Annotated in this window: 407 protein-coding genes, 4 tRNA genes, 10 pseudogenes and 1 riboswitch (2 of these 422 running past the window's edge); of the genes and pseudogenes, 190 read left to right on the forward strand and 231 right to left on the reverse strand. The window is 68.2% G+C overall.

The features are described from left to right. Positions 1-739: the 3' portion of an MFS transporter gene (locus G6N37_RS12540; RefSeq protein WP_163680664.1), read on the forward strand. It extends 515 nt beyond the left edge of the window; 739 of the gene's 1,254 nt are visible here — the last part of the coding sequence; its start codon lies off the left edge, out of view; the stop codon is at positions 737-739. Position 740: 1 nt separating this feature from the next. On the opposite strand, the gene G6N37_RS26010 is transcribed toward G6N37_RS12540, so the two are convergent. Further along, positions 741-1,337: an SHOCT domain-containing protein gene (locus G6N37_RS26010; protein ID WP_232075531.1), complete on the reverse strand. Its 597-nt coding sequence runs from the start codon at positions 1,335-1,337 to the stop codon at positions 741-743. A gap of 70 nt (positions 1,338-1,407) precedes the next feature. Here G6N37_RS26010 and G6N37_RS12550 point away from each other — a divergent pair, with 70 nt between their 5' ends. The 3 genes from G6N37_RS12550 (at position 1,408) to G6N37_RS12560 (ending at position 4,664) form a co-directional block, all read left to right on the forward strand. Further along, positions 1,408-2,775, forward strand: a complete 1,368-nt coding sequence (locus G6N37_RS12550; RefSeq protein WP_163680667.1) for an FAD-binding oxidoreductase — start codon at positions 1,408-1,410, stop codon at positions 2,773-2,775. 69 nt (positions 2,776-2,844) lie between these two features. Beyond that, a complete protein-coding gene (locus tag G6N37_RS12555) occupies positions 2,845-4,086 on the forward strand; it encodes a cytochrome P450 (RefSeq protein WP_163680670.1) in 1,242 nt (413 codons plus the stop codon). Continuing rightward, on the forward strand, positions 4,086-4,664 hold the full coding sequence (locus G6N37_RS12560) for a TetR/AcrR family transcriptional regulator (protein ID WP_163680674.1): 579 nt from the start codon (positions 4,086-4,088) through the stop codon (positions 4,662-4,664). Before G6N37_RS12555 ends, G6N37_RS12560 begins: the two co-directional genes overlap by 1 nt. A gap of 188 nt (positions 4,665-4,852) precedes the next feature. Here G6N37_RS12560 and G6N37_RS12565 read toward each other — a convergent pair whose 3' ends face one another. Beyond that, positions 4,853-5,992, reverse strand: a complete 1,140-nt coding sequence (locus G6N37_RS12565) for an acyltransferase family protein (protein WP_163680676.1) — start codon at positions 5,990-5,992, stop codon at positions 4,853-4,855. After that, positions 5,989-7,689, reverse strand: a complete 1,701-nt coding sequence (locus G6N37_RS12570; protein WP_163680679.1) for a DEAD/DEAH box helicase — start codon at positions 7,687-7,689, stop codon at positions 5,989-5,991. Before G6N37_RS12570 ends, G6N37_RS12565 begins: the two co-directional genes overlap by 4 nt. A 253-nt stretch (positions 7,690-7,942) precedes the next feature. Between G6N37_RS12570 and G6N37_RS12575 the strand changes: the two genes are divergently transcribed. Beyond that, positions 7,943-8,539, forward strand: a complete 597-nt coding sequence (locus G6N37_RS12575) for an LppP/LprE family lipoprotein (protein WP_163680682.1) — start codon at positions 7,943-7,945, stop codon at positions 8,537-8,539. Between the two features lie 52 nt (positions 8,540-8,591). Continuing rightward, on the forward strand, positions 8,592-11,999 hold the full coding sequence (locus tag G6N37_RS12580) for a TM0106 family RecB-like putative nuclease (protein ID WP_163680686.1): 3,408 nt from the start codon (positions 8,592-8,594) through the stop codon (positions 11,997-11,999). Between the two features lie 19 nt (positions 12,000-12,018). Here the strand turns inward: G6N37_RS12580 and G6N37_RS12585 are convergent, their stop codons facing one another. Continuing rightward, entirely contained in the window at positions 12,019-14,007 is a 1,989-nt protein-coding gene (locus G6N37_RS12585; protein WP_163680689.1) for an MFS transporter, read from the reverse strand. 220 nt (positions 14,008-14,227) lie between these two features. Here G6N37_RS12585 and G6N37_RS12590 point away from each other — a divergent pair, with 220 nt between their 5' ends. From G6N37_RS12590 to G6N37_RS12605, 4 genes are all read left to right on the forward strand, one after another. Then, the gene (locus G6N37_RS12590) at positions 14,228-15,004 is read left to right on the forward strand and encodes a hypothetical protein (RefSeq protein ID WP_174813824.1); all 777 of its coding nucleotides are present in this window, start codon (positions 14,228-14,230) and stop codon (positions 15,002-15,004) included. 192 nt (positions 15,005-15,196) lie between these two features. After that, positions 15,197-18,910, forward strand: coding sequence for a multifunctional oxoglutarate decarboxylase/oxoglutarate dehydrogenase thiamine pyrophosphate-binding subunit/dihydrolipoyllysine-residue succinyltransferase subunit (locus G6N37_RS12595; RefSeq protein WP_163680695.1), 3,714 nt, complete (start codon positions 15,197-15,199; stop codon positions 18,908-18,910). A gap of 83 nt (positions 18,911-18,993) precedes the next feature. Next, a complete protein-coding gene (locus G6N37_RS12600) occupies positions 18,994-19,821 on the forward strand; it encodes an SDR family NAD(P)-dependent oxidoreductase (RefSeq protein WP_163680697.1) in 828 nt (275 codons plus the stop codon). Between the two features lie 69 nt (positions 19,822-19,890). After that, positions 19,891-20,742, forward strand: a complete 852-nt coding sequence (locus G6N37_RS12605; RefSeq protein WP_163680701.1) for an SDR family NAD(P)-dependent oxidoreductase — start codon at positions 19,891-19,893, stop codon at positions 20,740-20,742. 4 nt (positions 20,743-20,746) lie between these two features. Here the strand turns inward: G6N37_RS12605 and G6N37_RS12610 are convergent, their stop codons facing one another. The 3 genes from G6N37_RS12610 to G6N37_RS12620 form a co-directional block, all read right to left on the reverse strand. Further along, entirely contained in the window at positions 20,747-21,616 is an 870-nt protein-coding gene (locus G6N37_RS12610; protein ID WP_163680705.1) for a glycine betaine ABC transporter substrate-binding protein, read from the reverse strand. Next, on the reverse strand, positions 21,613-22,812 hold the full coding sequence (locus G6N37_RS12615; RefSeq protein ID WP_163680708.1) for an NAD(P)-dependent malic enzyme: 1,200 nt from the start codon (positions 22,810-22,812) through the stop codon (positions 21,613-21,615). Before G6N37_RS12615 ends, G6N37_RS12610 begins: the two co-directional genes overlap by 4 nt. A 73-nt stretch (positions 22,813-22,885) precedes the next feature. Then, a complete protein-coding gene (locus tag G6N37_RS12620; protein WP_163680711.1) occupies positions 22,886-23,875 on the reverse strand; it encodes a malate dehydrogenase in 990 nt (329 codons plus the stop codon). Between the two features lie 192 nt (positions 23,876-24,067). Between G6N37_RS12620 and corA the strand changes: the two genes are divergently transcribed. Next, complete coding sequence (corA, locus tag G6N37_RS12625) at positions 24,068-25,171, forward strand: magnesium/cobalt transporter CorA (protein ID WP_163684977.1); 1,104 nt, start codon at positions 24,068-24,070, stop codon at positions 25,169-25,171. 17 nt (positions 25,172-25,188) lie between these two features. Here the strand turns inward: corA and G6N37_RS12630 are convergent, their stop codons facing one another. The 6 genes from G6N37_RS12630 to G6N37_RS12655 form a co-directional block, all read right to left on the reverse strand. Continuing rightward, a complete protein-coding gene (locus G6N37_RS12630; protein WP_163680714.1) occupies positions 25,189-25,782 on the reverse strand; it encodes a suppressor of fused domain protein in 594 nt (197 codons plus the stop codon). Beyond that, on the reverse strand, positions 25,779-26,951 hold the full coding sequence (locus G6N37_RS12635; RefSeq protein ID WP_163680716.1) for an ABC transporter ATP-binding protein: 1,173 nt from the start codon (positions 26,949-26,951) through the stop codon (positions 25,779-25,781). The genes G6N37_RS12630 and G6N37_RS12635 overlap by 4 nt, the downstream gene beginning before the upstream one ends. Before the next feature lie 4 nt (positions 26,952-26,955). Further along, a complete protein-coding gene (locus tag G6N37_RS12640) occupies positions 26,956-27,780 on the reverse strand; it encodes a carbohydrate ABC transporter permease (protein ID WP_163684982.1) in 825 nt (274 codons plus the stop codon). A gap of 4 nt (positions 27,781-27,784) precedes the next feature. Beyond that, positions 27,785-28,696, reverse strand: a complete 912-nt coding sequence (locus tag G6N37_RS12645) for a carbohydrate ABC transporter permease (RefSeq protein WP_163680719.1) — start codon at positions 28,694-28,696, stop codon at positions 27,785-27,787. Then, the gene (locus G6N37_RS12650) at positions 28,693-30,051 is read right to left on the reverse strand and encodes an extracellular solute-binding protein (protein WP_163684979.1); all 1,359 of its coding nucleotides are present in this window, start codon (positions 30,049-30,051) and stop codon (positions 28,693-28,695) included. The genes G6N37_RS12645 and G6N37_RS12650 overlap by 4 nt, the downstream gene beginning before the upstream one ends. An 80-nt stretch (positions 30,052-30,131) precedes the next feature. Beyond that, positions 30,132-30,659 carry an iron ABC transporter permease gene (locus G6N37_RS12655; protein WP_163680722.1) on the reverse strand — a complete coding sequence of 176 codons (528 nt, stop codon included), beginning with the start codon at positions 30,657-30,659 and terminating at the stop codon, positions 30,132-30,134. Positions 30,660-30,830: 171 nt separating this feature from the next. On the opposite strand from G6N37_RS12655, the gene G6N37_RS12660 reads away from it, so the two are divergent. The 5 genes from G6N37_RS12660 to G6N37_RS12680 all read left to right on the forward strand — a co-directional run bounded on the left by G6N37_RS12660 (position 30,831) and on the right by G6N37_RS12680 (position 36,012). Further along, positions 30,831-31,445 (forward strand): DUF4190 domain-containing protein, encoded by a 615-nt coding sequence (locus G6N37_RS12660; protein ID WP_167527379.1) that lies wholly within the window; start codon positions 30,831-30,833, stop codon positions 31,443-31,445. Positions 31,446-31,515: 70 nt separating this feature from the next. Next, positions 31,516-32,823, forward strand: coding sequence for a magnesium transporter MgtE N-terminal domain-containing protein (locus G6N37_RS12665; protein WP_163680729.1), 1,308 nt, complete (start codon positions 31,516-31,518; stop codon positions 32,821-32,823). Continuing rightward, a complete protein-coding gene (locus tag G6N37_RS12670; RefSeq protein WP_163680732.1) occupies positions 32,820-33,362 on the forward strand; it encodes a DUF1003 domain-containing protein in 543 nt (180 codons plus the stop codon). Before G6N37_RS12665 ends, G6N37_RS12670 begins: the two co-directional genes overlap by 4 nt. Positions 33,363-33,468: 106 nt before the next feature. Next, positions 33,469-34,764, forward strand: a complete 1,296-nt coding sequence (locus G6N37_RS12675) for a lytic transglycosylase domain-containing protein (protein WP_163680735.1) — start codon at positions 33,469-33,471, stop codon at positions 34,762-34,764. 102 nt (positions 34,765-34,866) lie between these two features. Continuing rightward, positions 34,867-36,012, forward strand: a complete 1,146-nt coding sequence (locus G6N37_RS12680; RefSeq protein WP_163680737.1) for an Mrp/NBP35 family ATP-binding protein — start codon at positions 34,867-34,869, stop codon at positions 36,010-36,012. Positions 36,013-36,182: 170 nt separating this feature from the next. On the opposite strand, the gene tatB is transcribed toward G6N37_RS12680, so the two are convergent. From tatB to sigE, 4 genes are all read right to left on the reverse strand, one after another. Beyond that, positions 36,183-36,599, reverse strand: a complete 417-nt coding sequence (gene tatB, locus G6N37_RS12685; RefSeq protein ID WP_163680741.1) for a Sec-independent protein translocase protein TatB — start codon at positions 36,597-36,599, stop codon at positions 36,183-36,185. After that, positions 36,600-38,126: a serine protease HtrA gene (gene htrA, locus G6N37_RS12690; protein ID WP_163680744.1), complete on the reverse strand. Its 1,527-nt coding sequence runs from the start codon at positions 38,124-38,126 to the stop codon at positions 36,600-36,602. Positions 38,127-38,313: 187 nt separating this feature from the next. Further along, positions 38,314-38,706 (reverse strand): anti-sigma E factor RseA, encoded by a 393-nt coding sequence (rseA, locus tag G6N37_RS12695; RefSeq protein ID WP_163680747.1) that lies wholly within the window; start codon positions 38,704-38,706, stop codon positions 38,314-38,316. A gap of 135 nt (positions 38,707-38,841) precedes the next feature. Further along, entirely contained in the window at positions 38,842-39,609 is a 768-nt protein-coding gene (sigE, locus tag G6N37_RS12700; protein ID WP_163680750.1) for an RNA polymerase sigma factor SigE, read from the reverse strand. 202 nt (positions 39,610-39,811) lie between these two features. Here sigE and G6N37_RS12705 point away from each other — a divergent pair, with 202 nt between their 5' ends. The 6 genes and pseudogenes from G6N37_RS12705 to G6N37_RS12735 all read left to right on the forward strand — a co-directional run. Then, a complete protein-coding gene (locus G6N37_RS12705) occupies positions 39,812-40,480 on the forward strand; it encodes an O-methyltransferase (RefSeq protein WP_163680753.1) in 669 nt (222 codons plus the stop codon). Positions 40,481-40,712: 232 nt separating this feature from the next. Next, positions 40,713-41,363: a TetR/AcrR family transcriptional regulator gene (locus tag G6N37_RS12715; protein WP_163680756.1), complete on the forward strand. Its 651-nt coding sequence runs from the start codon at positions 40,713-40,715 to the stop codon at positions 41,361-41,363. Continuing rightward, a complete protein-coding gene (locus G6N37_RS12720; RefSeq protein ID WP_163680759.1) occupies positions 41,353-42,267 on the forward strand; it encodes an ABC transporter ATP-binding protein in 915 nt (304 codons plus the stop codon). The genes G6N37_RS12715 and G6N37_RS12720 overlap by 11 nt, the downstream gene beginning before the upstream one ends. Further along, entirely contained in the window at positions 42,264-43,907 is a 1,644-nt protein-coding gene (locus G6N37_RS12725; RefSeq protein ID WP_163680761.1) for an ABC transporter permease, read from the forward strand. The genes G6N37_RS12720 and G6N37_RS12725 overlap by 4 nt, the downstream gene beginning before the upstream one ends. 7 nt (positions 43,908-43,914) lie before the next feature. After that, complete coding sequence (locus G6N37_RS12730) at positions 43,915-44,589, forward strand: methyltransferase family protein (RefSeq protein WP_163680764.1); 675 nt, start codon at positions 43,915-43,917, stop codon at positions 44,587-44,589. Next, positions 44,583-44,817, forward strand: a pseudogene (locus G6N37_RS12735) (CocE/NonD family hydrolase); the annotation flags it as partial. The gene G6N37_RS12730 and the pseudogene G6N37_RS12735, both read left to right, overlap by 7 nt. 82 nt (positions 44,818-44,899) lie before the next feature. On the opposite strand, the gene glgC reads toward G6N37_RS12735, so the two are convergent. Beyond that, entirely contained in the window at positions 44,900-46,114 is a 1,215-nt protein-coding gene (glgC, locus tag G6N37_RS12740; protein ID WP_083176638.1) for a glucose-1-phosphate adenylyltransferase, read from the reverse strand. Between the two features lie 215 nt (positions 46,115-46,329). Here glgC and glgA point away from each other — a divergent pair, with 215 nt between their 5' ends. Further along, positions 46,330-47,493 (forward strand): glycogen synthase, encoded by a 1,164-nt coding sequence (gene glgA / locus G6N37_RS12745; RefSeq protein WP_163680766.1) that lies wholly within the window; start codon positions 46,330-46,332, stop codon positions 47,491-47,493. A gap of 30 nt (positions 47,494-47,523) precedes the next feature. Here glgA and G6N37_RS12750 read toward each other — a convergent pair whose 3' ends face one another. The 7 genes from G6N37_RS12750 to G6N37_RS12780 all read right to left on the reverse strand — a co-directional run bounded on the left by G6N37_RS12750 (position 47,524) and on the right by G6N37_RS12780 (position 53,381). Continuing rightward, a complete protein-coding gene (locus G6N37_RS12750) occupies positions 47,524-47,697 on the reverse strand; it encodes a DUF3117 domain-containing protein (protein ID WP_003878471.1) in 174 nt (57 codons plus the stop codon). A 319-nt stretch (positions 47,698-48,016) separates the two neighbouring features. Next, positions 48,017-48,595 carry a DNA-3-methyladenine glycosylase I gene (locus G6N37_RS12755; protein WP_163680772.1) on the reverse strand — a complete coding sequence of 193 codons (579 nt, stop codon included), beginning with the start codon at positions 48,593-48,595 and terminating at the stop codon, positions 48,017-48,019. Between the two features lie 2 nt (positions 48,596-48,597). Then, positions 48,598-48,945, reverse strand: coding sequence for a DivIVA domain-containing protein (locus G6N37_RS12760; protein ID WP_163680775.1), 348 nt, complete (start codon positions 48,943-48,945; stop codon positions 48,598-48,600). A 50-nt stretch (positions 48,946-48,995) separates the two neighbouring features. Next, positions 48,996-49,994 (reverse strand): glucosyl-3-phosphoglycerate synthase, encoded by a 999-nt coding sequence (locus G6N37_RS12765; RefSeq protein WP_163680777.1) that lies wholly within the window; start codon positions 49,992-49,994, stop codon positions 48,996-48,998. Continuing rightward, positions 49,991-50,866 (reverse strand): dihydropteroate synthase, encoded by an 876-nt coding sequence (folP, locus tag G6N37_RS12770; protein ID WP_163680781.1) that lies wholly within the window; start codon positions 50,864-50,866, stop codon positions 49,991-49,993. The genes G6N37_RS12765 and folP overlap by 4 nt, the downstream gene beginning before the upstream one ends. Positions 50,867-50,963: 97 nt before the next feature. After that, a complete protein-coding gene (fadD6, locus tag G6N37_RS12775; RefSeq protein ID WP_163680784.1) occupies positions 50,964-52,748 on the reverse strand; it encodes a long-chain-acyl-CoA synthetase FadD6 in 1,785 nt (594 codons plus the stop codon). Positions 52,749-52,817: 69 nt separating this feature from the next. After that, a complete protein-coding gene (locus tag G6N37_RS12780) occupies positions 52,818-53,381 on the reverse strand; it encodes an LOG family protein (RefSeq protein WP_163680788.1) in 564 nt (187 codons plus the stop codon). 60 nt (positions 53,382-53,441) lie between these two features. Between G6N37_RS12780 and G6N37_RS12785 the strand changes: the two genes are divergently transcribed. Continuing rightward, the gene (locus G6N37_RS12785; protein WP_167527380.1) at positions 53,442-55,553 is read left to right on the forward strand and encodes an AAA family ATPase; all 2,112 of its coding nucleotides are present in this window, start codon (positions 53,442-53,444) and stop codon (positions 55,551-55,553) included. A 10-nt stretch (positions 55,554-55,563) separates the two neighbouring features. On the opposite strand, the gene dapE is transcribed toward G6N37_RS12785, so the two are convergent. Continuing rightward, on the reverse strand, positions 55,564-56,628 hold the full coding sequence (dapE, locus tag G6N37_RS12790; RefSeq protein ID WP_163680790.1) for a succinyl-diaminopimelate desuccinylase: 1,065 nt from the start codon (positions 56,626-56,628) through the stop codon (positions 55,564-55,566). Positions 56,629-56,664: 36 nt separating this feature from the next. On the opposite strand from dapE, the gene dapD reads away from it, so the two are divergent. Further along, the gene (gene dapD / locus G6N37_RS12795) at positions 56,665-57,618 is read left to right on the forward strand and encodes a 2,3,4,5-tetrahydropyridine-2,6-dicarboxylate N-succinyltransferase (RefSeq protein WP_163684986.1); all 954 of its coding nucleotides are present in this window, start codon (positions 56,665-56,667) and stop codon (positions 57,616-57,618) included. 6 nt (positions 57,619-57,624) lie between these two features. On the opposite strand, the gene G6N37_RS12800 is transcribed toward dapD, so the two are convergent. From G6N37_RS12800 to G6N37_RS12820, 5 genes are all read right to left on the reverse strand, one after another. After that, the gene (locus tag G6N37_RS12800; RefSeq protein ID WP_167527430.1) at positions 57,625-58,920 is read right to left on the reverse strand and encodes an MFS transporter; all 1,296 of its coding nucleotides are present in this window, start codon (positions 58,918-58,920) and stop codon (positions 57,625-57,627) included. A 153-nt stretch (positions 58,921-59,073) separates the two neighbouring features. Continuing rightward, positions 59,074-60,495, reverse strand: a complete 1,422-nt coding sequence (locus G6N37_RS12805; RefSeq protein WP_163680796.1) for an acyl-CoA synthetase — start codon at positions 60,493-60,495, stop codon at positions 59,074-59,076. Between the two features lie 28 nt (positions 60,496-60,523). Then, a complete protein-coding gene (locus tag G6N37_RS12810) occupies positions 60,524-61,432 on the reverse strand; it encodes an alpha/beta fold hydrolase (protein ID WP_163680799.1) in 909 nt (302 codons plus the stop codon). Between the two features lie 46 nt (positions 61,433-61,478). Continuing rightward, positions 61,479-63,785: a CaiB/BaiF CoA transferase family protein gene (locus tag G6N37_RS12815; RefSeq protein WP_163680802.1), complete on the reverse strand. Its 2,307-nt coding sequence runs from the start codon at positions 63,783-63,785 to the stop codon at positions 61,479-61,481. After that, the gene (locus G6N37_RS12820; protein ID WP_163680804.1) at positions 63,782-65,251 is read right to left on the reverse strand and encodes an aldehyde dehydrogenase family protein; all 1,470 of its coding nucleotides are present in this window, start codon (positions 65,249-65,251) and stop codon (positions 63,782-63,784) included. Before G6N37_RS12820 ends, G6N37_RS12815 begins: the two co-directional genes overlap by 4 nt. A 227-nt stretch (positions 65,252-65,478) precedes the next feature. Between G6N37_RS12820 and G6N37_RS12825 the strand changes: the two genes are divergently transcribed. The 9 genes from G6N37_RS12825 to G6N37_RS12865 are packed head-to-tail and all read left to right on the forward strand — an operon-like array spanning position 65,479 to position 72,440. After that, complete coding sequence (locus tag G6N37_RS12825; protein ID WP_163684988.1) at positions 65,479-66,636, forward strand: cytochrome P450; 1,158 nt, start codon at positions 65,479-65,481, stop codon at positions 66,634-66,636. A gap of 4 nt (positions 66,637-66,640) precedes the next feature. After that, positions 66,641-67,828: an acyl-CoA dehydrogenase family protein gene (locus G6N37_RS12830; protein ID WP_163680806.1), complete on the forward strand. Its 1,188-nt coding sequence runs from the start codon at positions 66,641-66,643 to the stop codon at positions 67,826-67,828. Between the two features lie 15 nt (positions 67,829-67,843). Beyond that, positions 67,844-68,389 (forward strand): FAS1-like dehydratase domain-containing protein, encoded by a 546-nt coding sequence (locus tag G6N37_RS12835; RefSeq protein WP_163680809.1) that lies wholly within the window; start codon positions 67,844-67,846, stop codon positions 68,387-68,389. Continuing rightward, positions 68,389-68,787 carry a Zn-ribbon domain-containing OB-fold protein gene (locus tag G6N37_RS12840; RefSeq protein WP_163680812.1) on the forward strand — a complete coding sequence of 133 codons (399 nt, stop codon included), beginning with the start codon at positions 68,389-68,391 and terminating at the stop codon, positions 68,785-68,787. Before G6N37_RS12835 ends, G6N37_RS12840 begins: the two co-directional genes overlap by 1 nt. Before the next feature lie 9 nt (positions 68,788-68,796). Then, complete coding sequence (locus G6N37_RS12845) at positions 68,797-69,909, forward strand: acyl-CoA dehydrogenase family protein (protein WP_163680814.1); 1,113 nt, start codon at positions 68,797-68,799, stop codon at positions 69,907-69,909. Next, on the forward strand, positions 69,906-70,361 hold the full coding sequence (locus tag G6N37_RS12850) for a MaoC family dehydratase (protein WP_163680817.1): 456 nt from the start codon (positions 69,906-69,908) through the stop codon (positions 70,359-70,361). Before G6N37_RS12845 ends, G6N37_RS12850 begins: the two co-directional genes overlap by 4 nt. Continuing rightward, positions 70,358-71,527, forward strand: a complete 1,170-nt coding sequence (locus G6N37_RS12855; protein ID WP_163680822.1) for a lipid-transfer protein — start codon at positions 70,358-70,360, stop codon at positions 71,525-71,527. The genes G6N37_RS12850 and G6N37_RS12855 overlap by 4 nt, the downstream gene beginning before the upstream one ends. A 14-nt stretch (positions 71,528-71,541) precedes the next feature. Continuing rightward, entirely contained in the window at positions 71,542-71,835 is a 294-nt protein-coding gene (locus tag G6N37_RS12860) for an MDR/zinc-dependent alcohol dehydrogenase-like family protein (protein WP_232074966.1), read from the forward strand. Next, positions 71,835-72,440, forward strand: coding sequence for a TetR/AcrR family transcriptional regulator (locus G6N37_RS12865; RefSeq protein ID WP_276066145.1), 606 nt, complete (start codon positions 71,835-71,837; stop codon positions 72,438-72,440). Before G6N37_RS12860 ends, G6N37_RS12865 begins: the two co-directional genes overlap by 1 nt. 124 nt (positions 72,441-72,564) lie before the next feature. On the opposite strand, the gene G6N37_RS12870 is transcribed toward G6N37_RS12865, so the two are convergent. Further along, the gene (locus G6N37_RS12870) at positions 72,565-73,527 is read right to left on the reverse strand and encodes a proline dehydrogenase family protein (RefSeq protein WP_163680827.1); all 963 of its coding nucleotides are present in this window, start codon (positions 73,525-73,527) and stop codon (positions 72,565-72,567) included. Beyond that, on the reverse strand, positions 73,527-75,158 hold the full coding sequence (gene pruA / locus G6N37_RS12875; RefSeq protein ID WP_163680830.1) for an L-glutamate gamma-semialdehyde dehydrogenase: 1,632 nt from the start codon (positions 75,156-75,158) through the stop codon (positions 73,527-73,529). The genes G6N37_RS12870 and pruA overlap by 1 nt, the downstream gene beginning before the upstream one ends. A gap of 81 nt (positions 75,159-75,239) precedes the next feature. Between pruA and G6N37_RS12880 the strand changes: the two genes are divergently transcribed. Continuing rightward, positions 75,240-76,853 (forward strand): PucR family transcriptional regulator, encoded by a 1,614-nt coding sequence (locus tag G6N37_RS12880; protein WP_163680832.1) that lies wholly within the window; start codon positions 75,240-75,242, stop codon positions 76,851-76,853. A gap of 5 nt (positions 76,854-76,858) precedes the next feature. Further along, positions 76,859-78,598, forward strand: a complete 1,740-nt coding sequence (gene fadD21 / locus G6N37_RS12885; RefSeq protein ID WP_163680835.1) for a fatty-acid--AMP ligase FAAL21/FadD21 — start codon at positions 76,859-76,861, stop codon at positions 78,596-78,598. A gap of 4 nt (positions 78,599-78,602) precedes the next feature. Here fadD21 and G6N37_RS12890 read toward each other — a convergent pair whose 3' ends face one another. The 8 genes from G6N37_RS12890 to G6N37_RS12925 form a co-directional block, all read right to left on the reverse strand. Then, the gene (locus G6N37_RS12890) at positions 78,603-79,931 is read right to left on the reverse strand and encodes a cation:proton antiporter (protein ID WP_163680838.1); all 1,329 of its coding nucleotides are present in this window, start codon (positions 79,929-79,931) and stop codon (positions 78,603-78,605) included. Further along, entirely contained in the window at positions 79,931-80,911 is a 981-nt protein-coding gene (locus G6N37_RS12895; RefSeq protein ID WP_163680841.1) for a hypothetical protein, read from the reverse strand. The genes G6N37_RS12890 and G6N37_RS12895 overlap by 1 nt, the downstream gene beginning before the upstream one ends. 82 nt (positions 80,912-80,993) lie before the next feature. Next, positions 80,994-81,929, reverse strand: coding sequence for a sulfotransferase domain-containing protein (locus G6N37_RS12900; protein ID WP_163680844.1), 936 nt, complete (start codon positions 81,927-81,929; stop codon positions 80,994-80,996). A gap of 561 nt (positions 81,930-82,490) precedes the next feature. Next, entirely contained in the window at positions 82,491-82,808 is a 318-nt protein-coding gene (locus G6N37_RS12905) for a DUF6955 family protein (RefSeq protein WP_163680847.1), read from the reverse strand. Further along, complete coding sequence (sat, locus tag G6N37_RS12910) at positions 82,805-84,064, reverse strand: sulfate adenylyltransferase (protein WP_163680850.1); 1,260 nt, start codon at positions 84,062-84,064, stop codon at positions 82,805-82,807. Before sat ends, G6N37_RS12905 begins: the two co-directional genes overlap by 4 nt. An 80-nt stretch (positions 84,065-84,144) precedes the next feature. Continuing rightward, entirely contained in the window at positions 84,145-84,837 is a 693-nt protein-coding gene (gene cysC, locus G6N37_RS12915; protein WP_163680853.1) for an adenylyl-sulfate kinase, read from the reverse strand. Positions 84,838-84,887: 50 nt separating this feature from the next. Then, positions 84,888-86,315, reverse strand: a complete 1,428-nt coding sequence (locus G6N37_RS12920; RefSeq protein WP_163680856.1) for an MFS transporter — start codon at positions 86,313-86,315, stop codon at positions 84,888-84,890. Between the two features lie 426 nt (positions 86,316-86,741). Continuing rightward, positions 86,742-88,190 (reverse strand): MFS transporter, encoded by a 1,449-nt coding sequence (locus G6N37_RS12925; RefSeq protein ID WP_163680859.1) that lies wholly within the window; start codon positions 88,188-88,190, stop codon positions 86,742-86,744. 1,163 nt (positions 88,191-89,353) lie between these two features. Between G6N37_RS12925 and G6N37_RS12930 the strand changes: the two genes are divergently transcribed. Together G6N37_RS12930 and G6N37_RS12935 are read left to right on the forward strand one after the other, a co-directional pair. Beyond that, entirely contained in the window at positions 89,354-90,559 is a 1,206-nt protein-coding gene (locus G6N37_RS12930) for a PPE family protein (RefSeq protein ID WP_163680862.1), read from the forward strand. A 97-nt stretch (positions 90,560-90,656) separates the two neighbouring features. Next, positions 90,657-91,820: a PPE family protein gene (locus tag G6N37_RS12935; RefSeq protein ID WP_163680865.1), complete on the forward strand. Its 1,164-nt coding sequence runs from the start codon at positions 90,657-90,659 to the stop codon at positions 91,818-91,820. 14 nt (positions 91,821-91,834) lie between these two features. Here G6N37_RS12935 and pks2 read toward each other — a convergent pair whose 3' ends face one another. The 4 genes from pks2 to fdxA form a co-directional block, all read right to left on the reverse strand. After that, positions 91,835-98,182: a sulfolipid-1 biosynthesis phthioceranic/hydroxyphthioceranic acid synthase gene (gene pks2, locus G6N37_RS12940; protein WP_163680868.1), complete on the reverse strand. Its 6,348-nt coding sequence runs from the start codon at positions 98,180-98,182 to the stop codon at positions 91,835-91,837. Between the two features lie 271 nt (positions 98,183-98,453). Next, on the reverse strand, positions 98,454-100,817 hold the full coding sequence (locus G6N37_RS12945; protein ID WP_163680871.1) for an APC family permease: 2,364 nt from the start codon (positions 100,815-100,817) through the stop codon (positions 98,454-98,456). 88 nt (positions 100,818-100,905) lie between these two features. Further along, the gene (dapC, locus tag G6N37_RS12950; RefSeq protein ID WP_163684990.1) at positions 100,906-101,991 is read right to left on the reverse strand and encodes a succinyldiaminopimelate transaminase; all 1,086 of its coding nucleotides are present in this window, start codon (positions 101,989-101,991) and stop codon (positions 100,906-100,908) included. 38 nt (positions 101,992-102,029) lie between these two features. Then, complete coding sequence (fdxA, locus tag G6N37_RS12955) at positions 102,030-102,356, reverse strand: ferredoxin (protein ID WP_068096492.1); 327 nt, start codon at positions 102,354-102,356, stop codon at positions 102,030-102,032. A 376-nt stretch (positions 102,357-102,732) separates the two neighbouring features. Between fdxA and G6N37_RS12960 the strand changes: the two genes are divergently transcribed. Continuing rightward, a complete protein-coding gene (locus G6N37_RS12960; RefSeq protein ID WP_163684992.1) occupies positions 102,733-103,068 on the forward strand; it encodes a hemophore-related protein in 336 nt (111 codons plus the stop codon). Between the two features lie 15 nt (positions 103,069-103,083). On the opposite strand, the gene G6N37_RS12965 is transcribed toward G6N37_RS12960, so the two are convergent. The 4 genes from G6N37_RS12965 to mshB all read right to left on the reverse strand — a co-directional run bounded on the left by G6N37_RS12965 (position 103,084) and on the right by mshB (position 108,064). Then, positions 103,084-103,848, reverse strand: a complete 765-nt coding sequence (locus G6N37_RS12965) for a maleylpyruvate isomerase N-terminal domain-containing protein (protein ID WP_163680874.1) — start codon at positions 103,846-103,848, stop codon at positions 103,084-103,086. Positions 103,849-103,878: 30 nt separating this feature from the next. Further along, positions 103,879-106,497 (reverse strand): bifunctional FO biosynthesis protein CofGH, encoded by a 2,619-nt coding sequence (locus tag G6N37_RS12970; protein ID WP_232074970.1) that lies wholly within the window; start codon positions 106,495-106,497, stop codon positions 103,879-103,881. Between the two features lie 109 nt (positions 106,498-106,606). After that, a complete protein-coding gene (locus G6N37_RS12975) occupies positions 106,607-107,068 on the reverse strand; it encodes a hypothetical protein (protein ID WP_163680879.1) in 462 nt (153 codons plus the stop codon). A gap of 93 nt (positions 107,069-107,161) precedes the next feature. Next, positions 107,162-108,064, reverse strand: a complete 903-nt coding sequence (gene mshB, locus G6N37_RS12980) for an N-acetyl-1-D-myo-inositol-2-amino-2-deoxy-alpha-D-glucopyranoside deacetylase (RefSeq protein ID WP_163680882.1) — start codon at positions 108,062-108,064, stop codon at positions 107,162-107,164. Between the two features lie 79 nt (positions 108,065-108,143). On the opposite strand from mshB, the gene G6N37_RS12985 reads away from it, so the two are divergent. Beyond that, complete coding sequence (locus tag G6N37_RS12985) at positions 108,144-108,758, forward strand: TetR/AcrR family transcriptional regulator (protein ID WP_163680886.1); 615 nt, start codon at positions 108,144-108,146, stop codon at positions 108,756-108,758. Positions 108,759-108,780: 22 nt separating this feature from the next. Here G6N37_RS12985 and G6N37_RS12990 read toward each other — a convergent pair whose 3' ends face one another. From G6N37_RS12990 to G6N37_RS13020, 7 genes are all read right to left on the reverse strand, one after another. Next, positions 108,781-110,661: an ABC transporter family substrate-binding protein gene (locus G6N37_RS12990; protein ID WP_163684994.1), complete on the reverse strand. Its 1,881-nt coding sequence runs from the start codon at positions 110,659-110,661 to the stop codon at positions 108,781-108,783. A gap of 45 nt (positions 110,662-110,706) precedes the next feature. After that, positions 110,707-112,596, reverse strand: coding sequence for a translational GTPase TypA (gene typA, locus G6N37_RS12995; RefSeq protein WP_163680889.1), 1,890 nt, complete (start codon positions 112,594-112,596; stop codon positions 110,707-110,709). Positions 112,597-112,748: 152 nt separating this feature from the next. Next, positions 112,749-113,480, reverse strand: a complete 732-nt coding sequence (narI, locus tag G6N37_RS13000) for a respiratory nitrate reductase subunit gamma (RefSeq protein WP_163680891.1) — start codon at positions 113,478-113,480, stop codon at positions 112,749-112,751. Next, positions 113,473-114,141 (reverse strand): nitrate reductase molybdenum cofactor assembly chaperone, encoded by a 669-nt coding sequence (narJ, locus tag G6N37_RS13005; RefSeq protein ID WP_174813825.1) that lies wholly within the window; start codon positions 114,139-114,141, stop codon positions 113,473-113,475. The genes narI and narJ overlap by 8 nt, the downstream gene beginning before the upstream one ends. Beyond that, the gene (narH, locus tag G6N37_RS13010) at positions 114,138-115,754 is read right to left on the reverse strand and encodes a nitrate reductase subunit beta (RefSeq protein WP_163680894.1); all 1,617 of its coding nucleotides are present in this window, start codon (positions 115,752-115,754) and stop codon (positions 114,138-114,140) included. Before narH ends, narJ begins: the two co-directional genes overlap by 4 nt. Next, complete coding sequence (locus G6N37_RS13015; protein WP_163680897.1) at positions 115,755-119,453, reverse strand: nitrate reductase subunit alpha; 3,699 nt, start codon at positions 119,451-119,453, stop codon at positions 115,755-115,757. A 427-nt stretch (positions 119,454-119,880) separates the two neighbouring features. Continuing rightward, entirely contained in the window at positions 119,881-120,285 is a 405-nt protein-coding gene (locus tag G6N37_RS13020) for a (deoxy)nucleoside triphosphate pyrophosphohydrolase (protein ID WP_163680899.1), read from the reverse strand. A gap of 24 nt (positions 120,286-120,309) precedes the next feature. On the opposite strand from G6N37_RS13020, the gene G6N37_RS13025 reads away from it, so the two are divergent. Then, positions 120,310-120,594 carry a 4a-hydroxytetrahydrobiopterin dehydratase gene (locus tag G6N37_RS13025; RefSeq protein WP_163680901.1) on the forward strand — a complete coding sequence of 95 codons (285 nt, stop codon included), beginning with the start codon at positions 120,310-120,312 and terminating at the stop codon, positions 120,592-120,594. Here G6N37_RS13025 and G6N37_RS13030 read toward each other — a convergent pair. Next, on the reverse strand, positions 120,591-121,856 hold the full coding sequence (locus tag G6N37_RS13030) for a mannosyltransferase (RefSeq protein ID WP_163680903.1): 1,266 nt from the start codon (positions 121,854-121,856) through the stop codon (positions 120,591-120,593). The two genes, G6N37_RS13025 and G6N37_RS13030, sit on opposite strands and share 4 nt — an antisense overlap. A gap of 148 nt (positions 121,857-122,004) precedes the next feature. On the opposite strand from G6N37_RS13030, the gene G6N37_RS13035 reads away from it, so the two are divergent. Then, on the forward strand, positions 122,005-122,679 hold the full coding sequence (locus G6N37_RS13035) for a hypothetical protein (RefSeq protein WP_083172125.1): 675 nt from the start codon (positions 122,005-122,007) through the stop codon (positions 122,677-122,679). A 35-nt stretch (positions 122,680-122,714) separates the two neighbouring features. Next, complete coding sequence (locus G6N37_RS13040) at positions 122,715-123,848, forward strand: Rv1157c family protein (protein WP_163680904.1); 1,134 nt, start codon at positions 122,715-122,717, stop codon at positions 123,846-123,848. A gap of 72 nt (positions 123,849-123,920) precedes the next feature. Here G6N37_RS13040 and G6N37_RS13045 read toward each other — a convergent pair whose 3' ends face one another. Beyond that, positions 123,921-124,067 (reverse strand): DUF1059 domain-containing protein, encoded by a 147-nt coding sequence (locus G6N37_RS13045; protein ID WP_067277197.1) that lies wholly within the window; start codon positions 124,065-124,067, stop codon positions 123,921-123,923. Between the two features lie 29 nt (positions 124,068-124,096). After that, complete coding sequence (locus G6N37_RS13050) at positions 124,097-124,669, reverse strand: HhH-GPD-type base excision DNA repair protein (RefSeq protein WP_163684998.1); 573 nt, start codon at positions 124,667-124,669, stop codon at positions 124,097-124,099. A 113-nt stretch (positions 124,670-124,782) separates the two neighbouring features. On the opposite strand from G6N37_RS13050, the gene G6N37_RS13055 reads away from it, so the two are divergent. Continuing rightward, positions 124,783-125,316, forward strand: a complete 534-nt coding sequence (locus G6N37_RS13055; protein ID WP_163685000.1) for a nuclear transport factor 2 family protein — start codon at positions 124,783-124,785, stop codon at positions 125,314-125,316. A 47-nt stretch (positions 125,317-125,363) separates the two neighbouring features. Here G6N37_RS13055 and G6N37_RS13060 read toward each other — a convergent pair whose 3' ends face one another. Beyond that, positions 125,364-125,552 (reverse strand): DUF5302 domain-containing protein, encoded by a 189-nt coding sequence (locus tag G6N37_RS13060; RefSeq protein ID WP_163680906.1) that lies wholly within the window; start codon positions 125,550-125,552, stop codon positions 125,364-125,366. Positions 125,553-125,589: 37 nt separating this feature from the next. Beyond that, complete coding sequence (locus G6N37_RS13065) at positions 125,590-126,033, reverse strand: PPOX class F420-dependent oxidoreductase (protein WP_163680908.1); 444 nt, start codon at positions 126,031-126,033, stop codon at positions 125,590-125,592. A gap of 76 nt (positions 126,034-126,109) precedes the next feature. On the opposite strand from G6N37_RS13065, the gene G6N37_RS13070 reads away from it, so the two are divergent. After that, positions 126,110-126,631 carry a DUF1697 domain-containing protein gene (locus G6N37_RS13070; protein ID WP_163680910.1) on the forward strand — a complete coding sequence of 174 codons (522 nt, stop codon included), beginning with the start codon at positions 126,110-126,112 and terminating at the stop codon, positions 126,629-126,631. A 21-nt stretch (positions 126,632-126,652) separates the two neighbouring features. Here G6N37_RS13070 and G6N37_RS13075 read toward each other — a convergent pair whose 3' ends face one another. Further along, positions 126,653-127,018 (reverse strand): GntR family transcriptional regulator, encoded by a 366-nt coding sequence (locus G6N37_RS13075; protein ID WP_163680912.1) that lies wholly within the window; start codon positions 127,016-127,018, stop codon positions 126,653-126,655. Positions 127,019-127,055: 37 nt separating this feature from the next. Here G6N37_RS13075 and G6N37_RS13080 point away from each other — a divergent pair, with 37 nt between their 5' ends. Continuing rightward, complete coding sequence (locus tag G6N37_RS13080; RefSeq protein WP_163680914.1) at positions 127,056-127,769, forward strand: NAD-dependent deacylase; 714 nt, start codon at positions 127,056-127,058, stop codon at positions 127,767-127,769. Positions 127,770-127,777: 8 nt separating this feature from the next. Here G6N37_RS13080 and G6N37_RS13085 read toward each other — a convergent pair whose 3' ends face one another. Both G6N37_RS13085 and G6N37_RS13090 read right to left on the reverse strand, forming a co-directional pair. After that, complete coding sequence (locus G6N37_RS13085; RefSeq protein ID WP_163680916.1) at positions 127,778-128,407, reverse strand: class I SAM-dependent methyltransferase; 630 nt, start codon at positions 128,405-128,407, stop codon at positions 127,778-127,780. Between the two features lie 62 nt (positions 128,408-128,469). Further along, complete coding sequence (locus G6N37_RS13090) at positions 128,470-130,785, reverse strand: MMPL family transporter (RefSeq protein ID WP_163680918.1); 2,316 nt, start codon at positions 130,783-130,785, stop codon at positions 128,470-128,472. A 312-nt stretch (positions 130,786-131,097) separates the two neighbouring features. Here G6N37_RS13090 and G6N37_RS26455 point away from each other — a divergent pair, with 312 nt between their 5' ends. After that, positions 131,098-131,220, forward strand: coding sequence for a hypothetical protein (locus G6N37_RS26455; RefSeq protein WP_085981634.1), 123 nt, complete (start codon positions 131,098-131,100; stop codon positions 131,218-131,220). A gap of 124 nt (positions 131,221-131,344) precedes the next feature. Here G6N37_RS26455 and G6N37_RS13095 read toward each other — a convergent pair whose 3' ends face one another. Further along, entirely contained in the window at positions 131,345-132,097 is a 753-nt protein-coding gene (locus G6N37_RS13095; protein WP_068053923.1) for a 3-hydroxyacyl-CoA dehydrogenase, read from the reverse strand. Between the two features lie 65 nt (positions 132,098-132,162). Next, positions 132,163-133,248 (reverse strand): CaiB/BaiF CoA transferase family protein, encoded by a 1,086-nt coding sequence (locus G6N37_RS13100; protein ID WP_163680921.1) that lies wholly within the window; start codon positions 133,246-133,248, stop codon positions 132,163-132,165. A gap of 97 nt (positions 133,249-133,345) precedes the next feature. Here G6N37_RS13100 and G6N37_RS13105 point away from each other — a divergent pair, with 97 nt between their 5' ends. Both G6N37_RS13105 and G6N37_RS13110 read left to right on the forward strand, forming a co-directional pair. Continuing rightward, positions 133,346-134,155 (forward strand): enoyl-CoA hydratase, encoded by an 810-nt coding sequence (locus tag G6N37_RS13105; RefSeq protein WP_163680923.1) that lies wholly within the window; start codon positions 133,346-133,348, stop codon positions 134,153-134,155. An 84-nt stretch (positions 134,156-134,239) separates the two neighbouring features. Further along, positions 134,240-135,589 carry a DUF2867 domain-containing protein gene (locus G6N37_RS13110; protein ID WP_163680925.1) on the forward strand — a complete coding sequence of 450 codons (1,350 nt, stop codon included), beginning with the start codon at positions 134,240-134,242 and terminating at the stop codon, positions 135,587-135,589. A 5-nt stretch (positions 135,590-135,594) separates the two neighbouring features. Here G6N37_RS13110 and G6N37_RS13115 read toward each other — a convergent pair whose 3' ends face one another. Then, positions 135,595-136,317: a CPBP family intramembrane glutamic endopeptidase gene (locus G6N37_RS13115; protein WP_163680926.1), complete on the reverse strand. Its 723-nt coding sequence runs from the start codon at positions 136,315-136,317 to the stop codon at positions 135,595-135,597. After that, complete coding sequence (locus G6N37_RS13120) at positions 136,314-137,459, reverse strand: NAD(P)H-binding protein (protein ID WP_163680928.1); 1,146 nt, start codon at positions 137,457-137,459, stop codon at positions 136,314-136,316. Before G6N37_RS13120 ends, G6N37_RS13115 begins: the two co-directional genes overlap by 4 nt. A gap of 185 nt (positions 137,460-137,644) precedes the next feature. Here G6N37_RS13120 and G6N37_RS13125 point away from each other — a divergent pair, with 185 nt between their 5' ends. Continuing rightward, positions 137,645-138,145 (forward strand): isoprenylcysteine carboxyl methyltransferase family protein, encoded by a 501-nt coding sequence (locus G6N37_RS13125; protein ID WP_163685002.1) that lies wholly within the window; start codon positions 137,645-137,647, stop codon positions 138,143-138,145. Continuing rightward, positions 138,142-139,158: an NAD(P)/FAD-dependent oxidoreductase gene (locus G6N37_RS13130; RefSeq protein WP_163680930.1), complete on the forward strand. Its 1,017-nt coding sequence runs from the start codon at positions 138,142-138,144 to the stop codon at positions 139,156-139,158. The genes G6N37_RS13125 and G6N37_RS13130 overlap by 4 nt, the downstream gene beginning before the upstream one ends. Positions 139,159-139,219: 61 nt before the next feature. Here the strand turns inward: G6N37_RS13130 and G6N37_RS13135 are convergent, their stop codons facing one another. The 3 genes from G6N37_RS13135 to G6N37_RS13145 all read right to left on the reverse strand — a co-directional run bounded on the left by G6N37_RS13135 (position 139,220) and on the right by G6N37_RS13145 (position 141,961). Next, the gene (locus tag G6N37_RS13135) at positions 139,220-139,966 is read right to left on the reverse strand and encodes an enoyl-CoA hydratase-related protein (protein ID WP_232075534.1); all 747 of its coding nucleotides are present in this window, start codon (positions 139,964-139,966) and stop codon (positions 139,220-139,222) included. A 53-nt stretch (positions 139,967-140,019) separates the two neighbouring features. Further along, on the reverse strand, positions 140,020-141,165 hold the full coding sequence (locus tag G6N37_RS13140) for a thiolase family protein (protein ID WP_163680935.1): 1,146 nt from the start codon (positions 141,163-141,165) through the stop codon (positions 140,020-140,022). 145 nt (positions 141,166-141,310) lie between these two features. After that, the gene (locus tag G6N37_RS13145; protein ID WP_174813826.1) at positions 141,311-141,961 is read right to left on the reverse strand and encodes a maleylpyruvate isomerase family mycothiol-dependent enzyme; all 651 of its coding nucleotides are present in this window, start codon (positions 141,959-141,961) and stop codon (positions 141,311-141,313) included. A gap of 113 nt (positions 141,962-142,074) precedes the next feature. Between G6N37_RS13145 and G6N37_RS13150 the strand changes: the two genes are divergently transcribed. Then, on the forward strand, positions 142,075-143,466 hold the full coding sequence (locus G6N37_RS13150) for a WS/DGAT/MGAT family O-acyltransferase (RefSeq protein WP_163680939.1): 1,392 nt from the start codon (positions 142,075-142,077) through the stop codon (positions 143,464-143,466). Between the two features lie 15 nt (positions 143,467-143,481). Here the strand turns inward: G6N37_RS13150 and G6N37_RS13155 are convergent, their stop codons facing one another. Both G6N37_RS13155 and G6N37_RS13160 read right to left on the reverse strand, forming a co-directional pair. After that, a complete protein-coding gene (locus G6N37_RS13155; RefSeq protein ID WP_163680941.1) occupies positions 143,482-144,273 on the reverse strand; it encodes a lysophospholipid acyltransferase family protein in 792 nt (263 codons plus the stop codon). Next, a complete protein-coding gene (locus G6N37_RS13160; protein ID WP_163680943.1) occupies positions 144,270-145,538 on the reverse strand; it encodes a cytochrome P450 in 1,269 nt (422 codons plus the stop codon). Before G6N37_RS13160 ends, G6N37_RS13155 begins: the two co-directional genes overlap by 4 nt. A 230-nt stretch (positions 145,539-145,768) precedes the next feature. On the opposite strand from G6N37_RS13160, the gene G6N37_RS13165 reads away from it, so the two are divergent. Beyond that, entirely contained in the window at positions 145,769-146,059 is a 291-nt protein-coding gene (locus G6N37_RS13165) for a hypothetical protein (protein ID WP_163680945.1), read from the forward strand. A gap of 83 nt (positions 146,060-146,142) precedes the next feature. On the opposite strand, the gene G6N37_RS13170 is transcribed toward G6N37_RS13165, so the two are convergent. The 7 genes from G6N37_RS13170 to G6N37_RS13200 all read right to left on the reverse strand — a co-directional run bounded on the left by G6N37_RS13170 (position 146,143) and on the right by G6N37_RS13200 (position 154,868). Continuing rightward, complete coding sequence (locus tag G6N37_RS13170; RefSeq protein WP_163680948.1) at positions 146,143-147,627, reverse strand: aldehyde dehydrogenase family protein; 1,485 nt, start codon at positions 147,625-147,627, stop codon at positions 146,143-146,145. A gap of 90 nt (positions 147,628-147,717) precedes the next feature. Further along, positions 147,718-148,932 (reverse strand): cytochrome P450, encoded by a 1,215-nt coding sequence (locus G6N37_RS13175; protein ID WP_163680950.1) that lies wholly within the window; start codon positions 148,930-148,932, stop codon positions 147,718-147,720. A 2-nt stretch (positions 148,933-148,934) separates the two neighbouring features. After that, the gene (locus tag G6N37_RS13180) at positions 148,935-149,924 is read right to left on the reverse strand and encodes an SDR family oxidoreductase (RefSeq protein WP_163680952.1); all 990 of its coding nucleotides are present in this window, start codon (positions 149,922-149,924) and stop codon (positions 148,935-148,937) included. Further along, positions 149,917-151,059: a spirocyclase AveC family protein gene (locus G6N37_RS13185; protein ID WP_163680955.1), complete on the reverse strand. Its 1,143-nt coding sequence runs from the start codon at positions 151,057-151,059 to the stop codon at positions 149,917-149,919. Before G6N37_RS13185 ends, G6N37_RS13180 begins: the two co-directional genes overlap by 8 nt. 7 nt (positions 151,060-151,066) lie before the next feature. After that, entirely contained in the window at positions 151,067-152,179 is a 1,113-nt protein-coding gene (locus tag G6N37_RS13190) for an ABC transporter substrate-binding protein (protein WP_163680956.1), read from the reverse strand. Positions 152,180-152,267: 88 nt separating this feature from the next. Beyond that, entirely contained in the window at positions 152,268-153,110 is an 843-nt protein-coding gene (locus G6N37_RS13195; RefSeq protein WP_163680959.1) for a CbbQ/NirQ/NorQ/GpvN family protein, read from the reverse strand. Positions 153,111-153,218: 108 nt separating this feature from the next. Further along, positions 153,219-154,868 carry a nitric oxide reductase activation protein NorD gene (locus tag G6N37_RS13200; RefSeq protein WP_163685004.1) on the reverse strand — a complete coding sequence of 550 codons (1,650 nt, stop codon included), beginning with the start codon at positions 154,866-154,868 and terminating at the stop codon, positions 153,219-153,221. Positions 154,869-155,005: 137 nt separating this feature from the next. On the opposite strand from G6N37_RS13200, the gene G6N37_RS13205 reads away from it, so the two are divergent. The 8 genes from G6N37_RS13205 to metE all read left to right on the forward strand — a co-directional run bounded on the left by G6N37_RS13205 (position 155,006) and on the right by metE (position 164,698). Then, a complete protein-coding gene (locus tag G6N37_RS13205; RefSeq protein ID WP_163685006.1) occupies positions 155,006-155,980 on the forward strand; it encodes an SDR family NAD(P)-dependent oxidoreductase in 975 nt (324 codons plus the stop codon). Between the two features lie 90 nt (positions 155,981-156,070). Further along, positions 156,071-157,216, forward strand: coding sequence for an acyl-CoA dehydrogenase family protein (locus tag G6N37_RS13210; RefSeq protein WP_163680963.1), 1,146 nt, complete (start codon positions 156,071-156,073; stop codon positions 157,214-157,216). After that, the gene (locus tag G6N37_RS13215) at positions 157,213-158,316 is read left to right on the forward strand and encodes an acyl-CoA dehydrogenase family protein (RefSeq protein WP_163680966.1); all 1,104 of its coding nucleotides are present in this window, start codon (positions 157,213-157,215) and stop codon (positions 158,314-158,316) included. The genes G6N37_RS13210 and G6N37_RS13215 overlap by 4 nt, the downstream gene beginning before the upstream one ends. Continuing rightward, on the forward strand, positions 158,316-158,963 hold the full coding sequence (locus G6N37_RS13220) for a nitroreductase family protein (RefSeq protein WP_163680968.1): 648 nt from the start codon (positions 158,316-158,318) through the stop codon (positions 158,961-158,963). The genes G6N37_RS13215 and G6N37_RS13220 overlap by 1 nt, the downstream gene beginning before the upstream one ends. A gap of 139 nt (positions 158,964-159,102) precedes the next feature. Continuing rightward, a complete protein-coding gene (locus G6N37_RS13225) occupies positions 159,103-160,383 on the forward strand; it encodes a TetR/AcrR family transcriptional regulator (RefSeq protein ID WP_163685008.1) in 1,281 nt (426 codons plus the stop codon). A gap of 77 nt (positions 160,384-160,460) precedes the next feature. Continuing rightward, positions 160,461-161,303: an SDR family oxidoreductase gene (locus tag G6N37_RS13230; RefSeq protein ID WP_163680971.1), complete on the forward strand. Its 843-nt coding sequence runs from the start codon at positions 160,461-160,463 to the stop codon at positions 161,301-161,303. A gap of 91 nt (positions 161,304-161,394) precedes the next feature. Continuing rightward, on the forward strand, positions 161,395-162,054 hold the full coding sequence (locus G6N37_RS13235) for an SDR family oxidoreductase (RefSeq protein ID WP_163680975.1): 660 nt from the start codon (positions 161,395-161,397) through the stop codon (positions 162,052-162,054). Positions 162,055-162,110: 56 nt separating this feature from the next. Beyond that, a riboswitch (cobalamin riboswitch) is annotated at positions 162,111-162,274 on the forward strand. A gap of 153 nt (positions 162,275-162,427) precedes the next feature. After that, positions 162,428-164,698 carry a 5-methyltetrahydropteroyltriglutamate--homocysteine S-methyltransferase gene (metE, locus tag G6N37_RS13240; protein WP_163680977.1) on the forward strand — a complete coding sequence of 757 codons (2,271 nt, stop codon included), beginning with the start codon at positions 162,428-162,430 and terminating at the stop codon, positions 164,696-164,698. A gap of 90 nt (positions 164,699-164,788) precedes the next feature. Here metE and G6N37_RS13245 read toward each other — a convergent pair whose 3' ends face one another. Beyond that, positions 164,789-166,513 (reverse strand): DUF3556 domain-containing protein, encoded by a 1,725-nt coding sequence (locus G6N37_RS13245; protein WP_163680979.1) that lies wholly within the window; start codon positions 166,511-166,513, stop codon positions 164,789-164,791. Positions 166,514-166,635: 122 nt separating this feature from the next. Between G6N37_RS13245 and G6N37_RS13250 the strand changes: the two genes are divergently transcribed. Further along, positions 166,636-166,845 (forward strand): hypothetical protein, encoded by a 210-nt coding sequence (locus G6N37_RS13250; protein ID WP_163680981.1) that lies wholly within the window; start codon positions 166,636-166,638, stop codon positions 166,843-166,845. A 117-nt stretch (positions 166,846-166,962) separates the two neighbouring features. Here the strand turns inward: G6N37_RS13250 and prpD are convergent, their stop codons facing one another. Beyond that, entirely contained in the window at positions 166,963-168,471 is a 1,509-nt protein-coding gene (gene prpD, locus G6N37_RS13255) for a 2-methylcitrate dehydratase PrpD (RefSeq protein WP_163680983.1), read from the reverse strand. Positions 168,472-168,589: 118 nt separating this feature from the next. Between prpD and G6N37_RS13260 the strand changes: the two genes are divergently transcribed. Together G6N37_RS13260 and G6N37_RS13265 are read left to right on the forward strand one after the other, a co-directional pair. Next, positions 168,590-169,954, forward strand: coding sequence for a flavin monoamine oxidase family protein (locus G6N37_RS13260; RefSeq protein ID WP_163680985.1), 1,365 nt, complete (start codon positions 168,590-168,592; stop codon positions 169,952-169,954). A 144-nt stretch (positions 169,955-170,098) separates the two neighbouring features. After that, entirely contained in the window at positions 170,099-170,596 is a 498-nt protein-coding gene (locus G6N37_RS13265) for a hypothetical protein (protein WP_232074972.1), read from the forward strand. Here G6N37_RS13265 and G6N37_RS13270 read toward each other — a convergent pair. Next, positions 170,593-171,102, reverse strand: coding sequence for a DoxX family protein (locus G6N37_RS13270; RefSeq protein ID WP_163680990.1), 510 nt, complete (start codon positions 171,100-171,102; stop codon positions 170,593-170,595). The genes G6N37_RS13265 and G6N37_RS13270 overlap by 4 nt on opposite strands. A gap of 140 nt (positions 171,103-171,242) precedes the next feature. Between G6N37_RS13270 and G6N37_RS13275 the strand changes: the two genes are divergently transcribed. Together G6N37_RS13275 and G6N37_RS13280 are read left to right on the forward strand one after the other, a co-directional pair. Further along, positions 171,243-172,880 carry a pyruvate, phosphate dikinase gene (locus G6N37_RS13275; protein WP_232075536.1) on the forward strand — a complete coding sequence of 546 codons (1,638 nt, stop codon included), beginning with the start codon at positions 171,243-171,245 and terminating at the stop codon, positions 172,878-172,880. Continuing rightward, entirely contained in the window at positions 172,877-173,491 is a 615-nt protein-coding gene (locus tag G6N37_RS13280; RefSeq protein ID WP_163680996.1) for a MarR family transcriptional regulator, read from the forward strand. Before G6N37_RS13275 ends, G6N37_RS13280 begins: the two co-directional genes overlap by 4 nt. On the opposite strand, the gene G6N37_RS13285 is transcribed toward G6N37_RS13280, so the two are convergent. The 3 genes from G6N37_RS13285 to G6N37_RS13295 form a co-directional block, all read right to left on the reverse strand. Next, complete coding sequence (locus tag G6N37_RS13285; RefSeq protein WP_174813827.1) at positions 173,492-174,733, reverse strand: WS/DGAT domain-containing protein; 1,242 nt, start codon at positions 174,731-174,733, stop codon at positions 173,492-173,494. After that, entirely contained in the window at positions 174,734-175,639 is a 906-nt protein-coding gene (locus G6N37_RS13290) for an alpha/beta fold hydrolase (protein ID WP_163680998.1), read from the reverse strand. It abuts the gene before it with no gap. A gap of 111 nt (positions 175,640-175,750) precedes the next feature. Continuing rightward, positions 175,751-176,224 carry a VOC family protein gene (locus G6N37_RS13295; protein ID WP_163681001.1) on the reverse strand — a complete coding sequence of 158 codons (474 nt, stop codon included), beginning with the start codon at positions 176,222-176,224 and terminating at the stop codon, positions 175,751-175,753. A 123-nt stretch (positions 176,225-176,347) separates the two neighbouring features. On the opposite strand from G6N37_RS13295, the gene G6N37_RS13300 reads away from it, so the two are divergent. After that, complete coding sequence (locus G6N37_RS13300) at positions 176,348-177,211, forward strand: alpha/beta fold hydrolase (protein ID WP_163681003.1); 864 nt, start codon at positions 176,348-176,350, stop codon at positions 177,209-177,211. Between the two features lie 125 nt (positions 177,212-177,336). Here G6N37_RS13300 and gnd read toward each other — a convergent pair whose 3' ends face one another. Both gnd and G6N37_RS13310 read right to left on the reverse strand, forming a co-directional pair. Further along, the gene (gene gnd / locus G6N37_RS13305; RefSeq protein WP_163681007.1) at positions 177,337-178,359 is read right to left on the reverse strand and encodes a phosphogluconate dehydrogenase (NAD(+)-dependent, decarboxylating); all 1,023 of its coding nucleotides are present in this window, start codon (positions 178,357-178,359) and stop codon (positions 177,337-177,339) included. Between the two features lie 14 nt (positions 178,360-178,373). Continuing rightward, positions 178,374-179,780 carry a glucose-6-phosphate dehydrogenase gene (locus G6N37_RS13310; RefSeq protein ID WP_163681010.1) on the reverse strand — a complete coding sequence of 469 codons (1,407 nt, stop codon included), beginning with the start codon at positions 179,778-179,780 and terminating at the stop codon, positions 178,374-178,376. A 123-nt stretch (positions 179,781-179,903) separates the two neighbouring features. Between G6N37_RS13310 and G6N37_RS13315 the strand changes: the two genes are divergently transcribed. Then, a complete protein-coding gene (locus G6N37_RS13315; RefSeq protein WP_163681013.1) occupies positions 179,904-180,728 on the forward strand; it encodes an adenylate/guanylate cyclase domain-containing protein in 825 nt (274 codons plus the stop codon). Here G6N37_RS13315 and G6N37_RS13320 read toward each other — a convergent pair. Beyond that, positions 180,680-180,889, reverse strand: a complete 210-nt coding sequence (locus tag G6N37_RS13320) for a hypothetical protein (protein WP_163681016.1) — start codon at positions 180,887-180,889, stop codon at positions 180,680-180,682. The genes G6N37_RS13315 and G6N37_RS13320 overlap by 49 nt on opposite strands. 77 nt (positions 180,890-180,966) lie before the next feature. Here G6N37_RS13320 and G6N37_RS13325 point away from each other — a divergent pair, with 77 nt between their 5' ends. The 3 genes from G6N37_RS13325 to G6N37_RS13335 are packed head-to-tail and all read left to right on the forward strand — an operon-like array spanning position 180,967 to position 182,840. Continuing rightward, positions 180,967-181,767 carry an SDR family oxidoreductase gene (locus G6N37_RS13325; RefSeq protein ID WP_163681019.1) on the forward strand — a complete coding sequence of 267 codons (801 nt, stop codon included), beginning with the start codon at positions 180,967-180,969 and terminating at the stop codon, positions 181,765-181,767. A gap of 12 nt (positions 181,768-181,779) precedes the next feature. Beyond that, positions 181,780-182,151 carry a carboxymuconolactone decarboxylase family protein gene (locus G6N37_RS13330; RefSeq protein ID WP_163681021.1) on the forward strand — a complete coding sequence of 124 codons (372 nt, stop codon included), beginning with the start codon at positions 181,780-181,782 and terminating at the stop codon, positions 182,149-182,151. Continuing rightward, positions 182,151-182,840, forward strand: coding sequence for a guanylate cyclase (locus G6N37_RS13335; RefSeq protein WP_163685012.1), 690 nt, complete (start codon positions 182,151-182,153; stop codon positions 182,838-182,840). Before G6N37_RS13330 ends, G6N37_RS13335 begins: the two co-directional genes overlap by 1 nt. On the opposite strand, the pseudogene G6N37_RS13340 reads toward G6N37_RS13335, so the two are convergent. The 7 genes and pseudogenes from G6N37_RS13340 to ychF form a co-directional block, all read right to left on the reverse strand. Then, positions 182,837-183,064, reverse strand: a pseudogene (locus tag G6N37_RS13340) (putative quinol monooxygenase); the annotation flags it as partial. The gene G6N37_RS13335 and the pseudogene G6N37_RS13340 sit on opposite strands and share 4 nt — an antisense overlap. 310 nt (positions 183,065-183,374) lie before the next feature. Further along, positions 183,375-183,929, reverse strand: coding sequence for a C40 family peptidase (locus G6N37_RS13345; RefSeq protein WP_163681024.1), 555 nt, complete (start codon positions 183,927-183,929; stop codon positions 183,375-183,377). A gap of 188 nt (positions 183,930-184,117) precedes the next feature. Beyond that, entirely contained in the window at positions 184,118-184,516 is a 399-nt protein-coding gene (locus G6N37_RS13350) for a VOC family protein (RefSeq protein WP_163681026.1), read from the reverse strand. 1,059 nt (positions 184,517-185,575) lie between these two features. Beyond that, on the reverse strand, positions 185,576-186,103 hold the full coding sequence (locus G6N37_RS13360; protein WP_163681033.1) for a monooxygenase family protein: 528 nt from the start codon (positions 186,101-186,103) through the stop codon (positions 185,576-185,578). 80 nt (positions 186,104-186,183) lie between these two features. Further along, positions 186,184-186,666, reverse strand: coding sequence for an SRPBCC family protein (locus G6N37_RS13365; protein WP_163681036.1), 483 nt, complete (start codon positions 186,664-186,666; stop codon positions 186,184-186,186). Positions 186,667-186,722: 56 nt separating this feature from the next. Further along, positions 186,723-187,367, reverse strand: coding sequence for a class I SAM-dependent methyltransferase (locus G6N37_RS13370; RefSeq protein WP_163681038.1), 645 nt, complete (start codon positions 187,365-187,367; stop codon positions 186,723-186,725). A gap of 79 nt (positions 187,368-187,446) precedes the next feature. Continuing rightward, the gene (gene ychF, locus G6N37_RS13375) at positions 187,447-188,520 is read right to left on the reverse strand and encodes a redox-regulated ATPase YchF (RefSeq protein WP_163681040.1); all 1,074 of its coding nucleotides are present in this window, start codon (positions 188,518-188,520) and stop codon (positions 187,447-187,449) included. A 212-nt stretch (positions 188,521-188,732) separates the two neighbouring features. Here ychF and G6N37_RS13380 point away from each other — a divergent pair, with 212 nt between their 5' ends. Then, positions 188,733-189,833, forward strand: a complete 1,101-nt coding sequence (locus G6N37_RS13380) for a DUF6542 domain-containing protein (protein ID WP_372514674.1) — start codon at positions 188,733-188,735, stop codon at positions 189,831-189,833. Between the two features lie 37 nt (positions 189,834-189,870). Here the strand turns inward: G6N37_RS13380 and G6N37_RS13385 are convergent, their stop codons facing one another. Beyond that, the gene (locus G6N37_RS13385) at positions 189,871-190,869 is read right to left on the reverse strand and encodes a 4-hydroxy-3-methylbut-2-enyl diphosphate reductase (protein WP_083172180.1); all 999 of its coding nucleotides are present in this window, start codon (positions 190,867-190,869) and stop codon (positions 189,871-189,873) included. Positions 190,870-190,958: 89 nt separating this feature from the next. Between G6N37_RS13385 and G6N37_RS13390 the strand changes: the two genes are divergently transcribed. The 4 genes from G6N37_RS13390 to G6N37_RS13405 all read left to right on the forward strand — a co-directional run bounded on the left by G6N37_RS13390 (position 190,959) and on the right by G6N37_RS13405 (position 194,181). Further along, complete coding sequence (locus tag G6N37_RS13390; RefSeq protein WP_163681043.1) at positions 190,959-191,546, forward strand: lipid droplet-associated protein; 588 nt, start codon at positions 190,959-190,961, stop codon at positions 191,544-191,546. Beyond that, positions 191,543-192,793: an exodeoxyribonuclease VII large subunit gene (gene xseA / locus G6N37_RS13395; protein ID WP_163681046.1), complete on the forward strand. Its 1,251-nt coding sequence runs from the start codon at positions 191,543-191,545 to the stop codon at positions 192,791-192,793. Before G6N37_RS13390 ends, xseA begins: the two co-directional genes overlap by 4 nt. Beyond that, complete coding sequence (locus G6N37_RS13400) at positions 192,783-193,019, forward strand: exodeoxyribonuclease VII small subunit (RefSeq protein WP_163681050.1); 237 nt, start codon at positions 192,783-192,785, stop codon at positions 193,017-193,019. Before xseA ends, G6N37_RS13400 begins: the two co-directional genes overlap by 11 nt. A 61-nt stretch (positions 193,020-193,080) precedes the next feature. Further along, a complete protein-coding gene (locus G6N37_RS13405; protein WP_163681053.1) occupies positions 193,081-194,181 on the forward strand; it encodes a 3-beta-hydroxysteroid dehydrogenase in 1,101 nt (366 codons plus the stop codon). A gap of 6 nt (positions 194,182-194,187) precedes the next feature. On the opposite strand, the gene G6N37_RS13410 is transcribed toward G6N37_RS13405, so the two are convergent. From G6N37_RS13410 to G6N37_RS13420, 3 genes are read right to left on the reverse strand one after another with little or no spacing between them, the layout of a single operon-like run. Continuing rightward, positions 194,188-195,723, reverse strand: a complete 1,536-nt coding sequence (locus G6N37_RS13410; protein WP_163681055.1) for a carboxylesterase/lipase family protein — start codon at positions 195,721-195,723, stop codon at positions 194,188-194,190. A 7-nt stretch (positions 195,724-195,730) separates the two neighbouring features. After that, on the reverse strand, positions 195,731-196,528 hold the full coding sequence (locus G6N37_RS13415) for a dienelactone hydrolase family protein (RefSeq protein WP_163681058.1): 798 nt from the start codon (positions 196,526-196,528) through the stop codon (positions 195,731-195,733). 12 nt (positions 196,529-196,540) lie between these two features. Continuing rightward, positions 196,541-197,239: a DUF4245 domain-containing protein gene (locus tag G6N37_RS13420; RefSeq protein WP_174813828.1), complete on the reverse strand. Its 699-nt coding sequence runs from the start codon at positions 197,237-197,239 to the stop codon at positions 196,541-196,543. 55 nt (positions 197,240-197,294) lie between these two features. Here G6N37_RS13420 and glpX point away from each other — a divergent pair, with 55 nt between their 5' ends. From glpX to G6N37_RS13435, 3 genes are read left to right on the forward strand one after another with little or no spacing between them, the layout of a single operon-like run. Continuing rightward, the gene (gene glpX, locus G6N37_RS13425) at positions 197,295-198,347 is read left to right on the forward strand and encodes a class II fructose-bisphosphatase (protein WP_163681063.1); all 1,053 of its coding nucleotides are present in this window, start codon (positions 197,295-197,297) and stop codon (positions 198,345-198,347) included. A 25-nt stretch (positions 198,348-198,372) separates the two neighbouring features. Beyond that, positions 198,373-199,785: a class II fumarate hydratase gene (locus G6N37_RS13430; protein ID WP_163681066.1), complete on the forward strand. Its 1,413-nt coding sequence runs from the start codon at positions 198,373-198,375 to the stop codon at positions 199,783-199,785. A gap of 16 nt (positions 199,786-199,801) precedes the next feature. Beyond that, positions 199,802-200,752 carry a hypothetical protein gene (locus G6N37_RS13435; RefSeq protein ID WP_163681071.1) on the forward strand — a complete coding sequence of 317 codons (951 nt, stop codon included), beginning with the start codon at positions 199,802-199,804 and terminating at the stop codon, positions 200,750-200,752. Positions 200,753-200,768: 16 nt separating this feature from the next. Here the strand turns inward: G6N37_RS13435 and G6N37_RS13440 are convergent, their stop codons facing one another. The 5 genes from G6N37_RS13440 to glyA form a co-directional block, all read right to left on the reverse strand. Beyond that, complete coding sequence (locus tag G6N37_RS13440) at positions 200,769-202,235, reverse strand: adenylate/guanylate cyclase domain-containing protein (RefSeq protein WP_174813829.1); 1,467 nt, start codon at positions 202,233-202,235, stop codon at positions 200,769-200,771. 85 nt (positions 202,236-202,320) lie between these two features. Next, entirely contained in the window at positions 202,321-203,196 is an 876-nt protein-coding gene (locus G6N37_RS13445) for a polysaccharide deacetylase family protein (protein WP_163681075.1), read from the reverse strand. A 41-nt stretch (positions 203,197-203,237) separates the two neighbouring features. Next, a complete protein-coding gene (locus G6N37_RS13450; RefSeq protein WP_055404939.1) occupies positions 203,238-204,539 on the reverse strand; it encodes a PhoH family protein in 1,302 nt (433 codons plus the stop codon). Positions 204,540-204,756: 217 nt separating this feature from the next. After that, complete coding sequence (locus tag G6N37_RS13455; RefSeq protein WP_163681078.1) at positions 204,757-205,584, reverse strand: acyl-ACP desaturase; 828 nt, start codon at positions 205,582-205,584, stop codon at positions 204,757-204,759. A gap of 97 nt (positions 205,585-205,681) precedes the next feature. Then, complete coding sequence (gene glyA, locus G6N37_RS13460) at positions 205,682-206,962, reverse strand: serine hydroxymethyltransferase (RefSeq protein ID WP_163685021.1); 1,281 nt, start codon at positions 206,960-206,962, stop codon at positions 205,682-205,684. Between the two features lie 114 nt (positions 206,963-207,076). On the opposite strand from glyA, the gene coaA reads away from it, so the two are divergent. Next, complete coding sequence (coaA, locus tag G6N37_RS13465; RefSeq protein ID WP_066915136.1) at positions 207,077-208,015, forward strand: type I pantothenate kinase; 939 nt, start codon at positions 207,077-207,079, stop codon at positions 208,013-208,015. Between the two features lie 16 nt (positions 208,016-208,031). On the opposite strand, the gene G6N37_RS13470 is transcribed toward coaA, so the two are convergent. From G6N37_RS13470 to G6N37_RS13480, 3 genes are all read right to left on the reverse strand, one after another. Beyond that, positions 208,032-208,457 carry a hypothetical protein gene (locus tag G6N37_RS13470; protein WP_163681081.1) on the reverse strand — a complete coding sequence of 142 codons (426 nt, stop codon included), beginning with the start codon at positions 208,455-208,457 and terminating at the stop codon, positions 208,032-208,034. A 249-nt stretch (positions 208,458-208,706) separates the two neighbouring features. Beyond that, positions 208,707-210,077, reverse strand: a complete 1,371-nt coding sequence (locus tag G6N37_RS13475) for a hypothetical protein (RefSeq protein WP_163681084.1) — start codon at positions 210,075-210,077, stop codon at positions 208,707-208,709. A gap of 118 nt (positions 210,078-210,195) precedes the next feature. Then, entirely contained in the window at positions 210,196-210,984 is a 789-nt protein-coding gene (locus G6N37_RS13480) for a (2Z,6E)-farnesyl diphosphate synthase (RefSeq protein ID WP_163681087.1), read from the reverse strand. A 166-nt stretch (positions 210,985-211,150) separates the two neighbouring features. Here G6N37_RS13480 and trhA point away from each other — a divergent pair, with 166 nt between their 5' ends. Next, complete coding sequence (gene trhA, locus G6N37_RS13485) at positions 211,151-211,930, forward strand: PAQR family membrane homeostasis protein TrhA (RefSeq protein WP_163681090.1); 780 nt, start codon at positions 211,151-211,153, stop codon at positions 211,928-211,930. A 4-nt stretch (positions 211,931-211,934) separates the two neighbouring features. On the opposite strand, the gene G6N37_RS13490 is transcribed toward trhA, so the two are convergent. The 4 genes from G6N37_RS13490 to mca are packed head-to-tail and all read right to left on the reverse strand — an operon-like array spanning position 211,935 to position 215,503. After that, positions 211,935-212,306: a nuclear transport factor 2 family protein gene (locus G6N37_RS13490; RefSeq protein WP_083172197.1), complete on the reverse strand. Its 372-nt coding sequence runs from the start codon at positions 212,304-212,306 to the stop codon at positions 211,935-211,937. An 11-nt stretch (positions 212,307-212,317) separates the two neighbouring features. Next, complete coding sequence (locus G6N37_RS13495) at positions 212,318-214,330, reverse strand: thioredoxin domain-containing protein (RefSeq protein ID WP_163681093.1); 2,013 nt, start codon at positions 214,328-214,330, stop codon at positions 212,318-212,320. Beyond that, positions 214,317-214,634 carry a hypothetical protein gene (locus G6N37_RS13500; protein WP_163681096.1) on the reverse strand — a complete coding sequence of 106 codons (318 nt, stop codon included), beginning with the start codon at positions 214,632-214,634 and terminating at the stop codon, positions 214,317-214,319. The genes G6N37_RS13495 and G6N37_RS13500 overlap by 14 nt, the downstream gene beginning before the upstream one ends. Then, entirely contained in the window at positions 214,631-215,503 is an 873-nt protein-coding gene (gene mca, locus G6N37_RS13505; RefSeq protein WP_163681099.1) for a mycothiol conjugate amidase Mca, read from the reverse strand. Before mca ends, G6N37_RS13500 begins: the two co-directional genes overlap by 4 nt. Before the next feature lie 114 nt (positions 215,504-215,617). Between mca and G6N37_RS13510 the strand changes: the two genes are divergently transcribed. Then, entirely contained in the window at positions 215,618-216,043 is a 426-nt protein-coding gene (locus tag G6N37_RS13510) for a DUF4307 domain-containing protein (RefSeq protein ID WP_163681102.1), read from the forward strand. A gap of 220 nt (positions 216,044-216,263) precedes the next feature. Continuing rightward, positions 216,264-216,758 (forward strand): transcription elongation factor GreA, encoded by a 495-nt coding sequence (greA, locus tag G6N37_RS13515; RefSeq protein ID WP_007168983.1) that lies wholly within the window; start codon positions 216,264-216,266, stop codon positions 216,756-216,758. Between the two features lie 22 nt (positions 216,759-216,780). On the opposite strand, the gene G6N37_RS13520 is transcribed toward greA, so the two are convergent. From G6N37_RS13520 to G6N37_RS13535, 4 genes are all read right to left on the reverse strand, one after another. Then, positions 216,781-217,941: a cystathionine gamma-synthase gene (locus G6N37_RS13520; protein ID WP_163681105.1), complete on the reverse strand. Its 1,161-nt coding sequence runs from the start codon at positions 217,939-217,941 to the stop codon at positions 216,781-216,783. Positions 217,942-217,989: 48 nt separating this feature from the next. Further along, entirely contained in the window at positions 217,990-218,703 is a 714-nt protein-coding gene (locus tag G6N37_RS13525) for an RDD family protein (RefSeq protein WP_163681108.1), read from the reverse strand. 78 nt (positions 218,704-218,781) lie between these two features. Next, entirely contained in the window at positions 218,782-220,176 is a 1,395-nt protein-coding gene (locus G6N37_RS13530; protein ID WP_163681111.1) for a cystathionine beta-synthase, read from the reverse strand. A gap of 70 nt (positions 220,177-220,246) precedes the next feature. Next, positions 220,247-221,314 (reverse strand): alpha/beta hydrolase fold domain-containing protein, encoded by a 1,068-nt coding sequence (locus G6N37_RS13535; RefSeq protein WP_163681114.1) that lies wholly within the window; start codon positions 221,312-221,314, stop codon positions 220,247-220,249. 230 nt (positions 221,315-221,544) lie between these two features. On the opposite strand from G6N37_RS13535, the gene G6N37_RS13540 reads away from it, so the two are divergent. Then, positions 221,545-222,519 carry an SGNH/GDSL hydrolase family protein gene (locus tag G6N37_RS13540; RefSeq protein ID WP_163681117.1) on the forward strand — a complete coding sequence of 325 codons (975 nt, stop codon included), beginning with the start codon at positions 221,545-221,547 and terminating at the stop codon, positions 222,517-222,519. Between the two features lie 83 nt (positions 222,520-222,602). Beyond that, the gene (locus tag G6N37_RS13545) at positions 222,603-223,820 is read left to right on the forward strand and encodes an acetyl-CoA C-acetyltransferase (RefSeq protein WP_163681120.1); all 1,218 of its coding nucleotides are present in this window, start codon (positions 222,603-222,605) and stop codon (positions 223,818-223,820) included. Positions 223,821-224,013: 193 nt separating this feature from the next. Here the strand turns inward: G6N37_RS13545 and G6N37_RS13550 are convergent, their stop codons facing one another. After that, positions 224,014-224,865 carry a Bax inhibitor-1/YccA family protein gene (locus tag G6N37_RS13550; protein ID WP_163681124.1) on the reverse strand — a complete coding sequence of 284 codons (852 nt, stop codon included), beginning with the start codon at positions 224,863-224,865 and terminating at the stop codon, positions 224,014-224,016. 212 nt (positions 224,866-225,077) lie between these two features. Here G6N37_RS13550 and G6N37_RS13555 point away from each other — a divergent pair, with 212 nt between their 5' ends. From G6N37_RS13555 to G6N37_RS13565, 3 genes are read left to right on the forward strand one after another with little or no spacing between them, the layout of a single operon-like run. After that, the gene (locus G6N37_RS13555; RefSeq protein ID WP_163685023.1) at positions 225,078-226,115 is read left to right on the forward strand and encodes an enoyl-CoA hydratase/isomerase family protein; all 1,038 of its coding nucleotides are present in this window, start codon (positions 225,078-225,080) and stop codon (positions 226,113-226,115) included. A gap of 12 nt (positions 226,116-226,127) precedes the next feature. After that, the gene (locus tag G6N37_RS13560; RefSeq protein WP_163681127.1) at positions 226,128-226,919 is read left to right on the forward strand and encodes an enoyl-CoA hydratase; all 792 of its coding nucleotides are present in this window, start codon (positions 226,128-226,130) and stop codon (positions 226,917-226,919) included. A gap of 7 nt (positions 226,920-226,926) precedes the next feature. Further along, positions 226,927-228,687, forward strand: a complete 1,761-nt coding sequence (locus G6N37_RS13565; RefSeq protein WP_163681130.1) for an alpha/beta hydrolase — start codon at positions 226,927-226,929, stop codon at positions 228,685-228,687. Here G6N37_RS13565 and G6N37_RS13570 read toward each other — a convergent pair whose 3' ends face one another. Then, positions 228,688-229,128 carry a rhodanese-like domain-containing protein gene (locus G6N37_RS13570; protein ID WP_163681133.1) on the reverse strand — a complete coding sequence of 147 codons (441 nt, stop codon included), beginning with the start codon at positions 229,126-229,128 and terminating at the stop codon, positions 228,688-228,690. After that, positions 229,128-229,703 carry a cysteine dioxygenase gene (locus tag G6N37_RS13575; RefSeq protein WP_163681136.1) on the reverse strand — a complete coding sequence of 192 codons (576 nt, stop codon included), beginning with the start codon at positions 229,701-229,703 and terminating at the stop codon, positions 229,128-229,130. The genes G6N37_RS13570 and G6N37_RS13575 overlap by 1 nt, the downstream gene beginning before the upstream one ends. Positions 229,704-229,817: 114 nt before the next feature. Here G6N37_RS13575 and G6N37_RS13580 point away from each other — a divergent pair, with 114 nt between their 5' ends. After that, the gene (locus G6N37_RS13580) at positions 229,818-230,261 is read left to right on the forward strand and encodes a lipoprotein LpqV (RefSeq protein ID WP_308205471.1); all 444 of its coding nucleotides are present in this window, start codon (positions 229,818-229,820) and stop codon (positions 230,259-230,261) included. Between the two features lie 91 nt (positions 230,262-230,352). Further along, a complete protein-coding gene (locus tag G6N37_RS13585) occupies positions 230,353-231,453 on the forward strand; it encodes a patatin-like phospholipase family protein (protein WP_163681139.1) in 1,101 nt (366 codons plus the stop codon). Positions 231,454-231,465: 12 nt separating this feature from the next. Here G6N37_RS13585 and G6N37_RS13590 read toward each other — a convergent pair whose 3' ends face one another. The 7 genes from G6N37_RS13590 to G6N37_RS13620 all read right to left on the reverse strand — a co-directional run bounded on the left by G6N37_RS13590 (position 231,466) and on the right by G6N37_RS13620 (position 238,324). Further along, entirely contained in the window at positions 231,466-232,335 is an 870-nt protein-coding gene (locus tag G6N37_RS13590) for a patatin-like phospholipase family protein (protein WP_163681142.1), read from the reverse strand. 29 nt (positions 232,336-232,364) lie between these two features. After that, a complete protein-coding gene (locus tag G6N37_RS13595; protein WP_163681145.1) occupies positions 232,365-233,249 on the reverse strand; it encodes a class II glutamine amidotransferase in 885 nt (294 codons plus the stop codon). 20 nt (positions 233,250-233,269) lie between these two features. Continuing rightward, positions 233,270-234,901 (reverse strand): long-chain fatty acid--CoA ligase, encoded by a 1,632-nt coding sequence (locus tag G6N37_RS13600; RefSeq protein ID WP_163681148.1) that lies wholly within the window; start codon positions 234,899-234,901, stop codon positions 233,270-233,272. A 145-nt stretch (positions 234,902-235,046) separates the two neighbouring features. Further along, the gene (locus G6N37_RS13605; RefSeq protein WP_163681151.1) at positions 235,047-236,138 is read right to left on the reverse strand and encodes a WD40 repeat domain-containing protein; all 1,092 of its coding nucleotides are present in this window, start codon (positions 236,136-236,138) and stop codon (positions 235,047-235,049) included. 373 nt (positions 236,139-236,511) lie between these two features. Beyond that, a complete protein-coding gene (locus G6N37_RS13610) occupies positions 236,512-237,285 on the reverse strand; it encodes a DUF427 domain-containing protein (protein ID WP_163681154.1) in 774 nt (257 codons plus the stop codon). Further along, positions 237,282-237,557, reverse strand: coding sequence for a DUF6295 family protein (locus G6N37_RS13615; RefSeq protein WP_163681157.1), 276 nt, complete (start codon positions 237,555-237,557; stop codon positions 237,282-237,284). The genes G6N37_RS13610 and G6N37_RS13615 overlap by 4 nt, the downstream gene beginning before the upstream one ends. 11 nt (positions 237,558-237,568) lie before the next feature. Beyond that, on the reverse strand, positions 237,569-238,324 hold the full coding sequence (locus G6N37_RS13620) for a dienelactone hydrolase family protein (RefSeq protein WP_163681159.1): 756 nt from the start codon (positions 238,322-238,324) through the stop codon (positions 237,569-237,571). A 299-nt stretch (positions 238,325-238,623) separates the two neighbouring features. Here G6N37_RS13620 and G6N37_RS13625 point away from each other — a divergent pair, with 299 nt between their 5' ends. Then, positions 238,624-239,748 carry an AI-2E family transporter gene (locus tag G6N37_RS13625; protein WP_163681163.1) on the forward strand — a complete coding sequence of 375 codons (1,125 nt, stop codon included), beginning with the start codon at positions 238,624-238,626 and terminating at the stop codon, positions 239,746-239,748. A 34-nt stretch (positions 239,749-239,782) separates the two neighbouring features. Here G6N37_RS13625 and dmpG read toward each other — a convergent pair whose 3' ends face one another. The 4 genes from dmpG to G6N37_RS13645 are packed head-to-tail and all read right to left on the reverse strand — an operon-like array spanning position 239,783 to position 243,226. Continuing rightward, positions 239,783-240,808: a 4-hydroxy-2-oxovalerate aldolase gene (gene dmpG / locus G6N37_RS13630; protein ID WP_163681166.1), complete on the reverse strand. Its 1,026-nt coding sequence runs from the start codon at positions 240,806-240,808 to the stop codon at positions 239,783-239,785. A gap of 2 nt (positions 240,809-240,810) precedes the next feature. Further along, entirely contained in the window at positions 240,811-241,758 is a 948-nt protein-coding gene (locus tag G6N37_RS13635; protein ID WP_167527382.1) for an acetaldehyde dehydrogenase (acetylating), read from the reverse strand. 17 nt (positions 241,759-241,775) lie between these two features. Then, positions 241,776-242,564: a 2-keto-4-pentenoate hydratase gene (locus tag G6N37_RS13640; RefSeq protein WP_163681170.1), complete on the reverse strand. Its 789-nt coding sequence runs from the start codon at positions 242,562-242,564 to the stop codon at positions 241,776-241,778. A 5-nt stretch (positions 242,565-242,569) separates the two neighbouring features. Then, positions 242,570-243,226, reverse strand: a complete 657-nt coding sequence (locus tag G6N37_RS13645; protein ID WP_163681173.1) for a TetR/AcrR family transcriptional regulator — start codon at positions 243,224-243,226, stop codon at positions 242,570-242,572. Between the two features lie 86 nt (positions 243,227-243,312). Between G6N37_RS13645 and G6N37_RS13650 the strand changes: the two genes are divergently transcribed. The 3 genes from G6N37_RS13650 to G6N37_RS13660 are packed head-to-tail and all read left to right on the forward strand — an operon-like array spanning position 243,313 to position 246,758. Beyond that, the gene (locus tag G6N37_RS13650; protein ID WP_163681176.1) at positions 243,313-244,860 is read left to right on the forward strand and encodes a bifunctional 3-(3-hydroxy-phenyl)propionate/3-hydroxycinnamic acid hydroxylase; all 1,548 of its coding nucleotides are present in this window, start codon (positions 243,313-243,315) and stop codon (positions 244,858-244,860) included. A gap of 10 nt (positions 244,861-244,870) precedes the next feature. Continuing rightward, complete coding sequence (locus G6N37_RS13655; protein WP_163681179.1) at positions 244,871-245,716, forward strand: alpha/beta fold hydrolase; 846 nt, start codon at positions 244,871-244,873, stop codon at positions 245,714-245,716. Between the two features lie 28 nt (positions 245,717-245,744). After that, positions 245,745-246,758, forward strand: a complete 1,014-nt coding sequence (locus tag G6N37_RS13660; RefSeq protein ID WP_163681182.1) for a VOC family protein — start codon at positions 245,745-245,747, stop codon at positions 246,756-246,758. 15 nt (positions 246,759-246,773) lie between these two features. On the opposite strand, the gene G6N37_RS13665 is transcribed toward G6N37_RS13660, so the two are convergent. Continuing rightward, on the reverse strand, positions 246,774-247,556 hold the full coding sequence (locus tag G6N37_RS13665; protein ID WP_163681186.1) for a hypothetical protein: 783 nt from the start codon (positions 247,554-247,556) through the stop codon (positions 246,774-246,776). A 353-nt stretch (positions 247,557-247,909) separates the two neighbouring features. Here G6N37_RS13665 and G6N37_RS26625 point away from each other — a divergent pair. After that, a pseudogene (locus G6N37_RS26625) lies at positions 247,910-248,160 on the forward strand (chemotaxis protein CheB); the annotation flags it as partial. A gap of 76 nt (positions 248,161-248,236) precedes the next feature. On the opposite strand, the gene G6N37_RS13675 reads toward G6N37_RS26625, so the two are convergent. The 5 genes from G6N37_RS13675 to G6N37_RS13695 form a co-directional block, all read right to left on the reverse strand. After that, positions 248,237-249,463 carry a class I SAM-dependent methyltransferase gene (locus tag G6N37_RS13675; RefSeq protein ID WP_163681187.1) on the reverse strand — a complete coding sequence of 409 codons (1,227 nt, stop codon included), beginning with the start codon at positions 249,461-249,463 and terminating at the stop codon, positions 248,237-248,239. Between the two features lie 97 nt (positions 249,464-249,560). After that, entirely contained in the window at positions 249,561-249,926 is a 366-nt protein-coding gene (locus tag G6N37_RS13680; RefSeq protein ID WP_163681190.1) for a DUF732 domain-containing protein, read from the reverse strand. 9 nt (positions 249,927-249,935) lie between these two features. After that, the gene (locus tag G6N37_RS13685) at positions 249,936-250,238 is read right to left on the reverse strand and encodes a hypothetical protein (protein ID WP_232074974.1); all 303 of its coding nucleotides are present in this window, start codon (positions 250,236-250,238) and stop codon (positions 249,936-249,938) included. 72 nt (positions 250,239-250,310) lie between these two features. Then, positions 250,311-250,787: a hypothetical protein gene (locus G6N37_RS13690; protein ID WP_163681194.1), complete on the reverse strand. Its 477-nt coding sequence runs from the start codon at positions 250,785-250,787 to the stop codon at positions 250,311-250,313. A 373-nt stretch (positions 250,788-251,160) separates the two neighbouring features. Further along, positions 251,161-251,922 (reverse strand): hypothetical protein, encoded by a 762-nt coding sequence (locus G6N37_RS13695; protein WP_163681196.1) that lies wholly within the window; start codon positions 251,920-251,922, stop codon positions 251,161-251,163. A gap of 188 nt (positions 251,923-252,110) precedes the next feature. Between G6N37_RS13695 and G6N37_RS26630 the strand changes: the two are divergent. Both G6N37_RS26630 and G6N37_RS13700 read left to right on the forward strand, forming a co-directional pair. Beyond that, a pseudogene (locus G6N37_RS26630) lies at positions 252,111-252,269 on the forward strand (TetR/AcrR family transcriptional regulator); the annotation flags it as partial. Beyond that, positions 252,270-252,713, forward strand: coding sequence for a TetR/AcrR family transcriptional regulator (locus G6N37_RS13700; protein WP_232074976.1), 444 nt, complete (start codon positions 252,270-252,272; stop codon positions 252,711-252,713). A gap of 234 nt (positions 252,714-252,947) precedes the next feature. Here the strand turns inward: G6N37_RS13700 and G6N37_RS13705 are convergent. Next, positions 252,948-253,024 (reverse strand) — tRNA-Leu (locus G6N37_RS13705). A gap of 358 nt (positions 253,025-253,382) precedes the next feature. On the opposite strand from G6N37_RS13705, the gene G6N37_RS13710 reads away from it, so the two are divergent. From G6N37_RS13710 to G6N37_RS13725, 4 genes are all read left to right on the forward strand, one after another. Beyond that, positions 253,383-254,291, forward strand: a complete 909-nt coding sequence (locus G6N37_RS13710; RefSeq protein WP_163681214.1) for a PPE family protein, SVP subgroup — start codon at positions 253,383-253,385, stop codon at positions 254,289-254,291. 59 nt (positions 254,292-254,350) lie between these two features. Continuing rightward, a complete protein-coding gene (locus G6N37_RS13715; protein WP_163681217.1) occupies positions 254,351-255,508 on the forward strand; it encodes a PPE family protein in 1,158 nt (385 codons plus the stop codon). A gap of 161 nt (positions 255,509-255,669) precedes the next feature. Further along, positions 255,670-255,966: a WXG100 family type VII secretion target gene (locus tag G6N37_RS13720; protein WP_007771418.1), complete on the forward strand. Its 297-nt coding sequence runs from the start codon at positions 255,670-255,672 to the stop codon at positions 255,964-255,966. 41 nt (positions 255,967-256,007) lie between these two features. Then, on the forward strand, positions 256,008-256,292 hold the full coding sequence (locus tag G6N37_RS13725) for a WXG100 family type VII secretion target (RefSeq protein ID WP_046182844.1): 285 nt from the start codon (positions 256,008-256,010) through the stop codon (positions 256,290-256,292). 76 nt (positions 256,293-256,368) lie between these two features. On the opposite strand, the gene G6N37_RS13730 is transcribed toward G6N37_RS13725, so the two are convergent. Continuing rightward, positions 256,369-257,727, reverse strand: coding sequence for a PPE family protein (locus G6N37_RS13730; protein ID WP_163681220.1), 1,359 nt, complete (start codon positions 257,725-257,727; stop codon positions 256,369-256,371). A 494-nt stretch (positions 257,728-258,221) separates the two neighbouring features. Here G6N37_RS13730 and G6N37_RS13735 point away from each other — a divergent pair, with 494 nt between their 5' ends. From G6N37_RS13735 to G6N37_RS13780, 9 genes are all read left to right on the forward strand, one after another. After that, the gene (locus tag G6N37_RS13735; RefSeq protein WP_163681223.1) at positions 258,222-258,995 is read left to right on the forward strand and encodes a response regulator transcription factor; all 774 of its coding nucleotides are present in this window, start codon (positions 258,222-258,224) and stop codon (positions 258,993-258,995) included. Beyond that, entirely contained in the window at positions 258,992-260,503 is a 1,512-nt protein-coding gene (locus tag G6N37_RS13740) for a sensor histidine kinase (protein ID WP_163681226.1), read from the forward strand. Before G6N37_RS13735 ends, G6N37_RS13740 begins: the two co-directional genes overlap by 4 nt. After that, positions 260,500-261,381, forward strand: a complete 882-nt coding sequence (locus G6N37_RS13745; protein ID WP_163681229.1) for an alpha/beta fold hydrolase — start codon at positions 260,500-260,502, stop codon at positions 261,379-261,381. Before G6N37_RS13740 ends, G6N37_RS13745 begins: the two co-directional genes overlap by 4 nt. Before the next feature lie 140 nt (positions 261,382-261,521). Beyond that, positions 261,522-261,674, forward strand: coding sequence for a hypothetical protein (locus tag G6N37_RS26020; protein WP_197745703.1), 153 nt, complete (start codon positions 261,522-261,524; stop codon positions 261,672-261,674). An 85-nt stretch (positions 261,675-261,759) separates the two neighbouring features. Further along, entirely contained in the window at positions 261,760-263,430 is a 1,671-nt protein-coding gene (gene kdpA, locus G6N37_RS13760) for a potassium-transporting ATPase subunit KdpA (RefSeq protein ID WP_163681231.1), read from the forward strand. Continuing rightward, a complete protein-coding gene (gene kdpB, locus G6N37_RS13765; RefSeq protein ID WP_163681234.1) occupies positions 263,430-265,580 on the forward strand; it encodes a potassium-transporting ATPase subunit KdpB in 2,151 nt (716 codons plus the stop codon). The genes kdpA and kdpB overlap by 1 nt, the downstream gene beginning before the upstream one ends. Position 265,581: 1 nt before the next feature. Next, on the forward strand, positions 265,582-266,505 hold the full coding sequence (locus tag G6N37_RS13770) for a potassium-transporting ATPase subunit C (protein WP_163681236.1): 924 nt from the start codon (positions 265,582-265,584) through the stop codon (positions 266,503-266,505). A gap of 12 nt (positions 266,506-266,517) precedes the next feature. Next, the gene (locus tag G6N37_RS13775; RefSeq protein WP_163681241.1) at positions 266,518-269,082 is read left to right on the forward strand and encodes a sensor histidine kinase; all 2,565 of its coding nucleotides are present in this window, start codon (positions 266,518-266,520) and stop codon (positions 269,080-269,082) included. Then, on the forward strand, positions 269,082-269,762 hold the full coding sequence (locus G6N37_RS13780; RefSeq protein ID WP_163681244.1) for a response regulator: 681 nt from the start codon (positions 269,082-269,084) through the stop codon (positions 269,760-269,762). The genes G6N37_RS13775 and G6N37_RS13780 overlap by 1 nt, the downstream gene beginning before the upstream one ends. Positions 269,763-269,840: 78 nt before the next feature. Here G6N37_RS13780 and G6N37_RS13785 read toward each other — a convergent pair whose 3' ends face one another. The 8 genes from G6N37_RS13785 to mfd form a co-directional block, all read right to left on the reverse strand. After that, positions 269,841-270,128, reverse strand: coding sequence for a hypothetical protein (locus G6N37_RS13785; RefSeq protein ID WP_163681246.1), 288 nt, complete (start codon positions 270,126-270,128; stop codon positions 269,841-269,843). Positions 270,129-270,228: 100 nt separating this feature from the next. After that, positions 270,229-271,173: a Ppx/GppA phosphatase family protein gene (locus tag G6N37_RS13790; protein ID WP_163681248.1), complete on the reverse strand. Its 945-nt coding sequence runs from the start codon at positions 271,171-271,173 to the stop codon at positions 270,229-270,231. Continuing rightward, the gene (locus tag G6N37_RS13795; protein WP_163681250.1) at positions 271,167-271,655 is read right to left on the reverse strand and encodes a DUF501 domain-containing protein; all 489 of its coding nucleotides are present in this window, start codon (positions 271,653-271,655) and stop codon (positions 271,167-271,169) included. The genes G6N37_RS13790 and G6N37_RS13795 overlap by 7 nt, the downstream gene beginning before the upstream one ends. After that, positions 271,648-272,316 carry an FtsB family cell division protein gene (locus G6N37_RS13800; RefSeq protein WP_163681252.1) on the reverse strand — a complete coding sequence of 223 codons (669 nt, stop codon included), beginning with the start codon at positions 272,314-272,316 and terminating at the stop codon, positions 271,648-271,650. Before G6N37_RS13800 ends, G6N37_RS13795 begins: the two co-directional genes overlap by 8 nt. A 1-nt stretch (position 272,317) precedes the next feature. Continuing rightward, complete coding sequence (eno, locus tag G6N37_RS13805) at positions 272,318-273,607, reverse strand: phosphopyruvate hydratase (RefSeq protein ID WP_163681254.1); 1,290 nt, start codon at positions 273,605-273,607, stop codon at positions 272,318-272,320. A 70-nt stretch (positions 273,608-273,677) separates the two neighbouring features. Continuing rightward, positions 273,678-274,406, reverse strand: coding sequence for a lytic transglycosylase domain-containing protein (locus tag G6N37_RS13810; RefSeq protein WP_163685029.1), 729 nt, complete (start codon positions 274,404-274,406; stop codon positions 273,678-273,680). 104 nt (positions 274,407-274,510) lie between these two features. Beyond that, on the reverse strand, positions 274,511-275,521 hold the full coding sequence (locus G6N37_RS13815) for a nucleoside triphosphate pyrophosphohydrolase (RefSeq protein WP_163681256.1): 1,011 nt from the start codon (positions 275,519-275,521) through the stop codon (positions 274,511-274,513). Between the two features lie 49 nt (positions 275,522-275,570). Continuing rightward, entirely contained in the window at positions 275,571-279,230 is a 3,660-nt protein-coding gene (gene mfd / locus G6N37_RS13820; protein ID WP_163681258.1) for a transcription-repair coupling factor, read from the reverse strand. Positions 279,231-279,337: 107 nt separating this feature from the next. Between mfd and lysA the strand changes: the two genes are divergently transcribed. Then, on the forward strand, positions 279,338-280,678 hold the full coding sequence (gene lysA / locus G6N37_RS13825; protein ID WP_163681260.1) for a diaminopimelate decarboxylase: 1,341 nt from the start codon (positions 279,338-279,340) through the stop codon (positions 280,676-280,678). Between the two features lie 15 nt (positions 280,679-280,693). Here lysA and G6N37_RS13830 read toward each other — a convergent pair whose 3' ends face one another. Beyond that, the gene (locus G6N37_RS13830) at positions 280,694-281,287 is read right to left on the reverse strand and encodes a TetR/AcrR family transcriptional regulator (protein WP_141659210.1); all 594 of its coding nucleotides are present in this window, start codon (positions 281,285-281,287) and stop codon (positions 280,694-280,696) included. Positions 281,288-281,455: 168 nt separating this feature from the next. Here G6N37_RS13830 and G6N37_RS13835 point away from each other — a divergent pair. From G6N37_RS13835 to G6N37_RS13855, 5 genes are all read left to right on the forward strand, one after another. After that, positions 281,456-281,527, forward strand: a tRNA-Gln gene (locus G6N37_RS13835). 99 nt (positions 281,528-281,626) lie between these two features. Next, the gene (gene glmU / locus G6N37_RS13840) at positions 281,627-283,102 is read left to right on the forward strand and encodes a bifunctional UDP-N-acetylglucosamine diphosphorylase/glucosamine-1-phosphate N-acetyltransferase GlmU (protein ID WP_163681262.1); all 1,476 of its coding nucleotides are present in this window, start codon (positions 281,627-281,629) and stop codon (positions 283,100-283,102) included. Positions 283,103-283,190: 88 nt separating this feature from the next. Continuing rightward, positions 283,191-284,171: a ribose-phosphate diphosphokinase gene (locus G6N37_RS13845; RefSeq protein WP_163681264.1), complete on the forward strand. Its 981-nt coding sequence runs from the start codon at positions 283,191-283,193 to the stop codon at positions 284,169-284,171. Further along, positions 284,172-284,528, forward strand: coding sequence for an arsenate reductase (glutaredoxin) (arsC, locus tag G6N37_RS13850; RefSeq protein ID WP_163681295.1), 357 nt, complete (start codon positions 284,172-284,174; stop codon positions 284,526-284,528). A 23-nt stretch (positions 284,529-284,551) separates the two neighbouring features. Next, positions 284,552-285,172: an LpqN/LpqT family lipoprotein gene (locus tag G6N37_RS13855; protein WP_163685031.1), complete on the forward strand. Its 621-nt coding sequence runs from the start codon at positions 284,552-284,554 to the stop codon at positions 285,170-285,172. 81 nt (positions 285,173-285,253) lie between these two features. Here the strand turns inward: G6N37_RS13855 and G6N37_RS13860 are convergent, their stop codons facing one another. Together G6N37_RS13860 and G6N37_RS13865 are read right to left on the reverse strand one after the other, a co-directional pair. Then, on the reverse strand, positions 285,254-288,550 hold the full coding sequence (locus G6N37_RS13860; protein WP_163681297.1) for a helix-turn-helix transcriptional regulator: 3,297 nt from the start codon (positions 288,548-288,550) through the stop codon (positions 285,254-285,256). A gap of 67 nt (positions 288,551-288,617) precedes the next feature. Continuing rightward, complete coding sequence (locus tag G6N37_RS13865) at positions 288,618-291,914, reverse strand: helix-turn-helix transcriptional regulator (protein ID WP_142274806.1); 3,297 nt, start codon at positions 291,912-291,914, stop codon at positions 288,618-288,620. 171 nt (positions 291,915-292,085) lie between these two features. Between G6N37_RS13865 and G6N37_RS13870 the strand changes: the two genes are divergently transcribed. The 4 genes from G6N37_RS13870 (at position 292,086) to pth (ending at position 295,827) form a co-directional block, all read left to right on the forward strand. Next, positions 292,086-293,321 carry a cytochrome P450 gene (locus G6N37_RS13870; protein WP_163681299.1) on the forward strand — a complete coding sequence of 412 codons (1,236 nt, stop codon included), beginning with the start codon at positions 292,086-292,088 and terminating at the stop codon, positions 293,319-293,321. A gap of 25 nt (positions 293,322-293,346) precedes the next feature. After that, the gene (locus G6N37_RS13875) at positions 293,347-294,228 is read left to right on the forward strand and encodes an oxidoreductase (RefSeq protein ID WP_163681301.1); all 882 of its coding nucleotides are present in this window, start codon (positions 293,347-293,349) and stop codon (positions 294,226-294,228) included. Positions 294,229-294,579: 351 nt separating this feature from the next. Further along, positions 294,580-295,239, forward strand: coding sequence for a 50S ribosomal protein L25/general stress protein Ctc (locus G6N37_RS13880; protein ID WP_163681303.1), 660 nt, complete (start codon positions 294,580-294,582; stop codon positions 295,237-295,239). Between the two features lie 12 nt (positions 295,240-295,251). Then, positions 295,252-295,827, forward strand: coding sequence for an aminoacyl-tRNA hydrolase (pth, locus tag G6N37_RS13885; RefSeq protein ID WP_163681304.1), 576 nt, complete (start codon positions 295,252-295,254; stop codon positions 295,825-295,827). Between the two features lie 30 nt (positions 295,828-295,857). Here the strand turns inward: pth and G6N37_RS13890 are convergent, their stop codons facing one another. The 5 genes from G6N37_RS13890 to G6N37_RS13910 all read right to left on the reverse strand — a co-directional run bounded on the left by G6N37_RS13890 (position 295,858) and on the right by G6N37_RS13910 (position 301,892). Then, a complete protein-coding gene (locus tag G6N37_RS13890; RefSeq protein WP_163681306.1) occupies positions 295,858-297,492 on the reverse strand; it encodes a fatty acyl-AMP ligase in 1,635 nt (544 codons plus the stop codon). A gap of 323 nt (positions 297,493-297,815) precedes the next feature. Next, positions 297,816-298,772, reverse strand: a complete 957-nt coding sequence (locus G6N37_RS13895) for a 4-(cytidine 5'-diphospho)-2-C-methyl-D-erythritol kinase (protein WP_179961849.1) — start codon at positions 298,770-298,772, stop codon at positions 297,816-297,818. 54 nt (positions 298,773-298,826) lie between these two features. Beyond that, positions 298,827-299,780: a 16S rRNA (adenine(1518)-N(6)/adenine(1519)-N(6))-dimethyltransferase RsmA gene (gene rsmA / locus G6N37_RS13900; protein WP_163685035.1), complete on the reverse strand. Its 954-nt coding sequence runs from the start codon at positions 299,778-299,780 to the stop codon at positions 298,827-298,829. Further along, positions 299,744-300,871: a resuscitation-promoting factor gene (locus G6N37_RS13905; RefSeq protein ID WP_197745704.1), complete on the reverse strand. Its 1,128-nt coding sequence runs from the start codon at positions 300,869-300,871 to the stop codon at positions 299,744-299,746. Before G6N37_RS13905 ends, rsmA begins: the two co-directional genes overlap by 37 nt. Positions 300,872-301,037: 166 nt before the next feature. Next, positions 301,038-301,892 (reverse strand): TatD family hydrolase, encoded by an 855-nt coding sequence (locus G6N37_RS13910; RefSeq protein ID WP_174813830.1) that lies wholly within the window; start codon positions 301,890-301,892, stop codon positions 301,038-301,040. A gap of 19 nt (positions 301,893-301,911) precedes the next feature. Here G6N37_RS13910 and metG point away from each other — a divergent pair, with 19 nt between their 5' ends. Beyond that, complete coding sequence (metG, locus tag G6N37_RS13915; RefSeq protein WP_163681312.1) at positions 301,912-303,462, forward strand: methionine--tRNA ligase; 1,551 nt, start codon at positions 301,912-301,914, stop codon at positions 303,460-303,462. A gap of 154 nt (positions 303,463-303,616) precedes the next feature. After that, positions 303,617-303,979, forward strand: a complete 363-nt coding sequence (locus tag G6N37_RS13920) for a PAS domain-containing protein (RefSeq protein ID WP_163685037.1) — start codon at positions 303,617-303,619, stop codon at positions 303,977-303,979. A gap of 109 nt (positions 303,980-304,088) precedes the next feature. Here G6N37_RS13920 and G6N37_RS13925 read toward each other — a convergent pair whose 3' ends face one another. From G6N37_RS13925 to G6N37_RS13935, 3 genes are all read right to left on the reverse strand, one after another. Then, complete coding sequence (locus G6N37_RS13925) at positions 304,089-306,086, reverse strand: hypothetical protein (protein ID WP_163681314.1); 1,998 nt, start codon at positions 306,084-306,086, stop codon at positions 304,089-304,091. A gap of 95 nt (positions 306,087-306,181) precedes the next feature. Beyond that, positions 306,182-306,892 carry a TetR/AcrR family transcriptional regulator gene (locus G6N37_RS13930; RefSeq protein WP_163681316.1) on the reverse strand — a complete coding sequence of 237 codons (711 nt, stop codon included), beginning with the start codon at positions 306,890-306,892 and terminating at the stop codon, positions 306,182-306,184. A gap of 129 nt (positions 306,893-307,021) precedes the next feature. Beyond that, the gene (locus tag G6N37_RS13935) at positions 307,022-307,699 is read right to left on the reverse strand and encodes a TetR/AcrR family transcriptional regulator (protein WP_163681318.1); all 678 of its coding nucleotides are present in this window, start codon (positions 307,697-307,699) and stop codon (positions 307,022-307,024) included. A gap of 699 nt (positions 307,700-308,398) precedes the next feature. On the opposite strand from G6N37_RS13935, the gene G6N37_RS13940 reads away from it, so the two are divergent. The 7 genes from G6N37_RS13940 (at position 308,399) to G6N37_RS13970 (ending at position 316,541) form a co-directional block, all read left to right on the forward strand. Further along, the gene (locus G6N37_RS13940; protein WP_163681319.1) at positions 308,399-309,604 is read left to right on the forward strand and encodes a PPE family protein; all 1,206 of its coding nucleotides are present in this window, start codon (positions 308,399-308,401) and stop codon (positions 309,602-309,604) included. Positions 309,605-309,662: 58 nt separating this feature from the next. Next, positions 309,663-310,235 carry a dTDP-4-dehydrorhamnose 3,5-epimerase family protein gene (locus tag G6N37_RS13945; protein ID WP_163681322.1) on the forward strand — a complete coding sequence of 191 codons (573 nt, stop codon included), beginning with the start codon at positions 309,663-309,665 and terminating at the stop codon, positions 310,233-310,235. 62 nt (positions 310,236-310,297) lie between these two features. Next, positions 310,298-311,803, forward strand: a complete 1,506-nt coding sequence (locus G6N37_RS13950) for a sugar transferase (RefSeq protein WP_372514686.1) — start codon at positions 310,298-310,300, stop codon at positions 311,801-311,803. Between the two features lie 6 nt (positions 311,804-311,809). Next, positions 311,810-313,270, forward strand: a complete 1,461-nt coding sequence (locus tag G6N37_RS13955) for an oligosaccharide flippase family protein (RefSeq protein ID WP_163681324.1) — start codon at positions 311,810-311,812, stop codon at positions 313,268-313,270. A 13-nt stretch (positions 313,271-313,283) separates the two neighbouring features. After that, the gene (locus G6N37_RS13960) at positions 313,284-314,342 is read left to right on the forward strand and encodes a glycosyltransferase (RefSeq protein ID WP_163681326.1); all 1,059 of its coding nucleotides are present in this window, start codon (positions 313,284-313,286) and stop codon (positions 314,340-314,342) included. A 53-nt stretch (positions 314,343-314,395) separates the two neighbouring features. After that, positions 314,396-315,349, forward strand: a complete 954-nt coding sequence (locus G6N37_RS13965; protein ID WP_163681328.1) for an NAD-dependent epimerase/dehydratase family protein — start codon at positions 314,396-314,398, stop codon at positions 315,347-315,349. Between the two features lie 4 nt (positions 315,350-315,353). Beyond that, a complete protein-coding gene (locus G6N37_RS13970; RefSeq protein ID WP_163681330.1) occupies positions 315,354-316,541 on the forward strand; it encodes a glycosyltransferase family 4 protein in 1,188 nt (395 codons plus the stop codon). Here G6N37_RS13970 and G6N37_RS13975 read toward each other — a convergent pair. Beyond that, a complete protein-coding gene (locus tag G6N37_RS13975; protein ID WP_163681332.1) occupies positions 316,516-317,469 on the reverse strand; it encodes a UDP-glucuronic acid decarboxylase family protein in 954 nt (317 codons plus the stop codon). The two genes, G6N37_RS13970 and G6N37_RS13975, sit on opposite strands and share 26 nt — an antisense overlap. Positions 317,470-317,478: 9 nt before the next feature. Continuing rightward, the gene (locus G6N37_RS13980) at positions 317,479-318,795 is read right to left on the reverse strand and encodes a UDP-glucose dehydrogenase family protein (RefSeq protein ID WP_163681333.1); all 1,317 of its coding nucleotides are present in this window, start codon (positions 318,793-318,795) and stop codon (positions 317,479-317,481) included. Positions 318,796-319,018: 223 nt separating this feature from the next. On the opposite strand from G6N37_RS13980, the gene G6N37_RS13985 reads away from it, so the two are divergent. Further along, positions 319,019-319,795, forward strand: a complete 777-nt coding sequence (locus G6N37_RS13985; RefSeq protein ID WP_163681336.1) for a class I SAM-dependent methyltransferase — start codon at positions 319,019-319,021, stop codon at positions 319,793-319,795. Positions 319,796-319,869: 74 nt separating this feature from the next. On the opposite strand, the gene G6N37_RS13990 is transcribed toward G6N37_RS13985, so the two are convergent. From G6N37_RS13990 to G6N37_RS14015, 6 genes are all read right to left on the reverse strand, one after another. Next, positions 319,870-321,597, reverse strand: a complete 1,728-nt coding sequence (locus G6N37_RS13990; protein ID WP_163681338.1) for an FAD-dependent oxidoreductase — start codon at positions 321,595-321,597, stop codon at positions 319,870-319,872. Next, the gene (locus G6N37_RS13995) at positions 321,594-322,520 is read right to left on the reverse strand and encodes an aldo/keto reductase (RefSeq protein ID WP_163685041.1); all 927 of its coding nucleotides are present in this window, start codon (positions 322,518-322,520) and stop codon (positions 321,594-321,596) included. Before G6N37_RS13995 ends, G6N37_RS13990 begins: the two co-directional genes overlap by 4 nt. Before the next feature lie 16 nt (positions 322,521-322,536). Then, entirely contained in the window at positions 322,537-323,550 is a 1,014-nt protein-coding gene (locus G6N37_RS14000) for a glycosyltransferase family 4 protein (RefSeq protein WP_163681340.1), read from the reverse strand. A 136-nt stretch (positions 323,551-323,686) separates the two neighbouring features. Next, positions 323,687-325,159, reverse strand: a complete 1,473-nt coding sequence (locus G6N37_RS14005) for an O-antigen ligase family protein (RefSeq protein WP_174813944.1) — start codon at positions 325,157-325,159, stop codon at positions 323,687-323,689. Further along, on the reverse strand, positions 325,159-326,610 hold the full coding sequence (locus G6N37_RS14010; protein WP_163681344.1) for a polysaccharide biosynthesis tyrosine autokinase: 1,452 nt from the start codon (positions 326,608-326,610) through the stop codon (positions 325,159-325,161). Before G6N37_RS14010 ends, G6N37_RS14005 begins: the two co-directional genes overlap by 1 nt. 175 nt (positions 326,611-326,785) lie before the next feature. Beyond that, complete coding sequence (locus tag G6N37_RS14015; RefSeq protein WP_232075537.1) at positions 326,786-328,477, reverse strand: hypothetical protein; 1,692 nt, start codon at positions 328,475-328,477, stop codon at positions 326,786-326,788. A gap of 275 nt (positions 328,478-328,752) precedes the next feature. On the opposite strand from G6N37_RS14015, the gene G6N37_RS14020 reads away from it, so the two are divergent. After that, positions 328,753-329,544 carry an FkbM family methyltransferase gene (locus tag G6N37_RS14020; protein ID WP_163681346.1) on the forward strand — a complete coding sequence of 264 codons (792 nt, stop codon included), beginning with the start codon at positions 328,753-328,755 and terminating at the stop codon, positions 329,542-329,544. Positions 329,545-329,599: 55 nt separating this feature from the next. Here the strand turns inward: G6N37_RS14020 and G6N37_RS14025 are convergent, their stop codons facing one another. Together G6N37_RS14025 and G6N37_RS14030 are read right to left on the reverse strand one after the other, a co-directional pair. After that, positions 329,600-331,462 (reverse strand): putative bifunctional diguanylate cyclase/phosphodiesterase, encoded by a 1,863-nt coding sequence (locus tag G6N37_RS14025; protein WP_163685045.1) that lies wholly within the window; start codon positions 331,460-331,462, stop codon positions 329,600-329,602. A gap of 297 nt (positions 331,463-331,759) precedes the next feature. Then, positions 331,760-333,379: a hypothetical protein gene (locus G6N37_RS14030; protein WP_232075538.1), complete on the reverse strand. Its 1,620-nt coding sequence runs from the start codon at positions 333,377-333,379 to the stop codon at positions 331,760-331,762. 312 nt (positions 333,380-333,691) lie between these two features. On the opposite strand from G6N37_RS14030, the gene G6N37_RS14035 reads away from it, so the two are divergent. From G6N37_RS14035 to G6N37_RS14045, 3 genes are read left to right on the forward strand one after another with little or no spacing between them, the layout of a single operon-like run. Further along, positions 333,692-334,876 (forward strand): NAD(P)/FAD-dependent oxidoreductase, encoded by a 1,185-nt coding sequence (locus G6N37_RS14035; protein WP_163681349.1) that lies wholly within the window; start codon positions 333,692-333,694, stop codon positions 334,874-334,876. Beyond that, positions 334,873-335,784, forward strand: a complete 912-nt coding sequence (locus G6N37_RS14040; protein ID WP_163681351.1) for an RNA polymerase sigma-70 factor — start codon at positions 334,873-334,875, stop codon at positions 335,782-335,784. Before G6N37_RS14035 ends, G6N37_RS14040 begins: the two co-directional genes overlap by 4 nt. A 28-nt stretch (positions 335,785-335,812) precedes the next feature. After that, on the forward strand, positions 335,813-337,066 hold the full coding sequence (locus G6N37_RS14045; RefSeq protein WP_163681353.1) for an aminodeoxychorismate synthase component I: 1,254 nt from the start codon (positions 335,813-335,815) through the stop codon (positions 337,064-337,066). A gap of 3 nt (positions 337,067-337,069) precedes the next feature. Here the strand turns inward: G6N37_RS14045 and rsmI are convergent, their stop codons facing one another. Further along, positions 337,070-337,906, reverse strand: a complete 837-nt coding sequence (gene rsmI / locus G6N37_RS14050) for a 16S rRNA (cytidine(1402)-2'-O)-methyltransferase (RefSeq protein WP_163681356.1) — start codon at positions 337,904-337,906, stop codon at positions 337,070-337,072. 25 nt (positions 337,907-337,931) lie between these two features. Here rsmI and G6N37_RS14055 point away from each other — a divergent pair, with 25 nt between their 5' ends. Further along, positions 337,932-339,500, forward strand: a complete 1,569-nt coding sequence (locus G6N37_RS14055; protein WP_163681358.1) for a dolichyl-phosphate-mannose--protein mannosyltransferase — start codon at positions 337,932-337,934, stop codon at positions 339,498-339,500. A 154-nt stretch (positions 339,501-339,654) separates the two neighbouring features. After that, positions 339,655-340,503: a hypothetical protein gene (locus tag G6N37_RS14060; protein WP_167527383.1), complete on the forward strand. Its 849-nt coding sequence runs from the start codon at positions 339,655-339,657 to the stop codon at positions 340,501-340,503. Positions 340,504-340,551: 48 nt separating this feature from the next. Here G6N37_RS14060 and arcA read toward each other — a convergent pair whose 3' ends face one another. Continuing rightward, positions 340,552-341,766 (reverse strand): arginine deiminase, encoded by a 1,215-nt coding sequence (gene arcA / locus G6N37_RS14065; RefSeq protein ID WP_163681360.1) that lies wholly within the window; start codon positions 341,764-341,766, stop codon positions 340,552-340,554. 70 nt (positions 341,767-341,836) lie between these two features. Between arcA and G6N37_RS14070 the strand changes: the two are divergent. After that, positions 341,837-342,432, forward strand: a pseudogene (locus G6N37_RS14070) (alpha-ketoglutarate-dependent dioxygenase AlkB). Between the two features lie 32 nt (positions 342,433-342,464). On the opposite strand, the gene G6N37_RS14075 reads toward G6N37_RS14070, so the two are convergent. From G6N37_RS14075 to G6N37_RS14085, 3 genes are read right to left on the reverse strand one after another with little or no spacing between them, the layout of a single operon-like run. Beyond that, the gene (locus tag G6N37_RS14075; RefSeq protein WP_163681362.1) at positions 342,465-343,118 is read right to left on the reverse strand and encodes a DUF5642 family protein; all 654 of its coding nucleotides are present in this window, start codon (positions 343,116-343,118) and stop codon (positions 342,465-342,467) included. Positions 343,119-343,146: 28 nt separating this feature from the next. Further along, complete coding sequence (locus G6N37_RS14080; protein WP_163681364.1) at positions 343,147-343,839, reverse strand: DUF5642 family protein; 693 nt, start codon at positions 343,837-343,839, stop codon at positions 343,147-343,149. Between the two features lie 26 nt (positions 343,840-343,865). Then, positions 343,866-344,816, reverse strand: a complete 951-nt coding sequence (locus G6N37_RS14085) for a GNAT family N-acetyltransferase (protein WP_163685050.1) — start codon at positions 344,814-344,816, stop codon at positions 343,866-343,868. A 255-nt stretch (positions 344,817-345,071) separates the two neighbouring features. Here G6N37_RS14085 and G6N37_RS14090 point away from each other — a divergent pair, with 255 nt between their 5' ends. After that, entirely contained in the window at positions 345,072-345,899 is an 828-nt protein-coding gene (locus tag G6N37_RS14090) for a WecB/TagA/CpsF family glycosyltransferase (RefSeq protein ID WP_232074982.1), read from the forward strand. On the opposite strand, the gene G6N37_RS14095 is transcribed toward G6N37_RS14090, so the two are convergent. The 3 genes from G6N37_RS14095 to G6N37_RS14105 are packed head-to-tail and all read right to left on the reverse strand — an operon-like array spanning position 345,865 to position 348,057. Beyond that, a complete protein-coding gene (locus tag G6N37_RS14095) occupies positions 345,865-346,419 on the reverse strand; it encodes a D-glycero-alpha-D-manno-heptose-1,7-bisphosphate 7-phosphatase (RefSeq protein ID WP_163681366.1) in 555 nt (184 codons plus the stop codon). The genes G6N37_RS14090 and G6N37_RS14095 overlap by 35 nt on opposite strands. A gap of 13 nt (positions 346,420-346,432) precedes the next feature. Further along, positions 346,433-347,050: a D-sedoheptulose-7-phosphate isomerase gene (locus G6N37_RS14100; protein ID WP_174813831.1), complete on the reverse strand. Its 618-nt coding sequence runs from the start codon at positions 347,048-347,050 to the stop codon at positions 346,433-346,435. Beyond that, a complete protein-coding gene (locus tag G6N37_RS14105; protein WP_163681368.1) occupies positions 347,038-348,057 on the reverse strand; it encodes a GHMP family kinase ATP-binding protein in 1,020 nt (339 codons plus the stop codon). The genes G6N37_RS14100 and G6N37_RS14105 overlap by 13 nt, the downstream gene beginning before the upstream one ends. A 208-nt stretch (positions 348,058-348,265) precedes the next feature. On the opposite strand from G6N37_RS14105, the gene G6N37_RS14110 reads away from it, so the two are divergent. After that, the gene (locus tag G6N37_RS14110) at positions 348,266-349,006 is read left to right on the forward strand and encodes a class I SAM-dependent methyltransferase (RefSeq protein WP_163681370.1); all 741 of its coding nucleotides are present in this window, start codon (positions 348,266-348,268) and stop codon (positions 349,004-349,006) included. A 13-nt stretch (positions 349,007-349,019) separates the two neighbouring features. On the opposite strand, the gene G6N37_RS14115 is transcribed toward G6N37_RS14110, so the two are convergent. From G6N37_RS14115 to G6N37_RS14125, 3 genes are all read right to left on the reverse strand, one after another. After that, a complete protein-coding gene (locus G6N37_RS14115) occupies positions 349,020-349,271 on the reverse strand; it encodes a hypothetical protein (protein WP_163681372.1) in 252 nt (83 codons plus the stop codon). Between the two features lie 85 nt (positions 349,272-349,356). Continuing rightward, complete coding sequence (locus G6N37_RS14120; RefSeq protein WP_163681374.1) at positions 349,357-350,499, reverse strand: peptidase M42; 1,143 nt, start codon at positions 350,497-350,499, stop codon at positions 349,357-349,359. An 84-nt stretch (positions 350,500-350,583) separates the two neighbouring features. Continuing rightward, positions 350,584-351,804 carry a cytochrome P450 gene (locus tag G6N37_RS14125; protein ID WP_163681376.1) on the reverse strand — a complete coding sequence of 407 codons (1,221 nt, stop codon included), beginning with the start codon at positions 351,802-351,804 and terminating at the stop codon, positions 350,584-350,586. 188 nt (positions 351,805-351,992) lie between these two features. On the opposite strand from G6N37_RS14125, the gene G6N37_RS14130 reads away from it, so the two are divergent. The 5 genes from G6N37_RS14130 to G6N37_RS14150 all read left to right on the forward strand — a co-directional run bounded on the left by G6N37_RS14130 (position 351,993) and on the right by G6N37_RS14150 (position 356,649). Next, the gene (locus G6N37_RS14130) at positions 351,993-352,538 is read left to right on the forward strand and encodes a TetR/AcrR family transcriptional regulator (RefSeq protein ID WP_163681377.1); all 546 of its coding nucleotides are present in this window, start codon (positions 351,993-351,995) and stop codon (positions 352,536-352,538) included. A gap of 80 nt (positions 352,539-352,618) precedes the next feature. Then, positions 352,619-353,227, forward strand: a complete 609-nt coding sequence (locus G6N37_RS14135) for a TetR family transcriptional regulator (RefSeq protein WP_163681380.1) — start codon at positions 352,619-352,621, stop codon at positions 353,225-353,227. Next, positions 353,224-354,048, forward strand: a complete 825-nt coding sequence (locus G6N37_RS14140; RefSeq protein ID WP_163681382.1) for a hypothetical protein — start codon at positions 353,224-353,226, stop codon at positions 354,046-354,048. Before G6N37_RS14135 ends, G6N37_RS14140 begins: the two co-directional genes overlap by 4 nt. A gap of 91 nt (positions 354,049-354,139) precedes the next feature. Further along, positions 354,140-356,080, forward strand: a complete 1,941-nt coding sequence (locus G6N37_RS14145; RefSeq protein WP_163681384.1) for a putative alpha/beta hydrolase — start codon at positions 354,140-354,142, stop codon at positions 356,078-356,080. 95 nt (positions 356,081-356,175) lie between these two features. Continuing rightward, complete coding sequence (locus G6N37_RS14150; protein WP_163681386.1) at positions 356,176-356,649, forward strand: LppA family lipoprotein; 474 nt, start codon at positions 356,176-356,178, stop codon at positions 356,647-356,649. 423 nt (positions 356,650-357,072) lie between these two features. Here the strand turns inward: G6N37_RS14150 and G6N37_RS26245 are convergent, their stop codons facing one another. The 10 genes from G6N37_RS26245 to G6N37_RS14200 all read right to left on the reverse strand — a co-directional run bounded on the left by G6N37_RS26245 (position 357,073) and on the right by G6N37_RS14200 (position 365,983). After that, positions 357,073-357,489 (reverse strand): hypothetical protein, encoded by a 417-nt coding sequence (locus tag G6N37_RS26245; RefSeq protein ID WP_232074983.1) that lies wholly within the window; start codon positions 357,487-357,489, stop codon positions 357,073-357,075. A gap of 16 nt (positions 357,490-357,505) precedes the next feature. Next, on the reverse strand, positions 357,506-359,002 hold the full coding sequence (locus G6N37_RS14160) for a glycoside hydrolase family 130 protein (protein WP_163681388.1): 1,497 nt from the start codon (positions 359,000-359,002) through the stop codon (positions 357,506-357,508). Continuing rightward, entirely contained in the window at positions 358,999-360,021 is a 1,023-nt protein-coding gene (locus G6N37_RS14165; RefSeq protein ID WP_163681390.1) for a glycosyltransferase, read from the reverse strand. Before G6N37_RS14165 ends, G6N37_RS14160 begins: the two co-directional genes overlap by 4 nt. Further along, positions 360,018-361,151, reverse strand: a complete 1,134-nt coding sequence (locus G6N37_RS14170; protein WP_163681393.1) for a glycosyltransferase — start codon at positions 361,149-361,151, stop codon at positions 360,018-360,020. Before G6N37_RS14170 ends, G6N37_RS14165 begins: the two co-directional genes overlap by 4 nt. A gap of 172 nt (positions 361,152-361,323) precedes the next feature. After that, complete coding sequence (locus G6N37_RS14175) at positions 361,324-361,476, reverse strand: hypothetical protein (RefSeq protein WP_163681395.1); 153 nt, start codon at positions 361,474-361,476, stop codon at positions 361,324-361,326. A gap of 223 nt (positions 361,477-361,699) precedes the next feature. Continuing rightward, positions 361,700-361,772: transfer RNA gene (locus G6N37_RS14180), tRNA-Ala, on the reverse strand. A 46-nt stretch (positions 361,773-361,818) separates the two neighbouring features. Continuing rightward, the gene (gene sepX, locus G6N37_RS14185; RefSeq protein ID WP_163681397.1) at positions 361,819-362,865 is read right to left on the reverse strand and encodes a divisome protein SepX/GlpR; all 1,047 of its coding nucleotides are present in this window, start codon (positions 362,863-362,865) and stop codon (positions 361,819-361,821) included. A 164-nt stretch (positions 362,866-363,029) separates the two neighbouring features. Next, positions 363,030-363,683 (reverse strand): GNAT family N-acetyltransferase, encoded by a 654-nt coding sequence (locus G6N37_RS14190; RefSeq protein ID WP_167527433.1) that lies wholly within the window; start codon positions 363,681-363,683, stop codon positions 363,030-363,032. Between the two features lie 21 nt (positions 363,684-363,704). After that, the gene (gene glp / locus G6N37_RS14195; protein WP_163681399.1) at positions 363,705-364,994 is read right to left on the reverse strand and encodes a molybdotransferase-like divisome protein Glp; all 1,290 of its coding nucleotides are present in this window, start codon (positions 364,992-364,994) and stop codon (positions 363,705-363,707) included. A gap of 77 nt (positions 364,995-365,071) precedes the next feature. Beyond that, entirely contained in the window at positions 365,072-365,983 is a 912-nt protein-coding gene (locus G6N37_RS14200; protein ID WP_083166907.1) for a UTP--glucose-1-phosphate uridylyltransferase, read from the reverse strand. Positions 365,984-366,059: 76 nt separating this feature from the next. Here G6N37_RS14200 and G6N37_RS14205 point away from each other — a divergent pair, with 76 nt between their 5' ends. The 4 genes from G6N37_RS14205 (at position 366,060) to mscL (ending at position 368,335) form a co-directional block, all read left to right on the forward strand. Further along, complete coding sequence (locus G6N37_RS14205) at positions 366,060-366,653, forward strand: 5-formyltetrahydrofolate cyclo-ligase (RefSeq protein WP_163681401.1); 594 nt, start codon at positions 366,060-366,062, stop codon at positions 366,651-366,653. An 89-nt stretch (positions 366,654-366,742) separates the two neighbouring features. Next, complete coding sequence (locus tag G6N37_RS14210) at positions 366,743-367,075, forward strand: FmdB family zinc ribbon protein (protein ID WP_163681403.1); 333 nt, start codon at positions 366,743-366,745, stop codon at positions 367,073-367,075. A gap of 66 nt (positions 367,076-367,141) precedes the next feature. Next, positions 367,142-367,810, forward strand: a complete 669-nt coding sequence (locus G6N37_RS14215; protein WP_163681405.1) for an SAF domain-containing protein — start codon at positions 367,142-367,144, stop codon at positions 367,808-367,810. Positions 367,811-367,876: 66 nt separating this feature from the next. Continuing rightward, complete coding sequence (mscL, locus tag G6N37_RS14220) at positions 367,877-368,335, forward strand: large-conductance mechanosensitive channel protein MscL (RefSeq protein ID WP_163681407.1); 459 nt, start codon at positions 367,877-367,879, stop codon at positions 368,333-368,335. Positions 368,336-368,361: 26 nt separating this feature from the next. Here the strand turns inward: mscL and G6N37_RS14225 are convergent, their stop codons facing one another. The 5 genes from G6N37_RS14225 to rpmF form a co-directional block, all read right to left on the reverse strand. Next, positions 368,362-368,919: a MogA/MoaB family molybdenum cofactor biosynthesis protein gene (locus tag G6N37_RS14225; protein WP_067921405.1), complete on the reverse strand. Its 558-nt coding sequence runs from the start codon at positions 368,917-368,919 to the stop codon at positions 368,362-368,364. After that, entirely contained in the window at positions 368,919-370,394 is a 1,476-nt protein-coding gene (locus G6N37_RS14230) for a S1C family serine protease (RefSeq protein WP_163681409.1), read from the reverse strand. The genes G6N37_RS14225 and G6N37_RS14230 overlap by 1 nt, the downstream gene beginning before the upstream one ends. Before the next feature lie 73 nt (positions 370,395-370,467). Next, positions 370,468-372,018: a HAMP domain-containing sensor histidine kinase gene (locus tag G6N37_RS14240; RefSeq protein ID WP_163681411.1), complete on the reverse strand. Its 1,551-nt coding sequence runs from the start codon at positions 372,016-372,018 to the stop codon at positions 370,468-370,470. 16 nt (positions 372,019-372,034) lie between these two features. Continuing rightward, on the reverse strand, positions 372,035-372,721 hold the full coding sequence (mprA, locus tag G6N37_RS14245; RefSeq protein WP_163681413.1) for a two-component system response regulator MprA: 687 nt from the start codon (positions 372,719-372,721) through the stop codon (positions 372,035-372,037). Positions 372,722-372,787: 66 nt separating this feature from the next. Further along, positions 372,788-372,961, reverse strand: coding sequence for a 50S ribosomal protein L32 (gene rpmF / locus G6N37_RS14250; protein ID WP_007168835.1), 174 nt, complete (start codon positions 372,959-372,961; stop codon positions 372,788-372,790). A gap of 221 nt (positions 372,962-373,182) precedes the next feature. Here rpmF and G6N37_RS14255 point away from each other — a divergent pair, with 221 nt between their 5' ends. The 7 genes from G6N37_RS14255 (at position 373,183) to G6N37_RS14285 (ending at position 382,329) form a co-directional block, all read left to right on the forward strand. Then, positions 373,183-374,892: an acyclic terpene utilization AtuA family protein gene (locus tag G6N37_RS14255; RefSeq protein ID WP_163681415.1), complete on the forward strand. Its 1,710-nt coding sequence runs from the start codon at positions 373,183-373,185 to the stop codon at positions 374,890-374,892. After that, entirely contained in the window at positions 374,889-376,037 is a 1,149-nt protein-coding gene (locus tag G6N37_RS14260; RefSeq protein WP_163681417.1) for an acyl-CoA dehydrogenase family protein, read from the forward strand. Before G6N37_RS14255 ends, G6N37_RS14260 begins: the two co-directional genes overlap by 4 nt. Further along, complete coding sequence (locus G6N37_RS14265; protein ID WP_163681419.1) at positions 376,034-377,629, forward strand: acyl-CoA carboxylase subunit beta; 1,596 nt, start codon at positions 376,034-376,036, stop codon at positions 377,627-377,629. The genes G6N37_RS14260 and G6N37_RS14265 overlap by 4 nt, the downstream gene beginning before the upstream one ends. Positions 377,630-377,634: 5 nt before the next feature. Further along, on the forward strand, positions 377,635-379,671 hold the full coding sequence (locus G6N37_RS14270; RefSeq protein WP_232074989.1) for an acetyl/propionyl/methylcrotonyl-CoA carboxylase subunit alpha: 2,037 nt from the start codon (positions 377,635-377,637) through the stop codon (positions 379,669-379,671). Next, positions 379,672-380,838: an acyl-CoA dehydrogenase family protein gene (locus G6N37_RS14275; protein WP_163681421.1), complete on the forward strand. Its 1,167-nt coding sequence runs from the start codon at positions 379,672-379,674 to the stop codon at positions 380,836-380,838. It begins immediately after the preceding gene. Continuing rightward, positions 380,838-381,620, forward strand: coding sequence for an enoyl-CoA hydratase family protein (locus G6N37_RS14280; protein ID WP_163681423.1), 783 nt, complete (start codon positions 380,838-380,840; stop codon positions 381,618-381,620). Before G6N37_RS14275 ends, G6N37_RS14280 begins: the two co-directional genes overlap by 1 nt. Positions 381,621-381,726: 106 nt before the next feature. Further along, the gene (locus G6N37_RS14285; protein WP_163681425.1) at positions 381,727-382,329 is read left to right on the forward strand and encodes a DUF1707 SHOCT-like domain-containing protein; all 603 of its coding nucleotides are present in this window, start codon (positions 381,727-381,729) and stop codon (positions 382,327-382,329) included. Here the strand turns inward: G6N37_RS14285 and G6N37_RS14290 are convergent. The 7 genes from G6N37_RS14290 to G6N37_RS14320 form a co-directional block, all read right to left on the reverse strand. After that, on the reverse strand, positions 382,326-383,174 hold the full coding sequence (locus G6N37_RS14290) for an aldo/keto reductase (RefSeq protein WP_163681427.1): 849 nt from the start codon (positions 383,172-383,174) through the stop codon (positions 382,326-382,328). The genes G6N37_RS14285 and G6N37_RS14290 overlap by 4 nt on opposite strands. A gap of 66 nt (positions 383,175-383,240) precedes the next feature. Next, on the reverse strand, positions 383,241-385,229 hold the full coding sequence (locus tag G6N37_RS14295; protein WP_163681429.1) for a vWA domain-containing protein: 1,989 nt from the start codon (positions 385,227-385,229) through the stop codon (positions 383,241-383,243). After that, a complete protein-coding gene (locus tag G6N37_RS14300; protein ID WP_083166955.1) occupies positions 385,222-386,607 on the reverse strand; it encodes an ATP-binding protein in 1,386 nt (461 codons plus the stop codon). The genes G6N37_RS14295 and G6N37_RS14300 overlap by 8 nt, the downstream gene beginning before the upstream one ends. 41 nt (positions 386,608-386,648) lie before the next feature. Further along, positions 386,649-388,232 carry a bifunctional phosphoribosylaminoimidazolecarboxamide formyltransferase/IMP cyclohydrolase gene (gene purH, locus G6N37_RS14305; RefSeq protein WP_163681430.1) on the reverse strand — a complete coding sequence of 528 codons (1,584 nt, stop codon included), beginning with the start codon at positions 388,230-388,232 and terminating at the stop codon, positions 386,649-386,651. Beyond that, on the reverse strand, positions 388,229-388,876 hold the full coding sequence (gene purN, locus G6N37_RS14310) for a phosphoribosylglycinamide formyltransferase (RefSeq protein WP_163681431.1): 648 nt from the start codon (positions 388,874-388,876) through the stop codon (positions 388,229-388,231). Before purN ends, purH begins: the two co-directional genes overlap by 4 nt. Before the next feature lie 21 nt (positions 388,877-388,897). Beyond that, positions 388,898-390,301, reverse strand: a complete 1,404-nt coding sequence (locus G6N37_RS14315; RefSeq protein ID WP_163681432.1) for a cell division protein PerM — start codon at positions 390,299-390,301, stop codon at positions 388,898-388,900. Between the two features lie 39 nt (positions 390,302-390,340). Then, positions 390,341-391,231, reverse strand: a complete 891-nt coding sequence (locus G6N37_RS14320) for a DUF5336 domain-containing protein (protein WP_163681433.1) — start codon at positions 391,229-391,231, stop codon at positions 390,341-390,343. A 277-nt stretch (positions 391,232-391,508) separates the two neighbouring features. Between G6N37_RS14320 and G6N37_RS14325 the strand changes: the two genes are divergently transcribed. Further along, positions 391,509-392,357: an LLM class F420-dependent oxidoreductase gene (locus G6N37_RS14325; protein WP_163681434.1), complete on the forward strand. Its 849-nt coding sequence runs from the start codon at positions 391,509-391,511 to the stop codon at positions 392,355-392,357. Positions 392,358-392,365: 8 nt separating this feature from the next. Here G6N37_RS14325 and G6N37_RS14330 read toward each other — a convergent pair whose 3' ends face one another. The 3 genes from G6N37_RS14330 to sucC are packed head-to-tail and all read right to left on the reverse strand — an operon-like array spanning position 392,366 to position 396,017. After that, entirely contained in the window at positions 392,366-393,886 is a 1,521-nt protein-coding gene (locus tag G6N37_RS14330) for an acetyl-CoA acetyltransferase (RefSeq protein ID WP_163681435.1), read from the reverse strand. A 52-nt stretch (positions 393,887-393,938) separates the two neighbouring features. Further along, complete coding sequence (gene sucD, locus G6N37_RS14335; RefSeq protein WP_163681436.1) at positions 393,939-394,841, reverse strand: succinate--CoA ligase subunit alpha; 903 nt, start codon at positions 394,839-394,841, stop codon at positions 393,939-393,941. A gap of 12 nt (positions 394,842-394,853) precedes the next feature. Beyond that, positions 394,854-396,017: an ADP-forming succinate--CoA ligase subunit beta gene (gene sucC, locus G6N37_RS14340; RefSeq protein WP_163681437.1), complete on the reverse strand. Its 1,164-nt coding sequence runs from the start codon at positions 396,015-396,017 to the stop codon at positions 394,854-394,856. Between the two features lie 323 nt (positions 396,018-396,340). Here sucC and G6N37_RS14345 point away from each other — a divergent pair, with 323 nt between their 5' ends. Next, the gene (locus tag G6N37_RS14345) at positions 396,341-397,390 is read left to right on the forward strand and encodes a M23 family metallopeptidase (RefSeq protein ID WP_163681439.1); all 1,050 of its coding nucleotides are present in this window, start codon (positions 396,341-396,343) and stop codon (positions 397,388-397,390) included. Position 397,391: 1 nt separating this feature from the next. Next, positions 397,392-397,970, forward strand: coding sequence for a hypothetical protein (locus G6N37_RS14350; RefSeq protein WP_167527384.1), 579 nt, complete (start codon positions 397,392-397,394; stop codon positions 397,968-397,970). A 124-nt stretch (positions 397,971-398,094) separates the two neighbouring features. Here G6N37_RS14350 and pcrA read toward each other — a convergent pair whose 3' ends face one another. After that, the gene (gene pcrA / locus G6N37_RS14355) at positions 398,095-400,428 is read right to left on the reverse strand and encodes a DNA helicase PcrA (protein WP_163681440.1); all 2,334 of its coding nucleotides are present in this window, start codon (positions 400,426-400,428) and stop codon (positions 398,095-398,097) included. Between the two features lie 549 nt (positions 400,429-400,977). Here pcrA and G6N37_RS14360 point away from each other — a divergent pair. Together G6N37_RS14360 and pgi are read left to right on the forward strand one after the other, a co-directional pair. After that, positions 400,978-401,311: pseudogene (locus G6N37_RS14360) on the forward strand (chorismate mutase). Positions 401,312-401,363: 52 nt separating this feature from the next. After that, positions 401,364-403,028, forward strand: a complete 1,665-nt coding sequence (gene pgi, locus G6N37_RS14365; protein WP_163681443.1) for a glucose-6-phosphate isomerase — start codon at positions 401,364-401,366, stop codon at positions 403,026-403,028. A 6-nt stretch (positions 403,029-403,034) separates the two neighbouring features. Here pgi and G6N37_RS14370 read toward each other — a convergent pair whose 3' ends face one another. Further along, complete coding sequence (locus G6N37_RS14370) at positions 403,035-403,610, reverse strand: TetR/AcrR family transcriptional regulator (RefSeq protein WP_167527434.1); 576 nt, start codon at positions 403,608-403,610, stop codon at positions 403,035-403,037. 92 nt (positions 403,611-403,702) lie between these two features. Between G6N37_RS14370 and G6N37_RS14375 the strand changes: the two genes are divergently transcribed. After that, complete coding sequence (locus G6N37_RS14375) at positions 403,703-405,022, forward strand: oxygenase MpaB family protein (RefSeq protein WP_163681447.1); 1,320 nt, start codon at positions 403,703-403,705, stop codon at positions 405,020-405,022. Here the strand turns inward: G6N37_RS14375 and G6N37_RS14380 are convergent, their stop codons facing one another. From G6N37_RS14380 to cobF, 4 genes and pseudogenes are all read right to left on the reverse strand, one after another. Next, entirely contained in the window at positions 405,023-405,772 is a 750-nt protein-coding gene (locus G6N37_RS14380; RefSeq protein ID WP_163681450.1) for an SDR family oxidoreductase, read from the reverse strand. 29 nt (positions 405,773-405,801) lie between these two features. Then, complete coding sequence (locus G6N37_RS26250; RefSeq protein ID WP_232075539.1) at positions 405,802-406,272, reverse strand: zinc finger domain-containing protein; 471 nt, start codon at positions 406,270-406,272, stop codon at positions 405,802-405,804. A 150-nt stretch (positions 406,273-406,422) separates the two neighbouring features. Continuing rightward, positions 406,423-406,665 (reverse strand): annotated as a pseudogene (locus G6N37_RS26255) (DNA-formamidopyrimidine glycosylase family protein); the annotation flags it as partial. A gap of 5 nt (positions 406,666-406,670) precedes the next feature. Further along, positions 406,671-407,423 (reverse strand): precorrin-6A synthase (deacetylating), encoded by a 753-nt coding sequence (cobF, locus tag G6N37_RS14390; RefSeq protein WP_163681454.1) that lies wholly within the window; start codon positions 407,421-407,423, stop codon positions 406,671-406,673. Positions 407,424-407,545: 122 nt separating this feature from the next. On the opposite strand from cobF, the gene G6N37_RS14395 reads away from it, so the two are divergent. The 4 genes from G6N37_RS14395 to G6N37_RS14410 all read left to right on the forward strand — a co-directional run bounded on the left by G6N37_RS14395 (position 407,546) and on the right by G6N37_RS14410 (position 411,843). Further along, positions 407,546-408,451 carry an AurF N-oxygenase family protein gene (locus tag G6N37_RS14395; protein WP_163681465.1) on the forward strand — a complete coding sequence of 302 codons (906 nt, stop codon included), beginning with the start codon at positions 407,546-407,548 and terminating at the stop codon, positions 408,449-408,451. Continuing rightward, entirely contained in the window at positions 408,448-409,680 is a 1,233-nt protein-coding gene (locus tag G6N37_RS14400) for a DUF4873 domain-containing protein (protein WP_232074990.1), read from the forward strand. The genes G6N37_RS14395 and G6N37_RS14400 overlap by 4 nt, the downstream gene beginning before the upstream one ends. Positions 409,681-410,122: 442 nt before the next feature. After that, positions 410,123-410,887, forward strand: a complete 765-nt coding sequence (locus tag G6N37_RS14405) for an STAS domain-containing protein (protein WP_163681468.1) — start codon at positions 410,123-410,125, stop codon at positions 410,885-410,887. Positions 410,888-410,976: 89 nt separating this feature from the next. Further along, positions 410,977-411,843 carry an LLM class flavin-dependent oxidoreductase gene (locus G6N37_RS14410; protein WP_163681470.1) on the forward strand — a complete coding sequence of 289 codons (867 nt, stop codon included), beginning with the start codon at positions 410,977-410,979 and terminating at the stop codon, positions 411,841-411,843. A 58-nt stretch (positions 411,844-411,901) separates the two neighbouring features. Here G6N37_RS14410 and G6N37_RS14415 read toward each other — a convergent pair whose 3' ends face one another. Beyond that, positions 411,902-412,708, reverse strand: coding sequence for an enoyl-CoA hydratase/isomerase family protein (locus G6N37_RS14415; RefSeq protein ID WP_163681472.1), 807 nt, complete (start codon positions 412,706-412,708; stop codon positions 411,902-411,904). A 75-nt stretch (positions 412,709-412,783) separates the two neighbouring features. Between G6N37_RS14415 and G6N37_RS14420 the strand changes: the two genes are divergently transcribed. Next, complete coding sequence (locus tag G6N37_RS14420) at positions 412,784-413,701, forward strand: SAM-dependent methyltransferase (RefSeq protein ID WP_163681474.1); 918 nt, start codon at positions 412,784-412,786, stop codon at positions 413,699-413,701. On the opposite strand, the gene G6N37_RS14425 is transcribed toward G6N37_RS14420, so the two are convergent. Both G6N37_RS14425 and G6N37_RS14430 read right to left on the reverse strand, forming a co-directional pair. Further along, a complete protein-coding gene (locus G6N37_RS14425; protein ID WP_163681477.1) occupies positions 413,698-415,635 on the reverse strand; it encodes a fumarylacetoacetate hydrolase family protein in 1,938 nt (645 codons plus the stop codon). The genes G6N37_RS14420 and G6N37_RS14425 overlap by 4 nt on opposite strands. Next, a complete protein-coding gene (locus tag G6N37_RS14430) occupies positions 415,632-417,890 on the reverse strand; it encodes an ATP-dependent DNA ligase (RefSeq protein WP_163681478.1) in 2,259 nt (752 codons plus the stop codon). Before G6N37_RS14430 ends, G6N37_RS14425 begins: the two co-directional genes overlap by 4 nt. 126 nt (positions 417,891-418,016) lie before the next feature. Here G6N37_RS14430 and G6N37_RS14435 point away from each other — a divergent pair, with 126 nt between their 5' ends. From G6N37_RS14435 to ku, 5 genes are all read left to right on the forward strand, one after another. Further along, the gene (locus G6N37_RS14435; RefSeq protein ID WP_163681480.1) at positions 418,017-419,531 is read left to right on the forward strand and encodes a mannitol dehydrogenase family protein; all 1,515 of its coding nucleotides are present in this window, start codon (positions 418,017-418,019) and stop codon (positions 419,529-419,531) included. Continuing rightward, positions 419,531-420,388, forward strand: coding sequence for an HAD family hydrolase (locus tag G6N37_RS14440; RefSeq protein ID WP_232074991.1), 858 nt, complete (start codon positions 419,531-419,533; stop codon positions 420,386-420,388). The genes G6N37_RS14435 and G6N37_RS14440 overlap by 1 nt, the downstream gene beginning before the upstream one ends. A gap of 61 nt (positions 420,389-420,449) precedes the next feature. Further along, on the forward strand, positions 420,450-421,859 hold the full coding sequence (locus G6N37_RS14445; RefSeq protein ID WP_163681482.1) for a mannitol dehydrogenase family protein: 1,410 nt from the start codon (positions 420,450-420,452) through the stop codon (positions 421,857-421,859). Next, entirely contained in the window at positions 421,856-422,764 is a 909-nt protein-coding gene (locus G6N37_RS14450) for a carbohydrate kinase family protein (RefSeq protein ID WP_163681484.1), read from the forward strand. The genes G6N37_RS14445 and G6N37_RS14450 overlap by 4 nt, the downstream gene beginning before the upstream one ends. A 90-nt stretch (positions 422,765-422,854) precedes the next feature. Then, on the forward strand, positions 422,855-423,763 hold the full coding sequence (gene ku, locus G6N37_RS14455) for a non-homologous end joining protein Ku (protein ID WP_163681486.1): 909 nt from the start codon (positions 422,855-422,857) through the stop codon (positions 423,761-423,763). Between the two features lie 18 nt (positions 423,764-423,781). Here ku and pstA read toward each other — a convergent pair whose 3' ends face one another. The 4 genes from pstA to pstS (G6N37_RS14475) form a co-directional block, all read right to left on the reverse strand. Then, positions 423,782-424,690, reverse strand: a complete 909-nt coding sequence (pstA, locus tag G6N37_RS14460) for a phosphate ABC transporter permease PstA (RefSeq protein WP_163681488.1) — start codon at positions 424,688-424,690, stop codon at positions 423,782-423,784. After that, positions 424,687-425,685, reverse strand: a complete 999-nt coding sequence (gene pstC / locus G6N37_RS14465; RefSeq protein WP_372514676.1) for a phosphate ABC transporter permease subunit PstC — start codon at positions 425,683-425,685, stop codon at positions 424,687-424,689. Before pstC ends, pstA begins: the two co-directional genes overlap by 4 nt. A gap of 6 nt (positions 425,686-425,691) precedes the next feature. After that, positions 425,692-426,804, reverse strand: coding sequence for a phosphate ABC transporter substrate-binding protein PstS (pstS, locus tag G6N37_RS14470; protein ID WP_163681490.1), 1,113 nt, complete (start codon positions 426,802-426,804; stop codon positions 425,692-425,694). A gap of 184 nt (positions 426,805-426,988) precedes the next feature. Further along, entirely contained in the window at positions 426,989-428,101 is a 1,113-nt protein-coding gene (pstS, locus tag G6N37_RS14475) for a phosphate ABC transporter substrate-binding protein PstS (protein WP_163685065.1), read from the reverse strand. Between the two features lie 311 nt (positions 428,102-428,412). On the opposite strand from pstS (G6N37_RS14475), the gene G6N37_RS14480 reads away from it, so the two are divergent. The 5 genes from G6N37_RS14480 (at position 428,413) to G6N37_RS14500 (ending at position 433,556) form a co-directional block, all read left to right on the forward strand. After that, positions 428,413-429,204 carry an SDR family oxidoreductase gene (locus G6N37_RS14480; RefSeq protein WP_083167072.1) on the forward strand — a complete coding sequence of 264 codons (792 nt, stop codon included), beginning with the start codon at positions 428,413-428,415 and terminating at the stop codon, positions 429,202-429,204. A 24-nt stretch (positions 429,205-429,228) separates the two neighbouring features. Beyond that, positions 429,229-430,305 (forward strand): NAD(P)H-dependent amine dehydrogenase family protein, encoded by a 1,077-nt coding sequence (locus G6N37_RS14485; protein WP_163681492.1) that lies wholly within the window; start codon positions 429,229-429,231, stop codon positions 430,303-430,305. A gap of 90 nt (positions 430,306-430,395) precedes the next feature. After that, a complete protein-coding gene (locus G6N37_RS14490; RefSeq protein ID WP_174813947.1) occupies positions 430,396-431,652 on the forward strand; it encodes an Nramp family divalent metal transporter in 1,257 nt (418 codons plus the stop codon). Then, on the forward strand, positions 431,653-432,708 hold the full coding sequence (locus G6N37_RS14495; RefSeq protein ID WP_163681494.1) for a poly-gamma-glutamate hydrolase family protein: 1,056 nt from the start codon (positions 431,653-431,655) through the stop codon (positions 432,706-432,708). It begins immediately after the preceding gene. A gap of 23 nt (positions 432,709-432,731) precedes the next feature. Then, positions 432,732-433,556, forward strand: a complete 825-nt coding sequence (locus G6N37_RS14500; protein ID WP_102420115.1) for an LLM class F420-dependent oxidoreductase — start codon at positions 432,732-432,734, stop codon at positions 433,554-433,556. Here the strand turns inward: G6N37_RS14500 and G6N37_RS14505 are convergent. Next, positions 433,537-434,667, reverse strand: a complete 1,131-nt coding sequence (locus G6N37_RS14505; RefSeq protein ID WP_372514687.1) for a CapA family protein — start codon at positions 434,665-434,667, stop codon at positions 433,537-433,539. The two genes, G6N37_RS14500 and G6N37_RS14505, sit on opposite strands and share 20 nt — an antisense overlap. Positions 434,668-434,817: 150 nt before the next feature. On the opposite strand from G6N37_RS14505, the gene G6N37_RS14510 reads away from it, so the two are divergent. From G6N37_RS14510 to G6N37_RS14540, 7 genes and pseudogenes are all read left to right on the forward strand, one after another. Continuing rightward, complete coding sequence (locus tag G6N37_RS14510) at positions 434,818-436,230, forward strand: phosphoribosyltransferase family protein (RefSeq protein WP_163681496.1); 1,413 nt, start codon at positions 434,818-434,820, stop codon at positions 436,228-436,230. A gap of 10 nt (positions 436,231-436,240) precedes the next feature. Continuing rightward, complete coding sequence (locus tag G6N37_RS14515; RefSeq protein ID WP_142393493.1) at positions 436,241-436,549, forward strand: hypothetical protein; 309 nt, start codon at positions 436,241-436,243, stop codon at positions 436,547-436,549. Between the two features lie 184 nt (positions 436,550-436,733). Further along, positions 436,734-437,159, forward strand: coding sequence for a hypothetical protein (locus G6N37_RS14520; protein WP_067919023.1), 426 nt, complete (start codon positions 436,734-436,736; stop codon positions 437,157-437,159). Between the two features lie 211 nt (positions 437,160-437,370). Further along, positions 437,371-437,823, forward strand: coding sequence for a DUF5709 domain-containing protein (locus G6N37_RS14525; RefSeq protein WP_068062178.1), 453 nt, complete (start codon positions 437,371-437,373; stop codon positions 437,821-437,823). 71 nt (positions 437,824-437,894) lie between these two features. Further along, complete coding sequence (locus G6N37_RS14530) at positions 437,895-438,116, forward strand: hypothetical protein (protein ID WP_067919022.1); 222 nt, start codon at positions 437,895-437,897, stop codon at positions 438,114-438,116. Between the two features lie 75 nt (positions 438,117-438,191). Further along, positions 438,192-439,757, forward strand: a pseudogene (locus G6N37_RS14535) (APC family permease); the annotation flags it as partial. A 260-nt stretch (positions 439,758-440,017) separates the two neighbouring features. Next, a tRNA-Arg gene (locus G6N37_RS14540) sits at positions 440,018-440,090 on the forward strand. 136 nt (positions 440,091-440,226) lie between these two features. Here the strand turns inward: G6N37_RS14540 and G6N37_RS14545 are convergent. Beyond that, positions 440,227-440,337: pseudogene (locus G6N37_RS14545) on the reverse strand (GNAT family N-acetyltransferase); the annotation flags it as partial. A gap of 55 nt (positions 440,338-440,392) precedes the next feature. On the opposite strand from G6N37_RS14545, the gene G6N37_RS14550 reads away from it, so the two are divergent. Together G6N37_RS14550 and G6N37_RS14555 are read left to right on the forward strand one after the other, a co-directional pair. Beyond that, positions 440,393-440,911, forward strand: coding sequence for a helix-turn-helix domain-containing protein (locus G6N37_RS14550; protein WP_232075540.1), 519 nt, complete (start codon positions 440,393-440,395; stop codon positions 440,909-440,911). Next, entirely contained in the window at positions 440,911-441,486 is a 576-nt protein-coding gene (locus G6N37_RS14555) for a DUF6036 family nucleotidyltransferase (protein WP_102419696.1), read from the forward strand. The genes G6N37_RS14550 and G6N37_RS14555 overlap by 1 nt, the downstream gene beginning before the upstream one ends. 1,267 nt (positions 441,487-442,753) lie before the next feature. Here G6N37_RS14555 and G6N37_RS14560 read toward each other — a convergent pair. From G6N37_RS14560 to G6N37_RS14605, 10 genes are all read right to left on the reverse strand, one after another. Further along, the gene (locus G6N37_RS14560) at positions 442,754-443,530 is read right to left on the reverse strand and encodes a hypothetical protein (protein WP_102419695.1); all 777 of its coding nucleotides are present in this window, start codon (positions 443,528-443,530) and stop codon (positions 442,754-442,756) included. 62 nt (positions 443,531-443,592) lie between these two features. Continuing rightward, positions 443,593-444,321 (reverse strand): Mce protein, encoded by a 729-nt coding sequence (locus tag G6N37_RS14565; protein WP_102420114.1) that lies wholly within the window; start codon positions 444,319-444,321, stop codon positions 443,593-443,595. Then, the gene (locus G6N37_RS14570; protein ID WP_167527386.1) at positions 444,285-445,763 is read right to left on the reverse strand and encodes an MCE family protein; all 1,479 of its coding nucleotides are present in this window, start codon (positions 445,761-445,763) and stop codon (positions 444,285-444,287) included. Before G6N37_RS14570 ends, G6N37_RS14565 begins: the two co-directional genes overlap by 37 nt. A 4-nt stretch (positions 445,764-445,767) precedes the next feature. Continuing rightward, the gene (locus G6N37_RS14575) at positions 445,768-446,922 is read right to left on the reverse strand and encodes a virulence factor Mce family protein (protein WP_102419694.1); all 1,155 of its coding nucleotides are present in this window, start codon (positions 446,920-446,922) and stop codon (positions 445,768-445,770) included. Then, positions 446,919-448,247 (reverse strand): virulence factor Mce family protein, encoded by a 1,329-nt coding sequence (locus G6N37_RS14580; RefSeq protein ID WP_142393492.1) that lies wholly within the window; start codon positions 448,245-448,247, stop codon positions 446,919-446,921. Before G6N37_RS14580 ends, G6N37_RS14575 begins: the two co-directional genes overlap by 4 nt. Further along, complete coding sequence (locus G6N37_RS14585) at positions 448,244-449,641, reverse strand: MCE family protein (RefSeq protein WP_102420111.1); 1,398 nt, start codon at positions 449,639-449,641, stop codon at positions 448,244-448,246. Before G6N37_RS14585 ends, G6N37_RS14580 begins: the two co-directional genes overlap by 4 nt. Beyond that, positions 449,638-450,666, reverse strand: a complete 1,029-nt coding sequence (locus G6N37_RS14590; protein WP_102419693.1) for an MCE family protein — start codon at positions 450,664-450,666, stop codon at positions 449,638-449,640. The genes G6N37_RS14585 and G6N37_RS14590 overlap by 4 nt, the downstream gene beginning before the upstream one ends. Positions 450,667-450,706: 40 nt before the next feature. Then, entirely contained in the window at positions 450,707-452,194 is a 1,488-nt protein-coding gene (locus G6N37_RS14595; protein WP_102419692.1) for an MCE family protein, read from the reverse strand. A gap of 5 nt (positions 452,195-452,199) precedes the next feature. Further along, positions 452,200-453,054 (reverse strand): ABC transporter permease, encoded by an 855-nt coding sequence (locus tag G6N37_RS14600; protein WP_102419691.1) that lies wholly within the window; start codon positions 453,052-453,054, stop codon positions 452,200-452,202. Then, complete coding sequence (locus G6N37_RS14605) at positions 453,051-453,845, reverse strand: MlaE family ABC transporter permease (RefSeq protein WP_067919768.1); 795 nt, start codon at positions 453,843-453,845, stop codon at positions 453,051-453,053. The genes G6N37_RS14600 and G6N37_RS14605 overlap by 4 nt, the downstream gene beginning before the upstream one ends. A 1,388-nt stretch (positions 453,846-455,233) precedes the next feature. Here G6N37_RS14605 and G6N37_RS14610 point away from each other — a divergent pair. Both G6N37_RS14610 and G6N37_RS14615 read left to right on the forward strand, forming a co-directional pair. Further along, positions 455,234-455,863 carry a TetR/AcrR family transcriptional regulator gene (locus G6N37_RS14610; RefSeq protein WP_067919769.1) on the forward strand — a complete coding sequence of 210 codons (630 nt, stop codon included), beginning with the start codon at positions 455,234-455,236 and terminating at the stop codon, positions 455,861-455,863. Between the two features lie 400 nt (positions 455,864-456,263). Next, on the forward strand, positions 456,264-456,701 hold the full coding sequence (locus G6N37_RS14615) for a lipoprotein LpqH (protein WP_082962475.1): 438 nt from the start codon (positions 456,264-456,266) through the stop codon (positions 456,699-456,701). Positions 456,702-456,806: 105 nt separating this feature from the next. Here the strand turns inward: G6N37_RS14615 and G6N37_RS14620 are convergent, their stop codons facing one another. Further along, a complete protein-coding gene (locus tag G6N37_RS14620) occupies positions 456,807-457,172 on the reverse strand; it encodes a DUF732 domain-containing protein (RefSeq protein WP_102419690.1) in 366 nt (121 codons plus the stop codon). A gap of 175 nt (positions 457,173-457,347) precedes the next feature. Between G6N37_RS14620 and G6N37_RS14625 the strand changes: the two genes are divergently transcribed. Beyond that, on the forward strand, positions 457,348-457,941 hold the full coding sequence (locus tag G6N37_RS14625; protein ID WP_067919804.1) for a CAP domain-containing protein: 594 nt from the start codon (positions 457,348-457,350) through the stop codon (positions 457,939-457,941). A gap of 124 nt (positions 457,942-458,065) precedes the next feature. Continuing rightward, positions 458,066-458,815 (forward strand): alpha/beta fold hydrolase, encoded by a 750-nt coding sequence (locus tag G6N37_RS14630; protein WP_102419689.1) that lies wholly within the window; start codon positions 458,066-458,068, stop codon positions 458,813-458,815. Between the two features lie 382 nt (positions 458,816-459,197). On the opposite strand, the gene G6N37_RS14635 is transcribed toward G6N37_RS14630, so the two are convergent. Together G6N37_RS14635 and G6N37_RS26260 are read right to left on the reverse strand one after the other, a co-directional pair. Next, a complete protein-coding gene (locus G6N37_RS14635) occupies positions 459,198-460,049 on the reverse strand; it encodes an acyl-CoA thioesterase (RefSeq protein WP_158244000.1) in 852 nt (283 codons plus the stop codon). 522 nt (positions 460,050-460,571) lie between these two features. Then, positions 460,572-460,868 (reverse strand): annotated as a pseudogene (locus G6N37_RS26260) (MaoC/PaaZ C-terminal domain-containing protein); the annotation flags it as partial. A gap of 105 nt (positions 460,869-460,973) precedes the next feature. On the opposite strand from G6N37_RS26260, the gene G6N37_RS14645 reads away from it, so the two are divergent. After that, positions 460,974-461,373: the beginning of a thiolase family protein gene (locus G6N37_RS14645; RefSeq protein WP_163681498.1), read on the forward strand. Its footprint extends 791 nt past the window's final position; 400 of the gene's 1,191 nt are visible here — the first part of the coding sequence; it begins with the start codon at positions 460,974-460,976; its stop codon lies off the right edge, out of view.

Genomic DNA, 461,373 nt, shown 5'->3' on the forward strand with positions numbered 1-461,373 from the left:
CACGATGTGGTTCACGGCGGGTTGTTTCGGGTTGTCCCTCTTGGCCATTGGGGCGCTGCGCCTCGAGGGTGCCGGAAAGCCTCAGCAGGCGGCCCGCCCGGAAGGCCTGGTGTCCGGCGTCGTCGAGGGGCTGCGGTTCGTGTGGAAGCTGCGGGTGCTCCGAACGCTCGGCCTGATCGACCTGGCCGTGACCGCGCTCTACCTGCCGATGGAAAGCGTGCTGTTCCCAAAGTATTTCGCCGACCGGCACCAGCCCGCCGAGCTGGGTTGGGCGTTGATGGCGCTCGCGGTCGGTGGCGTGGCGGGTGCGCTCGGCTACGCGGTGCTCTCGAAACACACCCGGCGGCGTACGGCCGTGCTGACGGCGACCCTCACCTTCGGCGCCGCGACGGTCGGCATCGCCTTCCTGCCGTCGCTGCCGGTGATCCTGCTGCTCTGCGGGGTGACCGGCCTGGTGTACGGGCCGATCCAGCCCATCTACAACTACGTCATGCAGACCCGGGCGCCGCAACATCTGCGCGGCCGCGTGGTCGGGGTGATGGCGGGGCTGACCTACGCCGCGGGGCCGTTGGGCTTGCTGGTGGCCGGTCCGCTCACCGATGCCGCCGGATTGCAGGTCACCTTCCTGGCGTTGGCGGTGCCGATCCTGGTGATCGGGCTGGTTGCCACCAGGTTGCCGTCGCTGCGGGAACTGGACCGCGCGCCGGCGTTCGAGACGAGCCAGGAATCGCCGCTGTGATTCACTCGCCGAGAATCTTGCGCTTTTGCTGCTCGAATTCGTCGTCGGTGAGCAGACCACGGTCCTTCAGTGCGGCCAGCCTCTCGAGCCGATCGACGGGGTCCGCCGCCTGCTGGGTTTGCGCCGCCTGCACCGCACCGAGCGCCTGCTGCTGCATCTCGGCCCCGCGCCGCATCATCTCCTGACGAAATGCGGTGGGATCGGCAATGGCCTGGCGGATGACGTCGGTCATCGGCATGCCCATCACCTGAGCGCCCGCCAGGTCGGGGCGGGCCGCGGTCACGGCGTCGATCGCCGCGTCCGCCGTGGCCGCCGGCCGAGGGTCGATTTGCACGCGGCTGTGGTCCTTCGGGTCGTAGAGCACCGGCAACCGCGTGCCCGGACGCGGTTGGCTCAGCTGAGGGAGCAGCGCGTTGACATTGACCTCGAACGGCGGTTCGGCATCGGGCGTGACGCGCAGCAGCAGCTTCCAGCGAACCTCGGTGTTGTTCACCAGATTCGGGTTGCCGACGCTGACCGAAATCGCCGACTGCTCGGCGGCGAGGACGTCCGCAAACGCGCGGATGCCGACCTTGCTGAGGTCTCTGCGCCCAAACACCCTGCTCAACCCCTTAACCCGTTGAGGATCGCTCAACTGTACAGCGCTGATGGGCCCGTAGGATCGGGTCGTGAATGCTGATGTCCTGGCCGAGCTGGTTGCCGGTCTGCCCGACGGGATGGTCGTCACCGACCCGACCGTGACCGAGGGCTACCGTCAGGACCGCGCCTTCGATCCGTCGGCCGGCAAACCCTTGGCCGTGGTCCGGCCGCGGTGCACCGAAGACGTGCAGACCGTGTTGCGGTGGGCCACCACCCACCGGGTCCCGGTGGTGACCCGGGGAGCCGGTAGCGGCCTGTCCGGCGGGGCGACGGCGCTGGACAACGGCATCGTGCTGTCGACGGAGAAGATGCGTGACATCACCGTCGACCCGGTCACACGCACCGCGGTATGTCAGCCCGGTCTGTTCAACGCCGAGGTCAAGAAGGCGGTCGCCGAGCACGGCCTGTGGTACCCCCCGGATCCGTCGTCGTTCGAGATCTGCAGCATCGGCGGCAACATCGCCACCAATGCCGGCGGCCTCTGTTGCGTCAAGTACGGCGTCACCACCGACTATGTGCTGGGCATGCAGGTGGTGTTGGCCGACGGCACGGCGGTCCGGCTCGGCGGCCCGCGGCTCAAGGACGTCGCGGGGCTGTCGCTGACCAAGCTGTTCGTCGGCAGCGAAGGCACGCTGGGCGTGGTCACCGAGGTCACGCTGCGGCTGGTGCCCAAGCAGAACGCGTCCAGCGTCGTGGTGGCGTCGTTTGCGTCGGTGGAGGCGGCCGTGGACGCGGTGCTCGGGGTTACCGCGCGGCTTCGCCCGTCGATGCTGGAGTTCATGGACTCGGTGGCCATCAACGCCGTCGAGGACACGTTGCGCATGGACCTGGACCGGGGGGCGGCGGCCATGCTGGTGGCCGGCAGCGACGAGCGTGGCCGGGCCGGCAGCGAGGACGCCGAGATCATGGCCGCGGTGTTCGCGGAAAGCGGTGCGACGGAAGTGTTTTCGACCGACGATCCCGACGAGGGCGAGGCGTTCGTCGCCGCCCGCCGGTTCTGCATCCCCGCGGTCGAAGCGAAGGGATCGCTCCTGCTCGAGGACGTCGGGGTGCCGCTGCCGGCGCTGGGCCGGCTCGTCACCGGCATCGCGCACATCGCCGCGGAGCGCGACCTGACGATTTCGGTGATCGCCCACGCCGGTGACGGCAACACCCACCCGTTGATCGTCTACGACCCCGCGGACGCCGCCATGACCGATCGGGCACACCTCGCCTTCGGCGAGATCATGGACCTTGCCGTCGGCCTCGGCGGCACGATCACCGGCGAGCACGGCGTCGGCCGGTTGAAGCGGCCGTGGCTGGCCGGCTACCTCGGACCCGAGGTGATGGATCTCAACAGGCGCATCAAGCAGGCGCTCGACCCGCAGGGCATCCTGAACCCGGGCGCGGGCATCTAGTTTCGCGGCGGTCACGTTTCGCGGCTGAGGCGCGTTGACATTTCATCGTGATTGTCGTACCAATGAGACATGAATGCGGTTATGTCTCACAATCCGCCGGTCGCGTTCGAACTGGCCACCGCTGACACCTGGCCGGATCCGTGGCCGATGTACCGCGCGCTTCGCGACCACGATCCGGTGCACCACGTCGTCCCGCCCAAACGGCCCGAGCACGACTACTACGTGCTGTCTCGGCACGCCGACGTCTGGGCCGCGGCGCGCGACCACGAGACGTTCTCCTCCGCACAGGGGCTCACCGTCAACTACGGTGATTTGGAAATGATTGGGCTGCAAGATAATCCACCGATGGTGATGCAGGACCCGCCGGTGCACACCGAGTTTCGCAAGCTGGTGTCACGCGGCTTCACGCCACGACAGGTGGAGGCGGTGGAACCCAAGGTCCGCGAATTCGTCGTCGAGCGGATCGAGCGGCTGCGTGCCGACGGCGGCGGCGACATCGTCACCGAGCTGTTCAAGCCGCTGCCCTCGATGGTGGTCGCCCACTACCTCGGCGTGCCCGAAGCGGATCGGGCGCAATTCGACGGGTGGACGGACGTCATCGTCGCGGCGAACACCGCCGAGGGCGGTGTTGCCGGGGCGCTGGAAACGGTGGGTGAGGCGGTCGGGTCGATGATGGCCTATTTCACCGGCCTGATCGAGCGCCGCCGAACCGAGCCCGAGGACGACACCATCTCGCATTTGGTGGCCGCGGGGGTGGGCGCCGACGGCGATATCGCCGGCACCCTGTCGGTGCTGGCGTTCACGTTCACCATGGTCACCGGCGGCAACGACACCACCACCGGAATGCTCGGCGGCTCAATGCCTTTGCTGCATCAACGCCCCGACCAGCGGCGGCTGCTGGTCGACGATCCGGGGCTGGTTCCCGACGCGGTCGAGGAGCTGCTCCGGCTGACCTCGCCGGTGCAGGGACTGGCCCGCACGGCCACCCGCGACGTCACGATCGGCGGCACCACCATCCCCGCCGGACGCAAAGTGTTACTCCTGTATGGGTCGGCCAACCGAGACGAGCGCCAATATGGTCCGGACGCCGGTGATCTCGACGTCAACCGCCGCCCGCGCAACATCATGACCTTCAGCCACGGCGCCCACCATTGCCTGGGCGCGGCGGCTGCGCGGATGCAATCCCGTGTCGCCCTGACCGAATTACTCACCCGCTGCCCGGATTTCGAGGTCGACGAGTCCGCGATCGTCTGGTCGGGCGGCAGTTATGTGCGGCGCCCGCTGTCGGTACCTATTCGGGTGAAGTCCTGATGCCGAATGACTGGCTGGCCGCGCACCGCACCGAGGCGGCCGCGGACCGGATCCTCGACGCCGCCGAGCAGCTCTACACCGAGCGCGACCAGGCTTCGATCGGCATGAACGACATCGCCAGGGCCGCAGGGTGTTCCCGCGCGACGCTGTACCGGTACTTCGAGAACCGCGAGGCGTTGCGGACCGCCTACGTGCACCGGGAAGCCCGAAGGCTCGGCCGCGCGATCAAGGAGCAGATCGGCGGCATCGACGATCCCCGGGAACGCCTCGTCGCGAGCATCGCCGCGACGCTGCGGATGGTTCGCGGCAGCCGCGCGTTGGCGTCGTGGTTCGCCGTCACCCGGCCCCCGATCGGCGCCGAGGTGGCCGGGCAGTCCGAGGTGATCACCGCCCTGGCCGCCGCGTTCGTCGGCTCGCTCGGGCCGGAAGACCCCGCCGTCGTCGAGCGCCGGGCGCGCTGGGTGGTGCGAGTGATCACATCGCTGCTGCAGTTCCCCGGTCAAGACGACGCCGACGAGCGGGCGATGGTCGAGGAGTTCGTCGTCCCGATCGTGACGCCGGTGTCCGCCCGCGGCTAGGCGCACCGGGCGATCGTCACACCCGCCACTCTGGTTCCCCGCCGAAACCAATGCCCGAACTGCCCGCCTTAGAGCGACAAACCGGCATCGCCGGGCGGCGCGTCGCAATTGTCGCTGGAAGGCGGGCACTCCGTGGGCCGCCTCCGTGGCGGTACGCGTGGGGCGGACGGGACCGCCAACCCGGGCGCTCAGGTCCGCACGCGGGTGAAGCGGTGCAGCAGCCACGCCAACGGAATGGTCAGCACCATCGTCGCCAGGAACAGGTTCAGCATCGAGCCGGTGTAGACGTGCGCGCGCACGATGTAGACCATGGCGAACTCCATGGTGATCAGGTGGATCAGGAAGATCTCGTAGGAGATCTCGCCGAGCCACACCATCGGCCGGGTCGCCAGCAGTCGCCAATACCAGCCCTGGTCCCCCAGGGCCAGCGGCGCCACCGCGAGCGCGGCGATCACCGCGTAGAAGCAGGTCTTGAACAGGGCCTCGCTCAGCGTCGCCGGCGACGTCGTGGGCGCGCCGGCGATGGGGGTGGACACGATGAAATAGCAGACGATGGCCAGCGGTATGGCCACGAAGGCGTAGCCGCGCACGCCCATCGCCTGCAGGACGGCCAGCAACATCCCGGCGACGAACCAGGCCAGGTAGGTGGGCAGCCACAGCCGCGCGCCGTCGGGAAACCAGTGGTCGGTGTGCACGAGGATCAGCCACGCCGGGCTGATCAAGGTCAATCCGGCCAGCGCTCCCAGCAGCAGCCTCGGCTGCCACCGCCGGCGGCAGACCAGCACCAACAGCACGTATGCCAGCAGCGGGAGCAGCACATAGAACGAGGCTTCCACCGCCAGGCTCCACATCTGGGTCAGGCCCTGATGCAGGTACTTACCCAGGTAGCCGTCGCAGTAGATCTGCGTCAGCGTCAGGTTGCGCACCAGCCCGAGCCACGTGTGCCCGGGATTCGGTCCGGCCTCGCGGAAGTGGTACAGCACGTAGGCGAACAACACGGTGATGACGTAGGCCGGCATGATGCGCCGAACCCGGTGCCACGCATAGCGACTCAGCGACGGAGGCGGCGCGCCGGTGGCGGCGGATTTCAGCCACGGACGGAACAGCAGGAAGCCGGACAGCACGAAGAAGATCGGCACGCCGATCTCCAGCCGCGAGCCGACCAGGCCCCAATAGCCGTGGGTGTACTTACCGGTGGTGTAGGCCGCGTGGGTGCCGACCACGAGGAGGGCGGCGACGGCACGTATTCCGGTCAGCGACGCGACCCGGTCGACGTGGGCGGTCTGTTCCAGTCCGCCCTGGGCGTCCTGTTCTTCGGACAGGGTCATCCGGTGTGTTTCCTGCGCGGCTTCCCGCCGTCACGGCCGCGCGGCTTGGTCCCCGACCGGTCCGGCTGAAGGTTGATCAGTACCCCCGAAATGCGGGTGCGCTCGAGCTTTTTCAAGGTCGACGGGGGCAGCTTGGCGGGCAGCTCGACCAGAGAGAAGTCCGGGCCGATGGCGATGTGGCCGAAATCGCTGCGATGCAGGCCCCCCTCGTTGGCGATGGCACCGACGATCGCGCCCGGGCCAACCTTGTGCCGCTTGCCCACCGCGATGCGGTATGTGGCGAGTGGCCTTGTTTGCCTTGACTTTTCGGAACGCTCGCGCTGCTCGGCGGTCCGCTCGCGGCGTTCGCGCGGCGGCTCGGGCGCCATCAGGAACTCTTCGCCGTCGCGGGACTGCAACGCCACGGCCGCGGCTATGTCGGCCATCGGGACGTCGTGCTCGCGTTCGTAGTCCTCGACCAACTTGCGGAACAACTCGATCCCGGGACGGCCCAGCGCGGCGGTGATGGAGTCGGCGAACTTCGCCACCCGCTGGGCGTTGACGTCCTCGACGGTGGGCAGCTCGGCCTCGGTGAGCGTTTGCCGCGTCGCCTTTTCGATCGCCTTGAGCAGGTGGCGCTCCCGCGGGGAAACGAACAGCAGCGCGGTCCCCGACCGCCCGGCCCGGCCGGTGCGGCCGATGCGATGCACGTAAGACTCGGTGTCGTGCGGAATGTCGTAGTTGAGCACGTGCGAGATCCGCTCCACGTCCAGCCCGCGCGCGGCCACGTCGGTGGCGACCAGGATGTCGATGCCACCGTCCTTGAGCGCGGCGACCGTCCGCTCGCGTTGGGCCTGCGGGATGTCGCCGTTGATGGCGGCCGCGGAAAAACCCCGGGCCCTTAGCTTTTCGGCGACTTCCTCGGTGGCCTGCTTGGTGCGTACGAAGACGATCATCGCCTCGAACCGCTCCACTTCCAGGACTCGGGTCAGCGCGTCCATCTTGCGCGGACCGGCGACCTGGATGTAGCGCTGCGAAATGTTATCCGCCGTGGCGGTTTTGGCCTTGGAGGTGACCTCGAACGGATCGTGCAAGTACTTGGTGGTCAGCTTGCGGATCGCCGGCGGCATGGTCGCCGAGAACAGGGCGACCTGCTTGTACTCGGGGGTGTCGGCCAGGATGCGTTCGACATCTTCGGCGAAGCCCATGGTGAGCATCTCGTCGGCCTCGTCGAGCACCAGGTAGTCCACCCGCGACAGGTCCAGTGTGCCGCGCTCGAGGTGGTCGATGACCCGGCCGGGGGTGCCGACCACCACGTGGGCACCGCGTCTGAGCCCGGCCAGCTGCACGGTGTAGGAGGAACCGCCGTAGATCGGCAGCACGTTGATCTTCGGCAGGTGGGCGCCGTAGCGGCTGAACGCCTCGGCCACCTGCAGGGCCAGCTCCCGGGTGGGCGCCAACACCAGCGCCTGGGTCGCGGTGCTGGTGACGTCGATCTTGGACAGGATCGGGATCGCGAACGCCGCCGTCTTGCCGGTGCCGGTCTGCGCCAGCCCGACGACGTCCGAGCCCGCCATCAGGGCCGGGATCGTCGCGGCCTGGATGCCCGTCGGTGACTCGTAGCCGACGTCGGCGATCGCCCGCAGGACCGAGGGATGGATCTGCAGGTCGGCAAAGGTCGGAGAGGCAGCCTCAGGCGAGCTGTCCGGGAGGTTCATCGCCCAGGAGTCTAGTGGTGATCGCGAGCTCGGCGGAGCCGAGCGCTGCGGGTCAGCACCATCAGGGCCCGTGGTGATCGCGAGCTCGGCGGAGCCGAGCGCTGCGGGTCAGCACCATCAGGGCCCGTGGTGATCGCGAGCTCGGCGGAGCCGAGCGCTGCGGGTCAGCACCATCAGGGCCCGTGGTGATCGCGAGCACAGCTGCGCCAGGCCCGGCCACGCCTCGCACACCCGCGCGCGCGATGACGGTACGGTGCCCGATGTGTCATCGCCACCCCGCCGTACCGAGCCGCTGGCCGGCTCGGCCGCCGTCGCGTTGATCGCCATGACGTTGACCGGCTGTGGGTCGGGAGACTCCACGGTCGCGAAGACGCCGCAGGCTACGACCACTACCGACACCCCGTCCATCACCGCGCCGGCCCAGCCCTCCGCCGCCGCGCCGCCCGGCGGCAGCGCCGCGCCGGCCGACCCGTGCGCGGTCAACCTCGCCTCGCCCACCATCGCGAAGGTGGTCTCCGAGCTGCCGCGCGACCCGCGCAGCCAGCAAGGCTGGAACCCGGAGCCGCTGGCCGGCAACTACAACCAGTGTGCCCAGCTGTCGGCGGTGATCATCAAGGCCAACACCAACGCCGCCAACCCCACCACCCGCGCGGTGCTCTTCCACCTCGGGCAGTTCATTCCGCAGGGGGTTCCCGACACCTATGGGTTCAACGGCGTCGACGCGGCGCAGACCACCGGCGACACCGTGGCGCTGACCTACCCCAGCGGCATCAACGGGTTGACCACCGATGTGCGGTTCCACTGGAACGGCAACGGCGTGGAGCTGATCGGTAACGCCCCGGGCCACTAGGCCCACCGGCGACACCGCCTTTCCGTCGGTCCCCTCCCCTACAGTTGCTGCTGTGTTCGTCACCGGCGACAGCATTGTGTACAGCGCGTCGGATCTGGCCGCGGCGGCCCGGTGCGAGTACGCACTGCTGCGGGATTTCGACGCGAAGCTGGGCTGGGGACCCGCCGCCACGGCCGAAGACGACCTGCTCGCACGGACCGCCGCCCTCGGGAACGAGCACGAGCGACGCGAACTCGGCCGGCTGCGCGACGAGTTCGGCGATGGCGTCGCGGTCATCGGCCGCCCGGCCTACACCCTCGCCGGCCTCGCGGCGGCCGCCGAGGCGACCCGGCGCGCCATCGCCGGCGGCGCGCCCGCGGTGTATCAGGCCGCCATGTTCGACGGCCGCTTCGTCGGCTTCGCCGACTTTCTGGTGCGCGACGGCGACCGGTACCGGGTGATCGACACCAAGCTGGCCCGATCGGCCAACGTGACCGCGCTGTTGCAGCTGGCCGCCTACGCCGACGCGCTGGACGCCTCGGGTGTGCCGGTGGCGCCCGAGGCCGAACTGCACCTGGGCGACGGAACGGCCGCCCGCTACCGCGTCCGCGACCTCGTTCCGGTCTACCGCGCGCAGCGCGCACGGTTGCAGCGGCTCCTCGACGAGCACCACGCCGGCCGCGCCCCGGTCCGCTGGGACGACACGCGCGTAAGCGCCTGTTTCCGTTGTGCGTTGTGCACCGAGCAGGTGCGCGCCACCGACGACCTGCTGCTGGTCGCGGGGATGCGAGTGGGCCAGCGGGACAAGCTGATCGACGCCGGCATCACCACGGTGCCCGAGCTGGCCCGGCATACCGGCCCCGTGCCGGACATTTCGCCCGGAGCTCTCGGCAAGCTGACCGCCCAGGCGAGACTCCAAGTCCGCCAGCGCGAAAGCGGCACGCCACTTTTCGAGATCGTCGATCCGCAGCCGCTGACGCTGCTGCCCGAGCCTGACCCGGGCGATCTGTTCTTCGACTTCGAGGGCGACCCGCTGTGGACGCTCGACGGGCGGGAATGGGGTCTGGAATACCTGTTCGGCGTCCTGGAAGCCGGGCCGTCCGGCACCTTTCGCCCGCTGTGGGCGCACAACCGGGTGGACGAACGTAAGGCCCTGGCCGAATTCCTGGCGATGGTCGCCAAGCGCCGCAGGCGCCGGCCGAACATGCACATCTACCATTACGCGCCCTACGAAAAGACGGCGTTGCTGCGGCTCGCCGGCCGCTACGGAGTCGGCGAGGACCAAGTCGACGAACTGCTGCGCAGCGGAACGCTGGTCGACCTCTACCCCTTGGTGCGCAAGAGCATTCGCGTGGGCGCGGAGTCGTTCAGCCTCAAGGCGCTCGAACCGCTTTACATGGGAGCGCAGCTGCGGGCCGGTGACGTCACGACGGCCACCGGTTCGATCACCTCCTACGCCCGGTACTGCGAACTGCGGGCCGACGGCCGCAGCGACGAGGCCGCGTCGGTGCTCAAGGAGATCGAGGACTACAACCACTACGACTGCCGATCGACCCAGGAGCTACGGAACTGGTTGATGTTGCGCGCCTACGAATCCGGGGTCCTGCCGATCGGCGCCCAGCCCGTGCGGGGCGGCAACACCGTCGAGGACCGTGACCAGCTCGCGACGACGTTGTCGAGGTTCACCGGTGACGCCGCCGCCGGCGGGCGCACGCCCGAGCAGACGGCCGTGGCGCTGCTCGCCGCGGCGCGCGGCTACCACCGGCGCGAGGACAAACCGTTCTGGTGGGCACACTTTGACCGGTTGAACTTCCCCGTCGAGGAGTGGGCGGACGACACCGACGTCTTCATCGCCGAGCACGCGTCGGTCAGCGTCGATTGGAACATCCCGCCCCGCGCACGCAAGGCGCAGCGACGGGTGCGACTGCGCGGCGAGCTGGCACGCGGCGAACTGCTGACCGACGTCTTCGCGCTCTACGACCCCCCGGCCCCACCCGGCATGTCCGACGATCCCGACCGGCGGGCGGCCGGACGCGCCACGGTGATCGAGGCCGACGATCCGGCCCTGCCCACCGAGGTGACCATCGTTGAGCGAGTAGGCAACGACGGCAAGCCATTTCACGAACTCCCGTTCGCCCTCACCCCGGGCCCGCCGATTCCGACGACCGCGCTGCGGGAGTCGATCGAAGCCACGGCCACCGCCGTGGCGGCCGGTCTGCCGCAGCTGCCGCGCAGCGCCGTCGTCGACATCCTGCTGCGCCGGGCGCCCCGCACACGAAGCGGCAACGCGCTGCCGCGTGGCGCCGACACCGCGGCCGACATCACCGCGGCACTGCTGGACCTGGACTCGTCGTACCTGGCGGTGCACGGGCCGCCGGGCACCGGCAAGACGCACACCGCCGCCCGCGTCGTGCAGCGGCTGGCGACCGACCATGGCTGGCGCATCGGCGTGGTGGCGCAATCGCATGCCACCGTGGAGAACCTGTTGGACTGCGTCGTCGACACCGGGCTGGACCCGGCGCGGGTCGCAAAGAAACGCAACGAGCACGGCGCCCCGCGCTGGCAGGAGATCGATGGCAGCGCCTACGCCGCGTTCATCGCCGGCACCGCGGGGTGCGTGGTGGGCGGCACGGCGTGGGATTTCGCCAACACCAACCGGATACCGCCGGACAGCCTCGACCTGTTGGTGATCGACGAGGCGGGCCAGTTCTGCTTGGCCAACACCATCGCGGTCGCCCCGGCGGCCGCCAACCTGTTGTTGCTCGGCGACCCCCAGCAGCTGCCGCAGGTCAGCCAGGGAACCCATCCCGACCCGGTCGACACCTCGGCGCTCGACTGGCTGGTGGACGGTCAGCGCACCCTGCCGGACCAGCGCGGCTACTTCCTGGACCGCTCGTACCGCATGCATCCGGCGGTCTGCGCCGCCGTCTCCGCGCTGTCCTACGAGGGCAGGCTCCATTCCCACGAATGCACCGCCGCCCGAAGGCTTTCCGGATACCCGCCCGGCGTTCGAACGCTCACCGTCGGGCATCACGGCAACTCGACGGAGAGCCCGGAGGAGGCCGAGGCGATCGCCACTGAGATCGATCGGCTGCTGAGCACGCCGTGGACGGACGAACACGGCACGCGGCCCCTGACCGCCTCCGACGTGTTGGTGCTGGCGCCCTACAACGCGCAGGTGGCGCTGCTGCGTCAACGGCTGACCGCCGCCGGGCTCGGCGGAATCCGGGTCGGCACGGTCGACAAGTTCCAGGGCGGGCAGGCGCCGGTGGTGTTCATGTCGATGACGGCCTCCTCCGCGGACGTGGTACCGCGGGGAATCTCGTTCCTGCTCAACAGGAACCGGCTCAATGTGGCCATCAGCCGGGCCCAGTATGCGGCCGTTATCGTGCGCTCGGCGTCACTGACCGAATACCTGCCCACCGCCCCCGCGGGCCTGATCGACTTGGGCGCGTTCCTGGCGCTGACCGAGCCGGTCTGACCGCGGTCCCGGCCCACACCTAGGTGCCGGACGAATGGCGGCCGTAGCCGGTCGGGTTGTCGTCGGGATCGCGGCGGTGACGCTGACCTCGCGTCGAGCCGTTGGGCGGGCGTTCCGCGGGAGGGGCCGCCCCCTCGCGCGGCGCAGACCGGTAGGCGCGTGCCGACAGCTCGGTGACCGGACGGAAGCGCTGACGGGTGTCGACATGAGAGCCGTTGTGCGCGAACCCAATTGGTCCGCTATGCGGAACTGGGTCGCCGCGCGGACTGGTACGCACGTCGGCGGGCGCCCGGCGCGTGCGGGCGGCCCGATCGGCGGCCGGCCCGGACCGGCTTTCGGCCCCGTACGCCGCGCGCGGTGGGGCCTCGGGTTCGGGTTCGGGTTCGGGTTCGCGCACGAGGATGCATTCGACGTAGTCGTCGTCGTCATAGTCGTCGTCGAACATGTCGCCCGCTTCGGGCGGACCGCCGGCCGTGGCCGACGGTGCGAAGCCCACCAGGAAGAGGGCGGCCACGATCCCGAACAGCGCGATGAACGCGGGCAGCAGCACGGATTGCGACATGGCGGCCGCGAACGGGTCGCGCAGGAATTCGGGCAGTTGCAGCGTGGCGGGCTCCTCGCCGCCGGGGCCGGCGGACGGCTGCGGCGGCATCTCGGCGCCGATCCGCGCCGTCATGAACGCGGCCATGCCGGCGCTTCCGAGCACCGCGCCGAGCTGGCGGACGGAGTTGTACACGGCCGAGCCCGCGCCGGCCAGGCGCGGTGGCAGGTTGCGCGTCGCGGTGGCGGTCAGCGGCGACCACACGAACGCCATCCCGACGCCCGTCGCGAAGAACGGCAGCACCAGCCGCCAGATCGGGGTCGCCGGGGACATCTCGAAGGTGAGCCAGGTCAGCGCGATCGCCAGCACCGAGAATCCGAAACCGAGGACCGGCCGGGGGTGGTATTTGTCCACCATCCTGCCGACGAACGGAGCGAACACGCCGTTGGCGACCGCCATCGGCGCTATCAGCAGAGCCGAACGCGTCGGCGACAGCCCGCACACGGCCTGCGCATAGAACGTCAGGGGCAGCATCATCGCCGTCGCCGCGAACGAGACGATGGCCACCCCGACGTTGCACAGGCCGAAGTCGCGGTCGCCGAAGATCGCCAGGGGAATCAGCGGCTCGTCGGTGTTCATCGACTGCCAGAACACGAACACCGTCATGAACCCGATGCCGGCGACGATCATCGCCCAGATCCAGGGTTCCCAGTGCGCGGCCTGGCCCTGTTGCAGCCCGAACACGATCAGGAACATCCCCAGCCCGGACAGCGCGACGCCGACCAGGTCGAACCGGTGCGACTGAGTGGGCAACACCGGGACGAGCCAGTACGCCAGCGCGAGCCCCAGCACGCCGATCGGGACGTTGACGAAGAAGATCCACTGCCACCCCAGCCCGTCGACGAGCACGCCGCCGGCCAGCGGGCCTACCAGGCTGGCCACCCCCGCGGTGGCGCCCCACAGGCTGACCGCGACGCCGCGCCGCTCCGGCGGGAAGATCCGGGTGATGGTCGACAAGGTCTGCGGGGTGAGCACCCCGGCGCCGACACCCTGGACGACTCGGGCGGCGATCAGCATGGCGGCGCTGCCCGACAGCCCGCACCACACCGACGCGACGGTGAACACCACCAGACCGATCAGGTAGAGGTTCTTGGTGCCGAATCGGTCACCGAGTCGCCCGGCCACCAGCAACACGACCGCGTAACCGAGCAGGTAGGCGCTGGTCACCCAGACCACGGTGTCGTAGCCGATGTGCAGCCTGGTCATGATCGTCGGGTTCGCGACGGCGACGATGGTCGAGTCGACCATGATCATGAAGAAGCCGATCATCATCGCCCAGAGCGCGTTCCAGGGCTTCCGGGACTGCGGCGAGTTCTGGGTGAGCAGGTTCCAGCGGTTGGTGACGTGAGCCGGGTCCGGCGCCGCGCGCCGGGTTCCCCCGGACGACGGAGGCGTCGCCGTGGTCATCTACCCACCTCGTTTCCGCTCCCGACGTTGCGTGCCCGCGCGGCGCCTGTCTGGTTGACCGGCCCGCCCGTCACGACGTCCAGCCTGCATTATTGCCGCTGCGGCGATCGGGGGCAGGCACGGACCCGATCCGGGGTACACGAGGCGAAGGTTCGTGTTCGGCCGGTGTTGCGGTGCGGGCAGGTTAGCCTGGTAAGACGCCATTTGCAGGAGAGGCAAGATGCGGGCCCGACGGAAGCGGTCTTCGAACCGGTTTTTCAGCATGTCGCACGCGGATCAGGCGCCGCCCACCGACGGCAGGCCCAAGGCATCCGCGCGGGCATTGGCCCAGGTCATCGAGCGAAGTTCGCGGATCCAGGGCCCGGCGGCCGAGGCGTATGTGGCCCGGCTGCGCAACGCGCACCCGAGCAGCGGCCCGGCCGACGTCCTCGCCAAGCTGCAGAAGCGCTACGTGGGCATGGTGACGGCCAGCGGCATGGCGGTGGGGGCCGCGGCGACCATCCCCGGCATCGGCACGTTGAGCGCGTTGTCGGCCGCCGCGGCGGAGACGGTGACGTTCCTGGAGGCCACCGCGTTCTTCGTGCTGGCGGTCGCCGTGGTGTACGACATCCCCGCCGACCACCGGGAACTGCGCCGGGCCCTGGTGCTGTCCGTGCTGGTCGGCGATAACAGCAAGGACGCGGTCGCCCAGCTGTTCGGCCCGGCCCGCACCAATGGCGGGTGGATTTCCGAAAGCGTGGCCGCCGTGCCGCTGTCCTCGATGTCGCGGCTGAACTCGCGGTTGCTCAAGTCGTGGGTCAGGCGGTACACACTGCGACGCGGTGCCCTGATGTTCGGCAAGCTGCTGCCGGTGGGGATCGGGATCGTCGTCGGGGCGCTGGGCAACTATTTCGCCGGCAAGAAGATCGTCCGCAACGCCGACCGGGCGTTCGGCACCCCGCCGGCGCGCTGGCCACGCGCGCTGCACCTGGTGCCGCCGTTCCCCGAAGCCGGCTGACGGGCGGCTGTCCCTGCCACCCCCGTCTCCCTGGCGAATCGCTGGCGAAAGGTTAGCCTTTATAGGGCGGAAACGTTGAGCACCGACACTGGTGTGAGGTGCTCCACACTCCGGGGTCGACAAATGCACAGGCGCTGCGCACCAGCTGCTTAAAGCGCTTGCAGGACAGAGGAATTGAGGCGAACGGCGGTCGTGAGCAACATAAGTTCACCATTCGGGCAAAACGAGTGGCTGGTCGAGGAGATGTACCGCAAGTTCCGCGATGACCCCTCGTCGGTCGATCCGAGCTGGCATGAGTTCCTGGTCGACTACAACCCCGAGCCGACCGGCGAATCGCCCTCGAGCGCGGCGGGCAGCGGTGACGGCCAGGCCGCGCCCAGCGCCCCGCAAGCACAGCCCGCGCCGTCCACGCAGACCGCGGCGCCGGCCAAGCCCGCCGGCAACGGCGCCACCGGCGCCCCCACGGCAGCCCCGGCCAAACCCAAGGCCCCGACTCCGCCACCGGCCGAAGGCGACGAGCTGCAAACCCTGCGCGGCGCCGCGGCCGCCGTCGTCAAGAACATGTCCGCCTCGCTGGATGTCCCGACCGCCACCAGCGTCCGCGCCGTCCCGGCCAAGCTGCTCATCGACAACCGGATCGTCATCAACAACCAGCTCAAGCGCACCCGTGGCGGCAAGATCTCCTTCACCCATCTGCTGGGCTACGCACTGGTGCAGGCGATCAAGCAGTTCCCGAACATGAATCGGCACTACGCCGAGATCGACGGCAAACCGACCGCGGTCACCCCGGCGCACACCAACCTGGGCCTGGCCATCGACCTACAGGGCAAGGACGGCAAGCGTTCCCTGGTGGTGGCCGGCATCAAGGGCTGCGAAACCATGCGGTTCGCGCAGTTCGTCGCCGCCTACGAGGACATCGTGCGGCGGGCCAGGGACGGCAAGCTGACCGCCGAAGACTTTGCGGGCGTGACGATTTCGCTGACCAACCCCGGTACCATCGGCACGGTGCACTCGGTGCCGCGGCTGATGAGCGGCCAGGGCGCCATCATCGGTGTCGGCGCCATGGAGTACCCCGCCGAGTTCCAGGGCGCCAGTGAGGAACGCATCGCCGAGCTGGGGATCGGCAAGCTGATCACGCTGACCTCGACGTACGACCACCGGATCATCCAGGGCGCGGAATCCGGCGACTTCCTGCGGACCATCCACGAGATGCTGCTGTCGGACACGTTCTGGGACGACATCTTCCGCGAACTGGGCAACCCGTACCTGCCGGTGCGGTGGAGCACCGACAACCCGGACTCGATCGTCGACAAGAACGCCCGGGTGATGGAGTTGATCGCGGCCTACCGCAACCGCGGCCACCTGATGGCTGACATCGACCCGCTGCGGATGGACGGCAGCCGATTCCGCAGCCACCCCGACCTCGAGATCCTCAACCACGGCCTGACGCTGTGGGACCTCGACCGGGTGTTCAAGGTCAACGGCTTCGCCGGTTGCGAGTACAAGAAGCTGCGCGACGTGCTGGGCCTGCTGCGCGACGCCTACTGCCGGCACATCGGCGTGGAATACACCCACATCCTCGAGCCCACACAACAGGAGTGGCTGCAGCAGCGCGTCGAGACCAAACACGTCAAGCCGACGGTGGCCGAGCAGAAGTTCATCCTGAGCAAGCTGAACGCCGCCGAGGCCTTCGAGACCTTCCTGCAGACCAAATACGTTGGCCAAAAACGGTTTTCGCTCGAAGGTGCGGAAAGCGTGATCCCGATGATGGACGCGGCGATCGACCAGTGCGCCGAGCACGGCCTCGACGAGGTGGTCATCGCGATGCCGCACCGCGGGCGCCTCAACGTGCTGGCCAACATCGTCGGCAAACCGTACTCGCAGATCTTCAGCGAGTTCGAGGGCAACCTCAATCCGTCGCAGGCCCATGGTTCCGGTGACGTCAAGTACCACCTCGGCGCCACCGGCGTCTACCTGCAGATGTTCGGCGACAACGACATTCAGGTGTCGTTGACCGCCAACCCGTCGCACCTGGAAGCCGTGGACCCGGTGCTGGAGGGCCTGGTCCGGGCCAAGCAGGACCTGCTCAACCGGGGCGCCCACGACGACGGTGACGAGAAGGCCTTCTCGGTGGTGCCGATGATGCTGCACGGTGACGCCGCCTTCGCCGGTCAGGGCGTGGTCGCCGAGACGCTCAACATGGCGAATCTGCCCGGTTACCGGGTCGGCGGCACCATCCACATCATCGTCAACAATCAGATCGGCTTCACCACCGCGCCGGAGTATTCGCGGTCCAGCGAGTACTGCACCGACGTCGCGAAGATGATCGGGGCGCCGATCTTCCACGTCAACGGCGACGACCCCGAGGCGTGCGTATGGGTGGCGAAGCTGGCGGTGGACTTCCGGCAGAAGTTCAAGAAGGACGTCGTCATCGACATGCTGTGCTACCGCAAGCGCGGCCACAACGAGGGCGACGACCCGTCGATGACCAACCCGGCCATGTACGACGTCGTGGACACCAAGCGCGGGGTCCGCAAGAGCTACACCGAGGCCTTGATCGGCCGCGGCGACATCTCGCTGAAGGAGGCCGAGGACGCGCTGCGCGACTACCAGGGCCAGCTGGAGCGGGTGTTCAACGAGGTCCGGGACCTGGAGAAGCACGGTGTGCAGCCCAGCGCATCGGTCGAGGCCGACCAGATGCTTCCCGCGGGCCTGGCCACGGCGGTGGACAAGGCGTTGCTGTCCCGGATCGGGGACGCGTTCCTCGCCCTGCCCGAGGGCTTCGCCGCGCACCCGCGGGTGCAGCCGGTGCTGGAAAAGCGCCGGGAGATGGCCTACGAAGGCAAGATCGACTGGGCCTTCGGCGAACTGCTGGCCCTGGGGTCGCTGGTGGCCGAGGGCAAGCTGGTCCGGCTGTCGGGCCAGGACACCCGGCGCGGCACCTTCTCCCAGCGGCACTCGGTGATCATCGACCGGCACACCGGCGAAGAGTTCACCCCGCTGCAACTGCTCGCGACGAACCCCGACGGCACGCCCACCGGCGGCAAGTTCCTGGTGTATGACTCACCGCTGTCGGAGTACGCCGCCGTCGGCTTCGAATACGGCTACACCGTGGGCAACCCGGACGCCCTGGTGCTGTGGGAGGCGCAGTTCGGCGACTTCGTCAACGGCGCCCAGTCGATCATCGACGAGTTCATCAGCTCGGGTGAGGCCAAGTGGGGTCAGCTGTCCAACGTGGTGCTGTTGCTGCCGCACGGCCACGAAGGTCAGGGCCCCGACCACACCTCGGGCCGCATCGAACGCTTCCTGCAGCTGTGGGCGGAGGGGTCGATGACGATCGCGATGCCCTCGACGCCGTCCAACTATTTCCACCTGTTGCGCAGGCACGCCCTTGACGGCGTGCAGCGGCCGCTGATCGTCTTCACGCCGAAGTCGATGCTGCGCAACAAGGCCGCCGTCAGCGACGTCAGGGACTTCACCGAGATCAAGTTCCGCTCGGTGCTCGAAGAGCCGACCTACGAAGACGGCATCGGGGACCGGGGCAAGGTCAGGCGGATCCTGCTGACCAGCGGGAAGATCTACTACGAGCTGGTCGCGCGCAAGGCCAAGGACAACCGCGACGACGTCGCGATCGTGCGCATCGAGCAACTCGCCCCGCTGCCCAAGCGCCGGCTCAACGAGACGCTGGACCGCTACCCGAGCGTCGAGGAGTTCTTCTGGGTGCAGGAGGAGCCGGCCAACCAGGGCGCGTGGCCGCGGTTCGGCCTCGAGCTGCCGGAGCTGCTGCCCGACAAGCTGACCGGGCTCAAGCGGATCTCGCGCCGCGCCATGTCCGCCCCGTCGTCCGGCTCGTCGAAGGTGCACGCGGTCGAGCAGCAGGAGATCCTCGACACGGCGTTCCGCTGATCGCATTGCCCCACCCGCCGATATCGGGGACTCCCGGTACCGGCTAGCCTCGACGCAAACGGGGCCGACAAGGAAGGGTGCTCATGCAAGGGTTCGCCGGCAAGGTCGCCGTGGTGACGGGCGCGGGTTCGGGTATCGGGCGAGCGCTGGCCGTCGAGCTGGCCCGCTCGGGCGCCAAGGTTGCCATCAGCGACGTCGACGTCGAGGGCCTGGCCGAGACCGAGGCCCAGCTGAAGGCGATCGGAGCCGAGGTCAAGGCCGACCGTCTCGACGTGACCGAGCGTGAGGCGTTTCTGGCCTACGCCGACGCGGTCCGCGAGCACTTCGGCAAGGTGAACCAGATCTACAACAACGCGGGCATCGCCTTCACCGGCGACGTCGAGGTCAGCCAGTTCAAGGACATCGAACGGGTGATGGACGTCGACTTCTGGGGCGTGGTCAACGGCACCAAGGCGTTCCTCCCCCACCTGATCGCGTCCGGCGACGGGCACGTCATCAACGTCTCCAGCGTGTTCGGGCTTTTCTCCGTGCCCGGGCAGGCGGCCTACAACTCGGCGAAGTTCGCGGTCCGGGGCTTCACCGAGGCGCTGCGACAGGAAATGGCGGCGACCGGCCGCCCGGTCGCGGTGACCACGGTGCACCCCGGCGGCATCAAGACCGCGATCGCCCGCAACGCCACCGCCGCCGAAGGGCTCGACCAGGCCCAGCTGGCCAGCCTGTTCGACAAACGGCTGGCCAAGACCAGCCCCCAACGAGCCGCGCAGATCATCCTGGAGGCGGTGCGCAAGAAGAAGGCCCGGGTGCTGGTCGGCACGGACGCCAAGGTGCTGGACGCCTTGGTGCGGCTGACGGGCCCCGGATACCAGCAGCTGTTCGGCCCCGTCATGGGCCGGTTGATGCCCAAGCAGTGAGGGAATTCATAGCGTTGCTCGCCGGTAGCCGATAGCCTGGCGCAGCACGCCGCCACGAGGGAGTACCGCATGCATGGGTTTGCCGGCAAGGTCGCCGTGGTTACCGGCGCGGGTTCGGGGATCGGCCAGGCGTTGGCCCTCGAACTCGGCCGCGCGGGCGCCAACCTGGCGATCAGCGACGTGGACACCGCGGGGCTGGCGGAAACCGAGGCCCAGCTGAAGGCCATCGGCGCAGCGGTCAAGGCCGACCGCCTCGACGTCACCGAGCGCGAGGAGTTCCTGGCCTACGCCGACGCCGTCCGCGAGCACTTCGGCAAGGTGAACCAGGTCTACAACAACGCCGGCATCACGTTCGTCGGGTCCATCGAAGACAGCCAGTTCAAGGACATCGAACGCGTCATGGACGTGGACTACTGGGGCGTCGTCAACGGCACCAAGGCCTTCCTCCCGCACCTGATCGACTCCGGCGACGGCCACGTCATCAACATCTCGAGCGCGCTCGGCCTGTTCTCGGCGCCCGGGCAGGCGGCGTACGTGTCGGCCAAGTTCGCCGTCCGGGGCTTCACCGAGGCGCTGCGGCTGGAGATGGTGCGGGCCGGCCACCCGGTGCGGGTGACGACGGTCCACCCCGGCGGCGTGAAGACGGGCTTTGCCCGCAACGCCATCTTCGCCGACGGGCTCGACCAGGATGGCCTGGCGGAACTGTTCGAGGAACACCAGGCCAAGACCACACCGCAACGGGCGGCCCAGCTCATCGTCGCGGGCGTGCGCAAGAACAAGGCTCGCGTGCTGGTCGGACCCGACGTCAAGGCCATGGACCTGGTGGTGCGGCTGACGGGTTCGGAACCCGAGCGGCTACTGGGCGGGCCCGTCATGCGCCGGGTGAAGGACGTCGTGACCCGGTTGCTGCCGAAACGCTAGACGCTCACCGGCCCAGCGGGTGCTCCGCCAGCCACCCGCCGGCCACCGCCTGGGGATCGGTTCCCGCGGCCACCTGCCGCCGCATGTCGACCAGGGCCGCGGTGTCCAGCACTCCGGCGACTTCGTTGATGGCCAGCAGTTGACGATCGCTCAGCGCGTTGCGGCGATACAGCGGCACCACGTTCTCGGCCCGGACGAGTGCGGGCTTGCCATCGGCCAGCGCGACCAGATCGGCGGGCAGGCCGGGGTCGGCGGTGGTCGTCCACCCCGCGGTCAGCTGCCCGGCCCGCACCGCGGCGAACATCGTTGTCTCGTCGGGGAATTCGCTCGGGGCGGGAAGCCGGCAGGTGCCGACCGCCGACGGAGCCGGACGCCCAGTGACGGCGCCGACGGCCAAGCCGGCGCAATGCTTGAGCAGCGTGCTCAGGTCCGCGCTGACATCGCTGCCACCCCACGACTTGGCGGTGGAGCCCGTCACCAGCAGCACGGGCTTGTCTTCCGCGGCCGTCGTATAGTCACCCGCGGCGACCCCTTCCGGGAGCGCGGCCACCATCGCGCGATACACCTCCGCGTCCGACATCGCCACCGCGCCGGGCTGCAGGCTCTGCAGCTTGCGGCCGGTCAGGGCGGGCACGACGGTGAACGCGCCCGAGTCCAGGCGCGCCATCGGATCGTCGGCGGTCTCGGCGCGCGCCGCGAAACCGTAGGAGCGCAAGGCGGCCACATAGACACCGGCCAGCAGCGACGACTCGGGATCCGCCGCGGAGCCGACCACCAGTTCCGGACGGGCGCGGTGGTCGCCGCTATCGGTGCCGCAGCCGGCCACAACCAGTAAGGCGGCGAGCAGCGGCACCGCCAGCCAGCCGGTTCTCACCCCGCGATGTCGACGGGGTCCGCGGCCAGGGCCACCGCCGTGGCGACCGCGTCCCCGACGCGCAGGTCCAGCGGGCTGGGCACGATCCGGTCGAACGCCAGGTCATCACTGACGACCGAGAAGATCGCTTCGGCCGCGGCAACCATCATCTTTTCGGTGATCCGGCGCGCCCCCGCGTCGAGCGCCCCGCGGAACACGCCGGGGAAGGCCAGCACGTTGTTGATCTGGTTCGGGAAGTCGCTGCGGCCGGTGGCCACCACCGCCGCGTACCTCGCCGCGACCTGCGGGTGGATCTCCGGGTCGGGGTTGGACAGCGCGAAAACGATCCCATCGGGCGCCATGGTCGCGATCATCTCCTCGGGCACCACACCACCCGACACCCCGAGGAACAGGTCGGCGCCGCGCAGCGCCTCCGCCATGCTGCCCGTGAGACCGTCGGGGTTGGTGCGCTGCGCCAAGACGCTTTTCACGCTGTTCATGTCGTCGCGCCCGGTGTGCAGAATTCCGCGCGAGTCAAGCACGGTGATGTCGGAAACACCCATCGCCAGAAGGAGATTCGTGCACGCCACGCCCGCGGCGCCGGCGCCGGAAACCACCACGCGCAGCGACGTCATGTCCCGGCCGAGCAACTTGGTGGCGCCCATCAGGGCGGCCAGTGCGACGATCGCCGTGCCGTGTTGGTCGTCGTGCATCACCGGGCAGTCCAGCGCTTCGATGACGCGGCGCTCGATCTCGAAGCAGCGGGGCGCGGAAATGTCCTCGAGGTTGACGGCGCCGAACGTCGGGCGCAGACGCACCAGGGTTTCGACGATCTCGTCGGGGTCCTTGGTGTCCAGCACGATCGGGATCGCGTTCAGCCCGCCGTACGCCCGGAACAGGGCGCACTTACCCTCCATCACCGGCAGCGAGGCCGCGGGGCCGATGTCACCCAGGCCCAGCACAGCGCTGCCGTCGCTGACGACGGCGACCAGCCGGTTCGCCCACGTGTAGCGGGCGGCCTGGGTCGGATCGGCGGCGATCGCGCGGCTGACCTGCGCCACGCCCGGGGTATAGGCGATCGACAGGGCGCGCCGGGTGTCGACCGGGGCCGTCGGGCCTACGGAGAGCTTGCCGCCTACGTGTGCCTCGAAGATCTCCGCGTCGGTGATCGCGCTGTGTTCGGCGCGCGTCTGTATCGATTCAACCAATTCGGACACGCGCTTCAGGGTACTGACTACCCATTAGTAGGCCTAATTGGTGACGTGCGTCTCAGTGCACCCCGGCGCCCGATCAGATGAGGCCGAGCTCGGTGACCGCGTTGCGCTCGTCGACCAGCTCGGCGGTCGTCTTGTCGATCCGGCCGCGGGAGAACTCGTCGACCTCCAGACCTTGCACGATCGACCAGTCGCCGTCCTTGGTGGTCACCGGGAACGACGACACGATTCCCTCGGGCACGCCGTAGGAGCCGTCGGAGAAGACCGCCATGGAAACCCAGTCACCGTCCGGGCTGCCCAGCAGCCAGGATCGGGCGGCGTCGATGGTCGCCGACGCGGCGGAGGCGGCCGAGGAGGCGCCGCGCGCGTCGATGATCGCCGCACCGCGCTTGGCCACGGTCGGGATGAAGTCGTTCTCGATCCAGTTCTGGTCGTTGACCACCTCGGCGGCGTTCTTGCCGTTGATCTCGGCGTGGAAGATGTCGGGGTACTGGGTGGCCGAGTGGTTGCCCCAGATGGTCATCTTCTTGATGTCGGTGACCTTGGCGCCGGTCTTCTTGGCCAGCTGCGAGATGGCCCGGTTGTGGTCCAGACGGGTCAGCGCCGAGAACCGCTCCTTCGGGATGTCGGGCGCGTTGCTCAGCGCGATCAGCGCGTTGGTGTTGGCGGGGTTGCCGGTCACGCCGATGCGGACGTCGTCGGCGGCCACCGAGTTCAGTGCCTTGCCCTGCGCGGTGAAGATCGCGCCGTTGGCTTCCAGCAGGTCGCTGCGCTCCATGCCCGGGCCGCGCGGGCGGGCGCCCACGAGCAGGGCCAGGTTCACGCCGTCGAAGATCTTGTTGGGGTCCGCGCCGATTTCGACGCCCGACAGCAGCGGAAACGCGCAGTCGTCGAGTTCCATCACGACGCCCTCCAGCGCCTTGAGCGCCGGCTCGATCTCGAGCAGACGCAGCTCGATCGGGCGGTCGGGGCCCAGCAGTGAACCGCTCGCCAGGCGGAACAACAGGCTGTAGCCGATCTGGCCGGCGGCACCGGTGACGGCAACCTTGAGTGGACTTGCGCTCACGTCGAATTACTCCTTGTGGAGATGGTCATGCAGATTCGGTCTCGGCTCGAAACTAGCGCACCCTTCCCGGCCGCCAACCTCCGGTCCATGGGCCGGGCCCGTCCCACGCGGCCGGATCGCCGCGCCTCGGGCAGCCGGGACGCGTAGCATGGAGCACCGCCGGTCAGACCTGCGCAGCGATCGGAGGTGGATGTGTTCCAGGGTTTCGACGCCTTGCCGGAAGCGCTTCGTCCACTCGCGCACGAGCCCCGTCCGACGCCTCCAGTTCCCCAACCGCCGTCCCCCAACGAGACGTTGGTCGATTGCGCCGTCTACGCCGAAGGTCACAGGCTGCCGGGGACATTCAGCTACGCCGCGGCGCGGGACAAAGTGCACCAGATCGAAATGCTCGGCCACGAGGCGTTCGTGTGGGTCGGCCTGCGCGAACCCGACCACACCGAGATGCAGGAAGTCGCCGACCTTTTCGGGATGCACCCGCTTGCCGTCGAGGACGCCGTGTGCGCACACCAGCGGCCGAAGCTGGAGCGCTATGACGAGACCCTGTTCCTCGTGCTGAAGACGGTCAACTACGTCCCACACGAATCGGTGGCCCAGGCCCGCCAGATCGTCGAAACCGGCGAGGTCATGGTCTTCGTCGGAAAGGATTTCGTGGTCACCGTCCGCCACGGCGAACACGGCGGGCTGTCCGAGGTGCGCAAGCGGATGGAGGCCGACCCCGAGCAACTGCGGCTCGGTCCGTACGCGGTGATGCACGCCATCGCGCACGAGGTGGTGAACCACTACCTCGTGGTCAGTCATCTGGTCGAATCGGACATCGACGCCATCGAGGAGGTGGCGTTCGCGCCGGGCCGCAAGATCGACGTCGAACCGATCTATCTGCTCAAGCGTGAGGTCGTCGAACTTCGCCGGTGCGTCAACCCGTTATCCGGCGCGTTCCACCGCATCCAGGTGGAGAACAAGGACCTCATCGCCAAGGAGGTGCGGCGTTACCTGCGGGACCTCGCCGACCACCATTCCGAGGCCGCCGACCACATCGCCAGCTACGACGACATGCTCAACTCGCTGATCCAGGCGGCACTGGCCCGCGTCGGGATGCAGCAGAACAACGACATGCGCAAGATGGCGGCCTGGGCCGGTATTTTGGCGGTCCCCACCATGGTCGCCGCCATCTACGGCATGAACTTCCATTTCATGCCCGAGTTGAACTGGACGTGGGGATACCCGGGGGTCATGGCGGCGATGACGCTGACCTGTCTCGTGCTTTATTTCCAGTTCCGGCGCAACAACTGGCTCTAGCGCGGCGGGCCTGTTCGTCAATCGGGTTGCGCGGCGGGACGATTCGGGTTCAGCACGTCGACGCCGTCGTTCACCCACGCCTGCCGCATGGCTTCGGCGCCCTTCAACCGCACCCACGCCGCCTCGGTTGCGGTGATGGGCGTGGCCAACAGGAACTGCACCGGATCACGCGGCGGTTCCAGCGGCAGATCCTCGATGTCGCTCGGGCCCAATAACACCGCGGTGAACGGGACCCGCCCACTCGGCCACGCCCACAACGGGGACCCGAGGTCGACCAACGCGTCGGCGGCCAGCACCAGACCCTCGACGGCCGGCGTCGCCGCCAGCACCGCCAGGCTGCGGGCGATACCGGCGACCGGTCCCGGATCGCGCAGGCGCAGAACGACTTCGGCGCGCGGGCCGCGCGTCTGGTCATCGATGATCTGCGCCGGGTCGGTCATCGGATACCGCGAACACCCCAGTGACACGTAATGCATCAACCCGTCGCTCCCGCGGAAACGCAGCACCTCGATCGGTTCGGTGCCCAGGAAGGTGACGCTCGCCGAATCGGGCTGGACGTCGGCGAAGTGGCGGTGCAGGTGAGCGCGCACCTGGTCCAGGATTGGCGTCACCGCTCCGCAGACGCCGTCAGGTTCGCGCCGGAACGGGCGTCGAAGACGGCGAGCTTCGTGGTGTCGAACGCCAGCTCGATAAGCTGCCCGATCGCCGCTTTGGATCCCGCGGGAACCCTTGCCACGAACTGGTTTTCGTGCGCATCGGCCTCGGCGGCCAGCTCGTCGAGCTGGGCCGAGCGCGCCGCCCACCCCGCGGTGGAGAAGTACACGAACTTGTCGGCGCCCAGCGACTCGACCAGGTCGACCTTCACCTCGAAGGTCAGCGCCCTGATGCGCTGATACCCGTCGATCAGCGCGGCGTCCTGCAGGTGCTCGGGCCGCACCCCGACGATGACGTTCTCCGGCGCCGGGTGCTGCGCGATCATCTGCTGGACTTCCGGTGAGAGCATCACTTCCCCGAAGGGCAGGGTCAGGCCTACGGCCGTCATCGTGGCGGGGAAGAAGTTCATGGCCGGCGAGCCGATGAACCCCGCGACGAACAGGTTGGCCGGATGCTCGTAGAGCTCGTCGGGGGTACCGATCTGCTGGGCGACCCCACCGTGCATCACCACCACCCGGTCGCCCAGCGTCATCGCCTCGGTCTGGTCGTGGGTGACGTAGACGGTCGTGGTGCCCAGCCTCTTCTGCAGGCGGGCGATCTCGCCGCGCATCTGGACCCGGAGCTTGGCGTCCAGGTTGGACAGCGGTTCGTCCATCAGGAAGGCCTTGGGGTGGCGCACGATCGCCCGGCCCATCGCGACCCGCTGGCGCTGGCCGCCCGACAACTGGGAGGGCTTGCGGTCGAGCAGTTCCGTCAGGTCAAGGGTTTTGGCGGTCTCCTCCACCTTCTGGGCGATCTCCGCCTTGTTCATCTTCGCCAGCGTCAGCGGGAACGCGATGTTCTGTCGCACGGTCATGTGCGGGTAGAGCGCGTACGACTGGAAGACCATCGCGATGTCGCGGTCCTTGGGCGGCTTCTCGTTCACCCGCTCGCCGCCGATGCGCAGCTCCCCCGACGAGATGTCCTCAAGGCCGGCAATCATGTTCAGTGTCGTCGTCTTGCCGCAGCCCGAGGGCCCGACCAGAATCAGGAATTCGCCGTCGGCGATGGTGACGCTGAGGTCCTGCACCGCCGTGGCGCCGTCCGGGAAGCTCTTGCTGACATGGTCCAGCACAATCTCGGCCATCGCGCTATCCCTTCACCGCGCCAGAGGTCAACCCGGCGATGATTCGTCGTTGGAAGATTAAAACAAAACCGATGATCGGGACCGTGATCACGACGGCACCGGCCGCGATCGATCCGGTGGGCTCCTCGAATTGTGAACTGCCACCGAAGTTCGCGATGGCCACCGGCGCGGTGATCGCGGCCTTGGTGGCGGTGAGCGAGAGGGCCAGCAGCAGGTCGTTCCAGGCGAAGATGAACACCAGGATGGCCGCGGTCACCACCCCGGGTGCCGCCAGCGGGACGATCACTTTGCGGAACGCCTGGGCGGGCGTGGCGCCGTCCATTTTGGCCGCCTTCTCCAGATCCCAGGGAATCTCCCGGAAAAACGCCGACAGCGTGTAGATGGCAAGCGGCAGAGCGAATGTGATGTAAGGCAGGATCAGTCCCGGCCAGCTGTCGAACAGGCCGACGAAGCGTTCGATGTTGAACAGCGGGGTGACCAGCGAGATCGCGGGGAACATCGTGACCAGCAGGGTGGCGCCGATCATCACCCGCTTGCCGGGAAAGCGCAGCCGGGCGATCGCGTAGGCCGCCATCGCGCCGAGCACCACCGCGATCGCGGTGGTGATCAACCCTATGCCGATCGAGTTGACCAGTGCCGAGCTGAACAGGTCGCCGCGGAAGATGCCGCGATAGTTCTCGAAGGACACCGACGACGGAATCAGCCTGCCGTCCTTGACCGTTGACGACGGCTTGAGCGAGAGGCTGAGGATCCACAACACCGGAAGAAGTGCGTACACCACCACCACCGTGTCGATGACCGCCCAGGCGGCGGCGCGCCGCGCGCCCACCGCTCTAGCGGCCATCGACGTCACCACCGGGCGCCGCCGCGCCGAACACCTTGATGTAGACGAGTGCGATGACGCCGGCGCAACCGAAGATCAGCACGCTGATCGCCGAGCCCAACCCGACGTTGAACCCCTTGAACAGGTTGTCATAACCCAGGATTGACACCGAGTCGGTGTTGTTGGCGCCGTCGGTCAGCACGTAGATGTTGTCGAAGATGCGGAAGGCGTCCAGCGTCCGGAACAGCAACGCGACCACCACCGCCGGCTTGATGATCGGCAGGGTGACCCGGATCAGCCGGCGCCACGGCCCCGCGCCGTCCACCTGGGCGGCCTTCAGCAGGTCCTCGGGCACCAGCGCCAAGCCGGCGAGGAGCAGCAGGGCCATGAAGGGCGTCGTCTTCCAGACCTCGGCAAGGACGACGATTCCCAGCGATGGGAGCTGCTGTGTCAGCGGCGCGCCACCGTGCGGTAAAAGGTTGGCCAGGTAGCCGGTTCCCGGCGTCCACGCGTAGTACCAGCTGTACGACGCGACCACGGTGACGATGCCGTACGGGACGAGCACCGCGGTGCGCACCAGGCCCTTGCCGATCAGGGTGCGGTGCATGACCAAGGCCAGCGCCAGACCCAACACGAACTCGAGCGCCACCGAGACCACGGTGATGCCGAGGGTCACGACAAGCGCGGTCCACCAATACCGGTCGGTCAGGATCGTCTGGTAGTTGCTCAATCCGACGAACGCGGTGTCATTGGGGGTGGCGAGGTTGTTGCGCTGCAGGCTCAGCCACACCGCATAGCCGATCGGGTAGGCCGTCACGGCAATCATCAGAATCGCCGCCGGCGCGACGAGCGCGAAGGCAAGGCGCCGTTCCGACAGCCGGTTTCGGCTACGCGGGCGCGGCGCAGCGGCGATTGCGGTCACGGCAGCAAACCCTTGCCGTCGATGGCCTTCTGCGCCTCCGCGGTGAGTTCGTCGGCCGTCCGCTCCGGGTCGATCCCGGTGATGGGGCTCAGTGTCGCCGACAGCCGCAGCGACAACGCCTGATACACCGGCGTTGCCGGCCGCACGGCGGCGTCGGTGAGTTGGCGGCGGATCACGGTGTACATCGGATACTTCGCCTGGAACTGCGGGTCGGAGTACAACGACGTCCGCACCGCGGGCAGGCCGCCCTCCATCGACACGTACTTCTGGCTCGACGGACTGCGCAGGCAGCGCACGGCTTCGAAAGCCTCCGCGCGGTGGCGGGTGGTGCTGGCCACGGCCAGGTTCAGCCCGCCGATCGTGACCTTGGCCGGCCGGCCCGGCGCCACACCCGGATACGGCGCGAACGCGAAGACCTGCTGGCTGGCGTCGTAGGCAATGCGGAATTGTTCGTCGCTCGGCACGAACGTCCCGACGTCGTTGATGCTGCCCGCCATGGCCGGGTTCCGGTTGAGCGGCAGGAACGGGACACCGCCCTTCACCGCGTTCTCCAACATGGAGGCCAACACATACGGCCAGTTGACTTCCAGTGCGGCCCTGCCCTGTTCGACCGCCAGGCGCGCCGTGCCTTCGTCGGTCCGGGTGATCGACGGGTCCGCCCCCGGGGCGGTGCCCACCGACTTGAGGATCCGCAGCGCATTGACGGTCGCCGCCCGATGCGCGGGCGTGTCGGTCAAGGTCACCTGGCGGCCGTCCTCGGAGAGCACCTGACCCCCGCCGCTCGCCAGCAGCGTGTTGAACCACACCACCAGGCCCTCCCCCTCGTTCGCCTGCACCGCGATCCAGGCGGGCCGACCGGCAGCGTGCAACCGGGCGGCCTCGGCCACCATCGCGCCCCAGTCCAGCGGCGGTTGCCTCACCAAATCGGGCCGGTACCAAAGTAATTCCGTATTCGTAATGACGGGCGCGGCATACAACTTGTGCTTCCAGCGGGCTGTCGCCACCGGGCCGGGCAGGGTGTCATCGATGGCGTCGGCGTCGGCCCGCCCTTCGGGGTCGTCGGATAGCGGAAGCGCCCACCCCGCCTCGGCGAACTCCGCGGTCCACACCACGTCCAGCGCCATCACGTCCAGCCCGCGGTCGTGAGCGCTCAGTCGCCGTGCCAGCTGCACACGCTGTTCCCCGGGACCCCTCGGCAGGCTCACGTGCCGGATGGCGAACCGGCCTTCCAATTGCCTGGTGCACTCCTGCGCGACGGCGTTGAACGCGGCCGAATCGGTGGCCGGCGTGAAGAAGGTGATCACCACACCGTTGCCGGCGGACCCGCAGGCCGACAACGCCGCGGCGACGGTCATCGCCGCCAACGCGATGACACCCGTCCGGCGCCGGCGCACGCGACAGTTCACCACCGAGTTCACACCCCTCGCGCGCGTCCTCAAATCGCCAAGCGCGCCAACAGATCCCGTGCCTTCTCCGCATTCTGCGGATCGCAGAGCACGTCGTAACGGCCGGCCACCAGCTGCATGGTCGAACTGAAATCCCTTGTGCCACGGGCCATCGCGTACGGCACGGCGGAGGTGATCAAGCCGAAGAAGACGCCGGCGACCAGGCCGGTCGCCAGCGCGGCCCACGGGCTCGGACTGAAGAAGCCGAGCACCAACCCGATGAACAGCCCCAGCCAGGCCCCGCTGAGCACGCCGCCACCGAGCACCTTGGGCCACGTCAGCCGGCCGGTCACCCGTTCGACCTGCATCAGGTCGACGCCGACGATCATCACCTGCTGAACCGGGAACTGCTGTTCGGAGAGGTAGTCGACGGCCCGCTGCGCCTCGGCGTAGGTGGGATAGGACCCGACCGGCCAGCCCTTGGGCGGTGTCGGCAACCCCGGGGCGCCATGCCGGCGGGCGGCCGCGCCCGGAGGCGTCGCGCCGGGAACTTGACCCGGCTGGAAAGGACTAGTCATCGGTGCTCATTCTCCTCCGCCCAGGCCAACATCACATCTCGGGGCCTCCCAGCCTATCCGGCGACCGCGCGTCAACCTGCGAAAACAGGGCGCACCGCCCGATGTGGCCGGTGCCGATCCGGGGCGGTTCGCCGCCAGTCCGCCACCCGCGCATCGGCTAGGTTGAACACCATGACAGCGCCCGGCGATGGCTTCGGCGAACACGCCCACGATGACCAGGCCAAACCGTCCCCGGCCGGCAGCGGTGCGCCCGAGCAGCCAGAGACGCCGTGGGAACCGCCGGCATCGGCGCCGGCACCCGACTACCCGCCGCCGGCGTATCCGCCGCCGGGCTATCCCGCCGAATACCACCCCGGTTATGCCACCCCGTACCCTCCGCCCGGGTACGGGCCGCCACCCGGGTACGACCAGCCCGCCGCCTACGGCCCCCCGCCGTACCAACAGGGGCAGCCGCAATTCGGTGGGCCGGCCGGCGGCTACGGGCCGCCGCCGCCCTACCCGGGCGGCTACTACCCCGCGCCGGACTACGGGGGCTACGGGCTGCCGAGCGGAGTGAAACCGGGGACGAACAAGCTCGCGATCGCGTCGCTCATCTGTTCGTTTACCGGGGTGTTCTGCTGCTGCCTCGGCTCGATTGTGGCGATCGTGCTCGGCGCGGTCGCTATTAACCAGATCAAGCGCACCCAGCAAGACGGCTACGGTCTCGCGGTCGCCGGCATCGTCATCGGCATCGCCACCCTGGTGGTCACCACGATCATCGTCCTGTTCGCGATGCACTCGCATTAGCAGCAGCCCGTAACGCCGGCCCTCCCCGCCGCCGTCCGCCATCCCGGCGGCGGCTGCCTAGGCTTTCCCCATGGCATCGGTCAACAGGGTCTACATCGCCCGGCTCTCGCGGATGTTGGTGCTAGGCCCGCTCGGCGAGTCCTTCGGCCGGATCCGCGACGTCGTGGTGAGCATCAGCATCGTGCGTCAGCAACCGCGTGTCCTGGGACTGGTCGTCGATCTGGCGACGCGGCGCAGCATCTTCATCCCGATGCTCCGGGTCGCCACGATCGAGCCGGAGGCCGTCACGCTCAACACCGGCAGCGTCTCCCTGCGCCACTTCGAGCAGCGCCCGGGTGAGGTGCTGGCTATCGGTCAGGTGCTCGACACCCAGGTCAGGGTCAACGACCCCGCGCTGCCCGAGCTGGCCGGCCTCGACGTCGTCGTCACCGACCTCGGTATCGAACAGACCCGCACCCGTGACTGGATGGTGAGCCGCGTCGCCGTGCGCAGCCAACGGCGGCTGGGCCGGCGCGGCCCCGTGCACGTCGTGGATTGGCATCACGTGCAGGGCCTGACCCCGTCGGCGCTGGCCATGCCGGGCCAGGCGGTCGCGCAGCTGCTGGACCAGTTCGAGGGCTGGAAGGCGGTCGACGTGGCCGACGCCATCCGCGGCCTGCCGCCCAAGCGGCGCTACGAGGTGCTCAAAGCGCTCGACGACGACCGGCTCGCCGACGTCTTGCAGGAGCTGCCCGAGCTGGACCAGGCCGACGTGCTGTCCGAGCTGGGCACCGAACGCTCGGCCGACGTGCTCGAGGAGATGGATCCAGACGATGCCGCCGACCTGCTCGGCGTGCTCAACCCGACGGACGCGGAGATGCTGCTGACCCGGATGGATCCCGACGATTCGGCCCCGGTGCGGCGGCTGCTGGCACATTCCCCCGACACCGCCGGTGGCCTGATGACCTCTGATCCGGTGGTGCTGACGCCCGACACGTCGGTCGCCGAGGCGCTGGCCCGGGTCCGCGACCCCGACCTCACCCCCGCCCTGTCGTCCATGGTGTTCGTGGCGCGCCCGCCCACGTCCACACCTACCGGCCGGTACCTGGGCTGTGTGCAGCTGCAGCGACTGCTCCGCGAACCGCCGGCCGAACTGGTCGGCGGGATCGTGGACACCGACCTGCTCACGCTGACGCCGGAGACGCCGCTGGCTGCGGTGACCCGCTACCTGGCCGCCTACAACCTGGTGTGCGGACCGGTGCTCGACGACCAGAACCATTTGTTGGGGGCGGTGACGGTGGACGATCTCCTCGATCACCTGTTGCCGCACGACTGGCGGGTGGATGTGCAGGCGCTCGACGCCACGGGCCGGCTCGAAGAACTGGGAGGGCCACGTTGAGCAGGGCGCCGGCGCCGCGTCGGCTCTACACCCCGCGGACGTCGCGCAGGTACTCGCCGCGCCTGGACCCCGAGGCCGTCGGCCAGATCACCGAGTCCATCGCGCGCTTCTTCGGCACCGGCCGCTACCTGCTGGTGCAGACCATCCTCGTGGTGGCGTGGATCGCGGTGAACCTGTTCGCGGTGCGGCTGCGCTGGGACCCGTACCCGTTCATCCTGCTCAACCTGGCGTTCTCCACGCAGGCCGCCTATGCGGCGCCGCTGATTCTGCTCGCCCAGAATCGTCAGGAGAATCGGGACCGCGTCGCGCTGGAACAGGATCGCCATCGCGCGTCCCAGACGAAGGCGGACACCGAGTTTCTGGCCCGCGAACTCGCCGCGGTGCGGCTGGCCGTCGGCGAGGTCGTGACCCGCGAATATCTGCGTCACGAACTCGAAAACCTGCGCACCCTGCTGGCCAATCTGGCGCCCGAATCCGGCGGCCCCGACGCGGTGCAGGGCGGCGACGGCGAGGACCGCAACGTTAAGAAATCGGGCTGAGAACCGGTTCCGACCATTGCGCCACTCTGGTCACAAGAGTTATGTATGGTGATCTAGTTCACGGCTGAGAGAGCAGTTGACCAGCTCACACACCTAGGACGGTCGAGTGCGCATAGGGGGACGCCGGGGTGCACGCCCGGCCGCCGCGGCGGCGCGGCTGCGAGCACTTCAGGTCACACGCTCGCGAGCGTTTGGCGTAGCCACCATCACCCCCCTGGTCTTCGCGGGAGCAGTCAGCGGCGCGGCGCCCTCACTTCCCGAGAAGCTGCCCCCGGTGCACGCCAACATCGCCCCGGTGGCCGCCGTCTCCCCGTCCGTTCCCGACCTCTCGGGACCGGCTGTCGTCCCCGCCGACCGTTCCCCAATCGCCTTCCACGTCGCCGAGCCCGCCTTGTCGGCGCCACCGCCGGCGATGATCGTGAATGCACCTGGGGCGCTTGGCATTCCGAGCATCGCACTGGCTGCCTATCGCAGAGCCGAGCAGAAGATGGCAGTGGCCGCCCCGAACTGCGGCGTGAGCTGGAACTTGCTGGCCGGGATCGGGCGCATCGAGTCGGGGCATGCCGGCGGCGGCGCGGTCGACGCGCGCGGCACCGCCGTCGTCCCGATCTACGGCCCAGCATTGGACGGCACGCTGCCGGGCAACGAGGTCATCCTGCAGAGCAGCACCGGCAATCGCCCCACCTATGCCCGCGCGATGGGACCGATGCAGTTCTTGCCGGGCACCTGGGCGCGGTACGCCTCCGACGGCAAAGGCGACGGTGTTGCCGATCCCCAGAACCTGTTCGACTCCACGCTGGCAGCGGCGCGCTACCTGTGCAGTGGCGGCCTCAACCTCCGCGACCCGTCGCAGGTGATGGCCGCGATCCTTCGCTACAACAACTCGATGGCGTACGCCCAGAACGTGCTCGGCTGGGCCTCGGCCTACGCCACCGGCGTGGTTCCCGTGGACCTGCCTCCGATGACAGGTCCGCCGCCTCCGCTCGGTGACGGGTTCCTCGAGCATCCCGAGGGACTCGGCCCCAACCTGCCGATGAACGTCAACGGGTTGCCGTTGGACGATCCCCTGGCTCGCGTGCCGCTGATCGACCTCGGCCAACCGCAGAGCGTCGGTCCACCGCCGATGTTCCCGTGGATGACTCCCACACAACAGCAGGCCCCAACGCGGATGCCCGGCTGCACGGTGATCTGCGTCGGCCCCCAGAACCCGCCGCCCAACGCCCCGCCGCCGTGGGCGCCGCCGATGGCCCCGCCACCTCCGCCGATGGCCCCGCCGCCACCTCCGGACCCGCAGGCTGCCCCGCCCCCGGCGGCACCCGCCCCGGCATCGCCGGCACCCAAACCGGCCGGCCCGGCGAACGCGGCGCCGCCTAAGCAGCCGGGGGCCGCTGCGGGCGGCTGACGGGCTCGCGGCGATCGCAAGCGCGGCGTAAGCCGGGCGCTGCGGGTCGCCGCCAACGGGCTCGCGGCGATCTGGCATCGCGCACGCCTACACTCGGCGGTGATGTCCCCTCATGACACTGCCGACTTGAGCGCAGCAATCCGCACCGCACTGGGGAAGGTGATCGACCCCGAACTACGGCGCCCCATCACCGAACTCGGGATGGTCAAGAGCATTGACACCGAGCCCGGCGGCGGCGTACACGTGGCGATCTACCTGACCACCGCCGCATGCCCGAAGAAGACCGAGATCACCGAGCGGGTCGCCCAGGCCGTCTCCGACGTGCCGGGCACGGGGACCGTGACGGTCACCCTGGACGTGATGAGCGATGAGCAGCGCACCGAACTGCGCAAGCAGTTGCGCGGCGATGCCCGCGAACCGGTCATCCCCTTCGCCCAGCCGAACTCGCTGACGCGGGTCTACGCCGTCGCGTCCGGCAAGGGCGGGGTGGGAAAGTCCACCGTCACCGTCAACCTCGCCGCCGCGATGGCGGCCCGCGGCCTGTCGGTCGGCGTGCTCGACGCCGATATCCACGGCCACTCCATCCCCCGGATGATGGGCACCACCGACCGGCCCACGCAGGTCGAGTCGATGATCCTGCCGCCCATCGCGCACGAGGTGAAGGTCATCTCCATCGCCCAGTTCACCGAGGGCAACACGCCGGTCGTGTGGCGCGGGCCGATGCTGCACCGGGCATTGCAGCAATTCTTGGCCGACGTCTACTGGGGCGATCTGGACGTGCTGTTGCTGGATCTACCGCCGGGCACCGGCGACATCGCGATCTCGGTGGCTCAGCTGATCCCCAGCGCCGAGATCTTGGTGGTGACCACGCCGCAGCTGGCGGCGGCCGAGGTCGCCGAGCGGGCGGGCAGCATCGCGATGCAAACCCGCCAGCGCATCGCCGGGGTGGTGGAGAACATGTCGGGCCTGACCCTCCCCGACGGCTCGACGATGCAGGTGTTCGGCGAGGGCGGCGGCCGGCAGGTGGCCGAACGCCTGTCCCGCGCGGTCGGCGCGGACGTGCCGCTGCTGGGCCAGATTCCGTTGGACCCCGCGCTGGTGGCCGCCGGCGATTCCGGCACGCCGATCGTGCTCAGCGCCCCCGACTCCCCCGCGGGCAAGGAACTGCGCAGCGTGGCCGACACCCTGTCATCGCGGCGGCGCGGACTGGCGGGCGTCTCGCTCGGGCTCGATCCGACGCGGCGCTAGGTCTGATGGTGGCGACCCGCTTCGCCCGGCGTCGCCGCGCTTGCGATCGCCACGCTAGGCCTGATGGTGGCGACCCGCTTCGCCCGGCTTCGCCGCGCTTGCGATCGCCACGCTAGGCCTGATGGTGGCGACCCGCTTCGCCCGGCTTCGCCGCGCTTGCGATCGCCACGCTAGGTCGCGTCGGCGTCGAAGGGCGTCTGCCCGGGAATGTGCTGTGCGCCGCCCGCGGGCGGCACGCCCAGTTGCGGCGTCGAGGGCTCCGACGCCGTGCCCGCAGTGCCGTTGGCCGGCCTGTCGAAGTTCCCGGTGAGGAAGGAATCGTCGCCGTCCAGTAAGTGCTTGGTCAGGGCGGCGCGCGGAGTCATCCCCCGCAGCTTCTGCAGTTCGCTGAGCGGAACCCGCAGATCGTCGAACTCGGGCCCGAGGTCTTCACGCAGCTGCGTGGTCACCCCGCTGAGGTAGTCGCGCGCCTGCCGCAGCGCGGTCGACGTCCAGCGGATGGCACCGGGAAGCCGCTCGGGGCCGAGCACCACCAACCCGACCACGACGAGGACCAGGATGTGCTCCCAGCTCAGGCTTCCGAACATCTAGCTGCCGTCGGGATCGGGCTTGACGGTCAGGGTGACGTGCCGGCCGTCGCGGACCACCTCGATCGGGGCGTCCTGGCCGATGGTCAGTTGGCGCACGGCGACGACGAACTCGTCGGCGTCGGCGACCGTGCGGTTGCCGACCTTGACGATGACGTCGTTCTCGAGGAGTCCGCCCTTTTGCGCGGGGCTTCCCGCCTTCACATTGGCAACCTGGGCCCCGGAGGCGATGGCGTTGCTCACCGACCGGGTGCTGATCCCCAGCGTCGGGTGCACGATCTTGCCGTCCTTGATCAGCGTCTGCGCGACTTCCTTCGCCTCGTTGATCGGGATCGCGAAGCCGAGCCCACTCGCGCTGTCGGACAAGGACTTACCCGCGGTGTTGATGCCGATCACCTGCGAATCCATATCGATCAGCGGGCCACCGGAGTTGCCGTGGTTGATCGACGCGTCGGTTTGCAGGGCGTCGATCACGGTGTCGGTGTCCGAGCCCTCTCCGGAGAGCGGGACGGGCCGGTGCAGCGCGCTGATGATGCCGTGGGTCACGGTGCTGCGAAGGCCCAGCGGCGCGCCCGCCGCGAGCACCTCGTCGCCCACGCGCACCTTGTCCGAGTCACCGAACCGGGCGACGCTCAAGTTGTCGACGTTGTCGACCTTGAGCACGGCGAGGTCGGTCTTGGGGTCGCGGCCGACCAGATTGGCGGGCACTTCCTTGCCGTCGTTGAACACCACGGTCGTTTTGAACTGGCTGGGGTTGTTGGCCGCCTCGGAGATCACGTGGTTGTTGGTGATGATGTAGCCCCGGCCGTCGACCACCACGCCGGACCCCTGCATGCCCTCTTGGTCGCTCTTGGATTCGATGGTCACCACCGCGTTGGCCGTCGCGGCCGCCACCTTGGCGAAGCGGCCCGCCGGGGTTTCACCGTTGCCGTTGGTCGACAGCGTCACCTTCGAGGTGGTGAACGCCTCGGCGACTTCGGCCGTCTTACGACCGACCACCCCGCCGATCACGCCGACGAACAGCGCGATCAGCAGCAAGACGGCCAGCGCCAGGTAGGACACCTTGCCGCCGAACAGCACATCGCGCACGCCGAGCTTGCCGCCGTAGCCCTGCGGCACCCGCGGGCCCGACGGGGCAACCGCCGGAGTGCCCAACGCGGCCGCCGCCGACGGGTCGCGCCACGGATCGTCCAGTTCCTCCGGCTCGGCACCGTCCTTCTCGGCCGCCAGCGCGCCGGCGTCGACGGGGTGGCGCTGCAGCGAGTCGGGACTGCCGAGCGGCCGGCTGAACGCCTCCTGAAGCACGGGATCGGCCGGCTCGTCGTGCGGCCTGAACTCCGCCTGGTCCCGATACTTCTGCGGGCGGACACGATCGGCCACAAAGGACCCGCGCAACCCGTCGGGACGGCTGAAGAGTTGACGCGACGCGGGGTCGACCGGCGGACGCGAGATGGGACGCGGCGCTAAGCGGTTGCCGCGGTTCTTGCCGCTGTCCTGCTTCTGGTCGAAGCCTTGATCGGAGGTCACGTTACCCCTTTGGATCCTCTTCTTGAGCGCTCGAGACGGGCCCTTCGCCGGGCGATAGATGCGACACCGGAGTGGTTGCGTCCACCCTAGTATCCACGGTTCGGTGCACCTCGCCCATGAGCGCACGGGCGGGGTGCGCAAAATTCGGCCCGGTCAGCCACGGGGATTTCGACGAGAAGGTGTCGAGCTACGGACGCTTGCGCTGCTCACGGGCATCGCGGTCAGCAAAACGGTCCGCCCGGCCGGTCGCGTCGTCGGGCGAATCGTAGGGAATCTCGGCGAGCATCCCGAGCAGCGTGCTCGGGATACGAATCGGGTGCGAGTCGCGCAGCGCCGCCCGGGCCCGGCTCTGATCGTCGACCTCGGCCGCGCACTGCGGGCACAGCGACAGGTGATGCGCCGCACGCAGGTGCGCGTTCATGCGCAGCTCACCGTCGACGAAGGCCGCGATGGCCTCGACGGAAAGGTGCTCGGTGGAGCCGAACTGGCGCGGCGCGCCGACGGGCGCATCGCTCTGAGAGGCGAACTGAGCGGGAAGCCAGGAGAACGCACGTCGGAAGACATGTCCTCGATCGGCCATGACCGGGTCCTTTCGTTGCGCCTACCCCTCGAATGTAGCGCGAGGCAGTGCGCAATACCGCGTCTACAGACGGCAAAGCCGCTGGCTCATCGCGGGCCGCGAACCCGGCTGCGGTGGTGCGAGCGCTCGCCGCGCCTACGCCGACTGGGCGTGCAGCAGGTCCCGGCCGGGCCCCAATTCGGGATGCGCGGCCAGGTAGTCGCGCAGCGCCTGACGTCCACGGTGAATACGGCTGCGCACCGTTCCCAGCTTCACGCCCAGCGTCGCGCCGATCTCCTCGTACGACAGACCCTCGATGTCACACAGCACGACCGCGGCGCGGAACTCCGGCGGCAGCGAATCCAACGCCGCCTGCAGATCGGGCCCGAGCCGCGAATCGTGGTAGATCTCTTCGGGATTGGGCTCGTCGGCGGGCACCCGCTCGTAGTCCTCCGGCAGCGCCTCCATCCGGATGCGGGCGCGACGGCGCACCATGTCCAGGAACAGGTTGGTGGTGATGCGGTGCAGCCAGCCTTCGAACGTTCCCGGCTGGTAGTTCTGCACCGACCGGAAAACCCGGATGAACGTTTCCTGGGTCAGGTCCTCGGCGTCCTGTTGATTACCGGAGAGGCGGTAGGCCAGCCGGTACACCCGGTCGGCGTGCTGACGCACCAGCTCGTCCCACGAGGGCATCGTGGACTTGTCCCCAGTCGCGTCGAATACCGCCGTGCCCTGCAGCCCGTCGGCCGGCTCCACCCACTCGTCGGTGGGGCAGTCCTGGGCGTGCGACATGCTGGTCGGGCCCAAAAGAGTGGTGATGATCAGATCCTCCGAATCCGTCCTGCCAAAAAGCGACAAGTCGTCGCCGACGGCAACACGTGGCCGCCAGTCCGTATTCCCCTGCCTACCCGCTCCGCGATCCATAGGGACACCGTCGCGTATCGGCGTATGTGCGATATATGAACAATCTGAGCTCAGGCTGAGAAACCGGATCGTTACCATCGCTGTGCTGGACATATCCGCAGCCGGGTGAAGTTAAACGCAGCGGCGTCGCCGGGCGTGTCGTGAGGCTGCAGCTTAGGCGCGCCACGCGGGGGTGTGCAACGAAGTGGAATACGCTGCGGGCATGGACGGCACCGACGCAGAAACCCCCGGCCCGCCGGCGCCAAGTCGAGCCGAATCCCTCTTCGCGCACGCCGAGGCGTCGATCTCAGAGGACGCGCTGCTGGCGGCCGCTCGCGAGCGTGCGATGGACATCGGCGCAGGGGCGGTGACACCTGCGGTGGGTGCGCTGCTGAGCCTGCTGACGAAGCTCAGCGGCGGCAAGGCCGTCGCCGAGGTGGGTACCGGCGCCGGGGTCAGCGGGCTATGGCTGTTGTCCGGCATGAGCGACGACGGCGTCTTGACGACGATCGACATCGAGCCGGAGTATCTGCGGCTCGCCAAGCAGGCGTTCTCCGAAGCCGGGATCGGGCCGTCGCGCACCCGGCTGATCAGCGGCCGGGCCCAAGAGGTCCTCACCCGGCTCGCCGACGCGTCCTACGACCTCGTGTTCGTCGACGCCGACCCCGTTGACCAGCCCAACTACGTCGTGGAGGGCGTGCGGCTGCTGCGGCCCGGCGGCGTCATCGTGGTGCACCGGGCCGCCCTCGGCGGCCGCGCCGGTGACCCCGCCGCCCGCGACGCGGAGGTGGTCGCGGTGCGGGAGGCGGCGCGACTCATCGCCGAGGACGAGCGGCTCACCCCGGCGCTGGTGCCGCTCGGCGACGGCATTTTGGCCGCCGTCCGCGACTAGTTCGGACTGGCGGCGACCCGCCGCGCCCGGCCCCGCCGCGCTTGCGATCGCCGCTGGATCGGACTGGCGGCGACCCGCCGCGCCCGGCCCCGCCGCGCTTGCGATCGCCGCTGGATCGGACTGGCGGCGACCCGCCGCGCCCGGCCCCGCCGCGCTTGCGATCGCACCTTTATGAATTCTTGACGCCGCACCTCCTTGACTCGCGATTGAACATGCGTTTAGCGTTCTGAACATGCGTTCAGCCGACCTGACCGCCGCCGCCCGGATCCGGGACGCGGCCATCGAGCAGTTCGGCGAGCAGGGGTTCGGCGTGGGACTGCGCGCGATCGCCGAAGCGGCGGGGGTGAGCGCCGCGCTGGTGATCCACCACTTCGGCTCCAAGGACGGCCTGCGCAAGGCGTGTGACGACTACATCGCCGAAGAGATCCGCACCAGTAAGTCCGAGGCGCTCAAGTCGAATGACCCCGCCACCTGGTTCGCGCAGATGGCCGAGATCGAGTCGTACGCGCCGATGATGGCCTACCTGGTTCGCAGCATGCAGACCGGCGGTGATCTGGCGAACATGTTGTGGCGCAGGATGATCGATAACGCCGAGGATTACCTGGACGAGGGTGTGCGCGCCGGCACGATAAAACCGAGTCAGGACCCGCACGCCCGGGCCCGGTATTTGGGCATCACCGGCGGTGGCGGCTTTCTGCTCTATCTGCAGATGCACGACACGCCAACGGATATCCGGGCGGTCCTGCGCGATTACGCCCGCGAGATGGTGCTGCCCGCGCTGGAGATCTACACCGAAGGACTGCTGGTCGACCGCACCATGTACGACGCATTCGTGGCCGCAGAAGGTGCCGCAGATGATCAAGGAGAAACCCATGCCAGTTGACAGTGCCGCGCCCATCGAAATCCGCGGCTTGACAAAGAACTTCGGTGCGGTCCGTGCGCTGGACGGTCTCGACCTCACCGTGCGCGAAGGTGAAGTGCACGGCTTCCTCGGCCCCAACGGCGCGGGGAAGTCGACGACCATCCGCATCCTGCTGGGCCTGGTCAAGTCGGACGGCGGCAGCGTGCGGTTATTGGGCGGCGACCCGTGGACCGACGCGGTGGAATTACACCGCCAGATCGCCTACGTGCCAGGAGATGTCACACTATGGCCGACGCTGACCGGCGGCGAGACCATCGACATGTTGGCCCGCATGCGCGGTGGCATCGACCTACGGCGTCGCGCCGAGCTGATCGAGCGCTTCGACCTCGACCCGCACAAAAAGGCGCGGACCTACTCCAAGGGCAACCGGCAGAAAGTCTCCCTGATCTCCGCCTTCTCGTCGCAGGCCCGCCTACTGCTCTTAGACGAGCCCAGTAGCGGCCTGGACCCGTTGATGGAGAACGTCTTTCAGCAGTGTGTCGCCGAGGCGCGCGACCGGGGGGCGACGGTCTTGTTGTCCAGTCACATCCTGGCCGAGACCGAAGCGCTGTGCGAAAGGGTGACCATCATAAGGGCCGGCAAGACCGTCGAGAGCGGTTCGCTGAGCTCGATGCGGCATCTCAGCCGCACCTCGATCAAGGCCGAAATGACCGGCGACCCCGGCGATCTCACCCGGATCAAGGGCGTGGAGGACGTCAGCGTGGAGGGCAACACCGTGCGCGCCCAGGTCGACGGCGAAAGCCTCGGGGAACTGATCCGGGCCCTCGGCGACGCCGGCGTGCGCAGCCTCGTCAGCCAGCCCCCGACGCTCGAGGAACTCTTCCTCCGCCACTACGACACGACGGAGAAGGTGTCGGCATCATGAGCACCGCAACCTTGGACCGGTCACACCGCCCGGCCCATCCCGCGCCGCCCCGCCGGCCGAACTTCGCGGGAACGCTCGCGATGTTGCGGCTCTACCTGCGCCGCGACCGGATCTCGTTGCCGCTGTGGGTGTTACTGCTGTCGGTGCCGCTGGCAACGGTGTACGTCGGCAGCATCGAAAAGGTCTACCCCACGCAGGCCGCCCGCGCCGGGTTCGCCGCCTCCATCATGGCGAGCCCCGCGCAGCGCGCGCTCTACGGGCAGGTCTACAACGACAGCCTTGGGGCCGTTGGCATTTGGAAAGCCGGGATGTTCCACTTGCTGATATCGGTCGCCGTCATCCTGACCGTCATCCGCCACACCCGCGCTGACGAGGAGGCCGGGCGGACCGAACTCCTGGATTCGACGGCGGTCGGTCGCTACGCCAGCCTCAGCGCCGCGCTGCTGTTGTCCTTCGGTGCCAGCATCGCTACCGGCGTGATCGGTGCGGCGGGACTGCTCACCACCGACGTCGCCCCGGGCGGGTCGCTCGCCTTCGGCGCCGCGCTCGCCTGCTCCGGCCTGGTGTTCACCGCCGTCGCCGCGGTGACCGCGCAGTTGTCGCCGAGCGCACGATCCGCCCGCGGTGCCGCATTCGCGGTCCTGGCGGCCGCGTTCACGCTGCGCGCCCTCGGTGACGCCGGTTCCGGCGCGCTGTCGTGGCTCTCGCCGCTGGGGTGGTCGCTGCAAGTCCGGCCCTACGCGGGTGACCACTGGGCGGTCCTGGCGCTGCATCTGGCGACGACCGTCGCGCTCACCGCGGTGGCGTATCGGCTGCTCGCCGGCCGCGACGTCGGCGCCGGGCTCTTCGCCGAACGCCCCGGTCCGGGCTCCGCCGCGCCGGCGCTGGGCCACGTGTTCGGGCTGGCGTGGCGGTTGGATCGCGGCGCCCTCCTGCTGTGGACGGTGGGGCTCTGCCTCTATGGCGTTCTGATGGGCAGCGTGGTGCACGGCATCGGCGACGAGCTCGGCAACAGCAACGCCGCGCGCGACATCGTCGTCCGGATGGGCGGCACCAGCGCTTTGGCGGAAGCGTTCATCGCCGTCGCGTTCACCATGCTGGGCATGGCGGCTGCCGCCTTCGCCGTCTCGCTGACACTGCGGTTACACCAGGAGGAAACGGGCCAGCGGGCCGAAACGACCCTGGCCGGCGCGGTCTCGAGAACCCGTTGGCTGGCAAGCCACCTGCTGGCGGCGCTGCTCGGATCCGCGGCGGCGATGCTGGTCAGCGGCCTGGCCGGCGGACTCGTGTACGGCGCCGCCGCCGGCGACGTCGGCGGCAAGGTGGCCGTCGTGGTGGGAAGCGCGGCCGTTCAGCTGCCCGCCGTCTGGCTGCTGTCCGCGGTGACGGTCGCGTTGTTCGGTCTCGCACCGCGGTTCACGCCGGTGGCCTGGGGCGTGCTGGTCGGCTTCATCGCCTTGTACCTGATCGGTTCGCTGGCCGGGTTCCCGCAGTGGGTGCTCGACCTAGAACCGTTCGCGCACATTCCCCGGGTGGGCGCGAGTTTCACCGGTGTGCCGTTGGTTTGGTTGTTGGCCATTGACACCGGACTGATTACGCTCGGTGTCATGGCTTTCCGACGCCGCGATCTGCGCAGCTAGGAGCGTTGTGAAAACCGGTATTCGCGTGGCGGCGACATCTGTCTGGGGGATCCTCTCTTTCGGTGTGATCCTCTTCTTACCGGCCGGCACGTTCCATTATTGGCAGGCATGGGTTTTCATCGCCGTGTTTATGGCCGCGACGCTCGTCCCGGTGATCTACCTGGCGCGCAACAACCCGGCCGCCCTGCAGCGGCGCATGAACGCCGGCCCGCGGGCCGAACCCCGGCCCGCGCAGAAATTCATCATCACTGGCTCATTTCTGACCCTGTTCGCAACGATGGTGGTCAGCGCGCTCGACCACCGGTTCGGCTGGTCGCCGGTGCCGGCGTGGCTGTCCGTGGTCGGCGACGTCCTGATGGCGACGGGGCTCGGGGTCGCCATGCTGGTGATCATCCAAAACGGTTATGCCGCAGCCACCATCACCGTGGAGTCGGGCCAGACGCTGGTGTCCGACGGTCTCTATCGGTTCGTGCGCCACCCCATGTACGTCGGCAACGTGATCATGATGGTCGGCATGCCCTTGGCGCTCGGCTCCTACTGGGGGTTGCTGTTCGTCATTCCCGGTAGCCTCATGCTCGCACTGCGCATCCTAGACGAGGAGCAGCTGCTCACCCAGGAGCTGGCCGGATACCGGGAATATCGGCAACGGGTGCGCTATCGGCTGGTGCCCTACATCTGGTGACGCCGCGGCGGCCCCGCGCGCTTCGGTGTGCGGCGAGCCGGCTGCGCGGCGTCGCCAAGCCCCCCGTCACGGTGACCGATCCGCCGGCCGGCCTGCACATCGAACGCGACGTGGGTGTGCCGACCCGTGACGGAACAGTCCTGCGGCTCAACGTTTTCCGGGAGGCTTAAGGTGCTGGTCCGCCCGGTCATTCTGAGCATCCACCCCTACGGCAAGGATGCTCTGCCGTGGTTGCGCCCCAGATACCCGCTCACCGGTCAGCTCCCCAGCGCCTACGCCGGGTTCCCGGCGCCAGCGGGGAGCCCCCCGGCTAGATCCAGACGCCCTTGCCCACCGCGACCACGCCGCCGGCACTGATGGCGAAGCGCTCCCGGTCCTTCTCCAAGTCCACGCCGACCATCTCGCCGGGGCCCACGACGACGTTCTTGTCCAAGATGGCGTGGCGCACCACCGCGCCCCGACCGACCCGGGCGCCCGGCATGATGACGCTGCCCTCGACGATCGCGCCGTCGTCGACGACGACGTTGGACGACAGCACCGAGTTGCGCACCGAGGCCGCCGAGATGATGCTGCCGGCGCCCACGACCGACTCCTGGGCCGAGCCGCCGTTGACGAACTTGGCCGGTGCCAGGTTCTCCGACTCGCCGCGAATCGGCCAGCGCTTGTTGTAGAGGTTGAACACCGGGTGCACCGAGACCAGGTCCATGTGTGCGTCATAGAACGCGTCCAGCGTCCCCACGTCACGCCAGTAGCCCCGGTCGCGATCGGTGGCGCCCGGTACCTCGTTGTCCTTGAAGTCGTAGACCGCGGCCATACCGTCGCCCACCAGGCGCGGGATGATGTCACCGCCCATGTCGTGGTCGGAGTGGTCGTCGTCGGCGTCGGCACGTATCGCGTCGATGAGCACCTTCGTGGTGAAGATGTAGTTGCCCATCGACACGAACGTCGCCTCGGGGTCATCCGGGGTGCCCGGCGGATCGAGCGGCTTCTCGACGAAATCGCGGATGCGGCCCGAGTCGTCGGCGTCGATGCACCCGAACGCGGTGGCCTCGCTGCGTGGCACCCGGATGCCGGCCACCGTCGCGCCGGCCCCGCTCTCGATGTGGAACTGGACCATCTGCTCGGGGTCCATCCGATACACGTGGTCGGCGCCGAAAACGACTATGTAGTCGGGGTCTTCGTCGTAGATCAGGTTGAGCGACTGATAGATCGCGTCGGCGGAGCCGGTGTACCAGCGCGGGCCCAGCCGCTGCTGCGCCGGCACCGGGGTGATGTACTCGCCGGCCAGGCCGGACAACCGCCAGTTCTGCGAAATGTGACGGTCGAGTGAATGCGACTTGTACTGAGTGAGAACGCAGATCCGCAAATAGCGCGCATTGACGAGGTTGGACAGCACGAAGTCGATCAGTCGGTAGGCGCCGCCGAAGGGAACCGCGGGCTTGGCCCGGTCCGCGGTCAGCGGATACAGCCGCTTGCCCTCACCGCCGGCCAGGACAATGCCCAGCACGTGTGGCGCTTCCCTCATGGTTCAAACCTATCGGCCGTCGGGAAACGCTGCCAGGGGGACGGCGCTATTGGCGGTGTTCTGTGCGGCTGTCCGTCAATGAATTTGGTTCCGCAGCCGGGTCACCGATCGCCCGGCCCGACTCGCGGGCCTCGTCGTCGGCACCCAAGCTCGATGGTTCGACTCCTCCTCGGCCCGACTCGCGGGCCTCGTCGTCGGCGAACTACCGTGCGGGTATGCGGGTGGCGATGATGACGCGGGAGTACCCACCAGAGGTCTACGGGGGAGCCGGTGTACATGTCACGGAACTGGTCGCCCAACTGCGCCGACTGTGCGCGGTCGACGTGCACTGCATGGGCGCCCCGCGCCCGAACGCCTTCGTGCACCAGCCCGATCCGCGCTTGCGCGGAGCCAACGCGGCGTTGTCGACGTTGTCCGCGGACCTGATCATGGCCAACGCCGCGTCGGCGGCCGACGTCGTGCATTCGCACACCTGGTACACCGGCATGGCCGGGCATCTGGCCGCGCTGCTCTACGACATCCCCCATGTGCTGACCGCCCACTCGCTCGAGCCGCTGCGGCCGTGGAAGGCCGAGCAGCTCGGCGGCGGCTACCGCGTGTCGACGTGGGTGGAGCACACCGCGGTGCAGGCCGCGCACGCCGTCATCGCGGTCAGCGCCGCGATGCGCGAAGACATCCTGCGGGTCTACCCCGCCCTCGATCCCAGCCTGGTGCACGTCATCCGCAACGGGGTCGACACCGACGTCTGGCATCCGGCCGGCGCGATGCAAACCGGGTCGGTGCTGGCCGAACTCGGCGTCGACCCGCACCGGCCCATCGTGGCGTTCGTCGGCCGGATCACCCGGCAGAAGGGCGTCGCCCACCTGGTGGCGGCGGCGCACCGGTTCGACCCCGCGGTGCAGGTGGTGCTGTGCGCCGGCGCCCCCGACACCCCGGAGATTGCCGACGAGATGAAGTCCGCGGTGGCGCGGCTGGCCGACAGCCGGCAGGGCGTGTTTTGGATCAGGGAGATGCTGCCTATCGGCGAGCTGCGCGAAATATTATCCGCGGCAACGGTTTTCGTGTGCCCCTCGGTGTATGAGCCGCTGGGCATCGTGAACCTCGAGGCGATGGCGTGCGCGACGGCCGTGGTGGCATCCGACGTCGGGGGGATACCCGAGGTGGTCGTCAACGGGGTGACCGGTTCGCTGGTGCATTACGACGCCGACGACCAGGCCGGATACCGGGCCAGGCTGGCCGAAGCGGTCAACGATCTCGTCGCCGAGCCCGAGAAGGCGAAGCGCTACGGCGAGGCGGGTCGCCAGCGCTGCGTCGAGGAATTCTCCTGGGCCCGCGTCGCCGAGCAGACCCTGGACATCTACCGGAAGGTGTGTGCGTAGCGCCTCCGGCGGTCGGTCCGCCGGCAGGTTTTAGCTAGAGCTCGTGACACCCTTGAGTTCGTCACCGAGTGCGGCAGCTTCGTCGGGCGTCAGCTCAACGACTAGTCGACCGCCTCCCTCAAGTGGTACCCGCATCACGATGCCGCGCCCCTCCTTGGTTGCTTCCAGAGGACCGTCGCCGGTCCGGGGCTTCATCGCCGCCATCGAGTGCTCCCTCCAGGTTCGAGCTGGCCCGCATTTGCGGACCTGGTCGGCGCCGAGCATGCCCCGCCAGCGATTTTCCAGCCATACCCGACATCGAACTGCCAAATCACCCCCCCATTGTTCCCTATCCAGGTCGCGAGTTGTACAAAGACCCGGTTCTCCGGGTTTAGCGGGCCGACGAACCCCGAATACCCCGCCCGCGTCGTCACCGGGCGCGACCTGATTGCCCGCTTCCTCAGCGGGCCGCTCGCGGCCCGCGTCGTCACCGGGCGCGACCTGATTGCCCGCTTCCTCAGCGGGCCGCTCGCGGCCCGCGTCGTCACCGGGCGGAAGGCACCCAACAACCGAGGATATGGTCGTCGACCATGCCGGTCGCCTGCATCAGCGCATAGGCGGTGGTTGGGCCGACGAAGCGGAAACCGCGCCGCTTGAGCTCGCGCGCCATGGCCTTCGATTCGGCACTGGCCGACGGAATTTCGGACCCGTCGGCAGGCCGGGGACGCGGTTCCGGCGCAAACGACCACAACAGCTTCGACAGGTCCGCCGCACTTCCCAGCTCGGCCGCGGCGCGCGCGTTGGCGATGGTCGCCTCGATCTTGGCGCGATTGCGCACGATCCCGGCGTCCGCCATCAACCGCTGCACGTCGGCATCGGTATAGCCGGCGACCCGCTCGAAGTCGAACTCGTCGAAGGCGCGCCGGAAGTTCTCCCGTTTGCGCAGGATGATCAGCCACGACAGCCCGCTCTGGAAGGCCTCCAGGCTCATCCGCTCGAACAGCGCCACCCCGTCGTGTACCGGGCGGCCCCACTCCTGGTCGTGGTAGTCGCGGTACAACTCGAAGTCGGCCCCGGGCCGAATGGCCGCCCACCCACACCGAACCAGTCCGTCGTCGCTCACATCTAGTCCTGACGATCCTCGCCGTCCTCGGGTTCCACGGCTCGGGGCTCCTCCGCGGCGGTCGCGGACGCGTGGACCGCGGCCAGCTGGCCGCGCAGCGCCTCGAGCTCGCGGGCCAGCCGGTCCAGCACCCAGTCCACCTCGCTGGTCTTGTAGCCGCGCAGCACCTGGGTGAACTTGACGGCATCGACGTCCGCGCCGGTCACACCGTAGGCGGGCAACACCGTCGCGGTGGTCCCCCGCGGCAGGGGCGGCAGCTGCTCACCCCGGCCGAACAACAGACTCGCCGCGCCGAACAGCACGATCGCCACCAGCACCAGCACCACCAGGTAGAGCAACACCAACGCCACGTCGTCGATACTGCCCTATGCGGCCGACACCGCGATGAAGCAGCGTGGCCTCAGCGCGGCCGCAGGATTTTCATGGGCGGGCGGTCCGCCAGCGACACCGGCGACGTGTGCTGGGCGTAGCCCTGCCCGTCTTCGCCGTCGGGCCCGACGGCGAAGAACTGCGTCAGCCCGACCCCGGAGTCCGAAACTCCGCAGCGCGAGAGCAGGGTCGCGATGACCTGGCGGCTCATCGCCCCGAGCTCGGCGAGTGGCCGGTTGCGGTGCGCCCGCACGCCCAGGTTGACCTGGGCGATCGCGTCGGCGCCCAGCCGGTCGAAGGTGTCCAGCAGCAGGCCGATCTCCACGCCGTAGCCGGGCGCGAACGGCACCGACGTCAGCAGTTCACGGGTGGCCGCGTACTCCCCGCCAAGGGGCTGCAGGATGCCGCCCAGCTCCGGGCGCAGCGCCGCGAGCAGCGGCCGGGCCACCAGCTCGGTGACCCGCCCGCCCCCGGTGGCGCCCGCGGCGCCGCCCACGTCGCCAACCTTCAGCGGCCGCCGGTAGAAGCTCTTGACCAGGTGAATGCCGTCGCCCGTGAGCAGCGGGCCGACCAGCCACGGCACGAACATCGGGTGCGGGTTGATCAGGTCGGAGTCGACGAAGACGACAATGTCGCCGCTGGTGGCCGCCAGCGAGCGCCACAGCGCCTCCCCTTTGCCGGGCCGGATCGGCACCTCGGGCAGGGCCTGCTCGCGGCTGACGACGCGGGCGCCGGCCGCGACGGCGCGGATCTCGGTGTCGTCGGTCGAGCCGGAGTCCAGCACGATCAGCTCGTCGACAAGGCCGTCAACCAGCGGGGAGATGCTGTCGACCACCGATTCGATGGTCTCTTCCTCGTCGAGCGCAGGCAGCACCACCGAGATGGTTCGCCCCGCCTTCGCGGCCTCGAGTTCGGCGACGGTCCAGCTCGGACGGTTCCAGCTGCGATCGGACAACCATGTGTCACCGGGCCGGGCGGCCAGCACCGCGTCGGTCGTGCGGTCGCCGGCGAACAGGTCAGACGCCGTCATGCCAGCCCCCTGACCGTGCGCGTCGGCGGGCGCACTCCCTGGATGGAGGCCACCATTTCCAGCACCCGCCGGGTCGCGGCGACCTCGTGCACGCGAAACATGCGCGCTCCGGCGGCGGCCGCCAGCGCGGTGGCCGCCAGCGTCCCCTCGAGCCGCTCGGTCAGTTCCACACCCAGAGTCTCCCCGACGAAGTCCTTGTTACTCAAAGCCATGAGCACGGGCCACCCGGTATTAACTAGATCGCCCACGTGACGCAACAACAGCAGCCCGTGGAAGGTGTTCTTGCCGAAATCGTGGGCCGGGTCGATCAGCACGCGATCGCGGGCCACGCCGCGGGCGACCGCGCGCTCGGCGGCCGCCGTGACCTGGCGGATGACGTCGTCGACCACGCCGCGCGTGCTTGTTCCGTAGCTCACCCGGAACGGACGCGTGCGGGGCAGCGCACCGCCGGTGTGCGAGCACACCAGGCCCGCGCCGTACTCGGCGGCGACCTCGGCCAGGGCCGGGTCGATGCCGCCCCAGGTGTCGTTGATCAGGTCCGCCCCGGCCGCGCACGCCACCTTGGCCACCTCGGACCGCCAGGTGTCCACGCTGATCAGCTGGTCCGGATAGGCGCCGCGCAGCCATTCGATGAAGGGGATCAGCCGGGCGACCTCGGTCTGCGCGTCGACCTCCTGGCCGGGGCCGGCTTTGACACCCCCGACGTCGATGACGTCTGCGCCTTCGGCGACGGCCCGGTGCGCGGCGGACCGGGCGGCCTCGTCGCTGAAGGTCGCACCCTTGTCGTAGAACGAGTCGGGGGTGCGGTTGACGATCGCCATGATCAGCGGGCGATCGCCGGCGACCGGGCGGCCGCACCAGGTGGATTTCACACGTCTATGGTGCCCGGTCCCCGCGCCGGGCGCGGGCCGGGGATCCAGTGCCCGGCCAGCCGCACGGTGAACGCGGCAGGTGCGGCTGGGCGGGCGTTCAGCCCCGCGGCCGCTTCCCGTCGGCCACTTCGTCGGGGTATTCGTCGTAATAGGGCACGTAGCCCTCGTCGCGGCCGGCCAGCACGTACAACGGATCCGGCACGTCGGGTCCGTACGCCTGCTCGCGCAGCGACACCTTGCGGCTCTTGAACGTCGTGGTGTGCTCCAGCGACTCGACCACCCGCACGAACAGCGGCAACGCGTAGGCGGGCAGCTGGCCGTACACCGCGCGGGCCAGCGACTTGCCGTCGAACTCCGCCCCGTCGCGCAGCTTGACCGCGGCCATCCCGGCGCGGCCGCCGGTGCGGGGAATCTCGACACCGAAAACCGTGCATTCCTCCACCGAGTCGTCGGACGCCAGCGCCGCCTCCACCTGCGTGGTGGCGACGTTCTCCCCCTTCCACCGGAACGTGTCGCCGAGCCGGTCGACGAACGCGGCGTGGCCCATGCCCTGCGGGCTCATCACGTCACCGGAGTTGAACCAGACGTCGCCCTCGCGGAACGCGTTGCGCACCAACTTCTTTTCGCTCGACTCCTGATCGGTATAGCCGTCGAACGGCTGCAGCCGGTTGACCGGGCTGAGCAGCAGGCCGGGCTCGCCGGGGGGGACCCGGCGCACCCGCCCGTTGTCGTCGCGCAGCGGGGCCCCGGTGTCGGGGTCGTACTCCACGTAGGCCAGCGGCATCGGGAAGACGCCGGTGGTCCTGGGGACGTTGAAGATGTTGATGAACGCGGTGTTGCCCTCGCTGGAGGCGTAGAACTCGCAGACCCGGCCGATGTCGAACCGATTCGTGAACTCGTCCCAGATCTCGGGGCGCAGCCCGTTGCCGGCGATCACCCGCACCCGGTGCGCGCGGTCGGTGGCCTTGCGCGGCTGGTTGAGCAGGTACCGGCAGATCTCGCCGATGTAGATGAACGCCGTGGCTTCGGTGGCGATCACCTCGTCCCAGAACTTCGACGCCGAGAACGACTTGCCCAGCGCCAGCGTCGCCCCGGAGTTGATCACCGACGACAACGCGACGGTCAGCGCGTTGTTGTGGTACAGCGGCAGGCAGCTGTACAGGGTGTCGGAGCTCTTCAGCCGCAGGCCGATACCGCCGAACGCGGCGAGCGCCTTCAACCAGCGCAGGTGGGTCATCACGCTGGCCTTCGGGAATCCCGTTGTGCCGGAAGTGAAGATGTAGAACGCGGTGTCCCTGGCCTGCACGGCCGACACCGACGCCGGGTTGGTGGCCGGGGCGCTGGCGGCGAATCGCTCCAGGTCGTCGACCGTCATGGTCTCGGTGTCGCCCGAGCCGCCGCACTCGGCGACCGCGCTGACCAGGTCGGTCTCCGCGATCAACACCTTGGCCTTCAGCAGGCCCAGGCTGTGCGCCAGGACCTCGCCGCGCTGGTGGTAGTTGAGCATCCCCGCGACCGCGCCGCACTTGACCGCGGCCAGCATGGCCAGCACCGCGTTGGGCGAGTTGCGCAGCATGATCGCGACGACGTCGCCGTGGCCGACACCGTGCGCGGCCAGCACGGCGGCGTACCTGTTGGCGGCGGCGTTGGCCTCGCCGTAGGTCAGTTGCTGGTCGCCGAACCGCAGGAAGATCCGGTCGCCGTAGCGGGCGGCGCGTTCCTGGAACACCGTGCCGATCGACTTCTTCGAACCCGGCTGGGCGAGCAGCCCGGTCATCGCCCCGCGCACGATCACCGGCATATCGGCCAGCAGCCCCGGCGCCCGCGATGCGATATCGGTCAGTTTGACCGCCGTGCGCGCTCCCCCGTCGTGATCGGCCACGTCATCCCTCGATTCTGCGTATACAACTCGGCGGACAGCCTAATAGGGGTGGCGGGACCGCCGGCGCCCTCACTCGGGCGCACACGCCTCCACGGCGGCGCTCACCTTGTCGACCAGCAACAACCGGTCCATCGCGGGCGGCGAGACGTACCCGCTGTCGACCAATCCGCGCAGCCAGGTCCACAGGCCCTCGTAATGCCCCAGCGGATCGAGCATGACGATGGGTTTTCGGTGCAGGCCGAGGTAGCCCGTGGTCCACGAGTCCAGCAACTCGTCCAGGGTGCCGACGCCGCCGGGGAGCACGACGAACGCATCGGCGCGCTCCTCCATGACGTGCTTTCGCTCGTGCATGGTCTCGGTGACGATCAGTTCGTCGGCGTCGATGTCGGCGATCTCGACGCGCATCAGGATCTGGGGGATGACGCCGACGGTCCGGCCGCCGCGGGCGCGCGCCGCGGTCGCGACCGCGCCCATCGCCGAGACCCGGCCGCCGCCCCACACCAGCGTCCAACCGCGCTCGGCGATCGCCTCGCCGAGTTCGGTGGCGACGGCGAGCAATTCGGGATGCTGCGGGCCGGACGCGCAGTACACACACACCGCCCAGTCGCCTGGCGGCTCGCGTTCCGGGCGCATACAACGAAAGGTAGACCAAGCCTGCTGCGGGCGGCGCTCCGCGCGCAATAAACTCCGGCGATGCCGGTTCGATGGAACGTCCCCCAGCACGCGTCGGCTCTCGAGCGGCTGGAGGCGGCGCTGTCGTCGGGCGGCGCCGTCGTGCTCGGACCGGACGGCTGCGGCAAGTCCACGTTGGCTCGGTTGGCCGCCGAGGGCTTCGGTCGCCGGCATCCCGGCACGCGTATCCGCTGGGTCACCGGCACCCCGACCGAACGCGCGGTTCCCTTCGGCGCCTTCAGCCACCTCGTCGAGATCGCCGACGTCGGCAAGCCGGCCGCGCTGTTGCGCGCCGCCCGGTCCTCGCTGGACGGTGACGACCTGCTGCTCGTGGTCGACGACGCCCACGACCTGGACATCTTGTCGGCCACGCTGGTGTACCAGCTGGCCCTGGTCGGTGCGGCCAGGATGATCGTCACCGGCCGCGCCGATTCGGCTCCCGAGGCCATCGCGGCGCTGTGGACCGATCACCTGCTCCCCCGCATCGACATCGAAGCGCCGGGCGGGACGACCACACCGGGCGAAGTCGACGCGTTCCTCGGCGAAATACCCGCCGCGGGGCGTGCGGTGCTGGACTACCTCGCCGTTGCCGAGCCACTGTCGCTCGCCGACCTCGACGCCCTCGCCGGCGCGGATGCGGTCGCGCAGGCGGCGGATTCGGGGGCGGTGGAGACGCGGGCGCGCGGCGGGTCCTCGGACGAACCGGTGGTGTACACGGCCCACCCGCTGTTCGCCGAGCGAGCGCGCGCCGCGCTCGGCGGCGACGGCGCGCGGCAACGTCGCACCGATGTGGTCCGGCTGCTGTCCCGGCGCCCGTCGGAGCACCTCAGCGACCGGCTTCGGTTGGCGGCCCTGTCCCTGGACAGCGACGCCCCGCAGCCGACGGCCGAGGTGGTCGCCGCCGCGCAGCAGGCGCTGCGGCTGGGCGACCTCGCCCTCGGCGAACGGCTGGCCTCCTCCGCGCTGGAGCGATCCGGCGGATTGGCGGCGCGGCTGGCGCTGGCACACGCGCTGGCGTGGCAGGGCCGCGGCCGTGAGGCCGACGCGGTGCTGGCCGGCGTGGACCCCTCGGGGTTGACCGAAGCCGCCCTGATGGACTGGGCGCTGCTGCGCGCCGCCAACCAGTTCTGGATGCTCAGCGAGCCCGAGCGGGCGACCGCGTTCTTGCGCACCATCCGCAGTCGGTTCTCGGATGCGGGCGCGCGCACCACGCTCGACGCGCTGAGCGCCACGTTCGCGATGAACGCCGGCAACGTCGGGCACGCCGTGAAGGTCGCGGGCGAGGTGCTGGCCACGCCGGGCGCCGACGACCAGGCGGTGGCCTGGGCGGCCAGCGCGGCGGCGCTGTGCGCCGCGCGGCAGGGGCGTTTCGACGACGTCGAGCCGCTGGCCCAGCGCGCCCTGGCCGCCGAACATCCGGGATTGCTGCGCTTCACGATCGGGCTGGGGCAGACCACCGCGTTGTTGATGGCGGGCCGGCTCGACGAGGCACGCGAACTCGCGCAGCAGTTCACCGATTTCGCCGAGCTGCAACAGCCGGGTCGCGCGATCGGCGAGGTGCTGCTGGCCCACGTGCTGCTCGCCGACGGTGAATTCGCCAGAGCGGCAGCGCTACTGGGTCCGGCGGCCGCCACGTTGGAGCGCACCGGCTATTCGTGGGGGCCGCTGTCGTTGACGCTACTGGCCAGCGCGCTGGCCCAGCAGGGCGATATCGCCGCCGCGGGAAAAACATTGGGGCGGGCCGAATCCCGGCACGGAACCAAGTCGGCGCTGTTCGCGCCGGAGCTGGGCGTCGCCCGGGCGTGGCGGCTGGCCTCGATGCGCGACGCGCCCGGTGCGGTGGCCGCCGCCCGTGACGCCGCCCGGATGGCCGAGCGTGGCGGCCAGCGGGCGGTGGCGGTGCGGGTGTGGCACGATGCCGTGCGGCTGGGCGACACCCACGCGGCCGACCCGTTGTCCCGGATCACCGCCGAAATCGACTGTGCTGCGGGAAAACTCGCGCTCGCCCATGCGCAGGCGCTGGCGGCCCGCGACGAGGCGGCGTTGCTGGCGGTGTCGGACGACCTGGCGGCGGTGGGGATGCGCGCGGCGGCGGCCGACGCCGCCGCGCAGGCGCAGCGGTGCGGGGCCTGACCAGCCGCCGTCAGCCGGTGAGGTAGCCGCGCAGCATGGCCACCGCGGCGGTGATGTTGGCGACCGGGACGCTCTCGTCGCGCCGGTGCGCCAGGTTGGGGTCGCCCGGGCCGAAGTTGACCGCCGGGATGCCCAGCGCGGCGAACCGCGCGACGTCGGTCCACCCGTACTTCGCGCGCACCCGTCCCCCGGCGGCCTCGACCAGGGCCTTGGCCGCGGGCTGCGACAGCCCGGGCAAGGCCCCCGCGGCGGCGTCGGTCTGCTCGATGCGCACGTCGAGCCCGTCGAACACCTCGTGCACGTGCTCGAGCGCGGCGGTCGCCGACCGGTCGGGGGCAAACCGGAAGTTGACCGTCACCGCCGCCGCGTCGGGGATCACGTTGCCCGCGACGCCGCCGTCGATGCGCACCGCGGACAGGCCCTCGCGATACTCGCAACCGTCGATGTCGACGGCGCGGGCGGAGTACGCGGCCAGCCGGTCCAGCACGGCGCCCAGCTTGTGAATGGCGTTGTCGCCCAGCCACGGCCGCGCCGAGTGGGCGCGCGTCCCGGTGGCCGAGACCACGACGCGCAGCGTGCCCTGGCAGCCGGCTTCGATGTAGCCGCCGGTGGGTTCGCCCAGGATGGCCACGTCGGCGGACAGCCAGTCCGGCAACTCGCGCTCGATGCGGCCCAAACCGTTTGCCGCCGCGTCGATTTCCTCGCAGTCGTAGAACACCAGCGTCAGATCGTGCACCGGCTCGGCCACGGTGGCGGCCAGGTGCAGGAAGACCGCGTCGCCCGATTTCATGTCCGCGGCGCCGCATCCGTACAGGTCGCCGTTCTCCCGGCGGCTGGGCAGGTTGCCCGCGACCGGCACGGTGTCCAGGTGTCCGGCCAGCAGCACCCGCGACGGCCGCCGGTGCCGGGTGCGCGCGAGCACGGCGTTGCCGTTGCGCACGATCTCGAAGCCGGACGTCTGGGCGCGCAGCGCGGACTCCACCTCGTCGGCCAGGCGCGCCTCGTCTCGCGATTCGCTGGGGATGTCGACCAACGCCGCGGTCAGCTCGATCGGGTCCGCGCGCAAGTCCAGCACGGGTCCCAGGTTATCCGCTGCCGAGCGGCAAGTAACCTGACCGCCGTGACTGGAGCTGTAGGCATCGGCCTGGCGACGCTGGCCGCCGACGGATCGATCCTCGACACGTGGTTTCCCGCACCGGAACTGACCGAGTCGGGCACCGGCGGCACGTCGCGCCTCGCCCTGTCGGATGTGCCTCCGGAGCTGGCCGCGCTGGTCGGCCGGGACGACGACCGCGGCACCGAGAGCATCGCCGTGCGCACCGTGATCGGTTCGCTCGAGGACGTGGCCGCCGACGCCTACGACGCCTACCTGCGACTGCATCTGCTGTCGCACCGGTTGGTGGCGCCGCATGGGCTGAACGCCGGCGGCCTGTTCGGGGTATTGACCAATGTCGTGTGGACTAACCGCGGGCCGTGCGCGATCGAGGGGTTCGAGGCGGTCCGCGCGCGGCTGCGCCGGCACGGCCCGGTGACCGTCTACGGCATCGACAAGTTCCCCCGCATGGTCGACTACGTCGTGCCCACCGGGGTGCGCATCGCCGACGCCGACCGGGTGCGCCTCGGCGCCCACCTGGCGCCCGGGACGACGGTGATGCACGAGGGCTTCGTGAACTACAACGCCGGCACGCTGGGCGCGTCGATGGTCGAGGGCCGCATCTCGGCCGGCGTGGTGGTGGGCGACGGGTCGGACATCGGCGGCGGCGCGTCCATCATGGGCACGCTGTCCGGCGGCGGCACGGAGGTCATTTCGATCGGCAAGCGCTGCCTGCTCGGCGCCAACGCGGGGCTGGGCATCTCGCTGGGTGACGACTGCGTCGTCGAGGCCGGCCTGTACGTGACCGCGGGCACCAAGGTCGCCACGCCCGACGGCCAGGTGCTCAAGGCCGCCGAGCTGTCCGGCGGCAACAACCTGCTGTTCCGCCGCAATTCGGTCAGCGGCGCCGTCGAGGTGGTGGCCCGCGGCGGTCAGGGCATCGCCCTCAACGAGGACCTGCACGCCAACTGAGCGCGCCTACCTGTCGGCGGGGACTTCTTCGGCCGCCGGGGCGGCCCGCAGCGCGGTGCCTTTCGTTTCGGGCAGCAGGTAGACGGAGACGAAGCTGGCCCCCGCGAGGGTGGCCATCATGAGCCCGATCGCCCAGCTGCCGTACGTCGCCAGCAACGTGCCGGCGATCAACGGCGGCACGGCGGCGCCGAGGACACCGGCAAGGTTCATCGCCACCGCCGCGCCGCTGTAGCGGTAGCGCGTGGCGAACAGCTCGGGAACGAAGGCCCCGGTGGGCCCGTTGGCCACCGCCGCGGCGGCGAACATGCCGAGGATGGCGACCGCGTACAACACCGGCTTGCCGGTGTCCATCAGCGGGATGACCGCGAACGCCCACGGCAGGCACGCCGCCAGCCCCCATAACATCACCCGGCGCCGCCCGACCCGATCGGACATCCAGGCTCCGAACGACACGCACACCATGCTGGTCAGCCCGCCCAGGGCGCCGACGCCCCAGATGAAGCTCCGCGAGTAACCCAGGTGGTTGTGGGCGTACATGACGAGAAAGGTGTTGCCCAGGTAGACGAAGCCCATGCCGCCCAGGAAGCAGCCCGCGACGAGCACGATCTCACGCCGCTGGAACCGCCAGAGCTCCGCGAGCGGCGCCTTGGGCACCAGCTCTCGGGCCTGTTCCTCCACGAAGAGCGGGGTCTCGTCGATGTTCAGCCGCACATACAGGGCGATGCCGATGAGCCCGCTGCTGATCAGGAACGGCACCCGCCACCCCCACTCCATGAATGCGGGACTGTTCTCGCCCATGGTGAGGTTCACGGCGAGGAAGGTCAGGCTGGCGAGGATGCCGGCGGTGCCGCCGCCGAGCAGGGTGAACATGCCGTACCACCCGCGTTTGCCGGCGGGGGCGTACTCGGCGCTCAGCAACACCGAGCCCGCCCATTCGCCGCCGACCGCGAACCCCTGAAACAGCCGCAGGACGATGAGGATCAACGGCGCCGCGGCGCCGATCGAGGCCGTGCTGGGGACCATGCCCACGCTCACGGTCGACGCGCCCATGATCGTCAGCGTCGCGACCAGGGTCTTCTTGCGGCCCAGCCGGTCCCCGAAGTAGCCGAAGACGGCCGCGCCCAAGGGGCGGGACAGGAACGCCGTCGCGAACGTCGCCATCGAGGCGATGGTGGCCAGCGTCGGGCCCAGGCCCGGGAAGAACACCGTGGGAAAGACCAGCGCGGCCGCGGTCCCGTAGATCAGGAAGTCGTAGAACTCGATGGCCGAGCCGACGAGGCAGGCGGCCGCGATCCGCCGCATGGGGGTGGTGCCAGCGGTGCCCACGGACTGGGTCGCCTCACTCATGGTGGCCGTCGGGTCGATACACGGTTACGACGGTAGGTGAAGCTCCGCGGTCACGCTCGGCCGTGAAGCTGGCAACTTGCTGCGTGTCGTGGCGGCCGGCCGGCCGCCTCAGCCCTCGGCCAGCAGCCGCTTTTTCAGCACCTTGCCCATCGCGTTGCGGGGCAGCGCGTCGACCAGGCGCACCTCGCGTGGCCGCTTGTGCACCGAAAGCTCCTGGGCGACGTGGGCGATCAGGTCGTCGGCCTTCAGGTCGGCCGCGCCGACGACGAACGCGACGATCCGCTGGCCCAGGTCCGGGTCCGGCATCCCGACGACCGCCACCTCGCGCACCCCGGGATGACCGAGCAACGCCGTTTCGATTTCGCCGGCGCCGATCCGGTAGCCGCCGGACTTGATCAGGTCGACCGACTCGCGGCCCACGATGCGGTGCATGCCCCCGCCGTCGATGACCGCGACGTCGCCGGTGCGGTACCAGCCGTCGGCGTCGAACGCCTCGGCGGTGGCCTCCGGACGGTTGAGGTACCCGTCGAACATCGTCGGGCCCCGAACCTCAAGGCGCCCAACGGTTTCCCCGTCGTGCGGCACCTCGGCGCCGGTGTCGTCGAGCAGCCGGGTTTCCACGCCGGTGAGGGGCAGGCCCACCCAGCCCGCACGTCGCTCGCCGTCGGCGCGGGTCGACAGGGTGATCAGCGATTCGGAGGCGCCGTACCGTTCGACCGGCTCGTGCCCGGTGAGGTGGGCCAGCCGCTCGAACACGGGCACCGGCAGCGGCGCGCTGCCCGAAACCAGCAGCCGGGCCGGACGCAGCGCCCGGGCGGCCGCCTCGTCGGCCGCCACCCGTGACCACACGGTGGGTACGCCGAAGTACAGCGTGCCGCCGGCGTCCGCACAAGCCTGCGCGTAGCCCGCCGGCGTCGGTCTTCCCGTGTGCACGAAGCGATTTCCCACCCGCAGCGACCCGAGCAATCCCAGCACCAGCCCGTGCACGTGGAACAGCGGCAGGCCGTGCACCAGCACGTCGTCGGCCGTCCACTGCCAGGCCTGCGCCAGGGCGTCGAGGTCGGCCGCGATCGCGCGCCGGCTCAGCACCACCCCCTTGGGCAGGCCGGTGGTGCCCGAGGTGTAGATGATCATCGCGGTGGTGTCCGGCGACGGCTCGGGGTAGCGGTGCCAGGACCGGGCGTGCAGCCGCACCGGGATGTGCGGCAGCCCCTCCGACTCGTCCGGCACGGGCCCGAGCCAGGCCCGCACCCCCGAGTCGGTGAGCATGTGCCGGCGTTCGGCCGCACCGACGTCCGCGGGCACCGGCACGAACGGGACGCCGGCGATCAGGCAACCGGTCACCGCGAGGACGGTCGCCGCGGTCGGCGTGGCCAGGATCGCCACCCGTTCCGCCCCGGCGACCCGCTCGGCCACCGACGTGGCGGCGCCGACCAGGTCGCTGCGGCTCAGCACGGTGCCGTCGATGCGCACCGCATCGGCGATGTCGGTGGCGGTGACCGCCGCGGGATTCAGGGACGCCAGCAGCACGTGAGCAGGCTACCCGGCGGCCGCGCGGTCAGCCTTGCTCGTCCCAGATCTTCGTCAGCGTGGAGAGGATCTCCTCCCCGCGGCCCAGGCCGCCGAGGTGGCTTTCGCCGGGCAGCACGATCAGCTCGGCGTCGGGCAGCAGGGACACGACGTGCTCGCCGTGCGCGAACGGGACGATGTGGTCGCTGTCGCCGTGCCACCAGCGCACCGGGACCTTGACCTCGTCGAGCCGGAAGCCCCAGTCGCGGGTGAACAGGATGATGTCGTTGAACGGGGCCGCCAGTTGCTTGCGGCTGCCGTTGAGCAGGTCGTCGAGGAACATGGCGCCGAACTCGGGCCGGGTCAGCAGGCGCCGGTCGCCCTCGGGCGATATCGCGGCATACAGATACAGCGCGGGATTGGCGACCGGACGGATCATCCGGACCACCAGGCTCGCGCCGATCCGCAGCGGGTCGCCGCCCAGTCGCAGCAGCGGCGCCACCCGCTTGCCCAGGTTCATCAGGCCACTGGTGATCCCCTCGTCGCCCAGGAAAGGCGCGACGCCGCCGAGCACGCCGGCCGCCACGATGCGGTCGGGCAACACCGCGGCGGACGCGAGCGCGTACGGGCCGCCGCCGGACAGGCCGATGACTGCCAGCTTGTCGATGCCCAGCGTGTCCGCGATCGTCCGCAAGTCGTCGCCGAACGCCCGGATGTTCTCGTACCGATGCGGCGTCGACGAACCGATGCCGGGCCGGTCCAGGCCGATCAGGCGGATCTTGTGGTTTTCGGCGTAGAGGCGCGCCTCGACCGGGATCTGCCGGCGGGCGCCCGGTGTGCCGTGCAACCAGAACATCGCGCGCCCCTGCGGGTCACCGAATTCGGCAAAGCCGATCTGGCGGTCCTCACCGACGGCGATGTTTCCTTCGAGCTTGGGGCGGGCGATCTCGATGACCATGCCAGCAGCCTCGCATGTGACGGGCCGTTTACCAAAGGCTCACGGGTCAGGCGTTGAGCGGTCGCTCCCCGATGACCCGGTCGGCCCGCAGGCTCGCGACCTCGTCGGCGGACAGGCCCAGACCGGCGAGGACTTCGTCGTTGTGTTGGCCCAGCGTCGGCGGGGCGGTCCGGTGGTGGCGGGCCGGCCCGGGCGTGATGCGAAACGGCCAGCCGGGATAGCGGTGCGGCCCGGTGATCGGGTGCACGAACTCCTCGTAGTAACCGCGCGCGTCGAGCTGGCCCCCGATCAGGTCGCCGTCGTACATCTGCTCGCCGGTGATCACCTGCTCGGCCGGGATACCTTGTTCCTGAAGGGCTTTGACGATCGCTGATGCGGTCTGGGTGCGGGTCCACCCCGTGACCAGCTCGTCGAACACGTCGTGGTCAAGGTGCCCGTCGTCGGGCAGCGACAATGCGACCCATCCGCCGTCGTCGGCGGTCGGGTAGACGCCTTGCAGGTAGCCGCGCTGCCGGTTGCCCCGGCGCGGGGGCACGACGCCGGTCATCGAATACTCGATCACCGGTTCGGCGGCCACGCACGCCGCGACCTCGATCTGCGCGATCTCGATCAGCTGGCCCTCCCCCGTTCGGCGTCGGTGCTCGAGGGCGGCCAGCAGCGCCACCGCCGCGTGCACGCCGACGATGGGATCGGCTGGCCCCTGCGGGTTGCACGGCGGGCCGTCGGGGTAGCCGGTGGCCGCCGACATTCCCGAGGTCTGCTCGAAGTTCAGCGCCCAGCCGACGTAGTCGCGCCACGGCCCCTGCAGGCCGTATCCGGGCATCCGCACGGCGATCACGTCGGGGTTGAGCGACGCCAGCGCGTCATAGTCCAGGCCGAACTGCTCGACCACCCGGGGCGAGAAGTTCTCCACGACCACGTCGGCGTCGGCGGCCAACCGCCTGGCGATGTCGAGACCCCGCGGCGAGGTCAGGTCGAGGGTGAGGTCGCGCTTGTTCAGGTTGGTCCCCTGCCAGATGGGGCTGCGTTCATACCAGTCGTCGCCCTCGTAGGCGAAGGCGCCCGAGTAACGGTGCCCGTCCGGCCGCTGGATCGATTCGATCTTCACGATGTCGGCGCCGAACGCGCCCAGGTAGCAAGTCAGGTAGGCGCCGGCCCAGAACGTGGTCAGGTCGAGAACCCGCAAGCCGGCGAAGGGCAGCGGCCCTTCGGTTGTGCAAAGCGGTCGGGCATCGGCCGCCCACGGTCCGGGCGACATACCCAGCGGGGACGCCGGCCCGGGTTGCGGGACAGGCGTTTTCGAGAATCGGAACGGCGGGCCGGGTCGCCGAAACGACCAACCGGGCCCGCCGGATTGCACGAAGAACCCGCGCTCGGCGTACTGCGGGCAGTCGAGCACGGTGGCCCCGTCGTTGACCGGGGCGGCCGGAATGCGCAGCGCCTGAGCCAGTTCCACGATCTCTTCGACGGTCTGCTGGGACAGCACTGGCTCCGCCTTGCCGAAGAACTCGTCGCGCTCGGGGCCGCCCATCATGATCGCGATCTGATGCTCGCCGTACTCGGGCAGTCCGAGCATCGCGCACACGTCCAGCCAGTGCTGGCCTGTCAGGCAGTTGATGCCCACCCAGCCGTCGGCGGCCCGGACGACGCCAAGCATGGGGGCCGAGCGCAGGTTCGCGGGCAGGCCGAGGTGTTGCATCCGGCGCGCCATCAGCATCGGGTAGGGCAGCGTCGACAGCAGCGCCTCCACCTGGGAGACGTCGACCTCTCGGACCCGGCCGGTTGGCGGCATCCGCAACGCGGTCAGCGCGCCCAGGGCTGCGTACCCGCCCGCGACGTATTCGGAGATGCGGGCGCCGACCTGTACCGGCGGGCGGTCCGGATCCCGGGCGCTGATCCAGCCCGATGCCGCCTGCGCGGTCAGGGGGGTGACCGGCCGGTGCCGCCAGGGCCCGCGCTGGCCGAATCCAGAGATGCGGATTAACACCAGATTTGGGTTCAGCCGCCCCAAGTCGTCCGGGCCCAGCGCCCAGCGGTCCAGCGTTCCGGGCACGAAGTCCTCGATGAGCACGTGCGCCGCCGCGATGAGCTCGCGGGCTTCCGTCAGGCCGGCTGGCTGGGTGAGATTGACTGTAACGCAGCGCTTTCCGGCGTTGAGGTACGCGAACAAGCCGCTGCGTTGCGGGTCGGGAACTCCGCCGGGAAACGGGCCCCACCGGCGCAGGGCATCTCCGGCGGGCGGCTCGATCTTGGTGACCTCGGCGCCGAGGTCGACGAAAAGCTTTGCGGCGTAAGAACCTGAGATCTCGTTGGCGATTTCGACGACGTGGAGCCCGGCGAGGGGTCCCGTCATGCCGGGATCCCGATGGCCTTCACCTCCATGTACTGGTACAGGCCACTGATCCCGCCGCTCTCCCGGCCGAACCCGCTCAGCTTGAACCCGCCGAACGGCGCGTCGCCCGGCCCGATGCCGTTGACGGCGACCTGGCCCGTGCGCATCCGCCGCGCGACCGCGAGCGCGCGGTCCACGTCGGCGCCCCACACGGCGCCCGAGAGCCCGTAGCACGAGTTGTTCGCGATCGCGACGGCGTCCTCGTCGTCGCGGTAGCGCAGCACCGACAGCACCGGCCCGAACACTTCCTCCTGCGCGATCGCCGAATCCGGTTGCACACCGGTGAGAATCGTCGGTTCGAAGTAGTAGCCGACGTCCAAGTCGGCCGGGCGGCCGCCGCCCGTTGCCAGCACCGCTCCGTCGTGGACCGCGCCGTCGACGTGTGCCTGCACGCGCTCGCGTTGCGCCGCGCTGATCAGCGGGCCCATTTGCACCGTCGGGTCCGTGGGGTCGCCGACCTTGACGTCGCGGGCCAGCGCGACGAGCCGGTCGACGACGTCGTCGTGCAACGAGTCGGGGAGCAGCAGCCGGCTGTGCAGGATGCAGGCCTGCCCGGCGTGCAACGAGCAGCAGTCGAACAGCATCTGCTGCAGCATGTCGTCGGTCACCTGCGTGTCGTCGAGAATGATGCTTGCCGACTTGCCGCCGCACTCCAGCAACAGCCGCTTCATGGCGTCGCCCGCGGCCCGCATGACCTCACACCCGACGGCGGAACTGCCGGTGAAGCTGATCATGTCGATGCGCGGATCCGTCGTGAGCAGTTTGGCGGCCTCGAGGCCCGAGGGCGTGACGACGTTGACGACGCCCGGCGGGATGTCGGTCTCCTCGTCGATGATGCGCGCGAGGGCCAACCCGGCCAGCGGCGTCAGCGGCGAGGGCTTGAGCACCACGGTGTTGCCCGCAGCCAGCGCGTTGTTCGCCTTCATGACGTTGAGGCAGTGCGGGAAGTTCCACGGCGTCAGGATCGACACGACACCGAGCGGCTCGCGGCGCAGCACAGTCGTTCCGGCACCGATCCCGGTGACCGGCTCCTCGATCAGCTTGGTGGCGAGCTGGGCGGCATGCATGGACATGTACCCGGCGCCGTCGATTTGCATCATCCGCTCGTTGGCGACGCAGCCCCATTCGACCTGTGACAGCGCGAAGATCTCGTCGGCGTGCTTGAGCAGGGCATCACCGAGCTGGTTGAGGCAGCCGGCCCGCTCGTCGGGACCCATGCGGCCCCATGGCCCGGCGTCGAAGGCCCGGCGCGCGGCGTCGATCGCCGCGCCGACCTGGGCGACACTCGCGTCGGGCGCGGTGCCGATGGACTGCTCGGTGGCCGGGTTGATGTCGTCGTAACGACCGTCCTCCGGCTCGACCCACCTGCCATCGATGTAGAGCTCATAGGTGTCGACAAGAGATCCCGGAGTTTGCAGCTCGGTCATGCGCTTCCTCACCCGAACGTCGGTCATACAACCACTTGGTGTACACCCATGCCCCCCTGCCGTCAATCACTAATCGCGCGAATTGCCCGCTATTTTCGCGTTTCGCGCCGGTATTGACAGGGGTGGGGCACGCGGGGTAGACACAAGGCCGCAAGACACATTGCGTCAATGTGTCGGATTGCCTGTCCAGGGAGGCCGCCGTGCGGACCGCTTTGCCCGCTTCTCTGTTGCACTCCCCCGACTTCTATGCGGGCGATCCGTACCCGGTGTACCGCGAGCTGCGCGCGACGGCGCCGGTGTGCTGGAACGAGGTCACCAACTTCTGGGCGCTGCTGAAGTACGAGGACATCCGCTTCGTGTCGAGCAACCCGGCCCAGTTCTCGTCGACCCGGGGCATCACCATCCCCGACCCGCAACAGCCGAGCCCGGTCCAGCCGGGCAGCCTCATCTTCACCGACCCGCCGCGGCACCGGCAGTTGCGCAAGCTGATCAACTCGGGGTTCACCCGGCGGCGGGTGGCCGTCCTCGAACCGAAGATCCGCGAGATCGTGCGGGGAATCCTCGACGGCATCGAACCCGATTCCGTACACGAGTTCGCCGATGAGATCGCCGCTCCGTTGCCCACCCGGATGATCGCCGAGCTCATCGGCGCCCCGCCGGACGACTGGGAGCAGTTCCGGGCGTGGTCGGACGCGGCCACCGGAAGCGCCGACCCGGAGATCGAACTCGACCCGTTGGTCGCCATGGGGCAGCTGTACGAGTATTTCCAGAAGTTGATCGCCGCCAGGCGCGTGGACCCGCGCGACGACCTGTTGTCGGTGCTGGCGGGCGCGGAGATCGACGGTGTCCGGCTGACCGACGAGGACCTGCTCAATTTCGCCTACCTGCTGCTGGTGGCCGGCAACGAAACCACCCGCAACCTGATCGCGCTGGGCACGCTGGCGCTGATCGCCCACCCCGACCAATGCCGCCTGCTGGTCGACGATCCCGCGCTGATCCCGGGCGCCGTCGAGGAAATGTTGCGCTGGAACAGTCCGGTGGTGCACATGGCGCGCACGGCGACGGCCGACGTGGAGATCCGCGGTCAGCGGATCGCCGAGGGGGACGTGGTGGTGATGCTGTACGGATCGGCCAACCGCGACGAAGACATCTTCGGCGCCGACGCCGAGGAGTTCAAGGTGACCCGGCACCCCAACCCGCACATCGCCTTCGGCTGTGGCGAACATTCCTGCGTCGGTGCGCAATTGGCGCGGCTGGAGGCATGCGTGATGTTCGACGAGCTGCTGCGCCGCTTCCCCAGGCTCGAGCTGGTGGGTTCGGTGGACCGGATGCGCGCCACCATGGTGCCCGGGGTCAAGCGCATGCCGGTGCGGCTGGGGGCCTGAGTCGATGGACCTGGAGTACTCACCCGAGCAGCAGCAGCTGCGCGCCGAGATCCGCGCGAGCCTGGAACAGGTGATGACCCCGGAGCGTGTCGCCGCGATCGGCGAGAACATCGAGGGCGGGCCGGCGGTGCGGGATTGCGTGCGCGCCCTGGCCGAGGCCAACCTGCTCGGCGTCGGATGGCCCAAAGAGTATGGGGGGCAAGGATTCTCGGCGATCGAGCAGTTCATCTTCTCCGAGGAGGCGCGGCGCGTCAACGCCCCGATCCCGCTGGTGACGCTCAACACGGTCGGTCCGACACTGATGCAGTGCGGCACCGAGGAACAGAAGCAGAAGTTCCTGCCCGCGATTTTGGACGGCAGCGTCGAATTCGCGATCGGCTACTCCGAACCCGAGGCGGGTAGCGACCTCGCATCGGTGCGTACCACCGCGGTGCGCGACGGCGACGAGTACGTCATCAACGGGCAGAAGATGTTCACCAGCGGGGCGGCATACGCCGATTACATCTGGCTGGCCGCCCGCACCGATCCGAATGCCAAGAAGCACAAGGGCATTTCCATCCTCATCGTGCCCACTTCGTCGCCCGGGTTCTCCTGGCAGCCGCTGCACACCATGCCGGGCATCTCCACCTTCTACACCTTCTACGACAACGTGCGGGTGCCGGCCAGTGCGCTGGTGGGCGGCGAGAACCAGGGCTGGCAGCTGATCACCACCCAGCTGAACTTCGAGCGGGCGGCCCTGGGCAACCTCGGCGCGCTGGAACCGCTGTTCGAGCGCACGCTGCAGTGGGCCACCGGCACCGAACTCGACGGCGGCCGCGTCATCGACCAGCCGTGGGTGCAGCTGGCACTGGCCCGGGTCGAGGCCCAGGTCGCCGCCTACAAACTGGTCAACCTGCGGGTCAACGCCGCGATGACCAAGGGCGCGCTGAACATGGGGGAAGCCTCGGCGGCCAAGGTCTTCGGCACCGAGCTGACCCAGCAGGTCGCCCGCCAACTGCTCGAGGTGCTCGATGGCAACGGCGTGCGCCGCGGCGCCGACGCGCCCCTGCGCGGCGCGCTGGAGACCGCGTACCGCCAGGCGGTCATCAACACCTTCGGTGGCGGCGCCAACGAGATTCAGCGTGACATCATCGCCATGGCCGGATTGGGCATGCCACGGGCTCCCCGCGACCTTCGCGCCACCGCACAATAGGAGGACAGCCTTACCGTGACCGACTCAGAAACCGTCAGCGCCAAGGTGCGCGCCCTCGTCGGCCAGCCGACCGGCGGCACCGGAAAGCCCTCGCTGGCCCCGGATCCGGTGAACCAGCCGATGATCCGGCACTGGGCGTACGCGATGGCCGACATGAACCCCGTCTACCTCGACCCGGAGTTCGCGGAGAAGTCGCGGTTCGGCGGCATCGTGTCGCCGCCGGTGATGCTGCAGACCTGGACGATGCCGTCGCCGATCCTGGAGGGCATCGGCGAGCGCGGTGGCGCGCCCGTCGAAATCAAGAGCAATCCCACGGCATTCCTCGACGAGGCCGGCTACACCAGCACAGTCGCGACCAACTCCGAGTTCGAGATCGAGCGCTACCCACGACTGGGCGACGTCATCAGCGCGACGACGGTGTACGAATCGGTCTCCGAGGAGAAGAAGACGGCGCTGGGCACCGGCTTCTTCCTGACCTGGCTGACGACCTACACCGCCCAGAACGGCGAGGTCCTGGGAAGGCAGCGATTCCGGGTGTTGCGATTCAGGCCGGAGCGCTGATGGCGACCCGGCTGGCGCCTGCCATCACCAAGGACACCGAGTTCTTCTGGAACGGATTGCGGGACAACAAGCTCCTGATCCAGCGCTGCGGTGGATGCGGGCAGCTGCGCCACCCGCCCCGCCCGATGTGCCCGCACTGCCGCTCCCTGGACTGGGACACCGTCGAGTCGTCGGGCCGCGGCACCGTCTACAGCTACGTGATGCCGCACGAGCCGAAGTTTCCGTTCTTCGAGTATCCCTACGTGGTCGTGCTGGTGGAACTCGACGAGGGCGTGCGGCTGGTGTCCAACCTGACCGGCATCGACCCGGCCGACGTGGCCACCGGCATGCCGGTCGAGGTGTACTACCAGCGTTTCGATAACGACCTGGTGCTGCACCAGTTCCGGCCGGGCAGCTAGGCGGGGCTCATGGACTTCAGTTTCAGCGAAGAGCAGGAGACCATCTCCAAGCTCGCCCGCGACCTCCTCGAGCGCCGGGCCACGCGGGAGCGCTTGGCCGAGTTGGAGGCCGGCGACGTTCGCTTCGACGACGCACTGTGGAAAGAGCTGGCGGCCGCCGACCTGCTCGGCACCGCGCTGCCGGAGCCGGTGGGCGGTAACGGCGGTGGTTTCGTCGAGCTCGGGGTGCTGCTGGCCGAGGTGGGCCGGGCGGTCGCACCGGTGCCCGCCTACGCGACGCTGGCCCTGGGCGCCGACCCCATCGCGCGGTACGGCAACGATGAACAGCGGCAACGCTTCCTGCCGGGGGTTGTCGCCGGAAACCGCATACTGACCGCGGGATTGGCCGAGCCGGGCCGCTCCGATGCGACGGCTCCCGCCACCACCGCGCGGCGCGACGGCGGCAGCTGGCGGCTCGACGGCGCCAAGGAGCTGGTTCCGGCCGCCCAGCTCGCCGACACGGTGCTGATCCCGGCGTCGATGGACGACGGGCAGGCCGGCCTGTTCCTGGTGGCGGCCGACGCCCGCGGCATCGAGATCCGTCCCGCGCCGACCACCAACCGCGAACCACACGCCGACGTATACCTCGACGGCGCAACGGTATCCGACGCCGACCGGCTCGTCGGCGCAGACCTGATCGACTCGCTGTACACCCGTGCGCTGGTCGCCCTGTGCGCGGTTCAGCTCGGCGTCGTGGAGCGCGCACTGCGGATCGCGGCCGAATACACCACGGGCCGCGAACAATTCGGCCGGCCCATCGGCAGCTTTCAGGCCGTGCAGCAGCGCATGGCGGACGCGTTCATCGACGTCGAGGCGATCAGGTGGACCACGTGGCACGCGGCGTGGCTGATCGCGCACGGGCGCCCCGCCGAGCGCGCCGCCCGCATCGCGAAGTTCTGGGCCGCCGAGGCCGGCGCCCGCGTCGCCGCCACCGCCCAGCACGTCCACGGCGGCATCGGCATCGACACCACCTATCCCCTGCACCGCTACTTCTTGTGGGCCAAGCACAACGAGCTCACGCTCGGCCCGGCTGCGGCGCAGCTGGCCCGGCTCGGCGCAACGTATTCGGAAGGACAGCAATGACGACCACCGCGAGCCGCAGCACCACCCTGCGCTGGGCCGACATCTCCGTCGGCGACGAGGTGACCCCGCTCGAGATCCCGATCACCACAACGATGATCGTCGCGGGGGCGATCGCCACCCGCGACTTCATGCCCGTGCACCACGACCGCGACTACGCCAACAAGCAGGGCTCTCCGAATCTGTTCATGAACATCCTCACCACCAACGGCTACTGCGTGCGGTTCCTCACCGACTGGGCCGGACCGGAGGCGATGGTCAAGAAGCTGTCGATCCGCCTGGGCGTGCCGTGCTTTCCGGACGATCCGCTGCGGTTCACCGGCAGCGTCACCGGGAAGAGCGCAGGCACCGGGGGGGAGAACTTCGTCGAGGTGACGTTCAAGGGCTCCAACAGCCTGGGCGACCACGTCTCGGGCACCGCGATCCTCAGCCTGCTCGACGGGGCGCGCGCGTGAGCAGCTCGCTGCCCGGCGCCGCGGCCATCGTCGGGATCGGCCAGACCGAGTTCTCCAAGGAATCCGGCCGCAGCGAACTGCAATTGGCGTGCGAGGCGGTGAGCGCCGCGCTCGACGACGCCGGCCTGGCACCCGCCGACGTCGACGGCATGGTCACCTTCACGATGGATGCCAGCGACGAGATCGACATCGCGCGCAACGTGGGCATCGGCGACCTGAGCTTCTTCTCCCGCGTGCACCACGGCGGCGGCGCGGCCGCCGGCACCGTCGTGCACGCCGCGATGGCCGTCGCGACGGGTGTCGCCGACGTGGTGGTGTGCTGGCGGGCCTTCAACGAACGCTCCGGTTTCCGGTTCGGCGGCAGCGGGCGCAGCATGGCCGAAACACCGTTGTTCATGGCGCACTACGCACCGTTCGGCTTGCTCACCCCCGCGGCGTGGGTCGCGATGCACGCGCAGCGCTACATGTCGACGTACGGCGTCACCAACGAGGACTTCGGCCGCATCGCGGTCGTGGACCGCGCGCACGCGGCCCGCAACCCCGATGCGTGGTTCTACCAACGCCCGATCACGCTCGAGGACCACCAGAATTCGCGCTGGATCGTCGAACCCGTGCTGCGCCTGCTGGATTGCTGTCAGGAGAGCGACGGCGGGGTCGCGCTCGTGGTCACCAGCGCCGAGCGGGCACGCGACCTGCGGCAGCCGCCGGCGGTCATCACCGCGGCCGCCCAGGGCGCGGCCTCCAACGGCGAGATGATGACCAGCTACTACCGCGACGACATCACCGGCCTGCCGGAGATGGGTGTGGTCGCCAACAGGCTGTGGCGCGACTCCGGTCTCAAGCCGCAAGACATCCAAACCGCGTTCATCTACGACCATTTCACGCCGTTCGTGTTCACCCAGCTCGAGGAGCTCGGGTTCTGCGGGCGCGGCGAGGCCAAGGACTTCGCCACCGTCGAGCGGCTGTCGCTGGGCGGGGAGCTGCCGATCAACACCAATGGCGGGCTGCTCGGGGAGGCCTACATCCACGGCATGAACGGCATCACCGAGGGGGTGCGCCAGGTGCGCGGCACGTCGTGCAACCAGGTCGACAATGTCGAACACGTGCTGGTCACGTCGGGCACCGGGGTGCCCACCAGCGGGCTCATCCTGGCGCCCGCCGACTAAAGGGGGTTATCACCGTGCCGAAGCTCGCCCTGCTGACCGCCCACGGCGGCACGCTACTCGAGGTCGGCAACGTGGGCGTGGGACGGACGTTCGAACTGGATCCGAGCGCGCTGGTCTACGGCAACAAATCCGTGCGCGGCGTCATGCTCTACGATCCCGTGACGCTGGCCGTCGGGCTATCGTTCTTGCAGCACATCAGCTTTCCGTTCGACCGCCTGATGCCCGACCCATTCCACCTGGCCGACGTCAACGCCGCCTTCGCCTCGGCCGACGCGGGGCTGGTGCCCCGGGGGGCGTTGGTACCGTGATGACTGAAGCGGCCCAGGCCATCGACACCCGCGAACTGATCGTGGAGTCCGCGTACTCCTGCTTCCGCAAGCAGGGACTGCAGAAGGCGACGATCGTCGACATCGCCCGGGCGGCCGGCGTTTCCCGCAGCACCATCTACGAGTACTTTTCCGACAAGGCGGCCATCATCGAGGCGTGCGCCGAGCACGCTTCCGAACGGTTCTACCGGGAGATGTCCACGGCCATGGGCCGGGGCGGCTCGCTCGAGGACAAGCTCAGCCAGGCCGCCGTCTTCGTGACCCAGGCCCGGCGGTCCATCGCGTCGGAGAAGTACTTCGACGAGGATGCGATCAGCCTGCTGCTGACCAAGGATGCCGCCGTGTTGCTGCGCGAGTGCGTCGACTTCTTCGCACCCCACCTGTCGGCCGCCAAGCTCACCGGGGAGGTGCGCAAGGATCTCGACATCGAAGCCGCCGGTGAATGGTTCGCGCGCATCCTGTTCTCACTCTTCAGCACGCCGTCCTCGACGCTGGACATGGACGATCCCGAGGCGGTGGCCGAGTTCGTGCGCGCGTTCGCGGTGCGTGGGTTCGCCAGCGAGCGCGCTCGGCCCCGGCGCGGCTAGGCGGCGCTTGCCGCTGAGGACCTTCTCCCGTCGAGTGTGCATCGTGGGCTTTGAGTGTGCGTTCAGGGCGGGATTCCGGTGAAATTCGCGCCGTGGGCTCACACGCAAAGCCGTGACCGCACACTCAGTGCCCGCGCCGGGCCAGCGCCCGCAGGAAGAACGTCAGGTTGGCGGGCCGCTCGGCCAGCCGGCGCATGAAGTAGCCGTACCACTGGGTGCCGAACGGCACGTAGACCCGGATCCGGTTGCCGGTTGCGGCCAGCCGCCGCTGCTCGTCATCGCGGATGCCGTACAGCATCTGGTACTCGAAATCGGTTGCGGCCCGGCCCGCTTCGCGCGCCAGCGCGGGCACCTGCTCGATGACCGCCGGGTCGTGGGAGGCCACCATCGGATACCCCGAGCCGGCCATCAGCACCCGCAGGCAGCGCAGGTAGGCGTCGGTGACCGCGGCCGGGTCGCGGTAGGCCACCGCCGCCGGTTCGTCGTAGGCGCCCTTGCACAACCGGATCCGCGCCCCGGTCGCCGCGAATTCCCGGCAATCGCCCAGCGTGCGTCGCAGGTAGGCCTGCAATGCCACACCCAGCCAGGGAAAGTCGTGCCGCAGGTCGCGCACGATCGTCAGCGTCGAGTCCGTCGTCGTGTGGTTTTCGGCGTCCACGGTCACCCACACGCCGGCCCGCCGTGCCGCTCCGCAGATCCTAAACGCGTTCTCCCGGGCGATCTTCTCGCCGTCGCGGCCCAGCGACTGCCCCAGGGCCGACAACTTCAGCGACACCTCGAGCGGACGGGCGGCGGCGCGATCCCCGAGCCGGGCCAGGCGGTCGATCAGATCGAGGTAAACCGCCACCGCCGCGTCGGCGGCGCTGGCGTCGGTGACGTCTTCACCGAGGTAGTCGAGGCTGACACATCGACCCGAATCGCGAAGCGCCGCAACGCTGCCCAGTGCGCTGTCGATCGTCTCTCCGGGAACGAAGCGGTGCACCACGCGACGGGTGATCGGCAGGCCTTCGGCGGCCCGCCGCAGTCCCGGCCGCCGGCTGGCGGCCATGATGGCCGGCCGGAGGGTGCTGGCGAACACACCGGTCATCAGTCGGCCGCCATGTGCGGATACGCGTGGTGGGTCGCCGGGACGAACGTCTCCTTGATGGTGCGTGCCGATGTCCAGCGCAACAGGTTCAGCACCGACCCGGCCTTGTCGTTGGTGCCCGAGCCACGCGAACCCCCGAAGGGCTGGCGCCCGACGACCGCGCCGGTGGGTTTGTCGTTGACGTAGAAGTTCCCTGCGGCGAAGCGCAGGCGCTCCTGCGCGGTCAGCACCGCCTCGCGGTCGTCGGCGATGACGGCGCCGGTCAGCGCGTACCGCGAGCCGGTGTCGATCACGCCGAGGATTCGTTCGTAGTCGCCGTCGGGGTACACGTGCACCGACAGCAGCGGACCGAAGTATTCGGTGGCGAACGACTCGTCGGCCGGATCGTCGGACAGCAACACCGTGGGGCGCACGAAATAGCCGACGCTGTCGTCGTATTCGCCGCCGACCGCGATGGTGACGTGGGCGGCGCTCTTCGCCCGCTCGATGGCGTTGACGTTCTTGGCGAACGCCCGCCCGTCGATCAGCGCCCCACCGTAGTTGGTCAGGTCCGTGACGTCGCCGTAGCGCAGCGCGGCGGTCTCGCCCAGGAAGTCGTCGCCGATGCGCCGCCACACCGACTGCGGGATGAAGGCGCGCGACGCCGCCGAGCACTTCTGGCCCTGGTAGTCGAACGCGCCGCGAATCAGCGCGGTGCGCAGCACATCCGGCCGCGCGGACGGGTGCGCCACCACGAAGTCTTTGCCGCCGGTCTCGCCGACCAGCCGCGGATAGCTGTGGTAGCGGCCGATGTTGGCGCCCACCTGCTGCCACAGCCGCTGGAAGGTGGCGGTCGACCCGGTGAAGTGGATGCCGGCCAGCCGCGGATCGGCCAGCGCCACGTCGGAAACCGCGAACCCGTCGCCGGTGACGAGGTTGATCACGCCGGGCGGCAGCCCCGCGGCCTCGAGCAGCCGCATGGTCAGGTAGGCCGACAACGTCTGGGTGATCGACGGTTTCCACACGACGGTGTTGCCCATCAGCGCCGGCGCGGTCGGCAGGTTGCCGGCGATGGAGGTGAAGTTGAACGGCGTGATCGCATAGACGAATCCGTCCAGCGGGCGGTAGTCGCTGCGATTCCACTCCCCGGGCCCGCTGATCGGCTGCTGCGCCAGGATCTGGCGGGCGAACGCCACGTTGAACCGCCAGAAGTCGATCTGCTCGCAGGGCGAGTCGATCTCGGCCTGGTAGGCGGACTTGGATTGGCCGAGCATGGTCGCGGCGGCGATCTTCTCCCGCCACGGCCCGGCCAACAGGTCGGCGGCGCGCAGGAACACCGCCGCGCGCTCGTCGAAAGGCATTGCCGCCCAGGCGCCTTTCGCGGCCATGGCGGCGTCGATGGCCGCCGCCGCGTCGGCGTGCACCGCGTTGGTCAGGGTGCCCAGCGTGGCGGCGTGCCGGTGCGGCTGGACGACGTCGAAGCGGTCGCCGTCGCCCATGCGGTGTCTGCCGCCGATGACATGGGGAAGCTCGATCGGGTGATCGGCCAGGGCGGCCAATTCGGCGCGTAGCCGCTCGCGTTCCGGGGATCGCGGCGCGTAGTCGTGGACCGGCTCGTTGGCCGGCGGCGGCACCTGGGTTATCGCGTCCATCCTGCCAGGATCCTCGCCGCGACGGCCCGCCGACTTAGCCGATCGGACAGCAGTTCGTCCATTCGATAGTACGATCGGACAATGGCCGGTGTGGGGCTGGGTCAACTGTTGCTGGCGCTGGACGCGACCCTGGTCAGCCTGGTGGAAGCGCCGCGGGGCCTGGACCTTCCGGTGGGCTCGGCGGCGCTGATCGACAGCGACGACGTGCGGCTCGGGCTCGCGGCGGCCGCGGGCTCGGCCGATGTGTTCTTCCTGCTGGGGGTGGGCGACGACGAGGCGCTGCGGTGGATGGGCAAGCAGGCGCGCGAGCGCGTTCCGGCGGCGATCTTCGCCAAGGAACCGTCGAGTGCGTTGGTGAGCGCGGCGGTCGGGGCCGGGTCCGCGGTGGTCGCCGTCGAGCCGCGGGCCCGTTGGGAGCGGCTCTACCAGTTGGTCAATCACGTCCTCGAGCATCACGGGGACCGCGCCGACGAGACCGAGGACTCGGGCACCGACCTGTTCGGCCTGGCGCAGTCGCTGGCCGATCGCATCCACGGCATGGTCAGCATCGAGAACGCCCAGTCACACGTGCTGGCCTATTCCGCCTCCGACGACGAAGCCGACGAGCTGCGGCGCCTGTCCATCCTGGGCAGGGCGGGGCCGCCCGAGCATCTGGAATGGATCGGCCAATGGGGCATTTTCGATGCGCTGCGGTCCAGCGATCAGGTGGTGCGCGTGGCAGAGCGTCCCGAGCTGGGCCTGCGGCCACGGCTGGCCGTCGGGATCTACCAGCCCGCGGTGGACGCGCGGCGACCGCCGGCGTTCGCCGGCACCATCTGGGTGCAGCAGGGCGCACAACCGCTGGCCGACGACGCCGAGCAGATGTTGCGCGGCGCCGCGGTGTTGGCCGCGCGCATCATGGCGCGGCTGGCGGCCCGGCCGTCCACACACGCGCGGCGGGTGCAGCAGCTGTTGGGCCTGGTCGACGGCGAGCCCGACGTGGCCGCCGTCGCCCGCGAACTGGGCCTCTCCGCCGACGGCGAGGCGACGCTGGTCGGCTGGGACACCGCGGACGCCGCCGCCGACAGCGCGCCCCGCCAGCCGCGATTGGCCGACGTGATGGCGCTGAGCGCGAGCGCCTTTCGGCGCGATGCCCAGGTGGGCACGCGGGGATCGCGGATCTATGTGCTGCTGCCCCAGACGCAGACCCGCCCGGTCACCTCGTGGGTCCGCGGCACCGTCGCGGCGATGCGCGCCGAACTCGGCGTGCAGCTGCGGGCCGCCGTCGCGGCTCCCGTCGCCGGCCTCGCCGGGATCGCCGCGGCGCGCGCCGAGCTGGACCGCGTGCTGGACAGCGCTGCGCGCCATCCCATTTCGCTTCCGCAGGTGACCTCGCTGGCGGAGGCGCGCACCACCGTCCTGCTCGACGAGATCCTCACGCTGGTCGGCCGCGACGACCGGTTGGTCGATCCGCGGATCGTCGAGCTGCGCGCCCGGGAGCCGGTGCTGGCCGAGACCCTGCGGGTCTATCTGGACGGCTTCGGCGACATCGCGGCCGCCGCGCAGTCGCTGCACGTGCACCCGAACACGGTTCGCTACCGCGTGCGGCGCATCGAGAAATTGTTGTCCACCTCGCTCGCCGATCCCGAGGTGCGGCTGCTGTTTTCGATTGGCTTGCGACTGCCGGGTGGACCCGAGGGGAAGGCGGTAACCTAACGGCCATGCCGCACGCGTCCGTGGTCGCCCTGCTGCGTGAACGCGCCGGGTTGCAGCCCGACGACGTGGCGTTCCGGTACACCGACTACGACCAGGATTGGGCGGGCGTCACCGAGGCGCTGACGTGGGCGCAGCTGTACCGGCGGACCCTGAACGTCGCGCACGAGGTCAGGCGGCACGGCGCCGTCGGGGACCGCGCCGTGATCCTCGCTCCCCAGGGCCTGGCCTACATCGTGGCGTTCCTGGGGGCGATGCAGGCCGGGTTGATCGCGGTGCCGCTGTCGGTGCCGGCGGCCGGCTCGCACGACGAACGGGTCAGCGCCGTGCTGGCCGACACCGCGCCCACCGTCGTCCTCACCACGTCAGCGGCCGCCGGAACCATCACCGAGCACCTGACGCAGCCCGGCTCGCCCACCCTCCCGGCCGTGGTCGCCGTCGACGCGCTGGATTGGGACGACGCGAGCGCGCCCAGCACCCGGGTCAGCGGCGCGCCCGCGACGGCCTACCTGCAGTACACGTCCGGCTCGACGCGGCTTCCCGCCGGGGTGATGATCTCGCACCGCAATCTTCAGGTGAACTTCCAGCAGCTGATGGCCGACTATTTCGCCGAGACCAACGGTGTGCCGCCGCGCGACACGGCCGTGGTGTCGTGGCTGCCGTTCTATCACGACATGGGATTTGTGCTCGGCGTCATCGCGCCGATCCTGGGCGGCTATCGCGGCGACCTGACCAGCCCGGTCGCCTTCCTGCAGCGGCCGGCGCGGTGGATCCACGCGATGGCGAACGGCGGACCGGTGATGTCGGCGGCGCCCAACTTCGCGTTCGAGCTGGCCGCCCGAAAGACGTCGGATGCCGACCTGGAAGGCATCGACCTGGGCAACGTGCTGGGCATCGTCAGCGGCGCCGAGCGCATCCATCCCGCCACGCTGGACCGGTTCTGTAAACGGTTCGCCCCGTACAACTTCCGCGATCACATGATGCGTCCCTCCTACGGCCTGGCGGAGGCGACCGTCTACGTCGCCAGCCGCACCAAGGGCGGCGCCCCGGAGGTCGTTCACTTCGAACCCGAGCGGCTGTCCGAGGGCACCGCGCAACGGTGTTCGACGCAGGCCGGCTCGCCACTGCTGAGCTACGGGATGCCGAGGTCGCCGGCCGTGCGGGTCGTGGACCCGGACACCGCCAGGGAATGCCCGCCGGGAACGGTCGGCGAAATCTGGGTCCACGGCGAGAACGTGGCCGGCGGCTATTGGCAGAAGCCGCAGGAAACCGAGCGCACCTTCGGCGGCGTCGTGACCGACCCGTCGCCGGGTACGCCCGAGGCGCCCTGGCTGCGCACCGGTGATCTCGGCTTCGTCTCCGACGGCGAGATGTTCATCGTGGGACGGATGAAGGACCTGCTGATCGTCTACGGGCGCAACCACTATCCCGAAGACATCGAGTCGACGGTCCACGAGATCACCGGCGGCCGGGTCGCGGCGATCTCCGTCGCGGTGGACGAGTCCGAAAAGCTGGTGACCATCATCGAATTGAAGAAACGCGGCGATTCCGACGAGGAGACCTCGCGCCGGCTCGACGCAGTCAAAAACGATGTCACCGCGGCGATTTCGAGCTCACACGGCTTGAACGTCGCCGATCTCGTGCTGGTGCCGCCCGGGTCGATCCCCACCACCACGAGCGGCAAGATCCGGCGGGCCGCCTGTGTCGAGCAGTACCGCAAGCGGCAGTTCACCCGGTTGGACGCCTGAGCCCCTACGACGCCCGGTCATCGGGCGCGGCGGCGACGGGTTCGGCCGCTGGGGGCTCCTGAGCCGGGACGGGTGAGGCTTCCTCGGGCGCAGCGGTTTTCAGCAACGGCCAGCCTTTACGCAGAACGTAATCGAGCCAGGCGCCCGCCAACTGCGACGTGAGCACGGCCGCGACCACCAGCGTCGTGTAGAACTTCGAGCTGATGATTCCGGCGTCGAAAGCGACACTGGCGAGCACGATTCCGGGGCCGCCCCGGGCGTTCGTGGTGATCCCGAGGTTGATCAACTCCAGGCCCCGGAACCCGGCGAACCGCCCGGCGAGCGCCACCGACAGCATCTTCACCACGCAGGTGCCGACGAGGAAGATGACGATCATCGGCAGTGAGACGCCGCGGACGAGGTCCAGCTTCAAACCCACGATCGCGAAATAGACCGGAATGAAGAAGGCGAACGAGACTTTGCTGATCGCGTCGATCGAGTCCTCGAAGATCGCACGTTCCTTGTCCACCAGGGCGAAGCCCGCGAGGAAGGCCGCGAAGACCAGGTTGACGTCGAGCGCTCCCGCGACGGCGCAGTACGCCAGGAGGATCGCGATGGCGTAACCCGTAGGCGAGTGGTGTGCGAGAACGTTCCAGCGCGCCTTGTTGATTGCCGTGATCACGCGGGGCACGACCGTAAGACCGAGCGCGAAATAGGCCACCGTGACCAGCAGGTGCAATCCCATCTGCCATGGATGCAGGTGGGATTTCGCGGCGATCGAGGTCGCGATCGCCAGCGCCAGCCACAACACGATGTCCTCCAGCACCGCAACCCCGAGGATGAGCCGAGCGAACCGCGTATCCAGGATCTTGAGGTCGGCGAAGATCTTTGACACCACGGGCACGGAGGTGACGGCGACGCCGACCGCCAGGATGATGACGAGGGACACGCGGTTGCCGTGCGGTCCGGCCAGGCTCGGACGAATCAGCTGGGGTCCGAAGGCCAGCCCCAGCAGGAACGGAATGCCGGTGCCCACGATCACCAGCCAACTCACCGTCCGCCGTTCACCCTTGCCGAACAGTTGCTGCACCTCCGCGCCGGACACGAACATCAGCAGCAGCAACCCGAGCCAGTAGACGAAGCTCAGGATGTGGGTGTCGTGCCTGGCGGTCCCGACGAGGTGCTGCACATAGTGGAGCCGGCCGAGCAGTGCCGGACCGAGCACGATACCTGCCAGGATCTCGCCGACCACTTTCGGCTGGCCGAGCTTGAGGAACACATACCCCAGCAACTGGGCTAGCCCGACGAGTGCGAAAAGGACGCAAATGACCGCCGTCAGTTGGGAATTCGACACTATCCACCCCTCATGTTATTGGAAACACTCCGGCCAGCGCGGCCATGGCCGGTGACCCAACGTTGATAAAACTGATAAGCGAGCGTCAGCGCTCCGGTCCCGATGGCCACGGAAATCGGGTATGTGAAACTGGGCGCATTCATCACCAAAGGGAGGAGTCCCACGGCGAGCGCGGGCGGCATGCGCAGCCGCAGGAGACGAAGCGCGAGAATGCCGAACGCCATCGCGCAGGCCGCCGCGACGGCGCCACTGCCGAACAGGCTGACCGCACCCCATCCCGCCACCGCATTGAGGACGCACACGCCCGGCAGGGCAAGCGGCTTCCCGGCCCACGGACACACCGTGGGGTGGGCGAACATTTCGTAGGCGATGACGATGAGCGGAGGAAACAGGACGAGCCGCCAGCCCGTCGCCGCGGCGCACGACGCCAGCACCGTCAGAAACGCGAAGAATGGCAGGAGCCAAGCGTTTCCGGTGGCCGGCGACTCGAGCACGTCGTCGACGCTCGGCGTCGAAATGTCACGCTCCGAATATTTCTGCCGGCAATACCGTTGCCACGGAACGAGAATCGCCACGAGGACGACCAGGCTCAGCGCAATGGACGCCGGATAGAGCCAGCTCGTGATCCCCAGGAAAAGCGGCAGCGCCCCGGCGGCGATCCCCGGGGCGACCGCGGATTTGAGCAGCGCCAGAAGAACCAAGCACGAGGTGACGATCAGCAGAATCGCGATAACTCCGAACGGCAGAACCCGCGTGAGCAGGACACCGATGACGGCCCCCGCCACCGGCGTGACAACAAGCCGCACCGGCTGACTGGCCCATTTTCCCGATGGCCGGGTCAGCACGTCGTAGGAGAGCGCCGCCAACCCTGGGAACAACAGGTAGTGCCAGCCATTGAAGTGCGCCGCCAGCACGATGTAAGCCAGGGCGATTCCCTCCATGAGAAGGCGATTTCGGAGTACCGGGCCTTGATCAGCCATAGACGCTGCGTGTGGTCGTCGCATCGCGGGACTCCGCGCTACGGCGAAGTCCCGCGACACGGTGACGTCGTTTCGCGCTGAATCAGCCGGCCGGGAGGATTTCGCCCTTTTCCAGCCAGTGGGCGCACTCCGGGCCGAGCTTCTCGAGGGCGACGCGGTCGAAGCGCTCCGCCTGGTCCGGCCTCAGCTCGTTGCGGTGGTCACGCGTGAGCCCCTTGTGGAAAAAGGCCTTGGCGCTGGACATGTGCGACCCGCCGAACGGCGCCATCTTCTCCGCGCGCTCGCTCATGTAGTCGAAGGAACAGTGTTCGACGATGACGTCCATTCGCAGCGACGCCGGGTCGACGGAGAAGAATTCCGCGAGCCGGGCGATCTGGCCCCGAAGGTCCCGCTTCAGTTCCCCGTAATGCAGCAGCAGCACGTTCGGCTCGTTCCGCAGCGCCCACCACGACTGCATGATGTCGAGCAGATCGCAGCACTGGTATCCGTTGGTGTCCAGCCAGAGGTCGAAGAATTCCTGCATGTCCTCGGGGATCGCCAAAGGCGTTGGGTCGCCCGACCATTCGGCGTGGATCTGGTTGATCGTCTCCATCGTCTTCGGATTGAAGTTGTAGAGATAGTTGTGGAAGCTGATGCCGAGGTCTTTGCCGTTGCGCCCGACGAAGACATAACGGGCCTCGGGAGCGATCGGCAGGGCGTCGGCGGGCAGATGCGACTTCATCACCCGCCGAATTCCGGCCTCGCGTTGCTCCTTGAGCACCTTGAGCATCGCGGCGTGGTCACCCCAACTCGAGTCGAGCCACGGCGAGGTGTCCGAGAGCCCGCCCTCCGGCTCCTCGCCGTTGTGCAGAATCTGCTGGACAATTCGCTGCGTCCAGGTGGTGCCGGCTTTGAACGGGTCCGCGACGACGATGTCGCTTTCGACGAAGCCGCCCTGGGCCAGGAAGTCCTCCCAGACCCGGGAATCCGAGAGGTAGTCCCGCAGGACTCTGGTCGGAGCGAGAAGTTGGTTTTCCACCGTGAATGTGCCTTCCGTCAGTTTGCGAAAAAGCGTGGGTCGCATGCGCGGGACAGCAACACGTCCTGACGGGTCGGTTTCGGAAAAGACCCCTTCTCCGAAACCCCGCACTCGCGAAACGCACGCTCGACAAGCAGAGCTCTATCCAGTTGGTCAAACGGGTCGTGAGCGGCACCCGTGGAAGGACGGCGCCCCGACCTCGAGTCGGCTAGTCGCATCCGGCGCTGAGTGAGCCTACGTGCCGTCCGCGCCTAGTTAAACTCGCGATGATTCAAATTATGGGGTGGGGAGCTGGCAACTTCCTGTGCTGCGGTTGGACTCTTCCTGTCCTTTTGCCAGCAAAGCGAGGATGACCGCATCGCGGCGTAGGGGTTGCTCCCCTGAATGCTCGACGAAATGCGAAGCCGCCACGACACCCGTTGAACATCACGACCGGAGGCTAGTCCGCCAGCAACGAAGCAAATCGTCACGCGAAAACGCCGACCGGCGACTGGGCCACCCCAGTTGCCGGTCGGCGCTAGTTATCGTCTGGTATTCTGCGTGGCCCGTGCGGCCCCGGGGTCAGGCTCGCGCCTCCTCGAGAAAGCGGCCCATCACGTCGGGACCGGTGGAATGCATGTCGATGGACAGTTCGAGCAGCCTGTCCTTCGCCTTCTTCGGAAGCAGTTCGATCGACTTCGTGGTAGCGGAGTCGTATTTGGCTCCGGGGAAGCGCTGCAGCACCACATCCTTCTGCTCTTCGGTCGTGTGGATTTCCAGCAGCTTCATGCCGGCGAAAGCTTCCTTGGCCACGTCGGCCATTCCGGCCTTTCGCAGCGCCTCGAGCCTCTCGTCGTTGATCCAGACGTTGACCTTGATCATCTTCCCCGCGGTGCTCATGACTCCTCCAATTGCTTGAGCGTGAAGACCGGTCGCCGGGTCTTGAGGTACTCCTCGGTCACGAAGGGTGAACCCTCTCCGTACTTGGCGGCCGATTCCATGACGACTTCGAAAACCTCGTGCCGCATCACCTTCTGCGTGGGCTTAACCTCGTCGGTCAGAATGCTCCTGATCAGGCTGCCGCTGAAGCTTTGGGCCTTTGAGTCGTGGCCGCACAGGGCGGAGTTGGTGACCTCCAAGCATTCCGGGCAGTACCAGTTCTCCCTGAGGAACACCGGTTTGATGCCCAGCTCGGTTCTGTGCTGCTTGAGCAGGTTCTGGGCATCGTAGGGATGGTAGAAGTCCCCCACGCCGGCGTGGTCGCGCCCGAACATGTGATGGGTGCATCCGAGGTTGGTCCGCAGGATCGCGTGGAAGATCGCCTCCCGGGGACCGGCATACCGCATGTCCCACAGCGTGAAGGAGACCATGTGGACGTTGTCGCGAAAATACCCGCTGGTCCTCAGTGCGTTCTGCGCCAACAGGATCGCCTCGTCGATATAGTCGCCCACGCGCTTCTGGCCGATGATGGCGTTCACCAGCACACCGGTGTTGAGCTTGTCGACGGGCATGTCCTCGTTCGCGGCCAGCCAGGCCTGCTTCATCAACGCTTCGTGGCCGGTATGCGGCACGTTCCTGGTCTGATGGGCCACCGCGTGCTTCCAGTCCCGTTCGGCCAACGCTTCCATGTGCTGCTTGGGCGTCAGCCAGAAGCTCTTGAACGGCTCGTTGAAGACGGGCTCGTTGATGAGCGTGATGTCGCCCCCGATGAACCGGTTCTGGTAGGCCAGCGTCTTCTTCACGCCGGGGTGCCGTGGATCCGAAGTGCCGTAGGTCTTCTCGGCCATCCGCGCAAGGTCATACTCGTATATCTCGGAGATATCGAAGATGGCCATGGGAGCGTCGAGGTATTCGAGGACGACGCGGTCGCCCGCCTTGATGTTCAGCTTGGCGATGTCGTCGGCGGACATATCGAAGACGATCGGAATGCTCCACAGCGTTCCGTCCGGAAGCTGCATGTTGTCCAGGGTCCCGTCGACCTCCTGGCGCCCCATGAATCCCGTCAGCGGAGTGAAGAATCCATAGGACAGGCTGATGACTTCGTGCGCGGTGGCCTTCGAGATGGGAATCCGTGGCATGCCTTGGATCTGGCCCGCGGCGTTCTCGGTGGATATGCGTTCCACAATGGGATTTCCATTGTGCCCCTTGTAATTCATGGTGACCTCGTTCTCTCGGCTGAGTAATCGACGATTCGTTGCTTCGGCGCCCTGAGCCGGCGCCGGCTCAGCGCGGCTGGTCAAACTTCAACCATTCGTTCGCGGGGCTTCGGGGTGCGATCAAGCACGGGTATCACGCCCACCTGCTCGAGATGGAGAACAACCTCCTCGGCCAGCGTCTCCGCCGTCTTCTCGCCGCCTTGGAGCCGCAATTCCGGCCGCACCGGCGCCTCGTAGGGATCATCGATCCCGGTGAAGCCCTTGATTTCACCGGCCCGGGCCTTCTTGTAGAGCCCCTTGGGATCGCGCTGTTCACATACCTCGATGGGGGTATCGATGAAGACCTCCAGGAAGTCTCCGTCGTTCAGGGTTGCGCGCACCGCATCGCGGTCGCGGCGGTAGGGACTGATGAACGCCGTCAAGGCGATAACGCCGGCCTCGCAGAACAGTTTCGACACCGCGCCGATTCGCCGGATGTTCTCTTCGCGATCTTGGGCCGAGAAGCCCAGGCCGAACCGCTGGGCGAACTCGACCCCGTGACGCTCTTCGAGGATCCCCGGCCCGGCGTTGAGCCCATAACGGACGTTATCGCCGTCCAGCAGAAAGCTCCGGACCCCACGCTCGTACAGCTTCTGCTCGACAAGGTTCGCGACCGTGCTCTTCCCACTGCCGCTCAACCCGGTGAACCAAATGACGCATCCCCGGTGGCCGTTGAGTTTCTCGCGTTCACCGCGGCTGATGTTGTGTTCGTGCCACGTGATGTTGTCAGACATTTCTAGCTCCTCGTCGGATTTGAACGGACCGTGGATGTCTCATGCTGGCTTCACGTCTTGACCGTCTCCTCCGCCGTTGGCTCCCGCGACACGGCCCGGACCGACGCGTGCCTGCGCTGGGGCCGCACATAGCGCGCCCAGACCAGCACTGCCGCCAAGACGTAACACGCCAGGAAGATGCAGAACGCCGGGGTTTCGGTGCCTTCGGTGTCATAGGACTGCCGTAGCGCCAGGTCTATTCCCACCCCGCCGAGCGCGCCGAAGGCCCCGGCGAATCCGATGAGCGCTCCCGACCGGACCCGGGCCCAGTGGTGGCGTTCGCCGTTGCCGAGGCCCAGCGCAAGCCCGCGCTCCTCGAATACCGACGGGATGAGTTTGTACACTGCCCCTTTGGCCGCTCCACAGAAGATGAACAGCGCGATGAAGCCGGCGATGTAACCCGCCATCGTCAGTCCGGTCACGTCGGCACCGCGGTCCTTTGCGATGTCCGCTTGCAGGCTGACCCCGACCAGGAGCGCACCGGCGGCGATGGCGGCGACGAAGACCGTCAGGGTGACCCGGCCACCGCCGAAGCGGTCACTCACCTTGCCACCGACTATCCGCGCCACCGATCCGAGCAGCGGCCCGATGAATGCGATTTCAGCGGCGTGCAGCGATGCCTGGCCGTGGCTTTCTCCGGCCGCCGTGAAGTTATGCGCCAGCACCTGGCCGAACGCGAACGCGAAACCGAGGAACGACCCGGACGCGCACATGTAGAAGAACGAGATGGCCCACGTGTCGGGCACTGACATGATGGAGCGCACGTTGTGTAGCGACAGCCCGGTGCGGTGTGCCACAACGTTGTCCATGAACAGCGCGGCACCGAGACCACCGGCCGCCAGCAGCACCAGGTAGATCGCGCACACCCAATACGGCGCCTCATGCCCGACGGTGGCCAACACCACTAGGCCGACCGCCTGAATGCTGGCCGACCCGAGGTTGGCCATCCCGCCGATGAGTCCGAGCGTGAATCCCTTGAGCCGCTGGGGGAACAGGCCGTCGACTTTCGCCAGCGACGCCGAGTAGTTGCCGCCGCCCAACCCGGTCAGCGCGGCACACAGCAGGTAGGGCCACAGCGGAAGGCCGGGGTGGGCCAAGAGCACCATCGCGCCCGCGGTGGGGATCAGCAGCACAGCAGCCGAGAACATGGTCCAGTTTCGTCCGCCGAACCAATTCGCAGCCATCGCGTAGGGGATGCGGGCGAGCCCACCGACCAGGGAGGCGACGGCACCGATCAACAGCTTGTCACCGGTCGAGAAGCCGTAGACCGATTGCGGCATGAACAGCACCATGACCGACCACAGGTACCAAATCGAGAAGGCGACATGGACGTTCACAACCTGCCAGAACAGATTCCGGCGAGCGATGGCGCGATTTCCGTTGTCCCAGGCCGCGGCGTCCTCCGGGTCCCAGACCGCGATGCGATGCGAACGCGCCACGCGACATCTACCTTCCGCAGACGATGCTGCCGTGCCCCTTACCAAGCCGTCACCCTGATCGTTCAGGGCGTCCGGACCGGTCGGGCTCGTCAACAAATCAGTGCTTGCCGGTCCGAACACCTCGCAGCCGTTGCGCTTTGGTGACAGGCCGGGCGGCCGATCGCAGGTACCGGCAAACCGCCAACGGCCACTTGTCGCCCTCCACGTCACGTACGGCTGCGCGTCTTGCCAGCCGGCGGTGCTGAACCCTCCGCAGGAGCCGTCGGCCACCGACATCGACAAGCAGTTGCGGCTGATCCCACGCTCCTTCATCGAGTAAAACGCTGGTGCGACCACTTTACAACTTAAGATGGTCAACTTACAGGAGATTTACAGGATAGGGCGGGCCTCGCCTCTTCCACTCAGCTCACGAAGCCGGATGTGGCTTCAAGAACGCACCACAGGCACGTCGGCGGGATGCGCCGGCGAGGTGGGGACCGGCACCTCCTCGATCAAACGCAAGGGCCGTGGTGTGGGCATCACCTGCGGTCGCGCGTAGCGCATCCACGCCAGCACAGCGGCCGCGACGTAGCACGCGAGGAAGATCCAATATGCCGGCGTCTCGGTGCCGGTGCTGGCATAGGACTGCCGCAGCGACAGGTTGATTCCCACGCCGCCGAGTGCCCCGAACGCACCGGCGAATCCGATCAAAGTCCCCGATCTGACACGCGCCCACTGCCGGCGTTCGGTGTCGTCAGCGTTCAGTTCCCTGCTGCGCGCATCGAAGACCGAAGGGATCAGCTTGTACACCGAGCCCTTGGCCGCGCCGGAACATATGAACAGGGCGATGAAGCCGACGATGTAACCCACCATGGTGAACAGCGTCACCGGTTTCCCCGCGCCGCGGGTGAGGTCGTCGTGGGTGCTGACGACGACCAGAAACCCGCCGCCCAAGATCATGCACATCAACAGAGCCACACTGACGCGCCCGCCGCCGAAGCGGTCGCTGAGCTTGCCGCCGACCACCCGCGCCACCGATCCCAGCAGCGGTCCGGTGAAGGCCACCTCGGCGGCGTGCAGCGATGCCTGCGCGTGGCTTTGCCCACCGATGAAAAAGTTGTGTTGGAGCACCTGGCCGAAGGCGAACGCGAACCCGAGAAACGAACCGGAGCAGCACAGGTAGAGGAACGCGATCCCCCAGGCGTCGGGCACCTTCAGGACCTCTTTGAGGTGGCTCATATCGATGCGGTAGTGGAGGTTGTCCATGAACACCGCGGCGCCGACGCCGACGACGGCGAGCAGCACCAGGTAGACCGCGCAGACCCAGTACGGCGCCTCGTGACCCACCGTGGCAAGCACGAACAGGCCGACCGCCTGGATGACCGCCGAGCCGAGGTTCGCGATTCCGCCCGTCAAGCCCAGCGCGAAGCCCTTTAGCCGATGCGGGAAAAACGCCTCCGCGGTGGACAGCGAGGCGGAGTAATTGGCGCCACCCAATCCGGTCAGCGCGGCGCAGACCAGGTACGGCCACAACGGCAGCCCGGGATGATTCAGCAGCACGATGGTGCCGGCGGTGGGAATCAGCAGTATGCCCGACGAGAACATTGCCCAGTTACGTCCACCGAACCTCGCGCCCGCCATCGCGTAGGGGATGCGCGCGACCGCCCCGATCAAAGACGCGGTGGCACCGATCAATAACTTGTCCCCGGTCGAAAATCCGTAGGTCGACACGGGCATGAACAGCACCATCACCGACCACAGATACCAAATGGAGAAGGCGACATGCGCTGTGGCGATCGACCAGATCAGGTTACGCCGGGCGATGGCCCTGTTGCCGACATCCCATGCTGCGACGTCCTCTGGGTCCCAATCTGAGATGCGTTGGCTACGCGTCATGCCTCGTCACCTTTCACCGACTTGGTCGGCAACCGTAGCTCCAGCAGCGCCCGGTTGCGTTGGCGGGGTTGATGATTCAGGGAACAACGGTCACACCCCCTTGCCACCAACTCTTTTCGCAGATGTTCAACTGTGCATGCTGATGTGGCCCTAATCCTGTTGGGGCCCATTTGCATCGGAACATCCGCGATGGCCGGCCACACTCGATCGCTTCCAACGGACCCATTGACCGTCCACGGCGACGGGCAATCGACACCGTCCAGCGCCGGCACGCGCAGCAACCCGTTGGTGCGTGCCGGCGCCAACGCGGTATGGCCGACCGAGAGGTAGTCAAATCCCATTCTGCTCGTTCGACAACTCGAATCACTGGTTTACAGGACATTTCCAGCCGATTTCACCGGTACGTCCAGCTAGCAATTTGGCGGCCGCCCGTTAAGTACAAGAACCCCCGTTAAAAATCCTCGGCCTACCCCATGGCAGGTGGGCGTGGGCGGCAATTCTGCCCAAGTCGGAGCCCGGCAAGATAGGGCGCTCCACCGCGCAAGCATTGGTGTTCGCACCGCGTCGTCCGAGCGCAGGCATGGGACCGCGGCGTGAGCCGCGGTCCCTGTCGCCCCCGCTGCCAGCCGATCTTCGTCACCCGCCGCGGCGATCCCCGAGCGAATGGCGGCGGTAGTGACGTGTGGGCGCCACAATCCGCAGTCGTACAACGCGCGCCACGCCTGACTGGACGTACCGGCGAAGTTAGCTGGAAATGTCCTGTACATCAGCGATTTCACGTTGTCGAATGAGCCCTGTTCGGTTTGACTGTCAAGTAGATAACTGCGCTGCCGATGTGGCATTACCGCAAGTGGCAATGCGCGATGGCGGCGGGGCCCGCCACCATTGCACGTCATCGCCGACGGCCAACGGTCCCTTTAAAAGAGATTGGGTTCGTGGTTGTCCTTTCGTGGGGCGGCCCGCGACACGGAGGAAAAATGCCATTTGTTTTTCGTCCATACCGAGGCGCGTGGCCGCCACTTTGACCTCCTCCGCCGCTGCCCATGACAGGTAGCACACGGCGACCCAACGTTGCCAAGAGAACGGCGGTGGTCTGAGCCGGTTCGCCCGACCGGCATGCCGCGCCAGCTTCGCGCGCGGCCTATAGCCATAAGGGGGAAGACATGCTTGATTTCGGGGCGCTGCCGCCGGAAATCAATTCGGGACGAATGTATTCCGGTGCCGGCGCGGGGCCGATGCTGACGGCTGCCGCGGCGTGGGACGTCTTGGCCAATGGGTTGGAGTCGGCGTCGCGCGATTACGCCTCGGTGGTTTCGCAGCTGCGAGGCGAAAGTTGGTCCGGCAGCGCGTCATCCGCGATGGCCGGCGCCGCCGCACCCTACGTGGCCTGGGTGATCAACGCGGGCGTTTGCGCGGAACAGGCGGCGAGTCAGGCGCGCGCCGCCGCGGCGGCCTACGAGACCGCCTTTGCCGCCACCGTTCCGCCGGCACTCGTGACGGCCAACCGCGCCCAGCTGCAGGGGCTGGTGGCGACCAACGTCTTCGGGCAGAACACCGCGATGATCGGGGCGGCCGAGGCCGAATACGAAGAGATGTGGGCCCAAGATGCCGCTGCGATGTACAGCTACGCCGGGTCCTCGTCGGCCGCTACCAGGATGCAACAGTTCAACCAACCGCCGCAGACCACCAACGCCGGCGGACAATCCGCTCAGGCGGCGGCAGTCGGCCAAGCCACAGGCGCTCCAGCCACCGCGAACTCCCAGAGCACCCTGTCGCGGCTGACATCGGCTGTGCCACAACAGTTGCAAACCCTTGCCTCAGGAGGGGCGTCGGGTTCCTCCGCAAGCTCGGCCTCAGCGGGGTCGTCGGTATTGACCGGGTTCAGTGATTTCAATACGCTCACCGGCCCGGCGGGTTTGGCCTCCAACTTCAGTCGTACCGGCACGTCGGCGATGAGCGGCTACACGGGGATTTTCCGGTCTTCCATCCAGGCGGGCAAAGATGCCGCTAAGGCGGCTATCCCAGCAGTCAGCGGCGAGGCTGCGACGTTAGGTTCAGCAGGCTTACGCGGTCCGGTGCTTGCGACTACGGGCAATGCGACGGCGCTGGGGGGATTGTCCGTCCCGCAGCCTTGGGCGACCACGAATCCGGCGGCCGTCGCGGTCGCCGATCCGCACTGGCTCTCAGACACCGAGCTCGACGGTGGGCCGAGCTGGCACGAAGGCCCAGCAACCGACATGTTCAACGGGGTGCCGGCAACGAGCACGGGATCGTCGTCCTCAGGGCTGTTGTCGCGGCCCTCGGTCAACAACGTATTGCGGGTAACGCCACGCCAATTCAAGATGCCGCGCCCCTCGGTGGGCGGATAACCGGTAATCGCGCCCGTCACCGCGGAGAGAACCGCCGCGACCATCTGTTGCGCGCGACACGCGCCACAGTTGACGTAGGGTCAAGGAAGGAACGCCGATGCTTGATTTCGGGGCTTTACCGCCCGAGATCAACTCGGCCAGAATGTATTTCGGGCCGGGATCGGGACCGATGCTGGCGGCCGCATCGGCGTGGGACGGCCTGGCCGCACAACTCGAGTTGTACGTGGTCGGATACTCCTCGGTGATCGCCGACCTGGGCCGGTGCTGGGCAGGCGGAGCGGCGATGGCGATGGCCGGCGCGGCCGCACCGTATGTGGCGTGGGCTTCGGCGACCATGACGCTGGCTGAGCAGTCCGCAGCCCAGGCCAGGGCGGCCGCGGCCGCCTATGAGGCGGCGTTCGCCGCCACGGTGCCTCCGCCCGTGGTCGCCGCGAATCGCACGCAGCTGGCGGTTTTGGTCGCCACCAACTTCTTCGGCCAGAACACACCGGCGATTGCGGCCACCGAGATTGAATACGCCGAGATGTGGGCGCAGGACGCCGCTACCATGTACGGTTACGCCGCATCCTCTTCGGCCGCAACCGCGCTGGCGCCATTCACTCCGCCACCGCATACTACGAACGCCGCCGGGCAATCCGACCAGGCCGCCGCGGTGGCCCAAGCCACGGGCACCTCAACCGCCGGCCATGCTCAGACCACGGTGTCAGCGCTGGCGCCAACCGTTTCACCACAGCTGCCAACCCCCTCGGCAGGGGGTACCGCGGGCCCGTCTACCTCGTCGGCCTCCAACTCGGCGGAGTCGTCGGTACTCACTGCATTCAGTAACTTCAATACCCTTACGGGACCGGCGAATCTGGGCGCGGCCTTCAGCCGTACAGAAACCTCGGCAACGAGCGGCGGCACCGGACTCTACCGCTCCGACATCCAGTCCGACTCTCCCGTTCCTCGGGCCACCACCGTCGGCGTCGAGACGGCAGGCTCGACGGGCCTGCGCGGTCCGGTGGTTGCCGACATGGGCAAGTCGGTACCGGTCGGCAAACTGTCGGTCCCTCAGAACTGGGTGACGACCAACCCAGTCGGCAGCCCGGGGCCGTTGCGGGAACCTGCTTTTCGGGCGCCACCAGCGGCCGAGGCTCACTCACCCGCGAGCGCTTTGGGCGGAATACCGCCTGCGCGGGCAGGACACGGATCCACCGGTGTGCCCGTCCTGCGCAACGGGCGGCGGGCCTTCACGATGTCCCGTCCAATGTTCGGCGGATAGCGTCCGTGCCGCGGTCAGGACGCCGACGGTGCGGTTTCCGAAGCGGCCAACTCCTCGCACAAATGCTCCGCCAAACCGCGCACCGTGGTGATCTTGGTGGGGCTGATGCGCACGCCCGTTTCGGTTTCGATGCGGGTTCGCAGTTCGAGGTTGCCGAGCGAGTCCAGTCCATAGTCGGACAACGGACGATCGGGATCGATTGTGCGCCGCAGCAATAGGCTGATCTGGCCGGACACGAGTCGACGGATCGCGGTGGGCCATTCATCGCGGGGCAGGTCCCTGAGCTCGGCCAGGAATTTGCCCGTGTCCGGCCTGCCCTGACCCATCGACCGGAACGCCTCGGCGAAGCGGCTGCGTTGCGCGAAGGAGGTCAGCCACGGGGTGCCCATGATCGGCGCGTAGCCGGCGTAGGGGCGGTCGTAGCGCAGCAGGGACTCGAACGCGTGGTAACCCTCCGCCGGCGTGATCGCGATGCCGGCGTCTTGCGCCAGGGCCGTCGCGCGGCCGACCTCGGACCAGGCGCCCCAGGCGATCGCAGTGCCCGGTAACCCCTGGGCGCGTCGCCAGTGCGCGAACGCGTCCAGCCAGCTGTTGGCCGCGGCGTACGCGCCCTGCCCCGGGGAGCCGACCAGGGCGGCCGCCGACGAGAACGCGCAGAACCAGTCCAGCGGCCGGCCGGTCTTTCCCTCTTGCAAGGCGTGATGCAGGTGCCAGGCGCCGTAAACCTTCGGCGCCCAGCACCGGTCGATCAGTTCGTCGGTGACGTTGGTCAGCGTGGCGTCCTCCACGACCGCCGCCGCGTGCAGCACCCCGCGTACCGGCAGTCCCGTCGCACCGGCGCATGCGACCAGCCGCTCGGCCGTGCCCGGCTCGGCGATATCGCCACACTCCACCGCGATGTCGGCCCCACCGGCGCGGAGGTGCTCGATGGCTTGGTGCGCTTGCTCGTTGGGCGCCGAGCGGGAATTGAGCACGATTCGCCCGGCCCCCCGAGACGCCATCTCGCCGGCCAGGAACAGGCCCAGGCCGCCGATACCTCCGGTGACGATGTAGGCGCCGTCGGCGCGGAACGGCCGCACCCGCTCCGGGGGGACCGCGGCCACGCTGCGTCCCGCGCGCGGCACGTCGAGCACCACCTTGCCCGTGTGCCCGGCGGTCGCGACCAGGCGGACCGCGGCGGCCGCGTCGTGAATCGGATAGTGCGTCGTACGCGGCAGCGGCAGTTCGCCGTCGGCGGTGCGTTGGTACACGGTCGTCAACAGGCGACACACCGTCTCGGGGTGGCTGAAGGTCAGCAACGCCAGGTCGACGGCGAACAGGGACAGGTTGCGGCGGAACGGGAACAGCCCGAGGTGGCTGTCGCGGTAGATGTCGCGCTTGCCCAACTCGACGAACCGCCCGCCGAAGGCCAGCAGGTCGATCCCGGCGCGCTGCGCGGCGCCGGGCAGCGAGTTGAGCACCACGTCGACGCCGTATCCGCCGGTGTCCCGGCGGATTTCGTCGGCGAAGGTGGTGCTGCGCGAGTCGTAGACGTGCTCGATCCCCATGTCGCTCAGCAATTGCCGGCGCTGCGGGCTGCCCGCGGTCGCGTAGATCTCGCAACCCGCGGCCCGGGCGATCGCGATGGCCGCCTGTCCGACACCGCCGGTGCCGGAGTGGATGAGCACCTTGTCGGTCGCCGCGATGCGGGCCAGCTCGTGCAGGCCGTACCAGGCGGTCGCCGAGGCGGTGGGCACCGCGGCGGCGTCCTCGAGCGGCATGCCGGGCGGCAGGGCGACCGCGTGCCGGGCGTCGGCGACGACGAAGGTGCCCCAGCATCCGTTGCGGGACAGGCCGCCGACCCGGTCACCGACCTTGTGCTCGGTGACGCCCGGCCCGACGGCGGTCACCACGCCGGCGAAGTCGCCGCCCAGCTGCTGTTGGTAGCCCTCGAAGGTGGGATAGCGACCGAAGGCGACCAGCACGTCGGCGAAGTTGATGGTGGATGCGGCCACCGCGACCTCGATCTCCCCCGGGCCGGGCGGGACGCGGTCGAACGCGACGAACTCCAGCGATTCCAGGTCACCCGGGGTGCGGATCTGCAGGCGCACGCCGTCGCGCTCGTGATCGACGACCGCGGTCCGCCGTTCGTCCGGCCGCAGCGGACCGGGCCGCAGCCGCGCGGTGTACCACTGACCGTCGCGCCAGGCGGTCTCGTCCTCTTCCGAGCCGCTCTTGCACTGCAGCGCAACCTGTTTGGGCTCGGTCGCCGCGTCGACGTCGATCTGGGTGGCGCTCAGATGCGGATGCTCGGAATCGATCACCCGCAGCAGCCCGCGCAGCCCCGTCTGCTCGAGGTTGACCACATCCCCGGCGGCCACGTTCGCGGCGTTGCGGGTCAGCACGAAAAGCCGGGGCGACTCGCCGGGCAGCTCGGAGAGCTCACGCGCGATGGCCACCAGGTGCGAGACGTAGTCCCGGCCGCGGCGGGTCTCGCCGGCGCCGCCGGCCGGCGGCGCGGTCACCACGACGACACCGGTGAGGCCCTTGAGCGGCCCGTGCCCGTTCGATGGGGTCAGGCCGCCGCCGGACAGCAGCGCGCGCAGCCCGGCGGACTCCACCGAGCCGAGCGGCAGGGACACCGTGGTGCATTGGGAGCCATCGGAATTGAACGCCTCGCCCAGCTGAACCGTCAGCGGATCCGTCACGTCGCACGCGCTGAGCAACAGCCACGATCCCGGCTCGCCCCCGGACGGATCCGGGAGTTGCCGCGGCTCCCATTCGATGGTGAGCAACCGCTCGTTGAGCAGCCGGTCCGCCCGCTCGTGTTCGGTGGCCCCGCCCGCCAGCCGCAGTCCCTCGACGGTCAGCAGCACGGTTCCGGCCTGGTCCAGCACGTCGAGGTCCGCTTCGCACTCGCCGGGCCGCGACGACGTCACCCGGGCCAGGCAGTATTGCGCGTTGCGCGTCGAGGCATAGCTGCGCAACCTGCGCACGCCGACCGGCAACAGCAGGCCGCCCGCGCCCGCCTGCTGCACCTCGGGATGGACGACCACCGACTGGAAGCACGCGTCCAGCAGGGCGGGGTGAATGTCGTAGCCCGACTGCTGCGAGCGGATCGCTCCGGGAAGCGCAACCTCGGCGAGCACCGTGCCGGCGTCCCCGTCGCCGACGCGTGCCGCGGCCAGACCCGAGAACGCCGGACCGTACTGAATCCCGATGGTGTCGAAGGCCTTTCGCAATTCGGCGCCGTCCATGGCGGATGGGTGGTTGGCGATCAGGGTGGCCATGTCGTGGGCGGGCGGCTGCGGAAGCCCGGCCCCGTCCGGTGCCTCGAGGCCATGCAGGACCGCACCCGCCCGGCGAACGCGTTCGCCCTCGTCGTGGGTGTCCACGGTGAACTCGAGCACGCCGGGCGCGACGACCGTCGCCGCCGACGACGCCTGCGTCCGGTCGTCCAGCAGCAGCGTCCGCTCGAACGTGATGTCGCGAACCTCGGACCGCTCGCCGAGGGCCGCGCGCGCGGCGGCCAGCGCCAGCTCGCAGTACGCGGCGCCGGGCAGCGCGGGCACGTGGTGGATCCGGTGGTCTCCGAGCCATGGGTGCGCCTCGGTGCCGACGTCGCCCTGCCAGACGTGGCGCTCGGGTTCCTCGTGCAGGTGCACATGGGCGCCGAGCAGCGGATGGACGGCCTGGACCGAGGCGCCGTGCGCCTGCTCGGTCGACTCCCGGCTGAGCATCAGCCTGCGGTGGGTCCACGTCGGGAGCGGGGCGTCCACCAGGCGTCCGGTCGGGTACTGCACCGAGAAATCCACCGCCGCACCGGCGCTGTGCACGTCGGCGACGAAGCCCCGCAAGCCGACCGGCAGCTCCTGCTCCCGGCGCATGGCGGCCAGCGCCGCGATGGGCATGTCGAGGCTGCCGGCGTTCTGCTCGACGGCGTGGGTGAGCAGCGGATGGGGCGCCAGTTCCCCGAAGACGCGGTAGCCGTCCTTGAGCGCGGCCTGCACCGCCGCGGCGAATCGCACCGTGTAGCGCAGGTTTTCGGCCCAGTAGTCGGCGGTGAACGACGGCCGCTCGCGGGGGTTCCACAGCGTCGCCGAGTAGTAGGGAACGCCCGGCTCTCCGGGCTCGAGATCGGCGAGCGCCTCGAGGAGTTCGTCGAGGATCGGCTCCACCTGCGGCGAGTGCGAGGCCACGTCCACCGCCACCTCGCGCGCCATCACGTCCTGCTCTGCCCAGGCCGCGACCAGGTCGCGGATCGCCTGCGCGTCGCCGCCGACGACCGTCGACGTCGGCGACGCCACCACGGAGAGGACGACGTCGGAGATCCCGCGAATGGACAGCTCCGACAACACCTGTTGCCCCGGCAGCTCGACCGACGCCATGGCGCCGCTGCCCGCGATCCGCGCCATCAGTTTCGAGCGGCGACAGATGACGCGCACCCCGTCGCGCAGCGAAAGCCCGCCCGCCACGACCGCCGCCGCCGATTCACCGAGCGAATGCCCGATGACGGCGCCGGGACGCACCCCGTAGGACTTCATCGCCTCGGCCAGCGCGACCTGCATGGCGAAGATCGTCGGCTGCACCCGGTCGATTCCGGTCACCACCTCCGGCGCCGACATGGCCGCGGTGACCGAGAATCCCGACTCCGCGGCGATCAACGGCTCCAGCTCGGCGATCGTGGCGGCGAACACCGGCTCGGTGGCCAGCAGTGCGGCGCCCATCGCCGGCCACTGTGACCCCTGCCCCGAGAACACCCACACCGGCCCGAGGTCGTCCTGCCCGACGGCGGGCTCGTAGGGGATGTCGCTGCCGGCGACGTCACGCAGGGCCGCGCTCAGCTCGCCGATGTCGCTCGCCGAGACCACGGCGCGCACCGGCCGGTGCGCGCGGCGGCGCGCCAGGGTGTAGCCGAGGTCCCGCAGCCCCGCCGTGCCGGCGCCGGCCGCGTGTTCGTCCACCCAGGCCGCGAGGCGGGCGGCCGTGGCGCGCAACTGCTCCGCGGACGTGGCCGACACCGGAAACAGCAACGGCCCGTCGACGGTCGGCGCGGCCGCCGGGCGTTCGGGGGTCGGCGCAGGGGCGTGCCCTGGTGCTTGTTCCAGGACGGCGTGCACGTTGGTGCCCGACATCCCGTAGGACGACACCGCGGCGCGCCGCGGGTGACGGCCGTCGGTGGGCCAGGGCGTGTTGGCCTGCGGCACGAACAGTTCGGTCTTGACCAGGGCCATCTCGTCGGGCAGGCGGGTGAAGTGCAGGTTGCGCGGCACCGTGCCGTGCTGCAGCGCGAGGATCGCCTTCATCAGGCCCAACGGCCCGGAGGTCGACTGCAGGTGGCCGAAGTTCGTCTTCACCGAGCCCAGCGCGCAGGGCCCCTCGGTGCCGTACACGGCCGCCAGGCTCGAGTATTCGATCGGATCCCCGACCGGGGTTCCGGTCCCGTGCGCCTCGACGAAGCCGACCGTCGTGGCGTCGACACCGGCGGTGTCCAGGGCCTTTCGGTAGACGGCCACCTGGGCGGTTTCCGACGGCGCCGCGATGTTCACGGTGCGTCCGTCCTGGTTGGCGGCGGTGCCGCGGACCACCGCCAGGATGCGATCGGAGTCGCGTTGCGCGTCGTCGAGCCGCTTGAGCAGCAGCACGACGCAGCCCTCGCCGGACACGAACCCGTCCGCGTTCGCGTCGAAGGCGTGGCAGCGGCCGGTCGGCGACAACATGCCCTGCAGCGAGCCCGAGACGGACTTCCGCGGCTCCAGCGTCACGACGACGCCGCCGGCCAGGGCGAAGTCGCTTTCGCCGCTGTTCAGGCTGCTGCAGGCCTGGTGGACGGCCATCAGGCCCGACGAGCAGGCGGTGTCCACGGTGACCGCAGGCCCGTGCAGTCCCAGCGTGTACGCGACGCGTCCCGACGCGAAGCTGTTGCTGGTGCCGGTGAATCCGTACGGCCCCTCGGCGGCACCGCAGTCGGCCGACAACAGTTCGTAGTCGCCGTGCGTCAGTCCGACGAAGACGCCGGTCTGCGAGTGCGACAACCGCGCGGGATCGAGGCCGGCGTGCTCGATGGCGTCCCACGACGTCTCCAGCAGCAGGCGGTGTTGCGGGTCGATCGCGGTGGCTTCGCGCTCGGTCATGCCGAAGAAGTCGCAGTCGAAGCCGCCGACGTCGTCCAGGAAGGCCCCCCACCGCGTCACCGAGCGGCCGGGCACGCCGGGTTCGGGGTCGTAGTACAGGTCCGCGTCCCACCGGTCGGCGGGAATCTCGCCCACCAGATCATCGCCGCGCAGCAATGCCTCCCACAGCTGCTGGGGGGAATCGATTCCGCCGGGAAGTCGGCAGGCCATACCGATAACGGCAACGGGTACGGCGGTTGCGGCACGCAATGTGCAGTCCCCTGTTCTCCCCCAACGGCGTTGCGCAGTCGTGCGGGTGCCAGCTTACCGACCCGAACTCCGCCGGCGCGCACCTCATCCCGTTTCCGGCTGAGCCGGGCGCTCGGCCCGTCGATTTCGGGCGCAGGGCGGACCGCGCCTGCACCTAACGAAATCCCATGCCCGCCAGCCCGATTCGTCGACAATCCGGATCCGTTGGGCGGCAGGGCACCGGCGTGGCGACATTTGCCCGCGCACGGCTATGCCGTTGGTCGGCGGAGCATTACGTTTTGCTGGTTTCTTCGGATTCGCCGGAGTCGGCGGACTTCGCGGGGTCCTCGATCACGTGGTAGACCGGATCGACCATCGAGATGGGCCGGTTGCCGGTCTGGCGGGCCTTGCCGGTGAGGCGCAGTAGCTGGCCGGGCTGAATGTCGGCGCCCCCGTGGCCGGGCCGGAAGGTGACCGTCATTTCCCCGCTGTTGTCCCCGACGACGACCTGCCGGAAGGTCCGCCCGCGCTCGGTGACGTCCTCGACTTCGTTGACCCGTCCTTCGACGGTGGCCCGTTGCCCCGAGATCAGCCCGGCCACCAGGATCACCGACGCCGGCCGCTCGGGGTGCTCGTAGGAGTCCACCTTCTCGTCCTCGCCCTTGGACACCCAGGCTTCGAGCTTGTCGATCTCCTGTGCGATCCGCTGTTCGAAGGTGTCGGGGTAGGCCTCGTTGATGCGCGATTCCACGTCGTAGGGCACGATCGTCGCCGCCGCATCCGGGACCACGCTCACCGCGCGGGCGATCTTGTCGGCGGTGCGGTCGTGCAGCAGCCGGCCCAGCAGCCGCGCGAACGTTCGGCGCGGCAGCAGCACCGTCACATTGGTGTGCGGTTGTTCGTCGCGCGCCTTGGCGACCAGTAACTGAGCGGCCCGGCTGACGCGCCGGTCCGGGCAGTCCACCACCCGCAGCGGGGTGTCGAGATCGAAGTGGTCCCAGCGCTTTCGCAGTTGGGCGGCGTGGGCGGGGTCGACCATGAAGTGCACCGCGGTCAACTCGTCGGCCCGTAGCCCCCTGCCGTAGCGCAGCGCCTCGATCACCGCCAGGTCGACGGAATCGACGAGGATGAACACCCGGTGCCGCGCGTACTTCACCAACTCCGGGCGGTCGGTGCGGAACATCTCGAGAATGGCCGCCTCGGCGCGGTATTCGCGGTTGAGCCGCATCAGCATGAACACCAGCAGCGGGAAGACGACGACCACCAGCCACGCGCCCTCGGTGAATTTCGCCACCGCGAAGATGCCCACCACGATCGTCGACAGGATCGCCGCGGAGAGATTGATCGCCAGGCGGCGTCGCCATCCCGGTTCGCGTTGCGTCAGATGGTGTTTGGTCATTCCGTAGCCGGCCATCGAGAAGCCGGTGAACACGCCGATCGCATAGAAGGGAACCAGCGCGTTGACCGAGCCGCCGGTCACCACCAGCAACAGCACCGACAGCGCCGTCAGGGTGATGATGCCGTTCGAAAAGACCAGCCGGTGACCGCGTTTGGTGAGTTGACGCGGCAGAAAGCGGTCCTCGGCAACGAAACTGGCCAGCGCCGGGAATCCGTTGAAACTGGTGTTCGCGCCGGTGAACAGGATCGCGGCGGTCGAAGCCTGAACCAGGATGTAGAAGACTTCGCCGATCACGCCGTTGCCGAAGACGGCGCGGCCGATCTGCGACAGCACCGACGGGTATTCGGTGAGATACGGCGTGGCGTGGGTGACGTGCGCCAGGTAGGCGACGCCGGCCAGCAGCAGGCCGAGGATGGTGGCCATGGCGGTAAGCACGCGGCGCGCGTTGCGGCCCTGGGGCTTTCGGAAGTAGTCGACCGTGTTGGAGATGGCCTCGACCCCCGTCAGCGACGAACCTCCGTTGGCGAACGCGCGCAGCAACACCAGAACGGTGGCGCCCAGCACCAGCCCGTTGCCCTGGTGGACCGGCACGGTTCCGGCCATGCGCGCGGGATCGTAGACCGGCAGGTCCCCGGCGATCGCGCGGATCACACCCACCACGATGGTCAGGCCGACCATGGCGATGAAGGAGTAGGTCGCCACCGCGAACGGCAGGCCCGCCTCCTTCAACCCGCGCAGGTTCGCGTAGCAGATGGCAAGCACCACAGCGACCGTGAGCTCGAGGCTGTAGGGGCCCAGCGCGGGGACCGCCGAGACCACCGCAACCGTCCCGGCCGCCGATTGCACCGCAACGGTGACCACGTAGTCGATCAGCAGCGCCGCGGCGGCGATCTGTGCCACCCGGGGCCCGAAGTTGTCGCGCGCGACGATGTAGGAGCCGCCCGCCCGGGTGTAGGCCATGACGACCTGCCGGTACGAGGCGGCCACCAGCACCAGGATGAGCAGGATGACACCGGTGATGGGAAGCAACAGCAGGAAGGCGGCCAGCCCGGCGTGCGGCAGCAGTTCGATCAGGATCTGCTCCGGACCGTACGCGACGGATGAGACCGCGTCCGGCGAAAGCGCGCCCAGGGCAACCGGATTCGACAGTTTTTCGGAAGCGATGTCCTCGGTGATCAGGGGCTTGCCCAGAAACACTCGCTTGACGACGTCGCCAACCGAAAGGGGGATGCGCACCTTGCCGGCCGAAGTCGTCACGACCACCGTCCTTAACCTGAGCGGGGGAAACACCTCCGATGCATTGTGCACGTTCGCCGCCGCTTCGGCGGCGCGCATCGTCGCCGGGCTAGGCGAGTCGCTGCACGGCGGCGGCGATCCGCTCGTCGGTGGCCGTCAACGCGACGCGCACGTGCTGCGCGCCGCCCGGGCCGTAGAAGTCTCCGGGCGCCACCAGGATGCCGCGTTCGGCCAGCCACGCGACGCTGTCCCCGCAGGGCTCGCCGCGGGTGGCCCACAGATACAGGCCGGCTTCGGAATGGTCGACGGCGAACCCGGCCGAGCGCAGCGCCGGCAGCAGCGCGGCCCGCCGCCGCTCGTACCGCTCCCGCTGCGCCAGCTCGTGGCCGTCGTCGTCCAGGGCGGCGACCATGGCCGCCTGCACCGGCGTCGGCACCATCATCCCGGCGTGTTTGCGCACCGCCAGCAGCTCGGCCACCAGCTCGCGGTCCCCCGCGACGAAGCCGGCCCGGTAACCGGCCAACGACGAGCTCTTCGACAGCGAGTGGATCGCGAGCAGGCCGCGATGGTCGCCGTCGCAGACCGACGGATGCAGGATCGACAGCGGGTGGGCCTCCCAGCCCAGGCCGAGATAGCACTCGTCGGATGCCACGACGCTGCCCCGGTCGCGCGCCCAGCCGACCACTTTGCGCAGGTGGTCGACGCCCAGCACGCGCCCGGTCGGGTTGCTCGGGGAGTTGAGGTAGACCAGCGCCGGGGTTCGCGGGCCCACCTGGGTCAGCGAATCGGCGCGCAGCACCGGCGCCCCGGCCAGCCGGGCCCCGACGTCGTAGGTCGGGTACGCCAGCTCGGGCACGACGATCATGTCGGCCGGCCCCAGCCCCAGCAGCGTCGGCAGCCAGGCGATGAGCTCCTTGCTGCCGATCACCGGCAGCACGTCGGACTCGGCGAGACCGCTGATGCCGAAGCGGCGGGCCAGCGCGGCGACCACCGATTCGCGCAGTCGCGGGGTGCCGGCGGTGGCCGGATACCCGGACGCCGACCCGGCGGCGGCCAGCGCCTCGGAGATCACGGGCGCGACCGGGTCGACCGGGGTGCCGACCGATAGGTCGACGATCCCGTCGGGATGGGCGCCCGCCCGCGCCTTCGCGTCGGCCAGGGTGTCCCAGGGGAATTCCGGCAGGGACGCCGACACCCGCGCCCTCACCCCGGGCTCATGGAGCACCGGCCCGCTCAGTCGCCCTCACCCTGGGGCGGCAGGTCCTTGACCGCCTGCGGGTCGTTCTCGGTCATGCCGACCTTGGCCGCACCGCCCGGCGATCCCAACTCGGTGAAGAAGTCCGCGTTGATCTGCGTGTACTGACTCCACTGTTCGGGCACGTCGTCTTCGTAGTAGATCGCTTCGACGGGACAGACGGGCTCGCAGGCCCCGCAGTCGACGCACTCGTCGGGGTGGATGTACAGCATCCGCGCGCCCTCGTAGATGCAATCGACCGGGCACTCCTCGATACAAGCCTTGTCTTTGATATCGACACAGGGCTCGGCGATCGTGTAGGTCACAGACGTCTCCTCCATGTACTACTTCGGTGGGCTGCTCTTCGGCTCGCGCCCGGTGCACCGGCCGCTCCAGACAAAGCTTTCGGTTACTGATACTAGACGTTGCACATACACGTCAACCACTTGGCACGCCCGTTAAATTGACGATTTAAGACTGCCAGTCTCGGGCGCCGCGACCGGGGTCCGTTTCGCCGACGGCGAACGGCGTCCACGGACGCCTGACCTGCACAAAGTTGCAGTCGAGCGAGCCTCGACGATAGCCGTTGTGGTGGAAGCACGCTCGCGGTGCCTGGTAACCTCGACGCCAGACGGCAGCCGCCGGGCAGATGTCGTCGCCGTGATAGCGGTGCATTAATTCGGGGAAAGGTGTCCACACATGGTGAGGCTGTCGTTGACCAAATTGACCGTTGCGGTTGGCAGCGCGGCGGTGGCGTTGACCGCCGCGGCCGGGATCGCGTCCGCAGACCCCGATTGGGGCCCGGCCATCAGCACGACCTGCAACTACGGCCAGGTGATGGCCGCGCTGAACGCGAACGACCCCGCGGCGGCCGCGCAGTTCAACCAGTCGCCGATGGCGCAGAACTTCCTGCGCAGCTTCCTGGCCTCTCCCCCGCCCAAGCGCCAGCAGATGGCCGACCAGGCCGCGGCGATGCCGGGTGCCGCGAAGTACTTCGGCACCGTCAACGCGGTCATGTCGACCTGCAACAACTTCTGAGTCGCGCGCACGCGTTCAGTAACCGCTGAGCAGGCCGCGCACGCGGCCTAGCGTCTCCGGTCCGACGCGGCTGCAGACGCGCGACGGATCCGCGGGCTTGCGGCCCCAAAGCAGCAGGACGCGGGCGGCCGGATCGGTCTCCAGCGTGGGGGGGCCTTCGGGCTCGGCGAGTGCGATCGTGGTACCGCCGGCTTCCGCGCTGAGAACGACGTCGTCGGTATCGGGAGCCCGCAGCCGCGCCTCGATGCGCTCGCCCTGTCGAAGTTGCTTGGCTCCCTTGGCCAGCAGCGGCTTTCCGACCGCGACGACGCTGTGGGTCGTCATCCACGGCTCGGCCAGCCGCGCCCGGGCCGCCGCGTCGTCCCCGGTGATGTCCCAACCGTGCAGCACGAGTTCTTCGCGCATGTGTTCGGCGAACCAGGGCACCTTCATGGTGCGGCCCGTCCACGCGACATCGGTGTCCTGGGGCACCTCGTCGGCCGCCGCCGCGACGCGGCCGAGGGTGGCCATCCGCTCGAGCAGCGCGTCCCACAGGTCCGCGTCGTTCAGCGCGCGCAGCGGACCCTCGCGCTCCTCGAAGCCCCGGGTGGCGACGGCTTGGCCGTCCAGGTGAGCGGCCAGCACTCGGGCGAGTTCCTCGGCGTTTCCGGCCTGATGGACGACGATGTCGCGCACCGTCCAGGCGTCGCACCAGGTGCCCGCGTCGGGCCGTCGCCGCTGTACCGCGTCCGCGAACGGCCCCCACTCCGGGAACCGGTCGGAGTCGATCTGTCGGTTCACGGCATCGGGTATACCCGCCGCCTCCAGCCGCTAAGCCGCCCGCGGGGCATACGTGGTGGTGCGTTGGCGCGCCGGGCGCCCGATCCCCTCGGCGATCGCGGTCAGCTCCTCGACGGTCTTGGCCGACCCGTGCTCCGACCCGGCCATCCGCGAGATGGTCTCCTCCATCAGCGTGCCGCCCAGATCGTTGGCCCCGCCGTTGAGCATCACCTGTGTGCGCTCGACACCCAACTTGACCCAGCTGGTCTGGATCTGGGATATGCGGCCGTGCAGCATGATTCGCGCCAACGCGTGCACGGCACGGTTGTCGCGATGGGTGGGCCCGGGGCGGGCCGCGCCCGCCAGGTACAGCGGCGAGCTCTGGTGCACGAACGGCAGCGGCACGAACTCGGTGAACCCGCCGGTGCGGTCCTGGATGCCGCGCAGCACGTTGAGGTGGCCGACCCAGTGCCGCGGGCTGTCGACGTGCCCGTACATCATCGTCGACGACGACCGCAGGCCCACCTCGTGCGCGGTGGTCACGATGTCGATCCATTCCGACGTTGGCAGCTTGCCCTTGGTCAGCACCCAGCGCACCTCATCGTCGAGGATCTCGGCGGCCGTGCCCGGGATGGTGTCCAGCCCGGCCTCGCGCAGGCTGATCAGCCACTCGCGAACGCTGAGCCCGCTCTTGGTCACGCCGTTGGCGATCTCCATCGGCGAGAAGGCATGCACGTGCATCGACGGCACCCGCGCCTTGACCGCGCGGACCAGGTCGGCGTAGCCGGTGACCGGCAGCTCCGGGTCGATACCGCCCTGCATGCAGACCTCGGTGGCGCCCTCGACGTGCGCCTCCCAGGCGCGGTCGGCCACCTCATCGGTGGACAGCGAGTACGCGTCGGCGTCGCCCTTGCGCTGCGCGAACGCGCAGAATCGGCACCCGGTGTAGCAGATGTTGGTGAAGTTGATGTTGCGGTTCACCACGAACGTCACGTCGTCACCCACCACGTCGCGGCGCAGCGAGTTCGCCAGCGCGGCAACGGCTTCCAGCGCCGGCCCGTCGGCCGTCGCCAGCGCCAGATACTCGCTGTCGGTGCAGCCGGCGGGATCGCGCTCGGCGGCCCGCAGCGCGGCGAGCACATCGGTGTCGATGCGCTCGGGGGCCCGCGCGGTCAGCTCGTGCACGTGTGCGCGGATCGATTCCCAGTCGCCGAAGGCGCTGTCCAGATCGCTGCGGGCCTCGGTGGCGCGGCCCTCGGTGTCGATCGCCGCGTTGAGGTCGATCCGCCCGGCCGACGCGACGTCGTCGGGCTCCTGCCAGGGCAGCCCCACCGGGTTGACGTCGCGGGCCAGGCCGGTCTCCGGGTCGGCCAGCGCCAGCACGTGTCCGCGCACCCGCGGGTCGATCCACGCGGCCCCCGCCTGCACGTACTTGGGCTGGGCGGTCAAGCGCTGAACCAGTTCGTATCCGGCCCGCGCGGTGATCTCGGCCAGGACGTCGAGGGCGGGCCACGGCCGCTCCGGGTTGACGTGATCGGGCGTCAGCGGCGACACCCCGCCCCAGTCGTCGACCCCGGCACCGACCAGCGCCAGGCACTCGTCGCCCGAGACCAGGTTGGGCGGCGCCTGGATGCGCATGCCGGGACCCAGCACCAACCGCGCGACCGCCACCGTCGCCAGGTAGTCGTCGATCCCCGCGTCGGGGACGGCGGCCATCGCGGTGTGTTCCTTGGCCCGGAAGTTCTGCACAATCACCTCTTGGACGTGCCCGAACTCCTTGTGCGACTTGCGGATCGCGTGCAATGTCTCCGCGCGTTCGGTCAGCGTCTCGCCGATGCCGACCAGCAGGCCGGTCGTGAACGGGATGGACAGCCGGCCCGCGTCGGTCAGCGCGCGCAGCCGTACCGCCGGGTCTTTGTCCGGGCTGCCGTAGTGCGCAAGGCCTTTCGTCTCGAACAGCCGTCGCGACGTCGTCTCGAGCATCATCCCCATCGACGGCGCCACCGGCTTCAGCCGGGCCATCTCCGACCAACTCATCACACCGGGGTTCAGGTGCGGCAGCAGCCCGGTTTCTTCGAGCACCCGGATGGCCATGGCCCGCACGTAGGACAGCGTGGAGTCGTAGCCCCGTTCGCCGAGCCACTGCCCGGCCTCCGGCCATCGATCCTCGGGCCGGTCGCCGAGAGTGAAAAGTGCTTCCTTGCAACCGAGTTCCGCCCCTTGGCGGGCGATGTCGAGGATCTCGTCGGGTTCGAGGTACATGCCCGACCCCTGCGCGCGCAGCTTGCCCGGCACGGTGACGAAGGTGCAGTAATGACAGGTGTCGCGGCACAAATGGGTGACCGGGATGAACACCTTGCGCGAGTAGCTGATCGGCAACCCGCCGCCGGGGCCACGCCGGCCGGCCGACACCAACCCCGCGTCGCGTACCCGCGCGGCGCTGGCGCACAGGTCCACGAGGTCCTCGCCGCGCGCGGTCATCGCGACCGCGGCCTCATCGACGTTGAGCGCAACGCCGTCTCGGGCGCGGCGCAGCACCCGCCGCAGCGCCGAGGCGCTGGTCTTCGGCAAAACCACAGGATTAGGAAGAGCGGTAGGCTCCTCGCCCGGAGTCAGCGGCACCTTCGTGTAACTTCCCCACGATCGAATTTCATCCGCGTGTCCCAACATGTGAAATTTTCTTCCGACCCGTGCGGGCCCCGTCTGCGCAACAGTCAACAGTAGCGGCAGGTCCACCCCGGCGAGCGGGGACATCCCGGCCCCGTGCGGCGCACGAACGTCAGGACGGGTGGCCGCGCCGCCACAGCACCCAAAACGGCGGGGCGACACCCAGCACGATCAGCAGCAGGGCCCCGTAGGCCATCAGCCCGCGACCCCCCAGGATGACGTCGTCGGCCGGGCCGCCCATGCTGATCGCCGCCACCGTGAGCAGCCAGGTCCACAGCGGCAGCGCGGCCAGCCGCGACGACGTCGTCCACCGGCCGGCGGACCAGACCAGTGCGGCATTGACCAGACCGGAAATCAAGCCGCTGATGGGAAACGGAACCGCCCCGATGTAGGAAGGCAGCAGCAGGGCCCCGGCGAGTGCGGAGAGGACCCCGTCGACGGCGAGCAGCGCCAGGACCACGAAACGGATCGCGGGGTCGGTCGCGCCGCCGTCTTCGAGGGACGCGGCGCGCGGCTTGGTTGCGGTCAGGTCGGAACGCTGTCGATGTTGGAGAGAATCGAGCCGATAACCCACTGCAGGCTGTCGAGCCGGTCCTGCCAATGCTGCTGATTAGGGTCCAGGTCGGGGTCCATGCGAAATCCTTCCGTGGCTGCCTGATTGGCAAGCCTACCGCGTGACGACCGCGGTGAAATCAAGCCCCGCAAGCAGATCTGTCTCCCAGCCCCGCCCGTCGCGCTCCCCCGCCGCGCCGGCGGCCAGCACGTAGTGCTCCTCCGCCAGGATCGGCACCGCCATGTTGTTCGACAGGGCGCAGGCCCGGCCGGTGGGCCCGACGACCACTTGCGTGGCGTGGGCGGCCAGCGCGGCCCTCTTCGCCGCCCACGCCTGAAGGCCGGGCTCGACGACGGCGTCGATGTCGGCGTCCGCGTACCCGAAAACGAACTCCTCCTCCGGCGGAATGGTCCACTCGGGCAGCAGATCCTCGCCGGTCAGGGCGCGCAGCCCCGCTGTGAAGGCGTTCGTCGCGAACACCGACCAATAGAACTTCGGCACGGTCCACGGCTCGCCCGGAAAGTCGCCGGAGCCGGCGGCGGCCACGGCGGCCGTCGTGACGGTGTGGGTGTGCACGTGATCGGGGTGGCCGTAGCCGCCGCCGGGGTCGTAGGTCACGACGACGTGCGGGCGCTGCTCGCGAATGACGGCGACCAGCTCGCCGACGGCCTCACGCTCGTCGGCGTCGATGAACCGACGGCGCCGCCGCCCGGGCGTGCCCCGCATGCCCGAGTCGCGCCAGCGCCCCGCGCCGCCCAGGTAGTGGGGTGCGCCGACGCCCAGCGCACGCAGCGCCTCGGTGAGCTCGCCGATCCGGTAGCCCCCCAACTGATCCGCGCGATCGACGGCCAGTTCCGCCCAGCGATCGCCGATCACCTCGCCCTCCTCGCCGAGCGTGCAGGTGACGACGCGGACGTCCGCCCCGCGGGCGGTGTAGTGGGCGATGGTGGCGCCGTTGCTGAGGCTCTCGTCGTCCGGATGCGCATGGACGAACAGCAGCCGTGGCGTCTCGGGCATGGACGCACCCTACCGCGCGGTGCCGGCCGTCAGCGGTCTCGTCGCAGCCGATAGGAACGCATACGGCTACTATCGAGGGATGCCGCAGCTCACCCAGATCGCCCCGGCCGGCGGCCGGAGCCGCCGCCGGGGCGAGGTCCTCGAACGGGCGCTCTACGAGGCCACTTTGGCCGAACTGGCCGAAGTCGGCTACGGCGGGCTGACGATGGAGGGGATCGCGGCGCGCGCCCACACCGGCAAGGCGGCCCTGTACCGGCGCTGGACCACCAAGTGCGAGCTGGTGCACGCCGCCCTGGTCCACACCCTGCCGCCGTTGCCCGAGGCCCGGCCCGGCCGTCCGGCCCGGGAGAACCTGCTGACGGTGTTCACCGCGCACCGCGACGTCTGCGCCGGCAAGACGGCCTTCCCCGGGATGGCCACCGTCAACCAGCTCCTGCATGAACCCGAGATGCGCGCCATCTTCGCCGACGCCGTGGTGGCCCCGCGCCTGCGGATCGTCGAATCGATCCTGCAGGCCGCCGTCGCGGAGGGTGACCTCGATCCGGAGATGATCACCCCGCTGACCGCGCGCATCGGCCCGGCTCTGATCAACCAGCATTTCCTGCTGACCGGATCGCCGCCGAACCGCCGGGAGCTGGCGCTCATCGTCGACGCGGTGATACCGCCGCGAAAGGCGCGGGCGGCCTCCGACTAAGGGAAAGACCGGCGAGGCCCGCTCAGGGCCCGGTCTTGACCCATTGGCCGGCGTCGCCGACGATCCCGACCGGCACCGCACCCGACAGGCTGACGTTCTGCACGCTCGGGCCGGCCGCCACGATCGTGGTGTCCTGCAGGATCGGCAGCACGGTGGACATGTTCCACAGTCGCGGCTCGACCGCGGTGATCACGTCGTTGATGTTCTTGGTGCCGTTGAGCGCGGCGTCGATGTTCGACTGCACGCTGCGATCGCAGATCCCGGTGAGGTTCGACGGCGCCTGCACCAGGGCGTTGGGGTCCGCCGGGCGGCTGGGCGGGGTCGAGGTCGGTGTCGTGGCGGAGGTGCCGGGCGCGGTGGTGGTCGGCGAGGCCGGGGTGGTGGTCGGCCCCGTGGACGTCGGTACCTGCGTCGCCTGCAGCGCCGGGCAGCCATACCGCGACGCCAGGCGCGTCGCCAGATTCCCGCCCGCCTGGTGCCAGCCGATGATCGCGTCCACCTGGTTGTTGTTCAGCGCGTCGCGGTACAGCGTCACCGGGTCCAGCGCCAGCACGCTGGCGGCGATGCCGACGTTGCGCAACTGGTCGGCCGCGGTGTTCGCCACGGCCACCGACGTCGGGTCGTTGGCCGCCACGCCGATGACCAGCGACAGCTGTTGGCCGTCCTTGCTGATCCGGCCGCGGATCACTTCGGGCGGCCCGTTGTTCGCCGGGGTCGGCGCCGGCGACGCCGACGAGTTGCCCTCCACCTTGTAGCCGGACCCCTCCAGCAACCCCAGCGCCGCCGGCGTCGTCATCGCGGGGGGCGCGGTCGGCTCGTAGCCCGGGTCGCTGGGCGCGCGGATCTGGGCCTGGTCCAGCGTGACGGTGTTGTCGCTGCCCGCACCCACCGCCGCCAGCAGGTCGACGTCCAGCAGCCCCAGGATCGCCTTGCGCACCTGCGCGTCGGCCAGCTTGGGCTCGTTGGCCCGCAACGTCAGCTGCATGACCCGGGGCGTCACGATCCGGGCGGTGCGCACGTCGGGGATGGCGGACAGCTGCGCGAACGCCGCCGATCCGCCGTGCACCTGGGCCACCTGGGTGTCGCCGTTGCGGACCGAATCGGCCAGCGCCGCAGGCGCTCCGGCGCGCCGGAACAGGATGAGCGCGGGCTTAGCCGGTGATCCCCAGTAGCGGTCGTTGCGGGCCACCAGGATCTCGTCGCGCTGCGGGTCGATGCTCTCCACGCGGAACTGGCCGCCGGTGACCGGCAGCGCCCGCGCCAGCCCGGACGCGAACCCGCCCGGCACGTCCTTGACGATGTGCGCCGGAAGGATGTTGCTGAACAGCTCTTTCCACGACGGGTACGGCTGGGCGAAGGTGACCACCGCCTGCTTGCCGCCCTCGAGCGACTGCACGCCGGTGATCAGGTCGTAGCCGGCGGGGTCGACGACGCCGGGCTGGCTGACCATCTGCCGCCACAGGTACCAGAAGTCATCGGCGGCGATGGGGGCGTTGTCGGTCCACTGCGCCTCCGGCCGGATCTTGTAGGTCACCGTGAACGGGTTCTGGTTGGTGACCTCGGCGGACTCCAGCAGGGTCGGGTCCATTTCCCAGCGCGAGCCGGTCGGCGTGGCGGGGTCGGGCACCGGCCGGAACGTGCTGGGCAGCACCAGCGCGCTGATCGCCGCGTTCACCGGGGACAGGTCGGACAGCAGGTGCGGGTTGAAGCCGGCGCCGATCGAGTCGATGCCCATGATGATCTGCGTCGGCCGCGGCGGCGGCGGGGGCGAGTTGTGCGGCGTGTCCGTGCTCTGCGGCGCGGGCGGGGGGTTGACCGTGCACGCCTCGAGCGCCAGCCCGGACAGCGAGACGACCACGCCGACCGTCATGAACAAGCGGCGGACTCGTCTCGGCATGCCGATCAGGGTATCGAGCAGCCGCCCGGCGGCCCGCCCGAGCACGCGCGGCTAACCCCGTGCCTTGGCGCGCGACCGGCTGCGCGCCCGGGTCGTGGCGTCCAACTCGACCTTGCGCACCCGGACGATCTCCGGGGTCACCTCCACGCATTCGTCCTGCGCGCAGAACTCCATGGCCTGTTCCAGGTCGAGCTCGAGCGGCTTGGCCAGGGTCTCGATGACGTCCGCCGTCGACGACCGCATGTTGGTGAGCTTCTTCTCCCGGGTGACGTTGATGTCGAGATCCTCGGCGCGCGGGTTGATTCCGACGACCATGCCCTCGTAGGTGTCCTGGCCGGGCTCGACGAAGAACTGGCCCCGGTCGGCGAGCTGAATCAGCGCGAACGGCGTGATGGTGCCGGCGCGGTCGGAGACCAGCGACCCGGTGTGGCGGGCGCGGATCTCCCCGGCCCACGGCCGGTAGCCGTCGAACACGGCGTTGGCGATCCCGGTGCCACGGGTGAGGGTGAGGAAGTCGGTGCGGAAGCCGATCAGGCCGCGGCTGGGCACGATGAAATCCATCCGGACCCAGCCGGCGGCGTGGTTGGTCATCTCCTCCATGCGGCCCTTGCGGGCGGCCATCAGCTGGGTGATCGCGCCGACGAACTCGTCGGGGCAGTCGATCGTCATCGCCTCGAAGGGCTCGTGCAGCTTGCCGTCGATCGTGCGGGTCACCACCTGCGGCTTGCCGACGGTGAGCTCGAAGCCTTCCCGGCGCATCTGCTCGACCAGCACCGCAAGCGCGAGCTCGCCGCGGCCCTGCACCTCCCACGCGTCGGGCCGGCCGATGTCCACGACCCGGATCGACACGTTGCCGACCAGCTCTTGGTCGAGCCGGCCGCGGACCATGCGCGCGGTCAGTTTGTGGCCCGAGACCTTGCCCGCCAGCGGCGAGGTGTTGGTGCCGATCGTCACCGAGATCGCCGGCTCGTCGACGGTGATCCGCGGCAGCGCGTGGGCGTGATCGGGATCGGCCAGCGTGTCGCCGATCATGATCTCGGGCAGGCCGGCCACCGCCACGATGTCACCGGCGATCGCCTCGTCGGTGGGGCTGCGCTCGACGCCTTCGGTCGCGAGCAGCTCGGTGATCTTGGCGCTGGTGATCACGGGCAGCCCGTCGACCTCGCGCATCCAGGCCACCTGCTGGCCCTTGCGCAGCTTGCCGTTGTAGATGCGGACCAGGGCGAGCCGGCCGAGGAAGGCCGACGCGTCGAGGTTGGTCACCAGCGCCTGCAGCGGCGCCTCGGGATCGCCTGCCGGCGCGGGGATGTGCTCCATCAGCACGTCGAACAAGGGGTCCAGGTTGTCGCCGTCGGGCACCTCGCCGTTGGCCGGCTGGGTGGTGCTGGCCACGCCGGCCCGCCCGGACGCGTAGAGCGTCGGCAGGCCCAGCGCGTGCTCGGCGGCCTTGGCCGCCTCGTCGTCGAGGTCCGATGCGACGTCCAGCAGCAGGTCGTGGCTCGCCTCCACCACCTCGGCGATGCGCGCGTCGGGCCGGTCGGTCTTGTTGACGACGAGGATCACCGGCAGGTGCGCGGCCAGCGCCTTGCGCAACACGAACCGCGTCTGCGGCAACGGCCCCTCGGACGCGTCGACCAGCAGCAGCACGCCGTCCACCATCGACAACCCGCGCTCCACCTCACCGCCGAAGTCGGCGTGCCCGGGGGTGTCGATCACATTGATGACCGTCACCGTCCCGTCCGGGTTGTGCCGATGGACGGCGGTGTTCTTGGCCAGGATGGTGATGCCCTTTTCCTTCTCGAGGTCACCGCTGTCCATGATGCGTTCCTGGGTGTCGTCGCCCCGGTGGTGCAGCGCCCCGGACTGCCGCAGCATCGCGTCCACCAGGGTCGTTTTGCCGTGGTCGACGTGGGCGACGATGGCGACGTTGCGGAATGGCACGTCGGTGATTGTGGCAGCGGGGGGCCTTACAAAGCGAACTGGCAGGCGGCCGGGCCCGCCGTCCGGTGTGCGTGCAGGGCGGCCCGCCACGGCGTGTCGGCGCCCTGGCCGCACATCGAAAGCCCTGGGCCGCACATTCGACGGCCGGCCTGCTACCAGCCCCTGCGGCGTGGCGCCGTGCCGACCAATTCGCCCCCGGTCGCCTCTTCGCGGCTGCGGTAGACGATGTAGGGCCGGAACAGGTAGGCGACCGGCGCGCTCAGGATGTGCACCAGCCGGGTGAACGGCAACAGCGTGAACAGCACCATGCCGATCAGGGCGTGCAGTTGATAGTCCAGCGGAGCGTTGATCATCACCTCGCCGTGTGGCTGCAGGATCCAGATCCGGCGGAACCACAGGCCGACCGTGTAGCGGTAGTGGAACTCGCCGCTGTGCGGGCCGGTGCCGATCAGGTCGCAGTACAGGCCCACCACGATGGCCAGCACCAGCACCACGTACATCACCTTGTCGCCGCGGGTGGTCGCCATGGACACCGCCGGACGGGTGAACCGGCGATAGATCAGCAGCCCGATTCCGGCCAGCGTCGCAAAGCCCGCCAACGACCCGGCGATCACGGCCTGCAGATGGTAGAGGTGGTCGCTCAGCTTCAACATCTGCGTCACCCGCGGCGGGATCAACAACCCCATCACGTGGCCGGCGAAGACCGCCAGGATGCCGAAGTGAAACATCGGGCTGGCGATCCGCAGCAGCCGCGACTCGTAGATCTGCGAGGAGCGGGAGGTCCAGCCGAACTTGTCGTAGCGGTAGCGCCACCAGGTGCCGACGATCAACACCGTCAGGGTGACGTACGGCGCGATGTCCCAGAACAGTACGTTGCTAAACACCTGGCGCTCCTCCTTCGCGTCGGGGCGGCACGGTCAAGTTGAAGGGTTGCAGCCCAACGGATTCCGCGGGCGGCCCGGCTTTGGCCAGGCGCTCCGCGCGGCGCACGTCCTGATCCGTCGCGGCGGGCAGCGTCGCACACACCGCCGCCACGGTGGGCTCGTAGGGCGACTTCGCGTCGGCGAGGGCGCCCCGCAGCACGTCGATCGGGACTCGGTGCTCGGTCAGCAGCCGCCGCCCCGCCTCGGGGTCGACCGTGGCGGCGAATTCCAGCACGACGGCCAGGTGATCGGGCGCCTCGGCGCGCGGCGGCGCCACGCCCGCCTCCCGGTAGGCGGTGGCGAACTCCACCATCTCCCGGCCGCGGTTGCGGGTGTCCCCGGCGGTCCAGTACGTCAGGTACATGGTGCAGTGGCGCCGCATGTCGAAGGTCGCGACGTAGTCCGTCGCGGCGGCCATCGGCTCGCGGGCGCGCAGCGCGGCCACCGTTTGTCCGAGCAGCGCCGCCGCGGGCCCGCCGAGGTGGCCGAGCAGCTCGTCGACCGTGTCCAACCGTGCCGGCAGCTCGTCGTCCGGGTAGGCCAGCAGCAGCGACGCCGCCTGCCACACCAGTCGGTCCTGCAGGGTGTGGGTGCGTCCCCCGCGTCCGGACAGCAGCCTCATGGCTTCTGCTCTCCGGGAAACATTCCGGCGGGCACCTGGCGTCCGTCCCAGTTCAGCAGGTTCACCCGCGGCCGTCCGTTGGTGGCGGCCTCGCCGCCGGGCCGCTTGAGCGCGTGGAAGGTCTCCACGGAGACGGGCACCGGTTCACCCGACTCGTACATGCCCGGGCCGCCGTCGCCGGTCAACGAGCAACCCGTCTCCTCGAGGTCGCGGGCCTGCGGGCTGAACGCGGTCGGAATGACATACCGCTCTTCGTATTTCGCGATCGCCAGCAGCCGGTACATCTTGTAGATCTGCTCTTCGGTCATCCCCACCGAATGCGGGATGTGCGGCTGCGTTTCGCGCCCGAGATTGATGTCGCGCATGTAGGAGCGCATCGCCGCCAGCCGCCGCAGCACGCCCTCGACCACGGCGGTGTCGCCGGCGGTGAACAGCTCGGCCAGGTACTGCATGGGGATGCGCAGCGCGTCCAGCGCGCCGAACAGGTTGCCCAGTTCCTCCCCGTCGTGGCCGTCCCGGCTGACCGCGTCGACCACCGGCGACAGCGGCGGGATGTACCAGACCATCGGCATCGTGCGGTATTCGGGATGCAGGGGCAGCGCGACCTTGTAGTCGTTGATCAGCGCGTACACCGGCGAGCGCTGCGCGGCCTCGATCCACTCGTCGGAGATGCCCTCCGCGCGGGCGGCGGTGATCACCTCGGGATCGTTGGGATCCAACAGGATCCGGCATTGCGCCTCGTACAGGTCGGTGTCGTTCTCCACCGAGGCCGCCTCCAGCACCCGGTCGACGTCGTAGAGCACCAGGCCCAGATAGCGCAGCCGTCCCACGCACGTCTCCGAGCAGATGGTCGGCAGGCCGACCTCCATCCGCGGGTAGCACAGCGTGCACTTCTCGGCCTTGCCGGTCTTGTGGTTGAAATAGACCTTCTTGTAGGGGCATCCGGAGACGCACATCCGCCAGCCGCGGCAGCGGTCCTGGTCGACCAGCACGATGCCGTCCTCGCTGCGCTTGTACATCGCGCCCGACGGGCACGACGCCACGCAGGAGGGGTTGAGGCAGTGCTCGCAGATCCGGGGCAGGTAGAACATGAAGGTCTCTTCGAGGGCGAGTTTGACGTCCTCGCTGACCTTTTTGAGGATCGGATCGCCGGCCAGAATCTCCGGTGAGCCGGCCAGGTTGTCGTCCCAGTTCGGGCCCCAGGACACCTTCATCGGTTCGCCGCTGATCAGGCTTTTCGGTGCTGCCGTGGGGAACGTGTCACACGCGGGCGCGCTGGTCAGGTTCTCGTAGTCGTAGGTCCAGGGCTCGTAGTAGTCGTCGATGATCGGCAGCCTGGGGTTGGCGAAGATGCGCAACAGCTTGGCGATGCGGCCACCGTCGCGCAGCCGCAGCCGCCCCTTCTTGTCGCGTATCCAGCCGCCGCGCCACCGCTCCTGATCCTCGTAGGTGCGCGGATAGCCCTGGCCCGGACGGGTTTCGACGTTGTTGAACCACACGTACTCGGTGCCGGACCGGTTGGTCCACGCCTGCTTGCAGGTGACCGAGCAGGTGTGGCAGCCGATGCACTTGTCGAGGTTCATCACCATCGCCAGCTGCGCCATTACCTTCATCTAGTACGTCACCTCCTGGCTGCGGCGGCGCACCACGGTGACCTCGTCGCGCTGGTTGCCGGTCGGTCCCATGTAGTTGAAGGCGAACGCGTGCTGGCCGTAGCCCCCGGCGAGATGGCTGGGCTTGATGCGGACGCGGGTCAGCGCGTTGTGGTTGCCGCCGCGCTTGTTGTTGGTTTCGGTGCGGGGCGTGTCCACCGTGCGCTCCTGCACGTGGTAGACGTACACCACGCCGTCGGGCATCCGGTGGCTGACGATGGCCCGGCACACGTAGATGCCGTTCGCGTTGACCGCCTCGACCCAGTCGTTGTCGCGGACTTCGAGTTTGGCCGCGTCGCCCGGGCTCATCCACATCGTCGGCCCGCCCCGGGACAGCGAGAGCATGTAGAGGTTGTCCTGGTAGGTGGAGTGGAACGACCACTTCGAGTGCGGCGTCAAATACCGCACGGTCAGCCCGATCCCGTCTTCGGTGGGGCCGAGCTCGGGCTGTCCGAACAGGCGCGTCATGTCCAGCGGCGGGCGGAACACCGGCAGGTGTTCGCCGAGTTCCTCGACCCAGTCGTGGGCCAGATAGAAGTGCATCCGCCCGGTGAGCGTGTGGAACGGCTTCAGGTTTTCGATGTTGATGGTGAACGGCGCGTAGCGGCGCCCGCCGGTCTCGCTACCCGACCATTCGGGGCTGGTGATCACCGGGACGGGACGCGCCTGGGTGTCGGCGTAGCTGATGCGCCGCTCCTCGCTGCCCTCGGCCAGGTGCGCCAGCCGCTGGCCCGTCCGCTTTTCCAGCTCGCGGAAGCCCTCGACGGCGAGCCGGCCGTTGGTGGTCCCGGACAGCAGCAGCAGCACGTCGGCCATCCGCGCGGCGGTGGTGATCGCCGGGCGGCCGGCTGCCGCACCGGAATTCATCACCCCGAACTTGGCCGCCAGCTCCTCGACCTCCCGGAACGGGTGCACGGTGACGCCCTTTGTGGTGAGCCCGAACGTGTCGACCAGCGGGCCCAGGGTTTGCCATTTGTCGTAGATCGCGCCGTAATCGCGTTCCACCACGGTGAGTTTGGGCATGGTCCGCCCGGGCACCGGCGTCGCGCCGCTGTGCAGCCAGTCTTCCTCGGTGCCGTCGGGATAGGCCATCGCGTCCGGCGTGTCGTGCTGCAGCGCGGTCAGGACCACGTCGCTGCGGGTGCCCAGGTGCCGCTTGGCCAGCGCGCTGAATGCGCGCGCGATCGCACCGAAAGCCTCGAAATCCGAACGGGTCTCCCAGGGCGGGTCGGTCGCGGCGCTGAACGCGTGCACGTAAGGGTGCATGTCCGTGCTGGAGATGTCGGCTTTCTCGTACCAGGTCGCCGCCGGCAGCACGATGTCCGAGACCAGCGTCGTCGACGTCATCCGGAAGTCGATCGACATCATCAGGTCGAGCTTGCCCTCGGGGATGTCCCCCTCGCACACCACATCGGCGGGCGGCACGCCGTCGGTCGGCGGTTCGGCCTGCACATTGGAATCGGTGCCCAGCAGGTGGCGCAGGAAGTATTCGCCGCCCTTGCCCGACGACCCGATCAGGTTGGCCCGCCACACCGTAAGCACCCGAGGCCAGTTGACCGGATTGTCGGGATCGGTGACGGAAAGCTTGAGTTTGCGGTCGCGAAGTTGCTCGGCGACGTAGTCGGCCACGTCGCGGCCCGCGGCGCGTGCCTCATCGGCGACGTCCAGGCTGGACCGGTCGAACTGGGGGTAGAACGGGCTCCAGCCCATGGCCGCCGCCGAGGCCAGCAGGTCCATCGTGTGCTTGCCGGCGAATCGGCCCCGGCCCAGCGGGCTGGCCAGTTTGTCGGCCCCGTAGCCGTCATAGCGCCACTGGTCGGTGTGCGCGTACCAGTAGGAGGCGCCCGGCACCTGCCGCGGCGGTCGCACCCAGTCCGTGGCCATCGCCATCGTCTGAAACCCGGTGAGCGGGCGCACCTTTTCCTGGCCGACGTAGTGCGCCCAGCCCCCGCCGTTGCGCCCCATCGAGCCGGTCAGCATCAACAGCGCGAGCACCGCCCGATAGATGGCGTCGCCGTGGAACCACTGGCAGATGCCGCTGCCCATGATGATCATGGACCGCCCGCCGGATTCCTCTGCGCTGCGCGCGAATTCCCTGGCGACGCGGATGGCCTGCGCGGCCGACACTCCCGTGATCGCCTCCTGCCACGCGGGGGTGTTCTGCTGGGTCGGGTCGTCGTAGCCGGTCGGCCATTCGCCCGGCAGCCCCGGCCGGGCCACCCCGTATTGGGCGAGCATCAGGTCGAAAACGGTGCACACCCGATGCGTGCCGACACGGCGCACCGGGACGCCGCGCGCCACGGTGGTGCCTTCGCCGTTGACGGTGTCGAAGCTGGCCAGGTGCACCAGCGCGGTGTCGCCACCGCCGTTGGCGCCGTGCGTGTTTCGCACGCTCAGCGCCGGCACCAGGGCGCCCAGGTCCAGGTTCCATTTGCCGACGCCGTCCTCGCCGTAGCGGAATCCCAGCGAGCCGTGGGGCACCACCACCGAGTCGGTGGACTCGTCGAGCACCGCCGGCTTGAGCGCCGCGTTCTCGACAGCCTCACCGAGGTCCGCCGCGGTGAGGTTCTTGCCGGGCACCAGCATGTCGCCGCGCTCTTCCAGCTTGATCAGGAACGGCAGGTCGGTGTAGCGGCGCGCGAAGTCGGCGAAGAACGGAACCTCCTGCCGGACATAGCATTCCGTGAGTATGACGTGACCCATCGCCATGGCCAGCGCGCCGTCGGTGCCGGCCGCGCACGGCATCCACTCGTCGGCGAACTTCGTGTTGTCGGCGTAGTCGGGACTGACCGTCACCACCTTGGTGCCGCGGTAGCGCGCCTCGGCCATCCAGTGCGCGTCGGGGGTGCGGGTGATCGGCACGTTGGAGCCCCACATCATCAGATACGCCGCGTCCCACCAGTCCCCGGATTCGGGCACGTCGGTCTGATCGCCGAACACCTGCGGCGAGGCCACCGGCAGGTCGGCGTACCAGTCGTAGAACGACGTCATCGGGGCGCCGATCAGCTCGAAGAACCGCGATCCGGCGGCGTAGGACACCATGGACATCGCCGGGATGGGCGAGAAGCCGGCGACGCGGTCGGGGCCGTAGGTCTTGATGGTGTGCACGTGAGCGGCGGCGATCAGCTCGGTGGCCTCGGCCCAGGTGATCCGAACCAGTCCGCCCTTGCCGCGGGCGCGCTGGTAGCGGCGCCGGCGTTCGGGGTCGGCCTGGATGTCGGCCCACGCCAGCACGGGATCGCCGAGCCGCGCCTTGGCTTCCCGGTACATCTCGACCAGCACGCCGCGGGCGTACGGGTAGCGCACCCGGGTGGGCGAGTAGCTGTACCAGGAGAACGACGCCCCGCGGGGGCAACCGCGCGGCTCGTATTCCGGCCGGTCCGGGCCGACCGAGGGGTAGTCGGTCTGCTGGGTCTCCCAGGTGATGATCCCGTCCTTGACGTAGATCTTCCAGGAGCACGAACCGGTGCAGTTGACCCCGTGCGTGGAGCGCACCACCTTGTCGTGGCTCCACCTGTCGCGGTAGAACGCGTCGGCCTCGCGGCCGCCCCGACGTGTCACCGTGCGCCGGTCGGCCGAAACCTCGCCCGGCGTGAAGAACCGTCCGCTGCGCTCCAGCAATTCCTCGAGCGCTCCACCAACATGTGGTGTGACCGTCAACAGGTATCCCTCCTACTCCGTAGTGCCTCGAGTCGTAGCCGGGCCGTTGCTTCGACCGCAGATGCGTGGTGGGGCCGTGTCGGCCACGGGCCGCCGGGTCACCGATCCGCGCCGGCCCGGAACGCCGATGCGATCGTGTCGGCGGCACGCGGGCCCGGGAGCGATCGGGCACCGGGATAGGGCGCGGTGGACCCGCCGATCACCTTCGCGGTGCGCGGCCCGTTAACGAAATATTGTCTGGTCAGCATAGGTTTTGCGGACCTAGACGCAGCCCGCGCGGACGCCGTGACGACGTCAAGACGACGGATCGCTTCCGGCGCGCGCTTCTAGGTCAAGTCGTTATTACAAGCTTCGTTGTTATATTCCAAGTTCACCTTCGCGACCTTCTGCGGCGCTGAATGTCAGCTGCGGGAAGGCTGTGGACTTGTTATGAGGCCGCTGCGGCCAGCGTCCGCCGCAGGTCAGGGACCCAGCCGCGGTCGGCGGGCACCCAGTCGACGTCGGGCAGCTCGGCCGCCGTCACCCAACGCACCGCCCCGTGGTCACCCGCCCGCGGTTCGCCGCTGATCAGGTGCACGCGGTACGCCCGCAGCGTCATGCCGTCCAGCGCGACGTCGTCGCCCAGGCGGCCGCCCACCGCGACGTCGCCGACCGCCAGTCCCAGCTCCTCGGCCAACTCGCGGGCCAGCGCGTCGGGCTCGGTCTCCCCCGGAACGACCTTGCCGCCGGGCAGTTCCCAGCGGCCGGCCAGCTCCGGCGGCCGGACGCGCTGCGCCACCAGGACCGTGGCGCCGCGGATGATCGCGCCGGCGACGACGATCTGGGTCGGCATGGCCAGACGGTATACGGTCGGATCATGGCTGTGTTAACGGATGAGCAGGTGGACGCCGCACTGCCCGATCTCAACGGATGGGAGCGCGTCGACGGTGCGCTGCGCCGGTCGATCAAGTTCGACAGTTTCCTCGCCGGCATCGACGCGGTGCGCCGGGTGGGTGAGCACGCGGAGAGCAAGGACCATCACCCGGATATCGACATCCGTTGGCGGACGGTGACTTTCGCTCTGGTGACGCATTCCGCGGGGGGTATCACCGACAAAGACGTCGCCATGGCGCACGACATCGACGAGATCGTCGGCAGCTAGCCCTTGGAGCGGCCGGTGGCGGCGATCCAGGCCAAGGTGGCCACGGCCGCCACGATGTAGACCAGGCCTGCCCAGGCCAGATACCACGGCCGGCTGATCTGCCAGATGCTCGGCTGCGCGAAGAGCAGCAGCCAGGGCAGGCCGACGATGGTGAGCGCCAGCCAGCCCCACCCCACGATGCGCGCGCCGGCACGCTCGCGCAGTGGGCCGTGAATCGCCCAGATCATCAGCGGCACCAGCCACACCCAGTGGTGCGTCCAGGAAATCGGGGACAGCAGGAGCCCGAACAGCTCGACCACCAGCAGCCTGCCCAGCCGATCCGAGGTGTCCAGGGCCCGCCACGCCAGGACGGCCAGCACGGCGGTGACGGCGAGGGCGGCCAGCACCGGCGGGCCGAAACCGGCGTCGTAACCGAGGAGCCGGGAAATGCCGCCGCGCCATGATTGATTGATCGACGTGGCGATGGGCCCCACGCGGTGCGCGTCGCCCAGCAGTTTTGTGAAGTAGTAGCGGGTCTGGTCGCCGACGACCAGGGCGGACACGGCGATGGTGGCGAGGAAGGCCAGCGCGGAGAAGGCCGCCGCGGCCCACCGGCGCACGCCGACCAGGTAGACGCCGGCGATCGCCGGCGTCAGCTTGATGCCGGCCGCCACGCCGACGAGTAGGCCCGACAGCCACCACCGCGTCGTCAGGACCGCCCACAGCACCGCGATCATCAGCAACACGTTGACCTGCCCGTAGTCGAACGTGCTGCGCAGCGGCTCGATCCAGATGGTGACCGCCGTCCACGCCATGGCCAGGCGGCGGCCGTCGGCGCCGGCCGCAACGCCGATCAGGCGCTGACTGATCCGGATCGCGCCGTACAGGGCGGCGATCGTCGCGACCTGCCACAGGAAGGCGACCAGCCCGAACGGCAGCAGGCTCAGCGGATAGAAGACGACCGCCGCGAACGGCGGGTAGGTGAACGGCAGCGGGAAGTCCGGCGTCTGGTCGGCGTAGACGTAGCTGTAGAGGGTGCCGGGGTGGTCGATCGCGGCGGCACCGCCGAGGTAGACGTGCAGGTCGACGAAGTTCGCGCCGTGGGGCGACAGATAGGTCCAGCCGAGTCGCGCCGCGACGCTGGCGATCAGCAGCGCGGGTGCCGCCGCCCGAAGCAGACTCGCGTAGCGCCGGTGCGCGGGTGCCGCCGGGGCGGCCGAGGTGGTGTCTATCCGCCCGACTTTAGCGATGGGCGCGCGCCGGGCGGCGTGGGCGGACCTCACGCACCCTGAACGCCTGGTCGCCCGCCGTTCGGTCACCGCCGTCACTCGTATCAATAACGATCAAATAAATGCCACACGTGTCACTTGAGTCCCACCAGTATCAACGTAACTTCGGCGGCGGACCCGTTTTCCACAACCAGGGAGAGTCATGCCAACCATCTGGACTTACATGCGTGCCGCGGCCGTCGTCGTCGGTTCGTCCGCAGCCCTACTCACGGGCGGTATCGCCCACGCCGACCCCGTGCCGGCTCCACCCATTCCGAACATTCCGCAGCAGCTGATCAGTTCGGCGGCCAACGCGCCGCAGATCCTGCAGAACCTCGCCACCGCCCTCGGTGCGACGCCGCCGGCCGCGCCGGCCGCGCCCGGTATCACGTTCCCGGGAGTTCCGTCGGCGGCCGCAACGTCACCGGCGACGGCAGCCGTGCCCTCGATTCCCGGCCTGGCCCAGGCGCCGACGCCGTCGGCACCTTCCGCCCCGGCGGCGCAGGGTCTGCAGGGGTTGATCCCCGGCCTGACGCAACAGGCTCCCGCGGCGCCCGCCGCCCCCGCCACGTCGTCCATTCCCGGACTGCCGGCCATCCCGGGGCTGTCGACGCCGACCGCCCCCGCCACACCGCCGACCCCGCAGCTCCCGCAGGCCAAGGTCGACATGCCGGCGTTCCTGCCCAACCTGCCGGTCAACATGCCCGCGCAGATGACCCTGCCGCAGGACCTGCCGGCACTGGCCGGGGCCCCCGCCGCGCCGGCCGCACCCGCCGCGCCGGCCGCACCGGCAACCGGGGCCAACCCGGTGGCGCCGCTGCTCGCCGCCCTGCCCTGAGTAGTTAGCCAGACAGCAAAGCCAGCCACCACCTAATGACCGGAGGACGCACCGTGGCAACCACTTGGAATCTGTCCAAAGGATTGGCCGCTGTCGTCACGGCATCGGCTGCCGCGTTCGGGTTCTGCCCGAGCGCGGCAGCCGACCCGGCGGCACCGCAACCGAGCTCGACCCAAGAACTCCCGGGCCTGCCCGCACTGTCGCAGCTGAGCCCGATCATTCAGCAAGCGGCCAGCAATCCTGGGCAGGCGACACAGCTGCTCATGGCCGCAGCGCAAGCTTTCAGTCACAACCAGGGCGCCCCCACCGAGTCCCGGAACGTGGCCGCATCGGTGAACCAGTTCCTGGCCGAGCCCGGCGCGGCCCTGCCGGACGGCTCGCCCGTGCCGCACGTGCCGGCGGCGGGCGTCGAACCGGGCGCCCAGTCGCACCTGCCGACCGGCATCGACCCGGCACACGCCGCCGGTCCCGGACCGGTCGCGGCCCCGCCGGCCGCAGCCGTCGAACCGGGTACGCAGGCGCACCTGCCGAACGGCATCGACCCGGCACACGCCGCCGGTCCGGGACAGTCCGCGGCCCCGCCGGTGGCAGCGCCGCCGGCGTCCGCACCGACGACCGGCACCGTCGCCCCCGTCGCCGCGCCCGCACCGGTGCCCCCGGCGCCGGCCGAAGCCGCACCGGCCGCCATCCCGGCGCCGGCCGCCGCCCCGGCTCCCGCGCCCGCCGCCGCGCCGGCGGCGGCTCCGGGATTCGGCCCCGATGCTCCGCCCACCCAGGACTTCATGTATCCCTCGATCGGCACCAATTGCCTGGCGGACGGCACCAGCGCGATCGCCACCGCGCTGTCGGTGGCGGGACCGGCGAAGATCCCGACTCCCGGGCCGGGCCCCGGGCAGACCGCCTACGTGTTCACCGCCGTCGGCACCCCCGGACCCGCCGAGGTGCAGAAGCTGCCGTTGAACGTCACGTGGGTGAACCTGACGACGGGCAAGTCGGGGACGGTGGCGCTCAAGCCGCGCACCGACATCAACGGCGACGGCCCGACGACGCTGACCGCGATCGCCGACACCGGGTCGGGCAGCATCATGTCGACCATCTTCGGTCAGGTCACCACCAAGGAAAAGCAGTGCCAGTTCATGCCCACGATCGGCTCCACGGTGGTGCCGTAGTCCGGCACTGTTCCCTGCCCTGAGCGCGCGTGTTCCCCACCGGGAGCACGCGCGTTCCCGTCTGACGAACGGCTAGTACGCCATGAACAGGATCGCGTCGCGGTCGTACTCGAGGCCCGGATGATCGCTGGCGAGATGAGCCTGGGTCAGCTCAACCAGCTCGTCCTCATCCTTGCCGACGATGGCTTCCCCGCACGGACACGTCAGGTGTGTCTTCACGTTGCCGCCCTTCCCTTCTGGTCACCCAGCTACTTCGCCGCCTTGGCCGCTGCCTTCATCTGCTTCTTGTAGGACCGGACTTTGCCCATCGATTGGGCGTCGACGATGTCGGCGACGGAGATGTGCGTGCCGTCCTTGCCGAACTGCCCGGCCGCCGCGCGCCAGCCCTTCGGGGTGACGCCGTACTGCTTGCCCAGCAACGCCAGGAAGATCTGCGCCTTGACGTCGCCGAAACCGGGCAGCCCCTTGATGCGCCGCAGCAGCTCGGCGCCATCCGGGTCGCCGGCGGTCCACAGGCCGGCGGCGTCGCCGTCGTAGCGGTCCACGATGATCTGCGCCAGGGCCTGGATCCGCTTGGCCATCGATCCCGGAAAGCGATGTATCGCAGGCTTTTCCGAGCACAGGGCGGCGAACTTGTCGGGGTCGTACTCGGCGATTTCATGAGCGCCGAAGCCGCCCATGCGGTCCGCGATCTTCTTCGGTCCGGCGAAGGCCGTCTCGAAAGGCACCTGCTGGTCCAGAACCATCCCGATGAGCAGGGCCAACGGATCCTCGTCCAGCAGCGCGTCGGCCTCCGGGTCTTGAGCGAGCCAAAGTTTCACCGTCAACGACCAACCTTTCCGCTGAACAGCCTAAGACCGACGCCTCTGTGTTCGACAGACTACTCACCTGGTCGGCGACGACGACCGGCACATAACCACCGCGTTATCGTGACCTGGTGGTGGATGAGGCCCGATTGGCGCTGATGCTGGCCCGCGACGAACTGCATGCGCTCGTCACCGCGTATTGCCGCGCCGTCGACCGCGCCGACTATGCCGCGCTTCGCGACCTGTACCACCCCGAGGCGACCGACTCGCACGGCTCGTTCTCGACGGGCGGCGTCGACCAGTTCATCGCGCAGCTACGGGCCGCCGAACCCTATGTGCGTGTCTCCCAACACAACATCACCACGACGAACTTCGTGATCGAGGACGACACCGCCCGCGGCGAGATCTACTGCCTGGTGTTCCACACGTTCGCAGGTCCCGACCACGACGTGGACGTCATCATCGGCGGCCGATACCTGGACAGCTACGCCAGACACGACGGCCGCTGGAAGTTCCTCGAACGCACCATCGTGGCGGACTGGGCCTACCAGAACGACCCGTCGCAACTGAACTTCGGACACCCCAGCACCCGGGGAAGCCTGCGCGGCACGCCCGGCCAGGCCGACCCGTCCATCAGCCTGTTCACGCCGCCCCGGGCCTGAGCCGGGTCCACGCCGTAAGTCGTTGGCGTGCAACGCCTTACGGAGGGCTACCCGCTCTTGCGGCGGAATTCGCGGCGGCTCTCCACCGGGCCGTGCGCCCGTGACTGCTTGCCGCCACCGTTCTTGTGGTCGGTCGTGCCCGACGACTTGGCCATCTTGCGGTCGAGGGCCTCACGGAACTTGCGCTTGGTGTCGTCGTCCGATTCCGGCGCCTCGGAAGACTTGGGTTCAGCCATACCGGCAGCCTAGCCCGCGGTCGGGGGAATCGGGCGGCTAACGCACCCCGGGCGGCATGCCGTAGACGTGCGCGATCGGCAGCGTCAGCACCACCCGCCGATCGGTGACCATCGCCTGGCGGTATTCGTCCCAATCCGGGTGTTCGCCGGCGATGTTGCGGTACAAGGCAATCAACGCCTCGACGGTGTCGTCGCCGGGGGCGGCCGCGGGCGGCGTCAGGATCGCCGTGCCCTCGGCCACCGCATACGACCACCCGTCGTCGGCGTCGACCAGGATGGACGCCCGCGGATCGCGGCGCAGGTTGCGGGTCTTGGCCCGCGGCTCGGTGATCGACACCCGCACGGCCAGGTCCCGCGGGTCGAAGTGGTAGCTCACGTTCGACAGCTGGGGGCGCCCGTCGCGTTTGATGGTGGCCAGCACTCCCAGGGAGTTTCCACTGATCACGGCCAGTAGCTTGTCGTCGAACACTTGGCGTCCCATGTCGAAAGCCTACGTCGCGGGTCCAGCGACCGGTCCCGGATCGCGGCGGCGCGGACCGTCCTGGTGAAATCGGACCATGACCGAATACGCGGCGTTCCTGCGCGGCGTCAACGTCGGCGGCGTCAACCTCAAGATGGCCGAGGTGGCGCGCGCGTTGACCGGCGCGGGATTCACCAACGTGCGCACCATCCTGGCCAGCGGCAACGTCGTGCTGGAGTCACGCGCGGGTGCCGCGGCGGTGCGCAAGAAGACGGAAGCCACGCTGCGCGAGAAGTTCGGGTACGACGCGTGGGTGCTGGTGTACGACCTCGCAACGGTGCGGGCCGTGGTCGACGCCTACCCGTTCGAACCCGAGGTCGACGGCTACCAGTCCTACGTCACGTTCGTCGCCGACAAAGCGGTGCTCGACGAACTCGCCACGCTGGGCGAGGGCGCGGGCCCGCACGAGAGGATCGGCGTCGGCGCGGGCGTCATCTATTGGCAGGTACCCAAGGGCGGCACCCTGGACAGCACGATCGGCAAGACGATGGGCAAGCCGCGCTACAAGTCTTCGACCACGACGCGCAACCTGCGCACGCTCGCCAAGGTGTTGCGGTAAAGCTCGGCGCGCCAAGCGCGCTCAGTCGTCCGGCACGTTGGTCAGGTAGCGCATCGCGTCGGACTTGCTGAGCCCCAGCGCCCGCGCCACCTCGACGTACTCCTTGGCGGCGGCCGCCATCGCTGCGTCGGTCGGGTCGAAGCGGGAGATGAAAGTGCCGAAGCGCCCACGGGTTTCGACGATCGCCGCCGACTCGAGCTCCCGATAGGCGCGGGCCACGGTGTTCGCCGCGACGCCCAGCTGGCCGGCCAGGTCGCGCACCGTGGGGAGCCGGGACCCGGGCGGCAGCGCGCCGGCGCGAACGCCGTCGATGACCTGGGTCCTGAGCTGGTCGAACAGCGGCTTGCCCGCCTTCACGTCGACCTTCAGCAAATCCCGCAGCTCCACGTCTTCAGTATGTCCCAAGCACGGCTATCTTTGTGGGATGCGGGTAACGGTGCTGAGCGGCGCGGGGATCTCCGCGGAGAGCGGGGTGCCGACCTTCCGCGACGACAAAAACGGACTGTGGGCCCGGTTCGACCCCTACGAGCTGTCCAGCACCCAGGGGTGGCGCGACAATCCCGAGCGGGTCTGGGGTTGGTACCTGTGGCGTCACTATCTGGTGGCCGACGTCGCGCCCAACGTCGGGCACCGCGCCATCGCCGCCTGGCAGGACGGCGCCGAGGTCAGCGTCATCACCCAGAACGTCGACGACCTGCACGAGCGCGCCGGGAGCATGCCGGTGCACCACCTGCACGGCAGCCTGTTCGAATTCCGCTGCGACCGTTGCGGTATGCCCTACACCGGTGCGCTGCCCGAGATGCCCGAACCGATGCTCGAGGTCGAGCCGCCGGTCTGTCACTGCGGCGGTCTGATCCGGCCCGACATCGTGTGGTTCGGTGAGCCGTTGCCCGACGAGGCGTGGCAGAGCGCCGTCGAGGCGACCGAGGCCGCCGATGTGATGGTGGTGGTCGGCACCTCGGCGATCGTCTATCCGGCGGCCGGGCTGGCCGAGCTGGCGCTGTCGCGCGGCGCCGCCGTCATCGAGGTCAATCCCGAGGTCACCCCACTGTCCAGGAACGCCACGATCAGCATCCGCGAGACCGCCGGCCAGGCGTTGCCCGGGTTGCTGCAGCGACTGCCCGCCCTGCTGAGGTAGCCCGCGAGCTACGGCCTGCGGGCGCGGCCCAGCAGCAGTTCCGAAACCGGCATCGGTGCCCACGCCGGCAGCGTGAACTCGCGCCGGGAAACGTCGACCTCGAAGCCGGCCTCGACGATCGCGCGCTCGGTGTCGCGGTGGGTGTGGCAGTTGCCGAACAGTCGGGGCCACACCGTCGCGTCGGCGATCCGTTGCAGGCGGCCCCGCCCGCCGGCGCTCGCCACGTGCTCGAGGTAGCGCAGCTCCCCGCCCGGGCGCAGCAACGAATACAGGCGTCGCAGCACGCCGTCGGGGTCGCGCACCGAGCACAACACCAGCGAGCAGACCACGGCGTCGAACGGCTCGCCGCCGCTGAACCCCTCTGCGGTCTCGCCGGTCACGGTGACGCGGGCGGGCACCACGTCCGCCGCGGCGCGGGCCTGGGCCGCCAGCCGCGGCTCGGGCTCCATCGCCACCACCTCGTGGACCGCCTCGGGGTAGTGGGGAAAGTTCGTACCGATGCCCGCGCCGACTTCCAGCACCCGCCCCGACAACCCGGCCAGATTCTCCCGCCGCAGGGCCCGGATGGCCTCGGTTTCGTGGGTGGCCACGACGGGCCAGATGCGCGCGAAGAACGGGTTGTCCACCGCCGTTGTCATCAAGGTCAACCTTCCGATTCGGATGGGCCCCAGAATAGGGTGTTGCCGACGCGGTCGGCGCGTCAGCCGATGTTGGGTACGGGTTCCCCCAGCCGGACCCCGTCAAGCGGGATCGGCTCAGCGTATCCGTGGGTCCCACCCTCGCTGACGCCGAACCGATCGTGCAGCCAGGCCATCGGCTTGGGCGCCCACCAATTCCACCGGCCCATCACATGCATGAACGCCGGCACCACAACCATCCGCACCAGGGTGGCGTCGGCGAGCACGGCAAGCGTCAGGCCGAGGCCGAACATCCGCATGAAGGACACGTGGGCGGCGATGAGCGCGGCGAACGACATCGACATCACCAGCGCGGCCGCGGTGATCACCCGGCCGGTGCGGGCCACACCGAGCGCCACGCTCTCGTCGTTGGCGGCGTCGGCCGCCTTCGGGTGCGGTTTCGCCGGGCGAGCGGCCCCGGACGCCAGCCAGTACTCGCGGATGCGCGAGAGCAGGAACACCTCGTAGTCCATGGACAACCCGAAGGCGATGCAGAACAGCAGCACGGGCATGTTGGCGACCAGCGTCCCGCTCGGCGTCGTGCCGAGCGCGCCCAGGTGCCCGTCCTGGAAGATCCACACCAGCGCACCGAAGGCCGCGGTGAGCGACAGGATGTTGCAGGCCAGCGCCTTGGCCGGCAGCAGCACGCTGCCGGTGAGCAGGAACAGCAGCGCGAAGGTGATCGCGGCCATCAGCCCGAGGACCAGCGGGAGGCGGTCCGTCACCGCGTCGACGCTGTCGCGGTTGACCTGGGCGACGCCGCCCATCACGACGGATCGCCCGGCCGGCCCTGGCACCTCGTGCAATCGCTTGAGCTGGGCGTCGTTCGCGCCGGAGAACAGCGGCGCCGTGCTGCTGACGGTCAGGAAGGCGCTGCCGTCGGCCAGCCCGGTGGCGCCGGCCGGCGGCCCCGTCCGGTTCCCGCCGACGAACGTCCCGCCGGGCGCCGCCACCGCCGCCACGTCGGGCACCCGCGACAAGTCGGCGGCGTACCTGTCGAGGTCCGCCGGGCTCAGCCCGCGCGCGTCGGGGACGACCACCGGCACGGCCGTCGCGGGGTCGTGCGCGAAGTCGGTGCGCAACTGGTCCCCGACCTGGTGCGACGACGCCGACCGCGGCAACACCCGGTCGTCCGGGAAACCCCATTTGACGCCCATGAAGGGAAGGCCGAGCAGGAGCAACAGCGCCACGACGGTCAGGCCGATCGGGGCCCAGCGGCGCATCACCAGCTTGCTCGACCGGTACCAGAACAGTTGCTCGACGGGCTTGCGCGCCGGTTCCGGCCGGCGGAAGACCCGGCGGATGAGCCGGCGCACGTCCAGTGCGTCGAGCCGGGGGCCCAGCAGCACGATGGCGGCCGGGGTGATCACGATCGAGGCGGTCGCGACGAACGCGACGGTGGCCACGCCGGCGTAGGCGAACGACTTGAGGAAGTACATCGGAAACGCCACGGTCGCCGACATGGACAACGCCACGGTGACCGCGGAGAACAACACCGTGCGACCGGAGGTGGCCATGGTCCGGACCAGCGCCTCGTCTCGGTCGCCGCACTCGGCCAATTCGTCGCGGTACCGGCTCACGATCAGCAGGGTGTAGTCGATGGCCAGCGCCAGCCCCAGCGCGGTGCTCAGGTTGAGCGCGAAGATCGACACTTCGGTGGTGAAGGTGATCAGCCGCAACACCGTCATCGACCCGACGACGGCCAGCGCGCCCAGCGCCATCGGCAACGCCGCGGCCAAAAGGCCGCCGAACACCCAGATCAGGACCAGGAAGCTCAGCGGCAGCGCGATCATCTCCATCAACAGCAGGTCGGCCTGATTCTGGGTGTTGATCTGGGCGTACTGCATGGCAGCGCCGCCGGCGCGAACGGTGACGCCGTCGCGGTCGTGGATGAATTGGTCCGCGACGGTTTGGGCGTTGCTCTGCGCGTAGTTCTCGCCGCCCTTGAGGTTGACCACGACCAGACCCGACTTGCCGTCGCGGCTGACCAGGTCGGCGGCCGCCTGCGGGGGGACCGTCCACGGCGATGACACGTTGTACACCAGCGGTGACTTCTGCAACTGGTTGACGAGGTCGGTGCCCACGATGCGGGCCTGTGCGCCGTCGTTGCCGCCGGGAGCGGTCACCACGATCAGCATCTGCTGACCGCTCTGGCCGAACTTGTCGGTCAACACCTGAATCGCGTGGGCGGACTCCGAGTGGGGATCCTGGAAACCGCCCGGGGACAGGCTCTTGGCGACCGGGACACCGAAGATCGCGGCGGCGATGAAAATCAGGACGCCGATGGCGATGATGCGGCGGGGCGCCGCGATGGCCAGGCGAGCGATCCCCTGCAGCATTTCCCGAGCCCTTCCGCCGCCGGTGCTGATCGCGCTGGCTGCTGGCGTACCGGCGACAAACTAGCAAACGCTAGTTTTCACGCGTCAAACAGATTCCTCCCTAAGCACGCACGGCATGCGCCGCCCGGTTCAACGCGGCGTTTCAAACCGCGGACACAATAAGAGTCCGGCCAGAAAATTGGCCGGCAATTAAGCAGGTCACGGGGCTAAAGGGCGCGCTTGACGGCGCTCAACCTACCCGTCGGTAAATTGCCACCATTTTCCGAATCGTGACTCAAAGATTCCTTAATGGTGGCCCATACGCTCAGTGTCATGTGGATCGACGACACAAGTGCCGACGTCATCAAGGTTGACTTCGAAGCCCTCTACCACGGCGACGTGCTGGTGGAAGGGGAGACCTCGGAGCAGTTCGAAGAACTGCAAGCGGCGAGCTGACCATGAGTATGCTCGCGCGGCTGTTGATGGCCGAACCCGCCGTCAGTCGATGGTTCCGTCGCTAGACGTTCCTCCGTTACGAAAGCCCCCCGCTCATCGCGGGGGGCTTTCGTGTTCACCGAACTCAGCGGGGCGCCATGCGGATGGCGCCATCCAGGCGGATGACCTCGCCGTTGAGCATCGGGTTCTCGATGATGTGCACCGCGAGCGCCCCGTACTCGTCGGGGTCACCGAGCCGGGCCGGGTGCGGGACCTGCTTGCCCAGCGACTTCTGCGCCTCCTCGGGCAGCGAACCCAGCAGCGGGGTCTTGAACAGCCCGGGCGCGATGGTCACCACGCGGATGAGCTCGCGCGACAGGTCGCGTGCGATCGGCAGCGTCATGCCGACCACACCGCCCTTGGACGCCGAGTAGGCGGCCTGGCCGATCTGGCCCTCGAACGCGGCGACCGAGGCGGTGTTGATGATGACGCCGCGCTCCTCGCCGATGGGTTCCGTCTTGGCGATGCGCTCGGCGGCCAGCCGCAGCACGTTGAACGTGCCGATCAGGTTGACCCCGACGACCTTCTTGAACGCGTCCAGCGGGAACGGGCCGTCTTTGGACAGCGTCTTGATGGCGTTGCCGATGCCCGCGCAGTTGACGTTGATGCGCAGCGGGCCCATCGACTCGGCGGTGTCCAGCGCCTTGCCGACGGCGGCCTCGTCGGTGACGTCGGCCTGCACGAATCGGGCGCGTTCGCCCAGCTCCTGGACCGCCTCTTCGCCCCGCAGGTCGATCACCACCACCTGCGCACCGGCGTCCAGCAGCCGCTTGGTGGTGGCCAGGCCCAGCCCTGAGGCGCCCCCGGTGACGACGGCAACGGCGTCTTTGATCTTCATCCAAATCCTTCCTTGCGAATCCCTCGCGAACCCCTTGCGAGTCCAGCCAACCAGTTGGTTGGCGACTATACCCAGTCGGTCAGCACGGCCTCGACGTCGGCCAGCGGCGCGGCCGGCGGTCGGGGGACGTCGGGCGTGGTGCGGGAGAACCGCGGCGCCGGCAGCGGCTGCAGCCCACCGTCCACGTCGTAGAAGGTGTTCCGCTCGGTGATGTGCGGCTCGGTGTGCACCTCGCCGAACGCCAGCACCGGCGTCACGCAGGCGTCGGAGTCGGCGAACACCTTCGCCCAGTGGTCGCGGTCGTGAGCGGCGAAGGCTGCCGTCAGCGCCCCGCGCAACTCGGGCCAGCGGGTCACGTCGTTCTGCGCCGGCAGGCTGGCGGCGTCCAGACCCAGCCCGGCGAGCATGGCCGCGTAGAACTGCGGCTCGATGGCGCCGACGGCGACATAGCGCCCGTCGGCGCACTCGTAGGTGTCGTAGTAGGGCGCGCCGCCGTCGAGCATGTTGGTGCCGCGCACGTCCGACCACATGCCCAGCCCCCGCATCGCCCACATCATCTGGATCAGCACGCTGGAGCCGTCGACCATGGCGGCGTCGATCACCTGCCCCTTGCCGGAGTTCTGCCGCTCCCACAGCGCGGACAGGATTCCGACCAGTAAGAACATCGAGCCGCCGCCGAAATCGCCGACCAGGTTCAGCGGCGGCACCGGCCGCTCGTCGGCGCGCCCGATGGCGTGCAGGATGCCGTTGAGCGAGATGTAGTTGATGTCGTGCCCGGCCTGCTGACTGCGCGGGCCGGTCTGTCCCCAGCCGGTCATGCGGGCGTAGATCAGCCGCTCGTTGACCTCGGCGCACTGCTCGGGCCCGAGGCCGAGCCGCTCGGTGACGCCGGGACGGAATCCCTCGATCAACACGTCGGCCTTGGCGACCAGCCGAAGCACGACGGCTCGCCCTTCGTCGGACTTGAGGTCGACGGTCAGGACGCGCCGGTTGCGCAGCATGGCGTCCTTCGCCACACCGCCGGGACCGCTGGACGGCCGGTCGATGCGCACCACGTCGGCTCCCAGATCCCCCAGGATCATCGCCGCGTGCGGACCCGGCCCGATGCCGGCCAATTCGACGACCCGAAGTCCCTTCAGCGGTCCAGCCACGACCCACCGACCTTTCGTCTGCTCTGACGCCCGTTGTTGTTGGCATCTTCGCAGCCGCCCGCAGCGGGCGCGCAGCCCGGTCACTTAGGGTGAGCCCATGCCGCAATCCGCGATCGACGCCCTCACCCCCGTCGCAGGCCTTTCCGTCACGCTGTCCGACGGCGTGTTGGCGGTGACCATCGACCGTCCCGACAGCCTCAATTCGCTGACCGTGCCGGTGATTACCGGCATCGCCGACGTGATGGAACGCGCCGCGACCGACCCGGAGGTGAAGCTGGTGCGCCTCGGCGGCGCGGGCCGCGGCTTCTGCTCCGGCGCGGGGATCAGCGCCGACGACGTATCCGAGACCGGGCTCTCGCCGGACGAGATCGTCCTGGAGATCAACCGGCTGATCCGGGCGATCGCCGCCGTGCCGCACCCGGTGGTCGCCGTGGTGCAGGGACCGGCGGCCGGCGTCGGCGTCTCCCTGGCGTTGGCGTGCGACATCGTATTGGCTTCGGAGAGCGCCTTTTTCATGCTCGCCTTCACCAAGATCGGCCTGATGCCCGACGGCGGTGCGTCCGCTCTGATCGCCGCCGCCGTCGGCCGCATCCGCGCGATGCACATGGCGTTGCTGCCCGACCGCCTCCCGGCCGCCGAGGCGCTGTCCTGGGGTCTGGTCAGCGCCGTCTACCCCGCCGACGCATTCGAGGCCGAGGTCGACAAGGTGATCACCCGGCTGCTGGCGGGCCCCGTGGCCGCGTTCGGCAAGACCAAGCTCGCGATCAACGCGGCCACGCTCCCCCAGCTGGATCCGGCGCTGCGGCGTGAATACGACGGCCAGGCCGTCCTGCTGCGGTCCCACGACTTCGTCGAGGGCACAAAGGCTTTCCAGCAGCGCCGCGCGCCCGAGTTCACCGATCGCTGACCTGTGGCGCTTACCGGTGGCCCACACCGGTAATCCTCCCCCGCGTCGGGTCCGAATAATTGGAAGACGACGAACGGAGAAGCCATGGCTGGACAGGTTCGCTGTCTCGTGACGGGGGCGACCGGCTACATCGGCGCCCGGCTGGTGCCGCGACTGCTGGACGAAGGCCACGTGGTGCGCGCCCTGGCGCGCAACCCGGCCAAGCTGGCGGACGTGCCGTGGCGGCAGCAGGCGGAGGTCGCGCGCGGCGACCTGGGTGACGTCGATTCCCTCATCGCGGCCTTCGACGGGATCGATGTCGTCTACTACCTGGTTCATTCGATGGGCACGGCGAAGGATTTCGCCGACGAGGAGATGCGCGCGGTCCGCAACGTCGTGACCGCGGCCCGCCGCACCGGGGTGCGGCGCGTCGTGTATCTGAGCGGGCTGCATCCCGAGGGCCGCAAGCTCTCGCCGCACCTCGAGTCGCGGGCGGCCGTCGGCGACGCGCTCATCGCGTCGGGCATCGAAACGATCGTGCTGCAGGCGGGCGTCGTCGTCGGTTCGGGGTCGGCGTCGTTCGAGATGATCCGGCACCTCACCGACCGGTTGCCGGTGATGACCACCCCGAAATGGGTGCACAACAAGATTCAGCCGATCGCGGTGCGCGACGTGCTGTACTACCTGGTCGACGCGGCCACGGCGGCGGTGCCAGAAAAGGACAAGTCGCGCACCTGGGACATCGGCGGACCCGACGTGCTGGAATACGGCGACATGATGCGGGTGTACGCCGACGTCGCGGGCCTGGGCAAGCGCTATCTGATCGTGCTGCCGTTCTTGACACCCACGATCGCCAGCCTCTGGGTCGGCACCGTGACGCCGATCCCGCCCGGTCTGGCGCGCCCGCTGATCGAGTCGCTGGAGTGCGACGCGGTGATGCGCGACCACGAGGTCGACAGCATCATCGAGCCCCCGCCCGCCGGGCTGACCGGCTACCGCCGCGCCGTCGAGTTGGCGCTCGACCGCGCGGCGCACGGCGTCCCGGAGCCCTCCTGGTCATCGTTGCGGTCAGACCCCGCCGAGGCGCTGCCCACAGACCCGGAGTGGGCGGGCGAGATCGTCTACGCCGACGTGCGCACCGAGGACGTCACCGCCGCGCCCGCCGACGTCTGGGCGGCGGCGGAGGACGCCGTGAACGCACGGGCTGGCGGCTGGAAGGTCGAGGAGCGCGAGGCGGGAGCCCTGTTGCGGCTGCGCTCGCCCAGGCGAGCGCCGGGACGGGAATGGCTCGAGATCGCGGTCACGCCGCACGACGGCGGCGGCAGTCGCTACACCCAGCGGTCCATCTTTCTGCCGAGGGGCATCCCGGGGCGGGTGTACTGGTTCTTCGTGCGGCCGTTCCACACCGCCGCGATGCGTGCGCTGGCCCGCGAGGTGGTCGATTCGGCCCGATAACGGCGTCAGACGCCGAACATCGGGGGCAGCGCAAGCACCATGATCAGCCCCCACACCAAGTGGGTGAGCATCGGCGCCAGGACACCGCCGGTTGCCCGGCGTTCGAACGCGCACACCGTCCCCAGGATGACCGCGGCGAAACCGAGCATGGGGTTACCGCTGGCCAGCGTCGCGCAGGCGTAGAGGACGGTCGAAATCATGACGGGGTGATAGCGGCCCAGGGCGGTGTAGAGCGCGCCGCGGAAGAACACTTCCTCGGCGACGCCGTTGACGAGCGTGATCGCCACGATCACCGGATACCAGCCGTGGTGGGCGTATTCCAGCACCCGGGTTATCCACTCCGCCACCGGCGTGATCTCCCGGGCGATCAGCCCGCCGATCACGAAGACCCCACCGAGCAGGAGACCGATTGTCGTCCCGGTGATGACCGGCCGTTGATTGCGGCCGCGCCAGCAGATCCCGCCCAGGTGCAGCGGGCCGGAGACCAACCCGCCGGCGACCCACACGCCCGCCAGCGCCAGGGTCAGCCAGTAGAAGCTCGACTCTCCCGGGTGGCGCCGCAGCGAGAACCCCAGCACCGCCGCGCCGACCAACAGCGTCAGCGTCACGATGACGCGCCGGCGCCGCACGACGGCCGGCGATTCGTGATGGGGCACAGCGACATTGGTGAGCGCGCGCCACCACTCGGACAGCGTGCCGGAGTGGGACCGAGCGGTTGACTGGCTCATGCGGGGTGCACCTTCGGGGTCAGGGCGATCAGGAGGTCAAGGCCGGTGCGAAGCGCGCCGGCGAGCGGACCGGGCACCATGCTCACCAGCCCCAGAACCGGCCGCGCGATGGGCGGGGTGACCCGGCGCGCGACGCGGCGGATGCGCCGCGCGTCTCCGCCGGCCCACGCGGGATCGGTGTCGGCGAGGTGGTGGGGATCGGCCAGCGCGTTGACCGGGGACGGGCGATTCGAGTGATCGGCCAAGGCTAGGGCAATGGCGTCGCCCACGCCGAGCAACCCACCGGGCGGGTCGGGCACCCGATCGCGAAGGTCGCCCTTCGCCGCCACCATCGGATGGTCCAGCGATTCGACCAGGTCCCCCGCCAGGCCCGGCGGCACCGGCAGGGCGACGCCGGTGATCAGCGACGCCAGCCCCGTGGCGACCCTGCCGACCGGCACCCCCGCGTGCCACCTGCCGGAGATGCGCGTGTACGTCTCGAGCAGCTCCCGGTAGGTCGTGGTGTCTGGACCACAGATGTCATACGCCCCGGCCGGCACCCGGCCGGGGTCGGCGGCGGCGACGAGGTAGTGCAGGACATCGCGGATCGAGATCGGGTCGATCGGGTTGTCCATCCAGCTCGGTATGGGCATGAGCGGGAAACGGTCGCCGACGTAGCGCATCATCTCGAACGAGGTCGAGCCGGCCCCGATGATCATCGCCGCGCCCAGCCACACCAGCTCCGGGCCGTTTTGGACCGTCAGGGCCGCGGCGACCTCGGCCCGGCTCGTCAGGTGCTCGGACAGCACCTCGCCGGCGGGCACGAACCCGCCCAGGTAGACGATCCGGCGCACACCGGCGGCCCGGGCCGCCGCGGCCAGGTTCGCAGCCGCGGCCTTGTCGGCGTCGCGGAAGCCGGGCTGACCGATGGCGTGCACCAGGTAATACACCACGTCGACGGGCCCGGAGGCGGCGAAGGCGGCCCGGGTCGAGGCGGGATCCCCGGCATCGAGGGCAACCGGAGTGACGTCGTCGAACCACCCGAACCGCCTGAGGCGCGCGGGCTCTCGGGTGGCGGCCACGATGTGGTGCCGGTCCGCCAGCAGCGCGGTGACCAGCCGCGATCCGACATATCCGGTGGCACCGGTGACGAGGACCCGCATACCTTCCAACCTAGCCCGGCGGCGACGCGCGCAAACCTGGCGGGCACGGGCCGCCGATCGCGAACGTAGCGCCACGGCGCTTTTCGGGCCGGATTTTCGCCACGCCGTTACGCTCGCGGATGTTGAACCCCCGCGCCGGCGACGCCGTGATCGGGTATGAAACATCGGCAACAGATAGCGGAGACATGTACTACCTGCTGGTTTTGGCGGTCGGCATCGAACGCGTGGTGGAGCTGGTGGTGTCCAACCGGAACGCGCAATGGTCTTTTGCCCAGGGCGCCAAGGAGTTTGGCCGACCGCACTACCCCGTGATGGTGTTCGTCCACACCGCGCTGCTGGCCGGCTGCCTCATCGAGCCGTGGGCGCTGCACCGGCCGTTCATCTGGTGGCTGGGCTGGCCGATGCTGGCGGTGGTGGCGCTCAGCCAGGGCCTGCGCTGGTGGTGCATTGCCACGCTCGGCCGGCGCTGGAACACCCGGGTGATCGTGCTGCCGGATGCCCCGCTCGTGCGGCGGGGCCCCTACCGCTGGCTGCACCACCCGAACTATGTTGCAGTGGTGGCCGAGGGGTTGGCGCTGCCGTTGGTGCACACGGCGTGGCTGACCGCGGCCCTTTTCACGCTGGCCAACGCGGCGCTGCTCAGGGTGCGGCTGCGGGTCGAGAACTCGGCTCTGGGCTACGCGTGAGCGGTTACGACACCGACCTGTTGGTCGTCGGCGGCGGGCCGGGAGGCCTGGCCACCGCGTTACACGCTCGCCGGCACGGACTTTCGGTGATCGTCGCCGACCCGCGCGAGGGTCCCATCGACAAGGCCTGCGGCGAGGGCCTGATGCCCGGCGGGTTGGCCGAGCTGATGTCGCTCGGGGTCGACCCGGCCGGCATGCCCTTTCACGGGATCGCCTACGTCAGCGAACACCGCCGGGCGCAGGCCCGGTTTCGCACCGGGCCGGGCCGGGGCGTGCGGCGGACCACTTTGCACGCCGCGCTCGCCGCACGCGCGAAAGAGCAAGACGTCGAACGGCTTCGGGCGCGGGTGACCACCGTGGAGCAGGACGCCCACGGGGTGATGGCCGCCGGTGTGCGCGCGAAATGGATGGTGGCGGCCGACGGGCTGCATTCACAGGTCAGGCGGGCCGCCGGAATCACCGCGACCGCCGGAACACCGCGGCGCTACGGTGTGCGCTGGCATTTCCGGGTGCCGGCATGGTCGGAATTCGTCGAGGTGCACTGGTCGCGGTGGGGTGAGGCGTACGTGACCCCGGTGGAACCGGACCTGGTCGGCGTGGCGGTCCTCTCGCGCGGCAGGCCCGACCTGGCCTGGTTCCCCTCGCTGGCCCCGCAGTTGGCGGGCGCGGCGCCCGGGCCGGCCCGGGGGTGCGGCCCACTGCGGCAGGTGGTGTCCCGGCGGGTCGCGGGGCGGGTGCTGCTGGTGGGCGACGCGGCGGGGTATGAGGACGCGCTCACCGGCGAGGGCATCAGCCTGGCGGTCAAGCAAGCCGCCGCCGCCGTCGCCGCCATCGTCGACGATTCCCCGGCGTCGTATGAGCTTGCGTGGCACCGGATTACCCGCAACTACCGACTACTCACCCGCGCCCTGGTGCTGGCCAGCGCCCCCGCGGCCACCCGCCGTGCCATCGTGCCGGCCTGCGCGCTGCTGCCCGGCGCGTTCCGGCGCGGGGTGAATGTCCTGGCGACCTAGCGGGGTTGGTCCCGATGGTGGCGACCCGCGTCGCCCGGCCGCGCCGCGCTCGCGATGGCGACTAGCGCGCCTTCCAGACCGGCTCCCGCTTCTCGGCGAACGCCAGCGGGCCCTCCCTGGCGTCTTCGGACCTGATCAGCACGCCCATCTCGGCCATCGTGCGCGCCCAGCCCGCCTCTTCGTCGGTGACGACGCCGTCGTCGACCCCATACGCGATGCGCTTGCTCGCCTGCACCGACAGCGGCGCGTTGACGGTCACCCGCGCGGCCAGGGCAAGCGCGGCCTCGAGCACCGTGCCTGCCTTGACGACCTGGTTGATCAGGCCCCATTCGAAGGCGTCGGCGGCGGTGATCGGCTCGCCGGTCAGCAGCAGCTCCATCCCCACCTTGCGCGGCAACTGCTGCACGATCCGGAACACGCCGCCGGCGGCCGCGATCAGCCCGCGTTTGACCTCCGGCAGGCCGAACTTGGCCCGCTCGTCGGCCACCACCAGGTCACTGGCCAGGGCCAGCTCGGTGCCGCCGCCCAGCGCGGTGCCGTTGACCGCCGCGATGGTGGGCTTGTCGATGAAGTGGTGGACGTAGCCGGCGAATCCCCACTCCCCGTGGTCGGGGTGATACAGGTTCTCCCGGCGCGAGATCGCCTTGAGGTCGGCACCGGCGCAAAACGACTTGTCGCCGGCGCCGGTGATGACCACGGCCCGCACCTCGGGGTCGCGTTGCGCCTCGTCGAGCGCGTCCCCCACGCCGATGCTGACGGCGCCGTTGACCGCGTTGCGGGCTTCGGGCCGGTTGATCGTGATCAGCATGACGTTGCCGCGGCGTTCGACCAGCACCGCCGGCCGGTCGACCGGGGCGTCGGTCACAACAGCTCCACGATGGTGGCGTTGGCCTGGCCACCGCCCTCGCACATCGTCTGCAGGCCGTAGCGAATTCCCTTGTCCCGCATGTGATAGAGCAGCGTGGTCATCAACCGCGCACCCGAGCCGCCGAGCGGGTGGCCCAGCGCGATGGCGCCGCCGTTGGGGTTGAGCTTCTTCTCGTCGGCCCCAATGTCCTTCAGCCACGCCAGCGGGACGGGCGCGAACGCCTCGTTGACCTCGTAGGCCCCGATGTCGCCGATGGACAGGCCGGACTTCTTGAGCGCCTTCTGCGTCGCCGGGATGGGCGCCGTCAGCATGATCACCGGGTCGGCGCCGGCCAGTACCGCGGTGTGCACCCTGGCGATCGGCGTGAGGCCCAGTTCCTTGGCCTTCTCTGCCGACATGAACAGCAGTGCGGCCGAACCGTCGGTGATCTGCGAGGAGTTGCCCGCGTGGATCACCCCGTCCTCCTTGAAGGCCGGCTTCAGCGACGCCATCTTCTCCATCGGGGTGCCGCGGCGGATGCCCTCATCCTTCAAGACCACGTTGCCGTCCTGATCCTTGATGCCCACGATCTGGTCGTCGAACGCGCCCGAATCTTGTGCCGCGGCGGCCTTTTCGTGTGATCCCAGCGAAAACTCGTCGAGCGCGGTGCGGTCGAAGCCCCACTGCTCGGCGATCATTTCGGCACCGATGCCCTGGTTCGGCGTCCGGTGGTAGCGGTCCTTGAAAGCCTGGGGGTACGGGTTGCCGCCGTTGGCCAGCGACGATCCCATCGGCGTCCGTGACATCGACTCCACACCGCCGGCGACGACGACGTCGTAGTGGCCCGCGACCACGCCCGCCGCGGCGAAGTGGATGGACTGCTGGCTCGACCCGCACTGGCGGTCGACGGTCACGCCGGGCACGGTCTCGGGCCAGCCGGCGGCCAGCAGCGCGGTGCGGCCGATGTCGAGGGCCTGCTCACCGGCCTGCATCACGCAGCCCCAGATGACGTCGTCAACCATTCCCGGGTCGATGCCGGCCTTGTCGACCAGCCCGTTGAGGACCTGCGCGGACAGGTCGGCCGGGTGCACCCCGGACAGCCCGCCGTTGCGCTTGCCGAGCGGTGAGCGGACGGCCTCGACGATGACGGCTTCAGCCATGGTGGTGTCTCCTTTGACGCTAGAACCTCAGGTATTGGTGAAAGTGAGCCTTGCCGTCGATTGTCAACCAACGCGTTGGGAGGGCGCGGGGCGGGGTCGATTCTCGGCGCCGCACCGCGAGCCGCCGTTCTGCGGGAGCGGTGACCTACTGCTTCCCGGGCAGCAGCCGGCGGCGGAGTAAGGGCAGCCCCGGCCCGTCGAGAAGGTGTAGGAGTGCGGGGCGGCCGCTGACGGCCATCATCAAGGCGGGCGCCGGTCCTCGGACTTCCATTCCCCTCCCCCACGCCCGATCAATGTCGTTGGCATACAAGGAGATGCCCCGGAGTCGACCCAGCGGCACGAATCCGAACGGCCATGGCCCGGTCAAGAAATCCAGCGCCAACGCCGCAAGCCCCCGGTCGGGCTCGAACGGCAGATTGAGCGGAATCCGGATATCACCGCTATGGACCAAGATATCGGCGAGCGGGTCGAGCGGCCCGAAAAGCGGCGGACTCAGGGGATGGTCGGCGCACCCGCGTAGGGTCGCGGCGATGTCGGTCGCCGGCAGCCGGGCGCCACGCCGCGCAAGTTCGTCGATCGCGCGAGCCATGCTGCGGCGGCGCAGAGCCGTTCCCATGAAAACCCAGAAACTGTCGGCGAAGACGCTGATCAGGTGCGCGGCGACCGTCTTGATATCCCAGCCAGCGCACAGGCTTGGCGCCGCCAGTTGGGCGTCGTCCAGCCGGTCGATCAGGGTCGCGACCTGGCGTCGCTCGTCTGCAACAGCGGCGAAGACCTCCTCGCGTTGGGCGCGCACCAGGAGCACTCTAGCTCGGAACAGATATTTGGTTCAATTGCGGATGGGAATTGGCCGGGATGCCAAACGAGTAATTCGTTCTGCGCAAGCCGTGCCGTGGCGATAATGGTCGGGTGAAGCGGCTCAACGGCATGGATGCGATGCTCCTGTACAGCGAGACGCCGAACCTGCACACGCACACGTTGAAGGTGGCGATCGTCGACGCCGCCGACTACCCCGGCGACTTCGATTTCGAGCTGTTCCGCCACACCTTCCTGCGGCGGTTGCACCTCCTGGATCCGTTGCGCTACAAGCTCGTCGACATCCCCTGGCAACTGCATCATCCGATGTGGCTGCAGAACTGCGAGGTCGATCCCGACTATCACCTGCGACGCATCCGGGTGCCCGGCGCCGGTGGTCGCCGGGAGCTCGACGGGGTCATCGGTGACATCGCCACCACCCCGCTGGACCGCGCCCGCCCGCTCTGGGAGTTCTATTTCGCCGAAGGTATGGCCGGCCACAGGTTCGCGATCATCGGAAAGCTGCACCACGCCCTGGCCGACGGGGTGGCGTCGGCGAACCTCTTGGCGAGAATGATGGATACGGCGGGCGCGATGCCCGACGAGCGCGACAGCGAGACGACCTGTGCGCGGCCGACGAGCGGCGAGCTGCTACGCGCGGCGGGACGCGACCATGCCCAACAGTTGGCCGCGCTGCCCCGAGTCGTGGCAGACGCGGTTTCCGGGGCGCGGCGGCTGCGCCGGCGCGCCCGTGAGCGCGGCACGCAGCCCGACCTCGCCCGAATGCTGCACGCGCCGCCGACATTCATCAACCATGTGGTGTCGCCGGTGCGGACTTTTGCGACCGCGACGCTGTCGCTGGCACAAGTGAAGCAGACCGGTAAAGCCCTGGGGATCACGGTCAACGACGTGGTGATGGCGAGCGCCGCGGGTGCGTTGCGGGAGTTGCTGTTGCGCTACGACGGGAGCGCGGACCGACCGCTCGTCGCATCCGTGCCGGCGAGTACGGACAGGTCACCGAACCGGATCAGCGGCAACGAGCTCGGCGGCATGGCGGTGTCGCTGCCGACGCACATCGCCGACCCATTGGAGCGGGTGAAGCTCACAGCTACGAGCACCGCGATCGCCAAGGAAAACAACGAACTGTTCGGCCCCGAGCTGTACGGCAAGTTGATCACCTACCTGCCGCCGTTCGCTGCCCACTCGGCCTTCAAATGGTTGGCCCGGCGGAATGCGCAGACCAGGCTGTTCAACCTCCCCGTGTCCAATGTCGCGGGGCCACGCGAGCAGGGGCGATTCGCCGGCGCTCCGGTCACTGAGATCTATTCGGCCGGTCCGCTGATCGCCGGGTGCGGCGTCAACATCACCGTCTGGAGCTATGTCGACCAGCTCAACATCTCGGTCATCGCCGACGACCGCACCTTTGGCGACACTCATGAGATGACCGACGCCATGGTCTGCTCATTCCGTGAAATCCATTCGGCGGCGGGGTTTTCCACGGGCTAGCGCCGGGCCAGCGGCTCAGCCCAGAATGGGGAACCGCCGCTGGCGGGCCAGTTGGTCGAGCGCGGTCTGCATCCGCGACCGGATTTCCGCGTCGACTTCGGAAACGTCAGGGTCGCAGCCGAATCGGGCTGCCACGTCGATCGGGTGCAGAACCTGGGTGACGATCTTGGTGGGCAACGGGAGGTTGAACGGCACAATGGCGCTGAGCCCGAACGGAAATCCCAGGGTTACCGGCAGAATGTCTGACCGGAATCGGGACAGGCCGAGCCGCCTCGCCAGCCAGGTGCCCCGCGTCAAGAACAGCTGGCTTTCCTGCCCGCCGATGGACACGGCCGGGACGATCGGCGCGCCTGCGTCGATGGCGCACCTGACATACCCGGTACGCCCGTTGAAGTCGATGACGTTTTCGGCCAGCGTCGGCCGGTAGGCATCGTAGATGCCGCCGGGGAAGACCAGCACGACACCGCCCGACCGCAGCGCGTTGGTGGCGTTTTCCGTGCTGGCGTGGATCACGCCGAGGCGGGCCAGCCAGTCGGCCACCGGTCCGGGAAACAGTCCGTCGTGGCCGAGCGTGTAGAGCGGGCGGTCGTAGCCGAACGCGCCGTAGAAGGCCGCTGCGAAGATCAGCACATCGGGTGTCAGCATGCCGCCCGAATGGTTAGCCACCAGCAGGGCGCCGCCCGTGGCGGGGAACGCCTCCAGGCCACGCACCTCGTACCGAAACCAGCGCCGGGCAACGGGTTCGACGGCGCCGACCCACCGCTCGGTGAAGTCAGGATCCCACCCGGCGATCTCGGTGGTGCTCACGCGACCGGTGTGAACCCGAGGTGCAGCTCGGTGAGACCGCGCATCTGCCAGGTCGGTTCGTAGCTGTAGCGGCGCCCATCCGCCGGACCGTGCTGCGCCTCGACAATGCTGATGTCCGACATCCGATCGAGCACCCGGTTGAGCGAAATCCGTCCCTCCGCCCGCGCCAGCGGCGCACCGGGGCAGGAATGGTTGCCTCGCCCGAACGCCACATGCTCGCGGACATTCGGTCGATCGATGCGAAACTCGTTGGGTTGAACAAACTTACGCGAGTCGCGATTGCTCGCGCCGGGCAGCAGCATCACCGTGCTGCCTGCCGGGATTGGAATGTCGCCGATCGATGCCGAGGTGCGGGCCATGCGGAAGTGACACTTGACCGGGCTCTCCATGCGCAGCGTCTCTTCGACGAAAGTCGGAATCTTGCTGCGATCTTCGCGCAGCAAGGCCTGCAATTCGGGGTCCTCGGCGATCATCCGGAGGCCGAAGCTGAGCAGCTTCGTCGTGGTCTCCTGGCCGGCCGCGAAAAGGAAAGTCGCGAGCCGGACGACATCGATGACCTCGGGGGTCGAACCGTCGGGATACTTGGCCTGAGCGAGCTCGGTCAGCACATCGTCCCGGGGTTCACGCCGGCGTTCGGTGATGTGGGCGGTGAACTTTTCGTCGAGGTACTCCAGCGGGTTGTGGGCGCGCGTTATCGAGTCGTCCTCGATTCCGCCCGAGACCTTGCCGGAGAAGGCGACACGGAACTCCTCGTGGTCTTCGGGCGGAACTCCCAGTAGGTCGGCGATCACCAGCCCCGAGAACGGCCGCGCGTAGTCATCGAGGAACTCACACGTGCCGCGGGACACGAATTCGTCGAGCTGCTCATCCGCGAGCCGCCACATGAATTCTTCATTCTCCTTGAGCCGCTTGGGTGTCAGCAGCCGGCCGAGCAGCCCGCGCGTGCGGGCGTGTTCCGGCGGATCTTGGGTGACAATGTGTTCGCTCATTGGAATCTGCGAACGATGCTGTTCGATCAGCGCACCGATGTCGTCACCCTCGGGCTCGAACGGCAATCCGGAGAACGGGCCCGCGACCGAGACACACGACGAGAACGCCGGGTCTTTGTAGACGGCGAGCGCTTCGGCGTGCCCGGTGATCGCCACCACGCCCGCCCCGGGCTGCGGCAGCACGGGGCAACGTTGCCGCAAGTGATCGAAATAGGGGTACGGGTCTGGGACCAGGGTCGGGTCACTGAAGAAATCGACCGACTCGAAATCGCGCAACGGAACTCCTCGGCTTCCAAGCAATCGCCCCCAGCGCAGGCCAACCGGGGCCTCACGAACCTAGACTCCAATGTACGATCTGAACAAATATTAGGTCAAGGCGAGTGGCGCCGCGGTGGCGGGGCAGAGCATTCCCCTACGGTTTGACACCAGCTCTTCGGCGGCGCGTACCGCGGCGGTCATGTTCGGTTCATAGTTCCGGAAGCCTCAGCGACGTAGGGTGCCCCGATGTGAGCACCCCTTCACCCGGCCCCGGCTGGTGGCTGGCATCGGACGGCAAGTGGTATCCCCAGCAATGGGAAAGCACCTTCGTCGCGTACACGAACGAGTCGCTGCAAGCGGTGCTGGAGGAGGCGAACCGGCTGACGCAGGCCTACGGAGAACAGGGCTGGGAGATCGTCGGGTCATCGGTGCAACGCACCCAGGTCGCCCACCGCTTCAAGGACTACGACAAGGGCGGCGACCACTACTTCGAGTGGAGCATCGTCTGCACCCTGAAACGGCCCGTCGCACCGGGCTGACGCCGCCGTCGCCGAGATTGCCGCGATGGTCGTGAAGGGGTCAAAACCACGGCCATAGCGGCAATCTCGTCGACAAATTCCCCCTAGCCGGCGGGGTAGCCGACCGATTTGATCTCGGTGTACTGGTCGAACCCGGCGACCCCGTTCTGCCGGCCCACCCCGCTGTACTTGTAACCGCCGAACGGGGTGTCGGCGCCGTACGGTGCGCCGCCGTTGACGCCCATGAAGCCGGCCCGGATCCGGCGGGCCACCGCCAGCGAGCGCTCCAGCGAGCCCGACATCACGTTGCCGGCCAGGCCGTACTTGCTGTCGTTGGCGATCCGGATCGCGTCCTCCTCGTCCTCGAACGGGATGACGGCGAGCACCGGGCCGAAGATCTCCTCCTGGGCGATGGTCATGGAGTTGTCGACATCGGTGAAAAGCGTTGGCCTGACGTAGAAACCCTTGTCGAAGCCGGTGGGCGCGTCCGGCCCGCCGACGAGCGCGGTCGCGCCCTCTTCGACGCCCTTGCGGATGTAGCCCATCACGCGGTTGCGCTGCACCTCCGAGATCACCGGCCCGCACAGCGTTCCCGGGTCCTGCGGGTCGCCGCACGTGACGTTCTCGTAGATGCTCTTGAGGATTTCCACGCCCTCGTCGTAGCGGGACCGCGGCAACAGCATCCGGGTGGGATTCGCGCAGCCCTGCCCGGCGTGCATGCAGGGTGCGATCCCGATCGCGCACGCCATGCCGAAGTCGGCGTCCTCCAACACGATGGTGGCCGACTTGCCCCCGAGCTCGAGGAACAGCCGCTTCATGGTCGCGGCGCCCTTTTCCATGATCCGCTGCCCCACCACCGTCGACCCGGTGAAGGAGATCAGGTCGACCTTGGGCGAGAGCGTAAGTTCCTCGCCCACAAAGTGATCCGACGCGGTGACGACGTTGACCACGCCCGCGGGGATGTCGGTCTTCTCGGCGATCAACCGGCCCAGCCGGGTCGCGTTGAACGGCGTGTTCGGCGCCGGCTTGAGCACCACGGTGTTGCCGGTGCCCAGCGCCTGCCCGAGCTTGTTGAGGGTCACCTCGAACGGGAAGTTCCACGGCACGATCGCGCCGACGACGCCCACCGGCTCGCGCCACACCTTGCGGGTGGTCAGCGTGCCGGTCAGGCTGATCACCTTGTCACCCAGGTCGGTCTCCCAGGCGTACTCGTCGATCAACCTGGCGGGGTACTTCAGCCCGTCCTCCAGCGGGGCGTCCAGCTGGGGCCCGAAGGTGATGGCCCGCGGCGATCCCACCTCGAGGATCAGCTCCTCGCGCAGCTCTTCCTTCTCCGATTCGATCGCCTCGTGCAGCTGCAGCAGGCAACGCTTGCGCAGCTCCCGGTTGGTCGACCAGTCGCTCTCGTCGAAGGCGCGCCGGGCGGCGTCGATCGCGCGGTGCATGTCCTCCTTGGATGCGTCGGCGACCTCGCCGAGCGGCTCTTCGGTGGCGGGGTTGATGTTGGTGAAGGTGCCGGCTTGGCCGTCGACGAGCTTGCCGTCGATCATCATCTTCGGCTCGAAACGCACCTTTACAGCCTCGGTCATATCTGTCACTCTCTTTTGAATCGCGGAGGGGCTATGGAGAGCCTTACCGGAAACTAGCCGATTGGCAAGCGCCAACGTCTGAGGGCCTGGTCATTGGGGGTCGAACAGCACCGGCACCGACGTGGGCGAGCGGAAGACCTGCCCGCGGATGTGCGGGTCGTCCGCGTCGGGGTCTAGCCGCAGGTTGGGCAGCCGGTCGAGCAAAAGGTTGACGGCGGTGCGCATTTCCAGCCGCGCCAGGTGCATGCCGAGGCAGACGTGCACGCCGTGCCCCCAGCCCAGGTGGGCCCTGGATGAGCGGAAGATGTCGAACCTGTCCGGATCGGGGTAGCGGTCTTCCTGGCGGTTGGCGGAGCCCAGCATCGGCATCACCGTCGAGCCTTCCGGTATCGGCACCCCGCCGAGTTCGGTGTCCCGGGTGGCCACCCGGGTGATGGTCAGCAGGGGCGGCTCCCACCGCACGCCCTCCTCGATGGCCTGCGGCAGCAGCGACCGGTCCGCGCGGATGGCGTCCAGCTGTGTGGGATCCGAAAGCAGGCCCAGCAGCAGGCTGCCCAACGACCGGTACGTCGTCTCCACCCCGGCGGGCAGCAGCAGGCGCAGAAACGAGTAGATCTCCTCGTCCGCGAGCTTCTCCCCGTCGATCTCCGCCTCAGCCAGCGCGCTGATCAGATCGTCCTTGGGTTCGGCGCGGCGGGCCTGCAGGATAGGTGCGAAGTAGTCACAGAGCGCGGCCGAGGCGGCAAGGCCGCGTTCGGGGTTCAGGATCCAACTCAGCAACGAGATCGACCACCGCTGGAACTGCGGATAGTCCTCCTCCGGCAGGCCCAGCAGGCCCGCGATGATCTGGCTCGGGTAGTCGAAGGTGAATTCCTTGACCAGGTCGGCCTTTCCGTTCGCCGCGAACTTGTCGATCAGGCTGTTGCCCACCCGCCCGACAAGCTCGTCCTCCCAGCGCGCCAGGGCCTTCTGCGAGAACGCCTTTGACACCAGTGACCGCAGCCGCCCGTGCACCGGTTCGTCCATGCCCAGCATGACGCGCTCCCCCAGCACCGGGCCGAACGCGGCGATGACGGCCGCAGACGAGAACGTCTCGTTGTCGCGCAGCATCTGCTGGGCTTCTTCGTAGCGGTAGACGATGAAGACCGGTTTGGATTCCTCATGCGGCATCCCGGAAACGTCCAGGCGCTGAACGGGGTCCTCGCGGCGCAGCCGCGCCAGTTCCGTGTACGGGTCGCGCACGTCGCCCGAGACCGCGTCGTCGAAGGCGCCGAAGTCCTCCAGGTCGTCGAAAAGCTGTTCCATTGTTACCCCTCATTTCCCCTGCGGCGCTTCGCCGCCAGCGCGGCCAAGCGTTGCAACACCGGCTGCGGTAGAACGCGCGCCGCGAACACCATCGCCCGTTGGCCCACCGTCAGCGGCCAGGCGCCGTCCCGCATCGAACCCTGCCTGGGTATGCCAAGCACGACCCGCGACATGTGATGCATGCCGGAAGCCGGCAGGATCCTGTTGGCCGCCAACAGCATCGACGCATCCGGTCCGATCCCGCGGCGGCGGAAGGGCACCCGGTCATCCAGCGCCTTGACCAGGCCGTCGGCGAACCGCTCGGGTGGCCTGGCGAGTTTCATCGCGGCCCTGCCCCGGCTGTTCATGGTGTTGTGCAGCCGGGCGTACGGACCGCCGAGGTCGCGATCGTCGGTGGTGCCCGCGTCGGTGATGATCTCGGTGTCGTACGTGCCGGCAACCAGGACGGTGACGCCCAGTCCGAAGGGCGCGATCTCGCACGCCATCGCTTCACCCCACCGCTCCAACGCGCCCTTGGCCGCCGAGTACGGCGCGGTGGCCGGCTGGCCGCGCACCCCGGCCGCACTGGAGACCAGGACGATGCGTCCCTCGCCGGCCGCCCGCATCGATGGCAGCAATGCCTGGGTGAGCGCAACCGGGCCCATGACGTTGGTTTGGAACATCCTGTGCCACAAGGCCATATCGGTCTCTTCCACCATTCCGGCGGCGGAGATCCCGGCGTTGTGCACCAGCGCATAGGGAGCGCCGACGGCTTCCTCGATGGCCTTGGCCGCCGCTGAGATCGACGCGGGATCGAGCAGGTCGAGCTGCACGCCGACCAGCCGGTCGTCGTCGTGCGCGGCCCCGGTGGCCTCCCGCAGCAGCGGGAGCCCGCCGTCGGGTGTGCGCATGGCCGCGACCACGCGCCAGCCTTCGCGGTACAGGCGCACCGCCGACGCGAACCCCAGACCTCGGGACGCGCCGGTGATGACGACGCTGCGCGGCTCAGCCATGCGCGCTCGGGGTTGCGCAGGGGCCCACACCCGGCGGCGGCGGATCGACGTGCGGCCGCCCGTTCGGTTCACCGCTCGCCCACGTCGACCAGATACCGACCGAGTACGGGCCTTTGGCGCCGGCCTTCTCGTAGAACCCTTGCGGGTCATACACTTTGGCTTCCGGATACGGCCACGGGCAGGCGACGGAGGTCGCCGCGTGACTGACCTTGATGGCCCAGAACCACGCCCCGTAGGCGAAGTAGGACACGTTGATGATGGCGAACATCACCAGAAATGTGCCGAGCACCGGACGCGTCGGGAAGATCCTGGCCTTCGCGGCCAGCTTCTCCGCCACCGATTTACCGGTGTCGTCGCGGTAGCAGAGTATCGCCGCCGGAACCATCACGAAGGTCACCGAGAACGACTCCCAGATCAGCGGGAACTGGAACGTCGTGCCGGTGAACACCGAGCCCCACGGGATCACCTGGGAGTAGATGTACATGCCCATGTGGACGAGCTGAATTTCCAGCCAGGCGTCGAAGACGAAGCCGATCGCACAGGTCAGCAGGCCCAGGCTGACCAGCGGGTGGCGCGACACGAACGCCGTCGGCCCGTACTTGGCCTGCAGTTTGCGCAGGATCCAGATCGCCGGGAAGTAGGGCCCGAAATAGAACATCACATAACCGAATACGACGAAGGGCTCGACGGTCGGCGACAGCGAGACCAGCGGCCACGACTCCGGCCAGTGGATCAGGTCGGGGTTGTAGACCGCGAACGGCGACCAGTTCATGATCGGGTCCTGCCACACGATCAGCGTGGTGCACAGGAACATCAGCATCACGGGGCTGCCGGGGTTGCGGCGCCAGCCCCTGATGAACACCGCCAGCAACACGAGCAGCATGACGCAGGTGGCAACGTGCAGGAAGGTGATGTAGTCCAGGCCGAAGATGAACTTCACCGGGCGGGGCCGGCCCTGCACGTTCGGGTTTGCGACGCGTGGGTCCAGGGCGACGCGGCAATTCGCGATGAAGAAGAGCGCGAACGCGGCGAGGGCGGCGCCGGCGATCCAGCCGCCCCAGCCCCGCTGCCCGGCGTGCCGCGGGGACGCGGATTGCTCCTGCGCCACCGGCGATGTGGATTGGCCAGTGCTCATTGCAGCCTCACTCTCCGAAGCGATCGACGAGATGCGAGTTGGTGCCGTCGGCGTCCAGCGTCCGGGCCACCAGATAGCCCGCGCCCATCCACGCGCGGCGAGTCCATTTCCCGAAGGAGACGCGGGTGCCCGGCGCACCTGAGGCGGCCGGCATCATCTTGACCCGCTCCAACGCCTCTTTGACCCCGCGCGGGCTCAGCGGGTGCGCGTCGGCGAACGCGCGGACGAGTGTGGCTGCCACGTCATGGTTCACCACCGATACGCAATATTCGGGCCGGCTGCCGTCGTACTTCTGCGCGTACCGGTCGAGGAAATCCTGACCCAGCCGGTTCTGCTCGTCGTACTGGTCGACCCCGACCCAGCCCATGAACGCGTTCCACATGATCGGGTTGACCCAGGCGTTCTGGAATGCGGTGGTGGTGAATCGCGGCGGATCCCAGTCCACCGCCTCCAGCGCGGGGTTGATGAAGACGATGCCGAAGCCAAACCCCAGATGCACGATCGCCTCGGCCTTGGCCTCGTGCAGCGTGCGGACGGCGTCGTTGATGTCTTGCGCGGTCTGGGCGATGGCCGCTTCCGCGACGATGCGGATGCCCTTGCGGCGGCACGCGCTTCGCAGGTTCTTCAGATAGCTCTCGCCGATCAAATTCTGTTCCACGAGGACCCCGATTTCGGAGAGCCCGCGTTTGGTGACGAGGTCGGCGATGAAGATCGGCTCGTCGGTCATCGAGCCCTGCGGGAACGCGAACGTCCATTCGCCCAGCCAGTCGTCGGTGCCGGTGACGCTGATCGCAGGCACCTTGAACCGCTCTTCGATCGCCTCGCGGGTCGGCACGCAGTTGTCGGTGATGTGCGGCCCGAACACCACCAGGCAGCCCTCGTCGACGAGCTCACCGAACGCGTCGATCACGGCCTTGACCGAACCCTTGGGCAAGCCCTCCACTTCCCGGTAGACCATCTGCACGGGGCGATCGATCAGGCCCTGTCCAAGGGCCTCTTCGAAGATGAGGTCGAAGCACCGCGTGAAACTCGCCATCAGTTCCTCGGGGAATCCCGGCGGCAGCGTGAAGTCCATCAGGTAGCCGACCTTGATCGGCTCAGCGCTGCTTTCGTAGGACATCCGACCTCCCAGGTGACAGCTTCACACGCGGACCCATGGCAAACCTAATATTTGTTCAGACCCTAGCGGTGGCGGTATGCAGCGTCAATCATCCGGCCGCGCCGCCCAGGTAGATCTCGATCATCTCGCCCAGGGCCCTGCCCACCGCCACGTCGTCGGTGAGCGGTCCCGCTATCGCGGCCCGGGCCGCCTCCCGCATGGTGAGCCCCTCCGCCACCAGCCTGCCCGCGGCGATCAGCACGCGGGTCGACGCGACCTCGCGCAGCCCGCCGGTTTCCAGCCGGCGGATGGCCTGCCCTAAACGCACCAGTTCCGCGGCGGTGACACCGTCCACGCCGGCCTCGTGCGCGACGATCCCCTGTTCGACATCGGCTGCGGGGAAATCGAATTCGATGGCGACCATCCGCTGCCGGGTCGAATCCTTGAGGTCTTTCAGCACGCTCTGATAGCCGGGGTTGTAGGACACCACCAGGCCGAACCCGGGCGCCGCGTCCAGCGTGACGCCGAGACGCTCGATCGGCAGCTGCCGCCGGTGATCCGCGAGCGGATGCAGGACCACGGTGGTGTCCTGGCGGGCTTCCACCACCTCGTCGAGGTAGCAGATCGCCCCTTCGCGCACCGCGCGCGTCAGCGGGCCGTCAACCCACACGGTTTCGTCGCCCTGCAGCAGGTACCGGCCGACCAGGTCGGCGGTGGTGAGGTCGTCATGGCAGGCGACCGTGATCAGCGGCCGGCCGAGATCGTGAGCCATGGCCTCGACGAATCGGGTCTTGCCACAACCCGTGGGCCCCTTCAGGACCAGCGCCAGACCCTGGCGGTACGCCGCCTTGAAAATGGCTTCCTCGCCGCCGATCGCCTTGTAGTAGGGGCGCGACCCCTCGGCCTCGGGCATCGCGCCGTTGCGGTGCACCAGCCCGGACTCGTTGGCCATAGCTTCCCCTTTGCTACCCACGGTGAAGCGAGCCTATCGCGGAACAGATGTTTGTTTCAAGCTCCCTGACGAGCCGGTTTAGGCTCGACAACCCAATCCCGTAGCCCGTCATGACACCCTGCGCCGGACCTCGGCCGAGCGCAGCGCGGACCGGAAAAGCGGGCCGATCACGCCCGCGAGTTGGTCCGGGCGCGCGATCGTGGCGTGTGCGGCGCTACCGAACACCCGGCGCAGCGATTGCACGTCGGTGCCCGCGCCGACGGTCAAGCACACGCAGCCGGTGCCGCGGCGGCGGGCCTCGGTCAAGGCGCGGCGGGCATCGGCGGCACCGTAGGCCCGCTCGTAGCCGTGGTCGTAGGCCAGTCCATCGGACAGCACCACCAGCAGCCGTCGCGACGTACCGCCGCGCGCCTCCAGCACCGCCGATCCGTGCCGGATGGCCGCGCCCAGGCGCGAATACGCTCCCGGCTCGAGGCTGTTGAGCCGCCGCATGACTCGGGCGTCGAGGTGGTCGTCGAACCGCTTGACCGGCACCATGTTCACCGCGTGCCGGCCCTGCGAGTAGTAGGCGTAGAGCGCGACCCGGTCACCCAGGTCGTGCAGGGCGACCATGAGGTTGGCGACCGCCGTGCGCTGTTGCTCGTGCACCGTGCGCCCGACCGTGCCGGGCTCCGCGGCCGACCCCGACACATCGAGCAGAAGGAGCACCGACAGATCTCGCCGGCGCCGCAGGCTGTCGAGGTACACCGCCTCGTCGGGCACCGACCCCGCCAGCACCTCGACGCGAGCCTCGACCGCCGCGTCGATGTCGATGTCGTCGCCCTGCGTCTGCCGGTGGCGGCGGTGCAGGCCCATCCCGAGCCTAGACAGCGGGCGGCGCACGCTGACCGCGGCTTCGATCGCATGCGTCGCCGACGTTTTGATCTCGGCCTCGACCTCGCGCACGGTGCACCACGCCGGCCGGTACATCCTTCGCCCGACGTCCCATTCCGGGTAGGTGACACCGTCGGTGGACTTCGGCTGGTCCCCGTCCTCCCCGCTCGACGTGGCGGCCAGCGACGTCACCGCGTGCAATCCGCGCTTGGCGGAGTTGGTCCGATGCGTCGGGGTATCCGCGCCGGGTGGTCCCCCGCCGCTCCCGGTCTTGCGCGCCGACGAGAGCATCTTCTTCAGCCACTTGCCGATGAAACCGCCCCCGCCCACCGGGCTGGTGAACATGTCGGGATCGTCGCAATCGTCGGTCTCGCCGTCGTCGAGTTCCGCCAGTTCGCTGGTGGCGGGGCGCCTCGGTACGTGCTGGGGGTTTTCCTTGTCCCGCCGTTCGGCCGCCCGGGCGCAGGCGGCCAGCACCTTCGCCGCGCGGATGACGCCGAATTCCGGTGCCGCATCGCCGATCGCCATCCGCCCGTTGGCGATCCGCAGCGAAGCCGCGGGCGAATCGCTGCGCCGCGCGGTGTCGGGGTCGCCCAGGGACGCCAGCACACCCGGCAGCAGGTCGGCATTGGCGGCGAGCGCGCGGTGCCCCTCCACCGCCAGGTAGCGCTTGGCCACCCGTGGGCGGCGCAGCAGGCGGCGCATCACGTCCGGATCCAGGCTACCGGCCGCGATCATCGACGCCTGCACGGCAACGGCTTCGAGCTGCCCGCGGGCGCTCGCACCGGCATCGACGTGAATGGTCTGGCCGTGGGTCCATGACGGTTCGCCCGGACCCACTTCGGCGACCGCCACGGCCCGGCCCGCCAGCGCGGACGCGAGCATGCCGAGGCCCGGCAACCGGTCACCCCGAACGTCGGTGGACACGCTCAATCTCCGAACCGCCTGGACTCCGTTGACCAAATATCTGTTCCACCGTAGAGTCCGGTGCCACGGCAGTCAATCAGGGCAAGGAGCACATGGTGATTGACTTCACCGGGCAGGTCGCGGTCGTCACCGGCGCGGGCCGCGGACTGGGTCGGCTGTACGCGTTGGACCTGGCGCGCCGCGGCGCCGCGGTGGTGGTCAATGACATCGGGAGCTCGATGCGCGGCGAGGGCACGGACTCCCGCGTCGCCGACGACGTGGTCAACGAGATCAAGACGGCCGGTGGCACCGCGATCGCCTCCTACGACTCGGTCGACAGCCCCGCGGGCGGCCAGGCGATCATCGACGCGGCCGCCGGTGCGTTCGGGCGGTTGGACGCGGTCATCAGCAACGCCGGCATCTTCGGCACCGTCGCATTCGAGGACCTCTCGCTCGACGACTGGTCCCGGATGCTGCGGGTGCATCTCGACGGCGGCTTCCATCTGTCGCAGCCGGCGTACCGCGTGATGAAGAACAACGGGGGCGGCCGGTTCGTGTTCATCTCGTCGTCCGCCGGGATCTTCGGTCAGCCGATGGAGGCCCACTACGCCGCGGCGAAGGCGGGCCTGGTGGGGTTGACGAACGTGATCGCGATCGAGGGCGAGGCGCACGGCATCGTCGCGAACTCCGTTATGCCGACCGGCTTCTCACGCATGGTGACCGAGACCGTCGGCGACGAGAAGTTCCTCGCCGAATCCGGCTTCATGCAGGCCATCAGACCCGAACTCGTCGTGCCGCTGGTGACCTTCCTCGCCAGCAGCGCGTGCAGGTTCACCCACCGCAATTATTCGGCCGCCGCCGGCCGCTACGCGCGCGTGTTCGTCGGACTGAGCGAGGGATGGCTCGCGGACGCCCAGAGCCAACCGACGGCCGAAGACATCCAGGCGCACCTCGAGGAGATCTCGTCGACGGAGAAGTTCTTCGTGCCCGCGTCGATCGTGGACGAGGTGCTCGAAGTATGTGCGCGACGCGGCGTCAGCGCGATGCCGGGCGGGGCCGACGTCGCCTTCCCCGAACCACCGGGGAGCTAGGGCTACGCGCTGTCGCCGACGTTGTTGACCGGCTATCGGCTCAACCGTAAAGTCCGGCTAGGTCGCAAATTCACCAGAGAACAAGGAAAAGTGGACTTTTCATACCCGGCGGAAGTGGAGCAGTTCCGCATCGAGCTGCGCGACTGGCTATCGGAGAACCTGACCGACGAGCTGGTGGCCGCGCGTCGGCCCTCCGGACGCGATGACGCCGCGTTCGAGATGCTGCGCGCGTGGAGCGCGACGATGGCCGATGCGGGCTGGGCCGCGGTCTCGTGGCCTCGCGAGTACGGCGGCCGCGGCGCGACGGTTCTCGAGCAACTGGTCTACACCGAGGAAACCACGCGGGCCCGAGCCCCCATGCCGCTCAACGTCATTGGGCTCAACAACATCGCGCCGGCCATCATGCAATACGGAACGGAGTCACAGAAGCTCGCGCTGCTCCCCCGCATGATGCGCGCCGACGACATCTGGTGCCAAGGGATGTCGGAACCCGAAGCGGGGTCCGATCTCGCGGCACTGCGCACTCGCGCGGTGCGCGATGGTGACGACTTCGTCGTCAACGGCCAGAAGATCTGGACGTCGCTCGGGCATCGGGCGGACTGGTGCCAGCTATACGTGCGCACTGATCCCGAAGCGCCCAAGCACAAGGGCATCTCCTGCCTGATCGTCGACATGACACTGCCCGGCATCGAAGTGCGTCCGCTGGTGACGCTCAACGGCGACGCCGATTTCGCCGAGGTCTTCTTTCACGACGTGCGCGTGCCGGCGGACGCGTTGCTCGGGCCGCTGAATGGCGGCTGGCGGGTGGCCACCACCACGCTCAGCCACGAGCGCGCCGGCGCTGCCCGGCTGTACGCCGAAATGCAGGTTCGGCTCGAAGAATTGGCCGACGACATCGCCGCGCACACCGACGCGCTCGCAGACCCCGTGACTTTGCGGCGCCTCGGTGAAATCGCGCTTCGCATCAAGTATCTGGAAGTCCTGTGCCAGAGGTCGATCTCGGCCACGCTGCACGGCGGTGACGCGTTCGGGTCGGCCAGCCTCGCCAAGACCGTGTGGGGGGAAATCGGGCAGGACATGGCCGCCCTGGCCTTCGACGTGCTGGGCACCAGCGGCGCCGGCGCGCCGTGGGCGAACTACCGCCTGACGTCGCGCTCGCTCACCATCGCGGGCGGCACCAGTCAGATCAACAAGAACATCACCGCCCAGCGGGTTCTGGGGTTGCCGCGCACATGAACCTCGAACTCACCGACGAACAGGTGGCGCTGCGCGACACCACGCGCCGCTATCTCGCGGAAAAGGCGTCCGTCTCCGATCATGTGCGCCCGCTGCTCGACGGCCCGACCGGCACCACCGAACCTGTGTGGCGCGGCCTGGCCGGGCTCGGGACCACCGGCCTGCTGGTGCCGGAGGACTACGGCGGCGCCGGCATGACGATGGTGGAGGCCGGAATCGTTGCCGAAGAACTCGGTGCCGCCCTGCACCCGGGCCCGTGGTTGTCGACCGCGGTCGCCGCGGCCCGGGCGCTGACGCGGCTCGGCGCCACCGCCGCCGCGGCCGAGCTGCTCACCGGGATCGCCGACGGCACCACGGTCGCCACCGTGTGCTTCCTGAATGCCGACACCGCGTCGGTCGCCGCGAGCCGCCAAGGCGGCGACGTCGTGTTGCGAGGCGAAATCGCCGCCGTACCCGACGCCGCCGCCGCGGACGTGCTGTTGGCCCTCGCCGAGGACGACGGCGGTCCAGGGCTTTTCGCGGTGCGGACCGCGTCGCCGGGTGTCTCGGTCGCCCCCGAGCGCGGTATCGACCAGACCCGCAAGCAGTTCCGGGTGGCGTTCGACTCGGCGCCCGCACAGCGACTCGCCACGGCGTCACCGGCGGATGCCGCGGCGGTGATTGACGACGTGTTGATCGCCACCGCCGCCGACGCGCTCGGTGCCGCGCGAGCCGTCATGACCATGGCCATCGAATACGCCAAAACCAGAACGCAATTCGGGCAGCCGATCGGCTCGTTCCAGGCGGTCCAGCATTTGTGCGTCGACATGTTCGAGACCGTCGAATTGGCCCGCAGCGGTGTGATCCACGCGCTGTGGGCCGCCGACAACGCCGACGCCGACGAGCGGCACCAGTCCGCCATCCGGACGAAGGCGTTCGCCGGGCGCCTCGCCACGGTGGGCGACACGGCCATCCAGGTGTTCGGCGGAATCGGCTACACCTGGGAGCACGACGCGCACCTCTACCTCAAGCGCCTGCTGAGCTGGAGCGCGTTCCTGGCTGGGCCGGACCGATACCTCACCGAACTCGGTGCGCGCCTTGCGAACAGGGGTCATCGGTGATGGATATCGAATACCTCCTCACCGCCACCCGCTCGGCGCGCAAGACGCTCGACGTGGACGCGCCGGTCGACCTCGCGGACATCCGGGAGTGCCTGCGCATCGGTTTGCAAGCGGCCAACGGGTCCAATCAGCAGTCCTGGCGGTGGCTCGTGGTCAGCGACCCGGCTTTGCGCAACGAGATCGCCGAGCTGTACCGCGCGGCGTACCTGCTGCGGGTCGGTGGCCGGCTGATCGCCGACCTGATGCCGGGGGGGACGCCCGAAGGCCGGATCATGTCGTCGACGGAGTGGTTGGTCACCAACATGGCGAGGGTTCCGCTGCTGGTGATTCCCTGCTACCAGCCCTACCTGCCGCGCATCGAGGGCGACGAATCATTTCACCAGGCCACACTCTACGGCTCGATCTTCCCGGCAGTGTGGAACTTTCAGCTGGCGCTGCACACCCGGGGCTACGGCACCTGCATCACCACCCTGCATCTGCATCGCGAGCAGGAGGTGCGGCGGTTGCTCGGGATTCCCGAAACCTATGTCCAGGGATGTCTGCTTCCGGTGGGCCGGCTGCGCGCCGGGCACACGTTCCGGCCCGCCCGGCGACGGCCCGTCGGCGAGGTGGTCGCGAGTGACGGTTGGGACGGGCCCGCGTTCTAGAATGGTCCCCGTCACCGCCGCTATGCAGCGCATTCGTCGCGCCCGGTCTGATAACCTTTAACAAAGATTTGGTTCGGCGAGAGGGACGAATGCGAATGGATGCCAGTCCGCAGTCGTCCGGATGCGCGCACCGCTGATCATGCCGAAAGCGGAGTCATTGCGAGCCGGCGCCACAGCCGATCTGGGTACGCGCCGAACCGAAATCCTGACCACGGCGGCCTCGTTGATCGCGCAATCGGGATTACGCACGTCGTTGCAGGAGATCGCCGACGCGGCCGGCATTCTGCCCGGCAGTCTCTATCACCACTTCGAGTCCAAAGAAGCGATCCTCATCGAGTTGATCCACCGCTATCAGGACGATCTGGACCGGATCGGGCAAGCCGCGCAAGCGAAGTTGGACAAAGCCGACCCGCGCCCCGTCCCCGAGCAGATTGTCGAGCTGGGCTCGGCCATCGCCAACTGCGCCGTGCAGCACCGCGCCGCGTTACAGATGTCGTTCTACGAGGGGCCGAGCACGGACCCGGAGTTGATGAAACTGACGCAGCAGCGGCCCGTGGCCATCCAGGAGGCGATGCTGCAGACGCTGCGCGCCGGCAGGTGGAGCGGCTACATCAAACCCGACATCGACCTGCCCACGTTGGCCGACCGGATCTGCCAGACCATGCTGCAGGTCGGCCTTGACGTCATGCGTCACAAGTCCCCCGCCGACCAGGTGGCCGCGCTGCTTTGCCGAATCATGTTGCAGGGGCTGGCAACCCGGCCGCCCACCGACTCGGCGCTCGACCGGTCCAATGCCTTCGCAGCCGCCAGGGACGTCATCGCAACGTGGTCGGACGACAGCGAGGCCGACCCCAGCGACAAGGCGGCGCACGTCCGCGCGGTGGCGCGAACGGAATTCGGCCGCAAGGGCTACGAGGCCACCACCATCCGGGACATCGCCTCCGCGGCCGGCCTGGGCACCGGAACCGTCTACCGGGTGATCGGATCCAAGGACGAACTTCTCGCGTCGATCATGGAATCGTTCGGCCGCAAGGTCGAGGCAGGCTGGGTCGACGTCCTGCGCGCGGATGCCACGCCCATCGAAAAGCTTGACGCGCTGAGCTGGGTCAACGTCAACGCCCTCGATCGGTTCTCCGACGAATTCCGCATTCAGCTCGCGTGGATGCGGCAATCACCGCCGGACACTCCCAACCCGGGCTGGCTGTACGCGACCCGGCTTCGGCAGATGAAAACGCTTCTTTCCGAAGGCATCCGCTCCGGGGAGATCAGTGTGGACGCGGCATCCACCACGATGCTCGCGCGGTGCGTCATCGGCCTGCAGTGGATACCGGAGAACATTCTTGCCGAGGTCGGCAAACGCGCCGCGCTGGTGCACGTCCGCGACACGGTTTTGCGTGGCGTCGCGGTTCGCGCCGGGTAGGTGTTGAACCAAAAAACTGTTACCCATACAGTTGGGCGATTAGAACCGCGTTGGCAATGAACGAGAAGGGGATTTCCATGACTATTGTCGATCGGTTGCGCTACGACGGCAAGCGGGCTCTTGTCGTAGGCGGCGCCACCGGCATGGGTGCGGCCGCGGCCAAGTCAGCGGCCGAGTTGGGCGCCGAAGTGATCGTGATGGACTACGCGCCGGTGAACTACGACGTCGCCAAGTCCATCCAGGTGGACCTGCGCGATCCCGCATCGATCGACGCCGCACTCGAGCAGTTGGACGGTCCGGTCCACGCCTTGTTCTCGGCCGCCGGCATCGCCGACGGAACAACCGACCTGATGGCGATCAACTTCATCGGCCACCGCCACCTCATCGACCGGCTGCTCGAGAAGAACCAGCTACCCTCGGGCTCGGCGATCTGCTTCATCTCCTCGGTCGCCGGCATGGGCTGGGAGAACGACCTGGAGCTGCTGACGGAGTTCCTCGCCACGCCGGACTTCGCCTCTGCGCAGGAGTGGGTCAAGGCGCACGAAGCCGAAGGCATCATCCACTACGGCTTCTCCAAGAAGGTCGTGAACGCCTACGTCGCGACCCAGGGCTACCCGCTGCTGAAGAAGGGCATCCGGATCAACGCGATCTGCCCCGGCCCCACCGACACCCCCCTCGCCCAGGCCAACGCCGACCTCTGGCTCACCTTCGCCCAGGACTACCGCGAAGAGACCGGTTCGAAGGTGCACACCCCGGAGCAGATGGGTGACGTGATGGCGTTCCTCAACAGCGCCGCCGCCTTCGGCATCAGCGGGATCACGCTGCTGGTGGACTACGGGCACACGATGGCCTCGCTCACCAACGCCTACCCGCCGGGCAAGCCGATCATCGACATCATCATGGGGCGCGTGAAGCTTTAGTAGCAGCCGTCGGGTGCCCGGCCAGCCGGGCGCCGAGCCGCGAGCGCCCGGCTGACCGGGTGCTCGGCGCGCGAACGCTACCGTCGGGGGCATGGCACGGATCATCATCGTCGGCGGCCACGGCAAGGTCGCGCTGCAACTGGCCCGCATCCTGAGCCAACGCGGTGACGAGGTGGGTTCGGTGTTCCGTAACCCCGACCACTCCGACGACGTCGCCGCCACCGGCGCCACGCCGGTGGTGGCCGACATCGAGGCGCTGGACACCGATGCCCTCGCCGGCCTGCTTGCCGGGCACGACGCGGTCGTCTTCTCGGCGGGGGCCGGCGGCGGCGACCCGGCGCGGACCTACGCCGTCGACCGCGACGCCGCCATGCGGGTGATCGACGCCGCCTCGCGGGCCGGCGTCCGGCGATTCGTGATGGTCTCCTACTTAGGGGCGGGGCCGGATCATGGTGTGCCGAGCGAGAATTCGTTCTTTCACTACGCGGAGGCCAAGGCGGCGGCCGATGCCCACCTGCGCGCCAGCGGTCTCGACTGGACCGTTCTGGGACCGGGGCGGCTCACCCTCGAACCGCCCACCGGTCACATCACCCTCGGCCGGGGCAAGGGCGAGGTCTCGCGGGCCGACGTCGCGCTCGTGGTGGCCGCCGCGCTCGCGGACGATTCGACCGTCGGCCGAACGATCGACTTCAACAACGGCGAGACACCGATCGCCGACGCGTTGGCAAGCAGAATCCGAAGGCCGGGGTAGGCTCCGGTACGCAGCTGGTTTGCCGTCGCCGCAACCGTGGCGCCGGCATCGAGCGAGGCACGTTAGACATGCGACGCGAGAGGGAACCCGGTGGAAGTCCGGGACTGTCCCGCAGCGGTGAGCAGGAACGACCGCCGTCACACGCACTGATCGAAAGATTGGGAAGCGACGGCCAGTAGGAGCACCGGTCGGTGCGCGCCTGCGAGTCCGAAGACCTGCCGGCTGTGCCGGGCGCGCCGCGTCCGGCGGTTCATCGCCCCGTGGAATGGGCGTATAGCTGAAGGCGTTGCGGTTGTGCGAAAGGTGCACACCGGAACGGGTCGGCTGCACGTCCTCCGGCGGTGACCACCCCGCTGATTGATAGGACCAGATCGTGACCTCTCAACCATTCACCGCCACCGTCATCGGCTCCCCCCGCATCGGCCCGAAACGCGAACTCAAGCGCGCCACCGAGGGCTACTGGGCCGGACGAACCAGCCGGGCTGAACTCGAAAACGTCGCCGCCACACTGCGCCGCGACACGTGGAAGTCACTCAACGACGCCGGCCTGGACTCGGTTCCGGTGAACACCTTCTCCTATTACGACCAGATGCTGGACACGGCGGTGATGCTCGGCGCCTTGCCCGCCCGCACCGCACAGGTCTCCGACGATCTGGACCGCTACTTCGCCGCGGCGCGGGGCAACTCCGACGTCGCGCCGCTGGAGATGACCAAGTGGTTCGACACGAACTATCACTACCTGGTTCCCGAGATCGAGCCGACGACCACGTTCTCGCTCAACCCCGACAAGGTGCTTTCCGAGCTGAAAGAGGCTCTCGGGCAAGGGATTCCCGCCCGCCCTGTCGTCATCGGGCCGATCACGTTCCTGCTGTTGAGCAAAGCTGTCAACGGCTCAGGCGCTCCCGTCGATCGGCTCGAGGAGCTGGTGGGAATCTACGCGGATCTGCTGTCCTTGCTCGCCGACAACGGCGCGCAGTGGGTGCAGCTCGACGAGCCGGCGCTGGTGACCGACATCTCCCCCGATGCGCCGGCACTGGCCGAGGCCGCGTACAACGCGCTCGGGAAATCGGCCAACCGCCCGGCCATCTTCGTCGCGACCTACTTCGGCGATCCCGGCGCCTCCCTGGCCGGGCTGGCCCGCACCCCGGTCGAGGCGATCGGCGTCGACCTGGTTTACGGAGCCGACGCCGCCGTGGCGGGCATTCCGGAGTTGTCCGGCAAGACCCTGGTGGCCGGCGTCGTCGACGGACGCAACGTCTGGCGCACCGACCTGGAGGCGGCGCTCGGCAAACTGGCCACCCTGCTGGGTTCGGCTGCCACGGTGGCGGTTTCGACCTCCTGCTCCACGATGCACGTCCCGTACTCGCTGGAACCGGAAACCGAACTCGACGACGCGCTCCGCAGCTGGCTAGCGTTCGGGCAGGAGAAGGTGATCGAGGTGGTGACGCTCGCGCGCGCCCTGCGCGACGGGCGCGAGGCCGTCGCCGAGGAGATCGCGGCGTCCAACGCCGCGGTGGCCTCCCGCAAGAGCGATCCGCGGCTGCACAACGACGGGCTGCGAGCCCGCATCGACTCGATCGTCGCCAGCGGCACCCACCGCGGCGACGCGGCACGGCGCCGCGCCAGCCAGGAAGCGCGGCTGCAGCTGCCGCCGCTGCCGACGACGACCATCGGCTCCTACCCGCAGACCTCCGCGATCCGCAAGGCGCGCGCGGCGCTGCGGGCCGGCGAGATCGACCAGGCGGAGTACGAGAAGCGGATGCGCGAGGAGATCGCCGGCGTCATCAAGTTGCAGGAGGAGCTCGGCCTCGACGTGCTGGTGCACGGCGAGCCCGAACGCAACGACATGGTGCAGTACTTCGCCGAGCAGCTGGAGGGGTTCTTCGCGACGCAGAACGGCTGGGTGCAGTCGTACGGCAGCCGCTGCGTGCGGCCGCCGATCCTCTACGGCGACGTGATCCGCGCCCACCCGATGACCGTCGAATGGATCACGTACGCGCAGTCGTTGACCGACAAGCCGGTGAAGGGCATGCTCACCGGTCCGGTCACGATCCTGGCGTGGTCGTTCGTCCGCGACGACCAGCCGCTGGCCGACACCGCCAACCAGGTGGCGCTGGCCATCCGTGACGAGACCGTGGACCTGCAATCCGCCGGCATCGCCGTGATCCAGGTCGACGAGCCGGCGCTGCGGGAGCTGCTTCCCCTGCGCCGCGCCGATCAGGAGGACTACTTGCGTTGGGCCGTAGGGTCTTTCCGCTTGGCCACCTCGGGCGTCGCGGACTCCACGCAGATCCACACCCACCTGTGCTACTCGGAGTTCGGTGAGGTGATCGGGGCCATCGCCGACCTGGACGCCGACGTGACGTCCATCGAGGCGGCACGCTCGCGCATGGAGGTGCTGGACGACCTGAACTCCGTCGGCTTCTCCAACAGCGTCGGCCCGGGCGTCTACGACATCCACTCACCGCGGGTGCCGAGCACGCACGAGATGGCCGAGTCGTTGCGCGCGGCGCTGAGAGCCGTGCCGGCGGAACGGCTGTGGGTGAATCCCGACTGCGGGCTGAAGACCCGCAACCCCGACGAGGTGACCGCGTCGCTGCGGAACATGGTCGCCGCGGCGCGGGAGGTGCGGGCGGGGGCTTGAGGTTTCGTGGTTACGCTCGCGGGCGTAACGCCAGGGCGACTATGGGGCAACAGATTCCGCCCGGGCGTTACGACCGCGGGGCTCGCTCGCCTACTCGGAAACCACCTCGACGGGGACGTCGTCGGCCCACGGCTGCCGGGTCACCATGTCGGCGACGCGGACGATGCCGCGCTCGAACTCGCCCGTCGCCGCGTCCACCAGCCGATAGGCCTGGATCTGCTTGTGGATCGGCTGGGCGTCGAGCAGGACCACCCGCACCTCGCCGGGCTCGAAGTGGCAGCGCTCCTGCAGCGCGGCGATCAGCTGCTCGTTGTGCATGTGGCCGTCACCGAAATTCCAGCCGATGGCGGTGCTGCAAATGCGCTCGCCGTCGATGAGGATGTAGTCGTCCTCGTTCTGGCCCGCCATCGCGCGGTGCGCCAGCGTGAACAGCGCGCGGCCGTGAGTGTTGAACCCGCGGAACGCATATCCCATGTAGAGCGGGATCTGGGCGGCCTCCGGGCTGCCGTAGAACCGCTCCAGCTGAGCCTGCGGCATGCTCGCGATCGCCACGATGCCCCGGGTGATCTTGTCGTTGGCCGAGGGTTTGATGCACCACAGCGTGGTGTCCCAGTTCCCGGCGTAGTACCGCATCCCGGGCAGGAACGAGATTTTGCGTGGAAACAGGTTGCCCAGCAAGACGATTCCCGCGATGACCACGAACAGGATCGCCACCACCACCGGGTGTCTCAGGTCGCGTAGGCCCAGCCTGGCGTGCGCGACGAACAACGCGAGCACGCCGTAGATCATGAAGACGTTCCACTCCAGCGGGACGCCCATCGGGATCGACACGAGAATGCCCAAGTGGAAACAGACCATGACGATGGCCGCCACCGTGATCGGCCAGCCGCTGTGGCAGAAGAACAACGGCAGCGGCACCAGCATCTCGATGGCGGTGCTCACGTGCGCCACCCAGCGCGACAGCCGGCCGGGCCGCAGGTCGTCCGGGAACCTCTCGAAGAACTGCCGCTTCAGCCACCGGGGACGCACCAGCGGGTTGTTGGACATCATCGTGGAGATCACGAACGGGAAGTGCTTGTTGAGCTTCGAGGTGGCGGCGCCCATCCAGATGACCAGGAACACCACCTTGGACGCGACGATCATGTCCACCCCGCCGAAGAGGAACGTCACCGCCATGGTCGCGTAGACCTCGCCACGCGCGGCCAGGAAGATGACCTTGTCGCGCAGGCCGAGCACGCCGAGCAGCAGCAGGATCAGCACGATCTTCCAGGCCGGCAGCAATCCGACCGTCGTCCCGAGCTCGGGCATCGGCCCGGTGCCGTCGGCGAACAACGCGCTCAGCGTCACCAGCAGAAACAGCGCGTACAGCGCGACGTCGATCGGCTTGCGCTTGGTGCCGCCGGTCAGGGGCACTCGGTCCGGCCACGGTGGCAGCCGGATGGTGCCGAATCGCATCCAGTACAGGATCGAGCCCATGGGCGGAAAGAACCGGTTGTTCAGCGGCCCGAACCCGCAACCCAGCCCGATCACCTCGAACAGCATCGTGTAGAGGACGACCTTCTCGAAAGCGATGGGCTCCGACCACCACGACGCGACGTTGGTGAAGCCGCCGAACCCGTTGGTCGCCGAGGCGAACAGCCAGGCGCCGAGGATGTAGAGCAGGATTTTGACGACGTAGAACAGGTGCAGCGCGACCGGCGTGCCGAAGCCGACCTCGGCCCAGTGCTTGGCCATCGGACGGATCTTCTCGCTACGGGTGCCCTTGTTCCACTCGGCCATGTCGAGCTGCGGCAGCTCAGGCTTGAGAAATCCCATGGTGGTCAGATTAGAACGTGTTCTAGGCGCGCGGCACCCGAGCCGGGCAAGAAACCTTTGCCCACGACTTGGGCGACGGATAGCGTTAAGGCGGGTCGGCACGGGCCTTAGGAGACGTCACCATGAGCAGACTTCGAATCCTCAGCTCGGTCGCCGTGTTGGCCGTCGCCACCGCCGTCGCACCGGCCGCCCGGGCCGACGCGCCGGGGCCGGGCGATGCCTGCACGGTGCTGCATGCGACCACCCAGGACGCCAACAACAGGACGATGTGGTGCAACCCGACGATGACCGGCGCCCACGACCTGGTGTGGCAGTACGGCGGGCCGGGCTAAGCCGCGGTCGCACGCGTCGGAGCGTGAGCTGAGGGCTTTCAGTGTGCATCCAGGGCGAGAAACCCGCGGAATCTGCGCCTTGGATGCACACTCAAAGCCGTGAGAGCACACGCGATTTCACTCCCGGAAGATGCCCGGCGCGATCACCGGCGCCCGCTCGAGCGCCCGCCGATCGACCACGACGTTGAGCGCGTCGAGGTCGCCCGCCCGCAGGTCGGCCAGCGCGGCCACAGCGGAGAGAAACCTTTCCCGCTCAGCCGGTTCCACGACGTCTCCAGCGAGCTCGGCGAACTTCTGCACGTACTGGGGCCGCCGGAACGGCCGCGCGCCCAACGGATGGGCGTCCGCCACGGCCAGCTCGTCGACGATCACTTCACCGCTCTTCAGCGTGACCTCGGCGCGCGCCCCGAACGCCCTCTCCGCCGGATCAGCCGCGTGGTAGCGGCGGGTCCACTCCGGATCCTCGACGGTGGAGATCTTGCGCCATAGTTCGACGGTGTCGGGCCGGTGGGCACGCTCGGCGGTGTAGGAGCGTTCGTGGTGCCAGCTGCCGTCCTGCAGCGCGACGGCGAAGATGTACGGCAGCGAGTGGTCGAGCGTCTCCCGTGACGCGTCCGGGTCGAACTTCTGCGGATCCCCCGAGCCCGTTCCGATCACGACATGGGTGTGGTGGCTGGTGTGCAGCACTATCGTGGCCACCTCAGCGAGGTCACCGACGCGTGCCCGCAGCCGCCGCGCCAGGTCGATCGGCGCCTGGCTCTGATACTCCGCCGAGTGCTCCTTGGTATAGCTGTCCAGGATGGCGCGCTTGGGTTCACCGGGCGCGGGCAGCGGCACGTGGTATTCCCGCTCCGGTCCACCCAGCAGCCAGGCGATCACCCCATCCTCCCCCTCCCAGATGGGCGCCGGCGATGTCTCGCCGCGCATCGCGCGGTCCACGGCCTCGATGGCGACCTTGCCCGCGTGCGCAGGGGCGAACGCCTTCCAGCTGGAGATCAGACCCTTGCGGGACTGGCGGGTGCTGGTGGTGAGGTGCAGCGCCTGGCCGACCGCCTGATAGATCGTCTCGGTGTCGAGCCGCAGCATGGTCCCGATGCCGGCGGCCACGGCCGGACCCAGATGGGCGACGTGGTCAATCTTGTGCTCGTGCAAGCAGATTCCACGGCACAGGTCGATCTGGATTTCGTAGGCGGTGGCCAGGCCACGGATCAGGTCGGCACCCCCCAGCCCCAGCTGCTGGGCGACCGCGACCAGCGGGGGGATGTTGTCACCGGGGTGGGAGTATTCGGCGGCCAAAAACGTGTCGTGGTAATCGAGTTCGCGCACCGCGACACCGTTGGCCCAGGCGGCCCACTCGGCCGAATAGGCGCCGTCGACGCCGAAAACCCTGGCCCCGGGCGACGCGGGATGGGCCAGTGCCTGCTGTCGCGCCACGGTGACCGGCCGCCGCAGCACGGCGGCCGCGCTGACCGCCGCGTTGTCGATGATCCGATTCGCCACCATCTCTGCGGTTTCCGGCTCGACGGCGACGGCGTCAACGGCGACTTCGGCGATCTTGGCCGCCAGGTGTTCGGCGCGGGGGAAGTCGTCGGAGCTGCGCCGCGTCCGCACCGTATGGATCAACACAAACCCGCACCCTATGACCGGCAAGAACGCCTGCGGAAATCTCCGTTAACCCACCGCCACCGGGACCGGCCGAGGTGTAGTTTGCTCCTGGGGCGGTGCCTAGGTTGAGGAGCCAGCCGTGTCAGAGGTCGATTATTGCGTGGTCGGAGCGGGATTCGCGGGCTTGACGGCCGCCCTGCGGTTGAAACAGTCAGGCCATTCGGTGGCCTTGCTGGAGGCGCGCGACAGGGTCGGCGGCCGCACCTTCACCGAATACCGTCCCGACGGGACGTGGATCGATCGCGGCGGCGCGTGGATCGGACCGGGCCAGGACCGGATCTACGCGCTGATGGACGAGTTCGGCGTGGCCGAGTACAAGCAGCACAACGACGGCGACGCCATGATGATCATCGACGGCAAGAAGCACCGCTACGGCGGCACCGTCCCCTGGACGATGAGCCCGTGGGCTGTCGCCAACCTCGGCGTCGGCCTGCTGTCGATCGAAAAGATGGCCAAAACGCTTCCACCGGAAGCCCCCTGGGATGCCAAACACGCCGACGAATGGGACCGCATCAGCGTCGGGGAATGGATCGAACAGAACACCATGTCCAGGCAGGCCCGTGAGATGCTGGACATGGCCTTCGCCGGCCTCTACACCTCGGCGGCGTCAGAGACGTCGTTGCTGTGGGGGTTGTTGCAGACGGCGTCGGCGGGCGGACTGACGTTCGCGATTTCGGGCAAGGGCGGCTCCCAGGACGCCCGCCCGGTCGGCGGAATGGGCGCCATCTACGGGCGCGTCACTGCCGAACTCGGCGACTCCGTGCACCTGTCGCAGCCGGTCCGCCAAATCGCCCAGGACGCCGACGGGGTGACGGTGACCGCGGCCGACCTGACCGTGCGGGCCCGGCGGGTCATCGTGGCGATCCCGCTGGCGATCGCCTCGTCGATCGTCTACGAGCCGATGCTTCCGGTGGACCGGGCGATGCTGCACCAACGCATGCCGAGCGGCGCGGTCATCAAGACGTCAATCGTGTACGACGAGCCCTTCTGGCGCGCCGACGGACTGTCCGGCCAGTCGGCCGCACCGGGGACCCCGGCCACCCTGACCATCGACGCCTGCACTGACACCGGCGACCCCGGCGTCATGTGCGTCATCAGCGAGGGGCCCGCGGCGCGGCGGCTGACGAAGCTCAACGAAGCCGAGCGCAAGGCGGCGCTCGTCGGCGAGCTGGTCGACCGATTCGGCGAGAAGGCCAGAACGCCGCAGGAGTACCACGAACAGAACTGGACGATCGAGCGCTACTCCGGCGGCGGGATGATCGGCCACGCCCCGACCGGCGTGCTCACCGAATTCGGTTACACCCTGCGCGAGCCGTGTGGCCGCGTCCACTGGGCCGGGACGGAGAGCTCGGCCGTCATGTGCGGGTGGATCGACGGCGCGATCCGCTCCGGTGAACGCGCCGCCACTGAAGTCCGGGAAGCCGAGACCGCCGCGGTCGCCTGATCAAATCACATGGCCACGTCTTTTCAGTGGCCTGGTTCAATCCCGCGGGCCCGTACATTTGGGTTGCGTTGGCCGAAATCGTTGGCTAGCGAACAAATCGGGAGGGAACGGGTGCGCGCGAAGGCAATCGACATAGTGGCCGTCGTGGCGGCCATCGCATCGGCCGGACTGACTCTCTTGCCATGGATCGATGTGAGCCCGTTGGGCTTGCCCATGCGCTGGAACGGTCTGGGCATCTACATCGGCGAGCATGGCGAACACTATGGTGCTCTGTTCACCGGGCTGGTCAACGGCACGCCGGGCTGGGTCGTGCTGATCGCCTCGATTGCGGCCGGCGGCGCGCTGCTCGGCGCGAGCCGAGTGCGGGTGCTCGGACTCGTCGCGTGTGGATGCGCGGTCGTCGCATTCCTTAGCGCGGTCTTGTGTTTGGTGTATCCGGCGGTACTGGCAGGCGATGCCAAGCCCGAATTGGGCATATCTGTGGTCCCGGACCGGGAGGTGCTGAACTCCTGGGCGCTGATCGCCGAAGCCGCGTCCACTGGCGTGCTGGTGGTGTGCGCCGCGATCACAGCCACGAGAAGCACCTTCCGCCACCCCGAAAAGTCGATGGCGGAGGAGACGACGAGGACGCCCCCTAGCTAACCAGCCTGCTTAGCGGGCGGCCGGTAGAAGATCACCAGCTGGCCGATCGCCCCGGCCAGGCCGAGCACGACCGAGATCAGCAGTCCGCGCCAGCCGTCCATCCAGTTGTGCCCGAACACCACGTAATCCAGGCTGAGCTTTCCGGCGCCCAGGGTGGCGACCGCGACGGCGCTGACCGCCAGGACCAGGTTGTACTCCCAGCCCTCCTTGACGATGAAGAAACCGTTGGCCCGGTGCACGGTCCACGCCGCGACCAGCATCAACGACACGAAGCCCGCCGCGGGGATCGGGGTGAGCAGCCCCGCTGCCAGGCCCAGCCCGGCGGCCATCTCGGTCGTGGCGGCGACGGTGGCGTGGAACGTGCCCGGCTTCATGCCGATGCTCTCGAACCACCGCGCGGTGCCCGGGATGCGGCCGCCGCCGAAGAATTTGTTGTAGCCATGCGCGGCCAACGTCACGCCCAACACCAGCCGCAGGATCAATAACCCGACGTCGTAGGGAGTCATACCTGCAAACCTAGATCATGGGGCGCACCGGAGGACAGGAGCGCCGAGCAGCTAACTCCGGTGACCCGTGTGGGAACATTGCGGTCGTTCCGACGTTGGCCGATCAGCAGCTGACCAGAAGGGGGTGCACCACGGCGCGTATCGCACGAGGCAGCGGCGCCCCCCGTGACGCGTCTGGGGTCGCTTCTGACGGGCAATCCGTGGTGTCACTCGACGGCACAGCAAGTCACCCCCGGGAGTTGCTGGGCAACAAGGGCCACGGCATCGAGGTGATGCGCCGGCACGATCTGCCGGTCCCACCCGCGTTCTGCATCACCACCGAGGTGGGCCTGCGTTACCTCGCCGACCGCCGGGCGGCGATGGACGCGATCTGGGACGACGTGCTCGACCGGATGAGTTGGCTGGAGGCACAGACCTCCCGCACGTTCGGACGGGGTCCGCGTCCCCTGCTGGTCAGCGTGCGCTCGGGAGCCACGCAGTCGATGCCGGGCATGATGGACACGATCCTGGACCTCGGTATGAACGATGACGTCGAGCACGCTCTGGCCGCCGCCGATGCGGCGTTCGCCCGTGACACCCGCCGGCGGTTCGAGGGCATGTACCGGCGCATCGTCGGCGTAGGCGACCGCGAAGCGGTGCCCGCCGACCCTTATGCGCAGCTGCGCACCGGCATCGAGGCGGTGTTCGCCTCGTGGAACTCGCCCCGGGCGGTCGCCTACCGCGCCCACTACGGCGTCGACGATCGCAGCGGCACCGCCATCGTCATCCAGGCGATGGTGTTCGGCAACCGCGGCTCCGATTCCGGTGCGGGCGTTCTCATTTCGCGCAACCCCATCACCGGCGACAACGAGCCGTTCGGCGAGTGGCTGCCCGGTGGGCAGGGTGACGACGTGGTGTCCGGTTCGGTTGACGTTGAACCGATCGCCGCCCTGCGCGACGAACAGCCCGCCGTCTACGACGAGCTGATGGACGCCGCCCGCCGGTTGGAGCGACTCGGGTCCGACGTTCAAGAGATCGAGTTCACCGTCGAAGACGGCAAGCTGTGGCTGCTGCAGACGCGGGGCGCGGAGCGATCGGCGCAGGCCGCGGTGCGGCTGGCGCTGCAGCTACGGCACGAGGGGCTCATCGACGATGCCGAAACGCTGCGTCGGGTGACTCCGGCGCACGTACAGACGCTACTGCGGCCCGCCTTGCAGCCCGAGATACGCTTGGCCGCAAAGCTCTTGGCCAAGGGCCTGCCGGCCTGCCCGGGCGTGGCGTCGGGCAAGGCATACACCGACGTCGATGAGGCACTCGACGCCGTGGAGCGCGGCGAGTCGGTGATCCTGGTCCGCGACCACACCAGGCCCGAAGACGTTTCCGGCATGCTGGCCGCCCAGGGCATCGTCACTGAGGTGGGCGGCGCGGCCAGCCACGCGGCGGTGGTCAGCCGCGAACTCGGACGGGTGGCCGTGGTGGGTTGTGGCCAGGGGGTCGCCGCGTCGCTGGCCGGCAAGTGGATCACCGTCGACGGCGCCGAAGGCGAAGTGCGCGAAGGCAATCTGAGCTTGTCGGCGTGGTCGGAGAGCGACACGCCCGAGCTGCGGGAGCTGGCCGGCATCGCGCGGCGGATCAGCCCGTTGCGCGCCCACAGCTCCGGCGATCACGTGCGGCTGGACGACACCACCCCGGCCGCCATCGCGGCGGCCATGAAGAGCGGGCGCACCGACGTCGTCTCGGCCACGCCGCTGATCGTCATGCTGACCGCGTTGCGCCTGGCGAACGGGACCACCCCATGACCGAATTGGCGGTCCTGCAGGCGGTTCGGCTCAAAGGCCGGGTGCGTCCCACCGACCTGGCCGCGACGTTGCACCAGGATCTTGCCGGCGTGACGGCAGCGATCGAGCAGCTCACCGCGTCAGGTCTGCTGGCCGACGGCGCGACGGTGCGGATCACCGCCGCCGGGCGCGCACGGCTCGCGGCGCTGCTCGACGAGGAACGCAGGCGCGCCGATCATTCCGCGCTGGCCGCCGCCTACGCCGACTTTCGCTCCGTCAACGCCGATTTCAAATCGGTGGTCACGGATTGGCAGCTCAAGGGCGGGTTCGAGGGCACCCCCAACCCCCACGACGACGCGGCATACGACGCCGCGGTGCTGGCCCGCCTCGGCGAGGTGCACGCGCGGGTGCTGCCGATCATCGAGGCGGCCGCGGCCCAGCTGCCGCGGTTGTCCGCTTACTCGGCGAAATTGGTTGCGGCACTGGATAAAGTGCGAGACGGCGACACCGCCTGGGTGACCAGGCCGCTCGTCGACTCCTACCACACCGTGTGGTTCGAGCTGCACGAGGAGCTGATAACCGCCGTCGGCCTGACGCGGGAGGAAGCGGCCAGGTCCGGCGACGCCCACTAGCTACAGCGCCGCGTCGAGCAACCGCAGGTAGGCATCGATGTCGGGAACGGCCGACTCCGCCGCGTGCACGCTGATCGCGATGGTGTCGCCGATGCCGTGCACACCGTGCGTCAGGCCCATCACCGGTGACAGTGCCGGGTAGCCGGCCGTCAGGGCCACCCGGGCGCCCCCGAACGTCAGGTCGGCCGGCCCGCGGTGAACGCTGGACACGACGGTGTTTCCGGACACCTGCACGGGACGGACGTCGGTGTCGAATTGAGCCACGCCCCAACGCAATAGGGGGGCGGGCACCGCCGCGAAAGCGCGGTCGGCGTAGCGCGTCGCCGGATGCGCGAAGCGGCGCCGACCGTCGGCCAGCTCCGCCGCGATCCGCTCGGCGCGCGCCTCCCACCCCAGGTTCGGATACAGCCCCACCACGACGTTGCCGAAGTGGTTGTGAGCATGCGGCACACCGGGCTTGGCCATCGGGACCTCGGCGCCCAGCGTATCGGCGGCGCCGCCGAGCAGGTTGGACAGCGCGGTGGACACCGCGCTCAGCACGCCCACGGTCACCGTGGGACCACGCGCCTGGCTTCGGCGTCGCAGCAGCGTCCGCACCGAGCGGGCCGGTCCGGGACGCGCGTTCGTCGGCAGCAGGGGGCGGGGACCGGCGCTGGGCGCCAGCAACCCCGCGCCGATGTCGCGCTCCAGCCGGCGATGGGCGCGGACCGCCTGGGCCGCTCGCCACGGCAGCAAGCCCGTCCGCAGCCGCCGCACCGCGGGCACCGGATGGGACCGGCCGAACAGCCAGGCGGCCATCGCGGACGCCCGCGCCCCGTCGGCCAGTGCATGCGCGACCTGCATGACCGCCACACTCCCCGGTCCGGTGACGCCCGGGATGTCCAGCACCGGCGTGAAGACGTGCAGCCGCCAGGGCATGCGGCGAACGTCGAGCTGGTCATCGGCCAGCGCGACGACGGCCGCCAGGCAGCCCGCCCAGGTCTGCTCGTCGAGGTCGTGGCGGACCACCCGCTCCGGCGTGACGGTCGCCGGCACCCACTGCGGGTAGGTCAGCGGACTCCCGTCTCGCACCCGCGTCGTCAGCTCCGGGCAGGCGCGCGCCCGTCGGCAAACCTGGTCGACGGCGGCGGGGTAATCCGACGGTTCGCCGTCGAAGGCGTACAGCAGGAACTCGTCGTTGGGGATCTTGGCCGACATCCAATAGAACTGCGCATCGACGGCGGCCATCCGCTGCGCGGCCATTCAGCCGGGTGAGCCGATGAACCCGAGCACCAGGTCGGCGACCTTGTCGGGCTGTTCGAGCTGCAAGAAGTGTCCCGCGTGTTCGACGATGGCCACCTCGCTGCCCGGCGGCAACACCTTCTCGGCCCAGCGGGCGAACGCCGCTGTCATGCAGCCGTCGTCGCGGCCATGCAGGTACAGGCACGGCCACACGGGTTCCTCGGTCCACAGCTTGTTCAATTCGGCGTACCGCGCCGGCGGCGGGGTGTTCCGGATGGTGGCGCGGTAGGGGCCCAGCGCCGCGCGCCAGCTTTCGGGCGTCCCGATCGCCGCGTCGACGTGGCGCAGGTCCTCGTCGGCGTGGTAGCCCGGCGACCACCGCCGCCACAGCAGCGGCAGCACCCAGGAGGCGGAACGCTCAGGCAGCCATGGCAATTGGAAGTACATGATGTACCAGCTGCGCACCAGCTGACGCGCCAGATGCGCGCCCAACCGCGCACGCTCGGCGGCGCCGGCCTTGCGACGGAAGGCCGCCGACGGGGGAACCGACATGATCACGGCCTTGGCGAAGGGGCTGTCGGGCATGGCGGCCAGACCGGTGGTGGCGATCGCACCCCAGTCGTGGCCGATCACCACGTCGTGGGGGGTTCCGCCCGCTGCCGCGCGCGCCCGCAGGGCGTCGTCCATCAGCGCGCCGACGTGATAGCTGCCGTCGGCGGGAATCGACGACGGCGCGTATCCGCGCATGAACGGCGCCACCACCCGCCAGCCCGCCTCGACGAGCCGGGGAGCGATCTTGCGAAATCCGTAGGGGGTGTCGGGGAATCCGTGCAGGCACAGCGCGACGGGGGCGTCGTGCGGCCCCCAAGTGAGCGCCTTGAGGTCCCCAGCGGGGCTGGGCACGTCGATCCAGCCTGGTCCACCCATGTTCACTCCCTGCTCGGCGCGTCCGCAGGGACCAACCTAACGCGTGCGGCCCGAAGACGCACCGACCGCATACCGCGAGCGGTTAAATTGCCGCTGCGACAGGGAGTTTCGCTATACCTGCGCGGCGGCCCTGTCCAGCTCGGCGATGACGATCTTGCGCATGCCATACATCGCTTGGGTGGCCGCCGCGGCGCGGGCCCGATCGGGATCGCCGATCAACTCGTAGAGCCGGTCCGGGACGATCTGCCAGCTCAGGCCGAAGCGGTCCTTGCACCAGCCGCATTGCGACTCCTCGCCGCCGTCGGTCAGCCGCTCCCAGTAGTAGTCGACCTCGTCCTGGTCCTTGCAGTGGACGGTGAAGGACACCGCTTCGTCGAACTGGAAGTGCGGGCCGCCGTTGATGCCGATGAACCGGGTGCCGTCCAGCACGAAGCTGCCGGACAGGACCGAGCCGGGCTCGCCGGGCCCGGCCTCGGTGGTTCGGTTGAAGCCCTCGATGTGCGAGTTGGGGAATACCGAGGTGTAAAACCTCGCGGCCTCCTCCAGATCGTGGTCGAACCATAACGACGGGGTGATCGATGGCATGGGCCGCGGCCTCCTTATCGGCTCGGTGGTGCTGTCTCCAGATAGACCGCCGCGACCGCGGAAATTCATCGCGTCATCGACCCGCGCAACGGTGCTTAAGCCCCCTATGTAACGTCAGGTCGCATGAGCGCGGTCAGCAGCGTCCCCCAGACGGTCGAATTTTCCGGCGTCGGCGGGATCACCCTGGTCGCCGACGAGTGGAATCACGGGACCGACGGGGCGGGCCGGCCGAGTGTCCTGATGCTGCACGGTGGCGGCCAGAACCGGCATTCCTGGAAAAGCACCGGTCAAATCCTCGCCGACGAGGGTCTGCACGTCGTGGCGCTCGACAGCCGCGGGCACGGGGACAGCGATCGCGCACCCAACGCCGACTACGACGTGGAGACTTTGACGGCCGACGTCCTGCAGGTGATCGAGGCGATGGGCCGGCCGGTGATGATCATCGGGGCGAGCATGGGCGGACTCACCGGCATCCTCGCCGCGCACCGGGCGGGGCCGGCGAAGGTGACCCGATTGGTCCTCGTCGATGTGGTGCCCCGATTCGAGAAGGGCGGCAGCGCCCGCATCCGCGATTTCATGATCAGCGGCCTCGACGGTTTCGACTCGCTGGAGCAGGCCGCCGACGCCGTGGCGGCCTATCTGCCGTACCGAGACAAGCCGCGCAGCCCCGAGGGGCTCAAGAAGAACCTGCGCCTGCGGGACGGCCGGTGGTACTGGCACTGGGACCCGGCGTTCATGACCAAGCCCGGCGACGACCCGGAGCTGCGCACGGAGAACTTCGAGCAGGCCGCCAAGAGCCTGTCGATCCCCGTCCTGCTGATCCGTGGGAAGCTGTCCGACGTCGTCAGCCCCGAAGGCGTTCGGCATTTCCTGGCCACCGTCCCCCGCGCGGAGTTCGTCGAGCTGTCCAACGCCGGGCATACCGCGGCCGGCGACGACAACGACGCGTTCAGCGACGCCGTGGTGAAGTTCGTCAAGCGCCACTGAGCCCGCTTCGCCGCTAGTCCTGATGGCGGCGACCCGCTTCGCCCCGCTACGCGGCGCTCGCGATCCCCGCTGGTCCCGATGGCGGCGACCCGCTTCGCCCCGCTACGCGGCGCTCGCGATCCCCGCTAGTTGGCCGGCTTCTCGGCGTGCCCACCGAACTGCTTGCGCATGGCCGACAGCGCCTTATTGGCGAAGTCATCGAGTGACCGCGAGGCGAAGCGGGACTGCAGCGCGGTCGTCAGCACCGGCGACGGCACCCCCTCGTCGATCGCCGCAATGGCCGTCCAGCGGCCCTCCCCGGAGTCCGAGACTCGGCCGGAGAATTCCTTGAGGTCCGGCGAGTCGTGCAGCGCGATGGCGGTCAGGTCGAGCAGCCACGAGCCGATGACGCTGCCGCGCCGCCACACCTCGGCGACGTCGGGGATGTCGAAGTCGTATTGGTAGAACTCCGGGTTCGACAGCGGCGCGGTTTCGGCGTCACCCTCTTGCACCTGCTTGCCGATGTCGGCCCCGCGCAAGATGTTGAGTCCCTCGGCGAGCGAGGCCATCATCCCGTACTCGATGCCGTTGTGCACCATCTTGACGAAGTGCCCGGCGCCGGACGGCCCGCAGTGCAGGTAACCCTTTTCCGCTTGGCCGACCTCGCCGTCGCGACCGGGCGTGCGCGGCGCCGCGTCCACCCCGGGCGCGACGGTGGCGAAGATCGGCTCGGCCTGGGCGAACGCCTCCTCGTGGCCACCGATCATCAGGCAGTAGCCGCGCTCCCGGCCCCACACACCGCCGCTGGTGCCGCAGTCGAGCAGGTGAATTCCCTTGTCGGACAGAGTCTTCGCATGCTTGATGTCGTCGCGGTAGTACGAGTTGCCGCCGTCGATGACGATGTCGCCGGGCTCCAGCGTCTGGGCCAGCTCCTCGATGACCCCCGTCGTGATGGTCCCGGCCGGCACCATCACCCAGACGACCCGCGGAGCGGTCAGCTTCTCGGCGAGCTCCTTCAGGGACGACACCCCGGTAGTCCTGTCGTCCCCCGCCATCGCCTTGACCGCGTCGGGGTTGTGGTCGTAGACCACGCATTCGTGTCCGTCCTTGACGACGCGGCGGACGATGTTCGCGCCCATCCGGCCGAGGCCGATCATGCCGAGCTGCATCTCTTTCCGTCTCCTTACTGTGACGACGTGTTCTTGGGCAGCCACGGCTCTTGCCAGCTGCGATGACCATGCAGCAGCGACTGCGCGGCGTCGGGGCCCCACGAGCCCCGGTCGTAGTGATGGATCCGGCTCGGCTTGTCCAGCACGGGCTGCACGATCCGCCACGTCTCCTCGATGGCGTCCTCCCGGGCGAAGAGCTGGCGGTCCCCGGTGAGCGCGGCGTACAGGAGGCGTTCATAGGGCCGCACCGCTTCCCCGAGGTCCTCGGCGAACGACGAGTCGAGGTGGACGTCGTGCCATCCGTCGCCGACTTGGGCGGACAACTGCAGCCGCATCCCCGGATCGGGATCGATGCGCAGCACGATCTGGTTGGGCTCGGGCGGCCGGCGGTTCGGCAGAAACGAGAATCCCGGCACGTGGTGGAGGAACATCCGCACCTCGGTGACCTTCTCCGGCAGCGCCTTTCCGGCGCGCACGAAAATCGGCACCCCGGCCCAGCGCCAGTTGTCGATCTCGGTCCGCAGCGCGATGTAGGTCTCGGTTTGCGAATCCTCCGCGACCCCGTCGACGTCGGTGTAGCCGCGATACTGGCCGCGCACGCACCGCTCGGGATCCAGCGCCGGCATAGCCCGGAACACCTCGGCCTTCTTGTCGTTCAGGTCGTCGGCGCTGGGACCGACCGGCGGCTCCATCGCGACCAGCGCGAGCACCTGCAGCAGATGGTTTTGCACGACGTCGCGCAGCGTGCCCACCGCGTCGTAGAACTTGCCGCGGTCCTCGATGCCGAAATCCTCGGCCATCGTGATGTGGATTTCGGAGATGCTGTCGCGATCCCACAACTTGGCCAGGGCGTTGTTCGCGAAGCGCAGGTACTGCAGTTCCTCGACGGGCTGCTTGCCCAGGAAGTGGTCCACGCGCAGGATCTGATCCTCGTCGAGCACCGCGCGCAGCCGGGCGTTCAGGTCGCGCGCCGAGGCCAGGTCGTGGCCGAACGGCTTTTCCACCGCGACGCGCGCGCGCTCGAGCAGGTCGGCCTTGGCGAGGTTTTCGACGATCGGCGCGAACAGGGACGGCGGCATTTCCAGGTAGTACAGCGGCCGGCAGTCCGCGCCGATCTCCTTGGCGAGCCGGCCGTACAGCTGTTCGTCGGTGACGTCGCCGTGCAGATAGGACAGCCGGCGCGCGAGCCGGTCGAACACCGCGTCGTCGAACTTCTCACCGGACGCCTTGATCGCCTCGCGAGCCCGCTCGACCAGCTTCTCGAGCGGCATGTCGTCACTGGCCACGCCCACGATCGGGATGTCGAGCAACTTGCGAGCCTCGAGGCGGTACAAAGCGCGGTAGGTCATCTTTCGCGCCAGATCGCCGGTGATGCCGAAGATCACCAGCTTGTTCGAAGAGTTATCACCGCCGTCAGCCAAGCCCGCACCTCCGAAAGTCGTCGGCTCTTCCAGACTCACTACCCGCGGCGGTCCGACCTAACACTAGACACCGCACACAGGCCCGACAACCGCAAGCCGTCGCGCCCTTGGCAGGATGCTTGCGTGGGTGATGCGCTGCATATCACGGTCTACGTCCTGGCCGGCGTCGCCGCGATCGAGGCCGTCGCGCTCGGCGTGCTCTCGTGGTTGCTGGTGCGCAGTCGCCGGGAGATCGAGGAATTGCGGCACCGGACCGACACCCGCGGCTGGCTGCTGTCGGGTGGGCGCGAGGCCCTCAAGACCGTGTGGAACACCGCCAACGTAGTCCGCAGAGAAGGCTTCGGCGCGGCCGTACGTAGTTCTATCGAGGATCTCGCCGACTGGGCGGAGGTGGAACGGCCCGACCTGGCCAGGGTCACCCCCGACGGCCGGGTAGTCATCCTGTTCTCCGACATCGAGGAGTCCACCGCGCTGAACGAGCGCATCGGGGATCGCGCCTGGGTCAAGCTGATTGGTGCACACGACAAGCTGGTGTCCGACCTGGTACAGCGGCGGTCCGGTCACGTGGTGAAGAGCCAGGGCGACGGCTTCATGATCGCCTTCTCGCGCGCCGACCAGGCGGTGCGGTGCGGGATCGACCTGCAGCGTGCGTTGCGCAAGGACGCGAAACGCAAGCGGCACGAGGAGATTCGCGTGCGGATCGGCATCCACATGGGCCGGTCGGTACGCCGCGGCGATGATCTGTTCGGCCGCAACGTCGCGATGGCGGCGCGGGTGGCGGCCCAGGCCGCCGGCGGCGAGATCTTGGTGAGTCAACCTGTGCGGGATGCCCTTTCCGGCTGCGACGACATCCGCTTCGACAATGGCCGCGAGGTCGAACTGAAAGGCTTCTCGGGGACCTATTCGTTGTTCGCCGTGGAGGCCCCCGCCGATCCCGACCTGGACTGAAAGCCCTCCCCGTCGTACTCCGCCAGCCGTTGGTGCAGGCGCGACCGGACCTCGTCCGCCGTGTAGGCGCGTCGCTTGCGTTGATCGCGAGCCACCAGCGCGCCCCCGGCGACGACGCCGGCGACGCCGGCCAGCCCAACCCACTTCCACACTCTGCGCATGGACACAGCGTATTCGCGCTGTGATTAACTTGTGTGCTCTTGCAACAGGTGAAACTGGCTCAAACAGGCGCGGACGCATGGAGACTCTTCACGACAAGGTCGCCGTCATCACTGGGGCGGCCAGCGGCATCGGCCGCGCGATCGCGTGCGCCCTCACCGACCGCGGCACGCACATCGTCGCCGTCGACGTCGACGACGATGGTGTGCGCGCCCTGACCGACGAGCTGAGTAACCGAGGCGGCGCCGCGTTGCCGCAGCACGCCGACGTCTCGAAATCGGGCGCCTTCGAAGGGATTCGCGACGCGGCCCTGCAGCGATTCGGCCACATCGACATCGTCGTCAACAACGTCGGCGTCCTGACGAACGGCCTGCCCGAAGACATTCCGGTGAGCGAGTGGCAACGCATCCTCGACACCAACCTCATGTCGGTGGTGCGCAGCAACGCGGCCTTTTTACCGCTGCTGCTCGGCCAGGGCAGCGGGCACCTGGTCAACACCGCCTCCTTCGCCGGGCTATTCAGCTACTCCTACGACCGGCTGCCGTACGCGGCGACCAAGGCCGCCATCGTGCAGATCAGCGAGGGTCTCGCAATCTATCTGCGCCCCAAGAACATCGGTGTCACGCTCCTGTGCCCGGGACCGGTGTTGACAAACATCGCCGCCGCCGTGCCGAGATTCGGTGGCGGGACACCGCTGCGCATCCCCGGCGAGCAGTTCGAGTTGCTCGACCCCGCGGCCGTCGGCGAGTTGGTCGCCGACGCGATCCTGCGCAACCGGTTCTTCTTGCCCACCCATCCGCATGTCGTCGACGAGCTGCGCCGTCGCGTCCAAGACTGGGACGCCTACATCGACTACCAGATCTCCCGCGAACCCGAATGAAAGGCAACCCGAATGGCTGACCCTCGCACCGAAGGCCTGGACGTGCTCAAGGAGATGCTGCCCGGCCTGATCCCGGACGACGCCACCACGATGCGTGACGGCGGCATCGCCGACGAACTCGGCGACTTGGGTCTCGTGCACGTGTTCGGCGCCCTGTGGAACCGGCCCGGGCTGGATCGGCGCTCGCGCAGCCTGGTGACGCTCGGCGCGCTCATCGCCCTGCGGGCCACCGGCGAGTTGAAGTCTCACTTCCCCATCGCGCTGCGCAACGGGCTGAGCATCGAGGAGATCGAAGAGGTGATCTACCACATGACGGCCTACGCCGGCTATCCCGCCGCCGTCAACGCGCGCAACGTCGCGCGAGAAGTGCTTGCCGGCTCATGATGCTGACCCTCGATCAGGCGCTGAACGAGACGCGCACCGGCGATCTCTGGCTGTTTCGCGGACGCTCGCGGCCCGACCGCGCGATTCAGGCGTTGACCAACGCGCCGGTGAATCACGTCGGCATGACGGTGGCCATCGACGACCTGCCGCCGCTGATCTGGCACGCCGAGTTGGGCGACAAGCTCGTCGACATGTGGACCGGCACCAACCACCGGGGGGTGCAACTCAACGATCTGCACCAGGCGGTCCTGCAGTGGACGCAGCGGTATCAGCAGCGGTGCTGGCTGCGCCAGCTGACGCCCAACCCCACCCGCGAACAGGAGAACAAACTGCTGCGGGTGATCGCGCGGATGGACGGCACCGCGTTTCCCACCACCGCACGGCTGACCGGTCGCTGGTTCCGCGGCCGGCTTCCGACCATCAACGACTGGGTACGGGGAATCCCGGTGGTGGACAGCAAGGTTCGCGAGCAAACCCGGCGCCGACGAGAAGAACGCCGAATGAGCCTTTCCACGGCGTATTGCGCGGAGACCGTGGCGATCACCTATGAGGAAATGGGATTGCTCAACACGGACAAGGACGCGAACTGGTTCGACCCGGGCAAATTTTGGAGCGGTGACACGCTCCCCCTGGCGCCGGGCTACCAACTGGGCAGCGAAATCACCGTGACGGTAGGCGAAGTCGGCTAGCCGACCGACATCTCGCCCAGTTCCGACCACCCGGTCGCGTCGATCCTGGGGTTGATGATCTTCGGGGTGGAGGTGAGGGCCTGCGGCAGCTCGTGCATCGCCCGCTTGAAGTGATCGCTGTTGACGTGGTCGGCGCCCGCCTCATCGTCACGGAACGCCTCCACCAACACGTACTCCGCGGGGTTGTCCAGGCTGAGCGACCACTCGAACCACAGGTTGCCGTCTGCCTAAGCTCGCTGACGGCGTTGTGCCCGCTCGATCGCGGCGAGCACGCCATATCGGCCAACGGACGCCGCCAGCCGGCGTCGGCGCCAGCAAAGTGCGCCCCGGGCGTCTTGACCGACACCCGGGGCGCACTCTCACTCTGATTCCGTAACAATCGCGATCCAAACTTCCGCGGCTCGGAAGTGGTCTGGCTCACAACCCGTCCGCGGCCGGGGCTATTTCACTGCACAGTGGGCCCTGTTATGTTCGCGTGTCATATACGCGCCTAATAGTTGGCCCATAAAGTGACACCTTCGCGAATTCAGTTCGTTAGGGATTCGCAATTACCGGATCGCCCGGCGGCGGCAATTCGGGCGCCGGCGGAGCCGGCGGTGCGGGCGGCGCCGGGGCCAAGGCGTCGACCAACACGGGCGGCGCGTCCGGCGGTGGCGGCGGCGCGTCCGGCGGCGGGGCAGGCGCGTCCGGGGGAGGGGGAAGTGCGCCCTCGCCATCCGGCGGCATCGGAAGGAACATGTGATGCGTGAAGCCGGCCTGGTAGGCGCCTGCACCGCCGATGCGCACGCCACCGCGCTCACCGCTGGCTACCGGCGTCCCGTCCGGCAGGGTGGCGGCCGTGTGGCCGCCGTTCCATCCGATCACGAGGGCGTTGGGGGCGGTTCCGTATTGGAAGCCGCGCGCCAACAGCGCCGCTTCTTCATTCCCGGTGTTGAACCGGTTTCCGAAGATTGGCCTGTCGGACGCCGCGTTGGCAACCCAGGAAACGAGTCCTGAGCAATCCGTCCCGGCGGGAGAATCTCCACCCGGAATATAAGGCGTTCCGGAGACCTGATTGATCAATGACATCAATGTTGCAAGTACTACCATGGCCGGCGACGCTAGCAATACACGTTATTGTTCGCCAAAAATTGTGGCCTACACCATTCATTATGCAGACAGTGGCCTTCGCCGCACTTCCAGCAAAACCTGCAGCGGCGGGATATCAAGCTGCCAGCAAACACGCGGGCCCGCACCCGGCGTGAGTGGCTGCTTCAGCACGCCGCCCTGCGCAACGGTCAGATTCCGAACTTGGCGCGGGCCTCGTCCGTGACTGGCGTGAACAGGTTGACGAGATTTCCGTCCGGATCTCGTAGCAGCAGTGCCCGATTCCCCCATGGCATGGTGGTCGGCGCTGTCACAACCTCTCCGACGCTCTCGCGGAGTCGCTCGTATTGCGCGTCCACGTCGTCGACGATGAACTCCACGATCACGCTGCGGTTGGCGGCCGGCTCGGCGGATCCGGCCGCGAACAACGGCACGGTCTTGTCGCTGCCGATGGCCAGCGTGCCGACCGGCGTCGGGATCTCGGCGAAAAGCTCGTTGCCCCATACCGCCCGAACCCCGGTGACCGCCTCGTAGAACTCGACGAGCCTGTTGACGTCGGCGGTGATGATGCGGGTGGAAACGAACTTCATGGGGCCCCCTGACTACCGTGTCGATGCGTTCGTGCGGCAGTCGCATGCTACGGACCACCCCCGACAAGGCGGCTTGGAGCGGAACTAGGGCAGGTCGCGTTCGGCTAGGCCGGAGTCCATATCCCGTTGTTCCAGAACCCCCAGTTGCCGGCGCCGGTCGGGTTCCACATCAGCTGAGCCCCAGGTGCCCACGGTGGTGGAGGGGGCGCCGGTGGCGCCCAAACCGGCGGGGGACCCCAGGGCCCCGCACCCGCGGGGAAACTCTGACCCGCAGGACCTTGCCAGTCGTGGCACTGGTTCCAGTCCCAGTCGTAGACCCTGCCCCAGCCCGGGTCCCACGAACCGCCGGGGCACCAGTGGGAGGTCGGCGCGGGAGCCGGGGCCGCGTGCGCGAGGCCCCCGGCCGGCCCGAAGCCGGGCAACGCCAACGCGCAACCCACCAGAATGCCCGTAACCCGCCGGACCCACGGTCTGGCCCGCTCGACAGTCGCCATCGCTCAAGCATGGTCGAGCAGCGACTCGGACGCTAGGCGTTGAACCCGAATTCGACCACTTCCGCCGACGGCCTCCCGCCACGATCACCCCACCTTCGCGGCGCTCGGTGGCGGACATCTCACGCCGGATCTCGGCCCGATTGCGCGCTTCTTCGGCCGACGCGAGGCGGTCACGGGCCGCCGAGCGCTCCTCGCGGTCCGCTTCCCGTTGCAGTCGGTCACGCTCGCGCTCGATGGCCGTGCCCTCGCGTTCGTCGGCCCGCTGCTCTCGTTCGTCGGCGATCTGCTCGCGCTCACCGGCGATCCGTTCCCGCTCGTCGGCCAACCGATCCCGCTCGTCAGCGCCACTCGCGCGCCAAGATCTCGGCCTCACGAAACACGAGACGCTGCTCGCGCTCATCGACTTCGGCTGCCCCCGAATCGGACTCACCAGGCGTGGTCGGCATGGCTCCTCTCCTGCCAATAACCTTGCTGTGGTCAACCGTCGCTCCGGCGGAAACAAATTTCAAGTGGTGCGCGTCGTGCGAGAAAACCCACTGTGACCCCGCCCGCCAACCGACCCCGGCTACGAGTTCAACGAATCGTCGTCAGCCGCCGGGTAATAGTCGGCCTCGGAAACAACAGGCGCTGCCACCCGCTTCTCAATCCGGCCCGCCCGCGTCCGAGAAGAGAATCGCGCACCCCGGGCCGGCCGCACAGGAGCGAATCGGGCCATACCGAGCTCGGGCGTATCGTCGTAAATCGCTTCCATGCCACCGCTCATCAGATAAGCCTCGTGCCAGAAGCCGGTGCCACCGGAGTCCTTCAAGAACTGCTGCCACCACTTCCGATGGGGTTCTGAACGAGTCCACGTCTCCAAGCTCTCGAGGTCCCGCCAGTACTGCCGCATTCCGAGATGGGGAGGAAACAACGACCAGATGAGATCCTCGTGCAACAAGAGCCCGTCAGGCTCCTGCCTCCACGATTGTCGGATCTGGGGACCGAGGCCCAACATCCTCAGCAGTCCGCGGGGACGCCGCACCCGCATTCCGAGATACACCACCACCATGTCGGGATACCCGGTGAGATCTACCGTCTGCCGATCGACTGCCATCCCGACCTCCACGTAGGGCCCCCGAGACGCGATACCCGACTGTCGCATCGTCGCTGGGGAATGGCAACAACCCCTCGCCGTCAATCCTCGTCAGCCCGCCGTCCCGCCAGGTACGCCGCGAGATTGCTCAACGACGATCGAAGACCGTCGACGTGATCGTCCGCCGAGATGCCCGGTGGGACGTCATCGGCCCGGATCTCGACACGGGTGGTGTCGGCGCTCACCGCTGCAACCGTCCACGTCATGGTCATCGTTCCGGCGAACGAGGGGTCATCGGATTGAAAGTCGACGGCCTGCACGACCCGATCATCGGGCACGATCTCGACGAACCGAACATCCACGACATCCGAGTCGCCGCTTGACTTCCCACCCGATTCGGGCGGCTCGGCATAGGTCAACCGCATCCGGTAGGACCCTCCGGGGCGGGCGTCGAAATATTCGAACTTCCCGGACATGCCTTGCGGCGGAAGCCATTCGACGAGCGCATGCGGATCCACCAGCGCGGTGTACACCCGACTCAGCGGAGCGGCAATCACCGACGAGGCGGTGTCAGTTCGTCCCATAACGCCAATGTCCCTCAAGCCCCGTTGTGCAGATGGTGCACTAGAGAGTCGCGACGTCAGCCCGGCAAATCGCACACCAGAAGATGGAAGGCGCGTCGGCCATCACCGACGCGCCTGTCTTCAATCCGATCAAATCCCGCCTCGCGGATAACCGGCACGAGTTCGTCGATGGGACGCAACCGAAATCCATGACGGGTGAAGGGCATCTTGGACATCTGATCCGGATCGCCAACCCCGAGCACCAGTCGCCCGCGTGGCCGCAACACCCTGACTAGCTCTTTCAGAGCTGCTGCGAGGTCCGGTACGAAATAGATCGTGTTGGTCGAAATGATCGCGTCTAGTGCGGAATCTTCGAGGGGCAGACTTTCCATCCGACCGGAATGCAGACGTAAGCGCCCACGAGCAATGTGGTCAGGGAACCGGCGCTTCGCTTCAGTGAGCATCGTCTCCGACATCTCGACGCCGTGCACAACCGCACCGTCGCGAGCTAGCAGAAGGTCGAGTCCGACGCCCCCTCCAAATCCGATGTCGGCGACTTCGGCCGTTGGTCCGCAACCCGTGGCGCCGACCGCAGCGACGACAAGTGACCGATTGCCACGGTTGAGCAGGCGTCCGACGACCTTGCCTACGAACCCGGTTGGTTCACCGAGCTGGCGAGCCAGGGCGGCAAGCGCACGTTCAACAGGCGGCATGGCGATCATTAGACCAGCTGCCGAACCCCATGTCGCCGAATCTCGGCTGCGCGCGACGCCTGCTTGCTCACGTCGAACCGGAACTCGACTACACGTTGAACCTGAACTCCACCACGTCGCCGTCGGCCATGACGTAGTCCTTGCCCTCCATCCGGACCTTGCCGGCCGCCTTGGCCGCCGCCATGGAGCCCGCGGCGATCAGGTCGTCGAAGGACACGATCTCGGCCTTGATGAAGCCCTTCTCGAAATCGGTGTGGATCACCCCGGCCGCCTTCGGCGCTGTATCGCCTTGGTGAATCACCCACGCCCGCACCTCTTTTGGGCCCGCGGTCAAAAACGTCTGCAGCTTGAGGGTGTGAAAGCCCGCCCGGGCCAGCGCGTCGAGCCCGCGTTCGCTCTGCCCGATCGACGCCAGCAGTTCGGCCGCCGACTCGTCGTCGAGCTCGTTCAGTTCGGATTCGATGGCCGCGTCCAGGAACACCGCGTCGGCGGGCGCCACCAGCCGGCGCAGCTCGGCGATCCGCGCCTCATCGGTCAGCACCGCCTCGTCGGCGTTGAAGACATACAGAAACGGCTTGGTGGTCAACAAGTTCAGCTCCCGCAGCAGGGCCGCATCCACGCCTGCCCCGAACAGCGTCTTGCCGCCGTCCAGCGTCTCCTGGGCGGCAACCGCCGCGTCGTACACCGGCCTTCGCTCCTTGCTGGTGCGGGCTTCCTTCTCCAGCCGCGGCAGCGCACGCTCCAGGGTCTGCAGGTCGGCCAGGATCAGCTCGGTCTCGACGACCTCGATGTCGGATCGGGGATCCACCTGCCCGGCCACGTGGGTCACGTCGTCGTCGGAGAACACCCGGACCACCTGGCAGATGGCGTCGCACTCGCGGATGTGGGCCAGGAACTTGTTGCCCAGCCCCGCCCCCTCGGACGCGCCCTTGACCAGGCCGGCGATGTCGACGAACGTCACCGGCGCCGGCACGATGCGCTCGGATCCGAAAAGCTCGGCCAGCTTGTCCAGTCGCGGATCGGGCAGCGCAACGACGCCCTCGTTCGGCTCGATCGTCGCGAACGGATAGTTGGCCGCCACCACGTCGTTGCGGGTCAGCGCGTTGAACAGAGTCGACTTACCGACGTTGGGCAGACCCACGATTCCCAGGCTCAGGCTCACAGGGAGCCAAGTCTAGGGGTCGGCCGGCCGCACCGGCCGCCCTGGACCTTTCGTGTGCCCTCTCCGGCGCGCGAGCGTGGCACGCCCGCGATCGCTACGAGGTATTTACGGGGCTTTGGGTCCATTGCCGGTACGGTCTACATGTGTCAGGACAGCGGGCAACATCGACGGTGGAGGCCTCCCACCGCTCGATCCACCCAGGAATCCCAGGCGTGCCGTGGTACGCCGCGCTGCTTCTCGCCGTCACCGCCACCGCCATCGGGTACGGAATCGACGCAGGCCACAAGGAGCTGACCCACGTCTTCGCCGGCTTCTATATAGCCGGCTGTGTGGCGGCAGTGCTGGCGGTGCGCCAGGACGGGCTGTTCACCGCGATCATCCAGCCCCCGCTGATACTTTTCTGCGCGGTGCCCGGCGCGTACTGGTTGTTCCACGACGCCAAAGTCAGCCATCTCAAAGACCTGCTGATCAACTGCGGCTACCCACTCATCGAGCGCTTCCCACTGATGCTGGGAACCGCCGGCATCGTGCTGCTGATCGGGTTGGCGAGGTGGTATTACGGCATGTCGCACCGGACGACCGCGGCGCCGGACACCTCCGAGAACACCGAAGCCACCGAGGCCAAGTCCGTCCTCGGGGGCATCGTCGCCAAACTGCAGGCGATCCTGCGCCCGGAATCAGGCGAGCACGACGGCGACGGGGCGGCCCCCGCCCGGGCGCGGCGCGGCCGCGAGACCAGTTCTTCGCCGCGCGCCCGCCGGACGGCGCGCAGCGACCGGTCTGCCACTCGCTCCGCGCGAGCCCATTCGCGGCGCACCCGGGAACCGCTGGACGACGCGGTCGAACCGGGCGAGCGCCGCGCGAACCGGAGAGGCTCGCCGACCGCCCGGGACTACGACGCGGCGGAACCGCCCCGCCGGCCGCGGCGACGGCCCAGGCCGGACACCGACCCGGAGCCGCGCGGCCAATCGCCCCGGGACGGCCGCCGGGAGCCGCGGACGCGGCGCAGCCCCTACGAGCGGCCCACGCCACGGAGCAGCCGTTTCGACGGGTATGACGCGTATGACCCACCCGGGGCATCGGAGCGCTTGGGCCGCTACGACAGCGACCCCTATGAGCCGACCTACGAGCCGAGGCGCCGCCGCCCCGCCCCCAGCGGCAACAACGGGACGCATCACCCCATCTCGCAGGTGCGCTACCGGGGAGCCGGCACACCCGACGAGCCCGAGCGGCGCCCGGACCGCCGGAACCGGTCACGGACGAATGGCCGGCCGCAGCGGCCCCCGACGGAATCCTGGGAATACGACGCCTGAGCGCCATCCGGGCACCTCGGACGCGGTCCGACCTCGTCTACAGCAGTGACCGGATCTCGCGCGGCAGCGCGAACACCAGGGTTTCCTGGGCCGTGGTGACCGGTTGCACCACGTCGAAGCCGTAATCGGCGAGCCGCTCCAGCACGCCGCGCACCAAGACCTCGGGGACGGACGCCCCTGAGGTCACGCCCACGGTGGTCACCCCTTCCAACCAGGCGGGGTCGATGTCGTCGGCCCAGTCGACCAGGTGGGCGGCCGCGGCGCCGCCGCCCAGCGCGACCTCGACCAGCCGCACCGAGTTCGATGAGTTCCGGGAGCCGACGACGATCACCAGCTGGCATTCCGGTGCCATCGCCTTGACGGCGACCTGGCGGTTCTGGGTCGCATAGCAGATGTCGTCGCTGGGCGGGTCCTGTAGCTTCGGGAACCGTTGCCGCAGCCGGCCGACGATCTCCATGGTCTCGTCGACCGACAGCGTGGTCTGCGACAGCCAGACCACCTTGTTCTCGTCCCGAACGGTCACGTTGTCCACGGCGGCGACCCCGTCCACCAGCTGCACGTGGTCGGGCGCTTCACCGGACGTCCCGATGACCTCCTCATGGCCCTCGTGGCCGATCAGTAGGATGTCGAAGTCGTTGCGCGCGAATCGCCTGGCTTCGTTGTGCACCTTGGTCACCAGCGGGCAGGTGGCGTCGATGGTCTGCAGGTTGCGTTCGGCGGCCGCGGCATAGACCGTCGGCGCCACCCCGTGCGCGGAGAACACCACGATGGACCCCTCGGGCACCTCGTCGGTCTCTTCGACGAACACGGCGCCGGCCTTTTCCAGCGTGTTCACCACGTGCCGGTTGTGCACGATCTCGTGGCGCACGTACACCGGCGGCCCGTGCTTTTCCAGCGCGCGTTCGACCGTTTCCACGGCCCGGTCCACGCCCGCGCAGTAACCACGCGGCTCGGCCAGAAGCACTCGCTTGCGGGCTGGATCGGTGGCTACCGAGCTGGACGCACCGGGAATTCCCATGTCGACAGTCGGCGGCATGACACCCAGGGTACGTTCTGCCGACACGGGCTTGCCAGCTCGCGGCCGCGGGCTTGGCGTTAGCCGCCGCTTAAGGCAATCTTGGACCCATGGCTTCTGCACCGTATGGAGTTCGGCTGTTGGTCGGCGCGGCGACAGTCGCCGTCGAGGAGACCATGAAACTGCCGAAAACCATCCTGATGTACCCCATGACATTGGTCAGTCAGGCGGCGCACATTGTGATGCGATTTCAGCAGAACCTCGCCGAGCTGGCGATCAAGGGCGACAGCACGCTAGAGACCATCTTTCCGCCGAAGGACGAGCAGCCGGAATGGGCGACCTTCGACGAGGATCTGCCCGACGCCGTCGAAGCCCCCGGCACCGCCCCGAACGGCGCCGGCGATGCCGATCGCCGAACCGAGGGACGGTTCGCGTTGTACTCGCTCGCCGACGCCGCCTCCGATGCCGCCCCCCTGAAACAGGGCAGGAAATCCACGGACGCCCCGGCGATTCCGCAGCCGTCGGTGGTGGCCGAGCTGGACTACCCGACGCTGACGCTGGCGCAGCTGCGGGCCCGCCTGCAGTCGCTGCGCGTCGACGAGCTGGAAGCCCTGCTGGCCTACGAGCAGGCCACCAAGGCCCGCGCGCCGTTCCAGACGCTGCTGGCCAACAGGATCACCCGCGCGAACGCGAAGTGACCCCGGCCGCACATTCGGAACCCAACTCCGCCGAGAACCCGTTTCCGGTGCGCGCGGTAGCCATTCGGGTCGCGGGCTGGATCGACAGGCTCGGCACGGTGTGGGTCGAGGGGCAGCTGGCCCAGATCAGCGCGCGGCCCGACTCCAAGACGGTGTTCATGGTGCTGCGCGACCCGGCCGCCGACATGTCGCTGAGCGTCACCTGTTCGCGTGACCTGGTGGCCAACGCGCCGGTGAAGCTGGCCGAGGGCACGCAGGTGGTGGTCTGCGGCAAGCCGTCGTTCTACACCGGCCGGGGCACATTCTCGTTGCGGCTCAGCGAGATACGGGCCGTCGGTGTGGGTGAGCTGCTGGCCCGAATCGATCGGCTGCGCCGGCTGCTGGACGCCGAAGGGCTTTTCGACCCCCGCCTCAAACGACCAATCCCCTTCCTGCCCAACATGATCGGACTGATCACCGGCCGGGCCAGCGCCGCCGAACACGATGTGCGAACGGTGGCGGGCGCGCGCTGGCCGGCGGTGCGCTTCGCGGTGCGCAACACCGCGGTCCAGGGGCCCAACGCGGTGGCGCAGATCGTCGAAGCACTCTACGAACTCGACCGCCACGCCGAGGTCGACGTCATCGTGGTGGCCCGCGGCGGCGGCAGCGTCGAGGACCTGCTGCCGTTCTCCGACGAGACGCTGTGCCGCGCCATCGCGGCGTGCCGCACCCCCGTGATCAGCGCGGTCGGTCACGAACCCGACAACCCGCTGTGCGATTTGGTCGCCGACCTGCGCGCCGCCACCCCGACCGACGCGGCGAAGAAGGTGGTGCCCGATACCGCCGCCGAGCAGCGCCTGATCCAGGACTTGCGCCGGCGAAGCGCGCAGGCCCTGCGCAATTGGGTCTCTCGCGAACAACGCGCGCTGGCCCAGGTCCGCAGCCGACCGGTGCTCGCCGAACCGCTGAGCGCGCTGACGGCGCGCGCCGACGAGGTTCACCGCGCCCGGTCGGCCATCCGCCGCGACATCACCCGCCTGGCCGCCACCGAGGCGGAGCGCGTCGGTCACCTGAGCGCGCGGCTGGCGACGCTGGGACCGGCGGCCACGCTGGCCCGCGGTTACGCCGTCGTGCAGGCGGTGCCGGACTCCGGGGCCCCGGTCGTGCTGCGGTCGGTGGCCGACGCCCCGGCGGGGAGGCGGCTGCGGGTGCGCGTTGCCGACGGCGCCGTCGCCGCGGTGAGCGAGGGGCCGACCGATGGCCGGTAAAGAGGAGCAGCCAATTACGCCCATTAGTAGCCTCGGGTACGAAGCGTGCCGGGACGAACTGATCGAAGTGGTCCGCCTGCTCGAGCAGGGCGGCTTGGATCTGGATGCATCGCTGAAATTATGGGAAAGAGGTGAGGAGCTGGCTAAACGATGCGAGGAGCACTTAGCTGGAGCCCGCAAGCGGATTGAGGATGCGCTGGCGGCCGGCCAGGCGGACGACGCCTGATTTAGCCATTATACGAAAGCTGCGGTCGTGACTTTTTTCCAAATTGGAACACGTTTCAGTTATGCTGCCGCCCATGGCTGATGCATCTCTGACGACCGAACTCGGCCGCGTCCTGGTCACCGGCGGCTCCGGGTTCGTCGGCGCCAACCTGGTCACCACGCTGCTGGACCGCGGGTATCGGGTGCGTTCGTTCGACCGTGCGCCGTCGCCGCTTGCGCAGCACCCGCAGCTGGAGGTGCTCGAGGGTGACATCACCGACACGGCGGTGTGCGCCCGGGCGGTCGACGGCGTCGACACCGTCTTCCACACCGCGGCGATCATCGACTTGATGGGCGGCGCGTCGGTGACCGACGCGTACCGGCAGCGCAGCTTCGCGGTCAACGTCGGCGGTACCGAGAACCTGGTGCACGCGGGTCAGGCGGCAGGGGTGAAGCGATTCGTCTACACGTCGTCCAACAGCGTCGTGATGGGCGGCCAGAACATCCCCGGCGGTGACGAGACCCTGCCCTACACCGACCGGTTCAACGACCTCTACACCGAGACCAAGGTGGTCGCCGAGCGGTTCGTCCTGGCGCAGAACGGTGTTGGCGGGATGCTGACATGCGCGATCCGGCCCAGCGGGATCTGGGGCCGCGGCGATCAGACGATGTTCCGCAAGCTGTTCGAAAGCGTGATCGCCGGCCACGTCAAGGTGTTGATCGGCCGCAAGTCGGCGCGGCTGGATAACTCCTACGTACACAACCTGATTCACGGCTTCATCCTGGCCGCAGAGCACCTCGTCCCCGGGGGCACCGCGCCGGGGCAGGCGTACTTCATCAACGACGACGAACCGATCAACATGTTCGAGTTCGCCCGCCCGGTGGTCGAGGCCTGCGGCGTGAGCTGGCCGCGGGTGCGGATCAACGGCCCGATGGTCCGCGCGGCGATGACGGGCTGGCAGCGGCTGCACTTCCGCTTCGGCATACCCGCGCCGCTGCTCGAGCCGCTCGCCGTCGAGCGGCTTTACCTGGACAACTACTTCTCGATCGCCAAGGCGCGCCGCGACCTCGGCTATGAGCCGCTGTTCACCACCGAGCAGGCGTTGAAGCAGTGCCTGCCCTACTACGTCGACATGTTCCAGCGCATGAAGGCCGAAGCGCTCCAAGCGCCCGTCAGCGGTTAGCCGTCGCTAGCGGAAGCCCACCATCTCACTGCCCCACGCGGCGCGGATGCGCGCGTCGACATCACGCGCGACGGTGTCGCGCCTGTCGATGATCAGGCAGGCGCGCTCGGCCGCCCGGTACGGCGCCCACTCCGGCTCGCCGGGCGGCCCCGCCGGGTCGGCGCGCGCCGCGAAGTTGATCCACCTCGTGCGCACCCTCCGGGAGACCGCCTTGGCGGTCGCGGCACCGCCGAGCTTCAGTGTGGGGTCCTTCGGACCGCCCAGATTGCCCCAGACATAAGGCAATTCGGTCGCGTGAGCGGCGTTGACCAACAGCAGCTTCAGCAGCGGGGTCGCGTAGTCGAACCGGTACAGGTACACCGGCGCGACCCGGGAGTGCCCCTCGGCCAGCCACACCGACGGCATCCGGAACCCGACGTCGGTCGCGATGCTCAAACTCCTTGCCCTGCGCCGCAATCGCGAGTAGGCCGACCCGATCTGCTCCTCGGTGGGCAGTTGCAGGTCGGGTTGTTCGGCGGCGATCTGGTCGAACATCGACGTGATCGCGCGAGGGGTGATCGGCATCAGCCTCGAGCGCATCAACCTGAAGAGCGCGGCCTCGTGCTTGTTGGTACCGATGATCAGCGGGACCGGAAGCGAGCGGCCCTCCTGCACCCGCTTGACCGGGTAGTCGTCCAGCAGCTCGCCGTCGATGATCGGGACGAACGCCAGAATCCCGGGGTTACGCACGGGCACTTCGTCGAAGACCTCTTGGGAGGCGGCCAGCAGCACCGCGGTGGGCACGGTCGGCAGCCGGTCCGCATCGACGTCGAGCCGTTCGAGGACGGTCTCGGCCACGCGCTGCGCCCTGCGCCGGTCGTACACCGACGTGGCCGGTGAGCTCTGGGCGATCGCGCGGGCGAACAAGCCCTCGGCTGCCGGGCAGGCCAGCAGGGTCGTCACGATCCCCGCCCCCGCGGATTCGCCGAACAGGGTGACGTTGCGGGGATCCCCGCCGAATGCGGCGATGTTGTCGCGCACCCAGGCCAGCGCCGCCAGCACGTCGCGCAGTCCGACGTTGGAATCGAACCGCCGCCGCGAGGTGGTGAATGACGACAGGTCCATGAAACCGAGCGCTCCGACCCGGTAGTTGACCGTGACCACGACGACGTCACCGCCGCTGACCAATCGGCGACCGTCGTACAACGCCTGGCTGCCCGAGCCCAGGACGTAGGCCCCGCCATGCAGCCAGACCATCACCGGCTTACGGTCGCCGGCCTGGGTGCCGGACGACGCCCAGACGTTCGTCCGGAGGCAGTCCTCGCCCTGCGGCGCGCCCAGGTCGAGCGGCATGTTGGGAAAGACCGGCTGCGGGCAGGCCGGCCCGTAGCGGGTGGCGTCGGCGACCCGGGTCCACCGCTCGGGCGGCTGCGGTGCCCGGAACCGCAGGGCACCGACGGGCGGGGCGGCGTAGCGGACGCCTTTCCATGCTCGAACGGTGCCGAGGTCGGCGCCCCGGACCGGGCCGTAGACGGTGTCGACTACGAGACTGTCACTGGGCATGCGGTTCCTAGGTGAGCCGCTGGGTGAGGAACTCGACCACCCGCTTGCGGGCCTCGTAAGCCGGCTGGCCGTCGACTTCGCGGACCTCGTCGGTCAGCACCGAATGCGCCATCTTGCCGAAACCGCCCACATTGCCCGGGCTCGAATCGATCTCGATCACCTCGAAGGCGTCACCGAGCCGCTCCTTGAGCGCGGCGAACCGTTCGCGGGGCACGGCGCTGTCCTCGCTGAACCGCAGCCCCATCGCGCACAGGCCGTCGTTGGCGCAGCGATCGGCCACAGTGGCAAGTTCGGCTTCGCTCAGCCCGGGATCGCGGCGCCGCGCCGGGCCCAGCGGCAGCGGCACCGACGGCTGCGAGAGCACCGGGGCCAGGACGGCGTCGTCGACCGCGGCGGCCAGCGCGAAGCCGCCGGTGAAGCATTGGCCGATCACGCCGACACCCTTGCCCGGCGTCGACGCGTTGAGGTCACGCGCCAGCGCCCGCAGGAACAACGACACCGGTCGCTGTTTGTTCGTCGCGAAGGCCGCGAATTCCCTTGCCACACAGGCCCGGCTGATGCTCGCGGCGATGTAGCCGACCGTCTTCGCCTTGCCCGGCTCGCCGAACAGCGACGGGATGGCGACGGTGAAGCCGTTGTCCACCAGGTGATTGCCCAGGGCCAGCACACCGGGATGGATTCCGGGGATCTCGGGAATCAGGACCACTCCGGGGCCGCTGCCCTTGCGGTAGACGTCGTGTGTGTAGCCGCCGCCGGTGAACGGCGCGACCGACCATCCGGACAGATCCGCTTCGGGTGCAGTCACGTCGGCCTTCCTTCAGCGCGCGGGTAACGGCGGTTGCGATTGCGTCGCCGAAGCCAGCGTACGGAACTGATCGGTGCTGCCGGCACCGGTTATCGCGATCTGGGTGGCCCCGGACGGGCCGGTGAGCCTGGTGGTCCACACCGGCTCGGCGTCCGCCCCGCTTTGGCCGGCGCCGTTGTAGACGACCCAGTTGGTCCCCGCGACGTCGACCGTTCCGGCCGGATACGCCGAGGCGTGGATCGAGCCCACCAGTTTGTCCTCGTCGGCGTTGCTCTGGGTCAGGCTCAGGTACATCCCCGTCGGGCTGATGTAGCCGACGACCGAGGTGGCCGCGTTCAGGCGTTGACCGGTCGAGGGGTCGGTGCGCCCGCCCTGGATACCGCCGCGGCTGCCGGAGTTGGCCTGCCAGCCCGCGGGCAGGTTGGGCAACCGGACGGGGAAGCCGACGGCCGCGGCATCGGCCCGCAGGGCCGTCGCGGCGTCGTAGGACGGGACCGCGCCCTGGTGGCTGCCGGGCTGGAACGAGCACATGCCCACCAGGCCCGCCAGCAGGATGCATCCGAGCACCAATGGCATCAGCGACCAGAACATGTCGCGGCCGTCCTGCAGCAACCGCGGTTTCGCGGGCTTGGGAACGGGGCCGGCCGCCGGGGCCGGCTCGCCCGTGACATGGGCGTCCGAGCTGGCATTCAGCGGCGGCTCTTCGGTCATCCCCCGAGTATCCCAGTTCCAGCAGACCGATCCGCTTCTGGGACAATCACCAACCATGACAGTTGAGGGCGACCACCCATCTGGACGGCCACGTGGTGAAGCCCCGGACCGCAACCTGGCCCTGGAGCTCGTCCGGGTCACCGAGGCCGGCGCCATGGCCGCCGGCCGGTGGGTGGGCCGCGGCGACAAGGAGGGCGGCGACGGCGCGGCCGTCGACGCGATGCGCGAGCTGGTCAACACGGTGTCGATGCGCGGTGTGGTGGTCATCGGCGAGGGCGAGAAGGACAACGCGCCGATGCTCTACAACGGCGAGGAGGTCGGCAACGGCGACGGCCCGGAGTGCGACTTCGCCGTCGACCCGATCGACGGCACCACGCTGATGAGCAAGGGCATGCCGAACGCGATCTCGGTGCTCGCGGTGGCCGAGCGCGGGGCGATGTTCGACCCGTCGGCCGTGTTCTACATGAACAAGATCGCCGTCGGGCCCGAGGCCGCCCACGTGCTGGACATCACCCAGCCGATCGCCGAAAACGTGCGCGCGGTCGCCAAGGCGAAGAACCTGTCGGTGCGGGACATGACGGTCTGCATCCTGGACCGGCCGCGGCACGCGCAGCTGATCGAGGACGTCCGGGCGACCGGGGCCCGCATCCGGTTGATCACCGACGGCGACGTCGCCGGGGCGATCTCGGCGTGTCGGTACCTGTCCGGCACCGACATGCTGGCCGGCATCGGCGGCACGCCCGAGGGCATCATCGCCGCCGCCGCCATCCGCTGCATGGGCGGCGCGATCCAGGCGCAGCTGTCCCCGAAGGACGACGAAGAGCGCCAGAAGGCCATCGACGCCGGCCACGACGTCGACCGGGTGCTGACCACCGAGGACCTGGTGTCGGGCGAGAACGTCTTCTTCTGCGCCACCGGGGTCACCAACGGCGACCTCCTCAAGGGCGTGCAGTACTACCCCGGCGGCTGCACCACGCAGTCCATCGTGATGCGGTCGAAGTCGGGCACCGTGCGCATGATCGAGGCCTATCACCGACTCTCGAAGCTCAACGAGTACTCCGCCATCGACTTCACCGGCGACAGCACCGCCGCCTATCCCCTGCCCTGACCGACACCAGCGAGGACTGCTACCTATGGCCGATAGCGCCGCCGATTCCGAATACCGCATCGAACACGACACCATGGGCGAGGTCCGGGTGCCCGCAAAGGCGTTGTGGCGGGCGCAAACCCAGCGTGCGGTGGAGAACTTCCCCATCTCGGGCCGCGGCCTGGAGCGCACCCAGATCCGCGCGCTGGGCCTGTTGAAGGGTGCCTGCGCGCAGGTCAACAAGGACCTGGGGCTGCTGGCGCCGGAGAAGGCCGACGCGATCATCGCCGCGGCCGCCGAGATCGCCGACGGCCTGCACGACGACCAGTTCCCCATCGACGTCTTCCAGACCGGGTCGGGCACCAGCTCCAACATGAACACCAACGAGGTGATCGCGAGCATCGCGGCCAAGGGCGGTGTCACGGTGCACCCCAACGACGACGTCAACATGTCCCAGTCGTCCAACGACACCTTCCCGACCGCCACCCACATCGCGGCGACCGAAGCCGCGGTGCGCCATCTGATCCCGGCGCTCGAGGTGCTGCATGACGCGCTGGCGAGCAAGGCCCGCGAATGGCACACGGTGGTCAAGTCGGGCCGCACCCATCTGATGGACGCCGTTCCGGTCACCCTCGGCCAGGAATTCAGCGGCTACGCCCGCCAGATCGAGGCAGGGATCGAGCGGGTGCGCGCCACGCTGCCGCGGCTGGGTGAGCTGGCGATCGGCGGCACCGCGGTCGGGACCGGCCTCAACGCCCCCGACGGCTTCGGCGCCAGGGTGGTGGAGACGTTGATCGCCTCCACCGGTCTGGTCGAATTGCGGACGGCCGCCAACTCTTTCGAGGCGCAGGCGGCGCGCGACGGACTGGTCGAGGCGTCCGGCGCGCTGCGCACCATCGCGGTGTCGTTGACCAAGATCGCCAACGACATCCGCTGGATGGGATCCGGCCCGCTGACGGGGCTGGCCGAGATCCAGCTGCCGGATCTGCAGCCGGGCAGCTCGATCATGCCGGGCAAGGTGAATCCCGTTCTTCCGGAAGCGGTTACGCAGGTCGCAGCGCAGGTGATCGGCAATGACGCCGCGGTCGCCGTCGGCGGTTTGAGTGGCGCCTTCGAGCTGAACGTGTACATCCCGATGATGGCCCGCAACGTCCTCGAGTCGTTCAAGCTGCTGACCAACGTGTCGCGGTTGTTCGCGGAGCGCTGCATCATCGGGCTGAAGGCCAACGTCGAGCACCTGCGGGAGCTGGCCGAATCGTCGCCGTCGATCGTGACGCCGCTGAACTCGGCGATCGGCTACGAGGAGGCTGCCGCGGTGGCCAAGCAGGCCCTCAAGGAGCGCAAGACGATTCGCCAGACAGTGATCGACCGTGGCCTGATCGGCGACAAGCTGTCGGAAGAAGAACTGGACCGCCGCTTGGACGTCTTGGCGATGGCCAAAGTCGAGCCGGAAGCGTAGGCGGGGTGATTTCGCGATGACGGCTCCTCCGGGCGGCCCGTACGACCAAGGCCCGTACGGCCAGGGGCCATACGGTAACCCCTATGGGCAGCAACCCTATTGGGGCGGCCAGCCCCAGGGCGGCCCGCAACCGTACCCGCCGACCGGTCCGCAACAGTACCCGCCGACCGGCCCCTACCCCTACCAACCCCCGGGGTATCCGCAAGCGGGACAGCAGTTCCCGCCCGGACCTTATCCGCCGGGGCCGCCTCCGGGAGGGCCCGGTTCGAAGTTGCCGTGGTTGATCATCGCGGGTCTGGTCGTCCTGGCCGTCATCGCGCTGGTGGCGACCCTGATGGTGATGCGCGGCGGCAGCCACGGCAAGTCCCCGACCGCCGCACCCTCATCGACCAGCAGCACGACCAGTCAGCCGAAGGGCCAGCAGACGGCCACCGATTGCACCCCGAACGTGTCCGGCGGTGAGATGCCCCGGTCCGCGTCTATCGCGGCCGGCAAGTTGTCGTTCCCGGCCAGCGCGGTGCCGCCCAACTGGACGGTGTACTCCGATGACCAGAGCCCGAACCTGATCGGCGCGGTGGGTGTCGCCCAGGAAGTGCCCGGGGCCAGCCAGTGGATGATGACGGCAGAGGTCGGCGTCACCAACTTCGTCGCCAGCATGGACGTCACCGCGCAGGCGTCGAAGTTGATGCAGTGCGTCGCCAGCGGGCCCGGCTATGCGAACGCCTCGCCCACGCTGGGCCCGACGAAGACATCCTCGATCACCGTCGACGGAACCAAGGCCGCCCGGGCCGACGCCGACGTCACGATCGCCGACCCCACCCGCAACGTCAAGGGCGACTCCGTCACCGTCATCGCCGTCGACACCAAGCCGGTCACCGTCTTCATCGGCAGCACGCCCATCGGTGACGCCGCGTCGGCGGGCATCATCGGCCAGATCATCGCCGCGCTGAAGGTCAACAAGTCCTGACGCGGCCCTCGCCGCGCTAGCCGGCCGGCGACGCCGGCGCCGACACGTGGGTGGCTTCGGACCGTCCCCGCAGGACGGTCGAATAGCATTCGGCCCAGTGCCTGCCCTCGGATTCGCCGGCCCGCTCGATGGCCGCCGCCGCGCACAGAATCCGCCGGTCGGCGGTCTTGGCGAGATCGGCCAGCCGCGCGGCCTCGTTGACGGGGTCGCCGATCACGGTGTACTCATAACGGTTTTCGGCGCCGATGTTGCCGGCGAAGACCCGGCCCGCCGAGACGCCGATGCCGAAATCGACCGGCAGTCGGCGCAATTGGGTGCCCAGGGCGCGGGCGGTCGCCAGCGCCGCCGACGCCGGTTCGCTGGTCGGCAGCGGCACCCCGAAGACGGCCAGCGCGGCGTCGCCGGCGAATTTGTTGATCAGCCCGTGGTGCTCGTCGACCGCTTTGACGACGATGCGAAAGAAATCGTTGAGCACTTCGGCCACCTCTTGCGGGGGACGGCTTTCCGCCAGTTGCGTCGAGCCCACCAGGTCGATGTAGAGGACCGCCGCCTCGACCACGTCGCCCGACAGCGATGCGCCCTCTTTGATGGCGCGCTGGGCGACGTCGGTTCCGACGTGGCGCCCGAACAGGTCGCGCAACCGGTCCCGCTCGGCCAGCCCGGCCACCATGCGGTTGAAACCCGTTTGCAGGCGCCCTATTTGCGAGCGCTCATACGCCCCGACGTAGGTTGCGATGCGGCCGTGTTCGACCTCCGCCATGGCGTCGACGACCTCACCCAGCGGGTCGGAGATGGATCGCGACGTCAAGATCATGGTCGGCAGCCCGAGCACCAGCGCCGCCAGCGACACCACCAGGATGGGCACATCCAGCGACGCGGACTTGTCGATCAGCCATCCGTACGAGCGAAGCACGACAAGTGTCGCGATCACCCCGATCGGGAAGGCGCTGCACAGAAACCACAGCAGGACCAGACGCGCGTACACGCCGGGCACGGCCAGCCGCGGCTCGCACCCGAGCGTGGCGGCGCGCATGATGGGCCGCAGGACGCGCTGCGCCAGCAGCATCGCGGTGCCCGCGGCCGCCGGCCCACCCAGCAGCGCGCCGAGCGCGATGGGCAACAGCACCTGCGCCCCGCCGCCGATATTCAGCAGCATGAAGATGCCGCCGCTGATGGCCCATGCCCCGAACAGGATGACCGACTGGCGCCCGGGTAGCTTCAGCGCGACTTCCCGCTGCGCCTGGTCGGGTTCGGCGCCGGACGCGTACCACCGCAGCGTCGGGGCGATGCTCAGCATGCCGGCCGCCGCGACGCCGGTGATGCCCAAGAGAACGAGCGCCGCCACCGCCGCCGAGTTGGTCTGCGCGAAGTCGGTGTTGGCCCCGACGGAGGTGTGGCCGCGCAGCGGGATCAAGATGGCGGCCGCCTCGATGACGGCCAACACGTACGACAGCGCGAGGTCGGATCCGTATTCAATCGCCAACCGGCGGGCGGACTTTCGTTGCCCCGCCGGCGCTCGCGGGCGCCACTTCCCGAGCAGGATAGCCGCGCGCGCCCGCAAGCTCGTGCTAGGCACCGTTGTTCGGCCCGCCGGAGTTCTGGCCCGGGATGTCGGTGATCGGCAAGTTGGGCATCGGCTTGGGCGAGGACGTGTTGGGCAGCGGCGGGATGTCGCCGGGCGGGATGTCGTGGAGTGCGTTGGCGGGTGGCCCGTTCTCGCGGCTGCCGTAGCTGCTGCCCGGCGCCCGCGGCCCAAGCAGTTCGCTGACCGTCACCATCCGGTAGCCGTTGGCCTTGAGCACCGGCATGAACTGGTAGATCAGGTCGACGGTGCTCGAGTAGGTGTCATGGAAGAGCACCACCGAACCCGGCTTGACGTAGGTCATCAGCATGTACCGCGTCGCGGCCGTGTTCGAGTCGTTCGCCCAGTCGAAAGGTATGACATCCCAAAGGATTTCGGCGAGCCCGAACTTGGCCGCGGTCTGCCGGACCGCGTCGGTGGACAGTCCGCCCGCGGGGCGATACAGCGTAGGCGTCCGCCCGGTGGCGGCGGCGATCGCGTCGTTGGCCTTGGCGAACTGGGGGGCGATGTCCTCGGGCGGGATCGTCGCCATGTTGGGGTGCTCCCAGGTGTGGCTGCCGATCTCCATCCCCGCGTCGGCCACCTGCCTGGCTCCCGCGGGGTTGGCCGCCACCTTGTTGCCGATTTCGAAGAACGTCGCCTTGGCGTCGTTGTCCTTCAGGATCTGCAGCAACCGCGCATCGAAGGGGCTGGGCCCGTCGTCGAACGTCAGCGCCACGCACTTGACCACCGAGCAGCTCAGGTTGTCGGCGCGCGTCACGTGACCGGTCAGCCCGCCGATCACCAACACGGCCGCGGCCGCGACGACACCGACGACCATGCGCCAGTAGCGCCAGGACTGGTTGTCGGGTCTTTTGGGCACGCTGGCAGTTTATCGGAGGTCTGGCCTGCCGAAATGCGCCGTCACTGCGGGCCGGCGATCTCCTCGAGCATTTCGGTGACCAGCGCGGCGATCGGCGACCGCTCACTGCGCAACAGGGTGATGTGGGCGAACAGCGGGTGGCCCTTGAGCTTCTCGATCACCGCGGCGACCCCGTCGTGCCGCCCGACCCGCAGGTTGTCGCGCTGGGCGATGTCGTGCGTCAGCACCACCCGCGACCCGGCGCCCAGCCTGGAGAGCACCGTCAGCAACACGTTGCGCTCCAGGGACTGGGCCTCGTCGACGATGACGAAGGAGTCATGCAGCGACCGGCCCCGGATGTGGGTCAGCGGAAGTACCTCGAGCATGCCCCGGGAGAGCACCTCCTCCAGCACGGCCGGGCTGGCCAGGCCCTCGAGCGTGTCGAAGACCGCCTGCGCCCAGGGCCCCATCTTTTCGCTCTCGCTGCCGGGCAGGTAGCCCAGCTCCTGGCCGCCGACGGCGTACAGCGGGCGGAAGACCACCACCTTGCGCTGGGTCCGCCGTTCCAGGACGGCCTCCAGGCCCGCGCACAACGCCAGCGCCGACTTGCCGGTGCCGGCTTTGCCGCCCAGCGAGACGATGCCCACCGACTCGTCGAGCAGCAGGTCGAGCGCCACCCGCTGCTCGGCGGAACGGCCCCGCAGGCCGAACGCCTCGCGGTCGCCGCGAACCAGCTGTACGCGCTTGTCCGCGTTGACCCGGCCCAGCGCATGCGAGCTACCACCGAGCAGCCGGATACCGGTGTGGCAGGGCAGGTCTCGGGCTTCGGCCAGATCGATCTCGCCCTCGGCGAACAGCGCGTCGATGTCCTCGGTGGCCGTCTCGATCTCGCGCATCCCCGACCACCCGGAGGCCACCACATCTTGCGCGTGATACTCGTCGGCGGCCAGCCCGACCGCGGCGGCCTTGACACGAAGCGGAATGTCCTTGCTGACCAACGTGACTCGCTTGCCCTCGGCGGCGAGGTTGGCGGCGCAGCTCAAGATCCGGCAGTCGTTGTTGTCGCTGCGGAAGCCGGCGGGCAGCACCGCGGGGTCCGTGTGGTTGAGCTCGACGTGAAGCGTACCGCCTTGTGCCCCAACCGGAATGGGCTGATCGAGGCGTCCGTGCACCAGCCGGAGATCGTCGAACAGACGCAACGCCTGACGGGCGAACCACCCCAGCTCGTGATGATGCCGTTTGGCCTCCAGTTCGCTGATCACCACCAGCGGAACCACCACCTCGTGCTCGGCGAACCGGCTGCACGCCCACGGGTCGGACAGCAGCACGGAGGTGTCGATCACGTAGGTCCGGATTTCGGTCACGTAGCGCTCCTCGAGCGGGATGAGCCCGCGCGGACCCGCACAGGCATGTCGGCGGGAACTGCGACACCAGGACCGGGGCCGGTCCTTCCGTTGTGGTGACGGGAGGTGCCGCCCTGGCAGCAGAGCATGACGCTGACCATCGAGATCGACGCTACTCTCGTCGCCGCTTCGCAGCAGCGCAGGCGCGCCGACGACCGAGCGCCGGGCGCAGATCGGCCTAGCCGATGACGAACTGCTTGAGGGCGGGCTCGTCGGCCACGCCCCATGCGGTGATGCGATCCGAGATCGCCTGCCGCAACTGCTGTTGGTCGAAGATGCCCGCGTCGGCGACGTTGCGCAGCTTGTCCCGATAGGAATCGATGTCGGCGCCGGGCACCTGCAGGTCGGCCGCGCGCGCCGCGATCGCCGCGATCGTCTCGTCGCGGGTGTATTCGAGGCAGTGCTCGACCAGGTTGGAGAAGAACAGTTCGTGGCGGCGCTCGTCGCGCGCGATCCGGTCGATGAGGCCGGCCAAGATGGGCTCCTCGAGCTTGGCCGCCAGGTTCTCGCAGAAGACGGCGTGCGTGCGCTCGGTGAACGCCATGTACACCAGGGTCTCGACCTGCGTGTAGGTGTCGGCGCGGTAACCCTTCATGACGTACTGGACCCGGGCCTCCTCGTTGGCGGTCGGGTCGACCTCGCGGGTCACCACCAGGTACTCACGCAGCGCGATGGCGTGCAGGTGCTCCTCCGCGGTCCAGCGGCCCAGCCAGCGGCCCCACCAGTCTTCGAGGATGAAGTGCTCGACGAGCTCGCGGTGATGCCCGGCCAGGTTGTCCTTGAGTAGCAGCAGGATCTCGCAGGCGTCCGTGTACTCCCGGGGCAGCGTCGCGTCGGACGGCTCCCAGTCCCGTCCGCCGAGGAACGCGAAGTTCTCGCCCCGGTCGAACGGCACGAAGTCGTGAGCGAACCAGAGTTCCTCGGTGTTCAGGTGACGGTCCATGTTGGCTTCGCACACCGGCTCGAGTTCCAGGGTCAGCGCGTTAGCGACAGGTTTCTGTGCCATGCGGTTACTGTAACTCGCGTACACAGGTTCGTGAAAATCGCTGCGCCCGTGTCGCGGCAATTGGTGACTTTGGTCCCTACACCGGTCCTCGCCGCAGCTAGCGGTCGACCAGCGTCCACTCCTCGAGACCGTCGTACAGCGGAAAATCGCGGGCCAGCCGCGTCACCCGCTGCCGCAGGGCGGACAGGTCCGCCGCGGCCCCCGCCGCCAGCGCGGTGGCGATGACGTCGGCGACCTCGGTGAACTCCGCATCCCCGAAACCGCGGGTCGCCAGCGCCGGCGTCCCCACCCGCAGGCCGGAGGTCACCATCGGCGGGCGCGGGTCGTTGGGGACCGCGTTGCGGTTGACCGTGATGCCGATCTCGTGCAGCAGGTCCTCGGCGGCCTTCCCGTCCAGCGGGGAGTCGCGCAGGTCCACCAGCACCAGGTGCACGTCGGTGCCGCCGCTGACCACCGACACACCGGCCTCGGCCACGTCGGGGGCGGTCAGCCGGTCGGCGATGATCCGCGCGCCGGACAGGGTGCGCTGCTGCCGGTCGGCGAACTCGGGGGTGCCGGCGATCTTGAGTGCGACGGCCTTGCCCGCGACGACGTGCATCAGCGGGCCGCCCTGCTGGCCGGGGAAGACCGCGGAGTTGATGGACTTGGCGTACTCCTGCTTGCCCAGGATCAGGCCGGAACGCGGCCCGCCGAGCGTTTTGTGCACGGTCGTGGACACCACGTCCGCGTGCGGCACCGGCGAGGGGTGCAGCCCGGCGGCGACCAGGCCCGCGAAGTGCGCCATGTCCACCCACAGCTTGGCGCCGACCTCGTCGGCGATCGACCGGAACGCCGCGAAGTCCAGGATCCGCGGGTAGGCCGACCACCCGGCGATGATGACCTGCGGGCGGAACTCGAGGGCCTTGGCCCGCACGGCGTCCATGTCCACCAGATGCGTCGTGGGATCGACACCGTAGAAGCCGGTCTCGTAGAGCTTGCCGGAGAAGTTCAGCTTCATCCCGTGGGTGAGGTGCCCGCCGTTGGCGAGGTCGAGGCCCAGCAGCCGCTCCCCCGGCGTCATCAGCGCGTGCAGCACGGCGGCGTTGGCCTGCGCGCCCGAATGCGGCTGCACGTTGGCGAAGTCGGCGCCGAAGAGCGCCTTCGCCCGGTCCCGCGCGATGTTCTCGACGACGTCGACGTACTCGCAGCCGCCGTAGTAGCGCCGGCCGGGCAGGCCCTCGGCGTACTTGTTGGTGAGCACGCTGCCCTGGGCCTGCAGCACCGAGCGCGGCACGAAGTTCTCCGAGGCGATCATCTCCAGGGTGTCGCGCTGACGGCCCAGCTCCTTGCCGAGCAGCTCGGCGATGTCGGGGTCGACGTCCGCGAGCGGGGCGGACATCACGGACGTGGAGGGGCGGGCGTCGGGTGCAGCAGTCACGGGCGCCAGTCTATCCAGCGAGGGTTTAGCCAGCCCAGCCGTCGGGCGCGCGTCCGCCCCTGCGACACTTGCACCATGCCGCGGCTTAGCGAGCCGAGCCCCTATGTGGAGTTCGACCGAAAGCAATGGCGCGCGCTTCGCATGTCGACGCCGCTGGCCCTCACCGAAGAGGAACTGGTTGGCCTGCGCGGTCTCGGCGAGCAGATCGACCTGCTCGAAGTCGAAGAGGTCTACCTGCCGCTGGCCCGGCTGATCCACCTGCAGGTCGCCGCCCGCCAGCGGTTGTTCGCCGCCACCGCGGAGTTCCTCGGCGAGCCGCAGCAGAATCCGGACCGGCCGGTGCCGTTCGTGATCGGCGTCGCCGGCAGCGTCGCGGTCGGCAAATCAACCACCGCCCGCGTGCTGCAGGCGCTGCTGGCCCGGTGGGATCCCCACCCCCGGGTGGACCTCGTGACCACCGACGGCTTCCTGTACCCGAACGCCGAACTCGATCGGCGAAACCTCATGCACCGCAAGGGTTTTCCGGAAAGCTATAACCGCCGGGCGCTGATGCGGTTCGTGACGTCGGTCAAATCCGGCGCCGATTACGCCTGCGCGCCGGTCTACTCGCACCTGAAATACGACATCATCCCCGGCGCCAAGCACGTCGTCCGCCATCCCGACATCTTGATCCTGGAGGGCCTCAACGTATTGCAGACCGGCCCGACGCTGATGGTGTCGGACCTGTTCGACTTCTCGCTGTACGTGGACGCCCGGATCGAAGACATCGAGCAGTGGTACGTGTCCCGGTTCCTGTCGCTGCGTGGCACGGCCTTCGCCGACCCCGAATCGCACTTCCACCACTACTCGGCCCTGGGCGACACCAAGGCCGTCGCCGCCGCGAAGGAGATCTGGCGGTCCATCAACCGGCCCAACCTCGTCGAGAACATCCTGCCGACCCGCCCCCGGGCCACCCTGGTGCTGCGCAAGGACGCCGATCATTCCATCAACCGGCTCCGGCTGCGCAAGCTCTAAGCGGTGGGCGCGGCGGTCACGCCGTCTCGAGGCGACGCACCCCGAGGTACTGCAGCGCGGCGAACGCCGCGGTGTAGACGCCGCCGGCCAGCGTGGCGGCAATCCCGGTCACGGACAGCGGCAGCGCTTCGGCGGCCACGATCGCTCCCAGCGTGAACACGACATTGGCCACGACGACGCCGATGCCGACGCGGCGCAGGTTCGGGGCCGCCGCGAGCATGAACACGGCCAGGCCGCCGAGCACGAAGAAGGCGCCGAGGCTGTACTCCTGCAGCGAGGTCAGGCCCGTCAGCGACGAAAGCGGGTCGGCGAGAAAAGCGATGGCCAGACCGCAGAGCCCCGTTAACGTGGCGTCGGCTCGCATGGCGAAACGCAGCAGCGAGTCGGTCGCGTCGTACAGGGGTCGGGTAGCCAGACCGGGTGCGCCAGATGCAGACATCATGTGATTACTCCTCGCGATGGCGAATTGGGTCGAACATCAGCGTGCTGCCCGTGCACTGCCATATCGACTTGTGGCACTGCCAACTACTGCCACGCAAACAAAGACCAGGTTGTGGGCCCGGCTATTCCCTTACGGGGCCGCGAATCGGAATTGTTATTCGACAGACGCCAGTCTGGCGTTCAACTGCCCCACCAGTCACAGGATGCGAAGGCCACGTCGGCGTGCGTGCGGGCCGACTGCGTTGCCGCGCTAGTCGCTGGCCACCGGGACCCGACCGCGCAGGTCGGCGGCGATGAGCCGGGCGGCGGCGTTCTGCCAGTTGTGCAGCGAGCGCTGCGGAACCTCGGTGACCAACCACTGCCAGGCCTGGCGGGCGGTCGGATCCAAGCCGGCGGCCGTGGCGTTCTGCGCGTACGCGCGCACGCCGACGACGTAAGGGAAATACAACGAGTTGTAATGGCGCCACTGCTCGGTGGTCCCGAAATCGCCGGCGTCGCGCGGTTTGAGCCGCCCGATCGCTTCGGCGAGCACCGCCTTGAGTTCGTTGGCCCGCTCCAGCGGGTGGTCGGGCGCGCCCCGCGCGGCGAGCCGCTCGTCGATCACGGGCAGTGCGGTCAGCGGGCTGGCGACCAGCTTGGTCAGGTCCGCGTAGTGGCCCAGCGCCCTGCGGGTGAGCCTGGCGAACGTCTGGTCGTCGACGTCGACCAGGGGATCGGCCGACCGCAACGGCAACGCGGCCCCGGTGTGCCGCAACGCGGCCCGGTCGGCGCGCAGCGCGGGCGATTTCGCGAATGCCATCCGGTCGAGCGCACCGGCCAGCGGGTCGGCCAGCACCTGCACCGCGATGGCGATCGCGAGGCTGCTGAACAGCAGCACGCCCAGCACCGTCCGTCCGGCGGGCTCGTCCCGCGTGACCGCCAGCCCGATCAGCGCCTGGCCGCCGAACAACACCGCCACCGCCATGGTGCCGGCGAACGAGCGCCGCATGTCCGCGCGCAACGCCTGGCCCTCGTCGAAGGCGTCCCACAGGGCCACGGCGAGGCCGAGCGATAGGACGTCGATACTCGTCGACGCCAGCGCCACCCAGCTGGGTACCAGCCCCAGCGGAATGATCAGGATGGCATTGCCCAGCGCGAAGAACAGAGTCGCGACGACGGCGAGTCCGACGGCCGACCGGGGCCGGCGCGGCTGCCGCAACGCGACGGCCATGGCGCCGAACGTGGAGAGCGAGATCACCGCGAACATCAGCCAGTGGCCCGCCCGCAACGGCCCCTCGACGCCGCCGGCCAGCATCGCCCCGAACAGGGCCAGCGCCGCGACCGCCGCCACGAGCGACAGGTCGCGGCTGCGCGCCCTTCCGCCGTCCCTGGGCCGGGACAGCTCGACGAGCACCGCGAACCACGCCACGCCGGGAATGGTCACCAAGTAGATCTCAACGCGACTGAGCAGGTGCGCGTAGGCGGGGCTGGTGTTCCGCACCGCGTCCAGCGCGACCACCAGCGCGAAACCGCAGAGCCCGATCGCCGCCATCACCAGCACCGGCTTACGCGGATCGCGGGCGAGCAGGTAGAGCCCGAGCCACCCGCTCAGCGTGAACACCACCGCCGACAGCGCAGCCATGCTCACAGTTTGGCACGGAGTTGGATGCGTGCCGACCCGCTGCGCCCGGCTCCGCCGCGCTTGCGATCGGCACGAGTTGGATGCGTGCCGACCCGCTGCGCCCGGCTCCGCCGACCCGCTACTTGCCGTACCTGCGGTGCCGCTGGCTGTAGTCACGCAGCGCGCGCAGGAAATCGACCCGGCGGAACGCGGGCCAGTGCGCCTCGGTGAACCACATCTCCGAATACGCGCTCTGCCACAGCAGGAAGCCGGAGAGGCGCTGCTCCCCCGACGTGCGGATGACCAGGTCGGGATCGGGTTGCCCCGAGGTGTAGAGGTTTTCGGAGATGCCGTCGACGGTGACCGCGTCGATGAGCTCCTCCGCGGAGGCGCCGTTGGCGAGTTCCTTGCTCAGCAACGCCCGCACCGCGTCCACGATCTCGCGGCGGCCCCCGTAACCGACCGCGACGTTGACATGGAACGGCGCGACGACGGGCGTCGATTCCACCGCGTCGCGCAGCCGCCGGGCCGGCTCCTCGCCGAGCAGCTCCAGGTCGCCGACGGTGCGCACACTCCAGCGATTGGCGGGTGCGCAGATCTCCTCGACGACATCGGTGATGATCTCGATGAGTCCCGCCAGCTCGTCGGGGTCGCGCTGCAGGTTCTCGGTGGACAGCAAGTAGACCGTGGTCATCTCGATGCCGGCTTCCTGGCACCAGCGCAGCATCTCGGCGATCTTCGCCGCACCCATCCGGTAGCCGTAGCTGACGTCGGCATAACCGGCGTCGCGGGCCCAGCGCCGGTTGCCGTCGCACAGCACGGCGATGTGACGGGGCAGGTGCGATTTGGAGGAGGCCAGACCCTGCCGCAGCCGCAGCTCGTAGACGCGATAGAGCGGGTCTTTGAGACGCGGCGGGATAATTTCCACGGAGATTCAGCCTACTGTGAGCCGCGCCGAATTCCCCCGCGATTCGGGCCCGGTTTCAAGTCCGTCGCCCGCGGGCAGAGACCACCCTGTGACGATTCCCGATTACTGTGGGTGACAAGCAGTCACCGGCAATCCCCCGACCTGCAACACACGAGGCACAGGAGACATGAGCAGCCAGACCGGCACGTCTGCCGATCCGGACCGTTCGGATCGCGAATCCGAGGCCATCGCCCCCGGTAACACCGTCGAACAGCTTGTCGAGGGTGTCGCCCAAGCGCTGACCAAGCCCCGCCTGCGCGGCTGGATCCACTTCTATTCGGCGTGGCTGGCGTTCATCGCCGGCGCGACCCTGGTGTCGGTGTCGTGGGCGGCCTCGTCACCGCGCGCCGGCCATTCGACGCTGGTCTACGCGGCGGCCACGGTGGCGATGTTCGCCGTCAGCGCCACCTACCACCGGGTGCACTGGAAATCCGAAGCGGCGCGCAAACGCATGAAGCGGCTGGACCATTCGATGATCTTCGTGTTCATCGCCGGCAGCTACACGCCGTTCGCGCGCCTGGCCATGCCGCAGCAGACCGGGATGGAGGTGCTGTGGATCGTGTGGGGCGGCGCGGTGGCGGGCATCCTGCTGAAGGTGTGCTGGCCGTCGGCGCCGCGCTGGTTGGGCGTGCCGCTATACCTGCTGCTGGGTTGGGTGGCCGTGTGGTACTGCCCGACGATCCTGCACGAGGCCGGCGTGGCGGCGATGGTGCTGCTGGCCGTCGGCGGCGTGTTCTACAGCGTCGGTGGCATCTTCTACGGGCTGCGGTGGCCCGACCCGTGGCCCAGGACGTTCGGCTATCACGAGTTCTTCCACGCCTTCACCGCGGTCGCGGCGATCCTGCACTACATCGCCATGTGGTTCGCGGTGTTCTACGTCGGCGACCACGCTTGGCTAGCGCACTGAGCGGCTACAGCTGCGTGACGTCGGCGGGTGACCAGTAGGCCTTCATGTGCGCGACCTTGCCGTCGTCGTCGAACGCCATCACGTCGATCGGTTCGATCACCATCCGGTGCTCCCCCGCGGTGATCGTGAGGCGGAAATGGAAGGCCGCCTCGTTGCCCGCCACCCGCAGCGTCACCAGCTCGCATTCGCGCTGCACGTCGTTGACCGCGGAGTAGAAGCCGTGGATCGCCTGGCGGCCGATGTGCACCTCGCCGCCGACGGGATCCTCGACGGTGGCGTCGTCGGCGTACAGCTCGACCAACTCGTCGGCGCCGCCCTTGGCGACCAGTTCGATGTAGCGGTTGACCGTGTCGGTGATGTGTTGGGCGCTCGGCATGAAACCTCACGCTACCGTGGCACGCCCAGCGCCCCCGCGAGGTCTTCGGCGGTGGTGACCGGCAGGTCGCACACCCGGCCGCGGCACACGTAGGCGGCGTCGGCGCCGGCCAACCGGTCCCGCCCGGCCAGCAGCTCCGACGAGTCCCTTTCCCCGCCCACGACGATCGCCCCGCCGGGCGCCAACCGCCGGGCATCGGCCAACAGCGCCGACCGCGACGGATCACAGGCGACGGCGATCTGCAGAGGGCCGCGGACCGCGGCCTCCGCCACGGCCAGCCAGTGCCCCGCCGAGCGCGTCGCGCGCTCCAGCAGCACCGAATGCGCGTTCAGCGCGCCTCCGGCGGCCCGCAGATAGCGCTCCGCGCGGTCGCCGTCGACCAGGTGCGCCGCGGTCAGCAGCGCCTCGGTGATCGACGACGCGCCCGACGGAGTCGCCCCGTCGAGCGGGTCTGCGGGCCTCAGCATCAGCCGCTCGGCGTCGTCGGCGGTGTCGAACCAGCGGCCGGGCTGCTCCGGGTCGGTGAAGTGCCGCAGCGCGGTGTCGAGCAGGTCGGTCGCCGCGGTCAGCCAATCCGCGTGGGCGTCCAGCTGGTACAGGGCGAGCAGGCCGGTGGCCAGCATCGCGTGGTCTTCGAGGATGGCGGCGCTGTCGCCGACCACTCCGCCGAGGCTGGCGCGCCGGAGCCGCCCGTCGACCAGGTGCAAGCCCAGCACCGCGGTGGCGCAGTCCCGCGCGGCGCGGGCCAACTCGGGCTGGTCCAGGGCCACGCCGGCCTCGGCCAGCGCGGTGATCGCCAGCCCGTTCCAGGACGTGACGACCTTGTCGTCGCGTCCCGGCTGGGCCCGGGTGCGCCGGGCGGCCAGCAGCGCGGCCCGGGCCCGTTCGAGCCGCTGCGGGTCGTCGGGGTCGGCGGGCAACTGCAGCACCGAGGCCCCGTGTTCGAAGGTGCCCGCCGCGGTGACATCGAAAACCGTTGCGGCCCAGGCGCCGTCGGCGGGCCCGAGGGTCTCGATGAGCTGCCCGGGCGTCCAGACATAGGTCGAGCCCTCGCGGCCGTCCGCGTCGGCGTCCAGCGACGACGTGAACATGGGGCCGTCGGCCAGATCGTCGAGCAGAAAGCGCGCGGTCTGGGCGGCGACCCGGCGCGCCAGCGGATCGCCGGTCCGCCGGGCCCAGTGCGCGTAGACCCGCAGCAGCAGCGCGTTGTCGTACAGCATCTTCTCGAAATGCGGTACCACCCAAGCGTTGTCGACGCTGTAGCGGGCGAACCCGCCGGCGAGCTGGTCGTAGATGCCGCCGCGGGCCATCGCGTTGCCGGTGCGCGCGACCGCCTCGAGCGCGGCCGCCGACCCGGTGCGCTCGTAGTGCCGCAGTAACGCCTCGAGCATCGCCGACGGCGGGAATTTCGGCGCGCCGCCGAAGCCGCCGTGCACCGCGTCCTGGTCGTCGAGCACCGCGGCGACCGCGTGGTCACACAGCGTCGGTGCGACGTCGGGGCCGCCGGAGGGCAAGCCGGACGCCATCGCGCGCAGTTCACCGGCGATGGCGTCGGACGCGTCCTCCACCTCGCCGCGGCGCTGCTGCCAGGTCGTGGAAACGGCCGAAAGCAGCTGCAGGAAGCTCTCTTTCGGGTAATAGGTACCGCAGAAGAAAGGCCGGCCGTCGGGCGTCAGGAAACACGTCATCGGCCATCCGCCGCGGCCGGTGAGCGCCACGGTGGCGTTCATGTACACGGCGTCGAGGTCCGGGCGTTCCTCGCGGTCGACCTTGACGCAGACGAATCCGGAGTTCATGGCGGCGGCCACCTCGTCGTCCTCGAACGACTCGTGGGCCATGACGTGACACCAGTGGCAGGCGGCGTAGCCGATGGAGAGCAGGATTGGCACATCACGCTCGGCCGCGGCCGCCAGCGCCTGCGGGGTCCACTGCTGCCAGTGCACCGGGTTGTCGGCGTGCTGGCGCAGGTACGGGCTGGTCGCCAGCCCGAGGGTGTTGGTCGCGGCAGGGTCAGCCGGGCTCATCGCCGGGTCCCGGTGCCCGCTCCGATCCGTGCTCCTGGCCCGGGGGCTGTCCGTCGGTGTCGTCGACCGCGTCGGTGCCCTCGTCGGCGGCCTGGTCGGGCTCGGGGTGTTTGGGGTCGAACGAGTCGGGCACCTTCTTCAGCTGCCGATTCATCGATCGCAGCAGCAAGAGCGTGGCGATCAGCAGCAGCACGACGATCAGCAGCCCGATCGGGCTGGCCTTGCCGAAGTCCGGGCCGGTGTGCTGGGGCGCGCCATCGGCCAGCCAGCCGGCGGCCGCGCTCGCAACGAAAAAGTGGCTCACCCCTCAACCTCGATTCCGGCGAACAGGTCGTCCTCGGGCAGCCGGACGGGAACTCGCGAGCGCGCCAGCTCGAACTCCTCCGTCGGCCACAACCGCTGCTGCCACTCGATGGGCGCGGCAAAGAAGTCGTGCTCGGGGTCGATCTGGGTGGTGTGCGCCCGCAGCGCGTCGTCGCGCTGGCTGAAATACGCCGAGCACTCGACGCGCGTCGTGACCCGGGACTCGAAAGGGTCGTGCGAGGCGTCCCAGTGCTCGAGCCACTTCTTGAAGGGCGGTTCGTGACCGTGTTTGACGGCCTCGTCGTGCAGCAACTGCATCCGCGCCCGCAGGAACCCGTGGATGTAGTAGAGCTTGGACACCGCCCACGGCTCGCCCGCGTCCGGATACCGCCGATAGTCTCCGGCCGCCTCGAACGCGCCGACCGAAACCTGATGGCACCGAATGTGATCGGGATGCGGGTAGCCGCCGTTCTCGTCGTAGGTGGTCATCACGTGCGGGCGGAACTCGCGGACCACGCGCACCAGCGCCTCGACCGACTCCTCAAGCGGCACCAGCGCGAAGCATCCTTCGGGCAGCGGGGGCGGCGGGTCCCCTTGGGGCAGGCCGGAGTCGACGAAGCCGAGCCAGGTGTGCTCGACACCGAGGATCTCGGCGGCCTTCGCCATCTCGTCGCGGCGGATCTCGGCGATGTGGCCGTGCACCTCCGGCAGGTCCATCGCCGGGTTGAGAATGTCGCCGCGCTCGCCGCCGGTCAGCGTCACCACCAGCACGCGGTGGCCCTCGTCGGCGTAGCGGGCGAGGGTGGCCGCGCCCTTGCTGGACTCGTCGTCGGGGTGGGCGTGCACCGCCATCAACCGCAGTTCGCTCACGTGCCCCCTTGTCGGTCTGCTGGTCGCCGGATGCGAACCTATAATTCCAGTTCTTCAGATCGTTGCATGCTGCCGGCCGGTGTCCGGCAGCCGACCGTTCAGGCATACCCCCGCATGACCGAAACTTCTCCTTCGCGGCCCGAGGCCCGCTACGGGCGTGCGCGGGTGCCCCGGCGTTGGGTGATCGTCGGGCTGGGTGCGCTCGTGGCCGCGGCCGGGCTGGTGATCGCCGTCGTCGGCTACCACCGGCTGGGCACCAGTGCCGTGACGGGCACGCTGGCCGGCTATCAGGTGATCGACGACCAGACGGCGTCGGTAACGATCAGCGTGACGCGATCCGACCCGTCGCGGCCGGTGGACTGCATCGTGCGGGTGCGGGCGAAGGACGGCAGCGAAACGGGGAGGCGGGAAGTGCTGGTCCCGCCGGCGGGGGCGGCCACGGTGCAAATGACCACCACGGTGAAGTCCAGCAAACCGCCGGTGGTGGCCGACATCTACGGGTGCGGCACCGATGTGCCCGCCTATCTGCGCCCGGCGTGACCCCGTAACAACAGCCGAACTGCGAATTTGGAGTCACCAATTGTTTGCGCGGTGGTAACATGGGTGAATGCACGGTTCCTGATGGGACCGTGTATTGCTGCATTAAGGCCGTGAGCAGAACGGATCGGCAGCACACGGGGGCAGACCCGGATACTCCGGCGGCGGGGTCAACAGGCTTACGCGGTTACCGCGGAACGACAACACAAGGAGCACGACAAAGATGACGGACACTTCGGTGACGTGGCTGACCCAGGAGTCACATGACCGGCTGAAGGCGGAGCTCGATCAGTTGATCGCGAATCGTCCGGTCATCGCCGCGGAAATCAACGACCGCCGTGAAGAGGGCGACCTGCGCGAGAACGGCGGCTACCACGCCGCCCGCGAAGAGCAAGGCCAGCAGGAGGCCCGCATTCGTCAGCTGCAGGACCTGCTCAACAATGCCAAGGTCGGCGAGGCGCCCAAGCAGTCCGGGGTCGCGTTGCCCGGATCGGTGGTGAAGGTCTACTACAACGGCGACAAGTCGGACACCGAGACCTTCCTGATCGCCACCCGCCAGGAGGGCGTCAACGACGGCAAGCTCGAGGTGTATTCGCCCAACTCACCGCTGGGCGGCGCGCTGATCGACGCCAAGGTCGGCGAGACCCGCAGCTACGTCGTGCCCAACGGCAACACCGTCGAGGTCACGCTGGTCAGCGCGGAGCCCTACCACTCCTAGCCGCGCCCGCGGGTCCCGGCGGCTAAGCCAGCGCCTGGTCGAGATCGGCCAGCAGGTCGGCGACGTCCTCGATGCCCACCGACAGCCGGACGAGGTCGTCGGGCACTTCCAGTTGCGAACCGGCCGTGGACGCGTGCGTCATGGCGCTGGGGTGTTCGATGAGTGACTCGACGCCGCCGAGCGATTCGGCCAGGATGAACACCTCGGTGCGGGCGCAGAGATCCCGGGCGGCCTGCCGGCCGCCGCGCATGCGCACCGACACCATGCCGCCGAAGCCGTGCATCTGCCGGGCGGCGATGTCATGCCCGGGGTGGCCGGGCAGGCCCGGGTACAGCACGGTGCTCACCGCCTGATGCCCGTCGAGGAATTCCGCGACGGCCGAAGCGTTTTCGCTGTGCCGCTGCATCCGCAGCACCAGGGTCTTCAGGCCGCGCATGGTCAGGTAGGCGTCGAACGGGCCGGGCACCGCGCCGGCCCCGTTCTGCAGGAAGGCGAAGGCCTCGTCCAGCGCGGCGTCGTCGGTGATCAACGCGCCGCCCACCACGTCGGAGTGGCCACCGATGTACTTGGTGGTCGAATGCAGCACCACGTCGGCGCCCAGCGTCAACGGCTGCTGCAGCGCGGGCGAGGCAAATGTGTTGTCCACCAACACCTTTACCGACGATTGCTTGGCCAGTTCCGCGAGGGCCGCGATGTCGGCGATGGACAGCAGCGGGTTGGTCGGCGTCTCCACCCAGATCAGGCGCGTGTGCGGGGTGATCGCGGCGCGGACGGCGTCCACGTCGGACAGGGCCACCGGGGTGTAGCGGACGCCCCACTGCGTGAACACCTTGTCGATCAGCCGGAAGGTGCCGCCGTAGGCGTCGTTGGGGATGATCACGTGGTCGCCGGGCCGCAACATGGCGCGCAGCGCGCAGTCGGTGGCGGCCATGCCCGAACCGAACGCCCGCCCGTAACCGCCCCCCTCGACGGCCGCGAGCGAGGCCTCGAGCGCGGCACGCGTCGGGTTGCCGGTCCGCGCGTACTCGAACCCGCCGCGCAGCGCACCGACGCCATCCTGGGCGAACGTGCTGCTGGCGTAGATCGGGGCGTTGACCGCCCCGGTCGCCGGGTCCGGCCGGTAGCCGGCGTGGATCGCCTTGGTGGCGAGTCCGGTGAAGTGTCCGTTGCGGTCGGCGCTCATCGACGATCAGCCTAGGCGACGGCCGCCCCGGCTACCGCGTCCGCACGACTACCTCGGCTGGTCCTCGGTCCCGTCGAGCGGCAGGCAGACCGTCGTCATGATCTTGTCCGCCAACGTTTGCCGCTTCGAATCCCACAGCGGGAAAAGGAAACCGATGAAGCAGATGATCGCGTCCACGAAGTGGGCGAGGGAACGCACGACCGACATTCCGAAACCGATCGGCTGGCCGGTGACCTCACTGACGACCTTGAACTTCATCACCGACTTGCCGACGCTCGACCCGATGGTGCCCTGGCGGTAGCCGTAATTCCAAATCAGGTAGCACAGCCCCACCAGCGATGCCAACCACTGTGCGGCCATGCCGATGGTCGAGTTCTGCGTTGCGCAGTATTGATTGACGGCGTACTGCGTGACATCGGTGACGCACGCCGTCTGCTGCGTGGCGACCAGGATGCCGGTCCCGATCCCGTGCACGACGGCGTACGGGAGGATGTCGATGATGAACGCGACGAGCCGGGTCAGCCACGGCGTGTAGGACTCCGTCGGCAAGGTGCGGATCGCCGGTCCGGGGGGAGGTGGGGCGTACCCACCCGCCGACGGCGGGGGCGGCGGGTAGGAGCCGCCGCCGGGCGGGGGCGGGGGCGGCGGGTAGGACGCACCGGCGGGCGCCGGCGGAGGGGGCGGGGTCTCGTGCCCGCCGGACGACCCGGGCGTCGGGGGAGGTGGCGGGTAAGTGCCGCCGGGCGGCGGTTGATCGGTCATGGGCACCCTTTCCACTGCGGACCAGCTGACCCAGGCCGCATTACAGTACCTGAGCGCGCAGCGGCCGGGCGAGATTCGCTAGCGTCGGCGCGGGCCGTCGGAGAGGAAGCCGAGCAGGTCATACCGGGTGATCACCCCGACCGGTTTGCCCTCTTCGACCACCATCAACGCGTCCCAGTCGCGCAGCGCCTTGCCGGCCGCGCTGACCAGCTCTCCCGCGCCGATCATCGGCAGCGGCGGGCTCATGTGCATCGCGACGGCGTCGGCCAATTTGGCCCGGCCCTCGAAAACGGCCGACAGTAGTTCGCGCTCGGAGACGCTGCCGGCCACCTCGCCGGCCATCACCGGCGGCTCGGCGCCGACCACGGGCATCTGGGACACCCCGTACTCGCGCAGGATGCCGATGGCGTCGCGCACGGTCTCGGATGGATGCGTGTGCACCAGGTCGGGCAGCTCGCCCGATTTGCGGCGCAGCACGTCGCCCACCCTGGCCTGTTCGGTCGAGCCGTCCAGACGGCTGCGCAGGAACCCGTACGACGACATCCAGGCGTCGTTGAAGATCTTCGCCATGTAGCCGCGCCCGCCGTCGGGCAGCAACACCACGACCAGCGCGTCGGGCCCGGCCTCCTCGGCGACCTTCAGCGCGGCCACCACGGCCATCCCGCAGGAACCCCCGACCAGCATCGCCTCCTCGCGGGCCAGCCGCCTGGTCATGTCGAACGAGTCGGAGTCGGACACGGCGATGATCTCGTCGGGCACCGTGCGGTCGTATGCAGCCGGCCAGAAATCCTCGCCGACGCCCTCGACCAGGTAGGGCCGGCCGGTGCCCCCGGAATACACCGACCCCTCGGGGTCCGCGCCGATGATGCGCACGGCACCGCCGGACACCTCTTTGAGGTAGCGACCCGCGCCGGTGATCGTGCCGCCGGTGCCGATGCCGGCGACGAAGTGGGTGACCTTGCCGTCGGTGTCGGCCCAGATCTCCGGGCCGGTGGTGGCGTAGTGACTGGCCGGGCCCTCCGGGTTGGCGTACTGGTCGGGCTTCCAGGCGCCGTCGATCTCTCGGGTAAGCCGGTCGGAGACGCTGTAGTAGCTGTCCGGGTGGTCAGGCGGCACCGCCGTCGGGCAGACGACCACCTCCGCGCCGTAGGCGAGCAGCACGTTGCGCTTGTCCTCGCCGACCTTGTCGGGACAGACGAACACGCACTTGTACCCGCGCTGTTGGGCCACCAGCGCCAGTCCGACGCCGGTGTTGCCCGAGGTGGGTTCGACGATGGTGCCGCCGGGCTTCAGCAGCCCGCTCGCTTCGGCGGCGTCGATCATCCTCACCGCGATCCGGTCCTTCGAGCTGCCTCCAGGGTTGAGGTACTCGACCTTGGCCGCCACAGTGCCGGCGCCCTCGGGAACGACGGAATTCAGGCGTACCAGCGGCGTGCCGCCGATGAGCTCACTGATGTGCTGGGCGATCCGCATGGGTTCATCGTCTCAGGCACGTCTTGGGGGTGCGCGGCGCGCTTACCTTTGATCGGCAACCGCCGCCGGGCTACCCGGTGGCCTCGCGGATGTAGTCCCCGATCTGGCGGAGCGAGCGAACCGCCTCCGGCACCATCGGCGCGGCCAGCTGGAAGTCGTGGATCTGGCCGGGCCACACCCGCACCTCGGCCGGCACACCGACCGCCGCCAGCCGGCTCGCCGCCAGCCGCGCGTCGTGCAGCAGCACCTCGGAGCCCGAGACGTGGATCAGCGTCCGCGGCAGGCCCGGTTTGATGTGCTCCAGCGGCTCGTAGATCTCCTCGGGCCTGCCCGCGACTTTGCGCTTCTGGGCCGCGCTGGCAACCAGCTCGGCGAGCGCGTCGAACGCCCGGGTGGAGAACATCGCGTCGGTGTTGATGTTCGGGTGCGCCTGCTTGCATTCCTTCGCCAGCTGCAGCAGCGGCGAGATCATCACCAGGGCCGCAGGTTCCTCGTCTTCCTCCTGGAGGCGTTGCGCCAGCGCGAGGGCCAGGTAGCCGCCGGCGGAGTCACCGGCCAGCACGATCTGATCCGGCTGGTATCCCCGCAGCCGCAGCCATTGGTAGCCGTCGTGACAGTCGTCGAGAGCCATCCCGATCGAATGCTTGGGCAACAGCCGGTAATTGACCACCAGGACCGGCGAGTCGGCGAAGTTCGACAGCGCCTCGACCAGCCGGCCGTGCGAGTTCGCCCCGCACGTCAGAAACGCGCCGCCGTGGAAGTAGACGACCACCCGGCGGGTGCCGTCGGCGGGCAGCACGCCGGGGGCGCGCACCAGCTGCGCCGAGGCGTTGGGCAACTTCACCGTCTCGCGGACCGTGGCCGACACCGGGAGAACCACCCGGGCGGCCAGGTCGATGAGGCCCCACGGCCAGGGAAAGTTGGGGACGTGGCTGCCGACGGACAGGACCGGCCGGACGGTCATGCGCGTCGTCAGGTTGGCCACCCGCGCAGCAACGCTCGGCCCGGATTCGAGGACCTCGACCGGGGTGCCATCGCTCATCGCGAACTTGCGGGTCTTGGCTCTGCGGGCCCGCAGGATGTCGTGTGGACGAAGGGCATTCCGGGGCAGGCCGGATACCTTGCCGGGTGCGCTCATGCTCAACACTTCCTACGCCGTTGTAGTGCGATACAGCATGTGACGAGGCGGCCAAGCGTCTGGTTCAGCCGTTTGCTCGAGGCGCTCAACCGACCCCTGGGGATCAGCGTGACAGGCATTTCTTGGGGCAACGTTTGAATAGCCTGATTCGATACCAATTCGTTTCCCGCCGTGATCGGATTGTTGGTCAGCCGACCCCGCAAACATGCAAGCCGAACTAAACTGGTTTCGTGACCATGCGGGTGCCACGCCGTTCGGCGATCGCCCTGGCCACAGCGGGCGCACTCGCCTCGACGGGAACTGCCTACCTGGGGGCGCGCAACCTGCTCGTTGGCCAGGCGACGCACGCGCGCACCGTCATTCCCAAGGCGTGGGACATCCCGCCACGCGCGGACGGGGTATACACCCGCGGCGGTGGGCCGGTCGAACGCTGGCACCGCGGCGTGCCCTTCGATCTGAGCCTGATGATCTTCGGCGACTCGACCGCCGCGGGCTACGGGTGCATCAGCGCCGAGGAAGTTCCGGGGGTGCGGATCGCGCGGGGCCTCGCCGAGCAGACCGGCAAGCGAATCCGGCTGAGCACCAAGGCCATCGTCGGTGCCACGTCGAAAGGCCTTCGCGGCCAGGTGGATGCGATGTTCGTGGCGGGGCCGCCGCCGGATGCGGCAGTGATCATGGTGGGCGCCAACGACGTGACGGCCCTCAACGGGGTCAGCCAGTCGGCGCAGCGCCTCGGGCTGAGCGTCCGCCAACTGCGCGCCCGCGGCGCGGTGGTGATCGCGGGCACCTGTCCGGATCTGGGGGTCATCACCGCCATCCCGCAACCGCTGCGCTCGATCGCACACGAGCGTTGTCTGCAACTCGCGCGCGCCCAGGCCGCCGCGGTGCGGTCCGCCGGCGGCATGCCGGTACCGCTGGCGCAGCTGATGACGCCCCAATTCCGGTCGACGCCCCACGTGATGTTCTCCCCGGACGGCTTCCACCCGTCCGCCCCGGCGTACGCGATCGCGGCCGACGCGCTGCTGCGCGCGCTGTGCGAGGCGCTGGGCGAAGAGGTCGAGATCCCGCCGCTGGAGTTGGCGGCGTCGACGACCCCGCCCGTGCTCGGCCAGCGCCACACCCGAATCAGCGTGATGTCGCGGCTGTGGCGGCGCCCGGTGCCGGGACCCGCCCCGTCGTCGCACCCCCTGGTGGGCAACGACTAGATTTGGTCTAGCCCGTCGGCGTCGAGTCAACGGTTTGTGAAGCGAGCTCGTCGGAATCCGGAAGGGATTTGAAGGGAACCGTCATGCCTGAAGCCGTCATCGTCTCAACCGCCCGCTCGCCGATCGGCCGCGCGATGAAGGGGTCGCTGGTCTCCATGCGGCCCGACGACCTGGCCGCCCAGATGGTGCGGGCCGCGCTGGACAAGGTGCCCGCGCTCAACCCCCACCAGATCGACGACCTCATCCTGGGCTGCGGCCTGCCGGGCGGCGAGTCCGGCTTCAACATGGCGCGCGTCGTCGCCGTCGAGTTGGGTTACGACTTCCTGCCGGGCACCACGGTGAACCGCTACTGCTCGTCTTCGCTGCAGACCACCCGGATGGCGTTCCACGCCATCAAGGCCGGCGAGGGTGACGCGTTCATCTCCGCGGGTGTGGAGACCGTGTCGCGGTTCGGCAAGGGCAACTCCGACTCCTGGCCCGACACCAAGAACCCGCTGTTCGACGAGGCCCAGGAGCGTTCGGCCGCGGCCGCCGCGGGCGCCGACGAATGGCACGATCCCCGCGCCGACGGGAACCTGCCCGACGTGTACATCGCGATGGGCCAGACCGCGGAGAACGTCGCGATCATGACGGGCATCAGCCGCGAGGACCAGGACCGCTGGGGGGTGCGCAGCCAGAACCGCGCCGAGGAGGCGATCAAGAGCGGCTTCTTCGAGCGCGAGATCACCCCGGTGACCCTGCCGGATGGCACCACCGTCAGCACCGATGACGGCCCCCGCGCGGGCACCACCTACGAGAAGGTCTCCGAGCTCAAGCCGGTGTTCCGGCCCAACGGCACCATCACCGCGGGCAACGCCTGCCCCCTCAACGACGGCGCGGCCGCGCTGGTGATCACCAGCGACACCAAGGCCAAGGAGCTCGGCCTGACGCCGCTGGCCCGCATCGTGTCGACCGGGGTCAGCGGCCTCTCCCCGGAGATCATGGGTCTGGGCCCGATCGAGGCGTGCAAGAAGGCGCTGGCGCGCGCGGGCATGTCGATCAACGACATCGACCTCTACGAGATCAACGAGGCCTTCGCGGTGCAGGTGCTGGGTTCGGCGCGCGAGCTGGGCATGGACGAGGACAAGTTGAACGTGTCCGGTGGGGCGATCGCCCTCGGCCACCCGTTCGGCATGACCGGCGCGCGCATCGCGACCACGTTGATCAACAACCTGCAGACCCACGACAAGACCTTCGGCCTGGAGACCATGTGTGTCGGCGGCGGGCAGGGCATGGCGATGATCATCGAGCGGCTGAGCTGACCCGCTGAAACCGCCGCGACGTTGAGTGCTCACCCTGGGCGTCGCGTGTGCGCCCAGGGCGGCGACACGCCGAGGGGCCCCGCCGCCAGCGCACACCAAAGCCACTGGTGCACACGCGACCAGCCCGAGGCATGTCCCCACACGAAAAAGACCGGCACGCCAATCGGCGCGCCGGTCTTTTCGCAATAGAGAACTAGTCGTTCTGCAGGTAACTGAGCAGCCGCAGGATCTCGAGGTAGAGCCAGACCAGGGTCACGGTCAGGCCGAGGGCGATGCCCCACGCCGCCTTGTCCGGCGCGCCCGCGCGCACCATCTGGTCGGCCGCGTCGAAGTCGATCAGGAAGCTGAACGCCGCGATGCCGATGCACACCAGCGAGAAGATGATGGCGATCGGTCCGCCGCTGCGCAGGCCCAGGCCCGTACCGCCGCCGACGTGGAACATCGCGAGCACGAAATTGCCCAGCATCAGGGCCAGGACGCCGAACATCGCGGCGACCAGCATGCGGGTGAACTTGGGCGTCACCCGGATCGCGCCCGTCTTGTAGACGACGAGCATGCCGAAGAACACCCCGAAGGTGCCCAGCACGGCCTCCCCGATCAGGGCGCCCGCGTTGGCGTGCGAGACCGAGAAGTTGGCGAAGACGAACGAGATGGCGCCGAGGAAGAGCCCTTCCAGGACGGCGTAGCTGAGCACGATCGCCGGGCTGTCCTGCTTGCGGCCGAAGGTCGCGACCAACACCAGCCCCAGGCCACCGAGCGCGCCGATCATGGTCAGCGGCATCGCCAGCGCGAGGTTGGACGCCACCAGGAAGTAGGAGACCACGGCGGACAGCGCCAGCACCGCCAGCGTGATGCCGGTCTTGGTGACGACGTCGTCGATGGTCAGCGGACGCGAAGCCCTGGCCTCCTGGTAGGGAGCCTGATAGGGGGCCGCGTAGGGGTCGGCTCCATACCCTTGCATCGGGGCCGCGCCTGTACCGAATTGCGCGTATCCGCCCCGCTGCTTGGGCAGCGAACGAAATACCGGGTTGCTTGTCTCCCGCACCGTCGGATCCTCTCTATTGGCTCGAGCTGTGCGAACACAATCTCAACGAGCAGCGTCCCGTCCGGGTTCCCGGCGACCTGGGCATGTTTGGAATGCCTGGAGGCTTTGCTGCTGTCGTCGCGTCAAAGATAACCCTTACCCGCGGGTATCGCGCCGGTCGTCACGATCTAGATTTTTCCCTCGGGGGTGGACCGGTGATGGGAGGCAAGGGCGTGGCCGAGGAATCCGACGAGGTTCTGACCCGGGTCGACGGCGACGTCGGCCTGATCACGCTCAACCGCCCCAAGGCGATCAATTCGCTCAATCAGCAGATGGTGGATGCGCTCAGCGCCATCCTCACCGACTGGGCGGACGACGACACCATCCGTGCGGTGGTGCTCTCCGGCGCCGGCGAGCGTGGACTGTGCGCCGGCGGCGACGTCGTGTCGATCTACCACAGCGCGCGCAGGGACGGAATCGAGGCGCGGCGGTTCTGGCGAGACGAGTACCTGCTCAATGGCCAGATCGCCGATTTCGCCAAGCCATACGTGGCGCTGATGGACGGCATCGTGATGGGCGGCGGCGTCGGCGTCAGCGCGCACGCGAACACCCGGGTGGTGACCGACACCTCCAAGATTGCGATGCCCGAGGTCGGCATCGGTTTCATTCCCGACGTCGGCGGGGCGTTCCTGCTGTCCCGGGCACCCGGGGGGCTGGGGTTGCACGCGGCGCTGACCGGAGCGCCGTTTTCGGGCGCCGACGCCATCGCCATGGGGTTCGCCGACCACTACGTGCCGCACGACGATCTCGACGCGTTCACCCGGGCCATCGTCGCCGAGGGCGTCCAGAGCGCGATCGCCGCGCATGCCGTCGAGCCGCCGCCGAGCGGCCTTGCCGCGCAACGCCCTTGGATCGACGAATGCTACGCCGGCGACACGGTCGAAGACATCGTCGCGAGTCTGCGTAAGCAGGACGCCGGACCGGCCCAGGACGCCGCCGACCTGATCGCCACCCGCTCGCCGATCTCGTTGTCGGTGACCCTGGAGGCCGTGCGACGCGCCGCCAGACTTCAGACGGTGAAAGACGTTCTCATCCAGGACTACCGGGTGTCGTCGGCATCGCTGCGGTCGCACGACCTGGTCGAGGGCATCCGGGCGCAGCTGATCGACAAAGATCGCAACCCGAAATGGTCGCCGGCGACGCTGGCCGCGGTGACCGCCGCAGATGTCGAGGCGTATTTCGCCCCGGTCGACGACGACTTGAGTTTCTAGAAAGGCGATTGGATGACGGACACTGGCTCCAAGAACTTTGAAACCATCCTGGTCGAACGCGACGGGCGCGTCGGCACCATCACCCTGAACCGGCCGAAAGCCCTGAACGCGCTGAACACCCAGGTGATGAACGAAGTCACCAGCGCGGCAACGGAGTTCGACAACGATCCCGGCATCGGGGCGATCATCATCACCGGTTCGGCCAAGGCGTTCGCCGCCGGCGCCGACATCAAGGAGATGGCCGACCTGACCTTCGCCGACGCGTTCGACGCCGACTTCTTCGCCCCCTGGGCCAAGCTGGCCGCCGTGCGCACGCCGACCATCGCCGCGGTCGCCGGACACGCGCTCGGCGGCGGTTGCGAGCTGGCCATGATGTGCGACGTGCTGATCGCCGCGGACACGGCGAAGTTCGGCCAGCCGGAGATCAAACTCGGCGTGCTGCCGGGCATGGGCGGCTCCCAGCGCCTGACCCGCGCCATCGGTAAGGCCAAGGCCATGGACCTCATCCTGACCGGGCGCACCATCGACGCCGCCGAAGCCGAACGCAGCGGCCTGGTTTCGCGCGTGGTGCCGGCCGACGACCTGCTGACCGAGGCCAAGGCCGTCGCCACGACGATTTCGCAAATGTCCCGCTCGGCGTCCCGGATGGCCAAGGAGGCCGTCAACCGCGCATTCGAATCGACCCTGTCCGAAGGGCTCCTCTACGAACGACGCCTCTTTCACTCGACCTTCGCGACCGAGGACCAGTCCGAAGGCATGGCGGCGTTCGTCGAGAAGCGCGCTCCCAACTTCACCCACAGGTAAGCCGGCGATGAGCGAGGCGGGTCCAGCAACGAACAACCCGACGGCGGTGACCACCGAGGAGGCCGCACCCGCGGAAACCGAACCCGAAGCCCGCCCGGCAACTCGCTGGCCTCGGTGGACCGAAAAGCCTTGGTGGGTACGTCATTACACGTTCACCGGCACCACGGTCGGCCTCGTCTTCATCTGGTTCTCCATGACGCCGTCGCTGCTGCCGCGCGGCGCGCTGTTCCAGGGGCTGGTCAGCGGGATCTCCGGAGCCAGCGGCTACGGGCTGGGGGTCTTCGCCGTGTGGCTGGTCCGCTACATGCGCGCCAAGGATCACAGTCCCCCGCCGCCGCGCTGGGCGTGGATGGTGCTGATCCCGATCGGCGCCCTGGGCATGGTGTTGATGGCCGTCTGGTTCCACGTGTGGCAGGACAACGTGCGCGACCTGATGGGCGTCGCGCACCTCAAGTGGTACGACTACCCGGTGGCCGCGGGCCTGTCGCTGGTGGTGTTGTTCACCCTGGTCGAAATCGGCAAGTTCATCCGGTGGCTGGTCAGGTTCCTGGTCGGCCAGGTCGACCGGATCGCGCCGTTCCGGCTGTCGGCGACCATCGTGGTCGCGCTGCTGGTGGTGCTCACCATCACCGTGCTCAACGGTGTCGTGCTCAAGTTCGCCATGCGCACCATGAACAACACCTTCGCCTCGGCGAACAACGAGATGAATCCCGACACGGCGCCGCCGAAGACCCCGCTGCGATCCGGCGGCCCCGAGTCGCTGGTGTCGTGGGAATCCCTTGGCCACCAAGGCCGCATCTTCGTGGAAGCCGGCCCCACCGTCGCCCAGCTCAGCGCCTTCAACGGCGCTCCGGCCACCGAGCCGATCCGCGCCTACGCCGGGCTGAACTCCGCGGACGGGATCACGGCGACCGCCGAACTCGCGGCGCGCGAGCTGCAGCGCACCGGCGGACTGCAGCGCGCCGTCGTCGCCGTCGCGACCACCACCGGCACCGGCTGGATCAACGAGGCGGAAGCCGATTCGCTCGAGTACATGTACAACGGCAACACCGCGATCGTCAGCATGCAGTACTCGTTCCTGCCGAGCTGGCTGTCCTTCCTGGTGGACAAGGAGAACGCCCGCCACGCCGGGCAGGCACTGTTCGAGGCCGTCGACCGCCTGATCCGCCAGATGCCCGAAGCGCAGCGCCCCAAGCTCGTCGTGTTCGGGGAAAGCCTGGGATCGTTCGGCGGCGAGGCGCCGTTCATGAGCCTCAACAACGTCCTCGCCCGCACCGACGGCGCCCTGTTCAGCGGGCCGACATTCCAGAACACCATCTGGACCGACCTGACGTCGACGCGCGACGCTGGATCCCCGGAGTGGCTGCCGGTCTACGACGACGGCAAGAATGTCCGGTTCGTCGCTCGCCCAACGAATCTGGGTCGCCCGAACGCCCCGTGGGACCACCCGCGGGTGGTCTACCTGCAGCACGCCTCCGATCCGATCGCCTGGTGGTCGCCCGACCTGCTGTTCAGCGAACCGGACTGGCTGCGGGAACGGCGCGGCTATGACGTGCTGCCCGACACACGCTGGATCCCGGTGGTGACGTTCCTGCAGGTTTCGGCGGACATGGCGGTGGCGGTCGACGTCCCCGAGGGGCACGGCCACCACTATGTGGCCGACGCGGCCGACGGCTGGGCCGCGGTGCTCTCACCGCCCGGTTGGACGCCGGAGAAGACCAACAGGCTGCGGCCGCTGCTGCATTCGGATGCCACCTCCACCGGGTAGCTAGAGCCAGCGACGACCGGCGTTGGCGAGAGCTGCAGGACCGGCATCGACCGGGGCGGCGCCGGAAAGCTGTTCCAGCACACCGGCACCCGCGAGCGCGTGGTATCCCCCGACGACGTCGGTGGCGCGGTGCAGGCCGATGTCCAGCAGCGCCGCGGCCGCGAGGCTGGAGGTGTAGCCCTCCGAGCACACGATCACCCATTCGACGTCGTCGCCGACCGCCTCGGGTAGCCGGGCCTCGCTGGTCGGGTCGCAGCGCCACTCCAGCACGTTGCGTTCGATCACCAGCGCACCGGGAATCTCACCCTCCCGCAAGCGCTGGGCCTGCGGCCGGATGTCGACGAGCACCGCCCCGCGCCGCAGCGCGTCGGGCACTTCGGCCGCGGGGAGACGACGGTAGCGGCGGCGGGCGGATCTCAACACGACGTCGATGCGACTCATCACGGTCCTTCCGGTTGATCGGTCAGTTCGGTTCGCCGGCGGCGCAACCGATCTCGGCCGGTGACCTCGTAGTAGGACATCGCGGTCAACGGCGGCGAATAGGCATGCACGCTCAGCGCAGGCCGCGCGGGACCCGAGACGGGCACGGCCACGCGCCGGGGCGCCCACACCACGTCATGCACCCAGCCCAGCGGGAATCCGGCCTGATCGCCGGCCTCCAGCCGGCGCTGCCGCAAGGCGCGCCCGTCCCAACGGAATTCGTTGAGCGATCCGGACACGACCGTCAGCGCGCCGAGGGAACCGCCGTGATCGTGCAGCTCGGTGTGATGGCCGGGAACCCAGCTGATCAGCCAGACGTCCAGCTCCTCGTCACCGTGGATGCGGGTGAACCAGCGGCGCGACTCGGGCAACCCGCCCGGCGGCAGCAGGTGATCGCAGCGTCCGCTCAGCACGTCGTCGGCGGCCTGGTCGGTGGCGTGCAGGAGGTCGGGCACCCGCAGGCGGGTCGGTCCCGACGACGGGGACGAGACGGTGCGCGGGCGCGGCGCAGCCGGGGCGGCGAGGGGCACAGACATTGGGGGAGCTCCAGAGCAAACGGGATCGGACGGGCGGCGGCGTGTTACGGCCGACAACACTCGCAAAATCCGAAGCGCTCCATCACGGCCGCCAGTGTTGCATAGATTGGGAGGGTGCGCTGGTGCGGCCGTCGACCCGGGCTGTGGGGCACGCTCGTCGTGGCGGCCGGTTTGCTGTCGGGCGCGGCGTGCTCGCCCGGCGCCCCGAGCGGCAAGCCCGCGTCCCCGTCGGCGCAGCCGGCCGCCGCGCCGGGGGGTGTCAGCGCGGCGCCGCCGGGCGCCGTCGGGCTCTCCCCCGGCGGTGTGACGACCAGGGTCGACGTCCCCGCGAATTCGACCGAGGAAGAGTATTACCAGGCCTGTCATGCCGCGAAAGTGTGGATGGACGCCCAGCCACGGACCCCTCAGTCGCTGTTCGAGCCCTATCTGGCGATGGTCCAGGCCGCGCCGACGGGCACCGCGGGCAGCTGGAACGCCCGATGGGCGGATCTGACGCCGGCCCGGCAGGCGGCCGTGATCACCGCCGCGCGCGCCGCCGCCGCCGACGAATGCGGCTAGTCCCTTCGAACTCGTGCGCGATTGAACTCACGCGTACATAAAGTGGGCGGCCCGGCCGTCACCGGACCGCGGCGCCGCGCAGAATGAAGGGATGCCGGACGGACCTGGCGGAGGGCCCGCGCGCCGATCGTCACCGACGCGCGTGGCGTTGGCGCTGGGCAGCGGCGGTGCCCGCGGCTACGCCCACATCGGGGTGATCGAAGCGCTGCGCGCCCGGGAGTACGAGATCGTGGGGATCGCGGGCTCGTCGATGGGCGCGCTGGTCGGCGGTTTGGAGGCGGCCGGGCGCCGCGACGAGTTCGCCGACTGGGCGAAGTCCCTGACCCAACGCACCATCCTGCGGCTGCTGGACTTCTCGATCAGCGCGGCCGGGGTGATGCGGGCGGAGAAGATCCTGGACGCCGTGCGTGACATTCTCGGCCCGGTCGCCATCGAACAGCTGCCCATCCCGTTCACCGCGGTGGCGACCGACCTGTTGGCCGGTAAGTCGGTGTGGTTTCAGCACGGCCCGGTCGACGAGGCGATCCGCGCCTCCATCGCGATACCGGGCGTGATCGCCCCGCACGAAGTGAACGGGCGACTGCTTGCCGACGGCGGCATCCTGGACCCGCTGCCGATGGCACCCCTGTCGGCGGTCGACGCCGACGTGACGATCGCGGTGAGCCTCAGCGGCAGCGAGGCGATCGCCTCCCGCGACGCGGAGTCCGGGGTGACCGCCGAGTGGCTGAACCGCATGGTGCGCAGCACGTCCGCGCTGCTCGACACCTCCGCGGCCCGGTCGGTGCTCGACCGGCCGACCGCGCGCGCCGTCCTGGGCAGATTCGGCGCGTCCCCCGCGGACGCGGAAGGCTGGTCGGACGATCCGGACGGCGCGGAGTCCGCGGCCGAGGACGATACGGCCGGTGAACTGGCCGCTGTCGCAGCCGAAGTCCCGAAGCTGGGCAGTTTCGAGGTGATGAATCGGACGATCGACATCGCCCAGGCCGCGCTGGCCCGCCACATGCTGGCGGTCTACCCGCCCGACCTGTTGATCGAGGTCCCACGCTCGATCTGCCGGGGCCTGGAATTCCACCGGGCGGCCGAGGTGATCGGCGTCGGCCGTGCGCTGGCGGAGGAGGCGCTGGACGCCTTCGAGAACGACCGCGCCGCCTTGCCCGCGGCCAGGGGTGAAAAGGGCGCCGCCACAACGTAACCGGTCCCGCGGTCAGACGCCCAGGAACCGCGCGACGGCCCGGGCTTCGCGGCGGCCCTGCTCGCGCCCCGCCGATGCCGAGGCGACGCGGCACGCCGGATCCAACGGATTGGGCCCGAACGCCGCCAGCGAGTCGGAGTCGGCGAACACCGCGAGCGTCGCGCCGGGGAAGGAGGAGATCTCCGCGGCGGGCCCGGCGCCGAACGGCGACGGCGCGTCCGCGCCCGCGGGCACCAGCACCACCGCCGCGTCGCAATCGCCGGCCACACCGAGATTGACCAAGCTGGCGACCCCACCGTCCATGTAGCGTCGGCCCGCGATCGCCACCGGCGGCCACGCCCCGGGCACCGCGCAGCTGGCCGCCACGGCGTCGACGAGGTCGACGCCGGAGTCGCGATCGAAAACCACCAATTCCCCGGTGCTGACGTCGATGGCGGTGATCCGCAGCGTCCGGTCGGGCCAGTCGTGTGACGGCAACCGCTGCGCGATCACCCGGCGGCGCACCGCCGGCGGGACGGTCTTGGTCGCCAGCGCGACGGCACCGATCCGCTGCATCTGCTGCCGGGTCTTGTCCGAGGGGTCGGCGTAGGGCTCGGCGAGGGCCGCGAGGAACATTTCAGTGATGTCGTCGACGTCCACCCCGGAATCGATCTCGGGCGACGATTCGGCGACCTGCCGGTCGAACAGCACGTCAAGCGGGCTGTCGCTGCCGAGCTGCGCGGCGACCACCGAACCCGCCGAGGTCCCGACCAGCACCTCCGAATCCAGCAGCAGCCCGGCAGCCGTCGGCGACTCGTCGGCGATGCCACGTAAAACGCCTGTCTCCCAGGCAATTCCAGCTATCCCCCCGCCCGCCAGCACGAGCGCCCGTCTGGTTGTCACGCCCACCCACTCTGCCAGGCCGGATCGGGCTAACGGCGGGCGCTCGGCAGCGCGTGTTGCGCGTCCCGCACCCGCGCGCTCAGATCCTCCCGCCGCAGCAGGCGCGCGGGCGGGTGGGGCAGGATCACCCTGCGGTCGACGTGCAGCGCGGCGTCGACGTGGACCAGCTCGCCCGGCTCGAGCAGACGCCAGCGCTGGTCGTCGTCCATGCGCTCGGTCGCGAACACCACCGACGCCCGGCTGCACAGATGCTGGGATCGCGCGTGAATTCGCTTGGTGCGCATGTCGAATTCCGGGGCTTGCGTTGCCACGCCGTCGGACCGGTCCAACACGTAGAGTTCGTGGGTTTCGGGGTACCGCAGGGCCCACACGTCGGTCGCGGTGCTCAGCAGCACGTTGACCGCATAGATCGGCACATTGGCCGCCAGCCATGTCATCGCGTCGGCCAGCCCGGCACTCACGTCACCGTCGAGCGCCCGGATCGACGCGGTGATCAACGCGAACACCCGCTCGGAGTCGGTGTCGCCGAGGACCAAATCGTCGGTGCCGACCTCGCGCAACCGTTCGTCGAGGACGTCCAGCCCCTCCAGCACGCCGTTGTGCGCGAAGATCCGGCCGTCCTGCAGGAACGGGTGGGTGTTGCGGATGTCGAGCGAACCGGTCGTCGCGTATCGCACGTGCGCGATGAAGGTGGTGCCGGTCAACTCGTGCGCTTCGGTGGCGAACGCGGCGTCCGCCCAGGCCGCCATGGGCTGCTTGTCCAGCCGCGGCCGGCCACGCTCGTCGAAGACGCCCAGGCCCGTCCCGTCCGGGTTCCTCCTGCTTTGGTCGGCGAGGCTGTCGGGGGCGTCCAACAACCAAAACGTCGCGGTGCAGACGTCCGTCCCGGCGTGCAGCCCGAAAAGTCGACACATGGCCTCGACGGTACCCAGCGTCAGTCGCGCGCCTCGACCACCCAGTAGCCGTGCTCGGCGTAGCGCGCCCGGATGGCCTTCTTGTCGTACTTGCCCACGCTGGTGCGGGGAATCTCCTCGACGAACGCCCACCGCTCGGGCAGCCACCAGCGAACCACCTTCTCCGCCAGGAACTTCCGCAGGTCCTCGGCGCTCACCGTGGTGCCTTCCTTGGCCACCACAACCGCCAGGGGCCGCTCCTGCCACCGCTCGTCGGGCACCCCCACCACCGCGGCCTCGACCACATGCGGGTGACCGATCAGGCTGTTTTCCAGCTCGACGGAGGAGATCCACTCCCCACCGGACTTGATGACGTCCTTGGCCCGGTCGGTCAGCGTGACGAAACCGCGCTCGTCGATCCGTCCCACGTCGCCGGTGCGCAACCAGCCGGAGTCGAACTTCGCGTCGTCGGCCGTCAGGTAGTACGAGCCGGCAATCCACGGGCCGCGGACCTCCACCTCGCCCACCGCGTCACCGTCGGTGGGCAGCACCCGGCCGTTGTCGTCGACGATCCGCATTTGCACACCGCAGACCGGTTGGCCCTGGGTGGCGCGCAACGCCCAGTGCTGGTCGGCGGGCGTGCCCGGCGGCGGCCACGCCATGGTGGCCAGCGGCGAGGTTTCCGTCATCCCCCACAGCTGCCGGATCTGCACGCCGTGGTTCTCCTCGAAGGTGCGCATCAGCGACACCGGAACGGCCGAGCCGCCGCAGACCACCAGCCGCAGCGACGACATGTCGTGGCCGGGTTCTTCCTCCAGGCGATGCAAGACGTCGTTCCAGATCGTGGGCACCGCGCCCGCCACGGTCGGTCGCAGGTCCTCCACCATGCGAATCAGCGACCGCGCGTCGAGATGGCAGTCGGGCAACACCAGATCGGCGCCGGCCATCAACGCCGCGTAGGGCAGGCCCCACGCGTTGGCGTGGAACATGGGCACGATGGGCAGCACGCTGTCGACGGCACCCACGCCGATGCCGTTGGTGGTGCAGGCCGCCATGGTGTGCAGGTAGCTCGAACGGTGGCTGTAGACAACACCTTTCGGGTTTCCGGTGGTGCCACTCGTGTAACACATTGCGGCGGCGGACTTCTCGTCGATCTGCGGCCAGTCGAATTCGGTCGACTCATCGGCGAGCACGTCGCCATACCGCAGCACGGTCTTGCCGGCGCCCTCGAAGGCGGCGGTGTCACCCTCCCCGACCACGATCACGGTGTGCACGGTCTTGAGCTCGCCCAGCACGGGGGCGAGCAGCCTGGCCAGCGACACGTCGACCAGGACCACTTGGTCTTCGGCCTCGTTCGCGACGTAGACGATCTGCTCGGCGAAGAGGCGGATGTTGAGGGTGTGCAGCACCGCACCCATCGACGGCACGGCCAGGTAGGTCGCCAGGTGTTCGGCGTTGTTCCACATGAACGTCGCCACCCGCTGGTCCCCGCTGATGCCCAGGCGCCGCAACCCGTTCGCCAGCCGGGCGGCGTCCTGACCGAGCTCTCGGTAGGTGATGCGCCGGTAACCGTCACCGGTGGCGGTGGTGACCGTGCGCGCGCCGTGCACACCGCAGCCGTGCCGCATGATGGCGGTGATCGTCAACGGAAAGTCCTGCATCGTGCTGTCCATCGAGGTACCGCCTTTGAATCGCGGCGCAGCGTCGCCTGATGTCAACCCTCCGAGCCACGAGGTGGCAGCGTCCGGGGCCGGCAGCGATCAGCCGTCGGCAGCCTCCACCCTAAGCCCGCGTTCGGCACCGGCGTGAGCAATTACCCTAGGCGAGTACGGGTTCCCGCCACACCGGCTCGGGCAGGGAAGTGGTCGGCGCCTCGGCCGGTCCCCCGCGCGCGGCGATCGGCACGACGGTCACCACACCGGAATGGCCGGCGATGTAGAGGCATCTGCCGTCGGGGCTTTCGACCACGCAGGACGGGTGATTCGCCGCCCTGATATCCCCGACGACGTCGAGGGTCTGCGTGCACACGACGGCGACGCGGTCGTCGCTGACCAAGTACGCGCGGCGGCCGTCGCGGCTGAGTGCCACGCGGGTGAGGGTGAGCGGGCCCGCGACCTCGCTGAGCTTGCGCGTGGCGGTGATCTTGCGGGTTCGGGTGTCGATGACGTCGAGCACCGCGCCGACCACCGGCCCGCAACTGGCCACATAGGCCGTGCCGCCGTCGGCGGTCAGCGCGACGTCGCGGATGGGTAAACCCAGCTCGTAGGCGCCGGTGATGCCCGAGCCGCCGCCGTCGGCGCCGTCGGAGGTCGCTCGCGTGTCGATGACGACCAATTGGCCACCGGAGGGCCCGTTGGTGGCCGCGTACAGGTGGCCCCCGTCGGGGCTGATGCGCACGCAGTCCACGGTGGTCCCGGGCGCGGTCGCGAGTTCGATCACGTCGACGTCATCCGTGGCGGTGTCGACGACCGCGATGTCGGCGCCGCGGGCGTGGTTCCGTCCGGCGTAGACGAACCTGCCGTCGGCGCTCACGGCCAGGTCGCTCACGCTGTGGGCGAGCGGATGAGTCGCGACGTGCGCGTTCGCGGCGACGTCGACGACGTCGACGGAGTCATACGACGAGGTTGCGGTGCTGATGTAGGCGCGCGGGGCGTCCCCGCCGCTCAGGGCGATCGCGAATGGCTCGTCGAGGCCGAGGGTCTGCACCACGAGGCGGGCATCGGGGTCGACGATGGAGACCGTGCCACGGCCGTGATTGGCCACGACCAGCCGGCTGCCGTCGGGGCTGATGCCGATGTCGCTGACCGGACCGTTTCGCACCGGAATGTGGACTGCCGAGGTCTCGTCGAGTTGGAACACCCGCTCGTCCGGGTCGTCCTGGAAGGCCTTGCGGCCGTTCAAAGGGCTCACGCTGTACCGCCTTTGCTATGTCGTCGGCGCGGAGAAAAAGTCGCCGGGACTTGCGCGACAATTCGGCCTCCGGATCCACCGGATCTCAGCACCTGAAGGCGCCGACGCGACTGGTTTTACGAGTCTACCGGCCAGAATTCGCGTCAACCGGTCCGAAATCCCCCGACGTTAGCTACGTCACTCCCCACGCTCAGGTTCTGCACAGGCTTTCAATTACGCTGTATCGCAGTCGCTTACCCGTAGCGAAACTGACGCAAACGCGCACCCGGCGGATTTCGCATCCGCCGCTAACGTCCCCGCTCAGCACCGCAGGATTGTCCAAGATAAGAAACTCTCAGTATCAGCCGGCAAAGAGGGAAAGATCACACGGCGTTCACGGGCTGAATTGGGTTTGCGGCCGGGGCAGGGCGGCGCCGTCGACGATGATGTCGAGCTTCTCATTGTAAAACGCCACCAGACCGGCGATCTGGCCGACGGCGGGCAGCGGGTAGTGGTAAGTCCAAGCCAGGTCCGGATGCAGGACCTCCCCCGAGCGCACCGACCAGTAACCCGACGTCACCCCTTTGTAAGGGCACAGCGTCTGCGTCGCGCTCGGCTCGAGATGCTCGAACGCGATATCCGTCGGATCGATGTAATACCTTGTGGGTAAACCCGTTTCGAATAGAAGGACCGGAGATCCGGTGTCCGCCAGCACGATTCCGTCCAGCTCCACCCGAACACGCCGGTGTGAGCGCAACGCGTCAACCCGCGAGTAGGGGTTGCGCGGATGCCCGTAGATCGGCTCGTCTTCCTCGAACCACCGCAACGAATTCCACTCGAAGCGCACCGTCCCGGCCACGGGGCTGTCACCCTCGGCGTCGAAGACCCGTGCGGCCGACGGGTGGGTCTGGCCGGCGCCCTCGAGGGCGTGCAACCGCGACGGACCGAACTGCACCTTCTGCGGATGGTTCTCGTCGCGCAGGAACTCCGCCCGGACATCGGTCAACGGGATGTAGTACTGCGGGTAGTACGGGACCTCCCACACATAGCGGGCGGCGGTGGTGTCGAACACCAGCGCGTCGCCGAGATAGCCGCGCACCCGGCGCGGCGCGGGCTCGACCCGGCCACGGGCGGCCGCCGCCTGGGGGTAGTCACGCCCGGCGGTCACGGCTGACCCTTGGCGGCCAGGCCGGCCGGAGCGTGGGCGATCGCCGACCGGATCGCGTCGGCCAGCGCCAGGGCGCTTTCCTCGGTGAGCTCCAGCGCCACCCGCGCCGACGGCCCGAGCGCCGGGTTGATCACGTCGATGTTGACGGTGTGGCCGTAGGGCGCGTGGACCGGGTGGTCGACGTAGACCGTCGCGCGGCCGGCGGCGAACCACCCCGTGGGGCCCTTGCCGCTGCCGTCGATCGCGACATGTTCGGTGCGATGGGTGCACATGGCGGGCAAACCTAGCCTTTCAGGTGGGTGGCGAAGAAGGCATCGATGCGGCGCCAGCCGTCGACCGCCGCCTCCGGCCGGTACGCGGGGCGATCGACCGAGAAGAACGAGTGGCCCGCGCCCGCATAGGAGTGGAACTCGTGCGGCTTGTTCAGCTGGTTGAGCTTCTCGTCCAGCGCGGCCACCGAGGCGGGCGACGGGAATCGGTCGTCGAGCCCGAACAGGCCGAGCAACGGGCAGCTCAGGTTCGGCGCCAACTCCAGGATCGGCTTCATGGTCTTGGGCATGCCCTCGGGCGGATCCTCGACGATGAAGGCGCCGTAACAGTCCACGACGGCGTCGAACTGCAGCGAACACGCCGCCAGGTACGCGTGCCGCCCGCCCGAGCAGTGCCCGATCACGCCGAACCGCCCGTTGGCGCCCGGCAGGGTGCGCAGGTGCTCGACCGCGCCCGCGACGTCGCCGACGAGCCGGTCGTCGGGGACCCCGCCGGCCGCGCGCGCCGCCGCGGCCGCGTCGTCGGGCGACGCGCCCGGTGCCTCACGCGAATACAGGTTCGGGGCCACCGCGTGGTAGCCGCTGACGGCGAGGCGCCGGACGAACTCCTTGGTCTCGCGGTCATAGCCGGGCATGTGGTGGATCCACACGACTCCGCCGCGTGCCCCCTCGGCGAGGGGCGTGGCGCGGTATGCCTCGATCTCGTCGCCGCCGTGGCCGGTGATGGTGACGGTTTCCGCGCGAATCGCGTCTGGGCTGAGCGCGTTCATGGCTATCCTTCGGGCCTCCCTGGTCGGGCCGCAACCGGACGCGGAGCGCATGCGGCTGGTCGGGCCGCCCCGCCGGACACCAACGTATCGGAACACCCGCGCGACGGGGAGGGCCGACCGACTGCGCTGCACGGCTCGACGCGCGTGTCATGCGACCTCTTACCCCTCGCGGACGTCACGCTGTAGGAGACGCCGGGCGAGAACCGGCCGCGCGGATGATTGGGGCACTGCACGTGGTTGACAGCGCTGAACATCGAGACCCGCCACACCATCCCGGAGATCAGGGTCATCACCGGCTGGTGGGCCAGCCGCATCGCGAGGACGAGGGGGCGATCGTCGAGGCCGAACAACGAGCCGCCCGGTTGCGTTCCGCCGGGCACCGTTTCGGCCGGCGGGGACAGCGGTTCGACCGGCGTTCACCGTTCGTCATGGGTTTGACCGCATCGGCCGGCGTGGCCGTGACGTACGCGGCGGTGCGCGTCCTCGGGTCGATGTCGTCCGTACTGGTGTTGATCGGCGTGGCGATGTTCTTCGCGCTCGGGCTCGAGACGGCCGTGTCGTGGCTCGTCAATCACAAGCTGCCGCGCTGGGCGGCGGTCACGGTCGTGGTCGCGGCCGTCTTCGCCCTCATCGCCGGGACGGTGGCCGCGACCATACCCCCGCTGGTCCAGGAGGCGCGCCAGCTCGTCGAGCAACTGCCGCATTACCTGCAGCACGCCCACGATCGCTCGTCGCTCATCGGCCGGCTCGACGAGCGGATCCACCTGCAACAGCGGATCACCGAGATGGTCAGTGGCTCCGGCCGTTTCACCTTCGCGGGGATCCTGCGGACCGGGTCAGAGGTGTTCGGTGTCCTGTCCCATGTCGGCGTCGTGGCCATGCTGACCATCTACTTCATCGCCGATATGCGCCGCATCCGGGCCGGCTTCTACCGGCTCATGCCGAACTCCCGGCGGCCGCGCGCCATCCTCATCGGCGACGAGGTGGTGGCGAAGTTCGGTGCCTATCTCTTCGGCAACGTGCTGACGTCGGTCATCGCGGGATTCGCCACCTTCGTCTGGTGTGTCCTGCTCGACGTCCCCTACGCGGTCCTGCTGGGGGTGGTGGTGGCCGTCTTGGACCTGTTCCCCTACGGCTCAACCGTTGGCGGATTCATCGTCGCAGCGGTCGCGCTCAGCGTCTCGATCCCGGTCGCCATCGCGACCGTCGCCTTCTACATGGGATTTCGGTTGGGTGAGGATTATCTGCTGACCCCCAGGATCGTTGGCCGGGCGGTCCGGGTCCCGGCCGGCGTCACGGTGGTCGCCGTGTTGCTCGGCGCCGCGTGGTTGGGCGTGGTCGGGGCGCTGGTGGCGATCCCGCTCGCGGCGGCCCTGCAGCTGCTCGCGCAGGAACTGCTGTTTCCCGCGCTGGACGAGGCGTGAGATGGTACCGAAAGCCGTTGTGAGCGAAGGCGCTTTACGCCCGGGCCGCCTCGCGGACCCCGGTGAGGTCGAGGGCGATGTCGACGAGCATGTCTTCCTGCCCGCCCACCATCCTGCGGCGGCCGGCCTCGACGAGCAGGGAGCGCGCGTCGACGCCGAACCGTTCGGCCGCGGCCTCGGCATGACGCAGGAAGCTGGAGTACACGCCGGCGTAGCCGAGCGTCAGCGTCTCGCGATCGACGCGCACCGGGCGCTGCTGCAGCGGGCGGACGAGGTCGTCGGCGGCATCCTCGAGGGCGTTCAGGTCGCAGCCGTGTTCCCAGCCCATCCGGGTGGCGGCCGCGATGAAGACCTCCAGCGGGGCGTTGCCCGCGCCGGCGCCCATGCCGGCCAGGGATGCGTCGACGCGCCGGCACCCGTGCTCGACGGCGACCATCGAGTTGGCCACGCCCAGGGCGAGGTTGTGGTGCGCGTGGATGCCGACTTCGGTTTCAGCACAGAGCGTTTGGCGCACCGCGTCGACGCGCTCGGCGACATCGCGCATGGTCATTGCACCGCCGGAGTCGACGACGTACACGCAGCCCGCCCCGTATTCCTCCATCAGCTTCGCCTGCTCGGCCAGGGCCTGCGGGGTGGTCAGGTGGCTCATCATCAGGAAGCCGACGGTGTCCATACCCAGCTCGCGGGCGGCGGCGATATGGTGCGCGGAGATGTCGGCCTCGGTGCAGTGGGTGGCGACCCGCACCACGGCGGCCCCGGACCGGTGCGCCGCGGCGAGGTCGCGAACGGTCCCGATGCCCGGCAGGATCAGCGTGGCGATCTTGGCGCGGCGGACCGCCCCGGCGACTGCCTCGATCCACTCCAGGTCGGTGTGTGCGCCGAACCCGTACACGCAGCTGGAGCCGCCCAGCCCGTCGCCGTGGGCAACCTCGATGGAGTCCACGCCGGCCGCGTCCAGCGCCGCGGCGATCTCGGCGGCCTGGCGCAGCGTGTACTGGTGGCGGACCGCGTGCATCCCGTCGCGCAACGTGACGTCGCTGATGTAGATCGGCTGGGTCACGATCACCCTCCCACGTTCGTCAATGAGTGCGCGGCAATGCTTTTGGCGGTCGCCAGCGCCGCGGAGGTCATGATGTCGAGGTTTCCGGCATAGGCGGGCAGGTAATCGGCGGCGCCGGTCACCTGCAGCAGGGTGGTGACGCGGGTGCCGATGAACTTCCCCGTCTCGGGAATGTGCAGCGGGCCGTCGGGCCCGAACGTCTCGAACTGCACCGGTTGGGCGAGCCGGTAGCCGGGCACGTAGCACCGGACGCGCTCGATCATCGCCGCGATGGACGATTCGATGGCGGCGTGGTCGCAGTCGCCTTCCACGAGGCAATACACCGTGTTGCGCATCAGGATCGGCGGTTCTGCGGGGTTGAGGACGATCATCGCCTTGCCCCGCCGCGCTCCGCCGACGACTTCCAGTGCGGTGGCGGTGGTCTCGGTGAACTCGTCGATGTTGGCGCGGGTACCCGGGCCCGCGGACTTCGAGGAGATCGACGAGACGATCTCGGCGTAGGCCACCGGCGCCGTCCGGTTGACCGCGGCCACGACCGGCACGGTGGCCTGCCCGCCACACGTCACCATGTTGAGGTTCGGCGCGTCGAGATGATCTTCGAGGTTGACCACCGGGACGCAGAACGGGCCGATGGCGGCCGGGGTGAGGTCGAGGACGCGGACTCCGTTGTGGCGCAACTCCTCCCAGTGTTCGACATGGGCCTCCGCCGAGGTGGCGTCGAACACCAAGCGGATCTGCTCGAAGCCCGGCATGGCCAGCAGCCCGTGGACGCCCTCCGATGACGTCGGAACGCCCAGGCGTGTCGCCCGGGCCAGCCCGTCGGAGTTGGGGTCGATACCGATCATCGCCGCCATCGTCAGCGGTCCCCCGCCGCGGCGGATCTTGAGCATCAGGTCGGTGCCGATGTTGCCCGACCCGATGATCGCCACGGGGAATTGCCGACCGGCCATGGGGCTTTCCTTTTCGCTCACTCGAAACTCACGCTGACCGCGCCGAGGCCGGTGATCGAGGCCGCCGCGCGGTCGCCGGCCTCGACGAACGCGGCCGTGGTGTAGGAGCCCGACATCACGAACTGCCCGGCCTCGATCGCCGTTCCGTACTCGGCCAGGGCGTTGGCCAGCCAGGCGACGGCCACCGCAGGGTCACCCATGACGGCGGTGCCGCAGCCCGTTTCGGCGAGCGTGTCGTTCAGGTAGAGCGCCGCGGTGGTGCCGGGCAGGGGCGGCGCGTCCGCGATCGGCACCCACTGCCCCAGCACTACCGCGCCGGAGCTGGCGTTGTCGGCGACGGTGTCCGCCAGGGTGATTCGCCAGTCTGCGATGCGGCTGTCCACGATCTCCAGCGCCGCGGCCACCGCTTCGGTTGCCGCCATCACCTCGGCGGCCGTCACCCCCGGACCGCGCAGCGGTGCCCGCAGCAGGAACGCCACTTCGGGTTCCACCCGCGGTGTACAGAACGCGGCCCGCCGCACCGTCGTCCCCTCGGCCAGCACCATGCTGTCCAGGACGTAGCCGAAGTCGGGCTCACTGACACCCAGCAGTGCCTGCATCGGCGCGGAGGTCAGCCCGATCTTGTGGCCGCGCAGCCGCGCGCCCGCGCCGAGGTGGCGCGCGAGGTTGCGGCGCTGCACCGAATAGGCCTCGGCCACACCGAGGCTCGGGTACGACTCGGTGAGCGGAGGGATCGGGCTGCTGTTCGCCTGCGCCGCGTACAACCGCCGAGCGGCCTCGTCCAGCCGGGCGTCTCGGGCGGTCATCTCGATCATGCGAATTCTCCGGACTCCAGTAGCCGGGTCGCCGACTGGAAGACCAGGCGGGCGTGCAGGTCGAACAGCTTGATCAGGTCAACCGAGTCGCCGCCGACTTCCTTGGCGATGAACAGCCCGTCGGCTCCGGCGATCGCGTAGGTGGTCAGCAGGCGCACGTTCTCGTCATCGAGCCCGGGCGCGACGTCGCGCACGACCGCCTCGAACCGGTGAAAGGTCGCGTCGCGAACTTGTAGGAACATCTCTCTCGCCCGCGGCTCGACCGGGCGGCGCTCCAACGCCAGCATCAGGCCGAGGCGGATGAAGTCGGGCGCATCGAGCAGGGCCTTGGCCACCTGCGTCCCGAGTTCGGTTACCCGCTCCTGAACCAGGGAGCCGCCGGGCAGGTCCAGCGCCGCCAGCCACCGGCCGAAACTGCGCTCGATGACCGCGGCTATCAGGTCGTCCTTGTCGGCGAAGTGCCAGTAGATCGATGTCGGCGGCAGGCCGCTTTTCTTGCTGACCAAGGAGATCGTGGTGCCTTCGTAGCCGCGTTCGGTGGCGACCTCCGTGGCCGCGTCGAGGATCCGCTCACGCGACTGTTCCCCGTTTGCCCGGGTGCGTCGGCGGGTGCGGGATCCGGCGGAGTCGGTGCTACCGGCGTCGGCGGTCACGTTGCCTCCTTTGGGGTGTTGACGGTCACGCTACAAGAGCTTACTGTATGGATCACTACATTAACAAGCCCGGCGAAGGAGCCGAGATGACTGACCGAAAGACCTATGACGTGGCGATCGTCGGCTACGGCCCGGTCGGCTGCACCGCGGCGAACCTGTTGGGCCAGCTGGGCCTGAATGTGGTTGTGGTGGAACGTGACCCCGACATCTATGCGCGGGCGCGCGCCATCTCGATCGACGAGGAGGTGGTTCGCATCTGGCAGCAGGTCGGGCTGGCGGACCGGCTCAACGCCGACATGCAGCCGGGCTGCGGCGCGAGCTTCGTCGACGCCAAGGGCGTGCCCTTCGTCAGGCTGCTGCCCGTGTCGAGGGGTAACGGGCACCCGCCGCAGCAGTTCATCTACCAGCCCGCGCTGGAGAAGGTGCTGCGCGAAGGGGTCGACCGCTTCCCCAACGTGTCCGTCCTGCTCCAGCACGAATGCCTGCGACTGGTCCCGCGAGACGACGGCGTCGAGTTGATGCTCGCCGATCTGACCACCGACGAATTCCGGCGCATCCGCGCCACGTACGTGATCGCCGCCGACGGCGGGTCCAGCGCGACCCGCGCCCAGCTGGGTGTCGGGTTCGGCGGCCGGACGTTCGCTGAGCGCTGGATCGTCATCGACACCAAGGTGCTGAAGGAATGGCCCGGGCACGACCGGCTTCGGTTCCACTGCACCCCCGAACGGCCGACCGTCGACTGCCCCACCCCGCTGGGACACCACCGCTGGGAGTTCCCGGTGCGCGACGAGGAGGACGAGCGCGACCTGCTGTCGGAGGACGCGATCTGGAAGGTGCTGCGCGGCCAGGGGATAACGCCGGACGACGTGCGGATTTTGGGCTTCGCCTGCTACAGCCACCACGTTCGCTTCGCCGACCGGTGGCGGGTGGGCCGGATCTTCCTGGCCGGCGACGCCGCCCACGCGATGCCCCCGTGGATCGGCCAGGGCATGTGCGCGGGGGTGCGGGACGTGGCGAACCTGTGCTGGAAGCTCGGGGCCGTGCTGAACGGGTCGCTGCCGGAATCCGTCCTCGACACCTACCAGACCGAGCGGCTGCCGCACGTGAGGGAGGTGACCAACCGCGCGGTGAAGACCGGCAAGCTCATCATCGAACGCAACCGCTTCCGCGCGGCGGCCCGCAATCACCTCTTCCGCGCCGCGAGCAAGGTGCCCTATTTCCTCACCTGGCTGCGCGACCACCGCTGGTTGCCCGACGCCCGCTACCGGGACGGCCTGCTGGCGCGCAACGGGAACGGCGCCGTCGGCTGGCTCATCCCCCAGCCCCGGGTCCGCGACGAAAAGGGTGACAGCGTCCGTCTCGACGACGTGGTCGGCGGCCGCTGGACCGTGCTGCACACCGGACGCACATCCGAGGGGCCGGACTGGCGGGCCGCGGGCGTGCCCGCCTTGGAGGTCATCCCGCCCGGCAGCGCACCGCGCGCCGACTGCATCGTCGACACCGACGGGTCACTGACCGCATGGCTGCACAAGAAGGGCGCGTCGGCGCTGGTGGTGCGGCCGGACGGCTTCGTCTACGCCGGCGCCGCCGACGGTCAACCCCTGCCGCCGCCGCCGGCGGGCTTCAAGTCGTAAGGAAAGTCCAGTGCCCACGAACACGATCACCGAACGCACCATAAGCGTCAGAGGCAAGGACATCTTCGTCGCCGAGACCGGCAGCGGCCCGGCTGTCGTACTCCTGCACGGAGGCGGACCGGGCGCGTCGGGCCTATCGAATTACGCCCGCAACATCGAGCCGCTCGCCGAGAACTTCCGCGTCGTCGTTCCGGACATGCCCGGTTACGGCCGCTCCACCAAGGGCGTCGACCGGCGAGATCCGTTCGGATACCTCGCCGATCACATCCGGGGCATGCTCGACGAGCTCGGCATCGACAGCGCCCACCTCGTCGGCAACTCCTACGGCGGGTCGTGCGCGCTGCGGCTGGCCCTCGACACCCCGTACCGGGTGAACAAGCTGGTGCTGATGGGGCCGGGCGGCGTCGGGACGAGCCGCGGGCTGCCCAGCGACGGTCTGCGGAGCCTGCTGGCCTACTACCGCGGCGACGGACCGAGCCTGGACAAGCTGCGCACGTTCATCCGTTCGTACCTGGTGCACGACGGCGACGCCGTGCCGGACTCGCTGATCGAGTCCCGCTATCAGGCGTCCATCGACCCCGAGGTCATCGCCAACCCGCCGCTGCAACGCCCCTCGGGGTTGCGCACCCTGTGGCGGATGGACTTCACCCGCGACCACCGGCTCGGCAGCCTCGCGACGCCCACGCTCATCGTCTGGGGCCGCGACGACAAGGTGAACAAACCCAGCGGCGCCGCGATGCTGGCCGAGCGGATGCCCAACGCCGACGTCCTGATCGCCGCGAACACCGGCCACTGGGTCCAGTGGGAGCGCGCCGAACTGTTCAACGCGGTCACCGCCGCGTTCTTGAAAACCTAATCACAGCAGACCAATACAAGGATCAAAGATGTCTACCATTCGAAAGCCTTCGCTGTTCGGCAGTGTACACCTGGGTTACGTCGTGATCGAGACCAACAAGATCAGCGACTGGAAGCGCTTCGGCCGCGACGCGCTCGGAATGCACCTCGACGAGATGGCACCCGACACCGTCAGGTTCCGCCTCGACGCCAACGAATGTCGCGTGCTGCTGCGACGGGGTCCGGCGGAAGACGTCGTTGCGCTGGGTTGGCAGCTCGACGGCCATGCGACGTTCGACGAGATCAGTCGCCGTGTCGCCGACCACGGGGTGCCCAGCGTCGAGGGCACCGACGAAGACGCGAAGCTGCGCGGTGTCGAGCGCTTCCTGCGGTTTCCCGGCCCGAACGGGCTCGCCCAGGAGATCTACACGACCGCCCGGACCGCGCCGCTGTCCCTGGACATACCGGGCAGCGGATTCGTCACCGGCGCAAGCGGAATGGGCCACGTCGCCCTCCCGACGAAGAAGCCACACCAACTGCGCGGCTACTACAGCCACGTCTTCGACGCGCGCCTCTCGGACTACATCGACGAGACCATCAACGGGCTGAAGCTCAAGATCCGGTTCCTCCGCGTCAACGAGCGTCACCACTCCGTGGCGATCGGATCGGTAAATGCGCTGCCGGTCAACCCGATTCGCACCCGTGTCCAGCACGTCAACGTCCAGGTCGCCACGCTCGACGACATGGTCAGCTCCTACCAGCGGGTCAAGGAACTGGGGTTCGGCATGGCCCTGTCGGTCGGCCAGCACACCAACGACAAGGAGCTGTCCTACTACGCCCTGACGCCGTCGGGATTCGAATGGGAGGTCGGGTGGAATCCGATCGTCGTCGACGAAGCCACCTGGAAGCCCACTACCCACCAGGGGATCAGCATCTGGGGTCACACGCCGGAAGGGCAAACCGTCATCGACAAGCTCAACCAGTTCGCGGTGGCCGCGCGCTCGCTACGCCACCGGGAAGACACGGTCGCGGCGCTCAGCTCACCCGGGATCGCCGACGACTAGCGGCTGGAGGCGCGTTCAGCGCCGCTTGTCGCGCACCTTGTAGGTCGACGGCCACGACTTGCGCGACTCGTCCCCCGTCAACGGGGTGCCCATGCCCCCGACCTTGACGTTGTAGGCCTCCTTGCCGGGGCCGACCTCCCGGTTCGCGTGTTCCTGGGCGAGGAAGTACAGCTCGTCGATCGTGGCTTCGTCGTAGGCGACGAACGAGGTCTCCCGTTCCATGTCGTCGATACCGATCAGCATCCGCGCGGGCACCAACCGCGAGGCCAACGCCGCCAGGCCAAACAGCGTGAACGGAATCAGCCAGTAACACAGGTACGACAACGGAGCCCTGCTGTCCAGCATCGTGGAGTCACCCCGCACGATCGGCGGGATCGCCGACGACACCGTCATGCCGGCCGCCGTCGCCACCCAGGTCCAGTTCAGGACGCCGACGGTCCGGCCGAACAGCTCGGTCTTGACGACGTCGGCGGGTTGTTCTGCGGCCGCGAACGCGCGCACGAACGGCTTGCCGGTCAGCGTGCCGACCAGCGCCACCACCAGCAGGCCGGCGGTGCTGAGCGGCAGCATCCAGCGCTGGGCGAACGGCAAGCCGAGCGCGAATGTCAGCACCGTCACTACCGCAAACACTGCGGCAGAACCGATTTCGAGCGTCCGCTCCGGCTTGCCGGCGCCGGCGCCGATCGCCAGCGCGATGGCCGCGACCGCGAGGCCGGCCAGCGCGGCGGCACCGGACGGGACGTTTCCGACGAGCACCCAATAAACGATCCACGGCGCAAGACCAAACAGCATGCCCACGATGGGTCAGTGTATGAGTGACGATTCACCCCAGTGTCGGCGGCAGGCCCAAAATTTGGTCCGGGAGTCCGGGCAACCACCGTCAAGCCGCGCTGATCGTCGTGATCGCCGCGCGGCCAAGGGCTTTGCCGATCGTGGGCCAGGAAAGGGCATATTGCCCTTGGCGTCGACTCCCGCCGAGGCCAGTCTGGAAGACACACGCCTGCGGACGGTGGCGGGTTCTTCCGAACCGTGAGCCAGGCGGGGCAAGGCTAGGTCGAGTCATGGAGCGCACGGCAACACCCGCTGAGGGCGTGGTGGCGATCGGCGCCTCCGCCGGCGGCATCGAGGCGCTGTGCGAACTGGCGGCGGGCATGCCGCCCGACTTCCCATTCGCCGTCATGATCGTCATTCACATGGGTCGGGGAGCGCCTTCCCTGCTGGCGCAGATCGTCGCGCGAAGCGGCCCGTTGCCGGCGGTCGCGGCGTCGACGGGGCGGTCCTGGAGGCCGGGCGGATATACGCCGCGGTGCCCGACCACCATCTGCTTGCCCGCGACCACCGGGTGGCACTGTCGGATGGGCCGCCGGAGAGCGGTCGCCGACCGGAGATCGATGCGCTGTTGCGGTACGTCGCGCTGGACTACGGGCCGCGCGCGATCGGTGTCCTGATGTCGGGGATGCATCTGAACGTGTCGGCAGCTATCCCGACGGGTTCGTGTTCAGGGCCATCGCCAGAAAGTCCAGCCGCCACAGCGACTCGAACAGCTTGCGCCCGAATTCCTTTACCAGATCGGTGTTTTCCGGGCCGACGTCCCCACGCTGCGCAACGTTCGCGATGATCTCCCGAATCGGGCGACGGCCGTCGACCTGCGCAACGAAGGGCAGCTGAGCCGGGTTGAGCTTCAGCTTCGTGCCGGGCAGGTGGATCTCGTCCCCGGACAGCAGGCAGGCCGTGCGCAGTAACGGGACGTAGTCGAGCGCTGCGGCGCTCGAGAAATCGATTGCGTAATGCTCTTGCGGCCGTTCGGGCCGGCAGGCGATGAAGAAGTGGGTGGCATTCGCCGGCTGCAGGCGTTCCATCACCGACCAGAGTTTGACGTCGGGCAGTCGGTTGAGCAGCTCCTGGAACTGGCTGACCGGCGCGACGAAGTCGTGCGGGTAGTACGGCGTCTTGTGGAACCAGCCCTGGAATGCCAGCCCCGCCGAGCTGACCAGGTCCAGGCATTCCTCGACGGTGTAGCTGCGCTGCCGACTGTGCAGGAAGGTGTCGACCAGGGCGCCGTCGGACACCAGATCACGCGTGCCCTTCAGATATGTGCGCACGGGGTGATCCGCCGGTAGCACCGCGATCGCCTCTTTGACCAATTGGACCGAGGCGTCGTCCTGTCCGAGGCCGAGGTCTCGGAAGACCGATTCGAGCATGTCGACGCCGAGCCGGCCGTACCTCGCGTACAGCATCACGCCCAGCGCCCCATCTGTGCGCAGACACCCGCCCAGCGCTTTGAGCCCGGCCAGCGGATCGGCCATGTGGTGCAAGACGCCGGTGGAGACGATCAGGTCGAAGTCGCGGGAAAGTGTCGGCACCTCCTCGATGGGAAGCAGATGCAGTTCCAGGTTGCCCAGGCCGTGCTTGTCTTTCAGATATTGCTGGTGCTTGAGCGCTGACCGGCTGACGTCGATCGCGACCACCGTGGCGGAGCGGTTCATGAAGGCAAAAAGCGCCGCCTGAAAGGTGCCGCAACCCGCGATGAGAATGTCCAGGTCCGGTTTGTACTCCCGGTCCGGCCACAACACCCGGTGCGCCCAGAAGGGATCGAACCAATCCCAGTGGTTCTTGCTCCACGCCGCGAGATCGGTCACCGGAGGCGGGTACTCCCACCGATCGTATTGACGGGAGACGCCGTCGCCCCGCGGATCGTCGGTCACTTCGGCGCAACTCCTTTGCGGTGGCGGTGGCGACCAACTTACTGCGCCCGGCGCGCCTCGGCCTGCCGACGTTGCGCCACCCGACCAGCCGTCGCGCTCACATCAACGGGGGCCCGGGAATCAGCCAAATCAGCGAGCTGTCGATTTGTCCCCGGTACTGCGGGCAGTACGCGGCCACGGAGAGGCCGACGAAGTAGCTGGACTCTCTCATCGAAAGATCGGTGTCGCGCTTCACCTTCATCGCCAGGACGCTGGCATTCGCGTTGTTGTCGAACCCCGTGCACACCCGGTGGGCCATCGCAATCGCCGTGCCGCTGTCTCGCACCTCGATCCCGTAGTTCGCCAGCGACGCGATGAACGCGTCATCGGCCGGATCCGCCGCTGCCGACGCCGAGAAGAGGGGCACGGTGGCGAACAGCAGGACCGCACAGGCAGCCCGCCACTTCCCACGACGGGCGGTCATCCGGCCCGATCAATTCCACGAAGACACGGGGGCCTTCGCCACGCCCGTACCGAGCGTGGTCTGCCCTTCGGTCCCCGGTGCGCTCACCTCTCGCAGCGTGACGGGTTGGCGACGCCAGCCGGCGTACCCGAGAGCCGCGCTGATCGCGGTGTAGACGGCGGCCTCCGTCCACATGAATCCGACGCCCCACCTCCTGCCGAGGAAGATGGGCTCGTCGATGATGCCGCTGGACGCGGCGATGGCGTAGCCCGCGTGCGCGTAGGCGATCCCGGCGAACGCTCCGCAGAAGAACTTGCTCACTTCGCGATTCATTTCTCTTCCTCTCTCCGTTGCGACGAAGTCGCTAAACGTCACTGTCGGCATCGCCGACGTGCTCGCGACGACCTACGGGGCTCCGTTGACAATGCGGTCGCGGACGGCGGTGGCGGTGGTGAGATGCCCCTCGGCGGAATTCATGAATTCGCCGGCATGGCGCGCCTCGTTCGGGTCGTGGTCCTCGATCGCCGCGACGCAGAAGTGGGACGCGGCGTCGAAGTCGTCGAGACTGGCTTGCAGCGCGTCGGTGAGTTCCTTGTCAGGGGACGGCACGTGCCCCTGCAGGAAGCTCGCTGCCTCGTGGCCCTCGTGGCAGGCCGCTCCCAAAGCGGGGTAGTCCTGGCTACCGATGGCTAAGGTGGCCTTGCCCATGGCGATGCCCAAGTCCTGCATGTGGTCTTTGGTCAGTTCGACCCATGCGCGCACGGCCTGAGCGTGGGACGTTGTTGTGGTGGTGGTGGTGCCGCCACCGCTGTTGTGCGTTCCAGGTGAGCAGCCACCGACGAACAGAACCACCGCAGCGCCCACTATGGCTTGCTTGATCACCCGGCCTCCTCAACCCTGTAACCGGTGATCCTTCGCCCCGACGACGCTCGCCAGCCAGGGCATAAAGGCTCTACCTCTGGTAGCACGATGACCCCGATCCGGTTGCTGGATCGGCTGTACCTGCAGACGTTGCCCTGAGCTGCGCGGACGCTCGTGCCCCCAGTCGGACTCGAACCGCCACTGGGCGGATTTTAAGTCCGTCTATCTGAGCGTTTGCAAGCGTTGACATCCGTTGGAACGATTGCAGAACTGGCTGTTGAACTGCATCTATCGAATGCTTTGCGTTTGCGAGGTTGGGAGCGTTTGGAAGCTGTGTGCATACATTTTGTTTACAGCCGTCTCGCGGCGGCCTGCGCGGGCTTGTCGAGCGGGCCTAGAACTTCACGGCAAGGTCTTGGCGGGCCAGCCTGCGAACGCCCCAGAAGTAGGTGACGAAGGGCATGGTGCACCACAAGAGGTTCAGGACTACGAACTTGACCCACATCTCGATGGGACTACTCATGCTGTGCAGGTTGTTTGCGATCTCTACCCCGAAGTAGACCGCTGGCAGCGTGACCTCCACGATCATCCCGGCCATGATGAACGAGAGTTGGGTACTGGTGAACCGCTTGCCGTGGCGGAAGAACTGCACCATCGCATACGCCTCGAATAATCCGACGAAGAAGGCGATCCACTCAAGAACGACGATCAGCGGGTCGCCATTGAGGTAGCGAGCATCGCCGCCGAGCAGTATGGGCGCCCACATGTACGTCCAGAGGGCACCATGCTGGACACCGTTCCTGATCTGGTCGAAGAACAACAGCCACGGCAGTTCCCAGATGAATCGTGGGATCAACGCGATGAAGACCCAGACGATGACCATCGCACTGAGCCGTTCCGCCTTCGAGCGGTCACGTTGGCCGGGCAGCGGCAGCCACGGCAGCGCAAGTGCGGTCACGAAACAGCCAACGACGAAGACGACCAGCGTGGTGGACGCGACAACGTGGGAGACCCCGCCATGAAACTCGAGGTACCAGAACACGATGTGGATGACGAAGAAGAACGCCAGGACGCCGAACAGCGACTTTTGCAGTGACGAGAGTCCGGGCTTCGCCGGGGAACCTTGCTTGTCGGGGACGCTGATCGTCTCAGTCATGGGTTCGGCTTTCGCAGGGGTTGGGAGACTGTACTGTGGCAAAGCATGGCACACGCCATGTTTTAGTAGCAAGGGTCGCTCCGGCGCTTTCGCGCAGGTGAGCGCCTACGGGCGCGGACACAGGAACTTCGGGCAATGTCTAAGCTGATCTCGATGAGGGAACGCGGTGAGCAGCGCGGACTGCGACTGTGACCGGAGGGAGACGCACCGCTCCGCGTCGCCCGATTGCTGGTCGACAGCAGCGGGGGGACCGGACCCGAGAACTGCTAATCGATGAGACGGTTCGCTGCATTCGCGAGGAAGGCTTCTCAGCGGCGAGTGCTCGACACATCATCGAACGAGCCGGGGTGAGTTGGGGCGTCATTCAGCACCACTTCGGGGATCGGGATGGTCTGCTGACTGCGGTGATTGAAGATGCCGTTGACCGTCTCGTCGCATCGCTTGAGGCGCTGGCCGATCCTGAGCGGGTCATCGCCACCGAAGACTTGGTGCAGGCGACGTGGAAGGCATTCGCCAATCCAAAGGCCATGGCGGGATTGGAGATTCTGATCGCAGCCAAAGACTTGCGTGGCCGCCTTCGTGGCCAACACATGGGTCGTCTCGGCGCGGCCTTGGCTGCGTTGACCGCCCGTCTGAATACCGGGAATGACCGTGAGCATGCCATCGCGTTGGGCATGCTTCTTTGGACCACGCCGGTAGCGATGATGATCGCCGAGATGTTCGCCGCGCCTCCCCTGACCTGGAGGGACGCGCAGAAGGCGGTTGCCGACCTGATTGACGCGCATTCCTGACCGGCCCCGGTGGCTCGGCTCTCGCAAGCAGGCCGAGCGGACGCACATCTGCACCTTGGCAAGCGTCACTGTCGAGTACGCAGGCCGCTGAGCTTCAAGAATCATCGACCGCTCGAACTCTGCAACTGCGCCCACACTCAAGCTGACGCTGCGCCGCCGCGCGAGCCTCAACGGCCCCCAAAGCCTTATCGAAGGCAGTCAGGCATCGCTGACTTGCCGTTATTGGTCCTGAACTGGTGCCCCCAGTCGGACTCGAACCGACACTGGGCGGATTTTAAGTCCGCTGCCTCTGCCAATTGGGCTATGGGGGCTCGGCGGCGAATCTAGCGCGCGGCCGCCGAATCCGGGACATCGCATCCCGCTGAAGTTGAGGGAAATTCACGCCATGCGCCGCGGGCAGCCATCGGCTACGATCCGCGCCCACGCCGCTTAACCATGGCTTTCCGGCAGATGACAGATCACACCGCTATGTCGTCCGGCAGGACCGTGTTAAAACTACCGGCCTCCTCGTTAAGAAGCCGTAAACGGCTGTCACCCCGGCCCTTTCGGCCGGGAACGTGGACTCGGGGGTCGTTAGTGTTACGCCAACGCACAGGGGCCGTTACGCGAACACTCAGGGTCGATCCACCGCATGGGGGTCGGCCGTTTCCGAACACTAGGGAGCAATAGATGGCATTTCTGACGACTCAGACAGAAGAGATGTTAGCTGCGGAGCAGCTGCTGTCGGGGATCAACACCAACCTGGCGGCGCAGAACGCCGGCGCCGCGGCGGCGACCACGGTGATCGCTCCCGCTGCCGCCGACCCGGTGTCGGCCCAGCAGGCGGCGATCTTCTCGGCGTACGGCACCCAGTACCAGGCGATCGCCACCGAGGCGCAGGCTCAGCTGGAGCAGTACGCGCAAACCCTGGGCATCAGCTCCGGCAGCTACGGGGACACCGAGGCCATCAATGCCGCCCAGGCCACTCTCGCGAGCGCCGCAGATCCCACTGCCGCGGCCGCTCCCGCCGCCGCGGCCGCCACGCCGTCCAACACTCCGCTCGACTGGCTGGCGTACCTCCTCGGTAGCACCGGCAACGGCACCAACCCGAACATGCTCGGCGGGATCTTCGGCCTGTCGGGTAACGGCGCCAACATCGGCAACATCGGTTTCGGCAACTGGGCCTCCGCGGGTTCCGACCTACTGGGCCTGGCCGGTGGCGGCCTGCTCGACACCTCCGCCGCCGACGCCGCCGGTTCGGCCGCCGACGCGGCCGGCCTCGCCGACACCACGGCGCCGATGGCCGGCGGCGGCATGGCCGGCATGGGTGCGATGCCGATGGCCGCGGCGGGCCAGGCGAGCCTGGTCGGCAAGCTTTCGGTGCCGCCGACCTGGGCGGCCCCCGCCACCCCGGTGGTCGGCACGAGCGCCGCGCCGCTGGAGACCGTGGGCTGGACCGCCGCCGCGCCGCAGGCCGGCACCGGGGGCATCATCCCGGGGATGCCGGGGATGGGCGCGGCCGCGCGCAACAGCGCCGGCTTCGGTGCGCCGCGCTATGGCGTCAAGCCGATCGTCATGCCGAAGCCGACGGCCGTCTAGGCCTTCGCCACTTCCTCACAGACTTCGAATTCCAATAGACAAAAGGAGCGGGAAACACAATGGTTCTTGACTTTGCAGCAGTTCCCCCGGAGATCACCTCCTCGCTCATGTACGCCGGCGCGGGCGCCGCGCCACTGATGGCGGCCGCGACGGCCTACGCCAACCTGGCCGCCGAGGTGAGCGCCACGGCGACCCAGTGGGAGTCGATCATCTCGTTGCTGACCAGCGAGCAGTGGACGGGCGGCGGGTCGGCCGCGGCCGCGGCCGCGGCCCAGCCGATCATCGCCTACCTGACCGAGACCGCAACGACGCTCGAACAGGCGAGCGCGCAGGCCACGGCGTCGGCGGCCGCCTACGAAGCGGCGTTCGCGGCGACGGTGCCCCCGCCGGTCATCGCGGCCAACCGGACGCTGCTGGCGACACTGGTCGCGACCAACTTCCTGGGCGTCAATTCGGCCGCGATCGCCGCGACCGAAGCGCAGTACGCCGCGATGTGGGCGCAGGACGCCGCCATGATGGCCGCCTACCAGGCGGCCTCGGCCGTGGCGGGTGTCCTGACACCGGTGACGCCGCTGACGTCGACCACCAACCCGGCGGCCGCGGCGGCCGCGGACAGCACCGCGCTCGCGGCGGACTCGACGGGCGGCACGGTCCAGGCGCTGGCAGCTCCCATCTCCAATGCCGCGGCGGCCGCCCCCTCGCTGCCGTTCACGACCAGCGGCCTGCTGTCCTCGATCGACAACTTCATCGGCACCCCGTCCGTGTTCAACGGCATCAACGGTGTGGTCAACACCGCGGCCTGGTGGGTCATGAACACCATCCCGACGGCGGTGTCCCTGGGCCACACCCTGGGCTCGGTGCCGTCGATCCCGTTCGCGCTCACCGACTCCGTCACTCCCCTCGCGGGCGGGATGGTGCAGGGCACCATGGTGGGCTCGGTGTCGGGAGCGGGTGCGTCGGCCGCCCTGGGCGAGGCCTCCGCGGTCGGCGGGCTGTCCGTGCCGGCCGGCTGGAATGCGGCCGCCCCGGCGTCGTTGGCGTCCTCCACCGCTCCGCTCGAGGGCTCGGGGTGGACGGCCGCGGCCGAGGCCGAGCCGGTCGCGGCGATGCCCGGAATGCCGGGCATGGCCGCTGCGGCAAAGGGCGCCGGCGCCTACGGCTCCGGACCGCGGTACGGCTTCAAGCCGATCGTCATGCCCAAGCAGGTCGTTGTCTGATGTCGGGATTACCGCTACGGGAAATAAGGGGGTACATGTCACCCGTTTGAGGCGATCAGTTAACCGGTAGGCCGTAATCTGTCCATAACGCGGCCACCACCGCATCAATTACAACTGTTAAGACTTCGACATTGAAGGCTTGAACGACAAGGAGAAAGCAAATGGCAACACGTTTTATGACGGACCCGCACGAAATGCGGGCGATGGCGGGCCGCTTCGAGGTGCACGCCCAGACGGTCGAGGACGAGGCCCGCAAGATGTGGGCGTCGTCGATGAACATCGCCGGCTCGGGCTGGAGTGGTCAGGCGCAGGCGACCTCGTACGACACCATGGGTCAGGTCAACCAGGCCTTCCGCAACATCGTCAACATGCTCCACGGGGTGCGCGACGGGCTGATCCGCGACGCCAACAACTACGAGCAGCAAGAGCAGGCCTCGCAGCAGATCCTCGGCAGCTAGTCGAACCTACTGTCGCCCAACACTTTCGAAGGAGCTAAGCAATGACCATTAACTACCAGTTCGGCGATGTCGACGCCCACGGCGCCTTGATCCGCGCCCAGGCCGCGTCTTTGGAGGCTGAGCACCAGGCCATCGTTCGCGATGTGCTTGCTGCGGGTGACTTCTGGGGCGGCGCCGGTTCGGTGGCCTGCCAGGAGTTCATCACCCAGTTGGGTCGCAACTTCCAGGTGATCTACGAGCAGGCCAACGCCCACGGGCAGAAGGTGCAGAGCGCCGGCAGCAACATGGCCAGCACCGACAGCGCCGTTGGGTCCAGCTGGGCCTGACACCGCGTCCTCACTCGAGGGGCCCGCACACCACGGTGTGCGGGCCCTTTCGGTTCCTGGGGCCTCGCGGCCGGCGCTATCCGGCCACCGGCGAGCGCGGGATGAGTGAGGGGCGGAACCCGATCCGGTGAACCGCGCCGTCGGACTCACGCCCGACCATGGCGCCCAGCGGCAGCTTGGAAATGCCGGTGGCCTGTGACGGCGTGGGCGGCGCACCCCACCCGGCCGGAGTGCCGTTGGTGTCCAGGGCGGCCGGGAGCGGCGTCACCGACGACACGGTGTCGGCCCACGTCGGCGGCACCGACAACGTCCCCAGCGAGGCGGCCTGGCCCACACCCGCCGAGGCGCCCTCGCCCAGACCACCGACCGGTCCCAGGGTTTCGAGGCCACCCAGGCCCCCGACGCCCGGCACACCGGCGGCGCCCTCCGCCCCAAGGATCGAACCCGCGCCCTGCATGTCGATTCCCAGGCCGTACACGTCCATCCCGATCCCTGCGCCGTCGGCGCCCAGGCCCGCGCCATCTCCGCCCAGACCAGCGAAATCCGAGCCCACGCCGACCGCATCGGACGCCAGCCCGGCGGCCTCCCCGTTGGAGCCACTGCCCAGGGCGGTGGCCAGGCCGGAGACGGTCCCCAGTCCCGTGCTCGCGGTCTTCGTCGCTCCCTTGGACGTGCCGGTCAGGCTCGATAGTGCGCCGAGGGGGCTGGAAGCCCCGGAAGATCCCAATGACGCCCCGGTACCCACCGCCGCCTGCGACAGACTCGCGCCGGTCGTCGACCCGGGCGTCGACATGCTCTGCAGGGCTTGCGGCACGGTGGACACCGCCTGCGAGGATGCCGTCTGGCCCGCGCTGCCCGCCTGGGTGGCGGCCGCCTGGGCCGTCGCGCCGGCCTGCCCGGCGACCCCACCCGGGTTGGTCGTCTGGGGCGGCGGCGCGAAGGTGCTGAAGGTTGACGCGGACGCCGAACTGGCGGCGTAGGTGTACATCGCGGTGGCGTCCTGGGCCCACATCTCGCTGTACTCCGCCTCGGTGGCCATGATCGCCGGAGTGTTCTGGCCCAGGACGTTGGTCGCGATCAACGCCATGAGCCGAGCGCGGTTGGTCGCGATGAGCGGCGGCGGCACCGTCATCGCGTATGCCGCTTCGTAGGCTGCCGCCGCGGCGGCGGCCTGCACCGCCGACTGCTCGCACAGCGCCGCGGTGGCCCGCAACCACACGATGTACGGCGCGACCCCGGCGGCCATCGCCGTCGACGTCGAACCAAGCCATTCGTCCGTGAGGGTCGTGATCACCGATTCGTAGCCACCGGCGGCAGCGTTCACCTCGAGGGCCAGTGAGTCCCATCCGGCCGACGCGGCCAGCAGTGTCGCGGGCCCGGGCCCCGCATACATCCGACCGGAGTTGACTTCCGGAGGCAAGGCGCCAAAATCCATCGTTATTCCTTTTTTTCTTCTTGAATTGTTGACCCCGTCACATGCGGTGTGATTCGAGGACGCGACGGCAGCCGTTGGCCCGTCAGTCACGCGGCGAGTCGATCGCTCGACGAAACACGCGTCAAGACAACGTCATTCGTAACGTCGCGTAACGTCCAGTTAACGAAAGCCCGGGGACAGCATCGTCCCCTGACGTTCTGTATACGTGGGAAGCACCGGCAGCGTTCACTGACGTGTGCCCTCCTCGATCAACGAAACCCGTTCTTGCATACCATGTTTGGGGAGCCTAACCTCGCAATGGGCCCGCCAGCTCAACTCAACTACTATGCGTCCCAGTATTTTTGGCGGGGCGCCCCTATCTCAAGCCGGCTGATGTGAAACATATAAAACTCATATTTGAATATCCATTGAGTGACGCACCCCACACCGCCAACATTTGAGCTTGCTATGAACTTCGTGACAGTTGGGTGTGTGGCTTGCCAGAATGTAGGAACATGACCGCAATGTCGGGATACGCAGGCAGCCAGCGCCCTCGCCAGGCCATCCTCGGGCAGCTGCCCAGGATCTACCGCGCCGACGGATCACCGATCAGGGTGCTGCTGGTCGACGACGAGCCGGCGCTGACGAACCTGGTGAAGATGGCGCTGCACTACGAGGGCTGGGTCGTCGACATCGCCCACAACGGTCGCGAGGCGCTGGCGAAGTTCGACAAGGTCAACCCCGACGTGCTCGTCCTCGACATCATGCTTCCCGACGTGGACGGGCTGCGAATCCTGGAACGCGTCCGCCAGTCCGATGCCTACACCCCGACGCTCTTCCTCACCGCGCGGGACTCGGTCATGGACCGCGTCACCGGCCTGACCGCCGGCGCCGACGACTACATGACCAAGCCGTTCAGCCTCGAAGAACTCGTCGCCCGGCTGCGCGGGTTGCTGCGCCGTTCCGGCCAGCAGACGCCGCCGGCCGCCGAGACCCTCAAAGTCGGCGACCTGCGGGTCGACACCGCCAGCCGAGAGGTGGTCCGTGACGGCACCCAGATATCGCTGTCCTCCACCGAGTTCGAACTGTTGCGCTTCCTCATGCGCAATCCCCGCCGCGCGCTGAGCCGCAGCGAAATCCTCGACCGGGTGTGGAACTACGACTTCGCCGGGCGCACCAGCATCGTCGATCTGTACATCTCGTACTTGCGGAAGAAAATCGACTCCGGCCGGGAACCGATGATTCACACCGTGCGCGGTGTCGGATACATGCTGCGGCCCCCGGAATGAGCCCGGGCCGGGACGCCTTGGCCGGAGATCTTCCGCGGTGGCTACCCCGGTCGTTGCGGCGCCAACTGCTGTTGGGCGTACTGGGCGTGGTCAGCGTGGTGCTGATGACGGTCGGAATCGTCTCCGTGCTGAGCCTGCGCGGTTACGTCACCGCGATGAGCGACGCCGACGTCGCCGGGTCCTTGGACGCGCTGGGCCACTCGTACGCCAAATATCTTGAGGGTGAACGTGATACGGCCGACGGCACGAAGCCGCTGGGCCAGGCGATGCTGCAGTTCACCGATCAGACGCCGGGAAACCTGATCGTGGTGCTGCGCAACGGCACCGTCGTCGGGTCGGCGGTGTTCTCGGAGGCCGAGGCACGGCCGGCGCCCGCCGATGTGGTCCACGCCATCGAAGCGCAGTCATGGGGTGAAGGGCCGCCACGGACCGAAAACCTGCGCAGCCTCGGGTTCTACCGGCTCAACAGCCACGTCGCCGGGTCCGACGTGCTGGTCGCCGGGGTTTCGCTGGACCTCGCCGACCGAATCATCGCCCGCAAGCAGCTCACCACCACCCTGCTCATCGCGGCCGCTTTGGCGGTCACCGCCGGGCTCACCGTGTGGGTGGTCGGCTACACCCTTCGACCGTTGCGCCGGCTGGCCGGCGTCGCGGCGGACGTCGCCGCGATGCCGCTCAGCGACGACGACCACCGAATCAGTGTCCGGGTGCGGCCCCGGGACACTAACCAGCAGAACGAGGTCGGCATCGTCGGCCACACCCTGAACAAACTGCTGGACAACGTCGACAGCGCGCTGGCCCAGCGGGCCGAATCCGACCTGCGCATGCGGCAATTCATCACCGACGCCAGCCACGAGCTGCGGACGCCGCTGGCGGCGATTCAGGGATACGCCGAACTCACCCGCCAGGACAGCTCGGAGTTGCCTCCTACCACCGAATACGCGCTGGCCCGCATCGAGTCCGAAGCGCGGCGCATGACGCTGCTGGTCGACGAGCTGCTACTGCTCTCCCGCCTCGGTGAAGGGCAAGACCTGCAGAGCGAGGATGTCGACCTGGCCGAACTCGTGGTCAACGCCGTCAACGACGCGGCGGTCGCGGCGCCCACGCACCACTGGGTGAACGACCTGCCCGACGAACCGGTGTGGGTCCGCGGCGATCACGCTCGGCTGCACCAACTGGTCAGCAACCTGCTCAACAATGCCCGGGTGCACACCCCACCGGGGGTCACGGTCACGACGGCGATCACCTGCCATCGCGACGGGCCCGGGGCGCCCTTCGCGGAACTGAGCGTCACCGACGACGGGCCGGGCATCGACCCCGAGCTTCTCCCCCGCTTGTTCGAACGGTTCGCCCGGGCCGACAACTCGAGACTCAACAGCTCGGGCACCGGCCTGGGCCTGGCCATCGTCGACTCGATCGTCAAGGCCCACCACGGCTCCGTCACCGCCGAATCCACCGAGGGCAGAACGGTTTTCCGGGTGCGGGTCCCGCTGACCGAGGGTGCATGATCGCCGAGCGCTTGGACCCTTCGGAAGTATTCGTCCCATGCCCCGAGGGCAGACTGCGCGTCCTCGTGGCGGGCGCGGCCGGAAGTCCGGTGCTACTGCTCAGCGGCGCAGGCGTGGACAATGCGATGCTGAGCTGGCGCCACCTCATCCCGGTCCTGGCGCAGCACCACCGGGTGTACGCCCTGGACTGGCCGAAACAGGGCGGCAGCCGACCCTGGCACGGTCACGCCGGCGTCGCTCGGATGCTGCAATGCATCACCGACACCCTGGACCATTTCGCCGTCGGCCGCGCAGATCTGGTCGGGCTCTCCCAGGGCGGCGCGTTGAGCCTGGCCTACGCCATCGCCGAACCCGGCCGGGTGCGGAGCGTCGTCGCGCTCGCACCCGCCGGGATCCTCTCGTTCCCGCCCGTGGTGCATCAGCTGCTGTGGTTGACGGCGAAACTCTCGCCGCTGGTCTCCTGGGTGTCGACGATGGTGTATCGCCATCGCACAATGGTGGCCCGGCTGGCACGGCACGCGCTCTTCGCCGGGCCGGTCGACGATTTCGACGACATCGTCGACGAGGTCCACGCCGAGGTGCTGGCCAACGGCGCACGCGCTTCCGACATGCAAAACGACTCGATAGGCTTCTTCACGATGAACCTGGACCTGCGACCGCGGCTCCACGAAATCGCCTGTCCCACACTGTTCATCCAAGGCGATCGGGATATCGCCGTCAAAGCCGAACACACCATCGACGCGGCGCGCCGCGTTCCCAACGCCAGGCTGGAGATCCTTCCCGGCAACGGCCACTGGTCCAATCGGCAGTCACCCGAACTCGTCAACCGCCTGATCGACGACTTCCTTGCGAACGAGCCCCCAGCCAACAGTCCCTGATGCACAACGCGAGGTGGGCGCGGCGGGCGTTAAGAAACCGTAAAGGCGCCCCACGGCCGCGTTAGAAAGTTGTCAACCAAAGGCCCTAGCCCAAAGGTGCCAACTAATTTCAAGCTGACCTTGCCTCTGGGGACAGCGTTGTGGCTGACTCGATGGGGGGCTTTCGCGTGCACGCGGTTGGTGCTGAACGGAGACGGGATGGGCTCGAAATGGGCGTAGTGGCGTTCGTCGTGCTCACGGTGGCGGTGTTCGCCGCACTGGGCCTGGTGCAGAAGTTGGTAGAGCGGCTGTGAACTACGAAAACATCGTAGGTTTGGCGCTTTCCGTCCTCATCGCATTGTTTCTCGGCTGCGCCCTGCTGTTCCCGGAGAGGTTCTGATGAGCGGGACGACAGCGGGGCTGCTTTTTCTCGCCGTCCTCGTCGTGGCGCTAATTGCCGTGCATGTGCCGTTGGGCGATTACATGTACCGGGTCTACACGTCGAAGAAGGACGGCTACGTCGAGCGGGGCATCTACCGACTGATCGGGGTGAACGCGCGCTCGGAGCAGAGCTGGGGCGCCTATGCGCGCAGTGTGCTGGCGTTCTCGTCGATCAGCATTCTGTTCTTGTTCGTGTTCCAGCTCGTGCAGGGCAAACTGCCGCTGCATCTGCACGATCCGGCCACCCAGATGACCCCCGGACTGGCGTGGAACACCGCGGTCAGCTTCGTCACCAACACCAACTGGCAGGCCTATTCCGGTGAATCGACCCAGGGGCACCTGGTGCAGATGGCCGGGCTCGCGGTGCAGAACTTCGTCTCGGCGGCCGTCGGGATGGCGGTCGCGATCGCGCTGGTGCGCGGGTTCGCCCGCACGCGCACGGGCGAGCTGGGGAACTTCTGGGTCGACCTGGTGCGCGGCACACTGCGGATTCTGCTGCCGATCGCGGTGTTGGGCGCGATCCTGCTGATCGCGGGAGGCGCGCTCCAGAACTTCCACCTCAACGACCAGGTCGTCACCGCCCTCAACGGGACGCACCAGACCATCACCGGCGGGCCGGTGGCCAGCCAGGAGGCCATCAAGGAACTGGGCACCAACGGCGGCGGCTTCTACAACGCCAACTCGTCCCACCCGTTCGAGAACCCGACCGCGTGGACCAACTGGCTGGAGATCTTCCTGCTGCTGGTGATCAGCTTCTCGCTGCCGCGCACGTTCGGGCGCATGGTGGGCAGCACCAAGCAGGGTTACGCGATCGCTTCCGTGATGGCCTCGCTGTACGCGGTCAGCGTGACCTTCATGATGTGGTTCCAGCTGCAGCACCACGGTACGGTGCCCACTGCGGTCGGCTCGGCGATGGAGGGCGTCGAGCAGCGGTTCGGCGTGGCCAACTCCGCAGTGTTCGCCGACTCGACCACGCTCACCTCCACCGGCGCCGTCGACTCGTTCCACGACTCCTACACCAGCCTCGGCGGCATGATGACCATGTTCAACATGCAACTGGGCGAGGTCGCGCCCGGCGGCACGGGCTCGGGCCTGTACGGCATGCTGATCCTGGCCGTGATCACCGTCTTCGTCGCGGGGCTGATGGTCGGGCGCACCCCCGAATATCTGGGCAAGAAGATCAACCCGCGCGAAATCAAGCTCGCCGCAAGCTATTTCCTGGTCACGCCGTTGATTGTGCTGACCGGGACCGCGATCGCGATGGCGCTGCCCGGCGAACGCGCCGGCATGCTCAACACCGGGCCACACGGGCTGTCGGAGGTGCTGTACGCGTTCACCTCCGCGGCCAACAACAACGGGTCTGCCTTCGCGGGGATCAGCGTCAACACCAACTGGTACAACACCGCCCTCGGCCTGGCCATGGTGGTCGGCAGGTTCCTGCCGATCGTGCTCGTCCTGGCGCTGGCCGGCTCGCTGGCCAAGCAGGGCCAGACGCCCGAATCGGCGGGCACCCTGCCCACCCATCGACCGCAATTCGTGGGAATGGTCGCCGGGGTGACCTTGATTCTCGTCGCCCTCACTTTCCTGCCCATGCTGGCGCTGGGCCCTCTCGCCGAAGGAATCCACTGATGACCGCGACCACCGCTGACCCGGCCGAGCAGTCGCAGCCGTCCACGTCCGCGAACACCAAACGGGTGCAAGGCGGCTTGCTCGACCCGAAGATGTTGTGGCGCTCGACGCCGGACGCGCTGGGAAAGCTCGACCCGCGCACCTTGTGGCGCAACCCGGTCATGTTCATCGTCGAGATCGGCGCGACATGGAGCACCGTGCTGGCGATCATCAACCCAACCTGGTTCGCCTGGCTGACGGTCGTTTGGCTATGGCTCACCGTGTTTTTCGCCAACCTCGCGGAGGCGGTCGCGGAAGGCCGCGGCAAGGCTCAGGCCGAAACCCTGCGCCGGGCCAAGACCCAGACGCTGGCCCGGCGGCTCAAGGATTGGTCGGCCGGCGCGCCGGGCGTGGAGGAAGAGGTCGCCGCGCCGTTGCTGCAGCAGGGTGACATCGTCGTGGTCGAGGCCGGCCAGGTCATACCCGGTGACGGCGACGTGGTGGAAGGCATTGCCTCCGTGGATGAATCCGCGATCACGGGCGAGTCGGCTCCGGTGATCCGCGAGTCCGGTGGCGACCGCTCGGCGGTCACCGGCGGCACCACCGTGCTGAGCGACCGAATCGTCGTGCGGATCACCCAGAAGCCCGGGGAGAGCTTCATCGACCGCATGATCGCGCTCGTCGAGGGCGCCAACCGGCAGAAGACCCCCAACGAGATCGCGCTCAACATTCTGTTGGCCGCGTTGACGATCATCTTCGTTTTCGCGGTCGCCACCCTGCAGCCGCTCGCGATCTACTCGAAGATGAACAATCCGGGCGTCCCGGACAGCCAGGCGCTCAACGCAAACGGTGTCACCGGGATCGTGATGGTGTCGCTGCTGGTGTGCCTGATCCCCACCACCATCGGCGCGTTGCTCTCCGCGATCGGCATCGCCGGAATGGACCGACTGGTGCAGCGCAACGTGCTCGCCATGTCCGGACGCGCGGTCGAGGCCGCGGGTGACGTCAACACCCTGCTGCTCGACAAGACGGGCACCATCACCCTGGGCAACCGGCAGGCTGGGGCCTTCGTCCCCCTCGACGGTGTCACCCCGGAGCAGCTGGCCGACGCCGCGCAATTGTCCAGCCTCGCCGACGAAACGCCGGAGGGCCGCTCGATCGTCGTATACGCCAAACAACACTTCGGGCTGCGGGCACGAACGCCGGGCGAACTCGCCCATGCGCACTGGGTGGAGTTCTCCGCCGCGACGCGGATGTCGGGCGTCGACGTCGACGGGCACCTGCTGCGCAAGGGCGCGGCCAGCTCCGTCGCCGAGTGGGTGCGCGAGCAAGGCGGCAAGGTTCCCCAGCAGCTCGGCGAGCTCGTCGACGGCATCTCCGCCGGCGGCGGCACCCCGCTGGTGGTCGGGGAGAGCCGTGATGGCGATGCGGCGGTGCTGGGCGTCATCCACCTCAAGGACGTCGTCAAGCAGGGCATGCGTGATCGGTTCGACGAGATGCGCAGGATGGGCATCCGGACGGTGATGATCACCGGCGATAATCCGTTGACTGCCAGGGCGATTGCGGATGAGGCCGGCGTCGACGACTTCCTCGCCGAGGCGACGCCCGAGGACAAGCTCGAGCTGATCAAGCGGGAGCAGGAGGGCGGCAAGCTGGTCGCGATGACCGGCGACGGCACCAACGACGCGCCGGCCTTGGCACAGGCCGACGTCGGCGTGGCGATGAACACTGGGACGTCGGCCGCCAAAGAGGCGGGCAACATGGTCGACCTCGACTCCGACCCGACCAAGCTCATCGAGATCGTCGAAATCGGCAAGCAGTTGCTGATCACCCGCGGCGCGTTGACCACCTTCTCGATCGCCAACGACATCGCGAAGTATTTCGCGATCATCCCGGCCATGTTCGTCGCGCTGTTCCCCGGGCTGGACATGATCAACATCATGCGGCTGCACAGCCCGGAATCGGCGATCCTGTCCGCGGTGATCTTCAATGCGATCGTCATCGTCGCATTGATCCCGTTATCGCTGCGCGGCGTGCGCTACACACCGAGCAGTGCGTCAAAACTGTTGAGCCGCAACCTCTACATCTATGGCCTCGGCGGCATCGTCGCCCCGTTCGTCGGCATCAAGCTGATCGACCTGATCGTCCAATTCGTCCCGGGGATGTCCTGACATGAGCTTCTCGAGTTTCGTACGCATGCACTGGGCAGCGTTTCGCGCGTTGCTGGTGCTGACCGTGATCACCGGCATCGCCTACCCGCTGTTCATCTGGCTGGTGGCGCAGATACCGGGGCTGCAGGATAAGGCCGACGGATCGATTCTCACCGCCAACGGTAAGCCCATCGGCAGCCGGCTGATCGGTCAGCTGTTCACCGACTCCGGCGGCAACCCGCTGCCGCAGTACTTTCAGAGCCGTCCCTCGGCGGCCGGCAATGGCTACGACCCGCTGTCGTCGGGCGCGAGCAACCTCGGGCCGGAAAGCGTCGTCGACACACCGGCCGATCCGGCGCAACTGGCGGCCGGCAAGTCCGCATCGGATGCGGGCTACAAGCCGAGCCTGCTGACGACGGTGTGTGCGCGCAGCGCGGCGGTGGGCCGGCTGGAAAACGTCGACGGTGCGCGGCCGTTCTGCACCGGCGGCGGTGTGGGCGCCGTCCTTTCCGTGATCGGACCGCGCGACGCCCGCGGAAACGTCGTCCACCCCACCCGGGTGGTCAGCGTCAACGAGCCGTGCCAGGCGACGCCCGCGCCTTTCCTGAGCCTCTACGAAGGTGTCCGCGTCGAATGCGCCAAGTACGGCGAGGACTACACGATCGGCCAGACGGTTCCGATCCGCGGCGCCGCGCCCGCCAACCCCGCCGTCCCCGCGGACGCCGTCACCGCCAGCGCAAGCGGCCTCGACCCGAACATCTCGCCGGCCTACGCCGATCTCCAGGTCGCCAGGGTGGCCAAGGCCCGCCATGTCAGCGTGGACCAGATACGGGAGGTGTTGGCGCAGAACCGAAGTAGCCGCGCACTCGGGTTCTTCGGCGAACCGTGCGTCAACGTGTTGCAACTGAACCTGCAACTCGATCACACATATCCAGTCTCGAGCTAGCGCGATGGGGGGATGATGGTTGACGTGAGTGCCGTTGACCACCGCCCCAAGCGCGGCGAGCTGCGGATTTACCTCGGTTCGGCTCCTGGGGTGGGCAAGACGTACGCGATGCTCGGCGAGGCGCATCGCCGGCTGGAACGCGGCACCGACCTGGTGGCCGGCGTGGTCGAGACCCACGGCAGGGCGAAAACCGCTGAGCTGCTTGATGGCATCGAGGTCATTCCGCCCCGCTACATCGAATATCGCGGCAGCACCTTTCCCGAACTCGACGTGTCGGCCGTCCTGGCGCGCAAACCACAGGTCGTCCTCGTCGACGAGCTCGCCCACACCAACACACCGGGCAGTAAGAACGCCAAACGCTGGCAGGATGTCGAGGAACTGCTCGACGCGGGCATCACGGTGATCTCGACCGTCAACGTCCAGCACCTGGAAAGCCTCAACGACGTCGTCGCCCAAATCACCGGCATCGAACAGAAAGAGACCATCCCGGATTCCGTTGTCCGGCAGGCCGCGCAGGTCGAGTTGATCGACATCACGCCGGAGGCGCTGCGCCGCAGGCTCTCCCACGGCAACGTGTACGCCCCCGAGCGCATCGACGCCGCGCTGTCCAATTACTTCCGCCGCGGAAACCTCACCGCGTTGCGGGAGCTGGCGCTGCTGTGGCTGGCAGACCAGGTCGACACCGCGCTGGCCAAATACCGTGCCGAGAACAAGATCACCGACATGTGGGAGGCCCGCGAGCGGGTCGTGGTGGCGGTTACCGGCGGCCCCGAGTCGGAGACGTTGGTACGGCGGGCCTCCCGCATCGCGTCGAAGTCCAGCGCCGAGCTGATGGTGGTGCACGTCATCCGCGGTGACGGGCTGGCCGGCCTGTCGGAGGCGCGGATGGCCAAGATCCGCGATCTGGCAAGCAGTTTGGATGCGTCGCTGCACACCGTGGTCGGTGACGACGTGCCCGCCGCCCTACTGGATTTCGCCCGCGAAATGAACGCCACCCAGCTGGTGATCGGCACCTCGAGGCGGTCGCGGTGGGCGCGCGTCTTCGAGGAGGGCATCGGCGCGCGGATCGTCGAGCTGTCGGGCAAGATCGACGTGCACCTGGTCACCCACGAGGAATCCAAGCGAGGCTTTCGCGCGGCGTCCCTGGGGCCCAACGAGCGGCGGGTGGCGTCCTGGCTCGCGGCGGTCGTCGTGCCGTCGGCCATCTGCGCGGTGATCGTGAATGCGCTCGACCCGTACCTGGGCACCAGCGGCGACAGCGCATTGTTCTTCGTCGGGGTGCTGCTGGTCGGACTGCTGGGAGGGGTCGCCCCGGCGGTGGCCTCGGCGGTCTTGTCCAGCCTGCTGCTGAACTACTTCTTGACCGCGCCCAGGCACACTTTCACCATCGCCGAACCCGATGCGGCCGTCACCGAAGTGGTGCTGCTGCTGGTCGCGGTCGCGGTCGCGGTCCTCGTCGACGGCGCGACCAAACGCACGCGCGAAGCCCGTCGCGCCTCCCAGGAGGCCGAGCTGCTGACGCTCTTCGCCGGCTCGGTGCTGCGCGGAGCCGATCTCGAGACGCTGCTCGAACGGGTGCGCGAGACCTACGCGCAACGCTCGGTCAGCATGCTGCGCGAACCCGACGAGGAGGACCGCGCCGAGGGCATGAAGGCTGCCGTCGTCGCCTGCGTGGGCAGGGATCCTTGCGTCACCGTGGCTTCCGCCGACACCGCTATCGAGGTTGGCGACGACGAGTTCTGGATGTTGTTGGCGGGCAGGAAGCTTTCGGCGCGCGATCGCCGGGTGCTGGGCGCGGTGGCCAAGCAGGCCGCGGGCCTGATCCGCCAGCGCGAGCTGGCCGAGGAAGCCAGCCGCGCGGAGGCGATCGTGCGGGCCGACGAGTTGCGGCGCTCCCTGCTGTCGGCGGTGAGCCACGATCTGCGCACTCCGCTGGCGGCGGCCAAGGTCGCCGTCTCCAGCCTGCGCGCGGAGGACGTCGCCTTCTCCGCCGCGGACACCGCGGAGCTGCTGGCCACCATCGAGGAGTCGATCGATCAGCTGACGGCGCTGGTCGGAAACCTGCTCGACTCCTCGCGCCTGGCCGCCGGCGTGGTGCACCCGGACCTGCGCCGGGTCTACCTGGAGGAAACGGTGCAACGGGCGCTGATCAGTATCGGCAAGGGCGCCACCGGTTTCTACCGATCCGCCATCGATCGGGTCAAGGTCGACGTGGGTGACTGCGTTGTGGTGGCCGACGCCGGGCTACTGGAACGCGTGCTTGCCAACCTCATCGACAACGGGCTGCGCTACGCGCCGAACTGCGTGGTGCGGGTCAACGCCGGCCGCGTGGGCAATCGTGTCCTGATCAACGTCATCGACGAGGGGCCCGGCATCCCGCACGGGGCCGAGGAGCAGATCTTCGAAGCGTTTCAGCGCCTCGGCGATCACGACAACACCACGGGGGTGGGTCTGGGCATGTCGGTGGCGCGCGGGTTCGTCGAAGCCATGGGCGGCACCATCGCGGCCGGCGACACTCCGGGCGGCGGCCTTACCGTGACGGTGGAGTTGGCCGCGCCGGAAATGGTGGGTGCGTGATGACGCGGGTGCTGGTGATCGACGACGAGCCGCAGATCCTGCGCGCGCTGCGCATCAACCTGTCCGTCCGGGGCTACGAGGTCATCACCGCGTCGACCGGGGCGGGCGCGCTGCGCGCTGCCGCCGAGCACAAGCCCGACGTGGTGATCCTCGATCTGGGCCTGCCCGACATCTCCGGAATCGATGTGCTGGCCGGGCTGCGAGGGTGGCTCACCGCACCGGTGATCGTGTTGTCGGCGCGCACCGATTCGTCCGACAAGGTGGAGGCCCTCGACGCCGGGGCCGACGACTACGTCACGAAACCCTTTGGGATGGACGAGTTTTTGGCCCGGCTGCGGGCGGCCGTCCGCCGCAACACGGCGGCGTCCGAGCTGGAGCAGCCGGTGATCGAGACCGAGGCCTTCACCGTCGATCTGGCCGCCAAGAAGGTCACCAAGAACGGCGCCGAGGTCCACCTCACGCCGACCGAGTGGGGGATGCTGGAAGTGCTGGTGCGCAATCGTGGCAAGCTGGTCGGCCGCGAGGAGCTGCTCAAAGAGGTGTGGGGCCCGGCGTATGCCACCGAAACCCATTACCTGCGAGTGTATTTGGCGCAGCTGCGGCGCAAGCTGGAGGACGACCCGTCGCATCCCACGCACTTGCTGACCGAGTCCGGCATGGGTTATCGCTTCGAGGCGTGAGCCGGTACGGCGCCGGGCGGACCGTGGTCACATCGGTCACTTGCGCCCCGCGCCGGAGGAATTGGCTATGTGCCCGCCTCACAGCGACAATTTCGCCGCCGCCCGCAGTGCCAGCACGCGCTGATGGATGCGGTGCTCGGTGGAGCGAGGTATCAGTCTCGGCCCGTAGCGACCACGGCCCATGCGACGCACCCTGCCTCGGCCCATCTCCCACCGCAAGGCGTCGGAGATGACCTTCGATGCCCTGCCGCGGATCTGAAAACCCTGCCCGGCAAGGGCTTCGATCATCTCGCCGATGGTCGCCGGCCCGTTGTGAGCCAGATGCATCGTCAGCACGTAGCGCAGCTCGATTCCCTGGAGATTCATTGCCGCACCATCGCATGCCGGTATGACATCCCGCAGGTGTCGCTGTGAGGCGGGCACTTCGCCGCTTTCTCCCGCGGGAGACGGGTGTGAAACCTGTGACTTACCCCGCGATCGAGAACACGATGCCGTCCAGGATGTCGTGCTCGCTCACGGTCAGCTCGTCGATGCCGGCGCGGGCGCGCAACTCGCGCGCCAACTCCTCGACCACGATCGCGCCCCCGCCGATCACGTCGGCCCGCCCCTCGTGCATCGGCGGAAGCGCCGCACGCTCGGACCGGGTCATGCCGATCAGCCGCTCGCACACCGCCAACAGGTCGCCGCCCGGAACACGCGAGAGGTGGATGGCCGCAGAGTCGTACGCCGTCATATTGTGCGCCAGCGCCGACAGTGTGGTCATCGTCCCGGCCAGCCCGACCCAGGTTCGCGCCCCCTCGACGGGCACCGCACCCAGCGCGACCTCCAGACGCTCGCGCACCACAGCGCGGGCCGCGGCCACCTCCTCGGGCGTCGGCGGGTCCGAGTGCAGGCAGCGTTCGGTCAGCCGCACGCAGCCGATGTCCGCCGAGTAGCTGGCCACCACCGACTCCCCGCCGACCACGATCTCGGTAGAGCCACCGCCCAGGTCCACCACAACGAATGGCCCTGCCGCAGAATCCAATTCGCCGACGGCCCCGCGGAACGACAGCGACGCCTCCTCGGCGCCGGTGATCACCTCGGCCACCGCGCCGGGCACCGCCGCGCCCAGCACGTCGGCCGTCATCGCGAAGAAGACGTCACGATTGGCGACGTCCCGGGCCGCCGAGGTCGCCACCATCCGCACCCGCTCGACGCCGTGTCGCTTCAGCAGACCGGCGTAGTCGGTCAGCGCCTCCCGGGTTCGCGCGATCGCCTCCGGCGCGAACTGACCCGTCGCGTCCACACCCTGCCCCAGCCGCACGATCCGGGTCTCCCGATGCACGTCGCGGAGCCCGTCGTCGCCCACATCGGCGATGAGCAACCGAATCGAGTTGGTGCCGCAGTCGATTCCGGCGAGCCTGCTCACCATTGCCCGGCCACCAGGATGCCGGCCATCGCGGGCTCGGGGGCCAGCATCGCCAGCGCCTCGTCGCCGAGCGGGTTGCAACCCGGCCCCTTGGCCAGCGAGTGCGCGATCAGAACGTGCAGGCACTTGACCCGATCCGGCATCCCGCCCCCGGAAAAGGTCGTCCCCAGCGGCTCGATCGCGTCCCGTTCGGACAGATACGACTCGTGGGCCCGCCGATACGCCGCCGCCAATTCGGGGTCGTGCCGCAACCGCTCGGACATCTCGCGCATCAGTCCCGTCGTCTCCAGCCGGCTCGCGGCGGCGGTCAACACCGGATGCGTCAGGTAGTACAACGTCGGAAACGGCGTGCCGTCAGGGAGTTTCGGCGCGGTCTTCACCACGCCGGGCTCACCGTTGGGGCAGCGGTAGGCGATCTCGAGCACGCCGCGCGGCTCGCGTCCGAGCTGACGCGCCACCGCCTCGAGGTCGGCACGATCAACCACCGGGCGCCGTGGGGTTCGGCGCGGCCGGGCCCGGTTCCGTCGGCGGGGGTCCCGGCGGCGGCACATTGGCCGGCGGCAGGTGCGGTGTGTCGGCGATGGTGTGCCACAAGGAGGTGTACCAGGGGTCGGTGTTGGCGGGTTTGGCCGCCTGGCCCCCCGGCTCGGACGGCGTGGCCGCCGACGGCGGAAGCTGAACCTGGAACGGGATGTCGCCCGGCTTCACGAAACCGAGACGCTCGCGGGCCTGCGCCGCGATGTAGGCCGGGTCACCGAGTTTGGCCTTCCTCTGCTCCAGGTCGGCGATCTGACGGCGCAGTGACGCCTCGCTCGCGGTCAACTGATTCATCTCGGTGCGCTGCGCGAAGTAGGTCCGCACCGGCCCGGCGATGGTCAGCGTCAACACACAGACGACCGCGGCCAGCACCGCCGCCCGCCGCGCGGTGAATCCGAGCCGCTGCTCGGACCGCTGCTCGACGGACTCGGCGACCTGCCGCTTGATCGGCTCGACCACGTGCTCGAACGACGACCGCGCGCTGGCCTGCTTCGCGGTTTGGGACGGCTTGGAGGACGGCTTGGCCGTACGGCGGCGCCGAACCGGATCCCCGGCCTTCCCCGGACGCGATGCCGGGGAGCGCCGTTTGGGATCCGGCTTGGCGGGCAAGCTATTTGGCCTCCGGCGCATACCGCGGGAATGCCAGATCGCCGGCGTACCGGGCGGCGTCGCCGAGCGCCTCTTCGATCCGCAGCAGCTGGTTGTACTTGGCGACGCGCTCGCTGCGGGCGGGCGCACCGGTCTTGATCTGCCCGCTACCGACGGCCACCGCCAGGTCCGCGATCGTGGTGTCTTCGGTCTCCCCGCTGCGATGGCTCATCATCGTGCGGTACCCGCTGTGGTGGGCGAGCGCGACGGCGTCGAGCGTCTCGGTCAGCGTGCCGATCTGATTCACCTTGACCAGCAACGCATTTGCGACGCCCTTCTCGATGCCCTCCTCGAGACGCTCGGGATTGGTGACGAAGATGTCGTCGCCGACGATCTGCACGCGGTCACCGATCGACGCCGTCAGGGCCGCCCAGCCGGCCCAATCGTCCTCGGACAGCGGGTCTTCGATCGACACCAGCGGGTAGGAGCCCAGCAGCCCGGCGTAGAACTCCGCCATCTGCTCGGCGCTGCGGGTGCTGCCCTCGAAGGCGTACCCGGTGCCGTCGGTGTAGAACTCGGTGGCCGCGGCATCCAGGGCCAACGCCACATCGACGCCCAGCTTGAAACCGGCCGACTCGATGGCCCGGCCGATCAGGTCCAGCGCCGCGGTGGTGCCGGCCACGTCGGGCGCGAAACCGCCCTCATCCCCCAGGCCGGTGCTCAGCCCCTCCTTCTTCAGCACCGACTTGAGCGAGTGATACACCTCGGCGCCCCAGCGCAGCGCTTCAGCGAAGCTGGGCGCGCCGATCGGTGCCACCATGAATTCCTGGATGTCGACGGCGGTGTCGGCGTGCGCGCCGCCGTTGAGGATGTTCATCATCGGCACGGGCAGGATGTGCGCGTTCGGGCCGCCGATGTAGCGGAACAGCGGCAGCTCGGCGGAGTCGGCGGCGGCCTTGGCGACGGCCAGCGACACGCCCAGGATCGCGTTGCCGCCCAGCCGAGACTTGTCGGGGGTTCCGTCGAGGTCGACCAGCGCCTGGTCCACCAACCGCTGGTCGTCGGCGTTGAGGCCGATCACCGCCGGACCGATCTCGTCGAGGACGGCCTGTACGGCCTTGTGCACGCCCTTGCCGCCGTAACGCTCACCGCCGTCGCGCAACTCGACGGCCTCGTGCTCACCGGTCGAGGCGCCGGAAGGCACCGCCGCGCGGGCAAACGTCCCGTCGATCAGGGCGATCTCGACCTCGACCGTCGGGTTGCCGCGGGAATCGAGGATCTCGCGGGCCCCGACCTGCTCGATAATCGGCACTGAGTTTCTCCTTGTGTTCCGTAGCGGGTGCCGGCCTCGCCGCCGTTAGCGTAAAGCCTGATACATCCTGCTACAGCGGGTGACCCGCCGCATAAGCGGTCGCCCAGTCGCGCACCGCACGCGCGTAGACCCCGGAATTGTTGTAGGCCCGCAGCGCGGTGATCCAGCCGCGCGGTGTCGCCAGATCCTTTCCCCGCCAACACAGGTAACCGGCCGCCGCGAGCGCCGCGTCGTCGATGTTGTCCGGGCTGACGCGCCCGTCGTTGTGAGCGTCGACACCGTACAACCGCCAGGTCTCGGGGATGAACTGCATCGGTCCCATGGCCCGCACCACCCCGTCGTCGTCCGTCATCGGTTCCTCGCTGTCGACGATGCGCAGGGTGCCGCCGCTGCCGTCCAGGCGGACACCGCGAATCGGGGGGCTCACATCCCCGTTGGGGGCCAGCCGCGCGCCGCGGTAGGTGCCGTGGTGGCTCTCGACCTGCCCGATGGCCGCCAAGGTGGTCCACGCGATGTGGCACTTCGGGTTCTCGACCTCGGCGACCCGGGCGGCGTACGCGTAGGCCTCCAGCGCGATCACGGGAATCTCCAGCGTCGCGGACCGCTGTTCGGCCCAGGCCCGCAGCTGGTCCGCGGGCCGTCCGCTGGCGTGCGTGTCCACCGGCGGCACCGGAGCCCCGGCGGGCGGCGGGACGCCCTCCGGAATGAACAGGCTGAGCTGCCACGTGCAGCTGGAGGCCAGCAGCATCGCGGTCGCGCCGATCACGGCGGCCGCGCGCAACCAACGCCTCGGCGACACCATGCTGCTTAAAGCTCCCTCAGAGTCCCCTGCACCAACTTCCGCACCACCATCGTCCCATGGGTTCCGGTGTTGCCCGGGTGTGTTGGGACTGCGGCGCACGATCAGTCGTCGTCGGCGGCGTCGTTCACGGCGGCCTCGTCGACCACTTCGTCCACCGCGCCGAGCTCGTCCGCGCCGGCCTGGTTCGACGGCCAATGCTCACGCCACTCGTCTTCCGAGACCTCCCCGAGCGGGGCCACGTCGAATTCCTCCGGGACGCCGGCGCCCCGGCGCGTCGCGGCGATCGCCCGCTCGACCTCGCGGACCGTGTCCACGAACTCCAGCACCGCCGTGCGCAGCGCGCCTTCCGCGTCACCGTCGGCCGTCACGGAAATAGAGGTGATGCCGGCGGGGATCAGGTCGGCGGGCAGGCCGGCCTTGCCGGCGCGTTCAATCACTTTCTGCGCCAGAGCCAGTGCCGGTTGCCCGGTGTGCACGTCGTCCATCACCGATTTCCTCGGCTTTTCGGCCGCCTTGCGCTCTTCCCACTGAGCCAGCTGCTCTTCGAGCGAAATGGTCTGCCCCGCAAGCACACCCGGAACCCGATTGCCCAACTTCCGCATCAGCGTGAGGGCGACGTCGTCGATGGTGAAGGGCAGCTGCGGGGCGTCCTCCGCGATACGGGCGTGAAAGAGCACCTGCAGCAACACGTCGCCGAGTTCTTCACGCAACTGGTCGGCGCTGCCGCTGCGCACCGCATCCAGCAGTTCGTACGTCTCTTCCAGGAGGAACCGGCGCAACGAGTCGTGGGTTTGCTCGCTCTCCCAGGGTCCGGCGGTGCGCAGCTTGTCCATCATCGCGACCACGTCGACCAGTCGTTCGCCACGCGGCGTCTCCGGCGCGGCGATCAACCGGGCGCCCGCGGACAGCCGTGCGGTCACGGCGGGATGGTCGGGGTCCGACGACAGCAGCACCGGCGCGTCGTCGCCGGAGTGCACCGGACGCGCGGCGGGCAGCGACCACGGCACCGCGACGGGCATCTCCTCGGTGTACTGCACCTCACCGCCGAGGTGCTCGATGGCCTCGACGGGCACCAGCGACGGGCGACGCGGGTCGCACAAGACGACGATCATGGGCGCCGCTCCTCCCCATCGCTTCGCTCTGCATCGTCGCCGGCGCGGATCATCGCGCTTGTCGCTCCTCACTGGTCGCAGGTCCTGAGCTCGTTATACCAACGTCCTTCTGGGCTTTACCTTGCAGCGCCGTCACCAGATTGGCCACCATCTGCACCAATTCCACGTCGCGGATGCGTGCCGCGCCGACCCCGCCCGCCCGCGGAATGGGCACCTGCACGGTGGACGTCGTGGCGCGGTAGCTCGCCGCCGGATACATCCGCTTGAGCCGCACCTGGGCCGAATCGGGCAGCGTCATGGGCGACAACCGCACGGTCGCCGCCGACGGCGCCGACACCTCGGTGATGCCCGCGGCGCGGCACAGCAGCCGCAACCGCGCGACCGCGACCAGGCGCAGTGCCGGTTCGGGTAGCGCGCCGTAGCGGTCGACGAGTTCCTCCACCACGGCGTCGACGGCCGCGTCGTCCGCCGCCGCGGCCAGCCGCCGGTAGGCCTCCAGCCGCAGCCGGTCGCTGGCGATGTAGTCCGGCGGCAGGTGGGCGTCCACCGGCAGGTCGATGCGCACGTCCCTGGGCTCCTCGGCGGTGGTCACCGTCTGCCCGTCGGCCGCGGCCCGGTAGGCCTCCACCGCCTCGCCCACGAGCCGCACGTACAGGTCGAAGCCGACCCCGGCGACGTGCCCGGACTGCTCGATGCCCAGCACGTTGCCCGCCCCGCGGATCTCGAGGTCCTTGAGCGCCACGGCCATGCCCGCGCCCAGCTCGTTGTTCTGCGCGATGGTCGCCAACCGGTCGTAGGCCGTCTCGGTCAGCGGCGCGTGCGGCGGGTACAGGAAGTAGGCGTAACCGCGCTCGCGGCTGCGGCCGACCCTGCCGCGCAGCTGGTGCAGCTGCGAGAGCCCGAAGGTGTCGGCGCGCTCGACGATCAGCGTGTTGGCGTTGGAGATGTCCAGCCCGGTCTCCACGATCGTGGTGCACACCAGGATGTCGTACTCGCGGTTCCAGAACCCCTGCACGGTGCGCTCCAGCCGCTCCTCGGGCATCTGCCCGTGCGCGACGACCACCCGCGCCTCCGGGACCAGCTCGCGGACCCGGGCCGCGGCCCGGTCGATGGAACTGACCCGGTTGTGCACGTAGAACGCCTGGCCGTCGCGCAGCAACTCGCGCCGCAGCGCGGCGGCGACCTGCTTGTCGTCCTGTGGGCCGACGTAGGTCAGCACGGGATAGCGTTCCTCGGGCGGCGTCAGGATCGTCGACATCTCGCGGATCCCGGCCAGGCTCATCTCCAGCGTGCGCGGGATCGGGGTGGCGCTCATCGTCAGCACGTCGACGTGGGTGCGCAGCGACTTGATGTGCTCCTTGTGTTCGACGCCGAACCGCTGCTCCTCGTCGACGACGACCAGTCCCAGGTCCTTCCACCGCACCCCGGTCTGCAGCAGCCGGTGCGTGCCGATCACGACGTCCACCGACCCGTCGGCCAGGCCCTCGATCACGGCGCGCGACTCCGCGTTGTCGGTGAACCGGGACAGCCCCTTGACGGTCACCGGGAAGCCGGCCATCCGGTCGGTGAAGGTCTGCAGGTGCTGGTCGGCCAGCAGCGTGGTGGGCACCAGCACGGCGACCTGCTTGCCGTCCTGCACCGCCTTGAACGCGGCCCGAACCGCGATCTCTGTCTTGCCGTAGCCGACGTCGCCGCAGATCACCCGGTCCATCGGGATCGGCTTCTCCATGTCGGCCTTGACCTCGGTGATGGCGGTGAGCTGGTCGACGGTCTCGGTGAAGCCGAACGCGTCCTCCATTTCGGCCTGCCAGGGCGTGTCCGGCGCGAACGCGTGCCCGGGGCTGGCCTGGCGTTTGGCGTACAGCGCGACGAGCTCGCCGGCGATCTCGCGCACGGCGCGGCGGGCCTTGGTCTTGGTGTTGGCCCAGTCGCTGCCGCCCAGCTTGCTCAGCGCCGGCGCCTGCCCGCCGACATAGCGGGACAACTGGTCCAGGGAGTCCATCGGGACGTACAGCTTGTCCGACCCGCCCCCCCGCTTGCTCGAGGCGTACTCCAGCACCAGGTACTCGCGCCGGGCACCGCCGACGGTGCGCTCGGTCATCTCGACGAACCGGCCGATGCCGTGCTGGTCGTGCACCACCAGGTCGCCGGCCGTCAGCGCCAACGGGTCGACGGTGTTGCGCCGCTTGGCCGCCAGCCGCTTGCCCTCGACGGCGGTCGCCCGGCTGCCGGTCAGGTCGGTCTCGGTGATAACGACCAGGTTGGCGCCGGGGATGACGACGCCGTCGTGCAGCGGGCCCTTGAGCACGCTGACGACCCCCGGCTTGAGTGTCGTGTCCGCCGCGTCCGGTTCCAGCATGGCGGCGGGGGTGTCGGAATCGGCGAGCCGCTCGACCACCCGGTGGGCGGTCCCGACGCCGGGCGCGACCACCGCGGCGTAGCCACCGGTCGAGACGTGGGCGCGCAGCATCGCGAAGATGCCGTCGATGTCGTGTTGATGCCCGCGGGCCGACGGCGCCGCCCGGATCTCCAGCTCCACCGCCGCCTCGTCGGACAACTGGCTCAGCGTCCACCAGGGATGACCCGACCGCGCCGCCGCGGCGTGCACCTCGTCCAGCTCGGCGAACCCCGATCCACCGAACTGCGCCACGTCGACGGGCGCGTCGGTGCCCAACGCCGCGACCGACCACGAGGCCTCGAGGAATTCGCTGCCGGTCTTGATCAGGTCGGCGGCCCGGGTGCGCACCTTTTCGGGGTCACACAGCAACACCGGCGTGCCGGCGGCCAGTTGGTCGGTCAGCAGCACGTGTTCGCCGGGCCGCAGCACCGGCAGCAGCGCCTCCATGCCGTCGACCGCGATGCCTTCGCCCAGCTTGGCCAGCATGTCGGTGACGCTGCCGGTGATGGCGGGCTCGGCGCCGGAATGCCGGGCGGCCAGCGCGGCGGCCCGTTTCCGCACGTCGTCGGTCAGCAGGAGCTCGCGGCAGGCCACCGCGATCACCGTCTCGACCTCGATCTCGGGTATGGAGCGCTGGTCGGCGACAGCGAACATCCGCATCTCGCTGACCTCGTCGCCCCAGAACTCGACGCGCACCGGATGCTCGGCGGTGGGCGGGAACACGTCGAGAATGCCGCCGCGGACGGCGAACTCGCCGCGCCGGCCCACCATGTCCACCCGGGTGTAGGCCAGCTCGACCAGCCGGGCGATGACGTCGGAGAAGGCGATCTCCTGGCCGACGCTCAACGTGACCGGCTCGACCAGGCCCAGCTGCGGCGTCATCGGCTGCAGCAGCGAGCGCACCGCCGTCACCACCACCCGCAACGGCGGACCCAACCGCGCATCGTCGGGATGGGCCAGCCGGCGCAGCACCGTCAACCGGGCGCCGACGGTGTCGACGCCCGGCGACAGCCGCTCGTGCGGCAGCGTCTCCCAGGACGGAAAGGCCGCCACGGCGTCGCCGAAGACGCCGCGCAGTTCGGCGGTCAGGTCATCGGCTGCACGCCCCGTCGCGGTGACTACCAACAGAGGCCCCAACCGCGCCAGCGCACTGGCGACGAACAAGCGTGCGCTGGCTGGACCCACCAGGTGAAGCTCGGCCGGTCGCTCCGCCGCGCTCTCGATCAACTGCTGGAAGGTCGGCGCGGTGAGCGCCAATTCGACGAGCCCCGCGATCGGGGGTTCTGGGCGAGCAGGCCCCGGTGCGGTCATGATGAATCCATTCTAGGGGCGCCAAGATTCGTCAATTTCGAGCCCGGCGCCGTCAAGGGATCGTAAGGAAGACGGCCAGCCGACCGCGGCGGGCGCACGTTGGATTCATGACACTGCTGGACATCCTGCCGTCCCTGGGTCAGGCGGCGACCCCGCGGTTCGATCCCGCGATCTGGCCCATCACCGCCCACCCCGACGAGGTGGGTGGTCTCTGCGTCGGCGGCGTGCCCCTGGCCGACATCGCCGACGAGTTCGCCACCCCCGCCTACGTCATCGACGAAACCGACTTCCGCCGGCGCGCCCGCCGTTATCGCAAGGCGCTGCGCGGCATTCAGGTGGTCTACGCCGGAAAGTCGCTGCTGACGACGGCGGTGGCCCGATGGGTCCGCGAGGAGGGCATGGGTATCGACGTGTGCTCGGGTGGTGAGCTGGCCGTCGCCCTCGCCGGCGGGACAGACCCCGCGCGGATCGTCATGCACGGCAACGCGAAGTCGCCCGACGAGCTGCGCGACGCCCTGCGGGCCGGGGTCGGGCGCATCGTCGTGGACTCCTGCATCGAGGTGGCCTACCTGGCGGGCGTGGCCCGCCGGCGCCAACCGGTGCTGATTCGCGTCACGCCGGACGTCGACGTCCACGGACACCCCGCGGTCGCGACCGGCGTCAGCGACCAGAAATTCGGGTTCACCCTCACCGGCGGCCACGCCGCCGAGGCGGTCAGACGGGTGCTGGCGCACCCGATCCTCGACCTGGTCGGCCTGCACTGCCACATCGGCTCGCAGGTCACCGACCCGGCGCTGTACGGCGAGGCGATCCGCCGGCTGATCGCCGCGATGGCCGACATCCGCGCGCGGCACGGCGTCATCCTCACGGAGCTGAATCTCGGCGGCGGGCACGCCATCCCCTATGTCCCCGGCGACCGGGAGCTCGACCTCGACCAGCTGGCCGACACCATCGAGGACGCGCTGGACGCGGCCTGCGCCGCCGAGCATTTCCCCCGCCCGAGCGTGGTGGTGGAACCCGGCCGGGCCATCAGCGGCCGGGCCGGCGTCACGCTGTATCGGGTGTGCTCGGTGAAGACGCAGTCGGGCGGGCGCACCTTTGTCGCCGTCGACGGCGGCATGAGCGACAACCCGCGTGTGTCGCTCTACGGTGCCCGCTACACCGTTGCGCTGGCGAACCGGCACGCGCTGGGTCCCAAGCGGCGCGTCACCGTGGCCGGCCGGCACTGCGAAGCGGGCGACGAGATCGCCCGTGACGTCGAGCTGCCCGCCGACCTGCACCCCGGCGACCTGCTGGCCGTGGCCTGCACCGGCGCCTATCACCACAGCATGGCGTCGAACTACAACCTGGTCGGCAGGCCGGCCGTGGTCGGCGTGCGCGACGGCCGGGCCCGCGAACTGGTCCGCCGCGAGACGGTCGCCGACTTGCTGGCCCGCGACCGCGGCTGAGCGTGAGCGGGGCGGCTAGCCGTCCTGCAGCCTGGGGTCGGCTTCCAGGTGGGTCAGCCCGTTCCACATCAGGTTGACCAGGTGCGCGGCGACCACTTCTTTCTTGGGCTCGCGCGTGTCGAGCCACCACTGCGCCGTCATCGACACCGAGCCCACCAGCGCCTGGGCGTACAGCGGGGCCAGCTCCGGATCCAGACCACGACGGGCGAAGTCGCCGGCGAGGATGGAGCTGACCTGGCTGACGGCGTCGTTGAGCAGGCTGGAGTAGGTGCCCGAGCTGATCGCGGCGGGCGAGTCGCGGATCATGATGCGGAACCCGTCGGTGCGCTCTTCGACGTAGGTGAGCAACGCCAGCGCCACCCGCTCAACCCGGACCCGCGAGCGGTTGTTGGTCAGCGACGAGGTGATGCCGTCGAGCAGCGCCGACATCTCGCGGTCGACGACCACGGCGTACAGCCCCTCCTTGCCGCCGAAATGTTCGTAGACGACCGGCTTGGACACGTTGGCGCGCAACGCGATCTCCTCGATCGAGGTGCCCTCATAACCGCGTTCGGCGAACAGCGAGCGCGCGATGCCGATGAGTTGCTGTCGGCGCTCGCTCCCGGTCATCCGCGCGCGCGGCGCGCGGACCTCCTTGTCCGGCTCCTTATCGAGAACAGCCACGTCAATCAGCGTATAGCGTCGCGCGCGCCTGACCCGCCGTCTTTCCCTTGACGCCGCGATCGGCCCGCACACCGTCTAAAGTCTCTTGGTGGCGCGGGCCTACGGGGCTTGCGATCCGTCGTGGTGTAATCGGCAGCACATCAGATTTTGGTTCTGAGAGTTCAGGTTCGAGTCCTGGCGACGGAGCCCGAAAAGGCGGGAGCTCTTTGCTTCGGGCGTGCATGAAGTGCCACGCTTGACGGCGTGTCGTCGTGCCAACGCGCACGCCGGGGTTGAGGAGAGTTGATGGCGTCTCGTGGCGATACCGCGGTCCTGGTGCTCGCGGCCGGGCCCGGCACCCGGATGCGGTCGGACACCCCCAAGGTGCTGCACACGATCGCCGGGCGAAGCATGCTGTCCCACCTGCTGCACGCCATCACCAAGGTCGCGCCGCAGCACCTGGTGGTGGTCCTGGGCCATGACCACCAGCGCATCGCGCCGCTGGTCGCCGAATCCGCCGGGGCCCTGGGCCGCGGCATCGAGGTCGCCCTGCAAGACCGGCCCCTGGGCACCGGCCACGCCGTTCGCTGCGGCCTGTCCGCGCTGCCCGCCGACTACGCCGGTGTGGTCGTCGTGACCTCCGGCGACACGCCGCTGCTGGATTCCGACACCCTGGCCGACCTGATCGCCACCCACAACGCGGGGTCGGCCGCCGCGACCGTGCTCACCACGACGCTCGACGACCCAACCGGCTACGGCCGTATCCTGCGCACCCAGGACAACGAGGTCACCGCCATCGTGGAACACGCCGACGCGACGCCCTCGCAGCGCGAAATCCGCGAGGTCAACGCGGGGGTCTACGCATTCGACGTCGCGGCGTTGCGCTCGGCGCTGAGCCGGCTGAGCTCCAACAACGCCCAGCAGGAGCTCTACCTGACCGACGTCATCTCGATCCTTCGCGGGGACGGGCAGGCCATCCGCGCCCAGCACGTCGACGACAGCGCCCTCGTTGCCGGCGTCAACAACCGCGTGCAGCTGGCCCAACTGGGCGCCGAGCTCAACCGCCGGATCGTCGCCGCCCATCAGCTGGCCGGGGTGACCATCGTCGACCCGGCGACCACCTGGATCGACGTCGACGTCACGATCGGCCGCGACACCGTCATCCATCCCGGCACGCAGCTGCTGGGCCGCACCCAGGTCGGCGGCCACTGCGTCGTCGGCCCCGACACCACGCTCACCGACGTCAGCGTGGGCGACGGCGCGTCGGTGATCCGCACCCACGGCACGTCCTCGTCGATCGGTGCCGGGGCCACGGTCGGCCCCTTCACCTACCTGCGGCCGGATACCGTGCTGGGCGACGACGGCAAGCTCGGGGCGTTCGTCGAGGCCAAGAACTCCACCATCGGCACCGGCACCAAGGTTCCGCACCTGACCTACGTCGGCGACGCCGACATCGGCGAACACAGCAACATCGGAGCGTCGAGCGTCTTCGTCAACTACGACGGCGCCACCAAGCGGCGCACCACGGTCGGATCGCACGTGCGCACCGGGTCGGACACCATGTTCGTCGCCCCGGTGACGGTCGGCGACGGGGCCTACACCGGCGCGGGAACCGTGGTCCGCGAGGACGTCCCCCCGGGGGCGCTGGCGGTGTCCGCGGGACCGCAACGCAACATCGAGGGCTGGGTGCAGCGCAAGCGGCCGGGCAGCGCCGCCGCCGAAGCCGCCGAGAAGGCGACCCAGGCCGCCGACCCGGTGTCCGAGCCCGAACAGACATCGTGATTTTGGTATCTGGTAACCCGGCCGCGTTTCCGTACCATTCGCTACGTACGATGGGGCGTTCCATTCTCCGAACGGCGAGGGCAGTGCGTTGAGCCACGACTGGACCGATAACCGCAAAAACCTGATGCTCTTCTCCGGCCGTGCGCATCCGGAGTTGGCCGAGCAGGTGGCAAAAGAGCTCGACGTGCACGTCACCGCTCAGACGGCGCGGGAGTTCGCCAATGGCGAGATCTTCGTGCGGTTCCACGAGTCGGTGCGCGGCTGCGACGCGTTCGTCCTGCAATCCGCCCCGGCGCCCGTCAACGACTGGCTGATGGAACAGCTGATCATGATCGACGCGCTCAAACGGGGCAGCGCCAAGCGGATCACCGCGGTCATGCCGTTCTACCCATATGCCCGCCAGGACAAGAAGCATCGCGGCCGCGAACCGATCTCGGCGCGCCTGGTCGCCGACCTGCTCAAGACCGCGGGCGCCGACCGGATCGTGACCGTCGACCTGCACACCGACCAGATCCAGGGCTTCTTCGACGGGCCCGTCGACCACATGCGCGCCCAGAACCTGCTGACCGGCTACATCGGCGACAACTACCCGGACGGAAACATGGTGGTCGTCTCCCCCGACTCGGGCCGGGTGCGCATCGCCGAGAAGTGGGCCGACGCGTTGGGTGGCGTTCCACTCGCCTTCATCCACAAGACGCGCGACCCGCGGGTGCCCAACCAGGTGGTGTCCAACCGCGTCGTCGGCGAGGTGGAGGGCAAGACCTGCGTGCTGATCGACGACATGATCGACACCGGCGGCACCATCGCCGGCGCGGTGCAGCTGCTGCGTGACGACGGCGCCGCCGATGTCGTCATCGCGGCGACCCACGGCGTGCTGTCCGACCCGGCCGCCGAGCGGCTCGCGGCGTCCGGCGCGCGGGAGGTGATCGTCACGAACACGCTGCCGATCGGCGAGGAGAAGCGTTTCCCCCAGCTCACGGTCCTGTCCATCGCACCGCTGTTGGCCAGCACCATTCGCGCCGTCTTCGAAAACGGTTCCGTGACGGGACTGTTCGACGGGGATGCCTAGATGGCTGCACAGCCAGAACAGGCCGTCATCTACCACAACCCCCGGTGCAGCACCTCCCGCAAGACACTGGACCTGTTGCGCGACAACGGCTTTGACCCGTCGGTCGTCGAGTACCTCAAGGATCCGCCCTCGCGCCGCGAACTGGTGCAGATGATCAGCGACGCCGGGATCGATGTGCGGGCCGCGGTGCGCAAGCGCGAATCGCTGTACGCCGAACTCAATCTCGCCGACGCGACCGACGACCAGTTGCTCGACGCCATGGTCGAACACCCGATCCTGATCGAACGGCCGTTCGTCGTCACACCGAAGGGCACCCGGCTGGCCCGGCCGGTCGAGAAGGTCCGCGAGATTCTGTGAAACGTGCGTGCGCGGTCGCGGCCATGGCGCTGATCCTGCCCGCAGTCGCATGCGGGCCGAAATCCCCTGACTATCAATCGATCTGGTCGACGACTCCGACCACCACGACTACCACGACAAGGGTCGAGAAGCCCGTGCCCCTGTCGCAGTATCTGCAGAACATCGGCGTGACGGGGCAGCAAGTGGCGCCGGGCAACCTCCCCGACCTGACGGTGTCGATCCCGACGCCGCCGGGCTGGACGGCGGCGAGCAACCCACACATCGCGCCCGAGACGCTGATGCTTTCCAAGGGCGGCAAGTATCCGACCGCCAGACTCGTGGTGTTTCTGCTGCGGGGCGATTTCGATCCGGCCCAGGTGATCCAGCACGGCAACGACGACGCCCAGCTCTTCGAGAACTTCAAGCAGTTGGACGCCTCGACGACGCCCTACAACGGCTTCCCCTCCTCGATGATCCAGGGCAGCTACGACCTGGACGGCACGCGGTTGCACAGCTTCAACCGGATCGTCATCGCCACCGGTTCCTCGCCCGCCCACCAGCGATACCTGGTTCAGCTCACCATCACCGGGCTCGCCAACCAGGCCGTCGAACAGTCCACCGACATCGAGACGATCATGCGAGGGTTCGTCGTCGCGGCGAAGTGAGTTCGGTCTTTGGTCGGCGAGATTGCCACCATGGTCGTGATCGGGGCTCGAACCACAGCCCTGGCGGCAATCTCAGCGTGATCATGTGCAGTGCCGGTCCTTGATGAGTTCCACCCGTGACGAGATACCCAGCTTGGCGTAGACGTGGGTGAGGTGGGTCTGCACAGTGCGCGGTGAGATGAACAGTCGGGCCCCGATGTCCTTGTTGCCCAGACCTTCCCGGACCAGCCGCACCACATCCTGTTCCATGGGCGTGAGAGATCCCCGGCCACTGGTGGGGCGTTTGCGCTCGCCGCGGCCGCGTTGCGCGTAGGCGATCGCCTCCTCGGTGGACAGGGCCGCCCCTTCGGCCCAGGCGGCATCAAAACCACTCTGCCCCAAGGCCTCCCGAACTGTTGCCACCACGGTGTCGTAGCTGGCTTGATACATCGGGAAGCGGACATGTCCCATGCGCTGCCTTAAGGCGTCCGCCGCGCCCAATAGACGCGCCGCGTAAGGATCTTCGCCGTCGTCGACCGCCAGGTGGGCAAGGCATTCCAGGGTGTCGCCCAACCGCAGATATCCCTGGGTACGGGCGGCGACCGTGAGGGCGTCGTGGGCGTCGCGTTCGGCCTGCTCCGGCTCACCCTGCCCCATCGCGATAAAAGCGCGTGTCGTCAGCGCGGGCGCTTGGTGGCAGCCGGGTACCAGCGCGACAGTCCGGTCAGCCCAATCGCGAGCCGCGACCAGATCACCACATGCCAATGCGGCCTCGGCCATCGGGTTGTAGCATCTGGCGAACGCCTCGCGCTCGGGAACGGTACGCCGCCAAGCCTCTTCGGCCTCCTGCCTGGCCCGTGTCGCGTCGCCATCGGCGAGCGCAGCCGTCGCCAACACCCCATACACCGTGTCTCCGTAGAACCCACCTATCGCTTCTCCTGCCCGCAGCGCGGATTGCGCCGCGGCGTGCGCGGCAGCCGCCTGCCCCAGGTGTGCCAGCGTGAAGCTATGCGCCACGTGACCGAAGGTCGTCATGATCGAATCCTCGGCCGTCTCCGCCTCGACGGTCACGCGGCGAAGTATCTCGTCCGCTTGGATGAAATCTCCCAGCAGCCACAGCGTTGTGCCCAGCCAGGTTTCGCAGCCTCGGGCAGTAAACGGATCGCCGAGCGCAGCGCCGACGTCGCGTCCTTCTTCGGCGGCCGCGCGTGCGGCAACGGGTTCGCCGGCAATCACGCCGGCCGCCGCAAGGAAGGTGAGGACTTGGACCAAGCTGGTCGGATTGCCGGATGCGCGGGCCATGCCGAACGCCTCGCCGAAGTATTGCTGGGCTAGCTCGGCGTTATAGAACGTCATCATCCCGCACGTGATAAGCGCTCGACTAATCAGTCCCGGATTGTCGAGCCGGCGGGCGACGGCGAGGGCGTCCTGTGCCCGCTCCAGGCTGACGGGCACGGCCACCCACCCGGCGATCGCGCCGTGATCGGCGACCGCGCGCGCCCACACGCCCGGGTCTATGGTCTCGGGATCCTGGTGGTCCAGGATCGCGTCGAACCCGGCCAGCGCTTCACGGAAAATGCTGCGCCTTATCCAAAACTGCTGCAGCGACGACACCAGCCGCAGCGCTGTCTCGGGGTCGGAATTCTCGCGGCTCCACACGTATGCCGCGCGCAGATTGTCGATCTCCACGGTGGCCCAACGCACCAACGGCTCAACATGGGCCGGTCCCCGCGAATCCAACTCGGCAATGGTGGCCGTGTAGTAATCCCGATGTCGGGTGCGCACGTTGTCGCCCTCACCGGACTCGCCGAGTTTTTCTTGCGCATACTGGCGCACCGTCTCCAGTAGGCGATATCGCATTCCATCGGCGGTGTCGTCGGCGACCACCAGCGATTTGTCGACCAGCAGGCTGAGTTGGTCGAGCAGTTGGTAGCTTTCGACTTCGCTACTGGCGCCGACCGCCTGGGCGGCGTCGAGATCAAACCCGCCGGCAAAAACCGCGAGCCGGCGGAACAACACCTGCTCGGGTTCGGTGAGCAACGCGTGTGACCAGTCCACCGAGGCGCGTAACGTCTGCTGGCGGCGCACCGCGGTGCGTGCCCCCCCGGTCAGTAACCGGAACCGATCATGCAGGCTGTCGAGAATCTGGGGCAGAGACAGCGCCCGAACCCGTGCCGCGGCAAGCTCGATCGCCAACGGCATGCCATCGAGGCGCTCACAGATCTCGGCGACCAGCGCGGTGTTGTCCTCGCGCACAACAAATTCGGGACGAGCGTGCCTGGCGCGGTCGGTGAACAACTCGATCGCTTCGTCGACAAGCGACAACGACGGCACCCGCCAGCTCACTTCGCCGGGCACCCCCAGCGGCTCACGGCTGGTGGCCAAAATCGTCAAATCGGGGCAGGCTGCCAACAGCTCAACGGCCACGGTCCCGCACGCTTCCAGCAGGTGCTCGCAGTTGTCCAGGAGCAGTAACATTTTCTTCTCTGCGAAGAACCGCACCAGCACGTCCATCGTGGAGCGGCCCGGCTGATCGGGCAGACCCAGCGTGCGCGCGACAGTCACCGGCGCGCCAGCGGGATTGGTGATTGGTGCCAGATCGACGTACCAGACCCCATCGGAGATCTCAGTGTTCAGTTGCGAGGCGACTTCGACGGCAAGTCGCGTCTTGCCGGCACCCCCCGCACCGGTCAAGGTGACGAGCCGATTGCCCGTGACGATCTGACGCAACTCCGCCATTGGGGCTTGGCGCCCAACGAAACTCGTCAATTGGACCGGGAGGTTGTGCGAAGCGACGGCCTGACCGACCCGAAGCGGCGGAAACTCGTTGGCCAGGTCGGGATGGCAAAGCTGCACGACTCGTTCGGGGCGGGGCAGATCGCGCAGCGGGTAGCTGCCCAGGTCGGCGAGCCACACGCCGTCGGGCAGCCGATCGACCACCATCGATTCGGTCGCGCCGGACAACACCGTCTGCCCGCCATGCGCGAGATCGCGCAGCCGCGCCGTGCGATTGACGGTCGGGCCGGCGTAGTTGGCGTCATCGCGCAGCTGGATCTCACCGGTGTGTACGCCGATGCGAAGTCGTATCGGAGCCAACGGCGCCCGCTGCAGGTCGAGGGCGCATGCCACCGCATCGGAGGCGCGGGCGAAGGCGGCCACGAAGCTGTCGCCCTCGCCCTGTTCCAGCGGGCGCACGCCGTCATGGGCGGGGACGGCCTCGTTGACCGTCTTATTCAGTTGCGCCATCGCGGCCGTCATCTTGTCGGGCTGCGTTTCCCACAGCCGCGTAGACCCCTCGACGTCGGCCAGCAGTAACGTCACCGTTCCGGTCGGCAGCAATTCACTTATGCTCCGGGTCAGCGGCGGTATCTCCGCGCGTTGGCTCATGTTGGCCAGCATCGCCGACACCCTTGCGCATTACATCCGCGAGATCGCGTAGATCACCGCCCGCAAAGCGCGTACTCGGCTAGGTTCGCAGCCCCGCGTCCTGGATGAGCTGAATGCGGGAGGCCAGGCCGAGCTTGGCGTAAACATGGGTGAGGTGGGTCTGCACGGTGCGCGGCGAGATGAACAGCCGCGCGCCGATCTCCCTGTTGCCCAGCCCCTCACGGACCAGGCGTACCACGTCGTTCTCCATGGGAGTCAGTGATGCCCAACCATTTGCAGGCCGTTTACGCTCGCCGCGTCCGCGCTGCGCGAAGGCGATGGCCTCCTCGGTGGACAGAGCCGCACCTTCGGCCCACATCATGTCGAAATCCTTCTCGCCCAACGTATTGCGGGCCGCCGCGACCGTAATGTCGTAGCCGGGTTGATACATCGGATAACGGGCCTGCCCCATTCGCTGCCGGATGCCGGCCGATGCGCCCAACAGGCGCGCCGCATAGGGGTGATTGCCGCCGTCGGCCGCCAGGCGGGCCAGGCATTCCAGCGTGTCTGCCACTCGCAGATACCCCTGCGAACCAGTGGCGGACACAAGTGCTTCGTGGACATCGCGCTCGGCCTGGTCCGGCTCACCCTGCGCGATCGCGACAAAGGCGCGAACCGTGCGGGCGACCACTTGGTGCCAGCCTGGAACCAGCGCTACGCAGTCGTCCGCCCAGTTGCGCGCAGTGACCAAATCACCGCAGGCCAGTGCGGCCTCGGCCAATGGATTCACGCTCTTGATGAACACTTCGCGAAAGGGCACGGTGTGTCGCCATGCCACCTCCGTGGCGTCCCTGGCCAGGGCGGCGTCACCGGCCGCCAGCGCGGCATGCGCAGCAACCGCACCCACCGCGTCTGCCCAGTGACCGCCCAGCGCCTCGGCAAGTACCCGTGCGGATTCGACCGCCGCTTGAGCGGCAGCCGCCTGTCCTTGATATGCGAGCACCACGGTCCGGGCCACGTCGCCGTAGACCTTCATAGGCCTATCCCCGGCAGCTTCGGCTTCCTCGACCAGGCCAGCTGCGACCCGAGCTGCGTGGGCCAGATTTCCCTGCATCATCAGCGAGATGGCCAGCCACGCCCGGGAGTGACGCGAGAAGAACCCGAACCCCAACGCGTCGGCAATGTCACGCCCTTCCTCAGCCGCGGCGCGCGCGCCGGTCGGTTGACCCGCCAGGCAACCCGCGGTCGCTCGATAACTGAGGATTTGGCACAGACTCCAGCGATCACCGGAAGCGCGGGCCAGTTCCGTGGCCTCGGCGAGGTAGCACTCGGCGATCTCGGGGGTGTAGAAGGCGGCGCTCGCACACCCGATCAGTATTCGAGCGAGCAGTGCCGGGTCTTGGAGTTCGCGTGCGGCAGCCAGGGCGTCCTGTACCCGATCCTCGTTCGCCGGGACGACCGCCCACCCCGTGAGCGTGCTCTGGTCGGCGACCGCGCGAACCCACACCGCCGTGTCGACTTCCGAGCAGCGGCCGTCGCTTAACACCATTTCGAACCCGGCCACCCCTTCGCGGAACCGGCCACAAGCTATCCAGACCAGCTGCAACGTGGATACCGACCGCAGCGCCGTCTCGAGGTCGGAATTCTCGCGGCTCCACATGAAGGCCGCCACCAGGTTGTCGATCTCAGTTTGCGCCCACACCAGCAGCGACTCGTCGCCGCTTTCTTGGCGTGATTCCAGCTCAGCCGCGGTGGCGGTGTAGTAGTTGCGGTGACGGGTGCGTACCTCGTCGGCCTCACCGGACTCGCCGAGCTTTTCCTGCGCATATTGGCGCACCGTCTCCAGCAACCGATACCGCATCCCCTCGCCGGTGTCGTCGGCGACCACCAGGGATTTATCGACCAGCAGGCTGAGTTGGTCCACCAACTGGTAACGCTCCACGTCGCCGTCGGCGCCGACCGCCTGGGCGCCGTCCAGGTCGAACCCTCCGGCGAACGCCGCCAGCCGGCGGAACAACACCCGCTCCGGTTCGGTGAGCAGCGCATGCGACCAGTCCACCGAGGCCCATAGCGTCTGCTGGCGGCGCACCGCGGTACGCGCACCCCCGGTCAGGAGCCGGAATCGGTCATGCAGACTGTTCATGATCTGGGTCAGTGACAGCGCCCTGATCCGCGCGGCGGCAAGCTCGATCGCCAATGGCATCCCATCCAGCCGCCGGCAGATCTCTTCGACCACCGCGGTGTTCTCCGCGGTGATGGCGAATTCGGGCCGGACCCGCCGCGCACGGTCGGCGAACAACTCGACGGCCTCGTCGACAACGTTCAACGAGGGAACCCGCCAGCTCAGTTCACCGGCCACGCCGAGCGGCTCACGGCTCGTCGCCAAGACCGTGAGCTGCGGGCAGGACGCGAGCAATTCGACGACCAGCGTCACGCACGCGTCCAGCAGATGCTCACAATTGTCGAGCAGCATCAACATTCTTTTTTCGGCGAAGAACCGTTGCAGCAACTCCATCGTGGAGCGGCCCGGCTGATCGGGCAGGCCGAGGCTACGCGCCACGGTCACCGGCGCCACAGCGGAATTGGTGATCGGTGCCAGGTCGATGTACCACACCCCGTCAGAAAACTCGTTGGTCAGTAGCGAGGTGAGTTCCATGCCGAGGCGGGTCTTGCCCGCTCCCCCGGCGCCGGTCAAAGTCACCAGCCGGTTACCGGCGACCAACTGACACAACTCCGCCATTTGCGCTTGGCGCCCAACGAATTTCGTCAACTGGGCCGGCAGGTTGTGCGACACCGCAACCTGGCGGACACGAAGCGGCGGAAAGTCGTTGCGCAAATCCGCGTGGCACACCTGCATTACACGTTCGGGGCGCGGCAGATCACGCAGCGGATAGCTGCCCAAATCGGCCAGCCACACCCCGTCCGGCAGCCGATCCGCCACCAGCGGTTCCGTCGCGCCGGACAACACGGTCTGCCCGCCATGGGCCAGATCACGCAGCCGCGCGGTCCGATTGATCGTCGGACCGGCGTAGTTGGCGTCGTCACGCAACTGCACTTCACCGGTATGCACACCGATGCGCAGCCGGATCGGCGCGAGCGGGGCGCGCTGCAATGCCAGCGCACACGCCACCGCGTCGGACGCGCGCGCGAACGCCGTCACAAAACTGTCACCCTCGCCCTGCTCGAGCGGGCGCACCCCGCCATGAGCGGCGACGGCCTCATCCACCGTGTCGTTCAGCACCGCCAGCGCCGCGGCCATCTGTTCGGGCTTGGTTTCCCACAGCCGCGTCGAACCCTCAACGTCGGCAAGCAGCAACGTCACTGTACCGGTTGGCAGCAACTCAACCACACCTAAATCGCTCCAGGTCAGCGCCAGCATATCAGCGCGTTGGCTCATAGTAGCCAGCATCGCGCTCGCAAACCAGGCAAATCCATCTGCAATTACGCACAGATCCAACAACGCCCCCACGAAGTTACGACTGGCGCCGCTCAGATCTACGCGCTAAGGCGGATGGTCTTGGTCGCGCGACACCGCATAGTCGACTCCAGACCGGACGAGGAGACCCCGATGACAACCGTTCAGATCAGTCACTGCCCGAGCGTTTTTGATGCCGGGTTGCCCACCTTCCGCTATGACCACCTCACCGATCCCGACGAAGCACACGGGGTCATTCACGACGCGCGGAAGCAGGCCCCGATCGCGATCGGCCCGCACGGCCCCGAGGTGTTGAGCTACGAGCTGGTCCGAACGGTGCTGCGCGACAGCCGCTTCGTCACCGCGCGCGGCCTCGGGCTCGACCTGCAAGGCGTCACCTCCGGTCCGTTGTGGGACAGGGCGACCGCCAACATCCTGGGGCTCGACGGCACCCAGCACCACCGGCTCCGCCGGCTGGTATCCACGGCGTTCGCGCCGCGGGGCGCCGAGCGGCTGCGCACCCTGGTCGTCGACATCATCACCGGGCTCGTCGATCCGCTGACCACCGTTGGGCGCTGCGACGTCGTGTCCGACATCGCCCGCCGCTACCCCACGCCGGTGATCTGCGCGCTACTGGGCGCACCGCCCGAGGACTGGCAACTGTTCAGCGACTGGACCGACGACATCAAGAAGATCTTCGATTGGAACGTCGTCGAGGACGGACCCGCGATCCTTAGGGCATGGGATCAACTCGATGCCTACCTCGAGGACCTCATCGCGCGACGACGGGCGTCGCTGAGCGACGACCTCGTCTCCGACCTCATCCGGGCCGAGGACGACGGCGATCGGCTCACCCATGACGAGCTGCTGATGCTGTGTGCGACCCTGCTCGGCGCCGGCACCGACACCACCCGCAACCAGCTCGCCGCGGCAGTACAGGTGCTGGCCGGCCACCCCGACCAGTGGGCGTTGCTTGCCGAGCGCCCAGCGCTCGTATCCGACGCGGTTCACGAGCTCATGCGTTACTACCCGATCGTGTTCGGCACCATGCGGCTGGCCGCTGAAGACGTCGAGCTGGCCGGCGTCCGCATTCCGGCCGGCACCCTCGTCGTGGCCAACACCGCCGCGGCCAACCGCGACCCCGACGTCTACACCCACCCGGATCGCGTCGACATCACCCGCACAGACCCGCCGGCGATGCTCACCTTCGGCGGCGGCGTGCACTACTGCCTCGGCGCTCACCTGGCGCGCTTGGAACTCACGGAGGCACTGCGGGTCATCACGCAACGCATGCCCGACGCCCGTCGAACGGGCCCCGCCCCGTGGAAGGCCATCAGCGGGATAACCGGCCCCACGACCTTGCCGCTGGAGTTCGACCCCGGGCATTGAGCGGGCCCCGTTAGGCTCGTCAGCTATGACCGACTGGACCGCCGCAGACCTGCCCTCGTTCGCCGGGCGCACCGTCATCGTCACCGGCGCCAACAGCGGGCTGGGCGCGGTGACCGCGCGCGAGCTTGCCCGCCGGGGCGCGACGCTCATCATGGCGGTCCGCGACATCCGCAAGGGCGAGAAGGCCGCGCTGCAGATCAGGGGCTCGCACACCGGGCCCGTCGAGGTGCGCTCGCTCGACCTGCAGGACCTGTCGTCGGTGCGCGAGTTCGCCGCTGGGGTCGACAACGTCGACGTACTGATCAACAACGCGGGCATCATGGCCGCCCCGTATCAGCAGACCATCGACGGCTTCGAGAGCCAGATCGGCACCAACCACCTCGGGCATTTCGCGCTCACCAACCTGCTGCTGCCCAAACTCACCGACCGGGTGGTCACCGTGTCGTCGATGGCCCACTGGGCGGGCCGCATCAGCCTCGACGACCTGAACTGGAAGACGCGGCGGTACTCCCCCTGGCTGGCCTATAGCCAGTCCAAGCTCGCCAACCTGCTGTTCACCAGCGAGCTGCAGCGCCGCCTGGACGCGGCCGGTTCCAAGCTGCGCGCGCTGGCCGCCCACCCCGGCTACTCGCACACCAATCTGCAGGGCGCCTCCGGCCGCAAGCTGGGTGACGCGCTGATGTCGGCGGTCACGCGGGTGGTGGCCACCGACGCCGACTTCGGCGCCCGGCAGACGCTCTACGCCGCATCGCAGGACCTGCCGGGAGACACGTTCGTCGGGCCGCGTTTCGGTCAGTTCGGCCGCAGCCAGCCGGTTGCGCGCAGCCGGCGGGCGCAGGACCCGGCGATGGCCGCGGCGCTGTGGGAGCTGTCCGAGCAGCTCACCGGCAGCAAATTTCCGCTCTGAGTCCCATCGGTCCCACCGACCACACCGTCCTCTCGGCCGGGCGATCGACGATTTGCCCGCCTCCGAGCGACAACCGTCGTGACGCGCGCGCGGCGCACGGCTGGCGTTCGTGGCGCGAGAGTTGTCGCTGTGAGGCGGGCACTTTGACCATCGCCCCGGCCAGGTAAGCGAGTGACGCATGTGACACGAGCCGCCGCCGCAATTTCCGCCCTGAGGCGCGCATGCGCTAACCTGACCGGGCGTCACGGCGAGGGTGGCTGGCCAGCCAGCACCGTTATCGACGGAGACCGACGAACTGTCGCGACCCTGGCCGTGCCCCTACTCAGGCACTGAGCACACAGGAGCGACACGATGGCCAAGTCCGCAGGCAACCAACTCACCGCCACGGTGCGAACCGCGACCGGCAAGGGCGCGTCGCGCCGGGCCCGCCGCGACGGCAAGATTCCCGCCGTTCTCTACGGCCACGGCGCCGACCCGCAGCACCTGGAGCTGCCCGGCCACGACTTCGCCGCCGTGCTGCGCCACGCGGGCACCAACGCGGTGCTGACCCTCGACATCGACGGCAAGGAACAGCTGGCGCTGACCAAAGCGCTCGACATCCACCCGATCCGCCGCACCATCCAGCACGCCGACCTGCTCGCCGTGCGCCGCGGCGAGAAGGTCGTCGTGGAGGTCAACGTCGTCGTCGAGGGCGACGCCGTACCGGGCACCCTGGTCACCCAGGACACCAACACCATCGAGATCGAGGCCGACGCCATGTCGATTCCCGAGCACGTGACCGTGTCGGTGGAGGACGCCGAACCGGGCACCCAGTTCACCGCGGGGCAGATCACGCTGCCGCGGGGCGTCAACCTGATCTCCGACCCGGAGATGCTGGTGGTCAACGTGGTGACCGCGCCGACCGCCGAGGACCTCGCGGAAGAAGGCGCCGGCGAGGCCCCCGCGGCCGAGGAGGCCCCCGCGGAAGAGGAGGCCGGCGAGGCCGAGGCCGCCGCGGACGAGTCCGAGTAGGCGGACCCCAACATGGCCGAGCCGTTGCTGGTGGTCGGCCTGGGCAACCCCGGAGACAACTACGCCCGCACCCGGCACAACCTCGGGTTCATGGTCGCCGACCTGCTCGCCGGCCGGCTGGGCTCAAAATTCAAGGTGCACAAGCGGTCCGGCGCAGAGTTGGTCAGCGGCCGGTTGGCCGGGCACCCGGTATTGGTCGCCAAGCCGCGCTGCTACATGAACGAGTCCGGCCGCCAGGTCGGGCCGTTGGCCAAGTTCTATTCCGTGGCGCCGGCGGACATCGTCGTCGTGCACGACGACCTCGACCTCGACTTCGGCCGCATCCGGCTCAAGATCGGCGGCGGCGAGGGCGGTCACAACGGGCTGCGCTCGGTGGCGGCCGCGCTGGGCACCAAGGAGTTTCAGCGGGTCCGCATCGGGATCGGCCGACCGCCGGGACGCAAAGACCCGGCGGCGTTCGTGCTGGAAAACTTCTCCGCCGCCGAGCGCCCCGAGGTACCCACCATCTGCGAGCAGGCGGCGGACGCCACCGAGTTGCTCGTCGAGCTGGGGCTGGAGCCGGCGCAGAACCGCGTCCACGCCTGGTGAACACCCGTCGCGCGTGCGCGGGATCCGCCCTTAGGTGACCAGCGTGGCGGAGTGGGACCGGCGCAGTTTGCCCGACGGTGTCTTCGGGATGGTGCCCGGCCCGAGCACCACCACGTTGCGCGGCCGCATGTCGACCTCGGCCACCACCTCGCGGGCGACCTGGTGCTCGATGCGGCGCACCTCGGCCGGGTCCTGCCAGGCGTTGGACTCGACGGCCACGGCGAACGTCTCTCGGGAGTGGCCGGCGTCCAGGCGCACCGCGACGGCGCAACCGGGCCGCACCCCCTCGACGCGGCCGGCGGCCCGCTCGATGTCGGTGGGATAGATGTTGCGGCCGGCCATGATGATGACGTCCTTCACGCGGCCGCACACCACGATGTGGCCCTCCTCGGTCATGTAGCCGAGGTCGCCGGTGTCATACCAGCCGTTCTCGTCCTGCGCCGGAATGAAGCCCCCCATGGTCAGGTAGCCGGGCGTCAGCGACTCCCCGCGCAGCTCGATGACCCCGACGCCCCGGGCGGGCATCACGTCGCCGTTCTCGTCGATGATGCGCGCCTCGAGGTCCTGCAGCAGCGGGCCGAGCGTGGCCAGCCTGCGGGTGTTGCCCTTGGTGGCGGGCACGGCGCGGCGCAGGGCGGCCAGCAGGTCGGCGTCGACCTCGTCGACGACCAGGCCGGCGTCGCATTCCGAGAACGACACGGCCAGCGTGGTCTCGGCCATGCCGTAGGCCGGCAGGATCGCCGAGGGCCGCAGGCCGAACGGCTTGCCCGCGTCCAGCAGGTCCTCCACGTCGGCGGGTTCGACGGGCTCGGCACCGGACAGCGCGAAGCGCAGGGTGGACAGGTCGAAGTCGCCGGGCTTGGCGTTGCGACGCAGCCGCTTGGCGAGCAGCGCGTAGGCGAAGTTGGGCGCCGCGGTCATGGTGCCCTTGTACTTGTCGATGAGCTTGGCCCACAGCAGCGTGTCGCGCAGGAAGTCCATCGGCGTGACCTTGACCAGCTCCGCGCCGAAGTACATCGGGATGGTCAGGAACCCGACCATGCCCATGTCGTGGAAGCAGGGCAGCCAGCTGACCATGACGTCCTTGTCGACGTCGTACCGCGCGCCGATGAACATCGCCTCGGCGTTGGAGTAGATGTTGCGGTGGGTGATCTGGACGGCTTTGGGAGATCCGGTGGAGCCCGACGTCAGCTGCATCAGCGCCAGGTCGTCCTCGCCGACCTCGACGGGATCGATCGGATCCGAGGCCAGCAGGTCGGCGACGGTGAGTACCTTGATGCCCTTCTCCTCGAGCACGGGGATGGCGACCAGGAAGGGCTCGGAGACGACGACGGCCTTGGCCTCGATCATGCCGATGACGTTCATCGTGTCTTCGGCCCACACGGCCAGGTCGGTGCGCGGGGTGGGCTGGTGCAGCATCGTCAGGCTGGCACCACGCATCCACAGGCCCTGCGCCGTCGGGGCGATCTCGACCGGGTAGCCGGCGAGCACACCGACCGCGTCGCCCAGGCCGATGCCGGCGGCGGCGAGTCCACCCGCGATGCGGCGAGCGCGCTCGTGGACCTCGCCCCAGGTGTGGCGCACCGGTTCGTGGGGTTCACCGGTGACCATGCCCGTCGTCGCGGTACGGGCATTGCGGTACATCTTCTCGGTAAACCTGCTCACACAAACCTCCTCGGTTTCGGCGCTCGCCACGACGCCCGGGATCTCATATTCCGCCCACTGGGTAACGCTTGGGAGCAGGCACGCAAACACATTCGGGCAGCAGTTAGGTCTCGAATCGGCGATGGGTCGACGGCCTCGCATTCGGCCGCCCGGCCAGCGCGAATCGGGCCCCGCAACCGCCGGTGGGCCCGAAGTATCAGTCGTCCGCCGGGGACCCCGGCGGACGAAGATGAGTGTTCTCGCTCAGCGCTACCCGTCACCGCGCAATATCTTAAACTCCTCTTAGGGAACAGCCCAAATGAATGCGTGATTTGGGGCGATTTTCACACCTCGGTGGGAGCCGGCACCACGCGCGCCCCGGCCACCGGCCCGCTGGCGACACGCACCGTGCGGCACACGCCCGCGCCGGACACCTCGGTGCCGACGTCGACCGCCGAGGCCGCAGAGGAGCACAGGAAGGCGCACGTCGGGCCCGAGCCGGACACGATGCCCGCCAGGGCACCGGCCTCCACCCCGGCGCGCAGGGTCCGCCGCAGCCTCGGATCCAGGCTCACCGCGGCCGCCTGCATCTCGTTGCCCAGCAACGACGCCAGCTGTTCGGGGTCGCCGGCGGCCAGGGCCCCCAGCACCGGCCCCGGCCCGGCGAGCCTCGGTGGGTCCCCCGCCTCGCGCAGCCGGTCCAGCTCGCCGAACACCGATGGCGTGAGCAACTCCCCGTCGGCGAACGCCAGCACCCAGTGAAACGTGTTGCGGGACAGGACGGTCGCCAGTTCCTCGCCGCGGCCGGTGCCCAGCGCGGTGCCGCCGTGCAGCGCGAAGGGCACGTCGCTGCCCAGCCGGGCGGCGAGCATGCGCAGGTCGCGGCGGGGCACGTTGAGTTCCCACAGCGAGTTCATGGCGACCAACACGGCCGCCGCATCGGCGCTGCCACCGGCCATCCCGCCGGCCACCGGGATGGATTTGTCGATCATGATCGAGACGTCGGGCGCCCGGCCGACGTGTTCGGCCATGAGCTCGGCGGCCTGCCAGGCCAGATTGCGCTCGTCGGTGGGCAGTTTGTCGGCGCCCTCGCCCACGAGCTCGAGCGACAGCACGTCGGCGTTGCGGACGGTCACCTCGTCGAGCAGCGAGACGGCCTGGAAGACGGTCGTCAGCTCGTGATAGCCGTCCTCGCGGCGGTCGCCCACCGCCAGATACAGGTTGACCTTCCCGGGAACGCGGACGGTGACCGACCCGGTGGGCACCCACTGGGCGGCGGTATTGCCGTCAGTCATCGTCACCCACCGCAGCAGACTATCGCTGCGACCGGCCAACTACACGCAGCGCCGCCGCAGTCAGCTCGGCGACGGCTGTTCTTCGGTCGCGGTCGGGCCGGCCGGGGTGGCGGTGTCGGCCGATTCGGTCGATCGGCGCAACAGCCGCACGAAGTCGTCGATGGACAGCGTCTCGCCGCGGCGGGCCGGGTCGATGCTGGCGGCCAGCAGCCGGTTCGCCGACTCGTTGCCCGAGCCGGCCCATTCCATGAACGCGTTGCGGACCGTCTTGCGCCGCTGCGCGAACGCGATGTCCACCAACCGGAACACCTGGCGACGGAACGCCTCGTCGGTGGGCCACTGCGCAGCGGTGTGCCGGTCGATGCGGACGAGCCCCGAATAGACGCGGGGAATCGGCCAGAAGACGGTTGGCGACACCATGCCACACCGCCGAACCGCTCCGAAGAAGCGGACCTTGACGCTGGGGACGCCGTAATCCTTGCCGCCGGGCTCGGCGGCAAGACGCTCGGCCACCTCCGCCTGCACCATGACGGTCACGGTCCGGATGGACGGGAACTCGGCGAGCAGGTGCAGCAGCGCCGGCACGGCCACGTTGTAGGGCAGGTTGGCCACGACCGCGTTGGGCTGGGCGGCCAACTCGTCGGCGCGCAGGGTCAAGACGTCGCGGTTGAGCACGGTGAGCCGCTGGATTTCGCTGTGCGAATGCTCGGCGACGGTCTGCGGCAGGCGGTCGGCCAGCACGGGGTCGATTTCGACGGCGGTGACGGTGGCGCCGCGGTCGAGCAGTGCCAGCGTCAGTGAGCCCAGGCCGGGTCCGACCTCGAGGACGTGGTCGGTCCGGCCGATCCCGGAAGTCGAGACGATCCGGCGGACGGTATTGGCATCGTGGACGAAGTTCTGGCCGAGGGATTTTCGTGGCCGGAAGTCAAGCTCTCTGGCAAGCCGCCTGATCTCGGTGCGACCGAGCAGCCGGATGGTCAGTTGGCACCGGCTCTTCCGCTGCACACCGGCCAGGCGCCCCAGCCCTGGCGCTCCCGGGTCACCTCGGCGATGGCGATCTGCTCTTCTCGCGTGGCCAGGTCGGCGCGCGAAGCGAACCGCAGCCCACCGTTGCGCTCCCAGGTGCCCTGGTCGAACTGCACGCCGCCGTAATAGCCGTTGCCCGTGTTGATCGCCCAGTTGCCGCCGGCCTCGCAGCCCGCGATCGCGTCCCAGATGGATCCGTTGGTCACCGGCGGAACATCGGTGCCCGGCTTGGTGCCCACCCGCACCACGGCGTCGCGGGCCGGGGTGATCACGGTGTTGGCGATCGGCAACCGGCCGGCCTCGACGCCGTTGACGGTGGCCACCGCGAAGGTCACGTCCTGGGTGCCCGGGCTGCCCGGGTCCTCGACCACCTGGCGGCTCATGTTCATGTCCGGGTCCTCGACCCGACGGGCGTTCGGCGGCAGCGGCATGCGCTCGGTGACCCGCTGAATCCGGTTGCGGGTCACCTGGATCTCCATGCCGTCGACGATCGGCGACGTCGCGCTCGGCACCGCCTGATCGCCCTCGAGGAGCGGTGCCCCGGCGGCGTTCAGCAGGCTGGCGACGTTCGGTGCCGGCAGGTGGACCGTGCGCGGCACGCCGCCGTCGTTGATGCGGACCGTCTTCGCGCTGACGACGGGCAGTGCCATCCCCGCCAGCGGGACCCGGCTGCCGCGGGAGGCCGCCGCCGGGGCGGTGTCGGTCATGGCGAGTTGGGCCAGCGCCTCGTCGACGGTCGATGCCGTCGTCCACATCTGTTTGGTGTCATGGCCGTCCAGCGAGATCTGCAGCGGCCGGCTGCGACGCAGCACGATGTTGGCGGCGTCGTGCACCTTGACGTCCCCGGCGGGGTACAGGTCGTCGCGATCGTCGACGGCGAAGCCGTTCTCCTGCACGATGTCGATGACCCGCGACTTCATCGTCGTGACCCGCATGGCGATACCGTCAACGGTCAACGTGACCGTTTTGCACGCCGAGACCGCGAATCCACCGGCGAACGCCAGGACTACCAGCAAGCCTCCGACGACGAGCCGCAACATCGGAGACGGCGTCTGATGAAGTTTTGTCAATACAGTCAACGCGCGTCTATCCCGACCACAGCAAGCACCCCAACGACCTATTCGGCACCAAACGACAAATTAGGGCCCGTAGGCCCCACCCTTTCGATCACAAGACGGTAACGAACCGGCCAATGTTGAGCAACTCCTGCGCGACCTTGTTAACGGAATCGCCCGGCTCGGCGGCCTAACCGGGAGCCAGTCCGTATACCCGCCGGGCGTTGCCCGTGGTGGCCTGCGCCAGCTCTTCGGCCGGACGACCCATCAGTTCAGCGACCGCCCGCACAGTATAAGGAAGGCAGTACGGCTCGTTGGGCGACCCGCGGTAGGGATGCGGCGTCAAGAAGGGCGCATCGGTCTCCACCAGAAGCTGCTGCAGGGGTATCAACGGAATGGCGTCCCGCAGCTCGCGGGCGTTGCGGAAACTCGCCGTCCCGGACAGGCTGAGCAGCCACCCGGCGTCCACGCATCGCCGGGCCATCGCGGCGCCCGACGAGAAGCAGTGGAAGATCACCGCGTCGGGGGCGCCCTCGGCGGCCAACACGTCGAGCACCTCGACATCGGCCTCGCGGTTGTGGATCATCAGCGGTTTTCCGCACCGCTTTGCCAGGTCGATATGCCAGGCGAAGGCGTCGCGCTGCGTGCCCGGCTGCGCGCACCCGTCGAGGCGGCCGGGCCAATACAGGTCCAGCCCGGTCTCGCCGACGGCCACCACCCGCGGATGCGCCGCCAGTCGCTCGATCTCGGTACGCGCGTCGTCGTCCAGCGCGTCGGCGCGGGTCGGATGCAGTCCCACCGCGGCGTACACCCGCGGATCCCATTCGGCGGCGCGTGTCACCCAGCGCGCCGAATCCAGGTCGTCGGCGATGGTGACCACCGCGCCCACCCCGACCGCCGCGGCGCGGTCCACGATGGCGCGCACGTCCCCGGCGTCTCGCGCGCCGCAGGCGTCGAGGTGGGTGTGGGCGTCGATGAGGGGCGCCAGCGGTTCAGGCGCGGGCGGCGCTTCTCGTTCACCAGAGCGGTTGGAACTCACGGCCACACAATAGGGTGGACTCTCGATGAGGCCCTACTACGTCACCACGGCGATCACGTACCCCAACGGTGATCCGCACGTCGGGCATGCCTACGAGTACATCGCCACCGACGCCATCGCCCGGTTCAAGCGGCTGGACGGGTTCGACGTGCGATTCCTGACCGGGACCGACGAGCATGGCCTCAAGATGGTCGAGACGGCCGCGGCCGAGGGCATTCCCACCGCGGAGCTGGCGCGGCGCAACTCCGACGCGTTCCAGCGCCTGCAGGAGCGGCTGAACATCTCGTTCGACCGGTTCATCCGCACCACCGACCCGGACCACCACGAGGCCTCCAAGGCGATCTGGCGGCGGATGCAGGCCGCCGGGGACATTTACCTGGACACCTACTCGGGCTGGTATTCGGTGCGCGACGAGCGGTTCTTCGTCGAATCCGAAACCGCGCTCGTCGACGGGACCCGGATCGCCGTCGAAACCGGGACCCCGGTGACCTGGACCGAGGAGCAGACCTACTTCTTCCGGCTGTCGGCGTATGCCGACAAGCTGCTGGCCCACTACGACGCCAACCCGGATTTCATCGGGCCCGAGGTGCGCCGCAACGAAGTTGTCAGCTTCGTCTCCGGCGGGCTGCGCGATTTGTCGATCTCGCGCACCTCGTTCGACTGGGGCGTGAAGGTGCCCGGGCATCCCGATCACGTCATGTACGTCTGGGTGGACGCGCTGACCAACTACCTGACCGGCGTCGGCTACCCGGACACCGAATCCGAGCTGTTCCGCCGCTACTGGCCGGCCGACTTGCACATGATCGGCAAGGACATCATCCGATTCCACACCGTGTACTGGCCGGCTTTTCTGATGTCGGCCGGGATCGAATTGCCGCGCAGGGTTTTCGCGCACGGATTCCTGCTCAACCGTGGGCAGAAGATGAGCAAGTCGGTGGGCAACATCGTCGACCCGGTCGCCCTGATCGACACGTTCGGAGTGGACCAGCTCCGCTACTTCCTGCTGCGGGAGGTGCCGTTCGGTCAGGACGGCAGCTACACCGAAGACGCCATCGTCACGCGGATCAACGCCGACCTGGCCAACGAGCTCGGCAACCTGGCCCAGCGGTCGTTGTCCATGGTGGCCAAGAACCTGGGTGGGGTCGTTCCCGAACCGGGTGAGCTGACGGGCGCGGACGCGGATCTGCTGGCGACGGCCGACGGATTGCTGGAGCGGGTGCGGGCCAGTTTCGACGGGCAGGCCATGCATCTGGCGCTGGAAGCGATCTGGCTGATGCTCGGCGAGGCGAACAAGTACTTTTCTGCCCAACAGCCGTGGGTGTTGCGCAAAAGCGAGTCCGAAGCGGACCAACTCCGGTTCCGGACCGTCCTGTACACCACGTGCGAGGCGGTCCGCATTGCGGCCCTGCTCGTCCAGCCCGTCATGCCCGACTCCGCCGGCAAGCTGCTCGACCTGCTCGGACAGGCGGCGGACCAACGGGCGTTCGACGCCGTCGGCGCGCGCCTGGCCCCGGGCACGAAGCTGCCGCCGCCCAGCGGCGTGTTCCCCCGTCACCAGCTTCCCGACGGGGAGTGAACGGCCCCGGGCACCGGAATGAGGTGACCGGAAAAAGTACCCGGGCGCGAACATTCATATCCGCATCTGCGCAAAGGCCTCGTGTATAGCCTATGTTATGGGCCATAATCGGCCGGTGGAGCGACGACGCAATCGGCAACAGAGCGACTCGCCGATGACGGCCTTGAAGCAGCTGCCTGCGCTGGTTGTGCTGGAGCGCATTCCGATCCCGGTGCTTGCCATCGAGAATGACGGCCGCATCCTGTTTTCCAACGCCGCGTTCGCCGAGATGATGGGTTATGAGCCGGAGGAGGTGTTGTCGCTCCGGTTCCACCAGATCTTCCATCAGGCGCCTGCCTCGGAATCGTTGTTATCGGTCGTTCATTCGCTGGCGAACATGGTCGTCGAACTGGCGCACAAGGACGGCACCGTGGTGCGCGCCCTCATGAGCAAGTCGGCGGCGATGCGAGCCGACGACCAGTTCGTCCTCGCGGCTTTCCAGGACCTGACCGAGCAGTTGTGGGAGGAAGACCGCTAGCCGCAGCCGGTCGGGTGACAACGCTCGCCCCGGCGGCGACGCGGCGCCGAACCGAGCGCGGGCGGCAAGGCGGCGACCGCGGCCCTTCCGGGCGACGAAGCGCCAAAAGCTAACGGCGACGCCATGATTCGCGTCTGGTGCGCCACACGATCACGCCCACGCCGACGATGGCCACCGCGACCCAGCCCGCGCCGAACCACCACAGCCAGCCCAGATCCGAGTGGCTCTGCGATCCCGCGGGCGGACCGGCCCCGGGCGAGTGCTCGACGGTCACCGGGTCCCGCCCTCCCGGCGCGGACACCATCGCGACGCCTTTGAGCCGTTGCCAGCGCTTGTTGTCGCTACCCAGCCATCGGAGCAGCTCGTCGAGCTGCGCGGGCGCGCCGTTGGATGTCGCCACCAACAGCGACCGGCCCTTGTTGAAAACCGTTTGGAGAGAGGCGAACCGGAGATCCGGGTCCAGCGTGAGCTTGGCGGGCTTGCCGTTGGATTCGACGGCATTGACCGTGATCGGCCCGCTGGGCCCAGCAGACACCGGGAGCGCGACATTGGAGTGGTTCCACCCGTCGGCGGTGATCAAGATCGCTGGATCCGACGAGTCGATCGCCTGTTGCACGCTCGTGACCGTGGTGTACAGCGGCACGGAGCTTATGCGCTGCAGGCCCACCACGATGCTGATCGCGCGCACCGTGTCGATCAACGAGCGGGGCTCGATGCCGACCTGCATCCGCGGCATCAAGGACTGCGGCATCGATTGGAAGCCGTCCGGCACCGGCGGTGCGGCGGGACTGCTCTGAATAGTGCTGTCTCCGTTGATATTCACCGTCAGGAGCTGGTTACCGGGCCCGACGTTGTAGAAGTCGCCACAATGCCCGGTGTTGGCCGCAACGTCGAGCACCAGGTCAAGGCTCGTGTATCGCTGCAGGAGCCGATCGGGCACATCGATCCAGCGGTCAATGGTGCCCTGGCCGTCAGTCGGCCAGTGGTCGATGGTTTCGGGGCCGATCGTCACGGCGATCCGGCCGGCGACGTTCCCCGGCGTCGGGGTGTAGGAGCCCAGGAGATGCACGCGCACGTCGTGCACGGATCTGGCGAACCGGGTCTGATCGACTCCGATCGAGACCCGCGGTTGTAGCGACGTGGAGTTGAGGACCGGCTGCCCGAGCTCGCGCAGCGCTACGGTGTTGCCGGGTTGCTGCAGGCTGGGCTTGAGTTCCTCCACCGCCGCCCTGGACGACAGAGCCAGCTGCGACACGTCGTTGAACAGCACGGCTGTGTTCGATTCGTCGGACTGCCCGAGCGGTCCCGACATCAGTAGCCACGGCACCCCGGAAGCGCCCTGCAGGGAAAGCCCGTTGTCGGGGCCTTCTTTCACGACGATCTGACGTTCCAGCGGTTGCGGCGGCGTCGGGGGTGCGGCCTGCCCTTCGGCCAACGGGATCACGGCGATCTCGGGGTTCTGCCTGCCGTAGCGCGCGGCCGCGGACGCGGCCAGTTGGATCGCCGTGTCGGATTCGTTCGCCGACGGCGATTGCGGCAGGAAGATGGAGAGCTTTCGCAGCACGGGTGGCAGGAAGTGGGCCACCGTGGTGGGCGGCAGTTCGACCCCGGTATAGGTGATCGTCCCGTTGGCCAGACGCAGCGGGCTCTCCGGGTACAAGCAGTATCCGTCCAACGGCACCACGTAGGAACGCAGCGTCACGGTCAGCCAGTTGTCGTTGACTTCCGCGCCCGCCAGGGGAATGACGATCGGCGTCTGGTCGGCGGACGGCAGATTCAGTCGCGCAAGAGTTCGCTCGCCCTGCGACACGGTGAGCATGCCGGACCGCAAATTGATCGGCAATTCGACGGTGGCGTTCAGTGCCGTCGGTGTCAGGCCCTTCAGCACCGGCAGGGTCAGCTGTTGGGTGCTTGTCACGCCCCAGAACTCCAGCGTGGGGGCGGACCCGATGTCGGTCAGCGACAGTGTCGGCGAGTCCGTCGCCGTAGCCGGGTCGCCGGGCGCAGCCCACGATGCCGGAGCGCTCATCACCAATAATCCGGACACAGCGGCCAGCGCCACCACTTTGCCTAGCAGGCTCGGGTACATCACCGGAACAGTATGCATTGCGGAAAGCGCATCAAGACCGGTTATTGAATCCCCGTCTCGACGACCCCGAAAAAGCGTGTGGCACACCCGGGCCGAACTTCGGTGACCGGAATCTAACCGAGGAGGGGCTCGGTGTCGGCATCCGCGCGGGCCGCGATGGCGGGGGCGTGACGCATGATTTCGCGGCCAAGGAATTGCCGGAAGTATGGAAGCGACGCCTCCGTGACGGTGCCGGGAAGCAGAAGTTCCAAGATCTGACGCAGGCGTCCGGTGGTGTCACCGGCGACGGCCCTGCCGGCGTCGTGGCGAGCTATCGCATTGGATACCAACCGCGTTCCGAACATGGCGCCGACGAGGAACTCGGAGAGCGCTTCGGGGTCGACGTCCTTCCGCAGGTCGCCCTCGCTGATCGCCCGCCTGGCCTGCTCAGCGATCTTGCCCGCCAGGTCGGCGTAGAAGCTCGCGGCGGCCTCATTCAATCCGCTTAAGGCAGAGGCCAATTGCTCGGACGTGCGAACCATCTTGTCGGTGTTCAGTACTTCGACCAGCATGAAAGCGCCGTGTAGCAGGTTCTCCAGCCCCGGCGACGACGAGCCGCATACGTTACTGAAAGCGGTGAGAAGGGTCTCGGAGCCTTCCTTGAGAATGTCGGACGCCAACGATTCCTTGGAATCAAAGTGGTGATAGAGGGCGCCCTTGGTCATGCCCGTCCGCTCGATGATCGCGCCCCACCCGGCGGCGGCATAACCCACCTCGCCGAACACCTCGATCGCGGCATCGAGAATCCTGCGCCGAGTGGCTTCGGATCGGATCTGGCGCGCCATTATCCCTGCACCTCCGGAGTCGCGTCCGATGCGCGAAGCCGTGGGTCTGGCCTCACATCTACCGCCGAGGCGTCCAAGGCTAGCAGCCGTGGCGACCGCGAGCGGGCGCAGCGGTCAGTCCCGCATCCGTTACGTCGAATCTTCATCGGGCGAACTGGCGTTGACGGCGAGGGCCGCACGCCGCCTTAGGAATTGACGGAAGTAATCGGTTCGGTCCGGTTGCAGGATCCCGCCCAGGATAAGCATCCAGCAGCCCTCCAGATCGAGCAGGAACCGTTCCGGTTCGTCCAGATTGCTGGTCTTTCGCAGCCCCATGTGCAAGGCCACCATCAGGCGTCCCACATCGCGCGGGTCGCATTGGTCGTCGATGTCGCCCTCGGCAATGGCCTGCGCAACCACCTGCGACAGGGCGTCCACCCATCCGTTCATCAGGGTGTCCTGCAGCCCTTCGGAGTGCCCGACCGACTCGATCAGATTCAGGCCCGCCCTGACCAGATCCGTCTTGATGTCTTGAACGGCGATCAGATACGAGAAGTCGATCAGGGTTTCCAGACCGGAAAGCCCTCTGGTCAACAGGTCTCCCACGGCGACGGTGGCCGCGGCGATCTGCTTGTTGATGAGCTCCACCGCCAGGGCGTGTTTCGACTTGAAGTGGAAATACATCGCGCCTTTGGTCAGCTGAGCCTCGGCGAGAATGTCATCGAGTCCGACGTCGTGGTACGGCCGGCGCGCGAACTGATGCGAGGCGGCCTGCAGAATCTGTCGCCGCGTCGCATCCGCGCGTCCGTCCGCCGAATGGGTCGTCATCGGAATTGCCAGCCCAGCTTGTCGGGGCGGACGGCCCGGCCCGGGCGCGGAGATCCGCACCCGGCGGGAACGCCGGCCGCTAACCCATGGGCGACGCGAGCGGTCCTGCGGCGGGGGGTGGCGACCCGGATCTGGTGGACGGCCGTCAGGTTGATCAGCAGGGCAAACACCTCGGTTCTCAGGCGGTTTCGCATCGACACCGACCGGCCACCCCCGGGCAGTTCTCTGGCCATTTCCGAGGTTAGCAGCCTCAGGCGCCCGGGTTGACGGTCCCGTAAATACCTGTAGTCCACATCACAGGATCTTTACAGACCATTAGTATGGTTTCTACGCTATTATCACATTGTCAGTTTGTACGCGAGCGCTGCCCAAACCTCGACCTCAAGCGTTTGAGCAGCAAATACGCCCGGATCCGGGCCATCTGCAGGCGCGAGGAGAAGCACATGCCGGTCGTGACCACCGGGGCACGTGGGCTGGCGGCCTGGGCAGTTGGACCACTGGCCAGGGGACTAAATACCTTGGTAGCCGCACGCGAAATACTCTTCGCCAGCGCAAACCTCTTTGTTCATACTTTAAGTATGTTTAGTTGCGGAATGCCGGCGCTGGAGTACGGCGTGGTCGTCGCCGAAGCTGATCGATCCGGCGTCAGCGGGCGTTCACCTGCGGCCAACCGGGCCGCCAATAGGGCGAGGGCCTGACGTGATCGATTTCGGCGCCTTTCCCCCGGAGTTCAACTCCGCACGGATGTATGCCGGCCCCGGGCCGCTTTCCCTCATTGCCGCCGCGGTGGCGTGGGACAGCCTGGCCGCCGAATTACACACCGCGGCAAGCTGTTACCGCTCGGTGATCGCGGGACTGACGACCGGACGCTGGTTGGGTCCCTCGTCGTTGACCATGGCGTCCGCGTTCGCCCCCTACATGGCCTGGACCGCGGGGGCGGCCGCGCGGGCGGCGGAATCGGCCGGTCAGGCAAGGCTCGCCGTGGAGGTATACGAGGCCGCCTTCGCGATGACCGTTCCACCGCCTGCGGTCGCCGCCAACCGGGTTCAGCTCGCGACACTGATCGCGACCAACTTCTTCGGCCAGAACTCGGCGGCGATCGCGGCCACCGAAGCCGAATACGGCGAGATGTGGGCGCAGGACGCCGCGGCGATGTATGAGTACGCCGCGGGTTCGGCGGCCGCGTGCGAGGTCACCCCGTTCACCCCGCCCCCGAACGTCACCGACGCGGCCGGTTTGGCCAACCAGAGCAGCGCGGTCGCCCAGTCCGAAACGCTGACCGCGACGCATACGTCCCTGTCGCACATGATGTCCACGGTGCCCAATACCCTGCAGGGGCTTTCGTCGCCGATGACCGCCGGGACCGCCACGCTCACCGACGCGGGTACCGGCGCCGGAAGTGCGGTCGGCACGACGACCAGTTCGGCTAGTTCCTCGCTCATGAACAGCCTCGCGTCCAGCCTGCCCAGCGCGCTTCCCACCTACTTCATGGCCGGAGCGACGCCGCTGTACGGGATGTCCTCCATCCTGGGCATGGCCCAAACCGCGCAGGGCTTGGCGAACGGGGCGATGTCAGCCGCGGGCACCGCGGCTGCGGGCGCGGCGAGCGCGGCGAGCACGGGCGCGGGCGCGCTCGGGTCACTCGGATCGGGTGTCATCGGCAGTCTCGGCAGCGCGGCCTCGCTGGGTCCGCTGGCGGTGCCGGCCAGTTGGACCAGCGTGATACCCGCGGCTCAGAGCGCCGCCTCGGCGTTGCCGAACATCAGCCTCGCCGGCGCCAACATGCCGCCCAGCATCATGGGCTCGCTGCCGCGCCTGGCCGCCGCGTCGGGCAAGAACCTCGGGCCCCGGTACGGGATCATCCCGACCGTGATGACACGTCCGCCGTCCGGTGGATACGCGTAGGCCATCGCATGAACCCAGACCAGTCGACAGGCGCGCCCCATTGCGGAAGGAGCGGTAGGTGAAATTTACGCCCACCCAGGTCGCCGGCGTGACGATCATTGACCTCGAACCGCATCGAGACCATCGCGGGTTCTCTTCCCGATCCTTCTGCGCCGACGAATTCGCCAGCCGTGGGCTGACTTTCGACGTCACCCAGACGAACATCTTCTTCAACTACACCCGTGGCACCGTGCGGGGTCTGCACCACCGGACGCCGCCGTACGCCCAAACCCAGCTGGTTCGCTGCACCCGCGGCGCCATCGCCGCCGTCGCAGTGGACATCCGCCCCGGGTCGCAGACCTACGGCGACCACGTCATGGTCGAGTTGAGCGCGGACAACTACCGGGCACTGTTCCTGCCGCCGTTCGTCGCGCACGGTTTCCAGACGCTCGTCGACGACACCGAAGTCAGCTACCAGGTCAGCGGCCAGCCCGCGCCGTCCGACGATCAGGGATTCCATTGGAGCGACCCCGAATTCGGAATCGTGTGGCCGCTGCCCGTGACCGTCATCTCCGAGCGGGACGCCAGTTGGCCCCCGCGAACGCCGAGCTTCACGCCGATCGAGAGAGCAGCGTCATGTCTAACCCGGTGATGACCCAGGAGCTGGTGGACGTCGTGCGCGTCGAACCACAGCCGCTCAAGCCCACACTCCGCGTGACGTCGTTGGCTCGCCCCCAAGCCGGTGCCCTGCCGGTCACCCCCGCTGACGCGCCTTCCCCCGCCGGGAATGCCATCGGGCGCTGGCAGCACCGGTATTCGCACTATCTGCGCACCACCGACGCGCTGATCGTTTGCGCGTCCGTGTTTCTCGCGCAGTACGTCCGCTTCGGGGAAATCGCGAACACGTCGGGTTACTCCGACCTCGTGATGACGCTGTTCTCCTTCGTGTTCGCCGGCCTGTGGCTGTCGTCGCTGGCGGTTTTCCAGACGCGCTCGCCGCGGGTCATCGGCGCCGGCATCGACGAATACCGGCGGATCGGCAGCGCGTCATTCTGGACGTTCGGCATCATCGCGATGGTGACGCTGCTCGCCAAGGTCGACCTGGCCCGCGGCTATCTTGCGATCGCGCTTCCGGTCGGGACGATGGGTTTGCTGGGGAGCCGCAGCCTGTGGCGCAAGCACATCGGCCACCTGCGGGCACACGGCCAGTGCCAGACGACGGTCCTGGCGATCGGGGATCGACAGGCGGTTTCCCACCTGGCACGCGAACTGGCCCGCAACCCGCTGGACGGCTATGTCGTGGCAGGTGTCTGCATTCCGGGCTACGGACCGGCCCGCGGAAAGACCCTCACCGTGGGCGGCCGCGAGGTACCGATCCTCGGCGACGCGACCAACGCGGTGGCCGCGATCCGTAGCTGCGGCGCCGACACCGTCGCGGTGACCCAGACGGATCACTTTGGGATGCACGGGATCCGAGAGCTGATGTGGCAGTTGGAGACGATGGACGTCGACCTCGTCGTGTCACCGGGAGTGATGGACGTCGCGGAAGCGCGTTTGACCCTGCGCCCCACCGCGGGCATGCCGCTGCTGCATGTCGAGAAGCCGCAATACCAAGGGACGCAACGTTTTCAGAAACAGGCCTTCGACTTCCTGTTCTCGTTGGCGGCCCTCATCGCGACGGCGCCCGTTCTTATCGCGGCCGCCGTCGCCATCAAGCTCACCAGCAAGGGGTCGGTGTTCTACCCGTCCGAGCGGATCGGCATCGACGGGAAGCCCTTCACGATGCTCAAGTTCCGGACGATGACCGTCGACGCCGACGCCCAGATCGAGCACCTGCTGGCGCTGAACGAAAGCGCCGGCGGCGTGCTCTTCAAGATGCGCGAAGACCCGCGAGTGACCCCGGTCGGCAAGTTCTTGCGCAGGTTCAGCATCGATGAGTTGCCGCAGTTCATCAACGTGCTCAAAGGGGACATGAGCGTGGTCGGGCCGCGCCCCCCGCTGCGGCGCGAGGTCGTGAACTACGACGGCGATGTCCGGCGCCGGCTGCTGGTGAAGCCCGGAGTCAGCGGACTGTGGCAGGTGAGCGGCCGGTCAGACCTTTCATGGGAAGAGTCGGTGCGGCTGGACCTGTCGTATGTCGACAACTGGTCGATGTCGGGCGATCTCATGATCATCGCGAAGACGATCAAGGCCGTTCTCACCAGTCACGGCGCATACTAGGGAGTCATGACTGAGCCGACGACGCCTGGTGCGGTCGTCCCGTCGGTGCCGCTCTCGCGGATGGCTCACGCGTTCTCCATTCAACTGATCTGCCGGGCACTGGGGATGGTGGCCTCGGTGGCCTCGGTCGCGATGACCGCGCGCTACCTGGGTCCGGGGCGCTACGGCCAGCTCTCGATCGCGGTCGCGTTCATCGGGATGTGGAACAGCTTTGCCGATCTCGGTGTCGCCACCGTGATCGTCCGTCGCGTGACCTCCGGCCGCGGCGACCTGGAACGCTTGGTGCGCGTCAACAGCGGGCTGGCCCTGATCTACTGCGTCCCGCTCGCGGCGCTGGCGGCCGGGTCGGGGCTGCTCGTCTATCACGACTTCGACGTGCGGGTCATGCTGGTCGTGCTGTCCGGGGGCCTGCTGCTGCAGACCATGACCACCCGCTTCGAGCCGGTGTTTCTGGCCACCGTCCGGTTCTCCGCGGTGGCCATCTCCGACGTCACGGCCCGCACGGCCACCCTGGCCATGGTCGCCGTCCTGGTCTCCGCGCGCTCGAACGTCATCTGGTTCGCGGTGGCGCAGCTCATCCCGCCCGCCGTGCAGCTGGTGATTCAGGGCGCCGCGGCGATGCGGCAGATCTCGGTGCGCCCGGTGTTCGCGCTGCGCGAGGCCGCCGACCTGTTGCGGGAAACCCTGCCGCTGATCGGATTCCTGGTCGTCGGGATCCTCTACACCCGCGCCGACGGTGTGATCCTGTCCTTGCTCAGCACCCACTCCGAGATGGGCGTGTACGGGTTGGCCCTGACGGTCGCGTTCAACACCATCGTGGTGTCGCTGGTCTTCCTCAAGGCGACGCTGTCGACGGGCACCGAACTGTTCGCGCGTGACGTCGCGGCGTTCGCCCGCTTCCTGCGCCGCAGCGTCGAACTCATGTATTTCGTGGCCGTTCCCGTCGCGGTCGTCGGAGCGCTGCTGGCCGGACCGTTGATCGCGTTCTTCGGCGACCAGGCGTTCGTCGCACGCGGAACGCCGACGCTGGCGCTGTTGTTCATCGCGGCGGCGCTGCGGTTCGTCGGCGGCACCCTCGGCCAGGGTTTGGTCGCCAGCCACCATCAAAAGGTCCTGCTGTGGTTGACGGTCGCCACGCTCGCGGTCAACGTCGCGCTGAATCTGGCCCTCGACGGGCGGCTGGGCGCCATCGGGCCGGGTATCGCGCTGGTGTGCACGGAGTTTTTCAACATGCTGTTCAGCAGCTGGTGGCTGCACCGCCGGTGCGGTTACCGTACGCCGGTGATGTTCTTGGCGCGGGTCCTGCTGCCCACGGGAGCGAGCGTCGCGGTGACACTGCTGCTTTGGGGCCAACATGTCGTCCTGATCCTGCTGGCCGCCGTTGCCGTCTACCTGGCAACCAGTGCGGCGGTCGGCCCGCTCACCTGGTCCAACCTGAGATCGTTGCGCCGAGAAAACCTGGCGTGATCGGTCGGCTGGCATGAAATCTCGTCGGGTCCTTTGGCTTTCGCCCTGGACACGGCCGGCGGTGCGCGTGCAGTCCGAAGCGCTGATGCGGCACGGGGCGGACGTGCTGCTGGTGACCTCCGACCGGCACCCGGAGTCAGACGCCGCCCGTGACTACGAGTTGGTGCTCGAGCCGCGATTCCTTTCCGCCGCGACCTGGCCCCCCACCCTCAAGGCCTGGCGGCTCGTCCGCAGATTCCGGCCGGATGTGGTAATCGCCGAGCAGGTCCGCGATCCACGCTGGATCGCGCTGGCCGGGCGGGCGCCCCGCATCCAGGTGATCCACGACGATCGCCCCCACGACCCCGTGGAGGCGCTGCCGTCCTACGAACTTGCGCTGCTGGATCGCTGGGGTGCCCGCTCGGCGGCCACCGTCGCCTATTGCGACTATGTCGCCCGCGCGGTCGCGACGCGGCGCGACGTGGCCGGCACGCCCGTGCACGTCGTGCCGCTTGCCAGCGATCTCGATCTGGATCGGGTCCCGCCGTTCGTGGCTGCCGGCGGGCGCCACGACTTTGTCATGTTCGGCAGGCTCAATCCGTACAAGAACGTCGACGTGGTGCTGCAGGCGTGGCGGCGCCACGTCGAAGGCGGCGGCTGGCGCGGCGACGATCTCGTCTTGATCGGCGACGGGGCGCTGGACGCCGATACGCTGCCCGCACACACGCAGTGGCGTCGGGGCGGCTACCGCTACGGCGATGTCGTCACGACACTGGCCGCCGCCAAGGGCTCGATCGCCCACTACCGGCGCGCCACTCAGAGCGGCGTGCAGGTGCTCTCGATGCAGTTGGGCGTCATGCCGATCGTGTCCACCGAAGGTGGCCCGCCCGAGTACCAACCGCCGGACTGTCCCCCGATCGGCGTCGACGACGTTGCCGGACTGGCCGCCGCTTTCGACACCCTGGCCGACCCGGCCACCGCGGTACGGCAGGGAGCCATCGCGGCGCGTCACTATGAGCGCCATTGCGCCGTCGACCTGGTCGCGGATCGATTCCTGGAGGTCATCGACGAGGTGATGGGCCATCGACGGTGACCGGGCACCGGACAGCGAGGTATCCGACTACGCGGGTGCGAAAGGATAGCGACGTGAGCACGTATCTGGTCACCGGCGGTTGCGGATTCATCGGGTCATCGGTCGTCAACTCGTTGCTGGAACGGGGCGCAGAGGTCTTCGTGATGGACGACCTTTCACTCGGAAAAGATCGGTGGCAGAACGCACTCCGCAAGCCGACACTGATCGTGCACGACATCCTCGACGCCGACGCCTGCGATCAGGTGTTCCGCGACATCAAGCCGCAGAACGTCATTCATCTGGCGGCACAACACTTCGTGCCCTGGTGCGAGGAGCACATCTACGAGGCGTATGCCCTGAACGTCAACGGCACGTTGAATGTGCTGGAGTCGTCGCGCCGGCACGGGGTCCAAGCCTTCTTCTTCGCATCTACCGGCGACGTCTACCATCCGAACTTCGTGCCCCACAGGGAAGTCGATCCGACCGGGCCGGTGTATGTCTACGGCCACACGAAGTTCCTCGCCGAGCAGCTGTGCATGCGCTATTTCGAATCGAAGGGTTGCTTTGGCACGCTGGTGATCGGGCGGCTATTCAACGCCGCGGGACCGCGTGAAACCAACCCGCACATGCTCGCCGAGGTCACCCGCCAGATCGCGCTGGAGGGTAAGCGCGAGGTGGAAGTCGGAAACCTCTGGCCGCTGCGCGATTACGTGGATGTCGACTCGATGGCCGGCGTCATCGTCGACACCGTCTCGCGAGTAGACGGACTGGAGATACTCAACATCGGATCCGGCAAGGCGATCGAGGTTCGGGAGGCGCTGAGCATCCTGGCATCCGTCCTGCCGTTCCCCGTCGACTTCACCTCAGTGCCCGAACGTCAGCGCCCCAATGATCGGCCGTTCCTGTGCCCGGACACCGAGCGGCTGCGCCGCACCGTCGGCCGCGCGGCAGAGCCGTTCAGCCAAGCCACGGCCCAAAAAATCTTCGCCGAGTACCCCGAGCTCGGGAAGGGCCGCGGTGCGTCCTGATTCCGTGCGCCCGCTGCGGGTCGCCCTGGTGGGCGACTATCCCGTCGACGAGGGTGCGGCCGTGCAAAACGGGGTGCAGTCGGTGACGTACACATTGGCTCATGCGCTCGCGGCCCGTCCCGACGTCGAGTGCCACGTCGTCAGCGCGATGAACGACGTGACGACGACCTACCGGCGGGCCGGTGCACTGCACGTGCACTACGTCAAGCGCCTGAACCTGCCGCGATTGATCACCTTGCGCGTCAACGACGTGCCACGCCTGGCCGCCGCGATTCGTTCCATCAATCCCGACGTAGTGCACGGACAGGGCCAGGATCGCCACGCGCTCGGCGCGTTGGCGAGCCGCGCGCCGGCCGTCATCACACCGCACGGCGTGCTCTTCATCGAGAGCCGTTTGCTGCAAAAGAACCGGTGGGACGTTCTGGGCGCCCTGAAGAAACGGGCTGTCGCCGACATGGAGCGGGAAGTGTTTCGGCGCGCCCGGGACATGATCATCATCTCGCCCTACCTGGCGCAGGTTTACGGGTCGATGCTGACGGCGCGCTGCCGGTTCATCGAGAACCCGATCCAGGACGACTTTTTCCGCATACAGCGCGCACCAGAAGCCGGCCGAACCCTGTTTGTCGGGACCCTCGTGCCGCGCAAGGGCGTGCACCATCTGGTGCGTGCGATTGGCGAGGTCGTCAACGATCGCGTTCGTGACGAACCATGGCGGTCGCACCTGCAATTCAGGATCGCAGGCCCCGTAGCGGACCCGGGCAGCGAACTCGAGGTTCGGCGGGCGATAGCAGAATGCGGCCTGCAGGGGCGGGTAAGACTCCTCGGACCCATCAGCCACGAAGAACTGCTCGACGAATATGCGCGCGCACAGGTCCTGTTGATGGGCTCGCGCGAAGAGACCACCCCTCAAGCCGTCGCGCAAGCCATGGCGTGTGGGCTGCCGGTGATCGCGTCTCGCGTCGGCGGCATTCCGGACATGGTCGAGGACGGTCGCACCGCGCTCCTGTTTCCGTACGGCGACGTCGCGGCCTGCGCCGGACACATCCGCCGAATGCTTGACGACGACGCGTTGAGAGCACGAATCGAGCGCACCGTACGCGTCGAGGCGCAACAGCGATTCGATCCGAAATCCGTTGCTGACCAGACTGTTTGCGTCTACCGCGAAGTCATCGCCCGAGACCTCCGGATCTGAAATACTCGATCGTCAGTGCGGCGCCCCGTCCGAACGGGATCAGCGGGCGCCAGTCGAGCCTCGACTCGGCGAGGGTGAGATCCGGCTTGCGCTTCTTCGGGTCATCCTCCGGCAGGGCCTGGAAAACGATGGGCGAGGACGAGCCCGTCATCTCCTTGATGGTGCGCGCGACCTCCAGCGCGGTCAGTTCATCCTGGCTACCGAGGTTGACCGGGCCGGTGAACGAGGGGTCGCTGGTCGCCATTTTCACCAGCCCGTCGATCAAATCGTCCACGTAGCAGAAGCACCGGGTTTGGCTGCCGTCGCCGAAGACGGTGATTGGTTCGCCCCGCAGGGCCTGAACGATGAATTGCGAGACGATCCGCCCGTCCTCGGGATCCATCCTGGGACCGTACGTATTGAAGATGCGGACGACCTTGATTCGGGCGCCGAAGCGGCGCGCATACTCGAGCATCAGCGTTTCGGCGACCCGCTTGCCCTCGTCGTAGCACGCGCGCGGGCCGAAGCAGTTGACGTTGCCCCAATAGCTTTCGGCTTGCGGATGGATGGTGGGATCACCATAGATCTCGCTGGTGGAGGCTTGCAGCATGACCGCCTCCTTCTCGAGCGCCAGCTCGAGAAGATTTCTCGTCCCGAGGTAATTGGTGTCGAGGGTGAACACCGGGTCGCGCTGGAAGGCGAAGGGCGAGCCGGGGCAGGCCATGTTGACGATGAGGTCCAGCGGGCCCGGCACGGCCGCCGCGGCCAGCGGCCGCGTGACGTCGTGCTCGAAAAAGCTGAACCCGGGGTCACCGTCGAGGTGGGTGAGGTTTTCGCGCCTTCCGGTGTAGAAGTTGTCCAAACCGACCACCTCGACGCCGCCGAGGCGAAGGCGATCGCAGAGGTGGGATCCGAGGAATCCGGCGGCGCCGGTGACGAGGGCTCTCATCGACCGTGCTTAGTGGCGGCCCATGCCGTAGTACTCGAAACCCTCGGCCCGCAAACGTCTTGGGTCATAGATGTTTCGACCGTCGAAGACGACGTGGCCTCGCATTGCCGACCTGACACGCTGCCATGATGGCCGGTGGAACTGCTTCCACTCCGTAATCAGGACGAGAGCGTCGGCGCCCTCGATGGCCTCGTACATGGTTCCGGCGTATTCGATGGAATCCCCCAGCAGCTCTTTGGCACGCACGGCCGCCTCGGGATCGAAAGCCCGCACGGTTGCGCCCATCTCGATCAACTTGCGCACGATGACCAACGAGGGCGCCTCCCGGATGTCGTCGGTCTGGGGCTTGAAGCTCAGGCCCCACACTCCGACCCGCAGGCCCGTCAGATCGCTCGCGGGTTGACCCTGGCCGAAATGAGCGACGATCTTGGATACCAGGGTGGCCTTCTGTTCCGTATTGACCTGGTCGACCGCGCGCAGCAATCTCATGTCCGAGCCCATGCCGGCGCCGGTATGTATCAAAGCCTGGACGTCTTTGGGCAGGCAGGAGCCGCCGTATCCGACCCCGGGGAAAAGAAATTCGTAGCCGATGCGCCGGTCCGCCCCGATAGCCTCCCGCACCGCCGCGATATCCGCCCCGGCCTTCTCACACAGGTTGGAGAGCTCGTTGATGAACGAAATCTTGGTGGCGAGAAAGCAATTAGCCGCATACTTGGCCATCTCGGCGCTCTTGATGTCCATGACGATCAGCGGATGGAAGGTTCGCAGGTACGGCTCGTAGACCTCGCGCATGATTTCCACGGCGCGCTTGGAGTCACCGCCGATGACCACGCGGTCAGGCTTGATGAAGTCGGTGACCGCCGTACCCTCCTTGAGGAATTCGGGATTGGACACGACGTCGAACGCATGCTTGGCCTTGCGGCCGATGATCGCGCGAACGTCGTCGGCGGTACCGACCGGGACAGTCGACTTGTCGACGACGACCTTGTAGCGATCCAAATACTCCCCGATGTCACCGGCGGCCGCGTGGACGTGGGACACGTCGGCCTCGCCGTTCTCGCTCATGGGCGTCGCGACCGCTATGAAGATCACGTCCCCGTGCTCGATCGCGCGCCGCCGGTCGGTCGTGAAATCGATGGACCCGTTCTCCCGGTTTCTGGCGATCAACTCGGCCAGGCCCGGCTCGTAGATCGGGACCCCCCCGGCCAGAAGCTCGTCTACCTTCGCTTGGTCGATATCCACGCAGACGACATCGTTGCCGCTGTCCGCCAGGCACGCGCCCGTGACGAGCCCGACGTACCCGCATCCGATGACCGAAATCTTCAAGCCGACACCTTCGCTTCCCGACGATCGCCCAATAGTCCCCCAAGCGATCGGTCCACGCGCACTTTTCATCCAGCTTCGCAAATGATTCCGATATTTTATTTGCCCGATTCTAAAAACCTCGACATCAACCGGAACCGGCAGCCGAACCAGGGCACGCCACCGGCTCGGGACAGCGGGAATCTTTGTCCAAATGGGTTTTTGGCGACAGCCCAGGTCGGATAGGGTGTTGTGCGTGCCTAAAGCGGATGCCGAGCGCGACCGGACGCCAGTTGCGCCGACCCGAGGGCTCCTCCAAAACTTGGGTCATCGCGTCGGCGGCACGGCAAAAACCAAAGTCCGCCTGTCGCTGATAAAGGCCGGCCGCCGAGTGACGTCCGGCCGGCTGGCGAACCTGCGTTCCGTGCTCAGTTACCTCGAGCTCGGCCATTGGCTGGCGCACGATTTTTCGAATCCAACGGTAGATGTCGTCGCCGACCATTTTGCCTTGTTCGACCGAGCGCTGGCCAAGGTCCGCGGGCAAAAGCCCCTGTATCTCGAATTCGGTGTGTTCGAGGGCGGCTCGATGCGGTGGTGGTCGCAGCACCTCCCGCATACCGAAGCGAGGTTGATCGGTTTCGACAGCTTCGAAGGCCTGCCGCAGGACTGGCGGCCGGGCCTGGGAGCCGGCCACTTCGACGTCGGCGGCGAGCCGCCCAAGATCGACGACGCCCGCGTCTCGTTCGTCGTCGGCTGGTTCGACGACAGCCTCCCGAAGTTCGACGTCCCCGAGCACGACCAGTTGATCATCAACGTCGACTGCGACGTGTACTCCAGCGCTGCCACGGTGCTGAGTTGGGCGGAGCCGTTTCTCAAGCCCGGTACGCTGATCTACTTCGATGAGTTCCCCGACCGCGATCATGAGATGCGGGCATTCAAGGAACTCATGGCCCGCTCGCCACGGGAGTTCCGCCCGCTTGCCACGGCGCGCGGTCATCACTGGCTGTTTGAGGTCGTCAAGTGACTCCACCCCGCGAAGGCTCCGTTTTCGCTGTCCGCAAATAAGATGGGCGATAAACGAATTCAGCCCGTGAGCGATCATCCGTCGGTAGCGCGACGCCACACGCCTTCGCCGTCGGGAATCCCGGGCCGCGCCAATCGAGCACTGATGAGCCGCTCCGCAAGCCGCACACCCAGCGCTATCCCGAGCAGCGTCGGATTGGCCTGGCTCGACGTCGGCAGGACCGAGGTGCTCGCGACGTACAGCCCGCGCACCCCGTGTACCTGAAGGTCCGGGTTCACGACGCCGCCGTCGGCGGTCGCAGACATCCGAGTTGTGCCGGCCTGATGAAAGCCGGCGTAGCCCTGCATGAAATTGCGTACCGAGGCCTCGACGTCGTCGGCGAGCCACTCCACGTGTCCGACGCGGTGGCGGCGCAGGTGCTGGTCGATGAGATCGATTGCCCTGCGGACACTTTCGTAGTCGGCGTCGGAGAAATACATGTGGGTGCGTATCCTGCGCATGCCGAGGGCGTCGCGTTCGTCGGTCAGCTCGATGCGGCTGTCCCAGTGCGGAAGATGCTCGCCGTGGTAGTGCAGCAGGTACCGATTGCCCGACCCCTTGACGAAGAAGCCTGGCGCCTTGCGGCCCCGGCGCAGGAACCGCGCATAGGAGAACCGGGCCGCGAATCGGATGGAACCGAACAGGTCCCGGATGATGTTGCGCAGGTGCGCGGCGACGCGCGGCGGGCCCGCGGTCCTGGTGTGGGCCTCGCGGATGGCCGCCGCGAGCAGGAAACGCCCCAGCGGGGAAATCAACGTCAGGTAGACACCCGACAGGATTCCGCTGCCGTGCGCCGGATCGCTGATCGGCGGATTCACCATCCAGACAGCGGCATTCGGCATCCCGAGTTCGCGTTGCAGCCGTGGAGTGAACGTGAAACGGCGGCGGATGTAGACGCCCTCGCGGTCCCGCTCGTGTTCGTAGATGACGTCGTCGCTGGTGAAGTGCACACGCGCGACCCGGGCCTCGACGTGAGACATGTACCAGCGCCCGAGGTGGCCGCCCGCGTTGCCCAGCCCGGCCGGGTGATGACGATCCGACGCGAGCAGCAGGCGGGTGGCCTCCAGGCCGCCGGTGGCAAGGATGTAGTCCGCCGCAACGACTCTGCCCTCCCGTCCATTGAGCGTCTTGACGACGAGATGGTCGACGGCGTCACCGGCTTCCGTGGTCACCACCTCGGTGCACGTCAGGCCGGTCCACACCGTCAGGCCGGGCGTGTTGCGCAACTCGGCGCGGTATTCGCGCCCGAAACGCGTTGGCAACGACCAGCGTTCGAGATCGGTGGTGCGCACCTGTTCATCGGGCAGCCCTACGACCATGTCCCGCTGCGCCAACTCCGGGATGTCCCGCGCATTGAATACCGCCTGCCCGCATCCCGCCCAGTCGCAGGCCCGCTGCAGGTAGGGCTCGACATCGTCGAACCCGATGGGCCAGGGCGACTGCGCGGTGATGGGCCGATTCTCGAAGTCGATGGCGTCGAACTTGACACATCGTCCGCCCCACAGCGCCGAGGTTCCGCCCACCTGCCGGCGAACGGTGACCTCACTGCGTGAGTGAAAGTAGTCGTCCTGGCGCGAGTCGAACGTCGCCAATTCCTGCGCCGCCCGGTCATTGCGCTCGAGACCGCTTTCGATCAGGGCCACGTCGACGCCCGCGCGCGCGAGCTCGAGCGCGGTCGCGATGCCGATCGGGCCGGCCCCGACCACCACGACATCGGTTCGGATCGTCGTGTTGGGGGCGAACTGTGCCGGACCGCGAATCACGGGGCGGGGCCCCGTCGAAACTGCTGGGCGAGAGCGAGAAAACGCGTCAGGAGCCCCGCGTCCGGCGGCGACGAGACGGCGTCCGCCGCGTCGGCGACCCGCCGCGGATCGGTGCTGCTGTAGAGAATCGCGCGACAACCCGTGGCCACGGCCGACGACGCGAGGATCAGCCTCGGCAGCACACCGGGGGCCAGCGGGTCGGCTTGGAGCGTTTCGCACCAACGTCGGGCGAGCCGTGCGTCGGCCCGTAACGCAGCGTAAAGCGTCGTGTACGACCGGTTGAAGACGCCAAACCCGAAGTCGGCGGGGCGTGGCGGAGGATCGAGAAGGTCGCCGCGGACCTGGCTGACGCCCCGCGGTGCGAATGCACCGGCGAAATCCACCTCGAGGCCCTCGTCCTGGGACACACCCCAGGCGCGAATCTTGCCCTGCCGGTGGGCCCGTTCGAAGAACTCGCCGAGTTCATCGCTGGCGACGGTGTCGAAAGGCCTTGGGCCGTGGACGAACAGGATGTCCACATAGTCGACGCCCAGTGCCGCCAGGCTCTGATCCAGGCTGCGGGTCGCGACCGCCGCGTCGTAGTGCCGGGGGGTCAGGTCCGGTTCCTGTCGCCGCTTGACCGCGCGCCGCAGCGCCGGGGCTTTGCGCAGCACCGCCCGCGCAGGCGCCTGGAAGCGGCCGAGACGCCGGGCCGCCCCGCCGACGTCGATGCCGAACTTGGTGGCCACCGTCACCGCGTCGCGATTCACGGTGCGCAGGAACACCCCCAGCTCGGACTCCGCCGAGCCGAGGCCGTACATCCGCGCGGTGTCGAAGTGCGTGATGCCGTGCTCGACCGCGCAGCCCAGCACGGCCATCCGCTCCTTGCGGAACGGCGCCTGCATCAAACCCCCGCACCCGAACCCGACCGCGCTGACCCTCAGCCCCGGTCCGCTGAGCTCAATCTGCTCCAACGCCGAGGCTCTCGTAGATCCGGCGAAGCTCGGCGCCGATGACGTCGGGGCTGCGCGTCGCCGCGATGTGCGCCTGCCCCTTGAGCCCGTCACGCTCCGCCAACTCCGGATCGCGAAGGTACCGCCCGATCGCCGCCGCCAATGCGGGCGGATCATCAACGGGTACAAGCATTTTCGGGTCGGGAACAATGCCCGGCGTGCCGGCGACGGGCGTCGCGACGGCCGGGCGCGCGCCGGCCAGGGCCTCGGTCACGATCAGCGGCATCGCCTCGGCGCGCGACGGCAGCACCACCACCCGCGCGGACCGGATCAGCTCGGGGATCGCGTCCGGATGTACCGCGGGTTCCACCGAGAAGCGCTCCAGCTGCGGAGGCGTGTAGTCGTCGATCGGCCCGACCACCCGGCACTGGCCTTCGATGCCCTCGTCGAGCAGCAGCTGCCACGCCGCGGCGAGCGTGTCGACCCCCTTGCGCAGGCCGATGGTCCCGGCGAAGAGCGCCACCGGCGGTGTCGTGCCGGCCCCTGGCGCGTCCCAGTCGATCGGCGCCGGGTTCACCGAGATGGTGCTCGGGACCCGCGGAGCCAGCTCCGCAACGGCGGCCCGCGCGTCCTCCGAGAACACGATCAGGTGGTCGGCGCGGCGCAGGGTGGCCCCGATATAGCGGCGGTGCCGAAGGGCTTCCCTGGCGACGTCGGCGCCCTGCAGCGTCGCGACAATCCGCAAACCGCGCGCCTTGGCCAGTCGAATCAGCGGTCCTTCGCGCAGCCACGCCCCGCCGTCTGAGATGTGGAAGTGCACGATGGTCGTGCGGGGTGCCCGGGCCAGCACGGCCGCCGCGCGCGCGGTCAGCACGAAGTTCTTCACGTGGTGCCGCCCTTCCCACGTCGACAGGACGCGGATGTCGTCCGCGCCCATCTTGTGGTCGCGGATGACTCGAATCACGGTCTGCGTCCCGCCGAAGCTGTACACGCCCGGCCCGACATGAATGACGGAGATCATCGCTGTCCGGAATGCGGATCGCACAGCGGCGCGTGGCGGGGGTGGTCGAAAAGACAGACATTTCGCATTCGGCTAACTCCCAAGGTGATTGGCCACGGCGTCAAAGTACACCGGCCGGACGCTCGGCGCGCCCACTTCAGTGGGCTCCGGATGGCGCCATCAGCGCCGGCGCGTCGGGGCTGACCGCGCGGTTTGCGTCGCGTTCCCTGTCGCGCAGGCCGGCGAACCCCATCGCCGAACCGAGCGCGATGCCCAGCGCGAAGGAATCCGACGGCATCTCCGGCAATGGCCACACCACGGATATCGCGAGCAGGCCCGCGCTGACCGCCACGCTGACCTTCGCCGCCGCGGTCCGGCAGCGCACCGCCTTGACCAACGGTGTCAACGCGAAAAGGGCGAACGCCGCCATGCCCACCGCCCCCGCCTTGGCCAGCCACCACAGATAGAAGTTGTGCGAGTAGGCCGGATAGAACTTCGCGGAAAACTCGTCGTCGCCTTTCGGCGGCTGATACGCGTAACCCAGGCCATGGCCGAATACGGGCGCCTGAGCGATCGAGCGGTTCAGCAGGGAGTCCTCCCGCAGCCTCTCCAGCGCCGATTCGTCCACGGCGAGCGCGCTGGACGAAACCCCGCCGAGCACCCGCTCGTTGAAGGCCGTGATCTGGTCGGCGAGCCACGCACCGGCGTCCGAACCCTGCAGCAGGAACAGCGATCCCGGCACCGTCACCGCAATGACCGACGCGCAGACCACGCCAATGAACACGGTCCGGCGCACCGTCGACGCACTCAAGCTGATGAGCAGAGCGACACCCGCCGCCACGCCCATCGAGATGAGCGTGTTGCGGGAGAACGAGAGCAGCGAAATGATCAACGCGGGCGGGCCCAACGCCAGGAGGGTGGCGGGCCTGAGACGGCCGACGATCGCAGCGGCCACCAACGCGCTCAGCGTCGCGGTGGCCGGGGATTGCGTGGTCAGGATGATCCGGACGGCCTGGCCGGCGCCGGTCGCCGCCCCCAGGCTTTCCGCCCTGCCCGCGAGCCGGATGGCATGCAGCGAACTCACGACCGCCATGCCCGCGGAAAACCACAGGATGCCCGCCGTCACGCGGATCGACCACTTGATGTAGCCGCCGTACACGACCAACAGCGCCAGCACGTACCCCACAGCGATCTCGAGCATGCTCAGCGATTCCCGCAGCACGATCGTGGCGTCATGGCCGTTCTCGAATCCGGCCACCGTGGAAATGACAACGACGAGCGTGAACAGGCCCGGCAACCAATAGTCGGAGAACTGCGGTTTCACGATCGGGATCAGATAACCGATCGCCAGTATCGCCGCCACCAGGTACAGGTAGACGACCGCTGGACCGATGACCTTGCCGACGTGCAGACCCTGGGGCAGCGCCGCGAACGCACCGACCAACGCGACCCACGCCATCGCCTCCGGCCTCACCCAGTACACGACCACGCAGAACGTGGCGGCGATCAGCATGATGCCCTCGGTCGTGAGTCGTACCGAGAGCACGCCGTACACGAAACATCCAAACAGGAACAGCGCCAGCGAAGCTCCGCTCATGGCCAGGCGATGGCGACTGCGCAGGTAGAACATCACGTCGACGGGCTGGCCTTGGCACGGTAGGCCTGGGAGGCGGCCCGGCGGTGCAACGACAGCCGCGCGTCGGTCAGCACGGTACCGACAATCTCCGCGTTGGCCGAGCGCAGCGTCGCCAACGCGTCCTGGAGTTCGTCGGCCGTGGTGCGGCCCGCGCGGACGACGAGGACCGTGGCTTGAACGGCGCCCGCCAGCACCACCGCGTCAGCCGTCGCGAGCACCGGCGGTCCATCGACCACCACCCGGTCGAATCGTGACGAGAAGCCTTGCAGCACATTGTCGATCACTTCCGGCGGGTATGCGCTGCAGGGCAGGGTCTCGCGGCGGGCGGCACGCGCGGCAAGGACGAACAGCCTCGGAAAGGGGGTGGGTTTCACAGCTTCCGCTGCGACCTCGGGGTTCGCGAGGGCGTTGGCCAGACCCTCGCCCGATTCCACCTTCAGGGAACCGGCGATCACGGGCCGGCGGGTGTCGCCCTCGATGACAAGTACGTCCTCACCGGCTTCGGCGAACGCCCGCGCCAGGTTGAGGACTGTCGTGGTGGTTCCCTCGCCGCCGAAAGGTGCCGCCACCAGCACCCGGCGACCGTCGGGCCCCATCGCCCTGCGCAACCGCGTACGGAGATCGCGCACGGCGTCGTCGAATGTGGCGTCGGTGCCGAAGCGCGGCGTGCCGCCGCGCCTCCGCGGCAATTCGCCCAGCGTCGGCAAGCCCGAAAGCCGTTCCAGCTTTTCGCGGGTGCGCACCGTGCGATCGCTGGCCTCGCGGGTGAGCGCCACAGCTATGCCCAGAAGCAGACCGGCGATCAGACCCATGGCCATGTTGCGCACCGGTGCCGGGGTGACCGGGTGCTCGGGTACCCGGGGCGGCTCTACCACCCGCGCCCTCGCTACTGGCACCGGCTTACCCGTCGGCGCCTGCCCGCCGGGCACCTCGCTGGGCTGGCCGGGCGGGGTCGTGGCATCCGTGGAATCCGGTCGGTTCCCGGAATTCGGATTGTCCGGACGCGAGCTCATGCCCAGCGTGGGGATGATCGCAGCGAATTGGTCGGCCATCGCGCCCGCCAGCGCCGCCGCTCGCCGAGGGTCGGTGTCTTTGACGGTGATGGTGAATAACTGGGATTTTGCGGTGTACTTCACCTGGCTTTGGCTCAGCAGGTCGTCGGCACTGATCGGTAGTTGGAGCTGTTTGATCGCGCGGTCCGCCACCGTCCGGCCGCCGGCGATCTGGGCGTACGACGACAGCCGTTCCTGCGCCGTCAGTGTGCCGTTATACAGCTCGGTCAGGTCGGTGGCCCCGGAGAACGAGATGAGCACCGTGGTCGACGACTGGTAATGCTTGGTCTGCAATGCGGTGATGACTGCGGCACCGACGGTGCACGCCAGCACCGCGGCCACTGCCAACTTCCAGTGCGCGACGAGGATCCGGACAAAGGTACGGAAATCCATCGACCAACGGCCTTTCTGAAAGCTCTGGCGCCGCGAAAGCATCCAACCGGCCGGCTGTCCGGATGGGCTCAATCATTCAACATGATTCCGGCATCGTCATGCAGCATTTGCCCGAAAGTGATATTGAAGCCTATGCGCGCACTCGAAGACCCGGCGGTGACCGTCTAGGCGTTCTTCACGGTCGGGGCCCCGCGGTCAGCGCGTCACGAGATATGTTGACCGTTGCCAGTGGATAGCCGCCGGAACCGTCGCGTCCGTTGCGCGCCAACTGCATGGGCGGGTAGTTCACCACGTGCGATGCGTCCGGCTTGTGCTGTTGCCAGTCCACCGACGCCCGCAGGGTGTAGTTGCCCGGCGCCAAGCCCGCCAGGTCTAGCTTCACAGACTCGGTCGACGACGCCGTCGCCGGTTCGCCGGAGTTGCCGCCGGTTTGAGCCTGGACCAGGGTCTTGAGGTTGACGGTTGTCGGCAGAGTGCGAACCACCGCTCCCGTGAAGTCCACCAGTTGATAGCGGGGAGCCCATTTCTCGATCGCGGCGGCCGAACCGTAGTTGGTCCACGTCACGGCAATCGTCGCCACACCGTCGCGCACCGGGTGCGGCCCCGGCCGCGCTTCGACCGAATACCGATATCCCGCGGCAACGTTGGCCTGTGCCCACAACAGGTACAGCGCAGGGTCCATCGGGGTCGCTGACTCCGCGTCTGCGAAGTCACAACTCGATGTCATCGCGACGTGATACTTGATGACGTCGTGCACGGCCTTTTGGTAGTACGACTGCGGTGAGGTGCCGGCCGGCAACAGGCACCATTCGCTGATGACCGGTGCCGAGATCAGCCTGGCCTTCAGTTCGGCGATGACCGGATCCTTCGTCTGCACATAGCGCGAGCCTTCCAATTCGACCCAGCCGGGCAACGGCGCGATCACACCCAGGCAGTCGGCCCGCACGCCCACCGGCGCTGACAGTTTCTTGGTGACGTCGTCGGACAGCAGTTCGCGCACGATTTCCGGATTCAGGAGCGTCGCCACCAACTGCGTCCTGCGAAATGCGTTGACGTTCGCCGCGACCAGCTGCCTGATCGACGTGATGGTGATGCTCTGATCACGAAACTGGCTGTAGTAGCCGAGCTTCGCCATACTCTCGTCAGCGGACGGGCCAGGAGCGCCGAGCTTGTCGCGCAAATACGCTATGTGGTTCTCGCTCCAGTCCCCGTAGCCGGAGAACTCGAAAACGCTGAGCCGCTCGTCGCGGTCATACCGTCGCCCGAGCGCGGCAAGTAACTTTCCGAAGGCGTCGAGGTACCGGGGGTCGTTCCAGTTCGGTACCACCTGCGTCACGCCGGGGGTCCACCAATATCGTTCCGGGCCCGCGTAGTCGGTGGCGGCCGACCGGATCCAGTCGGGAATGGCGATGTTCGTGTTGTTCGGAAACACCGTGTCACAACAGGAGTGGTAGGCCACAATGCGAAGAGTCATCCGCATATTCCTGGCTGCCAATTTCGTCAGCGCGTCATCGATCACGCTGAAGTCGTACTTTTGCTCGTCAGGAGCGTCGGGCGGTAGCGTGCCGGGATCCGTGGGCTGCAACTGCCGCCACGTGACACGTAGGCTGGCATCATCCGACGCAGGCCAGGCCGGGTACCGCTGCTGCGCCGAATTGGCTTGCGGGAACAAGGGTATCAAGAGATCTTCGTATTGACCGCGGAGCGGATTCTGTACGTCTTGAACGGACAGCGGTATCGCAGGACTGATTATCGCGGTCACCAGCTGGGCATCGGCACGGCCGGCACACCCGTTGAGCAAAAGCGTCGCACAAACGGCGATGAGCAGCGGGGTCTTCCTCAACCTACGCGCCCTGCCGGCGCACAGCGCCGTCGGCAATGTCGGCATCCTGCACACCGACCTCAGGCCCTCCACCAGATCCAAGGACTGACACCTCTCCGGTCGCCGGCGCTCCCTACGTGAAGCGCAGTGGGTTGGCAACGATGCAGCGTTGCCCCACATCATCCGTCAATCATGCACATCTTCGGGCATATCCCGACCAAGTTGACCGGCGCCGGCGGGCGCCGGCAAGCCGCCCATATGGGAATGCGCGCGCAATCCACTAGGCTGGTGGCTCCGCAAATCGCTCAGGAGACCGCAAGATGCCTCTGGCCCGATCGGCCAAACGTTGGCTGGCGCCCGCGGCACAGACACTCGCGCCACGCTTCTTCTGGCGGCGGAAGTACCGCATCTTGCAACGCCTCGGGCAAACCCGAGCGGACGTGCAGTTGGCGGTTTCGTTATGCGACCCGAACCGGGTCTCGTTGGACATCGGTGCCGACGTCGGCCAATTTACGATCGCGATGCTCGCGTCGTCGCGCTCGGTGATCGCATTCGAGCCCCGGCTCGCTCAAGCTAGCGACCTGGAGGCGATGTTCGGCGCGGTCGGTGCCCCCGTGCGGGTGGAAGCGATCGCCCTGTCCGACACGGCGGGCGTGAGGACGATGCGGGTGGTCGAGTCGGAGCCGGGTCGCAGCACCATCGACATCACCAATGTCCTGAACGACGTCGATAGCAGCGGAATTCGCAACGTCGACGTCCCGATCAGGCGGCTTGACGACCTGTCCTTGGACGACATCGGCATGATCAAGATCGACGTCGAGGGCCATGAGCTCGCCGTACTGCGCGGCGCCGCACAAACACTCGCACGCAACCGGCCCGCGATCATGGTGGAAGCTGAGCAACGCCATTACCCCGACGCGGTGGCGGAGATCACCGCCCTGTTGCGCGAGTTCGGCTACTCCGGTTACTTCGACCTCGATGGCGTCCGGCGGCCGATCGACGATTTCGACCCGGGCGAACATCAAGACCCGGCCAACGCCGGCGACCGGGACAACGACTGGGCGCCTCGCGGCGTCTACGTCAACAACTTCGTCTTCATTCCGCAGGGCTGAGCGGTAGACGGTACGACGCACGGCCACCGCGCATGTCGCGACCCTCGGTGCGACGCTAGCTGCCGCCCGTCGGCAATTCCTTAGGGTCGGCCAAAAACGGCAGCGACAGGAAGCGCGTGGCCAGCAGGGCTTCCATCGCGTCGGCGGGGACCGGGCGCGACAACAGGAAACCCTGCGCCCGACGACAACCGTGCTGGATCAAAGTCATTGCCGCCAGCGGTGTTTCGACGCCCTCGGCAACAACGTCCAGACCGAACGCCTCGGCCAGACCGATGATCGCGCGAACGATCGCCAGGTCACCGGCGTTGTTACCCAAGTCGCGCACGAACCCGGTGTCGATCTTGAGCATGTCGACCGGCAGGGATTTCAGATGCGACAGCACCGCATAGCCGGTACCGAAGTCGTCGATGGCCAGCTGGACCCCGATTTCCTTGAGCTCCGCCAAGGTTTTTCGAGTGGTGTCGATGTCGTGCACCACGGCGCGCTCGGTGATCTCCAGGCAGACCGAGCCGGCGTCGAGACCGAACTCGTCGATGGTGTCGGCGACATCGCGCACGAAGCCGCGGGTGATCAGCTGGATCGGCGACACATTGATGCGCATGACGGCCCCTTGGCCGACGCCCTTGGCCCGCCAGCGGCTGAAGTCCGCGCACGCCGTGCGCATCACCCAGCGGCCCAGCTCCCCCGCCAGGTTGGTCGATTCGGCGATCCCGATGAAGGAGTCCGGTAGCAGCAGCCCCCAGATGGGGTGCCGCCACCGCACCAGCGCCTCCGCGCCTACGACGGCTCCCGTGGACAGGTCGACCTCGGGCAGGTAGTGCAGAAGCAAGGCGTCGCTGCCGATGTCGCCTTGCAGATGCAGTTCGATGTCGTTGCGGAACGCCCGCTTGAGGGACATGTCGTCGGTGGACACCGCGATCTGGTTGCCGCCGCCGCGTTTCGCCGTCAGCACCGCCTCGTCGGCGCGGCGGAGCAGGTCGGTGCAGTTGTCGCGTCCCGGCTCGCCGACCGCCAGCCCGATGCTGACCGTGCGGCTGATCACGTGGCCGCCGATGGCCAGGCGCTCGCACAGCATCGCCGACAGCCGGCGGGCGAACGACTCCGCGTCCTCCGGCGACATGGACTGGTCGGGAACGACGACGAACTCGTCACCGCCCAACCGGGCGATCGTGCTGTCGGGCGCGCAGATCCGGATGCGTTGCGCGAAGATCCGGATGAACCAGTCACCGGCGGTGTGACCGAGGTAGTCGTTGATCGGCTTGAGCCGGTCGAGATCGAGGTACATGACCGCGACCGGTCCGGGGCGTCCCGCGACGAGCCGTTCGGACAGGTGCGCGACCAGGGCGCGACGGTTGTAGAGGCCGGTCAGATCGTCGTGCTCGGCGAGATAGCGAAGCTTTTCTTCGGCCGCGATGCGGGCCTGCAGCTGCGCAAACAGCGCGGCGACCGCCTCGAGCGTGTTGATCTCGTCCTGCTCCCACTTGCGGGCGCCGAACTTGACGAAGCCCAGCAAGCCGGTGGTCGTCCCACCCGAGACCAGGGGGGCGGCGGCCACCGACGGCGATGCGGCCCCTTTCGTCCCGCCCAGCCTGCGCCGGAAATAGCGTTTGGACTGCGCCGGCCGGATCACCACCGGTTTGTGGCCCGGCCCGCACTGGGCGAGGACCGACTCGGCAACGTCCAGCTGGGCGAAGGCCGCCGGATCCGGGTCGGCGGCGTCCGTTCGGGGTGGCCACTCGGCGACCAGCTCCGAGTTCCGGGTGTGCGGGTCGAGGTGCCGCAAGAAGCTGGCGTCGACATCGAACTGTTCGACGAGCTGCGCGAGCACCGTCTCACTCACCAGCGTTGCCGTGGCGGCGGTGGCCTCCATCAATCGCGTGGCGACGGAGGTGACGACCAGGTCCAGGCTGCGCGGCACGGTCTCCTCCGATACGGGCATACATCCCTGCGGGCGGCGGTGTTGACGGTTGCCCTATCGGGGGACGGTCGTGATGACGAACCCCGTCGCATGCGGGCCCATGCGCATCGACGGACCACTTTGATTCGCGTGTTCGGCTGTCGGGTGTATTCGGACCAGGGCAGGTCACGATCTGTTTCGATCAGCAAAAACGTAGCACGCGGGACGCGGTGCATCAGGGCTAACGAGCAACTTCCGCGCGGGGCTCCTCGACGGCGCGACGGGGCCCCGCGGGCGCCGTCCGGCGTCACCGATGCGTCACTGTCCGGTGGCCGACGCCGCGTCGCTCGCTATGTCCAGGGTGGCGATCGGATACAGGCCGGAACCGTCCCGCCCGTCGCGCGCCAGCGCCATCGGCGCGTAGTTCACCACATGCGAGGCGCCCGGCTTGTGCTGCTGCCAATCCACGGACGCCCGCAGCGTGTAGTGCCCGGGGGCCAGGCCCGTCACGTCGACACGCGCCGACTCGGTGGACGACTCCGGAACGGCCTCCTCGCGCGACGAGCTGGAGTCGTCGTGGACCAGCGTCTTGAGATTGACCGTCGCCGGAAGGGTGCGGACGACCGCCCCGGAGAAATCGACCAGCTTGTAGCCGGGTGCCCATTGCTCGGTGGCCGCCGCCGAGCCGTAGTTGGTCCAGATCACGGAGATGGAGGCCACGGTGCCCTGGATCGACTGCGATCCGGGCTTGGCCTCCACCGAATACCGGTAGCCGGCGGAGCTGTTCGCCTTGGCCCAGAGCTGGTACAGCTTGGGGTCCATCGCCGACGTCGCGTCCCGGTCGGGGAAGTTGGCGCTCGACGTCATCGAGACGTGATACCTGACGACGTCGTGCAGGGCCTTTTCGTAGTACGACCGCGGGTCGGTCCCCTTCGGTAACGGACACCACTGGCTGATCACCAGCGCCGAGGTGAGCCGCTGTTTGATCGCGTTGACCGCGGGGTCGTTGAACCGCACGTAGTGAGAGTCGCCGGACTCGGCCCATTCCGGCAGCGGTGCCTGCACGCCAAGACAATCCGCGCGGATGCCCACGGGAGCGGACAGTTTCTTCGTCACGTCGTCGGCGAACAGCTCGCGAACGATCTCCGGATTTTCCCCGGTGACCACCAACTGCGTGTGACCGAACGCGCCGACGTTCGCCGCGACCAGCTGCCCGATGGACGCTTTGGTGATGCTTTGATCGCGAAACTGGCTGTAATAGCCCAACTTCGACGGGCTGTCGTCCGGTGCCGGCCCCGGCGCCCCGAGCGCGTCGCGCACGTACGCGAGGCTGGTCTTGCCGAAATCGCCGTATCCGGAGAACTCGAACACGCTGAGGCGCTCGTCGCCGTCGTAGCGCCGCCCGAGAGCGGCGAGCAGCTGCCCGAAGTTGTTGAGGTAGTCGGCGTCATTCCAATTCGGGACCACCTGCGCGACACCGGGTGTCGGACTGTTGGGCGTCGCGGGGTAGGTGGTGGCCGCGGAGCGGATCCAGTCCGGAATCGCGATGTTGGTGTTGTTCGGATAGGAATCGTTGCAACAGGATTTGTAGGCGTACACGCCCAGGATCAGCCGCATGTTCCGGCTGCCGACCTTCGACAGCGCGTCGTCGATCGCGCTGAAGTCGAACTTGCGGTCGTCGGGCGCGTCGGGGGGCAGCGTGTGCGGGTCGACGGGCTGCAACTGCCGCCACGAGACCCGCAGGCTGGCGTCGTACGATGCCGGCCAGGCGGCATACCGCTGCGCGGAATTACCTTGCGGGAAAAGCGGATTCAAGCCTTCCTCGTATTGGCCGCGCAGCGGGTTGGGGATCTCTTGAGCGCTGGGCGGGATGGCCGGACTGACCATGGCGGACAGCGGCCCGGGATCGCTCTTGCCGCCGCATCCGCTCAGCACCATCGCCGTGCACACGACAGCGGCCAGCGCACTCTTCCTCGTTGTCACGGTTGCTTCTCCCAACACACACCGATGCACACTGAAGTGGCCCCATACGGCCTGGGTTATCTGGTGCGTGTATCCGACGCGGGGCAGGTCACGAATTGGCGTAGCGCAGCCTAACACGCACGACCCGCCCCGCCCCGGGTCCGAGGCCGTGCGGCCCGGGGCGGGAAACCGCGCCAGTGAGACACGTCACAATGGGGACGGGCCTGTCACGCCCGGCCGACCCGCGGTGTCTCAAGGGCATCAGGCCCGTGAGAACAGGAGACAGCAATGACCGAGGTGGCCCCCCAGAAAATTCATGTCGTCGTGGTCGGAGGCGGATACGCCGGGACCCTGGCCGCGAACCATCTACGGCAGCGTCCGGACATCGACATCACCCTGGTGAATCCCCGCCCCGTCTTCGTGGAGCGAATCCGCCTGCACCAATTGGTCGCCGACACCGGCGTGGCGACGGCCGACTACGCGACGTTGCTCGGCGATGGGATCCGCTTGGTCGTCGACGCCGTCGACCGCATCGACGCCCCCGCCCGGCGCGTCCTGCTGTCCTCCGGCGGCGAGCTCGACTACGACTACCTGATCTACGCCGTCGGCAGCACCGGCGCCGCACCGGTGAGTACCGTGGCCGGGTTCGCGGACTTCGCCTACCCGATTGCCGACCTGGAAAGCGCGCAGCGGCTGCGCTACGCGCTCGCCGACCTGCCGCTGACCGCGCCCGTCACCGTCGTCGGCGGCGGGTTGACCGGCATCGAAACGGCGTCCGAGCTGGCCGAACAGGGCCGCCAGGTGACCCTGGTGTGCGGGGCGGCGCTCGGCCCGTCGCTGAGCAAGCGGGGCCGGCGTTCCGTCGCCAAGCGGCTGCGCGGGTTCGGGGTCAACGTCCTGGAGTCGGCGACGGTGACGGAGGTGCGGTGGGACGCGGTGGTGCTCCGCGACGGCGCCGTGCTGCCGAGCGCGGCGACCATCTGGACGGCGGGATTCGCCGTCCCGGACCTGGCCGCGCGCAGCGGTTTGAGCACGGACGCGCTCGGTCGGCTGCTCACCGACGAGACGCTGACCAGCATCGACAACCCCTACGTCGTCGCCGCGGGTGACGCGGCCGCGCCGTCGGGCCAGCCCCTGCGGATGAGCTGCCAGGCCGCGGGACCGCTGGGCGCGCAAGCCGCCAACACCGTGCTCAGCCGCATCGCCGGGAGCGCCCCCGCCCCGCTCAACCAGGCGTTCGTCGGCCAATGCATCAGCCTGGGCCGCACCTTCGGCACCGTGCAGTTGGCGCGCACCGACGACACACCGGTGAACATGGCGCTGGGTGGCCGGACGGCCGCGTCCATCAAAGAGGCGATCTGCAAGGGCACGCTGTGGGCCATCCGGCGCGAGGCCGCCAAGCCCGGCTCGTACCGCTGGCTCAAGGGCGGCAAGCGGCCCGCGCAGGCGCCCGCCGAGATCGCGCTGCGATGACGCGCGCGCCCGCCGGCGGGGAGCACGCCGAACGGTTCACCGTGCTGCGGCCGCTGCTGTTCACCATCGCCTACGAGATGCTCGGCTCGGCCACCGAGGCCGACGATGTGCTGCAGGACAGCTATCTGCGGTGGGCGGCGGTCGACCTGTCCACGGTGCGCGACACCAAGTCCTACCTGGCCCAGCTGGTGACCCGCCAGGCGCTCAACGCGCTGCGCGCCGGCGCGCGGCGGCGCGAGGACTACGTGGGGCCGTGGCTGCCCGAGCCGCTGCTGCTCGACGAGCAGGACCCCGCAACGGATGTGGTTCTGGCGGAATCGATTTCGATGGCGATGTTGGTCCTGCTGGAGACGTTGAGCCCCGACGAGCGGGCGGTGTTCGTGCTGCGCGAGGTGTTCGGCTTCGACTACGGCGAGATCGCCGACGCGGTTGGCAAACCGGCGCCGACGGTGCGGCAGGTGGCGCACCGGGCGCGCGAACACGTACGGGCGCGGCGGAAGAGGTTCGACGCGACGGACCCGCAGCGCAACGCGCGGCTCACCGCCCAGTTCCTGGAGACGGCCGCCAGCGGTGACGTGCAGACGCTGATGACGATGCTCGCCCCCGACGCCACCTGGACGGCCGACAGCGGCGGCAAGGTGTCCGCGGCGCGACGGCCGGTGGTGGGCGCCGACCGGGTGGCCCGGGCGATCGTCGGCCTGATCCGCAAGGCGAGCGAGCTCGCGGAGTTCCGCATCGAGATGGTGACCTGCAACAGCGCCCCGGCCGTGCTGCTCTATCTCGCCGATCACCTCGAAGGGGTGATCACGCTGGAGATCGCCGACGACAAGATCACCAACTTCTACGTGACGCGCAACCCGGACAAGCTGGCGGCCCTGGCGACCGCCCGTGACGTCAGCCGCGGCTAGGCGACCGCCGTTCTGTCAAGCTAGGGCGGTGCGTATCGACCGGCTCGGCGACCTTGGGGCCGCACCCGCGGTGCTGCGCGCCGTCGGCGACGCCACCTCCCGACTCGGTCTGCCGCCGCCGGCCGCGCTGACCGGCGACTGGTTCGGCGCGCTGGCGGTCATCGCGCCCAGCGTGGCGGTGCAGCCGGTCGACGCCGACACCGCCTTCGCGGTCCAGCTCGGACCGCCGGCCGGCGACTCCCCGGCGGTGGGCGGCGGCTGGATCGGCTACCTTTCCTATCCCGATCCCGGTGCCGACGGGGAACCGAACCGGATTCCCGAGGCCGCCGGCGGCTGGACCGACTGCGTCCTGCGGCGCGACCGGGACGGGCAGTGGTGGTACGAAAGCCTGTCCGGCGCGCCGGTGCCGGACTGGCTGGCCGCCGCGCTGGCGACACCCCCGCCGTCGGCGCGCGACTGCCGCATCTCGTGGGGGCCGGCCGACCGGGCGGCCCACCGCGACGGCGTGCTGAACTGCCTGGAGGCCATCCGCGCCGGCGAGGTCTACCAGGCGTGCGTGTGCACGCAATTCACCGGGACGGCCGGTGGCGCCCCGCTGGACTTCTTCGCCGACGGCATCGCCCGGACCTCCCCGGCGCGGGCGGCCTACGTCGCCGGGCCGTGGGGTGCGGTGGCGTCGCTGTCCCCGGAGCTCTTCCTGCGGCGCCGCGGGACGCTGGTGACCTCCAGCCCGATCAAGGGCACCCTGCCCCTCGACGCGTGGCCGTCGGCGCTGCGGGCGTCGGCCAAAGAGGTGGCCGAGAACATCATGATCGTGGACCTGGTGCGCAACGACCTCGGCCGGGTGGCCGTTGTGGGCACCGTGACCGTGCCCGAGTTATTGGTGGTGCGGCGCGCCCCGGGCGTGTGGCACCTGGTGTCCACGGTGACGGCGCGGGTTCCGGTGGAACTGCCGACGTCCGCCCTGCTCGACGCCGCCTTCCCGCCCGCCTCGGTCACCGGCACACCCAAACACCGCGCCCGCCAACTACTCTCGCAGTGGGAGCCTCGGCGTCGCGGAATATATTGCGGGACAATAGGTTTGGCTTCGCCAGCGGCGGGTTGCGAACTGAACGTGGCCATCCGCACGGTCGAGTTCGACGGCGCGGGCGGCGCCGTGCTCGGTGTCGGCGGAGGGATCACCGCCGACTCCGACCCCGACGCCGAATGGGCCGAATGCCTGCACAAGGCCTCGCCCATCGTCGGGCAGCCGCGGATCGCGGCCGCGTTTTCGGCGCGCTGACCCTCACCCGCGGCGAGACCGCAGGACCGCGTCGTAGAGCTGACGCGAGCGCACCCCCGGATGCGCGGCGGCCACCTCGCCGCAGGCGTCCTTGACGCGCGCGCCGCCGGCGACCAACTCCTCGACCTGCCCGACCAGCGACGGCAGGTCGGCCCGCGGGGTGGCGCCGGCCAGCACCACGGTGATCTCGCCGAGCACCCCGTCGTCCGCCCACGCCGCCAGCTCGTCGAGCGACCCGCGCAGCACCTCCTCGTGCACCTTGGTCAGTTCCCGGCAGATCGCCGCGCGGCGGCCGCCGCCGAGCTGCTCGACGGCGTCGCGCAGACACGCGGCCAGCCGCCGCGGCGATTCGAAGAACACACAGGTGCGCCGCTCGTCGGCGAGCGAGTCCAGCCAGGTCCGCCGCGCGGCCTTCTTGCGCGGGGCGAAACCCTCGAAGCAGAACTTCTCCGCCGGCAAACCGGACAGCGCGAGCGCGGTCATCACCGCCGAGGGGCCGGGCAGACACGTCAGCGGGAGGTCGGCGTCCACGCACGCCGCCACCAGCCGGAAACCGGGGTCGCTGACCAGGGGCATCCCGGCATCGCTGACCACCAGCACCGTCGCGCCGGCCTTCACGGCGGCGATCAGGGGCTCCACCCGGGCCGCCTCGACCCGGTCGAACAGGCTGACCACCCGGCCGGTGATCGTGACGTCGAGGGCTTTCGCCAGCGTTCGTACCCGCCGGGTGTCCTCGGCCGCCACCACGTCGGCGTGGGCGAGGGCGTCGATCAGGCGGGGCGAGGCGTCCGACGGCTGGCCCAGCGGGGTCGCGCCCAGCAACAGGCGGCCGGTGGTCATGACGGACAGCCTACGATCGACACCGATGTCCGCCCCGCCCCGCGAAACCCCGGTCGCCGGCCAGGAGCGTGTCGTGCCCGTCGTCAGCCCGGGACCGATGGTTCCGGTGGCCGATTTCGGGCCGACCGACGAGGTTCGCGGCTGGGTCGTCACGGGCGTGATCGCCGTGCTGGCGGCGATCACCCGGTTCCTCAACCTGGGTTCGCCGACCGATGCCGGCACGCCCATCTTCGACGAGAAGCATTACGCGCCGCAGGCCTGGCAGGCGCTGCACAACCACGGGGTGGAGGACAACCCCGGGTTCGGCCTGGTGGTCCATCCGCCGGTCGGCAAGCAGCTGATCGCGATCGGTGAGGCGATCTTCGGGTACAACGGCGTGGGCTGGCGGTTCACCGGCGCCCTACTCGGCGTGGTGCTGGTGGTGCTGGTCATGCGGATCGTCCGGCGGATCAGCCGCTCGACGCTGGTGGGCGCCATCGCCGGCGTGCTGGTGATCTGCGACGGGGTCAGCTTCGTCACCGCCCGGACCGCGCTGCTCGACGGCATCCTCACCTTCTTCGTGATCGCGGCGTTCGGCGCGCTCATCGTCGACCGGGATCAGGTGCGCCGGCGCATGCACGTCGCGCTGCTTGAGGGGCGCACCGGCGAGACGGTGTGGGGTCCGCGGCTGGGGGTGCGCTGGTGGCGCTTCGCGGCGGGTGTCCTGCTCGGATTGGCCTGCGGGACAAAGTGGTCCGGGGTGTATTTCGTGTTGTTCTTCGGTGCGATGTCGTTGGCGTTCGACGTCGCGGCGCGGCGCCAGTACCAGGTGACCCGGCCGTGGCTCGGGGTCTTGCGGCGGGATCTGATCCCCACCGCGTACGCGCTCGCGCTCATCCCGTTCGCGGTGTACCTGGCCAGCTACGCGCCGTGGTTCGCATCCGAGACGGCGATCGATCGGCACGAGGTGGGCCAGTCGATCGGCCCCCGTTCGGTGGTCCCGCTCCCCGATGCCATCCGCTCGTTATGGCACTACACCGTCAAGGCTTTCGATTTCCATAAGAGCCTGACCAACGCCGCCGGCAACTACCATCCGTGGGAATCCAAGCCGTGGAGCTGGCCGATGTCGCTGCGGCCGGTGCTGTATGCGATCGATCAGCAGAACGTCTCCGGGTGCGGTGCGCAGTCGTGCGTCAAGGCGGAGATGCTGGTGGGCACCCCGGCCATGTGGTGGCTGGCGGTGCCGGTCCTGATCTACGCGTGCTGGCGTACGTTCGTTCGCCGCGACTGGCGATACGCGGTGGTGCTGACCGGCTATTGCGCCGGGTGGCTGCCCTGGTTCGCCGACATCGACCGGCAGATGTACTTCTTCTACGCGGCGACGATGGCGCCGTTCCTGGTGATGGGGATTGCCCTGATCTGTGGGGACATCCTGTACCCGCCGGGCCGCGCCCGGGGCCTGAGTTCGGAACGACGCACGCTGGGGCTGATCGCCGTGTGTTGCTATGTCGCGTTGGTGGTGACCAACTTCGCCTGGCTGTTCCCGGTGCTCACGGGGCTGCCGATTTCGCAGCAGACATGGGACATGGAGATCTGGCTGCCCAGCTGGCGCTAGGCCTTCCCGGTCGCCGCCTTCCCGTTCGCCGCCTTCCCGTTCGCCGCCTTCCCGTTCGCCGCCGAGATTGCCGCTATGGCTGTAAAACCCGCACTGTCCACAACCATGGCGGCAATGTGGACGCGATATCGGTGGTGCCGTCCATGATGTGCGCGTGGCGGGGGCATTTATCGGGAGCGATGCGATTGCGGGCGGTTCGCTGACGCGCGGCCAATTGCGTTGGCGCTACCGGCGAATCCATCGCGACGTGTACCTACCGAAAAACGCTCCCAGGTCGCTTCGCGACAATATCCGGGCGGCGTGGCTATGGTCGGGCCGGCGGGCAACCATCGCCGGACGGGCCGCCGCCGCGTTGCACGGAGCGAAATGGGTCGACGACTTTGCGCCCATCGAGATCATCGGGCCTTTCAACCATCCACCACCCGGCATCATCGTCCGGCGCGAAAGCATCAGCGCGGAGGATGTCGTCAACCTCGACGGGCTACCAGTCACCAACCCGACGCGTACGGCGTTCGATCTGGGCCGCCATTTGCCGCGCAGTCTCGCCGTGACCCACCTTGATGCGCTGGCGGCCGCAACCGGCCTTACCTCCGCCGACGTGGCTGCGCTGATTGGCCGCAACAAGGGAGCCCGGGGCGTTCGCCAATGCCGAACCGCCCTGTCCCTGATGGACGGGGGTGCGCAGTCGCCAAAGGAAAGCTGGTTACGCCTCGTGTTGATCGACGCCGGTTTGCCGCGGCCGACCACGCAGATAAGAGTCACCGACGGGCGGATGGTGGCCTACCTGGATATGGGGTGGGAAGAGCCGATGGTGGCGATGGAGTATGACGGCGAACAGCACCGCACCGATCGCGGCCAATACGTGAAAGACATCCGCCGAGCCGAGATGGTGGGCAGCTTGGGCTGGACCATGATCAGGGTCATCAACGAGGACCGCCCGACCGTGATCGTTCAGCGGGCCCGCGAGGCGCTGGCCCGCCGTTCGTCGCCGAGATTGCCGTGAGGGTTGTGGTTCGCGCACCAACCACGGCCATGGCGGCAATCTCGGCGCCTAACGCAACGGATCGCGGGCGACGGGACAGGACATGCAGCGGGGGCCGCCGCGGCCGGTGCCCAGCTCGGACCCGGCGATGGTCAGCACCTCGATGCCGGCGTCCTGCAGCCGCGCGTTGGTCTGCGCGTTGCGCTCGTAGGCGACGACGACACCGGGCGCCAACGCCAGGGTGTTGTTGCCGTCGTCCCACTGCTCCCGTTCGGCGACAACGGGGTCCAACCCCGTATCGATGACACGCAGCCGGTCGATCTCCATCGCCTTGGCGGCGGCCTCCAGGAATGGCGTCTCGTCGCTGATGGCCACACCGTCCGGTGTCCGCTCGATGGTGAAAGCCGAGAGCGTGTCGACGACGTTGGCGTACATCACCACGGTGTCGGTGTCGACCATCGTGCACACCGTGTCCAGGTGCATTTGCGCGCGCCGCTGCGCGATCGGCACCGCGAGCACCTTGTGCGCGAGGTCGTCGTCGAAAAGGCTGCGGGCCAACGCTTCCGCACCCGCGGGTGTGGTGCGCTCGCCCACCCCGACCGCGACCACACCGGGGGCGAGCAGCAGCACGTCGCCGCCCTCGACCGGAGCGGTGCGCGACTCGTAGGCGCGCCGCACCCCGGTGAACCGCGGGTGATGGGCATAGACGAGGTCGGTCAACGACGCCTCGCGCACGCGGGCGCGCAGCGCCAGCGTGGGGATCACCACCCGCGGGCCGATCCATATCGACGAATCACGGGTGAACACCAGGTTGGGCAGGGGCGCGATGACGAAGTCCGCCCCCTGGTGCATGCGCAGCACCAGCGAAACGTCGGTCCGGATGTCCGACGGCAATTCGTTGAACGTCATGCCGACCATCAGCACCTGCGCCAGCCTGCCCGCATCCAGACCCCGCAGGTAGGCCGAAAGCGCTTGCGCCAACGGCACTCCCAATCGGCGCGCGTCGACGGCGGCCGCGACACCCTGCATGCGCGCGGCCCCGCTGTGGGTCAGCGCCTCGGCCAGCAGGTCCGACAGCAGCAGCACCTCGACACCGCGCGAGCGCAGCACCGCGGCGAACTGGTCGTGTTCGTCTTGCGCGCGGGCGACCCAGGGCAGCCCGTCGAAGAGCAACTGATCCATGTTGCGCGGGTTGAGGCGCCGCAGCTCGCCGCCGGGCCGGTGCAGGATCACTACCCGCAGCGCGCCCACCTCGGAATTGGTGCCCAGCTCAACCACGCCCACAGGGAAAACGGTAGCCGCTCGCCCGGCCGGTCCCCCTGTCATCGAACGGATGTGCGATAGACTCGGTGTCGTGGAGATCGCGGTACAGGGCTCCCTGTTCGAACACATCGAGCGCAGAGAACTCGGTGACGGCGCCTTCATCGAGATCCGCGCGGGCTGGCTCACCGATGCCGACGACCTGCTCGACGGGATGCTGTCGGCAGTGCCCTGGCGGGAGGAACGCCGGCAGATGTACGACCGGGTGGTCGACGTGCCGCGCCTGGTCAGCTTTCACGACCTGACGGTCGACGATCCGCCGCATCCGCTGCTGGCCCGACTGCGGCGCCGGCTCAACGACATCTACGCGGGCGAGCTCGGCGAACCCTTCACCACGGTCGGGTTGTGCTGCTACCGCGACGGGTCGGACAGCGTCGCCTGGCACGGCGACACCATCGGCGCAGCAGCTCTGAGGACACCATGGTGGCGATCATCAGCCTCGGCGCCACCCGCACATTCGCCATGCGGCGGCGCGGCGGCGGCCCGTCGTTGCGGCTGCCGCAGGCGCACGGGGACCTGCTGGTGATGGGCGGGTCGTGCCAGCGCACCTGGGAGCACGCCGTGCCCAAGACGGCGGCGCCGGTGGGCCCGCGCATCAGCATCCAGTTCCGGCCGCGCGGCGTCCGCTAGACCCGACTGCGCCACGCTGCCCGCAAGCGGCCCTAGCCGCGGACCGACTTCACCGCTCCGACGAGCAAGTCGCGGGCGCGTTGCGTATCGACCGGCGCGACCGGCTGCCCCGGGATCACCAGCGGATTGGCGGTGACGATCACCTGGTAATCGCCGAATTGGGCCGAATAGTCGTAGAGCTCGCCGGTGCGCGGTCCGCCGGGGCCCAGCGCCTGCAGGACGCGATGCACCCCCAGCGTGCGGGTTCCGTCGATCTGCGGCGCGTCGACGACCTCGATGCCACCCCGCAACTGCGGGCCGGTAAACGCGACCTTGGCGCAGTCCTTACCGGGGTCGTTGAACGGCAAGGCTTTTGAGGTTTCCACGGCGATGACCACGAATCGGTTGCCCTTGCCCTCGGCCGAGACGGCCGCCATATTGCCCTGCAGGTCCGGTGGCATTTCGGGCCCGGTCGCCGCTCTCGCACAATTGGCGGGGTCGAACGTGAGCCCCTCGGGAAGCTTGCGGCCCGACAGCACCTTGGGATCGATCCCCCGCTCACCGATGTCGGTGACCTTGAAGTCCGGCCCGAAGCTCGACTTCACGTCGGAGACCTTCTTGATGTCCACCTTCGCCGAGCTGGCCGGCCCTGACGAGCATCCGGCGAGCACCCCCACCGCCGCGACCGCGAACGCCACCTTGAACATCGTGGCTAATCTACCCAAGGCCGATGCGTCAGCTGCGCAACGTGGACACCGTTTTGACGAGCAGATCGGCGGCGAATTGCGGTGGCAGTGCCGCCACCACCGAACCCGGATCGGTGGTCAGCGTCGTGAACGCATAGAAGTTGCCCAGGTACGCGATGAACGTGTATGTGCGCGAATCTATCTCGGTGCCGGACTCGACCGACGACTTGACGTCGGCCACCATGCCCAGGGTCGGGACGCCATCGATGCGCGGGGCGTCGATGAGGTGCACGCTCGCGGTGGCGCGTCCGGCGGTCATGGTCCACCGGCCACATGCGGCGACGACGTCGTCGGGCCGGTCCACCGGCCCCGGCAAAGCCACCACCACGGCGTCGACGATGCCGCCGCTGCCCGACCCGGACACGCCCTGCGCCGACTGGTCATGCCCGTTGCCGGGGTCGGCGAGCGCCGCGCATTGCGGCGGCCTCACCGTGTTGTCCGACGCGTCGGGCCCGAGGCTCCAGATCACTTGCGGGGACGCTCCGCTCGGGATGCCCGTGGTCGCCTCGTAACCGGCCGGCAGCTCGCGAACCACCCGCTTGATGTTGGCCGGGTTGACCGCCGCGGGCGGTGGGGCCTTCGTGGCGGCCGGCGGCGGTGCGGGCGCCGACGGGTGGGCGCACGCGGCCACCAGCAACGCGAGCGCCGGCGTCGTCACCTGGCCAAACCGGAACGGCCGCATGCCCGTTCGTAGCACAACGCGCGGGCTCAGCCGACCACCTCGATCATCTGGCGGGCCACGTGCTCGATCTGGGCGGCCACCTCGCGCCGAAAGCCATGGTCGCGGCGGTGGGGCACCTCGATGATCGTGGTGATGACGCCGACGTCTTCGCGCTGCCAGATCGCCCCGTGGTGGTCCATGATGGTGCGCATCGGCAGGTTGTCGGAAAGCATTCGCGCGGAGAACTTTTCGACCCCGGCCACCCGCGCGGCGATGGACAGCGCGTTGATCAGGAAGGTGCCGATCCCCCGCCCCTGGTAGGCGTCGGCGACGGTGAACGCGACCTCGGCGACGCTGCGATCGCCTTCGTCGCGCACGAAGCGCGCGTCGGCCACCGGGTCCCCGCCGTCGATCACCACCCAGACGAAGTGGTCGACGTAGTCGACCTCCGAGAGGTAGTGCATCAGCTCCGGGGTGGGCAGGCGCGGCGTCATAAACCGCCGGTACAGCGTCTCGCTGGAGAATTGGATGTGTCCATGCACGGTCCGCTCGGTGTCGCCGGGCAGCACCGGTCGCAGCATCAGATGCGTGCCATCGCGCACGCGGATCGGGATCGGTGTGATGAACGCGGCCAGACGCTGGCGCACCGTGCGCAGCAGCCGGTCCATGACCCCGGGTATGTGGACCATGCGGACGAAGGCGTCGTTGTCGCCGATCCAACCGGTCAGCGGTCCCGCGGTGGTGACCGTCGCGGTCCGCGGGATGTGCCGCAGCAGGGCGATCTCTCCGATGAGCATGCCCGGGAACGCGTGCTCGACGATGACCACGCCGTCCTCGCCGACGTGGGTGATCTCGACGACGCCCGACGAGATGAGCAGGAAGGAGACGGCCTCCTCGCCCTGCTGCATCAGCACCTGGCCGGCCGCGGCGCGCAGCGGTTGCAGCGAGGCGGCCAACGGCGCGAGATCGGCGGTGGGACATCCCTCGAAGATGTCCATCGTCGCCAGCTCGTCCGCCCGCGCGCCGGTCAAGGCCACCGCGATAGCCCGCCGCTCACACCGCGTGGGTCTGCGCGTCGCGGTGACCGCCGCTGTGCCATGACCTGCCCGCCTGAGGTGCCGTCGTCTACCGCGCCAGGCCCGACACTCCCGGCCGCGGTCGGATGTTGCCCAGGTTATGGGCTGGGTTCCGGCCGCGGCAAGGAGTGCGCGTCGGCCGTATCGGTCGGCGATGCCCCGGGGCATGATGAGCGAGTGAGCCGCGCCCACCGAAGTTCGCCGGGATTGACCGGCGCGGGCCCGCGCAAAGTCCAGGTGGGCGGTCTGCGGTTCGATGCCCTGACCGAACAACAGGTCGTCGACGTCGTGCGCGCGGCGTGGGCCACCGGCCGGGGTGGCTCGATCGTGCCGGTGAACGTGGATGTGGCCCGGGCGGCCGCTCGCGACCCCGAACTCGCCGACCTGATCGCCCGGGCGTCCCTCGTCGTGGCGGATGGGATGCCGTTGGTGTGGGCGGCGCGGGCAAAGGGTGACAGGTTGCCGGAGCGCGTCGCCGGCTCGTCGTTGATCTTTCCGTTGAGCGCCGCGGCGGCCGCCGCCGGGAAGTCGGTGTACCTCCTCGGCGGCGCCGAGGGGGTACCGGAGCGGGCGGCCGCTTCGCTGCTGGCGCGATCGAACGGCCTGCGCGTCGCCGGCTTGTGTTCGCCGGAATTCGGCTTCGACAAGACAGCGGAAGGGGCGCGCCGCGCGGTCGCCGCCGTTGCGGCGGCCGCGCCCGATCTGGTGTTCGTGGGATTGGGCTTCCCCAGGCAGGAGCGCCTGATCGAGCTGCTGCGCCAGGAGCTGCCCACCGCCTGGTTTCTCGCCTGCGGCGGCGGCATCGCGATGACCGCCGGGGTCGTCCGCCGGGCATCGCCCGCGCTGCAGCGGCTGGGGCTGGAGTGGGTGCACCGGCTGGCGCTCGAGCCGCGGCGCCTCGCCCGCAGGTACCTTCGGGACGATCTACCGTTTGCGCTGGCGCTGGTGATTCGCTCGGCGGCGCAACGGTTCAGGCGGAGCGAGAGTCCTTGGCGCTCAAGATGAGTCGCACGGCGGCGGCCAGATCGTCGACCACCGCGTCGGCGCCGACCGCCTCACCGTCGCCGCCGCGGAGCAGGACGGTCGCCGTGCCGGCCGCTCGGCCCGCCTCCATGTCGGTCTCGCTGTCCCCGATCATCACCGACTCGGCCAGCTCAAAACCATGCTCGCGCGCCGCCCGCGTCAACATGCCCGCGCCGGGCTTGCGACATTCGCAGCTGGCCGCCGCGTGCGGGCAGTGGTAGGCGGCGTCGAGGCGGGCGCCCTCGTCGGCCAGGAGCCGCTCCAGGCGGTGCTGGACGGCGTCGAAACGCGCCGCGTCCCCGGCCGGTTCGGACAACCAGCGTTGATTGGTCACCAGGACGGTGCGCAGGCCGGCGGCGTTCAAGGCGGCCACCGCCCGCGCCGCGCCCGGCAGCAAGATCAAGTCCTCGGGCGACCGGATGTACTCCCCATCGTCGGCCTTGACGTTGATGGTCCCGTCCCGGTCCAGGAAGACGGTGCGGACATTCCGCAAATCGGCCATGCTCGGGGCGTTGTCAGCAGGGCCGGGGAAACAGCGCCGCTTCGACCATCTCGCAGATCGAATGGCCCAGGTGCAGGCACGCCTCCTGGACCCGGCCGGTGTTGTCGCTCGGGACCCTGATGCAGAACTTGGCGACGCCGGCCACTTTCCCGCCGCGCGCACCGGTGAGCGCGACCGTCGTCATGCCGGCGTCGCCGGCAGCCTCCAGCGCGCGGACGACGTTCGGTGAGTTCCCCGACGTGGTCAGGCCGACCACGACGTCGCCCGCGCGGCCCGCGGCGAGCACTTGGCGGACGAAGACCTCGTCGTAGGAGTAGTCGTTACCGATCGCCGTCATCGCCGCCGTGGCGTCCGGCAGGCTGAGCGCGGCGAGACCCGGGCGGTCGAAAGCGAAGCGGCCCATCAGCTCCGCGGCCAGGTGCCCCGCGTCCTGCGCGGATCCGCCGTTGCCGAAGAAGATCACCTTCCCGCCGGAACGCAGCGACTCGATCATCAGTCGGGCGATCTCGACGGTCTGCGCGGCGATGACGCCCGAGAGCATCTGCTGCTTGACGGCGATCGTCTCCGCCAGTCGAGCCTGGACCAGTTCGACGCTTGGCGTGACGACATCCGAGGCGCTCATGCCTGCCATGTGGTCAATCCTTTGCTCTCGAACGCGAATTCGGTGATGGTGGCGCCGGCCGACTCGAGGCTTTCGATGAGGCGGTGCTTCTTCGCGAAGTCGCAGTACAACAGGATGTAACCGCCACCGCCCGCGCCGGTGATCTTGCCGCCCAGTGCGCCGTTGCGCAGGGCGAGGTCGTAGAGCTCGTCGATGCGCTCGTTGGTGATGTAGGGCGACATGCGCTTCTTCTGCGTCCAGGCCTCGCCCAGCAGGGTGCCGAAATCGTTCAGCTTGTTCGTCAGGAGTGCGGCCTTCATGGCCACCGCCAGCTCCTTCTGCGCCCGAAGTCCGGCCAGGGTGTCGTCCGCGCCGGTGGTGGCCCGCCGCGTCTGGTCCTCGATCACTCGGGCGGAGTCCCGCGTGATGCCCGTAAAACACAGCAGGAGGCTCAGTTCGAGCTCGAAGGCGGTCTCGTCGCGGATGCGCAGCGGGTTGACGATCACGCGGTCGGTGAACTCGATGAAGTTGAATCCCCCGAACGTCGCCGCGTACAGGTCCTGCATGCCGCCGGTGATGCCCAGATCCTCGCGCTCGATGGCACAGGCCAGCTGGGCGGTCTCGTACTCGCCCATCGGCACGCCGTAGTGCTCGGCGAGCAGGCCGGTGAGCGCCACCATCATCGTCGACGACGAGCCCAGCCCCGAGCCCGGCGGAGCGCTCGAACGCAGCACCAGGTCGTAGCCGTCGGTGCCCTCCCTGCCGAACCGGCGCACGGCGGCCTTGATCAGGTCCAGGCTGCCGTCGTAGAGGATCTCGCTGTCGAGCCTCATCTCGGTGGTGGTCTTGAAGTCCACCGACTCGATGGTGACCATGCGATCGGTGCGCGGGGTGAGCGATCCGTGCGCGTAGCGGTCGATGGTCGCGGACAGGACGCACCCGCCCTCGGTGGTCGGGAACGGCGGTACGTCGGTGCCGCCCCCCGCGAACGAAATCCGCAGCGGCGCACGCGCGCGGATTCGGGGCCGGGGATTCACTGTCGACGTAATCCGCTCAGCAGGCCGACGCGCGTCCCGCGGTCGTCGGCGGATTGTGCGCCACGTCCTCACCCCATCTGTTGCCTGCGTGAGACCCCACTGCATCGCCTCTCGCGAAGAGCCCTAGCGTAGCAGCCGGATCGGCAGAAAAATGGGGATTCACCTGCGGATTGTCCCACCGCGTCCACGCCCGAACGAAAGCGACGAAATGAGCCAGGATGCAGTCGAATTGACCCGCGGTCTGCTCACCGAGCCGGCCGCGCTGCGGCATGGTTTCCTCGACGTGTTGGGCGAATCGACGAGCTCTCCGGCCCCGACGGTCGCGCAGCGCGCCATGAACAGCCCCCTGGTCGCGACGGTCTACGAGCGGTTGTGGCGCCCGGCTTCGTTCTACGCGGCCAGCGGCGTCACCACCGGCGCCGAGCAACGGCGGGCGGCATCGGCGCTGCGGCTGTCCACCGCGGCGCGATTGCTCGACGTCGCCTGCGGCCCAGGCAATTTCACCGGCTCGCTGGCAGGACAGCTATCGGATGGCGGACTCGCGGTCGGTTTCGACATCTCCGAGCCGATGCTGGTGCGGGCCGTCCTGGACAACAGCACGCCGCGGACCTGCTACGTCCGCGGCGACGCCCGCGCGTTGCCCTTCGCCGACGCGACCTTCGACGCGGTCTGTTGCTTCGGCGCCCTGTACCTGATGCCCGAGCCGTTCCGGGTGGCACACGAAATGGTGCGGGTGCTCGCGCCCGGGGGGCGCATCGCGGTCCTCACCAGCTATGTCCCGGACCTGCCGGGAATCCGGCACGCGATGACCGCCGGCGCCCGCGTCATCGGGCTCACCATGTTCGACCGGCACGCCTTCGTCGACCTGTTCTCGTCGGCCGGGCTGGTCGGCGTCGATCAGCAGGCGCAGCGCGCGCTGCAGTTCGTCGCCGCAGCAAAGCCCGGCTGACGGTCGGCAGACCTTAGGAAGCCGCCTTGCACACGGCGAGGACGCGGACGACCGGCGTGCCCGCCTCGCACTCCAGGACCCAGGGGGCGCCGCCGTCCACGGCCTCGGACGTCAGCGTGAACATCACCGGCTGACCGCTGCGCTGCGTCATCTGCGTGCACTCCACCCGGAACAGGCGATAGTCGCCGCGTTCACCGACGGCGAGCGAGAAGCCTGGCCGCACCGACTCGACCGGCACCTTCTGCAGGTAGTAGTCAACGTTCATCCGTCGACCGTAGGGCCGGTATTCCGACGCGCCCGGCGCCGCCACGCGCCTCTTAGGCAATGTTCAGGCAAATTTTGGGACCGTATTAATCTTCCCCGCGCGCATGCGCACCGGGCCGCCGCACGAATTCGACGATGATCGACGCCATGTCGTCGATGGCGCGGCGCGGCATGACTTCGAAACCGTGAGTGCTCAGCGTGGGCACGCACAATAGGCCCGCGCGCGGCGTCAGCCCGTTGGCCTTCGAGTGCGACGCGTCGGATTCGAAGGCGCCCAGCACGGCCGCCTGTGGCGACAGGCCGAGTTCGGTGGCGATGCCCATCAACCGGTCGGCGACGTCTTTGTCGTAGACGCACAGCGCGTCGCTGTAGCCGACGATGGGCCCGCCGCTGACGCTGGTGCCGTACTCGCGCTCGGTGGGGCCGACCTCGAGGGCGAGGGTGAGGGTCCCCGGCAGCGACCCGCTGGCGTAGGTGCCCCCCACCCCGCCGATCTCCTCGTTGGTGGTGAACACGAAATAGGCGTCGTCGACGGGCCGTTGGCGGCGCTCGCGCAACAGGCGCGCGGCGCGCAACAGGGCGGTCACCGCGGCGCGGTCGTCGAGGAAGTAGCAACCCAGGTAGTCGCCGACCTCGACCAGCGTCCGCTTGCTGCGGTCGACGCAGACCCGGGTGCCGGGGCGCACCCCCGCGGCCTCGAGGTCATCGGGGCTGCGACCGGTGAAGACGTAGACGTGGTCCCAGTCCAGCGCGCGGTCGCCCTGGTCTGGCTTGGTCTGCCAGATCCGCTGGCTCTCCTGGGTGGTGTGTTCGGAGCCGAGGGTGAGCACCGCGGTCAGTGTTTCGCGTTCGCCGAGCACGGCGACCGGCCCGAGGCCGAAGTTGCCGGGATACATCGTGCCCAGCTGCGTGAGGTGCAGCGTGCCGTCCGGCTCCACCCGTTTCACGAGCATGGACAGCTCGTCCAGGTGCGCCATGACCCGCGTCGCGACGCCGGGCTCGGCAGCCGAGGACACCCGGTGCCGGTGCCCGTGCCCGTGACCGGCAGGGGACTCGGCGGCGATGTACCCGATGAGGTTGCCGGCGTCGTCGGTCCACATGTCATCGACGAGGGGTTGCAGTTCGCGGGCACACACCGCGCGGACGTCGGCTTCCTGGCCGCAGGGCCCGTAGGCCCAGAGGAGCTCCTGCAGCAGGCAATCGGTCGCGTCGTCCTCGCGCGTCGCCATGCGGTCCTTTCGTTTTGTGGCTCGTCGAAAGGATCAGTACCCCGCACGTGTGACGGGCAATCGCGGGCACGCTCGGCGCGCCGCCTACGCGTATGCGAGCTCCAGTCGTTCCAGGCGCCGCACCAAGAGACTGGGCAGCCACTTCCCCACCTCGGCGGCCGTGACGTGTGAGGTCCGCTCGAGGAGTTGGCCCAGCACGATGGTTGCCTCCAATCGTGCGAGGGCCGCCCCGACGCAGAAGTGGATTCCCTTGCCGAAGCTGATATGGCCCTTGGCCGCCGGGCGGTCGAGGCGAAATTCCGCGGGATTGTCGAAATGCGAGGGGTCGCGATTGGCCGCTCCCCACAACAGAAGCAGCCGCGAACCCGCCGGCAACTCGACGCCGCACAGTTCGGTGTCGTTGACGACGTGCCGGTAGTGCCCCCGGAAGGGCGGTTCGTAGCGCAGCACCTCTTCCAGAAACGGCCCGAGCAGATCCGGCTGATCGCGCACGTGCCGCTGGATATCCCCGCGCGTCGCCAAAACCCAAGCGGCAGAACCGATCAGGGATGCCGTCGATTCACCGCCCGCACTGAACAGGGTGATCATCATCGCGAGCGCCGCCAAATCGTCAAGCTCGCCGGAGGCACACGCGGCGGCGAGGTCACCCAATAGATTGTCTTGTCGGTCGCCTGCAGCGCGCTGGAACTGTTCGGTGATGTAGCCGCCGAGTTCCATCACTGCGACGCCGGCCGCATCCATCTGGTCCTGGGTGACCAACCCTTCGACGACCTGGGTCGCGGAGTAACCCCACCGGATGAGCTTGTCGATGTCGGCGTCGGGAACACCGATGATCTTCCCGACGATCATCATCGGCAGCCTGTTGGCCATCGCGCTCATCCACTCGATGCCTCCGCCTCGCGCGCGGGCGTTCCAGATGCCGGCGGCGGTGTCGGCGATGAAGGGCTGAAACGCGCGGATGCGCTTGGCCGCAAGCTGTGGCAACAGCGCCTTCCGATGCGCGGAATGCGCCGGCTCGTCGGCGGTCGCCAACACCTGGGTCGGTCCGCCGAGTTCGCCGATGTGGAAGGCGGTGACGGCGCCACCGGGCTGATACATCATGGTCGCGGTGAGGTTCGACGAGAAGTCGGAACAGCGCGTCACAGCCTCGTTGACCGCTTCCCAACTGCTCACGGCGTAGAAGCCCGAATCGCCGATGCGGTGGACGGGGCCGGCCTCGTGCATCCGTTTGTAGAGCGGATGCGGGTTCTGGATGAACTCGTCATCGAATAGCGCCAAGCCGAGGCCGCCAGCGTCCGATGTCATGTCTCAACGCTGAACGGCGAAGGCGCGCAGCGTCAATGGACTGCCCCGAAGTTGCGATCCCGGACCGTCGCGTCGCGACGGCAACGTCTCAGCGGGGGCGACTCACCTGCCCCAATACTGCAATGTGCCGCGAACTTTGTCTCAGAACTGAGAAGATATTTGTTCAGCGACTCAAGGGGGTGAGGCCCGTGGTTCGCGACGACTGGGTCGTCGGTGGCGACCGCCGGGCAGCGGCGGCCGATCGCATCTACGCCGCCGCGACCGAACTCGTAGTCCGCGAAGGGCTGGACGCCTTCGACATCGACGCGCTGGCGGCGCGGATCCACTGCTCGAGAGCCACCATCTACCGCTACGCAGGTGGCAAAGCCCAGATCCGGGACGCGGTGCTGATCCGCCTGTCAGCGGGGATCATCGAAACGGTCCGGCGTGCCGTGGACGGGCTGACCGGCCCCGAGCGCGTCATCACCGCCGTCACCGTCGCGCTCGAACAGATCAGGTCCGATCCGCTCCGGCGACTGATGCTCGGCCCGGGTAGTTCCCCAGATTTGGGCGAGTTGCATTCCTCGCCGGTGCTCAGTCACCTTGCGGCGGAACTCACCGGAATCGCCGACGACCCCGAGGCGGCACAGTGGATCGTGCGCGTGGTGTTATCCCTGGCCTACTGGCCGCTCGCGAACAGCCGCGTCGAACGAACGGTGTTGCAACGATTCCTGGCTCCCGGCTTCACCCAATAGATGAATCGAGGCCGTCCGGCGTGCCATCTTGTTGACGACCGTCATTGACGATCGTCAACGAGCAAGGGTACGGTGCCTCCATGCGGTCGCTTCGCACTCCCTCCGCGGCCCAGGCGACGGTCGGGGGCGTTCGAGAGACCCGGCGACTCGAAACCCGGGCCCGGCTATTCGACGCCGCGTTGGCCGAAATCGGGCAGCGCGGCGTGGCCGCGGCCGACGTGAGTGCCATCGCCGCGGCCGCGGGCGTGGTGCGGGGAACGTTCTATTTCCACTTCCCGACCAAGGAGCATGTTCTCGTCGAGTTGGAGCGCAACGAGGAGACTCGGATCATCAGCCAACTCGGCGACGCCCAGGGCGATCTCGTGTCGGTCCTCTCGCAGCTCGTCGCTCATGTGCTCGATGCCGAACGTCGTTTGGGCGAAGCGGTTTTCCGCGACATGCTGGGTCTGCACTTCTCCTCGTCTCGTCCGGTCGAAGACGAGTTGGCGCAACACCCGCTCGCGGAGTTCTTGGTCGGGGTGATCGGCCGGGCGCAATCCGCCGGGCAGGTCTCCTCGGATGTAGACGCGGCGGAACTCGGGGTCTTTTTTCTCACCGGGCTCTTCGCGCTCCTGGCCACCGGGACACACGATGCCGCGCTGTTAAGTCGTTACGTGACAACGATCGTCAAGGGGATGGAGAAGCGATGAACAACACGAGCATCGAGGGGTACCGGGATTTCCTGGCCCGGCGTGACGGCGAAGCCGACCTGCTCAACAGGCGATTGGCGAATCGCGAGCGGTTCTTCGACGAACTCGAAGCGAATCCCGTCCGGTCGGCCCGCCCGATCGATCAAGAGACATTCCTTCGCAACCTGCGCCGCCGGCGACCGGAAGCCGGGCTGGACAGCAAGATGCTGTTCCTGCTGGCCACGGCCAAGCTGAATCAGGCTGAACGGTTCGGCGTGGGGCTCGGCGAAACCTACGGGCGCAACAGCGATCAGAATCTGCCGCCCGAGAACGTCTACCTCGAGCTGGAAGAGCACTACCACACCCGGCTATTGGCCTACGCGCTCGACATCTTTGGCTTGACATTCCAGGTCGTCCCCCCACCATTCGTGATGCGGCAGTTCGTCAAGACCGGCGTGTTCCTTCCCGAACGGCTGAGCTTTGTCTTCGTCGGAGCCGCGGAGATGGCGGGCTGCATCATGTTCGACGAACTACGCCGCGTCGGCATCAAGCTGTTCAGCGACGAACCGGACGTCGCGGAGCGAATTGAACTGCTGTACAGCGAAATCCTGACCGACGAGATCGGACACGTGGGTTACTGCGCATCTCGTTGCACCGCCGGCGAGCGCGCGATCATGCGCCGGATCTATCCACTCATCGGACGAATGTTCGCCCGTCAGACCGCCGAGATCAGCCTCCTGATCGACCCGAAGGCATTGCACGCGCGACTCGGCCGACCCTTCAACATCGATGAGCTCACCGCCGAGCTGGACAACGAAACGTATCTCGTCACCCACCCGTGAACAGTTGGGTCTGCGCGAGCACGGGATCCCGGTACACGGAGTAACGTCATTGGCCGGTCCGGGGAACAAGTAGCGAACTTCTGGCGGTGCGATGCAGCTGATCTGGCTGAATGTTGCCGATCTGATCGCGCAGGCCGGCGGCGACCCGTGGGCGATCAACCGGAGCCTGCAGGCCGGGAGCCCGCTCGAGATCTCTCAACTGGCGGGAGCCTTCCACGACGCGGGCCGGTGCACGGCCGAGGCGGACCATGCGTTCGAGCAAGCCCGGCAGCGTTTCGACGCGGCGTGGAACCACCAGAACGGCGACCACCCGATCAACGACTCCGCCGAGGTGCAGCGCACCGTCAAGTCGCTTGGGGCGCAGTCCCTGCAACTGCCCAAGATCGCGTCCGATCTGGAAAGCATCGCCGCCGCCCTGGCCGAGGCGCAAAGAGCAGGCGCTCAACAGATCGCCGCGCTGGAACGGCAATTGCAGCTGCTCGACAAACTGATCGGCGCGGCGATGGAGGATCTCAAAGATCGCAACCTCGACGCGAACAGCCGGTCCCAACTCGAATCGCTGATCAAGGACGCCAAAGCCGACGCCGCCGACGAGACCAGGGATGCCCTGCACCAGCTGCAGTCGATCCGCGACGGCTACTCCAACACGCTGCAGCAGTCACTGGGTGCCCTGCACGGCGACGGATACGACCAGTCGGGTATCCAGGCGGTCGAGGGTCCGCTCTCGCCGGTGCCGGACCTGCCCGACGACCCCACGAAGTTCGCGCAGGTCTGGAGCACTCTGACGCCCGCGCAGAAAGACCGTGAGTACCAACGGAATCCGTTGATCGGCAACCACAACGGGATGCCCGCAGCGGACCGGGATCACTACAACCGGCTCGATCTCGCCGACGAACTGGGCCGCGCTCAGGCCGCCGCCGCGCAAGCCGACGCCCTGCGGGCCCAGCATCCCGATTGGGCTGAGGGCAAGAACATTCCGGCCCCCAACGAGCCCGGGGCGATCTTCGACGATCGCCTCGCCTACGAGGCGTGGCAACGCCAATACGACGCCGCCCGGGATGGGGCCAAGTACCTGCCCGACCTGCAGGCCGTCGACAGAACCGTCAAGGCGAGCCCGGACCGCAAGCTCATGCTGCTGGACACCAAGACCGGCAAGCAGGCCCGGGCCGCGATCGCCGTCGGGGACCCTGACACGGCCACCCACGTATCGGTGACCGCGCCCGGCTTGAACACCACCGTTCGCGGCGCCATCGGCGGCATGGTGTCCGAGGCCACCGACGTCAGGAAGGAAGCCCTGCGCCAATTGAACCTGACCCCCGGCCACGAACACGACACCGTCTCGGCGATCGCGTGGATCGGTTATGACCCGCCGCAGGTGCCGGGGTTCGACGATCTCGGCAAATCGTTCGCCGGTGGATGGGATGTCAGCCACGACGCCGTCGCCCGAGCCGGCGCCCATGACCTGGCCGGCTTCTATGACGGGATACAGGCCGCCCACCACGGTGGGCCGGCCGACCTCACCGCGATCGGACACTCCTATGGGTCACTGACCACCGGGCTGGCCCTGCAAGAGCCCGGCGACCACGGGGTGTCACGGGCGCTGTTCTACGGCTCCCCCGGCATCGAAGCCTCCACACCCCAACAACTGCACCTGCAGCCCGGCCACGTGTTCACCATGGAGACCCCCGACGACCCGATCCAATGGACGTACGACGGACCCGCCATCGCCCACGACGTGGCCCCGTTCCTCCCGCCGCCCTTCAGAGACCTCGCCGAAAGCATCTTGGGCACGGCCGACGCCACCGGCGCCGGCCACTTCGGCCCGAACCCGGCCACCAACCCCAACTTCACTCACCTGGCCACCGGCCCCGCCACCGTTCCCGACGGCCACGGGGGCACCCTCACCCTCCAGGACGCGCACGGCCACAGCGATTACCCCCGCTTTCCCGACGGCGGAGGTCTCAGAACGACCAACTACAACATCGCCGCCGTCCTCGCCGGACTGGGCGACAAGGCGGTTCCCACGAAGTGAGCAACAACCGAGCAACCAGTTCCCGCAACCTGCGACGCCACCCGATCCTGTGCACCGCCGTGGCCGCACTCGCCCTAGCCGCAGGAGGATGCCACGTGTCCCAGCCCTACGCACCCACCCCGCCCAACGACGCCGCCAAGGCGCTACAGGTGCTCAAGTCCCTGCCCTCGTTCGAGGACACCCAGGCCCAGGTGCAAGCGGCGATGAACGAGATCACCGCCGCCGCAAGCCAAGTGGTTCCCTCGATCACCTGGGAGACGCCGCAGGAAGGCTCCGGCGACATCTGCGAGCGACCGTACGAGCAAACCGACGGGAAACGGTACTTCCTGCCCGACGCCGTGGCCGCCAACGTGCCGGTCTCCGAGCAACAGTGGGCGACCATCCAAGAGGCCGCCAAACAGGCGGCCGCCAAGCTCGGCGCGACCGACATGCAGGTGATGCACAACAACCCCGGAAACCACGACGTGGGCTTCTACGGCCCCACCGGCATCTTCATCAAAATCGGCTACCGGGGAAACCTCGTCGTCTCGGGCTACACCGGCTGCCGACTGCCGCGTGACAAGAAATAGCCGGGCGACAAGCGACCCTGACCTGGTCAAACTTTGTGGAGCTAAGGGGATTCGAACCCCTGACCTGACCAGGCAAAGTGCCGTTTCAACTGCGATTTCGCTCCGACTCGGTCCGATTCAGTCCCGCTCGTTACCTGCGGTTTCGTTCTCGGGTATTGACGGCGTCAAGACCGGTGAAAGGGCGCGGTGTAATTCGTCAAACCCGGGAGACGGTGATGTCTGCTTCGGTCAGGCGCGTGTATGCGGCGATGTCGGTGATGGCGATGCGGTGTCCTCGGGCATCCAGTGGACGGGCGAGGATCTGGACCCACGAGGCCGAAGACTATGCCGGCCGGTCGACACTCATTGGTCGAACGAAGAGGCGGCAGCACGTCGGCGCGTGACTGCAACCCTGCGCGTACGGCGCAGACGACACTCGCGCGACTACGGTGCAGGCGGGATGCGATGTCCCTGCGCCGAGGTGCCCGGGTGGCGGATCGTGTCGTGCCCGAGTTTGCGATTGTGCATGGGTTCGCGCGCCGACTTCTGGTGTTCGAGCTGCCGGATCAACTCATGCTTGGCGTCGTGAAGGGCGCGCGTGATGTCGCGGTTGTCGGCGACAGCCACGAGCGGCGGGAGACCAGGCAAGGTGGTTCGCAACGTGACGCGCTGCTCCTTGCGGCCGCGATCCTGCAACGAGACTTCCAGGCTGATGTCAAGCGGGTCCCGCCGGCCCAGATGCGGCTCGAGCGTAGCCAACGCCTCCAGCACGTACAGACGTTCCTTGGCGACGAATCCCGCACCCATGTGCAGGACGCACTCACCGAGCGGATTATGCGTTCTGTCGCGGGACCTTCTCATCGTGCTTATGGTGACCTCATCTCTGGTGATCTGGTTGCTGAACGATCGTGGCCAGCAGCTGCCGAAGTGGCGCGGTGGCGATGCCGATGGCGCCGTCGGCGATCCCGTAGGGGATCACCAGGGTGTCGGCGTGAACCAGCGCGCCGCAGGAGTAGACGACGTTGGGCACGTAGCCGTTCTGTTCGTCGTGGGAGGGGCTCAGCAGTGGGCGTCGCAGCCGGCCGAGCACCCGGGTCGGATCGTCGAGGTCAAGCAGAATCGCGCCGATGCTATACGTGCGCATGGGTCCGACGCCGTGCGTGAGCACTAGCCACCCTGCGTCGGTTTCGATTGGCGGGCCGCAATTTCCGAGTTGCACCGCTTCCCATGCCTCAGCCGGCTGCTGGCAGGGCGACGCGCTCGGCCAGACCGCCAGATGGTCGGCGAAGGCGACGCTGTTGGTCTCGCGGTCCGATCGCGACACGGCGGCGTAGCGACCGTGTATTCGTCGGGGGAACAATGCCAAACCTTTGTTAGCCGCGGCCTTCCCGACTAGCGGCCCGGAGGTGAAGGACTGGAAGTCCTTGGTCTTGAGCAGTTGTTGGCTGATGTGGGATCCGCTGTAAGCCGTGTAGGTGGCGTAGTAGGTGACCGAGCCGTCGTCGTCGACGAAGCGGACGAATCGGGCGTCCTCCATGCCAGCATGCTCGGCCTCCATCGAAGGCCACAGCACACGCTCGGAAACCGATACTTCGCTGGGGAATTCGACGGCATAGGATCGATCGGCGATCGCACGGATCAGGGCGACCGCGCGCTCCCCGTGTTCGCGGGTGCTTAGGTGGGCCCGGAGATTGTCGAGTCGCGCGTCGAGGTCGGATCGCGTGAAGCGGTCGCCGAGCGCATCGAGGACGTAGTTTGCGGCCTCGCCGGCATTCCCGATGCGGCCGAGTTCGCCGCGGAACACCGCGGTCTCGAGCAGCGCGCCCGACGCGCTTCCGGTGGTGGCGAAGCGGGTCGGCTCGTCGATCGTGACCCGGCCCCCAGCGTCGACGACACCGGTGCGGAACCCGATGGACGAGCGGTGTCCTTCCCCGATCCCCCGCACGCTCATCACGAATCGCAGGCTGCCTGCCGCCATGACGGTCTGGTCGGGGTGGGCCACAATGCTGGGGTTGCAGAGCGCCGCCCCCTCGATGGCGTACTCGCTGGTAAAGGTCGCTCCCAGCAACAGCATTCGCGCATCGGAGAGGTGGATGTCGGGATCCAGGCGGTCGGCGAGCTCGCGGGCGTGCCGACGGAACGTGCCCGCGAGGTCACGGTGGCGTCCGTCGAAGCGGATGATGATGTCGTCCAGGGACGACCGAACGTCTTCGTCGGTCAGCGCCAGGATGCGCTTGAGTACCACTCCCGCTCGGGACTCCTGACGCTCGAAGCCCTCCATGCCGGGCACGAAGAGCTGGGTGATCACCCGCGCCGCATTGGCCGCGATCCGGTGAGGGTCGCGGGTGACGAGCCCGGTGCGCGTCAAAGTCATTGTGGGACTAGCGAAAAGCGCCGCGTGTGTTGCAGGGTGGAGATCACCGCGAGGGTCGATTCGGCGCCCTGGTTGAGGTTGACGCACTCAGCGAGCAACCCGTCGAAACCACCACCGGTCTCCGTGTCCCACATGAGCAACCCGGAGTCGTTGGCGCCCTGGAACCAGGCGGCAGACGACCGGATCCCATCCGGCCAGAGCGGACGCGGATCGGCGGCTGCGGCGCGTGCGCAGGCGTCGGCGAGGGTGGCCACCTCGATCGGCTGCTGGTCGAAGGCGGGCCGGCTGTCCTGCGGTCCCCGGCCGCCCGCGGGGGCGGGCGACAGGTGGCCGCCAATCGTTTCGTAGTCGAGCAGCCACTCCAGCAGATCCAGGCCACGCTGTTTCAAGTCCGGGTCGTCCAGCGCGACGCCGGCAGCGATCATCGCCTCGGGGAGAATCGCATTCGCGTAGGTGAGCCTTGGCTCGGGCCATGGCCAGTCGGACTTGGTCTCGGGTCTCGCGACCGTGGCGGCGTAGTCGGTGAGGAGTCGCAGGGCCGCGGAATTACCGGGCTCGACGCTGAGAAGTTCGGCGGCGCCGACGGCGGCGAACGACATCGCCCGCGGCCACGGTGACCTGGCCTTAGCAGCGCGCTCGAACTGAATCACGGCCAGTCGGCTCACCAGGCTGACGTCGCTGTGGGCGGCGGCAGTGCCGAGCCCCCAGACGCAGCGGCCCCAGTGGTCGTCTGTGGTGGGCTGGTCGGTCCAATGTCCGACGTGGTCCATCCGGTTGCGGCAGGAGCCGTTGTAGGACTGGGCGTCATTCAAGAACTGCAGGGCCTTGCGGGCGAGGCCGTTCACGGCACCTGGTGCGTCGGGCTCGCGGGTGGTGACGACGAGCACCCTGGCCATGTCGTCGGTGCAGTACCCGTGCTCACGGCGGGGCACGGTCATGCAGGCGTGCTCGAAGGTGGCACGATGGTCCGTCATTCGCAGCAGGTGCGCGAACACCGGGGTGGGCGCGGCGCCGGTCACGTCAGCGCGGACTGAGTAGCCAGCAGCCGTTGCGCCACGCCGACGTAGGCGTTGGCGACGACGGGCCAGGCGATCGTCGGGGCCAGTCCGCGGGCTTCGGCGGCCATGGACTCGGCGACTTGCGGATCGGTCAACAGCCGGCGCAGCGCTGCGACCAGTGCGTCGGGATCGTCGTGAGCAACGACGGTGCCCGCGCCGCTGCCGAGGAGCTCGACCGCGTGCGGGAAAGCGGTGGCGACGATCGGGCGGCCACTCGCGACGGAGTCGACCAGCACACCGGAGGTGACCTGGTCTTTCGAGTCGTAGGGCAGGACGACGACGGTAGCCGTCTGGATGAGCGCGGTGAGCTCTTCGGGGGTGCGGTACACGGCGTCGAAGGACACCGAATCGGCGACGCCGAGGCGTTTCGCGTGCGCGACAAGTGCTTCGCGATATCTTTCCCCCTGCGCGGCGAGGACCTTGGGGTGAGTGCGGCCGGCGATGATGTACCGCGGCGGGTTGGGCAGGTTCTTGAGCGAAGCCATGGCGTCGATGACCCGCTCGATGCCCTTGCCCGGTCCCAGCAGACCCCAGGTCAACATGGTCGACCGGTCAGGATGGTGCACGCCATTGGTCCTGGGGAGCGCCGCGCCGTGCGGAATGATGGTGATTTTGTGGCGGTCGACGGCGAAGCCTGCGCACAGGCGTTGGCGGGCCACCTCCGACATCACGATCACTTGATCGGCCAATGCTATCACCGATTCGAGCACCGAAAGTTGGTGTGGTGTCGGATGTTTGAGCACTGTGTGAACGACGACGATCGACGGGACGCGCAATCCGGCCATGATCTGGACGACTTCGTCTCCGTCGGGACCGCCATAGATGCCGTACTCGTGCTGGATGACGGCGACGTCGCTCCGGTTGAGGAGCTCGAAGGTTGCCTCTACGGACGAAGCCGAGCCGTTGACGAGCTCGCCGGCGACGTTGGGCTCCTCGGAGACGTCACCGTCGGCGATGCGCACGACATTGACGTTGGCGCCTCTGGCTGTCAATCCGCCTGCCAGGGCTGCGCTAAAGGTCGCCAGGCCGCATGGTGTCGGCGAATAGGTGCCGAGGATGCCAAAACTCGGCATGTACGAAAAGTGTTGCATCCCAAAGGGAGCAATCAACGGCTGAAACAACGATGGAACATTCAAAATTATCCCGACTGAACGGTAAATACTAACGATGGGTCCGGCGTGAGCGGATGCTCGGGCAGATCAGCGTCATAAGCTGAGCCATTCCGGATGGGCTGGGAGTACCAGCACCCCTCACGCTACACCCTCACCGGCCGAAAGGCGTGGTCTGCACTTTGCGGTCACCGCAAAGGGTTTGCACGATGGCGAGACGCTTGCGTTCGGTGTTCTCACGTTCGGTGTTCTCAAACGTGTGTGGATGCCGCCGCGGTTTGGCGCTGTCGAAGACAGTTTTCGTCATACCAGCAGCCTTGGCGCGGCGCTCTGTTGGTCCGACGTTTGGCGCGAAGCTGAGCCCCACATGGCGAACGCGCACTCCAGCGCCAGCCCTATATCAGTCGGTGCGGATCAGGTCCCGTCACACCTTGCATGGCCACGGCAGCAGATTTCACGCCGAATCTTGACGGGAGTCTTGACCTGAGGTTCGGGTAAACCGCTTTCGATCCCTGAACCGCTGTCTCCAGTGGAGCTAAGGGGATTCGAACCCCTGACCTACTCGATGCGAACGAGTCGCGCTACCAACTGCGCCATAGCCCCTGATCGCTAGCAGGCTACCAGCCGCGGCCCGAACCGCCGAACCGCACTACTCGCCGACGGCCCGCGGCAAGTCCCTGGACCAGCCGTAGTGGCGCATCGGCATCGCGTAGTCCAGATGCTCGAAGATTGGGTCCTCGTCGTCGATCTCCAGAACCACTGCGCCCGGGCGCCGCAGCCGCGACGGCACCACGTCGTAGTCGCGGTCGTAGGCGTTCTCCACGCCCATCCGCGCCCGCGCCATCCGCTGCATCCGCCGGCGACGCACCTTCTCCTCGATGCGGGTCTGGCGCCGCAGGTAACCCAGGTAGAGCAGGGTCACGGCGGTGGCGGTGCCGCACACCCACCAGGCGCTGGGCGAGATCTTGAACGCGGCCGTGGCCGAGCCCACCAGCACCACCGCCATCACCATCAGCACGCGCTTGCGGAATTTGTACTTGCGGGCGCTGACGGCGGCCGCGGTCTTCGCATCGAACCGGCGGCGCCGCGAGGCGTTCCGCGGCACCGGCGCCGGCATTTCCTCGTCGTCGGCTTCCGCCTCGGGCTCCAACCCGGAGGAGTCCTCGATGTATTCGTAGCCCTCGTCGTCCTCCTCGTCGCCGGCGTGGGCGACGACGTCGGTGTCGGACTCCTCGTCGTCCTCGTCGGCGTCGGCTTCCTCCTCGACCACCGCAGCGACGCCGGCCGGGAGCGCCTGCGAATCCTCGACGACGTCGACGTCGAGGTACTCGGGCTCGGTGCGCTCGGACGCCGCGGCCTTCACGACCACCGGACGCAGCTGGCGCAGCTCGTCGGTGTCGTCGTCGCCGCGTTCTTCGTCGTCGTCCTCGTCCGCGGCGAGGTCACGCTCGTCGTCGAGCACGTTGTCGGCCGCCTCTTCCGGCGGCTGCCAGTCGGGATCGCTGCGGTGCCCGGCGGCCGGACCGCTGCGTTTGATCAGCCGCGACTTCGCCCCGCCGTTGAGGACCCGGGTGGCCAGGGCCACGTCGCTGGTGCGCCGCACGGCGTCGCGTTTGCTGACGAGCATCGGCACCAAGACGAACAGCCAGAGCACTACGAGCGAGATCCACAACAGTGACTGCGGAATGCTTGGCATGACGACCTGCTCTCTTCGGTTCCGATCCCGCGAGGCCCACCGGTGGCCAACGCGGCCGGGTTTAAGTGACCAGGACAATTACACACCTGTAATTTCGCTCTCACAAGCACCACGAGTCACTCGTGTCGCGGTAGCCACATGGTGGCCCGGCCGCGAGGGGTCGCTCAGGCCCAGCTCGCGTGCCCGGCGCGGACCAGCGTCGAGGCCACCGATCCGGACACCTCCTCGACGGTGATGGCCATCAGCAGGTGGTCGCGCCACGCCTTGTCGACCTCGAGGTAGCGCTGCAACAACCCCTCTTGGCGGAACCCGACCTTCCCCAGCACGGCGCGGCTCGCGGCGTTCTCGGGCCGCACGGTGGCCTCCACGCGATGCAACATCACCGGGCCGAAGCAGTGGTCCAGCCCCAGCGCCAACGCCGCCGTGGCCACCCCGCCGCCGGTCGCCGACCGCGGTACCCAGTAGCCGATCCACGCCGACCGCAACGCCCCATGGGTGACGTTGCCGATGGTCAGCTGGCCGCAGAACCGGCCGTCGAGCTCGATGACGTACGGCAACATGCGGCCGGCGCGGGCCTCCGCACGCAGCCCGGAACACAGCGCCGGCCACGCGGCGACCGTGTGCCGGCTCGTCCAATCGGTCTCCGCGCTGGGCTCCCACGGCTCGAGGTGCGCGCGGTCGGCCAACCGGATCCGGCTCCACTGCGCTCCGTCGCGCATTCGCACGGCCCGCAGCCGGACCACCCCCGCCGGGACCCGCAACGGACCGACGTCGAGCGGCCAACCCGGATGACGGGGGTTGGTGCGCAACAGGTTCACGAGCCCGTGGAGTCGGTGCACTTAACCGCGCTGAGCCAAGAAGGCGACGTCGACGATCTCGCCGGTGCGGACTTGTTCGGCGCCGGTCGGCACCACCACAAGGCAGTTCGCTTCCGCGAGGGTGGCCAGCAGATGGGAGGACGCGCCCGGGGCCCCGCCCAGCGCCTGCACGAGGTATTCACCGGTTTCCTGGTCGCGCATCAGCTGGCCGCGCAGGTAGCCCTTGCGCCCGGCGACCGACGTGATGGGCGACAGCGTGCGGGCCTGCACGATCCGGCGCATCGGCTGGCGCTTGCCCAGCGAGAGGCGGATCAGCGGCCGCACCATCACCTCGAAGACCACCAGGGCGCTGACCGGGTTCGCGGGCAGCAAGAACGTCGGGACGCCGTCGCGGCCCAATTGACCAAAACCCTGGACGGACCCCGGATGCATCGCGACGCGGACGACTTCCATCTCCCCGAGCTCGGAAAGGACCGAGCGCACCGGCTCGGCCGCGGCGCCCCCGACGCCCGCGATCACCACCACCTCGGCGCGGTTGATCTGGCCCTCGATGATCTCGCGGAATTCCTTGGGCTCGTTGCTGACGATGCCGACGCGGTTGACCTCCGCGCCGGCGTCCCGGGCCGCCGCCGCGAGTGCGTAGGAGTTCACGTCGTAGACCTGGCCGTTGCCCGGGGTGCGCGAGATGTCGACCAGTTCGCCGCCGACGGCCATCACCGTCACCCGGGGCCGCGGATGCACCAGCACCCGCTCACGGCCGACCGCGGCCAGCAGGCCGACCTGGGCGGCGCCGATGACGGTTCCGGCGCGCACCGCCACGTCACCGGGCTGCACATCGTCGCCGGTGCGGCGCACATACGCACCCGATGGCGCCCCCCGCAGAATCCGCACCCGCGTGCTGCCGCCGTCGGTCCAGCGCAGCGGGATGACCGCGTCGGCCAGCGTGGGGAGCGGGGCGCCCGTATGCACCCTGGCGGCCTGCCGGGGCTGCAGCCGGCTGGGCGTGCGCGCCCCGGCCTCGACGGTCCCCATCACGGGCAGGACCAGGCCCTCGCGCCGGTCTTCCTCGAGCTCCGCGTCGCCGGGCGGCTCACCCAGACTGTCGGCGCCCACTTCGCCGACGCCCAGCACGTCGACGCTGCGCACCGCATAGCCGTCGATCGCGGCCTGATCGAAGCCGGGCATCGGACGCTCGGTCACGACCTCTTCGGCACACATCAATCCCTGCGCCTCGGCAATGGCCACCCGGATGGGCCGCGGTGCCACCGCGGCGGCCGTTATCCGGGCCTGCTGCTCCTCCACAGAACGCACAGCGCGCCTCTCTGCCCTGGCGGCCTAGGCCTCAATGCCCCAGCGGGCGCCGTCGTGGGCCGGGCGTTCAAAGCCGGCTACTTCTCGGCCAGGCCTAACCGCGCCACCAACCATCGCCGCAAATCCGGGCCGTAGTCGTCACGGTCCAATGCAAAGTCAACCGCAGCCTTGAGGTAGCCGCCGGGATTTCCCAAGTCGTGTCGAGATCCGCGATGCACGACGACATGCACGGGGTGGCCCTCGGAAATGAGCAAAGCGATCGCGTCGGTGAGCTGTATTTCGCCGCCCACCCCGCGGTCGACGCGGCGCAACGCGTCGAAGATGGCCCGGTCGAGCACGTAGCGGCCCGCCGCGGCGAACATCGATGGGGCTTCCTCGCGCCTGGGCTTCTCGACCATGCCGTTGACCTTCAGCACGTCGGGATTGTCGTCGCCGGGTGCCGGCTCGACATCGAAAACCCCGTAGGCGCTGATCTCTTCGGGCGTCACCTCGATGGCGCACAACACCGTGCCGCCGTAGTGTGCCCGCACCTTCGACATCGTCTCCAGGACGCCGGTGGGCAGCACCAGGTCGTCGGGCAGCAGCACCATCACGGCGTCCTCGTCGGGAGCCAGCGTGGGCTCCACGCAACTGATGGCGTGCCCCAGTCCCAGCGGCTCGGCCTGCACCACGGACTCGACCTTGATCAGCTGCGGCGCGCGGCGCACCTTGTCCAGCATCGCCTTCTTGCCGCGGGCCTCCAGCGTGCCCTCGAGGACCAGATCCTCGACGAAGTGCGCGACGACACCGTCCTTGCCCTCGGAGGTGATGATCACCAGGCGATCGGCGCCCGCCTCGGCCGCCTCGGCGGCGACCAGCTCGATGCCGGGGGTATCGACGACCGGCAGCAGCTCCTTCGGCACCGTTTTCGTCGCGGGCAGGAAGCGAGTACCAAGACCGGCGGCGGGCACGATCGCCGTATGTGGGACCACCACTTTTGGGCTTGACATTGTTCACACGATAACCCGAACGCGCATCGCTGATCCGATGTGGCGCGGGCAAAGACCCGGCTGGAATGGTTGAGGCATGGCGACCACCAGTAAGGCCGCATTGCGTGAGCAGCTGCAGGCGGCCCGGCGCCGCGTTGCCGACGTCGTTCGGGCCCGCGAGGCGGAAATGTTGTGCCAGCGACTGGAGGCCGCGGAAAACGTCGTGAGCAGCGGCGGCACGGTGTGCGCCTACGTGCCGGTGGGCGCCGAGCCCGGGTCGGTCGACATGCTGGACGTGTTGCTGCGCCGGTGCGGGCGAGTGCTGCTGCCGGTTGCGCGCACCACCGCCGGGGACACGCCGCTGCCATTGCGCTGGGGCGAATATCGGCCCGGGACGCTGACGGCCGCGCGGTGGGGACTGCTGGAGCCGCCGGAGCCATGGCTCCCGGCCACCGCGATCGCGGACGCCAGCCTGATCCTGGTGCCGTCGCTGGCGGTCGACCGCTCCGGGGTCCGGTTGGGCCGGGGCCGCGGCTTCTACGATCGCTCGCTGGGCGCCCGCGACCCACACGCGCGGCTGGTCGCGGTGGTGCGCGACGCGGAGCTGGTGGACGATTTACCCGCCGAGCCGCACGACGTACCGATGACCGACGCGCTCACGCCGCGGGCGGGACTGATCGCCCTGGGATAACACATCGGGAATGAGCGGCGTCACGTGGCGGTTCTAGCACTTGAGACGCTAGAGTGCTAACAGACTTTTGCAATCATCCGGAGGTTTTCGTGCCGACTTACAGCTATCAGTGCACCGAGTGTGACGATCGCTTCGACATCGTGCAGGCCTTCACCGACGATGCGCTGACCACCTGCAAGCGCTGCTCCGGGCGGCTGCGCAAGCGCTTCAACTCCGTCGGCGTGGTGTTCAAGGGCAGCGGCTTCTACCGCACCGACAGCCGCGAGTCCGGCAAGAAGTCGACGACCACCACCAACGGATCCTCGTCGACCGACTCGGGGTCGAGCTCGGGATCGAGCGAGAAATCCTCGTCCAGCGAGAAGTCCGGATCCGCCGAGAAGTCGAGCAGCAGCGCCACCGCGTCCGCCGCCGCCTCGAGCTGACGGGTTATCCACAAACCCGTCGCCGCCGGCATTCGCCGCTGACCGCGGGGCGCTTACCGTTGCGGCGTGGGCGAATCATCGCTGAACCCCAGCCCGTTCAGCCGCCTCTCGACGTGGCTGCGCCCCGATTGGACCAGGACCGTGCTGGCGCGACGAGTCGCCGCCGGCGGGCTCGTCGTGCTGGCCGGCTTGGCGGCGCTGCGCTCCAACCCCGCCGGTGACTACGCCGAGGTGGTGGTCGCCGACCACGACCTACGGCCCGGCGCCGCGCTGACCCCGGCCGATGTCCGCCTCGAAAAGCGTTTGGCCACAACCATTCCCGACGGGGCACGCACCGACGTGGGCGCCCTGCTCGGATCCACCCTGGCCGGCCCGACCAGGCGCGGCGAGATCCTCACCGACGTGCGGGTGCTGGGCACCCGGCTGGCCGAGTCGACCGCGGGACCCGGCGCCCGCATCGTGCCGCTGCGCCTGGCCGACGGCGCCCTGATCGACCTGGTGCGCGTCGGCGACGTCGTCGACGTGCTGGCCGCACCGGCGACCGGGTCACCGGAGACGCCGCAGGCCGCCCCCAAGGTGGTGGCCACCGACGCCGTCGTGGTGCTCGTGTCGGCCAAGCCAAAGGTCCAGGCCGGCGACGGTGACCGCGTAGTCTTGGTGGCGCTGCCGGCTCGCGTGGCGAATACGGTGGCGGGTTCGGCGCTGGGTCAGGCGGTGACGCTCACCCTGCACTGAGCGCCTCGCCGCCGTCGGCCCTGCAACCGACAGCAAACTCTGTTCAATCCCAGGAAGGACATCTGAATGTTCAAAGGGTTCAAGGAGTTTCTCTCGCGGGGCAACATCGTCGACCTGGCCGTCGCGGTGGTCATCGGTACCGCCTTCACCGCGCTGGTCACCAAGTTCACCGACAGCATCATCACGCCGTTGATCAACCGGATCGGCGTCAAAGAACACTCCGATGTCGGCGTCCTGAAGATCGGCATCGGCGGCGGCCAGACCATCGACTTGAACATCCTGCTGTCGGCCGCCATCAACTTCGTGCTGATCGCCGCTGTCGTCTACTTCTTCGTCGTGCTGCCCTACAACACGCTGCGCAAGCGCGGCGAGGTCGAGCAGGCGGACGACGCCCAGATCGTTCTGCTCACCGAGATCCGCGACCTGCTGGCCCAGACCAACGGCGGCTCGTCCGGCAGGCACGGCGAAACCAGCACCACACCCCCGCCGGAGCACGGACCCCGCGCCGACGCCGAGTCGCAATAATCCCGCAGAGACTGCTTTTCGGGCGGTCAGATCTCCAGGCTCGACAGCTGCCCGATGATCTGAGCGGCCAGCGGGTTCAGCGTCGCCATGCCATCGCGCACCGCGTACCGGGAGCCCGCCAGGTTCACCACCAGCGTGCTGCCGGACACCCCGGCCAGGCCGCGAGACAGGCCGGCGTCGATGATGCCCGCGGACAGCCCCGACGCCCGGATGGCCTCGGCGATGCCCAGGATCTCGCGGTCCAGGATCTCGCGGGTCGCCTCCGGGGTGACGTCGCGCGGCGTGACACCCGTCCCACCGACGGAGACCACCAGGTCGACCCCGCCGATCACCGCGGTGTTGAGCGCGTTGCGGATCTCCACCTCGTCCGCCGCGACGGCGACCACACCGTCGACGACGAATCCCGCCTCGGTCAGCAGCTCGGTAACCAGTGGCCCGCTGTGGTCCTCGTCGCCGTGGGCGGTGCGATCGTCGACCACCACGACAAGGGCCCGGCCGACCACCAATTCGGCGCCCGTCTCCATGGGTGCCACCGTATAACCGAGCTCCGACAATCCCGCCGCCGAGGGTTCTTCGACTCGCATTACTGATCCGCCTTCCCCAGAGTCACCGGCACGGTACGGCTGCCACCACCAGCGGGATCCTGGAAGGTCAGCGAAATCTTGTCGCCCGGCGCCTTGGACCGCACGGCGGCAACCAGGGCGTCGGCGCTGCTGATCGGGCGGTCGTCGACCTTGGTGACGATCACGTTCTTGGGGACGCCGGCGGTCGCGGCCGCACCGTTCGGCACGACGTCGACGACCTTGGCGCCCGGAGCGCCCTTGTCGTTCGTCACCTGCACGCCCAGCGAGGCGTGGGACGCCTTGCCGGTGCTGATCAGCTCGTCGGCGATGCGCTTGGCCTGGTCGACCGGGATCGCGAACCCGAGCCCGATCGAACCGCTCTGGGCGTCCGGCGAGTCCGCGCCCAGGGTGGCGATCGCCGAGTTCACGCCCACCAGCTGCCCGCTCATGTTGACCAACGCGCCGCCGGAGTTGCCCGGGTTGATGGCCGCGTCGGTCTGGATCGCGTCCAGAACGGTGTTCTGGTTGCCCGACTCACCGGTGGTCGACACCGGCCGGTTGAGCGCGCTGACGATACCGGTGGTCACCGTGCCCGACAGGCCCAGCGGCGACCCGATGGCAACCACTGGTTGTCCCACCCGCAGATCCGATGAGGAGCCCAGGGAGATCGGGGTGAGGCCGGAAACGCCCTGCACGCGGATCACGGCGATGTCGCTGGTGGGATCGGCGCCGACGACCGTGAACGACGCGGTGCGGCCGTCGGCGAAGGTCACCGTCGTCTTGGGAGCGGGCCCGCCGACGGGACCCCCGGGCGGGCCGCCGGGGGGAGCGCCGGGAACGCCGGGCGCCTTCGGCGGCCCCGCGGCCGCCGCGACCACGTGGTTGTTGGTGAGGATGAGGCCGTCGGCGGAAAGGATGACGCCGGAGCCCTCTTCGGACTGGCGGCCGAGATCGGTCTCCAGCATGACGACGCTGGGCACCACCTTGGAGGCGACCTGTTCGACGCTGCCGGGCGGCATGTTCGCCGCGGGAACGCTGGGTGCGCCGATGACCGTGTGCCCGTTGCCGGTGGTCGGGTGCGTGCCGAGCTCGACGGCCGTGGCCGCCGCCCCGCCGATGCCGGCGGACACCACCGCGATGGCCAACGCGCCGACGGCCAACAGCCCTGCGCGGGGTCGCCTTTGGGCGCCGGGCGGCATCGGCGGCAGCATGCCGGGCATCGGGCCCGTCCCCCCGGGGATGGGGCCTACCCCGGTTCCCCCCGGTATCCGGCCCTGACCGGTGCCGCTGAACGGCTCGTACGGGTCGTATGGCTGCCGAAATTGGGTCGTCTGCGACTGGTGGCGCCAGTCGAATGGCTGGCTATACGACGGTTGCTGATGCCCCTGGCCGTAAGCGGAGGTCCCCGGGTGGCTCTGGGCGGGCGCAGGCTGATTCGGCGCGGGACGGTATCCCGGCTGCTGCGGCGGTGGCGAATACCTCGGGTCATTCGTCATGTCGCTGGGTCGCACTTCCTCTATCTCCGTTCGGCTCGTCGGCTCGACGGGCTCTCCAACAGTAGCTGCAGACCTACCTTGCCCGCGCGGACTGAGAGTCCACTGAGACAACGTTCGACGGTTCCCGAGAGTTCGCCTCGTCGGTGGCCACCGGAACGGTGGGATCGGCGCCCGGTTCTCCCTCGGCGTTCCCGGCACCGGACGCCGGATACGTCGAGGGCGGCATCGGCCGGCCGGGCAGCAGGACGTAAAACGAGGTCCCCGGCGGCTGTCCGCCCGGCACGGTGTCCTCGACACGAAGCAATCCACCGTGATTCAGCACGACCTTCTTGACGATCGCCAGCCCCAGGCCGGAGCCCGGCATGGCGCGCGCGGTCGTCGAACGGTAGAACCGCTCGAACACCAGGCGGCGTTCGTGCGGTGGGATGCCCGGGCCGTGGTCGGACACCACCAGCTCCGCGTGCGACGGGTCGAGCTGCCGCATGGTGACGCCGACCCGCCCCCCCGGCGGGCTCCACTTCGCCGCGTTGTCCAACAGGTTCAGCACCGCGCGCGAGAGCCCGGCGGCGTCGCCGAACATCTGCCAGGGCGTCACGTTGACGTCGAAGTGAATGTCGTTGCGGCGCCGCCTGACTCGCTCCAGGCTGCGATCGACCACCTCGGACATGTCGACCGGTTCGTGCACCACCTGGCCGGCGTCGTCGCGGGTGAGGTCCACCAGATCGCCCACCAGCGTGGACAGTTCCTCGATCTGGGCCAGCACGTCGGCGCGGAGCTCGACCATCTCCTGCTCGGGCAGCCGCGGCGCTCCCGGCTCCATGGAAGCCATCAGCAGCTCGACGTTGGTGCGCAGGGACGTCAGCGGGGTGCGCAATTCGTGTCCGGCGTCGGTGACCAGCCGCGCCTGCCGCTCGCGGGATTCGGCCAGCGCGCGCAGCATCAAGTTGAATGCCTCGGTGAGCCTTGCCAATTCGTCGCTACCGAACACCGGGATGGGACGCAGGTCGTCGGTGCGCGCCACCCGTTCCGCCGCCTCGGTCAGACGCCCCACCGGGCGCAACCCAGCCCTGGTGACCATGCCGCCCGCCACCGCGGCGACCGCGACACCGATGCCGCCCACGATCAGCAGCACCAAGCGCAACTTGGTCATCACCGCCTCGGTCGGCTTGAGGCTCTTGGAGATCAGCAGCGAACAGCCGTTGGGCAAGTGGATGGCCAGGACCCGTTGATCGAACGCGGTGCGCCGGGACATGAACAGATCACCGCGGATCACCGCCTTCTCGGGCGCACCGACGGGCAACGTCTGACCCGGCTGCTGCGCGGTGTAGATCGAGTGGCCCGGGTTCACCAGCATCGCATTGACATCCGAGTAGGCGGTGCCTTCGATGGCCTTGCCGGGGTCAGCGGCCAGTGAACCGCTGGCGATCAGCAGCTGCGCCCGGCTTTGCAGCTGGTTGTCGATATCGCTATACAGCGCAGCCGAAATCACCGCGTACACGGCGAATGCCATCAGCACGACGACCATCGCCACCATCGACATCGCCAGCAGCATGACGCGCCACCGCAGCGACAACGAACTGGCGGCGCGCAGCGGAACGCGTTGGGGCCGTTGGTACCGGATCATCGTCGAATGCGGCTCATCACGGCGGTGTCTCGCGAAGGACGTAGCCCACGCCGCGCACGGTGTGAATCAGCCGTGGCTCCCCGTCGGCCTCGGTCTTGCGGCGCAGGTAGCCGACATAGACCTCGAGCGCGTTGCCGGAGGTGGGAAAGTCGAATCCCCACACCTCCTCCAGGATCCGGCTGCGCGTAAGCACCCGGCGCGGGTTGGCGATCAACATTTCCAGCAAGGCGAATTCGGTGCGCGTCAGGCTGATCTGGCGTTGCCCCCGGGTGACTTCGCGGGTCACCGGGTCCAGCGTCAGGTCCGAGAACGTCATGGCCACCGAGTCGGCGTCGTCGTCCGGCTTGGTGCGGCGCAGCAGCGCCCGCATCCGGGCCAGCAGTTCCTCCAGGGCGAACGGCTTCGGCAGGTAGTCGTCCGCGCCGGCGTCCAGCCCCGCGACCCGCTCGGAGACCGAATCGCGGGCCGTGAGCACCAAGATCGGCAGGTCGTCGCCGGTGCTGCGGAGCTGACGGCACACCTCGAGGCCGTCCAGTCGCGGCATCATCACGTCGAGGACGAGCGCGTCGGGCCGGTCGCTGGCGATCATCTCGAGCGCCTCCAGCCCGTCATGGGCCAACTCGACCGAGTAGCCATTGAAGGAAAGCGACCGGCGCAGCGACTCACGCACTGCGCGATCGTCGTCGACGACCAGTATCCGCACGGAGCTAGTGTCGTCCCGGCGCCTGAGAGCGGGCTGAGAGGCGCGCCGGGTGTTTGCCGAGATTAACTAACGCCGGTCCAGGTCGATCAGACCGAGGCGGGCGGCCTTGAGCAGCCGGCGGGGCACCTTGTGCTTCTGGCCGGCGACCGTCACACCGACGAGTTCCGTCTTGGTGGCCTTCCACTGCGCGCGACGGCTACGGGTGTTCGCGCGCGACATCCTGCGCTTGGGTACGGCCATGGTCGGGCCTAACTCCTCGTGTCGGGGGCTTGTCGCGCGGCGTGGCCGGTGCGGCCGAACGTGCGACGATTGCCACCAGGATAGTCGGTGGCCTGCCGGGCACCAAAACGAAGCCCGCGGGCGCCGAGGGGCGTCCTTGACGTGACACCGGCGCGACCCGCTAACCTACCGGTTGGTTGGTTGGTTTGCGCTCACCGGTGAAACGCAGATGGGAGGACTGCATGGCCCCTACCACTGCTCGCGACGCGGTCCGGATCGCGAATTGCTCCGGCTTTTACGGTGACCGGTTGTCGGCGATGCGCGAAATGCTGACCGGCGGCGACGTGGACTACCTCACCGGCGACTACCTGGCCGAACTGACCATGCTGATTCTAGGTCGCGACCGGATGAAGCATCCCGAGCGCGGCTACGCCAAGACCTTCCTGACCCAGCTCGAGGACTGCCTGGGCGAGGCCCGCGACCGGGGTGTCCGCATCGTCGCCAACGCCGGCGGCCTCAACCCGGCCGGGCTGGCCGACGCGATACGCGCCCTGGCCGAGCGCCTCGGCATCCCCGCCCGGGTGGCCCACGTCGAAGGTGATGACCTGCTGGCGCGCGCCGCCGAACTCGGGCTGGGCACCCCGCTGACCGCCAACGCCTACCTGGGCGCGTGGGGCATCGTCGACTGCCTGGGCGACGGCGCCGACGTGGTCGTCACCGGCCGGGTCACCGACGCCTCGGTGATCGTCGGGGCGGCCGCGGCGCACTTCGGCTGGGACCGCACCGACTATGACCGGCTCGCCGGCGCTGTGGTCGCCGGGCACGTCATCGAGTGCGGCGTGCAGGCGAGCGGCGGCAACTACTCCTTCTTTACGGAAGTCCCCGACCTGACCCACGCTGGCTTCCCGCTGGCCGAGGTGCACGCCGACGGCTCGTCGGTGATCACCAAGCACCCCGGCACCGGCGGCCTGGTCAGCGTCGACACCGTCACCGCGCAGCTGCTCTACGAGATCACCGGCGCGCGCTACGCCAACCCCGACGTCACCGCCCGGATGGACACCGTCGAACTGTTCGCCGAGGGCCCCGACCGGGTGCGCATCAGCGGCGTGCGCGGCGAGCCGCCGCCGCCCACGTACAAGGTGTCGCTGAACAGCATCGGCGGATTCCGCAATGCGATGACCTTCGTGCTGACCGGGCTGGACATCGAGGCCAAGGCCGAGTTGGTGCGCCGGCAGCTCGAGGCCGCGCTGACCGTCAAACCCGCGGAGCTGCAGTGGTCGCTGGCCCGCACCGACCACGCCGACGCCGACACCGAGGAAGCCGCCAGCGCGCTGCTGCACTGCGTGGTCCGCGACCCCGATCCCGCGAACGTCGGGCGCCAGTTCTCCTCGGCGGCCGTGGAATTGGCGCTCGCCAGTTACCCGGGTTTTCACGTGACCGCCCCGCCGGGTGACGGTCAGGTCTACGGCGTGTTCACCGCCGGCTACGTCGATGCCGATGAGGTGTCGCACGTCGCGGTGCACACCGACGGCACCCGCACCGACATCCCTTGTGCCAACCAGACTTTGGCGTTGGCACCCGCCGATCCCCCGCCTTTGCCGGAGCCGTTGCCCGCCGGGCCGACGCGGCGGGTGCCGCTGGGCCGCATCGCGGGGGCGCGCAGCGGTGACAAGGGCGGCTCGGCCAACGTCGGGGTCTGGGTCCGCACCGACGACCAATGGCGCTGGCTGGCCAACACGCTGACCGTCGAGCTGCTCAAGGAGCTGCTGCCGGAAGCGGCGGAGTTCGACGTGACCCGCCACGCGTTACCGAACCTGCGTGCGGTCAACTTCGTCATCGACGGCATCCTCGGCCAGGGCGTCGCTTATCAGGCGCGCTTCGATCCGCAGGCCAAGGGACTGGGTGAATGGTTACGCGGCCGCCATGTCGACATCCCCGAAAGGCTGTTATGAATCTTTGGACGACGCCGGAGCGCGAACAGCTGCGAAAGACGGTGCGCTCCTTCACCGAACGCGAAATCCTGCCCCACGCCGACGAGTGGGAGCGCACCGGCGAGCTGCCGCGCGACCTGCACCGGCGCGCCGGGGCGGCCGGCCTGCTGGGCGCGGGATTCCCCGAGGCGGTGGGCGGGGGCGGCGGTGACGGCGCGGACGCGGTGATCATCTGCGAAGAGGTGCATCAGTCCGGCGCGCCGGGCGGGGTGTTCGCCTCGCTGTTCACCTGCGGCATCGCGGTGCCGCACATGATCGCGTCCGGCGATCAGCGGCTGATCGACGAGTTCGTCCGGCCCACGTTGGCCGGCGACAAGATCGGCGCGCTGGCCATCACCGAGCCCGGCGGCGGCTCGGACGTCGGGCACCTGCGGACGTCGGCGGTGCTGGACGGTGATCACTACGTGGTCAACGGCGCCAAAACCTACATCACCTCGGGGGTGCGCGCCGACTACGTCGTCACCGCGGTGCGCACCGGCGGGCCCGGCGCGGCGGGGGTTTCGCTGCTGGTGGTCGAGAAGGGCACACCCGGTTTCGAGGTGAGCCGCAAGCTGGCCAAGATGGGGTGGCGGTCCTCGGACACCGCCGAGCTGTCCTTCGTCGACGCACGGGTGCCGGCGGCCAACCTGGTGGGCGCCGAGAACAGTGGGTTCCTGCAGATCGCGCAGGCGTTCGTTTCGGAGCGGATCGGGCTTGCCGCGCAGGCGTATTCGAGCGCACAGCGGTGCCTGGACCTGACGGTGCAGTGGTGCCGCGACCGGGAGACCTTCGGGCGGCCGCTGATATCCCGGCAGCCGGTACAGAACACACTGGCCGAGATGGCCCGCCGCATCGACGTCGCCCGGGTCTACTCCCGCCACGTGGTCGAGCGTCAACTCGCCGGCGAGACCAACCTGATCGCCGAGGTGTGCTTCGCCAAGAACACCGCCGTGGAGGCGGGGGAATGGGTGGCCAACCAGGCCGTCCAGCTGTTCGGCGGCATGGGCTACATGGCCGAATCCGAAGTCGAACGCCAGTACCGGGACATGCGGATCCTGGGCATCGGCGGCGGAACCACCGAAATCCTGACCTCACTGGCCGCGAAAACGCTGGGGTATCAGTCATGACCACTTTGCAATCCGCGCTGGACCCGAGCTCCCCCGCCTACGCCGACGCGGCGTCGACGGCGACCTCGCGCCTCGACGAGATCGGGGCCGAGCTCGCCAAAGCCCTTGCCGGCGGCGGCCCGAAGTATGTCCAGCGCCACCACGACCGCGGCAAGCTGACCGCCCGCGAACGCATCGAGCTCCTCGTCGACCCGGACTCCCCGTTCCTGGAGCTCAGCCCGCTCGCGGCATGGGGCAGCGCATTCACGGTCGGCGCCAGCACAGTCACCGGAATAGGCGTGGTGTCGGGCGTCGAATGCCTGATCGTCGCCAACGACCCCACCGTCAAGGGCGGCACCAGCAACCCGTGGACGCTGCGGAAGATATTGCGGGCCAACCAGATCGCCTTCCAGAACCGGCTGCCCGTCATCTCGCTGGTGGAATCCGGTGGGGCGGACCTGCCCACCCAGAAAGAAATCTTCATCCCCGGCGGGCAGATGTTCCGCGACCTGACCCGCCTGTCGGCGGCCGGCATCCCCACCATTGCCCTGGTTTTCGGTAACTCCACCGCCGGCGGCGCCTACATCCCCGGCATGTCCGACCACGTCGTGATGATCAAAGAACGTTCGAAAGTGTTCCTGGCCGGTCCCCCGCTGGTGAAGATGGCCACCGGCGAAGAATCCGACGACGAATCACTGGGCGGCGCCGAAATGCACGCCCGCATATCGGGTTTGGCCGACTACTTCGCCGCCGACGAGCTCGACGCCATCCGCATCGGGCGCCGCATCGTGGCCCGGCTGAACTGGCGCAAAGAGGGCCCCGCGCCCGGGCCCGTCACCGACCCACTGTTCGACGCCGAGGAGCTCATCGGCATCGTGCCGGCGGACCTGCGCATCCCGTTCGACCCGCGCGAGGTGATCGCCCGCATCGTCGACGGCTCCGAATTCGACGAATTCAAGGCCATGTACGGGTCGTCGCTGGTCACGGGCTGGGCCCGGCTGCACGGCTACCCGTTGGGCATCCTGGCCAACGCGCGCGGCGTCCTGTTCAGCGAGGAGTCGCAGAAGGCCACCCAATTCATTCAGCTGGCCAACCGCTCCAACACCCCACTGCTGTTCCTGCACAACACCACCGGCTACATGGTGGGTAAGGACTACGAGGAGGGCGGGATGATCAAGCACGGCTCGATGATGATCAACGCCGTCTCCAACTCGACCGTCCCGCACATCTCGCTGCTGATCGGCGCGTCGTACGGGGCCGGCCACTACGGCATGTGCGGCCGCGCCTATGACCCCCGGTTCCTGTTCGCCTGGCCCAGCGCCAAATCCGCGGTGATGGGCGGTGCCCAGCTCGCGGGCGTGCTGTCGATCGTCGCCCGGGCCGCCGCCGAAGCCCGCGGACAGCAGGTCGACGAGGAGGCCGATGCCGCGATGCGGGCGGCGGTCGAGGGGCAGATCGAGGCGGAGTCGCTGCCGTTGGTCCTGTCCGGCATGCTCTACGACGACGGGGTGATCGACCCGCGCGACACCCGCACGGTGCTGGGAATGTGTCTGTCCGCCATCGCCAATGGCCCGATCAAGGGGACGTCGAACTTCGGCGTCTTCCGGATGTGAGCCCCATGGTTACTCGAGTGCTGGTCGCCAACCGCGGCGAGATCGCCCGCCGGGTGTTCGCCACCTGCCGGCGGCTGGGCCTGGGCACCGTCGCCGTCTACACCGACCCGGACGCCGCCGCGCCGCACGTGGCCGAGGCCGACGCCCGCGTGCGGCTGCCCAAGGCCAACGACTACCTCAACGCCGAGGCGATCATCGCGGCCGCCCGCGCCGCCGGCGCCGACGCGATCCATCCGGGTTACGGGTTCCTCTCGGAGAACGCCGAATTCGCGGCGGCCGTGCAGGGCGCGGGCCTGACCTGGATCGGGCCGCCCGTGGACGCGGTGCGCGCGATGGGCTCCAAGATCGAGTCCAAAAAGCTGATGGCCGCCGCCGGGGTGCCGGTGCTCGACGAGCTCGACCCCGACGCGGTCACCGAGGCGCAGCTTCCCGTCCTGGTCAAGGCCTCCGCCGGTGGCGGCGGCCGCGGGATGCGGGTGGTGCGCGAATTGTCCGCCCTGGCGGGCGAAGTGGAGGCGGCCCGCCGCGAGGCGCAGTCCGCGTTCGGCGACCCGACCGTGTTCTGCGAGCGCTACCTGCCCACCGGGCACCACATCGAGGTGCAGGTCATGGCCGACACGCATGGGACGGTGTGGGCCGTCGGGGAACGGGAATGCTCCATCCAGCGCCGGCACCAGAAGATCATCGAGGAGGCCCCCTCCCCCCTGGTCGAGCGCATACCGGGCATGCGGGACAAGCTGTTCGACGCGGCCCGCCTGGCCGCCGGGGCGATCGGCTACACGGGCGCCGGGACCGTCGAGTTCCTCGCCGACGACGACGGCGAGTTCTATTTCCTGGAGATGAACACCCGGCTTCAGGTCGAGCACCCGGTGACCGAGGAGACCACGGGCCTCGACCTGGTCGAACTGCAGCTCGCCGTCGCCGACGGCGACCGCCTCGACGCCGAACCTCCCATCGCTCAAGGGCATTCGGTCGAGGCCCGCCTGTACGCGGAGGATCCCGCCCAGGGCTGGCAGCCGCAGGCCGGGCGCGTGCACCGCGTCGACGTGCCCGCGGTCCGGTCGCGATTCGGCACGCTGGGGCAGCGGACCGGCATCCGGCTCGATTCGGGCATCGTCGCCGGTTCCACCGTCTCCATTCACTACGACCCGATGCTGGCCAAGGTGATCTCGTACGCGCCGACCCGCCGGCAGGCGGCGCTCGTGCTCGCCGACGCGCTGGCCCGCACCCGGCTGCACGGCCTGCGCACCAACCGTGAGCTCCTGGTCAACGTGCTGCGCCACCCCGCGTTCCTCGACGGCGCCACCGACACCGCGTTTTTCGACACGCACGGTCTTCGGCGACTGTCGGCTCCCCTGGCCGACGCCGCCGCCATCCGGTTGTCCGCGATCGCCGCGGCGCTCGCGGAAGCCGCGCATAACCGCGCGACCGCGCCAGTCCTGGGGTCACTGCCCAGCGGCTGGCGCAACCTGGCGTCCGGCTATCAGGTGAGGACATATCGCGACGCCGACGGCGGCGAGCATCGGGTCGAATACCGCTTCACCAGAACGGGAGTACTGTTCGCCGACGACGAGCCGGTCCGGCTGGTCTCGGCCACGCCGGACGAGGTCGTGCTGGCCGACGGGTCCGGGGTGGCGTGCGGCTTCGCCGTCGCGCGATACGGGGACGACGTCTACGTCGACTCGGCGCGCGGGCCCGTCCACCTGGTCGCGCTGCCGCGTTTCCCGGAGCCGGGCTCGGCCGTCGAACGGGGTTCGCTGGTAGCGCCCATGCCCGGCAACGTGATCCGGATCGGCGCGGCGGTCGGCGACACCGTCGACGCCGGCCAGGCGCTGATCTGGCTCGAGGCGATGAAGATGGAACACACCATCACCGCGCCGACCGACGGCGTCCTCGCCGAACTCAACGTCAAGACCGGCCAGCAAGTCGACGTGGGCACCGTCCTCGGAGTGATCGCAAGCGCGGCGGAGCCGGGCGCAGCGGGTCACGACCATCCAAACCTCGGAGTGATCGCAGCGCCGCAAGCAGAAGGAGATTCGTAAATGACCGACACCAGCTTCATCGAGAGCGAGGAGCGCAGGGCGCTGCGCAAGTCCGTGGCAGCGTGGGCCGCCAACTACGGAAGCGAGTACTATCTGAAGAAGGCCCGCGCACACGAGCACACCGACGAATTGTGGTCGGAGGCGGGCAAACTCGGGTTCCTGGGGGTGAACCTTCCCGAGGAGTACGGCGGCGGGGGCGCCGGCATGTACGAGCTGTCGCTGGTGATGGAGGAGATGGCGGCGGCGGGCAGCGCGCTGCTGCTGATGGTGGTGTCGCCGGCGATCAACGGCACCATCATCAGCAAGTTCGGCACCGAGGACCAGAAGAAGCGGTGGATCCCCGGCATCGCCGACGGAACCCTGACGATGGCCTTCGCCATCACCGAGCCCGACGCCGGCTCCAACTCGCACAAGATCACCACCACCGCCCGCCGCGACGGCAGCGACTGGATCCTCAAGGGCCAGAAGGTCTACATCTCCGGTATCGACCAGGCGCAGGCCGTGCTCGTGGTGGGCCGCACGGAGGAGGCGAAGACCGGCAAGCTTCGCCCCGCCCTGTTCGTGGTGCCCACGGACGCGCCCGGATTCAGCTACACGCCAATCGAAATGGAGTTGATCAGCCCCGAACGGCAGTTCCAGGTCTTCCTCGACGATGTCCGGCTGCCGGCCGACGCGCTGGTCGGTTCCGAGGACGCCGCGATCGCGCAGCTCTTCGCGGGCCTGAACCCCGAGCGGATCATGGGCGCCGCCAGCTCGGTCGGGATGGGACGGTTCGCCCTGGAGAAGGCCGCCGACTACGTCAAGACCCGACAGGTGTGGGGCACGCCGATCGGCGCGCACCAGGGACTGTCACATCCGTTGGCGCAGTGCCACATCGAGGTGCAACTGGCCAAGTTGATGATGCAGAAGGCCGCCACGCTCTACGACAGCGGCGACGACGCGGGCGCGGCCGAGGCGGCCAACATGGCGAAATACGCTGCGGCCGAGGCGGCTACCCGATCGGTCGACCAGGCCGTGCAGTCGATGGGCGGCAACGGGCTGACCAAGGAGTACGGCGTCGCCGCCATGCTCGCCTCGGCCAGGCTCGGGCGGATCGCTCCGGTGAGCCGCGAGATGGTGCTCAACTTCGTGGCGCAGACGTCGCTCGGGCTCCCCCGGTCGTACTGATGGAGACGCTGGTCGACTACGCCGGTCCCGCCGAGACCGGCGGCCCGTTCGCGCGGTTGACGCTCAATTCGCCCCACAACCGCAACGCGCTCTCGACCGCGCTCGTCGAGCAGTTGCATCAGGGGCTGCGCGACGCGGCGGCGGACGCGGCGGTGCGCGCGGTGGTGTTGGGGCATGCCGGCAACACCTTCTGCGCGGGCGCCGACCTCAGCGAGGCCGGGTCGCCATCATCGGCATACGACATGGCCGTCGCCCGGGCGCGCGAACTGACGGCGGTGCTGCGGGACATCGTCTCCTCGCCGCTGCCGGTGATCGCCGCCATCGACGGGCATGTGCGCGCGGGCGGGTTCGGACTCGTCGGCGCCTGCGACATCGCCGTCGCCGGGCCGCGCAGCACCTTCGCCCTGACCGAGGCCCGAATCGGCGTCGCCCCGGCGATCATCTCGCTGACGCTGCTGCCGAAACTGTCTCCGCGGGCCGCGGCGCGCTATTACCTGACGGGCGAGACGTTCGACGCCGCCACGGCGGCGGACATCGGGCTGATCACGATGGCGGCCGAGGACGTCGACGCCGCGGTGGGCGGACTGCTCGCCGACGTGGGCCGCGGTTCACCCCAGGGGCTCGCGGCCTCCAAGGCGCTGACCACGGCGGCGGTGCTGGAAGGGTTCGACCGTGACGCCGAACGGCTCGCCGAAGAGTCGGCGCGGCTCTTCGTATCCGACGAAGCCCACGAGGGCATGCTGGCGTTCCTGCAGAAGCGCGCTCCCAGCTGGGCGAGTTAGCCAGGTGTCAAACAACGCCCGCGTGCCGAACCCGCAGGTGCGGCGCGAGGTTGCAGTTTGACCAATCCTCTTGCAGCAAAAGCTGGACGTCGTAGGCTCGTGGGTGATGAGCAACCCGGCGCAACGCGATGCGAAGGACACGCGCGACGAATCGTCGCGCGCGGCCGACACTGATCGCATCCAGCTGGCGCAGTTGCTGGCCTACGCGGCCGAGCAGGGTCGCCTGCAGCTCAAGGACTACGAAGACCGTCTGACCAGGGCGTACGCGGCGACCACGTACGCCGAACTGGACCAGCTGCGAGACGATCTGCCGGGCGCGCCGATCAACCCGCGCCGCGGCGGCAAGCCCAACCCGGCGCCCTCCACACTCCTGCTGGCGCTGCTGAGCGGGTTCGAGCGGCGGGGCAGGTGGAACGTGCCCAAGAAGCTGACCACGTTCACGTTGTGGGGCAGCGGGGTGGTGGATCTGCGCTACGCCGACTTCACCTCGACCGAGGTCGACATCCACGCGATGTCCATCATGGGGGCGACGAAGATTTTGCTGCCGCCCGAAGTCAACGTCGAGATTCACGGCCGCGGAGTGATGGGCAACTTCGACCGCAGCGTCCTCGGCCAGGGCACCCCCGGGGCGCCGAAGGTGAACATTCGCGGCTTTTCGCTGTGGGGCGCTGTCGGCATCATCCGCAAGGCCCGCCGGCCCCGCGGTTAGCCGGGCACGTAGTCGAACTTGTCGGGGTTGGGCCCGTTCCTACCCGCTTCACCCTTGTCCAGGGCTGAGATCGCGTCCATGTCGGAGTCATCCAGTTCGAAGTCGAAGAGCTCGAAGTTCTCCTTGACCCGCTCCGGGGTCACCGATTTGGGGAACACGATGTCGCCGCGCTGAATGTGCCAGCGCAACACCACCTGTGCCGCCGATTTGCCCCGCGCGTCGGCGATGCGGTTGATCACCGGATCGCCGAGCACCTTGCCCTGCGCGATGGGCGCCCAGGCCTCGGTGGCGATGCCGTGCTCGCGCCCGTACGCCCTGACCTTTGTGTTGCCGAAGTACGGATGCAGCTCGATCTGATTGACCGACGGGACGGTGTCGGTTTCCTTCGCGAGCCGATCCAGGTGCGCGACTTGGAAATTCGAGACACCGATGCTACGGGCGCGCCCGTCGCGCGCGAACTCTTCGAACACCTTCCAGGTCGACACGAAGTCGCCGTCGTAGAGGGTGGGCAGCGGCCAGTGGATGAGGAACAGGTCGACGTAGTCGGACTCCAAGGCCTTCAGCGTTTGGTCGAAGGCGCGGCGCGCGTCGTCGGGTTTGTGGAAGCCGTTGTTGAGCTTGCTGGTGACGAACACCTCGGCGCGGTCGAGACCGGCGTCCCGGATGCCTTGTCCGACTTGCTTTTCGTTGCCGTACATCTCGGCGGTGTCGATATGCCGGTAGCCGATCTCGAGCGCGGTCTTGACCGCAGCCGCCGTCTGGTCGGGCTTGATCTGGAACACACCGAAGCCGAGCTGCGGAATGCGCACACCGTCGTTGAGTTCGATCGTGGGAACGTTGCTCATGCATCTCCTCCTTCTTTCGTCCATGTACCCGCTCGAGCGCGCACCTATCCCTTGAGCGACGGCGGTCTAACGGCGGCGCGACCGGAGGTAGTCGCCCACCACGGCCGCACCGAGGCCGTCGAGATCGGGCACCACCACGCGCCCCTCGACGCGCCGCGCGACCTGATCGATGAAGCGGGCCAGGCCGGGATCGGTGCCCAGCCGGAAGATGGTGACCTGCGCGCCCAGGCGGGCCATGTCGTCGAATCCGCGCACGGTGTGCGCGATGGTCCGCGGATGCGGCGGGTAGTCGAAAAACACCGTGGTGCCCTCACCTTCGAAATCCTCCAGGTGAGCGGTCGGCTCCCCGTCGGTCACCACGAGGACGACGGGCTGCGCGTTGGGATGCCGGCGAAGGTGCCGGCCGGCCAACGCCAGGGCGTGATGCAGGTTGGTGCCCTGCTCGTAGACGCCCTCGAGGCCGGTGAGCTCGGCGGCGGTCACCGTCCGGGCGTAACGGCCAAACGCGATGATCTGCAAGGCGTCCGAGCGAAATCGTGTGCACACCAGGTGGTTGAGCGCCAGCGCCGTCTGCTTCATCGGCAGCCAGCGGTTCTCCATCACCATCGAGAACGACGTGTCGACCAGCAGCGCCACCGCCGCCTGGGTGCGCGTCTCGGTCTCGGAGACCTCGACGTCGTCGACGGTGATCTTCATCGATCCGGCACCGCCGTCCGGTGCGGCCGTTCCCGCCTGCCGCAGCACGGCGTTGGTGAGCGTGCGGGAAATGTTCCACGGCTCGGTGTCACCGAACTGCCACGGCCGGGTGGCGCCGGTGAGTTCGCCGGCCGCTCCCGCACGCCGATGGTCCCGCTCGCCGCGCCGGCCGGAAAGCTGTTGCGCCACATCGCGTAGCGCCGTCTCGCCCAGCCTGCGCATGGCCTTCGGCGAGAGCCGCCACTGGCCGTCGGAGCCGCGGTCCAGGAATCCCTGGTTGACCAGTGCGCGTTCCAATTCGGCGAGCGTGCGGGCGTCGACGGCGGCCTGGTCGCCGAGCTGGCGGGCCAGCGCGTCGAGGTCGACGTCGTCCATGGTGGCGCCCGGGTAGCTCTGCGAGAGCTGCTCGGCCAGCTGCTCGAGCTCGGCGACGTCGGCCAGCGCCTGGGTGCCCTCGCCCATGCCGAACGGGTTGTCGCCGGAGAACTGTTCGGACCCCGTCCAGTCCTCCCCCGGCCGGGCGGCCTGCAGGTGCGCGTCGAGCCGGTTCAGCGCCTGCATCAGCGATGGCGAGCCGAATGCCTGCTGCGCCAACGCATCCAGCTCGGCGCGCTGGTCCGGGCTCAGGCTGTTGCGGAAACGTTGCGCGGCCGCGGCGCGCTTGGCCAGCGAGTCCAGCAGCTCGTCGACGTTGCGCGGGTTCTCCGGGAAGAACTCGCCGTGTTTGTCCATGAAGTCTTCGAAGTCCTGCTGGGTGTCCGCACCGCGGGCGTGCTTGTCCAGCAGCTCGTTGAGGTCGTTCAGCATGTCGTTGACGCGCTGGCGGTCCTCGTCGGTGGCGCCCTGCAGAGCCTCCTTCATGCCGGCGAAGCGTTGATCGAGCATCTCGCGGCCAAGCAGATCCTTGATCTGGTCGTACTTCTCGCGGGCCTCGTTGCTGCGCCAGTTGTAGTCGGAGAGCTCTTGGACGGCCTTGGCCGGCGACGCCGGCAGGGCGTCGAGCTGCAGTTCGCCGAACCGGGCGTCGTCGTCGAGCGCGCGGGCCAGTTCTTTGCGTTCGGCCAGCACCGCCTCGTCGAGCAGCTTCTTGATCTCCTGCAACGTGCCATCTAAATTGTTGCGGCGCAACAACTCCCGTCGGCGCCGGTTCGCTTCGGCCGCCAGCCGGTCGGCGCCGGTCATGTTCTTGGTGCCGCGGCGCAGCAACTCGGACAGCGCGCGGCGCGGCGACGTGCCGGCCATCACGTCCTGCCCGATCTGCTCGAGGGCCTCGCGCAGATCCACCGGCGGGGCCAGCGGGTCGGGCCCGCCGGTATACGCCGAGTAGCGTAGACGGTGCCCCTTAAAAGGTTCAGCCATATACGGTTTGGCCCTCCCCGGACACCTTGTCGATCCGCTTGGCCAGGTAGAGGGCCTCCAGCGCGAGCTCCAGCGCCGCGGCGCGCTCACCCTCGGAGCGGGCGTTGACCTTGGCCGCGATCTTCTCCACCACCGGCAGCGCCGGAACCGCGGCCAGCACGTCCTTGGCCGACACCCGCTCGCCCGTGGTCACCGCCGAACCACCCTCGACCGCGGACACCAGCGACCCGACGTCGATGCCGCCCAGCACCCGCGACGCGGTGTCGGCCGTGGCCCGGCGCAGCAGGTGCTCGAGCACGGCCTGCTCGCGGCCTTCCTCACCGGATTCGAATTCCAGTTTGCCGCGCAGGACGTCGATCACCGTGCCGAGGTCGACCACGCGGGCCACCGGGTCGGTCTCCCCCAGCACCGCGCCGCGGTGGCGGGCGGCGGCCGCGACGGTTTCGGCGGCGGCGATCGCGAACCGTGCCGACACCCCGGAGCGCTGATCGACCGAATTGGACTCCCGCAGATACCGGGCGAACCGGGCGATCACCTGCATCAGGTAGTCGGGCACCTGCGCGGACAGGTGCGCCTCCTGCACGATCACGCCCACCTCCGCGTCGAGCTCCAGCGGGTAGTGGGTGCGGATCTCGGCGCCGAACCGGTCCTTGAGCGGGGTGATGATGCGGCCCCGGTTGGTGTAGTCCTCGGGGTTGGCGCTGGCGACCACCAACACGTCCAGCGGCAGACGCAGCGTGTACCCGCGGACCTGGATGTCGCGCTCCTCCATCACATTGAGCATCGAGACCTGGATGCGCTCGGCGAGGTCGGGAAGTTCGTTGACCGCGACGATGCCGCGGTGGGCGCGCGGGATCAGCCCGTAGGCGATGGTTTCCGGGTCGCCGAGGCTGCGGCCTTCGGCGACCTTGATCGGGTCGATGTCGCCGACGAGGTCGGCGACGCTGGTGTCCGGCGTGGCCAGTTTCTCGGTGTAGCGCTCGCTGCGGTGCCGCCACTCCACCGGCAGGTCGTCACCCAGGGTGGCGGCCTTGCGGATGGACTCCGGCGTGATCGGCGAGTAGGGGTGCTCGCCCAATTCCGCCCCGGCGATCACCGGCGTCCACTCGTCGAGCAGCCCGACCAGCGCGCGCAGGAGCCGCGTCTTGCCCTGGCCGCGCTCGCCGAGCAGGACGAAGTCGTGGCCGGCGATCAGTGCCCGCTCCAGCTGGGGCAGGACGGTGTCGTCGAAGCCCAGGATCCCTGGCCAAACCTCGTCGCCCTCAGCCAACGCGGTCAGCAGGTTTTCCCGGATTTCCTGTTTGACTCCCCGTTCGCGATGGCCGGCGGCACGCAGTTCGCCGACGGTGCGGGGCAGATTACTGGGTGATGGCACCACTCCAAAGTACGCGGTGCGGAATGGCTACACGCGCCGAGCGTTCAGTGGGCGAAGTGGCGGGCCCCGGTGAGGTACAACGTGACGCCGGCGTTGGCTGCCGCCGCGGTCACCTCGTCGTCGCGCACCGACCCGCCGGGGTGCACGACCGCCTTCACCCCGGCTGCGGTCAGCGTCTCGAGCCCGTCGGGGAACGGGAAGAAGGCGTCCGAGGCCGCGACCGCGCCGCGCACCCGGTCGCCGCCGCGTTCGACGGCCAGCCGTGCGGCGTCCACCCGGTTCACCTGCCCCATGCCGACGCCGATGGTGGCGCCCCCACCGGCGATGACGATGGCGTTCGACTTCACCGCGCGGCACGCCCGCCACGCGAACACCAGGTCGGTCAGCGTCGCCGGATCCGCCGGGGACCCCGTCGCCAGCGTCCAGTTGGCCGGGTTGTCGCCGTGCGCGTCGAGCTCGTCACGTTGCTGCACCAGCAATCCTCCGCTGATCGGCCGCAGCTCGGTGCCACCGGTCAGCGGCTCGGAGGCCACCAGTACCCGGATGTTCTTCTTGCGGGTCAGGGCCTCCAGAGCCTCGGGCGCGTAGGCGGGCGCGATGATGACCTCGGTGAAAATGGTGCTCACGTACTCGGCCATCTCGAGGCTGACCTCGGTGTTGGCCGCGATGACGCCGCCGAAGGCGCTCAGCGGATCGCATTCGTGGGCCTTGCGATGCGCGTCGGCCACCGATTCCGATGAGATCGCAATCCCACAGGGGTTGGCGTGCTTGATGATGGCGACGCAGGTCTCTTCGTGATCAAAGGCGGCCCGCCAGGCCGCGTCGGCATCGGTGAAGTTGTTGTACGACATCTCTTTTCCGTGCAGCTGCTCGGCCTGTGCCAGGCCCGGCCAGGCGCCGGGGTCGCCGTAGAGCGCCGCCTGCTGGTGCGGGTTCTCGCCATAGCGCAGCATCGTCGAGCGGCGCCAGCTGCGCCCCAACCACTTCGGGAACGCCGTCGGCGGGTGCTCGGGCGCCAGCGTCGACTCCATCCAGCCCGCCACGGCGATGTCGTACTCCGCGGTGTGCTGAAACGCCAACGCCGCCAGCTTTTTACGCTCGGCGAGGGTGAAGCCGCCGTGCCGAACTGCCGCGAGCACGCCGTCGTAGCCGCGCGGGTCGGTGATCACCGCCACGCTGGGATGGTTCTTGGCGGCCGCGCGGACCATCGACGGCCCGCCGATGTCGATCTGCTCGACGCATTCGTCGATGCTGGCGCCGGAGTCGACCGTCTCGCTGAACGGATACAGGTTGACGACGACGAGTTCGAAGGCGGCGATCCCCAGTTCCTCGAGCGCCGCGGCGTGCTCGGGTTTGCGAAGGTCCGCCAGCAGGCCGGCGTGCACCCGCGGATGCAGCGTCTTGACCCGGCCGTCGAGCACCTCGGGGAAGCCGGTCAGCTCCTCCACCCGGGTGACCGGAATCGCTTTGTCGGCAATGGTCTTCGCCGTCGATCCGGTGGAGACGATCTCGACGCCCGCGTCCGCCAGCCCCCGGGCGAGTTCGACGAGGCCGGTCTTGTCGTAGACGCTGATCAACGCGCGCCGGATCGGCCGTTTCGCCGTCTCCGGCCAGTCGTCGGTGCTCATCGCTTGCTCGCCTTTCGTCCGATCGTCGCCGTTCTTCCGACCAGGGTCAGGCCGCCGGTCGCGATCTCGGCCACCACGTCCACCAGAAGCTTGCGCTCCGTGACCTTGATGCGTTCATGCAGGGTATCGACGTCGTCGCCGTCGAGCACCGGCACCGACTGCTGAGCCAGGATCGGCCCGGTGTCCGTCCCGGCGTCCACCAGGTGCACCGTACAACCTGTGACCTTGACGCCGTAGGCCAACGCGTCGGCCACTCCGTGCGCACCCGGGAACGCCGGCAGCAGCGCCGGATGCGTATTGATCACCCGTCCGTAGAACCGCGAAAGGAATTGCGGGCCAAGTATTTTCATGAATCCCGCCGACACCACCAGGTCGGGCGAGTGCGCGGCGGTGGCCGCGGTGACGGCCGCGTCCCAAGCGGCGCGGTCGGGGTGATCGCCGAGCCGCGCGGTGAATGTGGGCAGCGCGGCCCCCGCGGCGATCTCGGTGGCCAGGCAGTCGCGATCGGCGCCGACCGCGACCACCCGGGCCGGGTAGTCCCCGACGGCGGCGTCGAGCAGGGAGCTCAGCAGCGACCCGGTGCCCGATGCCAACACCACCACCCGCGCCGGCGCGCTCGGGGGGACATGGAGCGGTTCGGCCACAACGAGAGAGCCTAGTGGGAGCTACTCTCCGGGCTCGCGGTCGGTCGCGGTCGGATCCGCCTCGTCGGGGGGCGGGGCGTCGTCGGGGGGCGTGGGGACGTCGTCGCCGCCGACCGGTGCGTCGTCGTCGCTGACCAATGCGTCGTCAGCGGCGAAATCGTCGGGATCGACGAAACCGGCCGACGGCTCCTCGGCGGGCTCGTCGCCCGGCTCGTCGAACGCCCCCGCAAAGTCCGCGGGGCCGGCCGCGGCGGGCGCGGGCCTGGGCCGCCGGGGCCGGGCCCTGATGCCGCCGGTCATCACCAGGGTGATCCCGCCCACCACCGAGAACCAGAAGAACACCCCGATCAGCAGGGCGCCCTGGTCGACGCCGACATCGCCGAAGTTTCCCAGCCGGCCGCTGCCGCCGTACGCGAGCAAGGACATCGCCAGCGCCCCGACGACCGAGGCGACCAGGAGCTTGGCCATCGCCGGGATCAACGGCAGCGCACGCCGGGCGCACTGCTGTCCGACCGCCACCCCGGACGACGCGCCGATGATGAGCAGGGCGACCCACACCGGCCCCAGCGGCGGCCGGGGGGCCGCGGCCAGGATCGGCAGCGCCGGGATGTCGCCGCCGAAGACCGTGAACGAACTGAACGTCGCGAAGCCCAGGTGAGCACTCGACCCGACCGCCATGGCCGAGGTGCCGACGATGACGTTGGGGGCGTACAGGATCGACAGCACCGTGAGGCTGAACTGCCCGAATATCGAATCGGTGATCCCGTAAAGATCCTGCATCGTCGCCCAGTGGACCACCAGCGATGCCGCCGTGACCATGCCGGAGAGCCCGAGCAACGCCAACACCCCGGCCGACGCGGCACGCAGAGCGTCGCCCAGCCACAACGGCAGCGACGACGCCACCAGCACCCGCCGTCCCACCTGCGACCACACACCGAGGGCGGCGCCGAGCGCATGCACGACGAGCACGCTGGCGAACGCGCGCAGCGCGCTGGGCGTCTGCAGCTCGGTGATCACCGACGACGCGTCGTGGATCACGGCCAGGGCGATCGCGGCGATCAGCAGGGGCCCGCCGAGCGCCGACGCGACCACCCAGCGGACCACCAGCCACGAGGAATACGGAGAGGTGGCCCGGGCCGTGCTGCGCGCCGTGGCCCAGATCATCAGCAGCACCGGCAGCAGCGGCAGCGCGCCGAGTTCGCGCCCGCCGATGGAGATCGGCACCTGGTGCACGCCGAGCCACATGCTGGCGATCGCGCCCAGCGCCCCGGTCATGTCGCTGTTGGCGATCAACAACTGCAGCAACGTGACCGCGGCGATGATGACCAGGGCCACCATGGCCGGGCCGAACGCGACCCGGACAAGGTCACGCGCCTGGCGGGCGCCCGCCGGCCGGCTGTCCTCGCCTTCCGACACCCTTTTCACTCTCGGCGCACGTCCCGACTCAGGCGCGAAGGCGCACCGTTAGGACGGCGCGGGACCAGACGGCGACGAAGGCGACTGCTGCTCCTGGCCGTAGGGCTGCTGGCCCCCGGCCTGGTTGGAGTAGTTGGGCGCCGAGCCCTCGGAGCCGGCTCCGGGCGCAGGCGGCGGGCTGAAGCTGGGGAAGCCGGTGGGCGGCGTGGACGGCCCCTGCTGCGCGGCCTGTTGGGGTCCGGACTGCGGCGCGGGCTGCGCGCCGAAACCGCCGGTCGGGACCGCGCTTTGGGTCGGGGCCTGGCTGGCCGGATATCCGCCGTACTGCGATCCGTACCCGGGGTGTTGCGACTGCTGGCCGCCCGGCTGACCGTAGTAGGGCTGCTGGCCGTACTGCCCGTATTGCCCGTACTGGCCGTACTGGGCGTATGGGTCGTATTTCGGCCGCGGCGCCGGCGCGGTGATCACGCCCGCGTCCAACAGAACGACGACGACGGCGGCGATCGCCTGGAGCACGCTGCACGCCACCAGGGGCCACATCGCCCAGCCGATCGCGACGCCGGTGGGCAGGTTGATGGTCTCGGTGATGGCCAGCAGCCCGCCCAGCACCGCGATGACCGCGACGATGCCGGCGTAGCTCTTGGCCTTGGGCAGCAGGCTCAGCCCGGCCAGCAGCGCGGCCAGCAGCGCGACGATGACGGCGGTACCCGCATCGCCGGCGCGGCCGCCGACGCCCGGGCCGAGGTCGGCGCCGACGGTGAACGTCGGCCCAAAGTTCAGCAGGTACACCGCCAGGCCGAGCACGACCACCGCGATGTTCAGGTAGAGCGGGAGCTTGGTCGTGCCGTCGTCGTCCTTGGTGAACGACGGTGTGGCGCCCGCGTAGGACCCCCCGGGCGGCGCGGTCGAGTATCCGGGGCTGCCGGGCGAGTAGGTCATGGCTCCTCCTGTTGCTTCCAGTGCCTTGAAGTGCCTTGCGGGCGCCACGGTTGCGTCGCGACGCTGTGCTTGCGGGCGCGCCGTTCCATAAACGCCGTGCCCGGCGGTTGCGTTGCGACGCGATCGATCAACCACGCTAGCGCACTTCGGAACGCCCGTGCCGTGGCGACCGGCTTCGGCACCAGACCGCCGTCGATCCGCGAAGCGGGCCGCACCGGGGTCGGCCGCCACCGCGGCGGCTTGCTCAGCGGAGGTAGAACACGTTCTAATTCTCCCCATGGATTACGGGCTTGTGCTTTTTACCAGCGACCGTGGCATCTCTCCGGCGTCGGCCGCGAAGCTTGCCGACGAACACGGCTTCACGACCTTCTACGTGCCGGAACACACCCACATCCCGATCAAGCGCGAGGCGGCGCACCCGACGACTGGCGACGCGTCGCTGCCCGACGACCGCTACATGCGGACGCTAGACCCATGGGTAAGCCTGGGCGCCGCGTGCGCCGTGACCTCGCGGGTGCGGCTGTCCACCGCGGTGGCGCTGCCGGTCGAGCACGACCCGATCACGTTGGCGAAAAGCATTGCGACCCTCGACCATCTGTCCGGCGGCCGGGTCAGCCTGGGCGTCGGGTTCGGGTGGAACACCGACGAGCTCGCCGACCACGGCGTGCCCCCCGCTCGGCGCCGCACGATGCTGCGCGAGTACATCGAGGCCATGCGTGAGCTGTGGACCAAAGAGGAAGCCGCCTACGACGGCGAGTTCGTCAAGTTCGGGCCCAGCTGGGCGTGGCCCAAGCCCGTCCAGCCACACATTCCCGTGTTGGTCGGCGCGGCCGGGACCGAAAAGAACTTCAAGTGGATCGCCCGCAGCGCCGACGGCTGGATCACCACCCCGCGCGACTTCGACATCGAGGAGCCGGTGAAGTTGCTGCAGGACACGTGGGCGGCCGCCGGCCGCGACGGCGCCCCGCAGATCGTCGCGCTGGACTTCAAGCCGGTCCCCGAGAAGCTGGCCAAATGGGCCGAGCTAGGGGTGACCGAGGTGCTGTTCGGCCTGCCGGACCGCGCCGAGGACGAGGTCGCCGCCTACGTCGAGCGGCTCGCGGGCAAGCTCGCCGCCCTCGTCTAGGCGCGAAGTCAGGCCAACGTGCAGCGGTTGCCGTAGTCGAACGAGCGCACCCGCACCGAGTGCCCGAGCGGGTCGCCGTCGATCAGCAGCGCGATCAGTTCGTCGTCTTCGGTGGTCGACAGGAACCGGCTGCCGCCGTCCAGCCGGCCGATGACGATCCCGGTGCGGCGGCCGTCGTCGCGGCGCACCGTGTAGGTCTCGACGGTGCCGACACCGTCGGCGTGCTCGGTCACGGGCACGGTCGGCCAGTCGGCGACCTGCCGCTGCGCTTGCGCGCTGCGGTCGGGCTGCCACTCCGCCGGAGTGCTGCAGTACACGCCGACCGAGTACTTGCTCAGGATTCCGCCGTTAGCGCCGACGAGGCCGTATTCGCCGGGCGCGCTTCGCAATTGCGCGACGGTCTCGGCGACCGCATGCATGGAGTAGTTGTTGCCGGCGCCGCCGAAGAACGGCAGCCCGCCGGTCAGCGTCAGGCCGCGCGGGTCGTCGGGCGCGATGCCCATGCCGTCGCAGATGTTGAACACCGGCACCGGAAAGCAGCTGTACAGGTCGAACGTGGCGATGTCGTCGACGCCGGCGCCGGCCATCGCGAGCGCCTCGCGCACGGCCAGGACGGCCGACGGGGCGTGTCCGAGATCCGGGCGCTCCAATAGGGCCTGCTCCTCCAGGTCGGCGTGGCCGTGCAGGTACACCCAGTTCTCCTGGGGCACCCCGAGGCGACGCGCCGCCCCGACCGACATCAGCAGCGCCGCCGCGCCCTGGTTCACCTGGTCACGGGCGACCATCAGCCGCGGGTACGGCTCCGCGATCATCCGGTTGCGCTCGGTCACGGTGACCAGCTCGTCGGCCGTGCGTTCCACCGGCGCGGCGGCGAACGGATTGCTGGCCGCGACCTTGGTGAAGGGCGCGAACAGCTCGCCCATCCGCCGCCGGTATTCGGCCGGTCCCAGCCCGGTCCCGGCCCGCCTTGCGTTTTCCAGCAGCGCGTACTGGATCGGCGCGCTGGTCAGCCCGTGACTGACGGTGTAGCGCGAAACGAGCTTCTCGATCCCCTGGCCCCGGTCTTCCAGATCGCCGTCGACCGTCTCGGTGAAGTCGGGCCGGGCTTCGGCTTTCGCGAAGTAGCGCAACGTCGAGGTGGCATCCGAGCCGAACACCATCGCGACCTGCGAACGGCCCGCCGCGATCTCCCCCGCCAGCTCGCTGATCAGGTGCTGCGGCCCCTGTCCCCCAACGATTTCCAGGATCGCACGGGCCGGCGAAGCGCCGATGCGGTTGGCCACGGACCGCGGGTAGTTGTTCGACCGCCCCAGCGGGGCATTGATCACACCCGAGATCTCGAACTGCCGCACGCCGGCCACGGTGTCGATGGCCGCCGCAACGTCCTCGGCAGCACAGTCGTCGACGGCGGCCCGGGCCGCCGCGGCGGCCAGCTCGACGGGCGACATCCCGCGATAGGTGGGGTCGTCGATGCGCTCGGCGGCCTGCCCCACGCCGACGACGACGGGGGTGTTCGGGTCGAGATTCATAGACCCACTATGTACCTCGGGGCCGCTCCCGGTCTAATCGGGGGCCGGCCCGCTACAGGCTCTGCAGGATCTGTCGCGCCAGGTCCGCGGTCTCCGACGGGGTCTTGCCGACCTTGACGCCGGCGGCCTCCAGGGCCTCCTTCTTGGCGGCCGCGGTGCCCGACGAGCCGGACACGATGGCGCCCGCATGGCCCATCGTCTTACCTTCCGGCGCAGTGAATCCCGCGACATAGCCGACGACCGGCTTGGACACGTTGGCCTTGATGTAGTCGGCCGCCCGCTCCTCGGCGTCGCCGCCGATCTCACCGATCATCACGATGACCTTGGTGTCGGGGTCCTTCTCGAACGCCTCGATGGCGTCGATGTGGGTGGTGCCGATCACCGGGTCACCGCCGATGCCGATCGAGGTGGAGAAGCCGAAATCGCGCAGCTCGTACATCATTTGGTAGGTCAGCGTGCCGGACTTGGACACCAGCCCGACGGGGCCGGGCCCGCTGATGTTGGCGGGGGTGATGCCGGCCAGGGCCTCGCCCGGCGTGATGATGCCGGGGCAGTTGGGCCCGATGATGCGCGTCTTCTGACCCTTGTCGACGTTGTAGGCCCACGCATACGCGCTGTCCTGCACCGGAATTCCCTCGGTGATGACCACCAGCAGCGGGATCTCGGCGTCGATGGCCTCGATGATCGCGTCCTTGGCGAATTTCGGCGGAACGAAGACGACGGACACGTTGGCGCCGGTCTCCTTCATCGCTTCCGCGACGGTGCCGAACACCGGCAGTTCGACGTCCTTACCGACGGGGTCGACGTGCGAGACGGTCGTGCCCGCCTTGCGGGCGTTCACCCCGCCCACCACCTGAGTGCCGGACTTCAGCATGAGCGCCGTGTGCTTGGTGCCCTCGCCGCCCGTGATGCCCTGGACGATGACTTTGGAATCTTTGTTCAGGAAGATCGACATTCGTTGGCTCCCTTACTTGTTCGCCAGCTCGGCGGCTTTGTCGGCACCGGCGTCCATGGTCTCGGCCTGGATCACCAGCGGGTGGTTGGCTTGGGCCAGGATTCGGCGGCCTTCGTCGACGTTGTTGCCGTCGAGCCGCACGATGAGCGGCTTGTTGGCCTCGTCACCGAGCATGTTCAGCGCGGTGACGATTCCGTTGGCGACCGCGTCGCACGAGGTGATGCCCCCGAACACGTTCACGAAGACGCTCTTGACCTGCTTGTCGTTCAGGATGACGTCGAGGCCCGCGGCCATGACTTCGGCCGACGCGCCGCCGCCGATGTCCAGGAAGTTGGCCGGCTTGACGCCGCCGTGCTTCTCACCGGCGTAGGCGACGACGTCGAGCGTGGACATGACCAGGCCCGCGCCGTTGCCGATGATGCCGACCGCGCCGTCCAGCTTGACGTAGTTGAGGTCGTGCTCCTTGGCCTTGAGCTCCAGCGGGTCGGTGGACGCGCGGTCCTCGAACTCGGCGTGCTCCGGGTGGCGGAAGTCGGCGTTGGCGTCCAGCGTGATCTTGCCGTCCAGCGCCAGGATCTGGTCCTTCGGATCGCGCACCAACGGGTTGACCTCGACCAGGGTGGCGTCCTCGGCGACGAAGAGCTCCCACAGCTTGTTGATGGTCACCGCCGCCGCGTCGAGCACCTCGGCGGGCAGGTGGCCCTGCTCGGCGATGGACCGCGCGGTCGCCAGGTCGACACCCGTGACGGCGTTCACCGGGACCTTGGCCAGCCGCTCCGGCTTGGTGGCGGCGACCTCCTCGATCTCCATGCCGCCCTCGACCGAGCACATCGCCAGGTAGGTGCGGTTGGCCCGGTCCAGCAGGAAGGAGATGTAGTACTCCTCGGCGATGTCACTGGCCTCGGCGACCAACAACTTCTTGACGACGTGGCCCTTGATGTCGAGGCCGAGGATGTTCTTGGCGTGTTCGTAGGCGTCTTCCGGTGTCGCCGCGTACTTGACGCCACCGGCCTTGCCGCGGCCGCCGACCTTCACCTGCGCCTTGACCATCACCGGCCGGCCGATTTCGGCGGCGATGTCCCGAGCGCCCTCGGCGGTGTCGGTGACCCGGCCCGGCGTAGTCGGTACGTTGTGCTTGGCGAACAATTCTTTTGCTTGATACTCGAAAAGGTCCATGGACTCTCTGTCTTCGTTCGACTCAACTGCTTGGCCTCTTGATGGGCGGTGCCGCGTTCGGCAACTCGCACGGACGAACTGTATCCACTGGCCAACGGGCCCTTACCGCCGCGTCCGGCGATGTGGCACAGCTCACGGGATGCCCGGATACCCGGTTCGTGACCCAAATCACAATTTCGATCGGATTGCTCGACGAGGTTGCCAGTTCCGCGAGTTAGCGGATACCGTCTCAGGGTCCAGATAACGTTATGGTCACGATACGAGGACATTTCAGCTTGTCCCAGCACCGTTTAGCTCCTTCAACTGCTGAAACAGCAGGCGTGGTGAGGGTTGGGCGCGCCGCGGGCGGCCGGGGGATTGAGCCCCATCGCAACGAAGTCACCGAAATCCTGCCCCTCGACGGCTTCGACTTCGACGACCTGGAGTGGCGCGACGAGGTCAGCGAGCTCGGCGACCTCGACTACAGCAACGACTCCACCTTCGACAACGAAGCGCAGGTGTTGCTGGCCCCGGAGCTGGACGACCTGAACGAGGCCGACGACCCGGTCACGCTGTGGCTGGCCGCGCCGCCGACCGAGGTGCTCCCCCGCGTGGTCGTGGCATCGGCATCCGAGCGGCGTCTGGCTCGCGCGCACACCACCGACGTCGTCGGGGTGGCACGCCGCGGCGGCCAGCATCGCAAACAACCGACCAGCGCGGCCAGGGGCCGCCTGATGATCTCGGCGATGGCCGCCGGCGCGGCCGCCGCGGCGGCCCACACCGCCACCAGCCATGCCGACACCCCCAAGACCGAGGCCGTGCTGACCGCGAACGCGTCGGCGCTCACCGGGGGGTCGGGCAACAACACCATCCGCGGCGCCCAGGTGGTCGCGCTCGAGCCGGCGGCGACCGCCGCGGTGCACAACCAGGAACTCGCCAAGGGCGTCGCGTTCGCCAACGACCGCGCCCAGCGTGAGGCCCGGTTGCAGCAGCCGCTCTACGTGATGCCGACGAAGGGCATCTTCACCTCTAACTTCGGCTACCGCTGGGGCGTGCTGCATGCCGGCATCGACCTGGCCAACTCGATCGGAACACCCATCTACGCGGTGTCCGACGGCGTCGTCATCGACTCCGGGCCTGCCGCCGGCTACGGGGCGCTGGTCAAACTGCGCCACGCCGATGGCACGGTGACGCTCTACGGCCACGTCAACACCACGCTGGTCAGCGTCGGGCAGCGCGTGATGGCCGGCGACCAGATCGCCACCATGGGCAACCGCGGTAACTCCACCGGCCCCCACCTGCATTTCGAGGTGCTGCAGGGTGGCACCGAACGAATCGACCCGGTCCCGTGGCTGGCTAAGCGGGGTCTCATGGTGGGTAACTACGCTGGTTGAGGTGACCGAGCCCAACCAACCACCTCCCGGTCCGCAACCGTCCGAGTCCACGTCGCCGTCGGACTCCAAAACGCGGATCATCCGCCGCGCACCCACCGGGCCGCTGCCGGTAGCGCCGGAATCCCCGACCACCCACATTCCCCCGCAGGCCCCGCCCTATCCGGGCGCTCCTCGCGCGGGCGGTCGAGCGATCTACGGTGCGCCCGCCAATGAGCCAAGCGCCCGCACGGCCGTCGCCGCCTGCGCCGTCAGCATCATCAGCGGGTGGGCCACATCGGTGGTGGCCACCGACCTGATCGCCGGCTGGTGGCGATCCGACCGGTTGTTCTGCATCGCCGTCGCGTTCTTGGCCCTGGTCTTCGCGGTCACCACCATTTCCGGCGTGATCGCGTTGCTGCAGCGTCGGCCCCTGGGGCGCTACCTCATCGCGGTCGGCGCCGTGGTCGCCGTGCTGACCTATCTGGGTGTGTTCATCGCCGGCGCCCGGGTGGCGTGGATAGTGCACCTGCTGCCGCTCCTGCCGATCGCCAGCGTGGTGCTCGCGATGCACCCGCGAACCAAACGCTGGCTGGAGGCCTGACCCGGCCCGACCGGGCCGCGGCGGCCGACCATTAGGCGACTTTGGAATCCGATATCACCCGCGATATCACATTCCCGGACCGCTTCATGGTCCGGAGGCCAGCAGTAGGCCAGCGACCGGGCCGCTAGAGCTTGCTGATCGGGGCGTGGTTGTGCATCAGCTTGACCCGTCCCGCGCTGCCGAAATCGATGAGGGACATGGCGGATTCACCGACCCCGGAAACTTCCTCGACCCGTCCCAGCCCGTACTTGTCGTGCGTCACCCGGTCGCCCGGCTCGAGCACCAGCAGCGGGCGCTTACCCGCGCCCGAGCGGGTCGGGGCCGCGCGCGGGGTGCCGAACCGGCCGGCGCCGCTCACCGGCGCGCTGAACGAGGGGGCCGGCGCGGTGCGCCGCCACTCGATGAGTTCCTGCGGAATCTCCCGCAGGAAGCGGGATTCCGGGTTCAGCATGGGCTGGCCCCAGGAGGACCGCACGACGGCCCTGCTCACATACAGCCGCTGACGGGCGCGGGTGATGCCGACGTAAGCCAGCCTCCGCTCCTCCGACAGTTCGACCGGGTCGTCCAGCGCCCGCATGTGCGGGAACATCCCGTCCTCCCAGCCGGTGACGAACACCACGGGGAACTCCAGCCCCTTGGCCGTGTGCAGCGTCATCAAGGTGACCATGCCGGCGTCGTTCTCGGGTATCTCGTCGCTGTCGGACACCAGCGAGACGCGTTCCAGGAATTCGGCGAGCACACCGGTGTCCGGCACGTCTTCGTCGGCCGGGGCCTGCAGCGACTCGCCCAGCGCGGCGGCGTTGGCCCGGTCGGTGCTGAATTCGTGTGCCACGCTGACGAGTTCGTTGAGGTTGTCCAAGCGGGCCAGCTCCTGCGGGTCGGTGGAGGACTCCAACTCCCGCCGATAGCCGGTACGTTCGAGCACCGATTCGACCAGATCACCGAGATCTTCGTCGAGGCGGCCCCTGAGTTCGTCGAGCAGCTCGACGAACCCGGCGATCGCCTTCTCCGCGCGTGAATTGAGCATCGGCACTTTGCCTTCGGCGGCGGCCATCAGCGCGTCGGCGAAACTCGCGCCGGTGTTCTCGGCGTACACCGCCACGCAGGCCTCGGCACGATCCCCGATCCCGCGGCGCGGGGTGTTGAGGATGCGCCGCATGCTGACCGCATCGCCGGGGTTGTCCAGCACCCGCAGATAGGCGACGATGTCGCGGATCTCTTTGCGCTCGTAGAAGCGCACTCCCCCAACGACTTTGTAGGGGATGCCAGCGCGAATGAACACCTCTTCGAAAGACCGCGACGAATTGTTGGTGCGGTAGAACACCGCCACGTCGTTGTAGGTGATCTCGCCCCGATCGGCGAGCGCGTCGATCTCCTCGGCCACGAACCTGGCCTCGTCGTGCTCGTTGTCCGCGACGTAGCCGACGATCAATTCGCCGGCGCCGGCGTCGGTCCACAGCCGCTTGTCCCGGCGTCCGGAATTGCGGGCGATCACCGAGTTGGCGGCCGACAGGATGTTCTGCGTCGAGCGGTAATTCTGTTCCAGGAGAATGGTTATCGCGTCCGGGTAGTCGCGTTCGAAGTCCTCGATGTTGCGGATGGTCGCACCGCGGAACGCATAGATCGATTGATCGGCGTCACCGACCACGCACAATTCCGCCGGCGGCACGTCGTCGGACGACTCCGCCGCGCCGTGACCGACCAGTTCCCGCACCAGCACGTACTGCGCGTGGTTGGTGTCCTGATACTCGTCGACCAGGACATGACGGAACCGCCGCCGGTAGTGCTGAGCGATCTGCGGGAAGGCCCGCAGCACCGCGACGGTCTCGCCGATCAGGTCATCGAAGTCCAGCGCGTTCGCCGCACGCAGCCGCCGCTGGTACTCGCCGTAGACGGAGGCCACGGTGCGGCTCAGGTCGTCGGAATCATCCGTCAGTTTGGCGACCGCATCGCCGGGGTCGATCAGCTCGTTCTTCAGGTTGGAGATCGCGTTGGCCAGCAGCCGGGGCGAGTAGCGCTTGATGTCGAGCCCCATGTCGCGCCCGATCATCTGCAGCAGGCGGCGGGAATCGTCGGCGTCATAGATCGAGAAGTTGGAGTTGAGCCCTTCGATCAACGACGCCTGGTTGCGCAGGATGCGCACACAGGTCGAGTGGAAGGTGGACACCCACATGGCGCGGGCGCGGTTGCCCACCAGCCGTACCACACGTTCGCGCATCTCGGCCGCGGCCTTGTTGGTGAAGGTGATGGCCAGAATTTGGCCCACCCCCACGCCGCGCGCCGCGATGAGATAGGCGATGCGGCGCGTCAGCACCGCGGTCTTGCCCGACCCCGCCCCCGCGACGATCAACAGCGGCGAGCCCTCGTGCACCACCGCCTGGCGTTGTTGCGGATTGAGGCCTTCGAGCAGCTGATCTGCTTCGGAGGCCAGATTGGCATCGGTTACGTACACACTCATGTTGGTCCAAACTTACCGCCGCCCACCGACGCAACGCGCCAAGGCGTCAGACCAGGCTAGTGCCCGGGCGGCGCGTCGGCGGGCAGATCGCGGCCGCAACAACGGGTGTTTCGCAATCCAATACGCGCCGCGTTTTCAAATGCCGTGCAATTACACCCGTGTCGAAAAAGCCGCATAATCCCGCCGGGGTTTGCGCATCCGTCAAATCCGGCACTGTTCCCCGCAATACTCAATTTCGCCCCCAAATAAGGAATTCCACACCGGCAAGCAACCGCGGCACGGGGGTCGCCGCGACCGAAGGCCGAGCGCTCCCGGCCCACCGCGACGCCGTAATGGCCAGCTCACGAATGCCTTTTTGCGCGTGACCTGTTATTAGTGGCACACTCGTTTGGTGCTCAACGCGCAGTCCGATCGGCAGCCCCGCACCCCGAACTGCCGTCGATTTTTCTACGGGTACCGATTAGCGGTCCCCGTGGTCTAGCTGCTTTCGTCAGAGCCCCGTGGTCCGCTTCCGGACCGGGGCTCGTCTCTTGTGAGGCCCGAAACCGGATGAGACCACAACCCCCACATCCCGAGAAATGCGGAGTTAGCAGAGATGAAGGTTGAGACGGTGGAAACCCCCGAGACCGCCGACCCCGGAGAGTTGAGCATCGACGAGTTGCGCCACGAGATCGACCGCTTGGACGCCGAGATCCTCGCCGCGGTGAAGCGGCGCACCGAGGTGTCCCAGGCGATCGGCAAGGTACGGATGGCATCCGGCGGCACGCGGCTCGTCCACAGCCGCGAGATGAAGGTGATCGAGCGCTACAGCGAGCTCGGTCCCGACGGTAAGGACCTGGCGATCCTGCTGCTGAGGCTGGGCAGGGGCCGGCTCGGCCACTGAGGCCCGCCGCGCCCGGCTAGGCCGCGCTTGCGACCGTCACTAGGGTCGGAGTATGGCCACCGTGCAAAGCCTCCCCGACATCACCGCCACGCCAGCGTGGGATGCCCTGCGCAGGCACCACGAGCAGATCGGCTCGACCCATCTGCGCCAGTTGTTCGACGAGGATCCCGACCGCGGCCGCGAACTGAACGTCTCGGTCGGCGACCTCTACATCGACTACAGCAAACACCGCATCACGCGAGAGACGCTGCGGCTACTCATCGATCTGGCGCGCACGGCTAACCTCGAAGAGCGTCGCGACCAGATGTTCGCCGGCGCGCACATCAACGTCTCGGAGGACAGGGCGGTGTTGCACACCGCGCTGCGACTGCCCCGGGACGCCGAACTGATCGTCGACGGCCGCAACGTCGTCGAGGACGTGCACGCCGTGCTGGACCGGATGGGTGACTTCACCGACCGGTTACGCAGCGGTGAATGGACCGGGGCCACCGGGAAAAGAATCAGCACCGTGGTCAACATCGGCATCGGCGGATCGGATCTGGGTCCGGTGATGGTCTATCAGGCGCTGCGCCACTACGCCGATGCCGGGATCTCGGCCCGCTTCGTCTCGAACGTCGACCCCGCCGACCTGATCGCCACCCTCGCCGACTTGGACCCCGCCACAACGCTTTTCATCGTAGCGTCGAAGACGTTCTCCACGCTGGAAACCCTGACCAACGCGACTGCGGCGCGCCGCTGGCTGACCGACGCGCTCGGCGACGCCGCGGTGGCCAAGCATTTCGTGGCTGTTTCGACCAACAAGCGACTGGTCGACGACTTCGGCATCAACACCGACAACATGTTCGGCTTCTGGGATTGGGTCGGCGGACGGTACTCGGTCGACTCGGCGATCGGCCTGTCGGTGATGGCGGCGATCGGCAAGGAGGCCTTCGCCGATTTCTTGTCCGGATTCCACATCGTGGACCGGCATTTCACGACCGCCCCGCTGGAATCCAACGCGCCGGCGCTGCTCGGGCTGATCGGGCTGTGGTACTCCAATTTCATGGGCGCCCAATCGCGCGCGGTGCTGCCCTATTCCAACGACTTGGCGCGATTCGCGGCGTATCTGCAACAGCTGACGATGGAATCCAACGGCAAGTCGACCCGCGCCGACGGCACACCGGTTACCACCGACACCGGCGAAATCTTCTGGGGCGAGCCGGGAACCAACGGCCAGCATGCCTTCTACCAATTGCTGCACCAGGGCACCCGGCTGGTGCCGGCCGACTTCATCGGCTTCAGCCAGCCCCTCGACGACCTACCCACCGTCGAGGGCACCGGCAGCATGCACGACTTGCTGATGAGCAACTTCTTCGCCCAGACCCAGGTGCTGGCGTTCGGCAAGAGCGCCGAGGAGATCGCCGCCGAAGGCACGCCGGCCGACATCGTGCCGCACAAGGTGATGCCCGGCAACCGGCCGTCGACCTCGATCCTGGCCGACCGGCTCACCCCGTCGGTGCTGGGCCAGCTGATCGCGCTCTACGAGCATCAGGTCTTCACCGAGGGCGTCATCTGGGGCATCGACTCGTTCGACCAGTGGGGCGTGGAACTCGGCAAGACGCAGGCGAAAGCGCTGCTCCCGGTGATCACGTCCGACAACTCGCCGGCGCCGCAGTCGGACAGCTCGACCGATGCGCTGGTCCGCCGCTACCGGACAGAGCGCGGGAGGGTCAGCTAAGCGCGCTCAACCAGTTCGACTCATGACGTCGGAGCCGAGCCGCCGCACGAAAGTGCGCAACCGGTCGACGGTCGCGGTCTCCGGCTCGCTCAGGTGCAGCTGCAGCAGTTCGCGTCCGGCGGCGTGCAGGATCCGCGCGGTGTATTCGGGGTCGTGCACGTGGGGATTGGTGCGCAGCAGCTCGGTGACGAAGAACTCCAACACGACGGCCTGCGATTGAGCCAGCCTCGCATACAACTCCGGTGGAGCGCCCTGCGGCGGGAACAAGAACAGTCGCCACGTTGCCGGGTGGGCGTCGACCGCGGCCAGGACGCCGTCGAACGCGACCACGAGTGACTGGTCCTCGGCGACGGCATCCAACCCCGAGACCGCCTCGGCGAACTGGGCGCCGGCCCGGGCCGCCTCACGGTCGATCAGTGCGACGAAGAGTCCCGCCGGGTCGCCGAACAGCTGATAGATCAACGACCGATTGATGCCGGCCGTCTCGGCGATGCGGTTCGGTGTTGCCGCGTGGAACCCCTCGGCGTCGACGATCGTGTGCGTGACATCGAGTATCTGCTGGCGCCGGCCTTCGGCGGTCATGCGCCGCTTCGGGTTGCCCACACTCACGCTTGACAGCATAACTAACGACTTGTGAGTATTGCTCACAGATTGTTAGTTAATGGGAGGCAGCGATGGTCACGTACTACCCCGAACTCGCGCGGCGGGTCCGCAGCCAGCGCGACCTGCTGCCCGACCTCTACGGAGATTTCGACTTCGACAGGCGACCGGATCGCCTGGCCACCGAGCCCGACGCCGACTCCGCCCTGCCCACCTGGATCGCCGACCGCGCACGGATTCTGGAAGACGACCGCGTCGTCGAGTTGATGAGCACGGCCACCCTGCTCGGCGACGTCGTCGCGGATCCCTATGCGGCCCTGATGAACTCGCACAGCGTCACGCACCTGATCGACATGCTCAAGACGGCCTGCCGCGAGGGAATCGAGGCGGTGGCCGACGCGCCGCCCGAACTGGCGGCGTTCATCACCGCCATGGAGGCCACCCCGGGGTGGATCGACTTCGACCTGGTCCGGGAGGGTGCTCGCCAAGAACGCATCCCCGCGGCGCTGCTGGCCCCATTCATCACGCGCGGGGCCTTCATCGCGACTTTCACCAACACCTACGCAGCGCTGCCGATGGCGCTGACCGGAGCGCTCTCGGGCAAGCGGGCAGCGCGCCGCGTCAACGAGACCGCCAGCTTCTTCGCCGTCACCACACTGCCCGGCGCGCTGGACCGCTATGGCCCCGGCTTTGAAGCCGCCGCGATGGTTCGGCTGATGCACTCGATGGTCCGCTACAACGCCCTCAAGAGATCCGACAAGTGGGATACAGCGATCTACGGCATGCCGGTACCCCAGGTCGACCAGATGCCCGCCGGGATGATCGGCCAGTACCTGCTGGCCCGCCGGGCGCGTCAACAGGGCCGGTCGAAGTTCACCGCCGCAGAACGCGCCGTCATCGAATTCGCCAGGTATCGCTGCTTTCTGCTCGGGTTGCCGGAGGAGCTGCTGCCCGCGGAACCCGCCGACATCATCCACGTCATGCACGCGCGCTCGGCACTGCTGCGCCACGGGTTCGACAGCATCTGCCAAGAACTCGTCCGCGGCACGATGGCGGCCTATCTGCGCCCCGACACCACACTGTTCGACCGTTGCGCCGAGGCGGTCGAAAAGAGTTTCAGCAAGCTCACGTTCGTTCGCACCTTCTGCAACGGCGACCGGGAGATCGCCGAGGCCATGGGCGTCTCCATGGGGCCGACGGATCTGCTGCGCGTCGCCCTCACCGCGCCATTCATCATCGGACGGTTCAACGTCGTGAGCCAGGCCAGCCGAATTCCCGTGCTCCGCGACATCACCGACGCCTATGTGATCGGGTTGCTCAAGCTGCGGCTAGCGACTTATGGAAAGCCTGAATTCACTACCGATGCAACGCATTACACGCCCGTACCGCACTAGCTAGGCGAACCACTTGGTGAGCGGGGGCGGCAGCACCCGCATCACCTGTACCAGCGGCGCCCACGGCCACCACGGCACCGCCGCCCGGCCGGACTCGCGTTCGATGGCCGCGACGAGCGCGTTGACGCCAGTCTCGTTGTCCACCATTAACATTGTGCTGTTCGACTTGGCGGTCATCTCCGACTCGATGTACCCAGGTTCGATGACCGACACTTTGATCGGGCCCCTGGCGTACTCGGCGCGCAGCGATTCACCCAGCGAGCTCAACCCGGCCTTGCTCGCGGCGTAGGCGGCCTTGACGCCGGGCACTCCCTTGTTGCCGAGCACCGATGAGATCAGCACCAGATGACCCGAACCGTTCTTGTTGAACATCTCCAGCGCGGTCTCGATCTGCACGAGCGCGGCCACCAGGTTGGTCTCGATGGTCGCCTTGTTGGCCCACAACTTGCCCGAGCCGAGCTTGGCGCCCTTGCCGATGCCGGCGTTTACGATGACCCGGTCGATGCCGCCCAGCTCGTCACTCAGTTCGCCGAAGACCTTCGGCACCTGTTCGTGGTCGTTGACGTCCAACGCGGCGACGGCGATCTTGATGCCGGGATACCGTTGCGACAGCTCGGCTTTCAGCTCGTCGAGCCGGTCGGTGCGTCGGGCGCACAACGCCAGGTCGCGGCCCTTGGCGGCGAAGGCGCGCGCCATGCCGGCGCCCAGGCCGGAGCTGGCGCCCGTGATGAGAATCTTCTGACGAGTCACCCGGGCAGCATAGCGACCGCGGCCGTCGCCTACTTGAGCAGCCGCGACATCCGCCGGTCGGCCAGCACCTTGCCACCGGTCTGGCACGTCGGGCAGTACTGAAAAGACTTGTCGGCGAAGGAAACTTCGCGCACGGTGTCCCCGCACACCGGGCAGGGCAGACCGGTGCGCGCATGCACCCGCAGTCCGGAGCGCTTCTCGCCCTTGAGCGTGGCCGCCCCCTGGCCCACGGATCGGCTCACGGCGTCCCGCAGGACGGACACCATCGCGTCGTGCAGGGTGGTGAGCTGCTCGTCGGTGAGCTTGCCCGCGGTGGCGAACGGCGAGATCTTGGCCACGTGCAGGATCTCGTCGCTGTAGGCGTTGCCGATGCCGGCGATCACTTTCTGGTCGGTGATGACCGTCTTGATCCGCCCGGTATTGCCGGCCAGCAGTCCGGCGAGATCGTCGGCGCTGAGCTCGAGGGCGTCGGGGCCGAGGGCGGCGATCCCGGGCACCAGTTGCGGATCGTCGACGAGCCACACGGCCAGCCGCTTCTGGGTGCCGGCCTCGGTGAGGTCGAAGCCCGGCGCCTCGCCGGGCGCGCCGAGGTGCACCCGCAGCGCGATCGGGCCCTTGCCCGGCCGCAGCGGCGCCGCGGCCAGCTTGTCGGACCAGCGCAGCCAGCCCGCCCGCGACAGGTGGGTGATCAGGAACAGCTCTCCCGCCTGCAGCCCGAGGTACTTGCCCCAGCGCTGGGCCCCGGTCACGGGTCGGCCGTGCAGCGCGGTGGGCGGCGGGTCGAAGGTTTTCAGCACGGACAGCGCGCCGACATCGACGCGACCGATCGTCAAGCCGACGGCATGGCGGCGTAGATGGTCGGCCAGCGCTTCGACCTCGGGCAGTTCGGGCACGCCCTTCAGTCTGCCGGTCTGAGTAAATAGGTGTCCATGATCCAGCCGTGGCGCGCCCGCGCCTCGGCCCGCAGCGCCGCGATGCGCGGGCCGACCTCGCCCACGGTGCCCGTCACCAGCAGCTCGTCGGCGGTGCCCAGGTAGGCGCCCCACCAGATCCGGGTGCGCGGCGGGCAGACCTGGAAGGAGCATTCGGCGTCGAGCATGACGACCGCGGACCCGTGCAGCCCGTGCGCGCGCAGCTTTCGGCCGGTGGTGATGAGGACCGGTTCACCGACCTCGTTGAGCGGGACGCGGTGCCGGGCCGTCAGCGCCTGCACCGCGGTGATGCCGGGGATGACATCGAAGGTGAACTCGAGCTCGGCGGCTTCGGCCTTGATGGCGTCCAGGATGCGCAGCGTGCTGTCGTACAGCGACGGGTCGCCCCAGGCCAGGAAGGCCCCGACCCCGTCGGGGCCCAGCTCGTCGGCGATGGCCGCGGCCCAGACCCGCGCCCGCGCGGCATGCCAGTCGGCAACGGCCTCGCGGTAGTCGGGATCGGCCGACCGCTTGGGGTCGGGCAGCTCGACGAAGCGGTAGCCCGGGTCGCGGATGAACCGGGCGCAGATCCGCCGTCGCAGCGCGACCAGGTCGCTTTTCGTCTCGCCCTTGTCCATCGCGAAGAACACGTCGGTGTCGTTGAGCGCGTCGATCGCCTGAACGGTCAGGTAGTCGGGATCACCGGCGCCGATGCCGATGACGTGGATATGCCGGCTCACGACTGCCTCCCGATGCTCGTTGCCCGCCACATTGCCGAATCGCAACCGTCGACCCCTAGTCGGGTCCACAAGTACCCAGTACCATGGGTACCGTCTGCAGCTCCCAACGAAGGGACCCCGCGATGACCTCAGCTGTGAAGCCAGGTGGGCCGAGTCGTGAAGAGTTCTCCGAGCGCCTGCTCAGGGGCTCGGTGAAGAAGTCCTACGAACCGATCGTCGACATCGACTGGGACGCCCCGCTGGACCCCGACAAGTTCTACCTGCCGCCGCGGCTGGTGTCGCTCTACGGGACGCCGATGTGGGACGAGCTGACCCGCGAACAACAAATCGAGCTGTCCCGCCAGGAGCTGGTCAACACGCTCTCGGCCGGGATCTGGTTCGAGAACATGCTCAACCAGTCGCTGCTGCGCACGATCCTGCACGAAGACCCCACCAGCTCCTCGACCCACTACAAGCTGACCGAACTCGGTGACGAGACCCGTCACATGGTGATGTTCGGCAAGGCCATCGAGCGCATCGGCGCAAAGCCGGTGCGGCCAAGGCTGTTTCACCGCATGATCATCAACGCGCTGCCGCTGGCGTTTCAGCGGGGCTCGATGTTGTGGGTGGCCGCCCTGATCGGCGAAGAGATCTTCGACTCGCTGCAGCGGCAGATGATGGACGACCCCGAGTTGCAGCCGATCATCCAGCGGCTCATGCGAATTCACGTCACCGAGGAAGCGCGCCACATCCAGTTCGCCCGCGACGGCGCCCGCAAACGCGTCGCCGAGATGCCCCGGCTCAACCGCTGGTTCATGGCCAACATCAATGGGCTGGGCGGGTACTTCTTCAACTACCTGTTCAGCAACCCGATCCCGTATGCGCGCTCCGGCCTGGACCCGAAGCGGGCGCGACGGATCGCGCGGACCAGCCCGCATCGCCGCGACATCCAGGTCGCCGGTTTCGCCCCGCTGGCGGCGTTCCTGACCGAGGTGGGCCTGCTGGGCCCCATCGCCCGCCGCGGCTGGAAGCGCAGCAGATTTCTGTGACGCGGCCGCGCGACCCCGCCGAGCCCCGCCACCCGATAGCCATCCTCGGCGCGCACCCCGGCGTCCAATCGGCGTTGCTGCGCGCCGGTGTCAGCGATTTCATGGCCCTCGACGGGCCGGCCGCCGAGGTCCGGTCGAGGTTCGACGAGGGCACCGACACCTGGATGCTGACGACGGCCGGCGGCGAGGATGTGCGGGCGCGGGCCGTCATCGCCGCGGACCGGCCGCCCTTCGTCCCTTGGCTGCCGGACATCGCCGGCCGCGACGCCTTCCTCGGCGAGTCGTTTCACGCTGCCGAGTGGGCTCCCGGCTTCGATCCGTCCGGCAAGCGCCTCGCGGTGGTGGGCACCGACGCCACCGCCGGCCACCACATCGGCCGGCTGATCCAGACGGCGGCATCGGTCACCGTCTTTCCCCTGTCCCCGCGCCGCGTGGTCACCGAGGTCCCGCTGTGGTCGACCCGGGTCCGACGCTGGCTGGGCCGCCGCGTCCGACCGACCGCCGAGCGCCCTTCGGTCAGCGTGGCCGGGTCGGCGATCGAGGCCGTGACCGCGTCGGGCATCGGCACTCACGACGGCGTCGATCACCCCGTCGATGCCATCGTCTACGGCACCGGGTTCTCGATCCGTGACGAGCCGGCCGATGACACGCTCGTCGGCGCCGGCGGGCTGAGCATCCGGCAGGCATGGCAGGACGGCATGGAGCCGTTCTACGGCGTGGCGGTTCGCGGCTTCCCCAATTACTTCTTCATCACCGGGCCCGACGCCGGCGCCCAGGCGCGCTACATCGCCGAATGCCTCCGGCTGATGAAGCGCACAGCCAGCCGCCGCATCGAGGTGCGCTCCAGCAGCCTGCGAGTCTTCAACGAGCGGGCGCAGCTGACGCCCGACCCGGCCCCTCCGGTGGCGTCCGCCTTCGACCTGTCGTCCGCCGCGCCCGATCGCGACGACACCTATGACGGCGCGGCGACACTGGAAATCGCCGGCGCCACCCATCCCGTGCGCGTCCGGCTGACCGGCCACCTCGACCCGATCGACGGCCGCTACCACTGGCAGGGGACGGTGTTCGGTTCGCCGTCGCGGCCCCTGCCGGACGAGGTGCTCAGGCAAACGCGGTCCGCGACGTTGACGGTGGGCCGGCGCAGCGCCGCCGCGCGGATCGTTGAGCAAACGCCGTGGGGGACGCACTCGGTGACCGGGGTGGGTGCGCCGCCGTACGCGCGCAACTGACATTCGCGCTGCTCATCGCGCCGTTTTGCGGCGCGTTCCGGGCGTTTGGTCGCCCCGAGAAAGTGGTAACCCCGGGGGATGCGCGTGCGGCGCAGCGGATTCGAACAACATGGTGGGCGCGGTAGTGGCGGGGGCCTCGAGCGGGTGGGGACGGGCACGCGACTCACTCCTATCGCGTTGCGTGCCGCGCGCGTCCGGTACACCATCCCCCCAAAGCCGCGCTTTCCAATGGCGTGCAGGCCGCTCGACCCGAATTAGACTTTTGCCGCTGAGGGCGGATACTCAAGCAGTTGGCCCGGCAGTAATTTCGAGGAGTGGCGATGGAACCGGACGACAGGACCCAGCCGGCAAGCCGTATTGCGACGTCCCCGTCGTTTCTGATCCAGCCGCGTGTCCGGTCGCCGCGCCACCCTCGGCCGTCGACGGCGAAGGGGCCGCGGTGGTGAGCAGCGTAGCTGAATCCCCCAGCACACTGGCCGTCGCGACGCGGACAGATCAATCGGTGGTCATCCTGACGGTCGACGGTGCGCTCGACACCACCAATTCCGCGGCTCTACGCGACCACATCTTGAAGGCCACGCTGGACGGGCCCACCGCCGTCATCGTCAACGTCTCCGCCCTCAAGGTCCTCGCCGAATCGGCGTGGTCGACGTTCATCGGCGCACATTGGCAGATTCGCGACAATCCGAACGTTCCGGTCATGCTGGTCTGCGCGCACCGCGGCACGCGGGAGGCGATCACCCGCAGCGGCGTCGCCTACTTCATGCCGGTGTACTCGACGGAGAAGGCGGCGATGAAGGCGCTCAGCCAGCAGAGCCGGCGTGCCGTGCGTCGCGCCGACGCGCAGCTGCCCGCCGACCTGACCAGCCTGCGGGAATCACGCCGCCTGGTCCGTGAGTGGCTCACCGCGTGGTCGCAGTCCACGCTCATCCCCGTCGCGTTGGTGGTGGTCAACGTGTTCGTCGAGAACGTGCTGGAGCACACCGCCAGCGTTCCGGTGGTCCGGATCGAGAGCCATGGCGCGACGGCGACCATCGCGGTGTCCGACAGCAGTCATGCCCCGGCCGTGCGGCTGCCGTCGCCGGCGAAGGGCATCGACGTGTCCGGCCTGGCGATCGTCGACGCGTTGTCACGCGCGTGGGGCAGCACGTCCACCTCGGCGGGCAAGACGGTGTGGGCGGTCATCGGCCCCGAAAACCAGCTCTGACGCCTTATTGTGCTGGGAACCCGGGCACGGGTAGAACTAGAACACGTTCTAATCTCGTGTGACGACCCGTTTCCAGGAAGGCAGATGACGTGCGGTTCACTTACGCGGAGGCGATGACCGACTACCGGTACTACATCCCACTGGCCCAGGCGGCCGAGGCCGCCGGCTACCACGCGATGACGATCGCCGACAGCATCGCCTACCCCTTCGAGTCCGACTCGAAATACCCCTACACCCCCGACGGGGATCGCGAGTTCCTGGACGGCAAGGAATTCATCGAAACCTTCGTGCTGACAGCGGCATTGGGCGCGGTGACGACGAAGCTGCACTTCAACTTCTTCGTCCTCAAGCTGCCCATCCGGCCGCCGGCGCTGGTGGCCAAGCAGATCGGTTCGCTGGCCGCGCTGACCAACAATCGGGTGGGCTTCGGTGTCGGCACCAGCCCGTGGCCGGAGGACTACGAACTGCTGGGCGTGCCGTTCGCCAAGCGCGGCAAGCGCATGGACGAATGCATCGAAATCATCCAGGGGCTCACCAGCGGCGACTACTTCGAATTCCACGGCGAGTTCTATGACATCCCGAAGACCAAGATGACCCCCGCTCCGACCCAGCCCATCCCGGTCCTGATCGGCGGGCACGCCGACGCGGCGCTGCGCCGGGCGGCCCGGCTGGACGGCTGGATGCACGGCGGCGGCGACCCCGAAGAACTCGACGGGCTCATCGCCAAGCTCAAGCGGTACCGCGAGGAAGCGGGCAAGACCGGGCCGTTCCAGATTCACGTCATCTCGGCCGACGCCTACACCGTGGACGGCATCAAACGCCTCGAAGACAAGGGCGTCACCGACGCCATCGTCGGCTTCCGCATCCCCTACATCAAGGGCAAGGACACCGAGCCGCTGGAGAACAAGATCCGCAACCTCGAGATGTTCGCCGAGAACGTCATCGCGAAGGTGTAGCGGCGGTCGCAAGCGCCGCGAAGCCGGGCGCGGCGGGCCGCCGCCGTCGGGCCCACCGTCACAGCGGATCCCACTTCGGCGCTCGCTTCTCCCGGTGCGCCTTGGCCGCCTCGGCCGGGTTGTTCGTGAAGCCGCTGAGGATCTGGGTGCGGTTCTCGATCTCGATGGCATGCCGCAAACTGGGCGCATCCAACGCGGCGTTGAGGCCGGTCTTGGTCTGCCAGACGCCGTAGGCGTTGTTCTCGGCGATCGAGCGGGCCATTTTCAGCGCGGCCGCCATCAGGCCGTCGGGGGCCACCACCTCGTGCACCAGCTTGATGCGGTAGGCCTCGGCCGCGTCGATGATGCGGCCGGTCAGCATGAGTTCCCGGGCCACTCCCGCGCCGACGATCTTCGGCAGCAGGTAGCTGGTGCCCATGTCCATCGACGAGAAGCCCGCCTTGATGAACGCCGAGGAGAACCGGGCCCGATCGGAGGCGACCCGGACGTCGCAGACCAGCGCGAAGGCCAGCCCTCCCCCGACGGCCACGCCGTTGACCGCGGCGATCACCGGGATGGGCAGCTCGTAGATGCGGGTGAACAGCTCCGCCAGGCGGACCTGCGAGTCGTAGTTGACCTTGAACGGCGGGGTGGACGGACTGGGTTTGGTCCACGGCTCGCCGGTGCCGCTCAAGTCCGCCCCCGCGCAGAATCCGCGTCCGGCGCCGGTCAGGATCGCGGCGCGGAACTCGCCGCCGCCCAGCGCGTCCAAGGCATGGTCCACGCCGTCGATCAACGCCCCGTCGATGGCGTTGAGGCGCTCCGGCCGGTTCAGCGTGATGCGGGCGATGCCGTCTTCGACGGTTTCCAATTCCACTGCGGGCATGGCAGAAACCGTAGGCGACGCGGATGTTCACTGAGGGGCATACGGTGGTTTGGCCGCCACATCGAAGGAGAAGCCATGGCACGAACCGAAGGTGACAGCTGGGACCTGGCCAACAGCGTGGGCGCGACGGCCACCATGGTCGCCGCCGCCCGCGCCGCCGCGAGCAAGCGTCCGCAGCCGGTCATCACGGATGACTTCGCCGAACCGCTGGTGCGTGCCGTCGGATTGGACGTGTTCACCAGGCTCGCCAGTGGCGAACTCGATCCCGACGACCTCGAGAAGGACGTCGGCTTTCACCGGATGGTGGACACGTTCGCCGCCCGCGCCCGGTATTTCGACGACTATTTCGCCGCGGCCGGGCAGGCGGGGCTGCTCCAGGTGGTCATCGTGGCCTCAGGGCTGGATTCCCGCGCCTACCGGCTGCGCTGGCCGATCGGGACGACGGTCTACGAAATCGATCAGCCCGAGGTGATCGCGTTCAAGGCCGCGACGATGTCGGAGATCGGGGCGGCACCCACCGCCAAGCTCCGCGAGGTCGGGATCGATCTGCGCGAGGATTGGCCGGCGGCGCTGCAGGAGGCGGGCTTCGATCCGGCCCATCCCACGGCGTGGCTCGCCGAGGGCGTGCTCATCGGATGGCTCCCGCCGGAGGCCGAGATCCGACTGCTGGACTCCATCATCCCGCTGTCGGCCGAGGGCAGCCGGTTCGCCGCCGACTACGGCACGGTGACCGGCACCTCGCCGGCGGCCCAGGAACAGGCTCGGCTGATGACCGAGGGCTGGCGACGGCAGGGACTCGAGATGGACCTGACCAGCTTGACGTATCCAGGCGAACACACCGACGTCGCCGCGCATCTGCACGCGAACGGCTGGGAAACCACCGAATCCCGGCTCGCCGACCTGTTCGCCGCCGCCGGGTTGCCGGAGTTGGGGCCGTCGGCGTTGCAGGTCCCGTCCACCACGATCAAATTCGTTCGGGCCGTGCGGCTTTAGGCGCGCTTGGCCAGCCACTCGGCCTGCATCACCAGTAGGGCCATGACCTCCAGCTGCGGGGTCTCCGGGTCGAGCTCGCGGTACCGCTGATAGACGTTGACGACGACGCGCTCGGCGTCCAGCCAGGACGCGTACTCGCCGAGATCGATGGTGTCGGCCGCCTCGGACCACGTCAGGCCGCGGCGGTAGGCGGCCTCGGCTTGTTCCGAGACGTGGGCGAGATACCCACGCACAGCACGGATTCCGTCGGGATCACTGACGGGGCCATGTCCTGGCACCACCGTCGGCGCGTCGAGCGCGATCATCGCATCGCACGCGGCGATCCAATTGGCGATCGGGCCGGCCCACACGATCGGGGTGCAGCCGATGAACAGCAGGTCGCCGCCGAACAGCACCCCGGCATCGGGCACGTGCACCACCGAATCCGCGGCGGTGTGCGCGGGACCCAGGTTCAGCAGGTCGACGCGCCGCCCGCCCACCTCGATGGTCAGCTCGCGGCCGAACGTCTGATCCGCGTTGCGCACCGTGATGCCGCTGAAGTCGAAGTACCCGAAGCGATCTCGGGTGTAGGGGGTCGCGACCGGCCCGAGGTTCGCGGTCTGCGCCATCGCCAGCATCTCGGGAGCCATCCCGTGTGCGATCTCGTCGGCCGTTCCCCGCGCCGCGATGATCCGCACGGAGGGGGCCAGCAGCTGGTTGCCGTGGGTGTGGTCGCCGTTGGAGTGGGTGATCAGCGCGTCGGTGATGGGCGCCGACGAGGTGATGTCGCGCATCGCGGTGAGCATCTCGCGGGTCAAGGCCAGGTCGAACAGGGTGTCGACGAGCAGGGACGCCCCATCGCCGGCGACCAGCCCGGCGTTGCTCCAGCCGTAACCGCCGTCCGGCAACGTCCACGCCCACACCCGGTCGGCGACCGCGTGCAGGCCGCGGGTGTAGGGCACCTTGGCGGGCGCTCGGTTGACCCGCCGCGGGGCGGGCGCGGCGTCCGGATTGGGCCGAACGGCCAACGGGTGTGGTGCGGGACCGGCACGCACGGTTTGTCTGGTCTCCCCGAGCCCCTGGACCTGGAGCGTGACGACGTCGCCGTCGCGCAGCCAGCCCGGGAACGAGTCGAGCGCCGTCGGATCCAGATGCTCGACCAGTGTGCAGGTCGGCACGGTGCCCGAGCCGATGACGTCGCCGGGGACGAGCGTCACGCCGCGCGAGGCGTAGGAGATGACTTCGCCGAAGGTCCAATCCATTTGGGCGGTCGACCCCGACCCGATCACGGCGTCGTTGACCAGGGCGGTCACCCGCAGGTCCAGCCTGCCGTCCCGCCGGTAGGGTTCGAGTTCGTCGGGCGTCACCAGGAATGGGCCCAACGTGACGCCGCTGTCTTTGCCCTTGCCCTGCCCGATCCCCAGTTGGCTCTCCAGTTGCTGCAGGTCGCGGGCGGACCAGTCGTTGAAGATGGTGTAGCCGATGATGGCCCGCTCGGCCTCGTCCACCGTGAGGTCCCGCCCGCCGGTTCCAATGATCGCCGCAATCTCCAATTCGAAGTCCTGCCAAGCACTTCCGGGCGCGGTCGGGGCATCGTCGTAGGGTCCCAAAACCGTTGCCGGGCAGGCGAAGTAAAAGGCCGGTATGCGGTACCACGTGTCGGCGAGTGTTCGGCCCGCGCCCAGCGCGGCCTGGCAGTTGCGCATGTGGTCGAGAAAGCACAGCGAATCGCGGATGGACGGCGGGCGCGGGATCGGCGCCAGAAGCCGCACCGCATCCAGGGGCACTGTCGCCGCCGGCGCACGCAGCGCCTCCTCACCGGCCGCGCGCAACCCGTGGGCGCCGCGACCGATCAGGTCGAGCAGCGTCACGCCGGCGGGCATCGCGTGGATGGCATCACCGGAGAGCACCCCGGTGCGTTCACCCTCGGTGCCAACGTAGGTCACCCATTTCATTCGCGCACCACCTCACTCGGTTCCTTGTCCGGCCGCAGCCCACGCCAACTCGATTGGCGCAAACGGTCATCCGGGGTCCACTCGCTGTAGCGCACTTCGCCCACCAGCACCGGCCGGACGTACGTCACCCCCCTGGCCTCGCTGCGCGGAAGCGGTGGAGTGAATGGAGATTGGTCGGTGTGCAGCGGCGCCAGCGTCTTCTTCAGGCTCGCCAGGTCACGTTCGGTGAACCCGGTACCGACCCGCCCGGCGAAGCGCAGACCACCGTCGGCGGGGATGCCCATCAGCAGCGAGCCGATGCCGCTGCTGCGTCCGCCCTCCCCGGCCTTCCAACCACCGATGACGACTTCCTGGGTGTTCCAATGCTTGTCCTTGATCCAAGACGCCGAGCGCCGGCCCGGCTGATAGGTGGAGTCGCGTTTCTTGGCGACCACGCCCTCCCAGCCGTGCTCGGCGGAGTGCTCCAGCGCCTGTTTCCCGTCGCCGGGCAGCAGCTCGGGGACGATGAGGTCGCTACCGCCGGCCAGCGTTTCCAACAGCTTTCGGCGGTCGTGGTAGCGGGCCCGCAGCAGCGAACGGCCGTCGAGATACAGCAGGTCGAACGCCCAGAACTCCACGCGGCTGCCGCGGCCGCGGTTCTGCATCGCGTGAAAGCTCGGCACGCCGGAGCTGTCCAGCACGACCGCCTCCCCGTCGAGGACCACGTGATGGTCGGCGAGATCGGCTGCCAGCGCCCGTAATTGGGGGTATTCGCCGGTGACCTCCCGGCCGCGCCGGGACCGGACCCGCAAGTCTCCATGGTCGATCTCGACCAGCAGCCGGTAGCCGTCCCATTTGCCTTCGAACGCCCATTGGCCGGCCTTGCACGCCGCGACCGAGCCGTGGGTGGCGAGCATGGGCGCTATCCCGTCGAAATCGAAGACCTTCTGGTCCTTCATCCGGTGCGCCAGCCACTGTTCGCCCTTGGTTTGGATCAGCGCATAGCGGCCGGACACCTTGCTGCCGTGCAGGTTGACGATGACCTCGTCCTCGCGAAACTTCTCCGCCTCATACGTTCCGGAATCCCAGATGATCACCTTCCCGGCCCCGTACTCCCCTGTGGGGATGTTGCCCTCGAACGTCGCGTATTCCAGCGGATGATCCTCGGTGTGGACCGCGAGGTGGTTCACCGATGTGGTTTCGGGCAGGTTCTTCGGCACCGCCCACGACACCAGCACGCCGTCGCGCTCCAGCCGGAAGTCGTAGTGTAGCCGCCGGGCGTGATGCTCCTGGATGACGAACGAATTGCCTTTACCCGTAGCAGGTTTCGTCCGCGGCACCGGCTCCGGGGTTTTCGATGCGTCGCGCATGCTGCGGTACTTGGTCAGCCGGTCGGGGACGGCGACGTCCTTGTCCAGGGCCGCCAGCAGATCGCCGTCGCGCGCCACTCGGGCCAGCACCTCGTCGTAACGCAGTTGGCGCAGCGACGCCGGGTCCTCGATCTCCTCCCAGGTGCGCGGCGCCGCGACCGTCGGGTGTTCGCGCCCGCGCAGGGAATACGGTGCGATGGTCGTCTTGGATCCGTTGTTCTGGCTCCAGTCGAGAAAAATCTTTCCCGCCCGCAGGCTGCGGGTCATGGTGGACGTGACCAGCGTGGGCATCGACTTTTCCAGTTGCTGGGCAACCCGTTTCGCCAACACCGTCGCACCCTTGCTGCTCACCGGCTCAGCCAGCGGCGCGTAGAGGTGCAGGCCCTTGCTCCCGCTGGTGAGCGGGAACAGGGTCAGCCCGATCCCTTCGATGAGGTCGCGGACGGCGTGGGCCACCTCGGCCAGCTGCGCCATGGTCACCCCCTCACCGGGATCGAGGTCGAACACCAGTCGAGTCGCCGGGCCGGGCTTGAGTTCTTCGGCATGGCGCCGCGTCCACTGGGCGACGAACCGCCACTGCGGCACATGCACTTCCAGCGCGGCCTGTTGCGCGATCCAGGCCAGCCCCTCGGGGCTGTCGATGATCGGATACGTCGTGGTGCCGGACCGGTGCGTGACACTGGCGCGTGGCAACCAGTCCGGCGCCGACGAGGCCAGCTGCTTCTCGAAGAAGGCACCCTGCTCGACGCCGTTGGGCCAGCGCTTGCGGGTGGCCGGGCGCCCCGCGATGTGCGGGATCATCACCGCGGCGATCTGGGTGTAATAGTCGAAGACGTCCCGCTTCGTGGTCCCGCTGGCGGGGTAGAGCACCTTGTCGGCGTTGGTCAGCTTCACCCGCGGTGCCATGTCGTCAACCTACGCGTTTGAACAGGGCCTCTTGTTTCCCACCACGGATTATGTCTCAAACGTAAATTTCTGTGACGTCAACCACGAAGGCGTTAGACCCGCTGGCGCGTCGGGCACGGAATACCGATGCGCATAATCTCCCGGCGTCCAGAAGGCGGCGTCCCCCTCAGCAATGCCACCCTGCAACTGCACTCGAAGCGAATCGCGGTACCCACGTACGAAAGGTCGGCCCTTCGGCGCGGTGTCGTTCACATCGGCGCGGGCAACTTTCACCGCGCACATCAGGCCGTCTACTTCGACGACCTTGCCCGCTCGGGCATTTCGGATCGCTGGGGTGTTACCGGCGTCAGTCTGCACTCGCCGAACGCCAAAGACATGTTGGCGGCGCAGGACGGGCTCTACACCGTGGTACAGCGCGGCCATGACGGCCAGACCGCCCGCGTGGTCGGCTCGATCGGCTCCGTCCATTACGCACCGAACGATGGCGCAGCGGTCCGCGCCGGCCTGGCAGATCCCCAAACCCGCATCGTGAGCCTGACGATCACCGACAACGGCTACTTCCTGGATCCGGTGACCGACGAGTTCGATGCCAACCACCCTGACGTCCGCGCTGACCTGGTCGCGTCCGGCAGCTATGCCACCGCGTGGGGATATCTGGCCGAAGCTCTCGACCGGCGCCGCCGCGCGGGCGTCGCGCCGTTCACCGTGCTGTGCTGCGACAACATTCCTGGCGACACCCGACCGGCGAAAACCGCCCTGGTGTCGTTCGCGGCCATGAGGAACCCCCGGCTTGCGCGCTGGATCGAAAGAAATGTCGCTTTTCCGTCGACCATGGTCGATCGCATCACCCCGCAGACCTCGAAGTCGGAGCGCGCGTTCGTCGAGCAGACATACGGCGTGGCCGACAAATGTCCCATCGTGACCGAGCCGTATCGCCAGTGGGTGATCGAGGATTCGTTCAGCAACGGGCGGCCGCCGCTCGAGGAGGTTGGCGCCGAATTCGTCGCCGATGTCAGCGACCACAAGCTGATCAAGACGCGTCTGCTCAACGGAACCCATATCGCGCTCGCGTGCCTGGCCACGCTGGCCGGCTACCAGCGCACCGACGAAGCGATGCGGGACCCCGTCATATTCGACTACGTGGAGAAGCTGCTGCGCGACGAAATTCAGCCACTGTTACCGGCAGTCCCCCGGATGAACACTCCCGAATACCGGGCCACCTTGCTCGATCGGCTCGGCAATCCCCGCATGAGCGACCAGTTGTCGCGGCTGGCCCGGCGGGGAACGGGCAAGATCACGTTGTTTGTGTTGCCCTCCCTGCGCGAGGCGATCGCCCAGGGCAGACCGCATACGCTGCTGATGTTGGCCGTTGCCGGATGGGCCCGGTATATGCGCGGCCACGACCTGCAGGGGCGCAAGCTCCGCCTGGAAGACTCGCAGGCGATACCGGTGGCTAGGTTGGCCAACATGGCAACCGGCAACCCCGATCCGCTGCTGCGACATGCGATGTTCGCCGAACTACGCGCTGTTCCCGGCTTTGCGGAGCGGCTCGGCGAGATGATTGCGCGCATCGATACGCGCGGTGTGCTGCCCACGCTTCGTGACGCGATGCGCAACGACGAGAGGGAGTTGGTGTCCTGATGAGCGGCGGCCTGACATTTGTGCGCACATTCGATCCGGCGCAGATCACGACTTTGCTGTGTGACGCCGACGACAACCTGTTCGCTTCGGAGAGGCCGGCGTTCGAGGCGTCGACGGAGGTGATGAATCGTTTCCTGGCCAGGTTCGGCGTGAGTGCTCCGCTCGACTCGGAGGAGCTGCGTAAGCGCGCCGTCGGGAAGAACTTCCGCGCCATGGCTCTAGACCTGGCGGTCCAGTGCCACCTGCCGCTCGACCAGACGTTGGCCGACCGCCTTCCCGCGGCGGTGATCGCCTCGGCCGGCGAGCTGGCGAGCGGAAACGCGTTGTCCGCCGACGAACTCGAGCAGTGGGTGCGTGAAGAGCGCGAACGCGTCACCGCTCATCTGGCTGTCACCCTGATCCCCGACCCGCAGGTGCTGGACCCGCTGCGAGACCTCGCGCCGCACTACGCGCTCGCGGCCGTCAGCTCCAGCGCCACCAACCGCCTGCGTGCCTGCTTCGCCGCCACCGGCATCGACTCGCTGATACCGGAGACTGTGACTTTCAGCGCGGAGGATTCGCTTCCGGTGCCGACAAGCAAACCGGACCCGGCGGTTTACCTGCATTCCGGCCGGGCAATGGGCGTGGCAGCAGAACAGGGGCTGGCCATCGAGGACTCCGTGGCCGGCGTCAGTTCCGCGGTCGCAGCCGGCTATGCCACCGTGGGCAACCTGATGTTCGTGCCACCCGACGAACGGGATTGCCGCCGAGCGGATTTGATCGATGCCGGCGCGGTGGCGATAACCGATTCGTGGCGTGCGCTTGCTGATGTCCTGCTGTCGTCGGCCGTGCCGGCTGGAGGTCCCCGAGCCACGTAAGGCGTCGGCCCCCTGGACAGTAGCGATCCGGGCGGTGGGCCCGGGGAGGAGGTGGCCGACGATGGCCAACGCAGTCAGTTTGAACAACGCGTCGCTCTCCAGGCTGCCGATCGACGCGCCGAAATATGACCGCGGCAGCGTCCGCGTCGGAATTGCGCATATCGGCGCTGGTCACTTCCATCGGGCGCATCAGGCCGCCTACATCAACCTGCTGCTGCAGCAAGGCCTGGCGCACGAGTGGGGCATCTGCGGGGTGGGGGTGATGCCCGCCGACTGGACCATGCGCGATGTCCTCAATGATCAGGACGGGCTGTACACGCTGATCTTGGAGAATCCGAACGGCAGCCGGGATGCCCAGGTGATCGGCTCGATCATCGATTACCGCTACGCCCCGGACGATCCGGAGTCAGCGCTGGAGGTCCTTGCCGCGGCATCGACCCGGATCATTTCGCTGACCATCACCGAAGGCGGGTACCGCGATCCCGATGGGCCGGCGTTCGCGTTGATCACCGAGGCGCTCCGCAGGCGGCGCGATCGAGGAGTCCCCGCCCCGACTGTCGTCTCCTGCGACAACATCGAGAACAACGGTGACGCCGCCAGGCGCACCGTGCTCGCCAGCGCCGATCGCAGAGATCCCGCGTTGGCCGAGTGGGTGGCCGAACACGCCCGGTTCCCCAGTTCGATGGTTGACCGCATAACTCCGGCAACGACTTTGGAGATGGCCGCGGAAGTGCGGCGCGACTTCGGCGTCGACGACCGGTGGCCGGTGGTGGCCGAACCCTTCACCGCCTGGGTGATCGAGGACGACTTCGCCGATGGCCGTCCCCCGCTGGAGCAAGCGGGGGTGCTGATGGTCGGCGACGTGCGCCCCTACGAGCTGATGAAGCTGCGGCTCCTCAACGCGGGGCATCAGTGCCTGGCCTACTTCGCCCATCTGTGCGGCTTCCATTTCGTCCACGAGGCGGCCCGCGATCCCCTATTCGCCGAATTCCTGCTCTCTTACTTCGATACCGAGGCCGTCCCCACCCTGCCGCCGGTGCCGGGAATCGACCTGCACAACTACGGCCGCACACTGGTCGAGCGGTTCGCCAACCCGGCCGTGCGCGACACCGTCGCGCGCCTGTGCGCCTACTCATCGGACCGGATCCCGAAATGGCTCTTTCCCGTCATCTGCGACAACCTGGCTGGCGGTGGGCCGGTGCAACTCGCGGCCGCGGCGGCGGCCAGCTGGGCGCGCTACGCCGAGGGCATCGACGAATGGGGTAACCCGTACGAGGTGGTGGACCAGCTCGCGGATTCGCTCATCCCGATCGCCCGGTCGCAATACCAGAATCCCACCGCGTTCATTGAGGTCACCGCCGTGTTCTGCGATCTGGCCCACCAACCGCGGTTTGTCGAGGCGTACTGCTGGGCGCTGGATTCGTTGCACAGCAAGGGAGCTCGAGCGACGCTGGAGGCGTTGGTGCGATGACCCGCGGCCTGGTGATCGGCGAGTCGCTGATCGATATCGTCGGCGGCGACGAGCATGTCGGTGGGAGCCCGCTCAACGTCGCCGTCGGGCTCGGCCGGCTGGGCCGCGACGTCGACTTCCTAACCCACATCGCCGACGACCGCTATGGCCGGCGCATCGTCGACTGCGTGAAATCTGCTGGCGCACAGCTTGTCCCGGGCAGCATTGCGGCTACCCGGACACCGACCGCGGTGGCGACGATCGCCGGGGACGGGTCGGCGGACTATGTGTTCGATCTGGACTGGCGGCTCTCGGGCGCACTCGAAGTTCCGCCGCCGCTGTTCGTGCACACGGGGTCCATCGCCGCCGTCCTCGAGCCAGGCTGCCTGGCGGTCGAGGCCTTGATCGACACCTACCGCGTCTCGGCTACGGTCAGCTTCGACCCGAACGTGCGGCCGTCGCTGATCGCCGACCGCGAATTGGCCCGTGCGCGGATCGAGCACCTCGTCGAGCACAGCGATCTGGTCAAGGTCAGCGATGAGGACCTGCGCTGGATCGACCCCGACCGCGAACCCGAGCAGACCGCTCGAAGCTGGCTGGCGTCGGGACCGGCGATCGTGGTGGTGACGATGGGCGCCGGAGGCTCGCTGGCGTTGTGCTCGGCCGGCGAGGCGCGCGCGGCCGCCAGGCCGGTCCGGGTGGTGGACACCGTCGGTGCCGGCGACGCCTTTACGGTCGGCCTGCTCGACGCGCTCTGGGGCATGGAGTTGTTGGGCTCCGACCGCCGGGCCGCCCTGCACGGCATCCCGATCGACGTCCTGGCGGAAGCGCTCGAGGCGGCCAGCGTGTCGTCGGCCGTGACCGTGGGCCGTGCCGGGGCGAACCTCCCCGACCGCGCCGAGCTGGCCCAGGCAAACCGGCCGTAGCCTCCCGGCAGGTGTCGATGCGGTCACGAGCTGCGGCGCAACGGACCCGCGTCCTGTTAGCCGGCGAACAGTATGGGCATACTGACTTACATGCGCTCCATCTGGAAGGGCTCGATCGCATTCGGGCTGGTCAACGTCCCGGTGAAGGTGTACAGCGCCACCCAGGACCACGACATCAAGTTCCATCAGGTGCACGCCAAGGACAACGGCCGCATCCGGTACCAACGCGTGTGCGAGGTGGACGGCGAGGTCGTCGAATACCGGGACATCGCCCGCGCCTTCGAATCCGACGACGGCCAGATGGTCATCATCACCGACGACGACATCGCCACCCTGCCGGAAGAACGCAGCCGCGAGATCGAGGTGCTCGAGTTCGTTCCCGCCGAAGAGGTCGACCCGATGCTGTTCGACCGCAGCTACTTCCTCGAGCCCGACTCCAAGTCGTCGAAATCCTATGTGCTGCTGGCGAAGACGCTCGCCGAAACCGATCGGATGGCCATCGTGCACTTCACCCTGCGCAACAAGACGCGGCTGGCGGCGTTGCGCGTCAAGGACTTCGGCAAGCGGGACGTGATGATGGTGCACACACTGCTGTGGCCCGACGAGATCCGCGACCCTGACTTTCCGGTGCTCGACAAGGAGGTCGAGATCAAGCCCGCGGAGCTGAAGATGGCCGGCCAGGTGGTGGAGTCGATGGCCGAAGACTTCAATCCCGACCGCTACCACGACACCTACCAGGAGCAGCTGCAGGAGCTGATCGACGCGAAACTCGAAGGCGGCGAAGCCTTCACCACCGAGGAGCAACCGAAGGAACTCGACGAGACCGAGGACGTCTCGGACCTGCTGGCCAAGCTCGAAGCCAGCGTCAAGGCGCGCTCCGGCGACGGCAAAGCTCCCGCCAAGAAAGCGCCGGCCAAGAAAACGGCCGCCAAGAAGACCACGGCAAAGAAAGCACCGGCCAAGAAGGCACCGGCGAAGAAGGCCGCGTCGAGGTCGTGACGCGGATCCCGCGGGCGTTCAGCGCCGGCGGGTCGCCACGAACCGGGTCGCCCCGGCGATCAGGTTGATCACGGCGACCATGATGATCAGGCTCAGCGCCGCACCCCAGATGCGCAGGAAGCCAGCGTGCTCGGGGTTGGTGAGTTCGGTATAGATCAGCAACGGCAGCGAGGCCATGTTGCCGTGGAAGACGTCGAGATTGATCGACCGGCTGTAGCCGACCAGGACCAGCACCGGAGCGGTTTCGCCGATCACCCGCGCCACCGACAACAGGATGCCGGAGACGATGCCGGGCATCGCGATCGGAAAGACGATCCGCATGATGGTCTTCCATTTCGGAACGCCGAGGGCGTAGCTGGCCTCGCGTAGGTCGTCGGGCACCAACCGGAGCATCTCCTCGGTGGACCGCACCACCACCGGCAGCATCAGCAAGACCAGCGCCAGCGACACGGCGAACGAGCTCTGCTGGAATCCCAGGGTGGCGATCCAGAGGCTGAAGACGAACAGCGCCGCCACGATAGAGGGCACCCCGGCGAGCACGTCGACCATGAACGTCGTCAACCGCACCAGCCGGCCGGAGCCGTATTCCACCAGGAAGACCGCGGTCATCAGGCCCAGCGGCACGGACATCAGCGCGGCGACCCCGGCCTGCACCACGGTTCCATACAGCGCGTGATAGATGCCCCCGGCGAACTGCTCCGGCAAAATCCCGCGCAGCGAGTGGGTCCACCAGCCCATCCGGGTGACCGCGTACCAACCGCGGTCCACCACGACCGAGAGCACCCAGACCAGCGGCACCAGCGCGATGAGGAACGAGGCGACGAAGAATATCGTCGCGGCGTTGTTGGTGAGCCGGCGCCGGATGCTGACCGGCCGGAACGCCTGGGCTTTGACCGGCCGGTCGAACGCCTCGACCGGGTGCGTCATCCGTTGACCTTCCCGCCGGCGATCGCGCGGGCCAGCGCGTTGACGACGAACGTCAAGACGAACAGCGCGAACCCCGCGGCGATGTAGGCGCCGGTGGGCAACGGTTCGCTGAATTCGGCCGCCGCGGAGGCGATCTTGGAGGCGAACGTGTAACCGCCGTCGAACAGCGACCAGCTCCCCGCCCGCGCGGCAGAACGCAAAATGATCAGCACCGCCACCGTCTCACCGAGCGCACGGCCCAGCCCCAGCATCGAGGCCGCGATGACACCGCTGCGGCCGAACGGCAGCACCGTCATCCGCACCACCTCCCACTTGGTGGCACCCAGCGCTTGCGCCGCTTCCATCTGCATGGGGGGGGTTTGCCGGAACACCTCACGCGAGACCGACGTGATGATCGGCAGGATCATGGCCGACAACACGATGCCCGCCGTGAAGATGGTGCCGCCACCGGCCAGCGACACGTTTCCCTGCTTGAACAGGAAGAACCAGCCCAGGTTGCGGTTGAGGAACGCCGCGACGGGCTCGATCTTGGGCGCGAGCACGAAGATCCCCCACAACCCGAAGATGATCGAGGGCACGGCGGCCAGCAGGTCCACGATGGCCCCGAACGGGCGGGCCAGCCGCTTGGGCGCGTATTGGGTGAGAAACACCGCAATCCCGACCGCGACCGGTACCGCCAGGACCAGCGCGGTGATCGAACTCAACACGGTCACCATGAACAGGTCGCGGATGCCGAACGCGAGCCTGCCCGGTTCGGTGGTGCTGAACTGGGCGCTCGTGAAGAAGTTCGCGTGGTTGGCACGCAAGGACGGAACCGCACGAATCAGCAGGAACACCGCGATCAGCAGGATCGCGGCCACGATCGTCGACCCGGCAGCGGCAGCCGTCAGCTTGAACAGTCGGTCGGCCCGTCGAGCTGACGACGCGCCCAGCGCCTTGAGCTCGGGTTTCTTCGGAGTCGACGGGCTGGCTACCGCTCCACGGGTCACGACCACCTCAGATCACGTGATGGCGTTGATCGAAGCCGACAGTCTGGACTTGAACGAATCCGGGATGGGGATGTACCCATTGTCGGCCAGGCCACTCTGCCCCGCACCGATCGTACTTTCCAGGAAAGCCTTCACCGCCGTACCCACCTGGGAATCGGGATACTTCGAGCACACGATCTCGTACGTCGCCAGCACGATCGGGTAAGACCCCGGCTGGGTCGGCTTGTAGAAGGAAAGCGTGTCGAGCACCAGGTCGTTGCCCTGCCCGCTGATCTTGGCCCCGGAAATCGTCTTGCCGACCGAGTCGGAGCTGATGGCCACGGCGTCCGGACCGGCCGACGTCACGACCTTGGCCATGTTGAGCTTCTGCGCCTCGGCGAACGACCACTCGTTGTAGGTGATGGATCCCTCGGTGGACTTGATCGCCGCCGACGTGCCGTCGTTACCCTTGGCGCCCTCGCCGACGCCGCCCTTGAACGTCTTCCCCGCGCCCTTGCCCCACGCGCCGTTGGATGCGGCGTCGAGGTACTTCTGGAAGTTGTCCGTGGTGCCGGACTCGTCGTTGCGGAACACCACATGAATCGGCTCGGCGGGCAACGTGACGCCGGAGTTCAGCGCCGCAATGGCCGGGTCGTTCCAGGTCGTGATCGCGCCGTTGAAGATTTTCGCCGCCGTGGGACCGTCGAGGCTCAGCGAGCTCACGCCCTTGACGTTGTAGGTGATGGCGATCGGGCCGAATACGACCGGCAGATTCCATGCCGGCGAGCCGCACCGCTGCTGCGCGGCAGCGTATTCCTTGGGGGCAAGCGGCGAGTCCGAGCCACCGAAATCGGTTTGATTGCCGTTGAATTCACTGATTCCCGCGCCCGAGCCGTTGGCCGTGTAGTTCAACGTCTGGCCGGGGCAAGCCTGCTCGAAGGCGTTGACGAAGCGGGTCATCGCGTTGGCCTGGGCGGTCGACCCGCTGGCCTTCAACGTCTTCTTCCCGCCACAGCTGACCTTGCCCGCCGACGAGCCGCTGGTCGCGCTTGCGCCGCCCGCGTTGTTGTCACTCCCACATCCCGACAACACCAGCGCACCAGCGGTCACGACGCTCAGCGCGGCACCGAATCGGTTGAGTTTCAAGTCACTTCCTAACGGTAGGGATGAAACATGATTGCCGGCGTTGTCCTCGCCGCTGTCCGGCGACAAGCCGTCTCTTGCAGCAAGGAAGCTAACAGCACGAAGGTTAACGCTGGGCAAATTGCTGTCGGCCGATTGCCGCTGGCCAGGACGGCTTTGCGGGTGGGCGCACGCCACGGCGAGGTGCTCACGAAATGGCGTTGATCGCCGCGGACAATCGGGACTTGAGCGCGTCGGGGACTGGAATGTAGCCATTGTCCGCCAAGCCGTTCTGCCCCGCCCCGATGGTGCTCTGCAAAAAGGCCTTCACGGCCGCGCCGACCTGGGGGTCCGCGTACTTGGAGCAGACGATCTCGTACGTCGCCAGCACGATCGGGTAGGAACCGGGTTCGGTCGGCCTATAGAAGGAGAAGGTGTCGACGACCAAGTCGTTGCCCTCCTCGGTGAAGTCTGCACCGGCGATCGTCTTGCCGACCGAGCCGGCGTTGATCGCCACCGCGTCCGGCCCGGCCGACGTGATGATCTTGGCCATGTTGAGCCGTTGCCCCTGGGCGAAGGACCACTCGGTATAGGTGATCGACCCTTCGGTGGCCCTGGCCGCCGCGGACGCGCCGTCGTTGCCTCGGACTCCCTCACCGACACCGCCGTTGAACGTCTTGCCGATGCCTTTGTCCCAGACCCCATTGGCGGCGGAGTCGAGGTATTTCTGGAAATTGTCCGTGGTGCCGGACTGATCGTTGCGGAAGATCACCCGAATCGGCTCGGCCGGAAACGCGACGCCCGGGTTCAACGCCTGAATGGCCGGATCGTTCCACGTGGTGATGGCCCCCTTGAATACTTTCGCGGCGGTCGGACCGTCCAGATTCAGCGACGTCACGCCCGCGACGTTGTAACTGATCGCGATCGGGCCGAACACCACCGGCAAATTCCACGCCGGCGAACCGCAGCGCTGCCGCGCCGCGAAGTATTCGATGGGCGCCAGCGGCGAGTCGGACCCAGCGAAATCCGTCTGACTTCCGGTGAATTCGCCGATACCGGCGCCCGAGCCGTTAGGTGTGTAGTTCAGCGTCTGGCCCGGGCAGGCCTGCTCGAATGCCTTGATGAAGCGGGTCATCGCGTTGGCCTGGGCGGTCGACCCGCTGGCCTTCAGTGTCTTCGTCCCGCCACAACTCACCTTGACGGGCGACGTGCCCGGCCCGGCGCTTTCCCCCGCCCCGTTGTCGTTGCTGCCGCAGCCCGACACCATGAGGGCAACAACGCTCAAAACGCTCAGCGCAGCGCCGAATCGGTTCAGGCCCAATAGGATCCCCAACGGGAAGGATCAAACATGATCGCCACCATTCAATAGCCGCTGCGCGCCGACCAACCGGTCAGCACTAAGGCTAGCGCTGGGTGGATGTTCTCGCAGTGGACGCGAAATCGGGCGGGGCCGTCCGGTACCGCGTTCGGACACAGTTTCGACCGCCCGGGCCGCGCGGGCCCGGACTTGGGCGCGGGGCGTTACATCACCCCACCCATATGCAAAAGTAGAACCTGTTCCAGAAATGCCGCATCCGAGACGGCGGGGCTTGCTACCGTGTCGGCTGACAACTTGGGCGAAGAGAGGCCGCAATGATCCTTGACAGATTTCGTCTCGATGACAAAGTCGCCGTCATCACCGGTGCGGGCCGCGGCCTCGGGGCGGCCATCGCGCTGGCTTTCGCCGAGGCGGGCGCCGATGTCGTCATCGCCTCGCGAACCCAAGCGCAACTAGAAGGCGTCGCCGAACAGGTCCGGGCCGCCGGCCGGCGGGCGCACATCGTCGCCGCCGACCTGGCGCATCCGGAGGTGACCGCGCAGTTGGCCGGTCAGGCCGTCGACGCCTTCGGGAAATTAGACATCGTCGTCAACAACGTCGGCGGGACCATGCCCAACACCCTGCTGACCACCTCGACCAAAGAGCTCAAGGACGCGTTCACCTTCAATGTGGCCACCGCCCACGCGCTGACCGTCGCGGCGGTACCCCTCATGCTCGAGCACGCCGGCGGGGGCAGCGTCATCAACATCACCTCCACGATGGGTCGGCTGGCCGGCCGCGGTTTCGCCGCCTACGGCACCGCCAAGGCCGCGCTCTCGCACTACACCCGGCTGACCGCACTGGACCTGTGCCCGCGCATCCGGGTCAACGCGATCGCGCCGGGGTCGATCCTGACCTCCGCGCTGGACGTGGTGGCATCCAACGACGAGCTGCGCGCGCCGATGGAGAAGGCCACCCCCATGCGCCGCCTCGGTGATCCCGTCGACATCGCCGCCGCCGCAGTCTATTTGGCCTCCCCGGCGGGCAGCTTCCTGACCGGTAAGACGCTGGAGGTCGACGGCGGCCTCACCTACCCAAACCTCGACATCCCCGTCCCGGATCTGTGACCCCTGACCGCTGAGGAGCCCGCCATGGCAATACCCGTCGTCCAGTTGGGCACCGGCAACGTCGGTGTCCACGCCCTGCGGGCGCTCATCACCAACCCGGCGTTCGACCTCAAGGGCGTTTGGGTGTCGTCGGACGCCAAGGCCGGCAAGGACGCGGCAGAGCTTGCCGGGCTTTCCGATGCGACCGGCGTGCTGGCCAGCACCGACCTGGACGCCGTCCTGGCGACCGGGCCGCAATGCGCCGTGTACAACGCACTGGCCGACAACCGGTTGCCCGAGGCGCTCGAGGACTACCGACGCGTCCTGGCGGCCGGGATCAACGTCGTGGGTAGCGGCCCGGTGTTCCTGCAGTATCCGTGGCAGGTGATTCCCGAAGAGCTGATCAAGCCCATCGAAGACGCTGCGCGCGAAGGGAATTCGAGCGTGTTCGTCAACGGAATCGACCCCGGCTTCGCCAACGACCTGCTGCCGCTGGCGCTGGCCGGCACCTGTCAGAACATCCAGCAGATCCGCTGCATGGAGATCGTCGACTACGCCACCTACGACAGCGCCGCGGTCATGTTCGACGTGATGGGTTTCGGGAAGCCGCTCGACGAGATCCCCATGCTGTTGCAGCCCGGCGTGCTCAGCCTGGCCTGGGGTTCGGTGGTACGCCAATTGGCGGCCGGCCTGGGCGTCTCGCTCGACTCGGTCGCCCAGGAGTACGTCCGCGTGCCGGCGCCCGAGGACTTCGACATCGCGTCGGGGCACATCCCCAAGGGCAGCGCCGCGGCGCTGCGGTTCGAGGTGTTCGGCATGGTCAACGGCGACCCCGTCGTGGTCCTCGAACACGTCACCCGGTTGCGCGAGGACCTCTGTCCCGACTGGCCTCAGCCGGCCCAGCACGGCGGGTCCTACCGCATCGAGATCACCGGCGAACCGTCCTACGCCATGGATGTGTGCCTGAGCAGCCGCAAGGGCGACCACAACCACGCCGGGCTGGTCGCCACCGCGATGCGGGTGGTCAACGCGATCCCGGCGGTGGTGGCCGCCCCGCCGGGCATCGTGACGACGCTTGACCTGCCACTGATCACCGGCAAGGGGCTCTACCTGCCCGGGTGATTCGGCCGCTCGGCCATCAACCGCAGACCGTGCCCGAATGGCGGGTGGCGTCCCAGTCGCTGCGGAGTCTTCGGCTAACCTCACTTTCTTATTCGGCCGGATGAATCGAGGGGCGCCACGTTGACGCAGAGCAGCCAGGACTCGCTGAAAAGCAGTTGGTATCTGCTCGGGCCCGCCTTTGTCGCCGCGATCGCCTATGTCGATCCCGGCAACGTCGCCGCCAACGTCAGCTCCGGGGCACAGTTCGGCTACCTGCTGCTGTGGGTCATCGTGGTGGCCAATGCGCTGGCCGGGCTGGTGCAGTATCTGTCGGCAAAGCTCGGCCTGGTGACCGGGCGCTCGTTGCCGGCGGCCGTCGGCAAGCGAATGAGCCGGCCGGTCCGGCTGGTCTACTGGGCCCAGGCCGAGCTGGTGGCGATTGCCACCGATATGGCCGAAATCGTCGGTGGGGCAATCGCTTTGCGGATCCTGTTCGATCTGCCGCTGTTGGTCGGCGGCATCATCACCGGGCTGGTGTCGCTGCTGCTGCTGGCGATCCAGGACCGGCGCGGGCAGATCATCTTCGAGCGCGTCATCACCGGCCTGCTGCTCGTCATCGCCGTCGGGTTTGCGGCCAGCTTCTTCGTCAAGACGCCGCCGCCCGGAGACGTGCTCGGCGGGCTGGTGCCGCGATTCCGGGGCACCGAAAGCGTGCTGCTCGCCGCCGCCATCCTGGGCGCCACCGTGATGCCGCACGCGGTGTACATGCATTCCGGGCTGGTCCTCGACCGGCACGGGCATCCGGCGGAGGGCGCGCATCGACGCCTGCTGCTGCGGGTCACCCGGCTGGACGTCGTGCTGGCGATGGCCGTCGCGGGCACGGTGAACGCCGCGATGCTGCTGGTCGCCGCGATCAACTTGCAGCATCGCAACATCAGCGCCTCCATCGAGGGCGCCTACTCCGCGATCCACCACACCCTGGGTGCGACCATCGCGGTGCTGTTCGCGGTCGGCCTGCTGGCCTCCGGACTGGCGTCGTCCTCGGTGGGCGCGTACGCCGGCGCCATGATCATGCAGGGGCTACTGCACCGCAGGATCCCGATGCTGGTGCGCCGCTTGATCACCGTGTGCCCCGCCCTGGTGATCCTTGCAGTCGGGTTCGACCCCACCCGCGCGCTGGTGCTCTCCCAGGTCGTGCTGTCGTTCGGAATACCGTTTGCGGTCCTCCCCCTGGTGAAGCTCACCAGCGACCGCGACTTGATGGGCGACGACACCAACCACCCCGTCACGACGGTTCTTGGCTGGGCCGTCGGCGTAATGATTAGTCTGCTTAACGTGGTCCTCATCTGGCTGACGGTGACCGGCTGAATGCCGCCCCGCCGGCATGCCTACTTCGCATACGGGTCGAACCTGTGCGTGAAGCAGATGGCGCTGCGGTGTCCCGACGCGGCCGATCCGCGGCCGGCGATCCTGTCCGACCATGACTGGCTGATCAACCAGCGCGGCGTGGCCACGGTCGAGCCGTGCGCCGGCAACCAGGTGCATGGCGTGGTCTGGCAGATCTCCGACGGGGACCTGGCGACCCTGGACAGCGCCGAGGGTGTGCCGGTGCGCTACCGGCGCGACCGGCTGACCGTGCACACCGACGACGGGCCGTCGCCGGCCTGGGTCTACATCGACCATCGGGTGACACCGGGCCCGCCCCGGCCGGGCTATCTGCCCAAGATCATCGCCGGTGCCGTGCAGCACGGGTTGCCGCAACGCTGGGTCGACTTCCTGCGGCGCTGGGACCCCTCACGCTGGCCGCGCCGCGCGTCGGCGTCGGGGCCTGCGCCGCAATCGCTTTCGGCGTTGCTGGGTCAGGAGGGGGTGAGCGAGGCCGGCCGGTTGCGGTCGCGTTTCGGCTTTCTGGCCATCCACGGCGGCGGGCTGGAAGAGATGACCGACGTGATCGCGGAACGCGCCGCCGAGGCTGCCGACGCGTCCGTGTACGTGCTGCGTCACCCCGACCACTACCCGCACCACCTGCCCTCGGCGTTGTTCGACCCGGCCGAGTCGCCACGGCTCGCCGAGTTCCTCGACCATGTCGACGTTGCGGTGTCGCTGCACGGATACGGCCGCATCGGGCGCAGCACGCAACTGCTGGCCGGTGGGCGCAACCGCGCGCTGGCCGCGCATCTGGCCCGGCACATTCGGTTGACCGGTTATCGGGTGGTCACCGACCTCGACGACATCCCGCCGGAGCTGCGGGGTCTGCATCCCGGCAACCCCGTGAACCGGGTGCGCGACGGCGGGACCCAGCTGGAGCTCTCCCCCCGCGTGCGCGGCATCAGCCCGCGCAGCCCACTGCCCGGCGACGACGGCCTCTCGCCGGTCACCACGGCGCTGATCCAGGGACTCGCGGAAGCCGCACGTTGTTGGTAATTGTCCTCATCTGTTGAATGGAGTTGTTGGTGGCCAAGGATTTTCGCTTCGGAATGAGCATGCGCTTCATCAAGTCGCGCGCAGCATTCGTCGACAAGGTGAAGCAGGCAGAAGACATCGGATTCGATGTGCTCTGCGTGCCAGACCATCTCGGCGCCGTGGCCCCTATTCCGGCTCTGACCGCGGCCGCCATGGTCACCGACAAACTCAAGCTGAGCATGTATGTGCTCAACGCCGCCTTCTACAAGCCCGCCCTGCTCAGCCGGGACCTGGGCGACTTGGACAAGCTCAGTAACGGCCGCCTCGAAATCGGGCTCGGCACCGGGTATGTCAAGGAAGAGTTCGACGCCGCCGAGCTCCCCTACCCCAGCGCCGGCGCCCGGGTCGACTACCTCAACCACATGACGAAATACCTGAAAGAGCACCACCCGACGACGCCGATCCTCATCGCCGGCAACGGCGACCGGGTGCTGACCATCGCCGCCCAGCACGCCGACATCATCGGGCTGACCGGTTCGAGGGTGAAAGAGGCCGACGACCCGCTGACCGAACGGGTCGAGTTCGTCCGCAACGCCGCCGGCGACCGATTCGGCGCGCTCGAGTTGAACCTCGCCGTCACGGCGGTCCCGGCCGAGGGCGAGAGCCTGCCCGACCTGACGATGACGCGTCGGTACGCGTCGGGGTTGTCCGACGAGGAGATCCTGGCCATGCACTCCGTCCTGACGGGGTCACCGCGCGAGATGGCCGACACGCTGCTGGAGTACCGGGAGAAGTACGGGGTCACGTTCATCACCGTCCAGGACAACCACGTCGACAACTTCGCAAAGGTCATCGCGGAGCTGCGCTGAGCGCCTTGCCGGGTAACTCGACCTCCAGAAGGTCGTCCGGCCGCGTCACAACACGCAGCCCGAATCGGCTGCTGGGTTGCTCGATCGTTGCGCGGAGCCATTCAGCCTCGTCGCGAGGCGCACGCTCGAGCCGCATCCGGCGCACGCGCAGCGGGATCATCTGTAGCGACACCAATTCGCCGGTGGCCGGGTCGGTTCGGGTCAGATACAGGAGCCGGAGATCGGCGCGGTAGGCCTCGTGCCCACCGATGCCCTCGTAGTCGTCGATGACATCGCCGCAGCCGTAGAGGATCGGTCTGCCCCGGTATATCTCGATCGGCCTGGGGTGGTGCGAGGAGTGACCGTGCACGACGTCGACGCCGGCATCGATCAGCCGGTGCGCGAACGCGACGTCGCTTTCGGCCAGGGCATAGCCCCAATTGGATCCCCAATGCACCGAAACGATGGCGATCTGGCCGTCTCGTTTGTCTGCCAGCACGTCCGCGGCCACCTCGTCGGCGACGCCGCGGACCGATGCGTCCCGGATCAGCCGCACGCCGGGCCGATCGTGGTGCGCCGCCCAAGACACGGGAACGCCGGCCGACGGCATCGCCACCGAGCCCACCGTGACCCGGCGTTTGTTGGGAATGTCGAGCACCACTGGTTGGCGTGCGGTAGGCAAATCGGCCCCCGCCCCGACGCCCCGGATTCCCGCACCCGTCAGCGCCGACACGGTGTCGGCCAGCCCGTGACGGCCGAAGTCGAGGATGTGGTTGTTGGCCAGCGCGCAGACGTCCGGCCGCAACGCGGTCAGGGCCGGCAGGTTGTCTGGATGCATCCGATAACAGACCGCCTTGCCGTGGGCGAATTCACCGCGCGCGGTGATCGTTGTCTCCAGGTTGATCAGGCGGACGTCCGGGGCGGCCTCGTCGAGGAGCGTCAGCACCTCGCCCCACGGCCACCGCCAATCCACCGGACGCGAGATCGGCCCATTTGCCCGCTCGGCGAGCCGGACGTATCCCCCGGCGTCACGCAGGTAGTGCTCACGCAGTTCCGGATCTCCGGGATGGGGCAGGATCTGATCGACGCCCCGCCCGAGCATGACGTCGCCACCCAACAGCACCGTGACCACACCGGAGTCATGCGAGGAGCCCGGTGGACGAGCCGTCTCCACCACGCCGACGCTAGGCGTTCGGAGAAAACGCCGGTCAGGGGCCTTGGTCCCCGCGGCAGTGGCCTTACGGCCCTTCGGCGCTCCGGCGGCTCGCGACACACTGAGGGGATGGCACAAACGGACCGCGATAGCGAGTGGGGTCGACCGCTGGTGCAGCGGCTTGCTTCGTTGCGCGGCGATCAAAGACTGTTCGACGATCGGGTCGACGCCGGACGACAGCTGGCCAAGAGTTTGGAATCCTTGCGCGGCCAAGACGTTGTGGTATTGGGCCTACCACGCGGTGGTGTGCCCGTGGCCTTCGAGGTCGCCAAGGCACTGCAGGCCCCGCTCGATGTATTGGTCGTGCGCAAGCTCGGGGTTCCGTTCCAGTCCGAGCTGGCCTTCGGCGCGATCGGTGAGGGCGGAGTGCGGGTGCTCAACGACGCCATCGTGCGTGAAGCGCACTTGTCCGGGGCCGAGATGGCGGCGGTCGAGGCGAAGCAGCGGGCCGAGTTGGCCCGTCGTTCGGAACGGTTCCGCGGCGGGCACGATCCGATTCCGTTGGCGGGACGAACCGCGGTGATCGTCGATGACGGCGTCGCCACCGGCGCGACGGCGAAAGCCTCCTGCCAGGTGGCTCGGGCCCAGGGCGCGAGCAGGGTGGTGCTGGCCGTACCGATCGGCGGACGCGATGTGTTCGCAAAGTTCTCCGGGTACGCCGACGAAGTGGTCTGCTTGCACACGCCCGAATACTTCTTCGCCGTGGGGCAGGGCTACCGGAACTTCACCCAGACTTCCGACGACGAGGTGGTCACGCTCCTGGATCGCGCCCGAAACGGTTCTCGCGGCCCGTTGGCCGATGCCGACTCGGCCGACCCACCATTACGCGACGAGGAAGTCAGGGTCAGCGCCGGTTCGGTGTCGGTGGCCGGGCATCTGACGATCCCCGAGAATCCACTCGGCGTGGTGCTGTTCGCGCACGGTAGTGGAAGCAGCCGCCACAGCCCCCGCAACCGCTACGTGGCCGACGTGCTGAACGGCGCGGGTCTCGCCACCCTGCTGTTCGACCTTCTCACCCCCGAAGAGGAACGAAATCGAGCCAACGTCTTCGACATCGAGCTCTTGGCTCGACGGCTCGTCGCCGCCACCGGCTGGCTGGCCCGCCAGCCGGATACGGCCGCGTTGCCGGTGGGCTACTTCGGTGCCAGCACCGGAGCGGGCGCGGCCCTGGTCGCCGCCACCGACCCGCGGGTGAACGTCGCGGCGGTGGTGTCCCGGGGCGGGCGGCCGGATCTGGCGGGGCCGTTCCTCGCCCGCGTCTACGCGCCGACGCTGCTCATCGTGGGCGGCAATGACGACGTGGTGCTGGAATTGAATCGGCAAGCGCGAGCAGCGATCCCCGGCACCTGCAAACTCACCGTCGTACCGGGCGCCACCCATCTGTTCGAAGAACCTGGGACGCTCGAGAAGGTCGCCATGCTGGCCCGCGACTGGTTCGTCGACCACCTGAGCCCGGCAGCTGTGACCACGAACCCGGTATAGCGTGGTGCGGGTGACCAGACTGACATTGACCGTGCCGGAGACAGTCGATCCCGACGAGCTGGCAAGCGAAATCGTCACAGCCCTCGCCGACCGGCTCCGGGACGACCACGGCTACGAGTTGGCGACCGCAACCGGGACGGGTGGCACCGGGACCCGCGAATATCCGTTGCATCCGGCCGGCGGCATCGTCCTCGATAGTGAGCCGGGCAAATTGACGGTCACGCTGCGCGGCGTCAACGCCGACGCGCACGACCTCTTCACTGGAGTCAGCAGTGAGCTGGAGCAGCGGCACGAAGGGATTCGCGTCGGTATCGGCTGACCGTTGGCCGTTCGGGGGCGCCAAACCGTCTGAACCGCAAGCAAATCAAAGCCTGATCGGCGGTCATGAATTCCGAGACCGGCCGGCCCATACCGATTCGCAGGGATCCCACTGTGCCGCCGGACCACCAAAACATGACTTTCGACTCTCGTCAACGGCGGCAGACCAGCACAGACTGCAAACCATGACCGCATCTGACGACACCGCGCAAAACTGGCGCGACGTGGCCGATCATCTCACCGCTGCGCAAATCGCTCAGCTGGAGCGCCTCGAACACGACGAACCGCAGACGCTGCTGGACATGGCGCGGCAGTGGGCGGCCAAGAACGTGTCCGCCGGGATGCCATTCGACGCGATCGGACCGCCCGACGGTGCGGTTCGCACGTTCGACTGGCACCTGGACAGCAATTGGTTTCGCGACTTCGAGGGCACCTCTCGCCGTAGCGGGTCTGCGCACGTGCAGATCTGCGGCCGACAGCAGGTCGACGGCTCCACGCGGCGGTGGATCTCCGTGCACGCCCGTCACCTGAATGCGCTGGACGCATCAGCCGCGCGCGAACTCGCCGCGGCGCTGACCGAGGCGGCCGACGAGGTCGAGCGACTGGGCTGAGTGTCTTCCGACCGAGATGACGGACGAGCCGGAGGCTCTATGCTGCAGATGAATTCGCGCTCCGTCGGTAGCCGGAATCAGCGTAATTGACGGATATACCTCGGCTGAAAAGGACAAATGACCCTATGCCGCAAAAGGTGCAATCCTTACTGTTGAAGTGCGCACGCGGCGAATATCGTGACAGTAACGACGATCACATGGCAGGCGAATGATGAGTGCTCACTACGAGACCGGCCCCGCGGCCGGCGAATACAGCGTCGAGGATGACAACCAACTTCAGCCGGAGGACACCCTGGTGGATCGCGGCGTGGACGACATCCTCGACGAGGGATACTCACCGCCCGAGCACCCTTACGCGCGCGGCGCATTCGGCCCGGCCGAGACCATGGACCAGATTCTCGCGGAGGAAGAGCCAGATCCTGCGTCGCGAATCAACGTCGTCCTCGACGAGGACGACCAGCGGCGCAGCGACGCCTCCGAGCGGGACGCCGAATTTCCGGAACGGCGCGAGGTGGGCAGCGCACGAGCCGGCCGGCTTATCGCGCCGGACTTGGGTTTTGGCGAAGATGCCGACGAGGAGCTGTTCGCCACGGACGTCGGAATCAGCGGAGGCGCGGCGTCCGCCGAGGAAGCCGCCATGCACGTCATCGACGAGGAAGATTAAGGCCCTCTCCCGCTCGCCGTCGCAGCGGTAGCCTCAAGAATTCGATCGGCGGACGCGGAGGGTTTTTCGGTATGAAGATGTGGATCCAGATTTGCGGCCGGGATGAAGACCACGAATATCCGGACGGCGCCACCTATGCAGTACTCACGGGCGGCGTGCTGAGGGTCAATAGCGGCAAAGACATTCACCTCTACAGTCCGACGTACTGGCAAGAGGTCACCATTGATACCGGCCCCGCGGCCGAACTCGACGAACGAGCCCAACAACTCGACGAAGATCTCAGATGGCAATAGTCGCCGCACCGCGACGGTAGGCGCGGCGACTTCTCGACGCCGTCTCGGCCCGGGAATGCTCAAGCAAGGGGCGCGATGAGCAAAGGTACGGCCACGGCCGCCCCGGATAACGAGGCCGCGGCGACTGCCGTCAAGAGCAAAGGCCTGCGGGGTGGCGCGCTCGGTCTGATCTCGGGCGTCGTGGTCGGCCTGGCGTCGATGGCGCCCGCCTACAGCCTTGCCGCGACATTGGGTCTCATCGTGGCCAGTGGTGGTGGACAGCTCGCCGGCGTCAAAGCCCCGGCGGTCGTTCTCCTTTCATTCATCCCGATCTACCTGATCGCCGTCGCCTACCGAGAACTCAACGAGGCAGAACCGGATTGTGGCACCACGTTCACATGGGCATCGCGCGCATTTGGACCTGTCGTCGGATGGCTCGGCGGCTGGGGCATCATCGCCGCGGAAGTGATTGTGATGGCCAACCTGGTCGATATCGCCGGGAAGTACTCGTTCAGGTTGGCCGGCGAGATGGGATGGCATTCGGTTGCGGACCTGGCCAACAGCAGGCTCTGGTCGACGGTCGCGGGTGTCTTCTGGATTGCCGCGATGACGTACATCTGCTATCGCGGCATCGCGGTCTCGGCCAGACTGCTGTACGCCCTGCTGTCCATTCAAATCGTGGTGCTGGTCGCGTTTTCGATGGTCGCGCTGGTCAAGACGTATTCCCATGACGCCCAGGTCTTTTCGCTGCATCCGTCGCTGTCCTGGTTCTGGCCGGGCGGTCTTGATTTCGGGACGACCGCCGCCCCCGCAATTCTGATGGCAATCTTCATGTACTGGGGCTGGGACACCGCCGTGTCCTGCAACGAGGAGTCCGACGACCCCGGCCGCACGCCTGGCCGCGCCGCCGTCATCTCGACTTTCCTGCTGTTGGCGACCTACACCCTGGTCACCGTGTCGGCCGTGGCGTTCGCCGGTGTCGGGACGGCGGGCATCGGGCTGGGGAACCCGCACAACTCGAAAGACGTGTTCGCTTCCATCGGTCCGGAACTGTTCGGCAACGGCGTCTTCGGGAAGGTTGCACTGCTGTTGCTGGCGGCATCGATCCTGACGTCGGCCTCCGCGTCGACGCAGACGACGATCCTGAAGACAACGCGCACCACCCTGTCGATGGGGGCGTACCAGGCGTTACCGCACTCGTTCGCGAAGACCCACCCTCGCTACCTGACGCCGACCACGTCCACAATCGCGGTCGGCGGAGTCTCCGTCCTCTTCTACGTGCTGTTCACGCTTGTCAGCGAGAACCTGCTGGCCGCGCTGATCGGATCGGTCGGGTTGATGATCGCGTTCTACTACGGGCTTACCGGGTTTGCGTGCGCCTGGTACTACCGCCATACCCTTACCGCTTCGGTCCGGGGTTTTGTGATGCGCGGCGTCGTCCCGTTGCTGGGCGGCGTGGTCTTACTGGTCGTTTTCGTCTACGGGCTCATCCAGTACGCCAGGCCCGAGTGGTTGACCGATGACGAGGGCCACCCCATCACGATCCTCGGGTTCGGGGCCGTCGCGGCGGTCGGTGTCGGCGCGCTGGCGCTCGGAGTGATCCTGATGCTGGGCTGGTGGGCGATCGCCCCGGGTTTCTTCCGCGGCCGCACCCTCACGCGCGGCCCCACCGGAGCGGATTCCGGTGAGGGCACCGTTCAACCGGTAGGCCCATGAGCTTTGTCGGGAGCGAGCCGCCCTAACGCCAGCCGGCACGACGAGGCTCCCCCACCTAGAAGTCACGTGGTCATCGCCATACCAGCTACACTCACACCCGCCAGATCAGGACGCGTAGGCTGATCGTCCGGAATGGCACCTGGACGCCGCGAACGCCGCTGAACCCGCCTAGCTAGGTTTCAGTCAGGTATTCGAAGACGTCCCCCGCCCTCGTAGCTCAGGGGATAGAGCACGGCTCTCCTAAAGCCGGTGTCGCAGGTTCGAATCCTGCCGGGGGCACTTGGTGTTTGCGCAGTTCAGCGATGGTTTTCAGATGTCTGCCGACTGGCCTCGGCTGGTTCTGGTCGGTGCTGTGGTCGGTGATTGGTTGGCGTCAGCTGGCGCAGCCTGGCTCGCGATAGTCAATCGCGTTGCATCAGCCGACGATGAGCGCGCGGGCGTCCTTCATCAACAGCATCAAATGCAGCGGATCGGTCGAAGACGTCCAAAACTCGAAGTTGGCGTAGAACGTGCGGACCTCATCGTGCGGCACCGCACAAAACGGCCCCCGCTATCTATAGTAGAAAATGCTATAGTTGGGCATGAGCGGTCGGAGTGACGTATTGCGGACGGTGATGCACGAAACAGGCACCACCCAGTCCGAGTTGTCTCGGCTCAGCGGTGTGCACCAGCCGAGCATCAGCCAGTTCCTCTCCGACAAGGTTGAACTCAGCGATGAGCAGCTCGACCGACTGCTGTCCTGTATGGGGTACCGACTCGAAATCACCCGCCAGCCGGTCACTCCCAAGCTGACACGTTCCGAACGCCGCTCGTGGAAACTGCACCGCGAGCTGGCCAGGCACCTGAGGCGGTCGACTCTCACACAATGGCAACCCGCGATCGAGCACAACCTGCGACGATTGCGGTCCGGCGTCACCGGCCAGCCACACATGAGAAACCTCGACCGCTGGGAATCACTCATGAGAAGCGGCGACGTACCCGGCCTTCATCGCGTCCTTACTGGACTCAGCCGCGATTGCATCGAGATGCGCGAAGTCTCACCGATGGGTGGACTGCTCCGCGATGAGGAGCGCATCCGCGTTTTGCGCACGGTGCGCTGATGCGGCGCGACCAGCTTGAGCACGCTATCCGGACTGCCTGCCAAATCGCGGGCCTGACTGAAGTGATCATCGTCGGCTCCCAAGCGATCCTCGGCACCTACACCGAAGATCAGCTGCCCTTCTACGCCACCAGATCGGCGGAAATCGACGTTCTCCCGATCGCCGACAACACCGGTGAAATCACCCGTCTCGCAGACGAAATCGAAGGAGCAGCGGGCGAATTCTCCCCATTTGAGCAGCTTCACGGCTTCAGTATCGACGCCGTAGACCTGCAGACCTCGACACTGCCCGGCGGATGGCGCGATCGACTGGTCAAGGTCCAGAACGAGAACACCGCCGCCCCATCGGGCGAACCTCAATTCATCGGATGGTGCCTCGACAAGGAAGACCTGTGTGTTGCGAAATTGTGTGCTCTCCGAGAGAAGGACTTGAACTTCGTCGACGCACTGATCACTGCTGATCTTGTTGACCCGCAAGTGATCGCAACGCGCCTCGCGACCGTACCCGAACGCTTTGGGAGAGCCTCCCAACGCGCAGCCGCCTGGCTCGCTCACCGCACAAACAGCGTTGAGTAGCTCGCGAACCGCAGCCGCGGCGTTGGGATTGGCCAGGATTGGGAAAGGATGTCACTTCGCCGCGAGGCACTTCTTCCGAGTACTGCCACATTATGGATAACCGCTATTGATCCATCAGGTTCCGGCTACACGTTCGCCCGCCGCTCGCAGACGTGCCAACCGGATGGGCCGCCGATATGTCGCCCTACGTCGCTCGGGACGACGTTAGTGGTGCTAATGCGTCGCGGCAGTCACCGTGAGACAAGTCGGCTTCTCTGCCAAGGGCGGCTCTGGTCCTGCCGACCCTCCGTCAACGCTGATCCGTGGTCGGTGTTTGGTCGGTGAATCTGGGACACGCCGTGGCGCGATGTAGCGTCAGATGGCCCAATATGGCGGGGCCAGAGGCGCTTCGACCCCGCGGACTCGTCCGCTTGGAGGTTCTCACAGGACGAGCGAGCTGACCGGTGGCGTAGCGGCTTGAGCCAAAAGCCCCTGGCGCATCTCGCCGAGATATAGTCAAACGCCTCGCCAAAATTCATTGCCGAACCTTGCCGATGGCCGCCCCGAATTCATCAACCCTAGCGATAAACCGTGAGCATAAGCGGCCGAGAACATCTATCTGGTTGGTCCAGCGACCATGACCTCGCTATACGAGAACACTCACGTGTGAATGATCTGTGGCCGTGCCAGCAAAATGGGAAGCTCACCGAGCCTCCACGGGGTATTGATACCGCGCTGGGCTCGAAATCTGTTGTGGGGCCAGCGTAGTTCGACTCGCAAGCGTGCGTGTCAGACCCTACCTAGCCGGGGCGCTGACTTGTATTATTCAAAGATGTTTCGCTGTCTCGCGGCTTTTCGCCTGGTTATCGGGATGGCGCTCGTTCCCGTCGGATCGGCCGGCGTCTCGCACGCATCGCCGTCGGGGGAAGATGCATCCGGACAGTGCTCCTTTGTGCTCACACCGCCTGAAGTTGTACAGGTATCCGGAGAGAGCAAGGTGTTGGTCACGATGCATCCGGGGCCGTGCACCACAGCTGCCGTCCCCAACTCGCAGGTGGTGTGTGTATCTATAGCGGGCGACGGTTCGCCTGGGCATTGCGCATATAAGTCCGGTCAGGAGACGGTGCGCATGTACTACTTCTACCGGCCTGGGGCGACATACGTGGTGAAGGCCCAAGGATGTGCAGACTCCATCACGCCGCCGTACACGTTGTGCCAGAATTTCGGCCCGACACAGACGACCCTGTAATGCTGCCGCGCATATCCCTTGGGCCACCGCGCTTTCCGACTAGACGGGGTCGAAAGAGGAGATCAGCCAACGGCCGCCGCTCTTGTCCAACGTCACCCGGACAGTGGACGCGGTGTCCGTGGGCGCATCATTGCCAACAGTCACGGTCTGGTTGACGAACACCAGGACAACCGCGTGGTTGGGAGTCGCCGACACCGACGCCGCCGCGGGAACGGTGGCGATCGCCGAAATGTGGTCCTTTCTGGCGCCGGGCATCACGACGTCATGGACCAATTGTGTGTAGGAGTCCTTGAACTTGCCGGTCAACCGGTCCCGCGCGGCAGTTAGGTCTTTATCGACGGTGTCGGGCTGGTAGGACAGTATTGCCACGGTGGAATCCTTAGCGGCCGCGACCGACTCGATACCGGCGACCGCCGAATCCCGGACCCACGCGTCTTGCCACTTCAAATAACCCGCGGCCGCCGCGATCATCATCGCGACCGCTGGAAGCACCCAGAAGACAAGCACCCGCGACCATTTGATCCGGCTGATTCGGCGTTTACGTTCCGGCGGCTCAACGTCTTTGACATCTTTTTCGGTTTCAACATCATCGGCTTCAGCATCATCAGAGGACGTGTCGCCCGATTCGGCAACGTCTTCCGCGTCCCCGCCGCTCGTGTCCTCGGCAGGTTCGGCCCGGTCTTCGGCGTCATTGGTGATGGTCTCCGCGTCGCCGATCGCCTCGGGTTCGCTCGTCTGGCTGGCGACCTGCCCAGCCTTCTCCTCGGAGACCTCGGTTGCGTCCGGATCGGTCTTGCGATCGGTTTTGAGCCGCACTGCGATAGTTCCTTTTCTGGTTGGCAGAGCCCGGTGTCGGCGGTTGCCGGACAACGGCCTGCTCACGGTACAAATCCGACATTGGAGACTTTTGCGCCACCGCCGACCTTCTGCACCGTTATCCGCATTCGCCAATGCCGCGGATCCTGTTCGGCCGCAACGGCATTCGAGGTCTTAACGGATACAGCCACCAGAACCTGGGCTTCGTCGCCCGATTGCGACTCGAGACCCGCGTCGGTGATTGTCCCCACCGACGTGGACTGCGCCTTCTTGACCACATCAACGAAAGGTTTTGATCGCTGGGAGAAATCGTCGTAGAACTGACCCGTCGCGGAGTCCAGGATGCGCTGGACGTCAGCGTCGGCGTGGTGCCAGTCGATTGTGGTCAGGTTCAGCGCGCCTTGCCGCCCGACCTGAACCAGCAGCTCGCGTTGCTGTTGGGCCTGACGTGACTGATATCCCCGATACCCGAACCATCCGGCCACCGCGCCCAAGGCCACGACCGTCACCAAACCCAACGCCGCTGCCAGCCGCACCGGCGTGGCCCGCTTTTTAGGCGGCGCAGCGTCTTCGGAAGCGTCGTCGACGTCTTCATCGACGGCAGTGTCATAGTCGTCGGCCGCATCGGATTCGTCCGGGGCGACTCCCGCCTCGGCGTTCTCGTCTTTCGAGGTGATCCTGTTGGGCAATTGCGTTGAATCGCCGTCGCTCTGCCCCGGCGTCGCCGCGGACGTAGACGGACGGCCTGTCGCGCTCAGTTCGTCTTGGGCGGCATCAGCATGCTTTGCCATGTTTGCTCCTTTGTGGCACCACGGGCCAGGTCTCGTTGTGTGTACATACGCCCGTCGGGTCCCACGTACATGCCCGTGGCTGGGTCGTACTGGACGGCTGCGATCGGCGGTGGTTCCGGACCGGGCGGCGACGGTGCGGGGACCTGCCCCGCTGGTTCCTCCCCCGGCCTGAACTGCGGGACACCTTGGCCGGAAAATGTAGCGTTCGGATCACCCTTCCAGTTCCAGCCGTCGTTCAGCGGAACGTACGTCTCGTCGCTCTCGCACATCTTGACGGTAGGCGCCCGCTTGCCGGGCCGGGTCTCACACGGCAGATTGTGTGCGCCACGCACGTTGAGCTGCGAGTCTTGTGGCACCCGGCAGTAGAAATCCCCCTTCGGGACATCCGGGTAGTCCTCGTAACTGGGCGCCCGCTGCTGCTGGGCCGGCAGGAATCCCGTCGTGCACGGCGGCGGCCAGTTGAGGTTTAGCTTGAAGCTCAGAAAGGGGGCGCGGTAGGGCTGCTTGGTGTCTTTGTTGGCCACGCCGATCGCCTGGATGTCGGCGGCCCCCTGTGGCAGCTCCACCAGAAGGGATTCCAGATTGTCGCGGTAGGTGACGCCTACCTGCCCGACACTGACCAAGTTGGCCAGGACGATCGGCAAGGTGGGGTTCAGCCGGTCGAACAAATCGCGTGCCTCGGCGGCGGCTGGGCCACCCTTATGCAGCAGGCCCGCAACCGAGGAGTCGTTGTTGCGCAACTGCGAGGTGATCGCCGCCAGGTGTGAGGCCCACGCCTGGATTCCGTCCGATGAGTCGATCTGACTGTCGAGCAGCGGCTTGGAGTTGTCGATCAGATTGACCAGTGCGTCCAGGTTCTTTCGGGCGTCGATCGACAGCGCAGTCGTCCCTTTCACCAGCCGGGAAAGTTCCGGCCCGAGCCCGCCGACTGCGACATACGACTCGTCGACCACCGTTTTCAGGTTGTCCCGTGGGATCGCGTTCAGTCCGCGGTTGGTGGCCGCCAACAGCGAATTGATGTCCGGCGGGACATACGTGCGGTCGACCGGTATCACGTCACCGTCTTTCAGTGGCGGCCCGGCCGTGCTGCGGGGCAGCAGTTCGACGTACTGCTCGCCGATCGCCGACACGCTATGCACCTGGGCGCCGGAATCGGCCGGAATATGGAAATCCGAGTCCATCCGCAGCACCGCCTCGGCGCCGCTATCGGTCAGGCGCACGGCCTGCACCCGACCGACTTCGACCCCGTGGTAGGTGACATTCCCGCCGGCATACAGGCCACCCGCCTGCGGCAGTTTGACCGTGACCTCATACCGATCGATCCCGAAAAAGAAGGTCGGTATCTGCATGTAGGCGAAAAAAATGATGGCGGCCGCGGCGGTGCTGACCGTCGCGAAAACCGCCAGCTGGAGTTTGACGCGTCGGGGGAGTCGGTTCAGCATGATGTCACGGCCCCTGGTTGAAGTGGTAAGGCACGACCAACGGGTTACCGGGGTTGTACTGGCTTCCCGCCATGCAGGGGCTGGGCAGCTGGCCGATGGTGCGGCCCCACTGAAGCTCCAGCTCGCTCAGGTTGCACTCAAACCGGGTGCCGGTGAACAACCCCGAGTCCAGCCGGCTCAGGGTCAAGTCGAAGATGCCGGTCAGGTTTGCGTAGTCACCGCGCAGCCATTTGCTCAGCGTGTCCTTGGGGAACGGGAAGGTGCCGAAGAGGCCCAGCGAACGGGTCAAGGACACCCCCGCGTCGCCCAGTGACTGCAGCACCGGGCCGAGGTCGTTAAGTTCCTGCACGAGGCTTTGCTTGGTCTTGTTGACCGAGTCGGCGGCAAGCGCACCGAATCGGCTCAGGTCACCCAGCGCGTTGGCAAGGTCCTCCCGATCGTCCTTCAGCGCCGTCAACGCGTCCGGGATCGTCTTCAGCGCCTTGTCGATCACCGGTTTTTCGTCGGCGAATTGACCGGCCAGGTTGTTCAGGCTGTCCGTCGCGGCGATGATGTCGTCCTTTTGGTCGTTGAGGTAGCCGACGAACTTGTCGAGCTGGCCGAGCAGGCTTCTCAGGTCCTGCTCGCGACCGGTGAACGCGGTGCTCAGCGCCTTGGTGATGTCCTGGACCTGCCCTAGGCCGCCGCCGTTGAGCACCAGGGAAAGCGCCGCCAGCGTGCGTTCGGTTGACGGATATCCGCCCGCCGAGGACAGCGGTATAAACGACCCATTTTTGAGCTTGCCCAGGGGCGGCACCCCAGTGGGTGGCGCCAATTCGAGGTGTACCGAGCCCAGCAGGCTGGTCTGGCCGATCGTGGCCGTCGCGTTGGCCGGGAGGTCCACGCCGCCTTCGATGCTCATCGTGACCAACGCGTGCCAGCCCTGCAGTTCGATGTCGGTCACGGTGCCGACGGTGACGTCATTGACCCGGACGCGGGAGTTCCGCTGCAGGTTTTGAATGTCGGACATCTCTGCTTTAACGGTGTACGAACCGGGCCCGCCGCCCTTGGTTCCCGGCAGCTTGAACGAGTTCGCCCCGTGGAAGCCGCAGCCCGATAGCACCAGCGCAAGTGCCGTCACCAGGCCCGCGGCCATGCGATACCGTGGTGCCCGGCTCATTGTCCACCCCCGGACGGCACCATCATTCCGCGCAAGCCGGCGGCCGGATCTGGGGTCTGCACCGGCGCGGCCGGCGGTGGCGCGGCCGGCGCGTCTGTTGCGCTTTCCTGCGGCGGCGCGGCGGCCGGTGCGGGCGCTCCCGGAGGTGGCGGGGGAACGTAGTCGGGCCGCAGCCAGTCCTCGCTGTAGGTGATTTCGTTCGGCCGCGCGGTGGCGCCGACGAAGAGGTTTTCCCCCAGCGGGAGGAAGTTGATCTGGCGGTTTTTGATGATGGGCGCCAGGTACTGCACGCACAGCTTGGCCGACTCCTTGGAGTTTTTGCGCGACGCGGCTTCGACCGCGGCGCACAGGAATTGGATCGTGTTGGCGAATTGGTTGACGTCCAGGATGCCGGTCAACGAGCCCTGCGCGGGGTTGTAGATGTTCAGGAAGTTCTGGAACGCGGTCGGGGCGACATGCAACACCTGTTTGATGTCGTCGAGACTCTGGTTCACCGCCGTGGTCACCGACGCCAGCTTGTCCGACGCGGTGCCCAGCGTCTCTCGGTTGTCGGCGACGAAGTCTCTGACGTCGCCGGCCACGTCGTTGAGGTCGCGGACCGCGTTGCCGACGGCGTCGGGGTCGCTGGCCAACAAGCCGGTCACCGCGGCCAGGTTTTGGTTCAGTTGCCGCAGCAGGTCGCTGCTGTCGTGCAGGGCGGAGACCAGGATGGACAGGTTTTTGAAGGTGCTGAACAGGTCGTCGCTGTGATCGCCGAGCGCGGAAATCGCCTGCGACAGCTTGATGAGCGTGCTACGGATATCCGGCCCCTGGCCGCGCAGGTTGTCGGCCGCGGTGTTGACGAACGCCCCCAAGGTGCTGGTTCCGCCTGGCTTGGCGGGCTGGAGTGTCTCAGTCAGTTTTTGTAGCTGCTGGCGAAAATCGTCGTATTCGACCGGAACGGCGGTGCGGTCCTGCGGGATTGTCGCGTGATCGGCCATAGTCGGCCCGCCCGTGTAGGCGGGCGTCAGCTGGATGGCTCGCGGTGTCACCAGTGACGGCGCGATGATCACGGCTTTGGCGTCGGCGGGCACCTTGTATTTGTCGTCATACCAGAAGGTGATCTTGACGCGGCTGGGTTGCGGTTCGATCTTCTCGACCCTGCCCACGCGCACGCCGAGGATAACGACGTCGTCCCCGGCGTAGAGGCCGGTGCTGTCCGCAAAATAGCCGACGACTTGCGTATGGCCGATGCCGGTCGCCAATCCGACGACGGTGACAATGCCGCCGACAAGGACGACCGCAAGTGCGATGGCCACGCCGAGCTTGACGTAACGGTTCCTCACTGGCCACCCCCTCCAGCCGGCTGGGATGGGCCGATGGGTCCGGGTCCGTTCAGCACGGGCGGTTGGCTCGGCGGTATCTGACCAGGTGCTGGTAGTTCGACGGGCCCCCCTGGCGGGATGGACTGTCCTTCGCCCGGACCCGGCGGCGCGGGAGGTCCCGGCGGGGGGCCGCCGGGTGGCGGCGCGGGCAGCGGCTGCCGATACGGATAACAGCCGGGGCCGGGCAACGCCACGCCGGGCACACCGCATGGATGGTCGCTCGGGTTGCCGGTGATGGCATCCGGGATGGTCATGCGTGGTTCCCCGCCTTGGCCGGTGCGCGGGAACGGTATCGGCAGCGGCGGCGTGCCCGGCTGCCCGCGCTGCGGGTCGGTGCGCTGTGAGGGCAGCAGCACATTGGGGTCCAGGCCCAAGTCGGAGAAGGCCGCGTCGATGAAGGGCTGCACGAACTGCCCGGGCAGTAGGTTGACCAGATACGCTTTGTAGAACGGTCCCGAGCCGACGGATTCACCGAGCCCTAAGGCGTATCTGCCTAGGCCGACGATCGCTTTCTGGACGCGTTCCTTGCGGTTGTCCAGGATGGCCAACACCCCGTTGAGCTTGTCCAGTGCCGGCTTGAGCGTGTTGCGGTTCTCGGCGATGAAGCCCTTGATCTGCTGCGCCACGGCGGACAGGTTGCTCGAGATCTGGCTCAGCGCACTGCTTTGGCTTCTCAGTTGAACCAGTAGCGCGTTAGTATTGGCGACGAGCTTGACCACTTCGTCACTGCGGTCGGCCAACACCTTGGTTGCTTTGTTGGCGCTGCTCAACAGGTTTCGCAGCTGCGCATCGCGCTCGTTCAGTGTCTGAGAGAAGCGCGCGACCCCCTGCACCGCCTGCTTCAAGTCGGGCGGTGTGTCGGCGAAGGTGTCGGACAGCACGGCCAGCGAGGTGGACAACTGCTGGGTGTCCAACCCGCTGATGGTATTGCTGAGATCGCTCAGCGCGTCTGGCAGTTGATAGGCCGGCCTGGTTCGGTCGAGCGGTATCGGGCGGCTCAGCTGCCCATCGCCGCGCGGGGTTACCTCCAAGAGTTTGCTGCCGAGAACGCTCTTCAGCTTGATCGCCGCCTCGGTGCGCTCACCGAGGCGGACGTCGTTGGCGACGCTGAACTTGACCAGCACCCGCGGTCCGTCCAGGTCAACGCCCAAGACCTGCCCGACGCGGTAACCCGATACCTGGACGTGGTCACCCGGTACCAAGCCGCCGGCCTCGGCGAAGTACGCCGAATAGGTCTTGCCCCTGCTGGAGAACGGCAGCTTGTCATAGTTCAGGGAGATCAACACGAGAGCCAGGGTGACGCCGATGCCGATGAGGCCGACGATCAACGGATTGCGTTCGGAGAAGGGTTTCATCGCGGCGTGCACCTGCCGGTGGCCTGGCCGGCCAGCTTGATGTACACCGGCTGGCCGCCCTTGCCGTTGACCTTGATCAGAATGTCGCACAGATAGAAGCTGAAGAAGTCTCCGTACATGCCCTGCCTGTTGAGTATTTGCGTCGCGTCGGGCCACGTGTTGAGGAAGTTGTCGAAATAGTCGTGGTCGGCCAGCACGTTTGCGGCGGTCCGGTCGAGTTCGTGGACCACCTTCCTGGCCGGCGGACGGGCCTGTGACAAGAGATCGGCGATTGACCCGGCGGCCGCGTTGGCGTACGCAACCCCGTTGCTGATGTCTTGCTTGCGGCCCTTGAGCCCTTGCACCAGTTCGGCCAGAGAGTCGACCGCCGTGGCGAACTGCTTGCTCTGGCCGCTCAGTGAACCGAGCAGGGTATTCAGGTTGGTGATGACCTGACCGATCAGTTGATCGCGGTCGGCCAGGGTGTTGGTCAGGGCCGCGGCCTGGGTGAGAAACGAGCCGATCGTGCCTCCCTGTCCCTGGAACGCCGCGACGAGTTGGCCGGTGAGCTTGTTGACCTGGTCCGGGTCCAGCGCGCGGAACAGCGGCCGGAAGCCGCCGATCAATGCGTCGAGGTCCAGCGCCGGCTCGGTCCGCGCCAGTGGGATGGTCGTGCCCGGATTAAGCCGCTTGACTCCCCCGGCGCCCTCCTCCAGGGCCATGTACCTGCCGCCGATAAGGTCCGCGAAGCGGATGGCGGCCCTGGTGCCCTCGGTGAGCACTACCGAGTCGGCCGTGGCGAACTCGACGAGCACGGTGGAGTCGGGCTGGACGGTGATGCTTTTGACCTTGCCGACCTCGACCCCGGCGACGCGGATGAAGTTTCCCTCCTGCAGGCCGGACACGTTCGCGAACTGGGCCTTGTAGGTCTTCTCCGACTGGAAGCGCAACTGGGCGAAGACCGCGATGAGCGCAAACGCGCCGAGCACGCACACGACCAAGTAGATGGACAGGCGCCACAGGGCACCGACCAAATTCTCTCGCATGTCTGCCTTCCTCTATCGCTGCTGGTGTCTCATTCGGTGGTCACGGCGCCGGGCTGTAAGGCGGCGGTGGCAACGGTGCGCAGTCGTTGTTGACCAGGCCGCAGGTTTGTTGCTGCCCGGTGCGCACCGGCGGCACGAACGGTTCCGAACCCGCCGGCGGGGGACCAGGTTCGCGTGGCCTGCCCGGCGGCGGAGCCGGCGGCAGACCGGGATACAGCGGGGTGCCGTCCGGGGCGTATCGCGGCGCCCCATAGGGTGCCGGACTGTCGTATCCATCCGTTCCTTGGACGGGGCCGGGCGCCGGGCCGCCGGGGTGCCGAATGCTAGGCGGTTGCGGTGTCCCCCGAGTGACGGGGAGATAGTCGACATACCCCGGGAAGCCGATGCCGGGGTTGGGCCGCATGTCTAGTCCGGTGCCCCACCCGGTGTTGGTGACGAGGTAGCGCTGCGGGAAATTCTTGGCGACGTCGGGCAACGATCCGCACCCGGGCTGGCCACCGGGGCCACCCTTGGCGCCGTTGATCGGCAGGTTGTCGGGGAACTTGTATGCGTCTTCCCCGAAGAGTAAACCGGCGTCCAGGATCACCGAATATCCGTTGTCGCCGCCGGTCGGCCCGATGAACCTGTCGACGGCGGTCTTCCCGCCAACCAGCGTGCAGGTGAGCTCTGGGTTGTACTTCATCAGCAGCCGCGTTGTGGACTCCAGCAGGTTGATGCCGTGCACGAGGTTGTCCTTGTTCGGGCCGATCAGGTTGGTGCCCGCGCGGGAGAGTCCGCTGACGTTGAGCAACAGTGCGTCAAGTTCCTTGGCGTTCTTGGTGACCGTCGTGCCGGTCGTGCTGGCAGCGTCCAGCGTCGTGAGGATGTCGTGTGCGGCCGCGCTGTAGGCGCCGCTGAATCCCTTCAGGGCGCGGTAGTCGGCCCGGATGGTCTCGCTGCGCGGATTGATCGTCAGCAGGACCTGGTTGAGGTCGGTGGTGGCTTCGCCAATCGCCTCGCCCTTCCCGCGAAATCCGTCGGCCACCGCGGTGAGCACGGCGTTCAGTTTGGGGACGTCGACCTGGTTGAGTACGCCCACGAGGTTCTGAAAGACGGTGTTCACCTCGACGGTCACGTTGCTTGCTTCGACCACCGCGCCGGATGCGAGCCGTTTCGAGGTCGGGTGGGCGGGCGTGGTCAGGTCGACATACTTGGCACCGAAGGCCGTGGTGGCGGTGATTTTGGCGCCCACGTTGGCCGGGATGTACTTGAGCTGCTCCGGGTAGAGCTCCAGCTGAAGTCTCACCGGATCACCTGGCTGAATCGACGAGACCCGGCCAACCTGGACGCCGCGCAATTTCACCGCCGCGCCAGGTTCCATCACCAGGCCCGCACGATCCGACATCAAGGTCACTCGGCTATAGGGCCGCAAGTCCCTGTTGAACTGCGCGATGGTCAGCGCGACCGATCCGATGATGACGCCGAGGAGAACGAAGGTCCAGATCGCGGGGTGCAGGCCGGCTTCGCGGCGCTTCTTCTTCTTTTCCATAGCCGCTACCCGGACAGGTGGAAGTTGCCGGACACTCCATAGGCGGCGAGCGCCACCGCCAGCGTCACCGCCATCGCCACGGTCAGTGAGGCGCGCACCGCGCGACCGACCGCCTCACCGACGCCGGCCGGACCGCCCGAAGCGTAGAAACCGTAGTAGGTGTGCACCAGCATGATCGCTGTGGCCGAGGCGATGACCTGGAGCAAGGACCAGATCAAGTCGAGTGGCTGCAGATAAGAGTGGAAGTAGTGCTGGTAGACACCGGGAGCCTGGCCGTACCCGAAGATGATGAGACTGCGGGTGGCAAAGTATCCGGCCATCGCCGCCATACACCACAGCGGAATCGCGACGAGCACGCCCGCGACCACCCGGGTGGAGACCAGGTAGGGAACGACGCGGATGCTCATCGTCTCGAGCGCATCGATCTCCTCGTTGATCCGCATGGCGCCCAGCTGCGCGGTGGCGCCGGCGCCGACGGTGGCCGCCAGGCCGATGTCGGCGATGATCGGCGAGGCGATGCGCGTATTGATGTAGGCGGATGCGAAGCCGCACAACGCCTGCACGCCTACATCGGATAACGATCGGAAGAGTTGGATGGCTACATACGAACCGGTGGCCATCGTCAAGATGACGACGATCACCACGGTGCCGCCGATGACGGCCAGCGCGCCGATGCCCATGCTCATGCTGGCGATCAGGCGCATCATCTCCACTTTGTATCGGGCGATGGCTTCCCAGACCGAGCCCAGAGCCCTGACGTAGAACGCGGTCTGGCTTCCGAGCTCGTTCCACCTGTTGGCGAAGGCGCGCGCGGCGTTGCTCAGCCGCGGCAGCCGAAGTGCTGCTGGCGCGGCCGTCACATCGTCGCCTTCGTCGTGATCGCGAGCAAGATCCCGTTGATGATGAACAGTGCCAGGAACGTGTACACCACGGTTTCGTTCACCGCATTGCCGACACCTTGCGGACCGCCGCCAACGGTCATGCCCTTGTAACACGCAATGAGGCCCGCCACCACCCCGAATAATGCCGCCTTTGCGTAGGCCGTGATCGTCTCGGTAAGCCCGACAAGCAGCGTGAGGCTGGCCGCGAAGGTACCAGGGTTAACGTGCTGGAAGTAGACGGAGAACAGATAGTCAGCGACCAGGCTGACGATGGTCACAACACTGTTCAACACCAACCCGTTAAGCCCGAGCGCCAAAACCCTTGGCACCAGCAAACGTTGGACCGGGCTAATCCCCATCACTCGCATGGCGTCAATTTCTTCGCGGATGGTGCGAGCGCCCAGCTCGGCGCACATCGCAGTAGCGCCGGTACCGGCGATCACCAGCACCGTCGCAATCGGTCCGATGAACACGACGCTGGCCAGCGCGGCCCCGGTCCCGGATGCGTCGGCGGCGCCGATCTCGACCAGCAGGACGTTGATGATGAAGATCGGCAGCGTGCTGAGCGGGATCGCCAAGAAGACGGCGGGAAACATCGACACCCGCGCCACGAACCAAGACTGATGGATGAACTCACGCCACGCGAAGGGCGGCCGCACGAGCTGCACGAGGATGTCGAGCGACAACGCGAAGAAGGCGCCGACCTCGCGCAACGGCTTCGCTTCAACGTCCCAGGTGGGCCGCACCCCCAGGGACGCCAACACCGCCATCGGAGATCTGACGGGAGCCGGATCCGACGCCGCCAAAGGCTCTGTGTTCGCCGTGTCTCTCACAACCATTAGTGCCCTCGTCGGTATCTAATCGCCACCGACATTGGACCGATCAATGCTCACCCAGCGGAAAGTCAAACCGCCCCCTTCCAATAGTGTGACAGGTAGCACAGCGGGACGGTACACCATGGCTTTCATGGAGGGCAACATACACCTCTCTTATTCGCGCCCATGCCGGATTGGTCGACGCCTGATAAACAACCGCCGATTTGCTGCGACGGTTCCGACAAATTTAGTCCGAATGTGGCAACCGTTATCGAAATAGTCGGCCAGCGCCCCCCGGTCGAAGGCTCTCAGCTAGCCGTTCTTGCATGTGAGCCGCCCACTAGGCCAAGGTCTCGCGGCCCGGGCCAGCGTGGAGGCGCCCCCGCCCTCCAAGCGGATTGGAAGGGTTCGGCGGAAGTTAAAGGCGACCCGTCACTATGATTGAACAATTTGCCATTCGGCAAATATTTCGCATATTCGGAAGACTTTTTGGACGAAAGTTGCCATACAGAATTTTCCACTAGAGCGCGCTTGGTCAATCTGGGCGGACATACACTTTAGAGAGCGTCGACAATTCTGTCTTACAATGCCGGCAGAGCGGTCCAACAATAGAACGCCACCACGACAAATAGATCGCGATAAATGCTTCCACATCGCCGCCGAAAAGCAGCGCTCGTGTGGCGAGGTCGATCGCAGCGCGGCTGCATCAGACGACCAACGGCCGGGGCCTCGGGGAAGCCGGCTGACGTCCGCACTCGAAAACAGGCTATGAGCTGCAATTTTGCGAGACAACGACGACGCCATCATGGTTGATGGACGCGCCGCGGTGCATCCGCGGTCATCAACGTCATCGCGTATGCCATCTCAATATCCCCCAAATGCAACACCAGTAACCAATCGCTCCCAACCCACCGGGGGATCATTGCTGGCCGCGTCGCGTCGATGACCACTTGCGAACATATGACGCCTGCGGCTGCGTTACGACATCAAACCATCTATCTATTTATCTGATTTTCTAATTTGCACGATTCGGCGCGTTGCCGTCGAATTTGAAGCAATCTGTCGGGCGCCCAACCTCATCGGGATTACGGTTGCTGCCCAACGGTTGCCCACGGTTAGCTCGCCATGGAATCAACTTCCACCCACCCGGAGAGCAGCTGGACCGATCCCTGCTGCGCAGCAGGTCCGTTCTTCTACTGCGGCGTGCCACCCCGCCGTCAAGTGCTCCCTCAGCGTAGAAATCTTCGGCCAGCGCCGGAAAAGGCCGGTTTTCGCGCGCCAGTGCCGAGCCGTCCGGCTTGGCCATTGCCTCACTGGTGCTCCGTGCGTCGTAGTGTGCACTTGTGACCGCGAAGGGCCACGCATCCCGCGCACGTTCGTGGCGTGCCGACACTCCTGCAGACGAGGAGGAGGCGCGCGAACGGTTGCTGGCCGCGGCGGACGCTTGCTACGCCGAGAAAGGCCCAGTTCGCACGCGGATGAGCGACGTTGCGCAGCGCGCCGGCGTGCACCGCTCTACTGTGTACTACTACTTCCCGAACAAGGACGCACTGCTGGCAGCCTCGTTTGTGCGAGTGCTTGGCGTCACGGTGGAGCGCGTTTACCGATGCTGGCAAACGGACGAACCCTTCTTGGCTCAGCTGGTCGCGGCATGCCTGGTGGGCCAAGAGATCGCTCGCAGCTCACCGATAATGCGATCGCTGGTCGACGACCACCAAGCCCTCGGCGCTGCCTATCACGCGGCCGAGGGTTCTGAGTTGTGGCGAGCCAAGCTTGCTGACGCGCTGGTGCGGCGCCTCGAGGATGCCGCCGTTGCTGGTGAGATTCGCCGTGATCTTCCGGCGGAAACCCTGGCCCGCTGGATTGTCCGGGTCAGCTTCAGTCTCGTTGCCGAACCGGCCGACCCTGAAGACGGTGGTGACGAGGGCGTGCTGCGGAACCTACTTGGTGCTTCGTTGAAGCCTCGGCCCTAGCCCCGTCAGGCGCCCAACGGTGTTATGCCGGCTGGGCAGTCGCCGTTCGCCACCATCGTCCCGACCTTTCTCCGCGGCTCGTGCCGGGCCGAAACCGGCTAGGACACTGCTGGATTCGTGCCCTCGTTTTTCGCCGTTCCGAACGGGAGGACGCCCCCACCGAATGCTCGTACGCTCGCCGGTGACGAAGGAGCCAGATCGTCGGCTGATCACTAGCTCCGTCGGAATCGGAACGGCGATGCTGGTGGCGAAAACATCAGAGTATGGATAACCTTGTCTCGCTTAGCCATCACCGCGGTTTGTCGAGTAAGTTGCCGTCGGGCGGCCGTGACGGTGGCACATATCGTTTGGCGCGAGGTACGCGGCATTGCAGATCGAAACCTACTGAGGTGGGCTTGTGTTGAAGTCGTTCATCCACGCGTCCGCAGCCGGTGTGATCGCGGCAGGCCTCGCGGCGTGCTCGTCGTCGCCCGCCAATCTATCTTCGTCAGGGCGACTACCGGGGGGAACCGCGCAGGTGACGATCAACAATCGGACTCTCCCCGAGATCCACTCAGTCCAGTGCATTCTGCTCGGTTCACTAACGACGATCGCAACCGGCAACCCAGCCGCGGGCGTTAAAGCATTCGTCTCCAACAAGGATGCGCTCACTGCTAACTCCGTCAGCATCAACGACTTGGGCGGATTCACTGGCAGTTATGAGGCCGGCCTCGGCGGCAGGGCCGACGTGACCATGAACGATCAGACGTACACGATCCGTGGCAGTGCGGACGGGTTCAACACAGATAACCCCGGCCAGAGGACAACCGGCACCTTCACGATCAGAGTCGCCTGTTAGCGGCTAGCTGAAACCCCGTTGGTAACTGCGAGACATGCCTTTCGCCACAGCGTTTCGGGGGCGGCGCCGTTTTTGTCCGGCAGGTGCCGCGATGCATACCGGGCATCAGCCTGGCGGTGGCAGGTAGTTCCCCGCGGAATTCCGCAGCGGCCAAATGAGGCTGGGGCACAGTTCCTGGGCGGCCTGGCTTATCAGATACGTCGCCTGATACTCGCCGGAGTTGTTGAAGTCGGCTTTGACGTCACGCGCGATGCTGGCGTAGCTGTCACCTCGGGTGATCTTGTCGCAGATTCCGTGACCGTAGGCCAGGGCCGCATCGGCGTTGGCGAAGCCGTACCCAGGCCGAACAGTTACGTTTAGCAGGTACGCGACCGCGTCCGCGTCTGCAGCTGGGGCTGTTGCCACCGCGACAACGCTTGAAGCAACGAACGTAGCGACGGCGAGCTTAGCCCTAGTTTTCCCTTGCTTCATGACCGTCAAAGCGTAATATATCTATCTAATTTCTACTAGTACCATTCCAAACCGCGACGTGTACACGGCGTTGCGCTCAGCTGGGGGTTCTGCGATGACGGTTCAGACAAGCAGGAGCCTGTACACGCGCTATCGGCCGTTGCCTTTGCCCGTCCTTCTGATCGCCGCCACCCTGCTGGCCAGCCCCACCGCGCACGCCGACAATGACAACAACACGCTCATACCGAACAACAAACGATTCAACGACGGTGTCCTCGCCAACGTTTTCACAGTGCAGCACCATGCAGGCTGCACCAATGACGTCAGGCCCAACAAGCAACTGCAACTCGCAGCGCAGCGTCACGCCGAGGATCTGCTGAACAACCGCGCCCTCGATGGTGATACCGGCTCGGACGGATCAAACCCACAAGATCGCGCCAATGCGGCCGGCTACCAAGGTCAGGTGACCGAAACGGTGGCCATCAATCAGTCCATAGCAATCAGCGGCGTCGATCTGATCAACCGGTGGTATTACAACCCAGATGATCTGGCCATCATGTCCAACTGCGCCAACAGCCAAATGGGAGTTTGGTCGCTAAACAATCCAGGTCGTACCGTTGTCGTCGCCGTTTACGGCAAGCCAGCGCAGCCAGTCAACACCGAAGGCGAGAACATTCCGCCCGATCCCAGCCCCGACTATGACGCCAGCGACGAGCTCGAATTTGGCTTCAACTGGTTCCCCTGGATTCTCAGGGGCGTGTACCCGCCGCCTGGAAATCCACCGCAATAAGCAAGGCTCACACGTAATGATCAACACAGTCGGCTTCATTGGAGCGGGTCAGACGGGTGAGCCCGTCGTGCTGCGCCTGCTCGACGCCAACGGGCGCGCTATGCGGTTCCGCTGAGGACTTCAGATGCCGCTACCCGATCTGGTTCTCGTCCATGGTGGAGCGCATGCTGGCGACTGCTGGGATCTGACGGTCTCGGAATTGCGCCGCCAGGAACCAAAACTCCGCATCCTCGCGGTGGACCTTCCCGGTCGCGGCTCGAAGCCAGGTGACCTGACCGCAGCCAGCATCGGCGCCTGGGTGGACTCCGTGGTCGCCGATATCGATGATGCGGGTTTTGGCGAAATCGTCATCGCTGGCCACTCGATGGCGGGGGTTACGGTACCCGGGGTGGTGGCCCGGCTGGGCTCTGCGCGCGTCCGTGAGATGGTTCTGGCGGCGGCGTTCGTGCCGCGTCAGGGCGAAGCGATCACGGACACGCTCGACGGTCCAATGGCATGGTTCGCTCGACGCGGCGTGGGGAAGCGAAAAGCGATGAAAATACCGGCTTTCCTTGCGCGCTATGCGTTCAGCAATGAGATGACCGAGAAGCAACGCCGGTTCATGATGGCACGGCTCTACCCCGAAACGATATCGATCGCGACTGAACCGGTGGACCGTAGTGACTTTCCGGCGAACGTATCCCGCACCTGGATCCTCACTACCCGCGATCGCGCGCTTTCCATCGCGTCCCAACGGCGAAGTATCGACGCCCTGGGCGGGGTCCACACCATCGTCGAGGTCGACTCATGCCATGACATGATGATCAGCCATCCGAATCGCACAGCGCAGGTCCTTCTCGACCGCTGCCGCCGATACGATGCCTCGGTCGGGTGAGCGCGTGTACTTCAGATCGAGCCCCGCAGGCTTGGCAGCACCGACTTTTGACTCGTGCTGGCGGCCGCGGTTGACCTGCCCCACCCGACGTACTTCGTTCCGCGGGGACGATTTGCATCAGTGGAGCAGGCCACAGCCCTCAGGTTGTACCGCAGGGCGCAGTCCCGACGCCTGACGCGGACTGTAGGAGACAGCCGACGGCCCTTCAGCGTATGAATGCCACTTTGGGTCAGTCGGCTTGACGATCTCGTCACCGATACACCAGACATCCATTTCCAGATCGTCGACGTAACGTACCGCGGAATAAGCTCACCCCACTTCGGCGGCATCCGCGAGGTCCAATGATCCGGCGGCTCACACACATGACCGTCTGCGTCGATGATCATCTGTTGTTCCTCCAATTGTGTTGACCTGACCATTCTCGAATGAGACCCACTTGCGTCGCAGAGGCAACGTGGTTGCCGCGCTCGTCGAAGAATCCGCCGACGCAGAACGCCCTGCCTTCCGAGGCACTCGGCGACAAATGATCGAAGCGCAACCACTGATCAATGCGGAAGGGGCGGTGAAACCACACAGAGTGATCGAGGGTGAACGTCTGAACGTCGTTGTGGGGCCCGATCTCGTGGGGGCTGAAGGAGCTCCTCAACAAAGTCAGGTCAGCGACACATATGGCGATGGCACTGTGGACCGCTTGAGGACCTTCGAAAGGTGTCGACGTTCGCACCCAGAGGCGCGGCAGCGTACCCTTGCCCGTTGTCGTAAGCGGCTTGCGCCCATTCGAATCCGGGCACCAGTCGACGTCCAGAGAAGACCATCGTCGATAGAATTCCGCCCAATCATCGGGAAAGGGACGCATGGCCGCGCCGGCCTTTGGCGGGCCGTCGACCGCTTCGGCAGCCAGTTGATGCTCGGGCCCAGTTTCCGGAGCGTGGAACGAGGCCTGCATGGAAAGAAGCTGCCGACCCTGCTGCTCGGCTATGACGTGCCGGTCGGAGAACGAGCGTGAGTCGCGCAAGCGTTCGACGCGAAAGTCGATCGGCGGCCCGATCAGCCCCGCGGAGAGAAAGTGCGACTGAACAGAGTGTGGGAGGCGTTTTTCCTCGACGGTCTTGGCCGCTGCCATCAGCGCCTGGCCTGCCAGCTGCCCGCCGAAGACCCGGGGCATACCGATATCGGGCGTGGTCCCTCGGTAGAAGTCGCTTGCGACGAATCGGACGTCGAGCAGGTCGATCAAGGATGCGACACTGGCGACCATCAACAGCCCTCTTGGAGCGGGCTGCGACTTCCGACCGGCGTCCGCGATGTCCGGCGCTCGTGTGCAAGTCGCAATACCGCGGCGGCTTGTTCGGCTGGGATGAGGGCGAGGACCCCGCAAAGGTTCGACGCGACCGCGCTTTTGCTGGGCGTGCCTCGTGTCTGGGTACGCAGAGCTGCCATGGCAATCCCTGTCTATCTAGGCCACTCTTCTGGGCCGTGACTGCCCGAGAATTTCCGTCCGCTTCCCGGTGACCATTTCGCGATACAAATCTACTATATAGCAGAAATTCGAGTACGCCGGCGCGCCCAAAATCAAGGACCGAGGCACTGCAGGCTGCTGTGACACGTCACACGCAGCACCACGGGCCTGGCACAATCGCCAAGCACGCGAACGGCTTTCGTCAAGTCCTTGTTCGCGCCCTTCGCTTCGACCGTTACCGAACGCATCCACCCTTCTTGGGAGGGCCCCGCGCTGGGCGCGATACCGTCGATGAGGCAGCGACGCGAACCCGACCGGGTTCAACCCGTAGTTGATGCCCATCCTGGCATTTTCCACGCGGTAGTTGTCCATGCTCAGGCCCGGAATAAGCGACAGGGTCAGAAAGCCTTGCGTAATGGTTGCGCCGTAGGGACTTTCAGTTTCCACGCGCTCCACATCGACGTGGGTCCACTGGTGGTCCCTGGTCACATCGGCGAACTCGTCGATACGCGACTGCTCCACGTCGAACCACCGGCTGACGCCGAGTTCGGCCCCTGTCGCCTCGACCGCGTCGTCGACCGATCCGAATGACTTCATTTCACTCCCGCCACACCACGAATACAGATATCTATTTAACGGTATACTCTGACGGCGAATCAGGACGACCCATCGGGGCCAGTCCGAGAACCTTTCGGGAGACACATGACGCCGACGACGTCGCGCGCAGCCATAGTGGCCGCCGCCCGCACCCCTATCGGTACCGCCCGCAGAGGGACGCTAATCCACATGCCTGCCGTTGAGTTGGCGAAACCGGTGGTCGCCGCGGCCATCGAACGATCAGGACTTGATGCCGCCGAGTTCGACGACCTGGTGCTCGCCGAGAGCCTGCAGGGCGGCGGAGACAGCGCCCGCTACGTCGCCGTCGACCTGGGCCTGATCGGCATTCCCGGGATGGCGGTCAACCGGCAATGCGCGTCGAGTCTTTCTGCGGTCGCGGTGGCCGCAGGGCAGATCGCGGCCGGAATGAGTCGAGCGATCCTGGCCGGCGGGATGGAATCGTCTTCGACAACACCGCTGCTGCGCAAACGCAAACCGTTCACCA

The sequence above is a fragment of the Mycobacterium seoulense genome, from assembly GCF_010731595.1.
GTDB classification, from domain to species: Bacteria; Actinomycetota; Actinomycetes; order Mycobacteriales; family Mycobacteriaceae; genus Mycobacterium; species Mycobacterium seoulense.

What these genes read in the sequence shown, in the direction of transcription:
- G6N37_RS12555 (WP_163680670.1), top strand. Translation starts at nt 2,845, where the DNA reads ATGAATGCGGTTATGTCTCACAATCCGCCGGTCGCGTTCGAACTGGCC.
- G6N37_RS12560 (WP_163680674.1), top strand. Translation starts at nt 4,086, where the DNA reads ATGCCGAATGACTGGCTGGCCGCGCACCGCACCGAGGCGGCCGCGGAC.
- G6N37_RS12565 (WP_163680676.1), bottom strand. Translation starts at nt 5,992, where the DNA reads ATGACCCTGTCCGAAGAACAGGACGCCCAGGGCGGACTGGAACAGACC.
- G6N37_RS12570 (WP_163680679.1), bottom strand. Translation starts at nt 7,689, where the DNA reads ATGAACCTCCCGGACAGCTCGCCTGAGGCTGCCTCTCCGACCTTTGCC.
- G6N37_RS12585 (WP_163680689.1), bottom strand. Translation starts at nt 14,007, where the DNA reads ATGACCACGGCGACGCCTCCGTCGTCCGGGGGAACCCGGCGCGCGGCG.
- G6N37_RS12590 (WP_174813824.1), top strand. Translation starts at nt 14,228, where the DNA reads ATGCGGGCCCGACGGAAGCGGTCTTCGAACCGGTTTTTCAGCATGTCG.
- G6N37_RS12600 (WP_163680697.1), top strand. Translation starts at nt 18,994, where the DNA reads ATGCAAGGGTTCGCCGGCAAGGTCGCCGTGGTGACGGGCGCGGGTTCG.
- G6N37_RS12605 (WP_163680701.1), top strand. Translation starts at nt 19,891, where the DNA reads ATGCATGGGTTTGCCGGCAAGGTCGCCGTGGTTACCGGCGCGGGTTCG.
- G6N37_RS12635 (WP_163680716.1), bottom strand. Translation starts at nt 26,951, where the DNA reads ATGGCCGAGATTGTGCTGGACCATGTCAGCAAGAGCTTCCCGGACGGC.
- G6N37_RS12650 (WP_163684979.1), bottom strand. Translation starts at nt 30,051, where the DNA reads ATGACCGTCGCCGCGGCGTTGTCGGCCTGCGGGTCCGCCGGCAACGGT.
- G6N37_RS12655 (WP_163680722.1), bottom strand. Translation starts at nt 30,659, where the DNA reads ATGACTAGTCCTTTCCAGCCGGGTCAAGTTCCCGGCGCGACGCCTCCG.
- G6N37_RS12660 (WP_167527379.1), top strand. Translation starts at nt 30,831, where the DNA reads ATGACAGCGCCCGGCGATGGCTTCGGCGAACACGCCCACGATGACCAG.
- G6N37_RS12665 (WP_163680729.1), top strand. Translation starts at nt 31,516, where the DNA reads ATGGCATCGGTCAACAGGGTCTACATCGCCCGGCTCTCGCGGATGTTG.
- G6N37_RS12680 (WP_163680737.1), top strand. Translation starts at nt 34,867, where the DNA reads ATGTCCCCTCATGACACTGCCGACTTGAGCGCAGCAATCCGCACCGCA.
- tatB (WP_163680741.1), bottom strand. Translation starts at nt 36,599, where the DNA reads ATGTTCGGAAGCCTGAGCTGGGAGCACATCCTGGTCCTCGTCGTGGTC.
- rseA (WP_163680747.1), bottom strand. Translation starts at nt 38,706, where the DNA reads ATGGCCGATCGAGGACATGTCTTCCGACGTGCGTTCTCCTGGCTTCCC.
- sigE (WP_163680750.1), bottom strand. Translation starts at nt 39,609, where the DNA reads ATGGATCGCGGAGCGGGTAGGCAGGGGAATACGGACTGGCGGCCACGT.
- G6N37_RS12705 (WP_163680753.1), top strand. Translation starts at nt 39,812, where the DNA reads ATGGACGGCACCGACGCAGAAACCCCCGGCCCGCCGGCGCCAAGTCGA.
- G6N37_RS12715 (WP_163680756.1), top strand. Translation starts at nt 40,713, where the DNA reads ATGCGTTCAGCCGACCTGACCGCCGCCGCCCGGATCCGGGACGCGGCC.
- G6N37_RS12720 (WP_163680759.1), top strand. Translation starts at nt 41,353, where the DNA reads ATGCCAGTTGACAGTGCCGCGCCCATCGAAATCCGCGGCTTGACAAAG.
- G6N37_RS12725 (WP_163680761.1), top strand. Translation starts at nt 42,264, where the DNA reads ATGAGCACCGCAACCTTGGACCGGTCACACCGCCCGGCCCATCCCGCG.
- glgC (WP_083176638.1), bottom strand. Translation starts at nt 46,114, where the DNA reads ATGAGGGAAGCGCCACACGTGCTGGGCATTGTCCTGGCCGGCGGTGAG.
- glgA (WP_163680766.1), top strand. Translation starts at nt 46,330, where the DNA reads ATGCGGGTGGCGATGATGACGCGGGAGTACCCACCAGAGGTCTACGGG.
- G6N37_RS12750 (WP_003878471.1), bottom strand. Translation starts at nt 47,697, where the DNA reads ATGGCGGCGATGAAGCCCCGGACCGGCGACGGTCCTCTGGAAGCAACC.
- G6N37_RS12765 (WP_163680777.1), bottom strand. Translation starts at nt 49,994, where the DNA reads ATGACGGCGTCTGACCTGTTCGCCGGCGACCGCACGACCGACGCGGTG.
- G6N37_RS12780 (WP_163680788.1), bottom strand. Translation starts at nt 53,381, where the DNA reads ATGCGCCCGGAACGCGAGCCGCCAGGCGACTGGGCGGTGTGTGTGTAC.
- G6N37_RS12785 (WP_167527380.1), top strand. Translation starts at nt 53,442, where the DNA reads ATGCCGGTTCGATGGAACGTCCCCCAGCACGCGTCGGCTCTCGAGCGG.
- G6N37_RS12800 (WP_167527430.1), bottom strand. Translation starts at nt 58,920, where the DNA reads ATGCGGCGGATCGCGGCCGCCTGCCTCGTCGGCTCGGCCATCGAGTTC.
- G6N37_RS12810 (WP_163680799.1), bottom strand. Translation starts at nt 61,432, where the DNA reads ATGGTCATCGAGATCGCCCGCCCCAAGCTCGAAGGAAACATCGCCGTC.
- G6N37_RS12815 (WP_163680802.1), bottom strand. Translation starts at nt 63,785, where the DNA reads ATGACGGGACCCCTCGCCGGGCTCCACGTCGTCGAAATCGCCAACGAG.
- G6N37_RS12820 (WP_163680804.1), bottom strand. Translation starts at nt 65,251, where the DNA reads ATGACCGAGCTGCAAACTCCGGGATCTCTTGTCGACACCTATGAGCTC.
- G6N37_RS12830 (WP_163680806.1), top strand. Translation starts at nt 66,641, where the DNA reads ATGGACCTGGAGTACTCACCCGAGCAGCAGCAGCTGCGCGCCGAGATC.
- G6N37_RS12840 (WP_163680812.1), top strand. Translation starts at nt 68,389, where the DNA reads ATGGCGACCCGGCTGGCGCCTGCCATCACCAAGGACACCGAGTTCTTC.
- G6N37_RS12845 (WP_163680814.1), top strand. Translation starts at nt 68,797, where the DNA reads ATGGACTTCAGTTTCAGCGAAGAGCAGGAGACCATCTCCAAGCTCGCC.
- G6N37_RS12850 (WP_163680817.1), top strand. Translation starts at nt 69,906, where the DNA reads ATGACGACCACCGCGAGCCGCAGCACCACCCTGCGCTGGGCCGACATC.
- G6N37_RS12865 (WP_276066145.1), top strand. Translation starts at nt 71,835, where the DNA reads ATGACTGAAGCGGCCCAGGCCATCGACACCCGCGAACTGATCGTGGAG.
- G6N37_RS12870 (WP_163680827.1), bottom strand. Translation starts at nt 73,527, where the DNA reads ATGACCGGTGTGTTCGCCAGCACCCTCCGGCCGGCCATCATGGCCGCC.
- pruA (WP_163680830.1), bottom strand. Translation starts at nt 75,158, where the DNA reads ATGGACGCGATAACCCAGGTGCCGCCGCCGGCCAACGAGCCGGTCCAC.
- G6N37_RS12880 (WP_163680832.1), top strand. Translation starts at nt 75,240, where the DNA reads ATGGCCGGTGTGGGGCTGGGTCAACTGTTGCTGGCGCTGGACGCGACC.
- fadD21 (WP_163680835.1), top strand. Translation starts at nt 76,859, where the DNA reads ATGCCGCACGCGTCCGTGGTCGCCCTGCTGCGTGAACGCGCCGGGTTG.
- G6N37_RS12895 (WP_163680841.1), bottom strand. Translation starts at nt 80,911, where the DNA reads ATGGCTGATCAAGGCCCGGTACTCCGAAATCGCCTTCTCATGGAGGGA.
- G6N37_RS12905 (WP_163680847.1), bottom strand. Translation starts at nt 82,808, where the DNA reads ATGAGCACCGCGGGGAAGATGATCAAGGTCAACGTCTGGATCAACGAC.
- sat (WP_163680850.1), bottom strand. Translation starts at nt 84,064, where the DNA reads ATGAATTACAAGGGGCACAATGGAAATCCCATTGTGGAACGCATATCC.
- cysC (WP_163680853.1), bottom strand. Translation starts at nt 84,837, where the DNA reads ATGTCTGACAACATCACGTGGCACGAACACAACATCAGCCGCGGTGAA.
- G6N37_RS12925 (WP_163680859.1), bottom strand. Translation starts at nt 88,190, where the DNA reads ATGACGCGTAGCCAACGCATCTCAGATTGGGACCCAGAGGACGTCGCA.
- G6N37_RS12930 (WP_163680862.1), top strand. Translation starts at nt 89,354, where the DNA reads ATGCTTGATTTCGGGGCGCTGCCGCCGGAAATCAATTCGGGACGAATG.
- G6N37_RS12935 (WP_163680865.1), top strand. Translation starts at nt 90,657, where the DNA reads ATGCTTGATTTCGGGGCTTTACCGCCCGAGATCAACTCGGCCAGAATG.
- G6N37_RS12970 (WP_232074970.1), bottom strand. Translation starts at nt 106,497, where the DNA reads ATGTTGGGACACGCGGATGAAATTCGATCGTGGGGAAGTTACACGAAG.
- mshB (WP_163680882.1), bottom strand. Translation starts at nt 108,064, where the DNA reads ATGCCCGAGACGCCACGGCTGCTGTTCGTCCATGCGCATCCGGACGAC.
- G6N37_RS12985 (WP_163680886.1), top strand. Translation starts at nt 108,144, where the DNA reads ATGCCGCAGCTCACCCAGATCGCCCCGGCCGGCGGCCGGAGCCGCCGC.
- narJ (WP_174813825.1), bottom strand. Translation starts at nt 114,141, where the DNA reads ATGAGGCTGCTGTCCGGACGCGGGGGACGCACCCACACCCTGCAGGAC.
- narH (WP_163680894.1), bottom strand. Translation starts at nt 115,754, where the DNA reads ATGAAGGTAATGGCGCAGCTGGCGATGGTGATGAACCTCGACAAGTGC.
- G6N37_RS13020 (WP_163680899.1), bottom strand. Translation starts at nt 120,285, where the DNA reads ATGCCGACCCAGATCGTCGTCGCCGGCGCGATCATCCGCGGCGCCACG.
- G6N37_RS13025 (WP_163680901.1), top strand. Translation starts at nt 120,310, where the DNA reads ATGGCTGTGTTAACGGATGAGCAGGTGGACGCCGCACTGCCCGATCTC.
- G6N37_RS13035 (WP_083172125.1), top strand. Translation starts at nt 122,005, where the DNA reads ATGCCAACCATCTGGACTTACATGCGTGCCGCGGCCGTCGTCGTCGGT.
- G6N37_RS13040 (WP_163680904.1), top strand. Translation starts at nt 122,715, where the DNA reads ATGACCGGAGGACGCACCGTGGCAACCACTTGGAATCTGTCCAAAGGA.
- G6N37_RS13060 (WP_163680906.1), bottom strand. Translation starts at nt 125,552, where the DNA reads ATGGCTGAACCCAAGTCTTCCGAGGCGCCGGAATCGGACGACGACACC.
- G6N37_RS13065 (WP_163680908.1), bottom strand. Translation starts at nt 126,033, where the DNA reads ATGGGACGCCAAGTGTTCGACGACAAGCTACTGGCCGTGATCAGTGGA.
- G6N37_RS13070 (WP_163680910.1), top strand. Translation starts at nt 126,110, where the DNA reads ATGACCGAATACGCGGCGTTCCTGCGCGGCGTCAACGTCGGCGGCGTC.
- G6N37_RS13080 (WP_163680914.1), top strand. Translation starts at nt 127,056, where the DNA reads ATGCGGGTAACGGTGCTGAGCGGCGCGGGGATCTCCGCGGAGAGCGGG.
- G6N37_RS13085 (WP_163680916.1), bottom strand. Translation starts at nt 128,407, where the DNA reads ATGACAACGGCGGTGGACAACCCGTTCTTCGCGCGCATCTGGCCCGTC.
- G6N37_RS13090 (WP_163680918.1), bottom strand. Translation starts at nt 130,785, where the DNA reads ATGCTGCAGGGGATCGCTCGCCTGGCCATCGCGGCGCCCCGCCGCATC.
- G6N37_RS26455 (WP_085981634.1), top strand. Translation starts at nt 131,098, where the DNA reads ATGTGGATCGACGACACAAGTGCCGACGTCATCAAGGTTGACTTCGAA.
- G6N37_RS13095 (WP_068053923.1), bottom strand. Translation starts at nt 132,097, where the DNA reads ATGAAGATCAAAGACGCCGTTGCCGTCGTCACCGGGGGCGCCTCAGGG.
- G6N37_RS13105 (WP_163680923.1), top strand. Translation starts at nt 133,346, where the DNA reads ATGCCGCAATCCGCGATCGACGCCCTCACCCCCGTCGCAGGCCTTTCC.
- G6N37_RS13110 (WP_163680925.1), top strand. Translation starts at nt 134,240, where the DNA reads ATGGCTGGACAGGTTCGCTGTCTCGTGACGGGGGCGACCGGCTACATC.
- G6N37_RS13115 (WP_163680926.1), bottom strand. Translation starts at nt 136,317, where the DNA reads ATGAGCCAGTCAACCGCTCGGTCCCACTCCGGCACGCTGTCCGAGTGG.
- G6N37_RS13120 (WP_163680928.1), bottom strand. Translation starts at nt 137,459, where the DNA reads ATGCGGGTCCTCGTCACCGGTGCCACCGGATATGTCGGATCGCGGCTG.
- G6N37_RS13125 (WP_163685002.1), top strand. Translation starts at nt 137,645, where the DNA reads ATGTACTACCTGCTGGTTTTGGCGGTCGGCATCGAACGCGTGGTGGAG.
- G6N37_RS13135 (WP_232075534.1), bottom strand. Translation starts at nt 139,966, where the DNA reads ATGCTGATCACGATCAACCGGCCCGAAGCCCGCAACGCGGTCAACGGC.
- G6N37_RS13140 (WP_163680935.1), bottom strand. Translation starts at nt 141,165, where the DNA reads ATGGCTGAAGCCGTCATCGTCGAGGCCGTCCGCTCACCGCTCGGCAAG.
- G6N37_RS13170 (WP_163680948.1), bottom strand. Translation starts at nt 147,627, where the DNA reads ATGACCGAGGCTGTAAAGGTGCGTTTCGAGCCGAAGATGATGATCGAC.
- G6N37_RS13175 (WP_163680950.1), bottom strand. Translation starts at nt 148,932, where the DNA reads ATGGAACAGCTTTTCGACGACCTGGAGGACTTCGGCGCCTTCGACGAC.
- G6N37_RS13180 (WP_163680952.1), bottom strand. Translation starts at nt 149,924, where the DNA reads ATGGCTGAGCCGCGCAGCGTCGTCATCACCGGCGCGTCCCGAGGTCTG.
- G6N37_RS13185 (WP_163680955.1), bottom strand. Translation starts at nt 151,059, where the DNA reads ATGAGCACTGGCCAATCCACATCGCCGGTGGCGCAGGAGCAATCCGCG.
- G6N37_RS13190 (WP_163680956.1), bottom strand. Translation starts at nt 152,179, where the DNA reads ATGTCCTACGAAAGCAGCGCTGAGCCGATCAAGGTCGGCTACCTGATG.
- G6N37_RS13195 (WP_163680959.1), bottom strand. Translation starts at nt 153,110, where the DNA reads ATGGCCAACGAGTCCGGGCTGGTGCACCGCAACGGCGCGATGCCCGAG.
- G6N37_RS13200 (WP_163685004.1), bottom strand. Translation starts at nt 154,868, where the DNA reads ATGCTCGCGTCCGCGCTGGCGGGCCGGGCCGTGGCGGTCGCCGAAGTG.
- G6N37_RS13215 (WP_163680966.1), top strand. Translation starts at nt 157,213, where the DNA reads ATGAACCTCGAACTCACCGACGAACAGGTGGCGCTGCGCGACACCACG.
- G6N37_RS13220 (WP_163680968.1), top strand. Translation starts at nt 158,316, where the DNA reads ATGGATATCGAATACCTCCTCACCGCCACCCGCTCGGCGCGCAAGACG.
- G6N37_RS13225 (WP_163685008.1), top strand. Translation starts at nt 159,103, where the DNA reads ATGCCGAAAGCGGAGTCATTGCGAGCCGGCGCCACAGCCGATCTGGGT.
- G6N37_RS13230 (WP_163680971.1), top strand. Translation starts at nt 160,461, where the DNA reads ATGACTATTGTCGATCGGTTGCGCTACGACGGCAAGCGGGCTCTTGTC.
- G6N37_RS13235 (WP_163680975.1), top strand. Translation starts at nt 161,395, where the DNA reads ATGGCACGGATCATCATCGTCGGCGGCCACGGCAAGGTCGCGCTGCAA.
- G6N37_RS13245 (WP_163680979.1), bottom strand. Translation starts at nt 166,513, where the DNA reads ATGGGATTTCTCAAGCCTGAGCTGCCGCAGCTCGACATGGCCGAGTGG.
- G6N37_RS13250 (WP_163680981.1), top strand. Translation starts at nt 166,636, where the DNA reads ATGAGCAGACTTCGAATCCTCAGCTCGGTCGCCGTGTTGGCCGTCGCC.
- G6N37_RS13270 (WP_163680990.1), bottom strand. Translation starts at nt 171,102, where the DNA reads ATGACTCCCTACGACGTCGGGTTATTGATCCTGCGGCTGGTGTTGGGC.
- G6N37_RS13280 (WP_163680996.1), top strand. Translation starts at nt 172,877, where the DNA reads ATGACCGAATTGGCGGTCCTGCAGGCGGTTCGGCTCAAAGGCCGGGTG.
- G6N37_RS13285 (WP_174813827.1), bottom strand. Translation starts at nt 174,733, where the DNA reads ATGGCCGCGCAGCGGATGGCCGCCGTCGATGCGCAGTTCTATTGGATG.
- G6N37_RS13290 (WP_163680998.1), bottom strand. Translation starts at nt 175,639, where the DNA reads ATGGGTGGACCAGGCTGGATCGACGTGCCCAGCCCCGCTGGGGACCTC.
- G6N37_RS13295 (WP_163681001.1), bottom strand. Translation starts at nt 176,224, where the DNA reads ATGCCATCGATCACCCCGTCGTTATGGTTCGACCACGATCTGGAGGAG.
- G6N37_RS13300 (WP_163681003.1), top strand. Translation starts at nt 176,348, where the DNA reads ATGAGCGCGGTCAGCAGCGTCCCCCAGACGGTCGAATTTTCCGGCGTC.
- gnd (WP_163681007.1), bottom strand. Translation starts at nt 178,359, where the DNA reads ATGCAGCTCGGCATGATCGGCCTCGGCCGGATGGGCGCGAACATCGTC.
- G6N37_RS13320 (WP_163681016.1), bottom strand. Translation starts at nt 180,889, where the DNA reads ATGCGCAGAGTGTGGAAGTGGGTTGGGCTGGCCGGCGTCGCCGGCGTC.
- G6N37_RS13325 (WP_163681019.1), top strand. Translation starts at nt 180,967, where the DNA reads ATGGAGACTCTTCACGACAAGGTCGCCGTCATCACTGGGGCGGCCAGC.
- G6N37_RS13330 (WP_163681021.1), top strand. Translation starts at nt 181,780, where the DNA reads ATGGCTGACCCTCGCACCGAAGGCCTGGACGTGCTCAAGGAGATGCTG.
- G6N37_RS13335 (WP_163685012.1), top strand. Translation starts at nt 182,151, where the DNA reads ATGCTGACCCTCGATCAGGCGCTGAACGAGACGCGCACCGGCGATCTC.
- G6N37_RS13345 (WP_163681024.1), bottom strand. Translation starts at nt 183,929, where the DNA reads ATGGTAGTACTTGCAACATTGATGTCATTGATCAATCAGGTCTCCGGA.
- G6N37_RS13350 (WP_163681026.1), bottom strand. Translation starts at nt 184,516, where the DNA reads ATGAAGTTCGTTTCCACCCGCATCATCACCGCCGACGTCAACAGGCTC.
- G6N37_RS13360 (WP_163681033.1), bottom strand. Translation starts at nt 186,103, where the DNA reads ATGGCAGTCGATCGGCAGACGGTAGATCTCACCGGGTATCCCGACATG.
- G6N37_RS13365 (WP_163681036.1), bottom strand. Translation starts at nt 186,666, where the DNA reads ATGGGACGAACTGACACCGCCTCGTCGGTGATTGCCGCTCCGCTGAGT.
- G6N37_RS13370 (WP_163681038.1), bottom strand. Translation starts at nt 187,367, where the DNA reads ATGATCGCCATGCCGCCTGTTGAACGTGCGCTTGCCGCCCTGGCTCGC.
- G6N37_RS13385 (WP_083172180.1), bottom strand. Translation starts at nt 190,869, where the DNA reads ATGCCGCCGACTGTCGACATGGGAATTCCCGGTGCGTCCAGCTCGGTA.
- G6N37_RS13390 (WP_163681043.1), top strand. Translation starts at nt 190,959, where the DNA reads ATGGCTTCTGCACCGTATGGAGTTCGGCTGTTGGTCGGCGCGGCGACA.
- G6N37_RS13400 (WP_163681050.1), top strand. Translation starts at nt 192,783, where the DNA reads ATGGCCGGTAAAGAGGAGCAGCCAATTACGCCCATTAGTAGCCTCGGG.
- G6N37_RS13405 (WP_163681053.1), top strand. Translation starts at nt 193,081, where the DNA reads ATGCTGCCGCCCATGGCTGATGCATCTCTGACGACCGAACTCGGCCGC.
- G6N37_RS13410 (WP_163681055.1), bottom strand. Translation starts at nt 195,723, where the DNA reads ATGCCCAGTGACAGTCTCGTAGTCGACACCGTCTACGGCCCGGTCCGG.
- G6N37_RS13420 (WP_174813828.1), bottom strand. Translation starts at nt 197,239, where the DNA reads ATGACCGAAGAGCCGCCGCTGAATGCCAGCTCGGACGCCCATGTCACG.
- glpX (WP_163681063.1), top strand. Translation starts at nt 197,295, where the DNA reads ATGACAGTTGAGGGCGACCACCCATCTGGACGGCCACGTGGTGAAGCC.
- G6N37_RS13430 (WP_163681066.1), top strand. Translation starts at nt 198,373, where the DNA reads ATGGCCGATAGCGCCGCCGATTCCGAATACCGCATCGAACACGACACC.
- G6N37_RS13435 (WP_163681071.1), top strand. Translation starts at nt 199,802, where the DNA reads ATGACGGCTCCTCCGGGCGGCCCGTACGACCAAGGCCCGTACGGCCAG.
- G6N37_RS13455 (WP_163681078.1), bottom strand. Translation starts at nt 205,584, where the DNA reads ATGGCACAGAAACCTGTCGCTAACGCGCTGACCCTGGAACTCGAGCCG.
- glyA (WP_163685021.1), bottom strand. Translation starts at nt 206,962, where the DNA reads ATGTCCGCCCCGCTCGCGGACGTCGACCCCGACATCGCCGAGCTGCTC.
- coaA (WP_066915136.1), top strand. Translation starts at nt 207,077, where the DNA reads ATGCCGCGGCTTAGCGAGCCGAGCCCCTATGTGGAGTTCGACCGAAAG.
- G6N37_RS13470 (WP_163681081.1), bottom strand. Translation starts at nt 208,457, where the DNA reads ATGATGTCTGCATCTGGCGCACCCGGTCTGGCTACCCGACCCCTGTAC.
- G6N37_RS13475 (WP_163681084.1), bottom strand. Translation starts at nt 210,077, where the DNA reads ATGGCTGCGCTGTCGGCGGTGGTGTTCACGCTGAGCGGGTGGCTCGGG.
- trhA (WP_163681090.1), top strand. Translation starts at nt 211,151, where the DNA reads ATGAGCAGCCAGACCGGCACGTCTGCCGATCCGGACCGTTCGGATCGC.
- G6N37_RS13490 (WP_083172197.1), bottom strand. Translation starts at nt 212,306, where the DNA reads ATGCCGAGCGCCCAACACATCACCGACACGGTCAACCGCTACATCGAA.
- G6N37_RS13495 (WP_163681093.1), bottom strand. Translation starts at nt 214,330, where the DNA reads ATGAGCCCGGCTGACCCTGCCGCGACCAACACCCTCGGGCTGGCGACC.
- G6N37_RS13510 (WP_163681102.1), top strand. Translation starts at nt 215,618, where the DNA reads ATGACCGAAACTTCTCCTTCGCGGCCCGAGGCCCGCTACGGGCGTGCG.
- greA (WP_007168983.1), top strand. Translation starts at nt 216,264, where the DNA reads ATGACGGACACTTCGGTGACGTGGCTGACCCAGGAGTCACATGACCGG.
- G6N37_RS13520 (WP_163681105.1), bottom strand. Translation starts at nt 217,941, where the DNA reads ATGAGCGCCGACCGCAACGGACACTTCACCGGACTCGCCACCAAGGCG.
- G6N37_RS13525 (WP_163681108.1), bottom strand. Translation starts at nt 218,703, where the DNA reads ATGACCGATCAACCGCCGCCCGGCGGCACTTACCCGCCACCTCCCCCG.
- G6N37_RS13530 (WP_163681111.1), bottom strand. Translation starts at nt 220,176, where the DNA reads ATGCGGATCGCCCAGCACATCAGTGAGCTCATCGGCGGCACGCCGCTG.
- G6N37_RS13535 (WP_163681114.1), bottom strand. Translation starts at nt 221,314, where the DNA reads ATGAGCGCACCCGGCAAGGTATCCGGCCTGCCCCGGAATGCCCTTCGT.
- G6N37_RS13545 (WP_163681120.1), top strand. Translation starts at nt 222,603, where the DNA reads ATGCCTGAAGCCGTCATCGTCTCAACCGCCCGCTCGCCGATCGGCCGC.
- G6N37_RS13560 (WP_163681127.1), top strand. Translation starts at nt 226,128, where the DNA reads ATGACGGACACTGGCTCCAAGAACTTTGAAACCATCCTGGTCGAACGC.
- G6N37_RS13565 (WP_163681130.1), top strand. Translation starts at nt 226,927, where the DNA reads ATGAGCGAGGCGGGTCCAGCAACGAACAACCCGACGGCGGTGACCACC.
- G6N37_RS13570 (WP_163681133.1), bottom strand. Translation starts at nt 229,128, where the DNA reads ATGAGTCGCATCGACGTCGTGTTGAGATCCGCCCGCCGCCGCTACCGT.
- G6N37_RS13575 (WP_163681136.1), bottom strand. Translation starts at nt 229,703, where the DNA reads ATGTCTGTGCCCCTCGCCGCCCCGGCTGCGCCGCGCCCGCGCACCGTC.
- G6N37_RS13585 (WP_163681139.1), top strand. Translation starts at nt 230,353, where the DNA reads ATGCCGGACGGACCTGGCGGAGGGCCCGCGCGCCGATCGTCACCGACG.
- G6N37_RS13595 (WP_163681145.1), bottom strand. Translation starts at nt 233,249, where the DNA reads ATGTGTCGACTTTTCGGGCTGCACGCCGGGACGGACGTCTGCACCGCG.
- G6N37_RS13600 (WP_163681148.1), bottom strand. Translation starts at nt 234,901, where the DNA reads ATGGACAGCACGATGCAGGACTTTCCGTTGACGATCACCGCCATCATG.
- G6N37_RS13615 (WP_163681157.1), bottom strand. Translation starts at nt 237,557, where the DNA reads ATGTGCACCCATCGCACCGAACATGTCGCGATCGACGGCAGCGGCAAG.
- G6N37_RS13620 (WP_163681159.1), bottom strand. Translation starts at nt 238,324, where the DNA reads ATGAACGCGCTCAGCCCAGACGCGATTCGCGCGGAAACCGTCACCATC.
- G6N37_RS13635 (WP_167527382.1), bottom strand. Translation starts at nt 241,758, where the DNA reads ATGGCCGGTCGGCAATTCCCCGTGGCGATCATCGGGTCGGGCAACATC.
- G6N37_RS13640 (WP_163681170.1), bottom strand. Translation starts at nt 242,564, where the DNA reads ATGACCGCCCGAGACGCCCGGCTGGACGAGGCCGCTCGGCGGTTGTAC.
- G6N37_RS13650 (WP_163681176.1), top strand. Translation starts at nt 243,313, where the DNA reads ATGACTGACCGAAAGACCTATGACGTGGCGATCGTCGGCTACGGCCCG.
- G6N37_RS13660 (WP_163681182.1), top strand. Translation starts at nt 245,745, where the DNA reads ATGTCTACCATTCGAAAGCCTTCGCTGTTCGGCAGTGTACACCTGGGT.
- G6N37_RS13680 (WP_163681190.1), bottom strand. Translation starts at nt 249,926, where the DNA reads ATGACCGCCCGTCGTGGGAAGTGGCGGGCTGCCTGTGCGGTCCTGCTG.
- G6N37_RS13685 (WP_232074974.1), bottom strand. Translation starts at nt 250,238, where the DNA reads ATGAATCGCGAAGTGAGCAAGTTCTTCTGCGGAGCGTTCGCCGGGATC.
- G6N37_RS13695 (WP_163681196.1), bottom strand. Translation starts at nt 251,922, where the DNA reads ATGACTGAGACGATCAGCGTCCCCGACAAGCAAGGTTCCCCGGCGAAG.
- G6N37_RS13710 (WP_163681214.1), top strand. Translation starts at nt 253,383, where the DNA reads ATGGCATTTCTGACGACTCAGACAGAAGAGATGTTAGCTGCGGAGCAG.
- G6N37_RS13715 (WP_163681217.1), top strand. Translation starts at nt 254,351, where the DNA reads ATGGTTCTTGACTTTGCAGCAGTTCCCCCGGAGATCACCTCCTCGCTC.
- G6N37_RS13720 (WP_007771418.1), top strand. Translation starts at nt 255,670, where the DNA reads ATGGCAACACGTTTTATGACGGACCCGCACGAAATGCGGGCGATGGCG.
- G6N37_RS13725 (WP_046182844.1), top strand. Translation starts at nt 256,008, where the DNA reads ATGACCATTAACTACCAGTTCGGCGATGTCGACGCCCACGGCGCCTTG.
- G6N37_RS13730 (WP_163681220.1), bottom strand. Translation starts at nt 257,727, where the DNA reads ATGGATTTTGGCGCCTTGCCTCCGGAAGTCAACTCCGGTCGGATGTAT.
- G6N37_RS13735 (WP_163681223.1), top strand. Translation starts at nt 258,222, where the DNA reads ATGACCGCAATGTCGGGATACGCAGGCAGCCAGCGCCCTCGCCAGGCC.
- G6N37_RS13740 (WP_163681226.1), top strand. Translation starts at nt 258,992, where the DNA reads ATGAGCCCGGGCCGGGACGCCTTGGCCGGAGATCTTCCGCGGTGGCTA.
- G6N37_RS13745 (WP_163681229.1), top strand. Translation starts at nt 260,500, where the DNA reads ATGATCGCCGAGCGCTTGGACCCTTCGGAAGTATTCGTCCCATGCCCC.
- kdpA (WP_163681231.1), top strand. Translation starts at nt 261,760, where the DNA reads ATGAGCGGGACGACAGCGGGGCTGCTTTTTCTCGCCGTCCTCGTCGTG.
- kdpB (WP_163681234.1), top strand. Translation starts at nt 263,430, where the DNA reads ATGACCGCGACCACCGCTGACCCGGCCGAGCAGTCGCAGCCGTCCACG.
- G6N37_RS13770 (WP_163681236.1), top strand. Translation starts at nt 265,582, where the DNA reads ATGAGCTTCTCGAGTTTCGTACGCATGCACTGGGCAGCGTTTCGCGCG.
- G6N37_RS13775 (WP_163681241.1), top strand. Translation starts at nt 266,518, where the DNA reads ATGATGGTTGACGTGAGTGCCGTTGACCACCGCCCCAAGCGCGGCGAG.
- G6N37_RS13780 (WP_163681244.1), top strand. Translation starts at nt 269,082, where the DNA reads ATGACGCGGGTGCTGGTGATCGACGACGAGCCGCAGATCCTGCGCGCG.
- G6N37_RS13785 (WP_163681246.1), bottom strand. Translation starts at nt 270,128, where the DNA reads ATGAATCTCCAGGGAATCGAGCTGCGCTACGTGCTGACGATGCATCTG.
- G6N37_RS13790 (WP_163681248.1), bottom strand. Translation starts at nt 271,173, where the DNA reads ATGGTGAGCAGGCTCGCCGGAATCGACTGCGGCACCAACTCGATTCGG.
- G6N37_RS13815 (WP_163681256.1), bottom strand. Translation starts at nt 275,521, where the DNA reads ATGATCGTCGTCTTGTGCGACCCGCGTCGCCCGTCGCTGGTGCCCGTC.
- mfd (WP_163681258.1), bottom strand. Translation starts at nt 279,230, where the DNA reads ATGACCGCACCGGGGCCTGCTCGCCCAGAACCCCCGATCGCGGGGCTC.
- lysA (WP_163681260.1), top strand. Translation starts at nt 279,338, where the DNA reads ATGACACTGCTGGACATCCTGCCGTCCCTGGGTCAGGCGGCGACCCCG.
- G6N37_RS13830 (WP_141659210.1), bottom strand. Translation starts at nt 281,287, where the DNA reads ATGACCGGGAGCGAGCGCCGACAGCAACTCATCGGCATCGCGCGCTCG.
- glmU (WP_163681262.1), top strand. Translation starts at nt 281,627, where the DNA reads ATGGCGTCTCGTGGCGATACCGCGGTCCTGGTGCTCGCGGCCGGGCCC.
- arsC (WP_163681295.1), top strand. Translation starts at nt 284,172, where the DNA reads ATGGCTGCACAGCCAGAACAGGCCGTCATCTACCACAACCCCCGGTGC.
- G6N37_RS13855 (WP_163685031.1), top strand. Translation starts at nt 284,552, where the DNA reads ATGGCGCTGATCCTGCCCGCAGTCGCATGCGGGCCGAAATCCCCTGAC.
- G6N37_RS13860 (WP_163681297.1), bottom strand. Translation starts at nt 288,550, where the DNA reads ATGCTGGCCAACATGAGCCAACGCGCGGAGATACCGCCGCTGACCCGG.
- G6N37_RS13865 (WP_142274806.1), bottom strand. Translation starts at nt 291,914, where the DNA reads ATGAGCCAACGCGCTGATATGCTGGCGCTGACCTGGAGCGATTTAGGT.
- G6N37_RS13870 (WP_163681299.1), top strand. Translation starts at nt 292,086, where the DNA reads ATGACAACCGTTCAGATCAGTCACTGCCCGAGCGTTTTTGATGCCGGG.
- G6N37_RS13875 (WP_163681301.1), top strand. Translation starts at nt 293,347, where the DNA reads ATGACCGACTGGACCGCCGCAGACCTGCCCTCGTTCGCCGGGCGCACC.
- G6N37_RS13880 (WP_163681303.1), top strand. Translation starts at nt 294,580, where the DNA reads ATGGCCAAGTCCGCAGGCAACCAACTCACCGCCACGGTGCGAACCGCG.
- pth (WP_163681304.1), top strand. Translation starts at nt 295,252, where the DNA reads ATGGCCGAGCCGTTGCTGGTGGTCGGCCTGGGCAACCCCGGAGACAAC.
- metG (WP_163681312.1), top strand. Translation starts at nt 301,912, where the DNA reads ATGAGGCCCTACTACGTCACCACGGCGATCACGTACCCCAACGGTGAT.
- G6N37_RS13920 (WP_163685037.1), top strand. Translation starts at nt 303,617, where the DNA reads ATGACGGCCTTGAAGCAGCTGCCTGCGCTGGTTGTGCTGGAGCGCATT.
- G6N37_RS13925 (WP_163681314.1), bottom strand. Translation starts at nt 306,086, where the DNA reads ATGCATACTGTTCCGGTGATGTACCCGAGCCTGCTAGGCAAAGTGGTG.
- G6N37_RS13930 (WP_163681316.1), bottom strand. Translation starts at nt 306,892, where the DNA reads ATGGCGCGCCAGATCCGATCCGAAGCCACTCGGCGCAGGATTCTCGAT.
- G6N37_RS13935 (WP_163681318.1), bottom strand. Translation starts at nt 307,699, where the DNA reads ATGACGACCCATTCGGCGGACGGACGCGCGGATGCGACGCGGCGACAG.
- G6N37_RS13955 (WP_163681324.1), top strand. Translation starts at nt 311,810, where the DNA reads ATGACTGAGCCGACGACGCCTGGTGCGGTCGTCCCGTCGGTGCCGCTC.
- G6N37_RS13960 (WP_163681326.1), top strand. Translation starts at nt 313,284, where the DNA reads ATGAAATCTCGTCGGGTCCTTTGGCTTTCGCCCTGGACACGGCCGGCG.
- G6N37_RS13975 (WP_163681332.1), bottom strand. Translation starts at nt 317,469, where the DNA reads ATGAGAGCCCTCGTCACCGGCGCCGCCGGATTCCTCGGATCCCACCTC.
- G6N37_RS14000 (WP_163681340.1), bottom strand. Translation starts at nt 323,550, where the DNA reads ATGATCTCCGTCATTCATGTCGGGCCGGGCGTGTACAGCTTCGGCGGG.
- G6N37_RS14005 (WP_174813944.1), bottom strand. Translation starts at nt 325,159, where the DNA reads ATGTTCTACCTGCGCAGTCGCCATCGCCTGGCCATGAGCGGAGCTTCG.
- G6N37_RS14010 (WP_163681344.1), bottom strand. Translation starts at nt 326,610, where the DNA reads ATGGATTTCCGTACCTTTGTCCGGATCCTCGTCGCGCACTGGAAGTTG.
- G6N37_RS14020 (WP_163681346.1), top strand. Translation starts at nt 328,753, where the DNA reads ATGCCTCTGGCCCGATCGGCCAAACGTTGGCTGGCGCCCGCGGCACAG.
- G6N37_RS14030 (WP_232075538.1), bottom strand. Translation starts at nt 333,379, where the DNA reads ATGGTGCTGAGCGGATGCGGCGGCAAGAGCGATCCCGGGCCGCTGTCC.
- G6N37_RS14035 (WP_163681349.1), top strand. Translation starts at nt 333,692, where the DNA reads ATGACCGAGGTGGCCCCCCAGAAAATTCATGTCGTCGTGGTCGGAGGC.
- G6N37_RS14040 (WP_163681351.1), top strand. Translation starts at nt 334,873, where the DNA reads ATGACGCGCGCGCCCGCCGGCGGGGAGCACGCCGAACGGTTCACCGTG.
- rsmI (WP_163681356.1), bottom strand. Translation starts at nt 337,906, where the DNA reads ATGACCACCGGCCGCCTGTTGCTGGGCGCGACCCCGCTGGGCCAGCCG.
- G6N37_RS14055 (WP_163681358.1), top strand. Translation starts at nt 337,932, where the DNA reads ATGTCCGCCCCGCCCCGCGAAACCCCGGTCGCCGGCCAGGAGCGTGTC.
- G6N37_RS14075 (WP_163681362.1), bottom strand. Translation starts at nt 343,118, where the DNA reads ATGTTCAAGGTGGCGTTCGCGGTCGCGGCGGTGGGGGTGCTCGCCGGA.
- G6N37_RS14080 (WP_163681364.1), bottom strand. Translation starts at nt 343,839, where the DNA reads ATGCGGCCGTTCCGGTTTGGCCAGGTGACGACGCCGGCGCTCGCGTTG.
- G6N37_RS14085 (WP_163685050.1), bottom strand. Translation starts at nt 344,816, where the DNA reads ATGGACATCTTCGAGGGATGTCCCACCGCCGATCTCGCGCCGTTGGCC.
- G6N37_RS14095 (WP_163681366.1), bottom strand. Translation starts at nt 346,419, where the DNA reads ATGGCCGATTTGCGGAATGTCCGCACCGTCTTCCTGGACCGGGACGGG.
- G6N37_RS14100 (WP_174813831.1), bottom strand. Translation starts at nt 347,050, where the DNA reads ATGGCAGGCATGAGCGCCTCGGATGTCGTCACGCCAAGCGTCGAACTG.
- G6N37_RS14110 (WP_163681370.1), top strand. Translation starts at nt 348,266, where the DNA reads ATGAGCCAGGATGCAGTCGAATTGACCCGCGGTCTGCTCACCGAGCCG.
- G6N37_RS14115 (WP_163681372.1), bottom strand. Translation starts at nt 349,271, where the DNA reads ATGAACGTTGACTACTACCTGCAGAAGGTGCCGGTCGAGTCGGTGCGG.
- G6N37_RS14120 (WP_163681374.1), bottom strand. Translation starts at nt 350,499, where the DNA reads ATGGCGACGCGCGAGGACGACGCGACCGATTGCCTGCTGCAGGAGCTC.
- G6N37_RS14125 (WP_163681376.1), bottom strand. Translation starts at nt 351,804, where the DNA reads ATGACATCGGACGCTGGCGGCCTCGGCTTGGCGCTATTCGATGACGAG.
- G6N37_RS14135 (WP_163681380.1), top strand. Translation starts at nt 352,619, where the DNA reads ATGCGGTCGCTTCGCACTCCCTCCGCGGCCCAGGCGACGGTCGGGGGC.
- G6N37_RS14140 (WP_163681382.1), top strand. Translation starts at nt 353,224, where the DNA reads ATGAACAACACGAGCATCGAGGGGTACCGGGATTTCCTGGCCCGGCGT.
- G6N37_RS14145 (WP_163681384.1), top strand. Translation starts at nt 354,140, where the DNA reads ATGCAGCTGATCTGGCTGAATGTTGCCGATCTGATCGCGCAGGCCGGC.
- G6N37_RS26245 (WP_232074983.1), bottom strand. Translation starts at nt 357,489, where the DNA reads ATGAGAAGGTCCCGCGACAGAACGCATAATCCGCTCGGTGAGTGCGTC.
- G6N37_RS14160 (WP_163681388.1), bottom strand. Translation starts at nt 359,002, where the DNA reads ATGACTTTGACGCGCACCGGGCTCGTCACCCGCGACCCTCACCGGATC.
- G6N37_RS14170 (WP_163681393.1), bottom strand. Translation starts at nt 361,151, where the DNA reads ATGCAACACTTTTCGTACATGCCGAGTTTTGGCATCCTCGGCACCTAT.
- G6N37_RS14175 (WP_163681395.1), bottom strand. Translation starts at nt 361,476, where the DNA reads ATGACGAAAACTGTCTTCGACAGCGCCAAACCGCGGCGGCATCCACAC.
- sepX (WP_163681397.1), bottom strand. Translation starts at nt 362,865, where the DNA reads ATGCCAAGCATTCCGCAGTCACTGTTGTGGATCTCGCTCGTAGTGCTC.
- G6N37_RS14200 (WP_083166907.1), bottom strand. Translation starts at nt 365,983, where the DNA reads ATGTCAAGCCCAAAAGTGGTGGTCCCACATACGGCGATCGTGCCCGCC.
- G6N37_RS14205 (WP_163681401.1), top strand. Translation starts at nt 366,060, where the DNA reads ATGGCGACCACCAGTAAGGCCGCATTGCGTGAGCAGCTGCAGGCGGCC.
- mscL (WP_163681407.1), top strand. Translation starts at nt 367,877, where the DNA reads ATGTTCAAAGGGTTCAAGGAGTTTCTCTCGCGGGGCAACATCGTCGAC.
- G6N37_RS14225 (WP_067921405.1), bottom strand. Translation starts at nt 368,919, where the DNA reads ATGCGAGTCGAAGAACCCTCGGCGGCGGGATTGTCGGAGCTCGGTTAT.
- G6N37_RS14230 (WP_163681409.1), bottom strand. Translation starts at nt 370,394, where the DNA reads ATGACGAATGACCCGAGGTATTCGCCACCGCCGCAGCAGCCGGGATAC.
- G6N37_RS14240 (WP_163681411.1), bottom strand. Translation starts at nt 372,018, where the DNA reads ATGATCCGGTACCAACGGCCCCAACGCGTTCCGCTGCGCGCCGCCAGT.
- rpmF (WP_007168835.1), bottom strand. Translation starts at nt 372,961, where the DNA reads ATGGCCGTACCCAAGCGCAGGATGTCGCGCGCGAACACCCGTAGCCGT.
- G6N37_RS14255 (WP_163681415.1), top strand. Translation starts at nt 373,183, where the DNA reads ATGGCCCCTACCACTGCTCGCGACGCGGTCCGGATCGCGAATTGCTCC.
- G6N37_RS14260 (WP_163681417.1), top strand. Translation starts at nt 374,889, where the DNA reads ATGAATCTTTGGACGACGCCGGAGCGCGAACAGCTGCGAAAGACGGTG.
- G6N37_RS14265 (WP_163681419.1), top strand. Translation starts at nt 376,034, where the DNA reads ATGACCACTTTGCAATCCGCGCTGGACCCGAGCTCCCCCGCCTACGCC.
- G6N37_RS14270 (WP_232074989.1), top strand. Translation starts at nt 377,635, where the DNA reads ATGGTTACTCGAGTGCTGGTCGCCAACCGCGGCGAGATCGCCCGCCGG.
- G6N37_RS14275 (WP_163681421.1), top strand. Translation starts at nt 379,672, where the DNA reads ATGACCGACACCAGCTTCATCGAGAGCGAGGAGCGCAGGGCGCTGCGC.
- G6N37_RS14280 (WP_163681423.1), top strand. Translation starts at nt 380,838, where the DNA reads ATGGAGACGCTGGTCGACTACGCCGGTCCCGCCGAGACCGGCGGCCCG.
- G6N37_RS14285 (WP_163681425.1), top strand. Translation starts at nt 381,727, where the DNA reads ATGAGCAACCCGGCGCAACGCGATGCGAAGGACACGCGCGACGAATCG.
- G6N37_RS14290 (WP_163681427.1), bottom strand. Translation starts at nt 383,174, where the DNA reads ATGAGCAACGTTCCCACGATCGAACTCAACGACGGTGTGCGCATTCCG.
- G6N37_RS14295 (WP_163681429.1), bottom strand. Translation starts at nt 385,229, where the DNA reads ATGGCTGAACCTTTTAAGGGGCACCGTCTACGCTACTCGGCGTATACC.
- purH (WP_163681430.1), bottom strand. Translation starts at nt 388,232, where the DNA reads ATGAGCACCGACGACTGGCCGGAGACGGCGAAACGGCCGATCCGGCGC.
- G6N37_RS14320 (WP_163681433.1), bottom strand. Translation starts at nt 391,231, where the DNA reads ATGACCTACTCGCCCGGCAGCCCCGGATACTCGACCGCGCCGCCCGGG.
- G6N37_RS14325 (WP_163681434.1), top strand. Translation starts at nt 391,509, where the DNA reads ATGGATTACGGGCTTGTGCTTTTTACCAGCGACCGTGGCATCTCTCCG.
- G6N37_RS14330 (WP_163681435.1), bottom strand. Translation starts at nt 393,886, where the DNA reads ATGAATCTCGACCCGAACACCCCCGTCGTCGTCGGCGTGGGGCAGGCC.
- sucD (WP_163681436.1), bottom strand. Translation starts at nt 394,841, where the DNA reads ATGTCGATCTTCCTGAACAAAGATTCCAAAGTCATCGTCCAGGGCATC.
- sucC (WP_163681437.1), bottom strand. Translation starts at nt 396,017, where the DNA reads ATGGACCTTTTCGAGTATCAAGCAAAAGAATTGTTCGCCAAGCACAAC.
- pcrA (WP_163681440.1), bottom strand. Translation starts at nt 400,428, where the DNA reads ATGAGTGTGTACGTAACCGATGCCAATCTGGCCTCCGAAGCAGATCAG.
- pgi (WP_163681443.1), top strand. Translation starts at nt 401,364, where the DNA reads ATGGCCACCGTGCAAAGCCTCCCCGACATCACCGCCACGCCAGCGTGG.
- G6N37_RS14370 (WP_167527434.1), bottom strand. Translation starts at nt 403,610, where the DNA reads ATGACCGCCGAAGGCCGGCGCCAGCAGATACTCGATGTCACGCACACG.
- G6N37_RS14375 (WP_163681447.1), top strand. Translation starts at nt 403,703, where the DNA reads ATGGTCACGTACTACCCCGAACTCGCGCGGCGGGTCCGCAGCCAGCGC.
- G6N37_RS14395 (WP_163681465.1), top strand. Translation starts at nt 407,546, where the DNA reads ATGACCTCAGCTGTGAAGCCAGGTGGGCCGAGTCGTGAAGAGTTCTCC.
- G6N37_RS14415 (WP_163681472.1), bottom strand. Translation starts at nt 412,708, where the DNA reads ATGCCCGCAGTGGAATTGGAAACCGTCGAAGACGGCATCGCCCGCATC.
- G6N37_RS14420 (WP_163681474.1), top strand. Translation starts at nt 412,784, where the DNA reads ATGGCACGAACCGAAGGTGACAGCTGGGACCTGGCCAACAGCGTGGGC.
- G6N37_RS14425 (WP_163681477.1), bottom strand. Translation starts at nt 415,635, where the DNA reads ATGAAATGGGTGACCTACGTTGGCACCGAGGGTGAACGCACCGGGGTG.
- G6N37_RS14430 (WP_163681478.1), bottom strand. Translation starts at nt 417,890, where the DNA reads ATGGCACCGCGGGTGAAGCTGACCAACGCCGACAAGGTGCTCTACCCC.
- G6N37_RS14435 (WP_163681480.1), top strand. Translation starts at nt 418,017, where the DNA reads ATGCGCATAATCTCCCGGCGTCCAGAAGGCGGCGTCCCCCTCAGCAAT.
- G6N37_RS14440 (WP_232074991.1), top strand. Translation starts at nt 419,531, where the DNA reads ATGAGCGGCGGCCTGACATTTGTGCGCACATTCGATCCGGCGCAGATC.
- G6N37_RS14445 (WP_163681482.1), top strand. Translation starts at nt 420,450, where the DNA reads ATGGCCAACGCAGTCAGTTTGAACAACGCGTCGCTCTCCAGGCTGCCG.
- G6N37_RS14450 (WP_163681484.1), top strand. Translation starts at nt 421,856, where the DNA reads ATGACCCGCGGCCTGGTGATCGGCGAGTCGCTGATCGATATCGTCGGC.
- ku (WP_163681486.1), top strand. Translation starts at nt 422,855, where the DNA reads ATGCGCTCCATCTGGAAGGGCTCGATCGCATTCGGGCTGGTCAACGTC.
- pstA (WP_163681488.1), bottom strand. Translation starts at nt 424,690, where the DNA reads ATGACGCACCCGGTCGAGGCGTTCGACCGGCCGGTCAAAGCCCAGGCG.
- G6N37_RS14480 (WP_083167072.1), top strand. Translation starts at nt 428,413, where the DNA reads ATGATCCTTGACAGATTTCGTCTCGATGACAAAGTCGCCGTCATCACC.
- G6N37_RS14485 (WP_163681492.1), top strand. Translation starts at nt 429,229, where the DNA reads ATGGCAATACCCGTCGTCCAGTTGGGCACCGGCAACGTCGGTGTCCAC.
- G6N37_RS14495 (WP_163681494.1), top strand. Translation starts at nt 431,653, where the DNA reads ATGCCGCCCCGCCGGCATGCCTACTTCGCATACGGGTCGAACCTGTGC.
- G6N37_RS14510 (WP_163681496.1), top strand. Translation starts at nt 434,818, where the DNA reads ATGGCACAAACGGACCGCGATAGCGAGTGGGGTCGACCGCTGGTGCAG.
- G6N37_RS14520 (WP_067919023.1), top strand. Translation starts at nt 436,734, where the DNA reads ATGACCGCATCTGACGACACCGCGCAAAACTGGCGCGACGTGGCCGAT.
- G6N37_RS14525 (WP_068062178.1), top strand. Translation starts at nt 437,371, where the DNA reads ATGAGTGCTCACTACGAGACCGGCCCCGCGGCCGGCGAATACAGCGTC.
- G6N37_RS14530 (WP_067919022.1), top strand. Translation starts at nt 437,895, where the DNA reads ATGAAGATGTGGATCCAGATTTGCGGCCGGGATGAAGACCACGAATAT.
- G6N37_RS14550 (WP_232075540.1), top strand. Translation starts at nt 440,393, where the DNA reads ATGAGCGGTCGGAGTGACGTATTGCGGACGGTGATGCACGAAACAGGC.
- G6N37_RS14555 (WP_102419696.1), top strand. Translation starts at nt 440,911, where the DNA reads ATGCGGCGCGACCAGCTTGAGCACGCTATCCGGACTGCCTGCCAAATC.
- G6N37_RS14565 (WP_102420114.1), bottom strand. Translation starts at nt 444,321, where the DNA reads ATGGCAAAGCATGCTGATGCCGCCCAAGACGAACTGAGCGCGACAGGC.
- G6N37_RS14570 (WP_167527386.1), bottom strand. Translation starts at nt 445,763, where the DNA reads ATGCTGAACCGACTCCCCCGACGCGTCAAACTCCAGCTGGCGGTTTTC.
- G6N37_RS14575 (WP_102419694.1), bottom strand. Translation starts at nt 446,922, where the DNA reads ATGAGCCGGGCACCACGGTATCGCATGGCCGCGGGCCTGGTGACGGCA.
- G6N37_RS14585 (WP_102420111.1), bottom strand. Translation starts at nt 449,641, where the DNA reads ATGAAACCCTTCTCCGAACGCAATCCGTTGATCGTCGGCCTCATCGGC.
- G6N37_RS14590 (WP_102419693.1), bottom strand. Translation starts at nt 450,666, where the DNA reads ATGCGAGAGAATTTGGTCGGTGCCCTGTGGCGCCTGTCCATCTACTTG.
- G6N37_RS14595 (WP_102419692.1), bottom strand. Translation starts at nt 452,194, where the DNA reads ATGGAAAAGAAGAAGAAGCGCCGCGAAGCCGGCCTGCACCCCGCGATC.
- G6N37_RS14605 (WP_067919768.1), bottom strand. Translation starts at nt 453,845, where the DNA reads ATGGCGGTGTTGGCGTCCCTGGGGGTGCGGCCCACCTGGGACGTTGAA.
- G6N37_RS14620 (WP_102419690.1), bottom strand. Translation starts at nt 457,172, where the DNA reads ATGAAGCAAGGGAAAACTAGGGCTAAGCTCGCCGTCGCTACGTTCGTT.
- G6N37_RS14630 (WP_102419689.1), top strand. Translation starts at nt 458,066, where the DNA reads ATGCCGCTACCCGATCTGGTTCTCGTCCATGGTGGAGCGCATGCTGGC.